This window comes from Flavobacterium sp. Flavsp81, from assembly GCF_059491325.1.
Map to the genome: position 1 here is coordinate 1,903,157 of NZ_CP168505.1, position 461,373 is coordinate 2,364,529.

At 33.4% G+C, this 461,373-nt stretch carries 388 protein-coding genes, 3 tRNA genes, 1 other RNA gene and 2 pseudogenes (2 of these 394 only partly in view); 202 read left to right on the plus strand and 192 right to left on the minus strand.

The window, feature by feature from the left end; genetic code table 11:
- A protein-coding gene (locus tag ACEN92_RS07640; RefSeq protein WP_495641778.1) for a tetratricopeptide repeat-containing sensor histidine kinase crosses the window boundary here: on the plus strand, positions 1–1,508 show its 3' portion. Its footprint begins 124 nt before the window's first position; only the last 1,508 of its 1,632 coding nucleotides appear in the window; its start codon lies beyond the left edge, outside the window; it ends in the stop codon at positions 1,506–1,508.
- A gap of 1 nt (position 1,509) precedes the next feature.
- Here the strand turns inward: ACEN92_RS07640 and ACEN92_RS07645 are convergent, their stop codons facing one another.
- Positions 1,510–2,007 carry a metallophosphoesterase family protein gene (locus ACEN92_RS07645; RefSeq protein WP_495641779.1) on the minus strand — a complete coding sequence of 166 codons (498 nt, stop codon included), beginning with the start codon at positions 2,005–2,007 and terminating at the stop codon, positions 1,510–1,512.
- A 270-nt stretch (positions 2,008–2,277) separates the two neighbouring features.
- Between ACEN92_RS07645 and truA the strand changes: the two genes are divergently transcribed.
- The 46 genes and pseudogenes from truA to ACEN92_RS07875 all read left to right on the plus strand — a co-directional run bounded on the left by truA (position 2,278) and on the right by ACEN92_RS07875 (position 47,895).
- Entirely contained in the window at positions 2,278–3,018 is a 741-nt protein-coding gene (gene truA / locus ACEN92_RS07650; protein ID WP_495641780.1) for a tRNA pseudouridine(38-40) synthase TruA, read from the plus strand.
- Between the two features lie 57 nt (positions 3,019–3,075).
- The gene (locus ACEN92_RS07655; protein WP_495641781.1) at positions 3,076–4,830 is read left to right on the plus strand and encodes an ABC transporter ATP-binding protein; all 1,755 of its coding nucleotides are present in this window, start codon (positions 3,076–3,078) and stop codon (positions 4,828–4,830) included.
- 25 nt (positions 4,831–4,855) lie between these two features.
- Positions 4,856–6,427, plus strand: a complete 1,572-nt coding sequence (locus ACEN92_RS07660; protein WP_495641782.1) for a histidine kinase — start codon at positions 4,856–4,858, stop codon at positions 6,425–6,427.
- Between the two features lie 86 nt (positions 6,428–6,513).
- Positions 6,514–9,114: a zinc-dependent metalloprotease gene (locus tag ACEN92_RS07665; RefSeq protein ID WP_495641783.1), complete on the plus strand. Its 2,601-nt coding sequence runs from the start codon at positions 6,514–6,516 to the stop codon at positions 9,112–9,114.
- A gap of 21 nt (positions 9,115–9,135) precedes the next feature.
- Positions 9,136–12,474, plus strand: coding sequence for a SusC/RagA family TonB-linked outer membrane protein (locus ACEN92_RS07670; protein ID WP_495641784.1), 3,339 nt, complete (start codon positions 9,136–9,138; stop codon positions 12,472–12,474).
- A gap of 11 nt (positions 12,475–12,485) precedes the next feature.
- Positions 12,486–13,805, plus strand: a complete 1,320-nt coding sequence (locus ACEN92_RS07675; protein WP_495641785.1) for a RagB/SusD family nutrient uptake outer membrane protein — start codon at positions 12,486–12,488, stop codon at positions 13,803–13,805.
- A gap of 208 nt (positions 13,806–14,013) precedes the next feature.
- Positions 14,014–14,778, plus strand: a complete 765-nt coding sequence (locus ACEN92_RS07680) for a LytR/AlgR family response regulator transcription factor (protein WP_495641786.1) — start codon at positions 14,014–14,016, stop codon at positions 14,776–14,778.
- A 153-nt stretch (positions 14,779–14,931) separates the two neighbouring features.
- The gene (locus tag ACEN92_RS07685) at positions 14,932–15,516 is read left to right on the plus strand and encodes an NUMOD4 domain-containing protein (protein WP_495641787.1); all 585 of its coding nucleotides are present in this window, start codon (positions 14,932–14,934) and stop codon (positions 15,514–15,516) included.
- Between the two features lie 427 nt (positions 15,517–15,943).
- Positions 15,944–17,332, plus strand: coding sequence for a dihydrolipoyl dehydrogenase (gene lpdA, locus ACEN92_RS07690; RefSeq protein WP_495641788.1), 1,389 nt, complete (start codon positions 15,944–15,946; stop codon positions 17,330–17,332).
- 196 nt (positions 17,333–17,528) lie between these two features.
- Complete coding sequence (locus tag ACEN92_RS07695) at positions 17,529–18,470, plus strand: SPFH domain-containing protein (protein WP_495641789.1); 942 nt, start codon at positions 17,529–17,531, stop codon at positions 18,468–18,470.
- On the plus strand, positions 18,471–18,713 hold the full coding sequence (locus tag ACEN92_RS07700; protein WP_495641790.1) for a hypothetical protein: 243 nt from the start codon (positions 18,471–18,473) through the stop codon (positions 18,711–18,713).
- Between the two features lie 12 nt (positions 18,714–18,725).
- A complete protein-coding gene (locus tag ACEN92_RS07705) occupies positions 18,726–19,661 on the plus strand; it encodes a hypothetical protein (protein ID WP_495641791.1) in 936 nt (311 codons plus the stop codon).
- Between the two features lie 11 nt (positions 19,662–19,672).
- Positions 19,673–20,623: a DUF6620 family protein gene (locus ACEN92_RS07710; protein WP_495641792.1), complete on the plus strand. Its 951-nt coding sequence runs from the start codon at positions 19,673–19,675 to the stop codon at positions 20,621–20,623.
- Between the two features lie 186 nt (positions 20,624–20,809).
- A complete protein-coding gene (locus ACEN92_RS07715; protein WP_495641793.1) occupies positions 20,810–21,196 on the plus strand; it encodes a hypothetical protein in 387 nt (128 codons plus the stop codon).
- Positions 21,197–21,361: 165 nt separating this feature from the next.
- The gene (locus ACEN92_RS07720; protein ID WP_495641794.1) at positions 21,362–21,619 is read left to right on the plus strand and encodes a DUF4180 domain-containing protein; all 258 of its coding nucleotides are present in this window, start codon (positions 21,362–21,364) and stop codon (positions 21,617–21,619) included.
- A 269-nt stretch (positions 21,620–21,888) separates the two neighbouring features.
- Positions 21,889–22,377: an SRPBCC family protein gene (locus tag ACEN92_RS07725; protein WP_495641795.1), complete on the plus strand. Its 489-nt coding sequence runs from the start codon at positions 21,889–21,891 to the stop codon at positions 22,375–22,377.
- 332 nt (positions 22,378–22,709) lie between these two features.
- Complete coding sequence (locus tag ACEN92_RS07730) at positions 22,710–24,617, plus strand: SPFH domain-containing protein (RefSeq protein WP_495641796.1); 1,908 nt, start codon at positions 22,710–22,712, stop codon at positions 24,615–24,617.
- 396 nt (positions 24,618–25,013) lie between these two features.
- A complete protein-coding gene (locus tag ACEN92_RS07735; RefSeq protein WP_495641797.1) occupies positions 25,014–25,988 on the plus strand; it encodes a restriction endonuclease in 975 nt (324 codons plus the stop codon).
- A 44-nt stretch (positions 25,989–26,032) separates the two neighbouring features.
- On the plus strand, positions 26,033–27,274 hold the full coding sequence (dgt, locus tag ACEN92_RS07740) for a dGTP triphosphohydrolase (protein WP_495641798.1): 1,242 nt from the start codon (positions 26,033–26,035) through the stop codon (positions 27,272–27,274).
- A 219-nt stretch (positions 27,275–27,493) separates the two neighbouring features.
- Positions 27,494–28,393, plus strand: coding sequence for an alpha/beta hydrolase family protein (locus tag ACEN92_RS07745; RefSeq protein ID WP_495641799.1), 900 nt, complete (start codon positions 27,494–27,496; stop codon positions 28,391–28,393).
- Positions 28,394–28,550: 157 nt separating this feature from the next.
- Positions 28,551–29,120 (plus strand): Crp/Fnr family transcriptional regulator, encoded by a 570-nt coding sequence (locus tag ACEN92_RS07750; protein WP_495641800.1) that lies wholly within the window; start codon positions 28,551–28,553, stop codon positions 29,118–29,120.
- Between the two features lie 56 nt (positions 29,121–29,176).
- Positions 29,177–29,953 carry an MBL fold metallo-hydrolase gene (locus ACEN92_RS07755; protein WP_495641801.1) on the plus strand — a complete coding sequence of 259 codons (777 nt, stop codon included), beginning with the start codon at positions 29,177–29,179 and terminating at the stop codon, positions 29,951–29,953.
- Positions 29,954–30,128: 175 nt separating this feature from the next.
- The gene (locus ACEN92_RS07760) at positions 30,129–30,584 is read left to right on the plus strand and encodes a hypothetical protein (RefSeq protein WP_495641802.1); all 456 of its coding nucleotides are present in this window, start codon (positions 30,129–30,131) and stop codon (positions 30,582–30,584) included.
- A 178-nt stretch (positions 30,585–30,762) separates the two neighbouring features.
- Positions 30,763–31,224 carry a GNAT family N-acetyltransferase gene (locus ACEN92_RS07765; protein WP_495641803.1) on the plus strand — a complete coding sequence of 154 codons (462 nt, stop codon included), beginning with the start codon at positions 30,763–30,765 and terminating at the stop codon, positions 31,222–31,224.
- Between the two features lie 197 nt (positions 31,225–31,421).
- Positions 31,422–32,039: a class I SAM-dependent methyltransferase gene (locus ACEN92_RS07770; protein ID WP_495641804.1), complete on the plus strand. Its 618-nt coding sequence runs from the start codon at positions 31,422–31,424 to the stop codon at positions 32,037–32,039.
- 188 nt (positions 32,040–32,227) lie between these two features.
- Complete coding sequence (locus ACEN92_RS07775; RefSeq protein ID WP_495641805.1) at positions 32,228–33,376, plus strand: DUF6438 domain-containing protein; 1,149 nt, start codon at positions 32,228–32,230, stop codon at positions 33,374–33,376.
- Between the two features lie 149 nt (positions 33,377–33,525).
- Positions 33,526–34,056 (plus strand): hypothetical protein, encoded by a 531-nt coding sequence (locus tag ACEN92_RS07780; protein WP_495641806.1) that lies wholly within the window; start codon positions 33,526–33,528, stop codon positions 34,054–34,056.
- Between the two features lie 206 nt (positions 34,057–34,262).
- Positions 34,263–34,952 carry a suppressor of fused domain protein gene (locus tag ACEN92_RS07785; protein ID WP_495641807.1) on the plus strand — a complete coding sequence of 230 codons (690 nt, stop codon included), beginning with the start codon at positions 34,263–34,265 and terminating at the stop codon, positions 34,950–34,952.
- A 495-nt stretch (positions 34,953–35,447) separates the two neighbouring features.
- A complete protein-coding gene (locus ACEN92_RS07790) occupies positions 35,448–36,326 on the plus strand; it encodes a helix-turn-helix domain-containing protein (protein WP_495641808.1) in 879 nt (292 codons plus the stop codon).
- A gap of 83 nt (positions 36,327–36,409) precedes the next feature.
- A complete protein-coding gene (locus ACEN92_RS07795) occupies positions 36,410–37,003 on the plus strand; it encodes a sugar O-acetyltransferase (protein ID WP_495641809.1) in 594 nt (197 codons plus the stop codon).
- Between the two features lie 10 nt (positions 37,004–37,013).
- On the plus strand, positions 37,014–37,436 hold the full coding sequence (locus ACEN92_RS07800) for a (R)-mandelonitrile lyase (protein WP_495641810.1): 423 nt from the start codon (positions 37,014–37,016) through the stop codon (positions 37,434–37,436).
- 40 nt (positions 37,437–37,476) lie between these two features.
- Positions 37,477–37,842: pseudogene (locus tag ACEN92_RS07805) on the plus strand (bleomycin resistance protein); the annotation flags it as partial.
- A 35-nt stretch (positions 37,843–37,877) separates the two neighbouring features.
- Positions 37,878–38,858 (plus strand): BtrH N-terminal domain-containing protein, encoded by a 981-nt coding sequence (locus tag ACEN92_RS07810; protein ID WP_495641811.1) that lies wholly within the window; start codon positions 37,878–37,880, stop codon positions 38,856–38,858.
- A 177-nt stretch (positions 38,859–39,035) separates the two neighbouring features.
- Positions 39,036–39,455, plus strand: coding sequence for an SRPBCC family protein (locus tag ACEN92_RS07815; protein WP_495641812.1), 420 nt, complete (start codon positions 39,036–39,038; stop codon positions 39,453–39,455).
- Positions 39,452–39,910 carry a MarR family winged helix-turn-helix transcriptional regulator gene (locus ACEN92_RS07820; RefSeq protein WP_495641813.1) on the plus strand — a complete coding sequence of 153 codons (459 nt, stop codon included), beginning with the start codon at positions 39,452–39,454 and terminating at the stop codon, positions 39,908–39,910. Before ACEN92_RS07815 ends, ACEN92_RS07820 begins: the two co-directional genes overlap by 4 nt.
- A gap of 138 nt (positions 39,911–40,048) precedes the next feature.
- A complete protein-coding gene (locus ACEN92_RS07825) occupies positions 40,049–40,414 on the plus strand; it encodes a nuclear transport factor 2 family protein (RefSeq protein WP_495641814.1) in 366 nt (121 codons plus the stop codon).
- A gap of 12 nt (positions 40,415–40,426) precedes the next feature.
- A complete protein-coding gene (locus ACEN92_RS07830) occupies positions 40,427–41,473 on the plus strand; it encodes a serine hydrolase domain-containing protein (RefSeq protein ID WP_495641815.1) in 1,047 nt (348 codons plus the stop codon).
- A gap of 6 nt (positions 41,474–41,479) precedes the next feature.
- Entirely contained in the window at positions 41,480–41,902 is a 423-nt protein-coding gene (locus ACEN92_RS07835) for a DUF1801 domain-containing protein (protein WP_495641816.1), read from the plus strand.
- Between the two features lie 4 nt (positions 41,903–41,906).
- Positions 41,907–43,004: an MBL fold metallo-hydrolase gene (locus ACEN92_RS07840; protein ID WP_495641817.1), complete on the plus strand. Its 1,098-nt coding sequence runs from the start codon at positions 41,907–41,909 to the stop codon at positions 43,002–43,004.
- A gap of 17 nt (positions 43,005–43,021) precedes the next feature.
- Entirely contained in the window at positions 43,022–44,146 is a 1,125-nt protein-coding gene (locus ACEN92_RS07845; RefSeq protein WP_495641818.1) for a lactonase family protein, read from the plus strand.
- Positions 44,147–44,276: 130 nt separating this feature from the next.
- Positions 44,277–44,798, plus strand: coding sequence for a GNAT family N-acetyltransferase (locus ACEN92_RS07850; RefSeq protein ID WP_495641819.1), 522 nt, complete (start codon positions 44,277–44,279; stop codon positions 44,796–44,798).
- A gap of 11 nt (positions 44,799–44,809) precedes the next feature.
- On the plus strand, positions 44,810–45,391 hold the full coding sequence (locus tag ACEN92_RS07855; RefSeq protein ID WP_495641820.1) for an LOG family protein: 582 nt from the start codon (positions 44,810–44,812) through the stop codon (positions 45,389–45,391).
- 105 nt (positions 45,392–45,496) lie between these two features.
- Positions 45,497–46,186: a DUF2490 domain-containing protein gene (locus ACEN92_RS07860; RefSeq protein WP_495641821.1), complete on the plus strand. Its 690-nt coding sequence runs from the start codon at positions 45,497–45,499 to the stop codon at positions 46,184–46,186.
- 17 nt (positions 46,187–46,203) lie between these two features.
- Complete coding sequence (locus ACEN92_RS07865; RefSeq protein ID WP_495641822.1) at positions 46,204–46,671, plus strand: SRPBCC family protein; 468 nt, start codon at positions 46,204–46,206, stop codon at positions 46,669–46,671.
- A 15-nt stretch (positions 46,672–46,686) separates the two neighbouring features.
- Positions 46,687–47,061 carry an iron chaperone gene (locus ACEN92_RS07870; RefSeq protein ID WP_495641823.1) on the plus strand — a complete coding sequence of 125 codons (375 nt, stop codon included), beginning with the start codon at positions 46,687–46,689 and terminating at the stop codon, positions 47,059–47,061.
- A gap of 144 nt (positions 47,062–47,205) precedes the next feature.
- Complete coding sequence (locus tag ACEN92_RS07875; protein WP_495641824.1) at positions 47,206–47,895, plus strand: 2'-5' RNA ligase family protein; 690 nt, start codon at positions 47,206–47,208, stop codon at positions 47,893–47,895.
- Positions 47,896–47,920: 25 nt separating this feature from the next.
- Here the strand turns inward: ACEN92_RS07875 and ACEN92_RS07880 are convergent, their stop codons facing one another.
- Entirely contained in the window at positions 47,921–48,352 is a 432-nt protein-coding gene (locus ACEN92_RS07880; protein WP_495641825.1) for an SMI1/KNR4 family protein, read from the minus strand.
- Positions 48,353–48,366: 14 nt separating this feature from the next.
- Entirely contained in the window at positions 48,367–50,517 is a 2,151-nt protein-coding gene (locus ACEN92_RS07885) for a cation:proton antiporter (RefSeq protein WP_495641826.1), read from the minus strand.
- A gap of 321 nt (positions 50,518–50,838) precedes the next feature.
- On the opposite strand from ACEN92_RS07885, the gene ACEN92_RS07890 reads away from it, so the two are divergent.
- From ACEN92_RS07890 to ypfJ, 7 genes are all read left to right on the plus strand, one after another.
- On the plus strand, positions 50,839–52,266 hold the full coding sequence (locus tag ACEN92_RS07890) for an L-serine ammonia-lyase (protein WP_495641827.1): 1,428 nt from the start codon (positions 50,839–50,841) through the stop codon (positions 52,264–52,266).
- Between the two features lie 90 nt (positions 52,267–52,356).
- Complete coding sequence (gene panB / locus ACEN92_RS07895; RefSeq protein WP_495641828.1) at positions 52,357–53,175, plus strand: 3-methyl-2-oxobutanoate hydroxymethyltransferase; 819 nt, start codon at positions 52,357–52,359, stop codon at positions 53,173–53,175.
- Between the two features lie 95 nt (positions 53,176–53,270).
- A complete protein-coding gene (locus ACEN92_RS07900; RefSeq protein ID WP_495641829.1) occupies positions 53,271–53,960 on the plus strand; it encodes an RluA family pseudouridine synthase in 690 nt (229 codons plus the stop codon).
- A gap of 75 nt (positions 53,961–54,035) precedes the next feature.
- Positions 54,036–55,364 carry an aldehyde dehydrogenase gene (locus ACEN92_RS07905; protein WP_495641830.1) on the plus strand — a complete coding sequence of 443 codons (1,329 nt, stop codon included), beginning with the start codon at positions 54,036–54,038 and terminating at the stop codon, positions 55,362–55,364.
- Between the two features lie 106 nt (positions 55,365–55,470).
- Positions 55,471–56,262, plus strand: a complete 792-nt coding sequence (locus ACEN92_RS07910) for a hypothetical protein (RefSeq protein ID WP_495641831.1) — start codon at positions 55,471–55,473, stop codon at positions 56,260–56,262.
- A 70-nt stretch (positions 56,263–56,332) separates the two neighbouring features.
- Positions 56,333–60,385 (plus strand): PAS domain S-box protein, encoded by a 4,053-nt coding sequence (locus ACEN92_RS07915; protein ID WP_495641832.1) that lies wholly within the window; start codon positions 56,333–56,335, stop codon positions 60,383–60,385.
- Positions 60,386–60,479: 94 nt separating this feature from the next.
- On the plus strand, positions 60,480–61,325 hold the full coding sequence (gene ypfJ / locus ACEN92_RS07920) for a KPN_02809 family neutral zinc metallopeptidase (RefSeq protein ID WP_495641833.1): 846 nt from the start codon (positions 60,480–60,482) through the stop codon (positions 61,323–61,325).
- A 99-nt stretch (positions 61,326–61,424) separates the two neighbouring features.
- On the opposite strand, the gene ACEN92_RS07925 is transcribed toward ypfJ, so the two are convergent.
- The 26 genes from ACEN92_RS07925 to ACEN92_RS08050 all read right to left on the minus strand — a co-directional run bounded on the left by ACEN92_RS07925 (position 61,425) and on the right by ACEN92_RS08050 (position 88,775).
- Positions 61,425–63,263 carry a type VI secretion system baseplate subunit TssF gene (locus tag ACEN92_RS07925; RefSeq protein ID WP_495641834.1) on the minus strand — a complete coding sequence of 613 codons (1,839 nt, stop codon included), beginning with the start codon at positions 63,261–63,263 and terminating at the stop codon, positions 61,425–61,427.
- A gap of 58 nt (positions 63,264–63,321) precedes the next feature.
- Positions 63,322–63,909 (minus strand): CHAP domain-containing protein, encoded by a 588-nt coding sequence (locus ACEN92_RS07930; RefSeq protein WP_495641835.1) that lies wholly within the window; start codon positions 63,907–63,909, stop codon positions 63,322–63,324.
- Between the two features lie 4 nt (positions 63,910–63,913).
- On the minus strand, positions 63,914–64,501 hold the full coding sequence (locus ACEN92_RS07935; RefSeq protein WP_495641836.1) for a hypothetical protein: 588 nt from the start codon (positions 64,499–64,501) through the stop codon (positions 63,914–63,916).
- Complete coding sequence (locus ACEN92_RS07940; protein ID WP_495641837.1) at positions 64,498–66,012, minus strand: hypothetical protein; 1,515 nt, start codon at positions 66,010–66,012, stop codon at positions 64,498–64,500. The genes ACEN92_RS07935 and ACEN92_RS07940 overlap by 4 nt, the downstream gene beginning before the upstream one ends.
- An 813-nt stretch (positions 66,013–66,825) precedes the next feature.
- Positions 66,826–67,224, minus strand: coding sequence for a hypothetical protein (locus tag ACEN92_RS07945; protein ID WP_495641838.1), 399 nt, complete (start codon positions 67,222–67,224; stop codon positions 66,826–66,828).
- Positions 67,225–67,299: 75 nt separating this feature from the next.
- Positions 67,300–68,640, minus strand: coding sequence for a DUF3289 family protein (locus ACEN92_RS07950; protein WP_495641839.1), 1,341 nt, complete (start codon positions 68,638–68,640; stop codon positions 67,300–67,302).
- 3 nt (positions 68,641–68,643) lie between these two features.
- Positions 68,644–70,449 (minus strand): type VI secretion system Vgr family protein, encoded by a 1,806-nt coding sequence (locus tag ACEN92_RS07955; RefSeq protein ID WP_495641840.1) that lies wholly within the window; start codon positions 70,447–70,449, stop codon positions 68,644–68,646.
- Positions 70,450–70,478: 29 nt separating this feature from the next.
- Positions 70,479–70,874, minus strand: a complete 396-nt coding sequence (gene tssD, locus ACEN92_RS07960; RefSeq protein ID WP_495641841.1) for a type VI secretion system tube protein TssD — start codon at positions 70,872–70,874, stop codon at positions 70,479–70,481.
- 132 nt (positions 70,875–71,006) lie between these two features.
- Positions 71,007–71,393 carry a type VI secretion system tube protein TssD gene (gene tssD, locus ACEN92_RS07965; RefSeq protein WP_495641842.1) on the minus strand — a complete coding sequence of 129 codons (387 nt, stop codon included), beginning with the start codon at positions 71,391–71,393 and terminating at the stop codon, positions 71,007–71,009.
- Positions 71,394–71,530: 137 nt separating this feature from the next.
- Positions 71,531–71,962, minus strand: coding sequence for a GPW/gp25 family protein (locus ACEN92_RS07970; RefSeq protein WP_007809489.1), 432 nt, complete (start codon positions 71,960–71,962; stop codon positions 71,531–71,533).
- Between the two features lie 11 nt (positions 71,963–71,973).
- Positions 71,974–72,687, minus strand: a complete 714-nt coding sequence (locus ACEN92_RS07975) for a hypothetical protein (RefSeq protein ID WP_495641843.1) — start codon at positions 72,685–72,687, stop codon at positions 71,974–71,976.
- A 51-nt stretch (positions 72,688–72,738) separates the two neighbouring features.
- On the minus strand, positions 72,739–73,266 hold the full coding sequence (locus ACEN92_RS07980; protein WP_007809495.1) for a hypothetical protein: 528 nt from the start codon (positions 73,264–73,266) through the stop codon (positions 72,739–72,741).
- 100 nt (positions 73,267–73,366) lie between these two features.
- Positions 73,367–74,740, minus strand: a complete 1,374-nt coding sequence (locus ACEN92_RS07985; protein WP_495641844.1) for a DUF5458 family protein — start codon at positions 74,738–74,740, stop codon at positions 73,367–73,369.
- Positions 74,741–74,761: 21 nt separating this feature from the next.
- Entirely contained in the window at positions 74,762–75,211 is a 450-nt protein-coding gene (locus tag ACEN92_RS07990; RefSeq protein WP_007809498.1) for a hypothetical protein, read from the minus strand.
- Between the two features lie 54 nt (positions 75,212–75,265).
- Positions 75,266–75,778 (minus strand): type VI secretion system TssO, encoded by a 513-nt coding sequence (gene tssO / locus ACEN92_RS07995; protein ID WP_495641845.1) that lies wholly within the window; start codon positions 75,776–75,778, stop codon positions 75,266–75,268.
- Positions 75,779–75,799: 21 nt separating this feature from the next.
- Positions 75,800–76,969: a hypothetical protein gene (locus tag ACEN92_RS08000; RefSeq protein WP_495641846.1), complete on the minus strand. Its 1,170-nt coding sequence runs from the start codon at positions 76,967–76,969 to the stop codon at positions 75,800–75,802.
- A gap of 471 nt (positions 76,970–77,440) precedes the next feature.
- Positions 77,441–78,667 carry an SH3 domain-containing protein gene (locus ACEN92_RS08005; RefSeq protein WP_495641847.1) on the minus strand — a complete coding sequence of 409 codons (1,227 nt, stop codon included), beginning with the start codon at positions 78,665–78,667 and terminating at the stop codon, positions 77,441–77,443.
- A gap of 111 nt (positions 78,668–78,778) precedes the next feature.
- Positions 78,779–79,930, minus strand: a complete 1,152-nt coding sequence (locus ACEN92_RS08010) for an SH3 domain-containing protein (protein ID WP_495641848.1) — start codon at positions 79,928–79,930, stop codon at positions 78,779–78,781.
- 147 nt (positions 79,931–80,077) lie between these two features.
- Positions 80,078–81,271, minus strand: coding sequence for a hypothetical protein (locus tag ACEN92_RS08015; protein ID WP_495641849.1), 1,194 nt, complete (start codon positions 81,269–81,271; stop codon positions 80,078–80,080).
- A 148-nt stretch (positions 81,272–81,419) separates the two neighbouring features.
- A complete protein-coding gene (locus ACEN92_RS08020; RefSeq protein ID WP_495641850.1) occupies positions 81,420–82,352 on the minus strand; it encodes a hypothetical protein in 933 nt (310 codons plus the stop codon).
- A 6-nt stretch (positions 82,353–82,358) separates the two neighbouring features.
- A complete protein-coding gene (locus ACEN92_RS08025; RefSeq protein WP_495641851.1) occupies positions 82,359–84,590 on the minus strand; it encodes a glycoside hydrolase family 19 protein in 2,232 nt (743 codons plus the stop codon).
- A gap of 15 nt (positions 84,591–84,605) precedes the next feature.
- Positions 84,606–85,094 (minus strand): DUF4280 domain-containing protein, encoded by a 489-nt coding sequence (locus ACEN92_RS08030; protein ID WP_495641852.1) that lies wholly within the window; start codon positions 85,092–85,094, stop codon positions 84,606–84,608.
- 71 nt (positions 85,095–85,165) lie between these two features.
- The gene (locus ACEN92_RS08035; protein WP_495641853.1) at positions 85,166–86,245 is read right to left on the minus strand and encodes a LysM peptidoglycan-binding domain-containing protein; all 1,080 of its coding nucleotides are present in this window, start codon (positions 86,243–86,245) and stop codon (positions 85,166–85,168) included.
- 13 nt (positions 86,246–86,258) lie between these two features.
- Complete coding sequence (locus ACEN92_RS08040) at positions 86,259–87,233, minus strand: TssN family type VI secretion system protein (RefSeq protein ID WP_495641854.1); 975 nt, start codon at positions 87,231–87,233, stop codon at positions 86,259–86,261.
- 2 nt (positions 87,234–87,235) lie between these two features.
- Entirely contained in the window at positions 87,236–88,183 is a 948-nt protein-coding gene (locus ACEN92_RS08045; protein WP_495641855.1) for a type VI secretion system baseplate subunit TssG, read from the minus strand.
- A complete protein-coding gene (locus ACEN92_RS08050; RefSeq protein WP_495641856.1) occupies positions 88,164–88,775 on the minus strand; it encodes a C40 family peptidase in 612 nt (203 codons plus the stop codon). Before ACEN92_RS08050 ends, ACEN92_RS08045 begins: the two co-directional genes overlap by 20 nt.
- Before the next feature lie 342 nt (positions 88,776–89,117).
- Here ACEN92_RS08050 and ACEN92_RS08055 point away from each other — a divergent pair, with 342 nt between their 5' ends.
- The 5 genes from ACEN92_RS08055 (at position 89,118) to nagB (ending at position 97,773) form a co-directional block, all read left to right on the plus strand.
- Positions 89,118–90,170, plus strand: a complete 1,053-nt coding sequence (locus tag ACEN92_RS08055) for a PKD domain-containing protein (protein ID WP_495641857.1) — start codon at positions 89,118–89,120, stop codon at positions 90,168–90,170.
- Positions 90,171–90,175: 5 nt separating this feature from the next.
- Positions 90,176–92,641: an AAA family ATPase gene (locus ACEN92_RS08060; RefSeq protein WP_495641858.1), complete on the plus strand. Its 2,466-nt coding sequence runs from the start codon at positions 90,176–90,178 to the stop codon at positions 92,639–92,641.
- A gap of 91 nt (positions 92,642–92,732) precedes the next feature.
- Complete coding sequence (locus ACEN92_RS08065; protein ID WP_495641859.1) at positions 92,733–93,077, plus strand: cupin domain-containing protein; 345 nt, start codon at positions 92,733–92,735, stop codon at positions 93,075–93,077.
- Between the two features lie 539 nt (positions 93,078–93,616).
- Positions 93,617–95,713 (plus strand): alpha-L-fucosidase, encoded by a 2,097-nt coding sequence (locus tag ACEN92_RS08070; RefSeq protein ID WP_495641860.1) that lies wholly within the window; start codon positions 93,617–93,619, stop codon positions 95,711–95,713.
- 146 nt (positions 95,714–95,859) lie between these two features.
- Entirely contained in the window at positions 95,860–97,773 is a 1,914-nt protein-coding gene (gene nagB, locus ACEN92_RS08075; protein WP_495641861.1) for a glucosamine-6-phosphate deaminase, read from the plus strand.
- 282 nt (positions 97,774–98,055) lie between these two features.
- On the opposite strand, the gene ACEN92_RS08080 is transcribed toward nagB, so the two are convergent.
- Positions 98,056–98,769, minus strand: coding sequence for a LytR/AlgR family response regulator transcription factor (locus tag ACEN92_RS08080; protein WP_495641862.1), 714 nt, complete (start codon positions 98,767–98,769; stop codon positions 98,056–98,058).
- Between the two features lie 65 nt (positions 98,770–98,834).
- A complete protein-coding gene (locus tag ACEN92_RS08085) occupies positions 98,835–99,893 on the minus strand; it encodes a sensor histidine kinase (RefSeq protein ID WP_495641863.1) in 1,059 nt (352 codons plus the stop codon).
- A 121-nt stretch (positions 99,894–100,014) separates the two neighbouring features.
- Between ACEN92_RS08085 and ACEN92_RS08090 the strand changes: the two genes are divergently transcribed.
- From ACEN92_RS08090 to ACEN92_RS08170, 17 genes are all read left to right on the plus strand, one after another.
- A complete protein-coding gene (locus ACEN92_RS08090) occupies positions 100,015–102,273 on the plus strand; it encodes a GH92 family glycosyl hydrolase (RefSeq protein ID WP_495641864.1) in 2,259 nt (752 codons plus the stop codon).
- A 20-nt stretch (positions 102,274–102,293) separates the two neighbouring features.
- Positions 102,294–104,171 (plus strand): sodium:solute symporter family protein, encoded by a 1,878-nt coding sequence (locus ACEN92_RS08095; RefSeq protein ID WP_495641865.1) that lies wholly within the window; start codon positions 102,294–102,296, stop codon positions 104,169–104,171.
- Between the two features lie 117 nt (positions 104,172–104,288).
- Positions 104,289–105,254 (plus strand): glycoside hydrolase family 130 protein, encoded by a 966-nt coding sequence (locus ACEN92_RS08100; protein ID WP_495641866.1) that lies wholly within the window; start codon positions 104,289–104,291, stop codon positions 105,252–105,254.
- A 7-nt stretch (positions 105,255–105,261) separates the two neighbouring features.
- On the plus strand, positions 105,262–106,338 hold the full coding sequence (locus ACEN92_RS08105; protein ID WP_495641867.1) for a carbohydrate-binding family 9-like protein: 1,077 nt from the start codon (positions 105,262–105,264) through the stop codon (positions 106,336–106,338).
- Between the two features lie 10 nt (positions 106,339–106,348).
- The gene (locus tag ACEN92_RS08110) at positions 106,349–107,509 is read left to right on the plus strand and encodes a glycoside hydrolase family 18 protein (protein WP_495641868.1); all 1,161 of its coding nucleotides are present in this window, start codon (positions 106,349–106,351) and stop codon (positions 107,507–107,509) included.
- Positions 107,509–109,746: a GH92 family glycosyl hydrolase gene (locus tag ACEN92_RS08115; RefSeq protein ID WP_495641869.1), complete on the plus strand. Its 2,238-nt coding sequence runs from the start codon at positions 107,509–107,511 to the stop codon at positions 109,744–109,746. The genes ACEN92_RS08110 and ACEN92_RS08115 overlap by 1 nt, the downstream gene beginning before the upstream one ends.
- A gap of 11 nt (positions 109,747–109,757) precedes the next feature.
- Positions 109,758–110,786 (plus strand): isoaspartyl peptidase/L-asparaginase family protein, encoded by a 1,029-nt coding sequence (locus ACEN92_RS08120; RefSeq protein ID WP_495641870.1) that lies wholly within the window; start codon positions 109,758–109,760, stop codon positions 110,784–110,786.
- A gap of 215 nt (positions 110,787–111,001) precedes the next feature.
- On the plus strand, positions 111,002–114,142 hold the full coding sequence (lacZ, locus tag ACEN92_RS08125; RefSeq protein WP_495641871.1) for a beta-galactosidase, LacZ type: 3,141 nt from the start codon (positions 111,002–111,004) through the stop codon (positions 114,140–114,142).
- Positions 114,143–114,148: 6 nt separating this feature from the next.
- The gene (locus tag ACEN92_RS08130) at positions 114,149–116,470 is read left to right on the plus strand and encodes a beta-N-acetylhexosaminidase (protein ID WP_495641872.1); all 2,322 of its coding nucleotides are present in this window, start codon (positions 114,149–114,151) and stop codon (positions 116,468–116,470) included.
- Between the two features lie 3 nt (positions 116,471–116,473).
- Entirely contained in the window at positions 116,474–118,837 is a 2,364-nt protein-coding gene (locus tag ACEN92_RS08135; protein WP_495641873.1) for a GH92 family glycosyl hydrolase, read from the plus strand.
- A 12-nt stretch (positions 118,838–118,849) separates the two neighbouring features.
- A complete protein-coding gene (locus ACEN92_RS08140) occupies positions 118,850–120,334 on the plus strand; it encodes an alpha-L-fucosidase (RefSeq protein WP_495641874.1) in 1,485 nt (494 codons plus the stop codon).
- 58 nt (positions 120,335–120,392) lie between these two features.
- On the plus strand, positions 120,393–122,588 hold the full coding sequence (locus tag ACEN92_RS08145) for a GH92 family glycosyl hydrolase (RefSeq protein WP_495641875.1): 2,196 nt from the start codon (positions 120,393–120,395) through the stop codon (positions 122,586–122,588).
- An 11-nt stretch (positions 122,589–122,599) separates the two neighbouring features.
- A complete protein-coding gene (locus ACEN92_RS08150) occupies positions 122,600–125,260 on the plus strand; it encodes a glycoside hydrolase family 3 C-terminal domain-containing protein (protein WP_495641876.1) in 2,661 nt (886 codons plus the stop codon).
- A 242-nt stretch (positions 125,261–125,502) separates the two neighbouring features.
- The gene (locus ACEN92_RS08155; RefSeq protein ID WP_495641877.1) at positions 125,503–128,832 is read left to right on the plus strand and encodes a SusC/RagA family TonB-linked outer membrane protein; all 3,330 of its coding nucleotides are present in this window, start codon (positions 125,503–125,505) and stop codon (positions 128,830–128,832) included.
- Positions 128,833–128,863: 31 nt separating this feature from the next.
- Entirely contained in the window at positions 128,864–130,429 is a 1,566-nt protein-coding gene (locus ACEN92_RS08160; RefSeq protein WP_495641878.1) for a SusD/RagB family nutrient-binding outer membrane lipoprotein, read from the plus strand.
- 383 nt (positions 130,430–130,812) lie between these two features.
- Positions 130,813–132,510, plus strand: a complete 1,698-nt coding sequence (locus tag ACEN92_RS08165; RefSeq protein ID WP_495641879.1) for a PNGase F N-terminal domain-containing protein — start codon at positions 130,813–130,815, stop codon at positions 132,508–132,510.
- A gap of 55 nt (positions 132,511–132,565) precedes the next feature.
- Positions 132,566–133,621, plus strand: coding sequence for a sialidase family protein (locus ACEN92_RS08170; protein ID WP_495641880.1), 1,056 nt, complete (start codon positions 132,566–132,568; stop codon positions 133,619–133,621).
- A gap of 54 nt (positions 133,622–133,675) precedes the next feature.
- Here the strand turns inward: ACEN92_RS08170 and ACEN92_RS08175 are convergent, their stop codons facing one another.
- The gene (locus tag ACEN92_RS08175) at positions 133,676–134,698 is read right to left on the minus strand and encodes a PAS domain S-box protein (RefSeq protein ID WP_495641881.1); all 1,023 of its coding nucleotides are present in this window, start codon (positions 134,696–134,698) and stop codon (positions 133,676–133,678) included.
- A 201-nt stretch (positions 134,699–134,899) separates the two neighbouring features.
- On the opposite strand from ACEN92_RS08175, the gene ACEN92_RS08180 reads away from it, so the two are divergent.
- Positions 134,900–135,970, plus strand: a complete 1,071-nt coding sequence (locus tag ACEN92_RS08180; protein WP_495641882.1) for a phosphatidylinositol-specific phospholipase C1-like protein — start codon at positions 134,900–134,902, stop codon at positions 135,968–135,970.
- A 49-nt stretch (positions 135,971–136,019) separates the two neighbouring features.
- Here the strand turns inward: ACEN92_RS08180 and ACEN92_RS08185 are convergent, their stop codons facing one another.
- The 6 genes from ACEN92_RS08185 to ACEN92_RS08210 form a co-directional block, all read right to left on the minus strand.
- On the minus strand, positions 136,020–137,510 hold the full coding sequence (locus ACEN92_RS08185; protein ID WP_495641883.1) for a ComEC/Rec2 family competence protein: 1,491 nt from the start codon (positions 137,508–137,510) through the stop codon (positions 136,020–136,022).
- A gap of 199 nt (positions 137,511–137,709) precedes the next feature.
- A complete protein-coding gene (locus tag ACEN92_RS08190) occupies positions 137,710–138,174 on the minus strand; it encodes a DinB family protein (RefSeq protein WP_495641884.1) in 465 nt (154 codons plus the stop codon).
- A 32-nt stretch (positions 138,175–138,206) separates the two neighbouring features.
- Entirely contained in the window at positions 138,207–138,920 is a 714-nt protein-coding gene (locus ACEN92_RS08195; RefSeq protein WP_495641885.1) for a hypothetical protein, read from the minus strand.
- 1 nt (position 138,921) lies between these two features.
- Complete coding sequence (locus ACEN92_RS08200) at positions 138,922–139,908, minus strand: hypothetical protein (RefSeq protein WP_495641886.1); 987 nt, start codon at positions 139,906–139,908, stop codon at positions 138,922–138,924.
- Between the two features lie 229 nt (positions 139,909–140,137).
- Positions 140,138–140,533: a transfer-messenger RNA gene (ssrA, locus tag ACEN92_RS08205) on the minus strand.
- Positions 140,534–140,600: 67 nt separating this feature from the next.
- Positions 140,601–141,803 (minus strand): serine hydrolase domain-containing protein, encoded by a 1,203-nt coding sequence (locus tag ACEN92_RS08210; protein WP_495642331.1) that lies wholly within the window; start codon positions 141,801–141,803, stop codon positions 140,601–140,603.
- A gap of 240 nt (positions 141,804–142,043) precedes the next feature.
- On the opposite strand from ACEN92_RS08210, the gene ACEN92_RS08215 reads away from it, so the two are divergent.
- The gene (locus ACEN92_RS08215) at positions 142,044–143,246 is read left to right on the plus strand and encodes an NAD(P)-dependent oxidoreductase (RefSeq protein WP_495641887.1); all 1,203 of its coding nucleotides are present in this window, start codon (positions 142,044–142,046) and stop codon (positions 143,244–143,246) included.
- 136 nt (positions 143,247–143,382) lie between these two features.
- Here the strand turns inward: ACEN92_RS08215 and ACEN92_RS08220 are convergent, their stop codons facing one another.
- The 3 genes from ACEN92_RS08220 to ACEN92_RS08230 all read right to left on the minus strand — a co-directional run bounded on the left by ACEN92_RS08220 (position 143,383) and on the right by ACEN92_RS08230 (position 148,180).
- Entirely contained in the window at positions 143,383–144,606 is a 1,224-nt protein-coding gene (locus ACEN92_RS08220; RefSeq protein ID WP_495641888.1) for an RsmB/NOP family class I SAM-dependent RNA methyltransferase, read from the minus strand.
- A 146-nt stretch (positions 144,607–144,752) separates the two neighbouring features.
- Complete coding sequence (locus ACEN92_RS08225; protein ID WP_495641889.1) at positions 144,753–146,717, minus strand: KUP/HAK/KT family potassium transporter; 1,965 nt, start codon at positions 146,715–146,717, stop codon at positions 144,753–144,755.
- A gap of 137 nt (positions 146,718–146,854) precedes the next feature.
- Positions 146,855–148,180 carry a hypothetical protein gene (locus tag ACEN92_RS08230; protein ID WP_495641890.1) on the minus strand — a complete coding sequence of 442 codons (1,326 nt, stop codon included), beginning with the start codon at positions 148,178–148,180 and terminating at the stop codon, positions 146,855–146,857.
- Between the two features lie 119 nt (positions 148,181–148,299).
- On the opposite strand from ACEN92_RS08230, the gene ACEN92_RS08235 reads away from it, so the two are divergent.
- Entirely contained in the window at positions 148,300–149,361 is a 1,062-nt protein-coding gene (locus ACEN92_RS08235) for a WD40/YVTN/BNR-like repeat-containing protein (protein ID WP_495641891.1), read from the plus strand.
- Positions 149,362–149,434: 73 nt separating this feature from the next.
- Here the strand turns inward: ACEN92_RS08235 and ACEN92_RS08240 are convergent, their stop codons facing one another.
- The 5 genes from ACEN92_RS08240 to ACEN92_RS08260 all read right to left on the minus strand — a co-directional run bounded on the left by ACEN92_RS08240 (position 149,435) and on the right by ACEN92_RS08260 (position 152,498).
- Complete coding sequence (locus tag ACEN92_RS08240) at positions 149,435–149,896, minus strand: sensor of ECF-type sigma factor (protein WP_495641892.1); 462 nt, start codon at positions 149,894–149,896, stop codon at positions 149,435–149,437.
- A 16-nt stretch (positions 149,897–149,912) separates the two neighbouring features.
- A complete protein-coding gene (locus ACEN92_RS08245; RefSeq protein WP_495641893.1) occupies positions 149,913–150,323 on the minus strand; it encodes a hypothetical protein in 411 nt (136 codons plus the stop codon).
- 33 nt (positions 150,324–150,356) lie between these two features.
- The gene (locus ACEN92_RS08250) at positions 150,357–150,899 is read right to left on the minus strand and encodes an RNA polymerase sigma factor (RefSeq protein WP_495641894.1); all 543 of its coding nucleotides are present in this window, start codon (positions 150,897–150,899) and stop codon (positions 150,357–150,359) included.
- Positions 150,900–150,964: 65 nt separating this feature from the next.
- Positions 150,965–152,119: an SRPBCC family protein gene (locus tag ACEN92_RS08255; protein ID WP_495641895.1), complete on the minus strand. Its 1,155-nt coding sequence runs from the start codon at positions 152,117–152,119 to the stop codon at positions 150,965–150,967.
- A 190-nt stretch (positions 152,120–152,309) separates the two neighbouring features.
- The gene (locus ACEN92_RS08260; protein ID WP_492493979.1) at positions 152,310–152,498 is read right to left on the minus strand and encodes a hypothetical protein; all 189 of its coding nucleotides are present in this window, start codon (positions 152,496–152,498) and stop codon (positions 152,310–152,312) included.
- Positions 152,499–152,579: 81 nt separating this feature from the next.
- Here ACEN92_RS08260 and ACEN92_RS08265 point away from each other — a divergent pair, with 81 nt between their 5' ends.
- The gene (locus ACEN92_RS08265; protein WP_495641896.1) at positions 152,580–152,960 is read left to right on the plus strand and encodes a pyrophosphohydrolase domain-containing protein; all 381 of its coding nucleotides are present in this window, start codon (positions 152,580–152,582) and stop codon (positions 152,958–152,960) included.
- A 50-nt stretch (positions 152,961–153,010) separates the two neighbouring features.
- Here the strand turns inward: ACEN92_RS08265 and ACEN92_RS08270 are convergent, their stop codons facing one another.
- The 3 genes from ACEN92_RS08270 to ACEN92_RS08280 all read right to left on the minus strand — a co-directional run bounded on the left by ACEN92_RS08270 (position 153,011) and on the right by ACEN92_RS08280 (position 155,175).
- Complete coding sequence (locus ACEN92_RS08270) at positions 153,011–153,370, minus strand: DUF4406 domain-containing protein (RefSeq protein ID WP_495641897.1); 360 nt, start codon at positions 153,368–153,370, stop codon at positions 153,011–153,013.
- Positions 153,371–153,437: 67 nt separating this feature from the next.
- Positions 153,438–154,013 carry a Crp/Fnr family transcriptional regulator gene (locus ACEN92_RS08275; protein WP_495641898.1) on the minus strand — a complete coding sequence of 192 codons (576 nt, stop codon included), beginning with the start codon at positions 154,011–154,013 and terminating at the stop codon, positions 153,438–153,440.
- A 91-nt stretch (positions 154,014–154,104) separates the two neighbouring features.
- Positions 154,105–155,175 (minus strand): branched-chain amino acid aminotransferase, encoded by a 1,071-nt coding sequence (locus ACEN92_RS08280; RefSeq protein ID WP_495641899.1) that lies wholly within the window; start codon positions 155,173–155,175, stop codon positions 154,105–154,107.
- A gap of 310 nt (positions 155,176–155,485) precedes the next feature.
- Between ACEN92_RS08280 and mnmC2 the strand changes: the two genes are divergently transcribed.
- Both mnmC2 and ACEN92_RS08290 read left to right on the plus strand, forming a co-directional pair.
- On the plus strand, positions 155,486–156,151 hold the full coding sequence (gene mnmC2 / locus ACEN92_RS08285; protein WP_495641900.1) for a tRNA (5-methylaminomethyl-2-thiouridine)(34)-methyltransferase MnmC2: 666 nt from the start codon (positions 155,486–155,488) through the stop codon (positions 156,149–156,151).
- 165 nt (positions 156,152–156,316) lie between these two features.
- Entirely contained in the window at positions 156,317–156,514 is a 198-nt protein-coding gene (locus ACEN92_RS08290) for a hypothetical protein (protein WP_007810935.1), read from the plus strand.
- Between the two features lie 204 nt (positions 156,515–156,718).
- Here ACEN92_RS08290 and ACEN92_RS08295 read toward each other — a convergent pair.
- The 4 genes from ACEN92_RS08295 to ACEN92_RS08310 form a co-directional block, all read right to left on the minus strand.
- Positions 156,719–156,792: transfer RNA gene (locus ACEN92_RS08295), tRNA-His, on the minus strand.
- Between the two features lie 77 nt (positions 156,793–156,869).
- On the minus strand, positions 156,870–157,586 hold the full coding sequence (gene bshB1, locus ACEN92_RS08300) for a bacillithiol biosynthesis deacetylase BshB1 (RefSeq protein WP_495641901.1): 717 nt from the start codon (positions 157,584–157,586) through the stop codon (positions 156,870–156,872).
- Between the two features lie 86 nt (positions 157,587–157,672).
- On the minus strand, positions 157,673–158,749 hold the full coding sequence (locus tag ACEN92_RS08305; RefSeq protein ID WP_495641902.1) for an isochorismate synthase: 1,077 nt from the start codon (positions 158,747–158,749) through the stop codon (positions 157,673–157,675).
- 2 nt (positions 158,750–158,751) lie between these two features.
- Positions 158,752–159,183 (minus strand): PaaI family thioesterase, encoded by a 432-nt coding sequence (locus ACEN92_RS08310; protein WP_495641903.1) that lies wholly within the window; start codon positions 159,181–159,183, stop codon positions 158,752–158,754.
- Positions 159,184–159,310: 127 nt separating this feature from the next.
- Between ACEN92_RS08310 and ACEN92_RS08315 the strand changes: the two genes are divergently transcribed.
- From ACEN92_RS08315 to ACEN92_RS08335, 5 genes are all read left to right on the plus strand, one after another.
- Positions 159,311–160,825 (plus strand): hypothetical protein, encoded by a 1,515-nt coding sequence (locus ACEN92_RS08315; protein WP_495641904.1) that lies wholly within the window; start codon positions 159,311–159,313, stop codon positions 160,823–160,825.
- A 339-nt stretch (positions 160,826–161,164) separates the two neighbouring features.
- Positions 161,165–163,207, plus strand: coding sequence for an endonuclease (locus ACEN92_RS08320; protein WP_495641905.1), 2,043 nt, complete (start codon positions 161,165–161,167; stop codon positions 163,205–163,207).
- Between the two features lie 71 nt (positions 163,208–163,278).
- Positions 163,279–165,126: an endonuclease gene (locus ACEN92_RS08325; RefSeq protein ID WP_495641906.1), complete on the plus strand. Its 1,848-nt coding sequence runs from the start codon at positions 163,279–163,281 to the stop codon at positions 165,124–165,126.
- 387 nt (positions 165,127–165,513) lie between these two features.
- Positions 165,514–169,185, plus strand: coding sequence for a phosphoribosylformylglycinamidine synthase (gene purL, locus ACEN92_RS08330; RefSeq protein ID WP_495641907.1), 3,672 nt, complete (start codon positions 165,514–165,516; stop codon positions 169,183–169,185).
- Positions 169,186–169,393: 208 nt separating this feature from the next.
- Complete coding sequence (locus ACEN92_RS08335) at positions 169,394–169,825, plus strand: hypothetical protein (RefSeq protein WP_495641908.1); 432 nt, start codon at positions 169,394–169,396, stop codon at positions 169,823–169,825.
- 317 nt (positions 169,826–170,142) lie between these two features.
- Here the strand turns inward: ACEN92_RS08335 and ACEN92_RS08340 are convergent, their stop codons facing one another.
- The 3 genes from ACEN92_RS08340 to capB all read right to left on the minus strand — a co-directional run bounded on the left by ACEN92_RS08340 (position 170,143) and on the right by capB (position 173,508).
- Positions 170,143–171,447, minus strand: coding sequence for a hypothetical protein (locus ACEN92_RS08340; RefSeq protein WP_495641909.1), 1,305 nt, complete (start codon positions 171,445–171,447; stop codon positions 170,143–170,145).
- A gap of 199 nt (positions 171,448–171,646) precedes the next feature.
- On the minus strand, positions 171,647–172,129 hold the full coding sequence (locus ACEN92_RS08345; RefSeq protein ID WP_495641910.1) for a hypothetical protein: 483 nt from the start codon (positions 172,127–172,129) through the stop codon (positions 171,647–171,649).
- 116 nt (positions 172,130–172,245) lie between these two features.
- Positions 172,246–173,508 carry a cysteate-C-fatty acyltransferase gene (capB, locus tag ACEN92_RS08350; RefSeq protein ID WP_495641911.1) on the minus strand — a complete coding sequence of 421 codons (1,263 nt, stop codon included), beginning with the start codon at positions 173,506–173,508 and terminating at the stop codon, positions 172,246–172,248.
- Between the two features lie 283 nt (positions 173,509–173,791).
- Here capB and ACEN92_RS08355 point away from each other — a divergent pair, with 283 nt between their 5' ends.
- Positions 173,792–174,583: an NYN domain-containing protein gene (locus tag ACEN92_RS08355; RefSeq protein WP_495642332.1), complete on the plus strand. Its 792-nt coding sequence runs from the start codon at positions 173,792–173,794 to the stop codon at positions 174,581–174,583.
- A gap of 27 nt (positions 174,584–174,610) precedes the next feature.
- Positions 174,611–176,122: an FMN-binding glutamate synthase family protein gene (locus tag ACEN92_RS08360; protein WP_495641912.1), complete on the plus strand. Its 1,512-nt coding sequence runs from the start codon at positions 174,611–174,613 to the stop codon at positions 176,120–176,122.
- 43 nt (positions 176,123–176,165) lie between these two features.
- On the opposite strand, the gene ACEN92_RS08365 is transcribed toward ACEN92_RS08360, so the two are convergent.
- Together ACEN92_RS08365 and ACEN92_RS08370 are read right to left on the minus strand one after the other, a co-directional pair.
- The gene (locus ACEN92_RS08365) at positions 176,166–176,570 is read right to left on the minus strand and encodes a hypothetical protein (protein ID WP_495641913.1); all 405 of its coding nucleotides are present in this window, start codon (positions 176,568–176,570) and stop codon (positions 176,166–176,168) included.
- Between the two features lie 51 nt (positions 176,571–176,621).
- Positions 176,622–177,071 (minus strand): NanQ anomerase/TabA/YiaL family protein, encoded by a 450-nt coding sequence (locus ACEN92_RS08370; RefSeq protein ID WP_495641914.1) that lies wholly within the window; start codon positions 177,069–177,071, stop codon positions 176,622–176,624.
- 162 nt (positions 177,072–177,233) lie between these two features.
- Here ACEN92_RS08370 and ACEN92_RS08375 point away from each other — a divergent pair, with 162 nt between their 5' ends.
- The 5 genes from ACEN92_RS08375 to ACEN92_RS08395 all read left to right on the plus strand — a co-directional run bounded on the left by ACEN92_RS08375 (position 177,234) and on the right by ACEN92_RS08395 (position 181,750).
- Positions 177,234–177,638 carry a ribosomal maturation YjgA family protein gene (locus ACEN92_RS08375; protein ID WP_495641915.1) on the plus strand — a complete coding sequence of 135 codons (405 nt, stop codon included), beginning with the start codon at positions 177,234–177,236 and terminating at the stop codon, positions 177,636–177,638.
- On the plus strand, positions 177,604–178,179 hold the full coding sequence (locus ACEN92_RS08380) for a non-canonical purine NTP diphosphatase (protein WP_495641916.1): 576 nt from the start codon (positions 177,604–177,606) through the stop codon (positions 178,177–178,179). The genes ACEN92_RS08375 and ACEN92_RS08380 overlap by 35 nt, the downstream gene beginning before the upstream one ends.
- A gap of 196 nt (positions 178,180–178,375) precedes the next feature.
- On the plus strand, positions 178,376–180,298 hold the full coding sequence (locus ACEN92_RS08385; RefSeq protein ID WP_495641917.1) for a DEAD/DEAH box helicase: 1,923 nt from the start codon (positions 178,376–178,378) through the stop codon (positions 180,296–180,298).
- A 254-nt stretch (positions 180,299–180,552) separates the two neighbouring features.
- The gene (locus ACEN92_RS08390) at positions 180,553–181,326 is read left to right on the plus strand and encodes a carboxypeptidase-like regulatory domain-containing protein (RefSeq protein ID WP_495641918.1); all 774 of its coding nucleotides are present in this window, start codon (positions 180,553–180,555) and stop codon (positions 181,324–181,326) included.
- A gap of 85 nt (positions 181,327–181,411) precedes the next feature.
- Positions 181,412–181,750 (plus strand): DHCW motif cupin fold protein, encoded by a 339-nt coding sequence (locus tag ACEN92_RS08395; RefSeq protein ID WP_495641919.1) that lies wholly within the window; start codon positions 181,412–181,414, stop codon positions 181,748–181,750.
- Positions 181,751–181,993: 243 nt separating this feature from the next.
- Here the strand turns inward: ACEN92_RS08395 and ACEN92_RS08400 are convergent, their stop codons facing one another.
- Positions 181,994–183,454: an aminoacyl-histidine dipeptidase gene (locus ACEN92_RS08400; protein WP_495641920.1), complete on the minus strand. Its 1,461-nt coding sequence runs from the start codon at positions 183,452–183,454 to the stop codon at positions 181,994–181,996.
- Positions 183,455–183,563: 109 nt separating this feature from the next.
- Here ACEN92_RS08400 and ACEN92_RS08405 point away from each other — a divergent pair, with 109 nt between their 5' ends.
- From ACEN92_RS08405 to ACEN92_RS08415, 3 genes are all read left to right on the plus strand, one after another.
- Entirely contained in the window at positions 183,564–184,625 is a 1,062-nt protein-coding gene (locus ACEN92_RS08405; RefSeq protein WP_495641921.1) for a DUF3810 domain-containing protein, read from the plus strand.
- Between the two features lie 159 nt (positions 184,626–184,784).
- Entirely contained in the window at positions 184,785–185,279 is a 495-nt protein-coding gene (locus ACEN92_RS08410) for an RNA polymerase sigma factor (RefSeq protein WP_007810116.1), read from the plus strand.
- Positions 185,280–185,287: 8 nt separating this feature from the next.
- Positions 185,288–185,920 (plus strand): DUF8845 family protein, encoded by a 633-nt coding sequence (locus ACEN92_RS08415; protein WP_495641922.1) that lies wholly within the window; start codon positions 185,288–185,290, stop codon positions 185,918–185,920.
- A 73-nt stretch (positions 185,921–185,993) separates the two neighbouring features.
- On the opposite strand, the gene ACEN92_RS08420 is transcribed toward ACEN92_RS08415, so the two are convergent.
- Positions 185,994–186,824 carry a lysophospholipid acyltransferase family protein gene (locus ACEN92_RS08420; protein ID WP_495641923.1) on the minus strand — a complete coding sequence of 277 codons (831 nt, stop codon included), beginning with the start codon at positions 186,822–186,824 and terminating at the stop codon, positions 185,994–185,996.
- Between the two features lie 125 nt (positions 186,825–186,949).
- The gene (locus ACEN92_RS08425; protein WP_495641924.1) at positions 186,950–187,600 is read right to left on the minus strand and encodes an NUDIX hydrolase; all 651 of its coding nucleotides are present in this window, start codon (positions 187,598–187,600) and stop codon (positions 186,950–186,952) included.
- A gap of 93 nt (positions 187,601–187,693) precedes the next feature.
- Between ACEN92_RS08425 and ACEN92_RS08430 the strand changes: the two genes are divergently transcribed.
- On the plus strand, positions 187,694–188,131 hold the full coding sequence (locus ACEN92_RS08430) for a DUF4268 domain-containing protein (RefSeq protein ID WP_495641925.1): 438 nt from the start codon (positions 187,694–187,696) through the stop codon (positions 188,129–188,131).
- Positions 188,132–188,182: 51 nt separating this feature from the next.
- On the opposite strand, the gene ACEN92_RS08435 is transcribed toward ACEN92_RS08430, so the two are convergent.
- From ACEN92_RS08435 to ACEN92_RS08455, 5 genes are all read right to left on the minus strand, one after another.
- Entirely contained in the window at positions 188,183–188,593 is a 411-nt protein-coding gene (locus tag ACEN92_RS08435) for a hypothetical protein (protein ID WP_495641926.1), read from the minus strand.
- A gap of 18 nt (positions 188,594–188,611) precedes the next feature.
- Positions 188,612–189,556 (minus strand): NAD(P)H-dependent flavin oxidoreductase, encoded by a 945-nt coding sequence (locus ACEN92_RS08440; protein ID WP_495641927.1) that lies wholly within the window; start codon positions 189,554–189,556, stop codon positions 188,612–188,614.
- 10 nt (positions 189,557–189,566) lie between these two features.
- Positions 189,567–191,168, minus strand: a complete 1,602-nt coding sequence (locus tag ACEN92_RS08445; RefSeq protein WP_495641928.1) for a S8 family serine peptidase — start codon at positions 191,166–191,168, stop codon at positions 189,567–189,569.
- Between the two features lie 47 nt (positions 191,169–191,215).
- A complete protein-coding gene (mnmA, locus tag ACEN92_RS08450) occupies positions 191,216–192,403 on the minus strand; it encodes a tRNA 2-thiouridine(34) synthase MnmA (protein ID WP_495641929.1) in 1,188 nt (395 codons plus the stop codon).
- 136 nt (positions 192,404–192,539) lie between these two features.
- Positions 192,540–193,244, minus strand: coding sequence for a toxin-antitoxin system YwqK family antitoxin (locus tag ACEN92_RS08455; protein WP_495641930.1), 705 nt, complete (start codon positions 193,242–193,244; stop codon positions 192,540–192,542).
- Between the two features lie 328 nt (positions 193,245–193,572).
- Between ACEN92_RS08455 and ACEN92_RS08460 the strand changes: the two genes are divergently transcribed.
- The 3 genes from ACEN92_RS08460 (at position 193,573) to ACEN92_RS08470 (ending at position 196,835) form a co-directional block, all read left to right on the plus strand.
- Positions 193,573–193,992 carry a hypothetical protein gene (locus ACEN92_RS08460; protein WP_495641931.1) on the plus strand — a complete coding sequence of 140 codons (420 nt, stop codon included), beginning with the start codon at positions 193,573–193,575 and terminating at the stop codon, positions 193,990–193,992.
- 171 nt (positions 193,993–194,163) lie between these two features.
- The gene (locus ACEN92_RS08465) at positions 194,164–195,945 is read left to right on the plus strand and encodes an AMP-dependent synthetase/ligase (RefSeq protein ID WP_495641932.1); all 1,782 of its coding nucleotides are present in this window, start codon (positions 194,164–194,166) and stop codon (positions 195,943–195,945) included.
- Positions 195,946–196,103: 158 nt separating this feature from the next.
- Positions 196,104–196,835: a hypothetical protein gene (locus ACEN92_RS08470; protein ID WP_495641933.1), complete on the plus strand. Its 732-nt coding sequence runs from the start codon at positions 196,104–196,106 to the stop codon at positions 196,833–196,835.
- Positions 196,836–197,045: 210 nt separating this feature from the next.
- Here ACEN92_RS08470 and ACEN92_RS08475 read toward each other — a convergent pair whose 3' ends face one another.
- The 8 genes from ACEN92_RS08475 to ACEN92_RS08510 form a co-directional block, all read right to left on the minus strand.
- Entirely contained in the window at positions 197,046–197,885 is an 840-nt protein-coding gene (locus ACEN92_RS08475) for a hypothetical protein (RefSeq protein ID WP_495641934.1), read from the minus strand.
- Positions 197,886–197,958: 73 nt separating this feature from the next.
- The gene (locus ACEN92_RS08480; protein WP_495641935.1) at positions 197,959–198,165 is read right to left on the minus strand and encodes a hypothetical protein; all 207 of its coding nucleotides are present in this window, start codon (positions 198,163–198,165) and stop codon (positions 197,959–197,961) included.
- A gap of 197 nt (positions 198,166–198,362) precedes the next feature.
- Positions 198,363–200,261 (minus strand): UvrD-helicase domain-containing protein, encoded by a 1,899-nt coding sequence (locus ACEN92_RS08485; protein ID WP_495641936.1) that lies wholly within the window; start codon positions 200,259–200,261, stop codon positions 198,363–198,365.
- 2 nt (positions 200,262–200,263) lie between these two features.
- Positions 200,264–202,318, minus strand: coding sequence for an AAA family ATPase (locus ACEN92_RS08490; RefSeq protein ID WP_495641937.1), 2,055 nt, complete (start codon positions 202,316–202,318; stop codon positions 200,264–200,266).
- A gap of 257 nt (positions 202,319–202,575) precedes the next feature.
- A complete protein-coding gene (locus ACEN92_RS08495; RefSeq protein WP_495641938.1) occupies positions 202,576–203,388 on the minus strand; it encodes a hypothetical protein in 813 nt (270 codons plus the stop codon).
- A gap of 103 nt (positions 203,389–203,491) precedes the next feature.
- Positions 203,492–204,292: a TatD family hydrolase gene (locus tag ACEN92_RS08500; protein WP_495641939.1), complete on the minus strand. Its 801-nt coding sequence runs from the start codon at positions 204,290–204,292 to the stop codon at positions 203,492–203,494.
- Positions 204,293–204,586: 294 nt separating this feature from the next.
- Positions 204,587–206,008, minus strand: a complete 1,422-nt coding sequence (locus tag ACEN92_RS08505; RefSeq protein ID WP_495641940.1) for an RtcB family protein — start codon at positions 206,006–206,008, stop codon at positions 204,587–204,589.
- 65 nt (positions 206,009–206,073) lie between these two features.
- Entirely contained in the window at positions 206,074–206,658 is a 585-nt protein-coding gene (locus ACEN92_RS08510; protein ID WP_495641941.1) for a hypothetical protein, read from the minus strand.
- Between the two features lie 194 nt (positions 206,659–206,852).
- On the opposite strand from ACEN92_RS08510, the gene ACEN92_RS08515 reads away from it, so the two are divergent.
- The 8 genes from ACEN92_RS08515 (at position 206,853) to ACEN92_RS08550 (ending at position 216,934) form a co-directional block, all read left to right on the plus strand.
- On the plus strand, positions 206,853–207,467 hold the full coding sequence (locus ACEN92_RS08515; RefSeq protein WP_495641942.1) for an HD domain-containing protein: 615 nt from the start codon (positions 206,853–206,855) through the stop codon (positions 207,465–207,467).
- A 282-nt stretch (positions 207,468–207,749) separates the two neighbouring features.
- Positions 207,750–208,763: a helix-turn-helix transcriptional regulator gene (locus ACEN92_RS08520; protein WP_495641943.1), complete on the plus strand. Its 1,014-nt coding sequence runs from the start codon at positions 207,750–207,752 to the stop codon at positions 208,761–208,763.
- A gap of 242 nt (positions 208,764–209,005) precedes the next feature.
- The gene (locus ACEN92_RS08525) at positions 209,006–209,473 is read left to right on the plus strand and encodes a MarR family winged helix-turn-helix transcriptional regulator (RefSeq protein ID WP_495641944.1); all 468 of its coding nucleotides are present in this window, start codon (positions 209,006–209,008) and stop codon (positions 209,471–209,473) included.
- Entirely contained in the window at positions 209,457–211,847 is a 2,391-nt protein-coding gene (locus ACEN92_RS08530; RefSeq protein WP_495641945.1) for a 3-hydroxyacyl-CoA dehydrogenase/enoyl-CoA hydratase family protein, read from the plus strand. Before ACEN92_RS08525 ends, ACEN92_RS08530 begins: the two co-directional genes overlap by 17 nt.
- A 94-nt stretch (positions 211,848–211,941) precedes the next feature.
- Positions 211,942–213,123: a thiolase family protein gene (locus tag ACEN92_RS08535; protein ID WP_495641946.1), complete on the plus strand. Its 1,182-nt coding sequence runs from the start codon at positions 211,942–211,944 to the stop codon at positions 213,121–213,123.
- 169 nt (positions 213,124–213,292) lie between these two features.
- Positions 213,293–213,643: a four helix bundle protein gene (locus ACEN92_RS08540; RefSeq protein WP_495641947.1), complete on the plus strand. Its 351-nt coding sequence runs from the start codon at positions 213,293–213,295 to the stop codon at positions 213,641–213,643.
- Between the two features lie 47 nt (positions 213,644–213,690).
- Entirely contained in the window at positions 213,691–215,496 is a 1,806-nt protein-coding gene (locus ACEN92_RS08545) for an acyl-CoA dehydrogenase FadE (RefSeq protein WP_495641948.1), read from the plus strand.
- Positions 215,497–215,839: 343 nt separating this feature from the next.
- A complete protein-coding gene (locus ACEN92_RS08550; RefSeq protein ID WP_495641949.1) occupies positions 215,840–216,934 on the plus strand; it encodes a glycoside hydrolase family 18 protein in 1,095 nt (364 codons plus the stop codon).
- A 67-nt stretch (positions 216,935–217,001) separates the two neighbouring features.
- On the opposite strand, the gene ACEN92_RS08555 is transcribed toward ACEN92_RS08550, so the two are convergent.
- Positions 217,002–217,526, minus strand: coding sequence for a DUF4251 domain-containing protein (locus tag ACEN92_RS08555; protein WP_495641950.1), 525 nt, complete (start codon positions 217,524–217,526; stop codon positions 217,002–217,004).
- A gap of 33 nt (positions 217,527–217,559) precedes the next feature.
- Positions 217,560–217,994 (minus strand): META domain-containing protein, encoded by a 435-nt coding sequence (locus ACEN92_RS08560; protein ID WP_495641951.1) that lies wholly within the window; start codon positions 217,992–217,994, stop codon positions 217,560–217,562.
- 211 nt (positions 217,995–218,205) lie between these two features.
- Here ACEN92_RS08560 and ACEN92_RS08565 point away from each other — a divergent pair, with 211 nt between their 5' ends.
- On the plus strand, positions 218,206–218,733 hold the full coding sequence (locus ACEN92_RS08565; protein ID WP_495641952.1) for a superoxide dismutase family protein: 528 nt from the start codon (positions 218,206–218,208) through the stop codon (positions 218,731–218,733).
- A gap of 106 nt (positions 218,734–218,839) precedes the next feature.
- A complete protein-coding gene (locus ACEN92_RS08570; RefSeq protein ID WP_495641953.1) occupies positions 218,840–220,042 on the plus strand; it encodes an LETM1-related biofilm-associated protein in 1,203 nt (400 codons plus the stop codon).
- A 31-nt stretch (positions 220,043–220,073) separates the two neighbouring features.
- Here ACEN92_RS08570 and can read toward each other — a convergent pair whose 3' ends face one another.
- The 4 genes and pseudogenes from can to ACEN92_RS08590 form a co-directional block, all read right to left on the minus strand.
- A complete protein-coding gene (gene can, locus ACEN92_RS08575) occupies positions 220,074–220,709 on the minus strand; it encodes a carbonate dehydratase (protein WP_495641954.1) in 636 nt (211 codons plus the stop codon).
- 109 nt (positions 220,710–220,818) lie between these two features.
- Positions 220,819–222,474, minus strand: a complete 1,656-nt coding sequence (locus ACEN92_RS08580; protein ID WP_495641955.1) for a SulP family inorganic anion transporter — start codon at positions 222,472–222,474, stop codon at positions 220,819–220,821.
- An 80-nt stretch (positions 222,475–222,554) separates the two neighbouring features.
- Positions 222,555–222,839: a hypothetical protein gene (locus tag ACEN92_RS08585; protein WP_495641956.1), complete on the minus strand. Its 285-nt coding sequence runs from the start codon at positions 222,837–222,839 to the stop codon at positions 222,555–222,557.
- Between the two features lie 133 nt (positions 222,840–222,972).
- Positions 222,973–223,112: pseudogene (locus ACEN92_RS08590) on the minus strand (DNA starvation/stationary phase protection protein); the annotation flags it as partial.
- A gap of 153 nt (positions 223,113–223,265) precedes the next feature.
- On the opposite strand from ACEN92_RS08590, the gene ACEN92_RS08595 reads away from it, so the two are divergent.
- Positions 223,266–224,207: a LysR substrate-binding domain-containing protein gene (locus ACEN92_RS08595; protein WP_495641957.1), complete on the plus strand. Its 942-nt coding sequence runs from the start codon at positions 223,266–223,268 to the stop codon at positions 224,205–224,207.
- Between the two features lie 78 nt (positions 224,208–224,285).
- On the opposite strand, the gene ACEN92_RS08600 is transcribed toward ACEN92_RS08595, so the two are convergent.
- From ACEN92_RS08600 to ACEN92_RS08645, 10 genes are all read right to left on the minus strand, one after another.
- Complete coding sequence (locus ACEN92_RS08600; RefSeq protein ID WP_495641958.1) at positions 224,286–225,029, minus strand: rhamnogalacturonan acetylesterase; 744 nt, start codon at positions 225,027–225,029, stop codon at positions 224,286–224,288.
- Positions 225,030–225,047: 18 nt separating this feature from the next.
- Positions 225,048–226,397, minus strand: coding sequence for a glycoside hydrolase family 28 protein (locus ACEN92_RS08605; RefSeq protein ID WP_495641959.1), 1,350 nt, complete (start codon positions 226,395–226,397; stop codon positions 225,048–225,050).
- 76 nt (positions 226,398–226,473) lie between these two features.
- A complete protein-coding gene (pelA, locus tag ACEN92_RS08610) occupies positions 226,474–227,574 on the minus strand; it encodes a pectate lyase (protein ID WP_495641960.1) in 1,101 nt (366 codons plus the stop codon).
- Between the two features lie 7 nt (positions 227,575–227,581).
- Positions 227,582–229,213: a glycoside hydrolase family 43 protein gene (locus ACEN92_RS08615; RefSeq protein ID WP_495641961.1), complete on the minus strand. Its 1,632-nt coding sequence runs from the start codon at positions 229,211–229,213 to the stop codon at positions 227,582–227,584.
- 12 nt (positions 229,214–229,225) lie between these two features.
- Positions 229,226–230,458, minus strand: a complete 1,233-nt coding sequence (locus ACEN92_RS08620; protein ID WP_495641962.1) for a glycoside hydrolase family 88/105 protein — start codon at positions 230,456–230,458, stop codon at positions 229,226–229,228.
- A gap of 33 nt (positions 230,459–230,491) precedes the next feature.
- The gene (locus ACEN92_RS08625) at positions 230,492–231,706 is read right to left on the minus strand and encodes a glycoside hydrolase family 88/105 protein (protein ID WP_495641963.1); all 1,215 of its coding nucleotides are present in this window, start codon (positions 231,704–231,706) and stop codon (positions 230,492–230,494) included.
- A gap of 45 nt (positions 231,707–231,751) precedes the next feature.
- The gene (locus tag ACEN92_RS08630; protein WP_495641964.1) at positions 231,752–232,690 is read right to left on the minus strand and encodes an alpha/beta hydrolase fold domain-containing protein; all 939 of its coding nucleotides are present in this window, start codon (positions 232,688–232,690) and stop codon (positions 231,752–231,754) included.
- 107 nt (positions 232,691–232,797) lie between these two features.
- Positions 232,798–234,477: a RagB/SusD family nutrient uptake outer membrane protein gene (locus ACEN92_RS08635; protein ID WP_495641965.1), complete on the minus strand. Its 1,680-nt coding sequence runs from the start codon at positions 234,475–234,477 to the stop codon at positions 232,798–232,800.
- Positions 234,478–234,488: 11 nt separating this feature from the next.
- Complete coding sequence (locus tag ACEN92_RS08640) at positions 234,489–237,605, minus strand: SusC/RagA family TonB-linked outer membrane protein (RefSeq protein WP_495641966.1); 3,117 nt, start codon at positions 237,603–237,605, stop codon at positions 234,489–234,491.
- A gap of 34 nt (positions 237,606–237,639) precedes the next feature.
- Entirely contained in the window at positions 237,640–239,079 is a 1,440-nt protein-coding gene (locus ACEN92_RS08645) for a glycoside hydrolase family 28 protein (protein ID WP_495641967.1), read from the minus strand.
- 287 nt (positions 239,080–239,366) lie between these two features.
- On the opposite strand from ACEN92_RS08645, the gene ACEN92_RS08650 reads away from it, so the two are divergent.
- A complete protein-coding gene (locus ACEN92_RS08650; RefSeq protein WP_495641968.1) occupies positions 239,367–240,395 on the plus strand; it encodes a LacI family DNA-binding transcriptional regulator in 1,029 nt (342 codons plus the stop codon).
- Between the two features lie 460 nt (positions 240,396–240,855).
- Entirely contained in the window at positions 240,856–241,884 is a 1,029-nt protein-coding gene (locus tag ACEN92_RS08655) for a LacI family DNA-binding transcriptional regulator (protein ID WP_495641969.1), read from the plus strand.
- 143 nt (positions 241,885–242,027) lie between these two features.
- Here ACEN92_RS08655 and ACEN92_RS08660 read toward each other — a convergent pair whose 3' ends face one another.
- From ACEN92_RS08660 to ACEN92_RS08700, 9 genes are all read right to left on the minus strand, one after another.
- Entirely contained in the window at positions 242,028–243,644 is a 1,617-nt protein-coding gene (locus ACEN92_RS08660) for a UxaA family hydrolase (protein WP_495641970.1), read from the minus strand.
- A gap of 30 nt (positions 243,645–243,674) precedes the next feature.
- Positions 243,675–245,117 (minus strand): tagaturonate reductase, encoded by a 1,443-nt coding sequence (locus tag ACEN92_RS08665; RefSeq protein ID WP_495641971.1) that lies wholly within the window; start codon positions 245,115–245,117, stop codon positions 243,675–243,677.
- 214 nt (positions 245,118–245,331) lie between these two features.
- Positions 245,332–246,003 carry a bifunctional 4-hydroxy-2-oxoglutarate aldolase/2-dehydro-3-deoxy-phosphogluconate aldolase gene (locus tag ACEN92_RS08670; RefSeq protein WP_495641972.1) on the minus strand — a complete coding sequence of 224 codons (672 nt, stop codon included), beginning with the start codon at positions 246,001–246,003 and terminating at the stop codon, positions 245,332–245,334.
- Between the two features lie 8 nt (positions 246,004–246,011).
- Positions 246,012–247,034, minus strand: a complete 1,023-nt coding sequence (locus tag ACEN92_RS08675; RefSeq protein ID WP_495641973.1) for a PfkB family carbohydrate kinase — start codon at positions 247,032–247,034, stop codon at positions 246,012–246,014.
- Between the two features lie 13 nt (positions 247,035–247,047).
- Entirely contained in the window at positions 247,048–248,454 is a 1,407-nt protein-coding gene (uxaC, locus tag ACEN92_RS08680) for a glucuronate isomerase (protein ID WP_495641974.1), read from the minus strand.
- Between the two features lie 20 nt (positions 248,455–248,474).
- On the minus strand, positions 248,475–249,263 hold the full coding sequence (locus ACEN92_RS08685) for a gluconate 5-dehydrogenase (protein ID WP_495641975.1): 789 nt from the start codon (positions 249,261–249,263) through the stop codon (positions 248,475–248,477).
- Positions 249,264–249,267: 4 nt separating this feature from the next.
- Positions 249,268–250,107, minus strand: coding sequence for a 5-dehydro-4-deoxy-D-glucuronate isomerase (kduI, locus tag ACEN92_RS08690; protein ID WP_495641976.1), 840 nt, complete (start codon positions 250,105–250,107; stop codon positions 249,268–249,270).
- Between the two features lie 88 nt (positions 250,108–250,195).
- Positions 250,196–251,512, minus strand: coding sequence for an MFS transporter (locus ACEN92_RS08695; RefSeq protein ID WP_495641977.1), 1,317 nt, complete (start codon positions 251,510–251,512; stop codon positions 250,196–250,198).
- A 52-nt stretch (positions 251,513–251,564) separates the two neighbouring features.
- Positions 251,565–253,136 (minus strand): MFS transporter, encoded by a 1,572-nt coding sequence (locus ACEN92_RS08700; protein ID WP_495641978.1) that lies wholly within the window; start codon positions 253,134–253,136, stop codon positions 251,565–251,567.
- A gap of 489 nt (positions 253,137–253,625) precedes the next feature.
- Between ACEN92_RS08700 and ACEN92_RS08705 the strand changes: the two genes are divergently transcribed.
- Complete coding sequence (locus ACEN92_RS08705) at positions 253,626–254,525, plus strand: alpha/beta hydrolase (protein WP_495642333.1); 900 nt, start codon at positions 253,626–253,628, stop codon at positions 254,523–254,525.
- A gap of 127 nt (positions 254,526–254,652) precedes the next feature.
- On the opposite strand, the gene ACEN92_RS08710 is transcribed toward ACEN92_RS08705, so the two are convergent.
- The 3 genes from ACEN92_RS08710 to susR form a co-directional block, all read right to left on the minus strand.
- The gene (locus tag ACEN92_RS08710; RefSeq protein WP_495641979.1) at positions 254,653–255,783 is read right to left on the minus strand and encodes an acyltransferase family protein; all 1,131 of its coding nucleotides are present in this window, start codon (positions 255,781–255,783) and stop codon (positions 254,653–254,655) included.
- Positions 255,784–256,028: 245 nt separating this feature from the next.
- Positions 256,029–258,245: a glycoside hydrolase family 3 C-terminal domain-containing protein gene (locus tag ACEN92_RS08715; RefSeq protein ID WP_495641980.1), complete on the minus strand. Its 2,217-nt coding sequence runs from the start codon at positions 258,243–258,245 to the stop codon at positions 256,029–256,031.
- A 199-nt stretch (positions 258,246–258,444) separates the two neighbouring features.
- On the minus strand, positions 258,445–260,088 hold the full coding sequence (gene susR / locus ACEN92_RS08720) for a SusR family glycan utilization regulator (protein ID WP_495641981.1): 1,644 nt from the start codon (positions 260,086–260,088) through the stop codon (positions 258,445–258,447).
- Between the two features lie 150 nt (positions 260,089–260,238).
- Here susR and ACEN92_RS08725 point away from each other — a divergent pair, with 150 nt between their 5' ends.
- Together ACEN92_RS08725 and ACEN92_RS08730 are read left to right on the plus strand one after the other, a co-directional pair.
- On the plus strand, positions 260,239–260,538 hold the full coding sequence (locus ACEN92_RS08725) for an ArsR/SmtB family transcription factor (protein ID WP_495641982.1): 300 nt from the start codon (positions 260,239–260,241) through the stop codon (positions 260,536–260,538).
- Positions 260,539–260,544: 6 nt separating this feature from the next.
- The gene (locus ACEN92_RS08730; RefSeq protein ID WP_495641983.1) at positions 260,545–261,648 is read left to right on the plus strand and encodes an NADH:flavin oxidoreductase; all 1,104 of its coding nucleotides are present in this window, start codon (positions 260,545–260,547) and stop codon (positions 261,646–261,648) included.
- A 79-nt stretch (positions 261,649–261,727) separates the two neighbouring features.
- On the opposite strand, the gene ACEN92_RS08735 is transcribed toward ACEN92_RS08730, so the two are convergent.
- The 6 genes from ACEN92_RS08735 to ACEN92_RS08760 form a co-directional block, all read right to left on the minus strand.
- Positions 261,728–263,989: an acyl-CoA dehydrogenase family protein gene (locus ACEN92_RS08735; protein WP_495641984.1), complete on the minus strand. Its 2,262-nt coding sequence runs from the start codon at positions 263,987–263,989 to the stop codon at positions 261,728–261,730.
- Positions 263,990–264,099: 110 nt separating this feature from the next.
- Positions 264,100–264,507, minus strand: a complete 408-nt coding sequence (locus ACEN92_RS08740) for a GNAT family N-acetyltransferase (RefSeq protein ID WP_495641985.1) — start codon at positions 264,505–264,507, stop codon at positions 264,100–264,102.
- Positions 264,508–264,660: 153 nt separating this feature from the next.
- A complete protein-coding gene (locus ACEN92_RS08745; protein ID WP_495641986.1) occupies positions 264,661–266,532 on the minus strand; it encodes a M1 family metallopeptidase in 1,872 nt (623 codons plus the stop codon).
- A gap of 261 nt (positions 266,533–266,793) precedes the next feature.
- On the minus strand, positions 266,794–268,308 hold the full coding sequence (locus tag ACEN92_RS08750; RefSeq protein ID WP_495641987.1) for a glycosyltransferase family 2 protein: 1,515 nt from the start codon (positions 268,306–268,308) through the stop codon (positions 266,794–266,796).
- Between the two features lie 276 nt (positions 268,309–268,584).
- A complete protein-coding gene (locus tag ACEN92_RS08755; protein WP_495641988.1) occupies positions 268,585–270,165 on the minus strand; it encodes an NADP-dependent glyceraldehyde-3-phosphate dehydrogenase in 1,581 nt (526 codons plus the stop codon).
- A gap of 71 nt (positions 270,166–270,236) precedes the next feature.
- Complete coding sequence (locus tag ACEN92_RS08760) at positions 270,237–270,548, minus strand: rhodanese-like domain-containing protein (RefSeq protein ID WP_495641989.1); 312 nt, start codon at positions 270,546–270,548, stop codon at positions 270,237–270,239.
- Between the two features lie 463 nt (positions 270,549–271,011).
- On the opposite strand from ACEN92_RS08760, the gene ACEN92_RS08765 reads away from it, so the two are divergent.
- Entirely contained in the window at positions 271,012–271,644 is a 633-nt protein-coding gene (locus ACEN92_RS08765; protein WP_495641990.1) for a Crp/Fnr family transcriptional regulator, read from the plus strand.
- Between the two features lie 158 nt (positions 271,645–271,802).
- Positions 271,803–272,588, plus strand: a complete 786-nt coding sequence (locus ACEN92_RS08770; protein WP_495641991.1) for a sulfite exporter TauE/SafE family protein — start codon at positions 271,803–271,805, stop codon at positions 272,586–272,588.
- 262 nt (positions 272,589–272,850) lie between these two features.
- On the opposite strand, the gene cydB is transcribed toward ACEN92_RS08770, so the two are convergent.
- Both cydB and ACEN92_RS08780 read right to left on the minus strand, forming a co-directional pair.
- On the minus strand, positions 272,851–273,927 hold the full coding sequence (gene cydB / locus ACEN92_RS08775; protein ID WP_495641992.1) for a cytochrome d ubiquinol oxidase subunit II: 1,077 nt from the start codon (positions 273,925–273,927) through the stop codon (positions 272,851–272,853).
- A 2-nt stretch (positions 273,928–273,929) separates the two neighbouring features.
- Entirely contained in the window at positions 273,930–275,276 is a 1,347-nt protein-coding gene (locus ACEN92_RS08780) for a cytochrome ubiquinol oxidase subunit I (protein ID WP_495641993.1), read from the minus strand.
- Positions 275,277–275,525: 249 nt separating this feature from the next.
- On the opposite strand from ACEN92_RS08780, the gene ACEN92_RS08785 reads away from it, so the two are divergent.
- From ACEN92_RS08785 to ACEN92_RS08900, 24 genes are all read left to right on the plus strand, one after another.
- Positions 275,526–276,941 carry an MBL fold metallo-hydrolase gene (locus ACEN92_RS08785; RefSeq protein ID WP_495641994.1) on the plus strand — a complete coding sequence of 472 codons (1,416 nt, stop codon included), beginning with the start codon at positions 275,526–275,528 and terminating at the stop codon, positions 276,939–276,941.
- Positions 276,942–277,023: 82 nt separating this feature from the next.
- Positions 277,024–277,593, plus strand: coding sequence for a YeeE/YedE family protein (locus ACEN92_RS08790; RefSeq protein WP_495641995.1), 570 nt, complete (start codon positions 277,024–277,026; stop codon positions 277,591–277,593).
- 10 nt (positions 277,594–277,603) lie between these two features.
- Positions 277,604–278,083 (plus strand): DUF6691 family protein, encoded by a 480-nt coding sequence (locus ACEN92_RS08795; protein WP_495641996.1) that lies wholly within the window; start codon positions 277,604–277,606, stop codon positions 278,081–278,083.
- 281 nt (positions 278,084–278,364) lie between these two features.
- Entirely contained in the window at positions 278,365–278,826 is a 462-nt protein-coding gene (locus ACEN92_RS08800) for a MarR family winged helix-turn-helix transcriptional regulator (RefSeq protein WP_495641997.1), read from the plus strand.
- Positions 278,827–278,830: 4 nt separating this feature from the next.
- The gene (locus tag ACEN92_RS08805) at positions 278,831–279,463 is read left to right on the plus strand and encodes an NAD(P)H-dependent oxidoreductase (RefSeq protein WP_495641998.1); all 633 of its coding nucleotides are present in this window, start codon (positions 278,831–278,833) and stop codon (positions 279,461–279,463) included.
- Between the two features lie 30 nt (positions 279,464–279,493).
- Positions 279,494–280,063, plus strand: coding sequence for a YceI family protein (locus ACEN92_RS08810; protein ID WP_495641999.1), 570 nt, complete (start codon positions 279,494–279,496; stop codon positions 280,061–280,063).
- Between the two features lie 230 nt (positions 280,064–280,293).
- Positions 280,294–281,571 (plus strand): beta-helix domain-containing protein, encoded by a 1,278-nt coding sequence (locus ACEN92_RS08815; RefSeq protein ID WP_495642000.1) that lies wholly within the window; start codon positions 280,294–280,296, stop codon positions 281,569–281,571.
- A gap of 297 nt (positions 281,572–281,868) precedes the next feature.
- Positions 281,869–283,269, plus strand: a complete 1,401-nt coding sequence (locus ACEN92_RS08820; RefSeq protein WP_495642001.1) for an anthranilate synthase component I family protein — start codon at positions 281,869–281,871, stop codon at positions 283,267–283,269.
- A gap of 60 nt (positions 283,270–283,329) precedes the next feature.
- A complete protein-coding gene (locus ACEN92_RS08825; RefSeq protein ID WP_495642002.1) occupies positions 283,330–283,779 on the plus strand; it encodes a hypothetical protein in 450 nt (149 codons plus the stop codon).
- Between the two features lie 86 nt (positions 283,780–283,865).
- Positions 283,866–284,432, plus strand: coding sequence for an anthranilate synthase component II (locus ACEN92_RS08830; RefSeq protein WP_495642003.1), 567 nt, complete (start codon positions 283,866–283,868; stop codon positions 284,430–284,432).
- A gap of 80 nt (positions 284,433–284,512) precedes the next feature.
- Entirely contained in the window at positions 284,513–284,920 is a 408-nt protein-coding gene (locus tag ACEN92_RS08835) for a GNAT family N-acetyltransferase (protein WP_495642004.1), read from the plus strand.
- A 65-nt stretch (positions 284,921–284,985) separates the two neighbouring features.
- The gene (trpD, locus tag ACEN92_RS08840) at positions 284,986–285,978 is read left to right on the plus strand and encodes an anthranilate phosphoribosyltransferase (protein WP_495642005.1); all 993 of its coding nucleotides are present in this window, start codon (positions 284,986–284,988) and stop codon (positions 285,976–285,978) included.
- A gap of 89 nt (positions 285,979–286,067) precedes the next feature.
- Positions 286,068–286,847: an indole-3-glycerol phosphate synthase TrpC gene (gene trpC, locus ACEN92_RS08845; RefSeq protein WP_495642006.1), complete on the plus strand. Its 780-nt coding sequence runs from the start codon at positions 286,068–286,070 to the stop codon at positions 286,845–286,847.
- 80 nt (positions 286,848–286,927) lie between these two features.
- Positions 286,928–287,554 carry a phosphoribosylanthranilate isomerase gene (locus ACEN92_RS08850; RefSeq protein WP_495642007.1) on the plus strand — a complete coding sequence of 209 codons (627 nt, stop codon included), beginning with the start codon at positions 286,928–286,930 and terminating at the stop codon, positions 287,552–287,554.
- Positions 287,555–287,557: 3 nt separating this feature from the next.
- Complete coding sequence (trpB, locus tag ACEN92_RS08855) at positions 287,558–288,739, plus strand: tryptophan synthase subunit beta (protein ID WP_007803377.1); 1,182 nt, start codon at positions 287,558–287,560, stop codon at positions 288,737–288,739.
- A 150-nt stretch (positions 288,740–288,889) separates the two neighbouring features.
- A complete protein-coding gene (locus tag ACEN92_RS08860) occupies positions 288,890–289,207 on the plus strand; it encodes a gamma-glutamylcyclotransferase family protein (protein ID WP_495642008.1) in 318 nt (105 codons plus the stop codon).
- Positions 289,208–289,280: 73 nt separating this feature from the next.
- Positions 289,281–290,018: a carbon-nitrogen hydrolase family protein gene (locus ACEN92_RS08865; RefSeq protein ID WP_495642009.1), complete on the plus strand. Its 738-nt coding sequence runs from the start codon at positions 289,281–289,283 to the stop codon at positions 290,016–290,018.
- A 67-nt stretch (positions 290,019–290,085) separates the two neighbouring features.
- The gene (trpA, locus tag ACEN92_RS08870) at positions 290,086–290,847 is read left to right on the plus strand and encodes a tryptophan synthase subunit alpha (RefSeq protein WP_495642010.1); all 762 of its coding nucleotides are present in this window, start codon (positions 290,086–290,088) and stop codon (positions 290,845–290,847) included.
- A 210-nt stretch (positions 290,848–291,057) separates the two neighbouring features.
- The gene (locus ACEN92_RS08875) at positions 291,058–294,552 is read left to right on the plus strand and encodes an alpha-L-rhamnosidase (RefSeq protein ID WP_495642011.1); all 3,495 of its coding nucleotides are present in this window, start codon (positions 291,058–291,060) and stop codon (positions 294,550–294,552) included.
- A 243-nt stretch (positions 294,553–294,795) separates the two neighbouring features.
- Entirely contained in the window at positions 294,796–295,224 is a 429-nt protein-coding gene (locus tag ACEN92_RS08880) for a DUF1579 family protein (protein ID WP_495642012.1), read from the plus strand.
- Between the two features lie 137 nt (positions 295,225–295,361).
- Complete coding sequence (locus ACEN92_RS08885) at positions 295,362–295,991, plus strand: TetR/AcrR family transcriptional regulator (protein ID WP_495642013.1); 630 nt, start codon at positions 295,362–295,364, stop codon at positions 295,989–295,991.
- Entirely contained in the window at positions 295,981–297,306 is a 1,326-nt protein-coding gene (locus tag ACEN92_RS08890) for a TolC family protein (protein ID WP_495642014.1), read from the plus strand. Before ACEN92_RS08885 ends, ACEN92_RS08890 begins: the two co-directional genes overlap by 11 nt.
- 12 nt (positions 297,307–297,318) lie before the next feature.
- Complete coding sequence (locus ACEN92_RS08895; RefSeq protein WP_495642015.1) at positions 297,319–298,398, plus strand: HlyD family secretion protein; 1,080 nt, start codon at positions 297,319–297,321, stop codon at positions 298,396–298,398.
- Position 298,399: 1 nt separating this feature from the next.
- Entirely contained in the window at positions 298,400–299,986 is a 1,587-nt protein-coding gene (locus ACEN92_RS08900) for an MDR family MFS transporter (protein WP_495642016.1), read from the plus strand.
- A gap of 179 nt (positions 299,987–300,165) precedes the next feature.
- Here ACEN92_RS08900 and yaaA read toward each other — a convergent pair whose 3' ends face one another.
- Positions 300,166–300,924, minus strand: coding sequence for a peroxide stress protein YaaA (gene yaaA / locus ACEN92_RS08905; protein ID WP_495642017.1), 759 nt, complete (start codon positions 300,922–300,924; stop codon positions 300,166–300,168).
- A gap of 329 nt (positions 300,925–301,253) precedes the next feature.
- On the opposite strand from yaaA, the gene ACEN92_RS08910 reads away from it, so the two are divergent.
- Together ACEN92_RS08910 and ACEN92_RS08915 are read left to right on the plus strand one after the other, a co-directional pair.
- On the plus strand, positions 301,254–302,681 hold the full coding sequence (locus tag ACEN92_RS08910; RefSeq protein WP_495642018.1) for a CCA tRNA nucleotidyltransferase: 1,428 nt from the start codon (positions 301,254–301,256) through the stop codon (positions 302,679–302,681).
- A gap of 104 nt (positions 302,682–302,785) precedes the next feature.
- Entirely contained in the window at positions 302,786–303,811 is a 1,026-nt protein-coding gene (locus ACEN92_RS08915; protein ID WP_495642019.1) for a COX15/CtaA family protein, read from the plus strand.
- Here the strand turns inward: ACEN92_RS08915 and ACEN92_RS08920 are convergent.
- From ACEN92_RS08920 to ACEN92_RS08960, 9 genes are all read right to left on the minus strand, one after another.
- Positions 303,792–304,559, minus strand: coding sequence for a LytR/AlgR family response regulator transcription factor (locus ACEN92_RS08920; RefSeq protein ID WP_495642020.1), 768 nt, complete (start codon positions 304,557–304,559; stop codon positions 303,792–303,794). The genes ACEN92_RS08915 and ACEN92_RS08920 overlap by 20 nt on opposite strands.
- 34 nt (positions 304,560–304,593) lie before the next feature.
- Positions 304,594–304,962, minus strand: a complete 369-nt coding sequence (locus tag ACEN92_RS08925) for a 2TM domain-containing protein (protein WP_495642021.1) — start codon at positions 304,960–304,962, stop codon at positions 304,594–304,596.
- Between the two features lie 18 nt (positions 304,963–304,980).
- Positions 304,981–305,286 (minus strand): 2TM domain-containing protein, encoded by a 306-nt coding sequence (locus ACEN92_RS08930; RefSeq protein ID WP_495642022.1) that lies wholly within the window; start codon positions 305,284–305,286, stop codon positions 304,981–304,983.
- Positions 305,287–305,288: 2 nt separating this feature from the next.
- Entirely contained in the window at positions 305,289–305,618 is a 330-nt protein-coding gene (locus tag ACEN92_RS08935) for a 2TM domain-containing protein (RefSeq protein WP_495642023.1), read from the minus strand.
- 2 nt (positions 305,619–305,620) lie between these two features.
- Positions 305,621–305,923 (minus strand): 2TM domain-containing protein, encoded by a 303-nt coding sequence (locus ACEN92_RS08940; RefSeq protein WP_495642024.1) that lies wholly within the window; start codon positions 305,921–305,923, stop codon positions 305,621–305,623.
- 2 nt (positions 305,924–305,925) lie between these two features.
- Complete coding sequence (locus tag ACEN92_RS08945; protein WP_495642025.1) at positions 305,926–307,284, minus strand: histidine kinase; 1,359 nt, start codon at positions 307,282–307,284, stop codon at positions 305,926–305,928.
- 22 nt (positions 307,285–307,306) lie between these two features.
- Entirely contained in the window at positions 307,307–307,930 is a 624-nt protein-coding gene (locus ACEN92_RS08950) for a hypothetical protein (protein WP_495642026.1), read from the minus strand.
- A gap of 43 nt (positions 307,931–307,973) precedes the next feature.
- Complete coding sequence (locus ACEN92_RS08955) at positions 307,974–308,381, minus strand: DUF2141 domain-containing protein (RefSeq protein ID WP_495642027.1); 408 nt, start codon at positions 308,379–308,381, stop codon at positions 307,974–307,976.
- A gap of 285 nt (positions 308,382–308,666) precedes the next feature.
- Positions 308,667–310,832, minus strand: a complete 2,166-nt coding sequence (locus ACEN92_RS08960) for a TonB-dependent receptor (protein ID WP_495642028.1) — start codon at positions 310,830–310,832, stop codon at positions 308,667–308,669.
- A gap of 137 nt (positions 310,833–310,969) precedes the next feature.
- Here ACEN92_RS08960 and ACEN92_RS08965 point away from each other — a divergent pair, with 137 nt between their 5' ends.
- The 10 genes from ACEN92_RS08965 (at position 310,970) to ACEN92_RS09010 (ending at position 317,965) form a co-directional block, all read left to right on the plus strand.
- Entirely contained in the window at positions 310,970–311,428 is a 459-nt protein-coding gene (locus ACEN92_RS08965) for a DinB family protein (RefSeq protein WP_495642029.1), read from the plus strand.
- Positions 311,429–311,462: 34 nt separating this feature from the next.
- Complete coding sequence (locus tag ACEN92_RS08970; protein ID WP_495642030.1) at positions 311,463–312,074, plus strand: hypothetical protein; 612 nt, start codon at positions 311,463–311,465, stop codon at positions 312,072–312,074.
- A 15-nt stretch (positions 312,075–312,089) separates the two neighbouring features.
- Positions 312,090–312,551: a YciI family protein gene (locus ACEN92_RS08975; protein WP_495642031.1), complete on the plus strand. Its 462-nt coding sequence runs from the start codon at positions 312,090–312,092 to the stop codon at positions 312,549–312,551.
- 9 nt (positions 312,552–312,560) lie between these two features.
- Positions 312,561–313,136, plus strand: a complete 576-nt coding sequence (locus tag ACEN92_RS08980) for a sugar O-acetyltransferase (protein ID WP_495642032.1) — start codon at positions 312,561–312,563, stop codon at positions 313,134–313,136.
- Positions 313,136–313,525, plus strand: a complete 390-nt coding sequence (gene gloA2, locus ACEN92_RS08985; RefSeq protein ID WP_495642033.1) for an SMU1112c/YaeR family gloxylase I-like metalloprotein — start codon at positions 313,136–313,138, stop codon at positions 313,523–313,525. The genes ACEN92_RS08980 and gloA2 overlap by 1 nt, the downstream gene beginning before the upstream one ends.
- Positions 313,526–313,746: 221 nt before the next feature.
- Positions 313,747–315,027 (plus strand): chloride channel protein, encoded by a 1,281-nt coding sequence (locus ACEN92_RS08990; RefSeq protein WP_495642034.1) that lies wholly within the window; start codon positions 313,747–313,749, stop codon positions 315,025–315,027.
- A gap of 4 nt (positions 315,028–315,031) precedes the next feature.
- Positions 315,032–315,631: an HPP family protein gene (locus ACEN92_RS08995; protein ID WP_495642035.1), complete on the plus strand. Its 600-nt coding sequence runs from the start codon at positions 315,032–315,034 to the stop codon at positions 315,629–315,631.
- Between the two features lie 218 nt (positions 315,632–315,849).
- Positions 315,850–316,389 (plus strand): IS1096 element passenger TnpR family protein, encoded by a 540-nt coding sequence (locus tag ACEN92_RS09000; protein ID WP_495642036.1) that lies wholly within the window; start codon positions 315,850–315,852, stop codon positions 316,387–316,389.
- 113 nt (positions 316,390–316,502) lie between these two features.
- The gene (locus ACEN92_RS09005; protein WP_495642037.1) at positions 316,503–316,862 is read left to right on the plus strand and encodes a four helix bundle protein; all 360 of its coding nucleotides are present in this window, start codon (positions 316,503–316,505) and stop codon (positions 316,860–316,862) included.
- A 44-nt stretch (positions 316,863–316,906) separates the two neighbouring features.
- The gene (locus tag ACEN92_RS09010) at positions 316,907–317,965 is read left to right on the plus strand and encodes a nucleoid-associated protein (protein WP_495642038.1); all 1,059 of its coding nucleotides are present in this window, start codon (positions 316,907–316,909) and stop codon (positions 317,963–317,965) included.
- A 68-nt stretch (positions 317,966–318,033) separates the two neighbouring features.
- On the opposite strand, the gene ACEN92_RS09015 is transcribed toward ACEN92_RS09010, so the two are convergent.
- Entirely contained in the window at positions 318,034–318,441 is a 408-nt protein-coding gene (locus tag ACEN92_RS09015; protein ID WP_495642039.1) for a response regulator, read from the minus strand.
- A 1-nt stretch (position 318,442) separates the two neighbouring features.
- The gene (locus ACEN92_RS09020; protein WP_495642040.1) at positions 318,443–320,152 is read right to left on the minus strand and encodes a PAS domain-containing sensor histidine kinase; all 1,710 of its coding nucleotides are present in this window, start codon (positions 320,150–320,152) and stop codon (positions 318,443–318,445) included.
- Positions 320,153–320,316: 164 nt separating this feature from the next.
- Between ACEN92_RS09020 and typA the strand changes: the two genes are divergently transcribed.
- Positions 320,317–322,113, plus strand: coding sequence for a translational GTPase TypA (typA, locus tag ACEN92_RS09025; protein WP_310281382.1), 1,797 nt, complete (start codon positions 320,317–320,319; stop codon positions 322,111–322,113).
- 111 nt (positions 322,114–322,224) lie between these two features.
- Here the strand turns inward: typA and ACEN92_RS09030 are convergent, their stop codons facing one another.
- The 3 genes from ACEN92_RS09030 to ACEN92_RS09040 all read right to left on the minus strand — a co-directional run bounded on the left by ACEN92_RS09030 (position 322,225) and on the right by ACEN92_RS09040 (position 328,591).
- A complete protein-coding gene (locus ACEN92_RS09030) occupies positions 322,225–326,748 on the minus strand; it encodes an FIDD domain-containing protein (protein WP_495642041.1) in 4,524 nt (1,507 codons plus the stop codon).
- A 94-nt stretch (positions 326,749–326,842) separates the two neighbouring features.
- Entirely contained in the window at positions 326,843–327,679 is an 837-nt protein-coding gene (locus tag ACEN92_RS09035; protein ID WP_495642042.1) for an ABC transporter permease, read from the minus strand.
- Positions 327,680–327,682: 3 nt separating this feature from the next.
- Complete coding sequence (locus ACEN92_RS09040) at positions 327,683–328,591, minus strand: ABC transporter ATP-binding protein (RefSeq protein ID WP_495642043.1); 909 nt, start codon at positions 328,589–328,591, stop codon at positions 327,683–327,685.
- A gap of 97 nt (positions 328,592–328,688) precedes the next feature.
- Between ACEN92_RS09040 and ACEN92_RS09045 the strand changes: the two genes are divergently transcribed.
- Together ACEN92_RS09045 and ACEN92_RS09050 are read left to right on the plus strand one after the other, a co-directional pair.
- Positions 328,689–329,741, plus strand: coding sequence for a hypothetical protein (locus ACEN92_RS09045; RefSeq protein WP_495642044.1), 1,053 nt, complete (start codon positions 328,689–328,691; stop codon positions 329,739–329,741).
- A 7-nt stretch (positions 329,742–329,748) separates the two neighbouring features.
- Positions 329,749–330,606, plus strand: coding sequence for a hypothetical protein (locus ACEN92_RS09050; protein ID WP_495642045.1), 858 nt, complete (start codon positions 329,749–329,751; stop codon positions 330,604–330,606).
- Positions 330,607–330,645: 39 nt separating this feature from the next.
- Here ACEN92_RS09050 and ACEN92_RS09055 read toward each other — a convergent pair whose 3' ends face one another.
- A complete protein-coding gene (locus tag ACEN92_RS09055; RefSeq protein WP_495642046.1) occupies positions 330,646–334,380 on the minus strand; it encodes a metallophosphoesterase in 3,735 nt (1,244 codons plus the stop codon).
- A 27-nt stretch (positions 334,381–334,407) separates the two neighbouring features.
- On the opposite strand from ACEN92_RS09055, the gene ACEN92_RS09060 reads away from it, so the two are divergent.
- Positions 334,408–335,586 carry a Pycsar system effector family protein gene (locus ACEN92_RS09060; protein ID WP_495642047.1) on the plus strand — a complete coding sequence of 393 codons (1,179 nt, stop codon included), beginning with the start codon at positions 334,408–334,410 and terminating at the stop codon, positions 335,584–335,586.
- Between the two features lie 21 nt (positions 335,587–335,607).
- Here ACEN92_RS09060 and ACEN92_RS09065 read toward each other — a convergent pair whose 3' ends face one another.
- The 5 genes from ACEN92_RS09065 to proS all read right to left on the minus strand — a co-directional run bounded on the left by ACEN92_RS09065 (position 335,608) and on the right by proS (position 340,287).
- Positions 335,608–337,977 (minus strand): GAF domain-containing protein, encoded by a 2,370-nt coding sequence (locus ACEN92_RS09065; protein ID WP_495642048.1) that lies wholly within the window; start codon positions 337,975–337,977, stop codon positions 335,608–335,610.
- 154 nt (positions 337,978–338,131) lie between these two features.
- Entirely contained in the window at positions 338,132–338,383 is a 252-nt protein-coding gene (gene rpsT, locus ACEN92_RS09070; protein ID WP_007803459.1) for a 30S ribosomal protein S20, read from the minus strand.
- A gap of 154 nt (positions 338,384–338,537) precedes the next feature.
- A tRNA-Glu gene (locus ACEN92_RS09075) sits at positions 338,538–338,609 on the minus strand.
- 49 nt (positions 338,610–338,658) lie between these two features.
- Positions 338,659–338,730: transfer RNA gene (locus tag ACEN92_RS09080), tRNA-Glu, on the minus strand.
- A 78-nt stretch (positions 338,731–338,808) separates the two neighbouring features.
- A complete protein-coding gene (gene proS, locus ACEN92_RS09085) occupies positions 338,809–340,287 on the minus strand; it encodes a proline--tRNA ligase (protein ID WP_495642049.1) in 1,479 nt (492 codons plus the stop codon).
- Positions 340,288–340,388: 101 nt separating this feature from the next.
- Here proS and ACEN92_RS09090 point away from each other — a divergent pair, with 101 nt between their 5' ends.
- From ACEN92_RS09090 to ACEN92_RS09110, 5 genes are all read left to right on the plus strand, one after another.
- The gene (locus ACEN92_RS09090; RefSeq protein WP_495642050.1) at positions 340,389–341,408 is read left to right on the plus strand and encodes a hypothetical protein; all 1,020 of its coding nucleotides are present in this window, start codon (positions 340,389–340,391) and stop codon (positions 341,406–341,408) included.
- A gap of 46 nt (positions 341,409–341,454) precedes the next feature.
- Positions 341,455–342,957 (plus strand): OmpP1/FadL family transporter, encoded by a 1,503-nt coding sequence (locus ACEN92_RS09095; RefSeq protein WP_495642051.1) that lies wholly within the window; start codon positions 341,455–341,457, stop codon positions 342,955–342,957.
- A 217-nt stretch (positions 342,958–343,174) separates the two neighbouring features.
- Complete coding sequence (rimO, locus tag ACEN92_RS09100) at positions 343,175–344,488, plus strand: 30S ribosomal protein S12 methylthiotransferase RimO (RefSeq protein WP_495642052.1); 1,314 nt, start codon at positions 343,175–343,177, stop codon at positions 344,486–344,488.
- Between the two features lie 30 nt (positions 344,489–344,518).
- Positions 344,519–345,052: a hypothetical protein gene (locus ACEN92_RS09105; protein WP_495642053.1), complete on the plus strand. Its 534-nt coding sequence runs from the start codon at positions 344,519–344,521 to the stop codon at positions 345,050–345,052.
- 34 nt (positions 345,053–345,086) lie between these two features.
- Positions 345,087–345,992, plus strand: coding sequence for an N-acetylmuramoyl-L-alanine amidase (locus tag ACEN92_RS09110; protein WP_495642054.1), 906 nt, complete (start codon positions 345,087–345,089; stop codon positions 345,990–345,992).
- 303 nt (positions 345,993–346,295) lie between these two features.
- Here the strand turns inward: ACEN92_RS09110 and ACEN92_RS09115 are convergent, their stop codons facing one another.
- From ACEN92_RS09115 to ACEN92_RS09145, 7 genes are all read right to left on the minus strand, one after another.
- A complete protein-coding gene (locus ACEN92_RS09115; RefSeq protein ID WP_495642055.1) occupies positions 346,296–347,315 on the minus strand; it encodes a porin in 1,020 nt (339 codons plus the stop codon).
- A 578-nt stretch (positions 347,316–347,893) separates the two neighbouring features.
- Entirely contained in the window at positions 347,894–348,859 is a 966-nt protein-coding gene (locus tag ACEN92_RS09120) for a glycoside hydrolase family 5 protein (protein WP_495642056.1), read from the minus strand.
- An 8-nt stretch (positions 348,860–348,867) separates the two neighbouring features.
- Positions 348,868–350,100, minus strand: coding sequence for a glycoside hydrolase family 27 protein (locus ACEN92_RS09125; protein ID WP_495642057.1), 1,233 nt, complete (start codon positions 350,098–350,100; stop codon positions 348,868–348,870).
- 84 nt (positions 350,101–350,184) lie between these two features.
- Positions 350,185–351,264: an IPT/TIG domain-containing protein gene (locus ACEN92_RS09130; RefSeq protein ID WP_495642058.1), complete on the minus strand. Its 1,080-nt coding sequence runs from the start codon at positions 351,262–351,264 to the stop codon at positions 350,185–350,187.
- Positions 351,265–351,282: 18 nt separating this feature from the next.
- On the minus strand, positions 351,283–352,923 hold the full coding sequence (locus ACEN92_RS09135) for a RagB/SusD family nutrient uptake outer membrane protein (protein ID WP_495642059.1): 1,641 nt from the start codon (positions 352,921–352,923) through the stop codon (positions 351,283–351,285).
- A gap of 14 nt (positions 352,924–352,937) precedes the next feature.
- Positions 352,938–356,132: a SusC/RagA family TonB-linked outer membrane protein gene (locus ACEN92_RS09140; protein WP_495642060.1), complete on the minus strand. Its 3,195-nt coding sequence runs from the start codon at positions 356,130–356,132 to the stop codon at positions 352,938–352,940.
- A 315-nt stretch (positions 356,133–356,447) separates the two neighbouring features.
- Complete coding sequence (locus ACEN92_RS09145) at positions 356,448–357,326, minus strand: AraC family transcriptional regulator (RefSeq protein ID WP_495642061.1); 879 nt, start codon at positions 357,324–357,326, stop codon at positions 356,448–356,450.
- A 305-nt stretch (positions 357,327–357,631) separates the two neighbouring features.
- Between ACEN92_RS09145 and ACEN92_RS09150 the strand changes: the two genes are divergently transcribed.
- From ACEN92_RS09150 to ACEN92_RS09185, 8 genes are all read left to right on the plus strand, one after another.
- Entirely contained in the window at positions 357,632–358,768 is a 1,137-nt protein-coding gene (locus tag ACEN92_RS09150) for a glycoside hydrolase family 26 protein (protein WP_495642062.1), read from the plus strand.
- A gap of 40 nt (positions 358,769–358,808) precedes the next feature.
- Positions 358,809–360,200, plus strand: coding sequence for an MFS transporter (locus ACEN92_RS09155; RefSeq protein WP_495642063.1), 1,392 nt, complete (start codon positions 358,809–358,811; stop codon positions 360,198–360,200).
- Between the two features lie 28 nt (positions 360,201–360,228).
- Positions 360,229–361,419 (plus strand): glycoside hydrolase family 130 protein, encoded by a 1,191-nt coding sequence (locus tag ACEN92_RS09160; RefSeq protein WP_495642064.1) that lies wholly within the window; start codon positions 360,229–360,231, stop codon positions 361,417–361,419.
- Between the two features lie 6 nt (positions 361,420–361,425).
- A complete protein-coding gene (locus tag ACEN92_RS09165; protein ID WP_495642065.1) occupies positions 361,426–362,616 on the plus strand; it encodes an AGE family epimerase/isomerase in 1,191 nt (396 codons plus the stop codon).
- 38 nt (positions 362,617–362,654) lie between these two features.
- Positions 362,655–363,680 (plus strand): carbohydrate binding domain-containing protein, encoded by a 1,026-nt coding sequence (locus tag ACEN92_RS09170; protein WP_495642066.1) that lies wholly within the window; start codon positions 362,655–362,657, stop codon positions 363,678–363,680.
- 251 nt (positions 363,681–363,931) lie between these two features.
- Positions 363,932–365,659 carry an alpha-L-arabinofuranosidase gene (locus ACEN92_RS09175; RefSeq protein ID WP_495642067.1) on the plus strand — a complete coding sequence of 576 codons (1,728 nt, stop codon included), beginning with the start codon at positions 363,932–363,934 and terminating at the stop codon, positions 365,657–365,659.
- A gap of 19 nt (positions 365,660–365,678) precedes the next feature.
- Positions 365,679–366,971, plus strand: coding sequence for a glycoside hydrolase 5 family protein (locus ACEN92_RS09180; protein ID WP_495642068.1), 1,293 nt, complete (start codon positions 365,679–365,681; stop codon positions 366,969–366,971).
- Between the two features lie 137 nt (positions 366,972–367,108).
- Positions 367,109–369,094 (plus strand): retaining alpha-galactosidase, encoded by a 1,986-nt coding sequence (locus ACEN92_RS09185; RefSeq protein ID WP_495642069.1) that lies wholly within the window; start codon positions 367,109–367,111, stop codon positions 369,092–369,094.
- A gap of 90 nt (positions 369,095–369,184) precedes the next feature.
- On the opposite strand, the gene ACEN92_RS09190 is transcribed toward ACEN92_RS09185, so the two are convergent.
- The 3 genes from ACEN92_RS09190 to mgrA all read right to left on the minus strand — a co-directional run bounded on the left by ACEN92_RS09190 (position 369,185) and on the right by mgrA (position 371,794).
- Positions 369,185–370,153 carry a quinone oxidoreductase family protein gene (locus ACEN92_RS09190; protein WP_495642070.1) on the minus strand — a complete coding sequence of 323 codons (969 nt, stop codon included), beginning with the start codon at positions 370,151–370,153 and terminating at the stop codon, positions 369,185–369,187.
- A gap of 98 nt (positions 370,154–370,251) precedes the next feature.
- Positions 370,252–370,821, minus strand: a complete 570-nt coding sequence (locus ACEN92_RS09195) for a Crp/Fnr family transcriptional regulator (protein ID WP_495642071.1) — start codon at positions 370,819–370,821, stop codon at positions 370,252–370,254.
- Positions 370,822–370,837: 16 nt separating this feature from the next.
- A complete protein-coding gene (gene mgrA, locus ACEN92_RS09200; RefSeq protein WP_495642072.1) occupies positions 370,838–371,794 on the minus strand; it encodes an L-glyceraldehyde 3-phosphate reductase in 957 nt (318 codons plus the stop codon).
- A 108-nt stretch (positions 371,795–371,902) separates the two neighbouring features.
- Here mgrA and ACEN92_RS09205 point away from each other — a divergent pair, with 108 nt between their 5' ends.
- Together ACEN92_RS09205 and ACEN92_RS09210 are read left to right on the plus strand one after the other, a co-directional pair.
- Positions 371,903–372,133, plus strand: a complete 231-nt coding sequence (locus ACEN92_RS09205) for a DUF433 domain-containing protein (RefSeq protein ID WP_495642334.1) — start codon at positions 371,903–371,905, stop codon at positions 372,131–372,133.
- Positions 372,133–372,390 carry a DUF5615 family PIN-like protein gene (locus tag ACEN92_RS09210; protein WP_495642073.1) on the plus strand — a complete coding sequence of 86 codons (258 nt, stop codon included), beginning with the start codon at positions 372,133–372,135 and terminating at the stop codon, positions 372,388–372,390. Before ACEN92_RS09205 ends, ACEN92_RS09210 begins: the two co-directional genes overlap by 1 nt.
- A 154-nt stretch (positions 372,391–372,544) precedes the next feature.
- On the opposite strand, the gene bglX is transcribed toward ACEN92_RS09210, so the two are convergent.
- The 3 genes from bglX to ACEN92_RS09225 form a co-directional block, all read right to left on the minus strand.
- The gene (gene bglX, locus ACEN92_RS09215; protein WP_495642074.1) at positions 372,545–374,839 is read right to left on the minus strand and encodes a beta-glucosidase BglX; all 2,295 of its coding nucleotides are present in this window, start codon (positions 374,837–374,839) and stop codon (positions 372,545–372,547) included.
- Between the two features lie 204 nt (positions 374,840–375,043).
- Positions 375,044–376,423: a sialate O-acetylesterase gene (locus tag ACEN92_RS09220; protein ID WP_495642075.1), complete on the minus strand. Its 1,380-nt coding sequence runs from the start codon at positions 376,421–376,423 to the stop codon at positions 375,044–375,046.
- Positions 376,420–377,508: an SGNH/GDSL hydrolase family protein gene (locus ACEN92_RS09225; protein ID WP_495642076.1), complete on the minus strand. Its 1,089-nt coding sequence runs from the start codon at positions 377,506–377,508 to the stop codon at positions 376,420–376,422. Before ACEN92_RS09225 ends, ACEN92_RS09220 begins: the two co-directional genes overlap by 4 nt.
- Positions 377,509–377,709: 201 nt before the next feature.
- Between ACEN92_RS09225 and ACEN92_RS09230 the strand changes: the two genes are divergently transcribed.
- The gene (locus ACEN92_RS09230) at positions 377,710–378,213 is read left to right on the plus strand and encodes a C40 family peptidase (protein WP_495642077.1); all 504 of its coding nucleotides are present in this window, start codon (positions 377,710–377,712) and stop codon (positions 378,211–378,213) included.
- Positions 378,214–378,221: 8 nt separating this feature from the next.
- Here the strand turns inward: ACEN92_RS09230 and ACEN92_RS09235 are convergent, their stop codons facing one another.
- Together ACEN92_RS09235 and ACEN92_RS09240 are read right to left on the minus strand one after the other, a co-directional pair.
- Positions 378,222–379,805, minus strand: coding sequence for a L,D-transpeptidase family protein (locus ACEN92_RS09235; RefSeq protein ID WP_495642078.1), 1,584 nt, complete (start codon positions 379,803–379,805; stop codon positions 378,222–378,224).
- 164 nt (positions 379,806–379,969) lie between these two features.
- Positions 379,970–380,383, minus strand: a complete 414-nt coding sequence (locus ACEN92_RS09240; RefSeq protein WP_495642079.1) for a DUF1573 domain-containing protein — start codon at positions 380,381–380,383, stop codon at positions 379,970–379,972.
- Between the two features lie 164 nt (positions 380,384–380,547).
- Between ACEN92_RS09240 and ACEN92_RS09245 the strand changes: the two genes are divergently transcribed.
- Together ACEN92_RS09245 and ACEN92_RS09250 are read left to right on the plus strand one after the other, a co-directional pair.
- Positions 380,548–381,810: a sensor histidine kinase gene (locus ACEN92_RS09245; RefSeq protein WP_495642080.1), complete on the plus strand. Its 1,263-nt coding sequence runs from the start codon at positions 380,548–380,550 to the stop codon at positions 381,808–381,810.
- The gene (locus ACEN92_RS09250) at positions 381,807–382,499 is read left to right on the plus strand and encodes a response regulator transcription factor (RefSeq protein ID WP_495642081.1); all 693 of its coding nucleotides are present in this window, start codon (positions 381,807–381,809) and stop codon (positions 382,497–382,499) included. The genes ACEN92_RS09245 and ACEN92_RS09250 overlap by 4 nt, the downstream gene beginning before the upstream one ends.
- On the opposite strand, the gene ACEN92_RS09255 is transcribed toward ACEN92_RS09250, so the two are convergent.
- Complete coding sequence (locus tag ACEN92_RS09255; RefSeq protein WP_495642082.1) at positions 382,494–384,710, minus strand: B12-binding domain-containing radical SAM protein; 2,217 nt, start codon at positions 384,708–384,710, stop codon at positions 382,494–382,496. The two genes, ACEN92_RS09250 and ACEN92_RS09255, sit on opposite strands and share 6 nt — an antisense overlap.
- A gap of 123 nt (positions 384,711–384,833) precedes the next feature.
- Here ACEN92_RS09255 and ACEN92_RS09260 point away from each other — a divergent pair, with 123 nt between their 5' ends.
- The gene (locus ACEN92_RS09260) at positions 384,834–388,901 is read left to right on the plus strand and encodes a DUF7948 domain-containing protein (RefSeq protein ID WP_495642083.1); all 4,068 of its coding nucleotides are present in this window, start codon (positions 384,834–384,836) and stop codon (positions 388,899–388,901) included.
- A gap of 56 nt (positions 388,902–388,957) precedes the next feature.
- On the opposite strand, the gene ACEN92_RS09265 is transcribed toward ACEN92_RS09260, so the two are convergent.
- The 4 genes from ACEN92_RS09265 to ACEN92_RS09280 form a co-directional block, all read right to left on the minus strand.
- The gene (locus tag ACEN92_RS09265) at positions 388,958–390,235 is read right to left on the minus strand and encodes an MFS transporter (protein WP_495642084.1); all 1,278 of its coding nucleotides are present in this window, start codon (positions 390,233–390,235) and stop codon (positions 388,958–388,960) included.
- Positions 390,236–390,478: 243 nt separating this feature from the next.
- Positions 390,479–390,943 (minus strand): tetratricopeptide repeat protein, encoded by a 465-nt coding sequence (locus ACEN92_RS09270; RefSeq protein WP_495642085.1) that lies wholly within the window; start codon positions 390,941–390,943, stop codon positions 390,479–390,481.
- Positions 390,944–390,976: 33 nt separating this feature from the next.
- A complete protein-coding gene (prfH, locus tag ACEN92_RS09275; protein WP_495642086.1) occupies positions 390,977–391,666 on the minus strand; it encodes a peptide chain release factor H in 690 nt (229 codons plus the stop codon).
- A gap of 13 nt (positions 391,667–391,679) precedes the next feature.
- Positions 391,680–393,071, minus strand: a complete 1,392-nt coding sequence (locus ACEN92_RS09280) for an RtcB family protein (RefSeq protein ID WP_495642087.1) — start codon at positions 393,069–393,071, stop codon at positions 391,680–391,682.
- A 585-nt stretch (positions 393,072–393,656) separates the two neighbouring features.
- Here ACEN92_RS09280 and bshC point away from each other — a divergent pair.
- From bshC to ACEN92_RS09295, 3 genes are all read left to right on the plus strand, one after another.
- The gene (gene bshC, locus ACEN92_RS09285; RefSeq protein ID WP_495642088.1) at positions 393,657–395,246 is read left to right on the plus strand and encodes a bacillithiol biosynthesis cysteine-adding enzyme BshC; all 1,590 of its coding nucleotides are present in this window, start codon (positions 393,657–393,659) and stop codon (positions 395,244–395,246) included.
- 114 nt (positions 395,247–395,360) lie between these two features.
- On the plus strand, positions 395,361–396,632 hold the full coding sequence (locus tag ACEN92_RS09290; protein ID WP_495642089.1) for an acyltransferase family protein: 1,272 nt from the start codon (positions 395,361–395,363) through the stop codon (positions 396,630–396,632).
- A 98-nt stretch (positions 396,633–396,730) separates the two neighbouring features.
- A complete protein-coding gene (locus ACEN92_RS09295) occupies positions 396,731–397,150 on the plus strand; it encodes a nucleoside-diphosphate kinase (RefSeq protein ID WP_056196211.1) in 420 nt (139 codons plus the stop codon).
- A gap of 92 nt (positions 397,151–397,242) precedes the next feature.
- On the opposite strand, the gene ACEN92_RS09300 is transcribed toward ACEN92_RS09295, so the two are convergent.
- The 3 genes from ACEN92_RS09300 to ACEN92_RS09310 form a co-directional block, all read right to left on the minus strand.
- Positions 397,243–397,962: a hypothetical protein gene (locus ACEN92_RS09300; protein ID WP_495642090.1), complete on the minus strand. Its 720-nt coding sequence runs from the start codon at positions 397,960–397,962 to the stop codon at positions 397,243–397,245.
- Positions 397,963–398,124: 162 nt separating this feature from the next.
- Positions 398,125–398,421: a DciA family protein gene (locus ACEN92_RS09305; protein WP_495642091.1), complete on the minus strand. Its 297-nt coding sequence runs from the start codon at positions 398,419–398,421 to the stop codon at positions 398,125–398,127.
- Positions 398,402–398,842 carry a hypothetical protein gene (locus ACEN92_RS09310; RefSeq protein WP_495642092.1) on the minus strand — a complete coding sequence of 147 codons (441 nt, stop codon included), beginning with the start codon at positions 398,840–398,842 and terminating at the stop codon, positions 398,402–398,404. The genes ACEN92_RS09305 and ACEN92_RS09310 overlap by 20 nt, the downstream gene beginning before the upstream one ends.
- Positions 398,843–399,139: 297 nt before the next feature.
- Here ACEN92_RS09310 and ACEN92_RS09315 point away from each other — a divergent pair, with 297 nt between their 5' ends.
- Complete coding sequence (locus ACEN92_RS09315; protein ID WP_495642093.1) at positions 399,140–400,204, plus strand: serine hydrolase domain-containing protein; 1,065 nt, start codon at positions 399,140–399,142, stop codon at positions 400,202–400,204.
- Between the two features lie 187 nt (positions 400,205–400,391).
- Here the strand turns inward: ACEN92_RS09315 and ftsY are convergent, their stop codons facing one another.
- The 10 genes from ftsY to ACEN92_RS09365 form a co-directional block, all read right to left on the minus strand.
- The gene (ftsY, locus tag ACEN92_RS09320; RefSeq protein WP_495642094.1) at positions 400,392–401,345 is read right to left on the minus strand and encodes a signal recognition particle-docking protein FtsY; all 954 of its coding nucleotides are present in this window, start codon (positions 401,343–401,345) and stop codon (positions 400,392–400,394) included.
- 267 nt (positions 401,346–401,612) lie between these two features.
- The gene (locus ACEN92_RS09325; RefSeq protein ID WP_264206378.1) at positions 401,613–401,765 is read right to left on the minus strand and encodes a DUF4295 domain-containing protein; all 153 of its coding nucleotides are present in this window, start codon (positions 401,763–401,765) and stop codon (positions 401,613–401,615) included.
- Between the two features lie 68 nt (positions 401,766–401,833).
- On the minus strand, positions 401,834–402,016 hold the full coding sequence (rpmG, locus tag ACEN92_RS09330; protein WP_007805817.1) for a 50S ribosomal protein L33: 183 nt from the start codon (positions 402,014–402,016) through the stop codon (positions 401,834–401,836).
- Positions 402,017–402,043: 27 nt separating this feature from the next.
- Entirely contained in the window at positions 402,044–402,280 is a 237-nt protein-coding gene (gene rpmB, locus ACEN92_RS09335) for a 50S ribosomal protein L28 (RefSeq protein WP_007805815.1), read from the minus strand.
- A gap of 71 nt (positions 402,281–402,351) precedes the next feature.
- A complete protein-coding gene (locus ACEN92_RS09340) occupies positions 402,352–403,605 on the minus strand; it encodes a CinA family nicotinamide mononucleotide deamidase-related protein (RefSeq protein WP_495642095.1) in 1,254 nt (417 codons plus the stop codon).
- A 209-nt stretch (positions 403,606–403,814) separates the two neighbouring features.
- A complete protein-coding gene (locus ACEN92_RS09345; RefSeq protein WP_495642096.1) occupies positions 403,815–404,159 on the minus strand; it encodes an Hpt domain-containing protein in 345 nt (114 codons plus the stop codon).
- Positions 404,159–404,770: a fumarylacetoacetate hydrolase family protein gene (locus ACEN92_RS09350; RefSeq protein ID WP_495642097.1), complete on the minus strand. Its 612-nt coding sequence runs from the start codon at positions 404,768–404,770 to the stop codon at positions 404,159–404,161. Before ACEN92_RS09350 ends, ACEN92_RS09345 begins: the two co-directional genes overlap by 1 nt.
- A gap of 63 nt (positions 404,771–404,833) precedes the next feature.
- The gene (locus ACEN92_RS09355) at positions 404,834–405,604 is read right to left on the minus strand and encodes an exonuclease domain-containing protein (RefSeq protein ID WP_495642098.1); all 771 of its coding nucleotides are present in this window, start codon (positions 405,602–405,604) and stop codon (positions 404,834–404,836) included.
- Positions 405,605–405,772: 168 nt separating this feature from the next.
- Positions 405,773–407,083 carry a dihydrolipoamide acetyltransferase family protein gene (locus ACEN92_RS09360; protein ID WP_495642099.1) on the minus strand — a complete coding sequence of 437 codons (1,311 nt, stop codon included), beginning with the start codon at positions 407,081–407,083 and terminating at the stop codon, positions 405,773–405,775.
- Between the two features lie 83 nt (positions 407,084–407,166).
- Positions 407,167–408,330, minus strand: coding sequence for a glycosyltransferase family 2 protein (locus ACEN92_RS09365; protein WP_495642100.1), 1,164 nt, complete (start codon positions 408,328–408,330; stop codon positions 407,167–407,169).
- A gap of 227 nt (positions 408,331–408,557) precedes the next feature.
- Here ACEN92_RS09365 and ACEN92_RS09370 point away from each other — a divergent pair, with 227 nt between their 5' ends.
- Positions 408,558–409,295, plus strand: coding sequence for a tyrosine-protein phosphatase (locus ACEN92_RS09370; protein WP_495642101.1), 738 nt, complete (start codon positions 408,558–408,560; stop codon positions 409,293–409,295).
- A gap of 91 nt (positions 409,296–409,386) precedes the next feature.
- On the opposite strand, the gene ACEN92_RS09375 is transcribed toward ACEN92_RS09370, so the two are convergent.
- The 17 genes from ACEN92_RS09375 to ACEN92_RS09455 form a co-directional block, all read right to left on the minus strand.
- Complete coding sequence (locus tag ACEN92_RS09375; RefSeq protein ID WP_495642102.1) at positions 409,387–411,783, minus strand: GumC family protein; 2,397 nt, start codon at positions 411,781–411,783, stop codon at positions 409,387–409,389.
- Between the two features lie 21 nt (positions 411,784–411,804).
- Positions 411,805–412,596, minus strand: a complete 792-nt coding sequence (locus ACEN92_RS09380) for a polysaccharide biosynthesis/export family protein (protein ID WP_495642103.1) — start codon at positions 412,594–412,596, stop codon at positions 411,805–411,807.
- 165 nt (positions 412,597–412,761) lie between these two features.
- Positions 412,762–414,180 carry an undecaprenyl-phosphate glucose phosphotransferase gene (locus ACEN92_RS09385; RefSeq protein ID WP_495642104.1) on the minus strand — a complete coding sequence of 473 codons (1,419 nt, stop codon included), beginning with the start codon at positions 414,178–414,180 and terminating at the stop codon, positions 412,762–412,764.
- A 37-nt stretch (positions 414,181–414,217) separates the two neighbouring features.
- A complete protein-coding gene (locus ACEN92_RS09390; RefSeq protein ID WP_495642105.1) occupies positions 414,218–414,964 on the minus strand; it encodes a glycosyltransferase family 2 protein in 747 nt (248 codons plus the stop codon).
- Between the two features lie 28 nt (positions 414,965–414,992).
- Positions 414,993–415,811, minus strand: coding sequence for a glycosyltransferase family 2 protein (locus ACEN92_RS09395; protein ID WP_495642106.1), 819 nt, complete (start codon positions 415,809–415,811; stop codon positions 414,993–414,995).
- Between the two features lie 33 nt (positions 415,812–415,844).
- Positions 415,845–416,384, minus strand: coding sequence for an LbetaH domain-containing protein (locus tag ACEN92_RS09400; protein ID WP_495642107.1), 540 nt, complete (start codon positions 416,382–416,384; stop codon positions 415,845–415,847).
- On the minus strand, positions 416,384–417,556 hold the full coding sequence (locus tag ACEN92_RS09405; RefSeq protein ID WP_495642108.1) for a glycosyltransferase: 1,173 nt from the start codon (positions 417,554–417,556) through the stop codon (positions 416,384–416,386). The genes ACEN92_RS09400 and ACEN92_RS09405 overlap by 1 nt, the downstream gene beginning before the upstream one ends.
- Positions 417,557–417,582: 26 nt before the next feature.
- Positions 417,583–418,422 (minus strand): glycosyltransferase family 2 protein, encoded by an 840-nt coding sequence (locus ACEN92_RS09410; RefSeq protein WP_495642109.1) that lies wholly within the window; start codon positions 418,420–418,422, stop codon positions 417,583–417,585.
- A complete protein-coding gene (locus ACEN92_RS09415; RefSeq protein WP_495642110.1) occupies positions 418,419–419,129 on the minus strand; it encodes an LbetaH domain-containing protein in 711 nt (236 codons plus the stop codon). Before ACEN92_RS09415 ends, ACEN92_RS09410 begins: the two co-directional genes overlap by 4 nt.
- Complete coding sequence (locus ACEN92_RS09420; RefSeq protein WP_495642111.1) at positions 419,126–420,496, minus strand: hypothetical protein; 1,371 nt, start codon at positions 420,494–420,496, stop codon at positions 419,126–419,128. Before ACEN92_RS09420 ends, ACEN92_RS09415 begins: the two co-directional genes overlap by 4 nt.
- Entirely contained in the window at positions 420,486–421,712 is a 1,227-nt protein-coding gene (locus ACEN92_RS09425; protein ID WP_495642112.1) for a glycosyltransferase family 4 protein, read from the minus strand. Before ACEN92_RS09425 ends, ACEN92_RS09420 begins: the two co-directional genes overlap by 11 nt.
- Before the next feature lie 45 nt (positions 421,713–421,757).
- Entirely contained in the window at positions 421,758–422,363 is a 606-nt protein-coding gene (locus ACEN92_RS09430; protein WP_495642113.1) for an acyltransferase, read from the minus strand.
- A 10-nt stretch (positions 422,364–422,373) separates the two neighbouring features.
- Positions 422,374–423,666, minus strand: coding sequence for a lipopolysaccharide biosynthesis protein (locus tag ACEN92_RS09435; RefSeq protein WP_495642114.1), 1,293 nt, complete (start codon positions 423,664–423,666; stop codon positions 422,374–422,376).
- 116 nt (positions 423,667–423,782) lie between these two features.
- On the minus strand, positions 423,783–424,865 hold the full coding sequence (gene gmd / locus ACEN92_RS09440; protein WP_495642115.1) for a GDP-mannose 4,6-dehydratase: 1,083 nt from the start codon (positions 424,863–424,865) through the stop codon (positions 423,783–423,785).
- A 74-nt stretch (positions 424,866–424,939) separates the two neighbouring features.
- Positions 424,940–425,890, minus strand: a complete 951-nt coding sequence (locus ACEN92_RS09445; RefSeq protein WP_495642116.1) for a GDP-L-fucose synthase family protein — start codon at positions 425,888–425,890, stop codon at positions 424,940–424,942.
- A gap of 1 nt (position 425,891) precedes the next feature.
- Positions 425,892–426,320, minus strand: a complete 429-nt coding sequence (locus ACEN92_RS09450) for an adenylyltransferase/cytidyltransferase family protein (protein ID WP_495642117.1) — start codon at positions 426,318–426,320, stop codon at positions 425,892–425,894.
- A 47-nt stretch (positions 426,321–426,367) separates the two neighbouring features.
- On the minus strand, positions 426,368–426,985 hold the full coding sequence (locus ACEN92_RS09455; protein WP_495642118.1) for a hypothetical protein: 618 nt from the start codon (positions 426,983–426,985) through the stop codon (positions 426,368–426,370).
- A 563-nt stretch (positions 426,986–427,548) separates the two neighbouring features.
- Between ACEN92_RS09455 and ACEN92_RS09460 the strand changes: the two genes are divergently transcribed.
- The 3 genes from ACEN92_RS09460 to ACEN92_RS09470 all read left to right on the plus strand — a co-directional run bounded on the left by ACEN92_RS09460 (position 427,549) and on the right by ACEN92_RS09470 (position 430,964).
- Entirely contained in the window at positions 427,549–428,514 is a 966-nt protein-coding gene (locus ACEN92_RS09460) for a T9SS C-terminal target domain-containing protein (protein WP_495642119.1), read from the plus strand.
- 92 nt (positions 428,515–428,606) lie between these two features.
- Positions 428,607–430,469, plus strand: a complete 1,863-nt coding sequence (locus ACEN92_RS09465; protein WP_495642120.1) for an ABC-F family ATP-binding cassette domain-containing protein — start codon at positions 428,607–428,609, stop codon at positions 430,467–430,469.
- Positions 430,470–430,499: 30 nt separating this feature from the next.
- On the plus strand, positions 430,500–430,964 hold the full coding sequence (locus ACEN92_RS09470) for an FKBP-type peptidyl-prolyl cis-trans isomerase (RefSeq protein WP_495642121.1): 465 nt from the start codon (positions 430,500–430,502) through the stop codon (positions 430,962–430,964).
- Between the two features lie 78 nt (positions 430,965–431,042).
- Here ACEN92_RS09470 and ACEN92_RS09475 read toward each other — a convergent pair whose 3' ends face one another.
- A complete protein-coding gene (locus ACEN92_RS09475) occupies positions 431,043–432,593 on the minus strand; it encodes an SDR family NAD(P)-dependent oxidoreductase (protein ID WP_495642335.1) in 1,551 nt (516 codons plus the stop codon).
- Positions 432,594–432,723: 130 nt separating this feature from the next.
- On the opposite strand from ACEN92_RS09475, the gene ACEN92_RS09480 reads away from it, so the two are divergent.
- Entirely contained in the window at positions 432,724–433,503 is a 780-nt protein-coding gene (locus ACEN92_RS09480; RefSeq protein ID WP_495642122.1) for an O-methyltransferase, read from the plus strand.
- Positions 433,504–433,555: 52 nt separating this feature from the next.
- On the opposite strand, the gene ACEN92_RS09485 is transcribed toward ACEN92_RS09480, so the two are convergent.
- Entirely contained in the window at positions 433,556–434,221 is a 666-nt protein-coding gene (locus ACEN92_RS09485; RefSeq protein ID WP_495642123.1) for a DUF6565 domain-containing protein, read from the minus strand.
- Between the two features lie 299 nt (positions 434,222–434,520).
- Between ACEN92_RS09485 and ACEN92_RS09490 the strand changes: the two genes are divergently transcribed.
- From ACEN92_RS09490 to ACEN92_RS09525, 8 genes are all read left to right on the plus strand, one after another.
- Complete coding sequence (locus ACEN92_RS09490; RefSeq protein ID WP_495642124.1) at positions 434,521–435,207, plus strand: ABC transporter ATP-binding protein; 687 nt, start codon at positions 434,521–434,523, stop codon at positions 435,205–435,207.
- Between the two features lie 63 nt (positions 435,208–435,270).
- The gene (locus ACEN92_RS09495) at positions 435,271–435,840 is read left to right on the plus strand and encodes a cob(I)yrinic acid a,c-diamide adenosyltransferase (RefSeq protein WP_495642125.1); all 570 of its coding nucleotides are present in this window, start codon (positions 435,271–435,273) and stop codon (positions 435,838–435,840) included.
- 173 nt (positions 435,841–436,013) lie between these two features.
- Entirely contained in the window at positions 436,014–436,235 is a 222-nt protein-coding gene (locus ACEN92_RS09500) for a DUF2795 domain-containing protein (RefSeq protein WP_007138072.1), read from the plus strand.
- 89 nt (positions 436,236–436,324) lie between these two features.
- Positions 436,325–439,669 (plus strand): preprotein translocase subunit SecA, encoded by a 3,345-nt coding sequence (secA, locus tag ACEN92_RS09505; protein WP_495642126.1) that lies wholly within the window; start codon positions 436,325–436,327, stop codon positions 439,667–439,669.
- 319 nt (positions 439,670–439,988) lie between these two features.
- Positions 439,989–440,924, plus strand: coding sequence for a 30S ribosomal protein THX (locus ACEN92_RS09510; protein ID WP_495642127.1), 936 nt, complete (start codon positions 439,989–439,991; stop codon positions 440,922–440,924).
- 131 nt (positions 440,925–441,055) lie between these two features.
- Entirely contained in the window at positions 441,056–441,433 is a 378-nt protein-coding gene (locus tag ACEN92_RS09515; RefSeq protein WP_495642128.1) for a hypothetical protein, read from the plus strand.
- Positions 441,434–441,526: 93 nt separating this feature from the next.
- Positions 441,527–443,686 (plus strand): TonB-dependent receptor, encoded by a 2,160-nt coding sequence (locus tag ACEN92_RS09520; RefSeq protein ID WP_495642129.1) that lies wholly within the window; start codon positions 441,527–441,529, stop codon positions 443,684–443,686.
- A 102-nt stretch (positions 443,687–443,788) separates the two neighbouring features.
- Entirely contained in the window at positions 443,789–445,393 is a 1,605-nt protein-coding gene (locus ACEN92_RS09525; RefSeq protein WP_495642130.1) for a PepSY domain-containing protein, read from the plus strand.
- A 96-nt stretch (positions 445,394–445,489) separates the two neighbouring features.
- On the opposite strand, the gene ACEN92_RS09530 is transcribed toward ACEN92_RS09525, so the two are convergent.
- Genes ACEN92_RS09530 through cysC form a run of 3 tightly spaced genes read right to left on the minus strand, consistent with a single transcriptional unit; the run spans position 445,490 to position 447,749 of the window.
- A complete protein-coding gene (locus ACEN92_RS09530; RefSeq protein WP_495642131.1) occupies positions 445,490–446,152 on the minus strand; it encodes a TrmH family RNA methyltransferase in 663 nt (220 codons plus the stop codon).
- Positions 446,153–446,207: 55 nt separating this feature from the next.
- On the minus strand, positions 446,208–447,179 hold the full coding sequence (locus tag ACEN92_RS09535; RefSeq protein WP_495642132.1) for a sulfotransferase family protein: 972 nt from the start codon (positions 447,177–447,179) through the stop codon (positions 446,208–446,210).
- Between the two features lie 21 nt (positions 447,180–447,200).
- Positions 447,201–447,749, minus strand: a complete 549-nt coding sequence (gene cysC, locus ACEN92_RS09540) for an adenylyl-sulfate kinase (RefSeq protein WP_495642133.1) — start codon at positions 447,747–447,749, stop codon at positions 447,201–447,203.
- A gap of 171 nt (positions 447,750–447,920) precedes the next feature.
- Here cysC and ACEN92_RS09545 point away from each other — a divergent pair, with 171 nt between their 5' ends.
- The 4 genes from ACEN92_RS09545 (at position 447,921) to ACEN92_RS09560 (ending at position 453,161) form a co-directional block, all read left to right on the plus strand.
- Positions 447,921–448,622 (plus strand): SIR2 family NAD-dependent protein deacylase, encoded by a 702-nt coding sequence (locus ACEN92_RS09545; protein ID WP_495642134.1) that lies wholly within the window; start codon positions 447,921–447,923, stop codon positions 448,620–448,622.
- Positions 448,619–449,311 carry a sterol desaturase family protein gene (locus ACEN92_RS09550; protein WP_495642135.1) on the plus strand — a complete coding sequence of 231 codons (693 nt, stop codon included), beginning with the start codon at positions 448,619–448,621 and terminating at the stop codon, positions 449,309–449,311. Before ACEN92_RS09545 ends, ACEN92_RS09550 begins: the two co-directional genes overlap by 4 nt.
- A 91-nt stretch (positions 449,312–449,402) precedes the next feature.
- Positions 449,403–450,749, plus strand: coding sequence for an adenylosuccinate lyase (gene purB / locus ACEN92_RS09555; RefSeq protein WP_495642136.1), 1,347 nt, complete (start codon positions 449,403–449,405; stop codon positions 450,747–450,749).
- Between the two features lie 174 nt (positions 450,750–450,923).
- Positions 450,924–453,161, plus strand: a complete 2,238-nt coding sequence (locus tag ACEN92_RS09560) for a cation:proton antiporter (RefSeq protein WP_495642137.1) — start codon at positions 450,924–450,926, stop codon at positions 453,159–453,161.
- A gap of 91 nt (positions 453,162–453,252) precedes the next feature.
- Here ACEN92_RS09560 and ACEN92_RS09565 read toward each other — a convergent pair whose 3' ends face one another.
- The 3 genes from ACEN92_RS09565 to ACEN92_RS09575 all read right to left on the minus strand — a co-directional run bounded on the left by ACEN92_RS09565 (position 453,253) and on the right by ACEN92_RS09575 (position 456,143).
- Positions 453,253–453,891 carry a peroxiredoxin gene (locus ACEN92_RS09565; protein WP_495642138.1) on the minus strand — a complete coding sequence of 213 codons (639 nt, stop codon included), beginning with the start codon at positions 453,889–453,891 and terminating at the stop codon, positions 453,253–453,255.
- A gap of 88 nt (positions 453,892–453,979) precedes the next feature.
- Positions 453,980–455,203 (minus strand): MFS transporter, encoded by a 1,224-nt coding sequence (locus tag ACEN92_RS09570; protein ID WP_495642139.1) that lies wholly within the window; start codon positions 455,201–455,203, stop codon positions 453,980–453,982.
- A gap of 28 nt (positions 455,204–455,231) precedes the next feature.
- A complete protein-coding gene (locus tag ACEN92_RS09575) occupies positions 455,232–456,143 on the minus strand; it encodes an AEC family transporter (RefSeq protein WP_495642140.1) in 912 nt (303 codons plus the stop codon).
- A 117-nt stretch (positions 456,144–456,260) separates the two neighbouring features.
- Between ACEN92_RS09575 and ACEN92_RS09580 the strand changes: the two genes are divergently transcribed.
- From ACEN92_RS09580 to meaB, 3 genes are all read left to right on the plus strand, one after another.
- Positions 456,261–456,668 (plus strand): Rrf2 family transcriptional regulator, encoded by a 408-nt coding sequence (locus ACEN92_RS09580; RefSeq protein WP_495642141.1) that lies wholly within the window; start codon positions 456,261–456,263, stop codon positions 456,666–456,668.
- A 56-nt stretch (positions 456,669–456,724) separates the two neighbouring features.
- Entirely contained in the window at positions 456,725–457,366 is a 642-nt protein-coding gene (locus ACEN92_RS09585; protein WP_495642142.1) for an NAD(P)-dependent oxidoreductase, read from the plus strand.
- Positions 457,367–457,472: 106 nt separating this feature from the next.
- Entirely contained in the window at positions 457,473–458,564 is a 1,092-nt protein-coding gene (gene meaB, locus ACEN92_RS09590; RefSeq protein ID WP_495642143.1) for a methylmalonyl Co-A mutase-associated GTPase MeaB, read from the plus strand.
- 24 nt (positions 458,565–458,588) lie between these two features.
- Here meaB and ACEN92_RS09595 read toward each other — a convergent pair whose 3' ends face one another.
- The 3 genes from ACEN92_RS09595 to ACEN92_RS09605 all read right to left on the minus strand — a co-directional run.
- Positions 458,589–459,125, minus strand: coding sequence for a hypothetical protein (locus ACEN92_RS09595; RefSeq protein ID WP_495642144.1), 537 nt, complete (start codon positions 459,123–459,125; stop codon positions 458,589–458,591).
- A 173-nt stretch (positions 459,126–459,298) separates the two neighbouring features.
- Positions 459,299–461,239, minus strand: a complete 1,941-nt coding sequence (locus ACEN92_RS09600) for an LTA synthase family protein (RefSeq protein WP_495642145.1) — start codon at positions 461,237–461,239, stop codon at positions 459,299–459,301.
- Between the two features lie 51 nt (positions 461,240–461,290).
- Positions 461,291–461,373, minus strand: partial view of a DUF8828 family protein gene (locus ACEN92_RS09605; RefSeq protein WP_007809997.1) — the 3' end only. 145 nt of this gene lie beyond the right edge of the window; 83 of the gene's 228 nt are visible here — the last part of the coding sequence; the start codon falls outside the window, past its right edge; it ends in the stop codon at positions 461,291–461,293.

Sequence of the window (461,373 nt, forward strand, 5' to 3'; positions counted from 1 at the left end):
CCATTCTATCTCAGAATGATTATCAGATTTCAAAAGCCTATAATATCATTGCAGCTAATTTTGATGAATTATTAGAATCTGAAAAAGCTTTATATTATTATAAAAAAAGCTTGATATATGCAGAGAATTCTAATAATTTGGAACTTCAAAACTGGATTTATAACAATATCGGTAATATCTATTGTTTTGATAAGAAGCAATACGAAAAAGGAATTTCATATTATATAAAGTCATTATATTTTAGCAGAGCTACAAAAGATTCTTCGCAAATTTTCTTTACTAAACTTAATATTGCATGGGCATATTTCGACATTGGAGGCTTTTCTGATGGTTATCCATATTTAAAATTTATCAATAAACACAAGGAGAAGTATGGCCTTGAATCTACTTGTGCAATTACATATATGCTTAATGGGATGTATAGTGGATATAAAAAAAGCAATCAAAAAGCTGACTATAACTTTAAAATGGCAATCGAAAGTGCCATAAAATATGATGAAAAAGAAGATTTATCATATGCCCATCAGGAATATGCTGAATTTTTATCTAAAAATGGGAATTACGAAGAAGCTTATAAAAACTTAAATAAATATAATCAATTAAAAGAAGAGATTAACCTTGAAGATAAGGCAGTAAAAGCGAAAGTGGCCGGAATCAATCTTGACATTGATGAATACAAACGTGAAATTGACAGAATAGGAATCCTAAATAAAAACAAGGAAAAATTGTTTCATTCTGAAAAGCGCCGTAATCAAAAGATGTTAAGTATCATCATGTCATTGTTTGCTATCAGTACAATTTTATTCTATTTTTTCTATCAAAACACAAAACTAAAACAAAAAAATAAAATTAAAAATATTGAGAATAAAATTCATCAAAATATAATCAATGCCAGTATTGATGGTCAGGAAAATGAAAGAAAAAAAATCGCCTTATTTTTGCATGACACCATCAGCGCTTCCTTATCATCAGCAGGAATGCATTTAAACGTTTTTTTATCCCAATATAGCAGCTTGCTGCCAGATGAGATTATAAAAACAAAATTTATTTTAGATGAAACCCATGATAAGGTAAGAGATCTTTCCCACGATCTTCTTCCAACTTTATTAGTACGTTTTGGATTACTATATGCTTTGGATGATTTATGTGAAAAATATTCAAATTCAACATTACATTTTGAATACCTGAACACAATTCCAATCAAAAAAAGATATACAGAAAAATTCGAAACCCGAATCTACTTTATCATTTCAGAACTTTTAAATAATATTATCAAGCACAGTTTAGCTGACAGAGCAGAAGTTTCGTTAACAGAAAACAACAATGAGTTAATTGTTGAAATTAATGATAACGGAAAAGGATTTGATATCAATAAATTTAATTTTGTGGAAGGGTTTGGACTCAACCAAATTAAGGCAAGAATAAATTATATGAATGGTGATTTTAATGTGAAATCAAAGAAAAATCATGGAACAACAATAAAAATAAATGTTCCTCTAAATAGTTAGATTAAACTCGTTTTTCTATTTCTATAATTTCCAAATCTTTGATTTTATCATCGTCAATTACAAAACGTAACATGGTTCTCATTTGATGAAATCCGCTTTTACCAGCCGCTCCGGGATTCATATGCAATAAATTATTCTTTTTATCAAACATCACTTTTAAAATATGTGAATGTCCGCAAATGAATAATTTTGGAGGATTCAAAGCCATTTCTTCTTTTATACCCGGATTGTATTTTCCCGGATAACCTCCGATATGTGTAATCCAAACAGATACGTTCTCACATAAAAACCGATTGTGCAGCGGAAATTCTAATCTTGCTTTTGCATCATCAATATTTCCATAAACACAACGTAAAGGTTTCAACTTTTTTATCGTATCAGTAACATGCAAATCACCAATATCCCCGGCATGCCAAACTTCATCGGCCTGCGCCACATATTTTAAAATAACATCATCAATATGACTGTGAGTATCGGAAAGAAGGAGGATTTTTTTCAATTTCTTTTGAGTTGCAAAGGTTTTGAGATACAAAGATACAGTTTTCTGTAGAGATACAAGGCTGTCAAATGTTTTTTGAATCATTATGCATTTATCACAATTTTAAATTTAATTAATTTTTTTTATCAGGCGTTAGATGCACTGCTGTGCGCCTCTACAGGAAAAACGTTTGTGACAATAAAACTCTAAAAAGCCCAGCAATTTTGAACCTAAAGAAAAACCTTTGTACCTTTGCTCCTTATATTACTTTGAACCTTTACCATAACACTCTTGAGATATTTTATTCGATTCGCATATAACGGAACTCATTATCACGGCTGGCAAATTCAGCCTAATGCTTCTTCTGTTCAGGAAACTTTAAACAAGGCACTTTCGGTTTTGTTAAATTTCCAAATAAATGTTATGGGAGCCGGACGAACAGATACAGGTGTTCATGCCCAGGAAATGTATGCTCATTTTGATTTTGAAACTCCGATAGATGCCCCGAATCTGGTTCATAAACTCAATTCGTACTTACCAAAGGACATTGCGATATTTGATATTATTCCGGTTCATGATGATGCACACTGCCGATTTGATGCCAGTAAAAGAACGTACGAATATCATATCAATACTGTTAAAAATCCTTTTTTGGAAGAATTGAGTTGGTATTTTAGTCAAAAATTAGATGTAGATTTGATGAATGAAGCAGCACAGATATTACTGAATCATACCGATTTTCAATGTTTTTCGAAGGTTAACACTGATGTAAACACATTTGATTGCACGATTTTTGAGGCACATTGGAAGAGTGAAAATAACAAACTGATATTTACAATTTCGGCAAATCGTTTTTTGAGAAATATGGTTCGGGCAATTGTCGGCACTTTGGTTAATATTGGTTTGCACAAAATTTCGTTATCAGATTTTGAAAACATCATTGCCAGTAAAAGTCGGGAAAAAGCAGGGTTTTCAGTTCCTGCCCATGGTTTATATTTAACTGAAATTGATTACGATTATATAAAGCTCTAAGCAATAAGCCTTACGCTTTAAGCTTATTGCCTAAAGCTTAAAGCATAAAACAAATAAATGAAAGCAAAAGCATTTGATACCGCATTATTCAAACGAATTTTAAAATACACAAAACCTTATAAATGGCGCTATTACGGCGTTATTATCTTTGCCATTTCGCTGTCTGTCTTTGCAGCACTGCGCCCCTATTTGCTAAAGCAAACGGTTGATGGCTATATCAAAACGCAGGACAAACATGGGTTATTGATGTACATTATCCTGATGGGTGCAGTTCTTTTGATGGAGGTTTTCTCTCAATTTTATTTTGTTTATTGGGCCAACTGGCTCGGACAGGATATTGTAAAAGATATACGCACAAAACTTTTTAAACATATTTTGAGTTTCAGAATGAAGTATTTTGATTTGGTTCCGGTTGGACAATTGGTAACCCGATCTGTTTCTGATATTGAATCGATTGCACGTATCTTCAGTCAGGGTTTATTTATGATTATCAGTGACCTGATGAAGATGTTGGTTGTACTGCTTTTTATGTTTTACATGAACTGGAAACTAACCTGGATTGTTGTGGTTGCCATGCCGGTTCTGGTTTATATTACGAGAATTTTTCAGCGTAAAATGCAGGTTGCTTTTGAAGAAGTCCGTACCCAGATTGCCAACATGAACTCGTTTGTTCAGGAACGTGTGACGGGAATGAAGATTGTGCAGCTTTTTAACCGTGAGAGAATTGAAGCCGAAAATTTTAAGGAAATCAACAACAAACACAAAGTCGCATGGATAAAAACAATTCTCTATAACTCCATATTTTTTCCGATTGCCGATATTATTTCATCAATTACTTTAGGATTGGTCGTAGTGTATGGTGGATTTAAAATTTTGAACGGAGATCATTTTACGACTTTTGGTGATTTGTTCTCCTACACTATGTTTATTGGAATGCTGTTTAACCCCTTGCGTCAGATTGCGGATAAGTTTAATGAGATGCAATTAGGGATGATTGCTGCTAATCGTGTTTTTGATATTATCGACACACAGGATCATATTCAGGACACCGGAACTCTTGATGCTCCTGTTTTTGATGGAAGCATCGAATTTAAGGAAGTTCGTTTTAGTTATATACCGGAAGAAGAAGTTATAAAAGGAATTGATTTATCTGTTGCTTCGGGACAAACTATTGCGATTGTAGGATCAACGGGCGCCGGAAAATCTACGATTATTAATTTACTGAATCGTTTTTACGAGATTAACAGCGGAACTATTTTTATTGATGGTCAGAATATCGAGAATTATACTTTAGCTTCTCTGCGAAAACAAATTGCTGTGGTTCTTCAGGATGTTTTTTTGTTTGCCGATACTATTTACAACAATATTACTTTGAACAATCCGGAAATAACCCGCGAGCAGGTTCTTGATGCTGCCAAAAAAATTGGTGTACATGATTTCATTATGAGTTTACCTGACAATTATGACTTTGATGTTAAGGAACGTGGTGTTATGCTTTCGTCCGGTCAGCGTCAATTGATCGCTTTTTTACGTTCCTATGTGAGTAATCCAAGTATTTTGATTTTGGATGAAGCAACTTCATCAATTGACTCCTATTCTGAAGAATTGATTCAGCGTGCTACGGAAACGATTACAAAAGGAAGAACTTCGATTATTATTGCGCACCGACTGGCAACAATTGTAAGCGCAGATAAAATTGTGGTTATGGATAAGGGGTTAATTGTAGAACAGGGAACGCATCAGGAGTTGATCAATAAAACCGAAGGTTATTACAAAAACCTGTACGATTCACAATTTTCGGTTGCCAATTAATTTTCATCAGTAAACAAATTATTTTTTGAAATCCAGATTTAGTAATATCACTTCCAGGCGCGCATTTTTAATTTACGGAACAATATCTGTTTTGCTTACAGTAATCTCAGTATATTTTCTCAGTAACTTAATTACGGATCTTACAGAAAAATCCAATGAGGATGCTGCACAGCGAAATTTCATCAAGAAACAGGAATTCATGTCTCAGGAATTTTCGAAATTTCTGGAGCAGGAAAATCAAATTAAACATGTTTTAAAGATTAGTAATCCTAAAAACCTATTGGCAAATTTGCAGGTTTTGAGTTCGATTCAGACCACAAGTTCGTTGGTTCCAAATAATTGGTTCCAAATCAATGAAGGTGAAATTCATTTTGGAAACAATACAATTTCCAATGATTTAAAAAACAGCATTCGTGATTTTACAGTTCAAAATTCTTCCTCACAACATATAAATACTATTATTCCGCAGGGAAAAGAATCGATTTGGAGGATTTATTTCAAATTGACAGCTCCGAATAAAACAACCGTTCGTTATGGCTATGACATCAATTTAAAATCGTTGCATGATTATTTTTCTACAATTGATGCTACTGCACCCAATTATGCTTTTGTATTTGATAAAAAAGGAAAATGCATTTTTCATCCTGAGTCTGACTTTATAGGAAAAAATGTTTATGATATATCTTCACTTCAGGCTTCTGATACCATTTTTTACAAGAATCATGATTATGTAAAAAGAGTCGCCCTGTCTGAATATCTTAAACTGGATGTAATCAGGTTTACAAAAAAAATGTCCGTTAAAGGTTCAGAGTGGTTTATTTGCGTAAATTTTCCGAAGGCATTTATTGTTGAGAATGTTACTTTGATAAAAAAATATGCGACCTTAATCTATTCGATTACTACAATAATGCTTCTTTTTATTTTCTATCTGTTTACTTATGCAAACCGAAGAGCTTATAAGGAAAAGAAAATTGTAATCAAGGAAAAAAATGCGCTTTTGGTTGTAAACGAAAAAATCATAAAAGAAAAAGCGCTGATTCAGTTACAGCAATTAAAGGAACAGATAAATCCTCACTTTTTATTTAATTCGCTCAATTCACTTTATATGTTAATTGGCAGTGATGTAAAAACAGCACAGAAGTTTACGTTTAATTTATCCCGCATTTACCGCTATTTGATTGATCCGCCTGAAAAAAACATTGTTCTTCTTAAGGATGAATTATTATTTATTGAGAAATATATTTTTCTGCAGCAAACCCGTTTTAAAGAGGAGTTGTTTTTTTCTATTGAAATTGAAGATGAATCTGCTTTGACAAAAAGTATTCCTTATTTGGCATTTCAGATTGTCATCGAAAATGCGATAAAGCATAATATGGCAACGCAGGAAATTCCGTTACGAACAAAAATTGTGGTTAAATCTGATCAGGTTATTATTACCAACAACCTGCAGAAAAAGCAAAATACGGAGCCAGGGACTAAATTCGGAATAAAATACCTTAAAAGCATTTACAGCTATTATTCCAGAAAGGATTTTAAAGCTTCAGAAAAAGAGGGCAATTTCGTATGTATTTTGCCTTTAATTGACATTCACTCCTAAAAAAAAGCCATTCACTCCTTTTCCTTTTTTTCCTGACCGAAAAACAAATATTTTCGCGCCGAAATCAATTTAAAATTAACATCAAAATGAGGGAAAAGGCAATCCTGTGCAATTTAAAAGTAATCGCTGTATTAGTTTTATGTTCATTAAGCCCCATTTCTGTTTTTTCACAAAAGAATAAGAAAAAAGAAAATGCTGCCGAAATAGCAAATGACACAACTTCTTCTAAAAAAGGAAAAAAATATAATGATCTTGTAAAAAAGGGAACAGTAAAAAAAGGACTGTTCAATATTATCCAGGTTAAAACTGATGTTTATTTTGAGATTCAGGACAGTTTATTCGAAAGAGAATTTTTAGTAGTAAACAAATTATCCCAAGTTCCTTTCCAGGTTAATGACGCCGGATTAAACAAGGGAATGAATTATGAAAACAAAGTAATCAGTTTTTATAAAGATACAATTGCAAAGAAAGTCTGGGTTAAATCATATGTCCCAAAAGTTTCTTCTCCAAAAGATGACGCCATAACTGCTTCGGTTAAAAATAATTTTTCGGAATCTATTATTGAAGTTTTTGATATTGAAACCAAAAGCAATGATTCTACTTCGATTGTTATTAAGGTAAATAAGATTTTTGACGGAAAACAAAAGAGTTTCAATGATGTTTTGAGCAATATTAGTTTTGGAGGTTCTGTAAAATCGGACTTGTCATATATAGAAAGTTTAAAATCTTTCCCAAAAAATGTTGTTGTAAAATCGCAGTTAACGACTTCTGTCAGTGAAGGCGGACCAGCATTATCTGTAACTCTTGGCGTAACAAGTAATATTGTCTTATTGGATAAAATTCCGATGAAACCGCGCTTTTCGGATAATCGTATTGGTTATTTTACTGAAAAGCACTGGTATTTTACTGATGCCCAACAGGCAATGGTAGAAAAAGAATTGATTACCCGTTGGAGATTAGAGCCTAAAAAAGAAGATGAAGAAAGATATTTAAAAGAAGAATTGGTTGAACCAAAAAAGCCTATCGTTTACTATATTGATCCATCAACCCCAAAACAATGGAGAAAATATATCATAGATGGTGTTAATGACTGGAAGATTGCTTTTGAAAAAGCCGGATTTAAAAATGCCATTATTGCCAAAGAGCCTACAGAAGCTGATTTGGATTTTGATATTGACGATATACGTTATTCTGTCATTACTTATGCTGCTTCGCAAAAAGCAAATGCGATGGGACCCTCTGTTGTTGATCCAAGAAGCGGTGAAATCATTGAAGCCGATATTATCTGGTGGCATAATGTAATGACTTCTTTACAAAGCTGGATGCGTATTCAGACTGGCCCAATTGATGTAAAAGCAAGAGGAAATACTTTTAGCGATGATCATATGGGAGAGGCAATTCGCTTTGTATCATCTCACGAAGTGGGTCACACTTTTGGGTTAAAACATAATATGGGTTCTTCTTTTGCTTATGATGTTGAATCTTTGCGTTCTAAAGATTTTACAGCAAAAATGGGCGGAACTGCTCCTTCTATCATGGATTATGCACGTTACAATTATGTCGCACAGCCTGAAGATAATGTTACGGCAATCACTCCAAAAATTGGTGAGTATGATAAATATGCTATCGAATGGGGATACAGATGGTATTCTGATAGTGATAATGAGAAATTGAAACTGAACGCTTTAATTTCTTCACATCAAAATGACCCTATTTATTTTTATGGGGAACAACAGGACGGAAACAATTTAACAGATCCGCGTTCTCAATCTGAAGATTTAGGAAATGATGCAGTTAAAGCAAGTGAATATGGCCTGAAAAACCTGAAACGTGTTGTTGATAATATTTTAAACTGGACTTACGATAAAGATCAGTCTTATTATGAAACGGCCAAATTATACATCGGAACCATTGGCCAGTGGCAATTGTACAATCGTCATGTATTAAACAATATTGGCGGTGTTTATCTTAATGTAACTGTTCATGGCGACAACAAACAAAGTTATGTTCCGGTACCTGCTTTGATGCAAAAAAGAGCAACAGATTATTTAATTAAAAATGTCCTTACGATTCCGCAATGGTTATTTTTCAATTCCATTTTGGATAAAACAAATCCGCTGAAAGATTCACCGTTAGGCCCATATGAATATACACCATATACTTTATCAAGAGAATTGCAATACAGTGTTTTGTATGATTTATTTAGTGACGACCGTTTATTAAGAATGACCGAAAATGAATTGTATCAGCGTAATGAAACCAACGAAAAAGTATTTACCGTAAATGAGTTATTTACAAAAATACATCAGCAGGTTTTTGCACCAACAATTTTAAATAAATCATTATCGATTCTGGAACGTATGACGCAAAAGAATTATGTAGATGTTTTAATTGTTTCGACAAATAAATTATTTGAAAAAACAGATCCAAAGAAAACAATTGATTTACAACAAACGTTAAGCATGCCACACCTGTGTAATTATTTACATGATGAACAAATGGCAAGAAACATCAATCAGTCGTCTTTGAAAAGAGTTACAGAAGTTACATCTGACAAAAAAGGAGAACTTGTTAAGGCACTTCAATTACTAAAAACCAAAAAGAATACCGGAAATCAATCAACCCAAAATCATTATATCGATTTAATTCAAAGAATCGAGAAAGCATTAAATAACACAACCTTTTAATACATAATCCAATCCAAAAACATGAAAAAAATTCTACATGCCTTACTGCTCCTCCTGGCCATCGCAGGATACTCGCAGGAAACCCGAACTATTACGGGAATCATTCAAGACGAAGCCGATCTGTCGCCAATTCCCGGTGCATCGATCTTTGTTGAGAACAATTCTATTTCGAATAAAACTTCATATGCCGGAATTATCCAAAGTGAAGGAATCGGAACTACAACTGATTTTGATGGAAAATTCACATTGAAAATCGGAAAAAACATTACTTCTTTGAGAGTTACCTTTATGGGATACAAATCGTACACCCTTGAGTTGGATGCTCAAAAAAATTATACCGTTAATTTAAAATCTGAAACTGCAAAACTTCAGGAGGTTGTTGTTACTGGTTACCAAAAAATTGAGAAAAGAAAACTTACCTCAGCCGTTACCAAAATTGATATGGCTGCGATCCAGCAGACAGGGGTTTCCAGTATCGACCAATTATTGGTAGGACAAATTGCAGGGGTTGCTGTTAGTACTCCATCCGGAGCACCGGGAGCACCGGCAAAAATCCGAATCAGGGGTACAGCTTCTCTTAACGGTACACAAGATCCTTTATGGGTACTTGATGGTTTGCCATTAGAGAGCAATGAGGTTCCTAAAAACTATGATAAAGATAATATCGATATATTAGAAAACTATTCTATTGCAGGATTGAATCCTGATGATATTAAAGATATTACAATATTAAAAGATGCGGCTGCAACAGCTATTTATGGTGCACGTGCTGCAAATGGTGTAATTGTAATTACTACAAAAAAAGGTAGAGCCGGAAAAATGGTTGTAAGCTTTAACACCAATACTTTTATCACGCAAAGACCAGAGTTTTCAAAACTAAACCTGATGAATTCAAGCGAAAAAGTTGATTTAGAACTTAACATGGCCAGCCGTGCAGATTTAACATACAGAGACACCGGTGGTGATATTGCTCGTATCCTTAACGGATCGAATGAATTAGCAGCATTCAGAGCCGGTGGGTTCTCTTCTTTAAGCCCTGCAACACAACAATCTATAAATGATTTAAGAAAAAATAATACAAACTGGGGTAACTTATTGTACCAAACTGCAATAAATACACAGCATGGCTTAAGTTTATCCGGAGGTGGAGAAAAATCGGATTACTATTTCTCTTTAGGATATTATGACGAAAAAGGAACTACTATTGGAACTGGCTTCAAACGTTACAATTTAACATTAAAAAACAACTACGAAATAACAGACAAATTTAAAGTAGGTGTTGGTATTTTTGGTGCAGAAAACAAAACTACATCTTATTTAACAGATACAGGTGCCTTTACAAACCCTGCAAATTATTCAAGAAACGTAAACCCATATTTAACTCCATACAATGCTGATGGAAGTTATAAATATGATCAGGATATTACTGGTTTCTCAGACCGTTATGTTCCTTTCAATTTCCTGGAAGAAAGAAACAATACTTCTTATGATTTAAAAAACAGATCTGTAAAAGCTTTATTAGATGCTGAATACAAAGTTACTAAAGATTTAAAAGTTACTTCTCAGTTAGGTTTACAATTAGACAATACATCAAGTGAAAAATTCGCTGATAAAGACACCTATTATACCAGAAACCAAAAAGAAAAATCACGTTATTTCAGTAACGGATCTTACAAATATTTTCTTCCTGAAGGTGGTGTTATCCAAAACTCAAACACTGACTTCTTCCAGTATAACCTGAAAACAATGATTAACTACAGCAAAACTTTTGGAGAAAAACATGAAGTTGAGGCAATGGTTGGTAATGAGTTAAGAAGAAATTACAATACTACTGTTTCAACAAAAGGTTTTGGTTATGATAAAAATAATTTGACTACGCAGCAAATTGTTTTTCCTAACCCGGGAGATGCTACTGAGTCGACTTACAGAACATATGCAAAAACTCAAAATGAGAATGCTTTTGCATCATTCTTCGCTACAGCTTCGTATACTTATAATAGAAAATACAGCATCTTTGGAAGCGTTAGATACGATGGTTCTGACTTATTTGGTGTAGATCCTAAATATAAATATTTGCCACTTTGGTCAACATCTGCTTCATGGACAGTTTCTGAAGAAGATTTCTTAAAAGACAATTTAACGCTTTCTAACTTGAGACTTCGTGCTTCTTACGGTTTACAAGGTAATATCGACAAAAATACGTCTCCTTTTGTAATCGGTAAAAATGGAACTACAATTATCCTTCCTGGTCAGACAGAGCCAACAATAGTTGTTGAAAGTCCACCAAATGATAAGTTACGTTGGGAAAAAACCTCAAATACCAATCTTGGTGCTGACATTGGATTATTTAATAACCGTATTAGCATTGTAACTGATTTTTACGGAAGAAAAAGTACTGACCTAATTGGTTTAAGAGCTCTTCCATTAGAAAACGGTTATGAATATACTAATATGAACTGGGCTCAGATAAGTAATAAAGGTTACGAAATTACTTTATCGACCAAGAATATTGATCATCCAAACTTTAAATGGAATACAAGTATTAATTTCTCTCATAACAAGAGCAATATTGACCGTTTAGAGGTTAGAGATAATAGTTACTTACCAAATCAGGAAGGTCATGCCGTAAACGCTGTATTTGGATTTAAAACTAACGGAATTGACGAAAACGGATATCCATTATTTGTGAATAAAAAAGGTGAAACTGTAAACACACAAACTTTCTTTGATTTATATGATCCGTACGCAGATTTCTTCCCTGGTTTATTAACTCAAACACGTTTAAATCCAGATCAATTTAGAGATTTGTTTACTTACTTAGGAGATAAAGATCCTAAATTTACAGGAGGTATTACAAATACATTCAAAATGAGCAATTTTGATCTTGCTATTGCTGCTTCTTTTAACATCAAGCAAACTGTAGTTAGAAACCCTCCTTATAACGGAACTCAGGTTGACAAAGGACAAAACTACAGCAGAGATATTTTAAATGCATGGTCACCAACAAATACATCATCTAATTTACCTGGAATCACAAGTCAGGATTCTGGTACAGGAGATTCCTATATGGCATATCTATGGTATTCTGGAGGAAATCAAATCCCAACATATAATTATTTAGATACATGGGTCAGCGAAATGAGTTATATGAGATTAAGCAGTGTGCGTTTAGGTTATACATTTCCTAAAGCGTTTACAGATCAAATCAATATTCAAAGCATTAGATTTAATGTTGAGGCAAGAAACTTGTTCGTAATCAGTTCTGATTACAAAGGTTACTTCGACCCTGAAACTTTTGGAAACATTTATGCGCAACCAGTTCCTAAGTCATTTACTTTAGGATGTAATGTAACTTTCTAATAAAATTAAAGATGAAAAAATTCTCAATATATATATTACTTTTTGTTGCAGCAATTGCAGTAAGCAGCTGTGACGATTATCTGGACATTACACCAATTGGACGAGTTATTCCGGAAACTTTAGATCAATACCGTGCCGTTTTAACAAGAGGATATGAAGTTTATCCTGCTCATAAATCATTAACTGCAGTTCGTACTGACGAATTGACAATGAATGAGTCTAGTGATGAGATTAATGTTTATAAAGACGTTTATATCTGGAAAGACGCTAATCCGGATCGTATTACAACAACTTTTCAATATCAGGATTTGTACAATACAATTTTTTACACGAACGTCATCATTAATGAAGCGTCTAAAAAGTTGGCTGAATCTCCGGAAAAAAATCAACTGATTGGAGAGGCTTATGCTTTAAGAGCAATGGCTTACTTTGATTTGGTTAATCTTTTTGCAAAACCTTACAATGCTGCAACTGCAGGTTCAGATAAAGGAGTTCCATTGGCTTTAGAGATTGATTTAGAACAAGTTTTTGCGCCTAAAAGTGTTGAAGTAATTTACAACCAAATTATTTCTGATACTCAGAAAGCTGAAGAATTTATCAATTTAAATTTGCAGCCAACAGGTAAGAATTACCGTTTTTCTAAAACTGCATTATACAGTTTAGAAAGCCGTATTTATTTATACCAACAGCAATGGCAAAAATCTTTGGATGCCGCAAATAAGGCGTTAGCGATTAACAGTAATTTAGTTGATTTAAAAGCAACTCCTGTTTTTGCTACTAAATATGATTCAAAAGAATCTATTTTAGCACTTGAAGATGGATACATTAATGGTCTTAAGGGATCTTCATACGCTTCACCTGATTTGATTGCTGCTTACAGTAAAACTACAGATTTACGTTTCCCACTTTACTTTTTAGCAAGCGGAAGCCGTTTCAGAATTCAAAAAGGAGGTAATGATGACCAAAAATGTTCTTTCAGAACTTCTGAGTTGTATTTAACAAAAGCGGAGACTTCATTGAAGTTAAATAATCTTGCTGATGCTAAAACTACAGTTTTAGGCTTCATCAAAAACAGATACACAGCAGCTGGATATACTCAGCTGGAAAGTGATATCAATGCTATGAATGCAGCTGATTTAACCAACTTCATTTATACCGAAAGACAACGTGAATTTCCTGTTGAAGGACAGCGCTGGTTTGATTTGAGAAGAACATCTCAAAAACAAATCGTTCACACATTTGACGGTGATAATTATACTTTGATACAAAACGATCCGCGATATACCATTATTTACCCTGCAAACGCGAGATTAAACAATCCCAATCTATAGTACCTATTGTTTTTTTTTTGAAAAGGTCCAGCTGCAAAGCTGGGCTTTTTTTTGTTTAGCATTTAAAGAACTAAAAATACCCAAATCAATCTTTATAAAATTTAAACAAAAAAGCTTTTATAAATCATATATTATTAAGGTAACTGAATATATTTGCATCCACAAATATCAGCTTTATTATTTTGAAGCTTAATTTTAGATCAAAAAGATGAAAATTGCTATTGTTGAAGATGAATATCTTGCTTCGAGTTACCTGAAATCTATTTTAGAACAGCAAAATATTTTACCGATAACAGAGATCACAGTTTTAAAATCAGTAAAAGAAGCAGTCCTTTTCTTCACCGAAAACAATATGGATCTGGCCTTCATGGACATTCATCTTGGTGACGGAAAAAGCCTTGAAATTTTCGAAAAAGCCACCATCTCCTGCCCTGTTATATTTGTTACAGCTTATGATTCTTATGCCATAACAGTTTTCAAACACTTTACCATCGATTATCTTTTAAAACCTTTTGAAGAACAGGAACTGTTTGAAGCACTGGAAAAATTCAAAAAAATAAAAAATACTTTCAACAACGATTCTGCTATAGAGTCACTTATTGCAATCGAAAATCCTGAAACCAATAAAATACAGCGCCACTTTTTGGTGAATCATGGTTATAAACTTATTTCTATCAACGAAAACGACATTACCTATTTTGCAGCCTCCGGCAAACATCTTTTTATATACGCAAATTCAGGAAACAGCTATTTATACAACAATACCCTTACCGATATTATTCATAATCTGGATCCTGTTATTTTCTTTAAAGTCAATAGAAAATACATTGTCAGCCGAAGTATCATAAAAGAAGTCATCAAACATTCCAACCAAAAAATAGAAATAAAACTTACAGTCCCCCCAGTAGAAGCTGACCCGATAATCATTAGTAAAAAAGAAATAAATAACTTTAAAAATTGGCTTGATCAATAAGCATTTTGATTGATAATTAAATTTTTTAACCGCTTTGAAACCACCTGAAAGTTAAAACGCTGTTATCAAAATCATAAAAAACACACTTAAATACTGAGCATAATGTTATTTTATTTAAAAATTACTATCTTTGATTATCTAAACTGAAATAAAATGCCAAAAATCAGAATTTATCCAAATGAGCAGTTTAAAGAAATAGAAATAGATTATAACATGCAGCTTCGATATGCTATTTCCAACAAAGGCAGGCTGGTGAGCTTTTCTGATGAGATAGAAAATGGCCGAATTTTAAAAGGAAGTTTAAGTGATGGCTACCCAACTTTTCGATTTAAAATTAAAAAGGACGGAAAAATATTCAATAAATATTTCTTCATATATAAATTGGTTGCCCAATATTTTATTCCAAAACAATCAGAAGAACAAACCTATGTCCTTCATTTGGATTATGTCAGAAACAATGATGATGCAAACAATTTACGTTGGGCCACCAGAGCCGAAATGATTGCACACAGCCGAAAAAGCCCTCATGTGATTCAAGCCAAAAAAAATCTGATTGAGCATAATATAAAAGCCGACGGTAAAAAGTTAACCACCACGAAAGTAATGCTGATCAAAAAAATGCTTGCCCGGCCAGAGCAAAAAACACGGTTAAAAATGATTGCAAAACAATTTGGCGTAAGCGAAATGCAAATCAGACGTATTGCCAGCGGTGAAAACTGGGGACATATTAAAGTATAATTTAGATTTTAGATTTAAACTACGACTACGATGTGTAAAAATAGGAACTGCAAAGCGAAGACTACACTTACCACTCTGAACGAAGTCGAAGAGCTTTGTAAGTATGAAGGGCTTCGACTCCGCTCAACCTGACATCGAGTTTTGAAATTGATATTGTTATTGCCATTGATATTGATTTCTTGCAATTGACTTTACTCCTGCGTTTTTGCTAAAAAAAACCATAAAACAAACTTCATTTTACCATTTTTATATAACTTTTTACAGAATCTCTGTGAAAAGGTCAAAGTCTCGTGTTGTAAAAATAAAATTTAAATCATTTTTTAAAATAAATCCTTAAATTCGCAATCACAAATAATCGTGAAAAATCAAAAATGAGTATCGGAATTATAAACCTCATTTTTGATATTAAATACTAAAAACCAAAAAAATGAAATACGACGTTATTGTTTTAGGAAGTGGTCCTGGCGGATATGTAACTGCTATTAGAGCATCACAATTAGGCTTTAAAGTAGCTGTAGTTGAAAAAGAAAACTTAGGTGGTGTGTGTTTGAACTGGGGATGTATCCCAACAAAAGCATTACTGAAATCTGCTCAGGTTTTTGATTATCTAAAACACGCATCTGATTATGGATTAACTGTTTCTGAATTCGATAAGGATTTCCCTGCAGTTGTACAACGTAGCCGTAACGTTGCGGAAGGAATGAGCAAAGGGGTTCAGTTCCTGATGAAAAAAAACAAAATTGACGTTATTGAAGGTTTTGGAAAGCTAAAACCGGGAAAAAAACTGGACGTTACAGATAAAGACAATAAAGTTACCGAATATAGCGCTGATCATATTATCATTGCGACAGGAGCTCGTTCACGCGAGCTTCCAAACTTGCCTCAGGATGGTGTAAAAGTAATTGGTTACCGTCAGGCAATGACATTACCAACTCAGCCAAAATCTATGATTATTGTAGGTTCCGGAGCAATTGGAGTAGAATTTGCACATTTCTATAACTCAATGGGAACAGATGTTACTATTGTCGAATTTATGCCAAACGTAGTACCTGTAGAAGACGAAGATATCTCAAAACAATTTGAAAAATCTTTGAAAAAAGCAGGTATCAAAGTAATGACTAATTCTTCTGTAGAAAAATTAGATACTTCCGGAGCCGGTGTAAAAGCAACTGTAAAAACAGCTAAAGGAGAAGAAATCCTTGAAGCTGACATCGTACTTTCAGCAGTTGGAATCAAAACCAATATTGAAAATATCGGATTAGAAGAAGTTGGAATCGCTGTTGACAGAGATAAAATCTTAGTAAACGCTTACAATGCAACTAACATTCCGGGCTACTACGCAATTGGAGACGTTACTCCGGGTCAGGCTTTGGCTCACGTAGCTTCAGCAGAAGGAATTAACTGTGTAGAAAAAATTAAAGGTTTACACGTAGACCCAATCGATTACGGAAACGTTCCCGGTTGTACATATGCAACTCCTGAAATTGCTTCTGTTGGTTTGACAGAAAAACAAGCAAAAGAAAAAGGATACGAATTAAAAATTGGTAAATTCCCGTTCTCAGCTTCAGGAAAAGCAAAAGCTGCCGGTAATCCGGACGGATTCGTAAAAGTAATTTTCGATGCCAAATACGGAGAATGGTTAGGATGCCATATGATTGGTGCCGGTGTTACAGATATGATTGCCGAAGCAGTTGTAGCACGTAAACTGGAAACTACAGGTCATGAAATCCTAAAGTCCATCCACCCTCACCCAACAATGAGCGAGGCAGTTATGGAAGCCGTTGCTGACGCTTACGGAGAAGTAATCCACTTGTAAAAAAATCATATTGTAGAAGACGCACGTTGTGCATCTTCTATTAGTTATATAATTTTCAATTTAAAAATCCGATTTGTTTTCACAAATCGGATTTTTTGTTTCTATACGTTAGTGATAATAAAATATTCACAAAGAAGTAAAAAAACAGCTTATATTATAATAAATTTCTTATTTTTAATACCTAATTAATTTAACTATGAAATTACCCTTTATTGAAATCATAGAAGGTACAACCAGCGATCCAAATTTGCTGATGTGGAAATTTTATGACGAGGACAAAGAAATAAAAAACGGAGCCAAATTAACAGTTCGTGAAAGTCAGCAGGTACTTTTTTTAAATGAAGGACAGTTAGCAGATGTCTTTATGCCCGGAATGCACACTTTATCTACAGAAAACATTCCTCTTTTAAGTCGGCTGAAAGGCTGGAAATATGGATTTGAAAGTCCTTTTAAAGCTGATATTTACTTTTTTAATACACAACAGTTTATCAATAATAAATGGGGTACACCCGCTCCAATTTTACTGAATGACCCACAATTTGGACAAATTCGGGTAAGGGCATTTGGAAGCTTCGATTTAAAGATTGCTGATCCTGCTGTTTTTTTCCGTCAATACGCGGGCACATATGAGCAGCTGACTATTTTCGAATTACAACACCAATTAAGAGATTTTATAGCACCAAAATTTGGAGAAGTTCTTTCGAATGAAAACATTTCGGTAATTGATGTAGCAGGAAATATAACAGAATTAAGCCGAAAAATTGAACCTTATTTAAAACCCTATTTTCTTCAGTTAGGTGTTGAGCTGACACAATTTGTAGTAACAAGCGTTACGCTGCCGGAAGAAGTAACTGCGCACTATGATAAGATTACCAATATGAATATGGTATCAGATATGGACAAATATGCCAGATTCAATACTGCAAATGCAATTGGCGAAAAAGGAACATCTATTCATGATGCAACCCAAAATGCCCTGGCAATGGGTGTCATGATGAATCAGCTGCAGCAAAATAAACCGGAAGCAAAAGATGATATAAGTGCCAAACTGCAAAAAGTAAAATCTTTGTTTGAGGCAGGCTTAATAGATGAAAGTGAATTTAAAACAAAGAAAGCAGAACTTCTAAATCAACTTTAAATGGAAGAAAAAAAAATCAGTTCTTTTCTTGACAGACTTAAACAAAATGCCAAAAAACAAGAACACTACGGAGGTATAACTGAAGAAAATGAAGCAAAAATGGATGCCTTAAACTGTATCAATTGCGGTGCCGGACGAACTAAACATGATGGAATTACACATTGTGGCTATTGTGGGTATGAATTTATAAAAGTTAAGTTAACCGATGGCATATATGTTAAGAAAGAAGACAATTCACTTTAAAATTTAAAATTAATGTTCGGATTATTTAATAAAAAAGAATCAGGTGAGCCATTGCCGGAATGGTTTGCAACGCTTGAAGAATCTAAAGAAAGGTGGTTTTTATTTTTAGAAAAACTTGAAATCAAAATAGAAGAACTGTGTACTGCCGCCATTCCTGAATTAAAAGAACTTCTGGCAACTGATGAGGATATATACAAAAGAACTTTTCACCATGTTTATTCGGGTGTAAATGGCCAGCTGCAAAATATAAGAGAAAAAGCAAGAGATACCTATGAGAATAAAATTACTGAAATGTATGAGAACATCAAGCCTGAGATTTCAGTTTTAAATCCACATTATAATTTATTGTCTGATTTCAGAACAGTTTGCTCCGAAAGATATCATAAGGATTTTGAGCAAAAATATGAGTATTGGCAAAATCAATTAGAAAAAACGCAGGAACGTGATCTCGAAATTGAATATAATAAAATAGTAACTGAGTTTGATGCCATTAAAAACAAGTTTAATTGTAAACAGTGTGGAGGAAATATTACTATTGAAAAGATATTTTTTATGACTACCTATATCACTTGTTCACACTGTCAGACACAAAACACATTTGACCCAAGCACCCAAGCCAGAATGCTGCAAAATTTTGCAAAAGAACTGGCAGAACAAAGGACATCACATTTGTATGAAATATATCTGACTGAAAACAATAAGGAAAGAGAACTATATCATGAAAGACATGAGTTAAGCCTGTCTACAATTCATGAAAAAGACAAAAAAGTTCTGGAACAAAAAAATATCCAAATGGATACTCTTGAAAAACAAAGAAAGGAAGTAATAAAAAACGCCCCAAAATTATATCACACCTATTTACGGGCAATGTATGATGAATGGAATAAAATTACACCAGATTTAAAAGAACATAATGAGAGAATGTACGAAAATCAAATAAATAATTAAAAGAAAAACAAATGTTTAAAAAACTTTTTGGCTTAGAAAACAACGAAGAGGTAAATGGAAATGAAAATAATCAATCTCAACTTTCAAATGAAGAAGATTTTGAAGATACATATGAGGAAACAGAATATGATCCTGAAACACTTCATGGTACTCATTATGACGTAGAAGATTTTGACGCAGAAGTTGAAAGAAGATCAGAAGCCTGGATTCAGGACGAGCGTGACAGTGGTGAAGAAATGGATGAAAAAGATGTAAAAAATACTTATACCAATTACAGAAGAGAAGTATATAAAGAATGGAATGATTGTGACAGCGATCAGATGATCCGTTTTGAAAATGCCAATTCCATGAAATATTCCGGAGTACAAACTTCCGGTTTCGTAAAAACAGACGATAATAATCCATATTTAGAACCTGTACATGGCATTTCGCTTAAAGAATATACGGCAATGTGTCTCAAAATAAGTGCCGGAGTAGAATACACAGCCGTTTGTAAAGCAATGGGTATTGAGCCTGCAATTTGGGAAGAATTAAATACGATCTGGCCTCAGCGTATGGGAGAAGACACCTCTTTTACCGTAACCACTCTGTTTGGTCAATATTATGCAGAGAATCCGGTAATTCCACAATTAGAAAACCTGCAGGCTGTAGTGTCTGAAGATGGAATCGTAAATCTTGAAAAACTAAAAACCGACCGTTATTTCTATGAAGAACTTGCGGGTGCAAGACAGGCAGCTTACGAATATGGGATCGACGGTGCTCAATGGATCCTTGATAATTACGGAATCAATCTTGCCGATTTCCAATCAGTAGCTATGCAGTGGCTGACGGAACAAAATCAAAACTGGAATTCTGAAGAAATTATGGAATTTTCGAATTACCAACAGGAAAAACAAAAAGAGTATGCAGAAAAATTTGCAGCAGAACAAGGCGGAAACATTGCTGATGATGTAACGTTCTAATACATTATAAATTAAATCTAAATCCGATTTGTGAAAACAGATCGGGTTTTTTATTTGAGATTATCGTTAACCAATTTTACTAAAACTAAGAAAATTTAAAATTCAAAGCAACCATTTAACAAAACTTACATCTAATAATTAAGCAATCGTTTTCGAACCAAAGTTTAATAATGTTAAGACAAAAAAATGAAAAAAATAGCTACTGTATTTATTACACTGCTTTTACTGTTATCTTGTGACAAGGATGACTCAGCTGAAAATTTATTAAATGGAAAATGGAATTGGGTAAGCTCTTCAGGCGGAATTGTGGGCAAAACAATGACACCCGCATCTGAAAATAAAACAATTGTCTTAGAGTTTTATAATTCTATCATGACAAAATATGAAAACGGCAATTTAATTTCGGAGGATTTTTTTTCGGTTGAAACACGAGAGTCAATAATGGGTGGCGAAAGAAAAATGATTATTACTGATAATTCAGAGGCTCAGTCTTTCGAAATCATAGATGACAAATTATATCTGAGTGATGAATGTTATGACTGCTACCAATACGAATATAAAAAGGTAAAATAAAGAATCAGGCAAATCATTTTTAGCAGATACTCTTCTTAGTTTATAATCCTCTATTATTTAGATTAAAATCGAAACGCATATCATAAACAACATCAGAGTTGCCGAAATCACTACAGAAAAATATAATAATTGAATCTGCTGAAGACGATTCTGAATTAACAGCAAATGTATACTATCAGGATTTTGACAGAATGCTTTCTTTATGAGAAAAATATAACACCGCTCTTTTTTGATTTAAAGACCGGAATCGCCGGCGAAATACTTCAAAAATTTTCTAATTTTCGGGTACGTTTAGCCATAATCGGAGATTTTGAAAAATTTAAAGACAAAAGTATTAAGGACTTTATCTTTGAAAGCAATAAAAACCGCCGGATTAATTTTGTAAATACTTTGAATGAAGGTTTAGAGAAACTTTCTAAATAGAATTGTTGTTATTGATAATTTACCTCTACCTCAGCCCCGATGGAAACGGTATCCTTTTTTGGTTTCGTTTTTTTTTAACGAGACCAAAAAAGATTTAGTGTACAGCGGGACAAGCCGTCTTTTGAAAATTTACTTTCTGCTGCAAAAAACTATCTAAAAATCTAAAATTCAGAATCTGTCTGATTCAACCCCTTAAAATGCCTTTTATACCCCTACCTATTGGTTTTTAGAACGTACATTTGTAATACTAACTTCTAAAATTCAAGATAATGAGTGCAGCTGATTTTACCACAACTTTAATAACAGACCATTCCTCATCGGAAGTTTTTAATGCCATTACGAATGTCCGTGGATGGTGGTCTGAAGAAATTGAAGGCAATACGGCGAAATTAAACGATGAGTTTAAATATCATTATGAAGATATACATCGTTGTAAAGTCAAATTGACAGAAGTGATTCCGAACCGGAAAATTGTCTGGCTGGTGGAAGAAAACTATTTTAAATTTACAGAAGACGAAACTGAATGGACAGGTACAAAACCTACATTTGAAATTACCGAAAAAGACGGTAAAACCGAATTGCGTTTTACACATTTTGGTTTGGTCCCTGATTACGAATGTTTTGATATTTGCAGGGATTCATGGACAAATTATATTCAAAATAGTTTGCGAAAGCTGATTACAACCGGTAAAGGCGAACCAAATGCTGCCGGAAAGCCCCAAACAGAAAATGAAAAAAAATTAAGCCCTGAGAAATAAAAAAATGAATTTTATCTGTACTTCCAAATTTCGAAGATGTATTACAGCCTGTCAGGAAATTCAAAAACACATAAAATTCAAAACTCATTCCAAACATTTACTTTCTAACCTTACCCAAATTCAAACAATTGTCCTTTTAAATTGTTAAAACCCAAAATACCAATCATAGTTGACACAGCAAAAAATCGTGTCACAAATTGACAATTCCAACGATATAAAATAACCTGAATTTTCATTTTTTTATGAAAAAATTGGGAAATGTTAATTTTAAAAATATTTCATTTTAACAGGAAATATTTCTCTTATGTTTGCGGTATAAATAACTAAAAATCATGAGTGAAATTACTTCTTATTGGTGGATTATCTTAATTTTATTTTCCATCATTTTTTACAAATTTGTATTACGCGTTTTCTTCGGAATGGTAATCGTTCCCGAAGATAAAATTGGTTTGGTCACCAAAAAATTCGTTTTGTTCGGCGCGGACAAATCACTTCCGGATGGCAGAATTATTGCTACAAAAGGCGAAGCCGGTTATCAGGCAAAAACACTGGCTCCCGGTTTATACTGGGGCATGTGGATCTGGCAATATACTGTTGACATGAGCGGCTTTACCATTATCCCGGAGGGAAAAATCGGACTCATATTGAGTAAAGACGGAAAGGAAATTCCAACCGGGCGAATCCTGGCCCGAAAAGTAGACAGCGACAACTTTCAGGATGCGACAGCTTTCTTAAACAATGGCGGTCAAAAAGGACGTCAGACCGCTTTTATTACCACAGGATCGTATCGTATTAACACGTTCTTATTTGAAATTGTAATTGCAGACCAGATCAAGATTTACGAAAACATGATTGGTATCGTAACAGCACTAGACGGCGAACCGATTCCTCAGGGACAAATTGCCGGTAAATTTGTAGAAGACCACAACAACTTTCAGGATTTTGATAAGTTCCTGGACAAAGGCGGAAACCGTGGTCTGCAGCCACAGGTAATGCTCGCAGGTTCCTACTACATCAATACATGGGGAATCCTGATTGAACAAAACCCAATGACCGATGTGCCTATCGGATATGTTGGAGTCGTGATTTCGTACATTGGAGAAGACGGACAAGACGTTACCGGCGACACTTTTAAACACGGAAACATTGTTTCAAAAGGACAGCGTGGTGTCTGGATGGAACCTCTGGGACCAGGGAAATATGCCCTTAATAAATACACGACGAAACTTGAAGCAGTTCCAACAACAAACCTGGTTCTGAACTGGGCGAATGCACGAAGCGAATCGCATGATTTAGACAAAAATCTTTCGACAATTACAGTACGTTCAAAAGATGGTTTCCCTTTTAATCTGGACGTAGCACAAATCATTCACGTTCCGGCTGCCGAAGCCCCAAAAGTAATTGCCCGTTTTGGAAGCATGAACAATCTGGTTTCTCAGGTTTTAGAACCAACGATTGGTAACTATTTCAGAAACTCGGCTCAGGACAGCGACGTTATTTCTTTCTTAACCACCAGAAAAGAACGTCAGGAATCGGCTAAAAATCATATCAAATTGGTATTGGACGAATACAATGTAAATGCTGTTGATACCTTGATTGGAGACATCGTACCGCCGGATTCCTTAATGAAAACATTAACCGACAGAAAACTGGCCGAAGAAGAGCAAAAAACATATCAGACCCAAAGAATGGCGCAGGAACAGCGTCAGGGAATGGAGAAAGAAACCGCGATTGCCGATATGCAGAAAGAAATTGTTCGTGCCTCACAAAGTGTTGAAATTGCACAGCGTACTGCCGATGCAACCGTAAAAAAAGCCGAGGGTGATGCAACCAGCTTAAAACTGAATGTAAACGCCGAAGCCGAAGCAACAAAAATGCGTGCCAATGCCGAAGCGGAAGCGACAAAAGCCAGAGCCGGAGCACAAGCCGAAGCCACCAAACTAAATGCCAGTGCTGAAGCTGAAAGGATTTCGAAAACCGGTTTGGCCGAAGCGGAAAAAATTATGGCTATTGGTAAATCTACAGCCGAATCATACCAACTGCAGGTAAGCGCAATGGGCGGTGACAATTTTACCCGATACAAAGTCACCGAAGAAATTGGTAAAGGAAACATCAAGGTAATCCCGGATGTTTTAATCTCCGGAAACGGTGGTTCTGACGGTTCAATCAGTGGTTTGCTAGGTTTAAAACTAATGGAAATGATGGATACCCCGGACAGTAAAAAATCTAAAAAAGAATAACATTTTTTTTCAATCCTAAATCCGATTTGTGTAAGCAGATCGGATTTTTTTATGGCATGCCCCGCAGAAAAAGCGGGTCGGGCTATCCGCTAAATCTTTTGCTCCGTTTCTCTTCACAAAAGGATATCGCTGCTATCCCTCATGCGACTCGTTTTCATACAAGAACTTTTAGGATACAACAATAGCAAAACCATCGAATTTACACACCCGTGAGTGCAAAAAATATCCTACAAATAAAAAGTCCGTTTGATGATTTGTAGAATAAATAATTTTATATTTGAAAGTAAATAAACACTGATATTTGTCAGACATAGCTACCAAATTTAGGAGTAATAAGTCGGACATCGTCAGACCTATATACTAGTTAGCCACAATTTAAATCAACATTATCAAAAAATGGATACATACATTCAAACAGGTTTAGGGATTTTAGTTTCTGTCTTACTTTTTTTAGTTGGTTATAGACAAACAATTGGAGCAAGAAAAGAAAGAATTAAATCTGCAAATGAAAAATTATTAGAAACAATTTTAAGGAGAATTATACTTGAAAAATATATTCCAAAGAAAGATGATATAATTAGACTTATTGAAGGTAAAGCTAGGGATTATAAAGTTAAGCATAAAGACCTTTTGAGTGTTGATCAAATTTTAAATACTATATATACCCGAATCTTTGAAAACGACTTGATTTCACAAGAACAAAGAGATGAAAATATAGAACGATTATCGTCCCTCTTCATTGTCGACAAAAAAGAAATAAAACAAGATATTGAGCAAACATTTGAAAAATCCAAAGACAAAACAAGAAAAGTTTTTAACCTCCTTGTTTTAACACTAGGTCTTCTCTCTTCAATAATAGGAGTTTCAGTTGTATCATTTGACAAACTTGTCAAATTTGACTCAACATTAAATTCAAATATCCTATTAACAATGATTGGTAGTTTAATAGCAACGTTTACCGTTTATTTATTTTTAAAATTTAAAGATAATCAAGAAAGCAGTGATGAAAATGACTTACCAAGAAATCCATTTAGAGATTTTGTTAAATTTGAAAAAGAAGTAGTTACTCAATTAAAAAAACTTAATATCGAAACTATCATTCCAAACGGAAAAGATGATGGTTATGATTTGATTGCGTTAATTAATAATGAAAAAGTTGCAATTGAAATTAAATATTGGAAACAAAGACCTCCTTTTTCATATATCAGACAAATTGTTGCCCGATTACAATCATCAATGGAAAAGTCAGGAATTAAAAAAGGCTATGTTGTAACAAGCGATTCGTTCGGGATAGGTGAAAAATTAAAGCTAGAAGATAACATCCAAATATTGTCTTTAAGCGAACTAAAAGACATAATTAGAAAAAGATAAACTGTAGCTAACACACGCTACAAGCTATATTAAAACCAAAAAACATGATAACCAAAGAATTAGAAGAATACTGCAAGGAAAAAGAAGGACAACTTAAAAAGATAAAAGACATACGTGTCGATAATATTTATTCAGCCAAAACTGAATATTTTAGAGACAATGCAGACATTGACTATTCAAGAGTCTTATACTCATCTTCTTGCAGAAGACTTCAAGGCAAGATGCAATTATTGATTCCTAAAAGTCAAGTTTTTTATAGAAATAGATTGACTCACAGTCTTGAAGTAGCACAATTTGCTAAAACAATTAGCAAAAGATTAAAATTAAAAGATATTATTACAGTACAAACGTGTTCTCTTGCTCATGATATTGGAAATCCTCCTTTTGGGCATGCTGGAGAAGTTTTTCTTAGTAAGGTTTGTGATACAAATCCTTATGAAGGAAATGCACAAACATTCAGAATTTTAAATACTTTAGAAGAACGCCATCATGATTTTAACGGCTTAAATTTAACAATCCGAACAATGTTAGGCGTTGTAAAATATTTAAAACCTGAAAAAGAAATTGGAAAGGACGAAAATGGAAATGATTGTGAAATAAAAAACAAAAAATTTTTATATCAACAAGATTATGAATTAGTTCAAAGTTGGCTTGAATCTCATAATATAAATCATAAAACTATTGATTGTGAAATAATGGATTTATCTGATGAGATTGCTTACGCAATTCATGATTTAGAAGATGCGTTAAGGCTTAGATATTTCACTATTGATGAATTATTATATGAATTCTCAATACGAAGTGAATACAAAGATGTAATATTGGAATTTAAAAAATTTAATGTACTTGCTAGAAAATTTGCTGAACAAGCTCATGCTCACAAAACTTCTGAAGAATATGCTATGCTTTATCGAAAAGAACTTACTTCTATTTTAGCAAATGCATTTGTTAGAGATGTTGATTTAGTAAATGGTAAATTAGGTTATAATTCTTTAGGTTTATTAGTAAGTGGATTGAAGAAACTTACATTTGAAGCAATAAAAAGACAACCAGATATTATAGAATATGAACAATTAGGTAAACATGTTCTAACAAAACTCTATGGACTTTACACTGATCAGGATTACAATAGAGATATGGTTCTCTTACCTGCAAATTATAGAAGCATATCAAAATGGGAACGTAAAGTTCAGGATTATATTGGAGGAATGATGGATATTTATGCTGTTCAACAATATGAAAAATACTTTGGGAAATTAGAGGGGAAAGGTATTTACTTCAAATAAATACAGCTGCTAACACACACTACAAGCAATTTGGGTATTAGGCTTAATGGGAAGTTGGTTTTGTATTTGGATGATTTGCTTCGCCTGTTCTTTATCTCTTGGGTGGCAAATCCGAAAATAGGACTTAATTTAGTCCCAAACCCGCTGTAATACCAGAACGTTGTAGGCAATGCTAACGCAGAATCAAGAATTTAACGCAATTATTCTAATTGAACTAAAATGAGCAATAACTTTTTTTCTAACTTATTTCTTTGGTTATCATTAATAATTTTACCAGAAATGGTCTTTTCTCAATCAACTGAATTTACTATTCAAGATGTAAAATTTGAAAGTCAAGGCATCACTCTTGCAGGTTCAATTTTAAAACCTAAAAATCCATTTGCAGCAGTCGTAATTGTTCACGGTTCTGACCCAGTAAAAAGAGAAATGGAGTTCGCAAAACGTCTTGCTAAAGAAGGTATTGCTGTATTGACATATGACAAACGTGGAGTTGGAGAATCTGGTGGTGTGTATGTTGGGCCATCTGTTGGTACGAATAATATTGACACTACTAATCTTAATTTATTATCCAGCGACGCAAATGAGGCAGTAAAAACATTTCGAACCTATTTGAAAGACAAAAAAACACCAATTGGGTTAGTTGGCTTCAGTCAAGCAGGATGGATAATTCCAATTACTGCAAGCAAAAATCCACAAATTGAATTTATGGTTTTATTTAGTTGTCCTACGATAACAACTTTAGAACAACTTCGATTTCAATTTTATACGAACGGAAATAATAAATTTTGGGAAAATCATACAGATGCAGATGCTCGCGATCATACTAAAAATGACCCAGACAAGTATCAATTCGTAGCGACTGACCCAAAAATTTCTTTGAATACTCTTTCAATTCCTGGACTTTGGCTTTTTGGAGAGAAGGATATACAAATTCCTGTAAAATTGTGCATAGAGCAATTAAATACATTTAAAGTTCAAGGCAAACATTTTGAATATACTTTATTTCCAACATTAGGACACAATACTGCATTTGACAGTGATACAACACCTTTTGAAATTTCAATTCAGTGGATAAAGCAGAAAACGCTAAACAATAAAAAGCCTAAAAAAACAAAATAAAGCACTGCCTACAACAGCCGTTTCACGCAATTGCGATTTTTGTGGTAAGTTCATATTCACGTTTCGCAAGAAGTTTTATCTTTAACAGAAAATAATCAGTTCCGAAGTTCGCAACTGCATGAAGTGGCGAAACGTTGCCTACAAGCTAAAAAAAACTATGTTTTCAGAAATTTCCAAATTCTTTAAAACTGAATACCCACTGAATGAACACGGATTGGAGGAGCTATTTTCTTTATTTAAAGTAGATAATTATGATAAAGGAAGTTTAATACTAAAAGCAGATACTAAGGAAAATAAACTCAGATTTCTTAATAAGGGTTTAGTTAGAGAATATTACTCTAATCAGGAAAAAGAAATAAATATCAATTTTTATGTAAAACCTCAGTTTATATCTGACTTATTATCTTTTAGTCAAAACTCTAACACCAGAAAAAACCAGGAATGTCTTACTGATATACAAGTTTTAAGCATAGAACGACATTCTTTCTTTGATTTGCTAGAAAAATACGAATGTGGAAAATCCATTGTTGAATCCTCTTTTAAAAAGTTATTAAAGCAAAAGGAAATGTTAGACTTTAATCGGATGACCAAAACACCTGATGAACTTTACAAAGAGTTATGTATATACAAACCTGAGTGGCTTCAGTTAATTCCTCAATATCATATTGCCTCTTACATAAATATAACACCAGAAACACTAAGCAGAATAAGAAAACGTACTTCTTGATTTGAATCAATGAAAATTAAGTTTATAAAATAGAGATTTGCATAAATATTTATACTATGTTGAAAATCCATCAAATCAGGAATGCAACAATAATTCTTGAAACGGAAAAAGAGGTTATTTTAATTGACCCGATGCTAGGAAAACAAGGAATTATGCCAAGTTTTACACTTTTTAGACATAAAGCCAGAAGAAACCCTACCGTTCCACTGCCTAAAAACATCAATTTAATACTTGAAAAAGTCACTCATTGTTTAATAACACATCAGCATCCTGACCACATAGACAGTAAAGCAATGCAATTCCTGACCCAAAAAAACATTCCTGTTACTTGTAGCCTAAAAGATGAAAAGGCATTTAAGAAAAGAGGCTTAAATGTTGTTCAAACATTAAAATATTGGGAAAAACAAGCTTTTTTAGGAGGTACTATTGAAGGCATCCCAGCCAAACACGGGTATGGATTTGTTTCTAAATTAATGGGAAATGTAATTGGTTTTTTTATCAAACTTCCTAATCAAAAATCAATCTACCTGACTTCAGACACCATATACACGGATTCAGTTGACGAAGTACTGTATAATTACAAACCAGAAATTAGTGTTTTGGCTTGTGGGGCTGCTCAATTCGATATTTTCAAGCAACTAATTATGAATGTCGATGATATAATAAAATTTGTAAGAAACTCATCCGGAAAAGTTATTGCAAACCATATGGAATCCATAAATCATTGCCCCTTGACTCGGGAGGAATTAAAAATCATATTAACAAATAACGAATTAATAGATAAAGTTTTTATCCCTGAAGATGGAGAAATACTAGAAATAGCCAGTAGGTAACAGCGTGTATGCCCAACGGCAGGGAAAGTGCCAGCCTGAAAGTTTTGGAATTTCAGCTATCTAAGTGCTTAACCAAAAGATAAGAGTATGAAATCCGCCACTGGGCATACACGCAAACGGTTAGTAACAAGTTAAAAACGACAACAACTTATATGAAATTTTTAAATCATTTTTTTTGGAAAAAACTAAAGACAGAAATTTGCTTTCGGATTCATTTTACTTATCTGTTAAAGGAGTGATTGAGGAAATAGATAATATGGACTCAGAAATTAGTGATGATCTATTTTATGAGATAATTTCTAAAAAGAATATAACTCAATTTGAAGCAAACGAAATTTATATTTTTTTACCGATAGCTTTTGCTCAACTTTGGGTATCGAAAGCAAATTGGCATGAAGAATACAATGAAATACTTCCAAACAAAAAAGAAGTATCGAAAAGATACGATGAAACTGAATCCTTTCAATTAATAATTAAAATAGTCAAAGATTATTTTGAAAATAAACCTTCAGGAAATACTATAATCCAAATTGGTGGAAGAAGTGCGGAAATTAATGCAATAAATAAATTGTTATTAGAAGGTGGAAAACTTGAAAATGTTAAAATGACAAAAACAACAATAATAAGATAGCCTGCCACTAACAGCTGCTACAACAGATTTTGGCAATTGGCTTAATGGAAAGTCGGTTTGTATTTGTGAGATTTGGCAAATCCGAATAATGAGCTTAATTTGGTGCCAGAACGTTAGTGTCATTGTAAAGGCTGATCAAATAGACATAACTAAAAACTGAAATAGAAATTAGCACGAAATGAAAATAATTGAAATCACTTTTGACGACTTTACAATTACGACAGACAAATCAAAAATGGATATTATTGCAATCCACGACTTTCTGTCAAAATATTCAGGCTGGAGTGACAATATTCCTTTTGACAGAGTAAAGACTTCTATTGACAATTCCCTAAACTTCGGACTATTTCATAACGACAAACAAATTGGGTTTGCAAGAATCATATCGGACTTTTCGACTATTGCATATTTAGGCGACATTTATGTTTTGGACAATTATCGTGGACAGGGGCTTTCAAAAAGACTAATGGACGCTGTAATTGAACACCCAAATTTACAAGGGTTAAGACGCTGGATTTTATTGACATCGACAGCAGATTGGCTTTATGAAAAGTATGGCTTTACTAAATTACCCAAACCAGAATTATATATGGAATTATTTGATCCAAATGTTTATAAAACAGACATACAAAAAACCTGACAAATAAATTAACAATAAAAACAACGAACTGCTAACTGGTTTGACAATCTGGCGGCCGAAGTACTAAATTCAACAGCAGTTTTTCAATTGAACTTTTGTGCAAAACTGAACATTTGTACTTCGATTCCGTCACATCGTCAAGCCGAAAACCGTTAGCAGAAATCCTAAAGAAACGAAACTAAAAAAAATTAAGAATAATGGAAGAAAACAGCAAAAATCATTGGGAAACTGTTTATGAAACAAAAAATCCAAACGAAGTAAGTTGGACTCAGGAAATTCCGAAAACTTCATTAGATTTTATAAAATCGTTTGATTTAACAAAAAAATCAAAAATTATTGATATTGGTGGCGGAGATAGTAAACTTGTAGATTTTCTAATCGAAGAAGGTTTTGAGAATATAACTGTTTTAGATATTTCTGCAAAAGCAATCGAAAAAGCGAAAGCAAGATTAGGGATAAATGCAGAAAAAGTAAATTGGATTGTAAGCGATATAACAGAATTTGAACCAAATGAAACTTTTGAAGTTTGGCACGACAGAGCAACTTTTCATTTCTTGACGAGTGAAGAGCAAATTCAAAAATATATGGAAATTGCAAGAAAATCAGTTTCAGGATATTTAACTGTTGGGACATTTTCTGAAAACGGACCAAAAAAGTGTAGCGGTTTAGACATAAAACAATATAGTGAAGAAACATTAACCGCCGAAATGGAAAATGGATTTGAAAAAATAAGATGTGTAACTGAAGACCATACAACTCCTTTTGAAACAAAACAGAATTTTATTTTTTGTAGTTTTAAACGACAATTAAACTAACCTAAAGACTACCTGTCAACACTTGTTACTAGTGATTTGGGCAATTGGCTTAATTTGAAAATGGTTTTTGTATTTGGGATGATTTGCTTCGCCTGTTCGCTATGGCTCGGTGGCAAATCCGAAGAATGAGCTTAATTTAGTCCCAAACCCGCGTAGTACCAGAACGTTGCAGAAATTCAAACAAAAAAATGAGGAAACTAAAAATACTATTTATTTTATCAATTACATTAATTTCTTGTAATTCCAAAACTAGAAATTATGAAAAATTAATTCTTGGAGATTGGGAAAAAGTTATTGAACAAACTCACATTTCTGAAAATAGTGAGCTTGTAAAATTACCACCACCACGACAAAATAGAAATGGGAATATTGGGTATTATTTTGCTGAAAGCGGAGTTTTTGAAAACAAACTTGGTTATTTTGGTAAAAATAAAAAAGACAATGACGGCAGAGTAAAAAATCAATTTTTGGGTACACAAACTAAATATAAAATAGCAAATGACAGTTTAGAAACTTATGATTTAACGGTCAATAAATGGGTAAATGTGAAAATTGATAAATTGACAAAAGATTCTTTAATACTAGAATTTAAAGACAAATCAAAAGAAAAATTTATTAAAAGAAATTATAACACTGCCAAAGTCCGCTCTTTTGATAAAATTATTATTTCTACTTCGGGATGTTATGGTTCTTGTCCCGTGACTGATATTATTATTTCAAAATCTGGAGAAATAATTTATAACGGAGAGATGTATATTAATAAAAAAGGGCTTTTTAAAGCAAAAATTAGCAAGGAAGATTTTTTAAAAATCGAAACTGACTTTAAAAAAGCAAACTACATTAATTTAAAAGATGAATATATTGCAAATCATACCGATGATATGACATTGACAGTAACCTTTATTGAAAACAATCAGATTATAAAAACAATAACTGATTACGGAAGTGAATCACCTACAGAATTAAAATGGGCAGTTTTGCCAATAATTTTTCTAAATCAAAAAATTAGACTTGAGCGAATTGAAAATTCAAAATCATATATTGATTTTGGTTTCGGAGATTTTGAAAAAGGAAATAAAATTTGTGAATTAACTAAATCTGAATGTTTCTATTTATCCAACTTGCTACAAAATTGCAAAGAAGAAAAAGTAAACTTTAAATCAAAATATACAATTAGTTATTGGTCAAACGATAATAAGAAAAAAGTTGAAACTGATGGTCAATATTATAAATTCCAGATTGAAAAAGATAAATTTATTACATTAAATCTTGGTTTTAATTTTTTAGAAAAAAACAATTTGCTAAAAAGATTAAGAAATAAAACTGAATACGAATAAATGAACTCCTGCCAACAGCTACTACAACGGATTTGGGCATTAGGCTTAATGAAAAATTGTTTTTCATTTGGGATGATTTGGCAAATCCGAATAGTGGCTTAATTTAGTACCAAACCCGCTGTAGTACCAGAACGTCAGGCAACATTCAAATGAACGACAACCAACAAATATCCGAAAGAAAATACGCAGCCAGTCTAGCTCGAAAATATTTTAGTGGAGAAATCTCTAAAGATGAAATATTAAGTAGCTTTCCGGATTACGAAAAAGATTTTAAGATACGACTTCTTTACAATCACATCATCGGAAAACCTAAGAAAGGCTGGTTTTTAGGAGTCTCAAAAGAAAAATTTGAAAAATTTATAGTAGAAGCATATGAAATAATTGAGGATTTAGAAACTGATAAATTGAGATTTAAAACAATGAAAACGCTTTTTAAACAATTATGGTTACAATCTAATGAATGTACAGAACCAATTGAAAATATAGGAATTCATATTTTTGAAGTTTGTAAAATGACCTCTAATTCTAGAAGTGAAATTATGAGATACTTAAATTTATTAATTGAGAAAAATTACATTATAAAAATATCCGATGAACCATATCTTTATGAATTTACTGAAAGTGGAAAAACGATAAAAACGGATTCAGAAATTGAAGATATAATAATGAACATTGCATAACAGCTCCTACAACGGATTTGGGCAATTGGCTTAACGGAAAGCTGGTTTTCTATTTGGGTGATTTGGCAAATCCGAAAATAGAGCTTAATTTAGTCTCAAACCCGCTGCAGTACCAGAACGTTAGCGGTAATTTTACAAAAACAGCACTGAACCCGCTGTAGTACCAGAACGTTAGGTAATAGCTAAAAAAAAGCAACTCAATAAAAATGGAAAATTTATACAATAAAAAACATTTTGAAGAACACGCTGAATGGATTGATGATCATTTGTCAAAATTTTACTCTGATGAAGAAGTTTTTGTTTTTCACGAAATAATGTCACTAGATTTTCATTTAGATGTTTATTTCATTAAATCAGAAAAGCACTCATTCAATATTTTGTTAACTTCAGGGATGAGCTTAATGGAAATGACTTTAAGTGATAATATTGAAGACAGAAACGACTTGAAGTTTGCTGAATTAATGCTACTACTACCAAAAGAAATTGAATTTGGAGAAATTCATAATGGAGAAAATAAAAATGATTGGATTATATCTATGCTAAAACAAACCGCACGTTTTCCACATCATTATGAAACTTGGCTAGAAATTGGGCACACTATTCAAGCAACAGAAGATTTTGATACCTATGATGAAAAAACAGGGTTTGTCGGGTCTATAATTTTACCATCTGTTACATTTGGAGAGGATTTCACTGAAATAGAAATGGATGGACAAAAAATTAATTTATACAGTCTATTTCCATTATATAAAAATGAAATAGAATATAAAATCAAAAATGGTTACGATAATTTTTTGGATTTATTAATTAAATCAAATCCTAAAGAAATTCTTGATATAAATCGCCAGTCAATATTACCTCCAAAAAAAAGATGGAATATATTCAACAACAATTAAATCAAAAAATAGCCATTGCCTAACAGCCACTACAACGGATTTGGCTCTTAGATTTAATGAAAAGTTGGTTTTATATTCGAGATGATTTGCTTCGCCTGTTCGCTATCGCTCGGGTGGTAAATCCGAAGAATGGGCTTAATTTAGTGCCAAACCCGCTGTAGTACCAGAATGTTATGTGTAACCTTATGACGACAACAAAACAGACAATTATAAAATGAAAAAAGCAGTAATAGTAGCATTTGACAAGTTCACTGACATCGATATTTTTTTAGCATGGGAACAGAGAAAGAGCTGAAAGAATGATTAAAGAAAATTTAATGACCGAATTTGGACAAAAATTAATTGACGTAGCAAAAGCATCAGGAAAATGGGAACCGGCAGATACAAAAAAATAGGCCTGCAAGCGATGTTGTTCTGTACTTCAAAAATACCTTTTATAATAAAAAAGACAGATCACACTTAATCAGATAAGTTTGATTTTCTTAACTTTACCGGATGAAAGAAAAAGAAATACGAATGGTTTCGGAGTTCAACAACGAACTAAAACTAAAAGGTTTTAAAGCATTTCAAATAGAAGACGACAGTAATGCGACGAGAACATATAACCGAAAAGACTTTTTTAAAATCTGCCTGACAACCGGTAAGAGCAAGATTCATTATGCGGACAGAAGTTTTGAAACCGAAGGCACTATTTTATTTTTTGGAAATCCGCATATTCCCTATTCATGGGAAACTTTATCCAAAACATATGTAGGCTATACTTGTCTTTTTTCAGAAGAATTTTTAAAGCATACAGAACGTTCCGAAAGTTTACATCAATCTCCATTTTTTAAAATTGGAGGTACTCCTGTTTTAAAAATCAATGAAGAACAGCGGTTATTCCTGAATACTATTTTTAAAAAAATAATTGAGGAACAAAAAAGTGATTATACTTTTAAGGATGAACTCATTAGAAACTACATCAACCTGATCATTCATGAAGCATTAAAGTTACAGCCATCCGAAAACTATGAAAAACACAACAATGCAGCTTCGCGAATTACATCTGTTTTTCTTGAATTATTAGAAAGACAATTTCCCATTGAAACCACTGACCATCCATTACAGCTAAAAACAGCACAAGATTACGCTCAAAATCTAAATGTACATGCCAATTACTTAAACCGTTCCGTAAAAGAAGTCACAGGAAAATCTACCACTACACATATCAGTGAACGAATTATAACTGAGGCTAAAGCATTATTACAACATACCGACTGGAACATTGCAGAAATTGCTTATTCACTGGGCTTCGAATATCCTACGTACTTCAACAATTTCTTCAAAAAACTTACAGGTACCAATCCAAAGGCTTTGCGGGAAACCGAGGTTTGAATTTCTTAACTTTTGGCTTGATAATATTTAATTTTAACGGTGCTTGCTGAAATACCTTTGTACTTTTATTAAATTCAATTACAATGCAAATTACTGAAGAACAAAATACCTCAAATCAGAATAGGAAAAGCATTTTTGACCGGATGAAAGCCGGTGAATTATTTCCCCTGGATGATCCTGAATATCCTAAGGTACTCGAAGTCGTTAATCGGACCATAGCATTATCTGCAGTACTCAACACATCTACTAATACTGATCAGATAAGGGCACGACTGAGTGAGATTATCGGTTCTCCAATAGATAACAGCACAACTATATTTGCACCTTTCTACACCAATTTTGGAAAATTCATCAAAATAGGTAAAAATGTTTTCATAAATCATGCTTGTACTTTTTTGGATATGGGTGGAATTACAATTGAAGACAATGTATTAATCGGGCCAAAAGTCAACCTTATTACAGAAAACCATCCTCTAAACCCAGCCGACAGAAATGCACTGATAACTAAACCTATAATTATTAAAAAGAATGCCTGGATTGGTGCTGCAGCCACAGTTTTACCCGGAGTAACCATTGGAGAAAATTCAGTAATTGCAGCAGGCGCAGTTGTTTCGAAAGATATTCCTGATAATGTGGTAGCAGGCGGAGTTCCGGCAAAAATTATAAAAACAATTTAAAAAAATAACAATGGCAACAGAAAATAGTACTTCAATTTTTTCAAAAGGAAATCCTTTACCAAATGAATGGTTTACCGGTAATGCCTTTTTATCTCCATTGATAGCAAAAGATAAAAACCACGATTTCTCAGCGGGTGCTGTAACATTTGAGCCCGGTGCAAGAACCAATTGGCATACACATCCCAAAGGTCAGGCTTTGCTGGTAATAGAAGGCAACGGATTGTATCAGGAAAAAGACAAACCCGCACAGCCAATTAAAAAAGGTGATGTAGTGAATATTCCTGAAAATATTGAGCATTGGCATGGAGCATCTGCAAATAGTAAAATGATACATATTGCAATCACAAATTTTAAAGATGATGTTCAGGTAACCTGGCTTCAGCCTGTATCTGAACAAGATTATGCGGAAGCAAACAAAATTGCAGAGGATTAACTTCATAAAATCACAAGACACTTAACAACAAACATTTCAAAAAATTATGTTTATAGCTGTTCATCCTAAATTACCAATGCGTGATAAAAATGCAACCAAAGATTTTTACCTAAACAAATTAGGTTTTCAAGAGTTTGGAAATGCTGATTATGATTTTTATTTAATGGTTCAAAAAGACAAAATACAAATTCACTTCTTTGAATTTAAAGAGCTTAATCCAAAAGAAAATTATGGGCAGGTTTACATCAGAATTGATAATATCGACGAACTATATCAGCGGTTATTAGACAAAAAAATTGATATTCATCCTGCCGGACATCTCGAAGTGAAACATTGGGGGCAAAAAGAATTTTCATTGCTTGATCCCGACAATAATTTGATAACATTCGGCCAAAGTATATTTTAGAAAATAATTATACTCAGAAAAATATCCCTCAACAAATGACAATCGAAAAATTCAAACCATTTGACGGACAACATTGCGAAACTACAGCAACAGGAACTTTATTGCGACAACTCGATATTGAACTTTCTGAACCTATGCTTTTTGGTTTAGGTGAAGGTCTTGGTTTTATTTTCTGGAATATGAAAACGATGAATTTTCCTTTCATAGGCGGACGAATAAAACCTGACGCACTAACAGAAAACATTGCAAAAAATTTAAATCTCGAATTGACTGTCAAGGAAACTGCATCTCAGCAAAAAGCATGGAACAATGTAAAAGAACTTTTGGACAATGGCCAGGCTGTAGGTTTAAAACTGGACTGTTTTTATCTTGAATATTTTTCAAAACCTTTTCATTTTGCAGGACACTATACTGCTATTTATGGGTACGATACTGAGTTTGCATTTTTAACAGATACAAAACAACAAGGCGGAAAAGTAAAAACTTCTTTAAAAAGTTTAGCGTTGGCCAGAGCTGAAAAAGGGCCTATGTCATCAAAGAATCTGTATTACACGCTCCGTAAAACAAATAAGGAGCCTGATTTGAAAAAAGCAATTGTGACTGCCATTAAAAATAATGCAGCTGAATATCTGAATCCACCAATAAAAAATATTGGATATAAAGGAATTTTAAAGACCAGTACTGAAATTATTAAATGGTTTAAAACGAGCAAGGATATTCAAACCGAATTCGAAACAAGTGCAATGCTTATGGAAAAAGCAGGAACCGGCGGATCATTATTCAGAAATTTATATCGTGATTTTCTAAAAGAATCTTATGGCTTACTTAAACTTGACCAGTTAAAACAAGGGCACGAAGCTTTTATTGAAATCGCAAAGCTTTGGAAAACTGTTTCAGAATTATTTGAGCAAGTAAGCGGGACGAAAGACTTTCAATATATTCTGCAAGCATCTGAAATTTTAAAAATAATCTCAGAAAAGGAGAAAAAAGCCATGGAAATATTAATCACACTTTAGTCTATTCATTCTTTATTAAGATCTTGTAAAAAATCCAATAGTAAAACATTAAAAATCAACATTCTAATAAATTTCAAAAAGTATTAAAAGAAAAAATCAAATTGAATTTAAATAAATTTACTTATTATAAGTTAACTTACTATATTTGCACTTATAAAAATTTAAATTCAATAAAACATGTGGACGAAATCTCACTCAATCGTAACAAAAGATGTTACAAAAGAACAAATGTGGAAACTTTTTACTGATGTAAATAATTGGCATACCTGGGATGAAGGAATTGAATTTGCCAAATTGGAAGGAAAATTCGAAAAAGGAAATTTCTTTACTTTACGGCCAAAAGGCGGACCGAATGTAAAAGTTGAATTACTTGAAACAATTGAAAACAAAATGTTTCTCGACGTCACAAAATTTCCATTAGCTAAAATGTATGATGAGCATACGTTTGAAGAAACGCCACAAGGACTTAAAATTACAAACACAATTACTGTAACAGGAATTTTAGGCTTTTTATGGCGTAAAATTGTTGCTCAGAAAATTGTAGATGCTTTACCGGCAGATATGCAACAACAAATAAAATCAGCCAAAAACTTATGAAATCAAATGATAATACATTTAGTGTAGAAAAAGCCGAAGACAGTTCCGGCTTTTTATTATGGCAAGTAACAAACCTTTGGCAAAGAGAAATTAAAAAATCATTAGAACCTTTTGACCTGACACATTCACAATTTGTTTTAATGGCCAGCATTCATTGGCTGACTTTGCACAAACAGGATGTCACACAAATTTTATTATCATCTCATACCAAAATTGATCCAATGACAACTTCAACCGTTTTGAGAACTCTGCAGACTAAAGGTCTTTTACAACGCAGGGAACATGTAACAGACACAAGAGCTAAAACTGTTGAACTTACCGATAAAGGAAAAAAAATCATTAAAGAGGCTGTAAAAACAGTTGAAACTTTTGATAAAACGTTTTTTGCTGCACTCGGAGACAAAACACAGCTCTTTAATCAACAATTATTAACTTTACTTGAGCAGAAAAAATAAAAAACCGTTATATAGATTTAAACAAATTCATAATAAATAGTAAAATATTATACTTAACAAGCCAATAATCCAAGACACTATTTCATCAAAAAAAGACTTTAATTTCATAACTTAGTTTTTCTTTTTAAAATAAAAATTATGAAAAAAGAAATTGCTCGTGAATTTTTAAAACTTGCTGCAACAGGGCACGCCCATGAAGCGTTTCGTCTATATGTCAGCAAAGATTTCAAACATCATAATGTACATTTTAAAGGTGATGCCGAGACATTAATGCTTGCGATGGAAGAATCAGCAAAAACAAATCCTAATAAAATTTTCAAAATTCACCATATTTTAGAAGACGGGAATTTAGTTGTGGTACATTCTCATTTACAGCAAACCAAAACTGATTTGGGTTTTGCCGTAGTACATATTCTTAAATTTGAATCTGATAAAATAGTTGAACTTTGGGATTTAGGCCAGCCTGTACCTGCCAAAATGATAAATGAAAATGGAATGTTTTAATAAAAATAAAAAATGACCCCAATCTTAAGAACCTCCTTTTTATTCTCTTTTATTTTTTTACTTTCTAACTGCAATTCGTTTTCACAAAAAAAAGACAACTTCAAACCTAAAACTGACAGTTTAATTAAAGCTGCAGACTCCAAATTTAATGGCGTTGTTCTTCTTTCGGAAAAAGGAAAAACGGTTTATTCTAAAGTACAGGGTTTTGCTTATTTTGATAAAAAGATTCCGTTAACAATTAATAGTCAATTTGAAATCATGTCAAACAGCAAACAAATTGCTGCTGTTTTGATTTTGAAGGAATACGAGGAAGGACGAATCGATTTGCAGGCTCCAATAAAAAGATATCTTCCGTATTTAACGCAAAGCTGGGCAGATACTGTTACGGTTCATCAGTTATTAAATCACACACACGGAATCGAAGATTTGAAAAAACCATTGCTTTTTAAACCTGGAACTGATTTTAAATACGGTAATTTAAGCTTTAATTTATTAGGTAAAATCGTTGAATTTACCTCTAAGAAAAGCTATTCCGAAATGGCAAACACTTTATTTAAAAAATTAAACATGAAAAATACATTCTGCTATTCTAAAGATAAAATACAATGTTTGGTTTCAGGATACAGTAACAATAAAAATGTTTTTGAAAAGATCACAACATCGCAAATAACTCCTGAAAGTTTAGGTGCCGACGGAATTATTTCGACCGTAAATGATTTAGCCATCTGGAATAATAATCTCCATAAAGGAAAAATCCTGAAGCCGGAAACGTATCAATTGATGATTCATTACAATATAAAAGCCCAGCACAATGTTTTTGGAAAAGAAAAAGAAGGTTACGGTTACGGGATTCGGATTGTAGATCAGGAAACTCCAAAATATATTGGCCACACAGGTGTAGGTGACGGGTTTTCTTCTGTAAATTTGTATTTTCCTGAGAGTGATGTCAGCTTGATTATTTTGGAAAACCAGATGAATGCAGACCGGGATTTATTGTATAGTACTGAAATTAAAATCAAAAATATCCTTTTAGAAAGCTATTTACTGAATCAAAAATAATATTCAATGGCAAAAAATAAAACAACAGAAACCGAAAGCAACGTTGCCGATTTCATGAATGCCGTTGAAGATCTGACAAAGCGAAATGACTCATTTGAGCTTGTTAAATTAATGCAGGAACAAACTGGTTACGAGCCAAAAATGTGGGGATCAGGTATTGTTGGTTTCGGGAGTTATCACTACAAATATGCCAGCGGTCATGAAGGCGATGCGCCTCTTGTCGGGTTTTCGCCAAGAAAGGATGCTATTTCACTTTACCTCTATCCTTCTTTTGAAGGCAAAGAAGAATTACTCCTGAAATTTGGAAAACATAAAGCCGGAAAAGGCTGTATTTACATCAAAAAAATAGCTGATATTGATGTTCAAATCCTTAAAAAGATGATTTCATATTCAGTCGAAAATTTAAAAAAACTATATCCATCCAAATAAAAACATGATCATAACTTTTATAATACTTATTTTTTTAGCGTTTACTCTTTTTCTGCAAGATGCACGATTTGGAAAGGCGCCAGCAGGCGAAAGACTTGCACTAATTCAAAAATCTCCTAATTATAAAAACGGCAAATTTGAAAATGTACACTTTACTCCTGACTTGACAGAAGGTTACACAATGCTTGGCGTATTGTATGAGTTCCTTTTTAAAAAAGCAGAACGAAGACTTCCTGCTGACCAAATTCCGTCAGTAAAAACAGATTTACTAAACCTGTCAATAAATCAGGATATTTTAGTCTGGTTTGGACATTCATCCTATTTTATTCAAATTGAAGGAAAACGAATTTTGGTTGATCCTGTTTTTAGCGGTAACGCCTCCCCTATTGCCGGCACTACAAAATCGTTTAAAGGTTCTGATATTTATACTGTTGATGATCTTCCTGAAATTGATTATTTATTGATCACACACGATCATTATGATCATTTAGATTACAAAACCATCATAAAATTAAAGCCAAAAACCAAACAAATTGTCTGTGGCCTGGGCGTTGGTTCTCATTTTGAATCCTGGGGATTTCCAATTCAACAAATCATAGAAAAAGACTGGCACGAAAAAATAGAACTTGACCCGAATATCACACTTTATACGGCTCCGACACGACACTTCTCCGGACGTGGATTCAAACGCTGCAATACACTCTGGTTATCTTATATTTTAGAGACAAAAGATTTTAAAATGTATTTGGGCGGTGACAGCGGTTACGATACTCATTTTGCTGAAATTGGCGATAAATTTGGCCCTTTTGATATTGCTTTAATCGATAATGGCCAGTATGATATCAAATGGAAATACATCCATAATTTGCCGGAAGATGTTATACAAGCCGCAAAAGATTTAAAAGCCAAAAAATTATTCCCTGTACATTCTTCAAAATTTCCTTTGGCAAATCATGCCTGGGACGAACCTTTGAAAAGAGTAACTGAGTTGAATTCAGCTTTAGAAAACCCGATTCCATTAGTCACCCCGATGATTGGTGAATTGGTCAAATTGAAAAATGAAAAACAGGAATTTCAACAATGGTGGAAAAAAATAAAATAACAATTAAAACCTGCAACTTGAAACTAAAAATCAATCTATTATTAATTACATTACTGATTTCGTACTCTGTATTTTCTCAGAATACGTATGTTTTTCTGGGATCATACAATCAGGATAAAACTGCAGAATCTATTTTGGTATATCAATTAGATACCTTAAACGGGAAACTGACCAAAATAACTTCAGCCAGAAGCCTGATAAATCCGTCATTTTTGACCGTATCCCCAAACGGAAAATATATTTATGCCTGCACAGAAAGCAAAACTCCAAATGCAGGAAGTGTGAGCAGTTTTGAATTTAATCCGAAGAACAAATACCTTATTTTTTTAAACAAACAGTCAAGTGGGGGCGAAAACCCGGTTTATCTTTCCGTACACAAAAGCGGGAAATGGCTTGTAAATGCTAATTATACTGAAGGAAGTGTTTCTGTTCATCCTTTATTGGAAGATGGAAAAATCGATTCGATTGCACAGAATTTTCAATATATGGATGGAAGCGTCAATAAAAAAAGACAAACCCGCTCTCATGTTCATTCTGCTATTTTTTCACCTCAGTTTGATTATTTGTTTTTACCGGATTTAGGAGCTGATAAAATAAGATGTTATCAATTTGACGAAACGCAAAAGAAACCTTTAATCGAAGCTAAAATTCCGTTTACAAAAACAGATTCAGAAAGCGGACCAAGACATTTTACTTTTCATCCAAATCAAAAATTTGGTTATTGTATTGAAGAAATGTCGGGAACCGTAAGTGTCTATCACTATGAAAATGGAACTTTAAATAAAATCCAGCGCGTCAATGCACATCCTGATAGTATTACAGAAGGTTTTGAAAGTTCTGACATTCATATTTCGCCTGACGGAAAATTTTTATACGCCGCAAACAGAGGAAAAGAGAACAATATTGCTATTTTTTCTATTGCCGAAAATGGATTTTTAACAAACATCGGTTATCAATCAACCTTAGGCAAGCATTCGAGAGTTTTTGCCATTGATGAAACCGGAAAATTCCTGATTGTCACAAATGTGGAATCAGGAAATGTAGTTGTTTTTAAAAGAAATCCAAAAACGGGATTGCTTAAAAAAGCAGGAAGCGAAGTAAAAATGGCAAACGTTTCCTGCGTTCAGATTAAAAAAATATAATCAATAATCCATCTAAAATAGGTGTCAGGCTGAGCGGAAGCCCTTTTGAATCCTAAGCCTTCGACTCCGCTCAGGACGACAATGATTCCTGAAAATTAAAGATAATTATCAATAATAAAATTCTTGAAAAATGGACCCAAATTTCAATCTTCAGCCTGAAATTTTAGAAGACGATGTAACAAAATTAATTCCGCTGCAGGAAAATCATTTTGAAGCACTTTACAAAGTAGCATCAGACCCTTTGATTTGGGAACAGCACCCTATAAAAGACAGATATAAAAAAGAAGTTTTCAAACCCTTTTTTCATGCTGCGATAAACTCAAAAGGTGCGTTTTTAATTTTAGATAAAAAAACCAATGAAATTATGGGTACCTCACGATATTATGAATACAATCCTGAGAAGTCAAGTATAGCCATTGGATATACTTTTATCGGAAGAAAATTTTGGGGTGGGCCTTACAATAAATCAACTAAAAAATTATTGATCGATTATGCATTTCAAAATGTCAATTCTATATTTTTCCATATTGGGGCAGAAAATATCCGTTCACAAAAAGCAGTTCTAAAACTGGGTGCCACAAAAACAACTGAAATGAATTTTCTTCATAACGGAGTTGACTTACTTCATTTCGAATATGAATTAAAAAAATAAAATAATACATAATGAAAAGAATTACCGTTTTCTGCGCGTCGAGTTTTGGAACTGACGAAATTTACAAAGAACAGGCTGCTTTACTGGGGCAAACATTAGCCAAACAAAACATAGAATTGGTTTACGGTGGTGCGAATGTAGGTTTGATGGGTGCAGTTGCGGATGGTGTTTTAAATGAAGGTGGAAAAGTAATTGGCGTACTTCCTGACTTCCTGCGTTCAAAAGAAATTGCCCATACAGGTTTAACCGAATTAATCCTGGTTGAAAGCATGCATGAAAGAAAAACAAAAATGAGCGATTTATGTGATGGTGTTATTGCACTTCCGGGTGGTTTTGGAACTCTCGAAGAACTTTTTGAAATGATTACATGGGCACAATTGGGCTTGCATAAAAAACCAATTGCAATTTTAAATATAAATGGTTTTTATAATTCTTTATTAGAATTGATACAAACTATGACAGATAAAGGTTTACTGAAAGAAGAAAATCAAAAAATGCTGTTAGTAAGTGATAACATTGAAGATTTATTGGAGAAAATGAAAAATTATACCCCTCCAACTACTGGAAAATGGATTGATAAAAAACAAATTTAAAATTTCCGGTATAATCTGAATTTCTATTTTTAACACAATTTCTGAAATAACTTTCTTATCTTGGAACTCCAAAAAAAAATCTCAAATTATTTATTTAATCCTAAAATGAAATATTTAAAAGCCTATTATTTTTTACCCGCATTTATCTTATTTTTAAATTTAAACATTACTTACGCTCAAAAGACTGATACTGGAAACTGGTTTATTTATTTTGGAAATCAGGCTATAAATAAAAAATGGAATTGGCATAACGAAATACAATATCGAAATTACAATTTTGCAGGGGACACACAACAATTATTATTAAGAACGGGTATCGGATATAATCTGACCGAAAACAACAATAATATTTTACTGGGTTATGCTTATATAAATTCACAAAATTATATTGGAGATACGGATGAGAAAACAGATACTAATGAAAACAGGATTTATCAGCAATTTATAACGCGACAAAACTTTGGCAGGATTTATTTGCAGCATCGTTACCGTGTTGAAGAACGGTTCTTAAAGGACGATTTTCAAATGCGTTTCAGATATTTTCTGGCTTTGAATGTTCCGTTGAATAAACCAAAAATGGAAGATAAAGCTTTTTATATTTCAGCATATAATGAAATTTTCCTGAATGCAGAATCACCTGTTTTTGACAGAGACCGCCTATATGGTGCAGTGGGTTATGTAATTAATAAGAACTTTAGAGTTGAAGCTGGTTTTATGAGACAAATTCAGGAAAAAACAGGTCGAAATCAATTTCAAATCGTAATTTATAACAACATCCCTTTTAGTAGTAAATAATTTTAAAACTAAAAAACATGGCAATAGTAAATAACAATTTTGCAAAAGCCGAAATGCTGATTAGAAAACCTGTCTCAGAAGTCTTTCAGGCATTTATCGATCCCGAAGTAACCCGAAAATTCTGGTTTACAAAGGGTTCAGAAAAATTAGAGCAAGGAAAATCGGTTGTATGGGCTTGGGAAATGTATGGTTTTTCGTTAACTGTTTTGATAAAAATTATTGAAAAAAATAAACGAATCATCATTGAATGGGGAAATAAAGGCGAAGAAACAATTGTCGAATGGATTTTTACTTCCTTAAACGGAAAAGAAACTTTTGTAAGTATTACCAATTCTAATTTTCAGGGAGAAATTGATGAAATAATTACTGCAGTAAGAAATTCAACCGAAGGCTTTACATTGGTTTTGGCCGGGGCCAAAGCCTATCTCGAACATCAAATCCAGCTGAATTTAATTTTAGACAGATTTCCAAAGGGATTAAGTTAACTTTAAAAGATTATTATGTCAGCTATTCCAATCAAAAAACCTGCAACTATTGATGAATATATTGGCGGATTTCCTGCTGAGGTACAGGAAATTTTAGAAGAAATCCGTATGACCATTCAAAAAGCAGCTCCTGAAGCCAAAGAAAAAATAAGCTATTCAATGCCTGCCTTTGACCAAAACGGGATTGTTGTGTATTTTGCTGCTTTTAAAAAACATATCGGGTTATATGCTTTGCCAAGTGGTCATGAAGCTTTTCGGGAAGAACTGTCAAAGTATAAATCAGGAAAAGGCTCGGTTCAGTTTCCATTAAATGAACCAATGCCTTTGGATTTAATTTCCAGAATTGTCAGGTTTAGAGTTAAAGAAAATATAGAAAAAAATAAAAAATAAACCCGCGGTGTAATTGATTGAAACTTTTATTTGATATAAAAGCAAACTTAATCGAAGGCTTTTTACTTCGATAGGGCTTCGACTCCGTTCAGCCTGGCACCAAGTTTTGAATTACACACAACGGGTAGAAATAAATAATCAAATATGAACCTGTCTGAACATTATAATGAACTTTTTGAAAAATCTTCTAAGGCTATTTTGTCCGAGGATTATACTTTAGATACTAAAATTAACGATCCTTCAGATAAACGATTTGGAATTACTTTACTTATCCGGCCAAGTGAGGAAATAAAAGCCAAAATTCAGCTGTTCCTTGATGAATTAAAAAAAGTGGAACCCGATCAGTATTACTATCCGGCTTCTGATATTCATATTACCGTTATGTCAATTATTTCGTGCTATGAAGGTTTTACTTTAGATAAAATTTCTTCCTCTGATTATATCGAAATTGTTGAAAAAAGTTTAGTTGATGTAAATAAAATTCAAATTGATTTTCAGGGTGTGAACGCATCACCCTCCGCTGTAATACTGCAGGGGTTTCCTGTTGATGATGCTTTGGATACTTTGCGTAATAAATTACGTGAAAACTTCAAAAATACCACTTTAGAACAAAGTATTGATAGCCGATACAGTATTGCTGCAGCTCACATGACAGTAATGCGTTTCAAACAAAAATTAGAGAATCCCGAGAAATTAATCCAGGTTATTGAAAAATTCCGCAATCATAATTTTGGAACATTTACTGTTGATAAAATTGAATTAGTATTTAACGATTGGTACCAACGTAAAAAAAACACTAAAAATTTGTGTGATCTTTATCTGAAATATTTTTAGTTATATTTCAAAAAGTGATTGAATTTTATAAAAACCATTCGATTCCTTTATCAAGTCGAACAAGGAAATCTGTAAATGATATTCCAATCTGAGTATGATATTTAGCATTTAAATCAACAAAAGGAGAAAGAATTATTTTTACATTATTATGTGAATCAAACTCAATTCCAATAAACTCTCCACTTCCATTTGTACCAATTCCAATTGTTCTTGGTAATTCCTTAAAAATATTATAACTTTTATTAGCTTCAATAATTTCTTCTAAACTCCAAAGTTTTATAAACTCAACACCAATAAATTGATCAATTCCGGAATAATTTTTTAAATAAAAAACATAATCATCAGGAAGCTTTAAATTTGAATATCTCTCCAATACCTCAACTGTAACCATAGTAGAGTTTTGATTATTTTTAGGAAAATCATATTTGTCAAAAATTAATTGCAAATGTTCGTTCATAATTAAAAACCTTTCTACCCTTTCTTCAAAATATTCCCCAGCCCTTTACTAATCTGTTCGATTGCCTTAATACCTTTCGCTAACGGTGTAGATGAAAAATCTTCATAGGCATCCATAGAAGTTTCCTTTCTGTCTTCCTGCGGATAGACTAAAATCAGATTGTTATCACTAAATGATTTCTCAAATTTTTGAGGTAATTTATCAAATATGGATTTATACGAAACCGATCCTTTACGTGATAAATTAAAAACAATCAAATCAGTAGTAAGTCGAATTTCATCAGAAATTGCCTCAAAATCATCCCAGTCTAAAATTCCCTTAAAGCTTAATTTTGTGTTTAACTTAAGCTGATTTACAATCTGTACAATTGACTGATGCGTTTTATATTCAGAATAAATCACAATCGGAATACTTAATTCTTGTGATATCCTGCTAATTTTCTGTATCAGAAATTTAAAGCCAAGGCCTCTTTCTGAAAAAGGAGGACATATAAAAATCAATCTTTTTTGCTCAATAAAAGGTTTTACAAATCGGCAGATAAATAAATTCTTATCAACATTATTAATAATTGAATCTACGTTTTCACCAAAAATCTTATCTAAGAAACCAGTTTTACGCGGCCATCCGATAATGACCATATCAGACATAATTTCTTTTGAGGTTCTGGCTATTCCGCTCGCCGGATTATGGTCAATTCTGGCAATTGTATTAATTTTTACCTCTGTTGCCGAAGCCTGAATTATAAATTTGTCTAATGTTTTACGATATCTTCGAATATTAATTTCGGCTTCATCATTATTAGGAACGACCGTTAATAAGGTTATCGGATTTGAAGATTTCTTATCTTTAATTAACAATGCAAAATCCAGTAAACTTTCTGTCGAAGATGTCTTTGCTAACGGAATTAAAATATGCTCGTCCGGGATCAGATCTTTGTTATCGTCATTTGATAAAATTTCTTCTTCGCAAATAGCAATTTTCTTCGCTGCTTTTTCCGTTGCAAAAGAAGCTACAATACAGGTTATTAATATTAGGATAATGGTTCCGTTTAAGATATTTTCATCTAAAATTTTAGCTTTAAATCCAACCAAAATTACTGCCAGGGTTGCTGCAGCGTGCGCACTGCTTAATCCGAAAATAAGCTGTCTTTCTGTTTTGGTATATTTAAAGGCAATCTGAGTAAAAAAAGCCGCAATCCATTTTCCAAAAATAGCGACAACACTTAGTGTTCCAGCCACAATTAAGGCAGTCGGACCGCTTAAGATCACACTGACATCTACCAGCATACCAACAGAGATTAAAAAGAAAGGAATAAATAACGAGTTACCAATAAACTCAATCCTGTTCATTAATGCCGAAGAATGCGGAATTAATGGATTCAATGCCAAACCGGCAACGAAAGCTCCAATAATAGGCTCTACTCCTGCTACTTGAGCTAAAAAAGCAGCAAAAAACACTACGGATAAAACAAAAATATAATGAGCATGTTTTTCGCTTTCTAATTTTTTAAAGAACCATTTGGCAATCCTTGGAATTAACAAAAACATAATTGCTGAAAAAATAGCCAGAGAAACTCCTAATTTAATCCAAAATGCCTGGTTTAAATTCCCTTGGCTGCTTCCCATTATAATAGCCAAAATAATCAGGACAGCTGTATCAGTCAGGATTGTTCCTCCGACAGTTATGGCAACGGCCTGATGTTTTGCGATTCCAAGTTTACTGACAATCGGATAAGCCACCAAGGTATGTGTAGCAAACATACTTGCAGTTAAAAAGCTGGCACTAAAGTCATACTGCAATAAATAATAACAAACCGGAAAACCAATTGAAAGCGGAAAAATAAAGGTAAAAAATCCAAATAATAAGCTTTTATTCCTGTTCGCCTTAAATTCATTCATGTCGAGTTCTAAACCAGCAATAAACATAATATAAAGAAGACCAATAGTGGAGAATAAATCTACCGCTGAATTTTTTTCTAATATATTCAGTCCATGAGGGCCAATTACAACACCCGAAATTATCAAACCGATAATACCCGGAATATTTATTTTTTTAAGTAAGATTGGAGACAGTAAAATAATAAAAAGTATCAAAGAGAAAATCAATACCGGATTATGCAAGGGTAATTCAAACTCGTGAAATAAGTCTTTAAAAAATTCAATCATAGTGTAATTTTAAATCTTAGCAGCATTCTAATTTTCGAAAAGAAAAGTTTCTAAATTAAAGACTCTCAGTATTAAAAATCACATTGAGTTTTTGTTTTTAAGCCCTTAAAAATCGATTTCTTCAAATATTTTGCCTCTTTACAAAAATACCTAAAAAAACTACGAACTTTTTACGAAACGTCTATATTAAGCAATAAAATTTATTTCATTGCTTAATTATTAAAATTTAATATCTTTTTTAACAAAAACGCAATCTTAACAATTAATTTTTTAAATTCATTGCATATTCAATTATCTTTGTACTACTAAATTATTAAAAAAATGGAAGAATGTATATCGGTTTTTGATATGCTTAAAATTGGTGTTGGTCCATCAAGTTCACACACACTTGGACCGTGGCGTGCAGCCGAACGTTTTTTAGAAGAGCTAAGAAACAAATCAATTTTAGAACAGGTAATTCGGGTAAAAGTCGATTTATACGGTTCACTTTCATTAACCGGAAAAGGCCACGCAACCGATCTTGCAATTATGTTAGGCTTAAGTGGTCAGGATCCTGAATATATTCCGGTAGAAAACATTGCCGGAATCATTAAGACCATTGAAACTTCAAATGAAATTATTTTGGGAAAACAAATTTCGGTGCCCTTCTATTTTCTTCAGGACATTGTTTTCAATAAAAATTTCCTTCCTTTTCATGCAAATGGATTAAAATTTACTGCCTATAAAGCAGATAATACTGAATATGAATCTACTTTTTATTCTATCGGAGGTGGTTTCGTGGTTAAAGAAGAGCGTACCAATGCAAAAATAAAAGAGGAAATAAAATGTGCCTTTCCGTTTCCTATCCAAAACGCTGTTGAATTATTAAATTATACCATTTCAGAAAATAAATTAATTTCGGAAATTGTTTATGAAAACGAAAAATCAATGCGGACTGAAGCCGAAATTCATTCGGAATTAATGCGTATCTGGCATACAATGCTTGAATGCATGTACATCGGCTGTCACTCTGAAGGAATCCTTCCCGGCGGATTAAATGTACGCAGAAGGGCTTTTGATATGCATCAGAATTTAATTGGTTTATCAAATTATTCCGATCCGCAATCCTGGCTGGAAGAAATTAGAAAAACAGAGGTGAAATTTCGCCAAATCTTAAAATGGGTAAGCTGTTTTGCACTTGCCGTAAATGAAGTAAACGCATCTTTAGGACGTGTCGTTACTGCTCCTACAAACGGAAGTGCCGGTGTAATTCCTGCAGTATTGATGTATTATCTGGTAATTGAAAATCATAACGCGGGCGAAAAAGAAATCAAACAATTTTTAATGGTTGCCGGTGAAATTGGAAGTATTTTCAAAAAAGGGTCTACTATTTCTGCAGCAATGGGTGGCTGTCAGGCCGAGATTGGTGTCTCTTCATCAATGGCTGCCGCAGCTCTTTGCGAATTAATGGGCGGAACTCCTGCACAGGTTTTAATGGCTGCCGAAATTGCTATGGAACATCATTTGGGCCTAACTTGTGACCCGATTGGCGGCTTGGTTCAGATTCCCTGTATCGAAAGAAATACGATGGGAGCCATAAAAGCAATAAATGCTGCCGAATTAGCATTGGAAACAGATTCTAAAAATGCAAAAGTGCCATTGGATAAAGTAATTAATACCATGTGGCAAACCGCAAAAGATATGAATTCCAAATATAAAGAAACCTCTGAAGGTGGTTTAGCAATTGCTGTAAATATGGCGGATTGTTAGCATAATAATGCTTAATTTTGCAAAAAAGTTTTTAAAAAGTTTAAATCAGCTTTTAAAAAACTATTCAAAAAAAAAACTAAAAAACCACGTATGTCAGTTGCGAAAAAAGATTATAAAAGAATCACTACCAAATCATTAATCGAAATGAAAAACCATGGAGAAAAAATCTCTATGTTAACCGCTTACGATTATACAATGGCCAAAATTGTAGATACAGCTGGAATCGATGTTATTTTAGTGGGAGATTCTGCATCGAATGTCATGGCTGGTCATGAAACGACATTACCAATTACTCTGGACCAAATGATTTATCATGCATCATCTGTAGTCCGTGCCATCGAAAGAGCTTTAGTAGTAGTTGATCTGCCTTTTGGAAGTTACCAATCAGATCCGAAAGAAGCTTTACGTTCTGCCATCAGAATCATGAAAGAAAGCGGCGGTCATGCAGTAAAACTGGAAGGCGGAAAAGAAATAAAAGAATCGATCAAAAAAATATTAAATGCAGGAATCCCGGTAATGGGGCACCTGGGTTTAACTCCACAATCCATTTATAAATTTGGAACTTACAGCGTTCGTGCCAAAGAAGAAGAAGAAGCAGAAAAACTGATGGCAGATGCTAAAATGCTCGAAAAAATTGGTTGTTTCGCTGTTGTTTTAGAAAAAATACCTGCTGACTTAGCCGAGAAAGTGGCCAAAAGTATTTCGATTCCCGTAATTGGAATTGGAGCCGGAGGAAATGTTGACGGTCAGGTTTTAGTGATTCATGACATGCTTGGAATGAACAATGAATTCAGTCCCCGTTTTTTACGCCGTTACCTAAACTTATATCAGGAAATGACAACAGCTATCAGTCAATATGTTACTGATGTAAAATCGAGCGATTTTCCTAATGAGAAAGAGCAATATTAATTTTTTTTAAAGGCTCTAAGTTGTAAAGGTTTTTGAAAAACAAATCCGTTAAAATTTTTACAAATTCCTAAAAACTTAAATTTTAGCAAGTCTAAATGAAAATTCTTTCCAATAAAAATAATCTCCAGATTCTACACGAAGATAATCATATTATTGTGGTAAACAAACGTGTAGGCGATATTGTGCAAGGTGACAAGACCGGTGATAAGCCTTTATCTGAAATTGTAAAAGAATATATCAAAGACAAATATAACAAACCCGGTGAGGTTTTTTTGGGTGTGATTCATCGTTTAGACAGACCTACAACCGGAATTGTTGTTTTTGCCAGGACAAGTAAAGCATTAACACGAATGAACGAAATGTTCAGCAATCGTGAAACTCAAAAAACGTATTGGGCAGTTGTTAAAAATAAACCTCAGGAAGCAACTGCCAAATTGATTCATTACTTAAAGCGGAATGAGAAAAACAACACTTCAAAAGCACATTTAAAAGAAGTCCCTGAAAGTAAAATTGCCAGTTTAGACTATACTATTTTCAAAGAGCTTCAAAACTACACAGCTCTTGAAATTAATTTACACACAGGCCGCCACCATCAGATTCGTGCACAATTATCGGCAATTGGATCTCCTATAAAAGGTGATTTGAAATACGGCTTTGACAGAAGTAATCCTGACGGAGGCATTCATCTCCATGCCAGAAAATTAGTTTTCACTCATCCCGTTTCTAAAGAAATCATTACTCTTACAGCGCCCACACCGGATGAGACCATTTGGAATGCGTTGTGACTTTTATGATTTAATTGTTAGATTTTCAATTTATATCAATTAACTTGCATAGTCAAAATTTAAGCTGGAAATAAAATGGACTATAAAAACGACATAAAATACCGAAAAGAAACGCTTAAAAAATTACTCTTTAACATTCAGAAAAACGAGGATTTAATCATTAACGCTTTATATGACGATTTTAAAAAACCAGCGTTTGAGGCTGTTTTAACAGAAACTAATTATGTTATTTCAGAACTAAAAAACACTATAAAAAACATCAGTAAGTGGGCAAGTCCCAAGCGTGTTTTTCCATCAATATTAAATTTTCCTTCCACAGATTATATTTACAAAGAACCTTATGGGAATGTTTTGGTAATTGCTCCCTGGAACTACCCGTTTCAATTAGCGCTATGTCCATTGATATCAGCAGTTTCAGCAGGAAATAAAGTCGTTTTAAAACCATCAGAACTTACTCCGAATACCTCAGCAATTATTGCTAAAATCATCGAAAAATCATTTCACATCAACCATGTTGAAGTTATTCAGGGTGGTATTGAAGTTTCAGATAAATTACTGGCAAAACGCTGGGATTATATTTTCTTTACAGGAAGTGTTACAGTTGGGAAAATAGTAGCCAAGGCGGCAGCAGAAAACCTGACACCTGTCACCTTAGAATTAGGAGGCAAAAATCCCTGCATCATTGATGAAACTGCCGATTTAAAACTGGCAGCAAAACGTATTGTCTGGGGGAAATTCATCAATGCCGGACAAACCTGTATCGCTCCTGATTATATTTTGATTCAAAAAAGCATGAAAATAAATTTTATTACTTTTTTAATTGAAGAAATTATACAGGCGTATGGTAAAAAACCGGAAAAGTCCCCGGATTATGCACGCATTATCAACACTAAAAACTGGTTGCGTTTAATGAGTATGATTGAACCCGAAAAAGTGATTTTTGGAGGAGAATCCAATGCGAATGAATTTTATATTGCCCCTACTCTTATCGATGAGCCTGAATTGGAAAGCCTTGTAATGGAGGAAGAAATTTTTGGCCCCATTTTACCTATTTTGATCTATGAGTCTGAAAAAGACATTGACAAAGTAGTAAGCAAATATGAAAAACCCCTTGCTTTTTATATTTTTAGTGAAAACAATTCGTTTGTTAAAAAAATGATTCTGAAATATTCTTTTGGAGGAGGTTCTGTTAACGATACCCTTATTCATTTTTCGAATAAAAGATTGCCTTTTGGCGGTGTTGGCCACAGTGGAATTGGTGCTTACCACGGAAAATTAAGTTTTGATATTTTCTCACATCATAAGGCTGTCGTCAAAAAAGCAAACTGGCTTGACCTGCCTGTGCGTTATGCTCCTTATAAAGATAAATTAAAATCTATTAAAAGATTGTTAGACTGGATGTAAACAACATACTATTTCATAGATTATGAAGTGAAATTGATTAAAAATATTATATTTACGTTTAGATATTTAACTTTAAATCAAGAAGTATAAAACAATTTTACTGAATATGAAATCTACACTTAATCAAATCGAAGACATAAAAAATAATGGTTACTCATTAGATTTTTCGAATGTTTTTAATCACGCTTTCGAAAATTACAAAAAAATCGCCCTTTACGCCGGACTCATTTTATTGATTATCTCCATAATCTGTTCTTTTCTTGGAGGTGGAATCCTGGTTAGTCTGTATGGTTTTAATCATTTCAATAAAGAGTTTTTTGAATCATTACAAAATCAGCAACCGGAACATACAACTTTTATAATTTACATGCTGGTTATAGTTATTTTAACTGCTATTTTCAGCCCTTTCACAGCCGGTTTTTTAAAAATGGCTGATTGTGCCGACAAAGATCAAGCCTTTAATTTTTCTACCATTTTCACCTATTACAAATCGCCTTACTTCTCCCGAATATTTACAGCTACATTATTAATCGGTTTTTTAAGTGCACTAATCTCTATCGGATTTAATTTAATTGGAATTAACGCAATTGACACTTTGTTTTCATTGGTAATTTCGTTATTTACTTCACTAACCATTCCATTAATAATTTTTGGAAATTTAAATGTGACTGATGCTATAAAATCAAGTATTATCATAGTGGGCAAACAGCCATTTATTCTTGCTCTGCTGTTTATTGTGGCGGGAATAGCTTCATTAGTGGGTTTTATAGGTTGTTGCATTGGTGTCGTATTTACAATTCCCATAACATATTCTGTAAAATATGCTATATACAGCGCTATTCTAAATATTGAGAATGAAGACTCAATCGAATCAATTGGCCAATCAGATTCAGAATAAAATCTCCCAATCAACTTATTCTCACAGAAGGATAATAAAGGATTAATAAACCAACATACACTCAGATTCTATGGTAGCCAGCTATAGTTTTTTTAACTCTCTGATTACCGGTCTTACTGCTTTTAGTAATGCCCTGAGATCACTTGGAGAAAATTGGTTTATTTTTAATTCAAATATTATATTTTACAACAATCCCAAACTAACTATGTTAGGATTGTGCCTGTTTGGCTTTCTTGCCTTTCTTGTGTATCAGTTTTTTAAAATTAAAACCAAAATTGGTTCCTTTATTGAAAAAAACAAAGAAAAGGAAACCTCTAACAAAGAATATCAGCTTTATCTTTTGTTCTTTGGAATTACTATTGTTGTAATCGAAATCATTAATGAAATTTTTAAAATAAGGCCGCGCAGCCTTTTATTTATTAATTTGTCAATTGGTTTTTCGATATTACTCCTTTATTTTTTAACAAACAGAATATCCTATTTAAGAAACAAAGTTTCTTTTATCTTTATTTTTATATTTTTATTATTTTCCACTTATATAGCCCGCAATATTATTGAGCTTCCCAATGATATTGTTCCTGTCATTTCTTTTTTAATAACATTTTACTTTTCTTACAGTATTTTAAGACCAATAAAAATTTATTGGTACTTTGCCGCTACTGTATTCCTCTATCACATAATCAATCTTACTTTTCAGGTAATTCCATTAAAATCAAGTATTTTACTGCTCTCATTCAGTCTTGTAATTTTTGTTATCAATCAGGTAAAATATGCGATTTTTTTAAACACCCGTGATAATTTCAGATTTACAAACGAAATTGTTCATAAAGGAAGTTCGTTAACTGTTGCTTCAAATAAAAAAGGTGAAATTATTTTTTGCAGCGAATCCGTTAATGAAATATTAGGGTACTCAACTGATGAAGTCCTGGGAATGGGATTTTGGACACTTACTGAAGATCCTGATTTTATTGGAGAACTCTATTTAGATCATTACAAGGATAATGTTTTGTATACCCGTAAATTAAAATGCAAAAATGGAGAATACAAATACATCCAATGGAAAGACAAACGCTTTTCTGAAGATTTAATTATTGGAATCGGGCAGGATATTACGGAACAAATTAAAATCCAGGACCAATATAAAAACCTGATTCAGACAGCAGCAGATATTATTTTTGAAATTGATATGGAAGGCAATTTTACTTTTATCAACGAATTTGCTTTTACTGTTTTAGGCTATACCGAAAAAGAAGTTATTTCAAAAAATTATTCCAAATTTATCCATCCCGATTTTATAAAAAAGATTGCTAATTTTTATAAAACTATGGAAGAAAACAAATCCAGTTCCGCCACCATTGAAATTCCAATTCTGAAAAAAAACGGTGGTGAATTATGGATTTCCCAAAAAGTGATCATCCGTAAAAATGATTTAGGCCAAACTATAGGTTTTGCTGGTATTGCAAGAGATATTACAGAACTGAAAAACAATGAAAATGAGAAAAAAAGCAGACTCGAAAAAATTGAAGCCTATAATGATTCTACTAAAAAATTATCAATAACCGACTTTAGTCATTATAATAGTTTAAATAGTGTAATTGATTATATTATTGAAGAGGCCAGGGTTTCAAAAGCAGACAGAATTAGCTTCTGGAAATATTACAATGACACTATTACCTGTAAAAATCTGTACAGCAAAAATAAATCTGAAATTTATAATAAAATAGTACTCGACAAAGCCACTTTTCCAATCTATTTTGAAACCTTAAGAAATAAAGCAATAATCAATGCTTCGGATGTTTTCAGCAAACTTGAAACCTCAGAATTTCAAAAAAGCTACTTTATCGAAAACAAAATCCTGTCGATGCTTGATGTCCCGGTTTTTTTTAGTGGACAATTGGCCGGTGTAGTCTGTTTTGAAAGTACCGAAAAAAAGAGAGAATGGGACAATGAAGATATTAATTATGCCCGTACCATTTCAGACCTTATTTCTTTAGCCATTTCTTCGCAAATGCGTTTAAAGGCAGAACGGAAATTAGAATTTAAAAGTCAGTTACTTTCCGCATTGGCACTTTGTACCGAGAAATTCTTATTGAGTAAAACTACTGAGGAAATGTTTCAGGAAACATACAGTATCATAGGAAAAGTAGCAAAAACCGATCATATCTATTATTACGAAAAAGATTTTGATACAAATACTATCAGTCAGAAATACAAATGGTCGCGAGGAGAAACAAGAGAGCAAAATAGTCCTAAGAAACACTTTACAGAATCTGATTTAAAAGAAATTATTGAAAAAGCGCAGAACAAAAAAATTCTGAATACACTTACCCGTCAGCTCGATAAAGACAGTTATTTTAAAAATTTACTTATTTTAAACGATATTAAATCAATATTAATCCTGCCTTTGTATATTCATGATGTTTTTACAGGGTTTATTGCTTTTGACGACTGCAAAAATGAACGCAAATGGTCTGAAGAAGAAATTTATATTTTTCAAACCTTAGCAAACAACATTTCATCGGCTTTGGAACGAAACCGAAATCAGACTAAAATTATTGAAAGCGAAGAAAAGTTCAAATTAATAGCCAATAATATACCCGGAACAGTTTACCTTTCTAAATTTGATGCTTTTTCTACCAAGATATTTCTAAATGATGAAATTTTAAACCTTACCGGTTATTCAAAATCCGAGTTTCTGGAAACCAACCTCTCCTTTTTGTCCCTTATTCACCCGGATGACAAAGATGAAGTCATTAGTAACCAGTTTGAAAATTTACAAAAGGGCAAGGCACTGCATAATACTTACAGAATTAAAAGAAAAACAGGCGAATATATCTGGATTGAAGAATTTGGTGATGTTATTAAAAAAGGAGATGAAATAGAGTTTGTAGGCGGAATCTATTTTGATATCACCAATAAAAAACAAACTGAGGATGCTATAAAAGCAAAACAGCTCGCTGAAGCTGCCAGCAAGTCGAAATCGGATTTTTTAGCCAATATGTCGCATGAAATAAGAACTCCTCTTAACGGCATTATTGGTTTTACCCATTTATTAATGAAAACAGATCTTGAAGAAATTCAGGAGAAGTATATGATGACCATTAATCAATCAGCACATTCTTTATTAGAAATTATAAATGACATTCTTGATTTTTCAAAAATTGAAGCAGGAAAATTAGAATTATTTATCGACTTGTATGATATCCAAAAAGTACTGAGCCAGGTATTTGACCTGATAGTATATGAATCTAATTTAAAAAAACTCCAGCTTGAGCTCAACATAGCGCCTGATGTACCAAAATACATCTGGACAGACATTGTACGGATAAAACAAATTTTAATTAATCTATTGTCCAATGCTGTAAAATTTACCCAAAAAGGTTCGATAAAATTAAATGTTTCTGTTTTAGAAAAAGGGGAAAATAACAATTATACGATTCGATTTTCGGTAGTTGATACCGGAATTGGTATTTTAGATCAAAACCAGGAGAAAATTTTTAAGGCTTTTTCGCAGGAAGACAGCTCGACTACCCGAAAATTTGGCGGAACCGGTTTAGGGCTTACCATATCCAACCAATTACTGGCATTAATGGAAAGCCATCTGCAGCTTGAAAGTAAGATAGATGTGGGAAGTAATTTTTATTTTGACCTAAACCTTAAAGCCAGCAACTTTAATGTCAATGAAAAATACAAAGCCGATTTCAGTCTTTTTGACAGTGAATCAAATTATATACCCGAAAATTCATTTCAGGATAATTTTACTTTTTTGATTGTAGAGGATAACAAAGTAAATATGTTACTATTAAAAACAATTATAAAAAACCTGTACTGCAATGCTTTTATCTATGAATGTGAAAACGGTTACGAGGCGGTAAAAGAATTTGAGAACATCAGCCCAGATCTTGTTTTTATGGACATCCAGATGCCTATAATGAATGGTTATGAAGCAACTGTAGCGATAAGGAACACTATAAAAGGCAAACATATTCCCATAATTGCCGTAACTGCAGGTACTGAAAAAGAAGAACGAAATAAATGTATCGCTTCAGGGATGAATGATTATATCCCAAAACCTATTATGAAAGGAACTGTGGAAGAAGCATTGATAAAATGGTTAAAATAATTATAAACTAAATCATTTTTATTCCTGATTTATTCCCAAAAAAAATATAAATTCGTGTTTAGTAAACAACTCAATAACTTAAATATAATATCATATGAAATGGCTAGGCAGAAGACAAAGTGACAATGTCGAAGACAGACGCTCGGTTTCCGGCGGAAAAGTAGCCGTTGGAGGCGGTATTATTGGTATTATCATTTTACTGGTAAATGTATTTGGCGGTGAAAATGCACGACTTATAACTCCTGTACTCGAACAACTGCAGGGCGGTCAAACACAAACAGAGGCCTCAGTTCCACTAAGTGCAGCAGATGAGGAAATGGGTAAATTTGTTAAAGTTATTTTAGCAGACAATGAAGACATTTGGGCGAAAATTTTTACGGAAAACGGAATGACCTATAAAAACCCAAAATTAGTATTGTTCAGAGGGTCAGTACAAACAGCGTGCGGCGGAGCTTCTTCGGCTTCCGGTCCGTTTTATTGTCCCGGTGATCAAAAAGTCTATATGGATCTGGACTTTTTTGATGAACTAAAAACTAAATTTGGCGCTAAAGGTGGAGATTTTGCCATTGCCTATGTAATCGCGCATGAAATTGGCCACCACGTGCAAACCTTGTTGGGAACCTCGGAAAAAATGCATGAGGCACAAGAAGGAAAAAGTGAAGCGGAAGCTAATAAACTTTCTGTTGCCTTAGAATTACAAGCAGATTTTTATGCAGGTGTCTGGGCACATTACAATCAGAAAAATTTAGATACGGGAGATATTGAAGAAGCCTTAAGTGCTGCAAATGCAGTTGGGGACGATGCTATCCAAAGCAAAATGCAAGGTCAGATTGTTCCGGATTCTTTTACACATGGTACTTCAGAACAAAGAATGCACTGGTTTAAGAAAGGTTTCAATTCAGGCGACATTAAACAGGGAACTACTTTTCAGGAAATATGACCATTTTTTAAAACCAACCAATAATAACCAGAAAAGCATGACCCTAAGTCATGCTTTTTTTATGTTTAAACAGATTGTTTTAGATGTAAATAAGTGAAATTAATCTTCAATAAATAACCGATATGGAAACACATTTGAAGATTTATTTTTTAAGTTTTTCATAAAACTCTCACACAAATAGTCCCATTCTTTAACTGACAGATAATCTTTTTCAACTGAATTTACTTTTAAATGGATATCTACAGTCCGGCTGAACCCAGCTTTTACAGAAATTTCTTTTCGTGTGCCTTTTTCAATTCTAACATCTAAAATATAATCTTTAAAATGATTAAAACTGAACGCTTTGATATCTGCGAAAGTCACAATACGGCCTCTGGTCAGTAAAGCATTTCGATAAGCCAAAATACGGTCCTTATTATTTTGTTTATTCATTCCTCCAACGGTATTTGTAACCAATATACCTTCTTTGCTTACAAAATACAAATCATCTTTAGATTCTAAAATGGTACCTATTTTTAAATCATTTCCTTCTTCTGCACAGGTTGACCAATAATTTATCGTAAATGATTTTCCAACCGATTCATCAAGTTTAGGTTTGATCATTAAATAAGGCGCATTATTTTTAGAGAAACTATTCTCTTTGGCCTGTTGCTCAACAGAAGCTAATAACTGGTTTATTTCAACCAGAGAACTATTCATAAAATCCTTACCCAGCCCTGCAAAAGAAGAACTTTCGTCTTTTAATAGATCTAATACATTCTGAAGTAATTCTGAAGCACTTCTGGAATCGAATCTGGAAACACCACCCGTTCGTAATACTGCATTTCCTTCTTCTATAACACCATCTTTAAATTCTTTTATTTCATAACGGTTATTAAATCCATCAATAACAGAATCCGTATCCAGATATATATTGTTGTCTGTTTCGAGTGCTACGTAAGACAAAAAGTTTCCAAGTGTTTTATTTATTGTGTGCCTTTTTTTATTGATTACAGGAAAGCAATTTGCGGTAAAAGACACGTTATCTAGTATTTGAGGAATCAACGATTCCGGAAAAACCATTTTTATCCAGATAACAGGATTATCGTTATTATTTGTTACTCCTTCAAAATAATTATACTCGGTGCTATACTCTTTTATGGATTTGTGTTTTAATACTCCTTTTAAGGTATAAAAATTATCAAAATAAAATTCATTTACCTCCTGCATTACTTCGCTAAGATGTGTATAATTTCGATTGATTATATTTTCTACATCAAGGCTGTTTACCGGTACATTATATCCTTCCTGTACTGCAATCTGGATGTCATCATGAAAACATTTCATTTGCTTTAAATAGTAATAAAACATTTCTTTCTGATGCGTATTTTTAATATCGATATATAGCATTAAATCTTCAAGCTCTAATACATCGGCATTTTTTAATTCTATCCCTAAAAAAACTTCCCCTGAAGGTAATGAATGCTTATAATCCCGAACAGCATCTTTGTAAAAAAGATTAGAAACTTCATATAGGTTTCTTTCATAAGCAATATATTTTACCTCAGCAGAAGATAATTTCACCTCCAGTGTAGGCGAAAGAGCTATCTCTTTACTAATTGGTGCTAAAGGATTATAGATATTATGAATCCTCCTGTTTACAGTCATTTGGTTCTGCAGGGAAACTTTTATATTGTTATCGATAGGCAAAGCGTGCATAATTGCCCTTGCAGGTTTTGTTCCTACGGTAACCTCCGGAAACATAATCTCCAAAACTCTTTCTACAACACGGGTTTTAGAATCTTCAAGTTCATGTGCAACTTTTTCCAATTCATAAGATAATGCATTAAGCATCATAGATACCACAGGATCGAATGATGTTTCCATCTCAACATCCGAAAATCCCCATGATCTGGCCGCTCTTTTTAATACCCTGTCTTTTATTCGTTCCTGTCTCATTATTTATTGTTACTTGAAGTCGTTTTTTTTTAACTTAAACTCACATCCGATTTTTACATCAGTTCTTAGTTAATCTTCCTAAAATCCTGTCATTATCTAAAAACCAAAGGTTGTTTTCATATTTTAGCATAATTTTTTCTCTGGAATTTGCAAATGGTCCTGGATTTTGCTGGATAATCTCAATAAAGCCATTTCCCACTTTACAAACAATAGCAACGTGTCCATATGGGTTAAAAAATGATTTATCATAAATGATAATATCGCTTTCTTTTGGCTCTACAGTACTTGGATTTGAAAATTGGACTAAATCTCTTTTCACATTAATACTTCCATCTTTAAGTGCTTTGTTATAAAAATCAATCGCATTTCCATATGCATCAGGCATTTTATGATTTAAATATTCATAATAATATCTCTTTACAAACTCTACACACTGGTATTTCATACCTATATTATACCCATCCTCAGATAAGTTTCTTCCTTCAGAATTACTTACTCCTCCATTATAATACACATTTACCCCATTATAGCTATCTAATATATCCCCTGTTTCATGTTTAGGATTCCAATTTACTTTTTTAATTACAACCATTAAGGCATACAATATTATTAGTGCTAAAATTGAAATTATAATCTTTTTTATCATTATTTTAAATTCCTTTATCTCCAAAATTCCTGGCCCAGGATTCAGATTCTATGATTGGATAATTTGGTGGTTTCCTTTTTGATAAAAATTTAATTTCTTCTGAATCTTTTGTAAGTCTTTTATAATCATCATAAACACATTGGTAATTTGGACAATAAGCTTTTTCTGATCCTATCGAAAAAATGAATACGGGAACAAAACATGTTTGATAAGTATCTTCAATGAAAGTATACTTATATTCTAATTTTTGCAAAAATTCTTCATCAGTAAATTGTCTTAATTTTAAAAACAAATCTTTTTTATCTTTTTCTGAAAATCCTTTTATGTTATTAACAGCCCAATTGGGCAACTCCTTTCTTATCTTTTCTAATTGGAGTTTATTAAAGTGATTGGGAGTTTTTTCTATAATCAGACTCTCACTAATACATTCACACTCTCCATTATTTATTGGTACTGTCATGTCAATAGGAGTACGCCCCCACACTTCATACCATCCATTTTCTGATTTACACCATATATTTTTGATATAATACTTATCTATCAAAAAGTATCCTAAAATGATAATGATTACTGAAATAATAATTTTTTTCATTTCAATATTGGTTTAAAAGTTTGCATTTCTGCAGGAACACCAACAGGTGATGGTGCTGCTTTAACATTATGTCTTGCCCCATCTGGGTCAAAAAAGGCATCATCAATTTTTTTTATATTAGACTCTATACTTTTCCATTCATTCCATCTTTTACTTTCTGACTCTATTAATTTGTAGTCAGAACTCAATAGATAATCATATTTATTTCCACATCTTTCTTTATTAGGTTTTATACTTTTATTTCCTTCCCTAATCTTCATATAATCAGAAAAGCATAATTCATCTTTAGTAAAAAGTGTTTCCTCATAATCACTTCTTCTCAAATAGGCATACACAGTAGCATTAGTTTGATTAGAAATTTTCTGAGCAATACTCTGTGCCGAATACAAAGGCATTTGTATAGTTTCAAACTCATCATTATACAAAGGAACCCCAACCGAAGTTACACCAATTAGTTCAGATTTTTTTATTTGTTTTTTATATATTGATTTATCTATATCAGGATTTCCTAATCCTGTCCTGCAAGCAAAACTATAAATATGAGAATCATTACTAAATGCTTCTTTACTCAATTTTAAAACTTCTTCCTCGCCAAAAGCATATTCAGAACTATCTCCTGTTAACCCCATTCCTAAAGCAATTTTACCAACCAATCCGTGACTGTAGAAAAATAATTGTTTTACTTTACAACTTCTTCTTTCTTCTGAAATTGTTTTCGAATTATTTTTATCCCCTGTATTGATGTAATTTATTATCTCCTGTGCACTATTAACTTCATAAAATTCACCTCCATATAAATTTACCACTGCATCTTTAACAGCATTAATATGTGAAGATTCATATCCCTTTTTGCACATTAAAACAGAAAACTTAATATCCTTATTCATCTTTAGCCTTCTGATTGCCTGATGGGCAAACATTAATTTACTACCAGGCCCTACATCTCTAACCCATGATACTGGATTGGAAAGAGCTGTGTCTCCTCTGTGATTTTGTGAACCAATGATGATTATGTGTTGTAAAAGTTTTTTTTCTAATTTCACATCTACACTCATCCTATCTTCAGCTCTCTGATAAAAAGCATAAACTTTAGCTTTCTTAAAATCATGCCCTATTTTAAGAGGAATTATTATTTTATCTCCTTCTAATTTATTTTTTGGTGCAGTACCCAGAACAATTTCCTTTTTACCTTCGTCTAATTTTATCGACCATTTTAATAATTTAACTTCAGCAACAGTTGGTTTTCTGGTAGGTGTGGCTTTAAAAATATAAGATGTATCTGATACAACATTTTCTACTAATTTTCCTTGAGTATCAAATGGTCCTTCTACTTTTGTTATGCGAATATCTGTTGGAGTTTTTCTATCCTTATTCTTATCGTAGTTTACTCCTTTATCTCCATTTTGGGTAACTTTCTTCGCTGATTGTGTAACAATTTCAGCTGCATCGTCTCTAATACTTCCTGATGCATTTTCAAAAAAATTATTAGCTAATATTGTTATCTTGCCCATAAACCTACGAATTTTATGATTTTTAATCTGAAATGATTTTATCTATTATAATTTTGCACAAAAAATAGTCTATTTAATTACCTTTTGCAGGAGCTTTTTATCTAATATCCTAATGTTTATTATAATCATTTTTTAATCTTTTCGGGTAATATTCAGAATTATGAAAACCTTCGTTATCATAAGGTTTAATTAATGGAAACGCTTATTTGATATAAAAACAAATAAATTAAAAAAATATAAATTTGAGTAAAACACCTTTATTCTTCAATAAATCACGGTCGGAGTCGAAGTTTTTTTTTATATGAAAAGGACTTCGACTCCACTCAGCTGACACCCATTTTCAATTACATCCAATGGAGTATTTTAATATAATTCTTCAGATACCCCCATAACATAAAACACAAATAAAATGTAAAAGACAATTAGAGGATAGCTAATATAATTATGATTAAAATAATTGCATGATTGTCAATTTAAATTCATCACCAATATTTTTTGTAAATTTCTTTTCAATCATTGAAAATAGAAACCATGCTTATTAGAGTATGCAATAAAAAATAAATGTATAAAACTATACTTTTCCATCATATTCCATTTAAAATCAAAAACTTAGCTAAAAAAAATTACCCATAATACAGATAGGCTAATAATTATAAAAAAATAAACACTTTTTATTTGATAGTTTATACAACATAATTTTAAATTTAAAACTAATGAAATCGGAAATGTTGTAAAATATACCAAAGAATAAAAAATATCAGATCTAAACTTTAAAGTTTTAGTTATGGTTATATAGATTATAATTCAATAAAATTATTTAATTGAAATTGTATCTTTTTTTTCTAAACCAATTGAATCGTTATCATATATTATTCTTGTATAGAGATATTTATTTTCTTTTGGGCTTTCCTTATAATAATAAATTTTACATATTAAATTATCTTCAAACCCTTCAATACCTCCAAATTCATTATCTCTTGCTGTTTCATAAACATACTTTCCATAATTTGCAAATATTGATTTTTTATAAAACAATACTTGAAACATATTGTAAGATTCTAATCTACGATTCAAATTATATTTCTTTTCAAAAACCTCTAATTGATCAATCAATTCGTCATTTGATAAATTTCTATAATTTGAAATTTCAAAATATTGAATTCCAAATTCTGCTTTATCATTTAATTCTTTGTCTATCGATTCTATTTCCATATTTTTATTTTTACATGATGTTAAACATAAAAAACAAATAAGAATTGTGATATTAATTTTCATAGTTTAGTATTTCTAAAAGGTTCCTTTTAATTCTCCAACAATATCAAGCTTTGTAATAAAAGGTTTAAATCCTCTAAAATGCTGTAAAACAAACCAAGAATAAAAAATATTTTTATCATACTTTTGAATATCAGGATAATCTAAACCAAAATGATCATAATAAATATATTCTAACCCCATTTCAAAAGTATTTCCATTAGTTTTATATTTTGTAATATAAATTTGATATGCCCAAACGTCATTAATAGTAATACCTAAACCACTAAATTTATCACTAAATTGAGGATTTCTTGCTTTTTTAATATCGGCTAAATCCGCATACAATTTCCCATTGGAATCATCTTTAATTTCTAAATTTTCTATATTTCCTTTATTTTGTTTTAAATATTCATTAATTACTTCTTTTACTTTTGAAATAAATGTTACAGAATTTTCATGCTTCAAAGCTGCCTCTGTTAATTTTTTATTTGAATATTCACCTCCTGTATTGGCTTTCATCTTATCAACCATTTCATGGGCTACAGTTTCTAAATCACCTTGAGAATAATATTCAATATCATTTCTAAAAATTTCAAACAAATCTGTATTAGATTTCTCTGTAAACTTTTTAATTTTTGAAACTGTATATTCTGCATTTTTTAATGCGTTATCACTTCTTGAAGTTACATTATAAAAGCTATCTTGCTTTTCTGCATCATAATTTTCCTGGTATAACTCGCTTTCTAATTTTGCATAACCTTCTTCATCTTCTGTATAATCTCCAAATAGCATATCTAAAGATGTCATATTGGTACTCGTAGTTTTCCCTCCAACCTTAATTGCTTTTTTTCCTTTTCTTCGAGTACCTTGCAAAATCAATATTGGAAATCTAATCTTCAAACTCAACTCCACACTCGCTTTATCATTAGCCTTCTGATAAAAAGCATAAACTTTAGCTTTCTTAAAATCGTGCTTTAACCTTAAAGAAATTATTATTTTATCCTCTTCTAATCCGTTGAGTAGTCCAGTCCCCAGAATAATTTCCTTTTTACCTTCGTCTAATTTTATCGACCATTTTAATAATTTAACCTCAGCATCAGTTGGTTTTCTGGTAGGCGTGGCTTTAAAAACATAAAATGTATCTAATACAATTTTGTCTACTAATTTTCCTTGAGCATCAAATGGTCCTACCACTTTTTTTATACGAATATCTGTTGGAGGTTTTCTATCCTTATTCTTATCGTAGTTTACTCCTTTATCTCCATTTTGAACAACTTTCTTCGCTGATTGTGTAACTATTTCAGCTGCATCGTCTCTGATACTTCCTGAAGCATTTTCAAAAAAATTATTAGCTAATATCGTTATTTTACCCATAACTTATGCATTCAATGATTTCTCTCCTGAAAGGTTTTCAACCTTACCTTTACTATTCTGAATATGTTCATCTACAGAAATAGCTTCAATTTTTCCTGATGCATTTCGGGATATATCTTTAGCATCTGCCGAGTAGTTATCGCTTGCAATTTTGGTAATATTTTTTGCCGTCAGCATAAAATCCGCGGTGGCCATTTGATTTATATTGATTCCTGCTGAATCTATCATATCCATAGCTGCACTTGAGGCAATGTTCTCTCCGGCATTTATACTTACATTTTTTCCGGCGGTAATACTAACATTCTCTCCTGCATTTACTGTAAAATTCTTAGGGGCATTCACTTCAATATTTCCTTTTCCGTCCATAAGATAAGTATTTCCGCTCGGGTCTTCGATTAAGATACTTCCCTCTGCATCGTTAAAGAGTATTTTGGTACCTGAACGTGTGTGGATTACTTTCTTATCGTTTCCTGAGGAACTATACCCCGAACTTTCCAGACCATTGTATTGTGTTCCCAAGACATACGGATTCTGTGCATTTCCCCCTTCAAAACCTACCAAAACTTCTTCATCGATCTCGGGAATGAAATAAAATCCTTTCCCTGCTCCTGAGTGTGGCTGTATCATGCGTATCCAGTCACTTGTCGTGTTCCCGCCTGCCCAGTTGTACTGCACTTTTACACGTCCGAGCCCATCAGGGTCGTTATTGTCCTTTATTTTCGCGGGCTGTGTTTCCGCTTTGGCAAATACATGCACATCCGTATAATGCGGTGCCGCTACATCGGCCGGAATGGCTTTGAAGTTGCAGGAATAATTGCCGTGTACCTGCGAGATATGTGATACTTCTATCACAATTAGTTCATGCTCCACCGTTTGGTTCTGAATCGTAAAAACCTGCCCAAGCCCTAACGGAAAATAGGATATCCCGCTGTAATACACACTATTGGCATCACTGCCTGCCGTCTGCAGTCTGGCCATTTCCTGAATTTCATCGCTGTTTTGGGCATTGGTTGTATAAGCGCCGATGCTTAGTTCTGACTGGGTAACGGTTCCCTGATTATGACCGACAATGGCGGAGAAACTGTCCTTGCTGCCTGTAGCAGTCCGGGCAGAAGCATTGCGGATATTGGCTGCACCATTATAATCATAGCCTCCAAGGGAAATTTTATGTGCAGACATATTGGCCTGTATCTTAAAACTATGCAATGAAGCCCCATTGACCAGTTTTATAGTACTGGTTTTGGTCTGTCCGAACTGCATGCGCATTCCGTCAAAATAAAACCATTGTCCGTAACGTTTCCCTAATCGTTTTAAGAATTCAAAACTGGTTTCATTATACTGGGCCATGCACTTGAATTCCTGAAGATAAGTCGATTTTATGGAATCCCTTTGGTAAAATTCTCCCGGTCCTTCGGCTAAAATACCCAGTACGATATCGTCCATTCCACGCTCCTGAAAAGTCCTTGATTTTTTCATGTCGTCCAGAACAATCGTATGGCTGATGCCTTTTACGTGCAGGCCTACTGCGCTGCCATGCAGGTCCACAGAGGAAAGTTCTGTGATGATGCCTTTGCTCATCAGTTTGATTCCGGTAAGGCTCTTGAAGGTAAAAATGACCTCGTCACCCAGATAGGTTCTCAATGCCTTTGCCTGGTCTGCGGGATTTATGATGGCCTTGCCTGTATACTGCCAGACAAAGGAAAAATGATGATGGTCCGCCATCTTTTGCGATAGTTCCAAATCATAATAAACAACATTCTGGGTAAAGCTGCCTATTGTTATATATACCTGTTCAGAGAAATGTGCCATAATAATACGTACTAATTAGTCATTAAAATTTAATCTAAGGCAATCCAGTTATTGGAGAATTTAGCATCGCCAAAAGTCAATTCCTTAGCTACTAATTCCATTGTTATTTTCATTGGAACTTCTGTAGTACTTGTAAATTGTTCGTCATAGCCAATACAAAATGCCTTAACAAATTTCAATTCTTTCATTTTACTCAAAGCATCTCTTCTGTAAAAGACAATTTTTCCATCTTTGGTCAAATCACCATTTAGCATCCAGGCCAAAAAATGGCTGTTTTGGGTCGCTTCGATTACCATCTTTACGACTCCGCCTTTGGCATTTCCTGTAGGCTTACTTGTGGTGTCTATTTCCTGTTTAAAGCTCACATTAAATTCAAGTACATTATATTCTTCTCCGTCTATATGTAATTTAGATAAAAAACTCATTTTGTAGATTTATTAGGTTATTAAAAGTTATTAAAACATAGATTTAAGCTTGTATCAAACAAAAAAGGAAGTCCAATAGCAGGACTTCCTTTAATAGTTTCAAGCTTAATGAAGTTTGATAAAGTCCAAAGATTAAACCCAGGCGTTATCAAATTCTCCTCCACCCATCGAAATTTTTCGAGCAGAAATCATAAAAGTCTCCGTTAAAGGAGTGTTACTGTTATGATCAAAGTTCTCTTTGTACTTAACCATGTAAGCCTCAGTAAACTTTAACTCTTTCAAAGTAGCATTAGAATCACGCTTGATGAATTTTACTGACCCATCTTTTCTTTCGAAATTATTGGTCATCCATTCGAACAATTCGGTACTGCCTGTTGACTCTACTTCGAGCATGATTCTACCTCCACGAGTTACCGTAGATGGACGCCCGGAAGCATCTGTTTCCTGAGCTAAATCATAACTCACATTTAATACTTTGTAATCCTTTCCGGCTACTGATAACGATGTTAAAAACGACATAATAAAATTTTTTTAATTATTAATTTATTTATTCATATGGCAAATATATAAAATATTTCTTGTTATAATAATTTATTTAATAAAATTTTACTTATATTATACAAAAAATTAATCTAAACCAAACATAGTTACATTACTCATTTATAAGATAGTGGCCCAACAAAAAAATACCCTCTGAAATCAAAAGTTCTGTTGGTACTTTTGATTGTCGCTTCAATAATAATATCTACCTTTTTTTTGGCCCTGCTTACATCATCAACCAAATACATTGTTTCTGATAACTCAACTTTAAGTTCGTTAACTTTTATTCTTTTTTCATGAAAAAGTAACGATTGCTTCATTGTTTTTGAAATGATTTCTTTCAATGTATTTTCATTCATAAGTAAATCAAAATCAATTTCCCAGATTTTAGAACCAAAGGTTTCGTCAAATTTGCATTCACCAAATGTGGTAGTCGCCAACAATATTATCTGTTGCGCAATTGAATGCTCAATTGAGGTCTTTTCTAATTCCTTTTTTTGTATTACACTATTAAAATCAATAGGCAGTTTATAAAAAGCTCCTTTCATGTTTTATTTATTTAAATATAAATCAACCTGTCTGTACGTCCTTGTCTATTTGTTTCCATCCCTTTTGAAACTTGCTTACGCTTGATTATATGCAGTTTTACATTTGGGGTAAGTTTTAAGAATTTTTCACGATACAGAATATCCCCTATAAATCTTTGTCCCTTTTTTTCATCTACAATAATAAAGTAACTGGTTCCTTTTTCAACTTTAAGTGTATTTATGTCCCCGGCAAAAATCTGAATGTTTTGTTCTTCTTTTTGAAAAGTATAAGTAAGTTCTTCCTGATTTAATTTCCTGTATTTAGAAATATCAAATATTTCCATATCCTCTTTTAAAGGTTCAAAAGGAATATTTTCGAAAAGAAAATTCTTTGTTGCTAAAAATTTTAAACCTAAAAAGCTCCACAACCCTTTTTTAGCGGTTTGTTCTTTATAAAAAAATGTATCCCGTGTTACCTTATAGACTTCTTTTTCATTTGTTTTATCATCTGTAACAATCATCTGATAAGTAGGAACTTCAATTTCAGCAGGAATTTCTACTCCTTCAAAATGTGTTTTTAAATTTACTGATCCTATTTGCTGTTCAGAAATCACTATGCTGATGGTATGTTTTTTTAAGGCAGAATCTGTGCGGACAATAACTTTGCCCTCACCGCTTCCGGCATAGAAAACAGAACCGTCGTTATCTGTGAGTCCCAATGAAAGATTCAATTCTGGAAATGGCATATTTAGATTTTTAAAATAAATTAAATTTTAGTTTTGCTTTTGGATAAATCCTTATCTCTTTTTCTTAATCTTATACGATTTCAGGCAACGCAGATAAAATTTTATATTTTGATTATCAGCATCACTGGGACTAAATTCATAATCTTTTTTAAGGGTATAAAACTTTATCGTATTAATATTATTAGCCATTAATTTTTTTATATCCCTTCTTGTCAGTTCCAAAGCTGCTGTGCCGTCACAGTTTACATTAAACGTGTTTTTTAAGATATACATCTCTCCGTTTTTGAAATAAAGCTCCAGTGGCTGTTCCTGTTTTACACAAACATTATCTGTAAAAATTTTAAAATATAAGTATATGCTGCTTTTTCTTTTCCCAAGCTGAAATACGGCATATTCATATTCTTCATTAAAAACTCTCAGTAAAATAGGTGGTGCGCTGGCAAAAAGCTTACCGTCAAGCAATAAATCTTTTTGAGTAACAGGGCAGCTTAAATCACTTGATGGATTTAATTTTTGAGCTTTTATTGGATTTGAAATTGAAAACAACACGATTAAAAATAAAATTTTAAGTATGTTCATGAATTTGAATTATTTGTTTTGATCATTCAAAAGATCAATGTTTGTTAAAAAAAGGAAACACATTGTGCATGTGCTTCCTTTTAGAATTTATTATAACTAATTATTTTTGTTCGTAATCTGTATCCCATTCTGTACCATCATCTCCTTTATGTCCATCCATTTTTATAAGGAAGTTTTTAGCAGGAAAGTAAGGTTTCATGTGAATATCCATGTATATTCTGTCTTTTTGAATAGGATCTTGTTCGAATCTGCGGATTTCGAAATTCTCAATCAATTTATCCGGACCAGTAATACCATCAAGAAAAGCAACAATCTGATTCATAATTTCTTTACGTGTTTTCGCTGTAAAGTTTTCGAAAGCACGACGATTAAGGAAATCCATTAATACTTTTGTCACATAGTCAAAAACACGAACTACTGAATACGTTTGTAATCCTAAATTATCACCGCTAAACAATGTTTTTGCAGAGAAAGCCATTACTTTTCCGTACTCATTTACCATAGGTACCAATCCTAAATTTTCAAGATTTGCGATTTCACTTTTCTTAAGGTCAAATTTTACTCCGTCAACTTCATTGATTCCACCGAATTTTTTACCGGCTGTAACCTGAGACATTAACGTTTTATAGATTTTTCCGGCAAGTGCTGCTGATGGTGCAATATGCAAATCATCACTTTCACCTATCTGCTCAAATCTTCCACGGCCAACAAGCCAGTTACATGTCATGATTACATTAGAACGGTACACATCACCTCCGGTTAAAGAAGCTGCATCAAACATTTCCAATACATCATCCGGTTCATCAAGATGTTCAAAATCAGTAACCAGCATTACTTTGTTTTCATGTGCAATCTTTGCCCATTTTTCGATTACTTTGTTAGATCCTAAATATCCTGGAATAACAAGAATACCGTAATTATTTTTAAGATCTAAACGGTCATAATTATCTACCAGTTCAGAGTGAATTGCATCGATAAAACGAGTATTGTCAAGATCTTTTAACTGCTCTAAGTCAGCATTTACAATCGTAACATTTTTAACTTTATCTGTTTCTGTATTTTTGAAAAACAAAGAAATAGTTCTGTATGCAGCTTCTATTTCTCTGGTATCTTCAACAGCTTTAATCAGATTTTTTTTCAACAATGCTTCAGACTCCTTGCATTTGTCTTCGCTCTGCGCTACCATATCGGTCAAAGCCTCATTATTTCTTAAAACCGAAGCCCAAAGCTCTAATGTCTTTTTAAGAGTTTCTCTTTCTTTGGCTTTATTTATTTCGCCAAGGAAAATTTTTCTTCTGGCTTTTCTTTCCGGATTAAGGTTTTGAATCCCTTCAATTGACATTTCCAATAAATCGAACCCTCCATATTTAGCCAGTTTTTCAATATTTTTCTCAACCGAACCTCCGGTTACTACTTTACGCTCTAATACCGCAGTATCATCTTCATTCCCTTTATATACTTCTTTTGCAGACATCTTTTTATATTTTTAAAATTCTTATTTATTATCTTTTAACTCCCCAATTAGCAAATCAAGACTTTCTAATAATGCTTTTTTAGCTTCCCCGTCTTCCAGTGCAGCTTTCAAAATCTTGTTTGATTTTAACTGACGGATGATTTTTTGATACTGATCTTTTTCTGTTTCCAGATCCGACAAGAAACTGCTTTGTGACGTGATTCCTTTTATACCAAAATCTCCTAAATTTTTAAAGTTGAGGGCTTCGGTTTTAGTACCTCCGTCAACAGTTTCAAAATTCACTTTTACTTCCGGTTTGAAGTGTTCAAATGCTTTTTCAACACTTGTGATTCCTTCAACCAACTCTGGTTTTACTGGTGCGTCAACAGTTAATTTTTGCGCAACAAGTGTTCTGTTTTGAGGGATTGCAATGATTGCTTCATCAGCATCTAATTTTACTTCATTACCTCCAATTCCATAATTTGATAACATAATTTTAAATTTTTAAGTGATTATTTTATTAGTTCTTTTTACTCTTATTCTTAATTATTGATTTTGATAAATCTGACGGCATACATCTAAATCCCTGCTTACTTTTTCTAATTCTTCTTTATAAGTCTTAGCCGATTGGTTCAGACTGTCTATTAAATGCGAATTATGGGTAAGACTTCTGATCTGCTTTTTATAATCAATAATATTCTTGTATGCCAGAATTACATTGTTGTATAATTTTTTGTTCTCAGTAGTATCTTTTGGAATTTTCTGATACATATTGGCAATCATGACATTTGCCAAACGCTGCTGAAAATCATTATCTACTTTTGGCGAATTAATAGAGTCGATGGTCATTCTGATACTATCTACTTTTATCGAAAAATTAGTTTGATAATCATATTCCCTTTTCATCATTTCATTCTCTGCCTTAAGCATTTTATTTTCTGCTATCGGCATGTAAAAATTAAATGATATCGCACTTAACATAACCAAAAAAGTGAGAATAAAAGCAATTAAAAAAGCTACAAAGGCTTTCTGGCGTTCTGATTTGTTTAATACTTCCATAATTTATTACTATATATTTTTTTAATCTTTTATAAAGAAACCATGTCGTTTCGGATTATGAATGATGTCTTTTTTATCCGTTTCGGCAACAAAAAGTTCTATGTTTTCTTTTTTCTTCCCTATGTAATCGAGCTTGTTCAGCGTTTCAAACAGCTTCTCTATTCTGGCCAGGGCTTTCATAGCGAGTGTAGCTGTTTTATCTATATGTACATGATCGTAACCTGAGTTAATAAGGGACGTGAACAATATTTCAAAATCTCCCTGTGAGATATCGCACCATTCAGCAAAATAATTCAACAGTTCTTCTTTTCCTGCGCCTGATTTTGAATCGATAAAATTTTTCATCACTCTGGCAAATGAAACCACTGAACTTAACATTGCAGCCGGATGCTGGTGCAATGAAAACCAGCGAAACTGTGTCAGACAACTTCCTAAATAGTACCCTGTATTATCCGTCAATTGCATAACCGTCTGCGGCAGCAATCCTGTTTGCTGAGTTCGGTTTATCTTTTGGGAAATCTGTACCGCATAAATCTCTATCTGACCAAATGAACGTGCGATTTGCGTGTGCATATCGACCAATTTTGGATGACAGGCCACAGTAACCGATGGCGGAATATAATCCTCATCAAGAAGTGTCGTATCACCTACCAAAACTTTTCCTATTGCCAGATAAAATCCTCCGTATCCTATTCCGGAACGAAATTCTTCTGCCTTGATCAGGTGAAGCTTATATTCCGGCTGCGTATAGGGATATCTCGGGGGAACCTCATCGGGGTCCGGTTCACCAAACGGAATTCTTTTCTTGGAATTAACCGATATACAAGCCAGTAATACCAATTGTTCACCTTCTTTAATATCATAGGTGTCTTCCGGATACGGAACCTGAAGATCTAATGTATCTGTGTTGCTCTGGCTTATTTCAATCCTTGATCCGTTTGGGGTAATCGCATGACATTCTTCCACACGTACGCGAAGGAGTTTGTGATTGTCAATTGCCAATGTAATTTTTGTAGATTCCTTATTTTGATTTACAGAATCCAGCAATCCGTAACTCATAGGTGTCGTATGAATACCGATTGCATCATTTACCAACTCGGAAACATTATCCTGAATCGATAAAAAATGACTCTTGTTTATCTTCATCCCATCGATCCAGTTAACGGGAAAATGACTTAATTTTTCTATCATAATGCTATATTGTTTTTTTATTTGAAATCAGATCTGTTCTTTTATTTTTTGGTTATTTCCTGATGCTTACTTTTTAAAAAAAAAAAGTAATAATCAAAAAATCATTTTCTTTTTTTACTATTTACTTTACAAAAATATTTTCGGTAGCTTTTAAAATAGGCTTTTTCGGGTTAAACCCTAACAACGGCGCACACTAAGCCCATTTTTACAGAAAATATTTACACGTGATTTTTGTTTTATTGTTGTAAAATCGTTAAGATTTTAAAGCTTAATTATATTAATATTATTAGTGATTATCCTATTTTTTTAATTGATACATTATCATTTCCGGGATTAATAAAATATACTGGTTCACCTGAAATCGAAAACTCATCTTCATCTTTTTCTAAAAATATTATACCCATTTCATCATAATTTATATTGAAATTTATTTTCAGTATTTGGATATGAATAACAGGGTAAAAAATTACATTACCCTGACTTTATTTTAGTTTTATACACATAACCTTTTTTACCAGATTTAGTTTGTATTAACCACCAATTACCCGAATCATCTAAAACCTCTATTTTTTCTCCAGATTTAACTTTTTCAATTATATCTGATGTACCATTTTTATCTTTTCTTAAATTAGTATATCCATCAGGATCTCTAATAAAATAATTTTTAGAAATGCTTATTTTTGTTGTACATTTTTTATCTCTGTCTGCTTCATCAGGAATGGGTACTAATTTTTCTTCGATATTTGTCTCCTTAAGATTGATGTTTTGTGGTACATCACAATTATATTCGACAGCATTTTTACTTTGATCAGATAATGTTTTATAAATTATATTTTTAAGTATCCAACTTTTATTTTCATTCACTATAAAATAATCATTTTCAGAAAATCCCCTATCTGGAAATTTTGTTTTTACTAGTAATCCTTTTTCAGTATTAGGATTATTTACAATCTCATAAACAATATTCCCTCCGTCTTCAGAAAAATTAATCGTTTTTATTGACAAAACGTAATTTTTTCCATCACCTAAAAAAAGCATTAATTCATTTCCTTTATAGGGTGTACTACTTACTACCTTATCAAGAATTTTATCTCCATTTATATCTAGTGCTGTTATAATATAATCACCATTCTTCTCATAAAAAGTGATACTATCTTTAACATCTACATCACCTTTTAATTCATTTGCAAAAAGATCTTTTACTATGCTTTTGTTTTTGGCATTTAACTTTAAAAATAACTCACTATTTATATCTGGGTGGAGTGAATCAAAGAGAAAAAACAAAACGGATTTAGCCTCTTTTACGCTAAGAGAATTCAATAACTCCATTCTGTTATTTTTTATCAAATATTCAGTCGATTTATCTTGGAAATAATTAATACCGTCCGCATCCCGCTTACCTCCATAACAAATGCTGATTATATTTTTCTCATACTGCCTGTATTCTTTCTTTAAAATTAACGAAAACCAATAATCTATATATTTATTAGCGTCATTATATAAAATATTTGGTTTATCTGATGAATCATTCCAGCCAAAATATTCATTTAACATTTCAAATTTATTAGGGAATTGATTTAAATATTCAATTTCATTCTTGCTATTATATGCATTTTTAATATTAATTGGACTTTTAACTTCCTGGGAATAATTTTTACAACTAACTAATAAAAGCAATATTAAAATGTACTTATTCATATTTTATACTTTTTTATTCGAGGAATTCCGTCAGCTAACAAGAACATCATATTCTTGCTAGCTGAGGCTTTTCTTTTTCAATACGTCAATGAGCTTATTATTTTTTTGAATCTATTCTGACTTTATTTTAGTTTTATACACATATCCTTTATTACCAGATTTAGTTTGTATATACCACCAATTACCCGAATCATCTAAAACCTCAATCTTTTCTCCAGACTTAATTTTCTCAATTATATCTGATGTACTATTTTTATCTTTTCTTAAATTAGTATACCCATCTGGATCTAATATTTTTCCAAAAAAAGTATTTTCTTCTTCAGCTGACATTGATAAATATGTTTGAGTATATTTATTAACCAAATCGTATTTATAATAATCATTAGACTTAAATTTATTTAGTAACTCCGGATTTTGAACATAAAAATTATTCAATAAACTATATCCTTTGTTGTCACTTAAATCCTTATCATCATAATATTTCAATTCACTTTCTATTAAATAAGCCAAAGTTTCTTCTAACAACTTTTGATCAACTTTATCTTTAACTTTATTTGCATTAGCATGCAAAAAATAAGCTAGATCAAAAATAAATTCAGGCTTTTTAATTGTAATATCTGAAATTATTTTTTTCCTAATTATGTCTGATTTACTTTTATCATTATACCACAACAAGTGCCATTTAAAATCATCATTATAATCACTTACTTTCTTTAAATTTTTAATGACTGAACTGTAGAGAAACTTATTTTTTTCATAATTTAGGTAAACAACAATATCCTCTGTTTTACCAGCATCCATATTTATTTTCGATATTGCAGTTATGTCATCATTGAATAATATTTTATTATAATTTACAAAATCAATATTATAATTATTATTCATCTCTTCTTTTAATATATCCAAAAATGCATCACCTGCTCCATCAATAACTCCCCGATCAACCTGATACGTATCAATAAATCCTTCATTACTCATTGCAGTAAATCCAAGTCCTCGCTCCAAAAACACATCATTAAATTTTGCTTCATCAATATCTACTCCAAAATATTCGGTTATTTTATTTTTGAAATCATGGTGATTTAAAAATTTATAATTATTAGTTTTTAATAATTTTTCCATCAATGGTAAATATTCAATATATAATTTGTCTTCGTTCTTTTTTATTGAGCTTTTAATTTCCATTTTTTTTTCTTTTGTTTGAGAGTTACACAAACTAAAAAATGAAGAAATTATTAAAGACGTAATTATTGCATTTTTCATAATTATTATTTTTTTTTATCAATCTAAAATATTCCACCAGCTAACAACAGTATCCCACTTTTTGTTAGCTGGGGGCTTTTCTTTTTCAATACGTCAATGAACTAACTTTTTGTATTGTTATATTATAATTATAAATTATACAAATCTTTATCTAACACATTTTTCTAGGATAGTTTCCGAATCATAATCTTCAAAAGAAATATTTCCGAAATTTTTAGTGCTATAATTATAACTCTTTTCTTTTTCATCACCATCACTTCGTTCGTTTTCAATTCTAGAATATTTATGTAGGACAATTCCATTCGCTTCTTTGGAATATTTAAACGTTGTATATTCTTTAACTATTCCATTACCCCAACCGTTTACTTGCTCAACTGTAAAATAATTATCTTTTATTTTAATATCATTAAAACCTGCCGCAACATTCCCTGTATAGTACTTTGCAATAACATTTTTATTTTGAAATAATTTTCCTGAAATATTAATACACACTATAAATTCTTTATAGTCATTTGGTCCAATTTTTTCAGGAAAATCAGTAGAATAAACCATAATTTTATCTTGATTTTTATCTTGATTTTTATCTTGATTAAGATCACAATCCTTCTCAAAAATACTTTTGAACCCTTGTTTTTCAATCTCTTTTCTGAACTCTTCAATAGTCGAATTACTATCTGAATTACTGTTTTCTGAAAGTAATATTTTATCAATATATATTTTTAATTCTGTAGCCGATAACAAGTCATTTGACTGAGAGCTTTCAAAAGTTAAAATATTCTTTTTTGAATCATCAATAAAAGTTAAAATATATTCACTCCCTTTCTTACTTGCTTCAAAAGAACCTTTTTTCCATTCTTCAATTAATTTTTCAAGAGGTATTTTATTAATATCATTACTTTTGATCTCCATATTAGTAGAATATGAAAAATGATTTTTATCAAATTCATAGACAATTAAGTTCGGAAATTCTTCTGTATATCCTGGCAATAATAATATAGCTTCAGTATCATCTTTATTAAATAACAATCTAATTCCATCATAATTTTCAGGAAGATATTCGAAATTAAATAATACTTGTTTCCAATCAGAAACAATCTTTCTATCTACAACAAACTGTAATAGTGTAATATCCTCTATAAATCTAAATTTAAGTAAATAGTTTTTGTAGCTAATATTCAATTCACTTATATCAGTATTTCTCTTATAGTCTTTTTTAAAAACAACTTCTTTATAATTTCCGGTGCTAACAATTTCTTTCTTTGCAATTTCAGTTGACTTATCAACATCTTTACAGTTTATAAACAATAGTACTATAAGTGTAATACTTAATATTTTTCTCATAATTATTTATTTATTATAAAATTCCACCAGCTAACAACAGTATCCTCTTTTTGCTAGCTGGGGCTTTTTCTTTTCAATACGTCAATGAACTATTGTTGTTTATTTTATGCATTAAATTTATCAATCTTGTATATAGTAAAGAATAAAATCATTCATCACATTTTGTTAAGGTTAACGGGTTTTTACCTGAATTTTCTTTAATCATTACAAAATCCTCAATAAAGTCAGTTTCTTCTGTTTTAATATTGTATAAACCATACCAATTTAGAATCATTTTATTGTTTTTAAATCGTAATTTCCCAATTGCTTTTTCTTTTGATATATTTTCTGCATCTAATTTATTTTTGTCAAATCCATTATTATCTTCTTGATTTAAAAATTTGATTAAGAAACTATTCGCCTCATCTGGATTACTTTCAATTTTAGCATTTATATATATTGAATTGGAGTATAATGAGATATATGCATTAGAATTTGTGATTTCAAAAGTTGTCAGTGCATTTTTACAATCAATTCTCCAAATGCCATTTAAATTTTCATCTTGATTTAATACTTCTTTACTATTTTCGCTTTTTAATAGATTATCATTTATACTTTTTAAAATGGAATTGTAATCAATTTTACTATTATTTTCTTTTAATTTACTTAAAGCCATAAACAAATCAACAGAAGAAACAATCAATGTCTTTCCATTTGCATATATAATAACTGACCATTTATTATCTACTTTACTTTTGTCAAATATTTTATTATCATTAAACTTAATAAATCCACTTTCTGTAATTTTCGTTTTATAATTTTCGTCTGCCAAGATTTCATTAATATTCGCACGATAACTATTTTCATCATCTGCGATGGTAAAAAAATTATCTTCACCCTTTTCTCTCTTGATTTTTTTTATTTCTTTTTCTGAAGGAAATAAAAAAACAATAATCGGTTCATTTTTTATGATAAGTGTATCACTGCTTGTCTTATTAATCAATGTAGAATCACTATGATGATCAATTTGATTATTATTATTTTCTTTACAGCTTATAAAGCTTAATAATATAATTGTAATAAGTAATTTATAAATTTTCATAATTTATTATTGTGTAATTTGTACGTGGTAACAGTCATTTTCTACCAAGATGTCGTCTAGTTCTTTTCTTTTCTTTATTTCATTGAAGAACTTTGACTTATCTGTTAGCAATTTATATGCAATATCAAAAGTATTTAATACGTCTGGATTAGCTAAGTGTTTAGATACTGTAGACGGACCTAAATCATTTATTTTATTTTCCATCAATTGTATAATAGTGGCTTTTGATTTACCATTTTTTGTTTCATTTTCATAAACATCAATTACTTTTTGACCAGGGCTTTTATATGTTTTTCGTTGTTCATTTAGATCATCTTCACAATTATTATACATTATACGGGCCTGATCATGTGGTGTTCTTGCAACACTCGTTATATATATGTCAAAATTACCAGACTCTTTTCCGACTTCTCTTAATATTTTTTTTGTTAATGCAGAAAGAGATTCTTCTTTTGCTGTAGCACCTGAAAAATGAAGTTTTACTTCATTTTCAGATGGATCTCCAATTTTATCTTTTTTACATTCATTCAATTTAAATGCTTTTAAACCTTTTTCAAAATTGGTTTTACATTCCTTCCATCCAGCTAAACCTGGATTAACTTTTTTTCTTATTTTTTTTATATTTTCATTAGTGGATTCTTTTATAGTATCAGCTACTTTCCATATTTCATGCTTTTCCCAATATGCCAAAGCTGTCAATACTGCATATTTAGGCTCCTTCACTTTATCAGGATACAACTCTAAATCTATGTATTCATCTGGAAAAACTTCCTTCAAAATCTTAGTAATATCCTGATAATTGCCCCTGCCTGTAAGTTGTTTTAATCCTCTTCCCCTAAATAAATATCCATCACCACTTGCTTCATTACCATTACCATTGCCAAAGCCATTCTCATTAGCATACAAATAATTCAATAATCTTTTTTGAGGGTTATCATTACAATAATCCTGTAACAATCCTTCTTTTTTTAAAGTTTCTGCTCTTTGTCCAAAAACTGCATTACAATTTGAAACATTATATCTCACAGAATCTGTTTCAACCATCCAATCAGGATTTATTCCTAATGTTTCTGTTCCAACTTGAGCAAAAAAGTGAGCTTTTCTTAAGCAAGTATCTAAATGAATTGGTTTTTTATTTTTCTTACTAGTTTTTATATATTCATTTATATAGGAAACGATATCTTGCCTAAATGATTTATGTTTTGTGTAAACTCCAAACATTTTTTCTATTTCATCAAGTGTAATATCTTTATCACAATTAGGGCAAACACCTTTTTTCTCGTCCTTCTTCTCCTCCTTCTTATCAGGCGTAAAAATCTTTGCAAGACTATTAACCACTTCTATAGGATCCGGTAAAATTAAGGGTATGGTTTTAAACATAGATTCTCCCCAATCATATACGGTACCTCTTACAGTTTCTGCTATTCCTTTTTCTTCTTTTTTTGATGGTCCTTTTTTAGCGGCCGGATCTGCAGGCTTTGGTGCTGCAGGTTTTTGAGGCGTTGCTTGTGTAGCAGTTGCCTTTTTCTCAGGATTGATTACATTTATATTATTACTGCTTTCGGTTTTTTGCCTGAAAACTTCTGCCGTAACATAATATTCATGGGTTTTTCCTTCACTTTTATCGCCACTTACTAAATGGGCATTGGCTATTTTTGCAAAATCAACAGCCAACTTAAATTTAACATTTGCAACCCCATTCGATACCCGTTCAGATTTCGTTACGGCTTTGTTATTTTTGTTTATTTCACTGTGTCCTGCGCCCGGAGCATCGTCTTCCCATAAGGTTACATGTACAGTACAATCATTAAGATTTAAACAATGTACCTTCGCTAAAACGGTTTGGTTGTATGCAAAAGGTTTCGTCTGCAGATTCCCTAATGCATCGCATAATTCGACTTTTACTATTTTGCGTTCAATCGTATCCTGAGGTTTAATATCCAGGATAGCTTTTTCTTCGCCCAAACGTGCAAGAATACGAATTCCTTGTCTTTTTAAACTTTTTTCTGTAAATGTATAATTGGCAGTAGGTCCTGTTTTATTATTTTTCTCTTTTAAAATCCACTTTCCAAATTCTAAGATATATATAGACCACTTAACCTGTTCAACAAACGGGTTCATTCCAACAGGGGTTATTTGTCCCGGCAATAAACTGACATGATCAGAATTACTGGTCTTGTAGATTATTTCTTTCCCTACCTCTGGATTAGGATTTCCTATTATTTTAAAATTTGACATATTTTATATTTATTTTCAAATAACATCATCATCATCCAAATCCGCCTGAAAAGCAGCCATATCAACCAAAGGATTTATCTGATTATTCACCTGTGGCTTGGCTTCTTTAGCATTTTGTTTTCCCGGTTCTGCTTTTTGTCCGTGTTTGTCTACTGTAATACAATCAGGTCCTCCGACAGGACAGGTCCCTTTACTGCTTTCTAATAAAATTTTTCCTTTATTAGAGAGTGTAACTTTGTCATAAAAACTGCTCCATTTGGTAATAGTGGCCTGACAAGGCAGGTAATCCCCACTTCCGTTGGGCTGCATTTTGCATTTACCAAAAGTGTTTTTCTCGAGCGTTTGTCCAATTTCTTTATCGGTCGCAATGAGCTTTTTTTCAGCATCTTTATCATTGGCATAATGCTTACTATGTGTTTTTACCTTTAGTTTATCCAACTTAGGTTCTACACTAAACTTGCATTTTACAGTTGCTCCTTGCACTAGTACATGTTTCTCACTCATGGCTTTACCGTTTTTGAATATTAAACATTTTTATTGACACCTTTCTTTTTATAATCTTAAATAATTATTATTTAATCATTATCCGAACTCGTTTGTTTTATACTATCAATTTTAATTGCAATTTTAGTTGGATTATCATAATTGATAGCACACTCCAAATTCATTCTTTCTATATAATAAGAATCAGCATCTAAAAAATAAGCAGCGCTATAATTTCCTTTCCAAGGGGCATATCCCAAATCAATTTCTAAACCGGAATCTATATAATCTCCTTTTTGTTCTACTTTAATCAAATCCTCTTCATCTAAATGAGAGGCCACTTTTTGTTCTGCCTTAAATACCGATTCCTTATTTTTTTCTAATGGAAAAGTAAGCTCATTCTCAAACGAATAGTTAGTTGTATAAGCAACATGAATACCATTGAAAAAAGCTCTCAAAAAATAATCAGACGCAAGTAATTCAAATAATGTATCTGAACTTTCTAGTGCATAATCGATGTGTTTAATATAAGTTTCAGCAACTTCGCCTTCATAATAATCTAAAATTTCGCTTCTTATTTCCTCCCAACGGCTTTCAATTTCATTATAATTATAAACAGCTACCCATTTGCCAAATTCGTCAACAACAATTTCTAACGGATATAAAACTTCAGCTGTCTTTGCTGCCAATTCATTCATCTTTGTATCCGGTACTTCTCCATTAACATAAATATCTGACGCCCGGTTAATCTCGAAGAGATGATATTTATTTTTATCAACGGCAAGCCATTTTACATTCACATTCATTTCTGTAATATCAACTTCATCACCAACCTCTGAAATATATTGTACTTTATAATTTTCATTAGTTCTTTCCGGTGAAAAATGAAGCCTATTGTCATCTCCGAAACTAACATTTTTACGCTTTTTCTCTATTTCGTCATTTGTTTTAGCCTCTTTTTTTTCGGGAGGAAGAATTAATAATTCCAAATGACTTTTAAAATCGGCTTCAATCAAATCAGGAATCCTGCAATATATATTATGATGTCTTCTGAGATCCTGAGCGTCTACACCAAGTTCGCGGGCCACACTTTGCAATGTATCCCCCTTCCTTATCTTATAAATACGGTGTTTGTCATATTCTGACACTTCAGATTCCTCTATGTAATACATTTGCTAAACTTTTTTAGTTCGAGTTCGCTAATTCTGCTTCTTTTTTCTCTGTTTTAGGTTCAAACATGAAACCCTCATTGCCTTTTTTCTCTTTTTTATCCGGCTTAACTTCTTCTTTTTTCTGTCTTTTACAGATTATTACTGAATTCTCTGTGATTCCGTTCATTCCCAAAGTATATTTGGCATCTACATATTTTGCGGTCTGGTACCATTTAGGCTGCAGAAAAAACACCCAGCTACAGTTTTCACCATTCTCTCTTAATTCAATTTTACTTCCGGCATTATGGTCATTGTATCCGGAAACTGTATGATAAAATAAAGCACCGAAATCAATTCGGACAGGCCCTTTGGATCTTATAGTAGTATAATCTGTACTGTCCGGTTTTTTCTGAATTAATAAAGTTATAAGCAATAAATCCTTCATTTCGACATTTTCAATTTCCGGAAAAGGGTTTTTCCTTTCCGGTATTTTCCAGGTAACATATTCTTTTGGAGGAATCTGCATCATATAATTAAATACTGCATAAACACCAGTAGGCACTATAAACATCAGAAAATGCGAACACATCAGGAAAGTAAGTTCAATCCCATTTAGGGCAGTATAAATTACAATAAAGAGTACACTGGAGTAAAGCATAATCAGCAGGGAAAATAATAATTCAATACCAACTGCCTTTACATTAAATTCATCAAAATACCATCTGTACAAATAGACATTGAGGCTGCCAAACAGCAAAGAAGCAATCTGATAAAAAAGGAATTCATCAGACAGTTCGGTAAATAATTTATTATAGCCTAAAAATCCGACCAGTGCATAAATAAGTACAAATGAAAAAATATAGATGTAAAATTTCCTTTTATACTTTACGGCAAATTCTTTTATTTTATCGCTAAATACCATTGTAAGTATAACGCTGACCGCTATAATTACAACTAAAAATACTATAAGCCTGACATCAACAAGGGCTCCTAAATGCTTTTTTATCATTTCTAAATTCGTGTTGTATACCCTAACACAGGTAGTTTGCTAAAATTAAACTCTTCGGTTTCCTGATTCATTATTAAAACTGTTCTTACCTCAACTTCCATTGGGAAAAAATGCTCGCAAAAACAGTCTATAAATATTTTTATCTTTCCATTATTAACATAGTCCGTAAAAGGTTTATTCGTTATTGGCCCAATTTCCAGTGTCAGGTTCATTGAATAATCCATATAATCCTTTCCGGTAATAAAATCGACCCCTAATCGGTTTTCCCCTAAACTGACCTGTTCTTCTTCGGCACTATACTCTTTAGAACTCGTTGCTTTATAACTTACTTTCTCTTCTATGATACTTTCCAGGCAACGGCATGCTAAATCAATATCACCGACAATTTTATAAGTATAAGGCAAAAGCTGAATAAATTTTGAAACTAAAACAGCCGGATAAATATGCGGCAAACCCCAAAAATCATAAAAGAAGTCCAATGGCTTGCTTCCGTTCAGCTTATATAAAAAATCCCTTTCAACACTTTCTATTTTAGTCCGGTAATGAAAAATTTCGTTCTCAAAAGGAGTAAAAAAATTACGGGCTTCGGCCTCTTGTTTTTTCTGATGCTTATGTTCCTTTATCATCTGCCCCACCGACTTATCGGCGTTGTTCTCACTCAAACTATGCACAAAACCTTCCGGAAGTGCATCATACATACTATCTCTTGATAATTTTATGTTAAGATATTCCTGCTTATCATAATTATCATCCTGAATTGATGCTCCCAAAACATCACTCCTGTACGCTCTTGAGAATTGCCCGTGATTAGAAATCGTAATTTCATCCTGCACGACCGCATTACTCTCAAGGAGTTCATTAGCAACAACTTCGGCTCTGATGTCATATGAAATATTCTCTATTTCGTATGCAAGATCCTCAAGACTCTTTTTATTTCTTTGTGTCTTCATTAATTCGCCCTGCACCTATGTAACGTAGTTGAAAATATTCGTCATTGAAATTATATATCGCGAGGCCTTTCTCTGTACAGGCCAAAATTCTGTCGTTGTGCAGATACAGGCCAACATCGGATATTGGATGATCTTTATCGTATCTGAAAAAAACCAAATCACCTTCTGCAAGGAAACTTCTTCCGGTAAAGATCTGAATGGATTTGGACTTCCACATTCCCGCAGGATCTTTAGGAAGTGTAACCTGGTAAACATCACTATATAAAGACTGCAGGAAATAAGCGCAGTCAATTCCTGTCTTAGAAAAACTTTTTTCTTTGTATGGTGTATTAATCCAGGGGTCTATGTAGGAGTATAATCTGTAGTTTCTAATTTTATTGGGCATTACTGCCAGTACAATAGAATATTTTTCCTTTAAAACCAGAATATCGTCACTCAGGTTTTCTGAATTATCATCAACAACAGTTTTATTCTTTAAATCTGCTTCTCCTATTTTGGACTGCTTCTTTAACTGGTCTAAAGAATAATCATATTTAAACGGAATCTGTGAAATATATTTCTGGGCATAACATGCTAAACATAGATGCATCATTATAATTAATAAAACTGCCTGCCTCATAAAAAAATGTAATTATATAATCAATATTTAGAATTTAATGGTAACACTTAAAAATCCAATCACAATAAAAAATGAATGTGAATTCATCTTTCTGCCCAAAACACCAGCCATTTTTTTTATCATTTGCCAGCATAAACATTTATATGAATTTATTTACTTTTATAAATCATTCAAGATACAAACCTAATAAAATATTTTGTAAGAATGCAATTATTTTCATAAAAAATATCATATTATATTTACAATTTTAAAATAATAAAAACTATTTTTGCTTTTCATTTTTCATAAAGTTTATCTTAATAATATCTAACAAACATGGATAAAAAAAATATTGACATCAGGGTTATATTTTTCTTCGTAATCCTTCTATTAATTGGAATTGTTACCTTTATAATTCAATTTTTTAATCATGTTGACTGTGACGATGTCAAATTTTATATTTTCTCGGAACATTCCCAAAATCAGGAATCCATTGAGTTTTATGATAAAACACCCAATGCCAAATTGTGGGAATGGGATTTTGGAGACGGGTCTGCACCTGATAACAGAAGACACACTTTTCACGTATATAAAAACACCGGAAAATATATAGTAACACTTACTGTAAATGGTGATTGTGTCCATACCCGGGAGCTTAATATTACTGATAAATATGCTGCGGATAAACTGGGAACTCCCAAAATCATATCTTCGAAAGTAATTACTGTGGGGCAGCCTACCTATTTCAATTCGATTTCTGAAGATGCAAAAACCTGGGAGTGGGCTTTTGGCGAAAACAGAAGTGTTGATGACACATCACCAAATCCTGTATATACTTTTACTACTTCAGGAGAAAAAACAATTACGCTTGTTGTCAATGGAGATTTTAGCCGTGTCGCCAAAAAAACTATTTATGTACATCCTAAAATCATAAAAAAAACAAACCCTCTTGATATAACATCATACGAGTATGAGAAAAAAGCTTCAGCTTTTTCACTTCCGAGAGGTAAAGCAAAAAAAGATCCTTTGGAAGATATGCTTCAATATGTACCTGTGGCCCCAAAAACAAAAATGCAGAAAGACAGTGCCGGCGTAATCAAAAAAGCACCAAAAATATCTGAAGATCAATTTGAAATATTACTGATCAAGGTTGCGGAAGGCAGTAAAGTAAAAGATGATTTTTCAGAATTCTTATGTGATGATCTTGACATTCCAATTGTAAAAAATGATGATGAATTACTAACCTTCAGTCAATTGTGTTCCTCAATTAAAGGAAAAAAAATAAAAATAGAGTCAATCCGATTAAATAAAGACAAGGAAAACAACTGCATAAAAGGATTAAACATTACCTATAAAGTTAAAAAATACCTGATCTGGTATAAAGATTAATTAATATGGAAGAAGAAAAAAATATTTTCAGTACAGAATTATTAAATGCGCTTGAAATTGCAAAAAAAATTGCGAAAAACAATTTAAATAAATATTACTCTGCATCACATTTACTGAAAGCCATTTTAAACAGGGATTTATCACTTTTAAAGCGTCTGGAAGCTATGGGCAAAGATGTTTATTACCTTGATGAATGGGCAGAAGTAAGAATGGAAGAAGAGCCCAAAACTACTCACGTAATTGATGCAGAACCCAGTGATGTGATTGACGAAATCATAAAAGAAGCAGAATCGATAAGAATTGCATTAAATGAAGATGAAATCAGTCTTTATGCAATCATAGTGGCTTTGAGCTCTCCGGGAGTTGGTTTTAATTTCGATCAGATGAAAACCTATCCTATTTCCAGAAATGAATTACTGGAAGATCAGGTGGTAATTCCGCAAAATGACAATTTTGCCAAGCAGGAAGTCAAAAAAGGTTTTTTAGGCAAATATTGCATCCATAAAAACCTTGAAAAAAAGAAGAAAAAAGTAATTGCAATTGGCCGTGAGACAGAATTAAATACTATAAAAGAAATCCTTTGCCGGTTTTCTAAACCTAATGTATTGCTAATTGGTGATCGCGGTGTTGGTAAATCGATATTAATAGATACACTTGTTCAGAATGTAATCGACAATCAGGTGCCGGATGCTTTGAATAAAGTACAGCTTTTCGAACTGGATTTATCTTCCTTAATCGCAGGTGCATCATACAAGGGAGAAATAGAAGACCGCTTAAAAAACTGTATCCAGGAATTAAGACAATATCCAAAAGCAATTCTTATTATTGAAGAAATCCATACGTTATTGGACAAAAATGGCGGTGATTCCGGAGTCTCCAATGTTTTAAAAGGGGAACTGGCCAAGGGATTGAATATTATAGCGACCTCTACAATAGATGAATATACGAAGAGAATCGAAAAAGAACAAGGTTTGTCAGGAATGTTTGAAATTGTAAGACTGCAGGAATCCGATGATGAGACTTTATTCAGAATGATTCGGGAATCAATCAAAACCTATCAGGAGCATCATAAAATACAAATTGACGATGAAACAATAACGGAATCCATTCGTTTATCCAGAAGATATTTAAAAGAAAAAAGCCTTCCGGAATCGGCAATAAACCTTATCGATCATACAATGTCGGTATTGAAAACATCAGGTGAAACTTTTTTAAAGGAAAAACAATCTATTCTCGATAAATTAACTGTTTTAAAGAATAACGAAACGAATTTACCTGAAGAACAATTAATAAAGGAATGCAACTGGTTCCTAACAGATTTAATCAATAAAACCACTTTTTTGATGGTTGTGGAAGAAGAAAATCAGGTAAAAACTTTTGAAACTTCTGATTTGCTTATTCATCATATTGAAAACCTCATAACTGCAATTGAAGAAAGGGCATTAGACAAACGCGTACACATTGAAGCTTTTGATTTATCCCTTATCATTGCTCAGAAAACAGGTATTCCTGCCGGAAAATTAAAAGAAGAAGAGAAACAAAAACTGAATAACATTGAAGATGTTTTAAGCAGACGGGTTATTGGCCAGGATCATTGTATTGCAACCGTTGCCGGATCTATATTAGAATCGCGATCAGGATTAAGCAAAGCCGGACAGCCTATTGCATCATTCTTTTTTCTAGGGCCTACAGGGACAGGAAAGACAGAATTAGCCAAAAGTTTAGCGGAATTTCTTTTTCAGGATGAAAATGCTATCATCAGATTTGATATGTCTGAATTTAAAGAGGAACATTCGGCTGCATTACTGTATGGGGCGCCTCCGGGATATGTGGGATATGAAGAAGGTGGATTATTGGTGAATAAAATAAGACAAAAACCCTATTCTATAGTATTATTTGATGAAATCGAAAAAGCCCATACTTCGGTTTATGATGTGTTCCTGCAAATAATGGATGAGGGAAAATTACATGACCGTCTCGGAAAAGAAGGAGATTTTTCGAATGCTATTATTCTTTTTACTTCAAATATCGGAGCAGATCATATTGTAGAAACATTCAATAAAGGTCAAATCCCAGGTTCATCTTCTTTGATGGAAATCATGGGAAATTATTTCAGACCTGAGTTTTTAGGAAGACTTACCGAAATTGTTCCTTTTGCACCAATCAGTAAAGAAAATGCCATAAAAATATTTGAAATACATCTTAAAAAAGAATTCCTGGAGTTACTGAAAAATATCAATATAACAGTTGAAATTCCGATGGAAGCCAAACTCTATCTTGCCGAACATGGTTATAATGCCAAATATGGTGCAAGACCTATAAAAAGCATTATCAGAAGCCATTTAAGAAGACCATTGGCAAAGAAAATCATTTCCGGAGAGGTAAAAGACGGCGATAAAATGATTGTAATAATAGAAGATGGAGAGGTAAAATGGGTTAAAGAAGAGTCTTTTAGCACACTTAATGTTTAATCCGGCTGCGCGCTCAAAATATTATAATACGCTTATTTTTTACTTTGAGTAATTTATATTCTCATCAGAAATAACATTTAAATAACCTAAAATGAATAAAGAGGAAATTTTAACCAAGCGGAATTTTAAAGAAATCAGCGATAAAGTTGATAAAGCTTATGACAATTTTATTCTTGAAAATGTAAATGACCATTGTTTAAGAATTGCCGTTTTTCAGGGAGAATATAAATGGCATTATCACAACGATACCGAAGAACTTTTTATGGTTTTGGAAGGCGAGCTAAAAATTGAAATTAAGGATTCTGAAACAATATTTTTGCGAAATGGTGATTTTATTAAAATTCCGGCCAAAACTGTACATCGAACAAGTTCAGCAGTCAGAACCGTAAATTTGTGTTTTGAAAAAATTAAAGAGGATACAATTTTTGTTGACTAAAATTTTTAATACTAACCTGTTGATGTAATTATTAAAAACGTCAGTTCGAAGCTGAATTTTTTACAAAAAAACAATATTAAATGACGTTACTAATTAAGGTCCTAAATTCCATCGAAACCTTTGTCCGGCTGAGCAGAGTCGAAGCCTGTCCTAATTGGCAAGCCTTCGACTCCGCTCAGGGTAACACTTAGTCAAAGAGGCATTTAGCACAACAACGTCATTGGTAGTGTTTTTTGTGCAGAGAAACGGAACAAACTTCCCGATACGCTTCACACTCGAAGTGACGCGTATCGAGAACTGTTTTTAATGCTAATTTTTCTGTTCTCCATACAATTTTCTATCGAAAATCACTCGAACTGACGAAAAATTATCATCAAAAACTAATTTAGACCCAACTGCTATTGTTAATTCTCATACGCCTGATTATCCCCAAAACTCTTTTAAAAATGTTGTTGGTCGAAATTGTGCCGCAAAAAATATTGATTTGTCTTAAATTTATATTCTAATCTGTTTACCAACATATTATTAATATGAACCTGATGAAAAATATTTTTCTAATACTGAGTTTTTTTTGCATACTAACACCTGTCTGCAGTCAGAAATTAGTAAAATCACCTGAGCCATTTGGTCCTTTGCCAACGCAAAAACAAGTTGACTGGCAGGAAATGGAGTTTTATGCATTTGTACATTTTTCATTAAATACGTTTACCAATAAGGAATGGGGTTATGGCGATGAATCTCCGCAATTGTTTAATCCTACTGCTTTAGATGTGCGCCAATGGGCGCGTGTAGTGAAGGAAGCAGGCATGAAAGGAATTATATTAGTAGCAAAACATCATGACGGGTTTTGTTTATGGCCTTCTGCCTATACGGAACGTTCCGTAAAAAATTCTCCCTGGAAAAATGGTAAAGGCGATTTGGTTAAAGAATTGGCTGCCGCCTGCAAAGAATATGATTTAAAGTTAGGTTTATATCTTTCTCCCTGGGACAGAAACCATCCCGAATATGGCAAACCGGAATATATTACTTATTTCAGAAATCAGTTAAAAGAACTGCTCACCAATTATGGAGATGTTTTTGAAATGTGGTTTGATGGTGCCAACGGTGGCGATGGCTATTATGGAGGAGCCAATGAAACCCGAAAAATAAATACTCTTGAATATTATAATTGGGATGAAACCTATAAATTAATTTATAAAATAGCACCAAAAACACTGGTTTGGGGAGTTGGACCCTCTGAAGCGAGATGGATCGGGAATGAAGAAGGACGCGCCGGGAGAACAAACTGGAGCCTGTTACGCCAAAAAGATGAACTGGCCGGAAAAGTGCATTATACCGAGTTCATGTCCGGACATGAGGATGGCGAAAAATGGGTTCCCGGAGAAGCAGATGTATCTATAAGACCGGGATGGTTTTATCACGCTGTTGAAGATGACAAGGTTCGTCCTCTGGATGAGATGATTGATATTTATTATGAATCGATAGGACGAAATGCCAACTTGTTACTTAATCTGCCTGTTGACAGAAGAGGACTGGTTCATGAAAATGATGAGGCGAGGCTAAAAGAATTAGTCGCTGCCATAAAAGCAGATTTCAAAACCGAATTATTATCCAAAAGCAAAACAAGCGCAGACAATGTAAGAGGAAACACTACTGAATTTGCTGCCCAAAATGTAACCGACGGAAATAAAAATACTTATTGGGCCACTAATGATAATATCAAAACAGCCTCTATTGTATTTGAATTTGATCAGCCTACAGCAATTAACCGGATTCTGCTTCAGGAATATATAAAACTGGGACAACGTGTTAAGGCCTTTACTGTCGAAGCCAAAGTTGACGGAAAATGGGTGACTGTTGCCAGCGAAACCACTATTGGCTATAAAAGAATTTTGAGAATAGAGAGAGTTACAGCCTCAGCTCTTAAAATTAATATTACCGACTCAAAGTCAAGCCCTGTTATTTCAACTATTCAGGCATACAACGCTCCTACCCTTGTGCGTATTCCCGAAATCGAACGTGATAAAAATGGAAAGGTTACTATGAAAGCTGAAGAAGGAAACAGTATTTATTATACCCTGGACGGAACTAATCCAACGGTAAAGAGCAAATTATACAAAGATCCCTTCAATTATAATAAAGCCGTTCAGATAAAAGCTATTGCATTAGATACAAAAGAAAATATAAGCAGTGCAATCAAAACAGCAAAATATGGTGCCTCAAAAGAAAAATGGAAAATAATTTCTGCTTCGAGTGGTGACATGAATACCATAAACAGAATTATAGACGGCAATCCAAATACTGACTGGGCCTTTGGCGGCAATATCCATAAATTACCTCAGGAAGTATCGATTGATATGGGAACCGTTATTAAAATACATGGTTTTACCTACGTGCCGCAACAAACAGGGAATACTCTTAATTTAATATCCAATTACGAATTCTATACCAGCATAGATAATATAAAATGGACTTTGCAATCTAAGGGTGAATTTTCAAATATCAAAAACAATCCGATAGAACAAATTAAAATGTTTGGTGCCGTTAAAGCCCGATATCTGCGCTTTGTTGCCAAATCAACAGAAGGAAAAGGACAAACTGCTTCTATTGGAGAAATAAATACAATAGAAAAATAGTAAAAACAGCCCTAACAAATATTGATTTTTTTTAACATTTCAATTATGTCTTTTACCGAAGGTTACAGGTCATTAGTCGAATTTTTAATTTCATAAAGATCGTAATACCTTAATTTTATACTATTAATTAAATGAAACTACGGGAAATGAGTAGAGAAGGTATAAATTTTAAAGAAGCAGGAAAATTTGAAGAAACACGTTTTGAGAAAATTCACAATGTTATTTTCGAATCATCTCAAGAAGCTTCTGTGCTTGTCGCACAAGAAATTGCTAACATAATTCAGAGAAAAGAAGAACTAAACGAGCCTTGTGTTTTAGGTTTGGCAACAGGATCTTCACCAATAAAAGTTTACGAAGAACTGGTTCGGTTACACAAAGAAGAAGGTTTAAGTTTTGCAAATGTAGTAACCTTTAATCTGGATGAATATTACCCGATGGATAAAAACAATATCCAGAGTTATCATCATTTTATGCATGAGCATCTTTTTAATCATGTAAACATTCTTCCTGAAAATATAAATATTCCTGACGGAAATATAAGCAGTGAGGATTTACAACAATATTGTATCGATTATGAAATGAAAATCAAGTCTTATGGCGGATTGGACTTTCAGCTTTTAGGAATCGGCAGAACCGGGCATATCGGATTTAATGAGCCAGGATCTCACGTAAATTCAGGAACAAGAAGTATTACGCTTGACCATATAACCCGTATAGATGCTGCATCTTCATTTTTAGGCATCGATAATGTACCCCGAAAAGCGATTACAATGGGAATTGGTACTGTAAAAAATGCCAAAAGAATTGTACTTCTTGGATGGGGAATTAGTAAGGCCGGTATCATAAAAAATACTATCGAAGGAGAAATCTCTTCCAGAGTACCGGCTACTTATTTACAAGAACACAGCAACACCACATTCGTTTTAGATACAGAAGCCTCATCAGAATTAACAAGAGTAAAAACCCCGTGGTTAGTTAAATCGGTTATCTGGACAGAGGAATTAAAGCTTAAAGCTGTTGCCTGGCTAAGTGAATTGACCAAAAAACCTTTTCTTAAACTAACTGATAAAGATTATAATGACAACGGTATGTCCAGTCTTTTGACAGAAGAAGGAACCGCATATGATTTAAACATCAAAATGTTTAACAAAATGCAGCAGACTATCACTGGCTGGCCCGGAGGAAAACCTAATGCTGACGATACTTACCGACCAGAACGTTCAACTCCGGAAAGAAAAAGAATTATTATTTTCAGTCCGCACCCGGATGATGATGTTATTTCGATGGGAGGAACTTTTGACAGACTGGTAGAACAAGGACACGATGTACATATTGCCTATCAAACTTCAGGAAATATTGCTGTTTCTAATGAGGAAGCTTTAAAATTCGCTGAAATTTCTATGGCATTGAATACTAACTCCGGCGAATCTGAAAACATCATCAACTTTTTGAGGAGTAAAAAGGACAATGATATAGATTCGCTTGAAGTTAGAAAACTAAAAGGCTTAATCAGAAGAAGCGAATCTCTTGCTGCTACCCGATATTTAGGCTTACCTGACTCTAATGTTAATTTTCTGGATCTGCCTTTTTATGAAACCGGTACCGTAAAGAAAAATAATCTGGGGGAAGCCGATATTGATATTATGTGTGCCATTATTGAAAGAATAAAACCGCATCAGATTTATGCGGCAGGAGATTTAGCGGATCCGCACGGAACTCATAAAGTCTGTCTGGACAGTTTGTTTGAAGCATTAAAAAGATTAAAACACAATAGCTATATGGATGATTGTTGGGTTTGGCTGTATCGCGGAGCCTGGCATGAATGGGAATCTTACCAAATTGAAATGGCGGTTCCTATGAGTCCGGATCAGGTTCTTAAAAAACGTCATGCCATTTTTTATCATCAATCCCAAAAAGACGGTGTGATGTTTCAGGGCGATGACAACAGAGAGTTTTGGGTAAGGGTCGAAGACAGAAACAGATTAACTGCAGAAAAATACCATGCTTTAGGATTGGCTGATTATTCGGCTATTGAAGCATTCAAACGCTATTTTTTCTAGTTTATCCAAATTATAAAATACAGTAAATTATATTTTCATGTAATTTATTTTGGTTAGTTACCTGTATGTTGAAAATGCAACCGTAAATGGTTGCATTTTTTTTTATAACATGATTAAAACTGTTATTTACTACAAACCAATAGATTAAAAAATAGAACTTGAATAAATGCTTTCATACTTTGTAGAAATTATTAAATTATTGTCACCCTGAGCGGAGTCGAAGACTTGTTCGTTTAAAAGGGCTTCGACTCCGCTCTGCCTGACACCTGCTTAATTCAGGTATTAAATAGAAGAATTTAAAATCCTTTGTTTTACGTGATCAATATAAGATCTGCCTATCACATATCTAAGGCCCTCAATTTCTATACTATTACCTTCAACAGCATCAATTTTATCAATGGCTATGGTATATGATCTGTGAATTCTTAAAAAGTTTCTTTCGGGTAATAAATCTGTAAAATCAGACAGGGTGCTGTGAATTATATATTTGCCAGATAAAGTATTTATTTTTAAATAATCCTTCAGACTTTCGATAACCAATATTTCATTAAAAAAGATTTTCTTCATTCTTTTTTTATCAATTTTAACGAAAATAAAAGGGTGTTCCTGAGTGTTTTCCTGACTGGTACTGCTATTAGTGTTAAGCCTTTTACTGACTTTGTTCAACGCTTTCATCAGTCTCGAAAACTCGATGGGTTTTACCAGATAATCCAAAACATCCAATTCGTATGTTTCAATAGCAAATTGACTATAGGCACTGGTAATAATAAGCAAAGGAGGGTTTTCTAAACTTTTTATAAAATTTATACCATCCAGGACCGGCATATTAATGTCCAGAAAAATTAAATCAACTTTATTGTTTTTTAGAAAATTTAAACCTTCGATCGGATTACTAAAGGTGTCTATTAATTCAAAATCTTCAATAGGCTCTAAGAAATTTTTAATGACATTAATAGCCAATGGCTCATCATCTATAATCAAACACTTTATTTTCATTTCGGTTTGTTGTTTTAGCGAAAATAATTTAGCAGGAATAATTTTAAAAAAAGAAATTAGTTCTTTTAAGACACTTTAATTACAAGCTTAACGACAAAAATATTCTTTTTATTTTTAAAAGAAAGCTTATAATCATTTTTATTATAGCCTAATTCAAGTCTTTTTTTAACGTTTTCAATTCCTATCCCGCCTGACCTGTTAAAATTGTCTTTATGTGTTGTAATTTCAGGTGTTGGGTTTGAAATAGAGAAATGAAGATAATCTCCTTTAATCTTAAAATTAATATCAATTATCACACTTCCTGTATTTTTATTTACACCATGTTTAAAAGCATTTTCAACAAAAGTCAGCAATATAATAGGGCCAATTTTCTTATCGTGTATATCTCCGGAAATAGACATGTTTATTTCCAGCCGATCATCATTTCTGATTCGTTCTAAATCCAGATAATTCTGAATACAAAGTATTTCATTTTTTAAGGATTGCCTTTTACTCTTTGTTTCATAAAGCATATAGCGCATAAGCTCAGAAAGTTTGAGAACAATCTTTGGCGTTTTATCCGATTTTTCTACAGATAAGGAATAAATATTGTTAAGTGTATTAAAAAAGAAGTGCGGAGAGATTTGGGATTTCAAAAAAAGCAATTCAGTTTCCAGTTGCGATTTCTCAAGATCTGTGACTCTTTTTTGTTCTTTCAAAAAATCGTAAGTAATCTTGATTGCGGTGACAAATGTTATTACATAAAGTTCGCCCATCATCATATCAATAGTATAATTGAGTGTTAATTTATCTATTGTTTCAGGTCCTTCAGGCCAAACTTCATGGGTTATCAGTAAATAAGTCATGTTGAATTTTACAACCACCATAATGAATATGGCGGCTAAAATAGAAATTACATACAGCAGGTATTTTTTTCGATAAACCAAATGTGGCATAAGAACCAAAACATTCAGATAGCACAACGACATATGAATCGGAAAACCTAATAAATTTGTTTTCAACGAATAAAAATAATCATTAAAATAACTTCCCCAGCGAAAGGTATTAAACAAGAAATAAGTTGACCAAAACACGATGTGGTAGCGCAATGGTATTTTATATAATTTACCCGAATTTAAAATCATGATATTGGCTATGTTTTATGAATTTTTTGATGTTTATCTAAGTTTATACGTTATCCGTCTAAATTAGTTTTAATAAAAACCAAATTTATCTAAATTTAAAGTTAAATTAAGATTGTTTAATATGAAGAATTTTATCCTGCTTATTTTATTTGTTGCTTCAATTACAAGTTGTAAAATAAAGACAAATAAAAATAACAGCCAAAAAGCTGTTTTTATTGATCATGTAAATCCTTTTATCGGAACCGGCGGTCACGGACACACTTATCCGGGCGCAACAGTTCCTTTTGGGATGCTTCAGGTGAGTCCTGATAATGGTATTTCGAGCTGGGATTGGTGTTCAGGATATCATTATTCAGATTCAATCGTAACAGGTTTCAGTCATTTACATTTAAGCGGAACAGGAATCGGTGATTTGGCAGATATTTTATTTATGCCGATTAACAAAAAAGTAGATTTAACCGCCAAGGCCACTTCGCGCGATTTCCTTCCGTATAAATCAAAATATAGTCATGCTAACGAAAAAACAATACCGGGTTATTACCAGGTTTTTCTTGAAGATCCTAAAATCAATGTAGAGTTAACCTCATCACAACGCACCGCTTTCCATAAATATACATTTGCAAAAAATGATAAGCAATCCGTTGTTATTGACCTTGGCTTTGCTATTAACTGGGACAAAGCCTTAAAAACAGCCTTAAAAATTGAAGATGACCATACGATAAGCGGCTACCGTTTTAGTACCGGATGGGCAAAAAACCAAAAAGTATTTTTTGTGGCAAAATTTTCAAAATCTATATCAGAAACCATGTTAGCTGCTGATAAAAAGGTAATTGAAGGTAAAACAGCGGAAGGAGAAAATACATCATTACAATTATTTTTTAATTCAGATAACAGCCCTGAATTACTGGTAAAAGTAGCTTTGTCTTCGGTAAGTGTAGAAAATGCAAAAGATAATCTGGATACCGGGGATTTTAATTTTCAGGATATAAAATCGCAGGCACAAACTATTTGGAATACCGCTTTAGATAAAATTGTAGTTGAAACTCCTTTAGATTCCCTTAAAACAATCTTCTACACGGCTTTATATCATTCACAATTAGCGCCGGTAACTTACAGCGATAAAAATGGACAATTCAGAAGAGAAGATGATAAAATAATTACAGCAAATAATTATACCGCCTACTCTACCCTATCGTTATGGGATACATTCAGGGCCGAAAATCCTTTACTAACTTTAATTGCACCGGATAAAGTTTCTGATTTGGTAAATTCTATGTTAGCCTATTACGAGACTAAAAAGATACTGCCCGTCTGGACACTTTATGCTAACGAAACCAACACCATGACAGGTTATCATTCGATTCCGGTGATTGCAGATGCTTACCTCAAAGGCATTAAAGGTTTCGATTCTGAAAAAGCATACGAAGCCATGAAAACAACCATGATGCAGGACGAGCGCGGCTTAAATTTTTATAAAAAGTACGGTTATATTCCATACAATTTATTGGACGAATCGGTTACTATTACTTTAGAATACGCTTATGATGATTGGTGTCTGGCACAAATGGCTAAAGCCTTAGGAAAAAATGACGATTATAATTTTTTTCTAAAACGCTCTAAAGCTTATCAATATTTATTTGATCCAAAAACAGGATTTATGAGAGGGAAATCGGAAGACGGGAAATCATGGAATGAACCTTTCGATGCTAAACATTCAAATCATAGGGAACATACCGATTATACTGAAGGAAATGCCTGGCAGCACAGTTGGTTTGTACCCCAAAATGTGGAGGATTTTATTAAGTTACACGGAAGTAATGAAGTTTTTGCAAGCCGTTTAGAACAATTATTTACCGAAAACTCTGAGATAACAGGAAATAATGTTTCTGCTGATATTTCAGGATTAATTGGTCAGTACGCACACGGAAATGAGCCAAGCCATCACATTGCCTATATGTTCAATCATGCCAATCAGCCTTGGAGAACACAATATTGGGTGCGTCATATTTTAGACACACAATACAATACAACACCAAACGGATTAAGCGGAAACGAAGACTGCGGGCAAATGTCTGCCTGGTATGTTTTCAGTTCAATGGGATTATATCCAATGAATCCTGCTTCGGGTGAATATGAAATAGGAAGTCCAATTTTCGAAAAATCAACCATCAATCTTCCGGGTAAAAAAACTTTTATAATTGAAGCAGAAAATGTTTCAGAGAAAAATTTTTATATCCAATCAGCAACATTAAACGGTGTTTCATTTAATCAGACAGCAATCTCACACAAACAAATTGTAAAAGGAGGAGTTTTACATTTTGTAATGGGGTCCGAACCTAACAAAAAGTGGGGTCAAAAAACAAACATACCAAGTAACTAACTACCTAATAAATAAAATTAATGGACATCATAGACGTATCAATCATCGTAGCTTATATTCTGCTCTCTGTAGGTATAGGAATCTGGATTTCAAGGAAAGCATCAAAAGGGCTGGATGATTATTTTCTTGGCGGGAAAACAATTAAATGGTATTTCCTGGGTCTGAGCAACGGATCTGGGATGTTTGATGTTTCAGGAACTTCCTGGATGATTGGAGTACTGTTTTTGTATGGCGTAAAAAGTTTCATGTTTATGTGGCTTTGGCCTATTTGGAATCAGATTTTTGTAATGATGTTTCTGGCGGTCTGGATAAGACGGTCAAAAGTAATGACTGGTTCTGAATGGATTCTGACTCGTTTTGGAAGTGACAGGGCCGGAAAAGCATCTCATATTATAGTAGCCATTTTTGCCATCATTTCTACAATTGGTTTCATAGCTTACTTTTTTGAAGGAATCGGAAAATTTATAACCATTATTCTTCCATGGGATTTAACGCTTCATTACGGAGATTTAATTCTACTGACTTCAGAACGCTCTTATGCTTTGATAATCATATTTTTAACTACTATTTACACGGTTAAAGGCGGAATGTTTTCTGTAGTTGCTACAGAAGTGGTGCAATACTTAATTATGATTATTGCCGGAGTTTTAATTGCCGGATATGCTTTCATCAATTATACAGATGTTCAGATTAATTCGGTTATTACCGAGGAATGGAAAAATGTTTTCTTCGGATGGCAGTTTGAAGCCCAGTGGAGTGATAAATTTCAAACCTTCAATCATTTAATAGATTCTGAAGGCTACAAAATGTTTGGCGCTTTTATCGGAATGACCTTATTTAAAGGCTTTTTTGCGAGTGTGGCAGGCCCAACGCCAAGTTACGATTTACAAAGAATTCTTTCCACCAAATCGGTAAAAGAGGCAGCCTATATGAGTGGTTTTACCAACTTAATTTTATTCATTCCGAGATATTTATTAATTACAGGAATTGTGGTAATTGCTTTGGTGAATTTAGCGCCGGAACTAAATGCCAATACAGGTTTAACAGGAGCCGATTTAGAATTATTAATGCCAAAAGTGGTTAATTTATATATCCCTGTCGGAATCAAAGGAATATTATTAGCAGGTCTATTGGCCGCATTTATGTCCGGATTCTCAGCCTTCGTAAATGCAGGACCGGCGTATATCGTAAATGATATTTATAAAAAATACTTCAAGCCCGTTGCAACAAATGCACATTATATAAAAGTTAGTCAGATCTCTTCTTTCTTAGTTGTCGGTTTAGGCGTTTTCATGGGATTCTTTGCAGACTCCATAAACTCTCTAACGCTATGGATTACCAGTGCGTTGTACGGAGGTTATGTTGCAGCCAACTTTTTAAAATGGATTTGGTGGCGTTTTAATGGATGGGGATATTTCTGGGGAATGTTTGCCGGATTGGTAGTCGCTTCTCTGCAATTTGTTTTAGGCCAGAACAAAGGAAACTTTCCTATTGGAACATTCCTGTATGATTTATCAGAAATGCAGGCCATTTATTTATTTCCGGTAATATTTGGATTCTCTATTTTGGGTTGTCTTTTGGGAACTTTTCTAAGCAAACCAACAGACATGGAAGTTTTAAGGTCTTTTTATACCAATGTAAGACCCTGGGGTTGGTGGAATCCGGTTTATAAAACTCTAAAACTAGAAGATCAGTCTTTCGAAAAAAATAATGATTTCTATAAAGATATGCTGAATTGTGCTATTGGTATTGTATGGCAGTCAAGTATGATTTTGCTTCCAATATTCTTCATTATCAGAGATTATCCAAAAGCAATAATTGCATTAATTGTGTTTTTGGTAACGACAACTATTTTAAAATTCACCTGGTTAGATAAAGTTCGAAAAATAGAAGATTAAGAAAATATTTTATACAAGAATACCACAAGTCCAAAAAAGGAGCCCGCGGTGCAATTAAAATCTAGTTGCACCCACAAGGGTTAAAAAAAATTAAGTTTAATAATAAAATTATACAAAGTGAGTACAATTCCCTGGCAAGACAGACCCGAAAACAGCAATGATATAATGTGGAGATATTCTGAAAACCCTATTATTGGCAGATATTCCATACCTTCATCAAACAGTATTTTTAACAGTGCAGTTGTTCCATTTGGTGATGGATTTGCAGGTGTTTTCAGATGTGATAACAAAGCGGTACAAATGAATATTTTTGCCGGTTTCAGTAAAAATGGTATTGATTGGGATATTAACCATGAACCAATTGTAATGGGAGCAGGTAATACGGAAATGATCGAATCTGCTTATAAATATGATCCGCGTGTTGTTTTTATCGAAGACCGTTACTGGATTACCTGGTGCAACGGTTACAACGGACCAACAATTGGTATTGGATATACTTACGACTTTAAAGAATTTTTCCAATGTGAAAATGCTTTTTTACCATTCAACAGAAATGGCGTTTTATTTCCACAAAAAATAAACGGAAAATATGCCATGTTAAGCCGTCCGAGTGATAACGGACATACGCCATTTGGAGATATCTGGATCAGCTATAGCCCGGACATGAAATATTGGGGAGAGCACAGATTGGTAATGAAACCAACTCCTTTTGAAGACAGTGCGTGGCAGTGTACTAAAGTTGGCGCAGGACCAATTCCTATTTTAACAGATGAAGGCTGGCTGATGCTGTACCATGGTGTAATCAATACCTGCAACGGTTTTCGTTATGCAATGGGAGCAGCACTTTTAGAAGTTGATTCACCTCAGAATGTTAAATACAGAACACAGCCGTATTTATTGGGGCCTGCTGAGCTGTATGAGCAAGTTGGAGATGTGCCGAATGTTGTATTTCCTTGTGCCGCTTTACACGATATTAAAGAAGATAAATTAGCCGTTTACTACGGAGCAGCAGATACTGTTGTTGCTATGGCATTTGGTAAATTAAGTGAAGTTGTTCAGTTTACAAAAGATAACAGTTTATAAAAAAGGCATGCGTTTAAAAACTCAATGGTTAACAATCGCTTTAGGGTTTATTTCGATAATTGGTTATTCACAATCAAAAAATACGATTATACCTAAAATCTATGTGGCATCAAAAATAGAAAATCCAATTGTTATTGATGGAGATGATTCTGATGCTTCGTGGAATAAAGCTGTCTGGACAGATCTTTTTACAGATATCGAAGGTGTTGAGAAACCAAAATACGGAACAAAAGTAAAAATGCTCTGGGATGAAACCAATTTTTATATATTAGCGAAACTTGATGAGCCTGACGTCTGGGCAAATTTGAAACAACGCGATACTATTATCTTTTACAACAATGATTTTGAAGTTTTTATTGATCCCGACAGCGATACTTTTAACTATTATGAATTAGAAATTAATGCTTTGAATACGGCTTGGGATCTGTTTCTGTCAAAACCTTACCGGGAAAATGATAATGTTGTTTTAAATGACTGGAATATTCCGGGTCTGAAATCGGCCGTAAAAATCAAAGGAACGCTAAATAATCCAAACGACAGAGATGAAGGCTGGGTATTAGAAATGGCGATTCCCTGGGCATCTTATAAAACTTCCTATAACGAAAAAAATGTGCCCACAGATAAATTCTGGAGAGTCAATTTTTCGAGGGTAAACTGGCAGCATACCGTAACTGATAAGGGTTATGAACGCAAAAAAGGGATTGACGGGAAATTTTTGCCGGAGTACAATTGGGTATGGTCGCCAATGGGAGTCATCAATATGCATGAACCTGAAAAATGGGGTTATGTTTATTTCTCTTCGAAAGAAGGAAAAGACAGTTTTACAATTCCGCAGGATGAAAAAGTAAGATGGGAATTATACACTTTATACAGAGCACAAAAAGAATATTATCAAAAGCACAAAACATGGGCTAAATCTTTAGCAAATCTGACTAAAGAAGTGATCAATGTTGATAATAAAGTTTTAAAACCGATACTCGAAAATCATGCAGCAGGATATAATATTTCAGTAAAAAGTCCTTTTTCTAATAAAACATTCATTATTAAGCAGGATGGTAAAATTATAGCTAATGATTCTTTTTAAACCACACAATATGGCAATAAAATCAGTTTTCTCAATTCTGATTATCAGTATGTTTTTTGCTTGTTCTTCATTAGAAAGAAAACAAAATCAACCGAAAGAAGAATTTAAAACAATTGGGTATGTTGCTGGTTATGAAAATTTTGATCCGTCAAAAATTGATGCGGACAAGTTAACTCACGTTAATTATGCTTTTGCTAATATTATTGATGGAAATGTTCAATTTGAGTTGGCTACAGATAAGGCTAAAATAGAAAGTATAATGGCTCTTAAAAAGCAAAATCCCGGTTTAAAAGTATTGTATTCTATTGGTGGCTGGGTTTGGTCAGATCAATTTTCAAATATAGCCGCTTATGCTGAATCAAGAGAAAAATTTGCTAAAAGTGCTGTTAAACTACTGAAAGCTTATGGTTTTGACGGGATTGATATCGATTGGGAATTTCCTGGGCAACGTGCTGAGGACAATGCTTTCAGACCTTCAGACAAAGAAAATTTCACCTTATTATTAGGCGAATTGCGTAAACAATTAGAAATTGAAACTAAAGTGGATAATAAGCATTATTTACTCACTATTGCAGCAGGAGCAGATCAGGAATACATCAATCATACTGATTTAAAAAAGGCACATCAATATCTTGATTTTATAAATTTAATGTGTTACGATTTTTATAACGGTTGGTTTTATCAAACAGGACATCATGCTAATTTATATCCTTCAAAAGAAGAAAAATTTGGAGGAAACAGTATTAGTGAGTCAGTAGATAAATTCTTAAAAGAAGGTGTTCCTGCTAACAAGCTTATTTTAGGAATTCCTTTTTATGGAAGAAAGTGGGAAAAAGTAACAGCAACAAATAATGGCTTATACCAATCAGCTCTAACGGGAAGTTCTATTGTCGCATCCTGGGAAATTGCAGCAGAATTAAAATCAGGAAAATTTCAGGAATTATATGATGATTCGGCAAAAGCATCTTATTTATGGAATGCTCAGGATAATATTTTTATTTCTTATGAAACGCCAAAAGAAATTGCTTTAAAAGCAGCATTCATTAAGCAAAAAAAATTAGGTGGTGCTATGTTCTGGGAATATAGTTTAGACAATAACCAAGAGCTATTAAACACGCTGTATCAAAGTGAAAATAATACAAAAGAAACAAAAGCAAGTTTAAATAAATAATGAAGAAACAGTATCTGATATATGTACTATTTGTATTGTTGTTATCTAATTGTGGGCTACATAAAAAAGGAGAAATTCAATTGACTGATTATGTAAACCCGTTCGTTGGTACAGCTGGTCCCGGCAATACATATCCAGGGGCAACAGTTCCTTTTGGGATGGTACAGCTAAGCCCTGATATTGGAATACCCGGCTGGGATAGAATTTCAGGATATTACTATAAAGATTCTATTATTTCCGGATTTTCCCACATGCATTTATCAGGTACCGGAGCAGGCGATTTATATGACATTTTAGTAATGCCGACAAACAGCAGGTTTACAAAACGGATTAAGGACAATAATTTTATACCTTTTTCGAGATTTTCGCATGATAAAGAAACAGCAGTTCCGGGTTATTATGCCGTAAATTTATTAGATTTTGGAATTAAAGCAGAACTCACTGCAACCGCACGGACAGGTATTCATAAATATACTTTTCCTAAAGATGATGCATCGCAGATTAATATCGATTTGGGCTATGCCTTAAATTGGGATACACCTATAGAAACCTATATCAATGTCGTGGATCAGACCACTATTGAAGGGTATAGAAAATCAACAGGCTGGGCCAAAGAGCAACGGGTGTATTTTGTTATGAAGCTTTCAAAACCTTTTAGATCCTATCAGATTTTTAAAAACGATTCCCTTACAACTAATCCATCGAAAGCAATTAAGACCAAAATCATTTTAAATTATAATACAGTTGATGAAGATGAAATAATTTTAAAAACAGGGCTTTCCACAGCTTCTGTTAAAGGAGCTTATAAATCCTTAGAAGAAGAAGCTCCCGATTTTGATTTTGAAAATTATAAAGCTAAAGCCTCTGCTCTTTGGGAACAAGAATTACAGAAAATTAATATCACAACACCTGACGATACCAAAAAGAAGATTTTTTACACCATGATGTATCAGTCGATGCTGGCTCCTACATTGTTAAGTGATTGTAAAGGAGATTATAAAGGTGCCAACGGTGCTATTGAAAATGCAAAAGGATTTGACAGATACGATACATTCTCGTTATGGGATACCTATAGGGCGGCACACCCATTGTATACTATTTTGCATCCAAAACGTGTTTCCGGTATGATTAATTCTTTATTGGCACATTATAAAGAAACAGGCTTATTGCCCGTTTGGTCTATGCAGGGAAATGAAACCAATATGATGATAGGCAACCACGCAATACCCGTTATTGTTGATGCTTATTTTAAAGGAATTGAACATTTTGATGCATCATTAGCTTATAAAGCCTGTGTAGAAAATTCCATGGCTAATTCAAGACAATTAGACAGTTATAAAACATTAGGCTATGTTCCTGTTGATGAAAATAATGAAAACTGGTCAGTTTCAAAAACGCTGGAGTATGCCTATGATGATTGGTGTTTGGCGCAGTTTGCAAAAGCATTACATAAAGTAAATGATTATGAATACTTCTTAAAACGTTCTGAGAATTGGAGAAACCTATACGATTCTAAAAGTACATTTATGCGTCCAAAATTGAAAACCGGAGAATTTATAAAAGAATTTATTCCAAAAGAATATACGCCCTATTTTTGCGAAAGCAATGCATGGCAATATTTTTGGTCGGTACCGCAAAATATTGAAGGCTTAATAAAAGCAGTTGGCGGAAATTTAACTTTTGAAAAAAAATTAGATTCAATGTTTACCTTAAAACCGCTCCCTGAAGACAAATTGCCTATATTTAGCACAGGCATGATTGGACAATATGCACATGGTAATGAACCGGGCCACCATGTGGCTTACTTGTACAACTATATTAATCAACCCTGGAAAACAGAGAAGTTAGTCAGGGAAATTTTAGAGAGTCAATATAAAAATACTCCCGGCGGGCATTGCGGAAATGAAGATTGTGGACAAATGTCATCCTGGTATATATTTAGTTCATTAGGTTTTTATCCTGTAAATCCGGCTCAGGGAATCTATAGTTTTGGGTCACCATTATTTGACGAAGCCACAATTAACTTAGAAAACAATAAAATATTTGTTATTAAAGCAAGAAACAATAGTAATAAGAATATATATATCCAGTCTATTAAATTGAATGGAAAAAAAATAGACAGAAATTACATTACGCATAAAGAGATTACACAAGGAGGTACCTTAATTTTTACAATGGGTAAATCCCCTAAAAAAAATAAAAATTACACGGCATTATCTTCGGAAATGTTTAATTAAAAAACAAGCATATGTCAAATAGAAGAGATTTTATAAAAAAAACAACTTTAGGCACACTTGCCATAAGTTCTGTTATAGGCTATAGCGGATTTGCTAAGAATACAAAAAATGAAGAAATTTCGGAAATCGAAGACTTAGGAAAAAAGCAAAAAAAACCAATTATCATTTCAACATGGAATCATGGTTTACCCGCTAATGAAGAAAGCTGGAAACAATTAAAAGCCGGAAAACCAGCCTTAGATGCTATCGAAGCCGGAATGAAAATTCCCGAGGCTGATCCCAATGTCCGAAGTGTTGGTTATGGCGGATATCCGGATCGTGATGGGAAAGTAACTCTGGACGCCTGCATTATGGACCATAACAGCAATTGTGGTTCGGTTTGTTTTCTGGAAGGCATTATGCACCCTATTTCAGTGGCAAAAAAAGTATTACAAAATACACCTCACATTATGCTTGCGGGTCAGGGAGCGCTTCAATTTGCATTGTCTGAAGGTTTTAAAGAAGAAAATTTATTGACCCCTGAATCTGAAAAAGACTGGAAAAAGTGGATGGAAGATTCAAAATACAAACCTGTAATAAATATAGAAAATCATGATACAATTAGTATGCTGATGCTGGATCAGGAAGGAAATCTTGCCGGCGGCTGTACAACAAGCGGCGCAGCCTGGAAAATGCATGGTCGCGTTGGTGATTCCCCAATCATCGGCGCGGGGCTTTTTCTGGATAATGAAGTGGGTGCTGCTGCTGCAACCGGTTTGGGAGAAGCAGTAATCAGAACTGCCGGAAGCGCAATGGTGGTCGAATTAATGCGTCAGGGAAAATCACCTTTTGATGCCTGCAAAGAAATTACAGAACGTATTTACAACAAGCATAAAAACCATAAAGACATGGAATATCTGCAAGTCGGATTTATTGCATTGAATAAAAACGGTGAACATGCAGGTTACAGCTTAAGATCAGGATTTAATTATGCTGTTTCTGATGATGAAAAAGGACACCGAATGGAAGATGCTAAATTTAAAATGGCCTGGGAAAAATAGCCATGCCCGAGCTTTGCTGAATTTGGATTACGCATAATTTTTAAACACATAGAAACATAGTTTTTTTGTGTAGAAAAAAGAATAGAAAAGGAAACTAGTTTCTTCACACATAGTCATGTGTGTTTAAATAAGTGAAACGCCTTTTTTAAGTTTTAAAATCTATGTTTCTATGTGTTTAAAAAACAGCAGACAGAGGATTAAAAAAAAAACAAATAATGAAGAAAACATTATCCATAATATCAATACTAATTATCTCAATTTTATCTGTTAACGCACAGGAAAAAGTTCCTTTCTGGCAAAACGAAAAAATAAATGAAGATAACAGAGAGCCAATGCATGCTGCTTATTATGTTTTTGAAAACGAAGCATTGGCAGCCAAAAACGACTGGAGACAATCTAAAAACTATCTGGACATAAACGGAACATGGAAATTTAAATATGTTAACAGTCCGAATGATTTACCAAATGAATTTGAAAAAAGCACTTTTGACGATACGGCCTGGGACAACTTTAAAATTCCGGCCAGCTGGGACGTAAATGGTTACGGTTATCCGGTTTATGTAAATACTACTTATGATTTTGATTATTTAATGACACCAAATCCGCCGTTTGTTCCCACAAAGTATAATCCTACAGGAGTTTACAGAAGAGAAGTAACAATTGACAAATCGTGGGAGGGAAAAGACATTTTTCTTCATATAGGTACAGCAAAATCAAATTTGACAGTTTGGGTAAACGGTATTTATGTTGGATATGGAGAAGACGGAAAACTGCCATCTGAATTCAACATAAATAAATATGTAAAAACCGGTAAGAACAGTATTGTTCTGAAAGTAATGAAATGGAACGACGGCTCGTATTTAGAATGTCAGGATATGTGGAGAATGAGCGGCATCACAAGAGATTCTTATTTGGTTGCCAGAAATAAAGCACATTTAAAAGATTATGAAATCATTCCGGATCTGGATGCTTCTTATGTAAACGGGATTTTTAAAATTTCAACTTCGTTTTCAGATTTAAATAAAAAAGACAATTATACTTTGGAAGTCCAATTAAAGGATGGTTCAACAATTGTTGCTTCAAAAGTTATTCCGGCGCTAAACGAGAAACAAACCTTTGATTTTGCAGTAAACAATCCTAAAAAATGGAGTGCAGAAATTCCGAATCTGTATCAAATCAGTTTTCTTTTAAAAGATAAAAAAGGGAATATTATTGAAGTAATCAATCAGAATGCCGGCTTCAGAAAAGTAGAAATCAAAGGCGGACAGCTTTTGGTAAACGGAAAAGCAATTTATATAAAAGGCGTTAACCGTCATGAAACAGATCCCGTTACCGGACAAACGATTTCGAGAGAACGCATGGAACAGGATATTAAAGTGATGAAAGAATTTAATATCAATGCAGTAAGAATGTCCCATTATCCAAACGATGAATATTTTTATGAATTATGCGATAAATACGGAATTTATGTGGTTGATGAAGCCAATATAGAATCTCACGGTATGGGTTATGATATTACCAAAACTTTAGGTAATAAACCCGATTGGGAATTGGCGCACCTACAGCGTATGCAACGTATGGTTGAAAGGGATAAAAATCATACATCTATTATTATCTGGAGTATGGGTAATGAAGCCGGTAATGGTTATAACTTTTACAGAGGTTACTTGTGGATAAAAAACCGTGATAAATCAAGACCTATTCAATACGAGAGAGCTACAGTTGGCGGCTGGGACGGAAAAACTTTAAAATTTGACTGGGATTCTGACATTATAGATCCAATGTACAGTTCACCAGATAAAATGGAAGAATATATTGAGGCAATTCCAAATCCAACAAGGCCTTATATCCAATGTGAATATGCACATGCTATGGGGAATTCTATGGGAAATTTCAAAGATTATTGGGATGTGATTAGAAAACATCCCAATTTTCAGGGAGGTTTTATTTGGGATATGGTCGATCAATCTGTTTATAAAACGCTGCCTGACGGAACCCGTATTCTTGGTTATGGAGGAGATTTTGGTCCAAAAGATGTCGTAAGTGATAATAACTTTGTCAATAACGGCGTATTTACTGTAGAAAGAAAACCAAATCCACATGCTTTTGAAATGCGAAATGTGCTTCAAAACATCCTGACTTCCTGGGATAATCAGTCGACTGCAACTATTAAAGTTTATAATGAATTTTCGTTTAAAGATTTAAGCAACGTCAGTTTACACTGGAAATTGGTTTTGGACGGAAAAGATGCTATTAGCGGAGTTATCGATAATTTAGAAATCAATCCAAACGAATCTAAATCGTACACACTTCCGATTCATTTAGAGGGAAAACAATTTAAGGAAGCCTTTATAAATGTGACCTATCATATTAAACAAGACGAGCCGTTTTTACCAAAAGATTTCGAAATTGCAACAGAACAGCTTGCCTACAAAGGAAGTTGGAAAAATGATATAAAAATTGAAGGCACAGCAAAAATATCAGTAGAGAAAAAAGAAAACAGCACTATATTTAAAAGTGATAAAGCTGAAATAGTTTTTGATAAAAAAACAGGATTTATAAACGGGTATTCATTTAATAATCAGCCGATTTTAAAAGAAGGATACCAATTACGCCCAAACTTTTGGAGAGCACCAAACGATAATGATTTTGGAGCTAATCTTCAGGTAACTTTAAAAGCATGGAAAGCAGCTACAGAAAATCCGATACTTGTAAACTGGACTTATTCTGTTACAAAAGACAATAAAGTTTTGGTAAAAGCAACCTATAATTTACCGCAGGTTTCATCGCAATTAGAGCTAAATTACGAGCTAAACGGCAACGGAGAATTAAGTGTAAAAGAACAGTTAGATTTGGATAAAACCAAAGAATTACCTGTACTGCCGAGATTTGGAATGGAAATTATCCTGCCTAAGGATTTCCAAAATATCAGTTATTACGGAAGAGGGCCTCATGAGAATTATATCGACAGAAATTACAGTGCTCAGGTTGGCATTTATAATCAAACGGTTTCAGAACAATTTTATCCTTACATCCGTCCGCAGGAAACCGGGAACAAAACAGATATCAGATGGTACCAGCTGTCTAATAATAATCTAAAAATAACAGTTAAATCAAATGATTTGCTGGCGGTTACAGCATTACACTTTTTAAATGAAGATCTGGATGACGGCCTGAAAAAAGATCAAAGACATGCTGCCGAGCTTAAAGAAAGAGATTTGACAAGTTTAAAAATCGATTACAAACAAATGGGTGTCGGCGGTATCGACAGCTGGCAGGCGTGGCCAATGGAAAAATATTTACTGAGAGACAAAAACTATCAATATCAATTTACAATTACACCATCAATAAAATAATTCATTATGAGGATATTAAAGCCATTCCTTATCGTATTCTTCCTGACTGTTTTTAATTTCGGCTACAGCCAAAAAATATATACAGAAAAGGACATTCAGATTATTCCGAAACCAACACAGTTATTAATTACGAAGGGCGTTTTTGAATTTTCTAAAAGCACAAAATTTATTGCGGTTTCTGAATTCCAAAAAGAAATTTCGAATGTTTTGATCAACAAGTTTGAAAAAGCAGCGGGATTCCGTCCTGAATTTTCGACAGCAATACCACCGGGTAATTATGTACAATTTAAGGTTGATGAAACTCTGGAAAAAGAAGCCTATATATTAGATGTAAGCACTAAAAATATTACGATTACGGCCAAAGGAAAAGCAGGTTTTATTTACGGATTAGAAAGTATTCGCCAATTGCTCCCGGTGGTTATTGAAAGTAAAAACGTGCTGCCCAATCAAAAATGGCAAATTCCGAATCTTGTGATCAATGATAAACCTCGTTTTCAATGGCGCGGACTGATGCTGGATTTATCTCGTCATTTTTTTGATAAAAATTACGTAATCGAAACCATAGATCGTTTGGCGATGCACAAAATGAACGTCTTGCATTTGCATTTAGTTGATGATCAGGGCTGGAGAATTGAAATTAAAAAATATCCAAAATTGACTGAAGTTGGAGCCTGGAGGGTCGATCAGGAAAATCTGGCGTGGAATGCAAGACTTACGGTGAATCCGGATGAAAAAGGAACTTACGGTGGATTTTTAACTCAGGAAGAATTAAAGGAAATTGTAAAATATGCTGCAACAAAAAACATCGAAATTATTCCGGAAATTGAAATGCCGGCGCACGTAAGCAGTGCCATCGCATCATATCCTGAACTGGCTTGTTTTGATCAGCGTATTGGGGTTCCGTCCGGTGGATTATGGCCTATTACCGATATTTATTGTGCAGGAAAAGAAACTACGTTTGAGTTTCTGCAGAATGTAATAGACGAGATAATTACCATTTTCCCTTCAAAATATATACATATTGGAGGTGATGAAGCGACAAAAACCAATTGGGAAAAATGTCCGAATTGCCAAAAAAGAATGAAAGACAATGGATTGAAAAGCACCCACGAACTGCAAAGTTATTTTGTAAAACGAATGGAGAAATACATCAATTCCAAAGGCAAAAAAATAATTGGCTGGGATGAAATATTAGAAGGCGGACTGGCTCCGGATGCAACCGTAATGAGCTGGAGAGGAACACAAGGCGGTATCGATGCAACAAAACAGGGACATGACGTAATCATGACGCCTGAATCGCATTGCTATTTTAATTTTTACCAGGGACCTCAAAATGAAGAACCTTTAGCTTTTGACGGTTATACCCCATTGAGTAAAGTCTATGAATTTGATCCTGTTGTACCTACAATGACACCGGAGGAAGCCAAACATGTTTTAGGAGGTCAGGCCAATTTATGGGCAGAATATTTACCGGGACCAAAAGATTCAGAATACATGATTTTTCCACGATTAGCCGCTCTTTCTGAAGTTTTATGGAGTACAAAAGAAAGCCGTAACTGGAATGATTTTACATCAAGATTAACTTATTTATTGCAGCGTTATAATTATTTAGGCATTAATTACGCAAAAAGTGCTTTTTTAGTCACCGCCACTTCAAATGCAGATTTAGTTCAGAAACAGATTAATATTACTTTAAAAAATGAATTCCCAAATCCGGATATTCGCTATGTTTTGGGGAATAAAAATATCGATCATAATGCAATAAAATATATCAGTCCAATTCCGTTTAAAGAAACTACGATTTTAAAGGCTTCTTTATTTCAGAATGACAAACCCGTCGGAAAAACGTTTACCGACACTATTGTTTTTCATAAAGCAGTAGCACATAAAGTAAGTTATCTTACACCTTACAATCAAAATTATAAAGGTGACGGCCCTTTTCAAATGGTAAATACAATCAGAGGATCAAAAAACTTCCATGACGGGCAATGGCAGGCCTGGCTGGTAAACGACATGGAACTTGTAATTGACCTTGAAAAACAGGAAAGCGTAGAACAAGTAACCGTTGGAACTCTAGAAAGTCAGGGTTCAGGAGTTAATTTCCCCATACAAATTAAAGTGCTGTTATCGACTGATGGCATTACTTATAAAGAAGTCGGAAAAATATCTCGTCCGTTTGCTGTCAACGCAAATTCGGAATTGAAAGATTTTAAAATCAATTTTCAAAAACAGGGCGCCAGATATGTAAAAGTTATCGCAGGAAATTTAAAAAAGAGTCCAAAGGGAGAAAGTTCCTGGTTGTTTGTAGATGAAATTTTAGTAAATTAGGAAATGAAGTATTTAAAAATTGTATCAGTTTTTGCTGGACTAATCTGTGTTTTTGCTGGACTAATCTGTTTTTCTTGTTCTAATAAAAATATAGAACTTGTAAAAACTAAAGACAGAACAACAAATGTTGTTGATTATGTAAATCCATTAATGGGCACTGATTCTGATTATAGCTTATCAAACGGAAATACGTATCCAGTGATTGCTACGCCTTGGGCTATGAATTTTTGGACACCAATGACTTCTAAAATGGGAGATGGTTGGGCTTACAAGTACGATGCCAATAAAATTAGAGGAATCAAGCAAACGCATCAGCCAAGTCCTTGGATTAATGATTATGCAGCATTCTCATTGATGGCAGTAACAGGAGATTTAAAATTTCAGGAAGACGAACGTGAATCTTGGTTTTCTCATAAAGCCGAAATTGCAAAACCATATTTTTACTCAGTATATTTAGCTGATTATGATGTAACAGTTGAGGTTACACCCACAGAAAGAGCTGCTCATTTTAAGTTTACTTTTCCGGAGGCAGATAAATCGTATATCATGTTGGATGCCTTTTTTAAAGGATCTATGGTAAAAATTATTCCTGAACAACGTAAAATTATTGGATACTGCCGCAATAATAGTGGTGGCGTTCCAGAGAATTTCCATAATTATTTTGTCGCTGAGTTTGATAAAGATTTTGAAATAAATCATACTTGGACAGATGGTTGGAAATTAATAGAAAATTCAACTTCCGGCAAAGGAGAACATGTTGGAGCTATTATAGGTTTTAAAACTAAAAAAGGAGAAGTTGTAAATGTAAAAATAGCGTCATCCTTTATCAGTCCGGAACAAGCCCAATTAAATTTATCAAGAGAAATTGGATCCGATTCTTTTGAACAAACAAAAGAAAAGGCAAAACAAACTTGGGAAAAAGAATTAGGACGAATTCAAATTGAAGATGATAATATTGACAATATCAGAACATTTTATTCCAGTTTATATCGAGTATTACTTTTCCCAAGAAAGTTTTATGAATTTGATAAAAATAATACTATAGTACATTATAGTCCATATAACGGGAAGGTAAATCCGGGTTATATGTTTACTGATAATGGATTTTGGGATACTTTTAGAGCCGTTTTTCCATTTTTTAATATGATGTATCCAGACTTAAACAGTCATATCATGGATGGACTTGCTAATACGTACAAAGAATCAGGATGGTTGCCTGAATGGGCAAGCCCTGGACATAGAGACTGTATGGTAGGTTCTAATTCAGCTCCAATTATTGTAGATGCTTTTCTAAAAGGAGTAAAAAAAATTGATGCTGAATTATTATTTGAAGCCCTGTTGAAGAATGCAACTGTTCAGGAAGGAAGGCCAGTAAGTTCAGTTGGGCGAGAAGGATTGAGTTATTATAACACCTTAGGATATGTTCCTTATAATGTGGGAATAAACGAAAATGTAGCACGAACTTTAGAATATGCTTATGCTGATTTTACCATTGCTAAAATGGCTCAAAAATTAGGAAAAACAAGCATCGCTGATAAATATTTGAAAAAATCTTTAAATTATAAAAATGTATTTGATCCTTCAGTAAACTTGATGAGAGGAAAAAACAAAGAAGGTGATTTTCAAAGTCCATTTAATCCCATGAAATGGGGTGACGCATTTACTGAAGGCAACAGTTTACATTACACATGGTCTGTATTTCACGATATTCAAGGCTTAATGGATTTGATGGGAGGGAAAGAAAAATTTGCTTCAAAATTGGATAAAGTATTTCAAATGCCGCCAATTTTTGACAGCTCTTATTATGGTCAAACCATTCATGAAATTAGAGAAATGCAAGTCGCAAACATGGGGAATTATGCACATGGAAATCAACCAATTCAACACATGATTTATTTGTACAATTATGCAAATCAACCGTATAAAGCACAAGCAAGAATAAGAGAAGTACTTACTAAATTATATGCTGCTACGCCAGATGGATATTGTGGAGATGAAGATAACGGACAAACATCGGCTTGGTATGTATTTAGCTCGTTAGGTTTTTATCCTGTTACTCCTGGTGTCGATCAATATGTTATAGGAAGTCCATTATTTAAAAAAACAACGCTTCATTTAGAAAATGGAAATACTTTCCAAATTGATGCAAGTAAAAATTCAAAAAGCAATTTTTACATTCAATCCGCAAGTTTAAACGGAAAAAAATATTTCAATAGTTTTTTAACTTTTGAAGACATTCAAAAAGGAGGTAAATTAGATTTTCAATTAGGAGATAATCCAAACAAAGAGTGGGGAAGTAAACCTGAAAATGTTCCTTATTCTTTAAGTAACGAATTAAAAAATCAGGCATTTAATACAAAACAATAATAAAGAGTAAAAATGAAAAGAGGAATATTTATAATCGCCATTTTATTTTCAGTTCAAATGTTTTCTCAAGCCATTTATGAAGATGAAAGATATGTTCCGGAAACAGATCCGTTGGTTTTAAAAAATTTAGAGGAATGGCAGGGCAAAAAATTTGGTTTGTTAATGCACTGGGGAACTTACAGTCAATGGGGAATTGTAGAATCCTGGTCAATATGCCCGGAAGATTATGGATGGTGTGAACGCAAAAAAGGAAGTAATCCAGGCAATTACAATGAATATGTAAAAGAATATGAAGGTTTAAAAAAAACATTCAATCCTGTAAAATTTGACCCTGCAAAATGGGCAAAAGCAGCAAAATATGCCGGAATGAAATACATGGTTTTTACCACGAAACATCATGATGGTTTTAATATGTTTGACACCAAATATTCAGATTATAAAGTAACTGACAAAGATTGTCCTTTCAGCACAAATCCTAAATCAAATATTGCTAAAGAAGTTTTTAATGCCTTTAGAAATGAAAACTTAATGATTGGGGCTTATTTCTCCAAACCTGACTGGCATAACGAAAATTACTGGGATCCTTACTTCCCTCCTTTTGACAGAAATGTAAATTATGATCCGACATTATATCCTGAGAAATGGAAAAAATATGTAGATTTTACACACAACCAAATTTTAGAATTATTGACAGATTACGGTAAAGTTGATATTTTGTGGTTAGATGGCGGATGGGTAAGAAAAAGAGACCAGCAAAATATTAAAGAAAACTACAAGGAGAAATTTACAGAAAATGAATCAAAAAACGGATTTATCAAACACAGAGTGGTTGAACAAGACGTTAAAATGGATGAATTGGTTGTAGAAGCACGCCAAAAACAACCCGGTTTAATTGTAGTTGACAGAGCAGTTCACGGTAAAAACCAAAACTACTTAACTCCGGAAAATAGGGTTCCTGAAAAAACATTACCTTATCCCTGGGAATCTTGTATTACTTCCGGCGGAGGCTGGTCATATACTCCTGATGCCAAATATTTAACAGGCAGAGAAGGTATTCACATGCTTATTGATGTTGTGGCCAAAGGCGGAAATTTATTATTGAATGTAGCTCCAAGTCCGGAAGGTGAATGGCAGCAGGGCGCTTATGATTTATTGACAGCCTACGGAGACTGGATGAAAGTAAACAGCACGGCAATTTATAATACAAAACCAATTGCTCCTTACAAAGAGAACAACATTTGTATGACTCAAAATAAAGAAGGAAATGTTTTCTTGTTTTATTTGGCCAAAGAAGGAGAAACTAAGATTCCTGCAGAAGTTGTAGTAAAATCGATCAACCCTAAAAAAGGGGCAAAAATCACCATGTTAGGCTCTAAAACAGCATTGAAGTGGACAAAAGAAACAGAAGGTTTTAAAGTTATAGTTCCGGAAAGTTTGCGAAATAATTTACCGGCAAAAGAAGCCTGGACATTAAAAATTGAAGCTGTTAACAGATAGAAATTAGTATATGGTTTTAAGTAAAAGGATAACAATACAAACAGCATGTTTATTTTGCATGCTGTTTTTTAGCGTAACTATTTTTGCACAACAGCCGGCTGATTATGTGAATCCGTTTATAGGAACATCTAATTACGGAGCTACATTCCCCGGACCTATTGCGCCAAGAGGAATGGCGAGTATCAGTCCGTTTAACGTTGCCGGTCCTCAAAACTTACCTTTAGAAAAAGACAGCCGATGGTTATCTAATCCATATGTAAACGAAAATACATTTTTAACAGGTTTCAGTCAGGTAAATTTAAGTGGCGTTGGCTGTCCTGAGTTGGGTGTTATTTTATTGATGCCAACTACCGGAGCTGTAGAAACCAATCATTTGAAATATGGTTCTGTTTATTCAAACGAAATTGCAAAAACAGCTTATTACAGCGTAAACATTGATAAGTATAATATCAAAGGAGAATTTACAGCATCTAAACGAGTTGGTGTAAGCAAATTTACTTTCCCGAAAGGAGAATCTAATATTTTATTAAACCTTGGTTTAGGTTTGACAAATGAAGAAGGCGCTATGGTAAAAGTGGTTTCTTCATCTGAAATTGAAGGAATGAGAAGCGTTGGTTCGTTTTGTTACAACAGTCCGGAAGATGCATATCCGGTATATTTTGTGGCGAAATTTTCTAAACCTGCCAACAAGTTTGGGGTTTGGAAAAAACCATCAAAATATGAAGGCACGGAAGCACAATGGATGACGTATAACGACAAAACCAGAATCATGGATAATACCATCAAAACGGTTGTTGGCGACAGCATCGGAACTTATTTTTCCTATCAGTTTGACAAAGCAGAAACTGTTGAAGTTAAAATTGGAGTTTCGTACGTAAGCATCGTAAATGCACGTGAGAACTTAGAAAAAGAAACCGGAAACAAATCATTCGATGACGTTTATAAAGAAACCTACAACGAATGGAACACAGCACTTTCGAAGATTTTGGTGGAAGGCGGATCAAAAGAAGAGAAAACTATTTTTTATACCGCTTTATATCACACGCTGATTCATCCAAATACGCTAAATGATATCAACGGAGAATATCCTGAAATAAAGAGAAGTAGAATTGGTAAAACAGACGGAACGCGTTACACTGTTTTTTCACTTTGGGATACCTATAGAAATTTACATCCGTTAATGTCATTGGTATATCCACAGCAACAATCAAATATGGTCAAAAGTATGCTGGAAATGTATGATGAAAATGGCTGGTTACCAAAATGGGAATTAAATTCTACAGAAACATTTACGATGGTTGGCGATCCTGCAAGTATTGTTATTGCTGATACTTACCTCAAAGGAATTCGTGATTTTGATGTTCAAAAAGCATATAAAGCGATGTTGAAAGGAGCTGATCAAACCGAAAATAATCCATTACGTCCGGGACTTAAAGATTATATCGAAAAAGGCTTTTTAACAACCAATGATCGCGGACCCGTTTCTACAACACAGGAATATAACGCATCTGATTATTCTATTTCACTTTTAGCGAAAGCGTTAGGAAAAACAGCCGATTCAGAACGCTTTAAAAATCGTTCACTTTCCTACCGAAAATTATATGATAAAAATTTAAAATTACTTCGTCCAAGAACTGCAGACGGAAAATGGTATGAACCATTTGACCCTGTATCCGGAGCGAATTTTGAAGAAAACGTTGGTTTTATAGAAGGGAATGCATGGCAATATGCTTTTATGGTACCGCATGATATCAAAGGACTCATAAAATTAATGGGCGGTGATAAAGGCTTTTCAAATCAGCTGCAAAAAATATTCGATAGCAAACAATTTGACATGGCAAACGAGCCTGATATTGCTTATCCTTATTTGTTTAATTACATCAAAGGAGATGAATGGAGAAGCCAGGAAATGGTTAAAAAACTGGTAAAAGAATATTTTCAGAACAAACCAAAAGGGTTGCCGGGAAATGACGACACCGGAACTATGTCTGCCTGGTTAGTATATTCAATGACGGGAATTTACCCGATATCTCCCGGAGATCCAATTTACACGATTACTACCCCAATGTTTGACAAAATAACGATTCAATTAGATTCTAAATACTATAAAAATAAAAGTATTGTAATTGAACGAGAAAAAAATAATGATGGCAAAATCAATAAAATTGAATTAGACGGAAAAACGGTTAATAGTTTTTTTATTTCTCATGAAGATTTTGTGAATGGAAAAACACTGAAAGTGATTCAAAATTAAAAAACACGATTATGTTAAGATTAAGAATGAAAAAGACAGCCATTATTTTCGTAATGGCTTTAGGTTTTTTTAACCAAACCTCAGCGCAAAAAAAATATCCATACCAAGATGCTAAAATGCCTGTTGAAGACAGAGTAAAAGACTTGTTAAGCCGAATGAGCCTGGAGGAAAAAGTACGTCAGATGGATATGTACAAAGGCGAGTATTTTAAAGATAAAGAAGATTTTTCTAAAACCAAATCTGATGCAAAAATCGGAAATCTCGGAATTGGGGCCATCCATGATATTTATCCGCGTTCGGCAAAAATGATCAATGATCTTCAGAGTGAAGTTATTAAAAAGAATAAATGGGGCATTCCGGCATTGATTATGTGTGAGATGCTTCACGGATATTTAGATGATGGCAGTACAGCTTTCCCTATGAGTATCGGATTAGGTTCAACCTGGGACACCACACTTATGGAAAAGGTAGGGAAAGTAATCGGGACTGAAGCCAGAGCCCATGGAGTTCATTTTGGTTTAGGTCCAAATCTTGATGTTGGCCTTGAGCCACGTTGGGGAAGAGTTGCCGAGACATTTGGTGAAGATGTTTATCTGAACAGCGAAATTGGTCTGGCAATGATAAAAGGAATGCAGGGTGAAAATTTAAAATCAGATCGCTCAATTATTGCAGAACCAAAACACTTTGCAGTACACGGTATTCCGCAGGCCGGAGGAAATTCATCTCCCGTTTTGGTTGGAGAACGTTCTGCACGTCAGGATTTTTTACCATCATTTGAAAAAGCATTTAGAAAAGGCGGCGCTTTAGGAACAATGTGTGCTTACTCAGAATTAGACGGGATTCCGTGTGCGGCAAATCATTGGTTATTAACTGATGTCTTGAGAAAAGAATGGGGTTTCAAAGGAATTGTGGTTTCAGATTTGGGAGCTGTCAAATACCTTCAAACAACTCATTATGTTACGGACTCTCCAAAAGAAAGCATCAGAACTGCAATTGCTGCCGGAGTTGATATGCAATTTTATGATTTCACAAATGATTTTTGGCAACAAACGATTATCGATTTGGTGAATGAAAAAAAACTAACAATAGAGCAAATAGACCGTGCTGCGGGAGGAGTTTTAAGACTTAAATTTTTATTGGGTTTATTTGAAAATCCGTATACTGATAAAAATCTGATAAAAAAGCGTTTCCATTCTAAGGAAAATCAGGATTTAGCATTAGAAGCCGGACGAAAATCTATTGTTTTATTAAAAAATGAAAACAATATTTTGCCTTTAAAAAAGGATATCAAAACAATTGCTGTTATTGGTCCAAACGCCAATGCCTCAAGATTAGGCGGATATTCAGTAAAAAATAAAACAGGCACCACTGTTCTGGAAGGTATAAAGCAAGTTGTGGGTGCAAAAACGAATGTACTTTATGAAGAAGGCGTGCCATTGATCGTGATGGGACAGGTTATTCCGAAAGCTTATTTATTTACTCCGGATGAATCTCAAAACGGGCTAAAAGGAGAATATTTCAACAATAGAAATTTAGAAGGAACCCCTGCCCTGACCCGTATTGACAGCCAATTAGAATTCGATTGGCCATGGTCTCCCGGAGATGGTGTTGCAGATGATGATTTTTCTATTCGCTGGACGGGTTTTATAAAATCAGAAAAAGCATTTGACGGCTGGTTGGGCTTAAGTTCTGATGACGGAATCAGAATGTGGATTGACGATCAGCTGGTGATTGACAACTGGACAAAAGGAGCCACTAATATGGTTACAACACCTAAAAAAATTGAAGCCGGAAAGAAATATAAAGTCCGCATTGAGATGTGGGAAGGAGGCTGGGGAGCAAGAGCTCACTTACGTTGGAATTTAGAAAGAGTGAATTTACAACCTGCAATAGATGCTGCCAAAAAAGCAGATGTTGCGATTGTCGTTTTAGGAGAATCCAATGAATTGGTTGAAGAAAACAGAGATGTTGCTACTTTAGATTTACACGGCATGCAGCAGGAGCTTATTGAAGCTATTCAGAAAACAGGAACTCCGGTAGTTTGTGTATTGCTAAATGGCCGTCCGCTTTCGGTAAACTGGATCAGCGAAAATATTCCGGCTATTGTAGAAGGCTGGTTTCCAGGTGAAGCAGGTGGAAAAGCAGTTGCCGATGTTTTATTTGGAGATTATAACCCTGGAGGAAGACTTCCTGTTACATTTCCTAAATCCGTGGGGCAGTTACCTATATATTACAATCAGAAACCTTCGGCAATACACAGATATGTTTCTGAAAGTGAAAATCCATTATATACTTTCGGATATGGCTTGAGTTATACAAAGTTCGAATATTCAAATTTTAACCTGAGCACCAAAGAAATTAAACCTGATGGAGAACTGAAAGTTAGTGTCGATGTTAAAAACACAGGAAATTATGATGGTGATGAAGTGGTACAATTGTATATAAACGATGTTTACAGCAGCGTAACTACTCCAAAGAAAACTTTGAAAGGTTTTAAAAGAATATTTATTAAAAAAGACGAAACAAAACAGGTAGAATTTATATTGACGCCGGAAGAATTAAGTTTGTGGAACAGAGAAATGAAAAGAGTTGTTGAGCCCGGCGACTTTGAAGTTCTGGTTGGAGGAAACTCTGTTGATTTGCAAAAATTAAACTTCAGGGTTGTAAATTGATTCCAAAAACAGATAATTTATGTTTTTAAGTATAAAACAGATAATATTCTAAAAAAATAATAATTGCTGTGAGTTAATAAGGCGTTACCGTTGGAAAAGTAAGGATTTTAATTCTAAAAATACATTTTAAAATAAAAAAATTACCCTACACCTTTTCAAAATTGTCATTTGTCGAAATAATGATTTAATTAACAAATGGATGCCTAAATTTAACATGTTATTAACTCACAAACAATTAAACTATGAATCAAAACGTACTAAAATTATTGTTTTTGTTTTGCTTGTTAGGATTTCAGACTCTTCAGGCTCAAACATCAACAATAACAGGAACAATCACAGGCGGTGACGGAATGCCAATCCCGGGAGCAAATGTTGTTGTTAAAGGGACAAAAAGCAGTACATCATCAGATTTTGATGGTAAATACAGTATTACTGTTGCAAATCAATCAGCTATTTTGGTATTTTCTTATGTAGGAACTGCTACTAAAGAAATTCCTGTTGCAGGATTAACGACAATCAATGTAGCTTTAGGTGCCAACAACCAGCAATTAGGGGAAGTTGTTGTAACTGCGTTAGGTATTAATAGAGAGAGAAAGTCTATAGGATATGCTACCAGTATGATTAAGTCTGACGCAATCGTTAAGACAGGTTCACCTACCATTGCTAACGCTTTGTATGGTAAAGCACCGGGGGTTCGTATCACTTCTACTCCGGGGGGAGCTGGAAACATCAATATCCAGATTCGTGGAATTAACTCTATCACAGGTAAAAACCAACCACTTATTGTTTTAGATGGTGTGCCAATTCGCGATGGAGCAGCTACGAATAATGATTATTGGACTGATCAGCGTATTAGAAGCAATGGTCTGGCGGATATCAATCCTGAAGACATTGAGAATATCTCTATCCTTAAAGGAGCTTCGGCTGCTGCATTATATGGTTCTGAGGCTGTAAATGGGGTTGTATTGATTACATCTAAATCTGGTAAAGGAAAAAAAGGATTTGGTGTAGATTTCAGTACCAGTTATGCAAGTAACAAAATTGCATACTTGCCAAGATTTCAATATGAAAGAGGTCCAGGTTGGACAAATGCAAATTATTCCTCAGGATACTTAGCACCCGATGGTTTCGCCCATTATGATACAAATGGTGATGGAGTTGCTGATACCAGAGGTGTTTCAAATAGCAGTAATAACTTTGGTCCTTGGTTCGATGGTCAGCCAGTTATGTCATGGGATGGAGTTGTTCGTCCTTATTCGGCTCAAAAAGACGGATACAAAAATATGTTCCAGGATTCATGGGATGGAGTAACAAACATCGCGCTTTCTAACAATACTGACAATAGCAGTATTCGTTTTTCTTACACACACAATGAATCACAAGGTCTGAGTATGGGTAACATGAATAAAAAAAATACACTGAACCTGAATGCATCTTTCAAAACTGGTGAAAATTTGAAAACTGATGTGATCGTGAGTTATATGAATCAAAATGTTCATAACCGTACTATTGGTATGGATCGATTGATAAATAACTTTACAGGTATGATAAGCCCTTTTGATAATGGTGATTGGTATAGAGATAAATACCGAACCAGTTTAGGATACAAATATGTTACCGGTACAAATCAAAGTTTGACTCCAGGGGAAAATATTATCCGTAATGGCTTTAAACCAGATGTTGCTGATTATTTTTGGAATACAAATGCAAATCAACAAGACGAAATTACAAATCGTCTGATTGCCAGTGTTACTGAAACATATACTATTTATAAAGATTTGAAATTACGTGGTCGTGCTTCTACTGATTTAACTTCAGTAAATATTGAAACTAAAAATCCGGTTGAAAAGCCTTTGGTTTATGGATTTGGTCCCGGTTCTTATCAAATGGATGCTAAAGATTATAATATTCTTTATGGTGATGTGATGTTGACTTACAACAAAAAAATTAATGAAGCTTTCGAAATTGGTGCTACAGCTGGTTATACTGCAACAAAAGAAACCGGATCCACTTTATCAAGATTTACTGATGGTGGTTTGAGTGTTGAAGGCTGGTATAATATGAATGCTTCAGTAAACACTCCAAAAAGTACTGATACAAAATATGAAGTTGTAAAAGACGCTGTATTTGCAACTGCGAACGGTAACTACAAAAACTACTTATTCCTTGAAGGAACAGTAAGAAGGGATCGTACTTCTACTATGAATCCTAATAATAATGCATTTACGTATCCTTCTGTAAACTCATCTTTCGTATTGTCTGAAGCGGTTACATTACCAGAAGTAATCAGTTATGCAAAACTACGTGCTTCCTGGGGAATTGTGGGTAACTACCCGGAGATGTATAAGGCTAACGTAGCTTTCAATCAAACTACATTGGGTAATCAGGGAACAACTACTCCGGTGTTGATTACAAATTCTATGGATAAATATGGTAATGAAGGAATAAAACCTGAGATGAAAAACGAATATGAATTAGGTTTTGAAACCAAATTCTTTGCCAGAAGGTTAGGTTTAGATTTTTCGTACTATAATGCACACGTTTATGATCAAATTTTAGATTTGACATTGGCACCTACAACAGGGGCATCATCAATCTTAGCGAATGTTGGGGAATTGAGCAATCAGGGATTTGAAATTGCTTTGACTGGTACTCCAATAAAAACTGCAACTTTTTCCTGGGACGTTACTTTGAACTGGGCCAAAAATATAAACAAAGTTGTGAAATTGGCTAACGGTGCATCTGAATTATTACATGCTGACTTTGATGGGTCTGCTGCTCAATTAAAATCAGTAGTAGGTGATCCAATGGGAGGCATTTATGCACATCCTCTTAAGACAGATGCCAGTGGTAATAAGATGGTTGACTCTGATGGGTTTTATATGATTGATGGAGATAAATGGGAAAAATATGGTACTGCTATGCCTCAGGGTGTGGGAGGTCTGTTGAACTCATTCGCTTATAAAAATTTAACATTAGATGTTAATATTGATTATTCTTATGGAGGTTATTTGATGCCGACAGGAGTTAATTGGATGACTTCAAGAGGATTGACTGAAGAAAGTTTGAACTACAGTACTAATGATCGTGGTGGTCTGACTTATTATATAGATGGTAATGGTAAGGGGGTTCAGGTTCCTAATAGTTCTACAAATGGACCAGGTGGTCAAACATTATATCGTGACGGTATGCTAATGAATGGTGTGACAACAGATGGTACAGCAAATACTAACGTAATCTCCCAGGCAGGTTACTATAACATGACTTATAACTGGGGAGGCCCTCAATACAGCAGCTCACGTTATGAATTGTATATTAAAGAAAATAACTATATAAAATTGAGAGAAATATCCTTATCTTATAATTTGCCCGTTTCCTGGGCTAGTAAAATGGGTGCTTCTAAAGTTAGTTTTTCTGCTTATGGCCGTAATTTGTTCTTTATCTACAGATCAATTAAGGATATGGATCCTGAGGCAACTACTGCAGGCTCTAAATGGTCTCAAAATATAAGCAATGCGGGAACGAATCCAGCTACCAGAAGTATTGGATGTATGTTGAGAGCATCTTTTTAATTTGGTATTTCATAATTTTAAAAAACATAACATGAGAAAATTATTATATATATCGCTAACAACTGCAGTTGTTTTTTTAAATTCTTGTTCTAAAGATGATTTTGCAGATGCGTATACAAATCCGTCCACGGTTGAAACAACTACCGTACCTAAACAGTTTGCCGGATTTATGAAAAGTAACTTTGAGGATGTAATTCCTTCCTATTGGAATTATTTTCCGGTTCTAAGATCTACTTCTCTCACGTACACTCAGGGGCATGGATTTACAAACACATCCGGCCGCTACGTTTCTGGAGCTGCAACAGTTTATAGATGGGATAGATTTTATAAATTTATTGCCCAATATAGAGAGTTGGAAAAAGTGATGGCTTCTTTGCCTGCTGCTATGCAGGCTGAAAACAGAATCTATACCATTACTTCAACTATTTATTTATACGATCATACTCAAAAGATGATTGATAACTTTGGAGACATTCCTTTCTCTGAAGCAGGTAAAATTAGTTCAACAGGAGGTAATTATGCTGCTGCATCAGCAAAGTATGATAATCAAACTGAACTATATACTATGATGCTGGATCAATTGAAAGCTTTTTCTGCTGAATTAAATTCGATTACTTTGTCTGCTGGTGTGACATTAGAATTCAAAAATCAGGATTTGATCAATAAAGGAAACTTGGTAAGTTGGAAAAACTATTGCAATTCCCTGCGTTTAAAAATGCTAAACAGAGTTTCTGCAGTTCCTGCTTTTGCAACAAGAGCAAATACTGAAATGGCAGCAATCATTGCTGATGGGCAAATTGTAGATGAAAATTCTGAAAATATTGCTTTCAAAGTTTATACTCAGGATGGTGATTTGGATACTTCCGGATTTATTGATGCTATGGAGGGAGGAAACAACATTGCCCCAAAACCAATGATTGATCACATGAATGCGAATAATGATCCTCGTAAGCCCTGGCTGTTTGAAGCAGCAGTTAATACTCCTGGTGTTTATACAGGACTTGATCCAATGTTGGCATCAACAGTTCAGGATCAGTTAATAACCGATGGTAAAATTTCGACCTACAATCGCTCTGTAATCAGTAGAAATGATTGGTTGCCGGGAACATTGATCAATGCTGCAGAGGTAAACTTGATTCTTGCGGAGTACTATTCAAGAACTGGTAATGCTGGTTCGGCAAAAACTTATTTTGAGAAAGCTATCAGACAATCAGTTGAATATTATGTAAGATTAGGTGATAAAGCTGATGACACTACTTGGAAACCAGCTGCAGAGCCTACAACACTTCAAGTTGACGCTTATATTGCTGCTATAAACTTTGCCGGAGCTGCAACGCCTGCAGATCAATTGCAGTTGATTGCTTTCCAAAAGTACATTCACTACAATATGATGCAAGTTGATGAATCCTGGGCGGAACAAAGAAGATTGAAACTTCCTGCGTTACCATTCCGTGATGATGAAACAAGCAGTGTGAGAAAAACACCGCCAACACGTTGGACATATCCAACTTCAGAGAGTGTTTATAATACGGATAATTATAATGCTGTTAAAGCAAATGATAATTTAAGTACCAAAATATTCTGGGATATAAAGTAATAATTAAGGTTAAATATAGAAACAACATTCGATGTATTAATAAGAAAAATAATTAAATACAAAGAGATTCGTTACTTAGAACAGCAAAAGGAGAGGTAACACTCTCCTTTTGTTTTATATAACATTTAAATAATAAAATTATGGCCAACAGCAATATATTATTTTGTCAAAACAGCGATAACATATTAATATCCATTATAATTATAGCCGGACTTTTCCTTGTTTTTGGATTTATAGCCTGGATAAACTTGTCCTTTAATCCTGTTTATGAAAAAAATAAGTAACAAATAAATGATTGTTTTAAGTGGATTTGAATTTGCAGCGGATTTTTGTGACGTAATTTGATAAAATACAATGAAACTTAAAATTATAAAAAACAGAGTATGAGAATTTTTAAATTTATAGTAGTTTTTTTTCCTTTGATTCTTGCTGCTCAAAATAAATCAGAGGCGTTTAAAATTAATTATGATCAATATAGCAATGGAAAAAAAACAAATGAGAAAATATTCATTTATTTTCAAAATCAAATGGTTTTTTTGTCAAAACCAGAGGATAAGGTTCAGCAATACGCTGATTTAAGAAATAATTGTAATATTAGCACAATTAATTATGAAGGGAAAGTATTTAAAAAAGTAATTCCTTTTGACAGCTTGCCTGTTCCTAAAAAAGAAAATGATACTCGTGTCATACTGGGCTATGATTGCAAGCATGTTTCTTTTTCTTATTTCTCAAATAAAATTGATGTCTGGTATACTGAAAAGGCTGTGGCTAAAGGAACTCCCAATAGTAATTTTTTGCCAAATAAAAATGCACTTGTTCTTCAATTGGTTTATAATGGGAATCAAACTTTGACAGCCAATTCTATAACGAAAGTTAAAAATTATAAACCATCAGTTAATTATGATGACAAAACAGTACTGGTTGATAAGTCAGAATTTGAAGAAATCATCATTAATTCCAGATATAATAAATTGCATATTTTTGAGAATGAAGTTATAAACTTTGACCCTAATTCTGTAATTCCAAAGGAAAAAGACCTTATTACAGACAAGGTTTACCATTTTTCTAAAGGAAGCGTAATTCTCAAAAAAATAAAAGTTACACAGGAATTAAAAAACAGCAGCGCCATTTTCGCAAAACTAACCTGTAAATCTAATGGAGATGCTTATGATCGAACTGGTTCCGTGTTTATTATTCCGACGAAGAAAAAAGGAATAATAGCTACACCATTAGACGCTTATTTGTATGGTTTAGAAAAGTTGCCGGTCTACACAGACAATAAACAAAATAAATACCAGGGAATAGTAAAAGAAAAAGAGTACTCTCCTTCAATTGAAATATTAAGCTTTTTTACGCCATTCGGAGTTAATTATTTTAATGATAAGAGGAAAATAAATAATTATAACTGGGCTGAAAATGTCGTTTATAAAGAAGACGTAACTTCTTTGATTCCAACAGATGAAGATGAAATTTGGATTGGTGTCTTTATTGGTAATTATGATGCAGGTGGTCACATAATAAGTCTCGAGCTGGATTCTTATCCTTCGATGAATAAAAACGAGAATACTACTAAAAAAAGATACATAGCACCATTGTTCTCAACTGTAAATACCCTGGAAATGTCAGGACAAAACTATGGAGGACTTTTTGCTAATGATACTTTGAAAGTAGATTTTGAAATTGAGGAAAATATTGAAAATTTACAGCTTTTGTACACCACTACGGGTCATGGAGGCTGGGATAATGGAGATGAATTTACTCCCAGAATGAACAAATTATTTGTTGATGGCGAAGAAGTATTTAAAATTATACCCTGGAGAACAGATTGTGCATCGTATCGTTTATCTAACCCGGCATCAGGAAATTTCCCTGACGGCCTCTCTTCCAGTGATTTAAGCCGGTCTAACTGGTGTCCTGGAATGTTGACTTCTCCTTATATTATCCCCTTAACTAAGTTTAAAAAAGGGAAACATGTCCTGGAAGTTGTTATTGAACAAGGTCCTAATGAAGGCCCCAGTACTAATCACTGGAATATTTCAGGAGTACTTGTCGGAAAATTAAATAGCTCAGATAAAAAATAATATTCATTACAGTATTAATCACTATCTACCATCATATCAACTTTTACAACTAATAATGATTTTTAAATTAAATTATCCATTGGTATTATTAGCTTTAGTGTGTTTCTCCTGTGCTTCCGTGCCAGAAAAAAAACCAAAAGCAGCCAATATCACTCAAAGTTATATTTCTGACGAACCAATAACGAACAACAGCCACGCCGCAACTCTTGTTGAAATCAAGCCTAACCAGCTTATGGCTGCCTGGTTTGGCGGAAAACATGAAGGCGCTAAAGATGTAGGGATTTATTTTTCGACTTATAAAGAAAAAACATGGTCGTCGCCTCAAAATATTATTAAGTCCTTAATAAAACAAGGGGATACTTTACCATGCTGGAATCCTGTATTATTTAAAAGTAAAAGCGAAAAATTATACTTGTTCTATAAAGTTGGAAAAAATCCTAGAGAATGGTTTGGTGCCATGATTACCTCCAATGATAACGGTACAACATGGAGCAACCCCAAATACCTGCCTGAAGGAATCTTGGGCCCTATTAAAAACAAACCCATAGAAACAACTCCGGGAACCATTCTGTGCGGAAGCAGCACAGAAAGTACAGAAAATAATCAGTGGAGAAGCCATATTGAAACTTATACTGAAGCAACCGATAAATGGACCAAAATAAACATTGAAAACAATAAAAATTTTGATATTATCCAACCAACATTTTTAGTTCATTCTGATAAAATTATTCAGATGCTGTGTCGAAGTAAACACAATAAACTAATTACCAGCTGGTCGAAAGATAACGGACAAAATTGGGATCATACCGATACCCTGAATGTGGTAAATCCAAACTCAGGTGTTGACGCACTGACCTTATCCAAAAAGTCTTTTTTATTAGTGAATAATCCCCTAAAACAAGGAAAAGACTGGTTCAATGGCAGAAATATATTAGACGTGGAATATTCAAAAGACGGATTACACTGGACAAAATTATTTGATCTTGAAAACCAAAAAGAAGGCGAATTCAGCTATCCGGCAATTATTCAGGCTTCAGACGGAAAAATCCATGTTTTATATACCTATAACCGAAAATACATTAAGCATGTTACATTTAACATAATCAACTAACATTCAAAAAGTCAAAACATCAGTCAATAAGATAAAAAGACATAAAAAAATATTTTATATTTTATCATTAGAAAGAGGATACGAAGCACTTTTTTCTACAACCTCTGTGATTTTCTCATCAAGTTGATTACAGGATGTAAAAAGATGGTCTAATAATTCGGCACTTTCCGGAGTATTAAGATCCATTTCTCTAACCAGATTTAATATACCCATCATATTAGTAAGAGGAGCCCTGATTATATGGGAATGATTGAATGCTATTTCCTGCAGCTTAGAATTTTGATCCTCTATTGCCTGAATATAATCCAGGGTTTCAGTTATATCATTCGCAAGAACAAGCCCATATTTGGCCTTATCAATATAAATTATATTACTTACAACTTCAACAAAAATTATTGTACCATCTTTTTTTTTATGCCGGAAAATTCCGTTCGTGAAGAGTTTTTTATGTTTCCGTACCTGATTTATAGCTTTTTCCAACTTTACTACATCTTCCTTGGGACGTATATCTTTTAGTGTCATTTCCTTAAACTCCTCTTTTGTATATCCGTACTTATTGACAGCAGCATCATTGACACGCCAAAATTTTAAAAACTCTAAATCATAAATCCACATAGGAACCGGATTCATTTCAAATAAATTACTGTATTTACGCTCCAGGCTTTTTAATTTAATGTCAAATTTATTTTTTTCATTAATATAAACGATGCTTTTAAACAGCAACAAAGAGCTTAGTTCACTTTTTGGCAAATAGTCAAATATATTTCTGCTATCTCTATTTTTCGAATCAACAATTTCCCAAATTGAAGAAACGTCCGAAATGACTATTACTCCTGTTCTGTCCGCATTCTTATCAATAAATTCCAGTATTTCAATACCGTTATCTCCATCATTTATATTTATTAAAATAATATCAAATTTAAAAGAGGATATTATATTGAAAACATTCTCAAAACTTGGAGTTACAGTTATCTTAGGAGACAAAATCCTGTCATGGATTAATTCGCTTACATGTCCAATTTCCTCAATATTACTTCCAACAAGAAGAATGCGACAAAAAAAGGTTTTTTTCAACATAATATTGAGATTTATTAGTACTATAAATTTTGTAAAAAAATATGGTTTTATCCTTATATAATTAGATTTATTTATTACAAAATTTTTCTTAAATTTATTCAAAAAGCTGAAGTCAAAAACTAAATGCTCCTCTTAGTTTATAAACTAAATTTTCTCTCATATCTGCTGTCTTTACTTTATGTAATATTAATCATTAAAATTATGACACGAATTCTGTTAACATTTTTAATTATAACAGTTATTACCTCCAACTCCAATGCCCAAAGTGACAATTTAAAAATAAATCAATTGCAGATTATCGGTTCACATAATAGTTACAGGCATGCTGTCGAATCTGATTTATACAATCTAATCCAGACAAAAGATACTTCGCGTTCGCTGAAAGGTTTGCAGTACACTCATATTGGCATAACCGAACAATTGAATAAAGGATTGCGTAATTTGGAAATTGATGTTTATGCCGATACAAAAGGCGGGAAATACGCACACCCAAAAGGATTGGATATTGCAAAATCTAAAGAAATTTATGATCCGAAAGAGTTAATGAATAAACCTGGATTCAAGGTTTTTCATATGCCGGATATCGATTTCAGGACTTCCTGCTACACTTTCGAAATCTGTCTTCAGGAACTTAAAAAATGGTCAGATGACAATCCGGATCACATTCCTGTTTTTATTACTTTGGAACCAAAAGACGGTGAAGCCAATTTCTGCGGAACCAAACCTGAAGATTTTACTCCTGAATTATTTGATGCTTTAGATAAAGTAATCCGCAAAGAATTAGGAAACGACAAATTGATTACGCCGGATATGGTGAGAGGAAAATACAAGACTCTTGAAGAAGCAGTATTGCACAATAATTGGCCGACACTTAAAAAAGGAAAAGGAAAATTTTTGTTCATTTTGGATAATAACAGCACCAAAAGAGATTTGTATGCTTTAAATCATCCGTCATTAAAAGGGCGCGCTATTTTTATAAATGCAGAACCGGGAAAACCGGAAGCCGCAGCCATGTTCAGGAATAATGCGGAAGATGCAGAAATTATCGATTTAGTCAAAAAAGGATACATCATCAGAACCAGAGCCGACTCTGATACCAAAGAAGCAAGGGCCAATGATTATTCACATTTTAATGCTGCCAAAAGTTCCGGAGCACAAATTATTACTACTGATTATTATTTACCAAGTACTTTCTTTAATTCGCCTTACCAGATTAAGTTTGATGATGGCAGTTATGTTCGGGTTAATCCGGTGAATGGAGAAAAAAAATAATTTCAGGTTTTTTGTTAAACACCAAATTTTTAATTGTTTTATATTAGGATTATTTAAAATTGTAAACGAATTCTTCCAGAATATTGTCCCAAATAATTTCATGAATGTCCCAACTTCCTCGTGGTGCTGATGCTTCCAGTTTTTGCGCAATAATTATTTTTTCACCATCAGTTCGTACGTTAATCATTCCGTAAACGGTCACAAGGCGCTCTTTAGAAATAGGTTTAGGATTGACATCAATAGTATCATTGGACAGCTTTAAAAATTCGGGAGTAGATCTTGCAAGCTCAGTTGAAAATATTAATGACCTTTCTCCCCGGCTATACTTACCTATTGTACCTAAAGTATCTGGTCGTGGATGACAATGAGGTTCCTGATCTCCACTTGAAATAATTGTTGCCAGTGGATAAATAGCATCCATAAACTCGCTTGTAAAATCTGAAGATCCGTGATGACAGGATTTTGCAACATCCGCCTGAAATGTTTTTCGGGCATCTAAAACGGCTTGTTTAATAGTGGCTTTGGCAATATCTCTGTTTTTTTCCACATTAGATTTTAGTTCTGCGCGCAATGGAGGAAGTTCAACACCAGTATAATGCTTTATAAGATGATCTTCAGCTTCTTCATTTAAATCACCTCCCAACAACAGTTTTACTTTTCCTATCGATAGTTTTACGATTACCGAATGTCCATTTTTAGTTTTTCCCTTATTGGATTTAAACACAGGTAATGCGGGCTTCCCATTAATTATTTCTGCAACAGGACCTAATATTTCCATAACAGCAGTTTTACTTCCCAATGAAGCAAATCCTTTGCGTACGCCCAATTTTTCTGCTGTAGTTTTTAGGAGCATTTTAATATAATTTCCATTTGATTTTGGGTCAGTAATAATTCTCTGCTGAAAATCATTTTCGGTATCGCACAAGTCTGTAATATAATCTTTATTAGCATTAGAAATCAAAGTACCCAGACTGGCAGCTTTTGTACCGGTTTTTTCAATCATTCCGTTGTGATACACTTTTTTTATCGAGAATGTTTTACGGCCTTGCTTCATGTGTTCGAAGATTTTTGTAAACCCCATATAATGATCATCATCCGAGTGAGAAATGATGACAGTCATAGGTGGAGGAAAGTTTTTTTCTTCTTTCAGGTTGTATCTCCAATTCAAAAAACGAAACATATTGTCTGATGGACCCGCATCAACCAAATAATGATCATCTTCGGGAGTAACAATATGGCAGCCATCTCCTTGCCCAACATCAACAAAATTAACTTCTAAGATTTTATTGTGTTGTATTTCATGAGGCCTGATAAAACCATTTTTGGCTCTTCCTCTCACTTTGATATATTCGACTCCGTTAATTATTTCATGGATTGGCTGACCATCAGCATCGACAACTAATTTAATCCAATCTCCAAACAATAGGTGTTTGACCCATTTAAGCTTTTTCTCTCCGTTATTATCTATGTCATAATCCATTATCTTAACAGAAGGAAAAATCGCAAATCCATATTTATTCTCAATTACTTTTTGATCCATTTTCTAAGAAGTTTATATTAGTAATTTATTTGAAATTGAAGTAAGTACAATAAATACTCCCTGCCTGCACTTATTTTTTCTAATGAATTATTTGTTCTTTTCTTTACAAAAATAACATTTACAACTTATTTATTTACAGGTATTTACACGTGTTTTATAATGCAAAAAAAAAGTATTTTGAAGTTTTATTAAAGAAATTTTATCTGATAATATCTGTATCTACCGGAATGTACCCCAAATGCCTGCTAAGAGATAAAATTTGTCCTTTATGGTGATATTCATGCGTAATTACATGAGAAAATAATTTAAAAGGTTCTGCCGTTTTTTTTATGCCGTTACTTTCATATTCGATTTCACTTTCTGATTTTTCCATTAATTCGAAAAAATCAGTCATAAACTGGTCAACATAAGCAAACAATCTTATTACATCCTGAATATTTTCATACGCTTTGTATTCAGCATAAGTTACATTTCTTTTCAAGGCAGTTTCTGCAATCCATAATTCATATGTATTTGCGATATGTACTAACAGATTTCGTATACTTCCTCCTCTGCCAAAAGAAGAATTTTGATTTATAAAATCTTCAGTCCGAATGGTCTGGCAATATTCAAAGAGAATATTTCTTGATTCCTGAACAAAGGTATATTGCTTTTGAGCATACATAGCATGATTTATTATGTTTTGTAAATTTATCCTTAATCCTGTTTGAATGTTTTCAATGTTCCGTCATCATTAAATTGTATTGAGTATCTTTCACGGCTGCCATTGATGGTCGTTGGGTACCACCTGATTTTATTATCCCAAATTGAAATATAGACACTCGTTAAAGGTTTGGCACCTTCAATGTCCCGCACTTTTTTATTATAAATATCTGTTACTTTAGCAGCACTAATAAATGGGATTCTATTGAGTGAAACTAAACGATTTTGAACATCATCCCGCACTGACAACTGAACAGGTCTTGGTTCAGACCATTTATTATCTCTAAATTCATAAGCATCAACATATTTTGGATTTTCAGGATGCTGAAGCGTAACATTAATAGTTCCGTCATCGTAAAAATGCAGCGTAGAATAAATAAAGATTTCTTTTCCTGCATATTGAGGTAATTTTCGCAGTGCTTCTTCTGCTTTCTTTAATGCGTCAGCGTTTGTCAAAAAGTCTACCCCCTTACCTCCTTCATTTTCAATATGATGTTCTTTGAGAATTGTCGAATGAGTTTCCAGTACCGTTTTTATAATGGCATTTACATCTGGTTGTGTATTTTCCGGCGGCACAGCATTAGTTTTTTCTAATTCTTTATTTACCACTGTATCATTCTTTTTAAATGTTTCGTTGATACTTTTAGATACCTGCTCACAACTTAAAAACAGTGGACCGCAAATCATTAAAATAATTAACTTCTTCATTTTATTCTATGTTATTTAAATCACTTGCAAAAGCGATTTGTGTTGGATTCTCCGGGAGGTAAAAAATCTCTATCAGTTCTTGTTTGGTAATATCGAGCTCCAGAAGCCCAATGACTTTTTTCAAGCTGTTGTTATGAACTTGATGTTTGCCATCTGTGTATTCAAGTTCAAAACGCATCATGGGCTGTTCATTAATATAGGTTCCCGTTTGACTAACCTTAATTAATTTGGCCTGGGTTCTTATACCCTTAAATTTGATCAACACCGAATCATCATTCAAACCTGTTAGTTTTCTAAATATAAATTGCACAAGATAGCGGTAGAATAAAAGCACAATCGGGCAGATAATCAATGGATGCCAAAAAGACATAAAACGCCAACCCATACCATGGCTTTCGATTTGATAAGAAAAAATATAATACCCAATTACTGCTGTTGTCAAAACTGTCCAGCCTAATATCCTTAAAACAAAACTTAATGGATTTATAGTTGCTGTTGTAGTAGAAATAATAAAATACGGAAGCTGTTTCATGTCTCTATTGAGTAACAAACCTATTTTTTTTCCGGCTTCAAAACGGCGTTCATGAGGTTTAACATCAGTAACTGTTGTTTTATGTGTAATCTCGGTATCCGCCAGATTTTTAAACAATAATTCAAGAACATAAGTGTTGTATTTTGAATTTGGCTTTGAAGTTTTTACAGCACTTAAAATTTTTGCTTCGCGATGTACTCCATTAATTTTTATTTTTTCTAAATTTCTCTTTGTGATAAAAATCTGTATTATCCATTTATTAAAATATCCAATTAAAAGAATCAGCCACAGAATGATGGACAGTAAAACAAGACCTAGTGCCAGCCACGGATCTTTATCGTTCAGCGTGTTTATATCAAATTCACTATTGATACTATAATACAAAAGCATGGGAAAAGGAATTGCAAAAAAGAGCATATAAAGCGCCCAGAATGTAACAGCAAGATGTTTTTTCATTCTTGTACTATTTGAGGGTTACTGATTATAAAGTATTCCAGGCAAGTGTCATTTTTTCAACTTCATGTAACTTACTTAATAATTTTCCTATAATTACTTACAACTCAAATTTAAACAAAATATAAATAGGATTGAATCTTAAAAAGGCTGATAATGAATATAGGGAATATAAAAGAATTTATAATTTTAAAACAAAAAATCCTGTAAACATAACGCTTACAGGATTTTTTTGTGGAGTCGCCGGGAATCGAACCCGGGTCCAAACAAGCAACTAAAGAGCTTTCTACACGTTTATTCCCTGATTGGGTTTTCGATGTTAAGCCAGGTCAGGAACAACCACTCAACACTTATCTTCTTAATTTCGAAATCCACCCGAAGCTCATGGAAATCTAGGTCTATTTTTACGGTTCCCCTATACTGAACGCCACAAACCAAGGCTTTCAAGGAGAATCCAGCTTCCCTATCTGATAGGGACGTGGCTAATCTTACTATAATTCAGATTATGCAGCTAAAGCGTAGTTATTTTCGCCGTGTAAAAGTATAAGATCTTATATTTACGAGCAAGGTCTTAATGCTCGACGTGCTTACTTTCCAATTCGACTTGCTGTCAAAACCAGTCGACCCCAAAAATGAGTTTGCAAAAATATACAATTTGAAGTTAGTTTTGTGCTAAATTTTGCTTAAAAATATGTTTATTCTTCATCTTTAAATTTAAACGGGTAATCTCCAAAAACAGGAGCCAGTTTACGGACTGCATAAGTCTTTCTGGTAAACTTATTTGATAAAGCTATAATGGTAACATTTTCTTTCTTCAGCGTAATGTATGATGACGTATAGCCGTGCCACCACCCATTATGAAAGTAAAAATTCTGTCCGGTCTCCCAATTGATCATTCTGATTCCCAAACCATAATTTTTTGCGCCTTTGCGCTCATTGCTATAACCGGTAAAGACTTGTTTCAATAATTCAGGCTTTAAAAAATCCGGTGAATTTCTGGCGCGGTCAAACTTTAATAAGTCTCGCGGAGTAGAGAAAATATTTTTATCGCCATAAACAGCATCCATATAATCCAGTCCAATTTCTACATTATTTCCTTTGTAAGACGGAACGATTGTTTTTCTGTCTTTTTCATAGTCAAAAACAAAAGTATGAGTCATTCCCAAAGGTTTAAAAATCATTTCAGTCATAGCCTCTTTGTAAGACAGACCTGTAATTTTTTCAATAATAAGCGCCAGCATGGCATAGTTGGTGTTGCAATACGCAAAACGAGTCCCTGTCCTTGATTCTAATCCAATATTTTTAGTAGCCAGAAGCTCTAAAATGTCTTCATTAGTCAATTGATTATGCCTGTCCCAAACCGATTTGTCCCTGTCTGTAAAATAAGCATAATTACGCATTCCGCTGCGATGGCTTAACAACATTCGAACCGTACAGTCAGGATAAGGAAAGGTTTTCAGGATTGTATTTACCTTTTGATCCAAATCTAATTTACCCAGATTCACTAATTTTAAAACTGCCGTTGCCGTAAGCACCTTACTTACCGAAGCAATATGAATTGGCGTATTGGCATCGATTGTAGTGCCTTCATTTTTATCTGCAAAACCATTATACTTTTCAAAAATAATCTGTCCGTTTCTCGCAACTAAAAAACCGCCGTTCATACTATTGTTAGGCCAGTTTTTATTATAAAAATGATTTATCCTTCCTTTGACAGAATTGATATAAGATGCCGGTAATTTTTTTTCAGGTCCCATAGGTATCATTTTACCCAGGGTATCTTTTACTTTTGGAGTGTTATCCTGATTTCTTATTTTATCTTTTCCGCACGAACCTAAAACTAAAATTAGAAAAAGTATTTGTGGTATATTTGTTTTTTTAAGGAAGCTCATTTTCATCATTCTTTAAAACAAATATATAGAATTCAATATTTATGTTTTCAGGATTTTCACAAATTGAAAATTTTCATTTTAACATATCATTAACTTCTTTTTTTGTTAGTCAATTGTGTGTCAGCTTTTAACGGTTTTCAATCATTAAAAATAAGAAAACAGCAACAAAAATTTAACTTATTTTGTTATATTTGAAACAATTTTTACGTAAAAAGTTATAATAATAAATACCCTAACCCACTATAAATGAAATTTGGAATTATAAAAGAAAGAAAAAACCCACCGGACAGACGTGTAGTTTTTTCTCCGGATGAACTGGCAAAACTTAAACAGCTTTACCATGATGCCACTATTGAAGTTGAAAGCTCCGATATCAGGATTTTTCCGGATATCCAATACAAAACTATAGGTATTACTGTTACGGATGATATTTCAGATTGTGATGTTTTATTTGGTGTAAAAGAAGTTCCTGTTGAAAATCTGATTCCTGATAAAGCTTATTTCTTTTTTTCGCATACTATAAAAAAACAGCCTTACAATCAGAAATTATTGAAAGCTATTTTAGAAAAGAACATCGATTTATATGATCATGAAACTATAGTAGACAGTCATAATCGTCGATTAATCGGTTTTGGAAAATATGCCGGAATGGTTGGTGTTTATAACGGAATCCGTGCTTTCGGAATAAAATTCGAATTATTTAAACTGCCAAAAGCAGAAACCCTTTCAGGGAAAGAGGCACTGATTGCGCATTTGAAACGCATTACGCTTCCACCTCTTAAATTTGTCATTACCGGAACAGGGAAAGTGGGCAATGGCGCCCAGGAAATTTTAAAGGCAATCAAAGTAAAAGAAATTACAGTTGATAATTATTTGACCAAAAACTATACTCAGCCGGTTTATGTGCAATTGGATGTTTTAGAATACAACAAACGTATTGATAGCCAGGTTCTTGATTTTGTTGATTTTACATCGCATCCCGAAGCTTATGTCTCTGATTTTGAAAAATTCACCAGGGTAACTGATATTTATATTGCCGGGCATTTTTATGGAAACGGAGCACCAATGATTTTAACCCGGGAAATGCTGAATGCGAAAGATTGTAAAATAAGAGTAGTTGCCGATGTATCTTGTGATGTAAATGGACCTATTGCCTGTACATTGCGCTCTTCGACAATTGCAGAACCAATTTATGGATACTGGCCGGCTGAAAATAAAGAAGTAGATGTCTTTCACCCTGCTGCGATTGTCGTGATGGCAGTTGATAATTTGCCATGCGAAATTCCGAAAGATGCCAGTGAAGGCTTTGGCGAACAATTCATGGAACACGTGATTCCGGCTTTCTTTAATGGAGATAAGGACGGAATCCTGGAACGCGCAAAAATTACAGAAAAAGGAAAATTAACTCCAAGATTCAGTTATCTGCAAGACTATGTAGACGGGAAATAATTAATTTTAATTATAAAATTGTAGTTTTAAAAAATCCAACACAGGGTTTCAAAACTAAAGAAGATTTTAATAAACAAAGCCTTTAGATTTTTCTAAAGGCTTTACTTTTTATGCATTGAAGTGCTATTTTATGCTACTACATCTCTCTGTCCTTCCGTTCCAATAACGCCATATAAAATCCGTCGAAACCTGATTCTGAAGCCAGAATTTTACGATCTTTTATAAACGTAAATTGCTTTCCGATTTCAGTTTTAAGGAATTTTTCTACTTGCTCCTGATTCTCTGATGGTAAAACTGAACAGGTTGCATAAACTAATTTTCCTCCGGGTTTTACAATTTTAGAATAGTTTTCTAAAACTTCTGCCTGCACTTTACGAATATTATCAATAAACTCAGGTTTTAATTTCCATTTTGCGTCGGGGTTTCTTTTTAAAACTCCCAAACCGCTGCATGGTGCATCAATCAAAACACGATCTGCTTTTTCATGAAGTTTTTTAATCACTTTTGTAGTGTCAATAATACGATATTCAATATTAAAAGCACCATTTCTTTTTGCCCTTAATTTCAGTTGCTTCAATTTGCTTTCATACAAATCCATTGCAATCAATTGCCCTTTATTTTCCATTAAAGAAGCAATATGCAATGTTTTCCCTCCTGCTCCGGCACAAGTATCAACAATACGCATTCCCGGCTTTACATCAAGAAAACCGGCAACCAATTGTGAGTTTGCATCCTGTACTTCAAAAAGGCCTTGCTTAAATGCATCCGTCAAAAATACGTTTGCTCTTTCTTTTAAAACTAAAGCTTCAGGCTGGTCTTTTAAATATTCTGTTTCAATATTTAAATCCATCAACGTGTTTCTTAAGCTTTCTTTGGTTCCTTTAAGTGTATTCGTTCTTAAAATAACTTTTGCCGGCTGGTTCTGAGCTGCAATTTCTGTGGCCCAAACTTTTTCTCCTAATTCTTTTACGCCCAATTCATCCATCCAGTCAGGAATAGATTCTTTTAAAGCCCTAATTTTTGAAAGTTCGTCAAAACGTCCTTTTATTTTTCTTTCAGGTGTTCCTTCTAATTGTCTCCAGTCGGGAATTGGGTATCCTCTAAGAACGGCCCAAACAGCAAACATTCTCCATAAATTATCTCTGTCAAAAGGCTCCTTAACTTCGGCGATTTCGGCATATAATCGTTTCCAGCGAACAATTTCGTATATGGTTTCAGCAACAAACTTCCTGTCAGAACTTCCCCAACGTTTGTCTTTTTTTAAGGCTCTTGCTACCACTTTGTCTGCATATTCTCCTTCATTGAAAATAGCGTTTAATGAATCGATGGTAGTGTAAACTAAATTTCTGTGTAATCTCATTTTAATTATTTGAGTTGCAAAGGTACTATTAATTGATTGAAAGTTAAATTTTTAATTTTTGATTGTTATTTGACTTTCATTAAAAAGAAAAAAACACTCTAATAAAGTATAAAAGAGTGTTTTCTGAATTTATTTTTGGAGTAACTTTATTTTATAATTCTCGTTAATCCAATATTTTCCGGAGCGTGAAGCACCATTGGGAATTTTTCTAATTTTACAGAACTGCTGTCTAAACCAAAAGCGCTTTCTTCAGATAAGCTTAATTTTTTGATTAAGAAATACGAGTTCATAATTATTTTTTCATGCCATAATAAATCAGAGTCATTAGACAGGAATTTTTCAGATAATACAAATTTAAAATCTCCGACAATATTATTTTTATTCAATGATTCGTAACGACTGGTAATATCAACTTCCCCATTTTTTACCATATCACGAATAACTTCCCTAAACATTAAGTTGATTTTAGTAGGTTCTCTGAATCCTAAATTAAAGTCAATTCTATAAATATCATCTTTGGCAATCTCTGTTACCTTATATTGAGTTTTATATGGCTCAGTCAAAATATTTACGTGTACAAACCAATAAATATCAGCTCTTTTCGGGCGTTTTTGCAAGATAGAATACATCACTTTCTGCTCTAATTCATCTACACGATTGGCATTGGTCATATAAACTAAATGCGTAGCATATTTTGGAATAGACAAGTCTTCACTCAATTCCATCAATACTTTCTTATAATCATCAATCTTGATAATTTTAGTGTAACTTTTGTTGATTTTCTTAGCCAAAAACCATATCGTCATTACAGAAATCAACATAGTTGCAATAATTAAGGTTACATAACCTCCTTCTGCAAATTTGGTAATATTGGCAAATAAAAAACAACCTTCAATTATTAAATAAATCGTAATAAGAGGAACCATAAAATATAGTTTTACTCTTTTCATTATTAGGTAATAATTCAGTAAAATGGTTGTCATAATCATACACAATACAATTGCAAGACCATAGGCATGTTCCATATTACTCGATTCTTCAAAGTGCAAAACGATTCCCACACAACCAAAAAACAACAGCCAGTTAATGGACGGAATGTATAATTGACCTTTAACTTCCGTAGGGTATTTAATTCTTACTTTTGGCCAGAAATTCAATCGCATGGCTTCATTTATCAAAGTAAATGAACCGCTGATTAATGCCTGGGAAGCAATTACCGCTGCTAAAGTTGCTATAACGATACCTGCCGGCTGAAACCAGTCGGGCATAATTAAGTAAAATGGATTTCCGTTTTCACCTCCTAATCCCTGCAATGTCTGACCTTCATGATGAATTAAATATGCAGCCTGACCAAAGTAGTTTAAAACCAAAGTCAATTTTACAAAAATCCAGCTGATTCTAATGTTTTTTCTTCCGCAGTGTCCCATATCAGAGTACAATGCTTCAGCTCCGGTAGTACATAAAAATACAAATCCCAATACAAAGAAACCATCAGGATGTATCTTTAATAAATGATAGGCATAATAAGGATTAATTGCTTTAATAACTTCAGGATGATGTATGATTTGGATAGTTCCTAAAGTCCCTAACATAGCAAACCAAATTAACATCATCGGTGCAAAAAACTTACCAACCAGTTTGGTGCCAAATTGCTGAATCGTAAACAAAACAAATAAAATTCCGATAACGATAGGGATTGTATTAATTTCAGGGTAGTATGTTTTTATTCCTTCTACAGCTGATGATACTGAAATTGGTGGGGTAATAATCCCGTCTGCTAATAAGGCGCTACCACCAATAATTGCGGGCACAATCAACCATTTAATTTTTGTTTTTTTAACCAATGCATATAAAGCAAAAATACCACCTTCACCGTGATTATCAGCGCTTAAAGTTATAAGAACATATTTTATGGTGGTTTGTAATGTCAGTGTCCAGAAAACACATGAAATACCTCCTAAAACAATATCTGCATTAATTATGTGTTCGCCAAGTATGGCTTTCATTACATATAATGGAGAAGTACCAATATCTCCATAAATAATTCCTAATGTGATCAATAATCCCCCAATAGACAACTTACTATGTAAGTTTTTATGCGATGCGCTCATGTATGTTTTTATAAAAGACGGTTGCAAATTTACTGTTTTAAAACAAATTAGCGTTAATTATAAGTAAGTAAAAGACAAAAAAAAGCACAATGTAACGATTGTGCTTTTTTTTTATCTTCATTTATGTTATTTTCAGCTTAGCCTCTTCTCCCTCCATTACCTCTTGAATTTGAATTATTTTCTCTGGAAGATTGATTTCCTCTTGATTCCTGACTTGCTCTCGGAGCTTCGGAACGCTGAGTATTTTGTTGTCTCGCTTCACTGTTTCTGTTTTCAGAGCCTGATCTGTTTTGAGAGTAACTTCTCTGATTATCTGTTCTTTGAACAGGCGCAGCTGTGTTTGTATTCATTCTGTTCTCTGAATTTCCTCTCGAAGTATTTATTCTGTTTTCATTAGAATTCCCTCTTGATTCTGTTCTTTGAGCAGGAGCAGCTGTGTTTGAATTCATTCTGTTCTCTGAATTTCCTCTGGAAGTATTTATTCTGTTTTCATTAGAATATCCTCTTGATTCTGTTCTTGAAGAATTTTCAACTCTTACAGAATTATTCACTTTTCCTGAATTATCTCTGCCTGAAGCTACTCTATCATTATAATTTCTGTTAGGAGTACTTCTGTTTTCAGCATAATTTCTGTTCGTACTTCTGTTGTCTGTATCCCAATTTCTTCCTGAGTTTGATCTGTTGTTATTATAACTGTTATTTCTGTTAGATTCTCTGCCTGCAACACGTCTTTGGTCTAACTCATATCTGTTATTGATATTAGAATGTCTTTTCGAAAAACTATAGTTAGGATATTGTCTTTCATAACCATAAGAACGTCTTGAAGCATATAACACAGGAGCTCTGTAACTTCTTCTATGGCTCACATAATTATAACGATTGTTTACGTTGATACAAACATTGATATTGTTTCTATATCTGAAAATCGGGAAAGGTCTCCAGGCAACATAATATGTAGGATAGACATTCCATGCCCAGCTAGAATAATAAGGTCTGTAATTATTTACCCAGAAAGAGGTATAAATAATCGGTGTTGCATTATAAACAGGTTCATAAATGTAATTATCCCCATATAAATAAGTATTACCCACAACCTGAACACTTACTTTGTTATAATTATCTCTTTCTACGTCTATCGTAGCAATATCCTGATAAACATCACGATCAAGTACTGATTGAATTATAATTACGTGAGTCCTGTCTTCTACAGTTTCAATAACACGTAAATAATCGACCTGATCATCGTTATTCAGGTCAAGATTTGATATTTGATATTTTGGATCATTTAAACGTCTTTCGAAATCCTGAAGATTGGCTGATTCTCCAAAAATAGAAGCAACAGCCCTTAAATCTAAATTATCACTGATATCTGAGTTTTTTGCATAAACAGCAGTTTGGCTTTGTACGGCACAAGAACTTAAACCTATAGTTACTAGTGCTAAAAAAAGTATTTTAGTTTTCATGGCAAATCATATTAAGATTAATATTCTGGAATATCCAATTACTGTGCCACAAAAAAAACAAAATATATTTTACATGTTATAAATAATTGTAATTTAGCAACAACTAAATCTTAAGCTATATGAAGAAAGTAATGTTATTTTGTGGTGTTTTTATTTTATTCATATCTTTTAAACCATTGAATGATAGCAACAAAAAAACTTTTTATGGTGGTTTTACATCAATGCAAATAGATACCCTGTTTCAGGATAAAATTAGTATTAGAGCCATTTCTATTGATAAAAATAAAGTTTGGTACGGGGCAGATAATTCTCGTTTTGGATACTATGATTTGGATAAAAAAGAGAAATTTGAAGAGCATATTTATCGTGATACTTTAAAACTGGAATTCAGAAGTATCGCTCAAACTTCGAAAGATGTTTTCTTATTAAGTGTTGGCAATCCTGCATTACTTTATTCCGTTTCTAAAAAAACACAAAAAGTAAAATTAGTTTACAAAGAAATCCACGAGAAAGTTTTTTACGATAGCATGCAATTCTGGAATGACAAAGAGGGAATTGCTATTGGCGATCCGACAGAAGATACTTTTTCGATCATTATAACCCGTGATGGTGGAGAAAACTGGACAAAAGTATTATCAGATAAATTACCAACAAATACTAAAGGTGAAGCCGCTTTTGCAGCCAGTAATTCAAATATTGTTATAAAAGGAGATGATACGTGGCTGGTTTCAGGAGGAAAAAAATCACGCGTTTTTTATTCTCCGGACAAAGGTAAAACCTGGAAAGTAATTGAAACTCCTATTGTTCAGGGAAAAACAATGACCGGCATTTTTACAGCTGATTTTTATGATTCAAAACATGGATTCATTGCCGGTGGCGATTATGAGCTTCCAAACAAAAAATCAGATAATAAAGCTTTTACTGCTGATGGAGGAAAAACCTGGCAACTAATAGGCCAGGATATGGGTTTTGGATACGCATCATGTGTTCAGTATGTTCCGGGAGGAAATGCTAAAGAAATTATTTGTGTTGGCTCTGAAGGAATTCAATATTCTCAAAATGGCGGCGAGAACTGGACACAATTATCTACTGATTCAAGTTTTTTTACGATCCGTTTTGTTAACAGAAATACAGCTATTGCAGCAGGTTACAATAAAGTTGTCAGGCTTCGCTTTAAATAGTCTAAAATAACAAGACCCCTAAATAATAAAGTAAGTATTATTATATAGGGGTCTTATTGCTGTTGTTTCTTTTTTAATTTTGACTTTTTGCTTTATCGCGATATTGTTTTAGCAATTTTCGGTTAAAATCATCTTCTGATTTTTTAAGCTTCAATATTTTTTTTGCCGAAAGGATTTTTTTAAGATTCGTCATATACTTTTCGCGTAAAAAATACAATTCTTTATCTGTACTTTCTATTTGAGACAGAAGCGTAACAGCTTCTTTTTCTGAAATAGAATTAATATTACCATCATCCAGTTTACGCAAATACGTTTTCATTTTATCATGGCGTAATTCATATTGCTTATCATCGAAAGCATTATAAACAGGCCAGAATTTTTCAGCCTCCGTAGAAGTAAGTTCCAGTTCAGTTGTTAAAAAGGAAACTTTGTAAGCTTTGATTTTCTCACGTTTTTCGTCTGTTTTATCACTTTGCGCATAAAATGAAAAATTAATTAAAAACAGAAGTATTGCAAGTATATTTTTGATTTTCATCTTTTTAAATTTTATTTTATTCTGAAATTAAATTTTCAATATTTGGATTCGAAGATAAAATATCTTCAAGGGTTTCCTGTTCAAGGGCAACATTTTTATTAAGGCCTTCAATATCTTTTGTATCAAGCTGATTAATTAAATCGTACTGATTCAAATTAGACTGATAAGACAAATAAGTTTCTAAAGATGCCTCATCAAACTCTTTTGACTTATTATAATTATTCATTACCGGAATCATTAATCCAATAACAAATACAGCTGCAACCAGCATAACAACAATCTCTTTACGTTTGTAAAGCGGAATTACCTTCGCATCGTTTTCGTTAATTTGCTGTAAAACTTTTGCCGAAAAATCATTAAAATAATAATCCGGAGTTTTAAATCCGGTTGTTATTTTCGGTTCGTTTTCTAATTTAAATGCTTTCATAATGTCTATAAGATATATTTTAATGCAAAAGGTTTAATTTGATGTAACATATAATTCCACTTTTTTTACCGCATGATGATAAGAAGCTTTTAGAGCTCCCACTGAAGTTCCCAGAATTTCAGCTATTTCCTCATATTTTAATTCTTCAAAATACTTCATTTTAAAAACCAGCTGTTGCTTTTCGGGCAAGGTAACAATCGCTTTTTGAAGTTTGATCTGAATTTCATCCCCATCGAAAAAAACATCGGCTTTTAGATTATCAATAGTTTTATTTTGCAGGGCTTCTGATGTTATCCCGTTTAATTTTGCTTTTTGATTCAAAAAAGTCAATGCTTCGTTGGTGGCAATACGGTACATCCAGGAAAAAAGCTTACTCTCCCCTTTAAAATTCTTTAAATATTGAAATACCTTTATAAAAGTATTCTGCAAAACATCATCAGCATCATCATGATTCAAAACAATATTCCGAATATGAGAATATAAAGGTTTCTGATATTCTGACAAGAGTCTTTGAAACGCAATATTTTGCGTTTTAGGATTTAACAATTGTGCTATAAATTCCTTCTCGTCCGTCAAACTTTATTATTTATCTTGTTTGAATGAATTTATTACAAAAGGTTTAATCAGCCCTTACATTTTTTTTAGAATTCAGATTGTTCTTCTGAAGTTGGTTTAGTGACAGGCTTTTCTGCAGGTTGTTTTGCCGCAGATTCTGTTGTTGCAGATTCTGTTGTTGCAGGTTTATTATAAACAGGAACTGTAGCAACCGGAATAACCTTAGGGATAACCGGATAGTAAATTTCTGTTATCAATTTTGATGAACTTTTAACGTCTAATTTACCTGCGGTTAAAATTTCCAGATGAGACCAGCTTAAATCACGAACAATTTTTTCATTATTAATAAAAGCTATTGTTTTTGCAATTGCTTCGTTAGTATGTGAATAATCACCTTTTAAAGTAGTTTTAACAGCATCAAAGCTATTTAATTTTCCAGACAAAATATCACTTCCCGCGCTTATCAAAATTTCTTTATTTATCGGCAGGCAAATAGATATTTTCGCCAAATTGGTTTTGGTATCGTAAGTATGATAAATTATAAAAGGCTTTCCGTTTGCATATAAATTATTAGTCTTGCTAAATTCAATCAGCTTTGGAATAACTACCCGGGCATTTTTGTTTACTTTTTGAATCTCACTTGTAAAAGTTTGTTTGATATAAAAGCTTTCTGTTTTTTTGACAAGCCCATTTACTTTTATAGCATACGTTTTAGTTTCATAATTTAAATTTTTATCAATATTAGCGAGACTCTTTTCATATATTGTTCCTATAATCTTATCGGAACCGCCGTTTAAAACGGTATAAATTTTAAACCAAAAACTCATCTCCCCTTTTGCTTTCCAGGTAACCTTTGTTTTACCTGCCAAAGTATCTTTAAATATCCAGTTAACATCTGCTTCTGTACCGTCAAAATTCATTTTTTGATGAATACTTTCTCCTTCTTTTGCCTGTATTGTGATTGCATTTCCTTTTGCTTCACTTCCTTCCCAGGAAAATGAAGCCCCATTTCCTGCTGTTTTTTCGGGAAATGACATTTTAATTGTCGGATCTTCAATGGCCCAGGATTCAAAATCTTCAAAATTTCTAAAATCATTTACATAATTATATACTGCAGCCCTTGGTGAATTAACCACTTTACTTCGTTCAACTGAAAAAACGCCTTTTTGAGTAGCAACAAATACAGTTAGGGCAACTAAGCTTAATAACGATAAAAGAAACAGATATTTTAAAATCTTCATTGTGTAGGTTGTTTGGAGTCGTAAAGTTATAAATTTTATTACTAGTGTTACGAATAGCAAAATAATAAACTATACTTTTTTTATTATATTTTGTTTAAAGAGGTGTCCTAAATAAAAACTATTCCGAAGAAGATTTCATATAAACACCATTTCTTATTTACATTTTAAATATAGAAATAAATTTCCGGAATTACCTTTTAAAAAAGAATTTGATTACAAACAAAATAGCAATAAAAAGCAAAAAAGTGATCAATACTTTGTAATTTCCTTTATAGAAAATTTTGTGCAAGGCAAGATCTTTTCGGTAAGCAAAAATCATTACGATTACAAATGCGATAAAAAAACAGACTGCGAATATTAATTGTCCCTGACTAAACATAGTTGAAAATTATTTTTGGCAAATTTAAAGAATTGTATACGAATAGTTGCTAATTTGGCATTTCATTTAATCAATAAAATCATGAAGAAACAAATAGATGCAGTAAAAGAATTCCATACTGCTTTTAAAATAGGACACAGCGAAACGCCAATTGCTGATTTGGGCGAAACTAAAAAACAGCTTCGTTATAATTTAATGAAAGAAGAAAATGAAGAATATCTTGAAGCAGTTCAGCAAAATGATTTAGTTGAAATTGCCGATGCTCTTGGAGATATGATGTACATCTTATGTGGTACTATTATCGAGCACGGTCTTCAGGATAAAATTGAAGCTGTTTTTGATGAAATTCAGCGCAGTAATATGAGTAAATTAGGCGAAGACGGACAACCTATTTATCGGGAAGACGGAAAAGTTATGAAAGGACCAAATTATTTCAAACCTGATTTTTCAAAATTACTTTAAATACAAATCCCTAATAGATTCTAAAATTCTATTAGGGATTTTGGTTTGGATTAATTATCCGCGTTCGGAATATCTTCTAAATGATAATAAATCTCCAATCCTTTTTCTTTAGCAATCCTTACATCATTATCTGCACCTTTTGATTCTCCTTCAAGACGAAGAACTGCATCACATTTTTCAAGAAGCTGATGAGCAACAGGATATTGTATTTCATCCCAAACGCTGTCGCCAATATATTTGGATCCGGCTAAGTGAAGTAACGGCAAAGCTAACCATTCACCGATTATGGGCAAATGTCCCATCCTAAACAAAGGAAGCGCTACGGCTTCTAATTTGTCTAAATTTTGTTGAATTAATTTTGGGTCATCATTAGTCCCGCCACGATAAGGCCCAGCAATAAGTATAAGCATATTTATTTATTTTTCACAAAGCACGTGAAGATATTACACTAAAAAAATAATGTAGTTTAAGAAAACGCTATTTCTTTTTATTTGCTTTAATCATACTTAAAAATTCAGGAGTAATTCCTAAGTACGATGCTATTTGTTTTTGAGTAACTTGTTTTACTATTTGAGGATATTTCTCTAAAAAGATATAATACCGTTGTTCCGCAGAGAGCGAAAGGTTCTGAATAACTCTTAACTGCTCTCTTATATAGGCATTTTGCATAATAATTCTGAAGAACCTCTCAAATTTTGGAATTTTAACATACAAATCATCCAAATCATCTTTTTGCAAATGCAATATATGACTCTCTTCGATGGTTTCTATATTCAACATTGCTGGCTGTTGGTTTATAAAACAGGCCATATCAGTAATCCACCAGTCAGAAACAGCAAACATAATAGTTGATTCTTTTCCTTCCTGATCTCTGTAAAATGCTCTTAAAGTTCCGGATTGCACAAAATTTATTGTTTTGCAAACTTCTCCTTCATTTAAAATAATATTTTTTTTTGGATATTTCTTTTCTTTCAAAAGCGAAAGAAAATAGGCTGTTTCATTTTCGTCCAGCGAAATATGTTTGGCTATATTTTTTAAAACCAGATCCTGCATGATTCTTCTACTGTTTGAGAAAAACAAATATAAAATAGAAAACCCGACAACTGATAAGTCATCGGGTTTGTTTTTATAAAATATCTTTTAACTATTGAACTTTAACGGTCCATCCAAAAGTATCTTCAGCAAGTTTATTTTGAAGGTTTGTCAGTTTTTCTTTTAAAAGAGAAGCATATGAATTCTCGATTGGTGCCATTTCATAATACACATCCTTGTATGAGAATCCTTTGATAACACTTACAACCGCTGCAGTTCCGGCTCCAAAGATTTCTTTTAATGATCCGTTTTTAGCAGCTTCTACTAATTCTGAAACAACAACAGGACGAACTTCTACATTAAGCCCCTCTTTTTCAGCCATAGCAATTAAACTCTTTCTGGTAATACCATCCAAAATTCTTTCACTTATTGGAGCAGTCAATAACGTATCATTTATTCTAAAGAATACATTCATTGTTCCGGCCTCTTCCAGTTTTGTATGCGTAGCATCATCAGTCCAGATTACTTGTTGAAAACCTTCCTTATTAGCCAAATTTGTTGGATAAAATTGTGCTGCGTAATTTCCTGCCGCTTTTGCAGCTCCAATTCCACCATTAGCAGCTCTACTGTAATGCTCAGCAATAATTACTTTTACTTCACCTGAATAGTAAGATTTAGCAGGAGAAAGTAAAATCATAAATTTATACTCGTCTGATGGATTCGCTACAACTCCGGGACCTGTAGCAATCATAAAAGGACGAATATACATACTGCTTCCATTTCCTTTCTGAATCCATTCCTGATCTAATTTCAATAATTCATTCAAACCATCCATAAAAACAGCTTCAGGAACTTCGGGCATAGCCATACGAACTGCTGAATTATTAAAACGTTTGTAATTTTCATCAGGTCTGAACAACCAAACATCATTATTATCATCTTTGTAAGCTTTCATACCTTCAAAAATTGCTTGACCATAGTGAAAGACTTTTGAAGAAGGATCCATTAAAATTGGAGCATAAGGCTTAATGACCGGTGATTGCCATTCTCCATTTTTAAAATCACATTCAAATAAATGGTCTGTAAAAACAGCACCAAAGCTTAAGTTTTCAAAGTCTACTGCGCTTATTTTTGACGAAGTAGCTTTTCTGATTTCAATTTTGTTTGTTTGAGTTGTACTCATGATAATTAATAGTTTTATGTAATTTCCACACCTTAAAAAACCTATTATAAAATGATAATATGATATAAAATAGATTTTATTGAATGCAAAATTAAGTAAAAATATATAATTTGCTTGCTAAAAAACCAATAATTACCTCATTTAATTGAGATTTATTTATCTTATAATAAACTTAAAAATTTAACTGGTTTTTATAAGGATTTTGTGAAAAAACCTTAATTTTTTAAGGCTATACGCATTTGTTTTGGTTAAATTTGACATATTAATACATAATGAAGTATTAAAATTGCATTGTAAAATTCAAAATTTAATGAAAAGAGAAATTATTAAAACGCTAGATGGCTCAACTACAATTCATTTGCAGGAATGGGACGAATGTTATCATTCGAAACACGGTGCTATTCAGGAAGCTAAACATGTATTTATAAAAAATGGCCTTAATTTATTCGAAGGTAATCCGGTAAATATCCTTGAAATTGGTTTCGGAACCGGTTTAAATGCTTTCATTACTTTTTTAGAATCAAATATAAAAAATCAAAAAATTAATTATGTTGGGATTGAAGCCTATCCGGTTGAGGCTAAAGAGGTTTTACAGATGAATTATGTTGAAGAATTAGACGCTGATACTTATAAAAATGTCTTTCAGAAAATGCATGAATGCGAATGGGACGAGGAAAATCAAATCAGTCCTGATTATTCGTTAACCAAAAGAAAACAATTTTTTGATGAAATAAATGATTTTGAAATTTTTGATTTAATTTACTTTGATGCCTTTGGATACAGGGTTCAACCTGAATTGTGGAGTACCGAAATTTTTCAGAAAATGTACAATAGTTTAAAACCAAATGGCGTTTTGGTAACTTATGCTGCACGTGGAGTTGTTAAAAGAAGTATGCTGTCTGTTGGATTTACAGTTGAAAAATTAGCAGGGCCTCCGGGAAAACGCGAGATGTTCAGAGCCTTTAAAAAGGTCTGAATTAACTATTTAGAATAATTCTATATTGATTTATCTATACTAAGAAAACGTATTCGTTACTAAAATTTTTGAAAAAATAAGTTAAAAAGAGCTTTTTATATATGATATTTGTTTAAATTTGACCCGAGTTAAAAATAGAGATAACCCCCAAAATCTTATTTTATTATGTCAAAAATGATGTTTGATTACACGAAATCAATACTTGAGAGAGTTAGTTTCGACCCGGTACTTTTTTATAAGGAATTAGAAAAAGCTATCAGAACACTGTTACCTTACGAAATGGAACAATTGCAGGAATGGTTATTAAACTTCATAGTCGGAAAACCAGAATTAAAAGAATGTTTACTATTAGTTAAAGTATAAACAAAAAGGCTGTCAAAAATGACAGCCTTTTTTGTTTTCAGGTAAAGTGATTTAGTTTTTCATTATTCAGTACAAAATTTGTACATCTATAACTTACTTTACTCCTAAATATTTTTAGGAAGAAGATATTTATTCTATAAATCATAGCCTAAAAGTCGATTCCACAAAAAAAGCCCTGAATTTCTTCAGGGCTTTAAATTTCTGGGTGGCTGACCGGGTTCGAACCGGCGACCCGCGGCACCACAAACCGCTACTCTAACCAACTGAGCTACAACCACCATTTTGCTTACGCGGTTGCAAATATACAACTAATGTTTACTTCCACAAATAAAAAATACAAAAAAATAAAAGGATTTTAACGCAAATCCCCTAAGCTATTGACTGCCAAACATCTTTCGACAGTAAAACCTTCGGCAAAATCTGCACCAACTAACCGTCCTAAGTCCTGTGCACGATAATTCAGGCTCTCCAGGAAATTTTTACTTGTTATTGGCGTTGCCGGTTCCTGAGAATCCGGATCATAAAATTGTGTTTTATAAGCCAAAATTGCTTCCACTTTCAGCTTTTCAAAACCAGTAATATCAACTACAAAATCAGGGACCAGATTTTTCCATTGAATGTAGTGATATACAACTTTTGGCCTCCACGCTTCCTGATTCACACTATCAATTGAAGTTTCTATTTTCATTAATCCGGATAAAAAACAAGCATCAGAAACTAATTTACTTCCTTTTCCGTGATCAATATGACGGTCATCAACAGCATTGCATAATACAATCTCAGGTTTATATTTCCGAATCATTTTAATAACTTCCAACTGATGCTTTTCATCGTTTACGAAAAAACCATCCCGCATTGCTAAATTCTCACGAACCAAAACTCCCAGAATTTTTGCCGCAGCTGCTGCTTCATGATCTCTGATTTCAGCTGTACCACGTGTTCCAAGCTCACCGCGGGTCAAATCAACAATTCCGACTTTTTTGCCAAGGGAGACTTCTTTTAAAATAGTACCCGCACAACCTAATTCAACATCATCCGGATGTGCGCCAAAGGCTAATATATCTAACTTCATATCTGTCTGTTTCAATGTCAAAAATCAATTTCAATATCAAATTAAAATACTAAAATCCAATTTTTGTTTTTCTCTATATTCTTACTCTATTTTCTATTCTCAATATTCAAAACTCTTTTCATCGTCATCGATTTACTCACACTTTCCTCCCACTCTTTTTCAGGAATACTTTCCTTGGTAATACCGCAGCCCATATACAAAATCGCTTTATTTTCCTTGATTTGCATGCTGCGCAAATTTACAAACAAATCAGAACTTACAGACTTATTGACAAAACTGCTGTTTAATTCTCCCAGAAAACCTGTGTAAAAAGCCCTGTCGTAATTTTCGTTTTCTAAAATAAATGCTTTTGCTTTTTTCTTCGGTAAACCACAAACTGCAGGCGTTGGATGTAATGTATCTAGTACTTCTTCTAAAGTTGAATTATCCTTTAAAACTCCTGAAATGTCTGTTTTTATATGCCAGATTGACCCGGCTTTAATATTATACGGTTCTGAAATCACAACAGATGTAGCTACTTCACGTAATCTTTTTATAATAAAATCCGTAACGTATTGCTGTTCGTCTTTTTCCTTTTGCTGCCAGGAAATTTCCTCTTCCAAAGTTACTTTCTGTGTTCCTGCCAATGCTGTTGTTTCAAAAACATTTCCACTGGCTTTTAATAACTGTTCCGGGGTTGCCCCCATCCAAAGTCCAATTTCAGGATGAAAAAAACAATACGTAAAAGTAGTAGGATACAATTGAATTAAATACTTGAAAGTGATTATATAATCAAATTTGGCTACATCCACTATTTCACTTCTGGATAAAACCACTTTTTTGAATTCTTCATTTTTAATAGCCTGAATACCTTTTTCTACTAAATCTTCATATTGAATTTTAGCTTCGGAATCAAAACTTAAATCCTCTGTCTCAACAGCGTTAATAGCCACTTCTATTTGTTTTGCACTTATGATTTTCGATTCGTTTTCCGGAATTAAAATTAGTTGCTTTTCATCAAAAGAAGCAAAAACAAAGCCTTTTTCACTGTAATCTGAAACTTTATACAAAGTTTCATTTTGTTGTAAATAGGCAAAAATGCTGGACGAATCAGGTTTGGAATAGATTACAAAAGGTAAATTTTGCTCTTGATGTTTTCTTATTGTAGAAAAAAAGTCGTTCATAATTAATTAGTTTTCTTTTTCTCTAAAACCATATTTGTCAATTTGCAAAGCGAAATCAAATTTCCTTCTTCATCAGTAATTTTAATTTCCCACAAATGAAGGCTTCTTCCTTTATGAATGATGCGTGCGGTACCGAAAACTATTCCTTCCCTGATGCTTTTCAAGTGGTTTGCCGAAATTTCAATTCCACGTACCTCCTGTTCTTTTGGATTAATAAAAAAATGTGATGCGGCACTGCCTACACTTTCCGCTAAAGCAACAGAAGCTCCTCCGTGCAATAATCCCATAGGCTGATGAACAGATGGGTTTACAGGCATTTTGGCAACTAAAAAATCTTCTCCGGCATCTATATATTCTATTTTTAGCGTTTCCATCAAAGTGTTTTTAGAAAACTCATTGCAGTATGCTATAATTTGTTCTTTGGTATGGTTCATTAAAATTGGCTTTAAAATCGTAAAATTAAAGAAAAGATAAGACACAAATTAGAAAAAGCAATTCTAAAATTAAAAATCGACATTCAACATATAAGTTTTTTGCTATTTTTACACAAAAACAATTCAAATGCGTCATTCTTTTGTACTCTTTATTCTCGGAATACTTTTAGCTGCCAGTTCATGCCGAACTGATTTTGATACCGTTGCCAGCAATGGTAATTTAAAATTCTCAAAAGACACCGTTTATTTAGATACTGTTTTTAAAAATATTGGATCAAGTACATACAATCTCAAAGTATACAACCACAGTAAAAATGATATTAACATTCCTGTAATTCAGCTAAAAAACGGTTTAAATTCAAAATACAGGATGACTGTTGACGGAATGACCGGAAACAGCGGCAAAGTATTTAATGACATAACACTCTTAGCCAAAGATAGTTTGTACATTTTTATTGAAACTACTGCAGATATTACAGATGCTGATCCAACAGATTTTCTGTACACCGATGAAATTCAGTTTGACAGTGGTACAAATCTTCAAAAAGTAGCGTTGGTAACACTAATTCAGGATGCTGTTTTTTTATATCCTAAACAATTTTCCGATGGTACATCAGAAACAATTCAAATAGATGACAAATCTGTTGATGGATTTTATTTGGATGAAAATGATGCTGTAAACGGAAATGAATTACTTTTTACCAACCAAAAACCGTACGTAATTTATGGATATGCAGGAGTTCCGGAAAATAAAACAGTCGTTTTTGAAGCTGGTGCAAGAGTCCATTTTCATGCTGATTCCGGGCTTTTAGTTTCTAAAAATGCTTCTTTGCAAATTAACGGAGCTGCATCAACAACTGAAAAGCTGGAAAACGAGGTTGTTTTTGAGGGCGACCGTCTAGAACCTGATTTTTCTGATGTCCCGGGACAATGGAATTCTATTATTCTGACTAACGAAAGTACGAATCATGTTATCAATCATTTAACACTTAAAAATGCTAAAATTGGCTTATCGATTCAAGGACAGGATGCAACCACTATTCAATTAAAAAATACTCAGATTTATAATTGTTCCGAATATGGAATTTTAACTAAAAACGGCCGTATTAATGGAGAAAATCTGGTTATCAATTATTCCGGTTTAGCGAGTTTATCGTGTGTTTATGGTGGAAATTACATATTTACACATTGTACTTTCAACAATAATTGGTCAGGTGGTGAACAGTTTGCTGTTAACCTGAGTAACAGTCTGACTGATGCAACTCCTGTAGCTAACGATTTAACCCAGGCGACTTTTAATAATTGTATCATTTATGGTTCAAATACTAATGAATTCAATTTAGATAAAAATACGAATGCCGCATTTGTATATCAGTTGAATAATTGCCTGATAAAATTCAAAAGTTCAAACAACAACCCTGATTATCAATTTAGTGCTGATCCAACACACTACAATCAAATTATTTTAAATCAGGATCCTAAATTTTATAAGGTTTCACAAAATAAATTTAATATTGATAATACTTCCGGCGCTTTCGCGAAAGGAAATCAGACGTATAGCATTCCGTTGGATATTATTGGTAATACGAGAACTTCTCCACCGGATTTAGGAGCTTATCAAAGTGCCGCTTTTCCGAAATAATTTTGGTTTTACCATATATAAGTAATAGTAAGAAAATTTAAGTTTTTCTAAATAAACGGTGCTTATATTTTTCAAATCAAACAGATTTTCGCGAATTATTTATAAACTACTTTTTTCAAATGAACTTATCATTTATATAATCCAAAAAAATCTAAGTGATTTTTTATTATTTCCTTAAAAAATTCAACCGTAAGAAAATATATCTAAATTTAAACATCTCTTAACGCAGCTTATTCATAAAAGCAGTAAATTTGGCTCGTCATTAAATTAATATTCTAAAAATCAATTTGTTGAAATTTAATTTATATGATTTATAACCCCAAATCTTCAGCTGTTTTTATGAAAAAAAACTACACTTTCTTATTATTATTATTTTTTACAGTATGTTTCTCTCAAATTCCATCCGGATATTACAACACGGCAACGGGAACTGGTTACACCTTAAAAACACAATTATACAACATTATTAAAGACCATACCAATAAGGGGTATGCCGATTTATATACTACTTATCAAACCTCTGATGTCGATAATTTTTATGAAAATGACGGAACTGTTTTAGACATGTATTCTGAAAATCCATCGGGAACAGATCCATATAATTATAGTATCGGAAGTACACAAAGATGCGGTAATTATTCAGCAGAAGGCGATTGTTATAATAGAGAACATATCATTCCACAATCTGTTTTTAATGAGCAATCACCAATGGTTGCCGATGCCCATTTTATTACACCAACTGATGGAAAAGTAAACGGAATCCGTTCTAATTATCCCCATGGAACCGTAAGTTCAGCAACTTATACTTCACAAAATGGAGGGAAATTGGGATCAAGTTCTGTATCCGGATATTCAGGAACTGTTTTTGAACCTATAAATGAATTTAAAGGAGATATTGCCAGAATGTATTTTTATTTTGCTACCCGATATGAAAATACAGTTGCCGGTTATTCATATCCCATGTTTGATGGTTCCGGCAATAAAGTATTTACTACTGCTTTTTTAAATATTCTTTTGGCCTGGAGTGCACAGGATCCGGTAAGCGCAAGAGAAATTGCCCGAAATAATGCAATTTATGCGCAGCAAAACAATAGAAATCCATATATCGATCATCCTGAATATGTCCAAGCCGTTTGGAATCCTGCTCCGGATACGGAAAATCCAACAGCTGCCTCCAATTTAGCAGTAACCGGCACAACGTCCGGTACTGTTTCTTTAAGTTGGCTAGCCGGGACGGATAATGTGGCTGTAACCAGTTATGATATTTATATGGATGGCGTTTTAAAAACATCCGTTTCTGGACTGACAGCTACAATAACAGGACTTTCAGCATCTACCACTTATTCTTTTTATGTTATTGCAAAAGATGCAGCCGTAAATTCTTCTTCTGCAAGTAATTCGGTAAATGGTACAACGACTATTGTTGTTCCAGATACCCAAAATCCAACCGCACCGTCAAACTTGACTGTCACAGGCAGTTCTTCAAGCACAGTTTCGTTGAGTTGGATTGCCAGCACAGATAATATTGGAGTTACCAGTTATGATGTTTATGCCGACGCTGTTTTAAAAACGACAGTTTCCGGAACAACTGCAATAGTAAATGGACTTACGCCTTCAACAACTTATTCCTTTTATATAGTGGCTAAAGATGCTGCAGAAAATTCTTCCCTTCAAAGTAATTCAATAAACGGAACAACTACTGTTATTTCATCTTCTTGCGCCAGCGAAAGTTTCGAAAACATTCCTGCAAATGCATCATCATATGCTACCAGGACCTGGACAGGAGATTCCGGACTGGACTGGACAGCAACAGACGCTCGTACTGATCAAACTTTGAGCACGAGAGCAATAACAATAAGAAATGGTTCGCTTACTGCCTCCACCGCTTCAAACGGTATTGGAAACTTAACGGTTACAACACAATTAAAATATACCGGAACTAGCGGAACGTTTAATCTTCGCGTCAATGGAAACATTGTTGGAACTATTCCGTATAGCGCTACATCTGCAACAACAACCATTTCCGGAATAAATATTCAAGGTGATGTGATAATTAGTATTTCCAATAACAGTACCACTTCAAATCGGGTGGCATTTGATGACATTTCCTGGACCTGTTTTTCCGGATTGGGACTTGAAACCCTGAGCCAAAATGAGTTCGAAATTTATCCAAATCCATCAAAAGGGAATTTCAATATTATTTTTGAGGATCCCAATACTGTTCATTCCGTTGAAATATTCTCTTTATTAGGGCAGAAACTTTTCGAAAAAAACAACACGCAAAACTCTTCTGTATCTATAACTAACCTGCAAAAAGGCACCTATCTGGTCAAAGTGACCAAAGACGCCAAGTCAGCTGTTAAGAAAATAATTATTAATTAGTTTGAAATGTCCCGAAAACAGGGGCGCTTTTTTAATATTTGATACAACAAACCCCTAAATCAAAAAAAATTATGAAACAAAGACTACTAATTCTCGCATTATTTTTTTCAGTTTTTTCATTTGCACAAATTCCATCCGGATATTACAACACGGCAACCGGAACTGGCTATACTCTAAAAACACAACTATACAATATCATTAAAGGTCACACAGATAACGGATATGCCGGTTTGTACACTACTTATCAAACTTCTGATGTTGACAATTTTTATGAAAATGACGGAACTGTTCTGGATATGTATTCAGAAAACCCATCAGGAACAGATCCTTATAATTATAGTACAGGAAGCACACAAAGATGTGGGAGCTATTCTGTAGAAGGAGATTGTTATAATAGAGAACATATCATTCCGCAATCGGTTTTTAATGAGCAATCACCAATGGTTGCAGATGCTCATTTTATTACTCCAACGGACGGAAAAGTAAACGGAATCCGTTCTAATTATCCTCATGGAACTGTAAGTTCAGCAACTTATACATCTCAAAATGGAGGAAAATTGGGATCGAGTTCTGTATCCGGATATTCAGGAACTGTTTTTGAACCTATAAATGCTTTTAAAGGTGATATTGCCCGAATGTATTTTTATTTCGCAACAAGATACGAAAATACTGTTGCCGGATATTCATATCCCATGTTTGATGGTTCCGGCAATAAAGTATTCACAACTGCTTTCTTAAACGTTCTGTTAGCCTGGAATGCACAAGATCCTGTAAGCGCAAGAGAAATTGCCAGAAACAATGCGATTTATGCACGTCAAAATAATCGAAATCCATATATTGATCATCCTGAATATGTGAATCAAATTTGGGGAGGTACATCTTCTACAGATACTACGGCTCCAACAGCTCCAACGAGTTTAGCTTCAACCTCAAAAACTGCTGCTTCAATTACAGTTTCCTGGACAGGTTCAACGGATAATGTTGGCGTTACAGGTTATGATGTTTATGCCAATAGTGTTTTAAAAACAACTGTTTCAGGGTTAACAGCAACAATAACAGGTTTAACAGCTTCCACAAGTTATTCTATTTATGTAAAAGCAAAAGATGCTGCCGGAAATGCTTCTGCGTCAAGCAATATAATTTCCGTAACGACAAACAGCAGCGGCGGAACAGGAACAGCAACCGATTTACTTTTCTCTGAATATATTGAAGGGTCTTCAAACAATAAAGCTTTGGAAATTGCCAATAATACCGGAAGCTCCGTTAGCATGTCAATTTATACCATAAAAAAACAAACAAATGGTGCAGGATCATGGAGTACAGGTTTAACTTTAAGCGGAACATTGAGCAGCGGAAGCAAATATGTAATTGTTAACAGCTCAATTTCTTCAACTTGTTTTTTAACCAGCGCAGCTAATATTTCGACAACGGCAACCGAACTTACTTTTAACGGAAATGATGCTGTCGGTTTATTTAAAAATGGAGTTCTTATTGACATCATCGGGACATTTAGCGGCGGAACCGCAAACTTTGCAGCGGATGTAACTTTAAGAAGAAAATCAACAGTTACTTCTCCAACAACTACCTTTAATTTAAGTTCACAATGGGATTCATACACGACAGATACTTGTAACAATTTAGCGAGCAAAATAGCAAGACCGGTTGAAGAAGAAATTGCTTCAGAATCAGATGAAATAATTATTTACCCAAATCCTTCTGATGGAAATTTCAATGTTGGTTTAAACATTTCAAATACACCTTACTCCATTGAAATTGTTTCATTTTCAGGACAAAAAGTTTTCGAAAAACAAAATGCCATAGATTCTGCAATATCAGTAAGCAATCTTGCAAAAGGAATTTATGTGGTTAAAATTGTAAAAGATTCCAAAACACTGATTAAAAAGTTAATAATCAACTAATTAAAAATTAGGCACTAAATAATTGAAAAGCGGCAAATTGCCGCTTTTTTTGTTTTGCTACGAAGGTGTTAAGACAAAAAGTTTCAAACTTTAATTTTATAATTTTTCACGCAGATTTGGCAGATAAAGCAGATACAGAACTAATTAAGAGATTTGTGCTAATTAAATTATTTTAAAAAAAAATCTGCTCAATCTGCCAAATCTGCGTGAGAAAAAAACTTTACGTTTTTGCGAGAAAACCTTTCATACCAGAAGACGTACTGCTGTGAAATCTCTACGTATATGGTTAAAAAAACATCAGTTTTTTTTCAAAAGAGTTTGTTTCCAAATTTGCGCTTACTATTTATTTACACTAAATTTGCACCTCAATACAACAAACAATACAAAATGATCCATTTCTTTGAAAACCAAAGCAAAACTGTTTTTGCAGTACAAACGCAAAACGAAATTTCAGCTCAAGACATTTCAAAACTAAACTGGCTTTTTGCCAACTCCAATAAGATCGAAAAATCCGCACTGACGGATTTTTTTGTTGGTCCCCGTGCCACAATGATCACACCCTGGAGTACAAATGCTGTAGAAATTACTCAGAATATGGGTATTCCCGGCATCATCAGAATTGAAGAATTTCATCCTGCAACGGCTGATTTCGCTGATTTTGATCCGATGCTTTTTCAAAAATTCAATCAACTGGATCAGGAAATTTTCACTATTAACGTTCAGCCGGAACCTATTCTGGAGATCGATGATATTGCAACATACAATAAAGTAGAAGGTTTGGCTTTAAGCCAGGAAGAAGTAGATTATTTAGATAATTTAGCGATTAAACTAGGAAGAAAACTAACGGATTCTGAAATCTTTGCCTTCTCTCAGGCGAATTCAGAACACTGCCGTCACAAAATTTTCAACGGAACTTTTGTAATTGACGGTGAAGAAAAAGAAACTTCTTTATTCAAATTAATTAAAAAAACATCACAGGAAAATCCTAACGATATAGTATCTGCATACAAAGACAACGTAGCTTTTGTAAAAGGACCAAAAGTACAGCAGTTTGCACCAAAAACAGCTGACAAGCCAGATTATTACGAGATAAAAGAATTTGATTCGGTTTTATCCTTAAAAGCAGAAACACACAATTTCCCAACTACTGTAGAACCTTTTAACGGAGCTGCAACAGGTTCAGGAGGAGAAATTCGTGACCGTTTAGCAGGTGGTCAGGGTTCTTTGCCATTAGCAGGAACTGCGGTTTACATGACTTCTTATTCTCGTTTGAAATCCTTCGACTCCGCTCAGGATGACAGGACTTGGGAAAATGCAATGAAAGAAAGAAAATGGCTGTACCAAACGCCAATGGATATTTTGATCAAAGCTTCAAACGGAGCTTCTGATTTCGGAAATAAATTCGGGCAGCCGCTTATTACAGGTTCGGTTTTAACTTTCGAACATTCAGAAAACGACCGTAAAATTGGTTACGATAAAGTAATCATGCAGGCGGGAGGAATTGGTTACGGAAAACTGGATCAAGCAATCAAAAAGAAACCACAGGAAGGCGACAAAATCGTTATTCTTGGTGGAGAAAATTATCGAATCGGAATGGGTGGTGCTGCAGTTTCGTCTGCAGATACCGGAGCTTTTGGTTCAGGAATCGAATTAAATGCGATTCAGCGTTCAAATCCTGAAATGCAAAAACGTGCTGCTAATGCCATTCGTGGTTTGGTAGAAAGCGATCATAATCCGATTGTTTCTATTCACGATCACGGAGCCGGAGGACACTTAAACTGTCTTTCTGAGTTAGTAGAAGAAACTGGAGGTTTGATCGATTTGGATAAATTGCCGGTTGGAGATCCGACACTTTCTGCAAAAGAAATTATTGGTAACGAATCTCAGGAAAGAATGGGATTGGTTATTGGTCAAAAAGATATTGATATTTTGCAACGAATCGCTGACAGAGAACGTTCACCAATGTATCAGGTTGGAGATGTAACGGGAGATCACCGTTTTACTTTTCAATCGCAATCAAATGGTTCAAAGCCGATGGATTATGCTTTAGAAGATTTCTTCGGAAGTTCTCCAAAAACGGTTATGACAGACAAAACTCTAGACAGAAAATATGCTGCTGTTTCTTATGACAAAGCAGATTTTGAATCATATTTAAAAGATGTTTTACGTTTAGAAGCGGTTGCCTCAAAAGACTGGTTAACCAATAAAGTGGACCGTTGTGTAGGTGGAAAAGTTGCCAAACAACAATGTGCAGGACCTTTGCAATTGCCTTTGAATAATGTTGGTGTTATGGCATTGGATTATTTAGGAAAAGAAGGAATCGCAACTTCTATAGGCCACGCTCCTATTGCGGCTTTAATTGATCCGGTTGCGGGAAGCAGAAATGCTATTGCAGAATCGTTATCAAACATTATCTGGGCTCCGATTAAAGACGGTTTAAAAGGAATTTCATTATCTGCCAACTGGATGTGGGCTTGCAAAAACGAAGGTGAAGATGCTCGTTTGTACGCTGCTGTTGAAGGTTGTTCAGAATTTGCAATTGAATTGGGAATCAATATTCCGACAGGAAAAGATTCACTTTCGATGAAACAAAAATATCCAAACGACGAAGTAATTGCACCGGGAACGGTTATTATTTCTGCCGGAGGAAACTGTACTGATATTAGAAAAGTAGTGGAGCCGGTTTTACAAAGAGACGGAGATTCTATTTATTATATCAATTTGTCTCAGGATGATTTCAAATTAGGAGGTTCTTCTTTTGCACAAATCAGAAATACAATCGGAAACGAAACGTCTACAATTAAAGACGCTTCTTTCTTCAAAAATGCTTTTAACACGATTCAGGAATTAATCGGCGAAAGCCAGATTTTAGCAGGTCACGATATCGGAAGCGGTGGATTGATCACTACTTTATTAGAATTATGTTTTGCTGATGTGAACTTGGGAGCTAAAATTGATTTTAGTGCCTTCGCAGAAAAAGATCTGTTGAAAATCCTTTTTGCTGAAAACATCGGAATCGTTTTCCAGGCAAAAGAAGATGCAGCTGTTGAAGCTAAATTAAAAGCAAACAATATTGAGTTCTTCAAAATTGGTTCTGTTCAAAATACAGCAGTTTTGGAATTTGGAATTTACAAATTGGACATTGCGGAGTACAGAGACGTTTGGTTTGAGACTTCTTATTTATTAGACCAAAAACAATCTAAAAACGGAACGGCGAAAGCACGTTTTGAAAACTATAAAAATCAGGTTTTAGACTATACTTTCCCAGCTCACTTTACTGGTAAAGCCCCTGTAATTGATGCATCTAAACCAAGACCAAAAGCAGCTATTATTCGTGAAAAAGGAAGCAATTCTGAGCGTGAAATGGCAAATGCTATGTATTTGGCAGGATTTGATGTAAAAGACGTTCACATGACGGATTTAATTTCCGGTCGTGAAACTTTGGAAGATATTCAGTTTATTGGAGCTGTTGGGGGATTCTCTAATTCAGATGTTTTAGGTTCTGCTAAAGGCTGGGCCGGAGCTTTCTTATACAACGAAAAAGCAAAAACAGCATTGGATAATTTCTTCAAAAGAGATGATACTTTATCTGTGGGAATCTGTAACGGCTGTCAATTGTTTATGGAATTGGAAGTAATTAATCCGGAGCATGAAGTTCATGGAAAAATGCTTCATAACGATAGTAACAAACACGAGAGTATTTTTACTTCTGTGAAAGTTCAGGAAAACAATTCGGTTATGTTGTCTACATTGGCCGGAACTACTTTGGGAGTTTGGGTTTCTCACGGAGAAGGAAAATTCAATTTACCAATGGGCGAAGAAAACTACAATATTGTTTCTAAATACGCTTACGAAGGCTATCCTGCAAACCCAAATGGTTCTCATTACGACGTAGCTATGATGTGCGACAAAACAGGAAGACATTTGGTTACCATGCCTCATATTGAGCGTTCGACTTTCCAGTGGAACTGGGCACATTATCCAAAAGACAGAAATGACGAGTTTACACCTTGGCATGAAGCTTTTATCAACGCCAGAAAATGGATTGAAAAAAACTAAATTTAGTTTTCATTATATAGACAGTCTCAGCAATACATATTGCTGAGACTTTTTTTTAATGATTATCTCTTTTCAAATGATTATTTTTTTGAAGTTTAACTTTAAATTCAAAAAATGAATAGTTATTTTCTTGCAAAAATTAAAGTATATTAGCCAAAGAAATGTCTGCATTTTTAAAAAAAGTTCCAAAACCTAAAACCTACGTAAAATGAAAATCCTAAAAGCATTCCTTTTTATCTTATTTTTTGTTACTATAAAATCACATTCACAAGTTCAGGTTGATAAAATCGTATATAAATCAAAAGAACATTATATTACCAATACCCTTCCTTATCATATTACCGGTACATTCTTGCCTCCAGACAAAAAAGAGCCAAGCACGATTTTAAATGAAGACGGAACCGGAGTCATACAATATGATGATATGACCAAGAAAAAAATAAATTGGGGAATAGAATGCAATTGGGAAGGTGTTGCTATACTTAAGGAAGGGTATAACAGTGCTTCGTATACATTTTGGTACAGAACGCAAGACAGTGACGAATGGATGTATAGCCAGTTTTCTATTCATTTTGCTAAGAAAAAAATGTTTTTGATGGGTGAAAGAATTAAATTTTACGAGGATTACAACGTACAATAAAGGCTTGTACGACTTAAAACATTAACTACTAGGATATTTTGCTTTTTCAATTATTAGTGATCCCGAATTTAAGTAGTTACAGACAACTCCAGTGGGTAAATGGATTGAAAAAAACTCATAAAAACTTATAACTAAAAACGTCCGAATTTCTTGGGACGTTTTTTTATTAATTGATTTTATTATTGGATACTATTTTTTCTGACAACTCAGATACTTACATAACTGATTGTATTCTATACTAGCACAAATTCAAAGTAGATTATGATTTTTTTTCTCTTTTACAGTTAGTGCCTTGTATGAAATTCAATATTAAAGACTTAGTTTTTCTCTAAAAGAGAAATTCTTTCTTCAAGCAATTTATATCGTCCATTTTCAGTTTTTAGACGTTCGATTTCTTCTTGCTGAGATTGTGCTTTTTTATTTTGCTCAATAGCGAATAATGTCAATTCTTCTATTTTTTGAAGTAAAATATTTGACATTTCTCCCAATGAAACTCCTTTTTCTTGCATTTCTTTAGCAGAAGGTACACCTGGCAAATGATTGTTTTTCTTTGTGAAATTTTCAATTTCGGCAAGTGTTGGGAAGGTATAATCTAATTTTAATTCTGATTTACCCGTGTAGTATTTTTGGAAAACATAATCTGCAGGTACGGTTTGTGTTACTTTGACTTCAGTAGAGTGAATGGTACCATTCACTGTGAGCATTTCATCTGGATTTATAGTTCCAATTCCTACTTTACCTAATCTATTTAGCATTATACCCGTATTTAAAATCCCAGATCCATTATAGGTTTGTAATTGTAAATTACCCCCTAATGTAGATGTTGGATTTTCATAAGAAGTTATTTTAGATTGAGAGTAAAACCCATCCAATAAAATACTTGTACCATGTAATCCACTAGTTCCTGCATAATTATTTTTAATTTTTAAGATATCTACTATACCAGAGGCAGATTTTTCTATGTGTGTAATAACGCTTGGTGTTTGTGTACCTATGCCTATGTTACCATTGTCAGACAAAGTCAGTTTGGGTCCTGATTGATATCCATTATCCCCATAACTCCAAAATTGCAAGCTATTAGTATACCCCCCCGTCATATTATAGAGTACCCATTCGGTCGCTGCATTAATCCCACTTTTGGAAGGGTTTACTAATGACAACGCACCTCCTTCTGGAGAAGATGTTGAAGCATAAATCCGTCCATTTACAGTCTGATTGCCATTAAAATTATTTACACCACGGGTGGCTATTTCATACCAGACAGGATCATTGGAACCAAGTCCACGAGCAAATTTTCTGAAAAATAATTTATCATTTTCAAAATAAGAACTTGCTATTTGCAATTGATGATTATTTGCCGTATTATAATGGCGTAAATTTAATAAATGATTCCAACCCCCACCATCTACCTGACCTGCAGCATTCTCGCCTTGATAAAATCCGGAAGGCAATTCTATATTAAAATTATAAATTGTATTAGATGGAAAACCACTTCCTATTTGCTGCGAAAACAAAACTAAATTGGCTAAAAGAAAAGAAAGCGTAAGAAGTATTTTTTTGAATGTCATATTGATATATTTTATCTGAATTTTTGGGCAAAAGTAAATTAAAACTATACTCATATACAAAGCTTATTTAGCGATTTAGTAAATTCATAATTAATCTTGACATTTAATCGGTTTAGCAACTTTTTTATTACTTTTTCCTAAACATTCCCCATTTTTTTAGTTTTTCCCACGAAGTGATTCGTACCATAATTCATAAAACGAAAACGCCCGAAAAAATTTTCGGGCGTTTTTTAATATGCATATGTTTAGATATTTATTCTTTACAATCAACCTTAATCAAAGTGTTGTCTGAATCAAATTTCAATGTCTTTCTATCTTTAAAGCTGGTTTTTCCATTGGCTTCTACGACATCTCCATGACCTTCAATGTATGTTCCGTCTCTTTGCAAAAAAACCACTTGTCTAATGGAAGAAGTACCTTCTGAATCAAATGTATAATCTGCAATCAGGGTATCACCTACCAGATTTCCATTTATCACCCCTATATTTTTATCTTTTCCATATAAACTGTAACGTAAATTTCCGTTCACTTCCTGATGTGAATTAACATTAAAACTTAGCTCTATTTTACTATTATTTGCTGTGGAGGCATAACATTGATTTCCGGAAGGTTCAACAATTTCAGCTTCTTTCGGTGGGCTTGGTGCTATTTCTACTGGTCCCGGTTCAGTTGTTGTTTTTTTACATGAAGTAAAAATTGTCAAAACAATTATCATGAATGTTAGTACTCTTTTCATAGTTTTCTCTTTTAGTTATTTATACTATAAAATTACTTTAATAAAAAAAAATCCATTCGTATAACGAATGGATTCTTTTACATAATTCCCATAAAGAGAGTAATCATTTTTTAATATTAAGCATCTAAATCAACTTTAGTCCGGCTCGCAATTTCTTTATAAGTTCCGTTTTCTAATTTTTCACGAATAGCTTCAAAAGCAGTAAGTGTTTCATCAATATCATCCAATGTATGAGGAGCTGTTGGAATAACACGCAATAAAATCATTCCTTTCGGAATTACCGGATAAATTACGATAGACAGGAAAATACCATAATTTTCTCTTAAGTCATTCACCATTACCATTGCTTCCGGCACACTACCTTCCAAATAAACCGGTGTAACACAAGTATTTGTATCACCAATATTAAATCCTTTACTTCTCAAACCATTTTGCAAAGCGTTTACATTTTCCCATAATTTATCTTTCAATCCCGGGTTATCACGTAATAATTGCAAACGTTTCAAAGAACCAATTGTCTGAATCATTGGCAATGCTTTAGCAAACATTTGAGAGCGTAAATTGTATTTTAAATAATCAATGATATCTTTATCAGCAGCTACAAAAGCACCAATATTGGCCATTGATTTTGCAAACGTAGAAAAATAAACATCTATTCCATCCTGACAGCCCTGCTCCTCACCTGCTCCGGCACCAGTTTTACCAAGCGTACCAAATCCATGTGCATCATCAACCAAAAGACGGAAATTGTATTTCTTTTTCATTTCTACAATTTCTTTCAACTTTCCTTGCTGACCGCGCATTCCAAAAACACCTTCAGTAATAAAAAGAATTCCTCCACCTGTTTCTTCAGCTAATTTCGTAGCACGCTGCAGATTTTTCTCCATACTTGCAATGTCGTTGTGCTTATAAGTAAAACGTTTTCCACTATGCAAGCGAACACCGTCAATAATACAGGCATGTCCATCAACATCATAAACAATCACATCATTTCTAGTCACTAAAGCATCAATAATAGATACCATTCCCTGATAACCAAAATTCAACAAATAAGCAGATTCTTTCATTACAAAAGCAGCTAATTCATTTTCTAATTGTTCATGATATTTAGTATGACCACTCATCATACGTGCTCCCATTGGGGCAGCCGCACCAAATTCCAACGCCGCATCTGCATCTGCTTTACGCACTTCGGGATGGTTTGCAAGACCTAAATAGTCATTCAGACTCCAGTTCAGAACCTCTTTCCCCTGAAATTTCATTCTTGGTCCTAAATCACCTTCTAATTTAGGAAATACAAAATAACCTTCTGCTTGTGAAGCCCATTTTCCTAATGGTCCTTTATTGTTTTGAATTCTTTCAAATAAATCTTTTACCATAATATAGTGAAGTAATAATTTTAATTTAAACAGCGAGCAAAAATAAATATTTATTCGGTGTTATCATAATAATTTAAAAATGAATCGGATTCAAAATCATAGTTTAATAAAACTTTACAGGTAAAATTTTATTAATATCTTAAAATTCTTATAAATATATCTTATTTCTGAATCAAAAAATCTATTTTTCACTTTTTATAAATTCTGCATATATCGCCGTAATTGTTTATTTTTTACTAATTTTAAAAGCATTTTAAAATCAAAAAAACTAACACCTTATATGATGGCTTTAAGCAATACAAAAGATTTAAAATTAGCCGTTCTTATTGATGCCGACAATGTACCCTATAGTAATGTAAAGGGCATGATGGAGGAGATAACAAAATTTGGAACCCCAACTACAAAAAGAATCTATGCTGATTGGACCAAGCCCAATTCTAATGGATGGAAAGCTGTTTTGCTTGAACACGCTATAACTCCAATTCAGCAATACAGCTACACGGTGGGCAAAAACTCTTCAGATTCTGCGTTAATTATTGATGCCATGGATTTGCTTTATTCAGGAAAACTGGATGGTTTTTGTATTGTTTCCAGCGATAGTGATTTTACACGTCTTGCCATTCGATTAAGGGAATCCGGCATGAAAGTGATTGGTATTGGCGAAAAGAAAACACCAAATTCCTTTATTGTTGCCTGTGACCGATTTATTTATATTGAGGTTTTGGATGGTGCAATTCAGAAGAAAAAACCAAAACTAACTACAACTACAACTACAACCGATGCTAAAAAACCTGTTGAAAAACCTGCAGCAAAAGCTTTAGCGAAAATTGACGCTGCCACTATTGAACTTATCGAAGCGACAATCGAAGATATTGAAGATGATGATGGCTGGGCATTTTTAGGAGATGTAGGAAACTTAATTGTGAAGAAAAAACCCGAATTTGATCCTAGAAATTATGGTTTTTCCAAACTTACTCCCATGTTAAAATCGTTAACTGATATTCTCGAAATTGATGAAAGAGAATCAGACAAAAAAGGAATTAAACATGTTTATGTTCGCCTACGATTCAATTAATTTATTACATTTTTAAAGTTTAAAAACATGAGAAAAAAATTCTTCATTTATGGATTTTTATTGTTTCTAATTGTTGCTACAATTTATTACTATACCAATCGCGGTTATTTACTACTTTTCATATTACCTGTTTTATTGGTTATTGGATTTTATAATACAATCCAAAAAAAGCATGCCATTTTAAGAAACTTTCCGGTTTTAGGATATTTCAGGTATTTATTTGAAATGATTGCTCCCGAAATTCAGCAATATTTCATAGAAAGATCAACTGACGGAAAACCTTTTTCAAGAAACCAACGCTCTTTAGTATATCAAAGAGCTAAAAATATCGATGCCAATTCCCCTTTTGGAACGCAATTAAATCTTAACGACAGAAGCTACGAAGGAATTAAACATTCTATTTTTCCGGCGAAAGTCAATGAAGAATTACCTCGTGTAGTGGTTGGCGGAAAAGACTGTAAACAACCTTATTTAGCTTCCTTATTAAATATTTCGGCAATGAGTTTTGGTTCGCTAAGCGAAAATGCTGTTCGGGCATTGAATATTGGTGCAAAAAAAGGAAACTTTTATCAAAATACAGGAGAAGGAGGACTTACTGATTACCATCTTGAAGGCGGTGGCGATATTACCTGGCAAATTGGAACCGGTTATTTTGGCTGTCGCGATGCTAATGGAAATTTTAATTCCGAAAAATTTACTGAAAAGGCAAATCTCCCGAATGTAAAAATGATTGAAATTAAACTTTCGCAAGGGGCAAAACCGGGACATGGCGGTGTACTTCCTGCCGCAAAAAACACAGTTCAAATTGCAAAAATAAGAGGCGTTGAACCACATACCTTAATTCTGTCCCCTCCTAGTCACAGTGCATTTTCTGATGCTAAAGGTTTAATACATTTTATTGCAAGACTACGGGAGTTATCTAATGGAAAACCTATTGGCTTTAAATTATGTATCGGAAATACTACTGAATTTGAAGCTATTTGCCACGAAATGATTGCCGAAGATACTTATCCTGACTTTATTACTGTTGATGGTGCCGAAGGTGGTACCGGAGCTGCTCCGTTAGAATTTGCCGATGGTGTTGGGATGCCTTTTGAACCCGCTTTAATTTTTGTCAATAAAACTTTAGTAAGCCTTAATATCCGTGATAAAATACGGATTATAGGCAGTGGGAAAATTATTTCGGGCTACTCGATTCTTCATGCAATTGCTTTAGGTGCAGACATGTGCAATAGCGCGCGAGGCTTTATGTTTTCATTAGGCTGTATTCAGGCACTACGCTGTCATAATAACGAATGCCCAACAGGTGTAGCTACACAGAATAAAATGCTTATGAAAGGTTTAGTGGTTACCGATAAATCGGATCGTGTCTATCATTTTCACAAAAACACACTACACGCTGCGAATGAACTTTTGGCAGCAGCCGGTAAAAATAGCTTTGCCGATGTGGATATCAATATTTTTATGCGTGGTGATGAATTTGCTCATTTGTCAGACTCCTATTTTCCGGATAATTTTACAAATATTAACAAACATTAAAAACTAACAGAGCCTTTTTGTATAATTCAAAAAGGCTTCTTTTTTATTTTAACAGCGAATTCATTTTTTCTCTATTAATTATCTGTTTAACAAAAACAGTATTGTCATTTGCTAAAAAGTAAACATGAAATGTGACACCTTGTTCAATTAATTCTTTGGAAATTTGATCTTTCTTTATCATCCCCTTTAATAAAACAGGAAATTTCTCCTCGGCGGTTTTTTTATTCGATTCGTTCAGTTCTAAATTTGTTTCAAATCTTAACTCAATTTTGTTGTCATTCAGATATCCTCTGGCGGTAGTAAGCGTTACATCCTCGTTTTTAAAATTTGCAGCTTCAGTATTGTAATTAGTAACATACTCCTGAAGTTTTTGCTTTGTATTTTTACAACTTATCATTAGTAAAGCAAAAAAAGCTAAAAATGAGATTTGGGTTATTTTCTTAATCATATTTTCAGATTTAGATTCGTTGTTATGATATTATTTCAAATAAAAATCGAATTATATTTCAACCTTAATTACAATTTTGTTCAACATTCCATCTGTAATCATTGGTGCATGCACATCTTCCGGAAAAAGAATTACAAATTGATTTTCTTTTAGCTGAAAAAACATATCCGGAGCATCACTAAAAAAACGCACATCCTTCTCATCATTGTATCCTCCGTTTGGAGTTTTGCAATTCTCTCTTGGTTTCCATGCAAAAGTCTCCGTTTCGCTGATACAAAACTGAATATCAATATTCTTATCGTGACATTCAAAAGTTGCTAAACTTTCATCTTTGGTTTTTCCTTTGCCTTTAAATCCGAAAAACTTTACTCCCTCAGTTTCATGTTTAAAATCTTCCGGAAGATTTTGTACATCATTTTCGCGTAAATAATCAAAAGCTTTTTTGAAAGATGGATGCAAAGCTTCGTATTTAGCTGCATTTTCTAAAGAATCTATAATCATAATTTCTATTCTGTATTAATTGTAGGTTTGGTTAATTCCGAATTGTAAAAATAGTATATAAATTTTTATTTCAATACCAGAAGTCCTGTATCACTTGTAAATACTTCTGTTATTTGTAAGTTTGTATTTCTAAACTATTATAGAAGCAAAGCAACATTCGACTTGAAAAATTCCAGAATATATTATTTCTTCCTATTGATATTGATTATTCTTCTTGGAATTATTTCCAGGAAAATAGCTGTAATTCCATTATGCATTGGTGATTTACTTTATGCTGTGATGATGTATGTGCTGATTCGAATATTGTTTATTAATAAGAAAGCTATTCAAATACTGATTATTTCTTTATTGATTTGTTATTGTATCGAGCTTCTACAACTTTATCAGGCTGAATGGATTATTGCTCTTAGAAAAACACTTTTTGGAAGATATGTCCTTGGGCAGGGATTTTTACGGAGTGATCTTTTAGCCTATACTTTTGGCGTTGCCATTGCTTTTATTATCGAAAAAATCATTTTAAAATATTACACTCATGAATCTCGTTTTCGCTTCAAACAACAAAAATAAAATCAAAGAAATACAAAGTATCCTTCCTGAAACCATTACAATTTTAAGTCTCGAAGAAATTGGCTGTCACGAAGAAATTCCCGAGACTGCTGACACAATCGAAGGAAATGCCATTTTGAAAGCCAATTATGTAACTAAAAAATATGGTTACGATTGTTTTGCTGATGATACGGGTTTAGAGGTTACCGCTTTAAACGGTGAGCCAGGTGTATATTCGGCCCGTTATGCCGGTGAACAGCGTGATGCAAATGACAATATGAATAAACTTTTAGAAGCTTTATCAGGAAAATCAGATCGCAGTGCACAGTTTAAAACCGTTATTGTATTAAACTTAAAAGGAGAGCAATCTCTTTTTACAGGAATTGCCGAAGGAACTATTACTTTAAATAAAACAGGGAATCAGGGTTTTGGATATGATCCGATATTTCAGCCGAAAAATTATAGTGAAACATTTGCCGAATTGTCTTCTGAAATTAAAAATAAAATCAGTCATCGCGGAAAAGCAACACGGCAACTAATTGATTTCCTGAACTCCATCTAACAATTGTTTGAAATACAACATTTAAATAGGTAAAATTTATATTTTCAGACGTAATTTTTCAAATTTCTTATCAAAATGTTTTTACAGGAAACATAACTTTTTGATAATCAAATCATAACAAATCCATAATTATTAAAATTGCATTAGTTTATCTGAATAATTAACAGTAATTTTGCACCCTATTTTAAAAATACATATGAATAAATTTGAACAATTAGGATTGAATGAATCGTTACTGAAGGCGATTTTAGATCTAGGATTTGAGAATCCGTCAGAGGTACAGGAGAAAGCGATTCCCCTATTATTGGAAAAAGACACGGATATGGTTGCGTTGGCTCAGACAGGGACAGGGAAAACGGCAGCTTTCGGTTTTCCGCTAATTCAAAAAATTGATGCTGACAACAGAAATACACAAGCATTAGTTTTATCGCCAACACGAGAACTTTGTTTACAGATTACCAACGAACTTAAAAACTACTCAAAATACGAGAAAGGTATTAATGTGGTAGCAGTTTACGGCGGGGCTAGTATTACAGAGCAAGCTAGGGACATTAAGAGAGGAGCACAAATTATTGTAGCAACTCCGGGAAGAATGCAAGACATGATCAACAGAGGATTGGTTAACATTAAAAATATAGATTACTGTATTTTGGATGAGGCTGACGAAATGCTGAACATGGGATTTTATGAGGATATCGTATCTATTTTATCTGATACTCCTGATCAAAAAAGTACATGGTTGTTCTCTGCAACTATGCCACAAGAGGTTGCCAGAATTGCAAAACAATTTATGAGCGATCCTGTAGAAATTACAGTTGGAACTAAAAATTCAGGTTCTGCAACGGTTTCTCACGAATTTTACTTAGTAAATGCGCGTGACCGTTACGAAGCCTTGAAACGTTTAGCCGATGCTAACCCGGATATTTTCTCTGTGGTTTTCTGTCGTACTAAAAGAGATACTCAGGCTGTAGCTGAAAAATTAATTGAAGATGGATACAGTGCTGCTGCATTGCACGGAGATTTGTCTCAGGCGCAACGTGATGGTGTAATGAAATCTTTCCGTGGAAGACAAATTCAGATGCTTGTTGCTACTGATGTTGCTGCACGTGGTATTGACGTTGATAATATTACACACGTTGTAAATTACCAACTTCCTGACGAGATTGAAACATACAATCACCGTTCAGGACGTACTGGTAGAGCTGGAAAATTAGGAACTTCTATCGTAATTGTTACTAAAAGTGAATTACGTAAAATTTCTTCTATCGAAAGAATTATCAAGCAAAAATTCGAAGAAAAAACAATCCCATCCGGAATCGAGATCTGCGAAATTCAATTATTGCACTTAGCAACCAAAATTAAAGATACTGAAGTTGATCACGAAATTGACAACTATTTACCAGCAATCAACAATGTTCTTGAAGGTTTATCTAAAGAAGAATTGATCAAGAAAATGGTGTCAGTAGAATTTAACCGTTTTATTGCTTATTACAAAAAGAACAGAGATATTTCAAATCAGTCTTCAGGTTCTGAAAGACGTGAAAGAGGTGATTCTGAACCAAGAGAATTCAATAATAACGGAGCAACCCGTTATTTCGTAAACATCGGTTCAAGAGACAATTTCGACTGGATGACACTTAAGGATTACCTGAAAGAAACATTAGACTTAGGTCGTGATGATGTTTTCAAGGTAGATGTAAAAGAAGGTTTCTCTTTCTTTAACACTGATCCTGAGCATACTGATAAAGTTATGGAAGTATTAAACAACGTACAATTAGAAGGACGTCGTATTAATGTTGAAATTTCTAAAAATGATGGTGGCGGAAGACGTGACCATAATGGACGCAGTGGTGGCGCAAGAACCTCTGGAGGCCCAAGACGTGAAGGAAGCTTTGCTCCAAGACGTGAAGGTTCTGGCGGCGGCGGATTTAGAAGCGACAGAAGCTCAGCTCCAAGAGAAGGCGGCGGTTTCAGAAGTGACAGAAGTTCATCTGCTCCAAAAAGAGAAGGTGGTTTTAGAAGCTCAACACCAAGAACCGAAGGAGGCTCAGACAGAGCTCCAAGACGTTCTGAAAGCTTTGGTGATTCGCCAAGACCAAGAAGACCAAGAAGAGATTAATCATTTAATTTTCTTTTAAATATAAAAATCCCAAATTCCAATTAGTACGGAATTTGGGATTTTTTTATTTAAAAACTTTTTTTGAATTGATGCGTTTTATAATTCGAAACCATTCAATTTAAATCTTCTTATTCCCTTTTTAGTTAAATACTAAAAGTAACACTTCTTTCCTTTGTTAATTTTCTGATAATTATATTCGGAGACTGCGAAATATTTAATCCTGATTTACTACTTTTAGTGCTTTAAATCAGGATATGAAATATTTCGCAGTTTTCTTTTTTATACTACTATCAGGCATAGGTTTTGCACAAGACACTCAACCTACAGTCCCTCAAAGGGTCTCTGGTTACATTATTAACGATAATAGTAAACAGCCTCTTTCTAATGTAAACGTCATTAATACAAATAAAGTACGTGGTGCCATGTCTGATGCCAAAGGATATTTTGAAATTGATGTACAGGTAAATGACACACTGCATTTTTCGATTTTAGGATTTCAATCTTTAAGAATCAGGGTTACCAATGACTGGATAAAAAACAAAGTAACACGAATTCAGCTTACTGAAAAAGCAATCGCACTTGAAGAAGTTATTATTGCTCCTTTTAATTTAACAGGCTATCTTGAAGTCGATTCAAAATTAATTCCAACCAAAGAAAATTATCGTTATAGTATTTCAGGTCTTACACAAGGTTACGAAGCGGGTGAATATTCGCCTAATGCATTTGGAAAAGTACTAGGGTCTATATTTAATCCGGCTGATATGCTTTATAATTTCTTTGGAAAAAATGCAAAAGAGCTCAAGAAGCTAAAAGAGATGAAAAAAGATGATACAGTGAGGAATCTTTTAGAATCTAAATATGACCGCGAAACCATTTCTGTACTTTTAGGAATAAGCAAAGATGAGATTCCTGAAATTCTGCATCGCTGCAGTTATTCCGATGCTTTTATCCAAGAAGCAAACGATTTGCAAATTATGGATGCCATAAGTGGTTGTTATGAACAATACAAAGTCTTAAAACGAAATTAATTATTTCTTATAAATGAATCCTCAATTATGAATTGGGGATTTTTATTTCAAACCAATCCCTACTTGATTATTAAACCTAAAAAATATGTCTGCTATACCTTTTCAAACAATTGACTGGAATCAAATTCCAAAAACAGAACACCTTGGAGAAACAGGAAAAGCATATTGGCAAACTATACAATTAGGAAATTTGCGTATTCGAAAGGTTACTTATTCTCAAAATTACATTGCTGATCACTGGTGCCAGAAAGGACATATTGTACATTGTCTTGAAGGAGATTTTATTAGCGAATTAGAGAACGGAGAAAAATTCAGCCTTTCGAAAGGAATGACTTATGTCGTTTCTGATGATGTAAGTTCTCACCGCTCAATAACGACTAAAGGAGTTGAGTTATTAATAATAGATGGTGATTTTCTAAAATAATATTACAAACAAATTAAAATATTGTGTGTACATTTACTCATATACAATTAAAATAACTAAAATTAAAAAAGATATGGCAAAGAGTCAGGATGCAAAAAAGACGGCAAAAAAAGAACCTCTTAAAACTGCAAAAGAAAAGAAAGAAGAAAAGAGAGAGAAGAAAAATGCTCCGAAAAGAGATTAATTTTTAGTATTCAGTCACAGTTTACAGTAACTGGATACTGTAAACTGCGACTGTACACTTTATTTTACTGGAATATTCGAAAGAATTTCTAATACAAATTTCCAATACTTTTGAGCTGAAGAAATACTTGCTCTTTCATCAGGAGAATGCGCTCCGTGAATTGTTGGCCCGAAAGAAATCATATCCATATCCGGATAATTCGTTCCTAAAATTCCACATTCCAAACCTGCGTGACAGGCTACAACTTTAGGCTTTTCATTATTTTGTTTTTCGTAAATTTCTTTTAAAACTTCTAATATCTCAGAATTCACATTTGGTGTCCAGCCTGGATAAGAACCGGAAAGTTCAACTTCACATCCAACCAATTCAAAAGCAGAACGCAACGAATTAGCCAAATCAAATTTTGAAGTTTCAACAGAAGAACGGGTTAAACATCCAACCAATATTTCTCCATCTTTTATTATAACACGTGCAATATTATTTGAAGTCTCTACTAAATCTTCCATATCAGCACTCATTCTGTAAACCCCGTTATGAGCTGCATAAATAGCGCGAATAATCCCTTCCTGAACTCCTAAATCCATTACTTTTTCAGGCAAATCGCATTTCACGATTTCAATAGAAAGATTTGGTTCTGTCGTTTTATATTCAGCTTTAATATCATTGATAATTTCCTGCATATCAAAAATGTAAGCTTCATCAAACATCTCTGAAATGATTACTTTCGCTACACTTTCTCTCGGAATTGCATTTCGCAAACTTCCTCCATTAATCTCAGCCACTTGCAAACCGAAGTTTTCAAAAGCATCAAATAACAAACGGTTCATGATTTTATTGGCATTTCCTAAGCCTTTATGAATATCCATTCCTGAATGACCTCCATTTAATCCTTTTACTGTGATAATATGACCAACTGAACCTTCAGGAACTTCTTCTTCATAATAGGTTCTGGTAGCCGTTACATCAATTCCACCGGCACATCCAATATCTATTTCGTCATCTTCTTCAGTATCTAAATTCAGTAAAATCTGCCCTTGAAGAATTCCGCCTTTTAAATTTAATGCACCAGTCATTCCGGTTTCTTCATCGATTGTAAATAAAGCTTCAATTGCAGGATGCGGAATATCTTTGCTTTCCAGAATAGCCATAATAGTTGCTACTCCTAACCCATTATCTGCCCCAAGTGTGGTTCCGCGAGCACGAACCCAGTCACCATCAACATACATATCAATCCCCTGTGCCTCGAAATCAAAAACGGTATCTGCATTTTTTTGATGAACCATATCAAGATGCCCTTGCAAAACAATTGCTTTGCGGTTTTCCATTCCCGGAGTTGCTGGTTTCCTGATAATTACATTTCGAATTTCGTCTTCAAAAGTTTCCAAACCTAAACTATTTCCAAAGTTCTTCATGAACTCGATCACACGCTCTTCTTTTTTTGATGGACGCGGAACAGCGTTTAAATCTGCAAATTTATTCCATAGCGCTTTAGGTTCCAGATTTCTTATTTCCTGACTCATTATATTTTGTTTGTAGTTTAACAATTAAGAGCTTCAAAGTTACAAAGTTTAAATTCTATTTCAGTACTAAATAAGATTGATTTATATTTACGTATCCAAAAATTATATCGTGAAACGAAAATACATTTTACTTTTATTACTGCTCCTTCAGATTATACTTTTAAAGATACTTCCATTCTTTCCTGAATTCATAGAACGCTTTTACAGCAATGGATTGTATCTGAAAATTTCACATTTTTCGAGAATACTTTTAGGTAGAATTCCATTTTCAGTTGGTGATTGTATTTATTTTATTTTGATTTTATTTTTGATTCGATGGATTTGGAAAACCAGAAAGACCTGGAAACTAAATTGGAAAGATAATCTCCTGAAAACATTAAGCATAATTTCTATATTTTATTTTTTCTTTCATGTCCTTTGGGCGTTGAATTATTACAGAGAACCTCTTTTTGAAAAAATGAAAATCAAAAGAGAATATACCGATATCGAATTACTTGTTTTTACTAAAAAACTAATTGCAAAAACAAATGAAATCCAGTTTCAAATAACAAAAAAAAACAGTTCAAAAATAGTTTTTCCGTATTCACAGGAACAAGCTTTCCGAATGAATTTAGATGGTTATAAAAACCTTGCAAAAGAACATCCTTTCTTTAAATATGAAATTTTGAGCGTTAAAAAATCGCTCTTCAGCCTGCCTTTAACTTATATGGGATTTGGAGGTTATTTGAATCCCTTTACTAATGAAGCTCAGGTAAATGATTTATTGCCAATGTATAACTTTCCCGCTACAACCTGTCACGAAATGGCGCATCAAATGGGTTTTGCAAGTGAAAGTGAATGTAATTTTATTGGTGTTTTGGCATCCGTTAAAAATGAAAATTTATACTATCAATATTCCGGTTATAGTTTTGCTTTGCGATACTGCTTAGGAATTTGGCAGCTTAAAAACGAGAAGATTTTTAATCAGTTAAAGAAAACAGTTCATGTTGGTATTTTAGAAAACTATAAGGAAAGTCATGATTTTTGGAAACAATATGACACTTTTATAGATGAAGGTTTTCATGTTTTTTACGACAATTTTTTAAAAATAAACCATCAAAAAGACGGTATGGAAGGGTATAGCAAGTTTGTAGATTTAATGGTGAATTATTATAAAACCAGAAAATTATAAAAGCCCACCACGAATTGCACGAATTATCACGAATTTTTATAAAAAATGATTTTACTTTTGAATACTCTTAAGTCATTAGCCAAATGATAATTTGTGAAATTTGTGACCAAAAAGATAATTCATTGTAACAAAATAGGCTTCAATACTACTAATACCTATATGAGCGAAAATCTAGAACAGTCATTTGTTGCGCAATTGCAGGCAAATCAGAATATAATCCACAAAATTTGTAGATTATATACTGCCGGCGAAGATGCTCATAAGGACTTGTTTCAGGAAATCACCATTCAGCTTTGGAAAGCGTATCCTAAATTTAGAGGCGACAGTAAATTTTCGACCTGGACGTATCGTGTTGCTTTAAATACAGCCATAACCCTATATCGAAAAACCAAAAGAACCATATCTACCGTAGATTATGAAAGTCACCAGCATTTTGTAAAGGATGTTGATTACAACTATGAAGAGGAAGAGCAGATTAAATTGATGTATAAAGCCGTATATCAGCTCAATGACATCGAAAAAGCATTAGTTTTTATGTATTTAGAAGACAAAGATTATCAAGAGATAGCAGAAACCTTAGGAATCAGCGAAGTGAATGCACGTGTGAAAATGAACAGAATTAAAGGGAAACTTAAAAAAATACTAAATCCTTAAAAATTATTATGAAAGAACTGGATTTATTAAAAAAAGACTGGAAAAAGAACGCCGATTCTTTTGAACAAATTTCAGAAAATGAAATCTACAAAATGATTCATAAAAAATCCTCTTCGATCGTGAAGTGGATTTTGATTATCAGTATTTTGGAAATTTTATTCTGGACAGTTTCAAATTTATTTTTCAGCACTGATGAAATGTTAATTAAGATAAATCATCCTGAAATGATTTTTTATCTTGAAGTCTTAACGTACTTCAATTATGTTGTGGTTTTAGTTTTTGTATATTTTTTCTATAAAAATTATAAAACCATATCTGCCACAGAATCTACAAAATTGTTGATGAGCAGTATTCTAAAAACCCGAAAAACAGTTCAATATTATGTTTGGTACAATTTAGGAATGGCTGTTATAAGTTCAATTATTAGCTTCTTTATTGCTTTTGTATACAATCCTGACATGGCATTTTTAAAAGACAAATTAGCTGCCAATGGTAAAACAATATTTATTACCGGCGGAATTTTACTCTTGGTAACATTAGTGTTTTTAGGTATGTTCTGGTGTTTTTACAGATTGTTGTACGGAACACTGTTACGTCGCTTATACGCCAATTATAAGGAATTGAAGAAAATAGATTTCTAAAACGAAAGTCGTGAAAGATAAAGCAAAGATTAAAGTTTTTTTTGAAAGTAACCGGAAAATAAACATTTACAATCTAATTTTCATTTTCTGATGCCTTATAACTCCATCTTCTCTTTTCGTTAAGTTCTTCCTCAATTTTTATTACCTCGGCCGGAATAACTTTTAAGAATGATGGATGCTGTTCTATTGCATACTCTACTTTTTCAACAATTTCTTCAATAGTATCATTTTCATAATCAATATCAAGAGGTTCTTTGATAATGAAAGACTGCAGGATATTTTTCTTTTTCATTCGTAATCCTTTTTTATCAAATGAACGACGGAATCCGTCAATCACAATCGGAATCACAATAGGCTTATGCTGTTTAATGATATGCGCGGTGCCTTTTCGGACAGGTTTAAACGATTTTGTAGTTCCCTGCGGAAATGTAATTACCCAGCCATCTTCAAGCGCTATTCTGATATTTTCTGTGTCATTTGGGTTAACGTCACGTTTCTCGGTAACATCTACACCTTTCGCGCGCCAGGTTCTTTCTACAGTAATAGCTCCAACGTAAGCTAAGATCCTTGGTAACAATCCTGATTGCATAGTTTCTTTGGCGGCAACATAATACAAATTCATTTTAGGATGCCATAAATAACCAATATTCTTAATTGTGTCCTGACGTCCTGATAAGCTTGCATTAAAAACATGAAACATCGCTACAACATCAGCAAAATAGGTCTGGTGATTTGATATAAACAAAACATTTGTATCCGGTAACGTTTTAATGATTTCAGATCCTTCAATCTGCAATTCATTAAAGCCCCTATATCTTCTGTGAGTCATGGCTCCTAAAATGCGGATTAACCATTTCTTGATGAATAATATATGTCCGAAAGGATTTCGTTTAAACAATCCCATAGCAGTAAATTATGTGTTTTTGTTAAAGCGCAAACATACAAAAATTATTTTTTTGGCAATCATCACTAACAATTTTGAAAAGAAACAGTTATCCTAATGAATATCAAATCATTAAATTTACGTTTTTAAATCTTTTCTTCAAAAGTAATTTTCAAAACATCTCTTAATTCACTTAAAATCATCGCTGTCGCCCCCCAGACTACATGATTTTGAATATTAAATGCAGGAACCAAAATATTAGCAGCATAAGAAGTTGATAATGTGGCTTCGATTATAATTTCATCATTTAAAAAAACAGAAAGCGGCAATTCAATGATATCGGCTACTTCTCTGATATCCGGATAAAATGACAGTTCTTGTGATGAAATTCCTAAAAAGGGATGCACCAAAAAATTACTTGGCGGTATATACATTGGTGTAAACTGCTTTATAATTTCAATTTTTTCAGATGAAATTCCAACTTCTTCATGGGTTTCGCGTAGAGCTGTTTCTTTAAAATCGGCATCTGAAATTTCATATTTGCCTCCCGGAAATGCAATTTGGGAAGAATGAACCCCATCATAAGCATTCCGAACGATTAATACCAGATGTGTTTTTCCATTTTTAGGATAAAACAACATCATAACGGCAGCTATCCTTGGTTTTTTTTCAGACAAATCAAGATTTTTCATTAGCGTAATCCGTTCTAAGGGAGCCATTTTTACATGTGCTTTTTCAGCAGGCAATTCAACCGGAATTAAATTAGGAACATGTTGCAAAAAATCTTGAAAATCCATAATCAAAGTTTATTTTTGTACTTTCAAACAAAGTATAAATATAGTCCAGAAAACACGTTTCTACAAGTTTTCGCGGATCTAAAGCCATAATAAATGTACAGCAGAGAAGAATCACAAAAATTAAAGAGAGAATTTTGGGTAGCTTTCGCCGAGAAACATCCACGAAAATGGGTGCTTTATGATACCAAGATCAAGGATTTCTCTTTTAAGTTTTATGTAGACAATAAAAAAGCCCAGGTTTTAATTGATATCGAACACCGAAGCGATGAGAAACGAACTGCTTATTTTGAAAAAATAAAAGCTTTAAAAAACATTCTGGAAGAGGAATTCATCAAAGATTTGGTTTTCGAAAAAAATTACACTTTAGAGAGCGGTAAAACTATTAGCCGAATTTGGATTGAGAAACAGGGTGTCGGATTCAGCAATCGCAATAACTGGGATGCTATTTTTGATTTTTTCTTTGAAAAAATGAATGCCCTTGAGATGTTTTATTTAGAGTATGATGAGTTTATAAAAGATATTGAAAATTAATAAGTAGTTACCACATCAAAAAAATTGAAATTTATAATATGAATTATTGTTTTATACTGTGACAATATTATATAAAATAATGTGTTCATCATAATTAATATAAAGCTGTTTGCGATAGTCTTGTTTTTTTCTGGTAATAATTGATATTTTACAGTCGACACCATCATTATCTTTACAAATAAAAGAATAAACAATATCAGTATCATTTTCTTCTCTGGCAATATAATCTATAATATTAAACAATTGTATTTCCTGCGAATACACCACAATCCTGTGTTTTTCCGTATCTAATATCACAGAAAGATTCACCAAATCCAGATTAGACCATTTTCCCCATTTCCCTTTGTCATTTTTTTCTAAAACGCTAAATCCTGAAGTTTTAAAACGGTACGATTGGCTATAGGATTGCTGTAAACCAAACCCTAAAAAAAGAAACAATATATAGACGCGAATAGTATTCATAAAGTATAATTAAAAGCTTTAAAACTCAAATTTAGTTTTTTCCTGACTGGCAATTTCAAATTCAGCCATCATTTCTTTAATAATTTGTTCAACAGGCAAAATTTCGTGGATTAATCCTGCAATTTGCCCAATTTCAAGCTCTCCTTCTTCCATGTCCCCCTCAAACATTCCTTTTTTTGCCCTTGCTCTGCCTAAAAGCTGTATCAAATCTTCTTTTGAAGGGCATTTTTCATATAGATTCTGCACATCCTGATAAAATTTATTTTTAATCAATCTGACCGGTGCTAATTCTTTTAAAGTTAATTGGGTATCACCTTCATTCAGGCTAATAATTTTTTGTTTGAAATTATTATGAGACGAAGATTCAACCGAAGCTGCAAAACGACTTCCAACCTGAACACCATCTGCACCCAAAATCATGGCGGCTAACATTCCTCTGCCTGTTGCAATTCCACCAGCTGCAATAATTGGAATCTGAATTTTTTCTTTCACCATCGGAATCAATGTTAACGTTGTTGTTTCATCACGTCCGTTATGGCCTCCTGCTTCAAAACCTTCAGCAACAATGGCATCTGCTCCGGCTTCTTGTGCTTTTAAAGCAAAAATACTGCTGCTCACTACATGAACTACTGTAATCCCTTTTTCTTTTAAAAATGAAGTCCAGGTTTTAGGATTCCCTGCCGAAGTAAAAACAATCTTTATGCCTTCATTAACTACAATATTCATTATCTCTTCGATGTTTGGATACAGCATCGGAATATTAACTCCAAATGGTTTGTCGGTTGCCTTTTGACATTTTTGAATGTGTTCCCTCAAGACTTCAGGGTACATGGAACCGGCACCAATAAGGCCTAAACCTCCTGAATTACTTACGGCAGATGCCAGTTTATAACCGCTGTTCCAAATCATACCACCCTGAATGATTGGATATTTTATATTGAAAAGTTGGATGATTTTATTCATTTAAAAATGCTTATTGTTTGATAATCTTTCCGGTTTTGTGCAAACCTTCAGCCTCAAAAGTATAAAAATAGAGTCCGCTTTTTAATGATTCTACAGAAAGATTTGGATTTTGACCGGTAATTTTTTTGTCAATTACTTTCTGTCCCAAAATTGAATAGATTGAAACTGAAGCATCATTTATTTCATTGGAAAATGAAAACGTAATATTATTCACAGCTGGATTTGGATACACTATGAAATCCTTATTCTCAAAAGTTGTAATTCCTAAAGTAGTACCAAAATTAGGAATTCCATAACCATAATTGTTATCGGGAGTTAAATATTTATCTGAAGACTGAATTACCATATCTCTGATTTCCTGATTTGTTTTTGTTGGAAAAGCCTGCCACAAACAAGCAATCATTCCAGCCATAATCGGGCATGAAAACGAAGTTCCATTAATAGTGACAATAGAACCTGAAGTATTCGAAACAACTGCCGCCGTACCCTGTGCCATAACATCAGGCTTTGTTCTTCCATCATAACTTGGGCCTATTGAGCTAAAACCAGACCTTACTTTGGCAGCTGTAACAGCTCCAACAGTAATTACCGAAACAGCATCCGCAGGCCCGCCAATGTGTTTTTCAGTCGTATTACCTTCATTACCTGCTGAAGCAACAACGATGATTCCTTTGCTAAAAGCAATTTCAGCACCACGCGAAATAAAATTAGTAATTCCGTTCATATCGCTATACGTATGGCTATAATTGGCGTTATCATAACCAAAATAACCCAGTGAAGTGGTAATTATATCAACTCCTAAACTATCTGCTTTTTCTGCTGCTTCTACCCAGAGTGACTCTTCAACAGGATTTTCAGAGGCATCATTTTCGGTAATAAACAAATAGTACGAAGCATCCGGCGCGGTACCAATTAATGCATTTTCCTTATAACCTCCCATTGTCGAAAGTACCATTGTACCATGATCATCTCCTGCATAAAAGTTTGTGCTTCTGGAAACAAAATCATAACCTCCTAAAATTCGGTTATTGTTTATTAGATTTTGAAAAGGCTGTGCGGTATTGACATTCGGAAAACCGGCATCTAAAACTGCAATTATTTTACCCGAACCTGTATAATTCTGTTCGTGTAAAACTTGTCCGTTAAGCATCTGAATCTGATTCGCTGAAGTTCCGTAAGCATAATTAACTGTAGTTTTGAGTTTATCGTTTGTCTGAACTATTTTATTTTCTGAAACTTTTTTGGAAGTCGTATTTAAATTTTTATTGGCAAAAACCACTTTATCAACAAAAACTAAGTTTTTCAAAGCCATAATATTTACCTGTGTTCCCCGAATATGAAGAGCATTTAACCATTTGGATTGAGCCATAACGGTAATTCCCGTGCCCGATTTTATCTGATCAACATAGGTTGTTTCCAAAGGGGCATCAGAAAAACTTAAAGCAATATTTTGATTTGTCCTTCTGTCGAGAGACCGTTGGGAGAGCATTAGCAATGGAGAATCTAAATAGGTCTGAGCAGATGGCTTTACATTAAAATATACCCAGGCATCTTCCTGAGAAAACATCACAGTTGAAACCATTAAGAGTAAAATTGAGTAATATATCTTCATAACAATTTACTTTTTTAAGGTGAAAACCTTTGTAAAAAAGTATAAAGCTATGAAATTACTCCCGAACCAACTAATTCATTATCGAAATACCAGGCAGCAAACTGACCTTCGGTTATAGCAGATTGCGGCTTATCAAAACGAATGTACATTCCACTTACAAATTGATATAAGGTTGCTTTTTCCAAAGGCTGGCGATAACGAATTCTCGCCATTACCTCCATACTTTCCCCTACTTTCAAAGCGATGTCGGTACGAATCCAGTGTACTTCGGACTTTTCTATAAATAACGCCTTTTTAAACAGTCCGGGATGCTGGCTTGTTAATCCTGTATAAATCGTATTGGTTTCAACATTCGTGGCAATAATAAATAACGGATCTGTTGTGCCGCCTACATTTAGCCCTTTTCGTTGTCCGATTGTAAAATAATGAGCTCCCTGATGTTTCCCTACAACTTTTCCCATTGTTGGAAAATAATCAAGTTTTTGAGCTTCTAATTTTAGTTCTTCTTCCAGAGAAAGACTAACAGGTTTTTCAATAGTATAAATTGGATCGTTTTTATCAATCTGAACAATCTTTCCTTCTTTAGGCTGTAATTTTTGTTGTAAAAATTCCGGCAAACGTACTTTTCCAATAAAACATAATCCTTGAGAATCTTTCTTTTCGGCAGTAACCAAATCCATTTCGGCAGCAATTTCACGAACTTCCGGTTTTGTCAAAGCACCGATCGGAAACAATGATTTTGCCAATTGCTCTTGCGACAACTGGCATAAAAAGTACGATTGATCTTTGTTGTTATCTGCGCCGGCAATCAATTGATAGATAGTTTTACCGTCAACTTCGATTTCACTTTTTTGGCAATAATGTCCTGTTGCCACAAAATCGGCACCAAGGCTTAAGGCAATTTTCATAAAAACATCAAATTTGATTTCACGATTACAAAGTACGTCAGGATTTGGAGTTCTCCCCTTTTCATATTCGCTGAACATATAATCAACGATTTTTTCTTTGTATTCTTCACTTAAATCAACGGTCTGAAACGGTATTCCGAGTTTTTCAGCTACTAATAATGCGTCATTACTATCTTCTAACCAAGGACATTCATTAGAAATAGTAACCGAATCATCATGCCAGTTTTTCATAAAAAGGCCAATAACCTCGTAACCTTGCTGTTGCAATAAATAAGCAGCAACACTAGAATCTACTCCTCCGGAAAGTCCAACAACTACACGTTTCATTTTAACTCCTTTATATTTTTATAAGGGTGCAAAGGTAAACCATATTTTAGATAATTATATGGCTTTTGATTAGTTTATATAATCCTGTAGTAGATAAAACCTATTGCTTTTTAAATTGATGAGGATTAAAGAAAAATTATTCCATCTTAGGTTTGGAATCAGCTTGGTAATTGCTTTTTGGGTCACTCATATTCACCTCTTTAATCAATTTTCCTTTGGTAAAAAATTGCCACATTCCTACTTTCTTTCCATTTAAGAATTTCCCTTTAGAGGCAACAGTTCCGTCTGAATCATAAAAAACAGCATCGCCATTATACTCATTATTTTTGTATGTTGACTGCTCTAACAGCGTTCCGTTCACTGCTGTTTTTTTATAGATTCCGTCTTTCAGACCATTTTTATACGTCATCTCCTCTGCAACTTTACTATTTGGATAGTATACCGTTCTTGGTCCTTCTAATTTTCCGTTTTTATAGTTTTCTATTGTCATTACAACAATAGAAGCTTTGTGGTAATACTTCCATTCCCCTTCGTAATTTTTCCCAATTACTTTGCCTTCACTTACCTTATTTTTCTTTTGGTCATAAAAAATCGTATAGGCACTTCCATCATTAGCACTAAAATCGCGTGTTGCTACAACATCTCCTTTTTTAGTATCATCAAAAAATTTGAAAATCCCGGTTTCTTTACCATGACTAAATGTACCTTCATAACGAGGTCGTTTAGAAACTTCATAAGTACCTTTCCAAAGACCTTCTTTTTTCCCTTTGGCATCTACTTTATTAAATTCCTGCGCAAAGCCCATTGCGCTTATTAAAAACAAAATCCAAAAATTCTTCATATTTTCTTTTTTCTATATAACAACAAATATTGCTTTTTAGTATTGCAAATGTATGACCATTTAAAGAGAAACATATTTATTTTATCTGTAAAGTATTCATTAAACAAGACAGACTCAAAATTACCTCTAAAACGATCCGGTTTTAAAAAGTCAAAATTAAAAAAATCAAGATTATCTCCGGAAAAATTTCAGGTATATCAGCTGTTTTTTAATAAAAAAAATACAAAAAGGTTTTAATAAGTTAGAATACATTTTACAATTTAAACTATATTCGCAGACAAAATAACGCCCGATTATTTATTAAACCCAACCCATAAACCTGCACATAATGAAATTTTTAAACCTATTCCTGCTTACACTTTTTCTAGGTGTTACAAAATTACATGCACAAGTTAAAGTTGAAGAAATTACTTATAAAGCCAACAATCATTTTATTACGATTACTATTGGTTATCCTGTTACCGGAATTTATTTTTCTGAAGGAAAAAAGGAGCCTACTATTTTATTAAATCCGGACGGAACAGGAGTTTTCCAGCATGACGATCTAGCCAAAAAAAACATAGTATGGGGAATTGAATGCTCAGAAGAAGGGGTTCCAATTTTTAAAGCAGGCTTCAATAGTGCTTCGTATACATTCTGGTATAAAACAGACGATAATCAAGGGTGGGTCCATACTCAATTCTCCATCCATTTCAACAAGAAAAAAATGTATCTTATGGGAGAAAGGATCAAGGAATATGACGATTAAAAACCGTTGACAAATTAAAATTTATATTCATTTGACAAAATTTAGTACCAGAATGAAAACGTTTTCGTTGAATTTAAATATTAACTCAAAAATTTACCATTTTATTTTACAAAATTAAAAATTTTACCTATTTTTTATTTAATTTGCGGTAAAATTCAATATATCATATAAATGGTTTTAATCACACGCCTTTTTGATTTTCCTTATTATCAACAAGAAACTTATAATCTTCAGGTTGCCTTAGCTACCAAAAAAAATGGGGTTTGGGAAAAAACATCCAGCAATGACTATATTGCTAAAGCCAATGCTATTTCAAGGGCATTGCTGCGCATGGGTGTTCAAAAAGATGACAAAATTGCTTTAATAACTTCAAATAACCGCACGGAATGGAATATTATGGACATTGGTATTTTACAAACCGGAGCTCAAAATGTACCAATTTATCCAACCATTTCCGAGGAAGATTATGAATATATACTGAACCATAGCGAAAGTATGTATTGCTTCGTTTCTGATGAAGAAGTGCTTCGAAAAGTGAATCTTATCAAAGCGAATGTTCCAACATTAAAAGAAGTCTATTCTTTTAATGAAATTGCTGGCTGCAAACATTGGTCAGAGTTATTGACTTTGGGCGAGGATGAAAGCAATCAGTCTGAAGTTGAAGCCAGAAAAGACAGCATAAAAGAAGATGATCTGGCTACTATTATTTATACTTCGGGAACTACAGGAAGACCTAAAGGTGTTATGCTTTCTCATAAAAATATTGTATCAAATGTTTTGGACAGTGCTCCGAGAATTCCGTTTGATGCAGGAAAAAGCACCGCTTTGAGCTTCTTGCCTATTTGCCATATTTTTGAAAGAATGATTTTGTACATCTATCAATATTATGGTGTTTCGGTTTATTTTGGAGAATCTATTGAAAAAATCAGTGACAATCTAAAAGAAGTTCGTCCAACTGTAATCACAGCTGTACCAAGGCTTTTAGAGAAAGTTTACGATAAAATCTACGCAAAAGGATCCGAATTAACCGGCATCAAGAAAAAACTGTTTTTCTGGGCTATTGATTTAGGTTTAAAATACGAGCCATACGGAGCCAATGGTTTCTGGTATGAGTTTCAGTTGAAAATTGCCCGAAAATTGATCTTCAGCAAATGGAAAGAAGGTTTGGGAGGAAATTTAGATTTGATGGTTTCCGGAAGTGCCGCTTTACAACCCCGTTTGTCAAGAGTTTTTGCTGCTGCCGAAATTCCGGTTATGGAAGGTTACGGCTTATCTGAAACTTCGCCTGTAATTGCCGTAAACGACCAAAGAAATAGAGGTTTCAAAATTGGAACTGTCGGAAAAGTAATTCGCAATGTCGAAGTTAAGATTGCTCCGGACGGCGAAATTCTTTGCAAAGGACCAAATGTAATGTTAGGTTACTTTAAAGACCCTGAAAAAACAGCCGAAGCTTTACAAGACGGTTATTTCCATACAGGAGATATTGGTGAAATTGACAGCGAAGGTTTCCTGAAAATTACCGATCGTAAAAAAGAAATGTTCAAGACTTCGGGCGGAAAATACATTGCGCCGCAGTTAATTGAAAACGCCATGAAACAATCCCGTTTTATTGAACAGATTATGGTGATTGGTGATGGCGAGAAAATGCCTGCTGCTTTTATTCAGCCAAATTTTGAATTTGTAAAAGAATGGGCTAAAATTCATAAAATTGCTTTAGGCAGTACAAATGAAGAAATCGTTAAAAATGAGCAGGTCATAAAACGTATTGATGAAGAAATTGAAGGCATCAATGAAAAGTTTGGGAATTGGGAAAAGATCAAACGCTTTGAACTTACTCCGGATGTCTGGTCTATTGATGGCGGACAGCTTACTCCTACTTTAAAATTAAAACGTAAAATCATTAAAGAAATGTATAAGGATCTTTACACTAAAATATATGGTAACAACAATTAAGAACCAAATTATATAAACCAACGAAAACGGCTGTCTTTGTGAGACAGCCGTTTTTTATTTAAAATTAATTGCCTTATAATGCTTCATGTAAGGCAAATCTGAAATTTGATATTGAAGCAATTCATTTTTTTAATACTTTAGCACATCAAAAACAAACTATGAAAGATTACACTGATGCCATTGACTGGCGTGAAGTTTGGGGATTTTCAAAACATTTTATATTACCAAACATCGGCTGGCTTACATTTTGGGCTATTTTATTTGTTGTTTCAGGTTTAATTATCAGTATTGTGTTAAATGTGTATTTGTACAGGAAAAACATTTTTACAAGAGATAAAAAATATTATAATTGGATTGCAAAACTCTGGATTCCGTATATTATATTGATTTGTGTTTATTTCCCGGGAATGATTGGTTTATTTTATGGCGGGCATTCTATTCTGGTGAAAGAAAATAAAAACATGACAGCCAGCCTTTATGCAAAAACACTTGGCTCTACATTTTCATCAGAAAAAGATAAAAAAGCTTTTTTACTGGTAGTTCAGGAATTATCCAATTCATCAGGAAACATGAGTAAATCGCTGACCTCAGCAATGAATTTATACATCAAAAAAAACAATACCGGAATGGCTGCTGTCGATAATTTTAAAAATTCATCCAGTGCCTATCTGTTCCAAAAATACGAAGCGGATATTTATAGCGCTACTATTTACGGGTTAATGAAAGTTGTTGACGATAAAGCCGATATCGCTTCTTTCAAAGAAATAAATTATTCGGAATTTAAATTGCTTTTAACGAAACTCGATAAGATTGAACCTAAAAAAATTGAGAATTCCATTCAGTTAGAAATGAGTCATAAATTAGAATCTGTTTTTAAATTATGTTTATAAAGATCTTATAAAACATCAGTTGCTGCTTTTTGTTCTTTTCCTGATACTGCCTTTTATTGAATATTTTATTTATCTGAAGTTTGTGAAGAGTAAAGAGGAGGATTTTAGCGGGCTGAAGACTGTTGAGAATGTGATTGAGCGTTAAAAGTATACTTTTCTGCAATTTTCAACTCCTTTTAAACTGTTTTGCCTAAGCCGGAATCTAATGAGTTAAAATCCTGTAACTAATAAATTCCTGGCGCCTTTTTCGCCACATTTTTGATATTTATTATATGCTTTTACAGCTCTTGTTCTAATTTTTTCGTTGTTTTCGCCTGCGATATACCCTGCAATTGCATCATGAATGGTATAGGCTTCCGGACACATCAGGTTGCTGGTCCAAACAATCGGATTAACTTTTGCTCCTCTGAGATGTGGCGCAAAAAACCGCTTACTATAGCAAGCCAAAACAATAATATCCCTTTCTTTTCCGTCTGCATTATCAAATTTTTCAGAAAGCTCAAAATCCATTAAGCCATCGTGCCCGATATATCCTAAAAGGGATGCATTACCACCAATACCAATGTTTTTTTTACTGATCTTCAGAACGCTTTTTCGCTGTCCGGAACTGCTGTTCAAAAAATCTTTAGTGCATTGTTTTATATATTGTCCATCATAAGCATCGGCCACGAGATAATAGTTTGATTTTACAGTGTTCTTAAAAACAAGTCTTTCCAGTATATTATTTCCGGGTTTAGTGGTTTCCAGTAATTTCCACTCCTTGCTTTTTTTAAAGTAGCTTTTTATTCCAAAACCACAGCCCCAATACAGGTTTGTATTTGGGTCCTGTCCATTCCCAATTCCTGCCGGTACAGGTACAATTCCCTGATATTTGTTATCGCAAAGTGCCACAAAAATATGAATTGTTTTTGTTTTGCTTAGCGTGTCAGATACTATTGCAGATTTTGCTTCTTTTTTTTGAAATGAAGGCATTTCTTTTTCAGCATTGTTGGCTTTTCCATTGCAGCTCATTGAAAAAACACAATAAAATAAGATTACAAAAATTCTCATACCAGCTTAATTTGAGCATGTAAATTAGTAAATAAATGATTCCCAGACAACTAAAGACAGGTTTTAATGAACCTTAACGGATGTACAATTCTTCCCGAATTTTAATCAGGGTTTGAATAACTTTTCCTTCATCCGGTTTTTCCGGCAGCGTTGATGTTTGATAATGATTTTCGATTGAAGCAATTAAATTATCTGCCATTTCGAGCAAATCATCGTATTCTTTGTTTCCGGCTTTTATATCGAGTAATTCCTTGCGATTGATTATTAAAGAAATGTACAAAGACCTTGGGCTAAAATATATAGTCAAAATTAAATAAATCAGAATAATATGAACCAACTAAAAAACGGCTGCCTTTTTTAAGGCAGCCGTTTTTTAGTTGATATAGTTCTTCTCTTATTTTGATTAGGGTTTGAATTGCTTTTTCTACATCTGGTTTTTTTATGATAGGATTGATATTTAATAATGATTTTTTACTATTACAGATCTTCAATATTAATTACATTTTCATCTCCAAACCAACTTTTAACATTAACTATTGCTGTTTCACACATTTCAGACAAAGCTAAAACAACAAGATTTTCCTTGGCCCTCGAACATTCAACATAAAATAAGTTTTTTGTTCTAATTTTTCGATCTTCTTTTTCTTCTGTGTTATTGAAAAAATTTTGAAAATTATAATCTGTTTTAAATTCAGTATCATCAATTACAGTTAAAACATTTCTATATTCTTCTCCCTTTGTACTATGCTTTGTTGAAAACACAGTATTATTTTGTTTATGCTCAAAAAAATTAATTATTTCTACATATGGCAAATTCATAAAATTTAGAACAAAATGTTTATCTCTTTCTGTTCTTTTTTTATCTTCACTATCATCTTCTAAAGTTGTCAAATCAATTGAGATTCTCTCCATAAGCTTATTCAAACCAGTTGATTTCCATAGAACATTATTATTTTCAATAAAATCAAAAACTTCTTTTATTGTTTTAGTTTTACGAATTTCAATTAAATTCTCTATTATCTTAGTAATCAAAATTTTATGCGAGTGCTTTAAAATATTTCCATTAAAAAAGCTACTATTTTTTTTTAGAAATCGAAACACCTCATTGTAATTTTTTGTTTCCCAAAAATATATCAAATGCTCTATTCCAACCTGTCTCTCTTGTGATGTTTTTTTATCAACATATCCAACTAAATGCTTTATTAATGAATGATTTCTATCTAATAATTGATCTTTCGTCCTTTGCCCATATCTACTACTAAAAATTTGATATAGAGCTTCGAATTTCGCTCTTTTAGCGACTCTACTATTTGTAATTATTAATATTTTATCTTCACTATCATCTTCAAAATTCCATTCTTTTTCTTTTAATTTGGTTAAAACTTTATCATAATTTTTGTTTTTATATGGTTCAATACGTTTTTCATAATCAGTAACACCTTCATCTTTAACCCTACCATTATTACCTTTTATTTCTTTACGTGGATAATTTTTACAATATATAAATTTAACAGATCCTTCTAATTTTGTCTGAGGCTCCTGTTTAATGTTTTTTCTGAAATTATTTAATAATCTAATAACTTCAATTGATGAACGATAATTTTCTTCTTTCTTTACTAATTCAAGTTTTTTATCAGATTCATTTTTTGAATCAAAATATTTTTTTAAATCACCTATTCCAGCATCGTAAATTTTTTGATGAGAGTCACCAAAAAAACCTAAAATAATTTTCCCCTTATTTCTTTCTAATAAAAAATCTATTAAACTGATTACTGTTTCTTTTGCTGTATCCTGATACTCATCAACCAATAGAAAAGGATATTTTTGTGCTAAAATATTTGTCAGTAAAACATTGTTTTCGAACATCATTTTTGCTAGGGTAATGATATCATCATGATGCAGTAGTCCTTTTTCAAAATCCTGAAATGCAGGATCTTCGTATTTAATTTCTTCAATATTTAAAATTCTTTCAGATAAATTTATAATGTATTTAATATCAAATTTTGCCAATTCAGCACCGCTTAAAGTAGCTTTTTTAAGAATTCTTTCGTCATAACGAATTTCATTTAGCTTACATAATTCTATTTTTAATTGCTTTTGATATGATTTAATACAATCCCATAAAAACTCATGAATAGTTGATACTAAAACCAACGGGTTATACTCTAAACGCTCAATAATTTCATTCTTGGCAACATTCGTATAAGTAATACAAATTATTTTTTGATGATTATAGCGAACTTCTCCTCCCTTATTTTTGATTAAATAATTTAAAACCTGTATTAGAGTATAAGTCTTTCCAGAACCAGCACCAGCTTCCAAAACAAAACTTTTATTGTTTTCAATATGTTTTACTATCTGTTCAAATGCGCCCATAATTAAATATTTATTTTAATTGTACACATTCCTGCCAACCATTCCAAACCTTCCTTTATATAAAGGGGAGTTTCCCACTGCATACCAGTTTCTTTCTCATCGAAAGTCATAAGATCAAAGGAAAAGTTAGTTTTTGATGATGAACTTTTGGGACGTAAATCCCACGGAGTTTTTATTGCTAAATTTTCTGAAGTATGCTGATCTATCAGCGTAAATAAAGATTTTATCTTTTTCATAGATTCATCTTTTTTATATTCTGATTGAAAAAAACTTAAATTTTTATTTATAATTGCTTCTTCTAAACTTCTCGCAAGATAATTACAATTATTTTCACACATTTGATAAGCAACCCTAATTAGTTCAGTATCAAACTTTTCTTTTTCAATACAATTTTTCAAGTCATCAATTGTATTTTTCTTCGGAATCCAATCTTTTAGAGTCGAATTACATGTTTCTGCATTAACAGTATCAGTTTTGCATTCCTCTCTTTTATCATCAACTGAATCTATATCAGTTATTATTAAAGTCTTTACTTTAATAAAATGCAAAAGTTCTTTAAATTTTTGAGTGTATGCACCTCCAACTTCTAAAACTGAAATATATTCATTATTCAAACTGTTCGCAACATTATTGATCATTATAGGTAAAAGCATTTTTTCAGTTACGCCTTCAACCATAATAACTTTATCTGCAAAGAAGATATCACATTTGTGAAGATTAAGATATTGCTTTAAAAAACGAAAAGTTTCTTTATCACTTTCTTTATGTCTAAAATTATTAAAATCATTAATTTCAAGTTTTCCTCCTATTTTATTAAAATAACGAATTCGATCAAACCCTTTGTTCAAATCTATTCCTGCTTCAGCAATTATATGTGACGAATGAGTAGTTATTATAAGTTGGATACTAATACCTTCAGATCTAGCTGTATTAATTTTTTTAGTAATTTGTTTAATAAATATTTGTTGCATTTGAGGATGCATATGTGCTTCTGGTTCTTCTATCAAAATCGTTAAAAATTCTGATTTTTTTTCCTCACTAGAATTTTTAAATCTTTCAATAAAACTGGTCAATTCTAAAACCATAAAAATTAAATTACTATAACCCAAACCATTGTAGCTTTCAGGTAGATTTATTCCATCATGCTTATAATAATATTTTATATTATTCTTTATTACAGATTCAGAATTAAACTCAGAATCAATCTCTATTTTAGGAATTGTTATGGGAGTTGCAGCACCGAAATTATTTAAATCATTAATTACTTCTTTTAGTACTTTTGCATACTCACCCTTTAAAACGTTAGATACATTTTCTAATGTACCTTCAAGTGTTTTTACATCTTCTTTCGTTTTATCTCTCTCCCGATAATAATGAGAAAATCCAGTTGCTAATGTTTTATTTCTATCAGTTTTAGTATCATCTAATGTTCGGGAAGCTTTTATATCTTCAAATGAAATTATTTTTTCAATTTTAGCTTTAAAACTCAAATCAATATCTTTTTTGAAATTTGATTCTCTATCAATAGCATAGCATTTACTATGATAAAAAGTTTTGAGATTTTCTTTTAGCCAAGAAATCAGTTCTATTTCTCTTTTCTCCCTTTTTTCAAAGGAACTAAACATCCCTAAAGAATTATGTGCTTCATAACTAATCAAAATAGTAGCATCATGTCTGTTCTCATCTAGGTCTGTTATAAACTCACTTAAATTAATTAATGAATCTCTTTTAATATCATATTCAACTTCAATATACAATTGAACCTTTGGGATTAATCCTAAAATTATTTTTTCAATTGTATCTTTTCGTTTTTCAGAAATTGAAAACTTACTAATTCTATTTAAAAAATTATTTATTCTCCTAAAGACTAAGTAGGAACTTTGAGAAAAATCTTCAAAGGATATTTCTTGCGTTTTTGTAAAAATGTTTATAGCCTCAAATAAAGACGTTTTTCCTGTATTATTTTTTCCAACGATAAGCGTTATATCATCTTCAATCTTTAATACTACATCTTCTAGCAATCTAAAATTCTTAACTTGTATTTGCTTTATTTTCATTTTCCCTTAGTTTACTCAAACTTAATTATATTAATCTTCTCAAGATTACGGTAATCCGTAAATAATATAAAATCCATTATTACTTCTTCCAATTGATTTTTTGCTTTCCTTCATGATTGTCTTCAAATATATATAAACAAAAAGCCTCTAAACACAGTAAATATACTTGATTTAAAGGCTAAAAATAAAATCGTCCACAGACTTAAGTTTTTCCTCTATTTTTTGTAAAAAGAATCTATCAAAAAGTAGTCTTGCTTTCAAACCAAAAAATCCGAAACCAGTCGCTGTTTGAATCGATCAATAGGTTTCAAATCGACATTGGTATCTCCGTTGAGAATATCAAAAGGATCGTCTAAACCGCTAATTAATAAATACAAATAGCAAAATAAAAACGTAATGGCAGAAGTCACCAGATAATCGGCTGAAGGGCTTTTGAATTTGCTGATCAGTAAAAGCGACATCACGATAAACAAAATGCTTTGAAGCAACGTATAAGCCGGCTGGATAAAGTTGTTTCTCGAAATCGAATAGGCACGGGTGAGCTGTTTTCGCATCGCATTCGTATTTTCCTGTATGCCTTTTATGGCTTCTTTATCGACACCTCTTTCGGCAAAATAATAGGCAATCTCATTTGATTTTCGGATTAAGGGAAAGATAACGTTAGAATCTTTTTCATGGGAATAGATCCATGCAATAATACCATCAGTAATCGCAATCATTTCCTCGCGCAAAAAAGCACTGTTTAGTTCCTCCCTGCACAAATCAGAAGTTCCTGTTCTTGGTGCTCTCAAAGCCAGATAAATCCAGTCTTTAATCGCTTCGAGATTAGAAGCCACTTCGCCCGGTATTTTTTCACTTTCCTTAAAATCGGTCATGGTAGCGGCCAATAATAATCCGAAGACAAAAAAAGCTCCGGTAAAAATAATCGTAATATCGGACAGTTCTATCAAATCGTGAAAATCCTGTCCGTAAAGAGAAAGATTTTTGAATACAAAATTTTTAATTCCCAATATGGCTAGTGCGGCAACAAATGATTTTAGGATTATGGTTCTGTGTAGTATAAATTTCATTCGGTCTTTTTTAAGCAAATTAAACAAATATATACATCTCCTGTCCTATCCTGATATAAAAAAATGAGACACTTTATTCATGACCTCACCTGTTAGAAAAACACTAAATCCCAAAAAAACCTCTAGCATTTTTCGTTGTTTCCTCTGCGACTGTAATTCCCGAAACCCCTTTAAACTGCGCAACAGTTGCTGCCACAAAAGGCAGAAAAGCAGGTTCGCAGCGGCGTTCGTGGTATTTTTTCAGCAAACTATTCGGTGTGTTTTTTGGGAGCATGAAGGGCGCATCGGTTTCGATCATCATTCGGTCAAGAGGAACGTACTGAATCACTTCTTTTAAATGCTCAAAACGTTTACTGTCTGAAATCGCTCCGGTAAAACCAAGATAGAATCCGTTATCGAGATACGTTTTGGCCTCGGACTGACTTCCGGTAAAACAATGTACGACCGCTTTTGGTAATTGTGGCAAATAGTCTTTTGTAATTTCCATAAACTTATTAAAAGCCGCTCTTTCATGCAAAAACAAAGGTTTCTGAACCTCGATTGCCAATTCTAATTGTGCTTTGTAACAGGTTTCCTGAATATTTCTGGGCGAAAAATCCCGATCAAAATCGAGACCGCACTCCCCTACTGAAACTACATGTTTTTGTTTTAATAAATTCCGCAGTTTTGCAATGCTCTGCGCATCAAAACTTTTCGCATCATGCGGATGAATTCCGGCGGTTGCGTATAATATTCCGGGATACTCTTTTGCTATTTCTGATGAGGCTTCACTGTTTCTTACGCTTGTTCCTGTGAGGATCATGTGCGATACATCAGCATCTAAAGCGTTTTGTACGACATCATCTATGTCGTTTTGGAATTGTTTATTCGTTAAATTAATTCCAATATCTATATATGTATTCATTTTTTTTTTTAAGTTGCAAAGACTCAAAGAGGCAGAGGTTCATAGGTTTTCCTCTTTGAGTCTTTATTTATTATTATTTTTTTGTCGCTAAGGCACTAAAGGACAAAGATTTTTAAGCGTAATATTGTCATTTCGACGGAGGAGAAATCTCCGTAAGAAGCTCGACAAAGCTTGGACTTTCGTTGCGGAGTTACTTGCGAAGATTTCTCCTCCGTCGAAATGACATAAAAATGCGAAAACCCTTTGATCTTCCACTTTTTGACTTTTTTGACTTTGGACTTTCAGACTAAAAATCTAATCTTCCCTACTCCCATCATCCGCCATTCTGACCATTTTAGGTGTAAACTTGGCTACAACATCAACCAAATCCTGTTGTGCTGCCATCACCTGATTGATGTCTTTATAGGCCATTGGTGCTTCGTCCAGACCTGCACCGATAAGCGTTACTCCGTAATCTTTCAGTATGGACTTCATTTCGGTTTTCGTGATGTTTTTTATGGCCTGAGTTCGGCTCATTTGTCTTCCTGCACCGTGTGAAGCCGAATTAATCGAGTTCTCCTCGCCTTTTCCTCTCACTAAAAATCCCGGTGCGGTCATACTTCCCGGAATGATTCCCATCACTCCTTTTCCGGCCGGAGTTGCGCCTTTTCTATGCACGATTACTTCTTCTCCGTTCCAGATTTCTTTCCAGGCAAAATTATGGTGATTTTCGACTTTGGCTAAAATCGCTGCGCCCAAAGCTTTCTTCATTTTGTTATGAATAATTTCATGACAAGCCGAAGCGTAATCTCCTGCCAAATTCATCGCCATCCAGTATTCCTGACCTAATTGTGAGTTCATATCCAAGTACGCTAAGTTTTTAGCCACTTCCGGAAGTTTACAAACGTCTTTGGCAATTTTGGTATAATGACCCGCGATTGTGGCACCCATTCCTCGTGAACCGGAATGCGTCAACAAAGCAACATATTTTCCTTTTGGGATATTCAAAACTGAATCGTCTTTTGCAAATTCCATAATTCCGAATTCCACAAAGTGATTTCCTCCACCGGAAGAACCCAATTGCGACCAGGCTTTGTCTTTTAAGTTCTTTACAAATGGATTCATATTAAAAGTATCGTTCTCCAAAACCAGGTGATCTGATTTGTATTGTCCATGGAAACCATGCCCAGCTCCGAACTTGGAATGTGCTACTAACTCCCGTTTGAATTTGGCTTCATTTTCAAAGTAAAAATCCTCCGAAATATCATAAACCGACAACGCCATTCTACAGCCAATATCAACCCCAACACCATACGGAATAATAGCGTTTTTAGTGGCTAAAACTCCGCCAATCGGCAATCCGTAACCTTGGTGCGCATCCGGCATTAAAGCTCCTGCAACCGTAACAGACAATTGCATTGCCACTTCCATTTGTTTTCTGGCTCCATCTTCGATATGTTCGGCTCCGTAAGAAGCATAAGCATTTGGATTTTGATTTAAAGCGATAAAATCTTCCGGCTTTTCATTTGCTTTTTCGATCAAAGCCACTGCCAGTTTACTAAAAATAGCATCGCCTATATAATTTTCAGGTGTTTCCAAAACGTTTTTGAAATTGGTTATCATTTCATCACGTTTTAACCCGTGTCTTTTACTGTTTATTTTTAAAGCGATTCCGATTGTTTTTCCTTCAGGGAATCCTAATTGTATTATATCTGTACCGTTTATTTGTGTTTTCATTTTTTCTTTTTAAGGGACAAAGGTCCAAAGGTTTATAGATGCAAAGGTTTTATATTGGTGTGAAGTTATTTTAATATAAATCGACCACCATTCTCTAGTTGCAGTAATAAAATTTCATGAATTCTCTTAATTTCGGCTATTATTGGTTTTATTTCATATTCCACATTGAAAATCTTAAAAATTTGCTTATCATAAAAGTATGCTCTAAAAAATATTCTTGAATCATCTACATAAGTTATTGGTCCTACATATTTTGGCATGACTATCCCAAGTGTAAATTCTTTTAAAAAATCATCTAATCTTTCATCAAAATGTTCCATAAGATTCCGCATATCTCGATTTTTTAAAACACTTGAATCACTAACATGATAAACTTCACGTAGCTTTTGCCCTCTAATCTTATAATCCACCGTATTCTTATTCTTCGGATTATTCGGAGGCCAAAAAAATCGAGAAATACCTCCTACACTGAGAATTATGTTTTGAAGCAAATCTAAAATCACATCATCGTTTTGACAATCATAATATTCACTTTCAAAAATTTTATTTAATAATTCAATATCATTAAAAATTGAACGTGTTTTAGTTAATAAAGCTTGAATGTAAAAAGCTTCATTAAAAGGATAGATTTCAAATTCTGAATTTCTCATATTTATCAATTTATTTTTAAAGTTCAAATAATACTTCGTAATTAATGGGGAGCAGGAAATAACTCAAACTTCCTTTTTTTAGTTAAATCTTATTTTAAAACAACTTGTATTATTTCCTCAACAAAGATTTCATTAGTAGTACGCAATTATTTTGCGCAGTAAAAAAAGAACTTTATATTTGAGTAAAAAAGAGCATGGATTTACAGCAGAAATATACTGAATTGCTTTTGAAAATTGGTTTTCACGAAAATGATATTCTACAGCACTGGCTGGATTTAGAAAAAGCCTATTCTAAAAAATTAAGGCATTATCATAATCTTACTCATATACAGGATATGATTTTTAGTTTTGAAAAGTATTTAGACCAACTTCACTTTTCTAATGAAGTCTTGTATTCGATCTTTTACCACGATTATATTTATGTGAGTTCGAAAAAAGATAATGAACTCAAAAGTGCTGAATATGCTTTGGAGATTTTGTCTGGAAATACTATGCTCAATAAACAATTGATTTTTGATGCTATTTGTGCAACTCAACAGCATCAGCATAATGAAATAGAAGATATCAACTGGCTAATCGATTTTGATTTGAAGATTCTGGCCAGAAATTGGAAAGATTATAAAATCTATTTTGAACAGATTCGAAAGGAATACCGCATATATCCTGATTTTCTCTACAAACCCGGACGCGCAAAAGCGTTGAAACATTTTCTCGAAAATGAATTTATTTTTCAAACGGAAACTTTCCGAAATCAATTTGAAGAAAAAGCAAGAGCTAATATTGAAAAGGAGATTTTATTATTAACCTAAAAATATATTCACCACGTATTTATGTATAGATGCACAGCAGTGCATCTAACACACGTAACCACAATTCATTTCACATCGCGAAAGACGCACTGCAGTACGTCTCTACAGAAAATTGGAATGGAAAATTGAAATCAAAATCATTTTTCAATACTATAAAAACGAAATTTCTTATTACCAAATGCGTGAGGGATTGCAGTGGAAATCCTTTTGTTTTTTCCTTTAAAAAACAAAAGATTGCAATGGAAAGCCCGACCCTTGGGGCACGCCCAAAAAAACGAAACTATGTCACAAAACAAAAACGCCTTAATTCGGTATAAAACGATTGACAAATGCCTGCAGAATAAATACCGGCAATGGACTTTGGAGGATTTGATCGAATGCTGTTCTGAAGCTTTGTTTGAATATGAAGGCCGTGAAAACCCAATCAGCAAGCGAACGATTCAGATGGATATTCAGCTGATGAGAAGCGAAAAACTGGGTTATAATGCCCCGATTGTCGTTTATGATAAAAAGTATTATAAATATGAAGACAACGAATTTACAATAACAGATATTCCGCTGACTGAAACCGATATGAATGTTTTGACAGAAACGGTTTCGATGCTGAAACAGTTTAAGGACTTTTCTTTATTCAGTGATGTATCGGATATTCTGCAGCGTTTGGAGGATAAAATTTACTCGGAGAAATCACATACAAAACCGGTTATTTATCTGGATAAAAATGAAGGACTAAAAGGATTGCATTATCTGGATGAAATTTACCAGGCGATCATCAAGAAAATGGTTTTGGTGCTGACTTATAAATCATTTAAGTCGAAAGAACAGAGTACATTTCATTTTCATCCTTTTATTTTGAAGGAATTCAATAACCGCTGGTTTTTAATCGGGAAAAGGAAAGGCTCAGCTTCTATTAGCAATTTAGCTCTTGACCGGATTGTTTCGATTGATTATGATTTTAACCTTACTTATTTGGATGAAGATTTTGATGCTGAGCTATTTTATAAGAATGTCATTGGCGTTACCGTAAATGGAGGTTTACAACCCAGAAGAATTGAAATATGGGTCGATCGTGAAAATGCTCCTTATATTTTGACGAAACCTTTACATCATTCGCAAAGAGTAATAAATGAAAATGAAGATGGAAGTATTATTATTCATCTGTTTATTTCTCCCAATTATGAGATGGAACGTCTTTTATTGGGTTTTGGCTGCGGGATTGAGGTTTTGCGCCCTGAAAATTTAAAGAGGCGCATGAAGGAAACACTTCAAAAAGCATTGGCTAAGTATGATCTTTAAAATTTATTCATACAAAAACAAGCTTTTATATAATAAGGAATTATAACAATTTAAATTGTTGTAACAGCAATTTTTACATTCCTAAATTCATTAAACTTAAAAAAGAATAGTATATTTCAATTAAAAAAAGAACCTAAAAAACCTCTGATTCAGAGATATTTTTTCACTAATTAAAAAATTATCATAAAATTATATGCATGCATAGTATTTTTTGATTATATTTGAAATCGATATAGTTACTTATGAAAGATAAAACAATAGATTATATTTTAAGGGCTACATGGCAGGCCGTTTCCAGAATGTATAATGAGGAAGCTGCCAAATATGACGCCACCATGGCGACAGGATTTGCTCTTTTGAGTATTGACAAAGAAGACGGAACTCCATCTACAGCCTTGGGGCCAAGAATGGGCATGGAAGCTACGAGCTTAACGAGAACATTAAAATCAATGGAAGACAAAGGTCTTATTGTTCGCAAAAAAAACCCATCTGACGGTCGTGGTGTTTTGATCTACCTAACCGAATTTGGAAAAGAAAAAAGGGAATTATCTAAAAATACGGTACTGAAATTTAATGAAACGGTAAGAAAACATGTTTCTGACGAAAAACTAAAACATTTTATCGAAGTTTCTGAAATTATAAACGAATTAATTCAGGATAAAAATATATTTAATCAAACAGAAAAAATTGAAAATGAAACGCACAATTAAAAAAGTCGCTGTAATTGGATCCGGAATTATGGGTTCAGGAATAGCTTGCCATTTTGCCAACATTGGTGTTGAAGTTTTACTGCTTGACATCGTACCTCGCGAGTTGACAGAAGCTGAAACTAAAAAAGGATTAACACTTGAAAGTAAAGCCGTTCGCAACCGTTTGGTAAACGAGCATCTGGCGAATTCATTAAAATCGAAACCGTCCCCTATTTACAGTCAGAAATTCGCAAGCCGAATCACAACTGGAAATACAACTGATGATATGGCAAAAATTGCCAATGTTGACTGGATTATTGAGGTTGTAGTGGAACGTCTGGATATCAAAAAACTGGTTTTTGAGCAAATCGAGAAATTCCGTAAGCCGGGTACTTTGGTTACTTCAAACACATCCGGTATTCCGATTCATTTTATGAGCGAAGGAAGAAGCGAAGATTTTCAACAACACTTCTGCGGAACTCACTTTTTTAACCCTGCGCGTTACTTAAAATTATTTGAAATTATTCCGGGTCCGAAAACTTCAACTGAAGTTTTGAATTTCTTAAACGAATACGGATCTAAATTCTTAGGAAAAACTTCGGTTGTTGCTAAAGATACTCCGGCATTTATTGGAAACAGAATTGGTATTTACGGAATTCAGAGTTTATTCCATTTAGTGAAAGAAATGGGATTAACAATTGAAGAAGTTGATAAATTGACCGGACCTGTAATTGGGCGTCCAAAATCGGCTACTTTCCGTACCGTTGACGTTGTTGGTTTAGATACTTTGGTACACGTTGCCAACGGTATTTACGAAAACTGCCCTAACGACGAACAACACGAATTGTTTAAACTTCCTGATTTCATCAACAAAATGATGGAAAACAATTGGTTAGGGAGCAAAACGGGACAAGGTTTTTACAAAAAAGTAGACAAAGATATTTTGTCTTTAGACTTAGATACATTAGAATATCGTGCTGCTAAAAAAGCGAATTTTGCTACTCTTGAACTAACAAAAACTATTGATAAACCAATAAATCGTTTTAAAGTTTTAGTTAAAGGAAAAGACAAAGCCGGTGAATTCTACCGTAAGAGTTTCGCCGGAATGTTTGCGTACGTTTCCAACAGAATTCCTGAAATCTCAGACGAATTATTTAAAATTGATGATGCGATGAAAGCCGGTTTTGGATGGGAAAATGGTCCATTCGAAATTTGGGATGCGATTGGTGTTGCCAACGGAATCGAAATCATGAAAGCAGAAGGTTTAGAGCCTGCTGCGTGGGTTACTGAAATGTTAGCTTCAGGAAGCGAGAGTTTCTACTCTGTAAAAGAAGGAGCGACTTATTTCTATAATATCCCAAATAAATCTCAAACTAAAGTTCCTGGGCAAGATTCATTCATTATTCTGAACAACATTCGCGAAAGCAAAAAAGTTTGGAGCAACAGTGGTGCCATTATTCAGGATTTAGGAGACGGAATTTTGAATTTAGAATTCCAATCTAAAATGAATACTATTGGTGGCGATGTACTTCAGGCCATCAATAAAGCAATCGACTTATCTGAAAAAGAATATCAAGGTTTGGTTATTGGTAACCAGGCAGCGAATTTCTCTGTTGGTGCCAATATCGGAATGATTTTCATGATGGCGGTTGAGCAGGAATACGACGAATTGAACATGGCAATTAAATTGTTCCAGGACACAATGATGCGCGTTCGTTATTCTTCTATTCCAGTTGTTGTTGCACCTCACGGAATGACTTTTGGAGGTGGATGCGAAATGAGCTTACACGCTGATAAAGTGGTTGCTGCTGCAGAAACGTACATGGGATTGGTTGAATTTGGTGTAGGTGTACTTCCTGGTGGTGGTGGATCTAAAGAAATGGCTTTAAGAGCGTCTGATTTATTCCGTAAAAATGATGTGGAATTGAATGTTCTTCAAGAGTATTTCTTAACAATCGCAATGGCAAAAGTTTCAACTTCGGGTTATGAAGCTTTTGAAACCGGACTTCTTCAACATGGAAAAGATGTTATCGTAGTAAACAAAGACCGTCAGATTGCTGAAGCTAAAAAACATGCTTTGTTAATGGCAGAAGCAGGTTATACACAGCCGATTAGAAGAACTGATGTTAAGGTTTTAGGAAAACAGGCATTGGGAATGTTCTTAGTTGGAACAGATCAAATGGAAGCCGGAAAATACATTTCTGAGCACGATAAAAAAATCGCTAACAAACTGGCTTACGTAATGGCCGGAGGTGATTTATCTGAAGCTACTTTAGTATCTGAACAGTATTTATTAGATATCGAACGTGAAGCCTTCTTATCTCTTTGTACTGAGCGTAAGACTTTAGAAAGAATTCAATATATGTTAACTAAAGGAAAACCACTTCGTAATTAGAAAATAGAGCAAAGATGCAAGAAGCAAGACTTCAAAACTAGTTTTGTCTTTTCTCTTGCCTCTTTCTTCTAAAAATCTTAAAAAACAAAAACAAATGAAAACAGCATATATAGTAAAAGCATATAGAACCGCAGTTGGAAAAGCACCAAAAGGGGTTTTTAGATTTAAAAGACCTGACGAATTAGCAGCAGAAACGATTCAGTTTATGATGGATGAACTGCCAGATTTCGACAAAAAACGTATTGATGACGTGATGGTAGGAAATGCCATGCCGGAAGCAGAACAAGGCTTGAACGTTGGACGTTTAATTTCTTTAATGGGATTAAAAGTTGAAGATGTTCCTGGTGTTACAGTAAACCGTTATTGTGCATCCGGGCTTGAAACTATCGGAATGGCGACTGCGAAAATCCAATCAGGAATGGCAGATTGTATTATCGCCGGTGGAGCTGAAAGTATGAGTTTTATTCCGATGGGAGGTTACAAACCAACTCCGGATTATAAAGTTGCCGCTGCAGGTCACGAAGATTATTACTGGGGAATGGGTTTAACTGCTGAAGCGGTTGCCAACCAATATAAAATCTCCAGAGAAGATCAGGATGAGTTTGCATACAACTCTCACATGAAAGCCTTGAAAGCGCAGGCAGAAGGAAAATTCGACAAACAAATCGTTCCGATTACGGTTGAACAGACTTTCATCAATGAAAATGGTAAAAAAGAAACTAAATCATACGTTGTAAAACAAGACGAAGGTCCAAGAGCGGGAACTTCTATTGCTGCATTATCAGGTTTAAAACCGGTTTTTGCTGCCGACGGAAGTGTAACAGCCGGTAACTCATCACAAATGAGTGACGGTGCTGCTTTTGTTTTAATCATGAGTGAGGACATGGTTAAAGAATTGAATCTTGAGCCAATTGCCAGATTAGTAAATTTTGCTTCATCTGGCGTTGAACCAAGAATCATGGGTATCGGTCCTGTAAAAGCAATTCCGAAAGCGTTGAAACAAGCCGGTTTAGAATTGAAAGACATCGAGCTGGTTGAATTAAACGAAGCATTTGCTTCTCAGTCTTTGGCTGTAATTCGTGAATTAGGTTTAAATCCGGATATCGTAAACGTAAACGGTGGAGCTATCGCCTTAGGTCACCCGCTGGGATGTACAGGAGCCAAACTTTCTGTTCAGTTATTTGATGAGATGAAACGCAGAGGTAATAAATACGGGATTGTGAGTATGTGTGTGGGGACTGGACAGGGTTCTGCAGGAATTTACGAAGTTCTTTAAAAGAAAAGAAAGAGCAAAGAAGCAAGACAATAGATACTTTTTTTGAGAAAGAGGCAAAAGGAGAAAGGCTTTAATTTTGAGATGAAGTAAATGTTTCAAAAAACAAGCTTTATTAAAAGTAATAAAAAACCTACTTTTTAATTTTAGTTTCTTAACTTGACTCAAAAACATGAAACACAATTTTAAGAATTTGAAAATTTGGATTTTAGCAATGAATATTACAAATGATATTTATAAACTGACTTCAACTTTTCCAAAATCAGAAACTTATAGCTTATCTAATCAAATGAATCGATGTTCTGTTTCAATGCCTTCAAATATTGCCGAAGGCTCCAATAGAGGTAATAAACATTTTCAGCATTATTTGAATATAAGTTTAGGATCTTCATTTGAATTGCAAACACAATTATTGATAGCATGTCAAAACGACTATTTATCAAAAGAAAAAACAGAAGAAATAGAAAACAAAATAATTGAATTTCAAAAGATGACAACAGGTTTCATAGGTAAGTTAGATTAAAATCTTTCTTCTTGATTCTTTCATCTTTCACCTAAAAAACAAAAGCAATGGCAGATACAATCGAAAAAAACGTAACCCGTGGTGGTCAGTTTTTAGTTAAAGAAACAAAGTGTGAAGATATCTTTACACCAGAAGATTTCTCTGAAGAGCAATTAATGATGCGTGACTCTGTAAAAGAGTTTGTAGACAAAGAAATTTGGCCTAACAAAAATCGTTTTGAGAAAAAAGATTATGCTTTTACCGAAGAAAGCATGCGTAAAGCGGGTGAATTGGGACTTCTTGGAGTTGCAGTTCCTGAAGAATATGGCGGATTAGGAATGGGGTTCGTATCTACCATGTTGGTTTGCGATTACATTTCCGGTGCTACAGGATCTTTCTCAACTGCTTTTGGTGCTCATACCGGAATTGGAACGATGCCAATTACACTTTATGGTACTGAGGAGCAAAAGAAAAAATACGTTCCTAAATTGGCTACCGGAGAATGGTTTGGAGCATATTGCTTAACCGAGCCAGGTGCTGGATCTGATGCTAACTCTGGAAAAACAAAAGCTGTTTTATCTGAAGATGGAACGCATTATAAAATTACAGGACAAAAAATGTGGATTTCGAATGCAGGTTTCTGCAGCGTTTTCATCGTTTTTGCCCGCATTGGTGATGATAAAAATATTACAGGTTTCATTGTAGAAAACGATCCGTCAAACGGAATTTCTATGAATGAAGAAGAGCATAAATTAGGAATCCGTGCTTCTTCTACACGTCAGGTTTTCTTCAATGAAACTAAAGTTCCGGTTGAAAACATGTTGTCAGAAAGAGGAAACGGTTTCAAGATTGCAATGAATGCCTTAAATGTTGGACGTATTAAATTGGCTGCTGCTTGTTTGGATGCTCAAAGAAGAGTTACTTCGGGGGCTGTAAAATATGCTAATGAAAGAATTCAATTTAATACTGCAATTGCAAGTTTTGGAGCTATTCGTTATAAATTAGCTGAGATGGCAACTAGTGCTTATGCAGGCGAAAGTGCTTCATACCGTGCTGCTAAGGATATCGAAGACAGAATTGCTGCCCGTGAAGCAGAAGGAACTTCTCATCAGGAAGCTGAATTGAAAGGTGTTGAAGAATATGCTATCGAATGTTCTATTTTGAAAGTAGCTGTTTCTGAGGATGTTCAAAACTGTGCTGATGAAGGAATTCAGATTTTTGGTGGAATGGGATTCTCAGAAGACACTCCAATGGAAAGCGCCTGGAGAGATGCCCGTATCGCTCGTATCTATGAAGGAACAAACGAAATCAACAGAATGCTTTCTGTAGGTATGCTGATCAAAAAAGCCATGAAAGGCCATGTTGATTTATTAGGACCTGCAATGAAAGTTCAGGAAGAATTAATGGGAATTCCATCTTTTGATGCTCCGGATTTCTCTGAGTTGTTTGCTGAAGAAAAAGGAATTGTCGCTAACCTGAAAAAAGTCTTCTTAATGGTTGCCGGAAGTGCTGTTCAAAAATATGGCCCGGATTTAGATGCTCACCAACAGTTATTAATGGCTGCTTCTGATATCTTAATCGAAATCTACATGGCAGAAAGTACTATTTTAAGAACTGAAAAATTAGCCAAAAACCAAGGAGAAGCTAAAGTACAGGAGCAAATTGCGATGGCAAAATTATACTTATACAAAGCAGTAGATATTGTAAATCAAAAAGGAAAAGAAGGAATAATTTCTTTTGCCGAAGGTGATGAACAACGTATGATGCTAATGGGATTACGCCGTTTTACAAAATATACAAACATGCCAAACGTAGTCGCATTAAGAGAAACAATTACATCTAAATTAGTTGCAGAAAACGAATACTGCTTCTAATACAAAATAGTTTTTAGCGTTTAATTTGTCTAAACCCGTACAGTCCGAAACTGTGCGGGTTTATTTTTTTATTTTTTCACCATATAAGTCATATAAGTTCATTTAATATACTTTGTCGATATTGGCTGCGAATTCTAATTTCTTATATTTTAACTAAAAACACATTCTAAACACACCACTTAAATTTTCTTATATGACTTATATGGTTTAAATAACGTTCCAATATGTTTTAAACTCCATTTCACAAATCTTTATTAAAATTACATTTACGTTACATATTCTATAGTGAAATTTCAATTCTAATGTTTTATATTTAGCATTTCAAAAACTAATTGCTTAAAAAATGAAACAAATTAGCCTAATTACCTTTTTATTATTGTGGACTTTTACTACAAACATCTTCGCACAAAAAAATAAAAAAATGGATATTATTGCTTATTATACGGGCGATGATAAACTAATCAATGAATACGAAGTAAATAAACTGAATCAGATTATTTTCAGTTTCTGTCATTTAAAAGATGGTAAACTAAGCGTTGATTCTCCAAAAGATTCTACTACAATCAAACACTTGGTCTCTTTAAAAACAACAAATCCACAACTTAAAATCATTTTATCTCTTGGTGGCTGGGGTGGCTGCGAACCTTGTTCAGCTGCGTTTTCAACAGCTGAAGGAAGATTAACTTTTGCAAAATCTGTAAAAGAAGTCAGTGATAATTTTAAAGTAGATGGCTTAGATCTGGATTGGGAGTATCCTGCAATCGAAGGTCTTCCCGGTCATTTATACCAGGCAGCTGACAGAACAAATTTCACTGAACTGATCAAAATTTTGCGTAGCACTTTGGGAAAAAACTACGAATTAAGTTTTGCAGCAGGAGGTTTTCAGAAATATCTGGATGAATCTGTGGAATGGAAAAAAGTAATTCCTTTGGTAAATCGTGTCAACATTATGAGTTATGATTTAGTAAACGGATATTCTAAAGTTACCGGTCATCATACACCATTATACAGCACAAATAAAAATGAAGAATCAACAGACAGAGCGGTTACTTATTTATTAAAATTAGGAATTCCCGCTGAAAAATTAGTTATCGGTGGTGCTTTCTACACAAGAACATGGAAAAATGTAGAAAACATAAATAACGGTTTATATCAGGCCGGTGAACATATCGAAGGAGTTTCTTTCAAAAATTTTGCTTCAACTTATACTGAAGCTAATGGCTGGAAATATTTTTATGACAATAAAGCAAAAGCGCCTTACTGGTACAATGAGAAACAAAAAACATTTGCTACCGGTGATGATTTAACTTCCATAAAAGCCAAAACAGAATATGTGAAATCTAAAAAATTAGGCGGTATCATGTTTTGGGAACTTACTTTAGACACTCCTCATAACGGAATGGTGAATGCTATTTACGAAGTAAAAACAAATAAATAGTTTATTAAATAATAAAGCGGGAACTGATTTAAATTGTTACCGCTTTCATTTTTTGATGGACAGAATCTCAATTATTATTTTTTTCATCAGGTGCATATGGTTTTATTTCTCCATCATAAGAAATTGATGCTCTATTATTACTATTGATCGAAAGCGTTGTTCCTCCATCAAAGAAAATAGTAAACATAAGATCATAGACATCCTCTTTACCTTTTATTGTAGTTTTGATTATATAACTTTTCTTTCTTTTTTCAATCCTAACCTTTTCGGGTTTTCCTTCAAATTTTATTCCGCCGTCTCTTCCATAACTTATATTGTAGGCACGTCCAAAAAATGGCAGATCACAAGTTGTCTTTTCTGTATTGAATTTTAAAAAATAGGTATTATAATCCAAAATAATAAACCCTCCTCCTTGTGGTATGACTTTTTGGGCCTCAAATATAAAATTTTTCGAATCAATCAGAGTTTTGATTTTCTTTTGTTTTTCAAGTTCTCTTTCTGCTTTTAATTCTTTTTTAGTTTTTTCCTGGGCAAAACACTCCATACTTAAAAAAGAAAACAACACTAATAAAATTGACAATTTCGTTTTCATAAAAATATATTTTATAGAGTTAAAAAATAATTTTTATTTTTTGGTAAATCGCATCATAGCGATATCTCCAGACATGAAATTTAAAGTCTTACCGTTATCAGTAATATTATATGAAGTTATTTTTTGCAGAGTATTCATAAAGACCTGTTCTCCCTGTCCGTCCATGCACATCATTTTCGTACTTATCATTGGTTGCGTGAAATCAATCTTATTACCTGTTACAATAATCTTTCCTGTAAAAGAATTACAACTGTTATTTCCTGAAACCTGATTTTCTTTTAAATTAAAATTGATCGTTGGTTTTTTATCAGGATACAAACCATCAAAAGCAATTCTTGGTCCGGTAATATAATTGAGTTCCCAGCTTCCTTCAAGTTTAGAAACCGAATCTCCTTTTTTGCATTTAAAGACATTGCAGGAAATTAATACAATTCCTAAAAAAACTACTGCTAAAATATTTTTAATCATAACGTTAAGCTTTAAAATTAGCTGATCCCAAAATTTAATTTTTGAAATTCCACATTCAAACCTATACGAATTTAATCAATATTTTGGGTATATATTTAAAACTAATCTTAAATTATTACTCTTTAATTTGAGGTTTTTTTAACTTTTACAAATAAATAGTTCAGGCATTTTATGCTAATTTTACTTATTATTTAATTTAAAAGCTTTGAAGATGAAAAAATTAATTATCTCTTTCATTATAATTACAGCCTTAATTATTGGCTGTAAAACCAATACGAAATCAAGTGATGCAAAAACTTTAACTATTACTTTAGAACCAAAAAGCAATAGTACAGTAACCGGAACAGCTATTTTTACCGAAAAAAATGGCAAAGTTACTTTTGTTGCGAAAATGGCAGGTTTACAGCCTGGAGTGCATGCCATACACATTCATGAAAAATCAGATTGTACTGCCGCTGACGGAAGTTCTGCCGGAGGACACTGGAATCCTACTTTTAAAAAACACGGAAAATGGGGAGTTGGCGAATATCATAAAGGCGACATAGGTAATTTTACCGCAGATGATAAAGGAAACGGAACTATAACCATGACAACTGATGAATGGTGTATTGGCTGTGAAGATGAAACCAAAAACATCTTAGGAAAAGGTTTAATCGTACATCAGGGAGTTGATGATTTTACCTCACAACCTTCCGGGAATGCAGGGGCCAGAGTTGCCTGTTCAGGAATCATAAAGTAAAAAAAAAACAGAACTTTCATTTTTCACAAATCTGGCGGTTATTTCATTTAAAAATCAATCTTAGCACAAGAAAAAGATATAGCTTTACAACCTCAAACTTAAGTTAATGATTAACCCTTCGGCTCCAGGTTGGATAGATAAATTTTTTAGTGAACAAAAGTTCTCAGAAGCTATTCCTTTTGAAACTATAGATTCATTTTATCATAAAGTTAGAGAAACCGGCTTTATCTATGGGCATATCATATCTATAGATTCCCAAATTCCTGTTCCTATAAAAGGCTGGTTTAAAACCGAAATTTCTAAAATTGCCTTATTAAATACTTTATATGGTGTTTTTTGCTTAGAAAAAAGAAGTTCTGAACCCAAAAATTTTATAACCGAAGTTTTAAAATTCTACAAACAAATGAATCCTGAAGGGTTTAATTTGTTTAAAATTTTACTGCCAAAAGATACTCCTTCCCTGGATTTAGAAAGTATTATTGATGAAAGAGTCCAGACCAATGACAGTATTATAAGTAAAAACTTTTCTCATCTGGTTACCAATGCATTATTATTTATTGATGTTTTGGCTTTCAGACAATATCTCGCTCATGGCGAAATTCCTGAAAAATACTTAAAACGAATTGAAGAAACTGTACTTGGAATTGTTGGTTTGGCTTTAAAAACCAAAACGATAAAATCACAGCATGATGATTTATTAATTAAACTTTTTGAAGCTTCTATCCGATATTCAAAATTTTCAAAAGTTACCGTAGAGACTTTAGAGACTTTACAACTGGACTATTTCAGCAATAAGCTGGAATTGTATTATTTGATTGATATGGCAGGAATGGCTTTATGGAGTGATGGTGTAGTAGAAAATGAAGAAGCTTATTTTTTATACTCTTTAGGATCAATGATGGGTGTTTCTGACGATTTCATAACCAAAAGCATCACAACAACCAATGCCTTTATCACTACTTATAAAAAGGAAATCCCCTACTTTAATTATTCTAATCCGGTAAAACATTTTTACGATCAAATGACGCAAAGTGTTGTAAAATTGATTATAAGAAATAAAAACAGATTAATTAAAGAAATTGTTCAAAGCAAGGAATTGATGGTTTTACTGGCACATTCTACCCATCGTGATTTGGATCCAAAAGAAAAGAAGAAAGTCAAAAAACAAATATTAGACATTTGTAAAACGATTCCGTCCCTGACAATATTTTTGCTTCCCGGAGGAGGTTTGTTATTACCGATTCTAATCAAATTTATTCCCAAAATGTTACCATCTGCTTTTAATGAAAACCTGGATGAAAACGAATAAAAAAAAATCGCCCTTTTCAGGGCGATTCATTTTATAAACTTAGTTGATAAACATCATCCAGTTCATCATTTGAACTGATATTTACATTTAAATCCGTAACAAAACCGGAATTTAATCCATAAACCCAACCGTGAAGTGTTAAATCCTGGCCATTTTTCCAGGCACCCTGTACAATTGAAGTCTTTGCAAGATTGTAAACCTGCTCTTTAGCATTAACTTCAACAAAAGCATTAAAACGCTCCGTTTCATCCTCAATTGAATTCAAATATTTGTCATGTAGACGGTATTCATCCTTAATATGACGAATCCAGTTATCGATAATTCCTACAGACATATTTCCCATTGCAGCTTTTACACCGCCACAACCATAATGTCCGCAAACAATAACGTGCTTTACCTTCAACACATTAACAGCATAATCTAAAACACTTAACATGTTCATGTCAGAGTGGACAACCATATTGGCAATATTACGGTGTACAAAAACCTCCCCCGGTTTCGCCCCAATAATTTCATTTGCAGGAACACGGCTGTCTGAACACCCTATCCATAATAATGGCGGTGTTTGTCCTTTAGCTAAATCTGCGAAAAAATTAGGGTCAAGTGCCAATGATTTTTCAACCCACTCCTTATTGTTTTCTAATATTTGCTTATAAAAATCTTTCATTTTTTTATTTAGTTTAAATGGTATTTCTATTATAAAAGTACTTATGTAAAGTTATTTAAATTTTAATATTTCCTGTACTTCAGAAATACCTTAATTAATTTAATTTGTTTTAAAACTCTTCATTTTTTGATGTTTCTTTCTTCACTAAAGCTCTTTTAGCAACATCATAATAATGTTCAATCGAAACATGGTTATTTATGTCCGGAGTATTTTCCAGTTGGTATGCCTTTTTGAAACCTTTCAATTTTACTTTGATATTTTCATCAATAGCACGTGTTTCTTTAAACTCCCTGATTAAGTCTAAAACATCATGTGCAATATACTCAGTGTCATGAGCATTAATAATTACTTTAGAATTTTCAGGAATTTCACTTAATGTTAGTTTGATGGCTGCTTTATTTAAGAATGAAACTTCTTGTGCCAAATCGATATAAATAACATCCCCATCTTCGTATTGTTCTTTTTTAAAGCTGTAAGCTCTTTTTAAGTTTCCTCTCAAAACAAAAATAATACTGATAATTATTCCTAAAGCAACACCTTTCAGTAAATCTGTAGCCACTACAAATACTAAAGTAGCAATAAATGGAATAAATTGATAAATTTTATCTTTTTTCCAGAAATGAATAATCGTAGCAGGTTTAGCCAGTTTGTATCCAACTAAAATTAAAACAGTTGCTAAAGTTGCCAATGGTATTTTATTTAATATACTTGGAATTGACAGTACACTTATTAGCAAAAGTATTCCGTGAATAATGGTTGACATTTTAGATTTTGCACCTGCATTATTATTTGCAGAAGATCTCACTACAACAGATGTCATTGGCAAACCTCCTAAAAGCGAACTTAAAATATTACCAATCCCTTGTGCTCTTAGCTCAACATTTGTATCAGTATAACGCTTTTGAACATCCATTCTGTCCGCAGCTTCAATACACAACAATGTTTCGATAGACGCCACAATAGCTATTGTAAGTCCAACAACCCAAACCTGCGGATTAGTCACTGCAGTAAAATCCGGCATTATCAGAATCGATTTAAACTCATCAAAAGATTGTGGAACGGGCAAAGAAACCAAATGCTCTTTTGCAATTGCCAATGAACTTCCCGATGAAATAAAAATTTCGTTTAAAACTACACCAGCTATTACAGCAATAAGGGCCCCCGGAATTAATTTTAATTTCTTTAAAAAAGAAACTTTGTCCCATGAAATCAATATCACTAAAGAAACTAAAGAAACCGCTACTGCTCCTAAATTGATGTGATTAATCACATCAAATAAAAATGAAAACGAATTACTTCCATCATGTTGAATAAATGCCTGATCTCCTTCAAAATCTGCATCATAACCAAAAGCATGTGGTATTTGTTTTAAAATGATAATAATACCAATACCGGCTAACATTCCTTCAATAACATTTGTTGGAAAATAATTTGAAATACTTCCGGCTTTTAAAAAACCTAATGCTAACTGAATTAATCCTGCAATAAAAACAGACATTAAAAACACATCAAAAGCGCCGAAATCAGTAATAGCTGTTAAAACAATCGCTGTTAATCCGGCTGCCGGTCCCGAAACACTAATGTGTGACTGACTCAAATAACCTACCACAATACCACCAATAACACCTGCGATAATTCCAGAAAACAAAGGTGCTCCGGAAGCCATTGCAATACCTAAACACAACGGAAGAGCCACCAAAAAAACCACTAAACCTGAAGCAAAGTCAGACTTAAGGTTGGCAAAAAGATTAATTTTTTTTGTCATAATACAATACTAAATAATTGATACATTAAAGGTCTACTGCATTTACGATAAATACAGTTTGTTCAAAATAATCGGAAGTATTATGCCAAGTTAGGAGGGGGAGCAAATATGCTCGGAGAAATATTGTCTAATTTTACAATATTTTCAGACACTATAGTTTTTTTCTCAATATAAACCGGAACACCTACTTCATGTTGAAATATTGCCGGATAAACTGCTGCCTTAAGTTCTTTATGTGAATGCTCTTCTTCAGAAAAACTGAAAAACATAGACGTATCACTGCTTTTTTTAATCAACGTCACCACTGTCGGTGTTGATAAAAAAGCAATAAATATGAATAATAATATACGAGCGATTAATTTCATGTGGGCAAAAATAATGGTTAACGGATAAAATCAAAGCAAAAAGGCTGATTTTTTTATATAAATTTAACATTTATAAAAAAAATATAATAATCTTCTCAGGCATTCTGTTTATAGCTTTTTGAATTACAAACACTTACAATTCTTCTTCTAGCCAGGCATTCATAATCCAAATGGTTTTTACTGCTCAGCGATGAAGTCACTCATCATAGAATTGGTTCCCTCATCATTAATTTAACCTGATTTGTTCAGGATTCCTCTTTCGATTTTATAAATCAGACTGACTTTTTAACGGGTAGTCCTAAAATATTGGTTTTCATTTTCTATGTATTTTATAGTATGATTTTTACAACCCTAAAATAACTTTATAAAAATAATTATAAAAAAAAATTATATTTTCTTATTTTTGCATCACAAAATACTATCAAAATGACTATTACTCAATTACAATATGTTTTAGCAGTAGCCGAACATAAAAATTTCACACTTGCTGCTGAGAAATGTTTTGTTACGCAGCCAACCTTAAGCATGCAAATTCAAAAAATTGAAGAAGAGCTTAAAATTTTAATCTTCGACAGAAGCAAAAAGCCCATTCAGCTTACCGATATAGGACAAAAGATTGTAAATCAGGCTAAAAACATTGTGAATGAAGCTGACAGAATAAAAGATATTGTTGAACAGCAAAAAGGCTTTATTGGTGGTGAATTTCGTTTAGGAATAATTCCAACCATTATGCCTACTCTTTTACCAATGTTTTTAAATAATTTTATAAAAAAATATCCAAAAGTTAAGCTTTTAATAGAAGAGTTAAATACAGATGAAATCATCACTAAACTAAAAAATGGTCATTTAGATGCCGCAATTGCAGCAACTCCATTAGAAGATGAAAAGATAAAAGAAATTGTATTATACTTTGAACCTTTTGTTGCTTATATCCCGGAACATCATTCTAATTTTCAGAAAGAAGAAATCGAAGTATCTGATTTGAATATTAATGAAATCCTGCTTTTACAGGATGGCCACTGTTTTAGGGATGGAATATTAAATTTATGCAAAAACGGTTCCGATACAGAGCAGAATAATTTTCAAATACAGAGTGGAAGCTTTGAAACACTCATAAAATTAGCCGATGAAGGATTGGGTACAACATTACTTCCATACCTTCACACTCTAGATTTAAAAGAATCTGACAAACTAAAATTGCGTAATTTTAAAGAACCCAAACCGGCACGTGAAGTAAGTTTAATTTACCCTAAAAGCGAACTAAAAATGCAAATTATTGATGCTTTAAGAAGCACAATTGCCGGAGTTGTAAAAGGAGCGATTGTTTTTCAAAATGTTCAGATTATTAGTCCGTTACAAAAGAAATAATTCTTTTTAAATAGAAAATCGTATCCAAAACTGTAATAATAAATAGTTTAGGATACGATTTTTATTTAATCAAAGTTTTTATTTAATTCCTTTTTTAAGTTTATCAACAGAAGGATCTTCTAAAAGTTTTATTTGATTAACCACTATTTGTGCAATTTCTGTTGCGCCTTTTAAGGAAAGATGTGTATCATCATCTTTTGCGTCTTTATAAAAAGGATTTTCTCCGGCTTTAAAATGCAAATGCAACAGTTTTGATTTCTCAGGACCGTAAGACTGTTCCAATAACTCCGTATAATATTCTAAATCTATAAATGGAACGTTATATTCCTGCGCAACCAATCTTGTTTCCAAAGGATAATCTCCGTGTGTACCAATTAACACCCCTTTTTCATTAAAATTTCTTCTTGCAATTGAAGTCAATAAAATTGGAGTTGCTCCTTTTGCACGGCTTTCTTTTACAAAACGAATTAAGTTATGTCTGTATGCTGTATGTGGATTTGTGTAACGTAATGAATCCATGTTTTTTTCGTCATTATGTCCAAACTCAATAAAAACATAATCTCCTTTTTTTAGCTTTTCATAAACCGCATCCCATTGCTTTTCATCGATAAAGCTTCTGGTACTTCTTCCATTTAAGGCTCTATTGTCGATAACAATATTATCTTTAAAAAAAGACTGTAGTACCTGAGCCCATCCATGTTCCGGGTTTTTTTCAGGATCCTTTTTGTTTGCCATTGTCGAATCTCCGATCGTATAAACGGTAGTTTTTTGTGCAAAACAAGTGGCTGAAATCAACCACAAAATTAAAATATAATGTTTCATTTTTTTATTTTTTATTAACTATTTCGCTGCTGAAGGAACTGTAGCTTTCTCCCCAATGAAAACTTCATTCAGAATTACATTCTCAGCATTTGTACTTGATATGGCATTTTTAGCCCATTTAATTTCTATGTTATTTAAAGAAATATTTTTGATCTTTTTATCTGCGAATCCCTGAATAACGATTCCTGAAGCCGATGCTTTATTACAGGAAATATCGGAGAAAGACACATTTGATATCTCAGACTGAAATCCTTTCCCTTCGCCATGATAATTGGCTGTTATATAAAGGCAGTCTTCGACTTCATCTAATTGGATATTTCGAACAAAAACATTTTTTATAAAACCACCTCTGTCAGCGTTAGTTTTTAAATAAATCCCTCTTTTTAAATAACCAACTGTTTTACAATTTTCCACAAACACGTTTTGTACCCCGGCAGACATTTCGCTGCCGATAACTACTCCGTGAAGCCCTTTGAAATTACAATTTCTAATAATGATATTCTCGCTAGGTGTAACTGAATTTGCTCTTCCTTCATGATCCCTTCCGGCTTTTATAGCCACATTATCATCACCGTTGTTGAAAGTTACGTTTTCGATTAAAACATCTTTGGCATATTCAGGATCAATGCCGTCATTATTATAATTTAATGATTTATAACTAATTCCTCTAACTGTTATATTTTCTGATTTCAACAAATGTAAACACCAAAAAGGAGAATTCTCAATACGGATATTTTCAACCAAAATGTTTTTGCAGTTAAAAAACTGAATCATTTGCGGACGTAAAAAATAACCTGTTCCAAATTTCCTGTCTTTTAAAGGAATGTTATTATGATTCATTTCACGACTCAGATCTTTGCCTTTTCCCTCTTGTGCTTTAAAACTTTTCCAGATCTTTCCTCCTTCTCCATCAATAATTCCTTCACCGGTTAAAGCAATATTTGTGCAATCATAGGCATAAATTAACGGACTGTAATTATAGAGCATAGTGCCTTCCCAACTGGTTAAAACCATTGGCAAATAATCTTCTGGTTTGTCACTGAATTTAATTTTTGCTCCTTTTTCAATCTTCAAATTGACATTGCTTACAAAATGAATCGGTCCTTTTAAAAAATAAATTCCTTTTGGAACTACAATTGTTCCTCCGTTATTTTTTTTGCACAATGCCATCGCTTTATCAAAGAAAGGCTTGCTGTTAGAAATTGAATCACCTTTGGCACCCAATTTTGCAACATCAATTTGATAAGAAGGAATTTTAGGCAACTGAATTCTATTGACGATTGAATCGACTTTTGCTGTTGGAAATTTATTATCCTGAGCAAAAATGGCGGTAGAAAACAATACAAAGAAAAGAAGTCTAATATTCATAATTTAATTTTTAAAACACAAGTACTTATTCACTGATATAAATATGAAAATAAGATTCTATAACTATTGAAGAAATTTACTCTGAATCCGTTTTTTCTGAATTATACTTTTTTGCCCACTTTTTATATTTTTTCAGAACTTCCTTAGGCTCATTAGAATACCATGAATAACCATTTCTTCTTTCTTCTCCAATATCCGTTAGAAATCTCTTTTTAACTCCGTCACGATCACAGAAAAAAGGTTCATTGGTATCAAGTTCTGCAAACCTTGGCCAAATTGGCGCAACGTCTTCCATAGGATACATTTTTTTACCAATAACTTTTCCTTCAGCATCATATACACGCTCTTCTTTTAGATTTGTGATTTTTGTTTTTTCAAACCAATCATAAGCACTTATAACAGCAGTTTTAATTTCGGGTGAAGGATTATCAATAGACATTAATAGCAAGGTTACTTTGGCAGATTCTTTTCCGCTCAACGAAGCAAGTTCATAAGCTCTTGCATTGGCCGGAGCAAAAGTAACTTCATCATGCTGTGCACACCAAACCGTTAAAACACCGTTTTGTTTGTATTGCGTTTTTAAGATACAATCAATTCCTTTTTCGAAAGCAATTTTAGCTTTATCCACCGTTTCTTGTGGAGGTTTTATACTATAATATTCTGTTTGATTTGCTATTTCCCGCAATACATTCAAAACATCCACCATTGAATTATCATTATAAGTGATATGCGTATAATATCCTTTTTTTAATGGAAAGTATTGAGGCCATCCTCCATTAGGATATTGTGCCGAAAGTAAATAATCAACTGCTCTTAAAAATGAATCCTTGTATTTTTCTTCTTTTGTCTGCGCATACATTTTAGATACAAAAAGTATTTCCTGTGTCGTAGCTCTATTGTCTATGGTGCAATCTTTTCCTGAAGGTTTCAGTGCTATTAACTTACTCTTCTCATCCTCAGTCAATTCTTTTAGCATCTGGATATTTTTTGGCCAGCCGCCGATATCTCTTTGGTAAAGCAGCACGTTGTCGGCTATTTTCCTTCCTTCTTCTGAACCAAACCAGGCAGAATAACTTTTCATTATTAAGTCCGGCCATTTTTTACTTTTTTCCTGTGCATTTACACAAAAGCTAATACTAACTAAAAGTAATAATGCTGTTTTTTTTAATTTAATCATTTTTTTTCTATTTAGTAATTCTGAACCAATCTATTGCGACACTTCCTGCATCGTTTATAATTCCCTCCCTAAGTGCTAAAAGCCCTATTTTTGCACCAATCCATTTTCCTTCTCTGGCAGTAAAACTTTCGCCGATTGGGTTGAATCTCTGGCCATCTTCACTATAGAAAAAATTACAAATCCCGCCTGCTTTAACCTTGACCTGTAAGTAAATCGTTTTATCTTTTACTGCAATTCTCTTACTTTCAGATTCAATTCCTTTTTTATCAGCTTTCAAAGCTGTTTTTTGTGAAAGAAATAATTTTCCTTCTTCTTGTTTCAGACATAAAAAACTATAATCCAATCCCATAATTAGTAATCCGGTATATTCGCCGTCAAATCTGGAATTAAATGTAATTTTTGTGGTAGCTGTAAATTCATTTGCAGGTAATTTTTGCAAAAGTAAATTGGGAACATCAAACAGATTGTTATACTCCTTTGGCGTAGGAATACAACTTAAATTATAATATCCCATTGCTGTAGGAAGTCCCCAGGTTATCTGTGGATTTGCATGCCACTGCCATTGAAGTCCAAGTTTAGGATTGTTAAATTCATCACTTTCCGATGGTGCTTCAACAGGAAATGATTTTTTACCCACATTTGGCTTTTTATAAACCATAACAGGCTCACCAGTACCATTTTTATCTTCGTCGCTTCCAATTACCGGCCAATCATTCTGCCACTTCATAGGCTGTAAATGAACTACTCTGCCATAAGCAAACTGATCCTGAAAATGAATAAACCAATCTTCACCTGTTTGCGTTTGAACCCACGCTCCCTGATGAGGCCCATTTACAGTCGATTTTCCCTGATCCATTACTTTCTTTTTTTCATAAGGTCCATAAACATTTCTGGATCTCATAACAGTCTGCCATCCTGTTGCAACTCCTCCTGCCGGAGCGAATATGTAATAATAGCCGTTACGTTTATAAAACTTAGGTCCTTCAATAGTTGCTTCATCTGTATGACCGTCAATAAGCATTACGTCATCATTGTTCGCAGATAAACCATCCGGATTCATTGAGCAAACAGACAAAATACTTTTTATTCCTGCACGACTTCCTGCAAAGGCATAACCCAAATATGCTTTACCATCCTCATCCCACAACGGTGTCGGATCAATTAAGCCTTTTCCTTCTTTTACCATTACCGGTTCGGACCAGGGGCCTTCTGCTTTTTTGGCTTTAATAACATAAATTCCAAAATCAGGATCAGGATAATAAATATAAAATTCATTATTATGATATCGAATACATGGAGCCCAAACCCCATTTCCGTGTTGCGCTTTATTGTATACTTCCAAAGGCTTTTGTTTGGATAGTGCGTATCCAATTAATTTCCAGTTAACTAAATCTTTCGAATGAAGAATCGGCAAACCCGGAATACAATTGAATGAAGAAGCCGTCATATAATAATCATCTCCAACCCGAATAGCATCCGGATCAGAATAATCAGCATACAGGATAGGATTCTTATACGTTCCATCCCCCTGATCTGCTACCCAGACTTTCGAATAATTATTTTCGTTCTTTTCCTGTGCCAATAAAGTTTGTACTGTAATGCAGCATAAAAAAAGAGATGTTATTTTTATAAATTTCATTTCGAATAATCTTTATCTGTTTAATTCTAAAGCTGCCAGAATAAAAGGTCCCGTAGCTTTAGGATCATTATCTTTCTTTTTTTCATTCACATAATATTCGTATGACCCGTCTCTGTAAGGTGTACCTCCTAAACCAGCTACCTGACAAGCCTGAGTCAACGTAATAGAACCATCTGCATCAACTTTCATTAATTGGGTTGTTAAGCCGTCAAAAGCTTTGTTTGCCAATTTTTTAAATTTTGATGGTAAATATCCTTTATTTGCTCCTTTTGCAAAAGCATAAGCAAACATTGAAGATCCCGAAGCTTCTAAATAATTTCCTTCTTTACCCATTTTATCTGTCACCTGATACCATAGTCCTGATTTATCCTGATACTTCGCTAAACTCTCCGAAACATTATTCAGATAACCAACCAATTCTTTTTGTTTTGGATGATCTTTAGGAAAATAATCCAATGCATCAACCAAAGCCATTACATACCATCCTAAAGCTCTTGACCAGTAATTTGGCGAATTTCCGGTTTCTTTATCAGCCCATGGCATTTGTTTACTTTCATCCCAACCGTGATATAACAAACCTGTTTTCGGATCAGTTGCATGCAATTGAATTTGCTCGAATTGTTTAGCTACATCATCCAGATTTTTACCATTTTCAAAAGTCACAGTATATTGAGCATAGAAAGGCTCTCCCATATATAACCCGTCTAACCACATCTGATTTGGATAGATTTTTTTATGCCAAAATCCACCGCTATTAGTTCTTGGGTGATTTTCTAATTGTTTTTTCAACGTTTGCATTGCTATCAGGTAGCGATTATCTTTTGTTGTATCATATAAATTAAACAATAATCGACCAGCCACAATCATATCAATATTGTATTTTTCTATTTCGTAGGTTTTTATTGTTCCGTCACTTTCCACCAAAACATCGGCATACCCTTTTATATATGCAGCATATCTTGGATCTGGATTTTTTTTATATAATTCTTCAAATCCATGTAAAACCAAACCATGTACATAATCCCATTTTGGGGCTTTAGAATCGTCAATCATATAAGCTTCAGGATGACGTTTCATAAGTGTTAAGGCCATTTTATCAGACCATTTCAAATCTTTAGAAATTACCGTCAAATCTTGTAAGGCGGTAGTTTTTACTGGTTCAGGTGAAGCAGTTTTACAACTAAAAAATGTGAATGAAACAAAAAGTGCTGCTACTTTTAAAGTGTTTAATGTGTTGTTTAACATAGTAATTTATTTTTGTCTTTATTTATCGAAATTCTATTTATCTAATTCTATTGCTGCCAGCAGGAAAGCACCCAATCCATGCGAATTATCGGTTACAATTTTTTCGTTGATGTAATATTCAAAAGAACCGTCTCTATAAGGGTTTCCGCCTAATCCTGCACTGCCACATACCTGTGCAATATGAATTTCACCATCTTTATCTACCTTAATAAGATTCAAAATTAATCCATTAAAGCCTTTATTGGCTACTTTTTCAAATTTAGCCGGCAAATAACCTTTATGAACACCTTTAGCAAGAAAATATACCAACATTGAAGAACCGGAAGATTCCAAATAGTTTCCTTTTTGCTTTTGTAAATTCGGAATTTGATACCATAAACCTGATTTGTCCTGATATTTGCTTACTGCAATTGCTAATTCATTTAAATATCCAATCAATTCATTTCTTTTTGGATGATCCTTTGGAAAATAATCCAATGCATCAACTAATGCCATGCCGTACCAGCCAAGTGCTCTTAACCAAATATGAGGGGCCGTACCTGTTTCTTTATTTGCCCATGGCATTTCTTTACTTTCATCCCAGGCATGGAAATACAAGTCTGTCTTTTTATCAAATGTGTGTTCATGAAGAAGCTCAAATTGATGAGCAACATCATTTAATTTCTTTCCTTCCTCAAATTGTGCCGTATATCTGGCATAAAAAGGTGCCCCCATATACAAACCATCTAACCACATTTGATTTGGATAGATTTTTTTGTGCCAGAACCCTCCCGATTGTGTTCTTGGATAGTCCTCAAAATTATTTCTTAATGTTTTTAATGCTGTCACATATTTTTCTTCTTTTGTTTTATCATAGAGATCAAAAAGTATTTTTCCTGCATTTATATTATCAAGACTATGATTTCTAGGGTCAAACTTTTTGATTGCACCGGTTTCATCAATGAACGTATCTGCATATCCTTTTATGTAATCATAATATTTTGGATCATTGGTTTTATTATACAATTTCTGGTAAGCAGTCAAAATCATACCAATTTTATAATCCCATTTTGGTGCTTCATGATCATCAATTTTCCAGGCTTCAGGATGTCTTTTAATTATAGACAATGCCATTCTTTCTGACCATTTTAAATTATTAGAGATATTTGTCTGACTCTGAGCATTATCCTGAGCAATTATTTTACCACAAAAAAGAAGCAATAAAACAATTACTTTTTTATAGAAATTAATTTTTTGAGAAATTATCATATTTATTAAAATTTATTTTATGTCACAATTACTTTTTGGATTTTTTTACTTAAAAATTTTATCCAAAAACTGAGTCGTATAAAGAACCATTTCATCGAACCATGGTTGAAAAAACCAAAATGAGTGAGGTGTATCCTTAATTGTTCTTACCTCGTTATAAATATTATTTTGATTTAAAATAGCAATCATATCATCTCTTCCTGCATGGAATCTATCAATACTGCTATTTATAAATAACGTTGGCGGTGTATTTTTATTTGTATGTGTTAAAGCCGAAGCGTTTCTCCAGTTTTCCGGATTTTCTTTAGAAGTTCCACTAAGCCAAAAGGCAGCCATATCTCCTTCTGAGGATTCAGGATGTTTAAAAGCTAAAACTCCATCGATATTAATAATTGCGTTTACTTTTGATGAAGCTTTACTTTTATTCTGAGTATCATCAAAAGCTGGATTTTCATTTGTTGTACCAATTAAAGCAGCCATTTGACCTCCTGAAGAGCATCCTAAAACAGCAATTTTATTTGGATCTACATTGAATTTTCCTGCGTTATCTTTCATAAACTTAATCGCATTTTTAACATCATAAATTCCTTCCGGATATTTTGCCTCTAATGACAACCTGTATTCTATTGTAAAACACGAATAGCCTTTTGAAGCTATTTCCTGTGCTAAAACCCGCATGTGATTTTTATTACCTGATCTCCAGCCTCCGCCGTGTATCATGATTACGGCAGGATTTCTTTTTTTTGCTTTATTAAAAAAAGCATCCAGATGCAATGATCTGCCTTTATCATTATTATAAACAATATCATTAATTTGAGTGACTTTTATATTTTTTTCAGCTTCAGCTATTTTTATGAAAGGATATTTTTTTACTAATTTAGTGTATGTACTTTTTACCGTGTACGAACTATCAATACTATAAGTGCTTTGTGCAGAAATAGTCTTTGATAAAAAAAATAATATAACTAAAAATATATTTTTCATTTCTAATAGAAATTAAGCTTAGTTAAGAAAGGAGTTCGGCATATTGCCAAACTCCTTTTTAACTAATTCAAAAAAACAAATAACTTATTTTATAATCCTCAAACATATTAATATGCAGGATTCTGTGGAAAAACTTTGTTCTGATTTAAATCTAAAGCTAATTGTGGGATTGGTCTTAATATTTTAAGTTGACCACCTACTCCAACAAAATTAGCCGCTTTAACTTTATAATTATGAGCAGAAGCTCTTGCCACAAGAGTACCAGTACGTTTTAAATCAAACCATCTTTTATATTCACCTAACAGTTCTCTTCCTCTTTCATCTAATATGTAATCAATATTAAATTCAGCTGCTGTTGCATTTGCTACACCCGCTCTTCTTCTTACTTCATTCAGACGATTTAACCCTGTTTCTGGCTGCCCTGCTTTTAGATAAGCCTCGGCTGCTATCAGATAAGTTTCACTTAAGCGTGATAGAATGATGTCTCTTGTGCTTACATTTCCTGCAGTATTAGGAGTTGTAGGTGTAGGATCATCAAACTTTTTAACAGGAATTGTATAACAATCTCTGTTATCTATTAAAGTATGTTCGGCAGTATATTCACCCCATGGATGATAAACAAAATTTGCTGAACGTTTTGATGTAGCCATATAATTAGCTTTATCTGTAGCGGTAAACCATTTAGGTTCATAAAAATGTCTAACTCTTAAATCAGCTACAGGAATTGATGTATCATAATAAGGAGTATATAACACTGTTTTACCATCTGTTGGTCTCTTATACTCAAAAATTTCGGTCATAAAAGTCGCATTCCATCTGGTATCACCTTTTTCATAAAGACCTAAAGCATATCCTGTTGGGCATAAATTGTAGCTTCTCAAAGGAGCACCATTCGTTTCCGATCCTCCTAAGTATGGTCCGAAATAATAAAATTGGTTATTACCAAGTTTGGTTGGATCAGTACTTGTAGAAGCTACAGAATATTGTACTGAAAAAATAGTTTCAGCATTCAAATCATTATTTGAAGTAGTTGTTACTTTAAACAAATCGGCAAAAGGAATATTTAAAGCCTGTCCGGCAATAGCTGCATCTGCATAAGCTGCTGCCTTTGTAAAATCGCTCGCTGTACCAAATGTCTCATATCCTTTTGTCAAATAAACTTTTGCTAACAAGTCATTTACGGCTCTTTTATTTACTTTACCAGCACTTGCATAAGCAGCAGTTCCTACACTGGCAAGAGATTCTTCAAGATCTTTGATGATATGTGTATAAACTTCTTCCGCAGTATTTCTATCAAAAGCTAGTTGAGCCGAAGTGATATTATCATCAACAATTGGTACACCTCCATAAGTTTGTACCAGTAAGAAATAAGCATTAGCTCTTATAAATTTTGCTTCACCTACTAAGGTTGGAACATTTGCATTTTGCTCAGTAATTGTTGAATAATAAATCGTTTTGTTTACCGATTGAATTGCCTGATAACATGATTGATACAATTGTTCAACACCAACTGAAGAAGGTATCAAAAGTGTATAATCTGCAAGCCCTGCCGGCTCTGGAGTTCTACCTTCAGCATACATATCTGTACCAGAACAAAATAACCATGGTGCTCCACCATAAATATTCTTAAGAGATGCATAATTAGAATTAATTAATAACTGAAATCCAGAAGCTGTTTTATAAGTAGGATCTGCTGGAACATTTGAAAGACTTTCTTCTTCAATATAATCGTTGCAAGAACTAAATAAAGTAACGATTAACCCTAATAATATTATTATTTTTTTCATTTTAAACCTTATTAAAATTTAACACTTAAGCCTAATTGTGTAGTAACTGATGCAGGACGATTAACTCCAAAAGCAGCACCTGCCCATTCTGGATCATATCCATCAAAGTCCGTAAATACAAATGGATCTAAAATGTTTGCATAGATTCTAAGATTACTTAACTTTAATTTTTGTAATAATTCACTATTAAATGTGTATCCGATAGAGATATTTTTGATTTTTACATAATTAACTTCTCTGTAAAAAGCCATTCCTGAAGCCCAAAATGTACCTGCACCAGTTGCTGCAGGACCTGGACGTGGATTAGTATTGTTAGCGTTCGCCTCAATTCCGGTTCCATTTGTAGGAATAAAATAGTCCATGGCTAATTTTTGACGTCCCCTATCAGTTGTATCTCCAAAGTTTTGATGAAAAGTACTTAATACTGTTTGCCCCTGACTTGCTAGTACAGAAAAATTCAAATCAAATTGTCCAACCTTTAATCTGGAATATATACTTCCTTGCCATTCAGGGTTTGCATTACCAATTACAGTTCTGTCATTTGCATCAAATTTACCATCTCCGTTAATGTCTTTTGGTTTTGCCATACCAGGCTTCATATTTCCAAAAGTAGCTGCTTCAGCTGCTTGACTTTCTTGCCAAACTCCATCATACACATAATTATAATTAGGATTTAGTTCTGAACCAAGAATAAGTTTATTTCCAATATCACTTACTTTATCTTGATTATATATCGATTCTAACTCATTTTCATTTTTTGTGAAAGTAAAACTTGTTTCCCAATCCACTAATTTTGATTTAACGTTTTTAGTTGTAAGACCAACTTCAATACCTTTATTACTTACTGATCCAACATTAGAAAATGTATTATTCCAACCAGTTTCATAAGGTAATTTTTGCAGATAAATCAATTTATCAGATAAACGATCATAAACATCTATACTTCCAGTAATTCTATTGGATAGAAAACCAAAATCTAGTCCGAAATTCAATTCTCTTGTTTTTTCCCAAGTTAAATCTGTGTTTGCTAAGTTTTTAGATTGCCATCCAGGTACCGCATTTGCACCATTAGCGTAAAATGTTTGCTGATCTAATAAAGCTTGTGAAGTGTATGGTGCGACATTGTCATTACCTGTATAACCAAGACTGGCACGTAATTTTAAATTAGAAATAATATTACTGTTTGCCAAAAATGATTCTTTGCTAATGTTCCAGCCTAAAGCTATTGATGGGAAACTTTCCCATTTGTTCCCTTCTGATAAAACAGACGATCCATCCCAACGAGTAGATGCAGTAATTAAGTATTTATCTTTGTATCCATAATTTAAACGAACTGCATATGAATTCAGAGTGTTTTTAGCATAAAAAGATGTAATTTGATAACTTGTTTGTACGCCAGATCCCATATTATTTGAACCTACATCAAAAGGCTGATTATTAGAGTACATGTATGAGTTTTCATCTATATTGGAATAAAAACTTTGCAATAAAAGTGCACTAAAATTATGAACTTCATTAAAAGTATGCTTCAAGTCAATTTGATTATCCCAAGTATAATTGAAGTTTTGAATATTCTTGATAGAGGCTGAATTTTTATTAGTTAATGCAACTCCAGCGTTAGATTGAGCTCCATAAGCTGTACTATTTACGCCATTAAAAACACCGGCTGCAAAAGTAGTTTTGAATGATAACCACTTTAAAGCCTGATATTGAAAATATACATTTCCGATAGTTTGCCAGCTTTTTTCAGTTTGCGAAGAATTTTTAATTTCAACTAAAGGATTTACTGAACTTGTTTTGTTTATTGCCCATGATCCGTCAGGATATGTTAATTTACCTGGTTGAAAAAACAATTGATCTGTTTCATTACCGTTTGCATCAACCGCATAAGGTGACATAAGCGGACTTAATCTAAATGCCTCCTGCATTGCCAAATCACTGCCTAGCTCTGATTCGACTCTAGTCATTGTAAGGTTCGCCCCTGTTGAAAACTTTTCATTTATTTTATGATTAACACCTAATTTAAAAGAGTATTTATCCATTGCATCTTTATCGATTAGCCCTTCATCATTTTGAAGGCCAAAAGCCAGGTTATAGCTCAATCCATTATCAGCTCTGCCTGATAAATTAATATAATTATTTGCTGTCATACCTGGTTTTAATACTGCATCATACCAATCGAAATTATAACCACTATTAGCACGTGATACTAATAAAGGGCTTTGATTACCTGCTAATGCTGCAAGCTGAGCAGGAGTTTGAGTTGATGGTGTAGCACTCATGTATGCTACCTGATGAAATTTCCACCATTCAGCTCCTGACATCATTTTAGGTAATCGGACAGCTGTTTTAGTTCCATAGGATGATTCTAAAGATACGCTTACACCACTCTTTGCTGATACACCACTTTTAGTAGTCACTATGATAACACCGCTTGCTCCTCTGGAACCATAGATTGCAGCAGAAGAAGCATCTTTCAAAACATCCATTCTGGCAATATCTTGTGGATTTAAGAAATCAATATTATCAGTAGGTACACCGTCTACCACATATAAAGGAGTGGCATCTGACAATAAAGAGTTACTACCTCTAATAACAACCTTGTATCCATCACCGGCACGACCAGTACTAGAGGTGATCTGTACACCCGGAGTACTCCCTTGAATCGCTTCTAAAGGATTAATAGCATTTCTCTCTGTAATTGTTTCTGCCTTAATAGTACTGATCGCTCCAGTAATGTCAGATTTTTTTGCAGTTCCATATCCAACAACAACAACCTCAGTAAGTGTATTTGATTCTTCTGTAAGACTTACATTTACTTTAGATTTTCCTACAACACTAACTTCTTGTGTCTTAAATCCCAAATAACTAATTACCAAAACAGCTTTATTATTTGAAACGTTTATTTTAAAACTACCTTCAAAATCTGTTGAAGTACCGTTTTTAGTTCCTTTTTCTATTACGTTAACTCCAGGAAGTGAAAGCCCGGCAGCATCTGTAATTTTTCCTTCAATTGTATTCGATTGTCCTGACTGGGCACTCATAATATTGCTCAGCAGAAAATTAAAAAAGAATAAAAATACAAGACTGCATTTTATCCTTTCTTTTAATAATGGTTTAATCTTCATAATTTAGTTTTAATGGTTAATTGAATAGTTTAATTTAGTTTTTAATTGATTCTACTTTTATTTTATTGATATAGGTGTTTATAAAATTAAAATTCTTGATATTTTTCAGCAGATAAACCGAGTCGGCTTTTTCAATAACAACATTCTTAAGTGTAACATTTTCTACAGGTGATTCTTTATACCCCTCAGCCCAAACTCCATATCTACCGGCTTTTTTTACTGTAATATTCTCGAGACTAATATTTCTGATAACAGGAATAAAATTTCCTGTTTGAGAACCATATACATTATAAAACATATTTAATTTTAAAACACACTCTTTAACAGTACCAACCTCAAGGTTCCTTACATAAACATCTTCAATAACTCCACCTCTTTTAGAATTCGTTTTGATTCGGATTGCCCTGTCAAGATTTGGACTATCCATAATACAATTCTCAACAAAAACATTATTAACACCTGCGGATATTTCACTGCCAATTACAACACCTCCGTGACCATCTATCATTTTACAATTTTGTACAATAATATTTTTACTTGGTATTGCCACTCTTCTTCCATCAGCATCTCTTCCTGATTTTATTGCTATACAATCATCTCCGGTATTAAATACACAATTCTTTATAATAATGTTTTGTGAATATTCAGGATCACAACCATCATTATTTGGACCATGGCTATTAACCGTAACTCCGTCAATAATTATATTATTTGATTTCATAGGGTGTAAAATCCAAAAAGGAGCATTTATCACCTTAATATCTTTTATTAAAACTGTATTACATTCGAAAAATTCAATAAAATTTGGACGTAAATAACGGCCTTCACCAAAAACTCTTTCAGTAACCGGTACATCCTTCTCAGCCATATCAACCAAAACTTCGCGATTAGCAGGGTCATTTTGCGATGGAACTCCTTTTTGCCAGCCATAACTTTTACCGCCAGACCAAACCCACCAGTTACTACTATTAGCCTGGCCATTGAGAATACCCTTACCCGTTATAGCCACATTCGTTTTATTTTTCGCATAGACAAGAGGAGAATAATTCATTACCTCTGTTCCTTCAAAAGAGGTATGAACAATAGGATAATCTTTGGGATTTGTGCTGAAAAGAATTTCAGCATTATTATCTAAATGTAAATTTACATTACTCTCTAAATGTATTGCTCCTGTCAAATATTTGCCATCAGGAACAATTACTTTTCCGCCACCATTTTTAGCACATTCTTTTATTGCTTTTTCAAATGCCTCTGTATTTAATGTTGATCCATCTGCAACAGCTCCATAATCTTTTATATTATAACTCTTATCTGAAAATTTAGTCTGAGGAATACTTTCAACTATCAAATCCATTTTTTTCCATGGATTATCACCTGAAATACCTGCAATCTTACTACTACATGAAAAAAACAACAAAACATAAGCCATGATAAAAAAAACTGAATTATGCTTTAGAGTCTTATATATAATCATTTGGAAACATTTTAATTTATAAATGTAGGATTTTATTAACTATGTAATCGATTACACGAAAATAGAAAATTAGATTGAAGAGAGCAAATTTATTTAGTAAAAATTTATATATTTAATTTTTATTATAAAATTAATTTACACTTATTGCAAAAAAATGTATAATTTTTTATTATTGTATTATTATATTTAGCAAATAAAATAATTTAGGTAATCGATAACATTTTATATTGGAATATCCAAAAAAAATGTATTTTTGTGTTAAAATAAATCAAAATCCATATTTTTGAATGAGCGACAAAATAACCATTTATGATATTGCCAAAAAACTTAATATCACCGCTGCTACGGTATCCAGGGCGTTAAACAATAACCCTAAAATAAAAGAAAGCACAAGGGAATTAGTCATTGAAACAGCTGCTTTAATGAACTATAAACAAAACAAACTTGCTTTAGCTTTAAAGAGTGGCCGTAGTAATAATATAGGTGTTATTGTTCCGCGTATAGACAGCAATTTTTTTGCCTCAGTAATACGAGGCATTGAGGAAGAACTATATCCGCATGGATATCAGGTTATTATATGTCAAACTCATGAAAATCCAAAGAGAGAAAATGAAAATCTATATACATTAATTGACGCTCAGGTTGATGGTATTTTAATGTCTGTTACAGATGTGAACAACGAAAATGACAAAGCCTTTCATAATGTATTAGAAAAAAATGTTCCGTTAATATTTTTTGACAGGAGTAAACATATAGAAGGTGTAAGTTCTGTTACTATAAATGACTTTAAAGGAGGCTATATAGCTACAAAACAACTAATTAACCAAGGTTGCAAATGCATAGCACATTTATCGGGGGATCAGTCTTTGGAAATTTTTAAAAATAGATTTTTAGGATACAAACAAGCTTTATTAGACAATGGAATTACATTCAATGAAAAATATGTTATTCGGTCTAAAAGTAGCGTAGAAGCCGGAAAAGAAGCTATAGATATTTTATTAGGATTTGAAACCCCTCCAGATGCGATATTTTCTTCCAGTGATTTTGCCGCATTAGGTGCTATTCAGGAATTAAAAGCCAGAAATATCAACATTCCTGATGATTTTTGTGTAACAGGTTTTAGTAATGAACCTTTTACCAAGTTTATGGAAATGTCAATAACTTCAGTTGACCAATCCCCTCTCGAAATGGGAAAAATGTCAGCACGTGTTTTCTTAGAACAAGTAGACAAAACCGACACTATAAAAATTGAAAAAAAGGTAGTTCTGGCACCAGAATTACACATTCGTAAATCATCATCAAGAACCATCATTTAATTTCTTCAACAATGTATTTGTATTTAAAAATATGAATACAATTACCCCTAAAATGAACTTATATTATTATGGTAAACTCTTTTTTATCATATAAAGAAACTCCACCTTCTAATAAACTATTTTGATTTTAATAGTACTACTTGCGCTCCAGTAATAAATTTAAACTTTACAATCTACATTTATCATAAGTTTGCAAAAAGTATGTTTACAAAAGCGTTCAAATATCTTTCTTCAAAATTGAATTGCTTTAACTTTTTTGCAATTTTTCTAATCCAGTGTTTTTCGCTTAATCTTTTATAGAATTTAATTACATTTATCGCAAAAAAACTTGATCGTTTTATGTGTATTGTATGATTTTAGAGCTTTAAAAAAGTATTTTGGCAATCGATAACAATTTATATTGAATTATACAAAAAAAAGGTATTTTTGTGCTGAAAATAATCAAAAATATTTTTTTTGAATGAGCGAAAAAACAACTATTTACGATATTGCTAAAAGACTTAATATCACTGCTGCTACGGTATCCAGAGCTTTAAATAATAATCCGAAAATAAAAAAAAGCACTCGGGAATTGGTTCTTGAAACAGCTGATTCGATGGGGTATAAACAGAACAAATTAGCTTTGGCATTAAAGAGCGGGAGAAGTAATAATATAGGTATTATAGTTCCTCGTGTTGATAATAATTTTTTTGGTTCTGTAATTAGAGGTATTGAAGAAGAACTTTATCCTCACGGTTATCATGTTATTATTTCTCAAACCCATGATGACCCAAAAAGAGAAAATGAAAATCTTTATGCTTTAATAGATGCACAGGTAGATGGCATTCTTATGTCTGTCACGGATGTTAGTGATGAAAATGATGATGCATTTCAAAACGTATTACAAAAAAATGTTCCCTTGATTTTCTTTGACAGAAGCAGACATATTGAAGGAGTCAGTTCCGTAACTATTAATGACTTCAAGGGCGGATATCTTACAACAAAACACTTAATTAACGAAGGTTGTAAACATATTGCTCATTTCTCCCGAGACCAATCTCTTGACATTTTTAAAAACAGGTTTTTAGGTTATAAACAAGCTTTGCTAGATAGCGGAATGGCTTTTAAAGAGGAATATGTTATCCCTGTTAAAAGTAGCGTAGAATCAGGAAAAGAGGCGGTAGAGATTCTATTACAACTCGAAACTCCACCAGACGCTATATTTTCGTCAAGTGATTTTGCAGCATTGGGAGCTATTCAGGAGTTGAAAGAAAGAAATATAATCATTCCTGATGAATTTTGTGTAGCAGGATTCAGTAACGAACCTTTTACCAAATTTATGGAACTTTCCATAACCTCAGTTGACCAATCTCCGCTTGAAATGGGAAGAATGGCAGCTCGTGTTTTCTTAGAACAGGCAGACAAAACCAACACTATTAAAATCGAAAAAAAGGTAGTACTTGCTCCGGAATTACACATTCGTAAGTCTTCATCAAGAACCGCTTTTTAACATATATTAACCTACAAGTTATATAAGTACATCATTTTACTTTGCGCATAATTACACATTTAATTTATATAAAAACTAAAAGGCAGCTCATTTAAGAGCTGCCTTTTTTACTAAGTATACTTAATAACTATATGGTGGAAAAATTATAAAGAAACGCCTCTTTTCCAAGGAATAAAATCGTTTTGATTTAAAATTGCAGCTTTTGTTTTAATATCACCACTTGCAACATCAATAATAAATTCCAGCATTTCGTCTGCCATTTCATCAATTGATTTTTCACCTGTGATAATTCCACCAGTGTCAATATCGATAATATCAGACATTTTTTGTGCCAATTGAGTATTTGAAGATACTTTTACAACCGGTGCGATTGGATTTCCTGTTGGAGTTCCTAAACCTGTTGTAAACAATACCATATTCGCTCCGGATCCTACCATTGCAGTTGTACATTCAACGTCATTTCCAGGAGTACACAACAATGTAAAACCTGGTTCATTAATATATTCTCCATAATCGTAAACACCTACGATTGGTGAAGTTCCTCCTTTTTTAGCTGCACCAGCCGATTTCATGGCATCTGTAATCAGACCGTCTTTAATATTTCCCGGAGATGGATTCATATCAAATCCTGAACCTGCATCGACAACGGTTTTTTCGTACCATTGCATTAATTCCAAGAAACGTTTTCCGTCTTTATCATCTACACAACGATTTACTAATTCCTGTTCTACACCACATAATTCCGGGAATTCAGAAAGAATTGTAGTCCCTCCTAAAGCAACTAACTTATCAGATAATACACCTAATGTCGGGTTAGCGGAAATACCTGAAAACCCATCAGAACCTCCGCACTCTAAACCAATTCTTAACTTTGATAATGGAGCAGGTTTTCTTTCAATTTTATTAGCTTCTTTGATAGCAGCAAAAGAATCTTTTACCACGGTACTCAACATCTCTTCGATAGTTCCAATTTGCTGTTGGTCGTAAATCAAAACTGGTTTGTTGTAGTCTGGATTAATCGCCTTCATTGCATCCTGAAAAATAGAGATTTGCAGGTTTTGACAACCTAAACTCAAAACAGTCGCTCCGGCCACGTTTGGATTATTTACATAACCAGCCAACAATTTAGCCAAACTATGAGAATCCTGACGAATACCGCCACAACCACCTTGATGTTGGATGAATTTTACTTCGATATTTTTGAATAAATCAACTTCATTAGATTTTGAAACAGCATCTTCAGCACCTTTTTCAGAATTTACCAAAGAACGAAGCAACAATTGATAATCATTTTCTTTTGGCTTCATTAATTCCTTCTCAAAAATTCCTTTTAAGATTTCGATATTTCTGTTTTCACAAAACACCAACGGGAAGAATAACCAAACATTTTCAGTACCTACTTGTCCGTCTTCTCTATGGTAACCCATAAAGGTTCTGTCTTTCCATTTATCAACATCAGGAACTGTCCATCCGATAGATTCGGTTTTAGCAGTTACCTTTGCACTTTCGTGTTTAACATTTTCAGTAGAAAGTAATCCTCCCTTTGCAATTGGAGCACTGGCTTTTCCCACCAAAACTCCATACATAATAATACGCTCTCCTGTTTCAAAAGGGTACATCGCAATTTTATGCTTCATTTTCACATCAGACTCGATAGTGATTTCCTCTCCTTCAAAGTTAATAACTTCGCCTGCAACCAGATTAACTAATGCTACGGCTACATTATCCGAAGGGTTTACTTTTATTAATTTTTTTTGCATGATAATAATTTTAGAAAGTATGTATTCTAATTAATATTGTTTACTGAAATTAGCATAACCTTTTTCAATTCCATTAGCTTCAATTTCAGTTAAAGCTATTACTAATGCTTCAGATAAACCGCTAATTTTTGTTAAATCTTCTCCCCAAAATTCTATGTTAGCTAAAACTTTAGCAACAACCGAATCTAAATCTCCTAATTGCCAGGCATTTTTAAATGCTTCAACTAATTCCGGAGTATCTTTTACCGGTAATATTTCGTCATTCCAGGTTCCTTTGTAAAATTGGATTAAAGAAGCTAATGAAAAAGTCAAATTAACAGGCAATTTTTTGTTTGCATTATAATATCCTAATAAACTTGGCAAAACTCTTACTTTGAATTTTGAGATAGAGTTTAAAGCAATATCAGCAAGTGCGTGTTTGATAAATGGATTTTTAAATCGATCCATTACCTCCTCAGAATAGGCAATGATTTCATTTTTGTCCATATCAAGAGTTTCACTAATTTCTCCAATAACATTGTTTACAAATTTTCCAGTAAAATCTCCGTTAACTGTTTCCATTACTAACTTGTTACCGTGCAAAAGTGAAAAAGGAACCATTGCTGTGTGTGCACCGTTTAGAATACGAACTTTTATCATTTTAAAAGGACGGATATCGTCAACAATTTTCACATTCAGATCCGTTTTGTGGAATGGCAGCTTTTCTTTCAAATCATCACCACCTTCAATAGCCCACAGAAAGAACGGTTCAGCAGCAACAATTAAATTATCCTGATAGTCTAATTTATTATTGTATTCTTCAATTTCAGCTCTTGGATATCCGGGAACAATTCTGTCAACCAAAGTACTGTGGTAGGAACAAGCATCTGAAACCCAAGTTTTAAATGCATCTTCTAATTTCCATAAATCAACATATTGCAAAATAATTTTTTTCAGAGTCTCAGAGTTATAATCAATCAATTCACAAGGAATGACAGTTAACCCTTTAGAAGCATCTCCATTAAAATGTTTGAATCTTTCGTATAACAAAATAGTCAGCTTTGCAGGAAATGAAACTGGTGGCTGCATATCAGGAGTATCACTTTCAATAAATTCAATTCCAGCCTCAGTGGTATTTGAAACAATAAATTGAAGTTCTTCTTCTTTTGCTAACGCTAAATAATCTGCAAAATCAGTATATGGATTTATACCTTTTACAATATTAGTAATTAACTCAATATCTTGTATTTTTTCGCCTTTTTTGATTCCATTCATAAACAATGTATAAAGACCATCCTGATCGTTAATCATGTTTACCATACCGTCTTTCAATGGTTGAACCATCGCAATTCCAGCGTTGAAATCTAATTCTTTATTTAGTTTATGAAAAGCGTAATCAACGAAAGCTCTCAAAAAATTACCTTCTCCAAATTGTACTACTTTTATTGGAAATTTCTTTTCTAATCCTGTATTTACTCTATTTAATTTTTTCATTTTAAATTCTTCTCTAAAGTGTTATAAACAACCCTATTAATTACCTTACTCTCTTTTTAATTATTGTAAAAGAAACATTACACCTGTTAAGATTAAACAAAGCTTGCTGTGAGGAGTGACAAGATTTATTTTCAAGCGTAATGTTCAATTACAATCTTTAAAACTCTAAAAAAAACTGCTTTGTAATAAGGAATTAAAACTGATTATTCCTTATTTATTTATTTCTTATATCTTTTATGATGTTTAAAACATCACTTACTTTATTTTTCAAACCTTCATAATCTTGTTTCTCTAACAATTCTTTCGAAATTAGCTGTGAACCAAGACCTACACAGGTAGCACCTGCATTTAACCATGAAGATAAACTTTCTACTGTTGGATAAACACCACCTGTTGGCATAATATTGGTCCACGGACAAGGCCCTTTTATTGCTTTGATAAACTCTGGTCCGTAAATATCAGCTGGAAATAATTTTACGATTTCGCAACCTAATTCTTCAGCTCTTGCAATTTCTGTAAGCGTACCACAACCCGGTGACCATAATACTTTACGACGGTTACAAGCAATTGCAATGTCTTCTCTAAAAACCGGTGTTACAATAAAATTGGCTCCTAAACTCATATACACAGAAGCTGCAGCAGCATCGGTAATAGACCCAACTCCTAACATCATTCCCGGTAATTCTGCCAAAGCATATTTGTTTAACGCACCAAAAACTTCATGAGCAAAATCTCCTCTGCTGGTAAACTCCATCAATCTGGATCCACCATCGTAACAGGCTTTTAATACTTTTTTACTGATTTCAATATCTGAATGAAAAAACAAAGGAACCATTCCGTTATCTTTCATCGTCTGAGCTACTTCAATTCTTGAATACTTTGCCATACTTTTATTTATCTTGATACTAATCCGGCAGAATTTCCTCCAGCCATACTTTCAACTTCTTTTAACGTAACTAAATTATAATCTCCGGCAATAGTATGTTTTAAGCAACAAGCAGCTACTGCAAAATCTAATGCTTTTTGTTTGTCTTCTTTATATTCAACTAATCCGTAAATTAATCCACCCATAAAGGCATCTCCGCTACCCACTCTGTCAATTACAGGAGTTACTTCTTGTACAGCCGCATTAAAAATCGTTTTTCCGTCAAATAAAACACCACCGATTCTTTGATGTGAAGCACTAACTGAATAACGTAATGTTGTCGCTACCGTTTTTAAATTCGGACAAAGCTCATACAACTTCGAATATAAAGCCGGTAATGATTTTTCATCCTGGTAATCAGGATTTACTTTAGGAATTCCTAACATAAAATATGCTGTATCAATATCTCCTAAAATAACATGACTATATTTTAACAATTCCGGCATAACCTCACTAGGAGTTTTACCATATTGCCATAACTTTGATCTATAATTTAAATCACATGAAATAGTTAATCCTAATTCGTGTGCTATCTGAACTGCTTCAAGACAGGCTTCGGCAGCACTTTGTGAAATAGCCGCTGAAATTCCGCTAAAGTGAAACCATGTAGCTCCCTCCAGTACTTTCTTCCAGTCAATATCTCCTTTTTGAATCGTTGCCATCGAGCTATGCGCACGATCATACACAACATTGCTTCCTCTGGTTCCTGCTCCTGTTTCTAAATAATAAGTTCCTAAGCGTTCTCCGCCATAAACAATACTTTTAGACTCAACATTCATTTTACGCATCTCTTGTACTGCACAGTAACCGATTTCGTTCTCAGGTAATCTGGTAACAAACTCAGCATTAATACCGTAATTAGCCAAAGAAACGCAAACATTAAATTCACCTCCACCATAAGATGCTGTAAATGCTTTAGCCTGAGAAAAACGCAAATGTCTTTCTGTAGAAAAACGCAACATTATTTCGCCGAATGCAACTACTTTACTCATTATCAATATTTAATTAAAATTTAAAATATTCTTTTGCATTGTTATACGAAATATCAGAAACCATTTTTCCAATCCATTCCATATCAGCAGGAAGTTCGCCTTTTTGAATTTCATCTCCTAGAAGATTACAAAGAATACGTCTGAAATATTCATGTCTTGGGAAAGATAAAAAGCTTCTTGAATCTGTCAGCATTCCAACAAAACAACTAATCAGTCCCATGTTTGAAAGCGCATTTAATTGTTTAGTCATTCCGTCTTTTTGATCCAAAAACCACCATCCTGATCCAAACTGAACTTTTCCTCTCACACTTCCGTCATTAAAGTTACCAATCATGGTAGCCATTACTTCGTTATCAGCAGGATTTAAGTTATAAATAATTGTTTTTGTCAATTTATCTTTGCTGTCTAATGCATTTAAGAAAGATGATAATTTTTGAGCCTGTGGATAATCTCCAATAGAATCCCAACCTGTATCAGGTCCTAAAATTCTATGCATACGAGCGTTATTGTTGCGTAAAGCTCCTAAGTGAAATTGCTGAACCCATCCAAGTTCGTGGTATGTTTCAGATAAAAACAATAAAATTGCGCTTTGGAATTTCAATGCTTCTTCCGAAGTTATAGCTTGATTATCTCTTTTCTTTTTGAAAATTGCATTTACTTCAGATTCAGTAAAGTTTTCAAAATAAATCTGATCCAATCCGTGATCACTTAGCTTACATCCGTTTTCATTAAAAAATTGAATTCTCTTTTTTAATGCGTCACATAAATCTGAATAAGTGTTTATACTTACTCCTGCAACATTTCCTAATATATTTAAATAATCGTTATATCCGTCATTTGAAATCAAAATAGCTTTATCGGGTCTGAAAGCCGTGCTCATTTTAGTTTCAAAAGGATTTTTATTCAATTTTTGATGAAACTCCAAAGTATCAATTGGATCTTCGGTAGTACAAACCAATTCAGCGTTTACTTTTTTAAGTAAGTTGCGTGTGCTGTATTCTGCTGAATTTACTTTTGCAGAAGCTTGTTCGTAAATTCTTTCTGCAGATTTTTCGTTTAATAACTCTGTAATATCAAAATAACGGGCCAATTCTAAATGTGTCCAATGATACAAAGGATTACGCATTGTATATGGAACTGTTTTTGCCCAATTAAGGAATTTATCTTTATCTGAACCGTTTCCTGTTATAAATTGCTCATTAACACCTAATGTACGCATTGCACGCCATTTGTAGTGATCACCGTTTATCCAAACATTTGTAATATTGTCAAAAATTTTATCTTCGGCAATAAACTGCGGATTTAAGTGATTATGATAATCAATTATAGGTTGGTTTTTTGAGTAATTATGATATAATTCTTCAGCGAATTTGTTTTCAAGTAAAAAATTATCGTTTATGAATGTTTTATTCGAGCTCATGATTTAAATATAATAGAAAATTATTCGTTTGATGGTTTACCAATTGTTGCAAGGATTCCTCCATCAACATATAAAATATGACCGTTGACAAAATCACTTGCTTTGGAAGATAAAAATATTGCTGCTCCCGCTAAATCTCCCGGATCACCCCATTTTGCAGCAGGAGTTCTGCTGATAATAAAATCGTTAAACGGATGACCGTCTACCCTGATAGGTTTTGTCTGCTCAGTAGCAAAATAGCCCGGGCCAATTCCGTTTATCTGAACATTATATTTTGCCCATTCAGTAGCCATGTTCTTGGTCAGCATTTTCAAACCTCCTTTTGCAGCAGCATAAGCTCCTACTGTACTACGGCCCAATTCGCTCATCATGGAACAAATATTGATTATTTTTCCTTGTCTTCTGTCAATCATTCCTTTGGCAACATGTTTGGAAACAATAAAAGGACTTACCAAATCGATATCAATAACTTCTTTGAAATCTGAAACTTCCATTTCTATTAATGGAATTCTTTTGATGATCCCGGCGTTATTAATCAGAATATCAATTGATCCTACTTCGCTTTCAATTCTTTTAACGGCAGCAATAACTTCCTGTTCATCAGTTACATTAAATTTATAACCAACAGCATTAATACCTTCGTTTTGAAGTTCTTTTACCGCATCATCAATTTTTTGCTGAGAAGAATTTCCGTTTACTACAATTGTAGCTCCGGCCTGACCTAATCCTTTTGCCATTGCCATTCCCAAGCCGTGTGTACTTCCTGTGATTAAGGCGATTTTTCCTTTTATATCAAATAAGTTTGTCATATTCTTATCTTAAATCTGTGATTTTACAAACATCCATATCTCCGTAGTCTAAATTCTCACCAGCCATTCCCCAAATAAAAGTATAATTACTGGTTCCTGAACCAGAGTGAATAGACCATGGTGGAGAAATAACTGCCTGATGGTTATTCATCCAGATATGTCTTGTTTCCTGCGGCTGTCCCATAAAGTGACAAACTGCCTGATTTTCCGGGATATCCAAATAGAAATAAACTTCCATACGGCGATCGTGAACGTGTGCAGGCATTGTATTCCAAACACTTCCCGATCTTAACTCTGTCATACCCATTTGTAGCTGACAAGTAGTTACCACACTTCCGATAATCATTTGATTAACGGTACGGTGGTTTGCCGTTTCCATAGTTCCTAATTCTAATTTATTTGCCTCAGCTAAGCTTACTTTTACTGTTGGATAAGTAGTATGTGCCGGAGCCGAATTCAAATAAAATTTGGCAGGATTATTTTTATCATCACTTTTAAAAATAACTTCTTTATTACCGCTTCCGATATATAAAGCATCTTTAAATCCTAATGCATATGATGTTCCTTCCACAACAACAGAACCATTTCCTCCAACATTTATAATTCCTAGTTCTCTTCGCTCTAAAAAATAAGGTGCTTTAAGAGGATCAATTGTTTCCAATATTAAATCACCTTTTACAGGAACTGCAGAACCGGTAATGTATCTGTCATAATGAGAATAAACCAGTACTACTTCATCTTCCTGCATTAAATCATCAATCAGAAACTCATTTCTCAACTCGCGAGTATCATATTTTTTTACAGCTTCTGGGCTCGATGCGTATCTGGAACTATATTTTGTCATAATTTTATTTTTAATGTAATCGATTGCACAAAATTAGATTTTTATATTTAAAAACCATAATCCTAATCAAAATTTATTTGTGTAATTTTTACAATTCTACTTTTTTCATTCTCGGAACAAGAATATGCATAATCAGCCAGGCTAATAAATAAGCGGCACCACAGATACAAAACATAATAAAATATCCTGTTTCTATTTTACCAATTTTAGTATAGTAAACAAACATATTTTTTTGCACCAGCAAAGTTAACAAAATTCCGCCAAATGCTCCGAACATCCCTCCTATACCTGTCACAGAAGCGGTTGCCTTTTTAGGAAACATGTCAGATACAGTTGTAAATATGTTAGCGCTCCAGGCTTGGTGTGCAGAAACTGCAAAGCCAATAACCAAAATTGCCCACCATATGTTTATAGCCCCTAAATACTGAGAAAATAATACCGGTAAAACAGCAAATGCATAAATCAGCATACTTGTTTTACGGGCTTTATAAGCCGGCCAGTTTTTATTGATCAACTTTAATGGCAGCCATCCTCCGCCAATACTTCCAATACTTCCAATAACATAAACCAAAGCACAAGGCCAAATAATTTCAGTTGCAGAAAGCTTGTATTGTTTCATTAGGAAATCAGGCAACCAAAATAAATAGAACCACCAAACAGGATCTGTCAATAATTTTCCAATTGCAAAAGCCCAGGTTTGACGGAAAGTAAGCAATTTTAACCAGGATACTTTTTCCGTATCTTCAACTTCTGTTACATCTATTTTATCTGAATTAATGTAATCAAGTTCTCCTTGTGATAAACGTTTTTGTTTTTGAGGTACTTCATAAAAAATAAACCATAAAAACAACCATATAAATCCGATAACTCCAGTTGCGATGAATGCCCATTGCCAACCATAATTTTCAGCAATAAACGGCACTGACAAAGGAACAATTATCGCTCCAATATTACTTCCTGAATTAAAAATACCAGTTGCCAGAGCGCGTTCTTTCTGAGGAAACCATTCAGCTGTTGCTTTTATTGCTGCCGGAAAATTCCCTGCTTCTGTAATTCCTAAAAATACGCGGGCGATTAAAAATCCACCTGTACCTGTTGCGAAAGCATGTCCAACTGCTGCCAAACTCCACAAACCGGTTGCTATTGCATATCCTAATTTCGTTCCTAATTTATCAATAACTCCACCAGCTATAAGCATTCCTAATGCATAAGCAATTTTAAAAGCTAATTCAATATTAGAATAATCTATTACTTCTTGTTCAGGTGTCCAATGAAAAGCTTCCGCCAAAAAAGGTCTTAGGTAACTTATTACATTTCGATCTAAATAATTTACTGTAGTAGCAAAAAAGACTAAACTACATATTGTCCAACGATATTTTCCTATCGCTGCATTAGCTTCATTCATAATTACGTTTTGGTTTTGGTTAGTGATACTATTTAGTTAGTTAAATTTTATTTTAAAGATCAGTAATTGGCCTATACTTTGGGACTAAAGTTTTCATTACAAACCAGCCAATTAAGTAGCAAACTGCACAAATAGAGAAAATAATCATATATCCTGAATTGATACCATTAACAACAGTATCTCCTGATACGGATAATGATTTTAAAAAATCTCCTAAATTAGCAACACCTCTTTCTTTTAAAAACACCTTTTCAGTTTCAGGATTTAAAAATTGAGGGTATTTTTCTAATAAAGACTGTCCGTTTATCAAACTCCAGTTTCGTTGAGTAAAATCAAATAAAACTCCTGATCCTTTATTAATCAGAGTTGATCCTAAACCTCCTGCTAAACCTCCGATACCTGTAATGGTTGCAATTGCTTTTTTAGGAAACATATCCCCAACGGTTGTAAAAATATTAGCTGACCATGATTGGTGTGCTGCTCCTGCAATACCAATGATAATTACCGGTACCCAGTAACTAATGTATCCCAAAGGCTGGGCCACTAAAGCCAATAATGGAAAGAATGCAAAAATTAACATTGCTCTCATTCTTCCCTCATAAGGATTCATTCCTTTCTTTTCAACAAAATAGGTCGGTAACCATCCTCCAACAATTGACAGCAGCGTAATCATATACAAAACAAATAATGGAAGAGCAGCCTGAGTTGAATCCATTCCGTAAACCGAACTTAAATAGGCAGGAGTCCAGAATAAAAAGAACCACCAAACACCATCTGTCATAAATTTTCCAAAAGCAAAAGCCCAGGTTTGTTTGTACTTGAAACAATCTGAAAGGGATACTTTTGTTTTAGTTTCAGGCACATAACCTACTAATTTACTGTCTGCTATATCATCCTGTTGAATATATTCTAATTCGGCAGCATTAACTCTTGGATGTTTCTCAGGTTTATCATACATAAAAACCCAAAATCCCATCCATACAAAACCTAAAGCTCCAATAATAATAAAAGCCATTTCCCATCCAAAAGCTTTAGCTATAAAAGGAATAGTTATTGGCGCAGCTAAGGCCCCAACAGTTGCTCCTGCATTAAATATACTTGTAGAAAACGCTCTGTCTTTTTTAGGAAAATACTCTGCTGTTGTTTTAATAGCAGCAGGAAAATTTCCGGCTTCTCCAACTGCCAGAACAAAACGGGCAAAAATAAACAGGGTAACACTCACGTTAATCACCATGCCTGTGTCATTGACTGTATGAATTACATCTTTTGCACCTTCAAAACCAACAAACCAATTTCCTGTTATAATTCCTGAAGTTGCAATACCGCAAAACGCGTGCAGACAGGCACCAATTGACCATATTCCAATTGCCCAAAGAAAACCTTTTTTAGTATCCAGCCAATCCACAAACCGTCCGGCAAACAATAAGGATATTGCATAAAATATAGAGAACAGTGCAGTAATATTCCCATAATCATTGTTGGTCCAATGAAATTCAGGTGCAATAAAATCACTCCATGTCAGGGAAAGAACTTGTCTGTCTAAATAATTAATAGTTGTTGCAAAAAACAATAATGCACAAATACTCCAGCGATAATTCCCAATAGATTTGTTGGTTTGACTCATAGTAACTATGTTTTATCTGGCTTATAAAAGCCTTTAAATTAATTCAAAATAGCAGCAGTATTAATGCTTTCAAAAACGAAAATTACATTTTTTATATAAATGTGAAATTATAAAATAATTTCAATTAAAATTTAAAATGTAATCGATTGCACAAATATAGTTTTAAATCCTTATATTCCAAATTATTATTTAAAAAATTATTTCGTGTGACATATTAAACATATATTGTAAAAAAACTAATATATTATTACATAATAAACAATATATTTGTTAATTGAACATAATCAACAAATCATCTTAAGTCATTGATATAAAATCAAATAAAAGCTTAAATTTCAATGTTTTTTTATATATTTCTCATTAATGACTCTATCCTTGGAATTTATTTCGAATAAAAAAACAGTTTCGTTCTACAAATAACCATAAATTAAGCTAAAAACCTAAACATTTTTAAAATTGAAAACATTTAATTTAAAGAAAAGCATCTATATGGTATCGTTTTGTTTTGGAATAATTAATAATTCACATTCACAGAATGAAATTTTACCTCTTTGGAATAAAATCCCAGGTGAAATAAGTGCTCCGGATTACAAAGAGAAAGAAATTATAAAGGATGGTAAAGTACAAAGCACAAGTTTGGTAACAATTCCGACGTTAAGTGTTTTTCTTCCCAAAGAAATAAAACCCAATCAAACTGCCGTAATCATTTTACCGGGCGGTGGATATTCGCATCTGTCAATTGATAAAGAAGGTACCAAAGTTGCCCAGTGGCTCAATAGTTTAGGAATTACAGCATTTGTTTTAAAATACAGACTGCCAAGTGATTTAATTATGAAGGACAAAACTATAGGGCCTTTGCAGGATGCTCAGGAAGCGATTCGTTATGTCAGGTCTAATGCTGTAAAATGGAATATCGATGTAAATAAAATTGGAATCATGGGGTTCTCCGCAGGCGGTCATTTAGCCTCAACATTGGCAACACATTATGACGACAAGACATACGAATCAACAATCAAGGCAAGTGCCCGCCCCGATTTTTCAATTTTGATTTATCCGGTCATATCAATGGAAAGTACAACAACACACAAAGGATCGCAAACTAGTTTATTGGGAAAAGATCCGTCACAAACTCTTATTGATAATTTTTCTAGTGAAAAAAGGATTACACCAGAAACTCCTCCTGCCTTTTTAGCACATGCTTCAGATGATGGTGCTGTGTTACCTGAAAATAGCGTTAATTATTATTTGGCTTTAAAGAAAAATAATGTTTCTGCTGAATTACATATGTATGAAAAAGGTGGTCATGGTTTTGGTTTGGGAGTAAAAAGCACAAGCCAGTTTTGGACAACAGATTGCAAAGAATGGCTTAAAAGTCATAATTTATTTTAAAATTAAAAAGGATAAAATTTTATGAATTTCATCCTTTTTTTTAAAGTTACAAATCACCATCATCAGATTCAAAAAAATCATTTCAATCTCAATAGTCTGGCAAAAAAAGATGCATTGCTGTGCATTTCTACATACGTTTTTGAAATTTCTTTTGTAACCAATTTCTAACCGGTTCATCGTATAATTTCAAACATAAATACGCGACTACAATACTGGCAATCAAAACTCCAATACCTAATAAATAACCGTCTTCTATCGAAACTTTATTATCTACCACCCATGCCGTATACCAATAAATAAACGGATAATGCGTGATATAAATTGGATATGAAATATCACCCAAAAGTTTGCAGATTTTTAATGAAAATGGATTTTTTATTTCTCCTCCGGCTCCGACAGAAACGATTAACGGAAACAATAAAATAATACAAATTGATTCGTATAAACCATTCATCCATAAATTGTTTTCATCTCCAATTCTTGGTACACATAAAATTACTGCGATTAATAAACTACAAACCCAAAACGCACCTTTTATATGAATTAATTTTCCCAAGCGGGAAAGTAAAATTCCAGCAAAAAACGGATATAATAAACGGGTAAAACCAACGTTTATTTGTTCCAGGTTCAAAGACCACCCTCCAATAACATCTCCTTTTGGTCCAAAAACAGTGTAATTAATCAGCATTCCGGCAAATATTAAAACAAATATTCCCATTACTTTATTCGAGAATTTACGAAAGAACAAAGCATATAAAATATTCGCAATATATTCGAAAAACAATGACCAGGCCGGACCATCTAATGGATGCATTTCGCCCCAGCCCCTAATTTCTGTTGATGGTGTTAACGGAATTAATGTAAATCCGATGAACATTACCAATATCAGTTTCCATAAAGGCATAGTTGCGATTTGTGGAAATAAAATATCTGAAGCCTGAAAATAATAAAAAACAGCGCCAATGATCATTCCCATAATTACCATGGGCTGTAAACGAATTAACCGTCGTTTGTAAAATTCCCATTGGGTCATTTTTCCCCAGCGATCATCATATGCATAGGCAACTACAAAGCCTGATAAAAGAAAAAAGAAATCAACAGCCAGATAACCGTGATTAATGATTTGCTTAAAACGGTTTCCTGCTGCAAAGGTTTCGAAAATATGAAACGCAACTACTAAAATGGCTGCTACTCCGCGTAAGCCGTCTAAAATTTCATAATGTTTTTTTGGTTTGATGTCAATAGAAGTTGCATTCATAAAATGTTTTTGGTGATTAACAAGGTTATTTTATTTTTTGGTTTAGGCAATTATATGTCGTAACGTTTTTTATCACTCAATTTCATTCCACAGGAATCTCTACAAAAGTATACTCATTAGAAGGGATTCCTACGGAATGACAATATTATGGTTATTCAGTCAAAAAAAATAATTTTCAAAAAGCAAAGCTGCAACTTTTTTATCATTGCAGCTTTACTACCAACCAATTTTAGAAATTAATGAAATTATTGAAGTAAGAAACTCACTTTAGATTTTATATCTGTAGAAGATGCTCCAATTAAAGCTTCAAAAGTTCCGGGCTCTGCAACCCAGTCGTGTTTTTTATCATCAAAAAAGCTCAAAGCCGCTTTGTCAATTGTAAAAGTTACTGTTTTTTCTTCTCCCGCCTTAAGCAAAATTTTCTCAAACCCTTTTAATTCTTTTACAGGACGTGGCAAAGAAGATTTTAAATCACTGATATAAAGCTGAACTACTTCTGATCCGTCTCTGCTTCCGGTATTTTTTACTTTTACAGAAAACGTAATCTGGTCACCTACTGATACTTGTTTTTTATTAGCAGTTACCTTTCCGTATTCAAAAGTCGTGTAACTCAAACCATGCCCGAAAGCAAATAATGGTTTTATTTTTTGTTTGTCGGCCCAGCGATATCCAACAAAAATCCCTTCATTATATTTTACCTCATCTCCGCCCGGAAATTCTCCTAAAGCGTGAGCACCATTATCTGATAATTTTACAGGGAAAGTAAACGTTAATTTCCCGGAAGGATTCACATCTCCTGTCAAAACAGCAGCCAAAGCATTTCCGGCTTCAGTACCCAAAAACCATCCCTGAACAATTCCCGGAACTTCTTTTACCCACGGCATTGCCACAGCATTCCCTGAAATATTTACAAAAACCAAATTCTTATTTACCTTAACCAATTCTTGAATTAATTGATCCTGATTGTAAGGAAGTCCCAATTCTTTACGATCGTGTCCTTCATCATCCTGATTTGGACTTTTATTTAGTCCTCCGATAAAAAGAACAACATCTGCATCTTTGGCAACTTTTAATGCTTCGGCAGCTAGTTCTGCCGGAGAACGTTTTTCTTCTAAACTTACTTTTGCTATAACGCCATTATAATTACTTGTAGGATCGCCAACGTAACCACGTGCGTAAACAATTTCTGCCTGATTGCCAATTCTTTTCTTTAATCCTTCCAGTGGCGTAATTTCATATCTTGCTTTTAATGAAGAACTTCCTCCGCCAACTGTCATCATTTTGATGGCATTTTCTCCAATAACAGCGATTTTCTTAGTTTTAGAAAGGTTAATTGGCAGAATATTATTTTTGTTTTGAAGCAACACAATTCCTTCTTCAGCAATTTTTAAACCTGCATCAGCGTGTTCTTTTGTTCCGAAAGATCCGAATGGTCTTTCTTTATTCATATTTGTCAAGAATGACAAACGTAAAATACGACGCACTTTATCATCCAGTTCCTTAGTCCCGACTTCGCCGGATTTAATCATGCTTGAATATGGTTTAGCCAGATAGTAATTATCATAAGCATTACTGGTTCCCCACGTAAGACCATTGGTCCAGGAACCAAATTCCATATCCAAACCATTATGAATAGCCTGCTTTGTATCATGAACTCCTCCCCAATCTGAGATCACAACACCTTTGAAACCCCATTCGCCACGAAGAATATCATTAAGCAAAAACTCATTATGACAACAATGCTGTCCTTTATATTTATTGTATGAACCCATTATTGCCCATGCATCACCTTCCTGAACTGCTGCTTTAAAAGCCGGAAGATAAATCTCGTACAGCGCACGATCATCAACAATTACATTTACAGCATCACGATTGGTTTCCTGATTATTCAGGGCAAAATGTTTTACACAGGCAGCAACTCCGTTTGATTGGACTCCCTTGATATAGGGAACCACCATTTTTGATGTCAGGAAAGGATCTTCTCCCATATATTCGAAATTACGACCGTTTAATGGCGTTCTGTAGATGTTTACTCCTGGCCCTAATAATACATTTTTGTTACGAAAACGTGCTTCCTCTCCTATTGATTTTCCGTACAGCGAAGCCAATTCTTTGTTCCAGGTTGCAGAAAGCGCTGTAAGGGCCGGAAACGCAATACAGGAATCATTTGTCCAGCCTGCCTGCACCCACTCGTCCCATAAAACCTCGGTGCGAATTCCGTGTGGTCCGTCTGTCATCCAGTTTTCAGGAATTCCTAAACGCGGTACTCCCGGTGAACTAAATTTAGATTGCGCATGAATCATTGCAATTTTCTCATCGGTAGTCATTCGCGAAAGCGCATCTTCTACACGTTGATCAACTGGCTTTTTATCATCCAAATAAACCGGAATTTTATTTTGTGCATTCCCAAAAAATAAATTCAGCAACAGCAAGACAACTATTGCTTTAACGTTTTTATACATAACTGTTTTATTTATTAATCATTACTATATGCTGAGCTATCAAAAACACGCTCTAAATAATATCGTAAAGCTAAAACGTTATCGTGTTTGTGGAATTTATAAATATAAAAAAGTAGTAAATTAAAAATATAAATAATTAAAAATCAATATATTAAAAAAATATTGATATAAAAAAAAGTAGTGGATTTAAAATGCGTTTTTAGATTTTTACAGAAATAAGACCTATTTTCATGACCATTTCCTCAAAATCATTTCGGGAAACTACTGCTTTATTTCGGGCTCTTGTTCTATAGTTATAAATCGTGCTTAAAGAATAACGAAGAAATGCCGCGATTTTTACACTGTCGGTTATTCCAAGTCGGATAAGGGCAAAAATCCGAAGTTCGGTATTAAGTAATTCGCCCTGCTTCAGTACAATTTGTTCTTCTTTAATAAGCAAAGCATTAAAATCTTTCACGAAAGTAGGATACAAGTTTAAAAAGATAATATCGAAATTCTTGTATAATTCTTCCAGTTCATTATCAACTAAAGTAGTCGATTTTAGCATTCTGCAAATTTCATCAAATTGTTTTGCAGTTGCCTTTTTATTTAAAATGATACGGTAATTTTCTAACTTATTGATGTAAGCGGAACAGAGATTAAAAAAATGGGCAATATATTCTTCCTTAATATGATTCGATTCTGATAATTGGGCATTACGCTCCTGCAGTTGGTTATTAGTTTCGGTAATATCTTTGTTTAATTCTGCTAATTTTTCACTGGTTATATAAAGCTCCCCACGTATTCTGGAGACTTTTTTCATTTGTTTGTAAATGTAAATTACACCCAGAATCAAAAAAACAGAAAGTAAGCTAATACATAAAAGATAAATCTTAAGCTCGTCCTTTCTCTTAGCCTCACGCTCTAAATAGGCCGTATTAATGATCGAATAAACTTCTGACATTAAAAGCGTACGAAATTGGACGTTACAAAAAAGCGCATCTTCGATAGCCGACTGGGTTAGTTTATATGCCATGTCAACATCGCCTGTTTTATAAAAAACCAAAGCTAATTCCTGAATAGAGGCATTATCTTTTATAGCTTGTTTGATATCTGATGTAGCCGAAAGAGCATAATATTTTTTTCTTAATTCCGGCTTATGAGTTGACCCGTAAATACTTCCGAGAAAATAGGTAATCAATGCATATTGCGGATTATTATCTTCAGTTTTTTTCAACAAACCCAATAATTCTTTTTCGGCAATATCAAAGTTTCTGTTATAGATATTCTTCTGAATTTTATTTATTTTATAATCTAAAGAGTTAGGATTTATGACAGCTAATAATGAATCACGATACTTACCAATTTGCTCAATAAATATTTTGCTGTTACTGTTAGCGTTATAGTGCTCAAAAAACTCACGGTATGTAAAATAATAGTTGGGAAATAATGATTTTGCTAATTCTTTTTTATTGATGCTTTTTAAAATTGCTTCTGATTCACGGTATTTTCCTGATGACGAATAGAGATTTGCCAATTGCAGTTGTGCCAAATCCACCCAATCTTTTTTGTGAAGTTCATTAGCAATCTTCAGGTTTTTCTTTACATACAAAATAGCCGAATCTGAATTGAATTTCTGGTATTCTTTATACAGCGCCTTATTAAAATTATACTCTTGCTCTTTTGATAAATCTGATGATTTTATCTTTTTGAAGTTTAAAATACGCTCCTCTTTTAGCTGAACATATCGCTGCTTATTTTTCATCGCATCATTCAGCTTCTCCAAAATGGTATCGGTACTATCCGATGCATATAAAGGACTAATCAAAAGAGCGAATAAAAAAAGAAATAAAAAATTTTTCAAGCTGATCAAGATAAATGAGACTTACAAATATAATAAAGAAGCGCTAAAAAAATGGCTTTCGATTTCTATTTGCTGTGACTTCTATCATAAAAATATATTAAATATTTCTTACCAGATAGATATATCGGGAAAAGTCGATATATTTGCATCATGGAACATATAGAAATATTTAAGGCCCTCTCTAATAAATCCAGATTACAAATGCTGGAATGGCTCAAAGAACCCGAAATAAATTTCCCTGAACAACTCGCTGCAGGATTTGAACATGGTGTTTGTGTAGGTCAAATACAAGCTAAGGCCGGTCTTACCCAATCGACAGTTTCAGAATATTTGTCTATTCTGCAACGTGCCGGATTTATTGAATCTACCCGCGTTGGACAATGGACTTATTATAAACGTAACGAAGATGCTTTTGCAGCATTGAGTAAACTAATTCAATCTAATTTATAAAACATTATGAGCACAAATAGCTTGTTTACGCCTTTTAATTTAAAGTCGCTAAATCTTAAAAACAGAATTGTAATGGCGCCTATGACGCGTTCCTTTTCTCCAAACGGAATTCCAACTGATAACGTAGCTTCTTACTATGAAAAAAGAGCCCAGGGTGATGTTGGATTGATATTATCTGAAGGAACAGTTATCAACAGACTTTCTTCCTCTAATGATGCTAACGTTCCTCACTTTCATGGAGATACATCGTTAAAAGGATGGCAAAAAGTGATTAACGAAGTCCATGCTGCCGGAGGAAAAATGGGGCCGCAAATTTGGCATATGGGTATTATGGACAATCACCATTCAGGATGGGTACCGCCAGTTCCTTTTGAAGGACCTTCAGGATTAAACAGACCCGGTTTTAATAATGGCAACACCATGTCTGCCAAAGATATTGAAGATACTATTATTGCTTTTGGACAAGCAGCCGCTGATGCTAAAAGATTAGGTTTCGACACTATTGAAATTCATGGTGCCCACGGATATTTGATTGATCAGTTTTTTTGGGAAGAAACTAATTTACGTACGGACATTTATGGTGGAAAAACATTGCCGGAACGTAATCGTTTTGCTATTGAAGTGATCAAAGAAATCAGAAAACAAGTTGGAGAAGATTTCGCCATAATTATGAGAGTTTCACAATTTAAACCTGCTGCTTACGACTATAAATTAGCAAAAAATCCTCAGGAAATGGAGGCTTGGCTAACGCCTTTAGTTGATGCCGGAGTAGATATTTTACATTGCTCACAGCGTCGTTTTTGGGAACCTGAATTCGAAGAAAGTGATTTAAACTTTGCCGGATGGGCTAAAAAACTAACCGGAAAACCAACCATTACAGTAGGTTCTGTTGGGTTATCCAGTGATTTCTTTGGAGCATTTGCAGGCGAAAGTTCTCAGCCAACCTCGTTAGATGAATTAACAAGACGTTTAGACAGAGGCGATTTTGATTTAGTTGCCGTAGGAAGACCTCTTTTATCAGACCCGAATTGGGTTGCGAAAATAAAAGCAGGAAAAACAGGCGAACTAAAAGGTTTCAGCAAAGAAGCTTTGGCAGAGTTAGTAGTATAATACTAGGAAAGCCTTCTAATCAATACGTTTAGAAGGCTTTTTTATTATTGAGTTAGCGGCAAGTTTCTTGCATGAAGTTCTAAACTGTAGCAATTGGCGCTGCCAGGCAACTTTCGGGAATATCAAAAGCGTTTACCAACGAAACGGCATCCGGTCGTATATCCCAACAAAGCTGATTGACCATTTTACGGACCGCTTTTGTTTTAACAGCTTCCATATAGCCATCTTCAAGATACCAGCCTTTGTTTTTCTCTATTTGCGAAAGTGCATATAATTGATTCAGTTTTGTCAATATTTCTTTTGATTTTTCATCTTCTACAGATTTTACAGCTTCCTGAAATTGTTCTAAAACAACACGTTCCAAATACGCCTGGGCCACATCGATCATTTGATGCTGTACCACATTAAATGCATCATACGCTTCTAAACCTTCATCAATCAGTTTTTTAATACGCCTTGCTGCCGATGCCAGAATTGTTTTTTCCCTGTGATGAAAAGCCTGCAAATGAAACTGACTGTCAAGCAGATGTCCTTCATCCGTTTTACGGGTAATAATCGGATTTTTTTCGGCAATTGCTGTTTTTGCATTTTCGTACACATAATTGATAACACCAAAAGATCCCATTTCACCAAATGTTTTTCTGAATTCAGATAAGCGGTTTTTAGCAACCAATTGCATCAGGACAGTATTATCGCCTTCAAAAGTGGTATAAATTTCTGTATCGTTTTTTAAAGCATCGATTCTGTTTTCAGATAAATATCCTTTTCCGCCAATAGCTTCACGGCATTCCTGCAAAACATCCCTCGTACTCCAGGTTGAATAGGATTTCATTCCGGCAGCCAAAGCTTCAATTTCCTGCATTTCAGATTCGGTTTTGTTCAAAAAACGATTCGTGAGATATTGCAAAGCAAAATGTACAGCGTAGGTTTTCGCTAAATGCGGAAGTAATCTGCGCTGGTGCATACGATAATTCAAAATCGGTACTTCAGAACCTCCTTCCGGTCCAAATTGCCTTCTCTGATCACTGTAACGAATAGCAATTGTAAGTCCTGATTTAGCAGCAGCCAAAGCCGAACGCGGAATACCAATTCGACCTCCAACCAAAGTTCCCAACATGGTAAAAAAACGTCTGTTATCACTCGGAATCGGGCTTTCGAATTCTCCCTTGCCATTCACAGAAGCAAAACGATCAAGCATATTTTCTTTCGGAATTTCAACCTGATTAAAACTAATTGTTCCGTTATCAACTCCGTTTAGACCCATTTTATGACCGCAGTCTCCAATTGTGATTCCGTCTAAGGTATTTCCGTTTGTATCGCGTAATGGAACCACAAAAGCATTTACCCCATAATCATGATCATCAATAATCAGTTTTGCGAAAACGGTTGCCATTTGCCCGTGAACGGCTGCGTTACCAATATATTCTTTTTGTGCGTTTTTATTTGGCGTATGAATTGTAAAAGTTTGAGTGCTATGATTATAAGTCGCTGTAGTTTCAAGACCTTTTACATTCGATCCGTGATGTGTTTCAGTCATGGCAAAACAGCCCGGCAATTTTAGTGTGCCAATATCTTTTAAATATTTTGCATAATGCTTCTCGGTTCCCAATGACTGAACACTCATTCCCCAGAGTCCGAACTGAACTCCAAATTTTATCACTAAACTCAAATCGTGGTAACTCAGGGTTTCCATAATGGCAAAATAATCAGCTATGTTTTCTCCTCCACCATATTGCTTTGGATAGGCCATATTTCCGAGATTCTCATCGGCTAAAATTTTACACCAATTGAATACGGTTTGACGATAAACATTAATATCTGTAGAAGTTTCGTAAGCAAACTCAGGTCTTGAAATAACCGATTTTACCTTTTTTATAATTGCAGTTTCTTTACCATCTAAAAGTGCCGTAATTTTCTGAATATCAAAATTACTGTTGGTTTGTGAACTGGCGGTAAAAGAATCTGCTTTTGTTTTGAAGTTCTGAATTACTTCTTCGCCTAAAATTCCAAGATCATTTTCCAGTTTTGTAAAACCTGATTCTAATCCTGAAATATCCAAATCCTTGTTAGAAAGCGCTGTTGCTATATCAAAAATAGATTTTATAGAAGATTTATCCTTAATACTTTTTTCAATATCCGATTTCCATTGGGTGAGTTCATTTCGCGAAGGCGGATTTGTAATATCAACTTTAGAAAGCAAATATTGTTGTTCTTCCGGTGAAAGTAAAACTAGAGAATTAATAAATTCCTGTAAAGTCGCAAACTCTTTTTGGGTTAAAAGATCATCGGACCAAACAAGATATAAAAGTGGTATAAAAGCCTTAATTTTTGAATTCTCCATAGTAAATTAATTATTAATTTGTCTGTGGTTAAATTACTATAAATTATTGACCTGTTCTAGAAATCATCTTCAATTAGGATTTTTTTCACATTTGAAAAAGCGATAAAAACTTACAGGCAGATTTCCATTATTGTAAATTCCTGACCCGATTTATTGAAGGTTTGAAAAGTATCTTTCATGCCAAACTTTTCATAAAATGTTTTTTTGTTTGTTCTGGCATTCGCCCAGACTCTTTTTAATTTTTTATTTCTTGCCAATTGTATAATATATTCTAAAAGCTCTGAGCCAATCCCCTCACCCTGATGATCATTTAAAGTAGCTAATTTTCTAAACTGCATTTCATTATCTGAAATAAAACAGGATACTATTGAAATCAATTTTTCTTCAATAAAAACTCCAAAATGTAGTCCTGAATCATCTTCATCTAATTGTACGAATTCAAAAGGCTGATTTGGCCACATTACTTCATGTCTGATCTGCCATGTATCTGAAGCTTTTATTTCTTTAATTCTCATCATACTTTAATCATATTAAAATTCAAATATTCTATTAATTGCGTTTTAGAGAAAACCCTACATTCACAGATAGTGAATAGTAGGGTTTGAGATTTTGGAATGATTTATCTTTTTTCTAAATTACATTTTATTTCATCTAAATCTTTTTCTCTGACATTATTTTTTTTCCCACTTATTATTTGCAGGTGTTGCATCCATAAAAATTCCACCGTCAAGTATAATTTGTTTGATTTGTTTTTTACTTTTTAAATCAATCGTAGCCGTTTTTTGGTTAGATTGCCAAATGCCGGGAGTCTGATGTAAAGTTTCTTTTGTATCGTCAGCATAGACAATATTCACATCAAACGGAATAGCAAAGCCGCCCGCATTTTCAACCAAAATTGTTTTCTTAGTAACATTTTTGACTGAAAGATCAATATAATTATTGGTAAAAAACCAGTTATTGAAGAACCAATTTAAGTTTTTTCCTGACCCACTATTCATCGAATTAAAGAAATCCCATGGGATTGGATGTTTCCCATTCCAATTATCCATATACGTATGCAGGGCTTTTTTAAACAATTCATCACCCAGCAAATCTTTTAATGCAATGTATGACAAAGAAGCTTTTCCGTATGAATTATTCCCGTAACCTGAATCTGAAACCTGAGTAGACATTGTAATAATAGGCTGATCTTCTTCGGCAGAAGAATCATAGATATAAGAACTAACCCTAAATTCTTTATAAAATCTATCGGCAGCTTCTTTGCCACGTTCAGCAATTCCGATTAAGTATTCAAAAGTTGTAGCCCAGCCTTCGTCCATAAAAGCATAACGTGTCTCATTGATTCCCATATAAAAAGGAAAATAAGTATGTGCGACCTCATGATCCTGAACCAATTGTGCAAAAACAGGATCTCCCATTTGCGAATCATTACACATCATTGGATATTCCATATCAGCAAATCCCTGAAAAGCAGTCATCTTAGAAAAAGGATACGGTATTCCCGGCCAATTATTAGAAAACCAATCTAAGGCGTATTGGTTATTTTTTACCGAATTGACAAAATCTGTTCCTTTTATATTGTAAGCTGCCTGAACACTTGCACGTCGATTTGTATTTTTGTCCACAACAACACTGCTGGCATCCCATAAATAACTACTGCTTAACCCAAAACAAACATCAGAAATATTTTTGGCTTCAAATTTCCAGGTATTCCAATCGTTTTGTTTCGTTACCAAGCCATTTTTCATTTCTTTCTCGTTGGCAATGTGTAAAACTTCGTCTGTAGTATATGATTTTTTCAGTCTTTCCGAAAATTCAGGCTGCAAAACCTCATCAGGATTCAATAAATCACCTGTTCCATACACCACATAATTTTTAGGAGCTTTTACTGAATAGGTATAATCATTAAAATCATTATAAAACTCCTGACGGTCTGTATGAGGTATTCTGTCCCACCCGTTATAATCATCAAAAACGCTGACACGAGGATAACTATAGGCTGCATAAAAAGTCGTATTGTCTATCTGTCCTTCTCTTCCGCTTTCTTTAGACAAAGGATAATTCCAATCTATATTAATTGTAATTTTAGAATGGGGAAGCATTGGTTTTGTCATCATAATATTCCCTACCGTCCCCCATTTTCTGCCATTTTCTTTATAAACCTCACCTTCAATTTTTAAAGATGTGATCGTTAAACCCTCACTCAAAAAATCATCACTAATAGTTCCGCTTCGTGGTGAAGACGGTTTATGAATATTATTAACAAAACGAATTACCATATTATGCAATGTATCTGAACTGTTGTTTTCATAAACAATAGTTTCTGTTCCGCTGACGATTTTTGTATTTGTTTTTACAGTTAACTGAATGGCATATTTCGCATGATTTTGCCAATAGTTTTTACCCGGCTTTCCATCCATCGAACGGGTTCCGTCTGCATAAGCTTTTTTAATATTTCTGGGCATATAAAGTTCTTGTGCATAACCAGATTCTGCCACAAAAACCAAGGCTGCCAATAGTAATTTAAATACGTGTTTTTTCATAACTTATTATTCTGAATTAGATGATTTGATTATTTAAAGTTATAAAAGTAAGAATAAACTCTAATATTAATTCTGTTGATTCTAAAAAAATATTTTAATATTACTTTTTGCAAAAGAGACTTAAATCAAAAAGCAAAACTTATTTTTAAAACAAAAATCCAACCTATTCATTCAGAATAGGTTGGATTTTTGTTTTAATTTTCATGTAGTTGATTACTGTCCTTTTTAAGAAAACCTATAATCAAAGTTTTATTAGTTCATTTAAGCACTATATTTCTCTGATGGACTGTATTTTTCCAAAACAACATAATCTTCTAATTTCTTTTCGGATAAACCACGGGTCAGCCAGCCTTTTTTATGCGCAGTAGCAATCGCATACGGAGTAATCCAGAATAAACTGAAGGTATAAAACACACTATAGGAGTAAGCCCATAATGCTTCAGAAGTAGTGTATTTTTTAGCATAAAAGAAAGCTGAAAAACTTGATATAACCAGTATGCTTAATAATGTAGAACTAAAAAACAATATTGGATGCGTCGCTATAAAAAGAAACATAAATATCAAAAATGGGTAAGACATAATAATTCTTAACGTTTGATCCAAGTATAAAAGTCTTGTTCCAAATTTAGATTCATTTCTGAAATTTTTGAAAACATATTGTGACATCATAATGTTCTCACGGACATTGCTTCTTCCCCATCTGATAAACATTTTATATAATCCGGTATATTCTTCCGGCACATTGGTAAGTACAATCGAATTTCTTTGAAACAATACATTATATCCCTGCTTCAAAATCATATTTGTCATGGCGCGATCTTCTCCAATGTCTGAAGGTTCACCCATAAATGTCTGGTTAATCCACTCTTCAAGACAAGCAAATACCGAACTATTACGATACGCTGCCAAAGCTCCCGGAGTACAAAACACAGATCCCAGCATACTTTCTGCAGAGCGTACGAACTCAAAACTCATTACAAAACTAACGTTCAGCATTTTAGGAAGCATTGCCTTTTTATTATTCAGTACATGAACATTTCCTGCAACGGCACCACATTTTTCGTTATGAACAAAAGGGCTCACTAAATTTCTCAGCGTATCTTTTTTTACAATCGAATCACTATCTACTGTTACAAAAATCTCTCCGATGCCTAGTTTAAATCCACGGTAAAGTGCATGACGTTTTCCTTTATTTTGTGGCTGTTGGTAAATTGATAAACGATCTCCCAGTTTTATTTTTGCCTGCTGTATCCAATACCATGTATCATCCTTGCTTCCGTCATCAATAGCAAGTATTTGCATTTTTTCTTCCGGATAATCGCTGTCAGCTAAACTCAGCAATGTATCCCAAACCAATTTACCTTCGTTGTAAGCCGGAACAATTATAGTACAGGTCGGCAATAAATCATCTGTAACTGATTCTATGGGTTTGTATTTGAAATAAAGAAACAGCTTATATAGAAAAACGCTTCCTTTAAAAAAGAATAAAACAGTGGCAAGAATAAGAAAAGGCAAACCAATTGTAGAATTTATCCTGTCTACTTGAAACTGATCAAAATCCGATTGAAACTTATAAACTAAAAAAGCACCTGCAAACATTAATACAAAAGTGCCGATAAGTACAAAATACTTTAACGAATTTGAAGTTTTATCAATAGCTTTTTTTATAGATTTCTTCTTAATATGAAAAATGGAACTGTCTAAAGAAAGTTCATGATTACCTGTGTTTTTTGTTGAAGAATAAAATTGTTTTGAAATAATAGTTTCGCTTTCCATATACGCTGTTGTTGATTTTCTATTGAATGGCTTTTAGCTAATTGCTTAGACATTATGACATTTAACAATGCTCATGCCAATATCCGTTTAAACAGGTTTTGAGGCGATTAGGGTAAAAACAACAGGATTACGGTGGGTAAACTTTACACACTTGCTGTGACTTTACACACCCTTATGTGTGTACCAGTAAGATAGTATTTGAATCTATTATAAAACAAAACCGTCTTAATCTAAAAGAAAAAGACGGTTTCGGAAATTAATATATAACCTTAAAAATTATAAAATATAGTCGGTATTAATAAAATTAGATTCTTTGCTGTTTAACAATTCCTGCAGAATTTCATTATTATAGTCAATATCTTTAGAAGCTACGAACGTACGAATTGAGAATGAACGCAAAGCATCGGGGATACTTAAAGTTCCTACTGCAGAATCTTTACGACCAGTAAACGGGAACGCATCCGGCCCTCTTTGGCAAGAACTGTTCAGGTTTACCCTGCACACTAAATTCACCAAAGCATCGATAAGCGGTGCCAATGTTTTAATATCTTTTCCAAACAGACTTACCTGCTGTCCGTAATTTGATTCAGCCATGTCATCTAACGGCTCATTAATATCCTTGAAAGAAATAATAGGAACTACAGGTCCAAACTGTTCTTCATGGTATACACGCATTTTCTTGTCTACAGGGAATAAAACTGCAGGAAAAATATAATTTTCTGTATGTTTTCCTCCTTTTTCATTAATGATTTTTGCTCCTTTGCTCGTTGCATCGTCAATTAATCCCTGAATATAAGCTGGTTTTTCTTCCTCCGGAAGTGGTGTTAAAGAAGCGCCTTTTTCCCATGGATTCCCAAATACCAAAGCATCAACTTTTTCTGAAAAACGTTTATTAAATTCTTCAGCTATAGATTCATGTACATATAATACTTTTAAAGCTGTACAACGTTGACCGTTAAAAGATAACGACCCTGTAATACACTCCTGAATTGCCAAATCCAAATCGGCATCCGGTAAAATAATCGCCGGGTTTTTAGCTTCCAATCCTAAAATCAAACGCAGTCTGTTTTTGTTTGGATGCTGATCCTGTAAAGCAATTGCAGATTTACTGTTTCCGATTAATGCCAGAACATCAATTTTGCCTGATTTCATAATAGGAGAAGCTACTTCGCGGCCTCTTCCGTAAACAATATTGATTACACCTTTAGGAAAACTGCTTCTGAAGGCTTCCAACAATGGAGAAATACATAAAACACCATATTTTGCCGGTTTAAAAATTACCGGATTTCCCATAATCAAAGCCGGAATCAATAATGAAAAAGTCTCATTTAAAGGATAATTGTATGGTCCAAGGCACAAAACTACTCCAAGCGGTCCACGACGAATCATCGCATTCACACCCTGCACTTTTGAGAAATGTGAACTGCGGCCGTTCAATTCCTTATAACTATCAATTGTATCCTGAATATACTCTACGGTTCTGTCAAATTCTTTTTGCGAATCACCCAGGTTTTTTCCAATTTCCCACATCAGAAGTTTAACCACTTCCTCACGGGTTCCTTTCATTTGCTTCACAAAATTTTCCATACATCTAATACGGTCAACCACTTTCATTGTCGGCCATAAACCTTGTCCTTTATTGTAAGCAGCAGTAGCAGCTTCTACCACTTCGGCAGCTTCTTTTTCAGCCATGAACGGAATCGATCCCAACAAAGTTGGAGCATATTTTTCTGTAGAAGAAATAGTCGAAAATACTGGTGTAGTCTGACCTGTCCATTTTTTCAATTCTCCGTTTACAAGATAAGTATCCTGATTTATAAGGGTTTTAATTTGAAATTCTTCTGGTATAAAACTCATAATATGGTTGTTTAGTTTAGTTATTTAATATCATTCAAAAACAAAAAAGAGGCATTACCGCCTCTTTCACTTTATGGATTTACGGTTTCACCTTCCCAATCCAGGATCCCGCCAAGCAGATTATAGGCATTTTCAAAACCTAATTCATTCATAATCTGACATGCTTTTGCGCTTCTCGCACCTGAACGGCAATATACGTAATAATTCTTATTTTTGTCTAATTCTTCGATTTCATAAATAAAAGCCTGGCCTTTATTAATATCAATATTTACAGCGTTTTCAATATAGCCGTCATTAAATTCGTCGTCGGTTCTTACATCCAGTATAACCGCGTTTTCGTCAGCTTCTAATTGTGCAACCCAATCTTCTTGTGATAAATTCATAGCTTGTGTTTTTTGTAAAATTAAATGTTTTTACTAAATAAAATACGTACAAAATACGTTTTAGATTATTATTCACAGAAAACGTTTTAGAATAAGTATTATAATTAGTGAATTACAAATTTACTCACTATTTTTAAAAAAACATACTGGAATAGTAATAGAAAATAGGATTTTTTCATTTCAATAAAATGCACCTAAAAATAGTTTTCTGACAATTAATACCATTTCAATCTGCTATCTTTGTAAAAAATATAAGTTTTAAACTCTTTTTTAATAAAAATATAAGACGCGAATTTTATAAATTAGCAAATTATTAAGTAAAAATTAGTTCAATTTGTAGCTGGAAATAAACTACCAGGACTTTTAAAATTATTAAAGATTAAGTTTCATTAAGAAACTGATCTTAATTTTTCTTAATCTCTTAATGGTAAAAATTATTTTTTTATTTTAAATAACTCAAGCCATGCAAAATTCATTAAAAAACATATTCCCGAATTTCTCCAGCGAACTTATTTCGACTATTGAAGAAAATGGAAATCCGCAGGATTTCGAAGCCGGAACTATTTTAATGCGGACCGGGCAATACATAAAAAACACGGTTTTAATCACCAAAGGCAAAATCAAAATTTATCGTGAAGACGATGATGGCGGTGAATTTTTGATGTATTACCTACAGCCCGGACAAGCGTGTGCTATCTCGATGATTTGTGCCGCTAAAAGTGAAAAAAGCCAAATTATGGCCAAAGTTGTCGAAGATGTCACAGTTGTGATGATTCCGCTAAAAATGATGGACAAATGGATGATGGAACACAGAAGCTGGTACGAATTTGTAATTGAAACTTACAGAAACCGTTTTGAAGAAATCCTCGAGGTCGTTGACAGTATAGCTTTCAGATCAATGGACGAGCGACTGGAATTTTATTTAAAACGCCATTCTGATGCCTGCGGCTGTACAGAAGTCAAACTGTCACATCAGGAAATTGCATCCGAATTAAATACCTCCAGAGAAGTCGTTTCAAGACTACTCAAAAAAATGGAACAACGCGGTCTGGTCAAACTAAACCGAAACCAAATCGAACTCCTGAATAAAAATTAAATCATTTAATTTTCAATTTCAGCCATAAGAAAAAATTAAGATCCGCTTCTTATTGAAACTTAACCTCTTATGGCAAAAAAAATGTTAAAATTTTCCTGTGTGATAAATGTTACTGTGGATTTCTATTTTAGCAGCCATCTTTGCATAAAAATAATGCAATGGAATATTTCGGTTATTTCGCTTCTACCATTATAGGAATCTCTCTCGGCTTAATCGGAGGAGGCGGATCAATATTGACAATTCCAATTTTGGTATATTTATTTAGAGTAAATCCCGACCAGGCAACTTCATATTCATTATTTATAGTGGGATTAACCGCTTTATTTGGAAGTTACAGCCATTACAAAATGGGAAATCTAAAACTGAAATCGGCTTTGTACTTTGCGATTCCGTCTGTGATTTCGATATTGATTATCCGCGAAGTAATTTTTCCACAAATTGCCGCGACACTTTTTTCTGTCGCTTCTTACTCTGTTTCAAAAGATTTTCTGATTATGATTATCTTCTCCATATTGATGATTATTGCAGCAATCTCAATGATTCGAAAAAATCAACCGGAAATAAAACCAACTGAAACCAATTATCTGCAATTAAGCCTGATAGGTTTTGTAGTCGGAATTGTGACCGGATTTTTAGGCGCTGGCGGAGGATTCCTTATTATTCCTGCTCTCCTCTTTTTTGCCAATTTACCAATGAAACAAGCCGTTGGAACATCGTTGTTGATCATCACCATAAATTCTTCAATCGGTTTTGGCGGCGATTTATACATTGGAACCCTAATAGATTATCCTTTTTTATTAGGGATCTCGGCAATGGCACTTTTAGGAATGTTAATCGGAAGCCAGCTTTCTAAAAAAATTAATGGCGCCAAATTAAAACCCGTTTTTGGCTGGTTTGTTTTAGTGATGGGATTTTATATTATTACTAAAGAAATTATGTTTTAGGCTTTCACGCAAATTTTTAAATATTTTTTGAATTAGTTTCACTTGTAGTAGTCTTTGTCAAAGTTTTGAACTTTCTTTGGCAAAGACGAAACTACAAATCCGTTTGCCCTCCTCATGCAAACGGATTTGTTTTTTTTGGCGTTTCCTCCAGCCGGGCTCCGCTATATTCTTAGTGATCAGAAATTTTTTAAACAAGATCAAAATCTTAATTCGAAAGAAACTTTATTTTAAATTATTTTAATTCGTGGCAACAACAAAACAATCAATGCTCCCCATACCCAATATCATCCATTTTCCCGCTAAAAACCCTATACTGAATAATAAAATAAACAATCACCAAAAACAAAGCAATAAAAAACCAGTTCAGACCGGCGTTCAAACCATACTCACCAGCAGCAGTGTTATAAATAGTTAAGGAAGGATTTACATTGTTTGTCGAAGGCAAAACATTCGGAAAAATCGAAACAGCTGTTGAAGCAAATCCTCCTACTAAAAACAAAGAAGAAAATAAAAATCCTAAACCGTCTTTTTGGTACGAACGTACTTTGAATAATCCTATAATGCCAACAAAAGCCATTAAAGGGAAAAACCAAAGAATTGGATTTTCGACAAAATTATGAAACGGCTGCGGCTCAATAAAATGCCAGATCTGCAGTGAAATAAAAACCAAAATCAATAAAACAATATTCAGTTTAAAAACCACATTTTTAAGTTGTGTATTTAAGGAAGAATTGGTTTTAAAGATAATCCAGTTCGCTCCATGAATCGTTAAGGCAATAACACTGACGATTCCGAGGAAAAGTGTAAACCAATCTATAATTCCCAATTCATTTGCCTTTGGACTAAAAGTCGGATTCCACAAAGGCAAAAAGAAATAATGCGCTTCCTGTGTCGAAACTCCGTTGGTCACCATTCCGAGATTGACACCGCGAACGATATTCCCCAAAGCAATTCCGAAGAATAGGGCCAAAAGCAAACTTGCAATTCCGAAAGCTTTATCCCAAATTACTTCCCACATCGGGTGATGCACCTGTCCGCGCATTTCCAAACCGATTGCACGGAAAATCAAAAGCCATAAAATCATAATCAACGGCAGATAAAATCCGCTGAAGGAAGAGGCATATAAAGTTGGGAAAGCAAAAAATAAAACACCTCCGGCAGCAATAATCCAAACTTCATTGGCATCCCAAAACGGACCAATTGCGCTTGTAATTGCCTTTTTGTCTTTTTCTGTTTTAGCCAAAAACAAATGAATAATTCCTGCTCCAAAATCGTAACCGTCCAAAACAATATAAACAGCCAGGATTCCCATTAAAACTACGTACCAAAAAAACTCCATACTTATATTTTTTCTGTTGAAAGTTCCACATGATGAGGCCCTTTATTGATAATTTTCCCGATCAAAAGTAAAAACAGCATTCCGAGTAAAAGATATAATCCTATAAAACCTAATAAAGTAAACAAGGTATTTCCGGAAGAAACTGTTGGCGAAGCGCCGGAAGCCGTTCGCATTAAGTTATAAACGAGCCACGGCTGCCTGCCTAATTCGGCAGTATACCAGCCAGTTGTGTTGGCGATATACGGGAACGGCATCATAAACATCAATGACCATAAAATCCATTTGGTTTCGAATAATTTTCCGCGAATAAGCTGAAAAAGAGCACAAACCATCAAACCAATAAACAAAGTGCCGAGCCCGACCATAATATGATACGCATAATACAAACCCGAGATATTAGTTGGATGCACATCCTCTTCAAACTGGTCCAAACCTTTTATCTCTTCGTGCCAGCTTCCGTAAGTCAGGAAACTCAGGATATTTGGAACAGCGATTTTATTGTCCAGTTTTTTATCTTTTACATCGGGCTGACCAATTAAGACGATTTCGGAACCTTCTTTTTCGGTATGAAAAATGCCTTCCATCGCGGCAAAAGTCACAGGCTGATATTTCACTACGTTTTTTGCTAATAAATCCCCGGTCGGAACGGCCACAATAAGACTTGAAACCAATCCGAAAATTATTCCGGTTTTAAGAAATAACTTTCCAAAAGAAACATTCTTCTGACTCAGAATATAAAAAGCGCCAATTCCGGCCACAACAAACGAACTCGTTACCAAAGAAGCCGCCTGATTGTGCAGATACGAAGGCCATAACCATGGATTCAGAAATAAAGCTTTGAAATTCGTCAGTACAAACTTTCCGTTTTCAAGGATTTCATAACCCACCGGATTCTGCATCCAGGAATGAGTAGCTATAATTAAGTATCCACTTGCCCAGGAACCAATACAAATCAACAAACCGGTGACGAAATGCCATTTATGTCCAAGGAGTTTTTCTCCAAATAAAAATATACCAAGAAATGAGGATTCTAAAAAGAATGAAAACATACCTTCCATCGCCAAAGTCTGTCCAATAATTCCTCCTGTTAATTCAGAAAATTTAGCCCAATTAGTTCCGAACTGAAACTCCATCGGAATTCCGGTTACGACGCCCATCGCAAAATTCAGCGCAAAGATTTTCATCCAGAAATGCGTGGCGTGATTGTATTGTTCGTTTTGGGTTTTTAAATATTTCCACTTGAAATAAACAATGATCAGCGAAAGACCCATTGTAAGTTGCGGAAAAAGATAGTGAAAGGTAATGGTGAAAGCGAATTGCATTCGGTCATAAAAAAGCATTTCTTCCATAGAGCGGTATTTGTTTTATGAAGTCCGACAAATTTACCCATTAAAACCCAAATTACTGTTCTTAAAAAAGTTTTTCTTTTAACCAATATATGCTAATTTTGAGTTTTGCAGACGATTAACTTCAGCTTATAATTTCCTACATAATTATATCACAAAAATCCAAATAAAAATGCATTTCTGTAACATTAATCACTTATTTTAAAAAAAACAGAGTTACCTTTGTGAAACATTATTTTTAGATCCCAAATCATGAAAATTGAACAAATTTACACCGGATGTTTAGCGCAGGGTGCATACTACATTACTTCAAATGGAGAAGCTGCGATTATTGATCCGTTAAGGGAAATTCAGCCCTATTTAGATCGTTTGGAACGTGATGGAGTAAAATTGAAATATATTTTTGAAACTCATTTTCATGCAGATTTCGTTTCCGGTCATATCGATCTGAGCAAAGAAACACAAGCTCCAATTGTTTACGGACCAAATGCTGCTCCGAAGTTTGATTGTATTGTTGCCAAAGACAAACAAGAATTTAAACTTGGGAATATCACTATAAAAGCATTGCATACTCCGGGCCATACCATGGAAAGCACCACTTATTTACTGATTGATAAAAACGGAAAGGATTACGCTGTTTTTTCCGGAGATACTTTATTTATCGGTGATGTAGGCCGGCCGGATCTGGCACAAAAAGCTGCCTCGATGACACAAGAGCAATTGGCCGGGATTTTATTTCACTCGTTAAGAGACAAAATAATGACTTTGGCGGATGATGTAATCGTTTATCCTGCGCATGGAGCCGGAAGTGCCTGCGGAAAAAACATGAGTAAAGAAACTGTTTCTACTATTGGGAACCAAAAAGCAACGAATTATGCTTTGCGTGCGAATATGACAGAAGAAGAATTTATTACTGAAGTGACCGACGGATTATTACCTCCTCCAGCCTATTTCAGCATGAATGTAGCGATGAATAAAGGCGGATACGAAAGTTTCGAAACTGTTTTGCATAACGGAATGAAAGCCATAAAGGCAAAAGAATTTGAAGCTATAGCCGAAGAAACCGGTGCTCTGATTCTTGATACGCGCAATGCGGCTGATTTTAGCAAAGGATTTGTTCCACAATCGATTAATATCGGAATCAATGGTGATTTTGCACCCTGGGCCGGAACTTTAATTGCAAATGTAAAACAGCCTATTATACTGGTTACTGAAATTGGTCAGGAAGAAGAAACTGTTACACGTTTAAGCCGTGTTGGTTTTGACACCATTACAGGTTATCTTGACGGTGGTTTTGAAGCCTGGCAAAAAGCCGGTTTCGAAGTTGATACCGTTAACCGAATTACTGCTGAACAATTTGCAAATGAATTTAAAATTGCAGAAGATAAGGTAATCGATATCCGTAAAGAAACCGAATACGCCGCAGAACACATTGAAGATGCTTACAGCAAACCTCTTGCTTATATTAATGACTGGGTAAAAGATATTAATCCAAATGAGCATTTTTATTTACATTGCGCCGGAGGATATCGCAGTATGATTGCAGCTTCTATTTTGCAGGCACGCGGTTTTAGAAATTTTACGGAAATTGAAGGTGGTTTTGGAGCTATTTCTAAAACAGAAATCCCAAAATCTGATTTTGTTTGCCAGAGTAAGGTTCTAAAGTGATTTTTTTTTTGCCACTGATTAGAATGATTAACACAGATTATTAATATTTGCAAACACATAGAACAACTACAAATAATAAAAAATGAGTCTACTAGAAATTATAAAAGAGCCGTGGCCTTGGTACGTTTCAGGCCCTTTAATTGGATTAACTGTTCCTATATTATTAATTATAGGAAATAAATCATTCGGAATCAGTTCGTCTTTGCGGCATATCTGTGCTGCTTGCATTCCTGCAAATATTTCTTTCTTTAAATATGATTGGAAAAAAGAAAGCTGGAACTTATTTTTTGTTTTCGGAATTTTCCTTGGCGGAGTCATCGCTGCTTATTTTTTAGTAAATCCAAATCCGGTTGAAATTACGCCTCAGCTTTCAGCACAATTAGCGACTTATGGTATTACCGATCATTCGGGATTATTGCCCAAAGAACTTTTTTCGTGGGAAAGTCTTTTTACACTTCGCGGATTTATCATGATTGTGGTTGGTGGTTTTTTAGTAGGTTTCGGAACCCGTTACGCCGGCGGATGCACAAGCGGCCATGCGATTATGGGAATTTCAAACTTACAATGGCCTTCACTGGTAGCGACAATTTGTTTTATGATAGGCGGTTTTATTATGGCTAATTTGATTTTACCTTATATTCTTTCACTTTAAAATTTCAAAAATGAATAATTTAGAAAATAAAAATACAGATACTGAAGGGATCAACGGAAGTCAATTGAAAGATTCAGGATTTGCAAATGTGAAATACCTTATAGTTGGAATCTTTTTTGGAATTGTATTCGTAAAAGCAGAAATCATCAGCTGGTTCCGCATTCAGGAAATGTTTCAATTACAATCTTTCTTCATGTATGGCGTAATCGGAAGCGCGGTTGTTGTTGGAATTATATCCATCTGGCTGATTAAAAAATTCGATATTAAAACCATCCAGGGCGAAAAAATCGAAATCCAGCCAAAGACTTTTAATAAAGGACAAATTTATGGCGGATTATTATTCGGTTTTGGGTGGGCCATTACCGGAGCTTGTCCCGGACCTTTGTTTGCTCAAATTGGCTCAGGAGTTACTGTAATTATCGTTACTTTGGTAAGTGCCATTTTAGGAACCTGGGTTTATGGATTAATAAGAGATAAACTTCCTCATTAAGTTTTTGCATTTAATAGATAACATCAAACCCGACAAGTTTTAAAAACCTGTCGGGTTAATTTTTTAGAGTACAGTAAAACAATCTCAACTTTAAAGAATAGTTAAATTTAATTAATCAACACCTTAAATCATAAATAGTAGTATTTTTATTATCGTTTTAAAAAGAGCCTCCTTACATTTTAAATCCTTGTAAATTGAATTAACAAAAGCTTAACAATACATTTGTATATACAAATATTAAAAATCATACATTTGTATATACAAATTATACACTTACGACTATGACAATTGAAGAAGTTATAAAAAGTACGGTTAAGATGGATAATGCGAAAAAAGTTATTCTGAATATCATGTACACGCAAAATGTGATTCAGGATCATTTCAACGAGTTGATAAAACCGTATGATTTATCCGGAGAGCAATATAACGTGCTGCGTATATTAAGAGGGCAAAAAGGGAATCCTGCCAACATGTGTGTCATACAAGAACGTATGCTGGCCAAAACAAGCAACACCACCCGATTAGTTGATAAACTATTATTGAAAGATTATGTAACCAGAAATGTTTGTCCTGGTAATCGACGAAAAATAGAAGTTTTAATAACCCAAAAAGGATTGGATGTTTTAAAAGAATTAGATCCAAAGGTAGATGAACATGAGCGTTTCTTTGCCCGGAATATAAGCCCTGAAGAATTAGAATTATTAAACGAATTATTAGAAAAATACCGAACCCAACAAAATTAAAATTATGAGCACATTATTAGATAATCTAAATTGGAGATATGCAACAAAAAAATATGATGCAGCAAAAAAAATCTCAGCAACAGATTTAAGCACATTAAAAGAAGCAGTCAGACTTAGTGCCTCTTCATACGGATTACAGCCATATAGAGTTGTTATAGTTGACAATCCTGAATTGAGAGAACAATTAAAAGCGGCTGCATACGGTCAAACTCAAATTACAGATGCTTCTCACCTGTTTATTTTTGCAAACGACCTTAATCTTGATGCAAAATCTGTTGAAACTTACATCAACAATATCAGCGAAACAAGAGGAGTTCCTGCGGATGCTTTAGGGGGATTCAGTGACATGATGAATGGTGTAATTGGTAATTTATCAAGTGATGCCAAAAACAACTGGACAGCAAAACAAACATACATAGCTTTAGGAAACTTATTAAGTGCTGCAGCTGAATTAAGAATTGATGCTACTCCAATGGAAGGCTTTAATCCTGCTGCCTTCAATGAAATCTTAGGTTTTGACAAATTAGGATTAAATGCTTCAGTAATCGCTACAATTGGTTACCGTCACGAAGAAGACGAAGCACAACATTACAAAAAAGTCAGAAAACCTCAGGAAGAATTATTTATCACACTATAATTTAATAATAATCAAAATCAATTTTACAACATGAAAAATTTAAAAACAATTGCAATAGCATTATTCGTAGCAGCTGCTGGTATTTCGGTAAACGCACAGACTAAAACAATCGATGTAAAGTCAAGTACTATCAAATGGGTAGGTAAAAAAGTAACCGGAGAGCACACAGGAACAGTAAACTTTAAAGACGGTGCTGTAATTTTCAAAGGAAAAAAATTATCTGGCGGAAGTTTCACAGTTGATATGACTTCTTTAACTTCAACTGATTTAACAGGAGAATACCAAGGAAAATTAAACGGTCATTTAAAAGCTGATGATTTTTTTGGAACTGACAAATACCCAACTTCAAAATTAGTTTTCAAAAAAATTGGTACTACTAAAACGCCCAATGTTTACGCAGTAACTGCTGATTTAACTATTAAAGGAATCACTAAACCGGTAACTTTTGACCTTACTGTAAATAAAAGCACAGCTACAACTGCATTCAAAGTTGACAGAACTAAATATGACATTAAATATGGTTCAGGAAATTTCTTTGAAGGTTTAGGAGACAAAACTATCAGTGACGAATTTGAATTAGCAGTTGCTTTAAAATTCTAAATTTCACTTACTAATTCAGAAACCCCAATAATTAAAATTGTTGGGGTTTTCTTTTTTTATGCCATCCAACTAAAGATGCTATAATTCTGATAAAACACAAAATAGTAACATTCTTAAAGTTGTACTAACACTTTCATAATATAACAGCATGTTTTGATTAACATTTGGCTTCTAATTTTGGCTTATTAAAAAACAATAATAATCAAAAACTGGAAATCAAAATTATAGTTATGAAAACAAAAATACGAATTGCAATTATAACAATTCTCAGCGGTTTTTCTCTTCAGGCACAACAAGCAAAAGGCATCACAGGCACATCTAACTGGATGAACAACTGGACCACTTTTAAACCGGCCAGTATCGAATACAACGAAGCTTCAAACATTATTGCCGGAACCATAGATAAAGATACCAAACTATACAAACGTAATACTTATCAACTTGTTGGCGTAGTATATGTGACTAACAATGCAGTATTGACTATTGAACCAGGTACAATCATAAGAGGTGATGATAAAACCTGCGGTACACTGGTAATCACAAATGGTGCAAAAATCATGGCAGAAGGTTTAGAAACTGATCCTATAATTTTTACTTCGGATAAAGAAACTACAGAAAGAAGACCGGGTGATTGGGGTGGAATTGTTATTCTTGGAAAAGCTCCCATCAATAAATTAGGTGGAATCTCTACTTTGCCTTTTGACTTAGACCCAATGTTAAATCATTATGGCGGTCACGATGCAGATGACAATTCGGGGATTTTAAAATATGTACGAATTGAATATTCAGGCAGAAAATTAAGCGCCCTAAAAGAACTAAACGGACTTTCGCTGGCAGGTGTTGGCCGTAAAACAGTTTTAAGCAATATTCAAATCAGCTATTCAAATGATGATTCTTTCGAATGTTATGGAGGTGATCTGAATATGAGCAACTTAGTTTCATATCGAACTACAGATGATGATTTTGATTTTACGCAGGGAGCCCAAATTAATATTAGCAACAGCATCGCTATCCGTCATCCTTTCTCATCAGATATTTCAGGATCAAGATGTTTTGAAGCAGATTCGTATGATAAAATCGAAAATACCGATATGACCAAGAAAATGACGAAAATAAATGCCAACAATATTACCTTGGTTAATCTGGAAGAAAACAATCAGGGATTGGTTCGTGAATCCGTTCATATTAGAGAAAACACTTACTTTAATTTAACCAACAGTATTGTTTCAGGATTTACTCCTTTTGTGCTTCTGGAAGGAAATATTGGAAATGGCGAGGTTAATTTATCTAAAATTTCATTTAATAACCTTATTATTAATAACTGTAATGGCGGAATTTCAAGCGAATCTTCAAGCAATGATTCCGTAATTCAAAAATGGTATAGTAAAGCCGAATTTGGGTTAGAATTCACAAAAAACAAAAACAGCGAATTGTTTGCAATGCCTAATATAAAAGGAAATCCGGACTTTAGAATGAAAGTTAACAATACAATTGCAATTGGAAATTAAGAATTTAAAAACACCATATTTTTTGAAATTTAACAAATTTATAAATTAAGAAAAGATTTTTTTGAGTTTTTATATCTCGTAATCCAAATTACATTTATATATTTGTGACATCAAAATAAGACATGAAAACAACAATGAACAATACTTGGTGGTGGAAGAATTTACGTCAGACGTCGTGAACAAAGCTTCCTGTAGTATTGTAAAACTATAAATATAAAAGGCTTGTCATCACGACAAGCCTTTTTTTTTGGTCAAAATCGAAGTGAAAAAATATTAAAAACCATAAATCTAAATACATTGAAACCTTTTATACTCAACACACATTACAAACAAATTCTGGCAGACACAATTACGCCGGTTAGTGTTTATTTTAAAATAAGAGACAAATTCCCTAATAGCCTATTACTGGAAAGTAGTGATTATCATGGAAATGATAATAGTTTTTCGTATATCTGCTGCAATCCGATTGCAACAATTAAAATCGAAAACGAAATTATCTCAAAAACTTTCCCTGACGGAACATCAGAACAAATCAACATTGATTCTTCAACAAATATTCCGGAAGTAATTCAGGAGTTTTCAAGTCAGTTTAAATCGGAGAAAAATGATTTTAAATTCATTAATAATGGCCTGTTCGGATACATTTCTTATGATGCAGTTCGTTATTTTGAAAAAGTTTCTATAGCTAAAAAAGATACTGCAACTCTAATTCCTGATGTTTTTTATGCAATATACCAAAACATCATTGCAATTAATCACTTTAAAAATGAAGCTTATATTTTTTGTCACAGTCTGGACGGAAAAAATAATATATCTGAAATTGAGCAATTATTGCAGTCAAGAAATATTGCTTCGTACAAATTTAGCAAGGAAGGCGAAGGTTTCTCGAACTTAACCGATGAAGAATTCAAACACAATGTAGCTTTAGCAAAAAAGCATTGCTTCCGTGGTGATGTATTCCAGTTGGTTTTATCGCGTCGTTTCACTCAGGGTTTCAAAGGCGATGAGTTCAATGTTTACAGAGCTTTAAGAAGTATTAACCCTTCTCCCTATTTATTCTTTTTTGATTATGGGGATTTCAAAATATTTGGTTCTTCACCCGAAGCACAAATTATCGTAAAAAACAGAAAAGCCGAAATTCATCCAATCGCCGGAACATTCAAAAGAACCGGAAATGATGAACACGATGCCCTTTTAGCCAAGCAGCTTTCCGAAGATAAAAAAGAAAACAGCGAACATGTGATGTTGGTTGATTTGGCCAGAAATGATTTAAGCCGAAACGGTCATGACGTAAATGTAGAAAGATACAGAGAAGTTCAGTTTTTCTCACATGTAATTCACTTAGTTTCAAAAGTTACCGGACATTTACATGAAAAAGCCACTACAATGCAGGTTGTTGCCGATACTTTCCCGGCTGGAACTTTAAGCGGTGCCCCAAAACACAGAGCCATGCAGCTAATTGAAGATTACGAGAAAACAAATCGTAATTTTTACGGCGGCGCAATTGGTTTTATGGATTTTGAAGGCAATTTTAATCACGCGATTATGATTAGAACATTCCTGAGCAAAAATCACCAATTACATTGTCAGGCGGGAGCAGGAATTGTTGCCAGCTCCGATGAAGAAAGCGAAATGCAGGAAGTATATAACAAATTGAGAGCTTTGAATACAGCGCTTGAAATGGCAGAGAAAATTTAGTATTCAGTGTTCAGTTTTAGTATTCAGTTAAAATTCTAAACTTTTAAAGAAAAATTAAATATGAAAAAATACATTTCCTTATTTCTGGTTATCCACTTTTTAGCTGCTTGTGAAACTAAGAAAGAGTCAACAGCAATTCCGTTAACTGGAACCTGGCGTCTGATATCAGCCAAAACGACAGAAAAAGATTCAACTTTCTCGACTTTTAATTCAAAAACAAAAATGATTAAGATTATAAACGAAACCCATTTTGCTTTTTTCAATCATGATTTGAATAACGGAAAAGATAGTACAGCAGCAGTATTTTTTGGCGGAGGCGGAAAATATACTTTGAAGGATAGCATTTATACAGAAAATCTGGAATATTTCAATAACCGTCAATGGGAAAATGGCAAATTTGAGTTTGTAATAAAAATTAAAAATGATACGCTAACTCAAAAAGGAATCGAAAAAGTAGAAAAATTAGGAATTGACCGCATTATTACTGAAAAATACGTTCGAGAAAAATAGAAAAATTAGTTGTGAGCTTCAGTATTCAGTCACAATTTAAAAACTTAGTGACTCAGTCCTTTAGCAACTTTAGAAACTCAAAAAAAATGAAAAAAATATTAGTTATAGACAATTACGATAGTTTCACTTACAACTTAGTACACTATCTGGAAGATTTAAACTGCGAAGTAACCGTATACAGAAACGACGAATTTGATATTGACGAAATCGCTTCTTTCGATAAAATATTACTTTCGCCAGGACCCGGAATTCCTGATGAGGCAGGTTTACTAAAAGACGTAATTCGAAAATATGCCCCAACAAAAAGCATATTAGGTGTCTGTTTGGGACAACAGGCAATTGGAGAAGTTTTTGGCGGAACACTTTCAAATTTGGACAAAGTATACCATGGTGTCGCCACCTACGTAAAAAAAGCAGTAACCGACGAATCATTATTTGAAGGTCTTGAAGACGAATTTGAAGTAGGACGCTACCATTCATGGGTTGTTGATGCTGATTTACCGGATGTTTTAGAAGCTACTTCGTTTGAAGAACATGGTCATGTAATGTCACTTCGCCACAGAACCTATGATGTCAGAGGCGTTCAGTTTCATCCCGAAAGTGTACTGACACCAAACGGAAAAAGAATTTTAGAGAACTGGATTAAAGGTTAGTTTTAGTTTACAGTCGCAGTGTCAGTTTACAGTAAAAGCTTAGAACCTTAGTTTCTCAGCAACTTAGAATCTTTCAACAAATGAAAATAACAATTTTAGAAACTAAAGAAATCAATATTGAAGATATTTTGATTTTATACAAAGCAAATGAATGGAGTTCAGCCAATAAACCAAATGAGTTGTATAACGCGCTTCTGAATTCTGAAACTTTGATAACAGCCTGGGAAGGGAAACAATTGGTTGGATTAGGAAATGCAATTTCAGATGGATACTTAACCGTTTATTATCCGCATTTACTCGTACTTCCTGAATATCAGGGAAAAGGAATCGGGAAATTGATTATGGACAAAATGCAGGAGAAATACAGTCACTTTCATATGCAAATGTTAACTGCTGACGGAAGAGCAGTTGATTTTTACAAGAAAAATGGATTTGAACGTGCAGGGAAAACAGAACCAATGTGGATTTATCACGGAAATGAACATTGAAAGTATTCAGTCACAGTTTAAAAACTTAGCAACTTAGAGTCTCAGTAACTCAGAACCTTAAAAAAATGAAAAATATATTAAACAAATTAATCAATCATGAAGTGCTTTCAAAAGAGGAAGCTAAAAATGTATTGATTAATATTTCAAGCGGTGAATACAATCCTAGTCAAATTTCGGCTTTTTTAACCGTGTTTATGATGAGAAGTATCACGATCGAAGAACTTTCAGGTTTTCGTGAAGCTTTATTAGAGTTATGCATTCGTGTAGATTTATCAGCCTACAATACCATCGATCTATGCGGAACAGGCGGTGATGGAAAAGATACATTCAACATTTCGACTTTAGCATCATTTATTGCAGCCGGGGCCGGAATAAAAGTGGCAAAACACGGTAATTACGGAGTTTCATCTATTTCCGGATCAAGCAACGTAATGGAAAAAATGGGAATCAAATTTAGTAATGATCCCGGGTTTTTAGAAAAATGTATTGATCAGGCCGGAATCTGTGTTTTACATGCACCGTTATTTCACCCTGCAATGAAAAATGTTGGTCCAATCAGAAAGGAACTGGCTGTAAAAACCTTCTTCAATATGTTAGGGCCAATGGTAAATCCATCATTTCCTAAAAACCAATTGGTTGGTGTTTTCAATTTAGAATTAGCCAGAATGTATGCTTATTTATATCAAAGTACCGATGTGAATTTTACGATTTTACATTCGCTTGACGGTTATGACGAAATTTCATTAACGGGACCAACCAAAATTATTACGAGTCATATGGAAGGCATGCTGAAACCGGAAGATTTTGGTGTTCGTCTTTTATCCCAAAGCGAAATCGAAGGCGGAAAAACAATCGAAGAATCAGCAGAGATGTTTACCAATATTATTTCGGGAAAAGGTACAGAAGCACAGAATAATGTAGTTTTAGCCAATGCTGCAATGGCAATTGCAACGGTAACAAAATGTTCTCCACTGGAAGGATTTGAATTAGCAAAAGAAAGTTTACTTTCCGGGAAAGGATTAGTAGCTTTGAATAAATTGAAAGATTTAAGTAAATAGAAAAAATAGTTTCATGTTTTTTTGGTTTCATGTTTCAAGTTATTGGAACGTTACAAACCTGAAACTTGAAACCTGAAACAAAATAACAAATGAATATATTAGATAAAATAATCTTAGATAAAAAAAGAGAAGTTATTCTCAAGAAATCAATCATTCCGGTTACACAATTGGAAAATTCAGTATTTTTTGAAAGACAAACAATTTCTTTAAGTCAAAAATTAAAACAAAGCTCTACTGGAATTATAGCAGAACATAAACGCCGTTCGCCTTCAAAATCAGTAATTAATCATAGTTTTACAGTAGAAGAAGTCGTTAAGGGTTATGAAAATGCCGGAGCTTGCGGAATTTCCGTTTTGACTGACGGAAAATATTTCGGCGGTTCACTCGACGATTTACTTTTGGCAAGGGCTTCAGTAAATATTCCGCTTTTGCGAAAAGAATTTATTGTTGACGAATATCAGATTTTAGAAGCCAAAGCTTTTGGAGCCGACTTAATTTTGCTGATTGCAGCAGTTTTAACACGAGAAGAAATTAAATCATTATCTGAATTTGCCAAAAAATTAGGTTTAGAAGTTTTGCTTGAAGTTCATAATCAGGAAGAGCTGGAAAAATCAATTATGCCAACACTTGATATGATTGGCGTAAATAACCGAAACCTAAAAACCTTCGAAGTAAGTTTAGATTTCAGTAAACAGCTCGCAGCACAAATTCCGAATGATTTTGTAAAAGTTTCTGAAAGCGGAATCTCTTCAATCGAAGCAATTGCAGAATTAAGACCTTATGGTTACAACGGCTTTTTGATTGGAGAAAACTTCATGAAAACGGATAATGCCGGTCAAGCAGCAACAGAATTTATAAGTAAGCTTTAGGCAATAGGCTATAAGCCGTAAGCTTAAAAACGTAATTAATTAGCTTAAAGCCTACAGCTTAAAGCTTAAAGCCACAAACAATGAAAATCAAAATCTGCGGTATGAAATATCCCGATAATACACTGGAAGTGGGATCACTCCTACCCGATTATATGGGATTTATTTTCTGGGAAAAATCCGCTCGCTATTTTGACGGAACAATTCCGGAATTGATCAAAACAATCAAAAAAACCGGTGTTTTTGTAAATGAAACGATCGAAAATATTATAGCAAAAATTAATAAATATGATTTACAGGCCGTTCAATTGCACGGAAAGGAATCAGTTGAATTCTGTCAGGAATTAAAAGATAAAATTGATGCTGAAATCGAAATCATAAAAGTATTTTCTGTCGGAGAAGATTTTGATTTTGATATTTTAAAACCTTTTGAGAATGTATGTGACTACTTTTTATTCGACACAAAAGGAAAGCTGCCTGGCGGAAACGGAACTACTTTTGACTGGAAAATATTAGAAAATTACAAATCTGAGAAACCGTTTTTCTTAAGCGGCGGTATCGGAATTGAAGAAATACCAATGATTAAAAATCTCAAATTACCTATTTACGCCATCGACGTAAACAGCCGATTTGAAATTGAACCCGGATTAAAAAATGTACAATTATGCAGAGACGCACTGCTGTGTGTCTCTATTTTAGAAAATAAATAAATTATGTCATACAACGTTAACGAAAAAGGATATTACGGAGAATTTGGAGGTGCTTTCATTCCCGAAATGTTATATCCAAATGTGGAAGAATTACGTCAAAATTATTTAAAAATCATTGCTGAACCTGATTTTAAAAAAGAATTTGATCAATTACTAAAAGATTACGTAGGACGCCCAAGCCCGCTTTATTTTGCCAAGCGTTTATCTGAAAAATACAATACCAAAATCTACTTAAAAAGAGAAGACTTAAACCATACAGGAGCACATAAAGTCAACAACACTATTGGTCAGATATTGGTTGCAAAACGTTTAGGCAAAAAAAGAATTATTGCGGAAACCGGTGCGGGTCAGCATGGTGTGGCAACTGCAACAGTTTGTGCTTTAATGGGTCTGGAATGCATCGTGTATATGGGTGAAATTGACATAGCCCGTCAGGCACCAAATGTGGCCAGAATGAAAATGCTGGGTGCCGAGGTTCGTCCGGCACTTTCGGGTTCAAGAACCTTAAAAGATGCAACCAACGAAGCAATTAGAGATTGGATCAATAATCCTGTTGATACCCATTACATCATCGGATCGGCCATCGGACCTCATCCTTATCCAGATATGGTAACCCGTTTTCAAAGTATTATTTCAGAAGAAATAAAATGGCAGTTAAAAGAAAAAGAAGGCCGTGAAAACCCTGATTATGTAGTCGCTTGTATCGGTGGCGGAAGCAACGCTGCGGGGACTTATTACCACTTTTTACATGAGCCGGAAGTTGGTATTATTGCTGTTGAAGCAGCCGGAAAAGGCGTCGACAGTGGTCATAGTGCAGCAACCAGTAAGCTAGGAAAAGTAGGTGTTATTCACGGTTGTAAAACCCTTTTGATGCAAACTCCCGACGGACAAATTACAGAGCCTTATTCTATTTCTGCCGGCCTGGATTATCCTGGCGTTGGTCCAATGCATGCACATTTGGCACAAACCGGACGCGGCGAATTTTTCTCGGTTACCGATGACGATGCAATGAACGCAGGTTTACAGCTTACTAAATTAGAAGGAATTATTCCGGCAATCGAAAGCGCGCATGCATTTGCCGTTTTAGATCAGAAAAAATTCAAACCAACCGATGTCGTGGTAATCAGTCTTTCAGGACGTGGCGACAAAGATTTGGACAATTATATAGAATATTTTAAATTATAACAGAAGTATAATTTGGGCGTTACCCAAGGGTCGGGCTGTCCGCTAAATTCCCGATTAACAAAAACTACGGCTAAAAAGCCTTGTTTTTCTAAATCGGGCGATACCGCTTCCATCCCTAACGCAGACAAATAACGAGAAAACATAGTATTTATGGAACAGATATTCTCTTACGGCACATTACAGTCAAAAGAAATTCAGATGCAGGTTTTTAATAAGTTGTTGACTGGTACGCCAGATCAGCTGACAGGTTATAAAATAAAAGATTTGCAAATAGAAGAAGAATTTGGAATGGAAGATTATTTTGTGGCAACGCCAAGCGAAAATCCTTCGGATGAAGTAAACGGTATCGTTTTTACTATTTCCGATGAAGATCTGACCAAAGCAGATCAATTCGAATCTAATGCATACAAAAGAATTCAGATAACATTGAAATCCGGAACAATTGCATGGATTTATATTGAGAGTTAAATAAAAAGACATATACAATTAAATACCTACAAGGTTTTGAAAACCTTGCAGGAATGAAAAATAGCAATAAAAAATGATCTTAGCAGCAGCACAGACAAAACCAAAACGAGGAGATATTGATTCTAATTTAGCAGATCACTATCATCTTATAGAAATCGCTGCGCAAAAAGGAGCTGATTTAATTGTATTTCCGGAATTATCAATTACAGGTTACGAAAGAGAAAATGCAACAGATTTAGCTTTTTCAAAAGACGATTCCAGAATCGATCACTTAAGAGAATTAGCCATCGAATATAATATCATAATTATTGCCGGTGCTCCAATTCAAACCGAATCAGAATTATTTATTGGTGAGTTTATTATTTTTCCGGATAATTCAATTTCTATTTATACCAAACAATTTTTACATGAAGGTGAAGATGAGTTTTTTCAATCTTCATTTGATTATAATCCGATGATTACAATCGAAAATCAAAAAATTTCGTTTGCCATTTGCGCTGATATAGACAATCCTTTGCATCCTGAAAATGCTTCTAAAAAAGAAACTTCGATTTATATTGCAAGCATTTTCTTTACACCAAACGGAGTTCCGAATGCCTACAGGGATTTACAAAACTACGCTCAAAAACATAAAATGAATGTTTTAATGTCCAATTTCAGCGGTGAATCATGGGGGTATTCCTCCGGAGGAAAAAGCGCTTTCTGGAATAACAAAGGAGAACTTGTTGCACAAATGAACGATTCAGACGCCGGGCTTTTATTAATCGAAAATCAAAATGATAATTGGACAAGTCAGATTATCATTAATTAAATATAAATCAAACATAACACCTGCAGGGTTTTGGAAACCTCTCGGGAGCAAATAAAAAGACATTAAAATGAACAGAATAACCCAAAAATTACAAGAAGATAAAAAGATTCTTTCTATTTATTTTTCGGCTGGATATCCTAATTTAAATGATACCGTTCAGATTATTCAGGATTTAGAAAAAAATGGAGTTGACCTAATTGAAATTGGTTTGCCTTTCAGCGATCCTTTAGCCGACGGACCAACAATTCAGGCAAGTTCAACAAAAGCTTTGCATAACGGAATGACAACACAGATTCTTTTTGATCAGCTGAAAAACATCCGAGAAAGCGTAAAAATTCCGTTGATTATTATGGGATACTTCAATCCTATGTTACAATACGGTGTTGAAGAATTCTGTAAAAAATGTGCCGAAATTGGTATCGACGGATTAATCATTCCGGATCTTCCGGTTGATGTTTATGCTGAACAATACAAAGCTATTTTCGAAAAATATGGCTTAATCAATGTGTTTTTGATTACGCCACAAACTTCAGATGAACGCATTCGTTTTATCGACAGCGTTTCAAACGGATTTATTTATATGGTAAGTTCAGCTAGTGTTACGGGCTCTCAGGCAGGATTCGGAAACATTCAGGAAGATTATTTCGAAAGAATTTCAAACATGAATCTTAAAAACCCGCAAATAATAGGCTTCGGAATTTCAAATAAAGAGACTTTTAGCCAGGCAACCAAATTTGCAAAAGGAGCTATTATCGGAAGTGCTTTTATCAAGCATTTATCTGAAAGCGGAAGCGGAAAAATAAAGGAATTTGTTGGAGGAATTCGATAATACTTCTTTAGTATAAAATTAAACGGCATTTAAAATTTTGAATGCCGTTTTTTTTATGTTCATTTCAAATAAAAATTCATTCTTTCAATACTAATGAAATTTTGTATATTTTTAATATTTGTTGGAATACTTCGCTTGTGATGATTGAATAAAAAATTTAAAATTTCGCAAAGAATAAAAACTAAAATAATTAAGTAATATTTTTAGATAATGACACGAATAAAAAATCTGTTTACTACAATACTTTTAATCAGTCTCTTTACAACTTCATTTTCGAAAGCATCCGGAATAAAAATTATTAATCTTCGGTCAGAATATACTGAAACTCCTCTGGGAATAGATGTTACAAATCCACGCTTTAGCTGGCAGATGACTTCTGATAAAGCCGGTTGTTATCAGACAGCCTACCAGATTATTGTAGTTGATGAAAACGGCCAGAAAGTATGGGACAGTAGTAAAAAACAAAGTGACATTTCACTTAATATAAAATATGCCGGAACTCCGTTAAAACCTTCTTTGCGTTACATTTGGCAAGTCTTTGTCTGGGATCAGGAGCACAAAAAGCACGAGGCACAATCATTCTTTGAAACAGGTTTACTGAATTCCGACCCTGCATTATCAGCTTGGGACGGAGCCAAATGGATTGGCACTGAAGATGATGACATGACACTTTATTCTGAGTATCTGCCCGTATTCAAAATAAACTATTCGTTACGGTTAGATAAAACTTCGGGCAGTACAAAAGCTGGTTTTATATTCGGGGCAAACGATAATCGTTTAATGGATAAAAATAAAAACCTTTTTAAGCTCAATAATCCCAAGGACAGTTCCTATATTTTAATTGAATTGGATATTGCTCCGCTTGCTGCAGATAAAAATGCTAAACTGAATGTTTACAGAAGTGGCTATACTCCGCAGGATAAAAGGAATATTCCCTTCAAAAGTTTTATTGTTCCCAACTCCATTATAAATAAACAAAACCAATACGAAAATCATAAAGTTTATATAGCAACTGTATTAGGGGATACCAAAATTTATATAGACGGGGAAGAAAAAGATAATTTTATTGGAGACCTGAATCTTAATCCGTTAGGTAAAGGAGGTGACCACATTGCATATCCGGTTGTTGCAAATATTGGTTTTAGTGTGGATAAGAAGCAAATTGCTTATTTCTCAGATGTACAGATCCGAAATTTCCGCAATCCTTCAAATGTATTATATTCAGAATATTCAAATCCATACAAGATAGAAGGAAAGGAAGCCGGCTCACAGTTTTTAGCAAACCCAACAAGGAACTCGATGCCAATGCTGCGTTCTGCTTTCTCAACAAAAAATTCTAAAATTGCCAAAGCCCGCCTGTATGTAACATCCAGAGGGATATATGAGATGTACATAAACGGGCAACGTGTTGGCAATGATTATTTTAATCCGGGCTCAACGCAGTACAACAAAACACTCCTATATCAGACATACGATGTTTCAGACTATTTAACTAATGGAAAGAATGTAATTGGCGCCCTATTGGGCGAAGGCTGGTGGAGCGGTGGTAGTACATTTATGGGGGAATATTGGAACTTTTTTGGAGACAAACAATCTATTCTGGCAAAATTGGTGATTACCTATACAAATGGTGAAAAAGAAATAATCTCCACCAATCCTTCAACATGGAAATATTTCAACGATGGCCCATTGGTTTATGGCAGTTTTTTTCAGGGCGAAGTATATAATGCAGCCAAAGATACCCTTATAAAAAACTGGAACACTGCCTCTTATAATGATATTAAATGGAAGAAATGCAAAGAAATTCCTCTTGAAGGGCATATAAACACTAACAAGCCATCAGACAAGATACTCGATGTAAGCGATTTTAGCAACATGCAGCTTATTGGACAATTTGGGCCAACGGTAAAGAAAATAAAAGAATTAAAGGCTCTTTCGGTTGAAGAAATTCGTCCGGGAGTATTTGTTTATGATATGGGGCAAAATATGGCAGGTGTTCCAAAAATCAGCCTGAAAGATATGGAATCCGGCAAAAGAATAATCCTTCGGTTTGCCGAAGTAAAATATTCTGATTTACCCGAATATAAAGACAATACCGGCATGATCATGCTCGAAAATATCCGTGCAGCAATGGCACAGGATATTTATATTACCAAAGGCGGAGATGAAGTGATAAATCCACGGTTTACCTATCATGGTTACAGATATGTTGAAATAACCGGAATAGAAAAGCCTTTGCCTTTAAGTGCGGTTAAAGGTGAGGTCTTAAGTTCAATTCACGATCTCTCATCAAAATATGAAACATCAAATCCTAAAGTAAATAAATTGTGGGAAAATATAGTGTGGTCATCTTATGCGAATTTTATGTCTATTCCCACTGATTGTCCTCAACGAAATGAACGCTTAGGCTGGAGCGGAGACATCTCCGTTTTTTCCCGGACGGCAACTTATTTAGCAAATCTGCCTCAGTTTTTAAGAAGACATATGCGGGCAATGAGGGATATTCAGCGCGAAGATGGTCGTTTTCCCGATGTAGCTCCGCTGGGAGTTGGTTTCGGCGAGACCATGTGGGGCAGCGCAGGCATAACGGTTGCATGGGAAAGCTATCAACAGTATAATGATACAGATTTACTGTCTGAACATTATGATGCCATGAAAAAATATATGGAGTATCTTATTCGTGATATTGATCCCAAAACAGGTGTCTTTAAAGAAAAAGAAAGAGAAGTCTGGAGCAGTCTTGGTGATTGGTTAAGCCTGGAAGATACCAAAAATGAAAAGTCGCTGTTTTGGGAATCGTATTTTATTTTCGATTTAGATATTATGGCCAAAATAGCATTAGTTCTCGATAAAAAAGATGACGCTGGGCAATTTTCAGAACTAAGTAAAAAAAGAAAAGAATTCTTTAATAAAACATACATCGACAGCGAAACGGGGAAAACAGTATTTCGCGGAAAAATTATTGATTCCCAAACGTCCTATGTATTGCCATTGGCATTCAATATGTTCAATGAAATGAACAAACCCATTGCACTGAAAAATTTTGCCAATACCATTACACGCAGTAATATAACAGACCAAAAAGTGGAATGCCCGCCATATTCGCTAATGACCGGTTTTATTGGTACTGCATGGATCAGCAAAGCATTATCTGACAATGGCTATTCTGACTTGTCCTATAACTTACTTCAGCAAACCTCTTATCCCTCATGGCTCTACCCTATTGATCAGGGGGCAACTACAATTTGGGAGCGCTTAAATTCGTTTACTCATATTGCAGGATTTGGAGGCAATAATAATATGAACTCGTTCAATCATTATTCATTTGGCGCCATTGGGGCATGGATGTATTCGCATTCGCTTGGAATAGCCCGAGATGAAAATTCTCCAGGTTTTAAGCATTTTATTTTACAGCCGGAACCAGATCCAACTGATAAAATGACCTTTGCAAAAGGATATTACGATTCAATGTACGGACGTATTGAAAGCAGTTGGAAAATAACAGATAACAAGTATGTATACCATTTTACAGTTCCGGCAAATACAACTGCAACGCTTATGCTGAATGCGTCATCTGTTACTGATATTAAAGCAAAAGAAAAAATATTATCTTCAATATCAGGAGTTAAATATATGGGTCCCGATAACAAAAAATACGTGTTTGAATTACAGTCCGGAATGTATGAAGTTACTGTTAAAAAATAATTCAATTCCTTTTAACAACTATGGGAAACATCAATATACTTATTGTTGATCCTAAATCATTGCCTATAAGACTTACATATTGCAAATATTCTTTACTGATATTATTACCCAAGCCTTCCCCTATAAATTGGAAAGGCTTTTAACTAATATAATTTACAATTTTTTCATAATTTCATTCGTTGTGATAACGAAGCATGGTTCGGAAACTTGTACAATTAATAAGAATCATTAAAATTATATCAAATGGGTAAAATTGAAAATAGTGACTTTAAAAGATTAATTGGGAAATGGAATACTGAAGGCAGAATCTTAACGAATCAAAATGATTCAGAATCAAAAATTACTGGAACCGACAGTTATGAATTTATACTTAACGGAAATTTTATTCTGCATAAAGCAAATGTTTTAATGGGAAACACCAAAAGCGAAACATATGAAATAATCGCATTAGAAAACGCTAACGAGAAAATAAAAATGCAATATTTTAATTCTGATGGAGAAAACGGAATTATGGTTGGCTTTTTAAAAGGGAATGACTTTAGAATTGAAAGTGAAAATTTAAAATTTAAAGGCACTATCTCAAATGACAATACTTTAATTACGGGAATCTGGCAACAACTTTCTGAAGACAATGATTGGCTGGATTTTTTAGAAATGAAACTTTCAAAATAGAAAATAAGCTATTTACTTCTGCAAAATTATTCTAAACCTGAATTGCTTTTTTTATGTTAATATTAAGTTAAAATAAAATTAAACAAGTGTTTAAATTAAACACTTGTTTAATTTTGTACTCATTAGTAAATACTATTATGTCACACGTTGAATTAAACGATAAAAAAATCCAAATTTTGGAGGTAGCTGAAAAGCTTTTTTCTGATAAAGGATTTGAAGGCACATCAATACGGGATATCTCAAAAGAGGCGAAAATTAATATTGCCATGGTTTCGTATTATTTTGGATCAAAAGAAAAGCTGCTTGAATCTTTGATTCTCTACAAAACTTCTGACTTAAAATTACTGCTCGAAAACTTATCTGTTGAAAATCTGGAACCTCTTGATAAAGTCAATAAATTAATCGAAATTTACATTCACAGAATTAATTGCAACAGAGGCATTTATAGGGTTTTACATTTTGAACTTACTTCAAAAAAGAGAGAAAAGAGCCTTGAGGCTTTCACTGAACTTAAAAAAGGAAACTTAAAATTGCTTGAAACCATTATTCAGGAAGGCCAGTCAAAAGGTATTTTTAGAAAAGATGTGATTATTCCGTTGATAACACCCACAATAATGGGAACTTTTTTTCATTTTCACATGAATAAACCCTTTTTTGAAGAACTCCTGAATTTAAATACTGAAAAGTTATATAACGATTATATTAAAAACAGTCTTACAAAGCACATTCAACAAACTATAAAAGCGCTACTTGTTTATGAAAATTAGTCCATTAATGCTCTTTGGGATTTTCTTTATCGGAATTTCATCAGTAGAAGCACAAGAAAAAACAAGTTTAACCTTAGATGAAGCCGTAAAAATGGCCTGGGAAAAAAGTAACGAAGTTACACTTGCCAACACTAAGGTAAACTCAAAAAAGTACGAATTACAAACAGTTAAAAACAGTCAATATCCTGATTTTAAATTATCAGGTCAATATCAACGCATAACGGAGCCAAATCTCGATTTAAAAGTAGCTTTCGGCGATGGTTCAGGAACTCCTGTTTCTCCAGATCGCTTAATGTTAGGTCAGGCTTCAGCAAGTCTTCCTCTTTTTGCAGGTTTCAAAATACAAAACAATATCAAATTATACGATAATTTATACCAGGCAGAAACTGCAAATGCTTCTAAAACAAAAGAAGATATTGCAATGCGTGTTATCAATTATTATGCTGAATTATACAAAGCACAAAAAACAATTGAGTTGCTTAATGAAAATCAAAAACAGGCACAACAGCGTGTTACAGATTTTACTGAATTAGAAAAAAATGGAATTATTCCGAGAAATGACTTGTTGAAATCACAATTGCTGGTTTCAAGGACTCAGGTTTCTATTGATGAAGCAAAAAAGAACGAAAGCATCTTAAATTACTATTTAGTTACACTTTTAAAATTGCCGGCAGGTACAAAATTAGAAGTTAATGAAAATGATTTCTTTGCTTTAAAAACAGATCAGGCTCCAATGTCAGATCAGGCAGCATTAGAAAACAGAAAGGATTTAGAAGCCATTCGTTTTCAGGGAAAAGCAAGTGAAGCCAATATAAAAATAGCACGATCAGGATATTATCCTTCAGTTGTTTTATTGGGCGGCTATACGGCTTTAGACCTAAAAGACATTGTAACGGTCACAAATGCTATGAATTTTGGTATTGGTTTATCATATGATTTATCAGGAATCCTTAAAAACAGTGCTTCGGTTAAAGCTGCCGAAAGCAGGTCGTTAGAAGCAAAAACATCTGAAGCAATTCTAACAGACCGTATAAAAATTGAAGTACAGCAAGCGATTGAAGATTATCACTTATCTATTAATCAAAGTGTGGTTTATGCAGAAGCAGTTGATCAGGCTACAGAAAACTACCGGATTGTAAAAGATAAATTTGATAACGGATTGGCAGACACTAATGATTTAGTAGAAGCTGATGTAGAAAATTTAGGTGCTAAAATAAATATAGCTTTATCAAAAGCAACTATTATTCAAAAATACTACGAATTACTTTCGGTGTCAGGACAATTATCACAATCATTCAATCTTTCTAAAATATAATCGATAGCTCTCATGGAAAAGAAAAAAACAAATACTAAATTCATCATTATACTAACTGTTTTGATTTTAGTGGGCGGAATTTACGGAATAACAAAATATATGCATTCATTATCTCACGAAGAAACGGATGATGCTCAGATCGAGAAAAAAATGAATCCGATTATCCCGAGAGTATCCGGATATATTAGTAAAGTGTATGTGAAAGATAATGATTTTGTAAAAAAAGGAGATACTTTGTTTACAATTGACAAAAGAGATTATCAATTAAAAATTGATGAAGCAAATGCTGCCTTGTTAGGTGCTGAAGGTCAATACGAAGCTGCAAAAGCGGATATTGGAAGTGCCAACGCAAATATCTCCGTTTCTGATGCCAATATGAGATCTGCCAGCGGTTCTATCGAAACTGCTAAAATCAGATTGAGACAGATTACAAGCGATTACAACCGTTATAATAATTTGTATAAAACACACACCATTACTAAACAACAATACGAGCAGGCTTTGGCTGCAAAAGATGAAGCAGAAAGTCAGGTTCGGGTTTTGGAGCAGCAACAAAGAGCGAGTTCTTTTCAAAAGTCGGTTATTGAATCTAAATCTAAAGCTTCTGACAAACAAACTGAAGTTGCTGCCGCCAACATTAAAAAAGCCAAAACAATGCTGGAAGTAGCAAAATTAAATCTTACTTACACAGTTGTAACTGCAGCTATCGATGGTCAGGTATCTAAAGTTGATATTCAGCCGGGACAATTGGTTCAGCCGGGACAATCTTTATTTTATATCATCAATAATAATGAAGCATGGGTTGTTGCTAATTTTAAAGAAACACAATTAAACAAAATGATTGTGGGGCAAAAAGTGAGTTTAAAAGTTGATGCATATCCTAACTATGAATTCAAAGGAATTGTAACTTCATTCTCACCGGCTACAGGATCACGATTCTCATTGTTACCTCCTGATAATGCAACAGGAAACTTCGTAAAAACAATTCAGAGATTACCGGTAAAAATCAGTTTAGACAAATCAAACGATCCTAAGAAAGTAGCATTATTACGCCCGGGGATGAATGTGGATGTAGATGTACATTTAAAATAAGATGACAGCAGTACAAGGAGAAGACGATTTAGTAGAATACGGCTACAGACGTGTCATTATTACGATTACAGCAGTACTTTGTGCCTTGCTTGAAATCGTTGATACCACGATTGTAAACGTAGCGCTAACAGACATGCGAGGCAGCCTTGGTGCTACTTTGACAGATGTTGCATGGGTTATTACAGCATACGCAATCGCGAATGTTATTGTAATACCGATGACAAGCTGGTTATCACAGCAATTTGGAAGACGTAATTATTTTGTGGCCTCTATTATAATATTTACTGTCTGCTCCTTTTTATGCGGTAACGCCAGTAATATTTGGGAATTGGTTGCTTTCAGATTCGTACAGGGAATGGGTGGTGGAGCATTACTTGTAACAGCTCAAACCATTATAACCGAAAGTTATCCGGTGGCAAAACGTGGTATGGCACAAGCTATCTACGGAATGGGCGTAATTGTCGGCCCAACATTGGGTCCGCCTTTGGGAGGCTATTTAGTAGAACATTATTCCTGGCCTTATATTTTTTACATCAATATACCTTTGGGAATTATTGCTACCGTTTTAGCCATTACTTTCGTAAGAAGTCCTAAGTATGGAGAAAAACTGAAAGCCAATCAGGTTGATTGGTGGGGTATTATTTTACTAGCAACTTTCATCGGATCTTTACAATTTGTTTTAGAGCACGGGCAGCAGGATGATTGGTTTGATGATTCGACAATTGTTACTTTGAGTGTTGTTACCATTTTAGGATTAATTCTTTTTGTTTGGAGAGAACTTACCTATAAGCATCCAATCGTAAATTTAAGTGTTTTAAAAGATGGAAATTTGAGAATTGGAACGATAATGTGTTTTATTCTTGGTTTCGGTTTATACGGATCAACGTTGATTATTCCAATTTATACGCAGGCTATTTTAGGATGGACAGCGACTGATGCCGGATTATTATTGATTCCGGGGTCTATCACAACTGCTTTTATGATGCCTATTGTGGGTAATATGATTCAAAAAGGAGTTCCTCAGGGATATATGGTTGGAGTAGGATTTTTAGTTTTCTTCTTCTTTACCTTTATGATGCAAACCAGAATGACTCCGGATACCGGTGAAGAGCATTTGTACTGGCCCTTAATTTTAAGAGGAGTTGGTCTTGGACTGCTTTTTGTACCTATTACCACACTTTCGCTTTCTACTTTAAAAGGAAAACATATTGGTGAAGGAGCTGCTTTTACCGGAATGATGCGTCAATTGGGAGGATCATTTGGTATTGCAATTATCACTACTTTTATTACGCGTCTGACTCAGGAACACAAAGTAAATCTGTTGACTAATTTAGATCCTGCAAAATATGAAGTACAGCAACGTATTTCAGGAATACAAAGAGCATTTATGTCTAAAGGATATAGTGCAGATGTGGCGCTTAAAAAAGCGTATCAGGCGATAGATTATTCAGTTTTAAAACAAAGTACCGTAATGTCGTACATAGATATTTTCATGTATTTAGGAATCATGTTTTTATGTTGTATTCCGATTATCTTTTTTATCAAAAAAGGAAAAAACAAGGTTAATCCCGCTGATGCAATGCATTAATAATAATTGATTTATATACGAAAAAGCCGGATAATTCATTACACCCGGCTTTTTGTTTTTATAATTATTGCCGTATAGAAGGGATTGAAATCCCTCCCTACAATATAAACCGAGTCTACGACTCTTTAACAAAAACTTAGTCCCTTAGCGACTAGCTTTCTTAGAAACTTCAAAAAAACCTATCTTGTAAAAACCAAATGATTTCCTTTTGAAAGATTTCCATCAAACTGATATCCATCGTAATTAAAACCTTTAAGATCATCAATAGTTTCAGCATTGGTATCGATTATATAACGCACCATCATACCTCTCGCCTTTTTAGCAAAAAAACTGATTATTTTAAGTTTTCCATCTTTGTAATCTTTAAAATCCGGAGTAATTACAGGAACTTTTAATGCTTTTACATCAATGGCCGAAAAATATTCATTGCTGGCTAAGTTCACAAACAGCTCCCCTTTTGATAATTCTTTATTCAAAGCTTTTGTTACGGGCGTTTTCCAAAAATCATGTAAGTTTTTATAATCGCCAACTGGCAGTTTTGTCCCCATTTCCAAACGATACGCCTGCATTAAATCCAAGGGTTTCAAAACTCCGTAAAGTCCTGATAAGATTCGAAGCTTATCCTGCAAAACATCTAATTTCTCTAACGGAATTGTATACGCATCTAAACCCGTATAAACATCCCCATCAAAAGTATAAACCGCCGGGCGGGCATTTTCAGAAGTAAAAGGAGTTTTCCAAACCTGATTTCTTTGCCAGTTCAAATCAGCTAATTTTTCGGAAATCGACATTAATTCAGCTAAATCAGTCGGTTTTTTAGGTTTTAAAACTTTATGAACCTGACGTGCTTCTTTCAAAAAAGACGGCTCAGTATATTGGGTAGTTGGTAATTCTTTTTCGAAATTTAATGACTTCGCAGGCGATATAACAATTTTCATTTGTATGTTTTTCTATGACTCAAAAATACAAATTGAAATTATAAAAAACAGCAATACGAATTGATTTATTCGATGGTGTTATAAATGTTTTTTTACCACAAATTGCATAATTCCCGCAAATTTCTATTTTTTAAATTTCAATATAATTTGTGAAAATTTGCGCAATTTGTGATTGCCTTTTTCTACTTTGACAAAATTCAATACTCAAAATTTTCAATTTCTTTAAAAAAGTGAGCTATAGATTATAAAAGGCGTATTCTATGTTGTAAATTTGCACACGTTTCAATTTCTTCGGAAAGTGAAACATTTATTTTAAAATTAGTGAATTCGTGGCTATACAGACAAACTACAAAGCAGCTTTACAACATACAATCTTCGGAATTATTTCGCAGGCATCTCAGGAACTAAACGTGGACAGTTACGTTATTGGCGGTTTCGTCCGTGATTTGCTTTTAAACCGTGGTTCTAAAAAAGACATTGATGTTGTGGCAGTTGGCAGCGGTATCGAATTGGCTTTAAAAGTATCTGAACTGCTTCCCAAAAAACCAAAAGTACAGGTTTTTAAAACCTACGGAACTGCAATGTTACGCTTTGAAGATACTGATATTGAATTTGTTGGCGCCCGAAAAGAATCTTATAATTTCGATAGCAGGAACCCTCTTGTTGAGAACGGAACTCTGGAAGATGATCAAAACCGTCGTGATTTTACAATAAATGCTTTGGCTTTATCATTAAACGAAAAAACTTTTGGAGACCTTTCTGATCCTTTTAATGGTTTGGCAGATTTAGAAAATAAAATCATTAAAACACCTTTAGATCCAAATATTACTTATTCTGATGATCCATTGCGAATGCTTCGCGCTATCCGTTTTGCGAATCAGTTGGGTTTTGAAATCGAGAAAAATTCGCTTGACGCCATTACTAAAAATGCAGAGAGAATAAAAATCATTTCAGGAGAACGCATTGTTGATGAATTAAACAAAATTCTTTCGACTGATAAACCTTCTGTCGGATTTTTACTTTTATACCAAACAGGACTTTTAGATATTATTTTACCTGAATTAACTGCATTGAATCAGGTGGAAGAAATTGAAGGCCATACCCATAAAAACAATTTCTATCACACACTGGAAGTTGTCGATAATATTTGTCCGAATACGGATGATGTCTGGTTGCGCTGGTCGGCTTTATTGCACGATATTGGAAAAGCACCAACAAAACGTTTTAATAAAAAACAAGGCTGGACTTTTCACGGACATGAATTCTTAGGTGGAAAAATGGCTAAAAAAATATTCGAACGACTGCACATGCCGTTAAACCACAAAATGAAATTTGTGCAAAAAATGGTAGTTATGAGTTCCCGTCCGATTGTTTTGGCGCAGGATCTTGTAACAGACAGTGCTGTTCGCCGTTTGGTATTTGATGCCGGCGAAGATGTCGAAAATTTAATGACTTTATGCGAAGCTGATATTACAACCAAGAATCCATCGAAGTTTAAAAAATACCATAAGAACTTTGAGATTGTCCGCAAGAAAATTGTTGAAGTTGAAGAACGTGATCAGGTCCGTAATTTTCAGCCGCCAATTTCCGGTGAAGAAATTATGGAAATGTTCGATTTGAAACCTTCACGTGAAATTGGAGTTTTGAAAGAAGCCGTAAAGGAAGCAATTTTAGAAGGGGAAATCCCAAATGAATATCAGGCAGCTTATGATTTTATAATAAAGCGAGCTGAGAAATTGGGTTTAAAAAAGGTTTAAAGCAACAAAGGCACAAAGTAATAAAGGTTTTTATTGAATATTAAAATATATAAAGTTTCAAAAGACAAGTTTTCTAAACTTTGAAACTTTGCTACTCAAAAAGAATGAAAAAACATTTCCCTGCAATCGCAAAAACAGCATTAGTTTTAGTTTATTTAGTAATTGTCGCCGGAGCTTTGGTTCGTATGACAGGTTCCGGAATGGGCTGTCCGGACTGGCCAAAATGTTTTGGTTATTATATTCCGCCAACCGATTTAAAAGAATTGACATGGGCACCAAATCGTGATTTCGAAAAAGGGCAGGTAATTATTAAAGATGAAACACTTTTAGTCGCTAAAGATAATTTTACCACTCAAACAGCTTTTGATGCTTCGCATTGGGAAAAATACACTAAACACGATTATGCGATTTTTAATCCTCTGCATACCTGGATTGAATACATAAACAGGCTTTGTGGTGCTTTGGCAGGGATAGCGTGTTTTTTCATGGCAATTGCCTCCTTCAGATTTTGGAAACAAAGCAAAAAAATCACTTTGCTTTCCTGGTTAGTCGTTTTTATGATGGGTTTCCAGGCCTGGTTAGGAGCTAAAGTAGTTTATTCGGTATTAAACCCAATAAAAATAACGGTTCATATGGTAATGGCGTTGGTAATTGTGGCTGTAATTTTATATATTATCCAATTGGCAAGGCCAAAATTATCTGCGGTAAGATACAATTCAACATTTAGAAATGTACTTTTATTTTCCCTTTTATTGACTTTGATTCAGGTTGCAATTGGAACACAAGTGCGTCAGTTTGTGGATGAACAGGTAAAAAACGGTCTGACTGCCAGTATTCTTTGGCTACAAGATCCTTCTATTACATTTTACGTTCACCGCTCGTTCTCAATTTTAGTGTTGTTTGTGAATTTGTATTTATATGTTAGAAATACCAAATTAGGTTTAGGTTTTTCAAAACAAAAATGGGTGCTTTTTATAATTACAATTGAAATTATAACCGGAATTGCGATGGCATATTTTGATTTCCCAATAGGAAGTCAGGCGATACATTTGGTTTTGGCTTCTATCCTGTTCGGAATTCAGTTTTATATGATTTTGGAAGCTAAGAAACCTACCCCAGCCAACTCTTAAAATCCTGAACTTTTTCGCGGCTTACTATTACCTCATCTTCTTTGTAGGTTGGTAAAATAACTTTTAGACGGGAATTGGTATACACCTGAATCTCTTTTATCGCCTGAAGCGGAACTATAAATTTTCTGCTTACGCGAAAGAAATCCTTCATGTCCAGTTCTTGTTCCAGAATCTCTAAAGTCGAGTCGATTAAATAGTTTCTGTTATCGGAAGTATGAATGTATGTTCCTTTATTTTCACTGAAAAAACATTCAATTTCATCAGTTGTGATAACTTTTAAATGCTGCCCGATTTTAACCGTAAATCGTTTTTTATAGTTTTTCTCGAAAGGATTTGACAACATTCGGCGTATTTGTTCAAAATCAAGCTGAAGATTACTCGTTTCTGATTCCGGTTTAGGCAAACGTGATTTAAATTTTGTAACTGCTATATCTAAATCATCTTCGTCAATAGGTTTTAAAAGATAATCTATACTATTCAGTTTAAAGGCTTTTAAGGCATATTCATCATACGCTGTCGTAAAAATAATGGCACTTTTGATATCTATTTTTTCGAAAATTTCAAACGATAAACCGTCAGACAATTGAATATCCAAAAATATTAAATCAGGATGCTGGTTATTGGCAAACCAATCAATTGATTCTTCTACAGAATGCAGCATGGTTTCTACTGCAATATTTAGTTTTTCAAGCTTTCGCTGCAGCAATCTGGCTGCCGGCTTTTCGTCTTCGATAATTAATGTGGTCATTTAATAGAATGCAAAATTAAAAAATAGTTTAAAATTACTGCCATTTATTGGTATTCGCCTGATCTTTGTTCATGTATTTTTGAATTTTCTTTTCTTCCCAATTTTTATTAAAAAAGATATCAGGTCCAAATACGGTGAATGCATGTATCACCAAGGCTATTCCCCAATATATCGCCGTAGAATAAGTATGCCAATCGAACAATCCATTTACATGAAAGTAATTTCCAATAAAATCATTATTTAAATTAGAAACTACCATAATTACATTTACAATAAGATAAATTCTTAAATGCGAATAAAAACCTTTTATTTTTTTTACTTTCCTGTAAGCAGCATTAAAGCTTTCGTCATTGGTAAATTCCTGTGCATATTCTTCGTACATGTGTCTTCTAAAACGTCCCATTTTATTTTGATTTAAATATTATTGCCATTTGTTTCTATTCTCTTTTTCCTTATCCATAATCTCTTTAATTTTTCGTTCTTCCCAGCCTTTTCCTAAAACCGGAAATACTTCAAAAACCTTCAATCCATGAAAAACGACGCCGACTCCCCACCATATTAAAGGCCAATAAAACCACAAATGATGAGGTGTTGTGTATAAATTGATAAAAATCAAAACTATATTTACACCTATAAAAGACGTAAGATTGCCGTAAAACCCTTTAATATTCTCAACTTTCTTTTTTGCCAGATAATATTTATCTTCTTCGTTATAATTTATTTCCATGATTACTCCCATTTTTGTTTTTTTGTTTTTTTCTCCAAAAGACTTTTTACCTTTCGCTCCTCCCATTCTTCTCCAAAAATTTTAAAAGAAGCAAATATATTTACCGCAGAAACTAAAAAAGCCGTTGTCCATATACACATTACAAATCCGTTGATATATTTTAACGGGAAAAAATTTAACGGAACTTCAAAATATTCTTTCAGAATGTAAATGATAATTCCAATAACATAAATAAACGTATGTGTGTAAAACCCTTTAAGTTTCATTACTTTTTTGGCTGCTATTTCATGTAACTCTAACTCTTCCCGATTATTTCTGAAATTTGATTCCATAATTATTTCCAGATTTGTTTGTTATTTTCTTTTTCCAGAATTTCTCTGATTTTTCGTTCTTCCCATTCCTTATTAAAAAGTGGTGAAAAACGAAACACTTTCAATCCATGTAAAACTATCGCAATTCCCCAGCCAAACAAAGAGTACCAAAAATATAGATAACCGGGCGAAGTCATAAGATTTACAACTATTACAATTGGATTACAAAGTAAGTATACCGTCAAATGGGCATAAAAATCTTTAATTTCTTTCACTCTTTTTTGAACCTGATAATAACGTTCTGCTTCCGCATACTTCGATTCCATAATTATTTCCAGGTTTGCTTATTATTTTCTTTCTCTAATATCTCTCTGATCTTTCGTTCTTCCCAATCTGAACTGTAGCCAAAAACTTTAAAAGCATGCATTACTACTCCAAATCCCCAGCCTAAAGCCGAAAACCAAAACCATTGAAATCCAGGAGAATACCTCAAATTTATAAAAATTAAAAATGGAACTATACAACAATACGAAATTACATTTGCATAAAATCCTTTTAGTTCTTCTACTCTTTTTTTAGCTCTGAAATAAGCTTTATTTTCATCATTATAATCTGCACTTGTATCCATAAATGATATTTGTTTAGTTAAAATTGGAATTTTAACGGTAAAATTTTCTTCATTTTGTTCAATTACCACTTTTCTGTCGGTTATGATTCCGTATCTGTTTACTATGTTTTGTAAACCAACTCCCTGTCGATCCTGCAATACCTCTTTCTTCTGAAAATCATTTTGAATGGCGAGATAATCCCCATCAATAAAAATTCTGATATGCAGTGGTTTTTGCTCACTTACAATATTATGCTTCACTGTATTTTCAAGTAAAAGCTGCAATGATAACGGAACCACTTTTGCATCGGGATTAATATCTGTTGTTGGCAATTCGTAAAACAAACTATTCTCAAAACGCATTTTCAGCAAGTTCATGTACGTTTTTGCGAAAGACAGCTCGTCTTCAACAGAAACCAGTTCTTTATCTTTTTGTTCTAAAACATAGCGATAGATTTTAGATAAAGAAGTTGTAAATCGCTGTGCATTATCCGGATTTTCCTCAATCAGGGAACTTAAAACATTTAAACTGTTAAAAAGAAAATGCGGATCGATTTGATTTTTTAAACTTTCGAATTTAGCATTTGCTGTTCCTGCAATTATCTTTTGCTGCGTTACTTCAAATTTTGATGCCTGTTTCCATTTTACCATAAAACTTCTGGCCTGCATGAAAGTGGAAACTCCTAACGATAAAATGATATAAAAAAGATGCACCCAGATCATTCTCTCGCTAAAGAATTTGTCTAAAGGCATATTTTGCAAAACAACATGGATGTAGTAATTTATTCCTAAAACTACCGGGACTGTGTACATAACAGTAACCATTATTCCGTAATAAACTCTCAGATTTGTTTGCTGAAGCCAATCCCATTTTCTATCTAAAAGAACATTAATATATCCGTTTCCAAAACCTACTCCAAAAGAATAAAGACAGCTTATGAAAAAAGTTATAAGAACATTTTCAATATTTAAATCGTCTCCTAAACAAGCTGAAAAGATCACTGTAAAGATCATGGAAATCTTAAACGAAACGATTGTTCCGCTTTTTAAATCTGCATATGTGTTTCCAGTATCTTTCATTATAATCAACTTAAATTAGTTTTTATTTTTTGCAATTTTTTTGAGCTTCCAAAGCTCTTTCCAATCCCCATTTTGGAGAAAAAGGAGTTTCCGGTTTAAAAGTAGCAAAAAGTTCAACAGCTTTATCAACCTGAGCACATAATGGTTTTGTATCAACACCTGTCCATTTTGCTCCTCCTAACTGATAATCAGCTTCACCAAAAACAGCTCTCGGATTATTTGGATCCAATGCTTTGGCTTTAGCATAATTCTCCATTATTTTACCGGAATATTTTTGGGCATTTGTCATAGGATCCTGTACAACCCAAGCTGTATAAAGTAAAGCCTGCAAAACATATAACTCTGAGTTATTCTGGTCTTTTATGAATTCAACATCAAGTACATCCTGCGCTTTTGTCAATAACAAATCAACTTTGGATTTATCTTTTTCTGAAAAAGCACTTGTTGTGTTAACTAAGGCAACATAGTAATTTGGCAGCCAGCTTGTTTTATCAGCCGAGGCTATTCTTTCGAACATTGCAGAAGCTTCTGTGTTTTTTCCTTCTTTCCAAAGCCCGAAAGCTTTTCCCATTCCTTGTTCAAATTGCGTTTGTGCAGAGGTTATTACTACTGCAAATAATGCTGCCAAAGTGATGATTTTTTTCATTTTATAAGTAATTTTAAGGTTATTTTAATTTGTTGATTACTATTTATAATACAATTTCAATTTTTGAATCTTTATTGATAACAAATTTAGCGTCTTTATATGCAGGAGGTCCCATAAATCCCTTAGCATTGTTTGAAGCTGCATAATCTTCAGATGGTATTCCCATCATATTTTTATCCAATTTTCCGTTTTTGTTTTCATCGTGATAGGTTGAAATCGCATATTCTCCTGCGGGAAGATTGGCAAATGTGACAACAGCTTCATTGTTTTTAATTTCAGCAGAAAGGCTTTTATAAGTCGCTTGAAGAAATGTACCTTCTGAGTTATATAAACCTACTTTAACAACTCCTGCATTATTTTTTAAACCTGAAACAGAAACAGTTAGTTTAACATTTTGAGCAGAAATTATACTGCAGATAAACAACATTGTAATGGTAATAATTTTTGTCATGATTTTCTTTTTTTAAGGTTTTAAGTCTCCAAGTTTTTTTTAAAGTTGCTAGGTTTTTTCTTAGTCTCTTAGCAACACTTAGCGGCTTTTAATTATTGATGATTAAAACTCTGTTTGTTAATTTTATACTTCAAAAGTATATCGAATTTTATTGTTTTAAAATTAAATGATACTGAGTTGTTGAATTTGATGACTGAATTGTTTTTTTTTCTGAGGAACAGAGGTTGTGAGTAGCAAAGGTTCAAAGGAATTAAAACCTTTCTCACTTTGAACCTTGCATCTTCTTTAAAGATTCTTCAACTGATTCTCGTTTTTATTCTGACTGATTGTCCAGAAGAACCCAACAAAGAAGAATCTGTCTGCAGTGGGCACAACGGCTTGTCTGTTAAAAACTCCGTTTGCATCCGCTGTTCTTGCATAATCATATCCGAAAACATTCTGGCTTCCTAAGATATTTGAAACTGAGAAATAAAGGATTTTTTGTGTTGTTAATAAATAGGCCCAGTTAAAACTTAAACTGTTATACGATTTTGTTTTCCCGTTCATGAATTGTGTCTGATTTGGATCATTATAAGGTCTTCCTGAACTGTAACTATTTGTGAAACCAATTTGTGATTTCCAATCGGTAATAAAATATTTAGTCACAATTGACAAACTATGATTGGCAATAAAACCTGGTGTTGCCATAGTTGGGAAGTTTTTATATTGTCTTTCCGAATCGATATAAGAATAAGAAATCCAGTATTCTAAGTTTTTATGCAAATTGCTGTCTCTCCAAAACAAGTCCAGCCCTTTTGCATAACCTGAACCATTATTATTGAAAGCCGAATTGTATTGAATATCTCTTGTATCATATTGAACCAGATTGCTGTAATCCTTATAATAAGCTTCGGCTCTAAAAGTCTGACCAGGTTTTGTAAATTGATAGTTTAAGATATAATGTCTTGCCTTTTCGCTCTCGAACTGATGGTATTTTGAATATTTGATGTAATCAACAACCGGAGTCTGAGAAAAATCTCCATAAGCAAAAGAAAACTGACTGCTTTTAGAAACTTTATAAGCAATTGAAGCTCTTGGTGCAATATTGGTTTCGTTTAACAGACTGTTATTCGAAAGACGCAAACCTACTTTTGCAGCAAAATTTTTAGAAAACAAAATATCTCCTTCGGTATAAAATGCTGCAATATTTGAATCATAACCATTTGAAACCTTAGCTGAGATATTGTCATCAAAATTTTCATTGAATTTCGTAATGAAATAATCAGCCCCAAAAGACAATTTAAAATAATCAGAAACATTTTTTCTCAACTTTAATTTCAATTGAGCTGCATTTTCATCATTATCAATATCGTTAATATCAAATTTGATTTTATTTTTACTGTATCCATAACTCATTCCTGATGTTAATTGCCAGCCCGTTCCAAAAGAACCTTTATAGGAAGCATTCAGATAAAAATTATTGTTGTTTAAATCTGTTCTTACTTTATCTTCAAAATTGATGTTTTTCTGATTCAGATCAAATTTAGAAGAGTCAAAAGCAGCGTATAATTTAAAAATTCCGTTTGTAAAATGATAACGGTAAACAGTCTCACCAGACAAAGATTGGTAAGGACTGTTCCAATCTACGTTTTGAGGAATTACAGCCTGATATGGCGCCAGATTAATATAAGTTGCATTAACGCTCAAGGAACTTTTTTTCCACTTTTGAGTATTTCCCAAACCTAAACCAACAGTCATTAAAGCAATATCTGTTTTGTTTTGATCCGGTTCATCTTGTGTATTCAGCAATAAAACACTTGATAAAGCTTCGCCATATTCTGCAGAATATCCTCCTGTAGAAAAAGCAATTCCGCTAAACAAAAAAGGCGAAAATCGGCCTCGTGTCGGTAAATTATTGGTTGTTGCCCCATAAGGCTGTGCAACACGAATTCCGTCAACAAAAGTCTGCGTTTCGCTGGCTTCTCCTCCACGAACAAACAAACGTCCGTCTTCACCAACAGTCTGCGTTCCCGGCAATGTTTGTAATGCTGCAATAATATTTCCGGCAGAACCCGCTGTGGTTACAATATCTAAAGGTTTTAAAACTGAAACCCTGGCTTTATCTCCTGATTCTAGTGTTCCGGCAGTAATTACAACTGCATCGAGAGCATTTACATTTTCTCTAAGTTTAACAGTTTGACCTTTGAAATTAGTAACATCAATTTCTTGTTTATATGTTTCATAAATTAAAAAACTCACTATTAAAAACTGATTTCCTGTCGCCATAGTTTCAAAAGAAAACTCCCCTGTTTCTGAGCTTGTCGCTCCGTCATAAGTTCCGTCAATGTAAATATTGGCTCCGGGAATTGGTTTGCCTTTTTGATCAACCACTTTTCCGGAAATGGTATTCTGTGCAAAAATAAAAGCCGTTGTAAATAAAAATGCAATTGTAAAAAGTAACTTGGTTTTCATATTATTTGATTTTGATGAGACAAATATATTTTAACAGTTTTAGTTAAAAAACATTTAATAACTGAATTGTAGAATTTTGAGGATGAGTTGTAAATTACTTATTTGTATCTTAGCTTTTAAGTATAAAACTAATGATTATGTCAGAAAGTAAAAGAGTTTCGAATTTATATCAATCCATTTATAATGGAAATCCGTGGCTGGAAGTCACTTTAGCAAATACTTTAAAAGATGTAACTGCAGAGCATGCCTACAGGAAAATAAATCCTAATTTAAACACGATTTGGGAAATTGTCAATCATCTTATACAATGGAGAAGGAATATTTTAAGACGTGTTCAGGGAGAAACAGTTACGACTCCTGATCATAATTATTTTGTCCCTGTCTTAGATCCATCCGAAGCAGCCTGGGAGCAATCGCTACAAAGTCTGGCAAAATCACAAGAATCATGGAATGCCTTTTTTGAGGATTTTGATGATACGGATTTTGAAAAAATATATGTGAATAATAATCATACCTATTACGAACATATTCACGGAATCATTCAGCATGACGTTTATCATTTAGGGCAAATTGTGATTTTGAAGAAGCTTTTGTAAAAAATTAAAGATTGGAGATTAAATAGTAATTCAGATGAAAAACATTGATAAAGTACAAAATTTACTTCCTTTAGGTTATCTTTTTCTTGTCATACTGGGAATAGTAAAAGAAAGTATATTCTATTATCAAATTGGAATAAATATTATTAGATATTCATCCATAATGGACATTCTGATAAGTCCAATAGCTGCAATTACTTCTCATCCTATATTTTTTATATTCATAATACTATTGTTTATTTTTTTCTTTAAACTTCCACAAATCTTGCTGAAAAATGAAGATAAAGAATGGCTGCATAAACTTTTTGGATCAAAGAGCATTAAAACTGAAGCATCAGAAAGTGAGAGAACAGCTTATTATAATAGCATTACATTAGAATTTTTTAGTTTTTTTTTAATATCCATTTTTCTGGGATACGGACTGGCAGATGGTAAATCTATTTCCGAAAAAATAAAAAACAATAAAATAAACTATGATTACAAACTGAATTATAGTGATGAAAAGTCTGAAAATGTTTATATAATTGGTTCCAATACTGCTTACTATTTTTATTTAACAGAAGGAAACCCAACTATCAAAATTGCACCTGTAACCTCGATCAGGAATTTGGAACTGATAAATAACAGAATGCTGAATAAAAAATAATCGATACCACTAAAGATGAAAAAATCAGTTTTAATTTTACCCCTATTTCTTTTGCTTTGCAATTTTGGATTCTCGCAGGAAACTGAAATAAAATTCGACGAAAAACTAGCAAAATCCTTAAATGCTGATGAACGCGGAATGAAAAAATACGTCTTCTGTCTCTTAAAATCGGGAACCAACACAACCGCATCAAAAGAAGAAACCCAAAAATTATTTGAAGGTCATATGTCCAATATCAATAAATTAGCTAAGGAAGGAAAATTGGTTATCGCCGGGCCTTTCATGAAAAACGACAGAAATTACAGGGGTATTTATGTTTTTAATATTGAAACAATAGAAGAAGCCAAAGCACTTGTTGCCACAGATCCCGCAATTCAGGCAAAATTACTGGAAGCCGAATTAACACCTTGGTATGCAACCGCAGCTTTGCAGGAAACTTTGAAAATCCACGAAAAAATTTCTAAGAAAAAAATATAAATGCCTTATATGAAGACAGAAAAGGAGAAAATGATTTCCGGAGATTACTACGATGCCTTTGACCCCATTTTAGTAAAAGAACGCCGGAAAGCTAAAAATCTATTGCATCGCTTGAATGTCACAGAATATCGTGTAACAAAAAAAGCTAAAGAAATTTTAGCAGAATTAATTCCCAATACAGATGCGGGATTTTATATAGAACCCCCTTTCCATTGTGATTACGGCTATAATATTATCTGTGGCGAAAACGTTTATTTTAATGTGAACTGTGTAGTTTTAGACTGTGCACCTGTAAATATCGGCTCGAATGTATTTATTGCGCCTAACGTGCAAATTTATACTGCATCACACCCGCTTGATGCTGAGTTGCGAAAGACACATGAAAATGCTTTGCCAATTTCTATTGGAGACGATTGCTGGATTGGCGGTAATTCTGTAATCTGTCCGGGAGTTAACATCGGAAAAGGCTGTGTTATTGGCGCTGGATCTGTAGTCACAAAAGATATTCCTGATAATTCACTTGCAGTTGGAAACCCGGCAAAAGTTATCCGAAAATTAAATCAGGAACCTGAATCAAAACTATAATGCTTACCTTAAATAAAGTTCACCACATTGCCATTTTATGTTCAGATTATGAGAAGTCCAAAACTTTTTACACCGAAGTTTTAGGATTAACCATTATTAGAGAAATTTACCGCGAAGAACGCCAGTCATACAAACTTGATCTGGCTTTAAACGGAATTTATATTGTCGAACTATTTTCGTTTCCTGATCCTCCAAAACGTCCTTCAAGACCTGAAGCTGCTGGTTTGCGCCACCTGGCTTTTGAAGTAATCAATCTGGATCAAACTGTTGCTTTTTTAAATTTAAAAAATATTGATTCAGAACCCATTCGAATCGATGAAACTACAGAAAAAAGATTCACATTTATAGCTGATCCTGATTTTCTGCCTATTGAGTTTTATGAGAAATAAATTAAAAACATTAAAATTAAAACAGAAATCAAAATAAAAATCTTCGCAATTCAAATCCTGTGAGATATTTCATCGTTATGCTATTAAAAACATACTGAAAGAATTTTCTTATATCTATAATTTTAACATAATATACTGAGCATTTTTTATCAAAAACCCAATTTGATTCTCTAATTTTGTGAACCGCATAAAAATAATGCGTTCTACAAAATTTATTTCTGATGAACAAAACGGCGCAAATCAAAAAAAATCATCAATTTATTGTACTTCAAAAATTAATTATTGTTTCTCTGTTAATCGGTTTTCTTTCTGCCTTTTTAGGGATTTCATTGAAAAAAATCACTGAGTATTACGAGGAAATTTTTTTTCATCAAGTCTCAGTAAACCCAATATTTTATGTCATTTTTCCGGTTTTTGGATTATCTGTAATTTATTTTCTAAGACAATATCTTTTTAAAAAGAAAGAAAACAAAGGAATCAAAGAAGTTTTTGAAAGCACACAATCAAAATCCAAAAATTTACCAACTTACAAAATACCATCACATTTTATAAACGGATTATTAACCGTTATTTTTGGAGGCTCAACAGGAATCGAAGTTTCGACTGTTGTGGCTGCTGCAACAATAGGTTCGGTAGCACAGCAAAAAGAAAATGTTTTTCGTCAATACAAAACAGAATTAATTTGTGCTGGTGTTGCAGCCGGAATTACGGCTTTATTCAGTAGTCCGATTGCCGGAATTTTATTTGCTGTCGAAGTTATTTCCCGAAAAGTAACCCGTGCTTTTATCATCACAAATATAATCGCTGTCTCAATTGCATTTGGTCTGATTACCATTTTAAAAGAAGAACCTTTATTTACCGTTTCAATTACAACCTGGCACTTGAAAGCCATTCCGTATTTTATTCTTTTAGGAATTTTAGCAGGAATAAATTCGGTTTATCTTACCCGTTGTGTATTGTTTTTCAAATCACAATTTGGCAAAATTCAAAAACATTATTACAAAATCATAATAGGGTCTCTTGTTTTAAGCATTTCTTTATTTGTATTTCCACAGTTATATGGAGAAGGCTATCATTCAATAAAAATGATTTTTAGTGATTCAGGTCAGCTTCCGCTAACTATTACTTTAGGTTTTACTTTTCTTGGAATTTTACTTTTAAAACCTATCGTAACTTCTATAACTTTGGCTTCGGGAGGCGATGGAGGTGTTTTTGCCCCTAGTCTTTTCATTGGTGCTTTTTTAGGATTATTGCTGGCTTCAATTTTAAATACCTTTTTTAACACACAGGTAATTCCGGTGAATTTTATGATCATTGGAATGGCTGCTGTACTTAGCGCAAGTATTCATGCTCCTTTTACAGCCATATTTTTAGTTTGCGGATTAACAAATGATTATACTTTATTCTTTCCTATTCTGGTAGTTTGTCTGATTTCGAAATACACGGCAAAAATCATTTATCCTTACACAGTTTATACGTATTCTCCAAGTTTATTAAAATAAAAAGATGCCTGTTCAAAAAATAAAAAGAAGTTACCGTAAAACACGTTACATTCTTTATAAGGAAACTTTAATTGATTATAAAGAACAATTTTGGTCGTTTTTAGGATCATTTGTAGGTATCGGAATTCTGGCTTATATTCAATCAATACATTTTTCAGGAAATGATGCCGTCTATTTAATTGGTTCATTTGGAGCTTCGAGTGTATTGGTTTACGGTATTATTCAAAGTCCTTTTTCGCAGCCTCGAAACTTAATTGGCGGTCATCTTGTTTCGGCATTCATAGGTGTTACCGTACACAAACTGGCTCCGGATATTATCTGGATTGCAGCTCCGCTTGCTGTATCGCTAGCCATAATTTTAATGCAGATCACAAAAACACTACATCCTCCCGGAGGAGCCACAGCCCTTATTGCTGTCATTGGTTCGGACAAAATAAAAGGTTTAGGATATATGTATGTCGTTTCCCCAGTACTCATTGGAGTAATAATTTTGTTTCTGACAGCATTAGTTTTCAACAATATGACTTCCAGCAGAACTTACCCAAACCACAGTACTTATCATAAACATTATCACAAAATCAGAAAGAGACTGACTGGAAAATAAGTTTGGTTTGTCATTTCGACTTAAGGAGAAATCACACGCGTAACTCGCCAAAGATGGGCGATTTTCTTTGCGGAGCTTCTAGTGTGATTTCTCCTTAAGTCGAAATGACATGCAAGCCGAAAATTTATCAGCTAAAATCTTTTCAACAAATCGTAATTCCTAATTCGTAAATCATAATTTATATTTTACCTTTGGCTTTTCAAAAAAATACAAAGATTATGGTTTATAAATTTAGAGTGATTCTAGACGCCGAAGAAGACATTTTTAGAGACATTGCAATTCTTAAAGACGATACACTGGAGGATTTACACAATGCTATCTTCAACGCTTTTGGTTTTGACGGAATGGAAGTTGCTTCGTTTTATACCTGTGATGAGACCTGGAATCAGGAAGATGAAATTCCGCTTTTTGACACTGGCGATGTACCAGGAGAACAAAAAACTATGGGCGATTATCAATTATCTGATATCTTAGATCAACAAAACACCAAAATCATTTATGTATATGATTTTATCAATATGTGGACATTCCTTGTAGAGTTGGCTGCTATTGAAGATCAGATTGCAGGAGCGACATACCCGGAAACTTTATTCTCTCACGGAGAAATGCCCGAAGATTCAGGAGAGAAAAACTTCGAAGCTGATATGCATGACGACATCTACGGCGAATTTGAAGATGATCTGGATGAAGACGATCTTGACATGTTTGAAGGAGATGACAGTTTTGAAGATTTCGGTTTTGAGGAAAATTGGAATTAAAATTTAGGTTCATAGATCAGAGTTACAAAGGTTCATAGGTTTTATTAAAATTCCTGATTTTTAACAGTACGAATATTCCTATATTTGTGTTTGATTTTTTTAAATATAAAAATATGAGTACTTTTAGAGGCCTTTTAATCTGGCAAAAATCAATGGCATTGGTAACCGAAATTTACCAATTGACAAGTTTATTCCCAAAAGAAGAAATTTATGGACTAACTTCACAAATTCGAAGAAGTTCAATATCAATACCAAGTAATATTGCCGAAGGATATGGCAGAGACGGAAATAATGATTACCTAAGATTTTTAAATATTGCTATTTCATCCTTATTTGAAATACAGACTCAACTTGAAATTTCATTCAATTTAAAATACATAAACGAGAATCAATTTAATAAAATAAACGAAGAAAGCAGAGAAATAGAACGAATGCTAAGTGTATTTATTCGAAAAATAAAAGAACGAAAGTAAACCTTTGTTACTTTGAACCTTTGCAACTCTCAACCTAAAAATACATGATCAACTTATTCAACACCCACATCGAGACGCTTGCAATACACCGCGTAGGAAACAAAAGCAGAAACGAAGCCATTTTTTTGTCTGAACAGCCTTTTAGCTTAAATGACGAAATTGTTCCTCTGATAAAAGAATATTTTTTTAAGCCTTTTAGGGAGAAAGAAGAAAACTATTACCAGTTTGCGCACGAAGTCGATTTGGATTATAACGACATGTTTAAATATGCTACGGAGATTTTTGATAATCCTGGTAATTTACAAGAAATTTCTAAAAAAATCACGACACATTTATTCGAGCAGTCAAACCATCCGCACATTAAAAACGGAGAAGTTTATGTAACATACTTAACGAATTTAAGTATTGACAATAATGTTGTTGATGCTATCGGAATTTTCAAAAGCGAGCTGCAATCAGACTTTTTGCAGTTTGAAGAAAAAGACAGCAATCTGGAGATGATTTTACAACAAGGAATCAACCTGAGTAAATTAGATAAAGGCTGTTTGATTTTTAATTATAAAAAAGAAGAAGGTTACAAAATTCTTACTGTAGACAGCAACCGTTATGATGCGCGTTATTGGTTAGAGCATTTTTTATCTGTTGATGCTTTTGAAGATGAAAACTTCATCACTAAAAAATACCTGAAATTCTGTCAAAACTTCGCAAAAGATGTGGTGTTACCCGCAGAAGACAAAAAAGAAGAAGTGATGTTTATGAACCGATCTGTGAACTATTTTGCAAAAAATGATCAGTTTGAAGAACAAAATTTCTTAAATGAAGTATTAGACAACCCCGATTTAATTCCGGAATTTAAAAACTACAAAGTTGATAAAGGAGAAAAATACAGCATTGAAGATATAACCTCATTCCCTATTGCCAACGCAGCAGTTTCAGATGCCCGAAAATCAATTAAAAACGTTATTAATCTGGATACGCACATTCAGATTAAAATGGATTTCATCAATCCGGAAAGCGCTGAAAAATTTGTTGAAAAAGGCTGGGATGAAGAAAAACAAATGTATTACTACCTGGTATATTTCAATAAAGAAGAAAAAAGCTAGAGCCATTTATTTTCTTACTTACTAAAAACAAAAAACCTCGATACAAGTTAGTATTTGAGGTTTTTTATTTATAAATCCATTTTATTTTTAAGATATTCCAGCATAGCCTTTGTTATTGGTTTAGAAAGAAAATCTTTAATTATTGGGTACTTCTTTGCTTTGAGCAAATCTTCAGGATTAATCGTAGAAGATAGAACAATAACATTTACCGAATTAAATTCATTATAAGCCGGGGATGTAAAATAATCTAAAAATTCCCAGCCTCCCATAACAGGCATATTTAAATCGAGAAAAATAAGCTGTGGTTTTTTAACTATTTTGGCTTTATTGTATTTTAAGGTATTAAAGTACAATAAAGCTTCTTCGCCATTTTGAGCTGTAATGATTTCATTTGAAAAAGAAGACTTCTCAATTACTTTTTTAGACAGCATTAATGTAATAGGATCATCATCAATACATAAAATTTGTTCCATCATATTAGTTTTTAAATGTTATGATAAATGAGGTTCCTTTATTCACCTCGCTTTCTACACTAATAGTCCCACCCATAGTTTCAACCTGGGATTTTACAAGATATAAACCAAGACCTTTACTGTCCGGATAATTGTGAAATCTTTGATATAATCCAAACACTTTATCCCCGTTTCTTTCTAAGTCAATTCCGATTCCGTTATCGCTAAAAGTTAAAAAAACTTTTTGATCAATCTGTTCTGCAGTAATAGAGATTTTTAATTTTCTATTCTCAGATTTGTATTTTATAGAATTCGTCAGCAAATTTAATAATATGCTTTCGATATAGGCTTTATTTGTATTAAGTAAAGGAACTTTATCTAATTTAAGTTTTATTATAGGCTTATGCGCTTCTATTTGAAAGGATAACTGGCTAAATACATTTTCAAAAACTTCACTCAGGGAAACCATTTCTTTTTGCATCGAAGAGTTATCCTTTATAATGATGACTTTTACTAAATCATTAATTGTTTCATTTAAGAGATGCGTAGATTTATTAAAACCATTTAATATCTCTTCCAATTCAGAGTTTTCAATAGGTATATCTTCAATTAAGTTTAACAAACCGATTAAATTAGATAATGGAGCTCTAAGATTATGTGAAGTAATATAAGAAAATTGCTTTAAATCTTTATTATTCTGAGTCAACTCACGTATTAAATGCTCTTTTTCAGTTTCTAATTTTCTTTCCTCAGTAATATCCTGCTGAATAGAGATCCAATGTGATATTACACCTTCAGCATTAAAAATTGGAATCATTGAAAAACGAACCCAATATTCTCTTTTATTTTTACTGTAAGTTATGGTTTCAATCAAACATTCTCTTTCTTCTTTGATTGCTTTCAATATTTTTTTTAATGCTGCAGGATCAGAATTTGGCCCTTTAAAAACATTTGGCGACTGGCCCAGAATTTCATCAGATTCATAACCCGACATTTTAGAAAATGCAGGATTCACATAAACAATTCTTGGAATTTTACCATCTGTAGAATTTGCTTCGGTAATCAGAATAGAATCTTTTGATTGGGTAATAACAGTTTCTAAAAGTTTAAGTCTCTGCTCCTCTTCTTTTTGTTTTGTAATATCCTGAATAGCACCGATCATCCTGACACTCTTACCATTTTCGTCTTTTAAAAGAAAACCTCTGTCCAAAACATATTTGTAAGTTCCATCAGCACATCTGAACCTGTATTGATCCTGCCATTTTTCTGTTTTAAGTTCAATAAAAGAATATAATTTGACGGACATTTTTATAGTGTCCTCAGGGTGAATTTTATCAAACCACCATTGTGAAGTCATCCCTACTTCATCATGCTTATAACCAAAAACATTTTCGATACCTTTATTCCATGTAATATAATCTTCCTGTATTTTCCAGTCCCATATTGTATCACTTGTAGCTTTTGCAACTATATCATACTTCTCATTAGATTCCTTAATTTCTTCATTATTAAGCTGCATCTTTTTCAGAATAGATACATCTCTTCTTTCATTTTTCGACAAAATATAATTAAAGATTGCACCAGTAAAAAGAATAAAAAAAATATCCTTTATAAAACTAAAATGGTAAAACTCTACACCTAAAGCACAGTTAACGAGAAATTTATGACATAATATGGCCATAAATAACGAAATGATAACATAGATCAGCGTGATTTGTTTTGGTTTACTTTTCATTACTCAAATATAGGTAAATATACCAAATCTTAACAAATGAAAACTTTAAATCTATAGAATTAAAACTATCCAATTAAACTAATTCATTGACATTACGTAATCTATCTTCAAAACGTTTTTTATATCAAAATAAAGTGTACCTTTGCACCCATTAAAATTCACAGATGGAATCTATTAGAAACATTGCAATTATTGCCCACGTCGATCACGGTAAAACCACTTTGGTTGATAAAATTATGTATCACTGTCAATTATTTCGTGACAACGAAAATACAGGTGATTTAATTCTTGATAATAACGATTTAGAGCGTGAAAGAGGTATTACTATTACTTCTAAAAACGTATCTGTTCAATATAAAGGAACAAAAATCAATATTATTGACACTCCTGGCCACGCGGATTTTGGAGGAGAAGTAGAACGTGTATTGAACATGGCCGATGGTGTATGTTTATTAGTGGATGCTTTTGAAGGTCCAATGCCACAAACTCGTTTCGTATTACAAAAAGCGATTGATTTAGGTCTTAAGCCTTGTGTAGTGATCAATAAAGTTGATAAAGAAAACTGTACTCCTGAAGAAGTTCACGAAAAAGTTTTTGACTTAATGTTTGAATTAGGTGCAGAAGAATGGCAGTTGGATTTTCCAACAGTTTATGGTTCTGCTAAAAATAACTGGATGTCTGATCATTGGGAAAACGTAACTGATAATGTTGAAGCATTATTGGATATGGTTGTTGAAAATGTACCTGCTCCTAAAGTTTCTGAAGGAACACCACAAATGTTGATTACTTCTTTAGATTTCTCTGCATTTACCGGCCGTATTGCTATTGGTCGTTTGGAAAGAGGAATTTTGAATGAAGGTATGCCAATCTCACTGGTAAAAAGAGATGGTACTATCACTAAATCACGTATCAAAGAACTTCATACTTTTGAAGGACTTGGCCGTAAAAAAGTACAACAAGTAATTGCCGGAGATATTTGTGCTATTATTGGAGTTGAAGGTTTTGAAATTGGAGATACTATCGCTGATTTTGAAAACCCTGAGGCTTTGAAAACAATTGATATTGACGAGCCTACTATGAGTATGTTGTTTACAATTAATGACTCTCCTTTCTTTGGTAAAGAGGGTAAATTTGTAACTTCTCGTCATATTAGAGACCGTTTGACAAAAGAATTAGAGAAAAACTTAGCTATGAAGTTAGGTGAAACTGATTCTGCTGATAAATTCATGGTTTTTGGCCGTGGAGTACTTCACTTATCTGTTCTTATTGAAACAATGAGAAGAGAAGGATATGAATTGCAAATTGGTCAGCCACAAGTTATCATCAAAGAAATTGATGGTAAAAAATGTGAACCAATTGAGGAATTGACAATTGATTTACCAGAAACTCTTTCAGGTAGAGCGGTTGAGTTCGTTACTATGCGTAAAGGTGAAATGCTGAGTATGGAAACTAAAGGGGAGCGTATGATTGTAAAATTTAATATTCCATCACGTGGAATTATTGGATTGCGTAATCAATTGCTTACTGCTACTGCCGGTGAAGCTATTATGGCACACCGTTTTATAGGATATGAGCCTTACAAAGGAGAAATTGCCGGACGTAACAAAGGTTCATTGATTTCTATGGAAAAAGGAAAAGCTATTCCTTATTCTATCGATAAATTGCAAGATCGTGGTAAGTTTTTTGTTGAACCAAATGCAGAAATTTACGAAGGTCAGGTAATTGGAGAAAACTCTCGTGGTGATGATATGTGTGTAAACGTAACTAAAGAGAAAAAACAATCCAACGTTCGTTCTTCTGGAAATGATGAAAAAGCAAGAATCATCCCTCCAATTATTTTCTCATTAGAGGAAGCTTTAGAATACATTCAAAAAGATGAATATGTAGAGGTTACTCCAAAATCTATTCGTTTGAGAAAAATCTATTTGACAGAAACTGATAGAAAAAGATTTAAATTCTAATTTATCAAATTCCAATATTTTAAAATCCCAAATTCCAATTACTGGAATTTGGGATTTTTTCTTTTTTTGAAGTTGGAATTTGGAATTTATAGTTTGGAATTTTTTAAACCTTTATCTTTTCAAACTAAAATGTCCTTTTGCTTCCCGGCCATCGTCAAATTTTGCAGTATACCAGTAATCGTCTGCCGGCAACGGATTACCTTGAAATGTTCCATCCCAACCTGAACCTGACGGAGAAATTTGTTTGATCAGTTTTCCATATCTGTCAAAAATATAAATGATTGATTTGGAATAAAAATCAGCACTTACACCTTCCACATTCCAGGTATCATTATAGCCATCATTGTTTGGAGTGAAAAATTTTGGAGCTCCCAGAACTGCAATTGTTTTTTCGGTTATTCCGCATCCATTCAAATCTTTGATATAAATGGTATGAAAACCTACAGCGACATTTTCGAACAAATTTGAATCCTGATAAGGTCCATTTGAATCGGTAAGGCTATAAACGTATTGCCCAGGTCCGGTTATATTTATTAAAACAGAATTATCATTTCTTAAATCCCTAACTTCAATAGCTGCAATTTCAGCAATATCTGATGCCACAACTTTTACAGTCCGCGTTCTGGAACAATTGTTTTTATTTATTACATCGACGGTATAAGTTCCTTGCGTATTAACTTCTATAGAAAACATCGTTGCTTCTGGAATTATGTTTCCATTCAAATACCATTGATAAGTATAATCATCTATTGGTGTACCATCGTTAATATCCGCATCAAGAGTAACCAAAAGTTCCGGCAAATTACTGCAGATAATTTTATTTTCGTTTTCGTCAATGTTTAGATTTATGTTTGGAAGTGGATTTACTATTAAATTGAAAGTAGTAAATCCAAAACAATCATTAGATAAGGAATTTTCGACCCTTGCCCATATTTTTTGATTATTTGGATATCCAATATTTCGATAATTTGAAATATTTGTAATGGCTAATGAATTTCCGGAAACATCAGTTTCGGCCAGAAAATCAGCCTCATTTTTATAATAGTTTATCGTATAATTTGTAGCCGAAGCCGGAAGTGTGTTTTTGATTTCCTGCGTTACATTACTGAAATCAAAACTCGAAATACCATCTTTGTCCGTATTGGATTCATCTAAAAAATCATCACATGCCTGATAATCTGCAATTTGAAAACTATTGGGTATTTGAGTTACAGAAACAATAAGATTCAACTGTGAGATACTAAAACAGCCATTTGCATTTTCAATACGCGCATAAATTGTTTTATCTGAAGAAGTATAAGCTTGGGGATTTACAATTAATGATGAGGCATCTTGTGATTCTGCTCCTGCAATATTAGTGTAGTAACTAAACTTTTCTACAGCTGAATTAACTGAAATGGTATTATTCTTCTGTGTTAAATTGAATATCGAAACCCCGTCTGTATCATCGTCACATTGCACTAAAGTTACAGGAGAATTAATTGTTGGCAATCCTAATATTGTCAATGCTGCTGCATTAGAATACAAGCCGCATGAATTGCCTGTTCGACTCAAAAATACTCTATATTGATCCGTATTCATCGATTGGGAAACATTTGAGACTGCTAACAATGAGGTATTTACTCCCGAATAGGTTACGTTATTAACCAAGTCAGTCCAGGTATTCCCATTGTTCACAGAAACCTGCCATTGATAACCCGATATTGAAGCAGCAACAACTGTAAAAGTTGTATTTTGTAATTCACAAACCGATTTGTTTTCCGGGTGATTATTAATAATTATGGGCGCTGCAATCGCATAATTTAAGTTTGGATTTGTATATCCGATCCCACTTGTAACAATACCTTTTATATTCACTGCTGGAGGGGAAACAGCACCCAAAAATTTATCATTATTAGAATCAATAAACCCTGCTTCTGTTACGTCTGGACACAAATCATTGTCGCTATCCAATTCTATATAATTATGAATACCGTCAGAATCGGTATCAATAATGCTATAATTCAGTTTTGCACTTTCCGGAAAAGTTTCTACTGAATTTACCAGTCCGTTTATTCCAAAATCATTTCCATCAATTATACCATTTAAATTGGTGTCTGCAGCATTACTTCCTGATTCTGTCAGATCGTAAATTCCGTCATTATCACTATCCAAGTCTAAATAATCAGGAACATTGTCATTATCAAAATCCGCAGGTATTAGTCCGTTTACATACGCATCATCAATCCCATCGTGATTAGTATCAATATTAGATACAATCTTAAAGTTTGCGCCTTGTGCTTCAACAGCGTCGGGAACACCATCATTATCACTGTCGAGATCCAACTGATCTAAAACTCCATCATTATCAGAATCTTTAGGAATACAAACCAGATAAAATTTTAATGACGTTCTATTTAATGCTGTGTCGGAAAGATTTTGATGCTTAAAGCTAATCATTTTAGACTGATTCGTTAAAAATTTAAAAGTTCCTGTACCAGCTGTTAACGGAACAGCACCATTTAACCTGAAACGAATTTCAAATGATGAAAATTCAGTTACACCACTTTCATAAAAACCATCATAATTTGTATCAATCAATAATTGATTATTTGGATTTAATACCGTTATAGTTTTGTTTGTTTCTGAATTCACAACATATTCAGCTGTAGAATTCATTAAATCAATTGTATTGCCTGTTGAAATATAATCTAATCCAATTGAAACAGGCTGAGTAAAAGTCATTGTATATTTCATCCAGTTTGTTTTACCTGCGGGCACTTCACTAACAAAACTTCCGTCAGCATTTCCTAAAAAAGGAATACTGCTTGCTGCTGCCGAAGTAGTGACAGTTTGAATAAATGAATTTGTATAAGTACCTATAGAAATAGTATTTGAACCTGAATTAGAAATATCTATATTGTGATTCCCAAATGATTCAGTGCAATTTGTTATTCCATCCTGATCATTATCCAAATCTACATTGTCATTAGTTTTGTCATTATCCATATCTGTGGGACAATCACTAACAGGAATTTCATCAGAAAATAATTCTATACCACAGGCCAACAATGTTGCTTTTACCTTATAATATCCTGGTTGCGTTGGTGAATATGCATTGGAATTAGCACCGGGAATTGCAATATCGTTAAAATACCATTGAAACACATCAAATCCCGTCAGGGAACTTACATTCAATTTAACATTAGGAATACAGCCGAATTGAGATACATTTAACTGCTGGAAATTCACTTCGGGTTTAAAAGTAAAACCTGAGTAATATCCTCCAAATGTTGCCGCACCATCACTGCCATATGCTGCTAAATACAATTGAGAAGTAGAAAAGACAGATACATTTCCGGTTAGCCCGGTTAGAACATAGCATTCATATTCTGTATTTCCTGTGACAGTAGTCGGTCCTAAAACATTTACATTCGGAGGCAGTGTTGCCAAAGTATAAGGAACCTTATTAATTATAAAATTTAAATCTGAACCCGTTTTTGTCGTAAATGTAACCCTGCCTGTAAAAACACGATTGCCAATTGACTCAATAGAAGGAATATTGTCTATTGATTTTGGCGTTTGACAACTTAAAGGCGGTACAAAAAACATTTCCTGATTGGCTTCATCACCCCTTACATCATCCCCCACACTCTGATAGGCGAAGATATTTTTGCTGGAACGGACATACAAATTCCCCTGTGAATTATAATCAGAACCTAAAAGCGAAACATATTCACCCGCATTAATGGTGTAATTTGAAGTTACAGAACCATTTAAAAATATATAGGTATTATCTTCATGGGCAATTAAAATGACTTTTTCTACATTTTGAAAACCTGTGCTTTTAATAAAAATATAATCAGTTCCTGTTCTTTCTGCCGAAACAATTTGATCGAAGCCTAGATCTACATTATTTCTTACTTCTCCATTGGATCCTGCAAAAGAACCACAATTTACAGCTATGGGTTTATTTGACGAAATTAATGCCCCAATAAGTGCATCATTATTCGCAGGCGTGGGACCTTGTACTGCAATAGTATAACTCTCCCCACTATTCAGGGTAATACTTGGTATCGAATTTCCTGTAAGGGTATTATTTATCAAAACTGCTCCAGTTTTGATATCCTTAAAATTGATTACTGTGTTGTTTTCAGTCGCTAAAACTGATGCAAATGTCAAATGCCTGTCTGAATAACCGGTATTTAATTTATTTGTAAAACCGCTAATTCTAAACTGAGTACCCAATGCAGCTAAACCTTTTGAAACTATTTCACTTGATTGGTTACCGGTTCTGTCAATAACTCTGACTGTGGCATACACAATATCTGCTGCTTCAATAATATAACCCCGATTAGATTTGATACTGCTTGCTTCAGTTTGATCAAGAACCAATTGATTTGCATTGTGTGCATTAATGTCAAAAATATAGGGAATATCCCTGGAAACTGTTCCGGTAATAATTGCCCCGCCAATTTCATTTATGCTAAAACCAACCGGAGTTAAGCTTGGAGTAGAAATATAAATATATTGTTCCCCTACAGGCACACCACTTGAAGCCACTACAGGCGGAATATAATGAGTTTTACTAAATTGTGAAAAACTCAAAAGCGGTAACAATAGTAAAGAAAGATATAAATGTATATATTTTAGCATATTTTAAAAGTAATAATTTTTACATTACTTTTAAAACTAAAATAACCTTTCTCATTCAAACCATCCTAAAACAAATTATACCGTAGTCAAAAAACTACAAATCCCTATTTTTTAATATTTTATAAGAGAAGTAAACAAATAAAAATGTCCAGATCAAAACGATTAAAACAGAAAAATAATGTACACCATAATCTTTTGTATTTTCTACACCCATTTGTGTACCGATGCTTTTTATGACAGATAATCTTGTAAAAGGTTCAACAATTAAATTTGACATGGCTTCCAATGGAAGAAACTGCATAATATAATCGTCTGTATTACTGTTAGGAAAAATTTTAAATGCTAAAACTCCTTTTATAATCCCTTCAATTATACTCCAAACCAACAGAAATCCCAAGGCAAAAGCAGAACGTTTAACTAAAATCCCTAAAAATAAACAGAAAGAAAAGAAACCCGTAAGTTTTACAAAAAAGGCTAACAGATAATCTAAATCCATTAAAATCACATCAAATTCATTGTAAGATGAAAAACTCAATCCAAGAATCAGACTCATAATAAAAACGAAAATAGTAGAACACAAAGCAAAAAGTACAACCGTTAAAAATTTAGACAAGACAAATTCTTTTTTACTTAAACCATCAATCAGGTTTTGTTTTAAAGTGCCGTAACTATATTCATTAGCCATCATCGAAACGATTACAATTGCTAAGAAAAATTTTAGCCAGGCAGCAATATAGGTATTAAAATGCCATATAAACGGAAAGTTAAAAATCCCCATTTCGGCCAAATGAAACTTAAAAGGTCCAATATCAAATTTAACAGATGCGATTAAAGCAATAAACGAAAGTAAAATGAAATAAGTAAGTGTCAATACTTTACTGGCTTTGTTTTTCCAGATTTTCTGTAATTCTATAGAGATAAGTCTGTTCATGGCTTAGTTATTTTGTGTAGCGTTTTTGGTTAATTCTAAAAATTGGGCTTCTAAACTATTTTTACGTTTTACTAAATGACATAATGTGATATTTTTAGAAAACAAAAATTGGTTTAATTCTGAAGCGGATAATTCTGATTTTAAGTAAACCAAAATTTTATCTTCCTCTTCAGTAATTCTATCAATTGCAGGATGTTCATTCAAAATAGATTTAAGAGTTTCATTATCGCCAGACTGAACTTCAAAAAAACCTTCGTTAGCAGACATTCCATCAACCGAACCTGAATACAGAATTTCTCCTTTTCGTAGCACAATTACATGCGAACAAACCTTTTCAACCTCATCCAATAAATGTGAAGCCAATAAAATAGTAGTTCCCTGAGAAGCTATTTTTCTGATAATATCTCTGATTTGATGAATTCCCTGTGGATCTAAACCATTCGTAGGCTCATCTAAAATTAAAATTTCCGGATCGTTTAAAAGTGCCGAGGCAATAGCTAAACGCTGTTTCATTCCTAACGAAAAAGTACTGAACTTACTATCTTTTCTTTCGGTTAAACCTACCAAATCCAATTTTTCATTGATTTTAGAATAATCGATGCTTTTTATTTTACAGACCAGTTTCAGGTTTTCTTCGGCAGTCATGTACGGATAAAAGTTAGGGCGTTCTATAATAGCACCCACTTTTTTTAAGGCTTCATGCGTCTGCATTTTTCCTCCAAACCAACTGTAATCACCGGAAGTTCGGTTTACAACGTTCAAAACAATTCCCAAAGTAGTTGATTTTCCGCTTCCGTTGGGACCTAAAATTCCATAAACGCGGCCTTTTTGTATATCAAAAGATACATTTTTCAAGGCCTGAATGCGCCCGTATCTTTTATGAAGATTCTGAATAGTAAGTATGGTTTCCAAATTAATTTCGGTTTAAGTTTTTAGTAAGACGTTTCAACCTCCTTTTTGTTACTCCTAAATGTAATTTTAATGTAAATTTGCATTAAAGATATTGAAAATGAGCGAGCCATTAATGCTATTAAAAAAACCTTCTTACCCTTTAACACAATCTCTGTTAAGTTATTTAGAACGCTATGAACGCATCTCAAAGGTGTCTGTGTTTTATGATGACTTATTGCGTTTTTCAGGTTCTGTAAATGTCTATGATAAAAATGAGGATGATACATTATGGATCCGTGTCTATTATAGTGAATTTGAAAGAAACGAAATCGACCTAAACTTAAAAAAAGTCTATTCACTTTTGCATTCTGACGGAAATAGTGAAATTATTCAGTTCCTTAACATTGACGCCATTGATTACTGTACTTTTGGAAATTCAAAACCATTCCGGATTAAGGTTCGAAATATCCTTAACGATAACTACGTTCACTTTTACATTAAGAAAGCGGATGCTTCCAGAATTTACGGATTGGAATTAGAAGATATTTTATCTCCGGACAAAATCAACTTTTTAGTTTACAAAGACACTCTGATTGAAGAGCACATCATTGGTATTCCCGGAGATGTTTTCATGGATACTTTACTGCATAATTGTACTGAAACCGAAAAATCCCAGATAGCAAAAGAGTTCGTTAAGTTTAATGAGCGCTGTATGATTAGACTTTTAGGCGATATGCGCGCTTATAATTATGTAATTGTACCCATTCATGATTTTGACCAGGTAGTCTATAAAATCCGTCCTATAGATTTTGACCAGCAATGTTATGAAGGTAATTTCAAAGTATACCGCCCTCAGTTTTTCAAAGAAAATTATCCAATGATAAAATTGATCAAGGAAAAACTGCAGGAGCGTTCTATTTTTCAATATAAAGATGAAGAAAGAGCTATACTGGCAAAACGTATTCACTCAGCTGAAAACAGGATCAAAAAATTATTGAATATTATGTGTCATGATACTATTTCGACAGAAGAACACCTGAATCAACTAAAAATGGAATTATATCGTTATACAAATGATATGAAGTTTAAAAACGCAAAATCTATGGGACACATTATGTTTGCTGCTTTTGAGTTTATTACGCGTAATTTTAAAAACACGAATTTAATTTAAGAATTTTATGAAAAAGTCTTTTTTACTTGTTTCTATAGTTTTATTAGCTTGCCAGCAACAATCAAATAGTGATTTAAAAACGATATTTTCACTTCCGAAAAAGCTGAAAGAGGTTTCGGGAATCACTTATTTTCCGGAAACGAATTTAATTTATACCCTGGAAGACAGCGGAAATAAAAATGAAATTTATGCTATAAATTCAGAAGGAAAATTGGACAAAACCATCGCCATTACCAACGCCCAAAATATAGACTGGGAAGATATTACAAAAGATAAAAACGGAAATATTTATATTGGTGATTTTGGTAATAATGACAATGAGCGTAAGGATTTATGCATTTACAAAATAGCCAAAAATGAATTAAATAAAGAAAATGCAGTTGCCGAATACAAAATTTCATTTTCTTACCCGGAACAGACAGAATTTCCTCCAAAGAAAAAAGAATTATTTTATGATGTTGAAGGTTTTTTTGAATACCAAAATTACTTTTACCTTTTCACTAAAAACAGAAGCAAAAATTTTGACGGCACAGCTTTTATCTACAAAATTCCAAACGCTCCGGGAACTCAAAAAGCAACCAAAATAGGTGAATTTAAAACTTGTGACAATTACAATCATTGTGTTTTAACAAGTGCTACAATTAGTCCTGACGGAAAAAAAGTAGTTTTGTTAAGTCATGATAAAATAGTTATATTCAAAAATTATCCGGACGATTTATTTAATAAAGGAACTCAGACTGAAATTCATTTGAACCATTTTTCACAAAAAGAAGCTATTGTTTTTAAAGACAATACTACTTTATTAATTTCAGATGAAAAAACAAATAAAATAGGCGGGAAAGTCTATGAATTTAAGCTGAAGTAACCTTATGTAAAAAATACATCTATATTTTAAATCAGCAAATTAAAAACTGTAAGCGGCACCTACAACAACTCTTCCAACTTCGTCAGGAGATTTAAAGTAAGAAACTCTTGCCGTAATTACATTTATTCCGTTTATCCATATTCCGCCGCCAAAATCGTTATGCCATTTTTTTGAATCTTCAGCATTCAACCAAATACGGCCATAATCAAAGCCGGCTAAAATTCCGTATGTCAAAGGAATTATTGATTTACGTATTTTTCCAATACTATAACGCAAATCAGTACTTTGTGAGAAGGATGTATTTCCTAAAAATCGTTCATTTCTATAACCGCGTAAATCCTTATCACCTCCTAAAGTTACACCTTGATAAAATTCATAATTATCATTTAAAACCGCTTTTGTTTTAACCATAGTAGCAAAAACAAATTTACCCTGCGGGTCAATCTTATGCACGAAACTTAAATTACTTTCTATAGTTGGAAAATTTTGTTTCGTGTCATTCAAATTCGTGAGCCAGCTTCCTGATATCATAAATCCCATTCCCAAAGTAGGTTTTGAAACAAAATCGGCATTTTTGAAGCTATATTTTATTGTGGCACCACCATATTGCTGATTTTCAAAAACAGCCGGGTTTACAATCCCGGGAACATCAATAAAACGTCCATTTGTATCTTCAACTTTCATTTGCTCAAAAACAGGCTGAAAACTCAACTCACTTCCATAACGGCCAACATGTCTCACAGCAGGAGCCACCCTTAATTTCTGGATGCGAACCCTATTGTAATCCATTCCTAAATCCTGATCGCTATTTGGGGTTTCGTTTCCGTAGCCAAAATAATTTATTGCAAAATTTGGTGTGGTGAATTTTGCTTCTACATCAATTACCCAATTCCCCAATAATCCCGGAAAATGTGATGTGTAATCTAATTCAAAACCACCTGTTGCAAAATAATAATACCCGTTTAAAACATGTTTTTGAGTGTATGGATTTTGTTTAAAATTATTCACCGTATAATTTATATTGATCCCTACTTTTATCCCATCATCCGGATTAAAGCCTGCAGTTGGCAAACCTGAGAAGACATTGTATTTCGGTTTTTTAAAGTTATATAAGTTTACATCATAATCATCAGTAAGAATGGTTTGCGCTTTTTTATCCAGATTATAAGTGTTTATTTTTGATCTAAAATCATAAATTTTAACTTTCCTACCGTTGTCAATAGCATATAAATCATTGTTTTGGCCTCCAATTAACCGAATTAAAATTTTCGATTTATATTTTCCGTTTACTTCATAAATATCGTCATCATCCAAACCATAAATCCAAATATTTTTTGTTGTTTTATCATTATAAATCTTAGTATAAATTAATTCATCTCCGTCTTTTTTAATCCGATAAACTTTTAGTTCCAGACTCTTTTTAGCATTATGGTTTAAAACAAACTTATCTTTTTTATCTGTTCCCGCTATAATAACTGTATGAGCTAATACATCAGAATAAACAGCTGCATATTTTTGAAGTTCCTTTTTTCGGTTCTTCAGTTTTAGTTTAATTCCTTCAATAGTTTCATCCTGCACTTCTTTTGGCAGGTTTTTAAAAGCCTGATCAATATCATTATCCGAAAGATGTTCCTGGATATATTTAGCCTGGGCAATCCAATCGTCTTTATCTGAAATTCGAACAAAAGCTAAATCTAATGGATAAGGTTCGCGATTAAGCCATTTTACATTATCAATTTCTTTTTTAAAACTTCGCATATGTCGCAAGGCTGGAATATTCATCAATAACGAAAGTAAAGTTCCGTCATACTTTGTAAAGGCCTGGTCACGATCACGCGGAATCGGTTTATAAACTACTTTATCCCCTTCTTTATATTCTCCCCAGCGCCATTGATCAGCGTGTCTGTCCCAGTCGCCAATAAGCATATCAAATAAACGTGCTTTCATATATTCTTTTTCATCCACAACATACTTTTCATCCTTATGAAGGTTTTTCATCATGTCATCTGTACTAATAATATCATTTGGTTTACCGAAACTTCGTGCATCCTTTTGATTATCTGTCGGACGTTCTTCTACCATATATAATGCGTCACCAAAATTCGAATTAAATTCTTTCAATGCATTTTGTTTCGGAATATAATACAAAACAGGATTGGTATGCGCTAAACCCAGCTTATCTGCCATACTACCAACCGAAAAAGGTGTATAAGGATGTGATGTAGTATAAAAATCAAGTAAAAAATCTTCCGCATAAGTATCTTCAAAATCATTTGCCACGTATTGATCCTTAAAAGCAACTGATTGAAGAAATTGTGTCGCGCTCTTTTTTAAAGCCCTCATTACATATTCTCTTTTCTTGGAATCAGCCATTCTTAATGATATTGACTGATGTCCTCCTCCTTCTCTTATAGGTTTTAAACCTCCCATAAGTGTATCCAAGGTCGCCGTTTTTGCTTCGATAGGCAAACTATAATAGTAGCGGTAATGATTTCCAAAAAGAAATTTATGTACTAAACTTTTCCTTGTCATTTCTTTGGAATAAATTGAAGCCGTAATTGTTGAAGGAAATTTATTGGTCTTATTTTCCGCCCAATTGATTTCCTTGGCTTTTATTATTTCACGTTCAAAAAGTAGTTTTTCCTTATTATTTTCGTTTCCAAAAAAAGCAACTTTTGCATCTCCGCTTTTAAACAAGGTTAATGTAGCGTAACCATTTCCTCCATAAGAAAAATCATAAGGGTTTACTGCTTTTGCAGCCTCAGATTTTGAACCGGCTCCGCTAATAATCTGATTAATATTTTCATTATTGATAAACTGCAGATTATGATCATGACCGGAAACAACAATTACATTTTTCTGTCCCTGAATGAGTGCTTTTATTCTTTTTGAATAAATTGTATACTGCTTATTCTGAATATCCTGTGGACTGATTCCAGATGTTTTTCGAATAAAATTAATCATTGAACCAATGATTGGCAATGGAATTTTTTTCTCTAAAGGAAATAATTGTTTCTCTAGCGAAAATTGTCCTCCATGAGTTCCATTACTCATTAATGGATGATGAAGGGCAAGAATAATCGTTTTTTCCTGATTTTTATTTAAAATGCTTTCAAGTTCATCAAAAAAATCTTCACGGGTTTTGATATCGCAATTATCATTTATTGTCGGATGATTATCCCAATCTTCTAAAAACCATTCACTGTCAATAGTCACCAGACAAGCTGTGCTATCCATTTTGACTTCTTCAATCGGACAGCTTTTTCTGGGTAAAAATGATTTTTTATCGTTGAGATATTTTGAAACAAAATCTGCCTGCCTTTCAAGGCCTTTAATACCATTATACCAATCATGATTTCCCGGAATAAATATAGTTTTTCCTTTAAATCCTTTCGTTAATTTTAATTGGTTTGTAAGTTTTGTTTCTGCCAGAGCTTTATCTGAAGGATGATCATCACCGGGAAAACCTTTTGGATATATATTATCACCCAAAAAAATTAAAGTTGATCTTTTATTGGCCTTTTTTAGTTTTTGATGCAATAACTCAAGTGTCTGTTTCGGTTTTTCTTCATCCGCATTTCCGGCATCTCCGACTAAATAAAAAGCATGTGCAATTTTTATAGTATCAGTCGCGTTTTCAACATCGTCAGCAGCTATATTTTTTCCGAATTGAGTATGATTTGTAGCACATGAAAAGATTAAAAACAAAAGCGAAAAAGATACTATTTGAGTTTTAATCTTAGCAATAAAATGATTATCCAAAAACAATTTCATAATTTAGTCGTATAAAAAATATTCTTTATGAATCTAGTAAAACAATCCGAAGATTTCGTCAGTAATTTACTCAAAGATAACCTTTCTAATTTATATTCTTACCATAATTTCAACCATACTTTTAATGTCGTAAATGCTGTAATCAAGCTTTGTGACAAGGAAAAAATAGAAGACGCTGAAAAAGAAATGCTTTTGGTTGCAGCATGGTTTCATGATACAGGTTATTTAAACGGAATGGAAAATCATGAAGAGGAGAGCGTGAAGATTGCAACTAAGTTTTTAAAAGAAAAAGAACAATCAGATGAATTTATAGCAGAAGTTTCTAAACTTATTTTGGCTACTTCAAAATTATATATCCCGCAAACACAATTAGAAAAAATAATAAAAGATGCTGATTATGTTCACATTACAAGTTTAGAATATGAATCTTCCTGCGAATTATTGCGTTCTGAATTAAAAAACACTATGGATATTTCTTTTTCCAGTTTAGAATGGGCGAAAGAAAATTTAAATTTCTTATTGAATAAACATCGATTTTACACGGACTATGCCTTGAAAAAATGGCAGCCTTTAAAAGAAAAAACTATTGCCCTTGTACAAAAAAGAATTAATAAGCAAGAATTAAAAAATAACAAAGCAATGGAAAATGAGGAAAAAAAGAAGGATAAAACAGAAAAACCCGATCGTGGTATTGATACTTTATTTCGTGTAACTTTAGGAAACCATACTCGTTTAAGTGGTATTGCTGATAGTAAGGCCAACATTTTATTGTCTGTAAATGCCATTATTATCTCGATTGCACTTTCTTCAATTATTCCAAAATTAGACAGTCCAAAAAACGCACATTTGGTTATCCCAACTTTTATCATGCTGATGTCAAGTGTTATCACCATTATCTTTGCCATTCTTTCCACACGTCCAAAAGTAACTTCAGGTTTCTTTACCCGTGCAGATGTTGAAGACAAAAAGGTAAACCTGATGTTCTTCGGGAATTTCTACAAAATGCCTTTGGAGGATTATGACTGGGCAATGAATGAGATGATGAAAGATCGTGATTATTTATACTCAACGATGATCAAAGACTTATATTACCTTGGATTAGTTTTACAACGTAAATATAATCTGCTTCGAATAGCTTACAATTTTTTTATGGTCGGAATTATTATAACCGTAATTTCATTTGTTATTGCTTTTAAAAGTATTTAAAACACCAGAGCTCATCTAAAATTAGTTGAGCTCATCTAATAAATCCTGATAAGTAATTTTTTTAGCATTCGCATTTGTAACGTTGTTAATTACTTTTACACGAATCGCTCTTAAACCCGAAACACCCTGTAAATCTTCAACTTCAAATTGCTCAATTGCGGGTTCTAATATTTTCTTATGCTGTAAGTACTTAATATATTTCAAATATTCTGCTTCTTCACTATTTTGAGAATATACGATCGTGATTTTTTCTTTTTCAGTAATACGATCATTTGTGCCTTTAATGTTCGATTTGTCAATGCGTTTTTTTACAACTTCATATCTTGCATTATAAGTTCCATCAACATCAAAACGCTTTTCATCCATTCTAAAACGAATTGAAAGAGGAACACTAAACACCAGAATCAAAGAAGTTACGTCCAGTTCATAAGGCAGCGATTCCTTAAGTTGATGATGTTCTAATTCCATTTCGCATAAAGTCTGCAATTGCCATAGACGCAAATTGTGCAAATACATAATATCGAAAGGTTTTGTTGGAGAAATTGATGCACCAATATATAAATTATGCTCAACACCATCAGTTTTAAAACGCTCGTAATAATGCGGATATATTTGCTGTGCTTCCAATTGTTTTTTATCCAGAACCGAAGCTAATTTTTTATTAATAATAGACATTGCATTATCAAATTTCTTTCTTTCCTGGTAAAACATTCCTGTTTTTTCATCCAGACCCGCAAAATACAATTCTTCCAGCTTTTTGTTTTTGGCCGTATCTTTTGTGTTTTTTAAAATTGGATGAATTTCTTCCTCAATATAACGCTGAATCTGTTGTTCTGTATCAGCCTTTAAAGGCTCATCTAATTCATCACGAAGCGATTCCAGTTCAAATTTACGTTGTTCCAAAAGCATTAAATTGCTATTTGGTTTCTGATTTTCAAAAATCTCTAAAATCGTCGTAAGCTGATTTTTTAAATCTCTTTTTACTGTTTCATTTCGATGTTCAGACGAACCCTTAATGTCAATTTGTCCATATAAAGGAAAAACATCTTTAAAGACAATTTCCTTAAAAATATAATCCTTGGCCGGATTGCTGTTTTGAAAGTAATTTTGTGATTCTTTTCTAAATTTCCAATACACACTTGGATGAATTGTAGTGTATTCACGCTGAATAATAGCTTCAACCTGATGCTGCATATCAGTATTATAACGATCAATTGTATCGGTCAGATAGGGTAAAACCAATTCTAATTTGGTCGCACTTACACTATTTAAACTTCTTGGATTCTCAGAAACTAATTCTAAAACACCTAATAAATGACCGTCTTTTATAACCGGAGCAAAAACACAACTCTGAATATTTTGTTTCAACAGATGCTCACCAAGTCTCTTATTTACTGATTCTTCAGTAAATTTTTGAACATTAGAAATTACAAAAGGCTCTTTATTGTCTAATAAATTTTCAAAATAACATCCAAAGAAGGCATTTTTGCACTCTACTTCCTGATCTGTTGAAAGTAAAAAACTCTGAAGCTGGTTATCATATTTAACAGGTTTAATAAATTTTTCTTCTTCGGGATTATAGATAATGAAACCAACTTTCAAATCAACTTTAAATATTGATTTGAAAATATTTTCAATAATAGTATCGTTTGAGGCAACTGCCTTTGAGTCAGGTTTTAACAAATTACTTTTTAAATTTGAAATTGCACTTTCTATAGTAGCATCAAATAAAGAAACAATACCAAAACCTTTTAAAGTCCAGCTCCCTACAGGAAATTTAGATTTCCAAAGATCAATATCATTATAATTATCAATCAACAGATCAATATCGTCTTGTGTAAGCGGTACAGAATTTTCTGTTGGAGTAATCTCAATAAAATCGGCATTGTACAAAATACGATAATGTTTTTCAATTCCATTTTCATCGGGAATGTCATAGAAGAAAATTTTATTGAAATCTATATTTTGTTTGTAATAACTGCTTAAAATCAAACAACAGTTATTAATATAGAATTGATGATTATCAAAATCACGGATTTCCATATAAAATTCATCGCCGGCATTACGTAATATTTTCTTGAAGCGTTCTGTATAATTGAAAGAGATATTTTGAAAAGGAATTGTAACAGCCTTAATTTCATTATGAGTCAAAGCGGTTGGAAATAAATCGGCTAATATATTTTTGATTAAAGCTTCATTATTTTTAATGATACTGTAATCTTCAATCCCAGTTCTCAATTCAGGTATAGATTCTATTTCTTTTAAAATAGCTTTAGCATAGTTCGACCTGTAATCTACATCAGATAAAGCAATTTCTTCAAAAGATTCAATTAGTTTATGAAAAGAGATTATTGTTTTGAAAGGGCTTTCAGCGTGCAAAAGAGTATCCATCTGATTAATGATTTAGAATACAAAATTAATGATTAAGTTAATCTAAATTTTATTTCACGGTTAATATTTCTATCCCTGTGGAAAAATACAGCAATATTTAAAACAAAAAAAGTCCTCAAAAGAGGACTTTATATATTTAGGAAATTGTAATTAATTACAATTTAGCAACATGTTTCGTTAATTTAGACTTCAGGTTAGAAGCTTTGTTATCGTGAATGATGTTCTTTTTTGCTAATTTATCAATCATAGAAATTACAGTTGATAATTTAGAAGCTGCATCAGATTTTTCAGTAGCTAATCTTAATGCTTTGATAGCATTACGAGTAGTTTTATGTTGGTATCTGTTAAGAACTCTTCTTTTTTCGTTACTTCTGATTCTTTTTAATGCTGACTTATGATTTGCCATTTTTTTTAATTTTAGATGTAATAATTATTATAGATACTAGTTAAAAAAGAAAAACCTCCCACAATTGCAAAACAATCACTTTGGTTTTAACTAATAAAATAAAAACCGAGACACCAATTTTTATTTTACAAAACTTATTCACAACTAATTTTAGTAGCCCGTAGCGGAATCGAACCGCTCTTACATGGATGAAAACCATGCGTCCTAACCGATAGACGAACGGGCCATTTTTTACTTTTAAGTTCAATGACTTTTGTAATCTGCATTAAAAATAGTAGCCCGTAGCGGAATCGAACCGCTCTTACATGGATGAAAACCATGCGTCCTAACCGATAGACGAACGGGCCCTGCTTCTCTAATGCGGATGCAAAAATACAACTATTTTTAAGATGTACAATAGCTGATGTAAAAAAAAATATTTTTTTTTAATATGCCTTTGCAAACAGCACTCTTTTTATAGAAGGATTACCAGTAAACACACAGGTTCCCGCCTCTTCTGCATGACTTAAAGGAATACAACGAATCGTTGCCTTTGTCAGGTCTTTTATTTTCTCTTCAGTAGCGGCCATACCATCCCAATGAGCCGATACAAAACCACCTTTTCCTTCTAACACTTCTTTAAACTCCTCAAAACTATTTACTTCCGTTATATGTGTATTACGATAATCTAATGCCTTATTAAATAAATCGTTTTGTATCTGTTCCAGCAAGTCATTTATATAAGTTACGATTCCTTCTCCGGAAACTGTCTCTTTTATCAAAGTATCACGTCGTGCAACCTCAAAGGTTCCGTTTTCTAAATCTTTTGGACCAACAGCAATTCGAACAGGAACTCCTTTTAATTCCCACTCGGCAAACTTGAATCCCGGTTTTTGTGTCTTTCTGTCATCATATTTAACCAAAATCTTCAACTTTCTTAGTTTTGTCACTAATTCATCAACTGCTGCAGTAATTTGATCTAACTGTTCATCCGTTTTATGAATAGGAACAATAACAACCTGTATTGGCGCTAAATTTGGAGGCAAAACCAATCCCTGATCATCAGAGTGCGTCATAACCAAAGCTCCCATTAAACGAGTCGAAACTCCCCAGGAAGTTCCCCAAACGTGTTCTTGTTTTCCTTCAGCATTTGCAAACTTTACATCAAAAGCTTTTGCGAAATTCTGCCCTAAAAAGTGAGATGTTCCAGCCTGCAATGCCTTTCCATCCTGCATCAATGCTTCAATACAATAAGTTTCATCCGCTCCGGCAAAACGTTCTGTTTCGGTTTTTATACCTTTTACTACAGGAATCGCCATGAAATTCTCGACAAAATCTGCATAAACATTCATCATTTTTTCAGATTCCTCTATAGCTTCAGCTTTTGTAGCATGCGCCGTATGTCCTTCCTGCCATAAAAACTCAGCTGTTCTTAAAAACAAACGCGTACGCATTTCCCAACGCACCACATTAGCCCATTGGTTAATCAACAGAGGTAAATCTCTATAGGATTGCACCCATCCTTTATAAGTAGACCAAATAATCGCTTCACTTGTTGGCCGAACAATAAGTTCTTCCTCTAATTTAGCGTTTGGATCAACCATTAATTTTCCGGGTTTATCCGGGTCATTTTTTAATCTGTAATGTGTTACGATAGCACATTCCTTTGCAAATCCTTCTGCATTTTTTTCTTCAGCCTCAAACATGCTTTTAGGGACGAATAAAGGAAAATATGCATTCTGATGTCCTGTTTCTTTAAACATCCTGTCTAACTCAGCCTGCATTTTTTCCCAAATAGCATATCCGTACGGTTTTATAACCATACATCCTCTAACTCCTGAATTTTCGGCTAGATCTGCTTTTACAACCAGCTCGTTATACCATTTCGAATAATCTTCTGATCTTGTAGTGAGGTTCTTACTCATATTGAATAGTTTGGCACAAATTTTGTTTTATTTTTTTTAACTAAATAGTTTCGCAAAACTAACTATTTTTGTAATGTGCAACAATAAAAAACACCACAGATATGAAAACTTATATTTCTTTTCGACAAAATACAACTCATTTCTACCTTATTGGATTACTGAGTTTTCTGGTAGCATCATGTGGTTCTTACCAAAACACTTCATACAATGATAATGATGGAGTTTATGGCAATACCCGAAACAATTATTCCCAAACAAATAATACTGCTGCTAATAATCAATATAAAGATTACTTTAAATCATTACAAGATGATGATCAGCCAACTGAAATTTTTACAGATGTAGACAGTTATGGTAATTATGCAGAAAATGACAGCACACAAACTACTGCTACTGCTTATCCTGCCTGGGGAAGCAGTAATTCAGAAGTAGCTATTAATGTTTACTCCAACCCTTCCTGGTCATGGGGATTTGGATTTGGATATCCTTATTATGGATGGGGTTATGGTGGTGGTTACTGGGGATATCCCGGATATGCCTGGGGTGGTTACCCTGGATATTGGGGACCTGGTTACGGATACGGATATGGATGGAATTACCCGGGATATTACTGGGGAGGAGGATATGGTTACAGATATAACAATTACTCTTATAATTATGGAAGAAGAGGTTCTGCCTCCTACTACGGTGGAAGAAATTACACCTCAAACAGAAGTTACGCAGCAAACAGAAACTTTTCTAACAGAAGCTATACCAACACTAATAGAAACTACACCAACAGAAGTAACTATAACACAAACAGACGAAGCGAGTATACTGATTTCAGAAGAAGCTCCTCTGTAAACGGAAGAACATCAAGCCCTACTTTTACTAACAGAAGAAGCACTACCCAGGGTCAAAATAATAGTTATGATTATTCTAACAGAAGATCAAGCAATACCACTACAAATACGAACAGAAACTACAATTATAATAACAACTCATCAAATAACAACTCATCAAGAAGTTATTCCCCTAGCCCATCACGCTCAACAAATAGCGGCGGCGGAAGCATGAGATCCTCTGGCGGTGGCGGTGGAGGCGGAAGATCTTACGGCGGTGGCGGTGGCGGCAGAAGATAATTTCTTTTGCTACAAACATCTATAGAATCATCAAAAATTTAATCTAATGAAAAAAATATTCTTCCTACTTATATCAGGACTAACTATTAGCACCTCATATTCACAAGAAGTCTCAGATGCAGTGCGTTATGCACAGGATAATCTAACCGGGACTGCCAGATTCAGAGCAATGAGCGGTGCCTTTGGCGCTGTAGGCGGAGATTTCTCTTCTTTAAGCGTCAATCCTGCAGGATCAGCTATATTTTCGAACAATCAGGTGGGAGTAACTTTAAGCAATCAGGATATTAAAAACAATTCTAACTATTTTGGAACTCCAATGAGTGATAAAAAAAACTCATTCATACTAAACCAGGCCGGCGCTGTTTTTGTTTTTAATGACCGAAACCCAAATAGCAATTGGAAAAAAATTGCCATTGGTGCTACTTATGAAAACACAAACAATTTCGACAATAATACTGTTTCAATAGGAACAAATCCAACAAATTCTGTAGGCAATTATTTTTTATCTTATGCAAATGGAATTGAATTCGGAGACATAACAAAGATTCAATATAGAGATCAGATCTACAATGAACAACAAGCTTATTTTGGTTATTATGGATTTGTAATTAATCCTGCAAGTAATACCGACAGCAATACACAATACACAAGCAACATACCTGCAGGAGGTAATTATTATCATGAAAATGAAATTCACGAAAGAGGATACAACAGCAAATTAAGCTTCAATATTGCAACTTCCTATAAAGACCGTCTTTATTTAGGTGCAAACCTGAATGTTCATGTTACTGATTACAGAAGAACCAGTAGTTTTTATGAAGATAACGATAATCCATTAGTAGCCGGCGAAACGATATCAAATTTACGTTTTAACAATGATCAATACACTTACGGAAATGGTTTTTCTTTTCAACTGGGTGCAATTGCCAAAATCACTGAGTCTCTTCGTCTTGGTTTAGCATATGAATCAAATACCTGGTATGAGCTTTATGATGAGATATCACAAAATTTACATACTACAAGACAGGCAGAAGGAGGTCAGCCTATAAATGCGACTATCAATCCGGATGTAATAAATGTTTATGACCCATACACATTACAAACTCCCGGAAAAATAACTTTTAGCGGTGCATATGTATTTGGAAAATCAGGTTTAATTAGTGTTGATTATGCTATTAAAGATTATAGCAATACCAAATTTAAACCAACCAGTGACGCAGGTTTTAGAGAACTAAATAATGACATAAATGATAATTTAACTTCTGCCGGCGAATTAAGAATTGGTGGCGAATACAAAATAAAACGTTTGAGTTTACGTGGCGGATATCGTTTTGAAGGAAGCCCTTATAAAAACGGAACTACGATTGGAGATTTAGAAAGCTATTCTGCTGGTTTGGGTTATAATTTTGGAGGTACAAAAATAGATTTAGCCTATTCATACGTTGAAAGAAAATCAAATCAGGGATTTTTTGCTACAGGATTTACTGATGGTGCCAACATTACATCGAAACTAAATAATGTTTCTTTGACTTTATTATTTGAATTGTAATTAAGAATAAAATAGATGAATGGAAATTTCCGTTAGGTGTTACCTGGCGGATTTTTTTTAGCCCTGATAGAAGTGAAAATCCTTTTGCTTTTTTCTTTAAAAAGGAAAAGATTGAAACGGATAGCGGGAAATAGCTCCTGAAAAAACACCTAAAACAAGCTGAAACAAGCGGTGTTTGGATAAAAAAGTGTAATTTTGCACTCCAATTTATAAAAGTATGAGAACCAAGTCTTTAAAAAAGAACAAAATTAACGTAATCACTCTTGGGTGTTCAAAGAATGTTTATGATAGTGAAGTGTTGATGGGACAACTTCGTGCAAACGGAAAAGAAGTTGAGCATGAAGCTCCCGCAGAAAGAGAAGGAAACATTATTGTAATAAACACTTGCGGTTTTATTGATAACGCCAAAGCAGAATCTGTAAACATGATTTTGGAATACGCTGATAAAAAAGACAAAGGACTTGTTGACAAAGTTTTTGTAACCGGATGTTTATCTGAACGTTACAGACCAGATTTAGAAAAAGAAATTCCGAATGTAGATCAATATTTTGGCACAACTGAATTACCTCAGTTATTGAAAGCTTTAGGAGCCGATTACAAACATGAATTATTAGGAGAACGTTTAACAACAACTCCTAAGAACTACGCTTATTTAAAAATTGCAGAAGGCTGTGACAGACCCTGCAGTTTTTGTGCTATTCCGATTATGCGCGGAAAGCACGTTTCTCAATCTATTGAAAAATTGGTTAAAGAGGCGGAAGGGTTAGCTAAAAACGGCGTTAAGGAATTGATTTTGATTGCCCAGGATTTAACTTATTATGGTCTTGACATTTATAAAAAGAGGAATCTTGGCGAATTATTGGAAGCATTGGCAAAAGTTGAGGGAATTGAATGGATTCGTTTACATTATGCTTTCCCAACCGGTTTTCCGATGGACGTTTTGGAAATAATGAAACGTGAGCCTAAGATTTGTAATTATATTGATATTCCGTTACAACATATTTCGGATTCAATATTAAAATCGATGCGTCGCGGAACTACACAGGCAAAAACAACTCAGTTATTAAAAGATTTCCGTGCTGCAGTTCCAGGAATGGCAATCAGAACAACATTAATTGTTGGATATCCCGGTGAAACTCAGGAAGATTTTGAAATCCTGAAAGACTTTGTTCAGGAAATGAAATTTGACAGAATGGGATGTTTTGCGTATTCCCATGAAGAGAATACACACGCTTATTTACTTGAAGATGATGTTCCGGATGATGTAAAACAAGCCAGAGCCAATGAAATTATGGAATTACAGTCTCAAATTTCATGGGATTTGAATCAGGAAAAAATTGGACAGGTTTACAAATGTATTATTGACAGGAAAGAAGGCGCACATTTTGTAGGCAGAACTGAATTTGACAGTCCTGATGTTGATAATGAAGTTCTGATTGATGCTTCAAAACATTATGTAAAAACGGGAGAATTTGTTAATATCAAGATAATTGAAGCAACAGAATTTGATTTATACGGAGAACCTGCTTAAATTTACCCCTATAACTTTATAAATACTATTATGAAACCTACTCAATCATTATTTCTTTTGGTTTTTGCGTTATTCTGTATTAATTCTGTTTCGGCTCAATACGGAAATGGTTACAATAATGGCTATGGAGGAAATGGTTACGGAAGAGGCGGCGGAATGGGAATGGACAGAAGCATGATGCAGGGACCACAAGGATCTCCAAGCAAACCCAAGGAAGTCCCTCCTGAAGAAACGGCTGCTAAAATTGTAGAACAAATGAAACCAGAAGTGAATCTTGATGAACTTCAGGCAATTGCGATAACAAATGTTTTTGCCGACAGTATGAGAGAACAAGGAGTGCTTTTGAAAAATGAAAGCAGCAGCCAGGAGGAAAAAATGGAACAAATAAAAGCTTTGAGAGAAAGCACTACTAAAAAAGTAACTGCTTTTCTTAATCCTGATCAGATTGAAAAATACACTTTCTTTATGGAGAATTTTAAGGAACCAAAAAAGACAAAGTCAAAAAAGAAAAAAGATTCAAAAGAAACCAAGGAGAATTCTGAAACAATAAAAGATAAAGAATAATTGTTTCGATTAACCTTACAATGCAATTAAACTCATGTTAAAAAAACATCTTTGTTATCTTATTTTAGCCATTTCTATTATTTCTTGTGGTACAAAAAATCCTTATAAAGCTACCGAGAAAGTTTATGATCAGCAACTCAAAACTTTAGAGAATCAAATTACCAGCAAAGAAGTTCAACAAATACCTTCTAGTCCTGTAGTCATTGACACATCATATGCCCAACAATTAGGCATTGTAAAAGACACGCTGTCAAAAACAGGTTCTACTGCTTTGTTAAACGGCATCAATACGGAATGGATTGGTACTGTCAATTTTAATTTAAGAAAACCAAGCTTTATAATTATTCATCATACGGCACAAGATTCAATTCAGCAGACTATAAATACTTTTATAAAGACCAAAACACAAGTAAGTGCCCATTATGTGATTTCTGAAAACGGAAAAGTGGTTCAGATGTTAAATGATTATTTAAGAGCATGGCATGCCGGGGCATCAACCTGGGGAAAAAATACTGATATAAACTCAAGCTCTATTGGTATTGAACTTGATAACAATGGGTTTAAGCCTTTTACAGAAGCACAAATTAGCAGCCTGGTTGCCCTTTTAACTAAATTAAAAAAAGATTATAATATCCCGACGCAAAATATATTAGGACATTCTGATATTGCACCAGGCAGAAAACAAGATCCGAGTGCCTTATTTCCCTGGAAAACATTAGCTGAGAAAGGTTTTGGAATCTGGCCGGACGAAATTCTGGAAGAAGCCCCTTTTGACTTTAGAATCGAACCTGCTTTGAGAATTATTGGTTATAACACCAAGAATCTTTCGGCTGCAATAGTAGCCTTTAAATTGCACTATATCCAAACAGACACAAGTGTAACTCTGGACAGAAAAACAATAGATACAATCTATTCGATTTACAAAAAGCAATTGCAATAAAAACATAGCTGTACAAAATAAAAATGCGTTTCTGAATTAAATCCGAAACGCTTTTTTTATTTGATAAAGTACAATAATAATGTAATTCTATTCTTCCAAGCTGTTTGTTTGAGAAGACATTCTGTTTCTTAGTTTATATTTTAGTTATTCACTTTTCTTTAAAGAAACTATCTTCAATAATTATATCAATAAAAAAGCTGCCAAAATTTATAAATTTTTGACAGCTTCCAAAAAAAAAAAAAAAATATCAATCTTTATCTCTAGAAAGAGTATGTTGTAACAATTATTAATCCAAGGATGATCTTAGAATCCGTAAACCAAAGCTAGAAGCACTTGAGAAGCAGATTTAGCAGGAGCCAAATCTGAATCTACGAACATAACTTCATCTGAATTAGAATCAAGTCTAAATTCTGGAATAATAGTCAAACCGTTTATTTTATAATTTCCTGACAAGGTAAGAGCCGTAACACTTGTATCTCCAGAGCCTTCTTTGGTTTTAAAGTATTCTCCACGCAATCCTAAAGCAAAAGCATCAGTGATGGCATAAGATGGATATAAAGCCGCTCCTGAATAACCAACATCACCTTCGTTTGAAAAATCAGCAGCGTTTAAACCTAATTTGAATTTTTCAGTTAATTGGAATGTTGCAGTCAAGTCAACAATAGTACCACTTACAGAGCCATCCATAAAATTCAGATAAGCACTCGCTTTATCAGTTACAAAAGATAATTGACCTCCTACAGCATTTAATCCTTTTTGTGAATCAGCTTTATAGGTATTCCAGGAGTCATTAAACACACCTACCATTACTCCAAATTTCTCCGTTATGGCGTAATTCGCTTTAACACCTGCATTCTGGAACGGTCCATTGGTAAACAAATAAGATGTAGAGTAGTGAAAGTTACCTACAGGAGAGATTACCTCATATCCAATAAATGTTCCCATATAACCTGCAGTCAAACTAAGTTTATCAGAAACTGCATAACTAGCATATAAATTTTGGATGTGGAATGAATTTCCATCAGTTCCATCACCATTTGGTATTGATTGATATTGCCCTCTTGGCCCAAAAGAAATTTCACCTACAAAAGACACATTTTTTATTTTTTTCTTCAATGCAATATCTAACATTCCTAAAGAAACAGAATTCTGATCTGTTCCAAAGCTTGTTGGGATATTACCAACTTTAGCAAAATCATATTTGTAATATAAATCCCCGGAACCTGAAATTTCTAAAGGAGTAGTTTCTGCTGGTGCATCATCTTGTGCAAATGCAAAACTTGTTGTTAAGGCTAATGATAAAATACATAATACTTTTTTCATGTGTAAATTGGTTTTTTAGTTATTAATTGATTCTGGTTAGTTAAATTTTTTATCTCTTATTATATATACGATTTTACTTTTGAACTTCAAATCCGTCTAAATTATTCTCATTTTCTTCAGCGAATTTATTAACTTTTGCATGAGTAAAAGAATCAAAATCTATTTTTTTGATGTTTTACAAGAAGAATTATGGATTACAAAAATTAAATTAAAAATAATCATTATTTCATATTAATACAGATTGCTTTTTAAAAATATAATAACTCATTTTTAATAGTTACCGTATAAAAATAAGGGTTATTCGAGACAAAAATATAAAAATATTCAAATAAATATATTTTAAAGTAAAATATTTAATCAATACCCCCGTAAAAATTAGGGGTAATCATTTATAGCTAAAAATAAAAAACAACAATTTCAAATAACGCAAAACTACATAAAACCATTATCAATAATTCTTACAAAGAAATAATATTCCATAAAACCCGCTCACAGTAGTGCTTTACATCATTTTAATAAATAAAAAGCCTGTCCACAAACTGAACAGGCTTTCATTCACACAATTAACAATCTCTCCTTTATTCTTGTGTATTGTATTTTCTTAAAAACTCACGAATCTTAATCCCTGATTCTTTTAAATCTTTTTCTTTCCAATTACCCTCAGACTTAGCTGACTTTTGCAATATAGAACAAGTCTCCTCTTTATCAGAAACTGACCATGTAATCCAGCTCAGCTTTCTGGCTTCCATCCAATCGATATATTCCTGCCAGGCCTGAAGATTTAAAGGTCCATCACCTGAGGCTTCCATTCCGGCTGATTCGGAAACAAAAACAGGAAGCCCGCTTTTTATCGCTGCATCTGTTCTGTCCCGTAACTCTTTGCCATGTGTTGCTGCATAAAAATGCATCGTATACATTATATTCTTATACCCCATTATTGGATCTGCAGCCGGAAGATCAATATCCTGATCCCAATGCGGGCAGCCTACCAAAATAATGTTATTTGGGTCGTTTTCTCTGATTACCTTAATTATTTCTTCGGCGTATGTTTTAACTTCCGACCATGATTCGTTATCCGGTTCATTAAAAACCTCGTAGATTATATTTGGATATTTAGCATACTTTTTAGACATCTCAGCAAAAAAGGCTTTAGCTTCAGTCAGATTAACGTTATGACTGTGCCAGTCTATAATTACATAAATATCTGATTTTATAGCTCCTTTTACAACAGTTTCAATTTTATCTTTTGAGAATTGCGGCTCCTTTATATAGGACATTTTGCCCAATTCAATTCCCATTGCTGCACGAACAATATTGCAATTAAAATCTTTCTTTAGCCAATTCACTGCTTTTTCGTTATAAAACCTTGACCACATACTATGCCATCCAAGGCTCATTCCGCGTAATACAACCGGGATATTATTTTTATCAACTAACTGAGTTCCCTGAACACTTAATTGCCCATGGTGTTTTACAAATTGCGCATTTGACACACCAAATACCAACAATAAGACAATCGTCAAAAATTCAACTTTTAACTTCATACTATTTTTTATGGAATTAATCTTAGTGTTACAGAATCATGAGAAGCAATGTCAGCAACAAAATTCTTTTTTGTAGTACCTGTTTCTTTGTTTTTCCAAAGATCTTTTAATTTGAAAACCTTTTTATTAAAATCAGCTTCGTAACCAAAATCCACATCTTTAATAGTGTATTTTTTCCAATCGAAATTGACTTTTTTCGCAGCATCACTTCTATTTAAAAAAGTAATCGCCCAATTTCCATCAGATAAAGGTTTTACCCAAACTTCTAAACCATCTTCAGCAGAATATTTAAAACCCTGAATTCCTAATTTATCCTGATTAACTGCAATTAATTCCTTGTTAGTTAAAATTGCCAATGTCTCTTTTGATATTTTTCTAAAATCATTCCCTGCAAAAAGCGGCGAAGCCATCATACACCACATAGCAAAATGTGATTTATCTTCAGTATCATTCATTTCATTTCCTACTTCCATCATATCAAAATCATTCCAATGATCCGGACCTGAATATTTGCGGATATCTTTTCGCATTTCTACAATTTTCATGAAACCCCAGGAAGACCAATTTTCCGGATGTTTAAATTCACAATCAAAACAAGGGTAAATATCTCCCGAGATCCTCCATAGATTTCCAACAGGCTTTCCCCATTCCCACGGCTGATTATCTCCCCACTCACAAAGACTAAAAACTATTGGTCTCCCTGCAGTTTTAAGCGCATTGCTCATTGTAGTATAAGCTTCTTTTGCTGTAATTCCCTGCGTGTTACACCAATCATATTTTAAGAAATCGATTCCTAATTTAGCATAAAAACGAGCATCCTGATATTCGTAACCACGAGTTCCCGGATAACCTGCACAGGTTTGTGTTCCTGCACAATTATACAAACCAAACTTCAAACCTTTGCTATGCACATAATCAATTACTGTTTTCATTCCGTTTGGAAATTTAACAGGGTCAGCAATCAAATCCCCGTTAACATCACGTTCTTTTGCCATCCAGCCATCGTCAAGCACAATATAATTGTAACCTGCTGCTACCATTCCGGACGAAACCATAATGTCTGCTGTTTCTTTTACTAATTTTTCATCGATACTTGTTCCAAAGGTATTCCATGAATTCCAACCCATTGGCGGCGTCATTGCCAAACCTTCAAATTTTCCTCCTGCCTGCGTATGTGTGTTTCCCTGACTGAAACCTAAAACTGAAATACCTAAAGCCAGTGTTAAAATTATTTTTTTCATTATTCTTAATTTAAAATATACTATAAAAAGAATTCCCTAATTTTTCAATTAGGGAATATCTTAAACTAACTCAAACCAAAAAATTTAAAATTTAAATCCTATATCGTCTACATATTGAGTAGAAGCAGTAGCATTATTAAAAAACACAATACTTGTTATTGATGCAGGAGCAGCTGCAAGTCCTAAATCTGCCCATTTGATAACATATTCAGCATATTTTCCATTAAGAGAAAAAGGTACTGGACTGCCCCAATTCCCTTGATTAATAATCATACCAATTGCACCAGGAGTACTAGCTTTCATTTGAAATCTTAGTCCTACAGCACCTGCGGGAACGGGTATTCCAGCTGAAAAATCTAATTGTAGCCCTGACCAAGCACTTATATCATACTTAATTGCTTTTGCACCTTGTGCAACCTCTGAAGCAGTTGTATTAACCAAATTAACATTATCAATACCCCAACCCCCTTGAGAATAAGCAGCATAAAATTTATCATCATAAATTGAACTACCAATTGCAGAAGCAGAAGTTGCAGTACCTGAAGCGTTTGTAACCGAAATGCTTCTATAGTTAGCATTTTCCGGGATTTTTATTACAATTTCATTCATAGTAGAAGAAACAATCGTAACAGGAACTTCCGGTAATGTTTCCGTTTTAGCAAGAGTTACAATTGGAGCTATAAAGTAATTACCCATAATCGTAATTTGGTCACCTTCTGCTCCATTCATAGCATTAAACCAATCAATAATAGGAAGCGGTGGTGCAATTATAAAATCATAAAGCACAGTACCCTTTTTAGTTACCAGTTTAATTTTATTAGAGGAATCAGCATAAGGCGTATTACCGTCAATCATTATAACGATATCAGTATCTGTTACATAAGTTGGTCGAAAATAAGTATCATAATCATTAAAATATACTTTCTGAGTAGAGAGTAATCCTTTTCCATGAATGATATAATAATTTTTCGGAATTCCAATTGTAACTGGATCTATTGGAAAAATCACTTTGTTTTCATCATAACCCGTACGCATTACCGACTCTATAACTGGGGCTGCACCAGAGCCGCCAGAAGAATCATCATTCGAGCATGAACTAAAAAACATTAAGGATAACATCAATGCAATACATGCTGTTAACGTAACAATTTTTATATTTTTCATTTTTTTTATTTTTTAAAATTATTTAAAAGTATACGGCGCTACTTCTGTCAATTTTGGATTTTTAATTAAATCATCTGACGGATAAGGCAATAAAAGGCTTGTTGCAGAAATTGATATATGTTTCTCATTATCTTTATCCCCTCTGTTTTGTCCCTCTAATATTTCTTTCGCTTTAGCAAAAGGCAAACGCCCTAAATCAAAGTAATAATCACCTTCACAAGCTAATTCTGCACGTCTTTCCTTGAATATATCATCAAAAGATATTGAAGCCTTAGGTAGTAAACCAGCTCTAACATGAACCGCATTAAACGCCTTAAGAGCTTGTGCATCACTAGTACTACCAGATTGCGAACCTAATATTGCTTCTGCATAAATTAATAACAATTCAGCATAACGCATTTGATAGGTATTCATACTACTTTCACCATTATTTACTTTATTAAATTTTCCTGTGATTGGTATATTTTCTTTTCCAATTACATATTTTTTTAATCCAGCACCAGAATTTTGAGCACCATTAAGTGTAGGATTAGCTGTAGTACCATCAGGTAAGAATGCTGACTTTGAATCAAATGTATACCCTAAAACATAAGGTGCACCTACAGCAAGTGTTGTTGCATACGTTAAATTTTCATAATAATCTCCATCAAGCATAAATGTTTCCTTTCTTCTTAAATCACCAGCTTCAAAAGCATTATGAATTAAATCCTGAGATGGAGCAATCTGAGCAGAATAAGTAGTCTCTACTAATCTATTCTCTGGAGCAAATGTTGTATTAGAGAAATTACCATCAAAATAACCACCTGTCCCTGTCCATTGCCATGCAAAGATAGATTCTTCGTTATTATTGTTTTTTTGTAAAAACAAATCAGCAAAAGATTTTGTAGGCAAATCTTCACCTCCTAATAATTTAAATTCTCCGCTATTAATTACATCTTGAGCCATCGCTTTAGCTAGATCATATTTTTTTTCATATAAATATACCTTTGCTAAAAATGCTTTTGCAGAACCACTAGAAACGTGAGCGTTTGCAGCATAATCAGAACCTCTAGTTTTTGTTCTCAAATTTGCAGCAGCAAATTTAAAGTCATTTTCTATAAATTTATAAACATCTTCAACTGGATTACTAGGAATAACAAAATTCTTAGAATAATCAGCATTGTTTTCGATAATAGGCACATTACCCCAAGTTCTCACTAAGAAGAAATAAGCAAAAGCTCTGATAAAATGTGCTTCTCCCAAAGCATTATTTAATGCTTCTTTACTAACATTTGGCCCCACACTGACAGGCAAACTGTTTATATAAGCATTAGAATTTGCGATAGCTCCAAAACATGATCTCCATGAATCAGAAATATAAGAGGCCGTATTGGTAAAACTTAAATCAGTAAATGTACCAAAATCATTATACGGACCTGCATACATATTACCAGAAATCACATCTGTAATCCCATAATACCCAGCCTTGTTCATATTAAACCATACTAAACCATACAAACCATTAGAGGCATTATCTAGTTTTAAGTCTGAGTCATAATAGTTACTTATAGTTGGTGTTCCCACTGGTGGTACATCAATAAAGTCCTGAGAACAAGAAGATGAAACCAACAATACCAAAGTTATAGCAATAGCACTGCTCCTTTTTATTATATTTTTCATAATATTAATACGTATTAAAATTCAACATTTAAACCTAAAGATATTTGTCTAGGCGTAGGGTAACGTCCATTATCAACACCTGACAACAATGCATCCTGGTTGTAAGAACCTACCTCAGGATCATAACCTGTGTATTTTGTAAAAGTGTATAGATTTTGTACCGTTGCATAAAATCTTAATCTAGATAATTTTATTTTTGAAATCAAATCAGACGGTAACGAATAACCAATAGTTACATTCTGAATTCTTAAATAAGAACCATCTTCAATAAAACGAGAAGATACTGCATTATTGATATTGTCATATTTTGATGGTGTCGGGTAAGCTCCATTTAAATTGTCAGCTGAATAAAAATCTGCAGCTTCACTTAAATAATTAACCCCAAGATTACTGTTCATTGTACCAGATGCTTTAGTTAAATTCATTAATTTATTTCCTGTAGTTCCCTGAAGAAAAATAGATAAATCAACATTTTTGTATTTGAAATTATTGGTAAATCCATAAGTTAATTTTGGATTTGGATTTCCAATTGGCACTAAATCTTTCGAATCAATAATACCATCATTATTTTGATCCTTATAAATTACATCTCCTTTTTTAAATTCTGGTAATAAGGAATTCGTTCCATTTTTCAAAGGTACATTAGTAGTACCCCCATTATTATGCCCATAAGCCAATAAATCATCATCTGTTCTATAAATACCTTCTGATTGATAACCATAAAAAGATCCAATTGGTAAACCTTCTACTGTTCTAGAAACAGTAACGGTATTATAGGCTAGGGTATTCATTGTTTTAACAATATTCAATCCTGCCATATCAGTAACTTCATTCACATATTTAGATAAATTCAAGCTAGCATTCCATGAAAAGTTTTGAGAAAAATTATGAGAGTACCCAAGTGCAACCTCAATACCTTTATTTCGCATACTTCCTAAATTAATATTCGGTGGATTTATACCCCCTTCATAATCACCCCCACCAGAAAGAAAATTTGGCAAAGGAAGTGAATACAAGAAGTTTTTAGAAACTTTATTATACACATCTACAGAAGCGGTAAGTTTAGAATCAAATAATGTAAAATCTAAACCTAAATTGGTTTGCTCCTGAGTTTCCCATTTTAAAGCGCTATTAGGTGTATTCGATGGTAAATAAGAATTCCCCATTGAACTAGTAACAGCATGCAAGTTAGAATCATATAAATTATTACCAATTTGATTGTTACCTGTTTGTCCCCAACCAAATCTAAATTTAATGTTATCAATATACTTTTTAGTATCTTCCATAAAAGTCTCATTAGAAAGCTTCCAAGAACCACCAACAGAACTAAAAACCCCCCATTTATTACCTACAATAAATTTAGAAGAACCATCTGCTCTAACTGCTGCAGAAACTCCGTATTTACCAGCATAATCATAAACTACCCTTCCTAAATAAGAAGATAATGTTTGCGATCCTTGGTATGGTTGTTGCGTTTTTGCTTGAGACAAATCAGAATCTGCTAGTAATTTATGATTATTATCCTTGAAACCCGTAGCATTAATATTATATCCTTCCCAATGTGCTCTATTAGACTCTTGTACTGCCAAAACTGTGAAGTTGTGTTTACCAATAGTATTTCTATAAGTAAGCATGTTTTTTAAGTTCCAAGAATTACCAGAAGATGGACTATAATCTAAAGTTGCATAATCTTTTACTGCGTTCCCTAGAGAATACATTGGATTAAAATTTTGGCTTAAATTATCATACATATAACCACCAGCCTCAAAACGATAATTTAACCCTTTTACTATATCAATTTGAGTGTAAAAATTTCCAGAATAATTTTTTCTAACCAATGTATTAGATCCTAATAAAGAAGTTGCAACAGGATTAACAAACGAACTTTGATTTCCTACAGGTCCAGAAAAAGATCCTGACAATTCTTGAACAGGAACATCTGGTGTAGCCGTTAATGAAGTAGCAACAACACCATTAAATTGACCATTTAAAGTTAATTTCTCATCTGTTAATGCACCACTTACATTCAGACCTACTTTTATAAATTTATTAACTTGAGCATCAATATTAGCTCTAAAATTATATCTTTTGAATCCAGACTCAATTACAATACCTTCTTGGTTCAATACCCCACCAGAAATATAATAATTAATACCATCTTTACCTCCTGAAAATGACAATTGATTTGAAGTCATAATTCCTGTTTCGTAAATAGCATCCTGCCAATCTGTTCCTTTTCCTAAAAGCTCAGGATGAGCAAATTCAGGACGAAGTTGTGTAGGATCATACACATTTGCTAAAGCATTTTGATGAGTTGCATATTGTTGCAAATTCATAGAAGGCAATTTTTTAGGCAAATTACTGAACGAATAAGAATGCTCATAAGTTAATTTTCCAGTACCTTTTTTACCGGATTTTGTAGTAACAATAACAACACCATTAGCACCACGTGAACCGTAAATAGCAGTAGCTGAAGCATCTTTAAGAATATCTATAGATTCAATATCATTAGGATTTAACATCGCTAATGGACTATAAGTAATATTACCAGAATTAGAAAAATTAGAATTTCCAGCTGCATTTCTTCCAGATGTAGATGAATTTCTAGCATCTCCAGAAATTGGCACTCCATCAATTACATATAAAGGCTCATTAGTACCAGTTAAAGATGAAGCTCCTCTAATTTTTACAGAAACATTCGACCCTGGCTCACCAGAATTATTACTTACAACAACACCAGCAGCCTTACCCTGCATCATCTGATCAAAGGAAGCAACCTTGATATTTTCGATATCTTTTGAACTGATACTGGAAATAGCACTGTTTACGTCCTTCCTTTTTTGAGTTCCATAACCAATTACAACTATATCTTTTAACTCTTCAGCACCCGATTTCAAAACAGCATTTACAGTTGTTTTACCATCTACCGCTATCCTTACAGTATTAAACCCAATAAATGAGAATTCTAAAGTTGCATTCGCCGGAGCATTAATAGAATATTTCCCGTCAAAATCAGTTGAAGCTGATATTCTCTGTCCTACGACAGAAATATTTGCTCCCGGGATAGATAATCCCTTCTCATCGGATACAGTTCCCGATATTTTAACCTGCGCAGTAATAATATTACTCGTAAGCAACAAAAACAAAATCAATGGAACCGCTCTGTGGTTAGCATTCCAATGAATAAAATTAGTCATTAGTTTTTTCATAATAAGTGTTGGTTAGTTTTAAATTGTTTTTTTTAATTATAATTCAGCAACAAAAAGAGTGATATTTATTCTTAAATTATTTTAACAAATCTATAACAGAAGGAAACATTAAATCGATAGTATTATATCATTTACTGATAATATTTTTACTATAATTGTCTAAAAAAACACATAACGAAATAAAATAGCTAAAAAATTACATTATTAACAACAACAACCAACAAACACTTATAAATCATAAAGAAAAGTTAACAAAACAGACAAAAGAAAACGATTTCGTTAAAAATAATATTTGTTTATGAAAAAAAAGTATCACTATAAAATACGTTTAAGTCCAGAAAAATCTTCCCTATATTGACTAGGCGTACAATTTTTAATAGCCTTAAAACTACGATTGAAATTTGCTATATTATTAAACCCGGATTTAAAAGCCACTTCAGACACACTCATGTCCTTTTCCACAAGCCAACGTGCAGCATATCCAATCCTAATATCATTGATATAATTCACAAAAGTTTTCCCGGTACGCTTTTTTATAAACCGATTAAATGAAATTATGGACATACTTGCTACATTAGCAGCATCCTCAAGCGTTATTTTACCTGTAAAATGCTTTTGAACATATTCATACACCAACTTCATCTTATCATAATCATCAAACGTATCATAATCAACCGTATAAGTAGAAAGCAATCTTTGATTTCTGGAATTAGCCAAATCATAAAGCAAGGAAGTGATTTCAAGAAAATAATCCATCCCATCTAATTTAGAAAGACTTATAAGTCTTGGCGTTAATTCTTCAGCTGTTTTCTTTGAAAAAAGAATGCCATGAATAGAACGATTAAACATATCCCGTATCGGGTTCATAATACGTCTGGAAAGCAGGGACTCATGAAATAAATCATTATGAAACTGAATCGTAATTTCATGTATTTTTTTACTGGTACATTTATTCAATTCCCATCCATGATATAAATTTGGCCCAATTAAAACGAGTTCAACATTATCAATTTCTTCAATATTATCACCTACAACACGCTTCACTCCTTTGCCATTCAAAATAAAATTGATCTCAAATTCCGGATGATAATGTACGGGAAAATCAAAACTATCCTTCACTCTGTCAAAAACCAAAAAACTATCTCCCGCAGAAAGCGGAGCAATTTCTCTATAAAAATTCTTAGTACTACTCATCTTTAAAAACACTATTTAGGAAGTAACATTCGTTTATCTTTTTGCAATAATATGATATATAATTGATAAAATAATATTAAATATACGACAAACATAGATATATCTTTGAAAAATAGAATTATAGATTTTACAAAAAGTATATTAATAATAAACATTAATCGTTTTTAATACAACTTCTTTTTATAGTTTTAATAATTTTAAAGCAAAAAAAGCTCTAAATTTTCTATAGGAAAAATAAGCTCTTTTTAATTGTTATCAATTTAAAGATCTAATTCACATTGCACTCAAAAACAACAAGATTCAAAATGAAAAGAAACATATTAACTTTAATGATGTCAGTATTTATAGGAACTTCCTGTTCTGCGAAAAATATTGTTACTAATAGTAATTTGTCAATTTCAGATAAAGAAGCAACACCTGAAACTGTTTCGCTATATAAAAAACTCAATCGATTATCTCAAAAAGGATATCTTTTTGGTCATCAGGACGATCTTGCGTATGGTGTTAACTGGAAATATGAAGATAAAAGAAGTGATATAAAAGATGTGGCTGGAGATTATCCTGCTGTCTATGGCTGGGATATTGCAGGTTTAGAAAAAGATGATGCTAAAAATATTGATGGTGTTCCTTTTGACAAAATGAAGCAATATATAAAGGAAGCAAACGAAAGAGGCGGAATTTCGACAATAAGCTGGCATTTTGACAATCCTGCCACAGGAAAAAATGCCTGGGACAACACACCAAATTCATTAAAGACGATTTTACCGGACGGCGAAAACCACAAAAAATTCACTAATTGGCTGGATAAAGCTGCAAATTTCTTTTTGTCCTTAAAAGATGAAAAAGGAAAAAATATCCCAATCCTCTTCAGACCTTATCATGAACTTACCGGCGGCTGGTTTTGGTGGGGAAAAGGAAATTGTACCCCTGAAGAATTCAAATCTTTATGGAAATTTACTTTCGAATATCTACAGAAAAAAGGAGTGCATAACTTAATTTATGTATACAATACAGGAAGTTTTAGTACTGAAACTGAATTTCTGGCTAATTATCCCGGTGATAATTATGCAGATATTCTCAGCTTTGACAGCTATCAGAATGGTGAAGATAAAAATGGGGAAAAGTTTATTGCTGAAATTCAAAATCAATTTAAAATATTGAACGAAATTGCCCGGAAAAAACATAAACTTATGGCTCTGGCCGAAGCAGGCTATGAAGCTGTTCCCGACCCAAAATGGTGGACCGGAACTTTATCTAAAGCTATTGGAGACTATAAAATTTCTTATGTATTATTATGGAGAAATCATGGCTGGCAGGAAAAAGAGCAAAAAATGCATTATTATGCCCCATTTTCTGGTCAGATAAGCGAAAAAGATTTTGTTGATTTCTATAATTTAGACAAAACTTTATTTGAAAAAGACATTAAAAAAGTATTAAAATAAATTGCCCAAATCTATAACCACAACCTTTAAAAAAAACCTGATGCACGACAAAATTAGTTTAAAAGAAAAAATAGGTTACGGCCTTGGAGATGCAGCCTCTTCAATGTTCTGGAAAATATTCAGTATGTATCTTTTATTTTTCTATACCGATGTTTTCGGATTGGCGCCTGCTATAGTAGGAACCATGTTTTTAATTACCAGAATCTGGGATTCCTGTTTTGATCCTATTGTCGGAATTATAGCAGACAGAACAAAAAGCAAATGGGGAAAATTCAGGCCTTATTTATTATGGGTTGCAATACCTTTTGCAGTAATCGGGGTATTAACTTTTTACACGCCTGATTTTGATGAAAAAGGAAAAATAATCTACGCCTACGTTACCTACTCGGCAATGATGATGATTTATTCATTAATCAATGTCCCATATGCATCACTTTTAGGTGTAATGTCGTCTGACAGAAAAGAAAGAAATACACTTTCATCCTACCGAATGGTTTTTGCTTTTGGAGGAAGTCTTTTGGCTCTTTGGTTAATTGAACCTTTAGTAAATTATTTCGGCGGAAGCTTAAACTCAAAAACAGGCTGGCTGGCAACAATTTCAGTATTCGGAGTTATGACTACAGCTTTTTTCTGGGGTTGTTTTTTCTTCACAAAAGAAAGAGTAAAACCAATTTCTGATGAACAAACTAACTTAAAAGAAGACCTGAAAGATCTATTAAAAAATAAACCATGGTGGATTTTACTTGGGGCAGGAATTGGAGCTTTAGTATTCAACTCTATCCGTGATGGTGCAGCCGTTTACTATTTTAAATATTATGTCAGCAGCAGTATCAACTTTGATTTTTCACTTTTCGGAACTGATTTTCATATGACCCCTACCTCCATTTATTTAGTTTTAGGGCAAGCAGCAAATATTATCGGAGTTATCATTGCTACACCAATTGCAAATAAAATTGGTAAAAAGAAAACGTTTTTTGGCGCAATGGCATTAGCAGCAATTTTGAGCCTGATTTTCTATTTCTTCGGAAAAGAAGATATTTCTCTTATCATGGGTTTCCAGGTTCTAATCAGTATTTGTGCAGGCTGCATTTTTCCATTAATCTGGTCAATGTATGCTGACAGTGCAGATTACTCAGAGTGGAAACAAGGACGGAGAGCAACTGGTTTAGTTTTTTCAGCTTCATCAATGTCACAAAAATTCGGATGGACAATTGGCGGAGCAGGAACAGGATGGCTATTGGGTTATTATGGTTTCCAGGCCAATGTTGAGCAAACCGCTGTTACCCAAAACGGAATTCAATTAATGTTAAGCATACTTCCTGCAATCGCAGCAATTATATCAGTCATTTTTATTTTGTTCTATCCTTTATCTGAGGAAAAATTACAAACAATAGAACAAGATTTAAACGAAAAAAGAGATCTGACAAATTAAAATACATATTTAGAAATCGATTCATATTATGGCAACAATAACAACTTCAACTATATTTCAAGATAGAAAAGTAGCATTAGAAAAAGAACATAAAGCCCTTTTAGAGCAAAAAAACGAGCCTCAAAACACAATAGGTAATGGAATTTACCAACGTTACAAAAACCCTGTGGTTACTGCTGCACATGTTCCGTTAAACTGGCGTTTTGATTTAAACGAAAAAACAAATCCATTTTTGCAGGAGCGTATCGGAATGAACGCTGCCTTTAATGCGGGTGCAATAAAATGGAATGACAAATATTTACTGGCCGTTCGTGTTGAAGGCATTGACCGTAAATCTTTTTTTGCTATTGCAGAAAGTCCAAACGGAATAGATAATTTTCAATTTTGGGAAAAACCATGCGTTATTCCTCAAACCGAAGTACCTGATACAAATGTATATGACATGCGTTTGATTAACCATGAAGATGGCTGGATTTATGGTATTTTTTGTACAGAAAGAAAAGATCCGAAAGCACCAAAAAGCGATACAAGTTCTGCTATAGCCAATGCAGGAATTGTACGTTCAAAAGATTTGGTAAACTGGGAAAGACTGCCTGACTTAATTTCGAATACAGGCCAACAACGAAATGTTGTTTTGCATCCGGAATTCGTAAATGGCAAATATGCTTTATACACACGCCCGCAAGATGGTTTTATTGATGTTGGAGCTGGTGGCGGAATTGGTTTAGGTTATGTCGATGATATGACAAACCCGGTTGTAAAAGACGAAAAAATCATCTTCGGGAAACAATATCATACTATTTACGAATTAAAAAACGGTCTTGGCCCCGCTCCTATCAAAACCGAAAAAGGCTGGCTGCATTTAGCACATGGCGTTCGAAATACTGCTGCCGGTCTTCGTTATACTTTATATATGTTTATGACTGACTTAAATGACATTACAAAAGTAACGCACGTTCCGGCAGGTCATTTTATGGGACCTGAAGACATTGAAAGAATTGGAGATGTATCGAATGTATTATTTTCAAACGGATGGATTGAAGATACTGACGGAACTGTTTATGTATATTACGCTTCATCTGATACGAGAATGCATGTTGCGGTTTCATCGGTAGCAAAACTTGTTGATTATGTAACTAATGCACCATCGGATACTTTTATATCTGCAGGTTCTGTAAATACAATTATCGACCAAATTGAAAAAAATAATTCAATTTAATACATCGTGTCAGCAAAACTAAAGCAACTTAAAACCGAGTTATCTAATGAACTGGATTCTATTTTAAATTATTGGTCAAAAAACACGATCGATATTCAAAATGACGGTTTCATTGGCCAGATAGATTATAATGAAGAAGTCATTCCTGATGCTGAAAAAGGTTCCGTTTTAAATGCAAGAATTTTATGGTCATACTCTTCAAGCTATCAGGTTACCAAAAATGAAGAGCATAAAAAAATGGCGGGACGGGCTTTCGAATTCCTTTCAAAGTATTTTTATGATGCTGAATTTGGAGGTTTATTTTGGAGTATCAATGTTGATAAAACGCCAAAAGACACTAAAAATCAAATTTATGCTTTGGCCTTTGCTATTTATGGATTGTCAGAATATTATGCCATTTCTAAAGATGATAAAGCGTTGGCAATAGCCATTAATTTATATTTAAAAATACAAAAACACAGTTATGACCCTGTAAATAAAGGCTATTTAGAAGCTTTTACAAGAGATTGGCAGCCTATTGAAGATTTGCGTCTGAGTGCCAAAGATGCAAATGAAAAGAAAACAATGAATACGCATTTGCATATCATCGAAGCATATGCAAATTTGTTTAAAGTCTGGAAAGACAAAGCACTACATAATGACATTATCGAATTGCTGCAAACCATAGAAAAATATTTCATTAATACAGAAACAGGGCATCTGCATTTGTTTTTTGATGAAAACTGGACTGAAAAACCGGATGTCATTTCGTATGGACATGATATCGAAGCCGGGTGGCTTTTATTGCAATGTGCAGAAATTTCAGAAGACGAAACCCTGATTGCCAGTTATAAAAAACATGCAGTACAGATAGCAGAAGCTACCAAAGAAGGATTAGATGCCGACGGAGGTTTATGTTATGAATTTGATCCTGAAAAGAATGAGTTAATTGCCGAAAAACATTGGTGGGTCCAGGCCGAAGCCTTAATTGGTTTTTATAACGCTTATCAATTAACCGGAGATGAAAATTATCTGGACATCATTTTTAAAAACTGGAATTTTATAAAAACCCACATAATCGATTCTAAAAACGGAGAATGGTTCTGGGGTGTTTATCGTGATCATTCTTTGATGGAAAAAGACAAAGCCGGTTTTTGGAAATGTCCGTATCATAACAGCCGCGCCTGTTTAGAGCTTATTCAAAGAATCAGACTTTAAACTTTATAAATTATTTATTGCATTAAAAAACAACGATTATGAAACAAATCTTTTTCTTTAGTTTATTATTTTTTAGTGCAATAAGCAATGCACAAATCAATTTAGTTAAAAATGGTGGTTTTGAATCTGAAACAACAAATTGGCGTGGAGATGTCGGAACTATTTCTCCTTATGACAAAAAAACAGGTCAAAATAGTGTTGTCATCAATCAGTTTGCAGGTGCAGAATGGAAATCGATAGACCAAATTATGACAATTCCGAAAAACACCTATGCCATAACATTTAGTGCCTGGGTAAAAGCAGATCAGATTGAAACTGGCAAAGAAGCTTATAACGCCGGTCTTATGGTTGCAGAATTTACAAATGGAGCCGAAAAAAAAATCACTTCAGAAAATATTGCCCAAATAATAGGAACTACACCGTGGATCAATTACAAAAAAACTATTCTGGTTCCTGAAAAAGCACAAAAAATAAGAATAATGCTGGCTTTGGCGCAAACAAACGGTTCAATATTTTTTGATGACGTAAAAGCTATTGCACTTTCCGAAGAAGATTATTTTAGATTAAATCCGATAATTACAGTTGCGGAGGGTCAAAAAATAATCACAAATGTAAAACAGTTTTCAAACGGAAATTTTGAAGAACTCTTAAATTCCTGGAGCGGACCCGGAATAATTACTACAACAGATAAAAAAGAAGGTAATTCGGCTGTAGAAATAATTTCAAAAACTCCCGAATGGAACGCCATTTATCAGGCAGCCCCAATTAATGAAGAAAATAGAGTTATAGAAGTTTCAGGCTGGCTAAAAGCAACAGATATCCAACAAGGCAAAGAAGTCTGGAATAAAGGCATGTTTATTATTGAATTTAAAAAAGACGAAACCACTAAAGCATCCGAGGACCAGACAATAGGAACTATAACCGGTACAACTGACTGGACCTTTTTTAAAAAATCTTTTCAAATTCCGTACGGAGCAAAAGAATACCGAATTATAGTCGCAATGAGTGCTTGTACCGGAACCTTATTTGCTGATGATATTCAGGTTAAACTCACTAAGAATTAGACTTAAACTAACCAAAACTTAAACTAACTAAAAAATTAAAAATGAAAACATTTTTCTAAAAACAGCTTTATCAGCTTTACGCTTTTAACATTTACTAACCTTTCTCAGAACAGATAGTTAGCGACCACGGTTATTTTGTTCCAAATGGCTCTGTTTCCAACACTTCTGATTTTAAAACATATAGTACAAAAACGAAATCGGCTTTGGTAAATTCTTTGCCAAAAATGTACGAATTACCTAAATAATCAAAGATGAAAAAATTAATCCTCGTAACAGTCAGTATTCTTTTATTACAACTTTCATCTTGCTCAAAACAAGACGATAATTCTCCTGACCCAACACCAACGCCGGAAGATCCTGTAATAAAACCACAAACAGATCCTTCAGTATCAAATACAATTGGTTTTTTTCTGGATAATTGGACATCTAAAAGCTTAACGTCTCCAACCAATTATACGGTTGCTGCAGTTCCTGAAACAACAACTTCTACTGTTACCATTGATTATGCCAATGTAATTACTAAAATTCCCAGCTCCATTTACGGAAACAATGCCAATTTATGGTCCGGAAAAATGATTACCAATACAACTCTGGTAAATGACATAACAAATCTGAAACCTAATATCATCAGATTTCCCGGCGGAAGTATTAGCGATGTTTATTTTTGGAATGCGTTAAATGCTCCTTCAACAGCTCCTTCAAAATTAATAAAAGCCGATGGTACTGAAGTAGAATCCGGATTTTGGTATGGTAAAAATGATGGTGACTGGACGATTTCATTAGATAATTATTATCAGCTTTTGCAATCAACCAACAGTAAAGGAATTATTACTGTAAATTATGGTTATGCCAGATATGGAACTGGTGTAAATCCTGTTGCAGATGCTGCAAAACTAGCGGCAGACTGGGTAACTTATGATAATGGAAGAACACAATATTGGGAAATTGGCAATGAGGTGTATGCCGATTGGGAAGCAAGTTACAGAATCAACACAGCAAACAATAAAGATGGGCAGCCTGAACTTTTAAACGGAAAATTATATGCCGAACATTTTAAAATAATAGCAGCAGCCATGCGTACAGCTGCGGCAGCGGTTGGAAACACAAACATCAGGATTGGAGCTATAATGGTCGAAAATACTCCTGCCAGCTATGTGCCTGATTGTTATAAAACATGGAATAATAAATTGCTCAGCAACATCAATGGGAGTGCCGATTATTATGTGATTCATAATTATTACACCAATTATAATACAAATGCCCCTGCAGCAGAAATTTTAGAAACCCCTAAAAAAGTAACTGCCGAAATGATGACTTTTTGCAAAAATGAATTAACTGCAACAAGTAATGAAATCAAACCTTTTGCATTAGATGAATGGAATATTTTCTCAACCGGAAGCAAACAGCAGGTTTCGCATATAAACGGAATGCACGCAGTTTTGATTTTGGGAGAAGTTTTAAAAAACAAAATTGGCCTTGCTGCCCGTTGGGATTTAGCAAATGCCTGGGAAAACGGAAATGATCACGGAACATTTAGCAACGGGGACGAACCAAACATCCCTAAAGGCACACCCCGACCGGCATTCTACCACATGTATTATTTTCAAAAATATATGGGAGATCGTTTGATCGAAGCCAATAAAGATGCTAACGGAAATTATGAAGTGTATGCCTCCTCATTTTCTGATGGAAAAGCAGGTCTGGCCTTTGTAAATAAAGCAACAACTCCAATTAGCATAAAAGTAAAACTTAACAATTTCCTTACCGGAAAAAGAATGTTTTGGTACACTTTAGTTGGTGATACAGATAATGGTGAATTTTCAAGAAAAGTAATTATAAACGGAGCCGGTCCAACTTTAGTAGCAGGAGGACCAACTAATTACGCTTCCTTAAAACCATTTTCAGCAGAAACGACAAAAGGAACAAATATAACTTTGCCAGCCCGTTCATCTGTTTTTGTTGTTATTGAAAAAAAATAAATTATCAATTTATAAAACCATGAAAAATTCTATTTCAAAATTAATTATGCTTGTCTTTTGCCTGGCGAATTTAAATAGTCAGGCACAAAAACAGCTTCCAAAAATTACCGTAAAAGGAACGCAATTTTATAAAGGTGATACGCCATATTCATACATTGGAACAAATTATTGGTATGGAAGTTTACTGGCTTCAAAAAAAATTGGGGATCGTAAAAGATTACTTCGCGAACTTGATTTAATGAAAAAAAACGGTATTGACAACTTACGTATCCTCGTTGGTGCTGATGGCGGAAAATATGATTTTACAGTTCGTCCGGCACTACAATATGAGCAGGGAAAATATGACGAAGATTTACTTGATGGTCTGGATTTCCTTATTAATGAAATGAACAAGCGCAAAATGTACGCAGTTTTGTATTTGACAAACAACTGGGAATGGTCAGGCGGAATGTCGCAGTATTTGGAATGGAATGGCAAGGGGCCAGTTCCTGTTCCGGCAATCGCACCAAATACCTGGCCTCAATTCATGTCATATACGGAGCAATTCCATAGCTGTGAACCTTGTATGGAAGCTTTGAATAACCATGTGAAGTTTATTATTGGCAGAACAAACTCTTATTCTAAAAAGAAATATACAGAAGACAACACGATAATGGCTTGGCAGGTTGGTAATGAGCCTAGACTTTTTACTGTAGAAAATGAAGCAAAATTTACAGCCTGGCTAAATAACATTGTGGATTTAATTGATAGTTTAGACAAGAATCATTTGATTTCTACAGGTTCAGAAGGATTAAACAGCTCAAATGACATCATAGAAATTTTTGAGAGAACACATCAAAATCCGAATATCGATTATTTAACGATGCACATCTGGCCAAAAAACTGGAATTGGTTCAAGGCGGATAATGCCGAAAAAACGTTACCGACAACTTTAGAAAATGCCGGAATTTATATCGACAAACATGTAAAAGTAGCCAATAATTTAAAACGTCCCATTATCATTGAAGAATTTGGTTTGCCAAGAGAAAATGAGAGCTTACTAAATAGTTCATCTGTTGCAAACAGAGATGTTTTTTACAACTATATCTTTAGCAGGGTTGCAGAAAGTGTAGCTAATAAAGGGCCCTTGCAGGCAGCGAATTTTTGGGGTTTTGGCGGTGAAGGAAAACCGGTAAACGAAACTGGAAAATGGAATCCCGGCGATCCTTTAACAACTGACCCTCCGCAGGAACCACAAGGACTAAATTCGGTTTTTTCATCTGATAAGTCGACTTTAAAAATCATAAAAAAATACAATTGTAAACTAAAGTAAATCTTAGTTTAAAAAAACATTTAACCATATAAGTTATGTAAGTTTCATTTGAGAGGACAGCTTAAATAAATTTATAAAATATACTTTATAACTCGTATGGTTAATTAAATTTGCCATTATACTCAAATAACCGAATAATGAAAAAAGGAATATTTTTTGCTTTAGCACTGCTTTTTTTTAATGTCTCATTTTCACAGGAAGCCCAGAAAGACTTTGTTGTAACATCTCCTAACGGAAAAATTAAGGTCAGCATTTTAGTCAACGAAAAAATAACATGGTCAGTCCTGCATGAAAAAAATCAAATTCTGGCACCTTCCTCTATTTCAATGACTTTAGATCAAAATGAAGTTTTAGGAAAAAATGCTTTGGTTTTGAATTCAAAAAGAGAAAAAGTAAATACTTCATTTGAATCTCCTTTTTACAAAAAAAGCACAATAAAGAATCAGTACAATCTCCTGCTTTTAAATTTCAAAAATGGATTCAGCATTGAATATCGTGTTTTTGATGATGGTGCCGCCTATCGGTTCCTAACACAAAAGAAAAAAGACATTACGGTTAAATCAGAAGAAGTTACTTTAAATTTTGACCAGGATTACAATACTTTAATGCCGTATGTGCGTGATTTGAGAAATCCAAAAGACCCCTGTATTTCTTCGTTTGAAGCACATTATGAAAACAAAAAAATCAGCGAATTTGCGAAAGATACGTTAGCTTTTCTACCCTTTTTAATTGATTTTAAAAACCATAAAAAAGCGGTTTTTCTTGAAGCCAGTCTTCAGGATTATCCGGGATTATTTGTAACTAATAATGCTTCGAAATCCGGATTTCAATCCCATTTTTCCAAATATCCATTGCAGGAAAAAAACGGAGGTTTCAATAATATCAACCTGCTTATTACAGAAAGAGCTGATTATTTAGTCAAAACAAAAGGAACGCGAAGTTTCCCCTGGAGAATTCTTGTTATATCTGAAAGCGACAAAGACTTAGCCAATAACGATATGGTTCAGAAATTATCCGAGCCAGCAAAAATCAAAGATATCAGCTGGATTAGACCCGGAAAAGTAGCCTGGGACTGGTGGAACGACTGGAACATTTATAATGTTGATTTTAAAGCCGGAATTAATACAGAAACTTATAAATACTACATTGATTTTGCCTCAAAAAACAAAGTTGAATATGTGGTTTTGGATGAAGGCTGGAGCCTTGAAGATGACATAATGAAACATAGCCCGAACGTAGATTTGGAAGCTTTAATCGCATACGGAAAAGAACATAATGTGGGTATTATTTTATGGAGTTCCTGGATGGCTTTGACAAAAAACACTGAAGGCATTTTAAAGAATTATGCTAATTTAGGAGTCAAAGGTTTCAAAGTTGATTTCATAGATCGTGATGATGCCAAAATGGTAAATTCGGTTTATGATATTGCTCAAAAAGCAGCAGACAATCACTTGCTAATAGATTTTCATGGCATGTATAAACCTACCGGAATTCAGCGTACTTTCCCGAATATACTAAATTTTGAAGGCGTAAAAGGTTTAGAGAATAATAAATGGACACCAAATGATGATGTTCCGACTTACGATTGTTCTATTCCGTTTATCCGAATGATGGCCGGTCCAATGGATTATACGCCGGGTGCTATGCGAAATGCAACAAAAAGCGAATTCAAACCAAGTAATGCAAATCCGGTAAGTCAGGGAACAAGATGTCATCAATTGGCACTTTACACTATTTTTGAAGCGCCTTTACAAATGATGGCTGATAGTCCTACGGCTTATATGAAAGAACAGGAAAGCACTGATTTTATTGCCAAAACTCCAACGACTTTTGATGAAACTGTGGCAATAGATGGCGAAGTTGGCAAGTTTGTAGCATTGGCAAGAAGAAAAGCTTCAACATGGTATTTAGGAGCAATTACGAATTGGGACTCCAGAGATATAACAATTGATTTTTCATTCCTCGAAAAAGGCAAAAAATACGAAGCTGAAATTTTCTCAGACGGAATAAATGCTGATAAAGCTGCAGTAGATTATAAAAGAGAAATTATAACCGTAGATTCAACTACAAAATTAAAATATCACTTAGCAAGCGGCGGTGGATTGGCTGCTGTTATAAAATAAAAATTAAACACAACGGACGTAGAGGCGCACAGCAGTGCGTCTACGTTACGTGTACGTTGTGTATAAAGACGCACTGCTGTGCGCCTCTACTTAAATTGTAATTACCAATCTTTTGCCATCGGGAATATTCATATCCCAGGCTTTTTCGATATCTTTTATATGAATCGAAACGGTTTCTATAACTAACTTTTTAGAAGCTGCCAACTCAAACATTTCAGGTAAAATATCAGTTACCAGCTTTTTCATTTCCTCTTTAGTCCAGCTTCCTAAACCTGAACCGGATAATTGAAGATCAACACTTCGTAAGATTTCAGATGATAATTGAATTGAATCTCCTGCCAATGAGCCTACAGAAACAAATCTGGTATTATGGGTGAATGAACCTTCGCCTTTTAATGCTTTTAGAATTAATTCGGCTGAATGTCCCCATAAATAATCAATAATAATATCAATTGGTGTATTAACATGAATCTGCCTGATCTGTGCTTTAAAATCATCATCCGGCTGCGTAAGAATTACATATTCATCTGCCCCTAAATCCAACAATGATTTTAAAGTCTGCTCATTTCTGCCGGTAACAATTATCCTTGCTGCTCCATAATGTTTTGCAAGCTGAATGGCTATTTTTCCTGTAACTCCGGTTGCCCCGTTTATTAAAACAGTTTCTCCTTTTTGGATATTGGCCCTAAAACGCAAAGCCATTGCTGATCCTGCAACTGCATTTGGCAATGCCGATGCGGTACAATCATCAAGGCCATCAGGAACTTTTACCATTTTGTTTTTATCCACAATTGCTTTTTCGGCAATCATTCCTGTCACACCTAGTGCATAAACTCTGGTGCCGTCTTCAAGTATTCCTACTCCGTCCCCACCTGCGACTTTTGCAGTTTCTTCAGCAACTGCTGAGTAATGCTTTCCGCTTGCTATGTTTTTATCTAAATTTTTAACTGCTGATGCCTTAACCGAGATTAAAAGATGATTCTCATTTTCGATAATTGGATCCGGGAAATTGGTGTATTGTGGTAATTCGCTCTTTTTATAAATTACTGCTGCTTTCATAACGCTTAAATTTTAAGTATTGTTTAAATTTTATGAAGCAAAATTAGTGTGCAGTAAATGGCTTGGCGATAACATTTGTTATCAAATGCAAATTGGTTTTATTTGCATAATTTATTTTTTATCCGACTTAAATGAACCGAAGTAATTCCTAAATAAGAAGCGATGTAATGCTGTGGAATACGTTTAATAATCTGTGGGTTTTCTTTTAAAATGTTTTGATAACGCTGTTCCGGCGAATCTTTTATAAAAGAAACAAATTGTTTTATATAATCGAAAGTACGCTCAAAAATAAGGTCAATAATTTTCTCTCTTAATTCCGGAATTTCAAGTAAATCATTAAGAATGCTGTCAACATCTTTTTTATCAATATACCATAAAACGCTTGGTTCAATGGTTTCGACCGAAATGGGACTTGGAATTTTCTTTCTGAAACTTTCAATAGAAGCAACCATTCCGCCTTCCAAAAAGAATTGCAGCGTTAAATCTTTTCCGTCTTTATTAAACGAGCATCTAACACAGCCTTTTTCAATAATAAAGATCTTTTCAGAAATTTCTCCTTCATTTAAAAGAATTGTTTTTGCAGAAACCTCAAGTTTATGAAAACAGTTTATATAACTCTCCCATTTATGGTCTTCAATCGGGAACTTATTTTTAAGATGATCAAACATGGAAGAGTTTATAAAATTATTTTAGAATTGATTCGATTGCATTTAATTCATCTGAAGAAAAATCAAGACTTTGCAAACAATCAACATTATTATTTAATTGACGTACAGAACTCGCACCAATTAAAACCGAAGTAATTCGTTTGTCTTTTTGCAACCATGCCAAAGCCATTTGTGCCAAAGACTGATTTCTGTTTTGGGCAATTTCATTTAATTGAATTAATTTTTGAATACGTTCTGCTGTAACCTCATCTTCTTTTAAATGTCCGTTTGGATTATGAGCCCTGGAATTTTCCGGAATTCCGTTTAGATATTTATCTGTCAGAAGTCCTTGTGCCAAAGGTGAAAAGGCAATACAGCCTACTCCTTTTTCTTCTAAAACATCCAGTAAACCATCTTCTACCCAACGTACCAACATCGAATATTTAGCCTGATGAATTAAACAAGGCGTTCCTAATTGTTTTAAAACATCAACGGCAACCCTGGTTTGTTCTGCAGAATAATTACTGATCCCAACATACAAAGCTTTCCCGCATCTTACTGCATGATCCAGAGCCATCATCGTTTCTTCGATTGGAGTTTCGGGATCCGGACGATGCGAATAAAAAATATCTACATAATCAATATTCATACGTTTTAAACTCTGATCCAAACTTGACAATAAATATTTTCGGGAACCCCAATCACCATATGGCCCGTTCCACATAGTATAACCGGCTTTTGTCGAAATTACGATTTCATCACGCAGATTTCCCTGAAAATTATGCCATAATATTTTACCGAAATTCTCTTCGGCTGAACCTGGAACCGGCCCATAATTATTCGCTAAATCAAAATGAGTAATTCCTTTATCAAAAGCTTCTTTAGCAATGCTTTCTGCATTTTCAAAATTATCTACTGATCCGAAATTATGCCATAATCCTAAAGAGATTTCAGGTAATAATAACCCACTTTTTCCACATCTGTTATATTTCATTGTTTTGGTTTGATGGTTGAAGTTTTAAGATTTTAAAGATAAAAACAATCCCAAATATTTTAAATCCAAATTAGTACTTTATTTTTGTAAATTTGTGTAAATAATAAAATTATGGATAATTGGCAAAACTTAATTTCTATAGATCCTGATATAAGATTTGGAAAACCTGTTATTAAAGGTACAAGAATCTGTGTTTCTGATATTCTTTCATGGCTATCTACAGGAATGTCTTTTGAAGATATTATTGAAGATTTTCCTGAATTAAAAAAAGAAGATATTCTTGCATCTCTTGCATTTGCTGCAAACAGAGAAAACATAACAAAAATAATTGCAGCATAATGAAATTACTTCTGGATGCAAATATTTCCTGGAGAATTATTAAACTGATTGAAAATGATTTTTCAGACTGTTTTCATTCTAAAGACATTAAAATAAATCAACCCGCAAAAGATATTGATATTTGGGAATTTGCAAAGCAAAACCAACTTACAATATTAATTCACGATGATGATTTCGAAAAATTGCTACTTTTAAAAGGAGCACCTCCAAAAGTTATAATTTTAAAAACTTTTAATAAAAACACAAAACATTGCTGAACTTCTAATTTCAAAAAAAGAAATTATTGAATCCTTTATTTCAAATAATGAATTGATGATTTTGGAAATTTATTAATACTTCAAATCAAATCAAAAAAAATAACCCGACAGGGTTTTTTAAATACCTGTCGGGTTTGAATATTAAAATGTTTTTTTATTTCAATTCAAAACCACTCGTCAAACCTTTATCAGAGCTTCCTCCAACCATGATTTTAAAAGTTCCCGGCTCAACCAGATAATTTCCTTCATTATCGTAGAAACCAAGTTCCTTATCTGTTAAAGTAAAAGATATTGTTTTAGTTTCTCCTTTTTTCAAATTAACTAATTCAAAACCTTTTAATTCTTTAATCGGGCGGATAATACTTGCAAACTCATCATGAATGTATAATTGCACTACTTCTTTTCCGTCATAATTTCCTGAATTTGTAACTTCAACGGAAACCTTAACAGTTTCTCCTTTTGTGAAATCAGTTTTGTTTAGTTTCAGGTTTTTATAATCAAATTTGGTATAACTCAAACCAAAACCAAACGGAAACTGAGGTGTTTTCTCAACATCCGTATAATGCGTCCAAAATACATTTTTATCCGTATTTACAGGTCTTCCAGTACTGTATTTATTGTAATAAATTGGCACCTGACCTACATTTCTCGGGAAAGACATAGGCAATTTTCCGCTCGGATTATAATCTCCATATAATACTTGCGCAACAGCATTTCCGTTTTGAGTTCCAAGATGCCATGCTTCAACAATTGCAGGAACATTTTCTGCTGCCCATGGAATACTCAACGGACGTCCGTTGTTTAAAACCAAAACAACATTTGGATTTACTTTATAAATTTCTTCAAGCAATTCCTGTTGTAAACCAGGCAAGTTAAGATCGGTCCTGCTTCTGCCCTCACCGCTTTGAAAACCATGTTCTCCTAAAACCATTACCACTACATCAGCGTTTTTTGCTGCAGTTTTCGCTGCTTCAAATCCACTTTTGTCTGTTGTATTAAAAATAACCTCATCCAAAAACGAAATTTTCCCAACCGTCAGGTCATGACCTTTTTCAAAAGTCAGTTTATTGTCTTTATATTGCTGCATTCCTTCTAAAACCGAAACCGCTGTATTGTCATCAGCCGCAATTCTCCAGCTTCCCAACGGGCTGGTTTTATCATTTGCCAAAGCACCTATCAAAGCAATTTTTTGTCCGGATTTCTTTAGCGGAAGCAAATTTTTATCATTTTTTAAAAGCACGATAGATTTTTTAGCCATGTCAAGAACACCGTCATTATTGCCTTTACTTCCAACAATTTCTTTTTCGCGTTTCTCGTCACAATATCTGTACGGATCATCAAATAAGCCTAATTCAAATTTCACACGTAAAATTCTGCGGACAGCATCATCAATCATCGCCTCTTTTACTTTTCCTTCTTTTACTAAACCTACTAATTTAGCAACATACAAATATGATTCCATATCCATGTCAGAACCCGCAATTACAGCTTTTAGAGCCGCATCTTCTTCGTCTTTTGCATAACCGTGCGCAATCATTTCACGAATCGAAGCATAATCTGAAATTACAAAACCGTCAAATTTCCATTTTCCTTTCAGAATATCTCTTTGTAAAAATGCATTTCCGGTTGCAGGAACACCATTCAGGGTATTAAATGAATTCATAAACGTACGGATTCCTGCATCTACAGCTGCTTTAAACGGAGGCAAAACCGAATTATATAATTTAGAATTACTGATATCAACAATGTTATATTCCAGTCCTGCTTCAACATACCCGTATGCGGCAAAATGTTTTGCACATGCTGCAATCGTATTGATTTTGGCCAAATCAGCAATTGTTTCTCCCTGAAAACCTTTTACTCTTGCCGTTGCAATCTTGCTTCCTAAATACGGATCTTCTCCGGCGCCTTCCATAACACGCCCCCAACGAGCATCATTGGCAACATCTACATTTGGTCCAAAAGTCCAGTTAATTCCGGATGCCGAAGCTTCATCTGCTGCAATAGCTGCCGATTTTTTAATCGCTTCCAAATCCCAGCTTGCTGATTCTGCCAATGGAATTGGGCTCAACGTTTTATAACCGTGAATTACGTCAAAACCAATAATCAGCGGAATTCCCAAACGCGTTTCTTCAACTGCAATTTTCTGTACGGCACGAACTTCTTTCACACCGCGAACTGTCAGCATACTTCCTACCCATCCTTTTCGCAAATGTTCATATTTCAATTCTGCAGAACCTCCTTTTGGTGCTGGTCCGGTAACATCCCAAAAACCATTATACTGATTCATTTGACCCGCCTTTTCCTCCAAAGTCATTAATGGCAAAAGCAAATCAATGCGTTGTTCTATCGTTTTATTTTTATCCAGATATGGCTTTTTCTGTGCGTTCATATTTCCAACAGTAAAGAGGGTAAAAACCCCAATAGTTAATATTTTTTTATTCCTCATGGTTAGTTAGTTTATTATTTTAAGCGTGTCGTTTGCCCGAAAAAAGGCAACTATCAGGCTTTCGGCTTTATCTTTTGTTTCGTTTCTCTTCACAAAAGGATACCGCCTCAAATATATTCACTGAACTCCTATATAAAATAAAAGCTTAGTGAAGTAATCCCTCACGCAATTCACGCAAACGAGAACTTTTTTTATCAACATCACCTATTCCGTAATAAAACACGAAGCAGGCAAATTGACTTTATTAAACAAATCAGATTGTATTGTATTTCCCCATGCAAAACGAACTTTCACCGGAACGTTTACTTTCTTACTCGTCAAAATCACCTGATTATTTTTAATCGAAGCTTCGGCTGTGTAAAAAACACCATCGGCACCGGCTACTTCAAATTGATTGGATGTTTTATTTTTAAAATGCAAACCTTCAGCAGAATCAAAAGAAACAATTGCTTTATTTTTATCCGTTTTAAAATCTTTAAAAACCGGACCGTTTACTAAACCTGAATTGGTTTTATACGTATTTGCCAAAGCTAAATTCGCTAAACGAATTCCAACCGATTTTTTGTCTTTTGGATGAATATCTATTGTATCAGAAACATCGCTGATAACAACCATGCCGGTATTAGAAACTTCTTTAAGTAATTTTCTTTGGGAATCTCTCAGAGTAACATTCGAGAAATTATTGGTGCCAGTTTTATAAGGTGCAATTTGTACATAATAAAAAGGAAAATCATCCTTCCACGCTTTTCTCCAGGAAGTTATTAAAGCCGATAATGTTTTGTCATAAACTGTAGATCCCACATTCGATTCTCCCTGATACCAAAGCGCTCCCGCAATTTTAAATCCAACAAACGGATAAATCATTGCATTATAAGCACGTCCCGGCTGTCTTGGTCCGTATTCCTGTTCGTTTAGTTTTTTAGCGTTTTCTAACAACAGAGGATCATTCTGAATCACTTCTTCGGGCATCCATATTTCTGCGGGAGTTCCACCCCAATTCGAAGAAATTAATCCGATTGGAACATTTTTTAAATCTTCTCTTAAACGCTTGGCAAAAAAGTATCCGACAGCGCTAAAATATTTCATGGTTTCCGGAGTTGATTCTGTCCAGTTTCCTAATAAATTGTTTTGTGGAGTTGTAGCCGTTAATTTCGGAACGGTAAAAAACCGGATATTCGGATTTGCAGCATTTTTTGCTTCTTCCTCTCCATTATCAATTCCCCAGCTTACCGACATTTCCATATTTGATTGTCCCGAACAAACCCAGACTTCACCAATCAGAATGTTCTTCAAAACGACTTCATTATAGCCTTTTATCGAAATCGTATAAGGTCCGCCTGCTTCAGGAGTTTTTATTTTTAGTTCCCATTGCGCCTGATTGTTAGCTGTAATTTTATATTCCTGATTATTCCAGCTGGAAACCAGTTTAATTTCTTCTTTTGGACTCGCCCAACCCCAGATTTTAACTTCTGAATTACGCTGTAAAACCATATTATCACCAAAAATATTCGGAAGGGAAACGTTTGCCATCATAGTACCGGAAATCAACAGAAAAAAAACAAACTTAAATATATCATTTCTCATAACAACCTTTTTAAAAATGGACCATATTCATCTGCCATAACTTTATGGTCAGCAAGATTTGGATGCCAGCTACATCCCTTCGGAGTCATTGGTTTAAACTTAAAAATCACAATTGGTTTATGTGTTTTATCGTCTTTGAAAGCTTCTTTAACCTTATTCAGGCAATCTTCAAAAACAACTGCTTTCTCACCACCAACCATTGGACTGTTGGTAATCACGATCTGTACGTTTGGATTGTGGCTGTACAGCATTTTAATAAAATTAATGTAGTTCGAAACATATTTTTCAGGATTAAAAGGAAGACGCTCTTTCTTCCCGTCTCCTCCGGAAAAATCATTAGTTCCTAAAGCAATACTGATAATATCAGGCTGGAAAGCAAAATCATATTTAGGTTTCGAAGGATCTTTTGTCAAATACAAATTCCCATATAAATCCGGCATAATACCTTCGTCTTTATTTTCGTCATTCCAGTTACGGTACATTCCAATTCCGGAAACAGAACTCATTAAATAATCAACCCCAATTTCTCTCGAAAGAGTTGGACCGTAAGCATAATACCCGTTATGGTGATCAAAATATTCTCCCTTATCACAAGGAACATCAGAATCATCGCTTGCAGCACCGCAAGTGATAGAATCTCCTATAAATTCGATTTTCTTTTTCTTTTTTGAAGAAATAGAAGTTAGTTTTGCCGTAGTTCCGGCAAATAAAACGTTTCCGCTTTGTGCTTCTGTAGTTTTATAAATTGTGAGATTATGTAGTTTTTTATCACAGGTAATCCTTACCGGAAAAGATTGGACTGCCCCTTTTTCAATTCTCAATTTTCCAATATACTTTCCATCCAAAACCAAGGAAACATAATTATGATGTTCCCAGGCATCATCTATACTCTGAAGGAAAATTGAACATTCTTTTCCTGTAAAATTGAACGAAACTGAAGAAGCTGTTCCAATCAGAACAACATTATTATTCCGGAGTTTATCAACTCTGCCTTCATAAAGAAATGTATTGGTTTTATTTTGTGATGTCGAAACAATCGAAATCATCAAAAACAAAATTAAAAGTGGTATTTTTTTGAGAAACATAATTTATTTGTTAAAATATAAACACGATCGACAAATATACCCGAAATAAATTATCAAAAAAGATACTAAAATATCAAAAAGCAATAAAAAAACACCAAAAACAGTTGCATCATTATTCATATTCTGCATTCATTCACAATCTTTCCTTTTATTTCTAAACTTAGCCCTATCTTTGAATTTACACACCCCAATCACTTATAAATGAAACTACCTGTCTATATATTATTTACCGCAATTCTATTTTCTTCATTTGCAAAAAAAGACAATGCAACAGTAATCACTCAAATTCAAAAAAAACGAGTTGAAATTGACAGGGATTCCATTATTGTGTATGCCAAAAAATATTTGGGAACTCCATATTTATACGCAGGAAGTAATCCTCAAAAAGGATTTGACTGTTCGGGTTTTGTGAGTTATGTATTTAATAATTTTGATATAAACTTACCCAGAAGTTCTAATGGCTATAAAAATTTAGGAACTCCTTTATCTCCTGAAGATTTTAAGGTTGGGGATATTTTAGTTTTTTACGGTTACAAAGACAGAACAGTCGTAGGCCATGTTGGAATTGTTTGTGAGGCAAACGGCATGCAGTCAAAGTTTATACATGCCTCTTCCGGAAAAGCTTATAAGGTAACCATTAGCGAACTGAATTCAGAACATTACACTAAACGTTTTTATAAATGCATCGATGTACTTTCTAAATAAGGAAATAGTTACTCTTCAGTCAATAATTTTATCAAACTTTCATCTCTTTGATAAACATCTTTATAAAAATTCAATTGTCCTTTTCTGTCTACCCAGGCAGTAAAATAACCAATATAAACAGGAACCTTCTTTTTTAGCGTATACCAGCTTTCTTTACCGGCATGCATTGCTTTATCAATTCTCGCCGGATTCCATTTAGGATCGTTTTTCAAAAGTTCAATTGCTAATTCCCTTGGTTTTGCTACACGCACACAACCATGGCTAAAAGCTCTGCTTTCTCTTTCGAACAAACTTTTTGACGGTGTATCGTGTAAATAAATGTTATTTGAATTTGGAAATAAAAATTTCACCAAACCAAGCGAATTATTTTTTCCCGGCAGTTGCCGAACCATACCATTATTCCATTCCAAATGTTTTTCAGCTAAATAGTTCTTGTTTTTAGCCATTCCGGGTTTAATTTCTTTATTGATAATACTTTGAGGAACATTCCAATATGGGCTAAAAACAATATTACTCATCATGCCGCTAAAAATAACGGTTTTTGTCATAGCTTTTCCGACCACAACCGGCGATACAAAAACAATTTCATGATCGCGAATTAAATATAATCTGAATTCAGGAATATTAACCTCGATGAATTCTTCCCCTTTCTCTAATTCAGGATCAATCCATCTGCAGCGTTCCATGTTTGCAATAATAGTTTTGATTCTATCTGAAACAGGAATATTCATTTCGTCAATATGCTCTTTTAAGATTTTATTTTTAAGCGTATATCCATGATGTAATTCGTAGTCTTTCATAGCTGAAATTAAAACCGAATCGCAAACGGCACTTTTACTGTTTTCCTTAAGTTCTCCGGTAATAAAAAGTCTTTCTCTAATTTGAGTTATTGTAATGGCAGAATCTCCTAATTTTAAGTTTTTAAAATCATCGCTGACTTCAATAGTTTTCCAGCCTCCTTTTTTCTCTATTTCCCTGTATTGTTTCAACGCTTCACGCAGTTTATAGTACTGGCTGAACATTTTACTTTTATCATCATCATTAATGGTAGAATGTTTAAAAATGGAATCTGAAAGTACCTGATAATTTACTTTTTTTCGGGGTAAAAGCCATTCTAAGGAAGTTGATGTTTTTTCATCTACACCATTAAATACTTTTTCAGCATAATAGAAATATAAATTGGTAATTATCAAATCCGTATCAATTTTCGATAATTTATTTTCTGAAGTACGTTCGAAAATTGGGTTAACCTTTTCGTTGTATGGAAAATTGGCTTTTAAGCCTTCATCGCCCAAACCTTTATATTTATTGAATAACGTATTTCCAAACTCTACTACACCTTTATTATCTAACCATAATTGAACAGAGTTCTTTTTCTTGTATAAGGACAAAACATCTTCCTGAAATTTAATCAATTTAGGATAGGCTTGATAAAACTTAGAAATATCTGTACTGTCAATCGGAATTCTCAATTCCGGCAATTCTGCCTTTGCTTTATTTAGTTGGTTTCCTTTTTTATCATTTGCTTTGGAATTGCATGAAACAACTGTAAAAAGGAGTATTATTGCCGCAAGCGGATACAAAATTTTCATATTGATATTTTCAATAAAAGTAGAAAAGTTTTCATAAAAAGTGTTCTTTTTATGAAAAATAAACACTCACTTAATAATAATATTATTAACAAAAACAGCGCATAAAAAAAACTCCAGACACATAACATGTCCGGAGTTCTCCCCCTTTATAATCAACTTTTATTTTAAATCACCGTTCCTTTTAAAGTCAGGATTTTTGGTGTTGTTTCTGCACTTGTTGTCACTGTTACCGTTTTTGTAAAACCACCTTTATTCGCTGCGTTATAAGTAGCGGTTACTTTTGCCGATTTACCCGGCAAAATTGGTTCTTTAGTATAATCTGTTGCAGTACATCCGCAAGATCCCTGAACATTTGTAATTATAACCGTTGCTTTTCCTGTGTTTTTAAATTCATACACAATTGCTTTTGGAGTTCCTTGTGGAATTTGACCAACATCAATTGATTCTGCTTTCCAAACAATAGTAGAAGCTGTCGTTTCTGTTTTTACTTTAGAAACTAATGATTGTACCGGTGCAATCGCTGAAAAAGACATTAAGCCTAAAACTAAAGCCAATATCGAAATTTTAATAATTTTCATGGTTTATCTATTTAAATGATTATAGTCAAATTTTATATTCCAAAATTACCTCAGAAGAAATGAATTCGCTGTTAAGCGGTCTCAAATGTTTGTTAACAACTTGTTAATGGGTATTTTTAAGTATAAATTTGACTAATATTACACTTTAATAAATTTTATTTTTCTTGAAAATAAACAAACTCAATAGCATTATCCTTTTAGGTTTAGCGGCCATCATCAGCATATTGGTCGTACAATTGTTATGGACAAAAGAGGCTTTTACTTTAGAACAAAAAAAGTTAAGTCAGAAGACACATATTGCCTTATTGGAAGTCGCTAAAAAATTATATGAAGGGACAAATCATGAATTGCCATCCCAAAATCCGGTTCAGAAAATTTCCAATGATTATTATATTGTAAATATCGACAACGATTTTGAAGCCGATATTCTGGAATTTTATCTGAAATCAGAATTCAAAAAAATGAATATCACCACTGATTTTGAATATGCCATGTACAATTGCCAAAGCGATGAAATGGTGTACGGAAATTACATTTCATTATCTGAAAAAGGAAAAGGAAAGCAAACTGTTTATTTTCCTAAACATAAAAACCTTGTTTATTATTTTGCCGTTCGTTTCCCTAATGAAACCACCTATTTATTCAGTTCGATGCGTTTTTGGTTTATACTTTCGATAGCATTAATCCTTATTTTATTAATTTATGTTTATTCTATTTTTACGCTTTTACAGCAAAAAAAATACTCCGAATTACAACGAGACTTCATTAACAACATGACGCATGAATTTAAAACGCCCTTGTCTTCCATTCTGATTGCTTCAAAATATTTAATTGAGCAGAATCCAATCAAAGAAGATAAAAAACTATATACTTATACTGATATCATTATCAATCAGAGCAATAAACTGAATAGCCATATTGAGAAAATTTTAAACATTGCCAAATCTGATTATACGCCTTTGGAGTTAAAAACAGAAACAGTTTTGATCGTACCGGTTATAGAAGAAATGATTATTAATATTCAATTAAAATATCCGGATGCCGACATTAAAATTGAAACCGATACTGATAATTATAAAATTGAAACAGACGTTTTTCATTTTACCAATTTAGTTTACAATTTGTTGGATAATGCAGTGAAATATTGCACTGAAAAACCTGAAATTCTCATCCGGATTTCGAAAGAAAACCAATCCTTAAAATTAGAATTCATTGATAATGGAATTGGAATTCCAATTAAAAAAATCTCGTATATTTTTGATAAGTTTTACCGGATTCAAAATGAAAAAAGTAATGAAGTTCCTGGTTTTGGGCTTGGTCTGTATTATGTAAAAGAAATTTGCAACTTACAAAACTGGAAGATTAATGCGCTGAATAATTTAGAAAAAGGTACCACTATAACACTGTCAATTCCCTATAGAAAATGAAAAACTTTAAAATTCTTTATACTGAAGATGATGAAACACTGGCCTTTTTAACCAAAGATAATCTGGAACAAAACAACTATGATGTTACACATTGTCCTGACGGAAACTCAGGCTTTGAAAGCTTCAAAAAAGAAGATTTTGACATTTGCATTCTCGATATTATGATGCCAAAAATGGACGGATTTGAATTGGCAGCAGAAATCAGAAAAATCAATACCGATATTCCAATCATTTTTCTTTCGGCAAAAACATTAAAGGAAGACCGCATAAAAGGACTGCGTTTGGGTGCCGATGATTATCTTGTAAAACCTTTTAGTATTGAGGAATTAATTCTGAAAATCGAAATATTCCTGAAGCGTTCACAAAAAAACAATGCGGTAAAAAAATCATTTTATGAAATTGGAAAATATCAGTTTGATATTAAAAATTTTATTCTTTTTAATGAAACAGAAAAAATCAGTCTCACACAACGCGAAGCCGAACTTCTGAAGCTATTTCTTGATAATAAAAATTCTGTTTTAAAAAGAGAACAGATTTTAACCTCGCTTTGGGGAACCGATGATTATTTTATGGGTAGGAGTCTGGATGTTTTTATTTCGCGTTTGCGTAAAATATTGATAAACGAGAAAGGGATTTCTATTGAAAACTTACACGGAATCGGTTTTCGATTTACTATTGAGGCTTTATAAAACCAGCAAACCAAACTCACATAACGTATTGATTGGCTTGGAATACCAAAACAATTCGAAATCCTCAAATTGAGTTTCAAAATCATTTTTCACTTCTTGAAAAGTATAACTTTTAGAATTTGAAATTGAGATTTTTTTCAAGATTTCGATAAGCCATTCCCCTTCATTTTTATTGGTCTGAATTGTGAAACTTTCTTTTTTATCATGAAAAGTAAAGGTCATCATTTCCCAAGATTGCCCTTTTTTAGATTTTGTAAAATGCTCAACGGATGGCTTTCCTCCTAACCAGACCACTTTTGCATTTGGTTTTGTATTGAAATCATTTCCTTCTTCCAAGGCATTAAAAATAAAATCGGGATCTATTTTTGTCTTCGGAATTTTAAAGTCGAACCAATCCTGTAATTCGTAATCAAAACAGATTCCGTGCATGAAGTTAAAAAGCGATTTTTTTAATCCAAAACTGAATTTATCGTGATTAATTCCTGTAGAATCCGTATAATCGATGTCGTTGTTGGCAAAAGTTCCAATGGTTTCAGTTACTTTTTTTACACCAAATTTCTCCGGATACAATCCAACAGGGCTGTGTGCCGTCATCGCAAATTGATGCCAAAAACCGGATTGCAGAATTCCGGCTTCAAACAACTGACGTACCATTTCAAGGCTGTCAACGGTTTCCTGAATGGTTTGCGTTGGATAGCCATACATCAGATAAGCATGAACCATAATTCCTGCTTCGGTAAAATTTCGAGTTACTTTTGCTACCTGCTCTACGGTTACTCCTTTATCAATTAATTTTAATAATCGGTCAGAAGCCACTTCTAATCCTCCTGAAACTGCAATACAGCCTGAAGCCTTCAATAACAAACATAAATCAGCAGAAAAGCTTTTCTCAAAACGGATGTTTGTCCACCATGTTACGGCTAATTTTCTTCGTAAAATTTCGAGAGCCAAAGCACGCATCAAAGCAGGCGGCGCAGCTTCATCAACAAAATGAAAACCATTCTGACCTGTTTGCTGTATCATGTCTTCCATTCGGTCGCACAATAAATTTGCTGCAACCGGCTCGTAAACCTTTATATAATCTAATGAAATATCGCAAAATGTACATTTTCCCCAATAACAGCCGTGCGCCATGGTGAGTTTATTCCAACGGCCATCACTCCACATTCGATGCATCGGATTTACTATTTCAATAACCGAAATATATTTATCCAAAGGCAGATCTGAGTAGTCCGGTGTTCCTACCTGTGCTTGTTTGTAATCGTGTTTTAAGGAATTGTTTTTATAGACAACTTCTCCATTTTCTAATAAAAATGTTCTTTTGTAATGCTTCTCGCCCCTGGACTCCGCTCGGGATGACAAGTTTTCAACAAGTTCCTCAATTGGAACTTCGCCATCATCCAAAGTAATAAAATCGAAGAATTCAAAAACACGTGCGTCAGAAAGAGACCGTAATTCTGTATTTGGAAAACCTCCCCCCATAGAAATCTTAATTTCAGGGTGATTTTGTTTTACCCATTGCGCACATCTGAAAGCGCTGTATAAATTCCCCGGAAAAGGAACAGAAATTAAAAAGAAAGTCGGTTTTACAGCTTCGATTTTAGCTTTCAAAAGAGAAACTAAAATCGAATCAATATAAGTTGGTTGTTGCTGTAAAGCTTCATATAATTCATCAAAAGAATTGGCACTTCGGCCTAAACGTTCGGCATATCGGCTAAAACCAAAATTTTCATCGACACATTCTACAATAAAATCCGAAATATCTTCGAGATACAAAGTGGCTAAATGTTTGGCTTTATCCTGAGTTCCCATTGTCCCGAAAGCCCAATCGAGTTCCTCTAGTTGTGCAAAACGGGAAGCTTCCGGCAGAAAATCTTCCTGACAAATTTGTAAAGCCAAAGTTGGATTTTTTCCCTGCAAAAACTGAATAACAGCATCAATGGTTTTGATGTATTCGTCCTGTAATGCGAAAATACGTTTAGAATTATCTGAAATTGTATTTCCAGCAACTTCAAAGTTGAAACCTGAAACCTGAAACAAATTTTGTAATCCTTTCTTCGAAAACAATTCCAAAATCACATCAATACCCAAATCTGCCTGAACGGATTCGATGTTTTTAGTATTCAAAAATCCTTTTATATACGCTGTTGCCGGATACGGAGTATTCAGTTGGGTAAATGGTGGCGTGATTACAAAAAGCTTAGTTTTCAAAAGGAAATATTTTCTGCAAAAATACGGGATATTTATTTTGTTTTTATGAAAAGATTCGACTGCTTACTTTAGCTTTATTTTCGTAGATATTTAATTACATTTGCGGAAATGTAAATTATCACAATGAAACAAAAATTACTTTTATTTTTCTTTATAATCACATTTTCATTATTTTCTCAAAATAAAAACCAGTCAGTTGGTTTTAAAGAAAATAAAGGACAAATTATTGATCAAAAAGGAAAACCAAATATTGCTGTAAAATATTTACTGAATACTAATGGATTAAATGTTCAGCTTAAAAAAAATGGATTTTCATATGATATTTATGAAGTAAAAAAGACTCCAATTGTTTGTTCAGATAAATCAAAAACACTTACCCATAAAATTCCCGAAAAAGAAAAAACGGAACAAACTGACTATACATTAGAATATAAATTTCACAGAATAGACATTGACTTTGTACATTCAAATCCGAAGGTTGAAATAATTACAGATCAGAAATCAAAAGATTTTGACAATTATTACAATATTCCAAACAAACCCGAGGGAATTATTGGTGTTCATCAATACAAACAAATCACTTACAAAAACATCTATCCTAATATTGATGTAATTTTTACAGTTCCGGATGATTATAAGAAGGTTGTTGAATATAATTTTGTCATTCATCCGAAAGGAGAAATATCAGATATTCAATTAAAATTTAATGGCTCTGAAACTGAATTAGTTGATAATAAAATCCAAATAAATGTTCGTTTTGGTAAGATGGAAGAAACGCTTCCAGCAAGCTGGATTGAAGAAGGAACTAGTAAAAAAGAGATTGTGGTTGGCTATACTAAAATCAAGAAGAATGTTTATGGATTCAGTAGTTCAGATGCTACTTCTGATAAAACTGTTATAATTGATCCTGTGCCTGTGAGGCTTTGGGGAACTTATTACGGAGGTGAAGGAGAAGAAAATAATTTTAACGGAATCGTTAAAACAAATAATCAATTTGTTTATATTGGAGGTTATACTACCAGTTTAGCAAATATTTCTACCGTTGGGAGTTATCAACCAGATATTACTTTTTATCAGGATGCTTTTATTACGAAATTTGATGCTGAAGGAAATAGAATTTGGGGTACATACTATGGAGGAAGCCATTACGATATTTTTAGAGCAATAGATTTTGATTCAAATAATAACATTTATGCAGCTGGAGATACTGGAAGTGTAAATAATATTGCTACACCTGACACACATCAAACAACTTATAAAGACTGGTTTGATGGAATGCTAATTAAGTTCGATATGAATGGTCAGAGAATATGGGGAACTTATTATGGAGGTGAGGGCATAGAGGCAATATCAAGCATTAAGGTTGATCATGATCAAAATATACTTATTGCTGGATTGTCTCATAGTAGAAACAATATTGCTACAAGCAATAGTTTTAAAGCTAGTGTTCCTCCTGCTTCATATGGTAATAACCAAGGCGAGGACGGCTTTTTGGTTAAATTCACACCAAATGGACAAAGAATATGGGCTACTTATTATGGAGGCAATGACGGAAACGATTGGATCTCTTCAATTGATGTTGATACTAATAATAATATTTTTTGCTCAGGAACAACCAGTAGTTTCCAAGGAATTGCAACTTCAGGATCCTATAGAGAAACATTCAATTACAAAACCATGTTATGGAATGACACCTTTGTTGTGAAATTTAACACAAATGGAGAAAGGCTATTTGGAACTTATTATGGTGGATTAGATTACGATGTTAATTCTCAAATATTAGTTGACAAAGAAGATAATTTTATAATTTCTGGTTATACCAGAAGCATTGATGACATTGGAAAAACAAATTCTTTTCAACCAAACAACAATGGCCAATACGATTCTTACATCGCAAAATTTACCAATCATGGAAATTTAATTTGGAGTACATTTTATGGAGGTGAAGGACTTGACGGCCATTGGGGCAAAAATTCAATTGCTATTGATGAAAACAACTCTATTTATTTATATAGTAGCGGAACAAGTTCCAATAATATCTCTACAGTTGGCTCTTATCAGGAAAATTTAAGTGGATATTCTAATTTATATATAGTTAAATTTAAACCTAATGGGGAAAGAGTCTGGGGAACCTATTACGGTGGACATGTTGCGGACTATTCGGGAGATATTTCGTACGATAAAAATGGTGTTTTTTATATTTCCGGATTTACGTATAGCGATACAGACATAGCAACATCAGATGCCTTTCAAAAACAACTCAATGGCACATTTGATACTTTTCTAATAAAATTTAAAGACTGTGAATCAAGTGCTTTAGTAACAAGCAATTCTCCAGTCTGCATCGGTAAAACATTAGAACTTAAAGCTTCCGGAGGAACAAACTATTCCTGGTCTGGACCAAACGGTTTTACATCCACAGACCAAAATCCAACTATTACAAATGCAACAGCCATTAATAGTGGAGAATATAGCTGTTTAATTACAGGAACAGGCGGTTGTGATGATACTAAAAAAATCAATGTAGTTGTTGGTGACATCCAAGATCCAATTCCAGATATTCTAACTCTTCCAACTATAACAGGAGATTGTAATACCACAATAACCACTATTCCAACCGCTACAGATGCCTGCGCAGGAATAATTATGGGAACAACTTTAAATCCTTTATCCTATACAATACCCGGAACTTATACAATTGTTTGGAATTACAATGATGGAAACGGAAACAGTTCAACTCAAAATCAAACTGTTACTATTACAAGTCAGCCGCTTCCTGGAACTGATACTCCACAAACTTTCTGTTTTGAGCAAAATGCAACTTTAGATAATATTGCTATCACAGGGCAAAATATAAAATGGTACAATGCCCAAACAGCAGGAACACTTCTACCAAGTACAACTATACTTCAAAACAACGGTGTTTATTATGCATCTCAAACTATTAATGCTTGCGAAAGTGATAGAATACCAGTAACTGTCAATATTCAATATACCTTAGTGCCGACCGGAGATGCAAATCAACCTTTTTGTACTGGTCAAAATCCGACAATTGCAAAGATTCAAGTGACAGGAGATTCAATAAAATGGTATGATGCATTAAGTAACGGTTCTTTATTAGCAGAAACCACAAATCTTGTTAACGGTAAAACCTATTATGCTTCTCAAACTGTTAATAATTGTGAAAGTCCTCGATTTGGAATTACTGTTTCAATTGTAAATACACCTTCTGCACCAACAGGAAATCTAAGTCAATCATTCTGTAAAAATGAAAATGCAAAGCTGAGTAATATTCAGATGTCAGGACAAAATATAAAATGGTACGATACAAATATTGCAACGGCCACTTTGTCCAATACTACTTTACTGGAAAACAACAGAACCTATTATGCTTCCCAAACTATTGGCTGCGAAAGTGACAGAACTCCAGTTTTAGTTAGAGTTTACGACACCCCATTACCCAAAGGAAGTAATAATCAACTATTTTGTATTGATGAAAATGCAACCATCGCCAATCTTAACATTACTGGAACAACTATTAAATGGTATGATTCTGCTAATGGAAATGTTTTACCAGAAACGACTTTACTTCAAAATGGTGTTTATTACGCTACGCAAACGCTAAACAATTGTGAAAGCGAAAAATTGGCTATTTCTGTAAAAATTCAGGATACAAAAGCTCCAAATGCTGATGCAAATCAGACTTTCTGTATACAACAAAATGCAACAATAGATAACATTAAAATTTCCGGAGAAAACATAAAATGGTACAATAACTTAATTGCAGGAACAGAATTATCAGAATCAACTCCTATGGAAAACGGAATTATCTATTATGCTTCACAAACTATTAATGATTGTGAAAGCGATAGAGCTCCAATTACTATTCAGATTCTTGAAGCCACAACTGCTGACTGTATCAATTATGTTGATGAACTTCCTTTTCCTAAATTCTTTACTCCAAATAATGATGGATATAATGATAACTGGACGATTAATTTTATTTATTTGAAACCAAATACCGGAATCAGAATATTTGACCGTTATGGAAAATTCATTAAAGAATTAACAACTAATACTTCTTGGGATGGGACTTATAATGGACAGGATGAACCTGCTTCAGATTACTGGTTTACAGTTAAAAGAATAAATGGTGCAGAATTTAGAGGCCATTTTAGCCTGAAACGTTAGAATGAAAAAAGGTCGTCCAAGTAAATTCAGACGACCTTTTTTATATGATTACTTCTTTAAAACTTATGTTCCTTCTTACTAATTGCCAGTAAAGAAAACAATGAGATGCAAGCTGCTATCGTCAGATAGAAACCTACATAGGTTAAACTATAGGTACTTGCCAGCCAAATTGCAATCATTGGAGCAAAAGCAGCACCAAAGATTCCTGCCAGATTAAAGGTCAATGAAGCTCCGGAATAACGAACCGTAGTAGGAAATAATTCAGACAAGAATGTTCCTAAAGGTCCATAAGTAAATCCCATCAAAGCCATTCCCGTACATAAAAAGAAAGTTACCATAGCTGGACTTCCTGAATTTAGAAAATACGAAAAGAAAAAACCAAAAAGAGCAATAGCAGTCGTGGCAATAATCAACATTTTACGACGTCCTATTCTATCCGCAACTACTGCTGAAATTGGGATAAAGAAGGCGAAAAACAAAACTGAAAACAACTGAATCAATAAGAAATCTCTTTTAGCATAACCCAGATCGGTGGTTGCCCAACTCAATGTAAATACAGTCATTAAATAAAACACCAAAAACGTTGTAATGGCTGCTAATGTCCCAAAAATCAATTGGTTTTTATACGATTTAATCAAAGTCAAAAATGGAATTTTCACTTCTTCATGTTCCTTTTTTGAATTCTCAAAAGAAGGTGTTTCTGTAATTTTAGTTCGGATATAAAATCCAACTACAACCAAAAGAGAACTTGCAATAAAAGGAATTCTCCAGCCATAATCCATAAAATCTTCGCTACTCATTGAATCCGTTAACAACAAGAAGGTTCCTCCCGAAAGTAATAACCCAATTGGAGCACCCAGTTGCGGAAACATACCATACCAGGCACGTTTATTTGGTGGCGCATTTTCTATAGCCAGCAAAACTGCTCCTCCCCATTCACCTCCTAATCCAACCCCTTGACCAAATCGACATAACATCAATAATAAAGGGGCAGCAACACCAATACTGGCATAACCTGGTAAAAAACCAATGGTCACAGTCGAAATACCCATGGTCAACAAGGCTGCAACTAAGGTAAATTTACGTCCGATTTTATCACCATAATGCCCAAAAAATGCTGAACCCAAAGGGCGCGATAAAAAGGCAATAGAAAAAGTAGCTAACGATTCTAAAGTTGCCATGGTCGCATCAGAACCCGGGAAAAATAATTGTGGAAATACCAATACCGCAGCATTGGCATAAATATAAAAGTCGAAAAATTCAATTGTGGTACCTATTAAACTGCCAAAAAGAACATGCTTTAAAGAATTCTTTTGATTGGGGTTATTTTTCATATGGTTTTGGTCTAGATTTTTTTTTAAGAAAACAGGGTATAAAAATGATTCTTATTTCTGAAAGTAACAAACATTTATCTTTAAAAATACAGCATCGTTGTGAAAAACTCAAAATCTAAATAGTTGAGATTTGGATTGCATAATGTTTCTGAAACTAAAAAGAATGCCATGACGACATCCTCTTTAATTTTATTTGCTTTTTTTGCTGGCTGGTTTTTCTTTTTTAGAAACCTTATTCAATTTTTAATTTAATCGTTTTTCAGTTTCATCAATAAGATAATCATATTCATTACTTAAAGTTACAAGTCTTGTCTCTTTTAAAGCTTTCAAAGCTTGTTTGAATTTTTTCTGACTTTCTAAAAGCATCACTTTCTTAAGCAGAATTTCAACTTTGTTGATTCCCTTAATCGTCAAGGCAAAATCTATTAATTTAGTTGCCTCAACATAATCTTCATTTAAAACTAAAGTATTAATGTAATACGAATAAACTTCGATTGCATTGATATTAATGGAGATTGCCTGCTGAAAAAATTCTTTGGCTTCTTCATATTTAAATAACTGATCAGCCTGAACGCGCCCGTATAAGCATAATGCCATGATATTTTTATCATCATAAGACAACGCATAATCCAATGATTCTATGGTTTCAACCAGCGAATATGGATAATTATCCAATGCTTCAAAAATGTATTTATCTACTGTTTTCATATATTATTATTTTTTTTAGAAATTAAAAGAGTATTAATCCCGATTGAAATAATCTTCTCGTTTTAATCTTTGTCTTTCCTGTTTATATTTTTTTTCCTGTTTTTGCTTTTTAAAATCGGAACCCTGAAAAACCCGAACAGGATTTCCCCGCTGAATCTGCAATTGATTCATCCATTGTGTCTGAAATTCGGTTTTAAATTGTTTTACTGCTTCTTCTTTAAATTTCTGCAACAATCTTTCTGTTGCCAGTTTTTTATTCTGATGCTGAGAACGCGAATCCATCGAAACAACACTAATTCCGGTTGGAATATGAGTTGCTCTGACTGCCGAACTTACTTTGTTTACATGCTGACCTCCGGCTCCGGAGCTTCGCATTGCCTGATATTGAATATCGTTTTCAGAAATTTCAGTTGCTGTCGATTTTTCAATTTCGAAAATTCCGATAAACCAATTTTTTCTTTTATGAAATTTTCTAAACTGGCTTTGTCCAATCCACTGAATCGTTCCAATCCATGAATTGACAAAAGCATTTAGATCATCACTTTCGAGTAAAATTGTTGCCGTCACTACAGTTCCGTTTTCGATTCCGGTTTCTCTTTGAAGCATTGTTGTTTTTATATTATTCTCTTTTGCTTCTTCTATAAAGGTTTTTAAAACCTGAGCCACAACCCAGCTGCATTCAGCTGGGCCACGACCTGATGTTATTTGAATTATTTTTTCCATAAATTCTGTTTTTTTAGCGGTCCATTCTAACAATCTTTGGTGTGAACATACCAAGCACATCTACCAATTCGTTTTGGTTTGCCATTACTTTATTAATGTCCTTATATGCCATTGGAGCTTCATCAATATTTCCGCCAATTAAGCTGACATCATTTGCTTTCAGGACTTTATTAATCTCACTTTGCGTAAACGATTCTTTGCATTTTCTGCGTGAAAAAAGCCGTCCGGCACCATGCGATGCAGAGTTTAAACTTTCAGCATTCCCTTTTCCCTGAACAATAAATCCGGGAGCTGTCATCGAACCGGGAATAATCCCCAGCTCTCCAACGTTTGCAGGAGTTGCACCTTTTCGATGTACGATTGCTTCCTTTCCGTTTACGATTTCCTTCCACGCAAAATTGTGATGATTCTCTATCGTAACAACAACACGTTTTCCTATTGCTTTTGCAATTCGGCGATGAATATCATCGTGGCAGGCTTTTGCATAATCTCCCGCTAAATTCATAGCCAGCCAATATTCCTGACCATCATGCGTATTCAAATCCAACCATGCCAAATGCTGGACATTTTTCGGTAACGGACATTGTTTTGTGGCCAGATAGGTATAATGTTTGGCAACATTTGCTCCTAAACCTCTTGAACCACTATGCGAAAGCACAGCAAAATATTCACCAACTCCAATTTTCCATTCGTTAAGCGGATTCGTGATTTTTGCAATTCCAAACTCTACAAAATGATTTCCCCCACCAGAAGTTCCAAGCTGTTTGTAAGCTTTACTTAAAAGATTTTTCAAAAGCGGAATATCCTGAAATTCACTTCGGCTAAACAATTCATGATCCGCTTTTATAGTGTGTGTTTCATACATTCCAAATTTTGTATTGTCTTTTAAAATTGCTTGCAGCTGATGGTCTTTTCCTTTGAAAAATGAAGCCGGAATATCAAAAATTGACAAACTCATTCTACACCCTATATCCACGCCAACTCCGTATGGAATCACAGCATTATCTGTTGCAAGTACGCCTCCGATTGGTAATCCGTAACCCGAGTGTGCATCCGGCATTAAAGCTCCCGCCACTGATATTGGTAATTTTAAAGCATCGTACAACTGATACTTTGCCTGTTCATCAATTTCATTTTCTCCAAATATCGAAAACGGTGCCCGTGTATTATTTAATTGATGCATTCGCACTTGTACCGGATTTACTAATCCTTCGGCAACTTTCCCCCAGGTTCCGTGTCCGGTAAATTTTTCAGGAAACAGTAAAACTTCTTTGGCTTCGGTTAGTATACTCTCTTTTTTTTCTCTTTTTCTGTATCTGTTTATTTGCCCTAAAGCGATATTGATACTATTATTTTTTGGAAAGCCTATTTTAATCAGGTCTTTTCCGGATAATTTATTTCCCATTATATTTTAATATTGATATTCTTTCCAAAATCAATATTGCAAATTGTTAATCGTGCAACAGGAAATGCTTAAAATCTTAAATCATTTTAAAAGAAATAAGAATATTTGCAAAACACATAGCTGATTAACAGCAATACTGATTTTGATAAACATTTTATCTGAAACAGATAAATTGAGTTCTGATAATCGGGAATTTTTTGAAGAGTCTAGAATAAAAAAAAGCCCGAAAGTTAATTTACTTCGGGCTTGTTCATATATCTAAAATTGATTTGCTATGATTGAGAAAAGCCACGAAGACACATACCAACAGAATCTGATCCTGATGTGATGTTTTGAGAGGTAAAGTTTAATACAAACATTGTCTTCGTTGTTAATAGTTAGTGATTTATTTTTCTGAGGCAAATTTTGTAAAATATTTTCCTAATAAACAAGTTAATATTGAAATATTTTCAAACAACACTTAAAAATCATTGATTTACAATCACTTACAACGAAAAATAAAATTCAAATCATAAGCAATCGTTAAAACCATTTTTGACTACATATTTTCATTAAATTTACAGCTATCAAAATAAACCCAAAATTATGCCTACCGACTGTATCAGCTACCAAAACTCAGGATATTTTTCTACTTTGATACATGATTATTTAGAACAAAAATCGGACTTAAAACCGCTATATAATAATTTTCCAACGCTGGAAAACTTTGAAAAACAAATCACCGAAAAAAAGCAGAATTTTAATAATCAAAACCGAATTCCGCTAGTTTCTGTTTTAAAAGAGCACTATTCCTCAATTGAAATTTCAGATTTAACCAAACAAAATATTGAACTTTTAGCATCCGAAAATACGTTTACGGTTACAACCGGACATCAATTAAATCTTTTTAGCGGACCTTTATATTTTCTTTATAAAATCATATCGACCATTAATCTTACCAAAGAATTAAAATCGAAATACCCTGCCTATAATTTTGTTCCAATTTATTGGATGGCAACCGAAGACCACGATTTCGAAGAAATTAATTATTTTAACTTTAAAGGAAAAAAATTCAGGTGGAATACTGAAAGTAATGGTCCTGTTGGAAGGCTTTCAACAGAAGGACTAGCTGAATTTTTCGATATCTATGCTTTAGAATTAGGAGCGAGTACAAATGCGAATACATTGAAAAAGCTTTTTGAAGACTCCTATTTAAAACATGATACTCTTGCCGATGCAACTCGATTTTTAGCGGACAATTTATTTGCATCGCAAGGTTTAGTTATTGTAGATGCAGATAACGCCGACTTAAAACGTGCTTTTATTCCTTATATAAAAGAAGAGTTATTAGAACAAACTTCTTTTAAAGCCGTTCAGGAAACTATTGAAAAACTAAAAGATTATACTGTTCAGGTAAATCCTCGTGAAATCAATTTATTTTATATTGAAGATAATTTACGTGAACGAATAATTTTTGAAAATGATAAGTTCATCGTCAACAATACCAAAACTTCATTCTCAGAAGAAGAAATCCTAAAATTACTGGAAAGTAATCCGGAGAAATTCAGCCCAAATGTGATTATGCGTCCATTATATCAGGAAATTATTTTACCAAATTTATGTTACATTGGCGGAGGCGGGGAAATTGCTTATTGGCTGGAACTAAAATCTTTTTTTGAGGCTGTAAATATTACATTTCCTATTATTTTGATTCGAAATTCAGTTCTCTTAGCCACCGAAAAACAAGCTAAAAAAGCAGATCAATTAGGTTTAAGCTGGAAAGACTTATTTACCAAACCAAGCGATTTGGTAAATGCCATAACACATAAAATTTCAGAATTTCCAATTGACTTAACCCCTCAAAAAGAAGTTCTTGAAAAACAATTTGAATATCTATTTGAGTTAGCTCAAAAAACCGATAAATCATTTACCGGAGCTGTAAAAGCTCAGCACGTGAAACAGACTAAAGGCTTGGAAAATCTTGAAAAACGTCTGTTAAAAGCTCAAAAAAGAAAATTAAAAGATCAATTAGACCGAATTACAGATTTACAATGCGAATTATTCCCAAATAACAGTTTACAGGAGCGTCAAGCTAATTTTTCAGAATTTTATTTAGAAAAAGGAGAACAACTGATTCCATTATTAACTCAAAAATTAAGACCTTTAGAAACTAATTTTTCAATCATAACAATATAATTATGTGATACAGCGATAATTTCAGGATAAATAACCACCTGATCCTGAAATTATTGTTCCTAAACCAAATAGCGACTTTTAAAAATTATTAACTAATCAATTTACCCAAAATCAATGGTAAAAGAACGCTTAATTTCGCTAGATGTCTTTCGTGGACTCACTATTTTATTAATGACAATTGTCAACAACCCTGGAGATTGGGGCCATGTTTTCCCTCCACTTTTACATGCCGAATGGAATGGCTGTACGTTAACAGACTTAGTATTTCCGTTTTTTATTTTTATTATGGGAGTTGCAATTCCGCTTGCGATGCCCGATAAGGTATATGACGACACGACTTTCAATAAAATTCTGATTCGTTCTTTGCGAATGTTATGTTTGGGAATCTTCTTTAATTTCTTCGAAAAAATACAGCTTTTGGGTTTAGAAGGAATTCCGCTTCTTATTTTCAGATTAATTATTACAATTGCTGTCGGATATGCTTTAATGGGTAATTTCAGTTTAAAACTCAAAAACATATTTGCTTTCTCAATATTAACAATTTATTTCTTTTTAGCTTATAGCGGAATCGAAGCTTATCAGGATGTACGTCTTCCGGGGGTTTTACAACGAATTGCTATTGTTTATTTTGTTGTTTCGTTATTATACCTAAAAACATCTCAAAAAACACAAATCATAACCGGAATTGTTTTATTATTAGGATATTGGGCAGTTATGACCTTGTTTCCCGTTCCTGGAATCGGAGAAGCGAATCTGGAAAAAGGAACCAATTTGGCTTCATGGCTCGACAGTATTCTGCTTAAAGGTCATATGTACCACGAAACCAAAACATGGGATCCGGAAGGAATTCTAAGTACAATTCCATCAATAGTAAACGGAATCATTGGTTTATTAATCGGACAATTACTATTTCTTAAAATCGCTAAAATAGAGATCGCTAAAAAAATAGCGTTGATCGGAACAGCATTAATTATTGCCGGATTACTCTGGAATATTGTTTTCCCAATAAACAAATCAGTCTGGACAAGTAGTTATGTATTGTACACAACAGGATTAGCTGCAACCACTTTGTCTGTTTTATATTTTATAATTGACATTGCCGAATATAAAAAAGGATTCAAATTGTTTTTAATCTGGGGTGTAAACCCGATGATTGTGTTTTTCGCTTCACAGATTATCCCACAGGCATTGGTAATGATTCAATTTGAAAACCCTCATAAAGCCGGTAAAGAAATTAATCTTTTAAATTATCTGTATCGTTACGATATCGCGCCTTTTTTCAGTAATCCAATGATAGCTTCATTTGCCGAAGCTTTAATTTATGTCGGAATCTGGACATTCATTTTATGGATATTCTACAAAAATAAACTTATTTTCAAGGTTTAATTGTCATAACATCATTTCATGAAGTTTTAATTATGAATTTATTAAAATCAATTCATAAAAAAACCTACTTTTGCACAAAATTTAAAAAACGCAAAAAAATGGCAACAAATAGAACTTTTACAATGATTAAGCCGGATGCTGTTGCAAATGGACATATCGGGAACATCTTAGCAATGATTACTAATGGAGGTTTCAAAATCGTTTCATTAAAATTAACTCAATTAACTGTAGCTGATGCTCAGGCATTTTATGCTGTACACGCTGCAAGACCATTCTACGGAGAATTAGTTGAATTTATGTCACGCGGACCAATTGTTGCTGCAATTTTAGAAAAAGATAACGCAGTAGAAGATTTCAGAACTTTAATTGGAGCTACAAATCCGGCTGAAGCTGCTGAAGGAACTATTCGTAAAGCATACGCAACTTCTATCGGAGAAAATGCAGTTCACGGTTCTGACAGCGATGAAAATGCTGCAATCGAGAGTGCATTCCATTTTGCCGGTAGAGAGCAGTTCTAATTATGGTTTTAGAGTTCAAATCGCTGAACTTTGTGAAACTAAACAAAAAAAATCCATTTCAATTGAAATGGATTTTTTTTAATTGCATATTATTAAAGTTTGCCGTCTGTCTTTTTAACAAGTTTAGCAATTTTTTCATCTAAATCTTTTAAAAGTTCTTCTAAAGCGCTTTCACACATAGGAAGTACTTTTTCAGGGCTTAAAACAGGAACTCCACCTACGATAGCACCTGTTTTTTTAGAATTTGCTCCTTCATTAAAAGCAAATACTTTTTTTCCGGTTTTATCATACAAAGCAATTCTGGCATACGCTCTCATTTTCACGGTTCCGGTTCCGGCCACGGCAAATCCTTTTTGTAAAGCAAAATGAATTTCAGTAAACAAAACACCATCTGCAACATCTTTAAAAATAGTCGCAGTTCCTACTTCATTTGCTTCACCATTTGCTCCTTCATAAATATATTTATATCCAGGGTAATTAATTATAGTTTTCCCTGCATCTCCTTCTCTCGCAAATTTTGGAGTAAAATCAATGTATTCCTGTTTTTGGGTCACTTCGTTTTCCGGAATTAAATCAAATGGAAATTTTTTAGAATAAACAGTAAAAAAAGCATTGTGATATTTCTCTAAAATAGGACTAAGATTAAAGTCCGGACTGCTGCCAAGATCTGTAACCGCTGCAACAAGTCCTAAACCTAAATCAGACAGATCAATTGTTTTATCAGTGTAAAAAGCAACAACAGCAACTTTTTTGTTTTGAGAATGACTACTTAAAGCCAATAATACGGTAAGAATAAGTAATACTTTTTTCATTGTTTGTTAAATTTATTTTTAGGTTATTAATGAAACATGTTTTTTTTTAGTAAAAAAAAACTTTGTGCCCAAATGTATTATAAAAAAACACTTCTAATACAGAAGTGTTTTTTTTTATTTTTACAATAAAACTTACTAAAATTAGTCTTTTCAAAATCAAAACTAACGCAGTACAACATCTTTCACCACTTCACGTCCCAATTCTTCATTAATCATTTTTACAATTTTAGATTTTCCGTGACTCAATTCTTCTCTTAAGACCGCCGATCCAAGCTCAACATACAGCGTGCTTCCTTTCAAAACAACATTTTTAGTATACGTATTTACCCCGTTTCCCATCAATTGTCTCCAGGCATCTTTTACATCAATCTGATCCATTCCGGGCTGCAATTTATTCACCTGAATTATCTGCTGCAGCACATCTCCAATCGTGCTCTGATTATTTAGTCTTTTTGCCATCTTCTAATAAATTTATTGGTCCTGCTTTTTTATAATGATATTCCTTATTCTGATCGTTTTTCACCACAAATGTTTCATCCGAAATCGAAATTAATTCCTCACTCCACTTCGCGTAAGCTGTCTTATAATCCAGAAAAGTTCCTTTATCTGTAAATCGAACCGATACATTTTCAAAAGAATTACCAGTTAAAAAAGTTCCATCGAATTGTGGCATAACCTTCTTTCTAATTCCTGTATTCCCTTTCATCTTAAAAAAATCAAAGCTTTCATTCATACCATAATCTTTTTTCTCGCCTTTATCAAAAACTACTTTTTCAATTTCCCAATAACCATTCAATTTTGCAATATCTGTCGGTTTAATTTTCTGTTTGCAGCCCACAAACAAAAGCGACAAAACCAAAATCATAAAAGTGTTTTTCATATTTATTATATTAAAATTCAATAACTGTCATTCTAAACGAAGCCGTTTGTCATCCTGAGCGAAGTCGAAGGAAGCAGCTGTTTCCTGCTGTCCGACTGTATCTTTTATGGTCTCGTTAGAAAAAAACGAGACCATAAAAGGATGTCGCTTCCATCAGGGCTAGGTTCCGGTATTCGAAAGAATATTCGTGAACGACAAAGTTAATCTTATAAAGATTCAAAAGAAATAAAAATTAACAAAAGCCATTAAACTATTTTACATATTTTTGGTCAAAGCCCAAACCAAAAATCTAAAAACATGACCAAAACTATTTTTAAGCTGATGATTATTTTAAGTTTTATCAGTTGCAGCAAAGAAACTTCCGAAGATGACTCAACTCCCACACAAACAATGTATTTCCCTCCAGTAACAGGAACTATCTGGGAAACACAATCAATTTCAGACCTAAAATGGAATCAAAATGCCGTACAGCCACTCTTAGATTATTTAGAACTCAAACATTCAAAGTCATTTATTGTTTTAGTAAATGGACGAATCGTTTTAGAAAATTATTTCAACGGCCATTCGGCAACTACAAATTGGTATTGGGCAAGCGCGGGAAAAACATTAACCTCTACAATTACAGGAATTGCACAGCAAGAAGGTTTTATTAACATCAACAATAAGGTTTCAGACTATATTGGTCAGGGATGGACTAGCGAAACAACTGCTCAGGAAAACCTGATTACATGCAAAAATTTACTCAATATGACTTCTGGACTGGATGACAGCACAGATGATGTAGATCCGGCCAGCCTAATTTACAAAGCCAATGCAGGAACACGCTGGGCATATCATAATGTATATGTAAAGTTACAAGATGTCGTTGCGCAGGCTAGCGGACAAACCTGGCAAAATTATTTCAACACCAAATTAAGAGATAAAATTGGCATGAATGGTACTTGGGTACAAATTGATAATAATAGCGTTTATGCAAGTACATCAAGAAGTATGGCCCGCTTTGGACTTTTGATGCTCAATAAAGGAAAATGGGGAAACAATATTATCCTAAATGAAAATTACTTTACTGAAGCTACAAATACTTCACAAAGTATTAATTTAGGATATGGCTATTTATGGTGGTTAAACGGAAAAGCAAATTATCATTTACCGCAATCTCAACTCACTTTGCCGGGAAGCATTATTCCAACCGCACCAAACGATATGTTTATGGCATTGGGTAAAAATGACCAGAAAATCTATGTTGTACCAAGCAAAAATATGGTAATCATCAGAATGGGTGATGCTGCTGACAATGTCAACCTTGCACTATCCGATTTTGACAAAACTTTATGGGAGAAAATTAGCGCTTTGTATCAGTAACTATCGTTTAGTACGAATTCTTTTTAACATCCCCATAAAAAAGAACGCCAAGCCTAAAATCAATAAAACATAGTAAAAAGATAAACTTTTATCTTTTAATACATTTGCTAAAACAAAACTTATAACGCTTGCGAAATAGAAAGTAACAGGCGTTATATTTTTTAAAGAAGAAAAACTCATTCTGATATTATTTAAAGAAACTATCTACAAATTCATATTTATTAAAGACCTGTAAATCTTCAATGCCTTCACCAACTCCAATATATTTTACAGGAATCTGGAACTGGTCTGAAATACCAATTACAACACCACCTTTCGCCGTTCCGTCCAATTTAGTTACAGCAAGAGAAGTTACCTCTGTAGCTGCAGTAAATTGTTTGGCCTGCTCAAAAGCATTCTGACCGGTTGAACCATCTAAAACCAAAAGTACATCATGCGGGGCATCAGCAACGACTTTCTGCATGACACGTTTTACTTTGGTAAGTTCGTTCATTAAATTGATTTTATTATGAAGACGTCCGGCAGTATCAATAATAACAATATCTGCATTTTGTGCTACAGCAGACTGTAAAGTATCAAAAGCTACCGAAGCAGGATCACTTCCCATATTTTGTCTTACGATTGGTACATCAACGCGATCTGCCCAAATCTGCAATTGATCGATAGCTGCGGCACGAAAAGTATCTGCAGCTCCTAAAACTACTTTATAACCAGCCTTTTTAAATTGATAAGCCAATTTACCGATTGTAGTTGTTTTACCGACTCCATTAACACCAACAACCATTAAAACATATGGTTTTTTATCTTTAGGAATTTCGAATTCAGTTGCTTCCCCTCTATTGGTTTCAGATAATAGAGCACCTATTTCGTCACGAAGAATCTGGTTTAATTCTTCTGTTCCTAAGTATTTGTCTTCGGCCACTCTTTTTTCAATTCGGGTAATGATTTTCAAAGTGGTGTTTACTCCAACATCTGAAGCAACAAGAATTTCTTCAAGATTATCTAAAACATCATCATCGACTTTAGATTTTCCGGCTACAGCTTTGCTTAACTTTGAGAAAAAAGTTGTTTTTGATTTTTCAAGACTTTTGTCTAAAGTCTCTTTTTTATCGGTAGAGAATAATTTTTTAAAAAAACTCATTTTTTTGTAGATTATTTAGATTGTTAGACTTCTAGATTTTTTAGATCTGAAATCCTAATCTTTAAAGAAAGCCAATTGTTTTACTTAGCCCCGATTGCAGCGAAAATCCTTTTATTCTGGAGTTCAGAATAAAAGATTGAAGTGAAAAGCGGGAAACCATATTTAAACAAAGCCAATTTGCTATGCTTCTTTAAATTTTAAACAAATATAAAAATAAAAAAGCTACTTTCGGAATGAAAGTAGCTTTTCTATATGCTGTGATTGTTATTATTTCTTTTTCAAGAAAGTATCAACTTCTTCAGGAGTCATAATAGATTCTACGAATGTATATGCACCAGTTTTTGGAGATTTTACCATTTTGATGGCTTTTGATAATCTCTTAGAAGCTGTTTGTAACGATGCTACGGTTTTCTTTGCCATGATTCAAATGTTATTGAAATTAATAAAAAACAAATGTTCCCATCTGAGATTTATCAAACCTCTAATTATTACTTAATTTCTTTGTGAACAGTTACTCTTTTCAAGATTGGATTAAATTTTTTAATCTCTAATCTGTCCGGAGTATTTTTTTTGTTCTTTGTAGTGATGTATCTTGAAGTTCCTGCAACACCAGTAGTCTTGTGCTCAGTACATTCTAAAATTACCTGGATTCTATTACCTTTCTTTGCCATCTTGCTATATATTTATTTAGGAAAAGATTATTTGATAAATCCTTCTGACTGCGCTTTTTTCAAAACTGCAGAAATTCCATTTTTATTAATTGTTTTTATCGTAGATGCTGCTACTCTAAGAGTAATCCATCTATCTTCTTCTGGAAGATAAAAACGCTTTTTAACTAAGTTTACAGAAAATTTTCTCTTAGTTTTGTTCATAGCGTGAGAAACGTTATTTCCTACCATCGCTCTTTTACCTGTAAGGTCACAAACTCTTGACATTATACTTATCTTTTATCGTTATTCAAAATCAGGGTGCAAAGAAAAGAAAAATAAACGATTGTAGCAAAAAATTAATGCACATTTTTTAAAATTTCTTTCTGTAATATTTCCAAACTCTTAATAACGGCTCTATCTATCACTTTCTCACGTGGTTGACCAAAATTAAATTCTTCAACAATTATATCATCCGGAGTTGCCAAAGCAATAAAAACAGTACCAATCTCAGCATCTGAATCTCCTTTTGTTGGTCCGGCATTCCCAGTTGTCGCAATTGCATAGTTGGTTTTAAGTATCTTTTTCACATTCAAGGCCATAGCTGAAGCAACCTGCGCGCTTACTACCGAATATTGATCAATTAATTCTTGTGAAACCCCAAGTACACTAACTTTAGTTTCGGTTGCGTATGAAATTACACTGCCTTTAAAATAATTTGAAGCTCCCGGGACAGCAGACAAAGCCGAAGCAATTTTTCCACCTGTAAAACTTTCTGCAGTTGAAATTGTTTTATTTTGCTTTGCAAGCATTTTTCCAACAACTACTTCAATTGTTTCATCGTCGTCAAAACCAACTATTATGTCGTGAATTATAGCATCCAGGGATTGCACATTGGCCTCAATAGCCGCATCTAATTCCTCTTTATTAGTCCCTCTTGCCGTTAATCGCAATCGTACTCTTCCGGGATTTGGCAAATAGGCCAATTTAATAAAATCAGGCAGGTTATTTTCCCAATTCTCAATACGCTCTGCAACTAGGCTCTCACCCTGTCCATAAGTTAAAATTGTTTTATGAATAATATACGGACGTTTATATTCGCGGACTATTTTTGGAATTATTTCGTTTTCGACCAAATATTTCATTTCAAAAGGAACTCCCGGAAGCGAAACAAACACCGTATTTTCTTTTTTCATCCACATACCCGGCGCAGTACCTACCTGATTATGAAGAACGGTACACGTAGACGGAACCAACGCCTGATCCTTGTTTATTTGCGTAATTGGCCTTTTAAAATAACCTTCTATCAACTGTGTTACATGGGCCAAAACTTTTGGATCAACTACTAATTCATCATTAAAGTAATCACAAAATGTTTTTTTAGTAACATCATCTTTTGTAGGCCCTAATCCTCCGGTAACAATTACAACATCAACTTTATTCTGAAGTTGAGCAAAAGTGTCTAAAATGTGTTTTTTATTATCGCTTATTGAAATCATTTCAGTTACTTCAACTCCAATGCGATCAAGTGATTTAGCAATAAAACCGGAATTTGTATCAACAATTTGCCCAATTAAAATTTCATCTCCAATTGTAATGATTACTACTTTCATATCATTAACTTATTTTACTTACAGAATGCAAGTCATTATTTAAAAAGAAGGTTCTCGTTGCTCGATTTGCGTGAGGGGTAGAAACGGCATCCTTTTGTAACAAAGGAGACATCTCATTAAATTAATCTTCAGAAACAAAAGATATAGTGGATGACCCGACCCAATTTTTGACCAAATTTAAAAAAGGACAAAAATGGGTTACACCCAAATTACAAATCAAAGTCTTTCTTTATTTCTTTTATAGCCTCTTTAACTTGTGTTTTTATGCTTTTAAAAGTTTCTACAATTTCCTTTTTTTTGCCTTCTGCCTTTGTCCAGGCTTCAACTTGTAAAATCTCCTCAAAAGCCACATTAAGCCCCATTAAATCAAGTGTCGGTTTTATTTTATGTGCATAAGAATATGCATGTTTGTGGTCTTTTTTCTTGATCCCTTCTTTTATTTGTCTTAAATCCTCCGGGACTTCGGTAACAAATAATCTCAGAATTTCATTTACAAATTCTGAATCATTATCTGAAAGGGCGTATACTTTTGATAAATTATATTTTAATGCCATTATTTTACTTGTATTCTAAATAATTTTTTATTTTCTAAAAAGCCTTCCAAAACATCATTTGGCTTAACTGCGGCAACCCCTGCGGGTGTTCCTGTAAAAATAACATCCCCTATTTTCAATGTAAAATATTGTGATGCAAACGAAATAAGTTCGTCTATTTTCCAAAGCATAAGATCGGTATTGCCTTTTTGAACAGTTTCTCCATTATTTGTCAATTCAAAAGTAAGATTTTCTATGGAACTAAAAACTGTCTTAGGCAAAAAATCCCCAATAACAGCTGAACCATCAAATGCCTTAGCTTTTTCCCAGGGTAATCCTTTCTCTTTCAGCTTTGTTTGTAAATCACGAGCGGTAAAATCTATGCCCACACTAATTTCATCATAATATTTGTGAGCAAATTTTGGCTCTATATATTTTCCTACTTTATTAATTTTAACAATAATTTCGATTTCATGATGAATATCCTCTGAAAATTCAGGAATTACAAACGGATACTGCTTTAACAAAACTGCAGAATCGGGCTTCATGAAAATTACTGGCTCAGCGGGCTTTTCATTTTTTAATTCTTCAATATGATCGGCATAATTTCTGCCTATACAGATTATCTTCATTTTTTTTATGTTGGTCATCAATTGTCAGTTGTCAGCAAACACTATCAACAAACAACTATCAGCTTACTTTGTATTTAGCTTCCTTAACTTAATTGCTGTCAAAACTTTTTTGGTATATAAAGGAAAATCAGCATTTTGAATCCAGCTGAAATATCCCGGTTCTGATTCTAATACTTTCTCTACTTTTGCACCTTTGTGTTTTCCGAAGGTGAAAATTTCTTCATTATCTTTATCAAAAGCAATCATTCCGGCAAAATCAGCAATTTTTTTGCGGGTTGTAAATTCCGACAATGATTTCATATCATTTTCTAATTCCGGATAACGGTCCAGCTGCGCTTTTAGAATTTCATAAGTCGCCATTGTGTCCGCTTCTGCAGAATGAGCATTTTCTAAGCTTTTTCCACAATAAAATTTCAAAGCAGCACTTAAAGTACGTTCTTCCATTTTATGAAAGATAGTCTGTACATCTACCGAAACTTTATTTTTCATATCAAAATCAACTCCTGCACGAAGCAATTCTTCGGCTAATAAGGGGATATCAAAACGATCTGAATTAAAACCTGCCAAATCACTGTCTTTAATCATATTATAAACTTGTGGAGCCAATGCCGAAAAAGTTGGTTCATTGGCTACTTTTTCATCAGTAATCCCATGAACTGCTGTTGTCTGAGGTGGAATCGGAATTGTTGGATTCACTAACCAAGTTTTACTTTCTTTATTTCCGTTTGGAAAAACCTTAAATATTGAGATTTCTACGATTCTGTCTTTTCCGATATCAATCCCTGTTGTTTCTAAATCGAAAAAGCAGATTGGCTTGCTAAGTTTGAGTTCCATTTTATAGTTTTTGAATGCTACAAATGTAATTTTTATAGCCGAATTATCACAAATTTATTTACTGTAATCGACTGTTAAATTTATTCTTTTCATTAATGTTTATTAATAAAAATAAAAAAACCGGCAAGTTTAAAATTTGCCGGTTTTGAAAATACATTTTATATAATTTTAGAAATCTCTGTCCACATCAAAAGCCTCAAGATATTCTGCCACACGTTTTACAAAACTGCCACCTAAAGCGCCATCTACAACTCTATGATCATAAGAGTGCGACAAGAACATTTTTTGGCGAATTCCAATAAAATCTCCATCAGGTGTTTCGATAACGGCAGGCACTTTACGAATAGCTCCCAAAGCCAGAATACCCACTTGCGGCTGGTTAATAATTGGCGTTCCGAAAACACTGCCAAAACCACCCACATTTGTCACTGTATAAGTTCCGCCTTGTGTATCATCCGGTTTTAACTTTCCGGCCTTTGCACGGTTACCTAAATCATTTACTGCCTTTGCCATTCCAACAAGGTTTAACTGATCTGCATTTTTAATTACAGGAACAATTAAATTTCCGTTAGGCAAAGCAGCAGCCATTCCTAAATTTATATTTTTCTTTTTTATAATATAATCGCCTTCAACAGAAATATTCATTCCCGGAAAATCTTTTAATGCTTTTGCAACAGCTTCCATCATGATTGGTGTAAAAGTCAGTTTTTCACCTTCTCTTTTTTCAAAAGCGGTTTTAACTTTGTCTCTCCATTTTACAATATTGGTAACATCAACTTCAATAAACGACTGTACGTGTGCCGAAGTTTGAACCGAAGCCACCATATAACCTGAAATTAGTTTACGCATTCTGTCCATTTCAACAATTTCATCTTCACCATTTACAGAAACAGGAACAACTTGCTGGCTTTTTGGAACTTTTGCTTCGACTACTTCAGGAATAACAGCCGACTTTACAATATTAGATTTACGACTTTCAATATATTTTAAAATATCTTCTTTTGTAACACGTCCTTCCTTTCCTGAACCGGAAACACTTTCTAACTCAGCAACAGAAATACCTTCTTCCTTAGCGATATTCTTTACCAGCGGAGAAAAGAATTTCTCTGAATTAGAAAAATCCTGAGGAATTGAAGTTATTTCTTTTGCAACTTCAATTGTTTTTTCAATTTCAGCTACTTCATTCGAGATAGATGGTTCTTCAATTATCTTATCAACCAGTAATGATGACCCATCACTTTCTGTTTCAATAACAGCAATTGTTTGGCCTACCTGAACCAAATCATCTTTTCCAAATAATTGTTCAACTAAAATCCCGGATACTTCACTTGGCACTTCACTGTCAACCTTATCAGTTGCTATTTCCAGTACAGCTTCATCAGCTTCAATTCTGTCTCCAACTTCTTTCAACCAGTTTGTAATAGTTGCTTCAGCGACACTTTCTCCCATCTTGGGAAGCTTTAATTCAAATCTTGCCATATTATTAGCCTAAAAGGTGATTTTGGTTTTCAGATTGCGAAATTAATGAATATTTTAGACATAAATTACATAAAACATAATTTTTATTCCATTTTTATTACTTCACCCTGTTCATTTTTAGAATTACTTCCAATGATAAAATTGGTCATTTTAGGGAAAATTTTAAAAGTAATGCTCTTATCTTTAAGAGTTTCTAAGATTTCTATACATTTTTTGAATGAAATATATTGATTATCCAAAATAATTTCGACTCTTTTATCCTTCAAAATAAGGGACGAATTTACCATTTTTTCTTTTTTGAAATCGAAAATGAGCACTTTATTTTTTAAAATCGCTGTCAATTTATCAAACAAAATCATATTTGAAGAATACAAAATATAACTTTCCGGTAATGAACTTACTTTTGGTTTTCCCTGAAACATTTTTATAAACGAAAAAAAGATAATTCCTATTTTTATAAAAACTGAAAAGAACAGCGATTTCCTGAAATGCTTTTGATAAAAAAACTCCATTGCTTCCTGAAAACGTTTCATGTATTTTTCATCTTTTACAGTACTTTCACCTTTATAGTGTATGACTGTCGTTTCATGAAAATAATAATTCTTCTTTTGTTTTTGCAAAACTAAATATGATAAATCAATATCATCAGCATACATGAAACATTTTTCATCAAAGCCTTCTATTTCCAGATATAATTTGCGCTGCATAAGCATAAAAGCGCCTACCAAAATATCGACTTCTCCCGTTTGATTTTCTGTGAGATGCTGTGCATAATATTTATTAAAAAGTTTCTCGTTTGGAAAAATTTTATATAATCCGAAAATCTTCGTAAAAGCTACCCACGGGGTCGGAATACCACGTTTACTTTCAGGAAGAAAATTACCTGTTCCATCAATGAGTTTACAGCCTATTATACCAAGATCGATTTGTTGTTCTGCAAAAGCCAGGATTTTAGAAAACGTATCTTCTGCAACAACAGTATCAGGATTAAGAATGCAAATATACTTTCCCTTTGCTTGTTCGACTCCAATATTATTGCCTTTTGGAAATCCTGAATTTTCATTATTTTGAATCAGCTTCACTTCAGGAAATCTACTTTTCATCATCATACAGCTATCATCTGTCGAATTATTATCAACAACAATAATTTCCCCTTCAATTTCAAAAAGTGCCTGTTGGACACTTAAAACACATTGTTCCAGAAAGTAACGCACATTATAATTGAGAATAATAACAGATAATTGCATGTAATATATATTGTTTTTTGGAAGGAAAGTTAAAAAAATTTTCTACTAAACCTAATCGTAAAGATTAATCATTTTTAACAATATCAAATTTTAAATTTAATTTTTCTTGTTTTTTAATATGCAGCAATAAAGTAATTTTATTTAAAAATTGATATAAATAAAATTACAATTTAAATCTTTTAACTATTATATTCGATATTACTGTCAATTTCTTTATTTTTGTAGCTATGTTATCATTTTTAAAACCCAAACCTTACCTAAAAGACCTTATAACCGACGATTATGTCGATATACATTCTCATTTATTACCCGGAATTGATGATGGTGCAAAAACTATATCAGACACGATTAGGTTAGCAAGGGCATTTGAAACAATTGGTATTTCGCAATTCATTACAACACCGCATATCAGTCATTATATTTGGGATAACTCTCCTCAGGCTATTCTTGACAATCATAAAAACACAACGATTTTATTATCTGAAAACAATATTAAAAAACCATTTCTGGTTGCTGCAGAGTACTTTATGGATGACTGGTTTGAAAAGCATTTTAAAACTGAAAAACTACTTCCACTAAAGGATAATTATGTGCTGGTAGAAATGTCATACATGAATGCCCCTGTACAATTATATAAAATATTATTTGATTTACAAGTTGCGGGATATATTCCTGTTTTAGCACATCCTGAAAGATACTTGTTTTATCATAAAAATTTCAATGAATACGAAAAATTAAAAAAAGCAGGTTGTCTGTTTCAACTAAACTTATTGGCTGTAGTTGGCTATTATGGTGGAGAAATTACCAAAATTTCAGAACAGCTTTTAAAGAAAGGGATGTATGATTTTGTAGGCAGCGATGTACACCATAATAATCATATAGCTGCATTTGAACAAAAAATAAAAGTGAATTCCCTGACTTCATTAAAAGAAATCATAAGTAACAATCAATTTTTTAAATTCTAACATTATAACTTTTAGGCAAATACTAAAAACGGTTCAAATATTTTATTTGAACCGTTTTTTGTTTTTCTAAAAATTTCTAAGACTCCTAACTTCAGATTTTGAATTTCTTATACCATGGTTTTTTCTCTACCTGAACTCCGTAGCCGTAGCCATAACCGTAGCCATAACCATAGCCTTTATTAGAATCGGTATCGTTAAGTACTATACACATATTAGGCAATTTTTTTTCTCTATAAAAGGTATTTGCAATAGACAACATACGTTTCTCTAAAACATTGGCACGCATTACGTATACAAATGTATCCGCATATTTTGCTATTAATAAAGTGTCTGCTACCATACTTACAGGAGCAGTATCTACAATAATATAATCGTATTCTTTTTTTAATGTTTCAAAAAGCTGATCTACCCTTTTATTCATCAAGAGTTCAACAGGATTAGGAGGAATCACACCTGAAGGCAATATAAAGAAATTTTCATAATCAACATGCTTAATAACATAATCATTAATATTAGTATCTTTTGTTGACAAATAATTAGTTAACCCCAAATCCGGAACATTCATATATTCAGCAAGCTTTGGATTTCTAATATCCATTCCTATCAATAATACTTTTTTTCCGGACAAGGCAAAAGTTGCAGCAAGATTTACAGAAATAAACGTTTTCCCTTCAGCAGGAAAAGTAGAAGTCACAAAAATAGTTTTAGCAATTCCTTCTTCCGCTTTATTGAGCATAAACTCAAGATTGGTTCTAACAATCCGTATCGCTTCGGCAGAACTGCTTCTGCTTTCCGTTTTTATCAGCTCACCAGTATCTAAAGAGGTTGGCACATCTCCAATAAAAGGAATTTGTGTTTTGCCTTCTAAATCCAATCTGCTTTTGATTTTCGTATCTAATAAATCATGTCCATAAATAATTCCAAAAGGAATTAGTAATCCTATTAATAATCCTGCAAGGTAAATAACTCTTTTCTTTGGACTCACTGGCATTTTATTTGCTTTTGCCACATCAATTACACGTGCATTAGGCTCGGTAGCAGCTAATGAAATAGCAGTTTCTTCACGTTTTTGCAACAAATACAAATACAATTCTTCTTTCACTTTTTGTTGACGGGCAATTACTCTGAACTGACGCTCCTGAACCGGAATTTTACCAATTTTATTATTCAAAATACCTTCCTGACTTTTTAAGTTCCGATTTTGAATCTGCAGATTAGACTGCATTCTTTTTAAGCTTGCAGCTACATTTGCTTTTAATGACGAAATTTGCTGGTCCAGTTTTATAACCGAAGGATTTTCAGTCGTAGCCGATTTCAAAATTCGGTTACGATCTAAAACCAACTGATTATAAGAAGTAATCAATCCCCCGGCATCTCCATTATCCGTAATAATGTTGGTTGGCAGTAAATCAGCATTGGTGCTTTTTTTTATAAAATCCAATAATGATGAAACTACATTCAATTGAATTTCAGTTTCAACACTTTTTTTATCGTATTCATTTGAGCCTTCAATAAAAAGTTTGGCTTCTGATTCGATGTCTGTTAATCTATTCGTTTTTTTAAAACTCTCTACATCTTGTTCTACCTCGCCTAATTCTTGTGTTATTAATGTTAATCGACCGGCAATAAACTTTGAAGTATTCTCAGAAATAAAATTTTTATCTTCTGCAGCATCTTCATTATAGATCTGAATCATATTATCCAGAAAGTCTTCAGCCCTTCTTTGAACAGGATCCGTAATCGATACATTAACTACACTACTGGTTTTACTTATTGGCTCTACTTTTAATCTGTTTCTAAAACTTGCTGTTACATTCTCCAGCGGACTAATTATGATTTGAATTGATTTATCTTTTTCAATCGTATTTTTTTTATAGAATGCAGTCTTTTCAATAATCAATATTCCTAAACGGGTCGGTATTTTTTCACCAAACTTAAATTGCTCATTAGAGGTTAGAATAAGTTTTTCCATTCCATTACCCTCTTTTATTTCATTTTCTAATTTGAAAGCGCCATCGGATAATAAATCAAATTTTAAAATTGTATTAGCCTCCTCGAATAATTCTGTTTTATTTAGAAAATAAACGTTTATAGATTCCCCTCCGTAAATATCCCGATTTACTACATTACCTTCAACTAATAGGCTAATATTTAAATTCAATTTTTTTACTGTAGATTCAACTAAAGTTCTTGACTTCAAAACTTCAATCTCATTATCAACATTGTTTACGGAACCACCACTCAATCCTAAGTCTGAAAAAGCAGACAATTCAGAAAGCATGCCTCCTTTTTTTTCATCTTTCACCAATATAGAAGTACTTGCCTCATAATTTGGTGTAGTGTATCGCAAATATAAAAACGCTAAAATTAAGCAGAGTAATACACTTAAAATAAACCATTTCCAGTGAATTAAATATTTATCCAGTTGTTCGCGAAGATTTACTTCATTGATTTCATCTTCTACAACTTCATTATAAAAATCTTGCATTTTTCTTTTTTTTATTCAGTTTTATTTAAAAATCAGAACGGAAAGCGATATTAAAATCGAAACCGCTGATATAATAACAGAAGTATTAGGCCCTACAGCTGCCGCATTTACTTTGGTTTTATTAGGCTCTACATATATAACATCATTTTGCGCCAGATAGTAAAAAGGCGAACTGATAAAATCTGCTTTTGTAATATCTACCCTGTTATATGATTTTACACCATTAATTTCACGCACAACTAAAATATTATTTCTTTTGCCATATATAGTTAGGTCTTTTGCCATACTTAGAGCTTCAATCAAAGTAACTCTTTCAGAAGGAACGGAATATGTTCCAGGCATATTGACTTCACCCTGCAAAGAGACTTTAAAATTTATAATCCGCAGGTTAATAATTGGATTTTTTATATAAACTGCAATTTTGTCTTTCAAAAGCTGTAGTACTTCTGTTCTGCTTAAACCTCCTACCTGTAGTTTCCCTAAAACAGGAAATTCAATATTTCCGTTCCTATCTACCAAATAGGACTGGAGAGTCTGCTGGCCTACCGCTGCCTGTAAATTAGCTGTATTAGGGATTGTAACCGATGTTAAATTAAAAGGAATAGCAATTTCAGGATCTTCTGCTGAAACTATAATCATCAATAAATCATCGGGCTGAATTTTTACTTCATAAGAATTTGCATTTTGCTGAGCATTCATTCCATCAATATTTTGATAGTATACGATATCTTTTCTGGAAGCGCATGAAAAACACAAAAATAACAGTACACAAAAATTGATTGTTTTTATAAAACAGGAAAAATTTAAATTCATTAGAATAGTGATTTTTATAAAACAAATATAAGGAATCCTTTATTATTTGGTCTTTTGATTATTATTAGTAATTAAGTCATTTTTTTACGTAAATATTTGAAATTAAACTTGATATCAAATATTAATTCATTTTTTCATTATAATCTAATATATTGAATTTAATCATTAATAAGCATTTTCTTCACCCTTAAATACATTAATAACAGTTTTAATGATTATTTTTATATCTAATATGATACTCCAATTTTCTATATACCAAATATCATATTCTACTCTGTTTTCCATATCAATAAGCTCTTTGGTTTCCCCACGGTAGCCATTAACCTGAGCCCAACCTGTGATACCCGGTTTAGTATACTGACGCACTAAATAATTACCTATTAAGTCGGTATACTGCTTGGTATGATTTACCATGTGAGGCCGGGGTCCTACTACCGACATATCACCCAAAAAAACATTAAAAAATTGTGGCAATTCGTCAATACTCGTTTTACGAATAAAAGCACCAAATTTGGTTATACGTTCATCCCCTTTTCCTGCCTGCAAATCATCTGCCTGCTTATTTACCCGCATACTTCTGAATTTCCAACAAAAAAAAGATTCATTATCACGGCCTGAACGTTCCTGCTTAAAAAAAATTGGTCCCGGGGACTCTATTTTAATCAGAATCATTATTATTGGAAACAACCATGGAAAAATTAATATTATGACTGCAGAAGAAAAAACAATATCAAATCCTTTTTTTAATAATCTGTTTACTGTATATTCTAGTGGTTCTGTACGAAACATCAATACAGGTGTATTGTCATAGAAAGAAATTTCTACTTTGCTCGATTTAGTATACAATTGAAAATCAGGAATAAACTTAATACGTATCATATGATGTTCACAAATTTGTATTAAATTATGAATTACACTCACATTATCAATATGCAAAGCAACATACATTTCATCTATCTGATGTGTACATACATATTTTTCTATGTCATCAAATCCTCCTAATACAGGGGCTGATATAAAAGCAAATGGATCAACTTTTTCATCAAAAAACCCTAAAAAACGATATCCATAAGTTAAATCTTTTGATAATGTTTTACGAATTCGTTCACCTGCATCGTTGGCTCCGATTATAATAACATTTTTAAAATTATATCCTTTAGCCCGTATATATTTTAAAAGTTCCATTAATGAAAACCGTGAAAACATCAATAAACAGAAAAAAATAGAATAAAAGTAAAGCAACCGAAGACGGGAAATCTGCGAGTATTTTAAAAAAAGCACAAAAAAAGTAATTATTGCAATGTGAAATATAAATTTTTTCGTAGTTCGTTTCAAAATAGATTCTAATGGTTCTATTCGCACGATACGATATGAATCATTACGTAACAGCAATCCAATCCAAATTAAATTAGATAAAAATGACACTGCCTGCACTTCTTTAAGAAAAAGTTTATCCAAATTGCCAAATCGTAACCAGGAAGATAATATAATCGAAAAATTTAATAGAATTACATCCCAAACTACAAACAAAAGTTTAAAATAGCGGGAAAAACGATGACGTGATAATGCATCTAAAATTTTCATAAGCCTAAAAAATATTTTTACTATTTATCATAACAAATTACTTTTTTACGTATTGTATTAAGGCTAATATTTTTTTTTGAAAAACTGCTTTTATACCTGATATCTGATGGAATTTGTAAATATTATAATCTTCTTTTAATACTTCAAACGCTCTTTTATAGTTTGTACTTAAACCTCCCATTCTCATTTTTACGATATAAGAATTGAGATAAGTCATGTTTATTTTATGTTTGAACAGATAACGCAATAAAAATTCTGTATCGGAGGCAATTTTAAAGTCTAAATTATATTTTCCATATTGTTCTATAATTGATTTTCTGATGTAAACTGTAGGATGTAATGGCAGCCATCCTTTTTTTAGTCTTTTATAATCATATTCACCACCAATCCTGTTTCTTACTATTTTCTGTTCCTCATCATTGGTAACATAAATCCCATTTCCATATACAGCATCCGTATCAGGATTATTTTTAAAAACTTCTGCTATTTTAGAAATTACCGTAGTATCATAAAAAACATCATCCGAATGCATTAATCCTATTATATCTCCGGTTGCCATACTTAATCCTTTATTAATGGCATCATACATTCCATTATCCTGTTCAGAAACATATTGACTAATTTGATCAGAATAAGATTCAATGATATCCTTAGTTCCGTCTGAAGAGTTTCCATCAACAACAATATATTCTATATTAGTATAGTCCTGATACAAAACACTTTTTATTGATTGCTCTATGGTTGCTTTTCGATTGTAACACACTGTAATAACGGAAACCTTCATAAATTATGATTAGTTAAGAAAAATTATTTTATTTTTTTTGACGGAGCAACTCTTTACTTTTCAGAACAATAAAATATTCATAAATGGATTGTAATGTAGCATAAGTTAAACCGGCACTTCCATCTAAAAATGCTCTTCTTACTACTACCATATAAAACCATTTTATTAAAGGACGTCCGGGTAATTTGTAAAACAATCCTTTTTGATGGTATCGCATTTCCGAAAAATCTTTATTAAAAATTGCTTTTTTTAATGAAAATTTCTCGTTACCTGTTTGTTCTTCCAACCATCTTTTAGCCTCCATTGTAGAATAACTATTATGTTTATCCAACCAATGACTGTATCCTTTGGAAAAAGGGTAATGATCGAAATATCCATCGATATCTTCAACTTTACCTTCGACCAATAAGACTTCATTTATTTCTCTATGATAATGAGCTTTCCCTATGCGAACAAGACGAATATAAAAAGGTGAAATTTGAGAATACTTTAACCAAGTACTACCCAGATAATCTTTACGCCTTATTCTAAACCCGTCTGTATTTTTATCAGCAAAATTTACATTTTCTAATAACTTTGGAACTAACTCTTGAGGAATTCGTTCATCTGCATCTAAAATAAAAACCCAATCGTATTTAAAATTTAAATTCAGAGAGGCATTTCTTTGTGAAGCATATCCATCAAAAACACGTTGTGTAACTATTGCCTCAGCATGTTTGGCAATTATTACTGTTTGATCTTCACTAAAGGAATCAAACACATGTATATCATCACTCCATGATACTGATTCTAAACAACCTGGTAAATCCCGCTCTTCGTTTTTAGTAAGAATAAGTATTGAAATCATAATTATTATATAGAGATAATTCTAACGAATAAATCAATCCGTTAATATTCTGTTTTTAATACACTTAGCTGGATTTCCGCCAACAATTGTCCATGGTTCTACATTTTTTACAACAACAGACCTGGCACCAACTATAGCACCTTCACCAATTACTGTATTGGTCATTATAAATACTTCAGCCGCAATCCATACAAAATCTTTAATTATTATTTCTCCTGCAACAAAAGGTAGATTTAAAGAATTCGTTTCGTGTGTAGCACTACACAAATAAGTTCTTTGAGAAACAGTTACCTTTTTCCCTATAATTGTTTTTCCAAAATGCAGCTGTACTCCAGGACCTAATGTAGAGTGAATGCCCATGCTTAGATTTCTTGGAGAAGGTATATAGGCCGAAGCATATATATTGCAATATTTACCTATGTCTGCACCAAAAAGTTTCAATAAAAAAACACGCCAGCTATTAAAAATAGGTAATGAAAACGGCTTGAATAAAAATAACGAAGTTATACGCCAAATTAGTCTATAAATCTTATCTGATTTAGGAATTGTATCAATATACTTGGGAATTTCCATTATATAAATTCTAATGTTTTAATAAAGTTATTAGCACAGGATCGAATATCAAATTTGCTTTGATAAGTACCATAAGCTTTATCTCCTTTTTCTGATAATTCAGCTTCTGATTGCTTCATTAAATCTGAAAGAACATTTTTTAAATCATTTTTTTCTTCCAAACTGGCAATCCATCCTCCTCCTCCTTCACAAATCTCCTTCCAAATGTTGATGTGTTTTGTGATTAAAACCGGTTTTTTACAAGCCATAGCTTCAACAATGGCAATCCCAAAATTTTCCTGATGACTTGGCAATAAATAAGCTTCACAATTGTAAAAAGCACCCCATTTTGCATTGCCTGTTAACATTCCGGAAAAATGTATCTTTGAATTTTCAGTTGATAAACGAATCATCTCTTGAGCATAATCTGATTCTATAGGTCCTGCAATAATTAAATCAGGCAGATAATGAGTTTCCTTACTTAATTCATTATATGCATCTATTAATAAATCCACACCTTTTTTTTGGTGAATCCTACTCAAAAAAAGTATATATTTCCTGTTTTTGATTTCAGGACAGGCTTTATAAAATTCTTCTTTAAAACTAAGATTATTTTCAGGGGGTGCCTGGATACCATATCCCACATTAAAGACTTTTTTAGGTTTATAGTCCTTAAAAGTAGTAGCTGCCAATCTCAATTCTTCTTCGCAGGTATAAAAGACAGTGTCAGCGTTGTTAATACATTTTTTTTCTATAAAAGACCAAACTAATTTATTTCTCAATGCTTTCCATTTTCTTTCAGGAGTTTTTTGAAAATAAGGATCCAACATACCATGAGGCATAATGATTACTTTTGGAGTTTTTAGATTTTGCTTCTTCAGTAATTTTATTGTTTTGTAAACTGCCAAATTATGATACTGCCAAAGCCCGTGGACAATAACAAAATCATACTTTAAAATATTATTTTTCAACCATTTTAATAACTCCGGCTGATATTGATAAGAAGTTTTACCACTACCAACTTTATAAATAGTAAAACCATCAGTTACTGGATAATTACTATTCTCATCATCCATACAAACCACCTCAGTTGTAATTCCTTCTTTTTGAAAATAAGGTATAGCATTACGAATCCCTTGACATGGGCCACCGTTACTAGGGTGCATTGATGAAATAACACGAAGGATTTTCATTGTATTAATTGGTTATTTTAATGAATTTAAACATAACGATTACCAAATAGAAGTTTGTTCAATTTATCTGGAATTAGGTTTATAAAATGCAAAAAAATGAAATAGGATATAGCATTGAATGTTCCAAAATATTTATTTCTGTAATAAAAAATAATTTTCGGATTAGCTCCTAAAGGAGAATATAACTTTTTAAATCTTTTTAAAATAGTAGTACTATTTTGCCTTATTCGGCAAATATCATTTTTATCACCACTTGCAATTGCAATTCTGGTAGTATAAACACCAATACCTTTATTTTGTGCTCTCAAACCGTAATCAACATCTCCTAAATCATGGTGATAATGAATATCTAAGTTCCCTAAAACTTTATAAACTTCTTTAGGTATAATAACAACATTTCCATTCAGGTTTTTAATAGGATTTAGCTTCCCATTTGGTTGAATCAGTTTCTTATTAGAATCAAAACCTCCATATAAAGTGTTTTTCTTATCACAAGTTTCAATAATTCCTGATATAATAGCTTTGTTTTCTGTCAGTTCTAAGCATGAAAAAAGCTCATCAAAACAATTCTCATAAATAACAACATCATCATTTAACCAAAGATAATACTCATAATTATTTTGGGCTGCATGTTCCCAAGCCAAACGCATGCCTTTATTCCAAAATAAATTACCTGATCCTTTAATTAAATTTACTTGAGGAAAATCTGTTAATACTGCTTTGCTAGTACCATCTGTTGAACCATCGTCAACTAAATATACATTTAAATCATTTTTAAGCTTAAAAAGCTGATTTAAGCAATTTATTGTTTTTTCTTTTCTATTAAAACAGGTTAATAAAACAGCTATACTTTGTTTTGGGTTCATTTGTTGTTATCAAATTTTGAAGTATCTTCCAAATTTTCGAATATTCTTTTTTTATTTTCTCCGATTAATCTGGCAGGAAAGCCACCAATAACAGAGTTCTGTGGGAGATTTAGATAGTTTTTATTGCATAAACTATTTGAAGCTATAATAAAATAATCAGGAGTTTTAGTTCCTTTCATAACAGTTATTCGGTTACCAAACCAGTTATATGAACCAATTTCAACACACCCAATCTTATCATCTATTGAATTATCTGTAACATCTTTAATATAATGAAAATTAGTATCGAAAATTTGACATTCCCAACTGAAATCAATTTCATCTTTGAACAAAATACTATTTTCACAAAAAACCTTACTTAAAGCTCCAATCCGTACATTATTACCCGTAGACAAAACACCTTTTTTTTCGACTCGTAATAAGCAACCATGTCCCACTTCTAAAATACCCTCTATTTTAAGAACTCCTTTTAAATCAATAATAGTAGTGTGACGTGAAAACATTTCTGAACCTCTACCACCAATTCTAATCATTCCTCTGGTTATTTTTGGACTATTCAAGATTACTTTGCCGGATAAGTCTTCAAATCTAATTTTATAATAAAAATCGAAAGGAAGTTTAACTGCCTGAGAAAATGGCAGCATCTTAAAATTAAAATAAATTATTGCAAAGAAATTATGTGCTAAAATTTTATATATTTTACTCATTTAGATGTATATAAAAATTCACTTCTATTCTTTTTATTAAACGATAATTTTGAATAATTACTATATGTTTTTATTCTATCATTATATTTTATTCTTTTTAAAGAAGCCATAATTAAACCTATTATTAAAGTAAAAAAACCCAAAGAAGTAGGTTGAGACAATTGACCTTGCATAATTATTACACATCCAAAACTAAGCAACATCCAAGATAAATAATCATTTTCTTTAATTTTTTTCATAGATTGAACAAAAAAATCAAATACCATTTTGATTCTAAAAAAAATAAAAGCAAAACCAAATATCAATCCCATTTCTGAAATACTTTTTATCCATTCAAAATCGGCGACTTTATAATTTTTAATGCCAAATGTTTGAATTCCTACATTTGAATACATACCAAGTCCTTCACCAAAAAAAGTCGTTTCATTAGATGAAATCATATCTAAAGATGTTCCAAGAGTTCTATTAATGAGGGAATCTTTGATACCTCCTTCTGTTTCATTAGCATTTTCAAATCTTGACGAGAAAGCTTCTAATGCTGTAACGACATACTTGTTATCAGCAAAAATCATAACTACTAAACAACTGAAAAAGAATACCAAAATAAAATTCTTAAGAGACTTTGGTTTCCTAAATAAAATAAATAATAAAAAAATTAGAGATAGAATATTTTGAAAGAAAACCGTTCTGCTAATGGTAAATGGTATAGATAGCGTAATTGCTATAATACAAAAAAACAAAACAGTTTTTTTTAGATATTTCGGCTCGAGAATAAAATAAAATGTAAATGCGGATGCTAATCCATAAAACAATGTCAAACCGTTAATAAAAGAAAAAGTACCTGAGGAACGAAAAAACCCTAAGGCTCCTCCAAAACCACTTCCTTCTATGTCGTTACCAACACCTCTGTTTATCCAAGCACTTTGTGGACTATAAAATTGTAAAATTAAAATTATAGTCATTGGAATGAGTAAGTACATCATTACGATTCCAATTTTAATTACTAACCTTCTGTCAAAAATTGTCCCAATAATAAATGCAACTGGTAAATGCAAAATAAATGGCCTAATCCCAAAAAGAGCAATTGGTAACGAACCATGCCCCACAACTAAAGTCATAATAAATGATAAAATTCCAAGTAAAGGAAATATAAAATATTTTTTATTTACCTCTGATAATAGATTACTTTTATAAGCTATAAAAATAATTACTACTGCAATTGGATCTCTTATAAGAATTAATTCATTTGACAATGAAGGTAGAAACCATTTTCGTAAAGCACCTTCAAAAATTAAAAGAAAAAAATATATCCAAATTGCAATTTCTATCCTTTTTTTAGATTTTTCTTTATTTGATTTATTTTTCATCCAAACTAATATTCGAAATAAAACCAGCAATTTCTAATTGATATTTTTCCCAACTTCTTGTTTTTGATTTTTTCAACGCTTCTTCTCCTATTTCTTTAGTAAGTGCAGGATTCAACAAAATCATTTCAATGATTTCTTTTATCGCTTCACTAGATCTTGCAGGAACAACCCAACCATTTTTACCATGGTCAATTAATTCAAAGCCCGCACTGTTTTTTGTTGTAATAACTGGGAGTCCCTGTGACATCGCTTCAGAAATCACCATTCCAAAAGCATCAAGTAAAGTTGGAAATACTAATATATCATGTAGTCTCATTTGGTTAAGAACTTTATCATTTGACATTGTTCCTAAATAAATATAATCTTTTAATTTATCATTTAAAATTTCAGTTTCCTTAGAAGGTAATGAACCTATTAATGAAAGTTCAACAAATTCTTTATATGGATCGACAGCCTCAAAAAGATAGGAAAGACCTTTAAGCTGTGATAAATTACCAACAAATAAAATCTTTAATTTTTTATTCTGTTTAAATTGAATGTTTTCAATAGATTTTGGAAAACCGTATGGAATTACAACCGTTTTCTCTTTAAAATGCAATGGAACTGAATCGGCGCAAAATTGACTGGCCACAATAATACTATCAGCCATTTCAAGCTCAAGTTCAAGTCTATCTTTATGTTCATATTCTAAAAGAGAGATATTAATACTATTAGACCAAATTGGATTATCTTCAATTTCTTGCTTTGCTACATTTTCAAAAAAACTCCAATAACAACCATGCTGCTCATATATTTTATAAATATTGTGCTTCGAGGCTTCACAAAAAGTATGATAAGCTGTTCCCGCATAAGAATAAATTATATCTGCATCACTTTTGAATAAATTTTTAGCAACAAAACAATCAAAATCTTCAAATACATTTTGAACTGAAAATTTTGAATTAGGAGACTTATAAAATTTTGTCATCTTAAATTTAACAAACAATAATCTTAATAGTTCAAGATTAGGATGATATTTAATCTTTCCTTTTAATTGTGTTGAATAAGATCTTCTGGAAATATCTTTAAATACACCAAAATTCAGTTTATTCAAAATACTATCTTCATAAATCCCCAGAGAAGTATAAAACGTATCCAATAAGTTGCTTTTCTTCAAAGCTTCTACTGTATTTCTTGAATTTTGATTACCTGTAGGATGTGAAATAATAACTTTCATAAACTTTTTAACATCAGCGGTTCTTAATAAGTAACAATTTAATAATTAATCAATTTTAATATTAAATTTTCTTGCTTGCATATATTTTATAAGATCACCACCTAAAAGTGATGGAACAACTAAATTATTATGAACTTGTTTTCTAGTTTTTAAGTATACCGCCGGATTACCACTAATAACATTCATTGTTTCAACATCTCTAGCTACCAAAGCACCAGCAGCACAAACTGCACCATATGCTATTTTTCTACATGAAGGCAAAATAAAAGCTCGCGTAGCTATCCAGACGTAATCTTCTATTATAATGCCATACGATTTAAATTCCCAATCAGGCGAATCGATTGCATGGCTGCAAGTAAGAATTTCGACACCAGCCCCGATAATTACATTGTTGCCAATAAATACTTTTGCCCGTATATCTATTAAATCAGTTTGTATTGAGGTATTATTTCCTATTACAAGGTTACTATTTGCTTTTTTCGCCAACGAAAGAGGTAAGACTACATTCTCCCCAATTGCTGCACCATTTTTTCTTGCAATATATCTTGTGTAAGAATAATATAAATACTTTTTCAATCTTGCTCCTATTCCTAAGTAATAACGAAACAAGGATCTATTTTGAACATCAATCTCATATTTTGTTTTACTCATATATTCTTCTTTATACTGTTAATTTTTGCAGTCTAAAATAGGAATACCCACCGTGCATTATTACGAGTACAGCTGAGACTGCAATGTTGAATATCAAGATTCCTTTTAAATTTATAATATCAAAAATAAAAGCACCCAAGAGTATTGATAACAAATTAATACCTATACTCAAAATTGGATTTATGACCCAACCTCTTCCTCTGCAAAGTGCATAAATTATGGTTGAAGTAATGTTCAGACAAAAAATGATTACCGTTAAAATTAATTCAGAATCCAGATTTTTATAACTATTACCTAACAACCAAATTATTTGGTTTGAAAAAAGCCAGCTAAAAAAAACAATTGCAAAACTAACACTCAATAAAAGCAATTGAATTTGTATCATTTTTTTTTGCAATTCTTTTTTTACTTCAGGTAGTCTGGAATATCGAGGTACAATTATCGTATTAAATACGATAGTAAACAAAGATAAAATGGCGCCAATTCTAAATAATGCTCCAACTTGTGCTATTGAAGCAGTTGCACCTACAATAGATAAAATCCAGACCGTTATATTGGTAGAAAAAATATTATATACATCGCCTGGCAAAATACGTTTGACCATTTGTAATATATTTCTTTTTATTATAACATTCTCTTTTTGATTTGAATTTACAAACTTATCGGATATTTTTTTTAGTTTAAAGTTTGCTATTATCCTTGGAATTCCTGTAGTAATTATAGCAATTGGTGTAAAAGGAATAAAAAAAACAGCGGGAATAGTTAATAATAACCTGCCAATATTTGCCATTACTTGATTTTTTTGTAAGGGCTTGATATCCTGATGCAATTTAGGTGCAATTTCCAGTAAGGAATCCGAAAGATTAGCATAAAAAACAGGAATTAATGACAGTAATATAAAAAGAGCATAATACCAACTAGCATTATTATGCATCAATAGATAAACCAATACTGAACCTGCAATTAAAATACTACCTATAGCAAATTTCTTTCTAAGACACATTCCAGTAGTAATAACTGCACCTAATTTATCTTTATCTTGCCAAACTTTTCCTCCTTCTGCAATTACTCCTGAAACAATCCCTCCATCTGCTAAAATATTCATAGCACCCAACATTGTATTAGCAAGTGTATAAATCGCATATTCTGCAATTGAAAAATTTCTAATGATAAAAATACCACACCCAAAGCTAATAATCTGAATTAAAACCTGGGCTCCCCCTGTAATACTTATTAATTTTCCCCACTGCATCCAATTATTATATTTAGGATGTGCTTTGAGTTTGGAAAATTTATCCTTCATAAGTAATTTGAGCTAATTGACTAATCATATATTGGCTTGCTCTTAGACCTTTTTTATTTGAGAATAATATTTTAAGCTAGTCCAGCTGCTTAAAGCCACTTTCTTTTATTATCGTTTTAAAACAACTTTAAATCGCTTGCTACCATCTCTTTTACCAAAGAGGCCAAATCGTATTGAGGCTTCCAACCTAGTTTAGTTTTGGATTTTGTTGGATCTCCAATTAGTAGATCTACTTCTGTAGGACGATAATATTCCGGATCTACACGCACTACTACTTTCCCTTTTTCTAATTGATATAACGGATTGTTGCAGGCTATAATTTTAGCTACTTCACTTTCATTTTCTCCTTCAAAAGTCAGTTCTATTCCAACTTCCGCAAAAGCCATAATCACGAAATCTCTAATGTAAGTAGTTACTCCTGTGGCTATCACATAATCTTCAGGCGTATCTTGTTGCAAAATTCTCCACATTGCTTCGACATAATCTTTTGCATGTCCCCAATCTCTTTGTGAATTTAGATTCCCTAGGTAAAGACATTCTTGTTTTCCTTTTGCAATAGCAGCTGTTGCCATAGTTATTTTACGCGTTACAAAAGTTTCTCCTCGACGTGGAGATTCATGATTGAAAAGAATTCCATTACATGCAAACATGTTATAGGCTTCCCTGTAATTTTTAGTAATCCAAAAACCATAAATTTTAGCGGCACCGTACGGAGAACGTGGGTAAAATGGTGAGTTTTCATCATAAAATCCCTTTTCATTTTTATTTTCTGTCATTCCCCCATAAAGCTCAGAAGTGGAAGCCTGATAAACTCTGGTTTTTTCACATAATCCTAATAACCTTACTGCTTCTAATATTCTTAAAGTACCTATTCCGTCAACGTTAGCCACATACTCAGGAGAATCAAAAGATACTTTTACATGAGACATCGCTCCTAAATTATAAATCTCATCAGGTTGTACTTCCTGAATTATTCTAATAATATTAGTAGAATCAGTCAAATCTCCATAATGCAGCTTAAAATTAACATGTACTTCGTGTTGATCCTGATAAATATGATCAATTCGTTGTGTATTAAAAGAAGATGCACGTCTTTTGACTCCGTGTACCTGATATCCTTTTTCTAATAATAATTCGGCTAGATATGATCCATCCTGACCAGTGATTCCTGTTACAAGGGCTACTTTTTGTGTGCTCATATGTGTTTTTGTTAACTGCTTAATCGATTATTTTTTGATTAATGGTTAAAACTTTTAACCACTTACTTTTTTAATTACATTTTTACCTGCTTAAACGCTTGACTATTCTCTAAAAACCAATTATATGTTTTTTGAATTCCTTCCTGAAGTTCAGTTTTATGTTTCCAGCCTAAATCATGCATTTTGGTAACATCCATTAATTTTCTTGGAGTACCATCGGGCTTAGTAGAATCCCAGATAATTTCGCCTTTATGCCCTGTAATCTTTTGAATGGTTTCTGCCAAATCCTTAATGGTTAAATCCTCCCCTGTTCCTACATTATACAAATAGTCCGGTAATTTATTTTCTAAAGCAAAAACGACAGCCTGCGCCATATCATCTACGAATAAGAATTCACGCATCGGAGTTCCGCTTCCCCAAAGTGTTACGGGAGCATGATTGTTTTCTTTGGCTTCATGAAACTTTCGAATCATTGCCGGCAGAACATGTGATGTATTTAAGTCAAAATTATCATGTGTACCATACAAATTAGTTGGCATCAAACTCACATAGTCCTTTCCAAACTGATTCCTTATGGCCTGACATGTTTTTACTCCGGTAATTTTGGCAATTGCATACCACTCATTAGTTGGCTCTAAGGTATCCGTTAATAAATAATCTTCCTTCAAAGGCTGTGGTGCTAATTTTGGATAAATACAAGAGCTTCCCAAAAAAATAAATTTCTCTACATTATTTTGTAAAGCCGAATCGATCAGGTTATTCTGGATTTGCATATTTTCCATAATAAATTGATATGGATAATCATTGTTAGCCAAAATTCCGCCTACACGAGCAGCGGCATCAATAATAACTTCAGGATTTTCCTTAGCTATAAAATCCCGAACGGCCTGCTGATTTCGGAGATCTAATTCTTTACTGGAAACTCCTATTAGATTTGTAAATCCTTTATTAATGAGTGTTCTCCATATAGCACTTCCCACCATTCCGTTGTGTCCTGCAATGTAAATTTTCGTATTACTTTTCATTTTACTTAATTACCTTTAATGCTTCTTTTTCAGCTACAACTTTTCTTAGTCCACTACTTGAAAAACGATGATCTCTTGTATTGAAATACAATTCAATTCCTTTAGACTCACAGTATTCACGACCAGTAAAGTTTTTCTCACGATATTCATCACCAATAATACGTACATCAATTTTAAATGAGCGTAAAATATCTTCTAAATCCTGTTCGGTAGCATAGGGAACAATTTCATTTACAAATTTACATCCTTTTAATTGAATATAACGTTCTACTACAGTTTGAGTAGGTCTGTTTTTTTCAGGCCGATCCAAAGTAGGATCAGTCTGCAATGCACAAATTAAATAATCACATTGACGTTTGGCTTCTTCCAACATCGTAATATGCCCGGCATGAAGCAAATCAAAAGCACTAAAAGTTATACCTATTTTCATTGATTATCTTTTTTATATGAAAATGTTTTAAAACAATCTCATTTAGATTAATAAGCAGAATCCGCATGGAAACGATTTTGTCCCAAAGCAACTATAAAACCAAAAGTAAGTCCCAGATTGCTGCCTGTTGCCTCTTTTCCAATTAAATCTCCATTATAATACAATTTTTGGCTCAACGTAGATTTATAGGTTAAGTCTGCAAAAAAAGAAACTTTCTCATTTAACGCAACATACGGTTTTACACCTATCATTAAAGCAGCTATTTTATCGCGATTGAAAAATTTGCTGGACATCACTCCAACTGCTGCTCCACCATGAACCAATAATCCAAATTGCCCTCCAGTATTTCTTGATAATTCAAGGGCATTCCCTAAATTATAACAAAGCTCTAAACCTCCCATTATTTGATCACTTTTTTGAATTCCATGACTAAACTGATCATAACTTAAAGACCCTAATACCCCAACATTTTCGTCAAACATATAACGTAATGATCCCTGACCATGAACTAGTGATATTGGACTGTTTTCACCAGATGGTGATACTCTTGATAAAGGTATGGCTAATCCAATTCCGGCTTCCATAAAAAGCTTATCATATCTTATTCTGTATTGAGCTTGTGAAACTGTAGTAATCAATAATAAGGCAAGAAATATTTTTTTCATAAGGGCAACTTTTAAAAATTTTTGTTATATAATAAATCGAGTGTTTTTTTGTGTTTTAGTCTTAACTGTAACGATCAAATTGCATTTTTAGCATAAGAATGTTGTATATGGATAGAAAAAATTAACATTTCTTTCTTTTTTTAACTTATAAAGCACACTTTACAATCACAGCTTCGCTATTCTAACTCCCATTTTAGAAATTAGAAAAAAATAAAATTTGTGCAAATGTATTGACAATTTTTAAGTATTAAACTTAAAATTAACAAAAAAAACTACGAATAAGACTCCTTATAACGACACTAATCTCAAAATCAACAACATATACTTCAATCCAAAAAATATCGGCTATTTTAACTAAAGATAACTAATTTTGTAAAGATAAGGCACGAAATGACATGTTTTTTAACCTTAAAAATCCTATATTAAATTAAATTGAAAATTGTCCTGTTAAAATTATGATTTCCATAAATTTATATACATTTATATATTATCAATCTAAATTTTCGAATTGAACTTTCTTTCAAAACATAACTTTTAAAATTTTAGTTTATTGCATCATATTTATGAAAATATCTTTTTTGTTTTTCTTTCTATCCATTACAACAACTTATAGTCAAGCTTTTGGCTGTACAGATTCTCTTTCAAAAAATTACAATTCTAATGCAACGCAAAACGACGGAAGCTGTTTGTATGAAACATTTAAAACAAAGCCACAGTATTCGATCAGATTGAATGATTCTATTAAAGAAACTTCAGGATTAATTGCTTTTGATAATTTATTATGGACGCATAATGACGATCATGATAAAACGATTTATGGACTGGATACTTTAGGAAAAATTAGAAAAAAAATTATTCTCGACAAAGCTGAGAATCATGATTGGGAGGAAATTTCACAAGACAGCAGTCATTTATATATTGGCGATTTTGGAAATAATTACAACGGAAACCGAACCGATTTACAGATTCTAAAAATCACAAAAAAGTCTTTTTTAGAAGAGAATCCAATTATTGATACCATTTCATTTTCATATTCAGACCAAACCGATTTTAAACTTCAAAAAGGAAACACAACCAATTTTGACTGTGAAGCTTTTATTGTATCAAAAGATAGTATTTATTTATTTTCTAAAGAATGGGGTGCTTCCAAAACCGGTATTTATGTTTTACCAAATCAGCCCGGAAGGTATATTGCGAAACTAAAAGAAACATTAAAAACAGAAGGTTTGGTAACAGGCGCTACTTATTTAGAGTCGAAAAAATTGATTGTACTTTGCGGGTATTCAAAAAAAGGAAAATCTTTTTTATTTCTTTTATATGATTTTAAAGATTATGATTTTTTATCAGGAAACAAACGAAAAATCAATCTCAAACTTCCATTCCATCAAATTGAAGGCATTGCAACAAGGGATGGTTTACATTATTATTTAACTAATGAATCCTTAATACGAAAACCAATTTTAAATGTCCCACAGCAAATTCATTATTTTAATTTAAGTCCTTTATTGAGTTCTTATCTCCATAAATAATTCGCAAATAGCAATATAATAGCTTACTTTTGCAAAAAAGTTGTGTTTTGTCAATATTCACAATTTATAATTTATAACTCATAATTTACAAAGTGAATTACCTATCTGTAGAAAATATATCGAAGTCGTTTGGGGAAAGAACCTTATTTGACAACATCTCATTCGGAATCAATAAAGATCAAAAAATCGCTTTTATTGCCAAAAATGGTTCCGGAAAAACAACCATCATGAGCATTATTAACGGTTTGGATGAACCGGATACAGGTCAGGTAGTTTTAAGAAAAGGCATCAGAATGGCTTTTCTTTCGCAAAACAACAATTTGCAGGAAGAACTGACTATCGAAGAAAGTATTTTCGCTTCGGACAATGAAACCCTTAAAGTAATTGAAGCTTATGAAAAGGCATTAGAAAATCCGGATGATGAAGAAGCGTATCAAAAAGCTTTTGACGGAATGGACCAGCATAATGCCTGGGACTTCGAGACACAATACAAACAGATCCTTTTCAAATTAAAGCTGGAAGATTTTAAACTAAAAGTAAAAAATCTTTCCGGGGGACAAAAGAAACGTCTTTCATTGGCTATCATTCTGATTAATCGTCCGGATTTATTGATTTTAGATGAGCCCACCAACCATTTAGATCTTGAAATGATCGAATGGCTTGAAAGTTATTTTGCTAAAGAAAACATTACCTTGTTTATGGTGACGCATGATCGTTTCTTTTTAGAGCGCGTTTGTAATGAAATCATTGAATTAGACAACGGAAAATTATACCAATACAAAGGAAATTATTCTTATTACTTAGAAAAGAAGGAAGAAAGAATTGCCTCTGAAAATGCAAGTGTTGATAAAGCCAAAAACTTATTTGTAAAAGAATTAGAATGGATGCGCCGTCAACCAAAGGCGAGAACTACAAAATCTAAATCACGTCAGGATGATTTTTACGTAATTAAGGAAAAGGCACAAAGCCGTCGTCTTGAAAATAAGGTCGAGCTTGAAATTAATATGGAACGTATGGGAAGCAAGATTATCGAGCTTCACAAAATTTCAAAAAAATTCAAGGATCATGTTATTCTGGACAATTTTAGTTTTGATTTTCAACGTGGAGAACGTATCGGAATTATTGGAAAAAACGGAACCGGAAAATCAACTTTTTTAAATCTGCTTACCGGAACGCTTCCTTTAGATAGCGGACGAGTTGTAAAAGGAGAAACCATAAAAGTAGGCTATTATACGCAAAGCGGAATCAATCCGAAACCAAATCAGCGTGTTATCGATATCATTAAAGAATACGGCGAATTTATTCCGCTTGCAAAAGGCAGAATGATTTCGGCTTCACAGTTGTTGGAACGTTTTCTTTTTGATGCTAAAAAACAATATGATTTTGTCGAAAAATTAAGCGGTGGCGAATTGAAACGTTTGTATTTATGTACCGTTTTGATTCAGAATCCAAACTTTTTGATTTTGGATGAGCCTACAAATGATTTAGATATTGTAACGCTAAACGTTTTGGAAAGTTTCCTTTTAGATTATCCGGGCTGCTTACTTGTTGTATCGCATGACCGTTATTTTATGGATAAAATTGTCGATCACTTATTTATTTTTAGAGGAAATGGTGAAATAGAGAGTTTCCCCGGAAACTATTCTGATTTCAGAGCTTATGAAGATAGTGCCGATGTTGCCCAAAAAGAAGAAAACAAAGCTGATAAGAAAGATTGGAAACAAAATAATCCGACAGGAAACCTGACTTTTAACGAACAAAAAGAATATCAAAAACTGGAAAAGGAAATTAAAGATTTAGAAATTGATAAAACGAAAATCGAACAATTATTCTCAGACGGAAAAGTTGCAGATGCCGATATCGAGAAAAAAGCTAATGAATTACAAAATATAATTAACAAAATAGATCAAAAAGAAGAACGCTGGTTTGAGCTTTCTGCGAAGATCGAAGGTTAGTTAATATTTATATTTTTAAAATTAAAATCCATGAAACACATTTTATCTGCCTTGACTATTATGATATTTTTTATTTCTTGTTCGAATGACAAACAAGGACCTCAAAAAACAGATTATACTGTTGAAAACGAAAAAGAAATCACAGATTATATCGCCAAAAATGATTTAACGGCCCAAAGAAGCGATTCTGGTTTGTATTATGTTATTGATGAACCAGGAGACGGAACCCAACCAACAGCAACTTCAAATGTAACGGTTGCCTATAAAGGATATTACACAGATGGAAAAATATTCGATCAAAGTAAAGCTGAAGGAATTGCTTTTGGATTAAACCAAGTTATTAAAGGATGGACAGAAGGCATTCAGTATTTTAAAACCGGAGGAAGCGGTATTCTTTTAGTTCCTTCACATTTAGGATATGGGCCTTATAATTACAGCGGAATTCCCGGAGGTTCAGTACTTATTTTTGATGTAAAATTAATTTCTGTTAATTAGAAAATATAGCTTTGAAGCAACAAAAACCACAACAAATAGTATCGGTTGTGGTTTTTTACTTAAAAATTGAGATTAATTTTACCAGGGAATTGGATTATAGTCTTTCAAAAACTTTCCACACCAATGTTTACCAGTATTAATACCATCAAACAAAGGATCCATAACTCTTGCAGCACCATCAACAATATCCAACGGCGGCTGAAAATCCTCTAGTTCCTGTTTCTTTTTTGCTAATTCTGCGGGATCTTCGTCAGTTACCCAACCCGTATCTACTGCATTCATAAAAATACCATGTTTCGCCAGCGTTCCTGAAGAAGTATGTGTAAGCATATTTAAAGCTGCTTTCGCCATATTAGTATGCGGATGACGGTCTTCCTTAAAAAAGCGATGAAATTTCCCCTCCATTGCCGAAACATTGATAATATGTTTTTGCCCTGTGTTGCCTTTCTTCATTACTTCCGAAAGGCGATTACATAATACAAAAGGAGCAACTGAATTCACCAATTGAACTTCAATCATTTCTGTCGTTTCTATTTGTCCCAGACGCAAACGCCAGCTATTTGTTTTTCTTAAATCTACTTGCTGTAAATCGGCATCCAATTCTCCTTCCGGAAAAACTTCATTTGCCACCAGGGCATTATCAAAAGAATATGGAATCTGAGATAATTTGGCCGAAGCACGTAACCCAATTCCCGGTTCCGGCTCATGCCATGTTACCGGCATATTTTGATTGGAAGAAGCACCTGCTGTCAATATTTTTAGCTCGTCAAGACAATTAGTATGATCCGATAATAACTCCTGAGCCTGCTTTGGCAAAGAACTTACTGATAGCTCCTCATTCTCTATCAAATGGGTATAAAATCCGGCAGGACGCCTCACTGTTTGTGCAGCATTATTGATCAGAATATCCAGACGCTCGTATTTTTGTTCAATAAAATTGCAAAAAATCTCTACACTGGGAATATGTCTTAAATCTAATCCGTGAATTTTTAATCGATGCCCCCACTCGATAAAATCATCTTCTTTAGAAAAACGCAGTGCAGAGTCAACAGGGAAACGGGTTGTTGCAATAACAGTTGCCCCAGCCCGCAAAAGCATCAAAGTAATATGATACCCAATTTTTAATCTCGAACCTGTAATAACAGCGACCTGTCCTTTTACATCAGCTGTTTGAAAACGTTTGGCATAATTAAAATCACCGCAATCAGTACACATTGTATCATAAAAATGATGCATTTTAGTGAAACCGACTTTACATACATAACAGTTTCTGGGCTTTTCTAATTCTAATCGTTCTTTGTGGACGAGATCATTAAAAGCTAATAATTTTGGAGCAACAAACACACTTGCTTCACGCGCATGACGAATTCCTGTTTCTTTTCGTGCTGTTTTGTCTTTCTTTTCCATTTTGCGTTTAGCGGCTTGCTTTCCATCTTTAATTCTTCTGGAAAACTCACCCCTATCTGGCCTCGAAAACATACCTGCAGCCTTAATCAAAGCTATTCTTTGCTCTTTCGGAATATCAAATATCTGATCTGTATCAGTATTCAATTGCGCCAGAATAGCAATGCATCGATCAATTTCTTCAGAAGTTATTACACTCTTATCCTCTATTTCTTCCTTTAACATCATAAAAATGTGTATTAATTTCAAGGTCGCAAATATAGTCTTTTAAGACACAATAAAACTTCTTAAAACCTATGCCTTTTGGGTATTGTCTTTGCTTTTGTATCTTCGCGACTACTTTGTAAATATTTCTATGCTATTTCAAATAAAATCATATATCAAATTCCTTTGGAACTCTAAGAATGAACATGCTGTTCACTCCCCGTTTGTATTTAATTTATTGACAAAGTGTTTTTATGATAAAAAACACAAACCTCAATTTTCGATCCTTAAGAAATATCGAAAATCACTCCTTGAAAATAAAAACTTTATTGAAATAACTGATTTTGGTGCAGGTTCAAAAGTTTTTAAATCAAACAGAAGGCAAATTTGTAAAATTGCAAAAACAGCAGGAATTTCCCCAAAACGATCTGAATTATTACTCAGGATAACTAATTATTTTAAACCTGAAACTATTCTTGAAATAGGAACATCGCTAGGTCTGGCAACTTCTGCTTTGGCGTTGGGAAATCCGAAAGCAAAAGTAATTACATTAGAAGGCTGTCCCGAAACTGCAAACCAATGCCAATTACAATTACAAAAATTCAATTTCAATAATGTAAATTCGATTGTAACAGAATTTGAATCATTTTTAATTTCTGAAAATCTAAATTCTAAAATCTACAATCTAATCTATTTTGACGGCAATCATTCTAAAAAAGCCACTTTAGCTTATTTTGAACTTTTATTACCGACTATCGACAATGATTCTGTTTGGATTTTTGATGACATTCATTGGTCTTTAGAAATGGAAAAAGCCTGGAAAATCATTCAAAACCACCCAAAAGTGACTGTTACAATAGATACTTTTCAATGGGGATTTGTTTTTTTCAGACGCGAACAGGAAAAAGAGCATTTTATAATTCGGGCATAAAAAAAATGACAACCATTTCTGATTGCCATTTTACTAAATAAAACCAATTAACCTATTTTTTAGCTGCAGCAGTTTCTTCAGATTTAGCTCCCATTCTGTTTAAAGTATACATTGGAGCAAATTTTACTTTCAAACCTGCAATTTTTCTATTATCTTCTGATGAAAGTCCTTCTTTTTCAACTGTATTTTTACGGCTGTCAAGTGCTTCATACATTAATTTAATTTCATCCCAGTCTTCACGGGAATAACTGTCCTTATTATCTTCTACAGTATGAACAAATTGTTGATAAACACTATGAATATTTTTTGCATTTACCCACGCAAAACTCATATCATCACCAATTTTTCCTTCGCCAAATAAAGCATTACGCAATTGTTGTTTAGCACTAGGACTAGGTGCCGGGGGGGCAAAAAGGGTCGCCATTTCATTTCTGAATTCTTCGTATTTTACCTTACTTGTATTTATTTTTTCAGTCTCAGCTTCATTTTCTTTGATTTCAGCAAGTGCCAGTTGAGCGTTTTCAGCTCTTCTGTTATATTCTGCCTCCACATCTTGCCAATTTTCTTTTAAATTGTCAGCTTTAACATTTTTTACAGAATCGACGTAGGTTACATAAGAATCGATTGTCTTTTTAGCTTGTTCTTGTTTTTCATCTTTACAAGATGTAAAGCTTAGAGTTATTAATAAGATTCCAGATAAAATTTGTATTTTCTTCATAATTTTGATTATTTAAATATTAGATAACAAATATAGTTAAAAAATTGAATAATTATATATTATTATCAATAAATTAATATTTATTTTATAAATAATTTAATTAAAATTGCAAAATATGATAATTATGTAAATTTAATTTAAAATAATATAACAACATATTTTTCAATTAAAGTATGCTTTTTTAATTAAACATTCTAATCCTTAATATACATGGATTTTGTAACAAAAATCAATTAATAGCTACTCATCGATTATTGAAAAGTGTTTTGTACTTTTAAAATCAAAATTGTAGAAACGAAATGGCAAATCCATTAATTAAAATAACGGACATAAAACGAGATTTTGTTCTTGGCAACGAAATAGTATATGTTTTAAAAGGTATTGATTTAGAAATAAACAAAGGTGAATATGTAGCCTTAATGGGACCTTCGGGATCAGGGAAATCAACTTTAATGAATTTACTTGGTTGTTTAGATACTCCAACTTCCGGACGTTATGTGCTAAATGGAAAAGATGTGAGCCAAATGCGAGATGATGAATTAGCCGGAATTCGAAATAAGGAAATTGGTTTCGTGTTTCAGACGTTTAATCTTTTGCCAAGAACTACTGCTTTAGATAACGTAGCATTGCCAATGATATATGCCGGATACTCTAAGTCTGAACGTATTGTTCGTGCAACAGAAGTTCTAAAACAAGTAAATCTTGCCGACAGGATGGATCACCAGCCAAATCAGCTTTCGGGAGGACAACGCCAGCGTGTGGCAATTGCCCGTGCTTTGGTTAATAAACCCTCTATTATTCTGGCTGATGAACCAACAGGAAACTTAGACAGTAAAACTTCGGTAGAAATCATGAAGCTTTTCGGAGATATTCATGCACAGGGCAATACTGTAATTCTGGTAACCCACGAAGAAGATATCGCTGCCTATGCACACCGTATTATTCGTTTAAGAGACGGATTAATTGAAAGTGACACTGTTAAATAATTTTAGATTGTAGATTTTAGATTTCAGATTGAATACTGTAATCTAAAAAATGAAAAATGAAAAATGAAAGTATATACAAAAACCGGAGATAAAGGGACGACAGCGCTTTTTGGAGGAACGCGGGTTCCTAAAGATCATATCAGAATTGATAGTTACGGAACTGTTGACGAACTCAACTCTTATATAGGTCTTATTCGTGATCAGGAAATAGACTCGCATTATAAAACCATTTTAATTGAAATTCAGGATCGACTATTTACGGTAGGCGCCATTTTGGCAACTCCGGCAGAAAAAGAAGTATTGAAAAACGGTGAACTTCGATTAAAAAACCTCGGAATCGTTGATACCGATATTGAATTATTAGAAAACGAAATTGACAAAATGGAAGAAAGCCTTCCGCAAATGACTCATTTTGTATTGCCAGGCGGACATCCAACCGTGTCACATTGTCATATTGCACGTTGTATTTGTCGTCGTGCAGAACGTTTGACAGTACATTTAAGCCACAATGAACATGTTCCTGAAATAGCAATTCGATACCTAAACCGCCTTTCTGACTACCTTTTTGTCTTGGCACGGAAGTTGTCGTCAGACTTAAAAGCGGAAGAAGTAAAATGGATTCCCAGAAAATAAAAATTATAGATTTAGAGTTAAAATTTCAGATTATTCAGGGTTGAAAAATCTGAAATCAACAATCTAAAATCGACAATTTACAGAGACGTTCTTAAATTTTATTAAAATAAATCAAATTTTACTTGTCTTTTTCAGTAAAAAATTTATTTTTGCACAAACTAAACAGATAACAGATGTATTGGACATTAGAATTAGCATCTTATTTAAGTGATGCACCATGGCCTGCTAACAAAGACGAACTTATTGACTACGCTATTAGAGCTGGTGCTCCTTTGGAAGTAGTAGAAAACCTTCAGTCAATTGAAGATGAAGGGGAGATATATGAATCAATGGAAGAAATTTGGCCTGATTATCCAACGGACGAAGATTATCTTTGGAATGAGGATGAATATTAAAAAATAAACCAAAGAAAAAAGTCTCTCATCAAGGAGGCTTTTTTTTTGCTCAAAATACATATTTACATAATATAGAAATACAATAAATCATGAGTTTCATAAACAGTATTATTAAAGTCTTTGTAGGTGATAAATCACAGAAAGATGTTAAAGCTTTACAGCCTTATTTAAACAAAATTAAAACATTCGAAACTAGCTTAATGACTTTGTCACATGACGAATTAAGAGCAAGGACCGCATTTTTTAAAGAAAAAATAAAAGAAGCCAGAGCTGATAAAGATGCTAAAATTGCTTCGCTTAAAGCGGAAGTAGAAAACATTGAAGACATCGATAAAAGAGAAGATCTTTATGATGCTATTGACGCCCTTGAAAAAGAAGCTTACGAAATTTCAGAAAAAACGTTGATGGAAATTCTTCCGGAAGCTTTTTCTGTTGTTAAGGAAACGGCTCGTCGTTTTAAAGACAATTCATTTATTGAAGTTACTGCAACTGCGAAAGACCGCGAATTCTCTGCAACAAAAACATATGTTACTATTGAAGGCGACAAAGCAATCTGGGCTAATAAATGGAATGCTGCCGGTAAAGAAATTACCTGGGATATGATTCACTACGACGTTCAGTTAATTGGCGGAATGGTTTTGCATGAAGGTAAAGTTGCCGAGATGCAAACAGGTGAAGGTAAAACTTTAGTCGCTACGCTTCCACTTTACTTAAATGCCCTGACTGGAAACGGCGTACATTTAGTAACCGTAAATGACTACTTAGCAAAACGTGATAGTACGTGGAAAGCACCTTTATTCGAATTTCATGGTCTGACTGTTGATTGTATCGATAACCACCAGCCAAGTACAGAAGCCAGAAAAAAAGCATATGATGCTGATATCACTTACGGAACCAACAACGAATTTGGTTTTGACTACTTAAGAGATAACATGGCACACTCGCCTAGCGATTTAGTACAAAGAAAACACAATTACGCTATTGTCGATGAGGTAGATTCTGTATTAATTGATGATGCAAGAACACCACTTATTATTTCAGGGCCGGTTCCGCAGGGAGATCGTCATGAATTTAACGAGTTGAAACCAAAAATCGAAAATTTAGTTGCACAACAACGTCAGTTGGCTAATGGTTTCTTAGCCGAAGCTAAAAAATTAATCAAAGAAGGAAACACTAAAGAAGGTGGTTTCTTATTATTAAGAGCTTACAGAAGTTTACCTAAAAACAAAGCATTAATTAAATTTTTGAGTGAAGAAGGAATTAAACAATTGCTTCAAAAAACCGAAAATCAATACATGCAGGATAACAATCGCGAAATGCATAAAGTCGATGAGGCTTTGTATTTTGTAATTGAAGAAAAAAACAATCAGGTTGAATTGACTGATAATGGTATCAAATACCTTTCAGGAGATACTGATCCTGACTTTTTCGTACTTCCGGATATCGGAACCGAAATTGCTGCTATCGAAAAACAAAAACTGGATAAAGACGCTGAAGCAGAAGCAAGAGAAAAATTATTCCAGGATTTTGGAATAAAAAGTGAGCGTATTCATACTTTAACACAGCTTTTAAAAGCTTATGCTCTTTTCGAAAAAGATGTAGAATATGTAATCATGGACAACAAAATTATGATTGTCGATGAACAGACAGGCCGTATCATGGATGGCCGTCGTTATTCTGATGGTTTACACCAGGCGATTGAAGCTAAAGAAAATGTAAAAATCGAAGCTGCTACACAAACTTTTGCAACAGTTACATTACAGAATTATTTCAGAATGTACAGCAAATTGGGTGGTATGACTGGTACTGCAGTTACAGAAGCCGGAGAGTTATGGCAGATTTATAAATTGGATGTTGTCGAAATTCCAACCAACAGACCGATTTCAAGACAAGACAAAGAAGATTATATCTACAAAACAACACGTGAGAAATTCAATGCTGTAATTGAAGACGTAACAGAATTATCAAATGCAGGAAGGCCGGTTTTGATTGGAACAACTTCTGTGGAGATTTCAGAATTATTAAGCCGAATGTTGAAAATGAGAGGCGTTACACACAACGTTTTGAATGCTAAAATGCACAAACAAGAGGCACAGATTGTAGAGGAAGCAGGTAAAGCCGGAGTTGTAACTATTGCAACAAACATGGCTGGTCGTGGTACCGATATTAAATTAACCCCAGAAGTAAAAGCTGCCGGAGGTTTAGCAATCGTTGGTACAGAACGTCATGATTCCCGTCGTGTAGACAGACAGTTACGTGGTCGTGCAGGACGTCAGGGAGATCCGGGAAGTTCTCAATTCTATGTTTCTCTTGAGGACAACCTAATGCGTTTATTTGGTTCTGAAAGAGTTGCCAAAGTAATGGACAGAATGGGATTACAGGAAGGTGAAGTTATTCAGCATTCTATGATGACCAAATCAATCGAGCGTGCTCAGAAAAAAGTAGAAGAAAACAACTTTGGTGTTCGTAAACGTTTATTAGAATATGATGATGTAATGAATTCTCAACGTGAAGTAGTTTACAAACGTCGTCGTCATGCCTTATTTGGTGAGCGCTTGAAGCTGGATATTGCAAATATGCTTTACGATACTTGCGAATTAATCGTAAGCCAGACAAAACCAATAAATGATTTCAAAAATTTTGAATTTGATTTGATTCGTTATTTCTCTATCACTTCCCCAATTTCTGAAGCAGATTTCTTGAAATTATCTGATATTGAAATCACCGGAAAAATATACAAAGAAACTTTAGCTTTCTATACCGAAAAAACAGAACGCAGCGCCAGAGAAGCTTTTCCAATTATCAAAGGAGTTTACGAAGAGCCAAACAATCATTTTGAGCGTATTATAGTTCCATTTACAGACGGAATCAAAACTTTGGAGGTAATAACAGACTTGAAAAAAGCATATGAAAGTGAAGGAGCTCAGTTAATCGCTGATTTCGAGAAAAACATCACTTTATCTATTGTTGACGAAGCCTGGAAAAAACACTTACGTAAAATGGACGAATTGAAACAATCTGTTCAATTAGCTGTTCACGAACAAAAAGATCCATTACTTATCTATAAGTTAGAAGCTTTCAATTTGTTTAGAGGAATGTTGGAAAACGTTAACAAAGAAGTTATCTCATTCTTATTCAAAGGTGATTTACCGTCACAAAGCGCTCCTGAAATTCACGAAGCAAGAGAATTTCGCCAGAAAGAAAACTTCCAGTTAAGCAAAGATGAAATTCCAAACAGCGAAAATATTAATCGTGAAGCCGGAGAAACGCAACAACGTCAGGTTACTGAAACGATTGTGAGAGATATGCCAAAAATCAACCGTAATGATACTGTAACAGTTCAGGAAGTTGCAACAGGCAAAACGGAAACAATGAAATTTAAAAAAGCAGAGACTTTATTAGCTTCAGGAGCCTGGGTTCTTGTTAAGGAATAAATTTCCAACAAATACATTTCAAATCCCCAACTACTTTGTAATTGGGGATTTTTTTTTCACAGTTTCACAATAGATAATAAACAAAAAAACATTAACATACAGATATTATATCAAACAAAAACATAATATATACCAATTATTTTTCCTCACCCCAGCCCTCTTCAAAGGAGAGGGGGCTATTTGACTATATTATATTTTTGTTTAGTATTACATAAGTTCATTCAGAATTTATATATATTTGGTAGAAATAAAAGCTACGCGTTATAGTATAAAAACATACGGTTTGGTACTATATTAGAAATTTGCATTAATTTTAAGAATGGGTAAAGGAGATAAAAAATCAAAGAAAGGAAAAATTACAAGAAAATCTTTCGGTAGCTGTCGACCAAGAAAAATTTTCAAATTAAAAGAATTAATTCATAAGAAAAACAGTTATTACAGGAAAAAAATTTCTAAAAAACCATCTTTCAACACGAATAAACAATTTAACATAATTACTGAATTATCTCTAGCTCTTACAACCCGAAAAGGAGATAAAAGCTATGCTTCAGGCACAGCAGTAATAATTGCTCCTTATCTCGCGATAACTGCCAAGCACGTACTTGAAGATTATTTTAACCTTTACGACGGAATATCTATTGAGAAAAAGACTGGTGAATTCAGCGGAACATTTTCTTTGTTTGCATTCCAAACATTAAACAATATTAAAGATAATGGAGTTTGGTATATTACAAGACTTTGGCCATGTCATGGTACCGATTTATGTCTGTTAATGCTAACACCACATTCTAACACTGCGAAAAATTATAAATGGCGCTGCCCACCATTGAACTTTTCATTACCAAAAGTTGGTGATAGAATGGCAGCATTTGGTTATTCAGAAACTAAAATAGATAATAAAGAATCTAATTCCATATTTTATGAAACATCAACTGCCGTTGGGGAAGTGATTGAAGTTCATGAAAAAATGAGAGATAGTATAAGACTCAACTTTCCCTGTTTTATGGTCAATGCAAGATTCGATGGAGGCATGAGTGGCGGTCCTGTTTTTAATGAAAATGGTCAATTGTGTGGACTTATTTGTTCCAATTTACCGCCATCAAGTATTCATGAGCCACATGTTTCTTATATTACTTTATTGAGGCCTTTTTTAGAAACACTAATCGATATACCATATCAAGAATTAGGTAAAGTTGGCATATACCCAGTGATGAAATTAATAGAGCACAACATTATACATGGAGTTGGTTATTAAAAAATAATATTAAACAACTTATAAAATTCCCCGATTACGAATGTAGTTGGTTTTTTTTTTTGCAAAAAACAGAAGATTTATTCTTTATAAATCTAATAAACTGTACTTTTGCAATCGTAAACCAAAAAGCTTTGAAGCAAATTTTTACCATATTTCTTTCCTGTATGCTTTTAGTGCCGTCATTTGGCAGTTTCTTTGTTTATACCTCATTCAAATTAAATCAGGAGGAAATTTCAAAAACCATCTGTGTACAGCGAAAAATGGTTTTTAATTCATGTAACGGTAGATGTGAACTTCAAAAAAGTTTGAAGAAATATGCCGATAACGAAAAAAAGATGCAAAACAATCTGAAAGAAAAAGCAGAAGTTGTTTACATTCAGAATACAATTTTAAATAATTTCAAATTAGTACAGTTAATCGAATCAAAAGCAAAACTTTTCGCTTTTAATGACGACAAACCAATCTCAGTTTCAAATACTACTTTTCACCCCCCATCCTATTTTATATAAATTTTAGTCTCCTTTTCAATACAAATTGAAAGGTCTTTTCTTGGCTTAAAGCCAAAGAATATTGGTTACTTTTTAAAATTTATATAATTTAAAATGAAAAATATATACTTAACCCTGTTAATCATAGGGCAATGTGTTTTTGCACAAGATAAAGTGGAGCAAGACACAACTAAATCTCAGGAACTTGAAAATGTTTTTGTAACTGCCAACCGTACGGCAACTTTACGTAAAGAAACTCCAGTTGCCATCAGCAAAATAACGGCAAAAACCATTAACGAAACCAAAGCCACTGCCGTTTACGAAATCATCAATAAAACGCCGGGAGTTTTAATGGTCAATTTAGGAAACGAACAGCATATGATGTCGATTCGGCAGCCTATGACAACCAATGCCTATTATTTATATCTGGAAGACGGTTTGCCAATCCGCCCGATGGGAATCTTCAATCACAATGCTTTATTAGAAATTAATCAATATAATTTGCAAAGTATCGAAGTGGTAAAAGGACCTGTTTCTTCATTGTACGGCCCCGAAGCTGTTGGCGGAACTATCAATTTAATTTCACTAAAACCACCTGTTGATCCGGAATTCAAATTCGGAGTTCAGGCTGATAATTACGGTTACAGACGATTTCAGGCAGCTGGTGGCGCTACAATAGGTAAAGTTGGTTTTCATATTGCGGGGATTTCAAGCCTACAGGAAAATGGCTGGATGACTTACTCGGATTATAACAAAGACAATCTTAACGCCAGAATCGATTATAATATCTCCCCTTCTACGCGATTGATCAGTAATACCATGTACGGAAAATATTATTCTGATATGAGCGGAACTGTCAACGAAGACGCTTTTAATAACAGAACTTACAAAAGCACTTCTAATTTTACTTATAGAAAATCTGATGCTTTACGAACCAGATTAACTCTGGAACACGATTGGAATGATAAATCCAGTAGTTATATCACAGGTTATTTGCGTGATAATAAATTAGGTCAAAATCCATCATACGGAATTAAATGGAATCCGACTGTAAGCCCTACAACTGCTAAAGGTGAAGTAAACTCAAATAACTTCAAAAGTTACGGAGCTATTGGGCAGCATACTCAAAAATTCGATTTCCTAAATACAAAAATTGTCGCAGGTGCTTTATACGATTATTCACCTGTAACATATTGGTCTTATATTATTGATTTGAAAGCGAATCTAAATCCGGGTGAAGCAGGAAAACAAACCGTAGATTCTTATGAAATTATTGCGGAGCATCCTGACTCAAAACTAGCTGATTATACTGCCGACATTTTTAATACTGCGGGTTATGCGCAACTAAGTTTTAATCCAATCAATAAATTAGTCATTACAATCGGTGGTCGCTACGACAATATGAAAGTCGATTATGACAATGCTTTAGACAATTCGACAGGAAGCAAAGTTTATGACAAAGCAACTTTCAAGGCCGGAGCAAATTATAATCCGATTGAATTTGCAGGCTTCTATGGCAATTACTCACAAGGTTTTGCTCCTCCGGGAATTACATCCATTTTTAGAACAAAACCCGGAACTGGCGGAACAACCGGCGTTCCAGCTGATTTTTATTATAATCTGGAGCCTGCAACTTTTAATAATTACGAAATTGGAGGTTGGTTTTCATTCTTAGAAAATAAATTAAACTTTGATTATGCCTTGTATTATATGGAAGGTAAAAATGAGTTATTGAACATCAAACTTGCTGATAATTCAACAGATTATCGTTCTGCAGGAGAAACACGTCATAAGGGGATTGAATTTGGAGCCTCCTACCGTCCTTCAAAACAAATTAACTTCCGTCTGGGCGGAACTTACACGCAACACACTTATATCGATTTTAAACTTTCAGACAAGGCAACAGACCCGGTTCACAATCTAAACGGAAAAGAAATGCCGGCAGCACCAAAATGGTCCGGAAATTCAGAAGTAAGTTATTACCCAAACTGGCTTCCAAACCTAAGAGCTTCAATCGAATGGCAGCTTGTTGGCAGTTACTACCAAGATCAGATTAATACCGTAAAATATGACGGTTATAATTTGTTCAACGCCAGAATTGGCTATCAATGGAAAAAAATTGAGATTTACGGAAACGTAATGAATCTAACTGATAAATTATACGCTTATAACGTTTCGAGAGCAAATACAACAAATGCCCAGCCCACATATACCGCGGCCGCTCCAAGAACTTTTGTATTTGGAATACAATATAATTTATCGTTAAAAAAATAATTATTAGAAGCTAATCCCGCTGTCCACTATATCTTTTGTAATCACGTTAAAAAACGAGACCACAAAAGGATATCGTTCCCATCGGGGCTAAAAAACGGAACAATGAACAAAGAAATAAAAGAGAAAAAGTCTAAAAAGAAAGATTCTAAAATTATCAAGAAGATTAAGCAACACATGTACAAATGGCATCGTGTTATTGGTTTAATTACCATTATTCCTGTTATTTTATGGACATTATCAGGTTTGATGCATCCGTTTATGGCACATTTTTTTAAACCTGAAATCGCCCGCGAAAAACTCGAACAGCAAACTATTGATAAAAATCAATTGCAGTTTTCGATTCAGGAAATTTTACAAAAAAACAGCATCAGTGAATTTAAAAATTTCCGAATCGTTACGTTCAACAATAAAACTTATTATCAGCTTAAAACTATAATTGGCGAGTTATGGTATTTTGATTCTTCAAATGCTAAAAAACTGGAAAACGGAGATCAAAAATATGCAGAATGGCTATCAAGATATTTTTTAGATGATCAAAAAAGTACCCTAAAAAAGAGCGAAGTTGTAACAGAATTCACTTCGCAATACAAATATGTAAACCGTTACTTACCCGTTTACAAATTGAGTTTTGATCGCCCTGACACTATGGAAGTTTATGTAGAAACGTCATCCGGTAAACTGGCAACCTATAATCCAACTTCAAGACAATGGTTTATTTGGTTTTTTGATACTTTTCATAACTGGTCATTTATTGATGCTATTACCAACAACAGTATCCGAATTATTACGATGATTTTCCTGTTATCCATTATTGGATTTTCTGCCCTAAGCGGGATCTTAATGTATGGTTTACTATGGAAGCAATTCAAAAAAACAGATACTATTCAACCTAAAAAAGGACTAAGAAAATACCATCGCCAAATCGGAATCTGGGTATCTCTTTTTACGCTAACTTTTGCTTTTAGCGGCGCTTATCATGCTACTACAAAATGGGCTCCATACACGCTTTCGCAAATGGTTTACGAACCAACTTTTGAAACCAAAGAAATCCCGATTGCCAATACCAGCTTAAATTTAGACTGGAATCGTTTTCAAAACATTAGTATTATTACACTTAACGACACAACTTATTATCGCTGTCAATTGTTTGAAAAAGAAACTAAAAAATTCAAAAAACTAAAAGCCGATCCCAATTCCAAATGGAATAAAAAAGAAGATCCAAAATCAGAAGTGGTTTACATCAATGCAACAACCAATCAAATTACACCAAATATAGATTTAGAATATGCTGAATTTTTAGCTTATTATTTTACAGACGGTGCACCAAAAGCATCTTGCTGTGAAATGGTCGAAAGTACCGATGAAGAACCTCAGCCGTCTTTGGAAAACGTAAAATTATTAGAGTCAAAAGTTTTATCTGATTTCGAAAGCAGAGAATATGGTTTCGTAAACAAAAGACTGCCGGTAATAAAATTAGCGTATGACACGCCGGAAAAAACCACATATTTTATCGAAACGGCGACTTCAAGATTGGCTGCTGTAGTTGAAAATTCAGATAAAGTTGAAGGTTATTCGTTTGCAATTCTCCACAAGTTTTTATTCATGGATTGGGCAGGAAAAAACATTCGGGACCTGACAATGGTTTTGGCCGCACTAACTATTTTAGTTGTTAGTATTTTAGGGTTTATTTTGTTTTTGAAGAGATAGAAAAAAATCTCGCAAAGTCCCGAAGTCGCCAAGGAAATTAAACTTTGCGACTTCGCGACTTTGCGAGATTAAAAACTACAAAGAATCTACTTTAAATTACTTGTAATTTTCTTTGTAATAACGAGCTTCAATTCTCTTAATATCTTTAATCGAACTTCTTGCCCAGGACAGACGCTTTTCCAAGATTTCATCTTCGGATAATTGCCATGCAATATCTGAATTCCGTAATCGATTCGTAAGATTTTGAATGATAATTGCCGCTGAAACAGAAATATTTAAACTTTCTGTAAATCCAACCATTGGTATTTTAAGAAAACCATCAGCCTTATCCAATATTTCCTGCGAAAGTCCGTCTCGTTCTGTACCAAAGAATAATGCACTGGGTTTTGTAATATCAAAATCTTCCAGTAAACAATCATTTTCGTGAGGTGTTGTTGCAATAATCTGATAGCCCTGATTTTTTAAAGTGGAAAGACAATTCGTAATCGAATCAAACTGATTGATATCTACCCATTTCTGGGCGCCCATTGCAATCTCTTTATCGATTCTTTTACCATACCGCTGCTCAATAACATTCAGTTCCTGAATTCCAAAAACTTCACAGCTTCGCATAACAGCACTTGTATTATGCATCTGAAAAACATCTTCTACAGCAATCGTAAAGTGTTTGGTACGATTGGCCAGAACTTTTAGAAATCTTTCCTTACGGTTATCAGTTAATATATTTTCAAGAAAAGCGAGGTAATCTAAATCAATCATTTTGGTTTTATTTGCCGCAAAAATACTAAAAAAGAATCGTTAACAAAGTAGCCCACTAGCTTCTGGCTAACTGCCCAATTAATTTCTCTTCTAATTTTTCATATAACCTGTTAACCTTGCTGACATCAATTGCTAAATTTTCATCTATAAATGAATCCCCTTTAAAAGTGCTCTTTTTATTTTTAGAATGTTTTTTTAAACGTTCATTCATCTGATCTACTTCTTCAATATAATAATCAGCGTCCATAATAGTCAGAAATCTTTCTAAAATAGATTTCATTCCTTCTTTATAATTGAATATCGAAACATTTTCATCAGTTTCATAAAAATCATAATAGGCTTCAAAATATTTTTCAAGGACTACTGCACTGTATTGCTCAAAAGTAATTTCTTCAATCTGTTTATTACTTATTCCAAAAACTGCGGATGGAATTAAATTCGGAACCATATGCATTCCTTTAAGTTTCGAGTGCGATTTTAATACTTCAATTGGGTTTCTGTAAAGCAGGACAAAAGGTAATTCAGGAAAAATCAATCTTAATTCGTCAGCTTCAAATATATGCCAGGAATCCAGCTTTACAACTAAATTCTTTTCTTCCGGAAATCTTTTCTGTCCCAATAATGTGATTATTGCTTTAATTAGAGTTCTTTTTGTATGCAAATCAAAAATTTCACTTCTCAAAATCTGATCAATAATTGGAGCTTCAGAAACTACTATATTTTGCGGAGAAACGGCTAAAGACTGTGCCAGCATTGTAGAACCGCAACGCGATATATGAAATACAAATGCTTTTAAATCAGCAGAAACCAATTGTGCAGACCAATCAATAAGATTTTGTACAGTGCTTACAACTTTAAAAAAATTTGAATTGTTGGAATGACTTCTGCATTTTGACATTGTTTCATCAAAAAAAGGATCTAAATACCTTTTTTCTCCCAGATAAATCCATTCAAAATATACCTCTCCATCTTTTTCAATTAACTTATAAGGAATCCAATGTAAAAGAGCATGATTTATATTTTCCATACATTAAAATTTATTTTGTTCTCAGCTTTTATGCTCATAAACAGCATTAGTGATATTATCTATTATAAAGGAATAAAGTTTATTTGTAGAAACAGAGACATGTTCTGAATCTGTTTTGAGTGTTAAATCCGCTTTTAAAGGAACTTCGTAAACATCACTTATTCCTGTAAAATTATTTATCTTATCACTGTCGTTATCCGGCAACAGTGCTTTTTTGTATAAGCCTTTCGGATCTCTTTTAATGAGATTATCTATCGAACAGTCGAGAAAGACCGTTCTGACAAAATCATATTGTCTTATTTCGTTTCTTAAATCTTCATAGGGATTTATTACAGACATTAAAACAATAACTTCAGACTGAACAAAATCCTGCCCGACATTAAAAAGCCGCCTGACATTCTCGCACCTGTCATCTTTTGAAAATCCCAAGTCTTTACAAAGTGTTTTCCTGTAAATGTCGCCATCTACGATTTCCACTTTGTGCCCTTGTTCAATCAGCAAATGCCCCACATTTTTTGCTAATGTAGTTTTACCGGAACCTGACAAACCTGTAAATTGTATTAATATCATTTGAAAATTATTTTTCACACATACAACAAAATGATATAAATCAGCATGTTGCTATTTATTTATAGTAAAAATACTAAAAAAATGATTGCTTTAATAAATTCATTTTTTATAAAATCAACAGTTCGTTTTAGTTGATAATTGATTATTTTTATTTTTTTAGAATAAATCAACATGAAGAAAAAATTAGTCGTTCTAACTGGTGCAGGAATTAGTGCTGAAAGCGGAATAAAAACTTTTCGCGACAGCGATGGTTTGTGGGAAGGTCATGATGTAATGGAAGTTGCAACTCCGGAAGGCTGGTACAAAAATCAGGAACTGGTATTGGATTTTTATAACAAAAGGCGCCAACAACTAAAAGAAGTTCAGCCTAATTCAGGACATCAGATTTTGGCCGAATTAGAAAAAGATTTTGATGTACATATTATTACCCAGAATGTAGACGATTTACACGAGCGCGCAGGAAGTACAAAAGTATTACACTTGCATGGTGAATTACTAAAAGTGAGAAGTACACAAAACAAAAACCTGATTTTAGACTGGACAGAAGATTTATTTACAGGAGATTTTGACGAAAACGGACATCAGCTGCGTCCGCATATTGTTTGGTTTGGAGAAGAAGTTCCTGCTCTTGAAGAAGCAATTAAAATAGTAGAAGAAGCTGATTATTTTGCCGTAATTGGTACGTCGCTGCAAGTTTATCCCGCTGCAGGACTGATTTCGTACACTTACAGTATTACTCCCGTTTTTTATATTGATCCAAAACCTATTTCAATTCCGAATATTAGAAACAAAGTAGAAGTCATTTCTAAAGTTGCCTCTGAAGGAGTCGCTGTTTTAAGAGAAAAACTATTTGAAGCAGAACAAAAAATATGATTTTTGAAAGCTGGTTACAACAATTGTCCCAATACAACTTGCTTAGCCTGTCTGTTTTCTTTTTGATTGAAAATTTAGTACTATTTTATCTTTCAATTATAATTGGTAAAATTATCGAACCTGAAAATACAAAACTTAATAAAACTGATGTTAAGTGGCTAACTTCAACTGTGATTTGTAATACACTCATTACCTTATTGGGATATGAATTGTATTACTTTGAGATAATGAAAGTAGATTTTTCATCTTCCGTTTTATCCATAATTTCAGATATTTTATTATTGGTACTATTAATGGACTTTTTTATGTTTTGTTTCCATTATCTGGTACATCATCTAAAATGGTTTTATCCAATTCATAAACTTCATCATACACATATTGAAACGAGCGTGTACAGTCTGTATGTACTTCATCCTATAGAAACTTTGGGCTTTGGAATTATATGGTTATTTTTAATTTCGATATTGGAATTCAATTATCTTAGCATTATTGTTTATCTCATTCTAAACTTGTCATATGGAATATTTGGCCATTTGAAAACAGATATTTTTCCTGAATTTTGGTATAAAAACTGCTTTACCAAATGGATATCGACCACAAAATTCCATAGTAATCATCACAAAAATGAATCTCACAACTATGGTTTTTATTTTACCATCTGGGATAAAATCTTCAAAACGATTATATAATTTGTTAAGTTCCTATATAATAACGCTTCAGTAATTTTCAGAAGTTTTAACAATACCCTATATTTGCACCTTTCGAACAAACAACAGAACAATGACTACTTTAAACGAATTGAATGCTATCTCTCCAATCGACGGAAGATATAGAAATAAAACCCTTTCATTAGCACCTTTTTTCTCTGAAGAAGCTTTAATCAGATACCGTGTATTGGTTGAAATTGAATACTTTATTGCCTTGTGCGAAGTGCCATTACCACAACTAAAAGACGTAAGCCCGGATTTATTTGACAGTTTACGCAACATCTATAAAAACTTTTCTACCGAAAACGCTCTTTGGATCAAGGAAACAGAGAAAGTTACCAATCATGATGTAAAAGCAGTTGAGTACTTTATTAAAGACGCTTTTGAAAAACTGGGTCTGTCTCAATATAAAGAGTTCATTCATTTCGGATTAACATCTCAGGATATTAACAATACTGCCATTCCGCTTTCTACAAAAGAAGCTTTTGAGCAGGTTTATATGCCATCTTTAATTTCCTTAATTTCTAAATTAAAAGAATTAAGTGTTGAATGGAAAGATATTCCAATGTTGGCACGTACGCACGGACAACCGGCTTCTCCTACTCGTTTAGGAAAAGAAATCCTTGTTTTTGTAGAACGTTTAGAAGAACAGATGCGTTTATTGTTCAACATTCCGTTTGCAGCTAAATTTGGCGGTGCAACAGGAAATTACAACGCACATCACGTAGCATATCCACAAATTGACTGGAAAAAATTTGGAAATAAATTTGTTGAAGCTGATCTTGGTTTACACCATTCTTTTCCTACAACTCAAATTGAGCATTATGATCATTTTGCAGCATTTTTTGATGCTTTAAAAAGAATCAACACCATCGTTATCGATTTAGATCGTGATATCTGGACGTATGTATCAATGGATTATTTTAAACAAAAAATCAAAGCAGGCGAAATTGGATCATCTGCAATGCCACATAAAGTTAACCCGATTGATTTTGAAAATTCTGAAGGAAACTTAGGAATTGCAAATGCTATTTTTGAGCATTTATCTGCTAAATTACCTGTTTCGAGATTACAGCGTGACTTGACAGACAGTACCGTTTTACGTAATATTGGAGTTCCGATAGGGCATACAATTATTGCTTTTGAAGCTTCATTGAAAGGTTTAAACAAATTACTTTTAAACGAACCTAAATTCGCTGAAGACTTAGAAAAAAACTGGGCAGTCGTTGCTGAAGCAATTCAGACGATTTTACGCCGTGAAGCATATCCGAATCCTTACGAAGCTTTGAAAGGTTTGACAAGAACGAATGAAGCGATTGATAAAAAAGCAATTCATAATTTTATTGCGACATTAGAAGTTTCTGATTCCGTTAGAGCTGAATTAATGCAAATAACTCCTGCCAACTTCACAGGAATTTAAAAGAAAACCTAAAATATTTTACTGGAAAAAGCTATCTTTAACGATAGCTTTTTTTATTTAATTCTATTGGAAATTAGTTCCGCTTATTTCACTTAACTTTTATTTTCATAGACGTTCAGTGAATTTCATTTGAAATATAAAGCCGGATTAAGTTCCTGAAAATTACACCTTTTTATGATTGCCTTAAATGCCGTTGCAGAAACAACACATCACCTGAAACCATTAATCAGCGATCTGGGGCTCATCCTGATGACCGCTGGAATTGCTGTATTGTTGTTTAAAAAAATGAAACAGCCCCTGGTTTTAGGGTATTTAATTGCAGGTTTTTTGGCAGGGAATCATTTTGACTTTTTCCCTTCGGTTACAGAAATGAAAAGTGTAGAAGTCTGGGCTGAGATTGGGGTAATTATCCTGCTCTTTAGTCTGGGACTCGAATTTAGTTTTAAAAAATTAATGAAAGTTGGGGGAACAGCCTCCATTACAGCCATTACACAAATAATCACAATGGTTGTAATTGGTTATCTGGTCGGGCGATGGATGGATTGGTCCCAGATGGACAGTATTTTTCTGGGGGTAATTTTATCCATTTCTTCAACGACAATTATCTTAAAAACCTTTGATGAACTCGGTGTCAAGGCGCAGAAATTTGCCGGAATAGTTATCGGTTCCCTTATTGTGCAGGACATTGTAGCCATTTTAATGATGGTTTTACTATCAACAATTGCAGTGAGCCAGCAATTTTCCGGAAGTGAATTAATAATGTCGGTTTTAAAACTTGTTTTTTTCCTGACCGTATGGTTTTTAGGCGGTATCTTTTTTATTCCGACACTCCTTAAAAAAGCCAAACACTTATTGACAGATGAGATGTTATTGATTATTTCACTAGCTTTATGTCTGACTATGGTAAGTTTTGCTGCAAATGTAGGCTTTTCACCTGCCCTTGGAGCCTTTATTATGGGTTCTATAATTGCAGAAACTACTCAGGCGGAACATATCGAACATTTAGTAAAACCTGTGAAGGATTTATTTGGCGCCATCTTTTTCGTATCGGTCGGAATGCTAATTGATCCTAAAATGCTGTATGAACACGCATTTCCAGTAGCTATTTTAACGCTTGTAACTATTGTGGGTCAATCTGTAAGTTCTACCATTGGCGCATTATTATCTGGACAACCCCTGAAACAATCTGTTCAGACAGGTATGAGTTTATCACAAATTGGTGAATTCTCTTTTATTATTGCCACACTGGGAATGACCCTTAATGTTACCAGTTCGTTTTTATATCCCGTTGTAGTAGCCGTATCAGCTGTTACCACTTTTACCACTCCTTTTATGGTAAAATATGCAGTGCCTTTCTCTGAATTACTGGAACGGAAAATGCCTAGAAAATGGGTCAAAAACATCAACCGTTACAGTGTCAATGCCCAAGCTATAAAAGCTGTCAGTACGTGGCAAAAAGTACTGCATGCTTATATTATTCAAATTATATTACACACTATTATTGTTGCAGCAGTTATTTTATCGTCATCAAAATTCGTGGCTCCATTAGTAGCAGATACACGGTTCGGAAATACTTTGGCTGCACTGATAACTTTGATCATAATTGCTCCGTTCTTATGGGCACTTTCGCTGCGGCGTTTTGCTGTGGAAGAAGTTGAAATGTTATGGGAAGAACGTAAATACAGAGGTGCTCTTTTAATGATGATTTTAATCAGAATGAGTTTAGGTGTATTTTTTGTTGGCTTTTTATTAAACATTTTCTTCTCGCCTCTGGTTGCTTTTATCGCCTTGATTATTGCCATTACTGCTTATCAAATATTCCCTAAAAAACTAAATGAACAATATCATAAAATCGAAAATCATTTTTTAAAGAATTTAAACGACCGGGAAAACAAAAAAATCGACAGACGTTATGCAAACTTAATGCCCTGGGATGGACATATGTCCTTCTTTGACATAGGAAGAGAATCTAATCTGGCAGGGAAAACGCTTGAAGAATTGAGTATTCGTGAGCAAATGGGAATCAACATTGCTTATATAAAAAGAGGTGATGTTATGATTTCTATCCCAACAAAAAATGAGCGTTTATTTCCCGGCGACGAAATTTGTGTTATCGGAACGGATGCTCAGGTCACAGAATTTGCAAAATATTTGAATCAGAATGAAATTGAAAATCCTCAAGTTGTCGAAGAATCTGAGATTGTTTTACGGCAGATGGAAGTTTCTGATAAAGAATTCATTCAAAAAAGCATCGGTCAATTCAGATCAAAAACCAATGGTATGGTGGTTGGAATTGAACGAAACGGAAAACGGATTCTAAATCCTGAATCCAGCTTAACCTTAGAAAAAAATGATATTATTTGGGTTGTTGGAGATAAAAAACGAATGAGCCAATTAATAAAAAAAGCTTGATAAAATTGCTAAGCTACTAAGTTTCTAAGTTAATACAAAGAGTTTTAAATTCTTAGCATCTTAGAGACTTAGTAGCTTAGACACTACAAATTTATTTATTAGGCTGTGGAGTCATACGCAAATACGGTTTTATTGGCGTATGTCCTTTTGGAAATTTTGCAGGAATATCACTATCCGGAACTGCCGGTGTAATAACAACATCTTCTCCGTCTTTCCAATTCGCAGGAGTTGCCACACTATAATTTGCCGTTAGCTGTAAACTGTCAATAACACGAAGCAATTCGTCAAAATTTCTTCCTGTTGAAGCCGGATATGTTAACGTCAGTTTGATTTTTTTATCAGCACCAATTATAAAAACGGAACGTACCGTAAATTTATCACTTGCATTTGGATGAAGCATATCATATAAAGTAGCTACTTTTTTATCCTCATCAGCAATAATTGGAAAATTTACTGTTGTATTTTGAGTTTCATTGATGTCTTTGATCCATTCTAAATGCGACTCTAATCCATCGACACTTAAAGCAATAACCTTTGTATTTCTTTTTGTAAATTCCGGAAGATAATTTGCAACTGTTCCTAATTCGGTTGTACAAACCGGAGTGAAATCTGAAGGGTGTGAAAATAAAACTCCCCAGGAATCTCCTAACCATTCATGGAAATGAATTGGCCCTTGGGTAGTTTCTGCGTAAAAATCCGGAGCTATATCGCCTAATCTTAATGTTGACATAATTATATATTTTTTAGTTCCCCTAAAATTACTTAAAAAAAATAATTAAAAAAACTAAACTCTACTTTTTCTATCTATTTTAAGAAAATTATATTGTTTTTTTCTTTTGAATATTCGGCAGGAAATAGGCGAGAGCTCCAATTAATGGCAAATAAGAACTTATCATGTAAACATATTCAATACTGGTTTTATCAGCAATATATCCTAAAACGGCAGAGCCTAAGCCTCCCATTCCAAAAGCAAAACCAAAAAACAAACCTGAAATCATTCCGACTTTACCTGGTTTCAGTTCCTGGGCATACACTAAAATAGCCGAAAATGCCGAAGCTATCACAACTCCAATAATTACTGCTAAAACAGCAGTCCAAAATAAATTAGCATAAGGCAAAAGCAATGTAAAAGGTGCGGCACCTAAAATTGAGAACCAAATAATATATTTTCTGCCAAAATGATCTCCCAAAGGGCCTCCTATTAAAGTTCCTGCCGCTACTGAAGCCATAAAAAGAAACAAATAAAACTGCGAATCCTGAACACTTAATCCAAATTTACTAATTAAATAAAAAGTAAAATAACTTGACATACTTGCCATATAGAAGAATTTGGAAAATATCAGCAACAATAAAACAATGATGGAAATCGTAATCTTTCTATTTGACAATTGTAATTTATCTTCTTCCAAGCTAACTTTTCCTGATGCTCTTAAACTCATATGGTTAGCATACCAAGCTGCAATTCTTGATAAGATCATGATGCCTAAAACTCCTGCAAATACAAACCAAATAACATAGGATTGCCCATGCGGAGCTACTATTAATGCAACCAATAAGGGCCCGATGGCACTTCCTGCATTTCCTCCTAACTGAAATATGGATTGAGCCAGACCACGTTTTCCTCCTGAACCCAAAAATGCAACCCGGGAAGCTTCAGGATGAAAAATGGAAGAACCTATTCCGACCAAAGCCACCGACACCAGTAACATCCAGAATGAACTGGAAACTGATAATAATGCTAATCCTGAAATGGTAAAAATCATCGCCGCTACAAGCGAATAAGGTTTTGGTTTTTTATCTGTATAAAATCCAACGAAAGGCTGTAATAAAGAAGCTGTGAACTGAAAAACAAAAGTAATCAGTCCGACCTGAGTAAAACTTAAATTGAAATTTTGCTTTAAAATTGGGTATGTTGAAGGAATTACAGATTGCATCAAGTCGTTCAATAAATGTGCAAATGCAATTGAAAACAATACCGAATAAACTGTTTTTTGAGCTAAAGTACTGCTGTCGATTGCAACAGTTTTTGTAGATGTATTCATATTCTAATAAAAAAATTATTAATCAGATTTATATAAAACTAGTGACAAAATACCAAATAGCAAGGGTTGCGAATGAAATTGGTATTCCAAAACCAATCATCATACTGCTCAATTTTGGTTTTAATCCATAAGTCGAAGCTAAAATGGCGCCTGTAATCATGGGAGCCATAGCCGTTTCCATTATTGTAATTTTTATAGGTTCAGAATGCTGCTTGAAAATAAATACGTATAAAACTAAAATCACAAACGGAACCAGGATAAGTTTAAAAAAAAGTCCGAGTCGTAAAAATCTCCAATGCTGACTTTTTTTATCAAAATTCAGTTGCAATCCAACCGACAATAAAGCAAGCGGTGTTACCAAGCTTCCGATTTTTAGCAATACAGATTGAATGTCCAAATCCAAATCATAGTCATATACATTCATTAAGCAAGCTAACACAAACATTATAAACGGTGGAAATAATATTATTTTCTTAATAATACTAAAAGTGTTCGGACTTCCTTTAGAATAAAAAGCCGCTACAAAGACTCCCAACGTAGAAACCACAACAAATGTTCCCGGCTGATCGACCAAAACTGCCGTTTCTAATCCTTTCTTGCCATACAAAGCTTCAATTATAGGATATCCCAAAAACGAAGAATTACTCAATCCTGCCGTAAGAATTAAACAGCCAATAAGTTTATTTGGCCAGCCCAATCGTCTTCCTAAAAAATGAAAAAACACAAAAGCCAATATAAACGTAAGCCAGCCAGCTCCTATTGGAAATAACAATTCGTTATTCCATTTTATTTTCGGTATGTGATATAAAGTAATAGCAGGCAGGCAAAAATAAATTACAACTTTGTTTAAGAACTTGTAAATATGGGTTGGAAACCACTTTACCCTTTGCAAAAGCAAGCCTAAAAATAAAAAGAAGAATATTAAAATAAAGTTGTTCATATTGCAGTATCATTACAAAAATAGGAATTTATAAAACATTACGGAGTATAAAATTTTAGTTAAAATTATTTTTAATCCAATAAAAACAATTACATTTGTAACATATTTTATTACAGTATGATTTCAGGTAAGTTTGCCATAACGATTCACATTCTGACTTTACTCACTAAATTCCCGAATGATTTTTTATCATCTGAGTTTATTGCGGGAAGCATGAACCTTAACCCTGTTTTGGTTCGAAAAGAAATTGCGAATCTAAAAGCCCATCATATTGTAGAAAGTAAAGAAGGTAAAAATGGCGGCACAAAATTGTCTAAAGCAGCTTCAAATATTACATTAAAAGAAATATTCGAGATGACTTTTGATAATATCAATTTGGGTTATGCTAAAAACCAGCCTAATCCTGATTGTCCGGTTGGAAAAAAAATCAACCAGAATTTAGCTGATTTATATGCTGACATGAACGAAAAAGTTAGTTTGCAGCTGACAAATATCACATTAGAAGATTTTTCTAATCAGTTCTAAACCTTTTTTTAAACAAAACTGTAACATTTTTTATTACTAATTAAATTAATATATTTATGAAAATCGCAATTATTGGAGCAACAGGATTCGTAGGTTCAGCAATTTTAAATGAATTGGCAGACAGAAAACACAGCATTACGGCTATCGCCAGAAACCCGAAAGACACATCAAATGTAAACTGGGTAGCAGCAGATATTTTTAATACAGATGCCCTGGCTGAAACTTTAAAAGGAAATGACGTAGTAATCAGTGCCTATAATTCAGGATGGGCAAATCCTAATATCTATGATGATTTTATTGCCGGTTCCAAAGCAATTCAGGAAGCAGTAAAAAAATCAGGTGTAAAACGTTATATCACTATAGGTGGCGGAGGAAGTTTGTTTGTTGCACCAGGTCTGCAAGCGGTTGACACTCCTGATTTTCCAAAAGAATATTATGTAGCGGCAAGTGCTGCAAGGGATTATTTGAATATTATTAAAGAAGAAAAAGAATTGGATTGGGCATTTTTCAGCCCCGCATTTGAGATGCATCCGGGAATCACAACAGGAAGAACAGGAAAATACCGTTTAGGTTTAGAAAATCCGGTTTTTAATGACGAACAAAGAAGTATTTTGTCTGTAGAAGATTTAGCAGTAGTTATTGCCGATGAAGCGGAAACTCCAAAACATCATCAGGTTCGTTTTACAGCGGCATATTAAATTTCGGTAAGCCCGAATAAATTCACAAAAAACAGTTTCGAAAGCAATTTTCTATTTTTGAAACTGTTTTTGTTTTCAGTACTTTTACAGTATCAAAAAAAGTATTTTGTCAAGTTTAAAAAAACAGTCGAGCAGTTTGCATGAAAAAGCCGGAATTTCTTCTCCTGAAATTACCAATGTTACAGCTATCACTGAAATACAGCAAAGAAGAAGACAACTTCCTACTTCAGCCGAATTAATTTCCGGAATTCTAAATAGTAACAGAACCGCTTTAAGCCGTGCCATTACTTTAGTCGAAAGCACAAATCCCCAACATACCGAAAAAGCAAACGAAGTCATCAAAGGCTGTTTGCCTTTTTCTAATAAATCAATCCGAATTGGGATTACCGGGGTCCCTGGTGTTGGAAAAAGTACTTTTATTGAAGTTTTTGGAAAACATTTAACTTCATTAGGAAAAAAAGTAGCCGTATTGGCAGTTGATCCAAGCAGTTCTCTTTCGCATGGAAGTATTTTAGGAGATAAAACCCGAATGGAAGAATTGGTTAAGGATGAAAATGCTTTTATCAGACCTAGTGCTTCGGGAAACACTTTGGGAGGTGTAGCCAGAAAAACCCGTGAATCAATTATTTTGTGCGAAGCTGCAGGTTTTGATACCATCATTATTGAAACTGTAGGTGTGGGGCAAAGCGAAACCGCTGTTCACAGTATGGTTGACTTTTTTTTATTACTAAAAATTTCCGGTGCCGGCGATGAACTTCAGGGAATTAAACGTGGCATCATGGAAATGGCAGATGCTGTTGTCATCAATAAAGCGGATGGTGATAATATCAAAAAAGCAAATTTGGCTAAAGTTGAATTCAATAGGGCTCTACATTTATTTCCTCCAAAAAAATCAAATTGGCAGCCAAAAGTTACGACCTGCAGCGCCATTACCAAGGAAGGAATTTCTGAAATTTGGGAAACGATTTCTGCTTATTTCAAAATAACAAATGAAAGTGGCTATTTCAACGAAAAAAGAAAAGAACAAAATCAATTTTGGATGATGGAAACCATTAATGAGCAATTGAAAAATCATTTCTATAATCAGCCAAACATCATTCAATTATTGGATGCAACCAAAAAAGCGGTGCAAAATAATGAAATATCACCTTTCGCAGCCGCTCAGTTTTTATTAAATGAATATAAAAACAGCTTCTAATTCCTTAAAGCTTTTTAATTTCATTTATTTCACATTAATTGAAATTGTATAAGTCTCTTCACTTTCCTGAATAGCATATTTACCAGGAACTAAAATGTCTGAATTGAATTTTAAAGATTTAACTAATTCCGGTTGTATAGTCTGTCCTTCAGGTATTACATAAACTTCTCCATTTCGTAATAATACTTTTTTATGTTCTTCCGTTAAAGCACTTTTTTGAATTTCCATAACAAAATTTCCTTTTTCATTTGTAACACGTACTGGTGTTCCGTCAGGGGCTGGTTTCGCAAAGCCATAAGTTATCCAATCGTAACGAACAAAATTACAAAACCCTTCTGGCTGGCTGCAGTCAATATTATGTGCCCCCCAAGCCCGCACAATAGTTCCTTCATAGTGAGGCAAATACCTTTTAGTGTTTAGCTGATTTTGCTGCTCTGTGTTTGACAATTCAGCATTTTGATCTTCAACGGATTCGTTGTTACAGCTTATAAAAAAAGCGGCAAATGCAAAAACTAACATTACTTTTAATGCTTCAATTTTTTTTTGTTGTATATTTTTCATAATAAATAATTTAATTGTCCCTACTCTATCGTTGGCTTTTCGGGTTACGCCTTTTGGTTTAGTATATATCAATTAAATTATTTTTTGTTACCATCTATTTTGAAATTTTAACAAAAAAAAACTGCTAAATATGAAATTCATACCCAGCAGCTTTTTTTAAAATGAATTAAAAATTATTTTTTCTTATCCCTAAGTTTATATTTATTCTCCTTATAAAGATTTCCTGCAGTTATAACATGTGCCAAGGCATCTTTAGCTAAATCTTCATTTAGTTTTACCGGAACTAAAGTAGTATCATTTTTGATTTCGAATTGTAGTGGTTTCAAATTTGGCTGCATAATTACAACCTGGTTTTCGACTCTAAATGCATTGATGTCATTAAATTGCATAATTGACCTTCCCTGAACTGCCGGATTCAATTTGTTCAAATTTCTTCCAACCATTGGTGTTTCAAACGGAACGCCTAAATAACCTAATAATGTTGGCGGAATATCAATCTGGCTTGCCAATTTATTATAAACAGCTCCTTTTTGAACTCCGGGTCCCATAATTAAAGCCGGAATATGAAATTTGTTGATTGGGACCAAATTCTTTCCGTATGTTCTGGTATTATGATCTGCGATTACAATGAAAATTGTGTTTTTAAAATACGCTTCTTTTTTAGCCATCTCAAAGAATTTCCCAATAGAGAAATCAGCATATTTCATTGCATTATTTACTGTTGCAGGTTTTTGGTCATATGGTTTTATTCTTCCCGCAGGATATTCAAAAGGTTCGTGGTTTGATGTCGAAAACATTAAAGAAAAGAACGGCTTGTTCCCTTTTTTCTTAAAATAATTATTTGCCTTTGTTACTAAATCCTCATCCGAATAACCCCAGGTTCCTTTGAAAGCATATTTACTTCCATCAGATTCAAAATCTTCCTGATCAACAATATCCTGAAAACCATTTCCGTTGAAAAATGAAGCCATATTGTCAAAATTTGCCATTCCACCATAAATAAAACTGGTGTCATAGCCTTTTTGTTTCAAAGCATCAGCCAAAGTAAAAAAACCTTGCTGTGAGTTTCCTAATTTCACCACACTTTCTGATGGTGATGGCAAAAAACCGGTTACAACTGCTTCGATTCCACGTACGCTTCGGGTTCCTGTGCAATATAAATTGGTAAACAACACACCTTCTTTCGATAATTTATCAAATTCCGGCGTTAATGGTTTTCCTCCTAAAATCCCAACATATTCAGCACCTAAACTTTCCTGTAAAAAAATCACCAGATTATACGGTTTTTTTACTGCTGAATCCGGCTGCTGTACATGAAGAAACGGAATTTCAGCATCAGTAAAATCATTTGGTCCGGCAATCATGTATTTTTTTACACGGGCAATTGCTTCGGCTTCATCCATTTTACCATACATTTTGGTGTTTCCCTCATTTTTAATTGAATACGCAGCAAATGCAACGGTATAAAATGAATTCAAACCTAAAGTATTTGTTAGCTGATCTGTTGAAAAAACAGCATTACTGGCATTAATTGGCCGCTTTGAAGTCAGGCTTGAGCGTGCCCCAAAAAATAATAAAAAAGCAACCAACGGAAAAACCATCAGTTTAAATTTGTATTCAGTACTGGTTGTATGAAAAAACTTTTTCCCTTTTTTGAAAGCAAAGTACAAGACAACTCCAAGAATCAGAAAAGTTACAATTATAGAAGTCAGATAACTTTTTAAAAGCATTCCGACAACTTCTTTTGGATAAATCAGATAATCTAAGAAAATCTTGTTTGGACGTGTGTCGTATTGTTTTACAAAATCCGGGGAGGCCAATTCTACAAAAAGAATCAGAAACAGAAATAAAAAGCTATAAATGACCAGAAAGCTATTTGTGAATTTTATCCATTTATTAGGAAGAAATGTAATCAAAACTGCCGGAAGAAAAGACAAATAACACAGCAAAATTAAATCCATTCGCAAACCGATTGGAAAAATATACCAGAAATTTGGCGTTTCGGTGACCCTTTCTTTAAATAGAAAAAATAAAAAGATTCGGCTTAAAGTTGTGATTAGCAATCCGATTGCTATGAAATTAAAAACGGGTTTTAAAAAACTTATTTTTTTCATTAGATGATTTTTAGTTGAGGCAGATAAATAGAGATGCACTGCTGCGCGTCTCTACTCTTCGTAACGTTTTATTTCTCTGTCGTAAAATTCATTTGCCAAAACAATCAAACCTTCCATTTCGGCATTTAATTCTG

What these genes read in the sequence shown, in the direction of transcription:
- typA (WP_310281382.1), top strand. Translation starts at nt 320,317, where the DNA reads ATGGAATCTATTAGAAACATTGCAATTATTGCCCACGTCGATCACGGT.
- ACEN92_RS08050 (WP_495641856.1), bottom strand. Translation starts at nt 88,775, where the DNA reads ATGATGCATCTATGTTTAGCATGTTATGCCCAGAAATATATTTCACAG.
- ACEN92_RS08160 (WP_495641878.1), top strand. Translation starts at nt 128,864, where the DNA reads ATGAGAAAATTATTATATATATCGCTAACAACTGCAGTTGTTTTTTTA.
- ACEN92_RS09225 (WP_495642076.1), bottom strand. Translation starts at nt 377,508, where the DNA reads ATGTTTCTCAAAAAAATACCACTTTTAATTTTGTTTTTGATGATTTCG.
- ACEN92_RS08600 (WP_495641958.1), bottom strand. Translation starts at nt 225,029, where the DNA reads ATGAAACATTATATTTTAATTTTGTGGTTGATTTCAGCCACTTGTTTT.
- ACEN92_RS09460 (WP_495642119.1), top strand. Translation starts at nt 427,549, where the DNA reads ATGAAAATATCTTTTTTGTTTTTCTTTCTATCCATTACAACAACTTAT.
- ACEN92_RS08390 (WP_495641918.1), top strand. Translation starts at nt 180,553, where the DNA reads ATGAAATATTTCGCAGTTTTCTTTTTTATACTACTATCAGGCATAGGT.
- ACEN92_RS09220 (WP_495642075.1), bottom strand. Translation starts at nt 376,423, where the DNA reads ATGAGAAATGATATATTTAAGTTTGTTTTTTTTCTGTTGATTTCCGGT.
- ACEN92_RS07910 (WP_495641831.1), top strand. Translation starts at nt 55,471, where the DNA reads ATGAAATCTACACTTAATCAAATCGAAGACATAAAAAATAATGGTTAC.
- ACEN92_RS08135 (WP_495641873.1), top strand. Translation starts at nt 116,474, where the DNA reads ATGAAGTATTTAAAAATTGTATCAGTTTTTGCTGGACTAATCTGTGTT.
- ACEN92_RS07950 (WP_495641839.1), bottom strand. Translation starts at nt 68,640, where the DNA reads ATGGGTAAAATAACGATATTAGCTAATAATTTTTTTGAAAATGCTTCA.
- ACEN92_RS08670 (WP_495641972.1), bottom strand. Translation starts at nt 246,003, where the DNA reads ATGGCAAAGTATTCAAGAATTGAAGTAGCTCAGACGATGAAAGATAAC.
- ACEN92_RS09000 (WP_495642036.1), top strand. Translation starts at nt 315,850, where the DNA reads ATGGTTTATAAATTTAGAGTGATTCTAGACGCCGAAGAAGACATTTTT.
- bshB1 (WP_495641901.1), bottom strand. Translation starts at nt 157,586, where the DNA reads ATGAAGTTAGATATATTAGCCTTTGGCGCACATCCGGATGATGTTGAA.
- purL (WP_495641907.1), top strand. Translation starts at nt 165,514, where the DNA reads ATGATCCATTTCTTTGAAAACCAAAGCAAAACTGTTTTTGCAGTACAA.
- ACEN92_RS08325 (WP_495641906.1), top strand. Translation starts at nt 163,279, where the DNA reads ATGAAACAAAGACTACTAATTCTCGCATTATTTTTTTCAGTTTTTTCA.
- ACEN92_RS08960 (WP_495642028.1), bottom strand. Translation starts at nt 310,832, where the DNA reads ATGAAAACCAAGTTACTTTTTACAATTGCATTTTTATTTACAACGGCT.
- ACEN92_RS07820 (WP_495641813.1), top strand. Translation starts at nt 39,452, where the DNA reads ATGAAATCAAATGATAATACATTTAGTGTAGAAAAAGCCGAAGACAGT.
- ACEN92_RS07985 (WP_495641844.1), bottom strand. Translation starts at nt 74,740, where the DNA reads ATGTCTGCAAAAGAAGTATATAAAGGGAATGAAGATGATACTGCGGTA.
- ACEN92_RS08485 (WP_495641936.1), bottom strand. Translation starts at nt 200,261, where the DNA reads ATGGGCGCATTTGAACAGATAGTAAAACATATTGAAAACAATAAAAGT.
- ACEN92_RS07745 (WP_495641799.1), top strand. Translation starts at nt 27,494, where the DNA reads ATGAGCAATAACTTTTTTTCTAACTTATTTCTTTGGTTATCATTAATA.
- ACEN92_RS09395 (WP_495642106.1), bottom strand. Translation starts at nt 415,811, where the DNA reads ATGATTTCAATACTTATTCTTACTAAAAACGAAGAGCGGGATTTACCA.
- ACEN92_RS09450 (WP_495642117.1), bottom strand. Translation starts at nt 426,320, where the DNA reads ATGAAAATAGGTATAACTTTTAGTGCTTTTGATTTGCTTCATGCCGGG.
- ACEN92_RS09045 (WP_495642044.1), top strand. Translation starts at nt 328,689, where the DNA reads ATGAGCGAGCCATTAATGCTATTAAAAAAACCTTCTTACCCTTTAACA.
- ACEN92_RS09280 (WP_495642087.1), bottom strand. Translation starts at nt 393,071, where the DNA reads ATGGGAAATAAATTATCCGGAAAAGACCTGATTAAAATAGGCTTTCCA.
- ACEN92_RS08635 (WP_495641965.1), bottom strand. Translation starts at nt 234,477, where the DNA reads ATGAAAAAAATAATAATATTATTAGGGTTAATCGTTACTTTATTTAGT.
- ACEN92_RS08605 (WP_495641959.1), bottom strand. Translation starts at nt 226,397, where the DNA reads ATGAATATTAGACTTCTTTTCTTTGTATTGTTTTCTACCGCCATTTTT.
- can (WP_495641954.1), bottom strand. Translation starts at nt 220,709, where the DNA reads ATGAAAGATTTTTATAAGCAAATATTAGAAAACAATAAGGAGTGGGTT.
- ACEN92_RS08625 (WP_495641963.1), bottom strand. Translation starts at nt 231,706, where the DNA reads ATGATAATTTCTCAAAAAATTAATTTCTATAAAAAAGTAATTGTTTTA.
- ACEN92_RS08000 (WP_495641846.1), bottom strand. Translation starts at nt 76,969, where the DNA reads ATGATAGAAAAATTAAGTCATTTTCCCGTTAACTGGATCGATGGGATG.
- ACEN92_RS09170 (WP_495642066.1), top strand. Translation starts at nt 362,655, where the DNA reads ATGAAACAAATCTTTTTCTTTAGTTTATTATTTTTTAGTGCAATAAGC.
- ACEN92_RS08340 (WP_495641909.1), bottom strand. Translation starts at nt 171,447, where the DNA reads ATGAGTATAGTTTTAATTTACTTTTGCCCAAAAATTCAGATAAAATAT.
- purB (WP_495642136.1), top strand. Translation starts at nt 449,403, where the DNA reads ATGACTACTTTAAACGAATTGAATGCTATCTCTCCAATCGACGGAAGA.
- ACEN92_RS08270 (WP_495641897.1), bottom strand. Translation starts at nt 153,370, where the DNA reads ATGCTTATACTTATTGCTGGGCCTTATCGTGGCGGGACTAATGATGAC.
- ACEN92_RS08370 (WP_495641914.1), bottom strand. Translation starts at nt 177,071, where the DNA reads ATGATTATAGATTCTTTAGAAAATGCAGCTAAATACGAAGCTTTGCAT.
- ACEN92_RS07680 (WP_495641786.1), top strand. Translation starts at nt 14,014, where the DNA reads ATGAAAATTGCTATTGTTGAAGATGAATATCTTGCTTCGAGTTACCTG.
- ACEN92_RS08165 (WP_495641879.1), top strand. Translation starts at nt 130,813, where the DNA reads ATGAGAATTTTTAAATTTATAGTAGTTTTTTTTCCTTTGATTCTTGCT.
- ACEN92_RS09535 (WP_495642132.1), bottom strand. Translation starts at nt 447,179, where the DNA reads ATGGAAAATATAAATCATGCTCTTTTACATTGGATTCCTTATAAGTTA.
- ACEN92_RS08440 (WP_495641927.1), bottom strand. Translation starts at nt 189,556, where the DNA reads ATGAATAAAATCATCCAACTTTTCAATATAAAATATCCAATCATTCAG.
- ACEN92_RS08190 (WP_495641884.1), bottom strand. Translation starts at nt 138,174, where the DNA reads ATGTATGCTCAAAAGCAATATACCTTTGTTCAGGAATCAAGAAATATT.
- ACEN92_RS09105 (WP_495642053.1), top strand. Translation starts at nt 344,519, where the DNA reads ATGAAACCTACTCAATCATTATTTCTTTTGGTTTTTGCGTTATTCTGT.
- ACEN92_RS09305 (WP_495642091.1), bottom strand. Translation starts at nt 398,421, where the DNA reads ATGGCAAAAAGACTAAATAATCAGAGCACGATTGGAGATGTGCTGCAG.
- ACEN92_RS09500 (WP_007138072.1), top strand. Translation starts at nt 436,014, where the DNA reads ATGTATTGGACATTAGAATTAGCATCTTATTTAAGTGATGCACCATGG.
- ACEN92_RS08825 (WP_495642002.1), top strand. Translation starts at nt 283,330, where the DNA reads ATGAAAAAATACATTTCCTTATTTCTGGTTATCCACTTTTTAGCTGCT.
- gmd (WP_495642115.1), bottom strand. Translation starts at nt 424,865, where the DNA reads ATGAGCACACAAAAAGTAGCCCTTGTAACAGGAATCACTGGTCAGGAT.
- ACEN92_RS08765 (WP_495641990.1), top strand. Translation starts at nt 271,012, where the DNA reads ATGCAAAATTCATTAAAAAACATATTCCCGAATTTCTCCAGCGAACTT.
- ACEN92_RS08470 (WP_495641933.1), top strand. Translation starts at nt 196,104, where the DNA reads ATGAAAGATTACACTGATGCCATTGACTGGCGTGAAGTTTGGGGATTT.
- dgt (WP_495641798.1), top strand. Translation starts at nt 26,033, where the DNA reads ATGATAACCAAAGAATTAGAAGAATACTGCAAGGAAAAAGAAGGACAA.
- mnmA (WP_495641929.1), bottom strand. Translation starts at nt 192,403, where the DNA reads ATGAAACGTGTAGTTGTTGGACTTTCCGGAGGAGTAGATTCTAGTGTT.
- ACEN92_RS07655 (WP_495641781.1), top strand. Translation starts at nt 3,076, where the DNA reads ATGAAAGCAAAAGCATTTGATACCGCATTATTCAAACGAATTTTAAAA.
- ACEN92_RS08365 (WP_495641913.1), bottom strand. Translation starts at nt 176,570, where the DNA reads ATGATTAAGAAAATAACCCAAATCTCATTTTTAGCTTTTTTTGCTTTA.
- ACEN92_RS09430 (WP_495642113.1), bottom strand. Translation starts at nt 422,363, where the DNA reads ATGAGTAAAACAAAATATGAGATTGATGTTCAAAATAGATCCTTGTTT.
- ACEN92_RS09195 (WP_495642071.1), bottom strand. Translation starts at nt 370,821, where the DNA reads ATGTTTGATCATCTTAAAAATAAGTTCCCGATTGAAGACCATAAATGG.
- ACEN92_RS08280 (WP_495641899.1), bottom strand. Translation starts at nt 155,175, where the DNA reads ATGAGTACAACTCAAACAAACAAAATTGAAATCAGAAAAGCTACTTCG.
- ACEN92_RS07835 (WP_495641816.1), top strand. Translation starts at nt 41,480, where the DNA reads ATGGCAAAAAATAAAACAACAGAAACCGAAAGCAACGTTGCCGATTTC.
- ACEN92_RS09310 (WP_495642092.1), bottom strand. Translation starts at nt 398,842, where the DNA reads ATGAAAAACACTTTTATGATTTTGGTTTTGTCGCTTTTGTTTGTGGGC.
- ACEN92_RS08335 (WP_495641908.1), top strand. Translation starts at nt 169,394, where the DNA reads ATGAAAATCCTAAAAGCATTCCTTTTTATCTTATTTTTTGTTACTATA.
- ACEN92_RS08645 (WP_495641967.1), bottom strand. Translation starts at nt 239,079, where the DNA reads ATGATTATATATAAGACTCTAAAGCATAATTCAGTTTTTTTTATCATG.
- ACEN92_RS08795 (WP_495641996.1), top strand. Translation starts at nt 277,604, where the DNA reads ATGAATAATTTAGAAAATAAAAATACAGATACTGAAGGGATCAACGGA.
- ACEN92_RS08545 (WP_495641948.1), top strand. Translation starts at nt 213,691, where the DNA reads ATGGCAGATACAATCGAAAAAAACGTAACCCGTGGTGGTCAGTTTTTA.
- ACEN92_RS08395 (WP_495641919.1), top strand. Translation starts at nt 181,412, where the DNA reads ATGTCTGCTATACCTTTTCAAACAATTGACTGGAATCAAATTCCAAAA.
- ACEN92_RS08500 (WP_495641939.1), bottom strand. Translation starts at nt 204,292, where the DNA reads ATGAATACATATATAGATATTGGAATTAATTTAACGAATAAACAATTC.
- ACEN92_RS09015 (WP_495642039.1), bottom strand. Translation starts at nt 318,441, where the DNA reads ATGATGGAACAAATTTTATGTATTGATGATGATCCTATTACATTAATG.
- ACEN92_RS08705 (WP_495642333.1), top strand. Translation starts at nt 253,626, where the DNA reads ATGGTATCGTTTTGTTTTGGAATAATTAATAATTCACATTCACAGAAT.
- ACEN92_RS08240 (WP_495641892.1), bottom strand. Translation starts at nt 149,896, where the DNA reads ATGAAAATCAAAAATATACTTGCAATACTTCTGTTTTTAATTAATTTT.
- ACEN92_RS07775 (WP_495641805.1), top strand. Translation starts at nt 32,228, where the DNA reads ATGAGGAAACTAAAAATACTATTTATTTTATCAATTACATTAATTTCT.
- ACEN92_RS07755 (WP_495641801.1), top strand. Translation starts at nt 29,177, where the DNA reads ATGTTGAAAATCCATCAAATCAGGAATGCAACAATAATTCTTGAAACG.
- ACEN92_RS09090 (WP_495642050.1), top strand. Translation starts at nt 340,389, where the DNA reads ATGAAAACTTATATTTCTTTTCGACAAAATACAACTCATTTCTACCTT.
- ACEN92_RS07665 (WP_495641783.1), top strand. Translation starts at nt 6,514, where the DNA reads ATGAGGGAAAAGGCAATCCTGTGCAATTTAAAAGTAATCGCTGTATTA.
- ACEN92_RS08445 (WP_495641928.1), bottom strand. Translation starts at nt 191,168, where the DNA reads ATGAAGATATATTACTCAATTTTACTCTTAATGGTTTCAACTGTGATG.
- gloA2 (WP_495642033.1), top strand. Translation starts at nt 313,136, where the DNA reads ATGCTTACCTTAAATAAAGTTCACCACATTGCCATTTTATGTTCAGAT.
- ACEN92_RS09375 (WP_495642102.1), bottom strand. Translation starts at nt 411,783, where the DNA reads ATGCAAGATTTTTATAATGAAGTTGTAGAAGATGAAATCAATGAAGTA.
- rpmG (WP_007805817.1), bottom strand. Translation starts at nt 402,016, where the DNA reads ATGGCAAAGAAAGGTAATAGAATCCAGGTAATTTTAGAATGTACTGAG.
- ACEN92_RS09565 (WP_495642138.1), bottom strand. Translation starts at nt 453,891, where the DNA reads ATGTCAACATTAAGATTAGGCGATATAGCTCCGGATTTTTACGCAGAA.
- ACEN92_RS08155 (WP_495641877.1), top strand. Translation starts at nt 125,503, where the DNA reads ATGAATCAAAACGTACTAAAATTATTGTTTTTGTTTTGCTTGTTAGGA.
- pelA (WP_495641960.1), bottom strand. Translation starts at nt 227,574, where the DNA reads ATGATTAAATTAAAAAAAACAGCATTATTACTTTTAGTTAGTATTAGC.
- ACEN92_RS09585 (WP_495642142.1), top strand. Translation starts at nt 456,725, where the DNA reads ATGAAAATCGCAATTATTGGAGCAACAGGATTCGTAGGTTCAGCAATT.
- ACEN92_RS08955 (WP_495642027.1), bottom strand. Translation starts at nt 308,381, where the DNA reads ATGACAAAAATTATTACCATTACAATGTTGTTTATCTGCAGTATAATT.
- ACEN92_RS09270 (WP_495642085.1), bottom strand. Translation starts at nt 390,943, where the DNA reads ATGAAAACAGTAGATAAATACATTTTTGAAGCATTGGATAATTATCCA.
- ACEN92_RS09390 (WP_495642105.1), bottom strand. Translation starts at nt 414,964, where the DNA reads ATGAAGGTTTCCGTTATTACAGTGTGTTACAATCGAAAAGCAACCATA.
- ACEN92_RS09185 (WP_495642069.1), top strand. Translation starts at nt 367,109, where the DNA reads ATGAAAAAAGGAATATTTTTTGCTTTAGCACTGCTTTTTTTTAATGTC.
- ACEN92_RS08345 (WP_495641910.1), bottom strand. Translation starts at nt 172,129, where the DNA reads ATGAAAAGAGTACTAACATTCATGATAATTGTTTTGACAATTTTTACT.
- ACEN92_RS08410 (WP_007810116.1), top strand. Translation starts at nt 184,785, where the DNA reads ATGAGCGAAAATCTAGAACAGTCATTTGTTGCGCAATTGCAGGCAAAT.
- panB (WP_495641828.1), top strand. Translation starts at nt 52,357, where the DNA reads ATGTCAGTTGCGAAAAAAGATTATAAAAGAATCACTACCAAATCATTA.
- ACEN92_RS08520 (WP_495641943.1), top strand. Translation starts at nt 207,750, where the DNA reads ATGTCACAAAACAAAAACGCCTTAATTCGGTATAAAACGATTGACAAA.
- ACEN92_RS07715 (WP_495641793.1), top strand. Translation starts at nt 20,810, where the DNA reads ATGAAAAAAATAGCTACTGTATTTATTACACTGCTTTTACTGTTATCT.
- ACEN92_RS08080 (WP_495641862.1), bottom strand. Translation starts at nt 98,769, where the DNA reads ATGAAAATAAAGTGTTTGATTATAGATGATGAGCCATTGGCTATTAAT.
- ACEN92_RS07825 (WP_495641814.1), top strand. Translation starts at nt 40,049, where the DNA reads ATGAAAAAAGAAATTGCTCGTGAATTTTTAAAACTTGCTGCAACAGGG.
- ACEN92_RS08990 (WP_495642034.1), top strand. Translation starts at nt 313,747, where the DNA reads ATGAACAAAACGGCGCAAATCAAAAAAAATCATCAATTTATTGTACTT.
- ACEN92_RS08065 (WP_495641859.1), top strand. Translation starts at nt 92,733, where the DNA reads ATGAATAAAGAGGAAATTTTAACCAAGCGGAATTTTAAAGAAATCAGC.
- ACEN92_RS09300 (WP_495642090.1), bottom strand. Translation starts at nt 397,962, where the DNA reads ATGAAAAAAGTATTACTTATTCTTACCGTATTATTGGCTTTAAGTAGT.
- ACEN92_RS08030 (WP_495641852.1), bottom strand. Translation starts at nt 85,094, where the DNA reads ATGAGTGAGAAACATGTACTAGTGCAAGGAGCAACTGTAAAATGCAAG.
- ACEN92_RS09130 (WP_495642058.1), bottom strand. Translation starts at nt 351,264, where the DNA reads ATGAAAAATATAAAAATTGTTACGTTAACAGCATGTATTGCATTGATG.
- cysC (WP_495642133.1), bottom strand. Translation starts at nt 447,749, where the DNA reads ATGATATTAATACAATTTACAGGTTTGTCAGGTTCCGGTAAAACTACA.
- ACEN92_RS09600 (WP_495642145.1), bottom strand. Translation starts at nt 461,239, where the DNA reads ATGAAAAAAATAAGTTTTTTAAAACCCGTTTTTAATTTCATAGCAATC.
- ACEN92_RS09410 (WP_495642109.1), bottom strand. Translation starts at nt 418,422, where the DNA reads ATGAACCCAAAACAAAGTATAGCTGTTTTATTAACCTGTTTTAATAGA.
- ACEN92_RS07720 (WP_495641794.1), top strand. Translation starts at nt 21,362, where the DNA reads ATGTATACTATCAGGATTTTGACAGAATGCTTTCTTTATGAGAAAAAT.
- ACEN92_RS09525 (WP_495642130.1), top strand. Translation starts at nt 443,789, where the DNA reads ATGAACAAAGAAATAAAAGAGAAAAAGTCTAAAAAGAAAGATTCTAAA.
- lpdA (WP_495641788.1), top strand. Translation starts at nt 15,944, where the DNA reads ATGAAATACGACGTTATTGTTTTAGGAAGTGGTCCTGGCGGATATGTA.
- ACEN92_RS09290 (WP_495642089.1), top strand. Translation starts at nt 395,361, where the DNA reads ATGGTAAAAGAACGCTTAATTTCGCTAGATGTCTTTCGTGGACTCACT.
- ACEN92_RS08980 (WP_495642032.1), top strand. Translation starts at nt 312,561, where the DNA reads ATGAAGACAGAAAAGGAGAAAATGATTTCCGGAGATTACTACGATGCC.
- ACEN92_RS09435 (WP_495642114.1), bottom strand. Translation starts at nt 423,666, where the DNA reads ATGAAGGATAAATTTTCCAAACTCAAAGCACATCCTAAATATAATAAT.
- ACEN92_RS07710 (WP_495641792.1), top strand. Translation starts at nt 19,673, where the DNA reads ATGTTTAAAAAACTTTTTGGCTTAGAAAACAACGAAGAGGTAAATGGA.
- ACEN92_RS08105 (WP_495641867.1), top strand. Translation starts at nt 105,262, where the DNA reads ATGCGTTTAAAAACTCAATGGTTAACAATCGCTTTAGGGTTTATTTCG.
- ACEN92_RS08460 (WP_495641931.1), top strand. Translation starts at nt 193,573, where the DNA reads ATGAAATTTTTAAACCTATTCCTGCTTACACTTTTTCTAGGTGTTACA.
- ACEN92_RS07990 (WP_007809498.1), bottom strand. Translation starts at nt 75,211, where the DNA reads ATGTTATCAAATTATGGAATTGGAGGTAATGAAGTAAAATTAGATGCT.
- ACEN92_RS08935 (WP_495642023.1), bottom strand. Translation starts at nt 305,618, where the DNA reads ATGGAATCAAATTTCAGAAATAATCGGGAAGAGTTAGAGTTACATGAA.
- ACEN92_RS08875 (WP_495642011.1), top strand. Translation starts at nt 291,058, where the DNA reads ATGACACGAATAAAAAATCTGTTTACTACAATACTTTTAATCAGTCTC.
- ACEN92_RS09530 (WP_495642131.1), bottom strand. Translation starts at nt 446,152, where the DNA reads ATGATTGATTTAGATTACCTCGCTTTTCTTGAAAATATATTAACTGAT.
- ACEN92_RS07925 (WP_495641834.1), bottom strand. Translation starts at nt 63,263, where the DNA reads ATGAGACAGGAACGAATAAAAGACAGGGTATTAAAAAGAGCGGCCAGA.
- ACEN92_RS09380 (WP_495642103.1), bottom strand. Translation starts at nt 412,596, where the DNA reads ATGAATTTAAATTTTTCCTGTTTTATAAAAACAATCAATTTTTGTGTA.
- lacZ (WP_495641871.1), top strand. Translation starts at nt 111,002, where the DNA reads ATGAAGAAAACATTATCCATAATATCAATACTAATTATCTCAATTTTA.
- ACEN92_RS08420 (WP_495641923.1), bottom strand. Translation starts at nt 186,824, where the DNA reads ATGGGATTGTTTAAACGAAATCCTTTCGGACATATATTATTCATCAAG.
- ACEN92_RS08930 (WP_495642022.1), bottom strand. Translation starts at nt 305,286, where the DNA reads ATGGAAATAAATTATAACGAAGAAGATAAATATTATCTGGCAAAAAAG.
- ACEN92_RS08535 (WP_495641946.1), top strand. Translation starts at nt 211,942, where the DNA reads ATGAAAACAGCATATATAGTAAAAGCATATAGAACCGCAGTTGGAAAA.
- trpB (WP_007803377.1), top strand. Translation starts at nt 287,558, where the DNA reads ATGTCATACAACGTTAACGAAAAAGGATATTACGGAGAATTTGGAGGT.
- ACEN92_RS08865 (WP_495642009.1), top strand. Translation starts at nt 289,281, where the DNA reads ATGATCTTAGCAGCAGCACAGACAAAACCAAAACGAGGAGATATTGAT.
- ACEN92_RS08010 (WP_495641848.1), bottom strand. Translation starts at nt 79,930, where the DNA reads ATGAAAAATGCAATAATTACGTCTTTAATAATTTCTTCATTTTTTAGT.
- ACEN92_RS07800 (WP_495641810.1), top strand. Translation starts at nt 37,014, where the DNA reads ATGGCAACAGAAAATAGTACTTCAATTTTTTCAAAAGGAAATCCTTTA.
- ACEN92_RS08570 (WP_495641953.1), top strand. Translation starts at nt 218,840, where the DNA reads ATGATTAACCCTTCGGCTCCAGGTTGGATAGATAAATTTTTTAGTGAA.
- ACEN92_RS09340 (WP_495642095.1), bottom strand. Translation starts at nt 403,605, where the DNA reads ATGAAAGTAGTAATCATTACAATTGGAGATGAAATTTTAATTGGGCAA.
- ACEN92_RS08830 (WP_495642003.1), top strand. Translation starts at nt 283,866, where the DNA reads ATGAAAAAAATATTAGTTATAGACAATTACGATAGTTTCACTTACAAC.
- ACEN92_RS08090 (WP_495641864.1), top strand. Translation starts at nt 100,015, where the DNA reads ATGAAGAATTTTATCCTGCTTATTTTATTTGTTGCTTCAATTACAAGT.
- ACEN92_RS08785 (WP_495641994.1), top strand. Translation starts at nt 275,526, where the DNA reads ATGAAAATTGAACAAATTTACACCGGATGTTTAGCGCAGGGTGCATAC.
- ACEN92_RS09050 (WP_495642045.1), top strand. Translation starts at nt 329,749, where the DNA reads ATGAAAAAGTCTTTTTTACTTGTTTCTATAGTTTTATTAGCTTGCCAG.
- ACEN92_RS08640 (WP_495641966.1), bottom strand. Translation starts at nt 237,605, where the DNA reads ATGAAGATTAAACCATTATTAAAAGAAAGGATAAAATGCAGTCTTGTA.
- ACEN92_RS08730 (WP_495641983.1), top strand. Translation starts at nt 260,545, where the DNA reads ATGAGCACAAATAGCTTGTTTACGCCTTTTAATTTAAAGTCGCTAAAT.
- ACEN92_RS07935 (WP_495641836.1), bottom strand. Translation starts at nt 64,501, where the DNA reads ATGAAAAAAATTATTATTTCAGTAATCATTATCATTTTAGGATACTTT.
- ACEN92_RS07880 (WP_495641825.1), bottom strand. Translation starts at nt 48,352, where the DNA reads ATGAACGAACATTTGCAATTAATTTTTGACAAATATGATTTTCCTAAA.
- ACEN92_RS08810 (WP_495641999.1), top strand. Translation starts at nt 279,494, where the DNA reads ATGAAAAATTTAAAAACAATTGCAATAGCATTATTCGTAGCAGCTGCT.
- ACEN92_RS09065 (WP_495642048.1), bottom strand. Translation starts at nt 337,977, where the DNA reads ATGGATACTCTTTTGCACGCTGAAAGCCCTTTCAAAACAATAATCTCT.
- ACEN92_RS08715 (WP_495641980.1), bottom strand. Translation starts at nt 258,245, where the DNA reads ATGTATAAAAACGTTAAAGCAATAGTTGTCTTGCTGTTGCTGAATTTA.
- ACEN92_RS08565 (WP_495641952.1), top strand. Translation starts at nt 218,206, where the DNA reads ATGAAAAAATTAATTATCTCTTTCATTATAATTACAGCCTTAATTATT.
- capB (WP_495641911.1), bottom strand. Translation starts at nt 173,508, where the DNA reads ATGGTAAAAGATTTATTTGAAAGAATTCAAAACAATAAAGGACCATTA.
- prfH (WP_495642086.1), bottom strand. Translation starts at nt 391,666, where the DNA reads ATGGAAAAAATAATTCAAATAACATCAGGTCGTGGCCCAGCTGAATGC.
- ACEN92_RS09265 (WP_495642084.1), bottom strand. Translation starts at nt 390,235, where the DNA reads ATGAAAAATAACCCCAATCAAAAGAATTCTTTAAAGCATGTTCTTTTT.
- ACEN92_RS08760 (WP_495641989.1), bottom strand. Translation starts at nt 270,548, where the DNA reads ATGAATTTATCACAAGAAGATTGGGTTGCACAATTAGAAGCTGACGAA.
- ACEN92_RS08525 (WP_495641944.1), top strand. Translation starts at nt 209,006, where the DNA reads ATGAAAGATAAAACAATAGATTATATTTTAAGGGCTACATGGCAGGCC.
- ACEN92_RS08710 (WP_495641979.1), bottom strand. Translation starts at nt 255,783, where the DNA reads ATGAATGCAACTTCTATTGACATCAAACCAAAAAAACATTATGAAATT.
- ACEN92_RS08585 (WP_495641956.1), bottom strand. Translation starts at nt 222,839, where the DNA reads ATGAAATTAATCGCTCGTATATTATTATTCATATTTATTGCTTTTTTA.
- ACEN92_RS08025 (WP_495641851.1), bottom strand. Translation starts at nt 84,590, where the DNA reads ATGTCAAATTTTAAAATAATAGGAAATCCTAATCCAGAGGTAGGGAAA.
- ACEN92_RS09445 (WP_495642116.1), bottom strand. Translation starts at nt 425,890, where the DNA reads ATGAAAAGTAATACGAAAATTTACATTGCAGGACACAACGGAATGGTG.
- ACEN92_RS09345 (WP_495642096.1), bottom strand. Translation starts at nt 404,159, where the DNA reads ATGGCATTAAAATATAATTTATCAAAAGTATACGCCCTTTCAGATAAT.
- ftsY (WP_495642094.1), bottom strand. Translation starts at nt 401,345, where the DNA reads ATGAGTTTTTTTAAAAAATTATTCTCTACCGATAAAAAAGAGACTTTA.
- bglX (WP_495642074.1), bottom strand. Translation starts at nt 374,839, where the DNA reads ATGAGGAATAAAAAAATATTAACTATTGGGGTTTTTACCCTCTTTACT.
- ACEN92_RS07815 (WP_495641812.1), top strand. Translation starts at nt 39,036, where the DNA reads ATGTGGACGAAATCTCACTCAATCGTAACAAAAGATGTTACAAAAGAA.
- rimO (WP_495642052.1), top strand. Translation starts at nt 343,175, where the DNA reads ATGAGAACCAAGTCTTTAAAAAAGAACAAAATTAACGTAATCACTCTT.
- ACEN92_RS08385 (WP_495641917.1), top strand. Translation starts at nt 178,376, where the DNA reads ATGAATAAATTTGAACAATTAGGATTGAATGAATCGTTACTGAAGGCG.
- ACEN92_RS09350 (WP_495642097.1), bottom strand. Translation starts at nt 404,770, where the DNA reads ATGAAGATAATCTGTATAGGCAGAAATTATGCCGATCATATTGAAGAA.
- ACEN92_RS08880 (WP_495642012.1), top strand. Translation starts at nt 294,796, where the DNA reads ATGGGTAAAATTGAAAATAGTGACTTTAAAAGATTAATTGGGAAATGG.
- ACEN92_RS07870 (WP_495641823.1), top strand. Translation starts at nt 46,687, where the DNA reads ATGTCAGCTATTCCAATCAAAAAACCTGCAACTATTGATGAATATATT.
- ACEN92_RS07795 (WP_495641809.1), top strand. Translation starts at nt 36,410, where the DNA reads ATGCAAATTACTGAAGAACAAAATACCTCAAATCAGAATAGGAAAAGC.
- ACEN92_RS08170 (WP_495641880.1), top strand. Translation starts at nt 132,566, where the DNA reads ATGATTTTTAAATTAAATTATCCATTGGTATTATTAGCTTTAGTGTGT.
- ACEN92_RS08965 (WP_495642029.1), top strand. Translation starts at nt 310,970, where the DNA reads ATGTCAGAAAGTAAAAGAGTTTCGAATTTATATCAATCCATTTATAAT.
- ACEN92_RS08355 (WP_495642332.1), top strand. Translation starts at nt 173,792, where the DNA reads ATGGCTTTAAGCAATACAAAAGATTTAAAATTAGCCGTTCTTATTGAT.
- ACEN92_RS08215 (WP_495641887.1), top strand. Translation starts at nt 142,044, where the DNA reads ATGAAATTTGGAATTATAAAAGAAAGAAAAAACCCACCGGACAGACGT.
- ACEN92_RS07830 (WP_495641815.1), top strand. Translation starts at nt 40,427, where the DNA reads ATGACCCCAATCTTAAGAACCTCCTTTTTATTCTCTTTTATTTTTTTA.
- yaaA (WP_495642017.1), bottom strand. Translation starts at nt 300,924, where the DNA reads ATGAAAATTGTTATATCGCCTGCGAAGTCATTAAATTTCGAAAAAGAA.
- ACEN92_RS08315 (WP_495641904.1), top strand. Translation starts at nt 159,311, where the DNA reads ATGCGTCATTCTTTTGTACTCTTTATTCTCGGAATACTTTTAGCTGCC.
- ACEN92_RS09005 (WP_495642037.1), top strand. Translation starts at nt 316,503, where the DNA reads ATGAGTACTTTTAGAGGCCTTTTAATCTGGCAAAAATCAATGGCATTG.
- ACEN92_RS08260 (WP_492493979.1), bottom strand. Translation starts at nt 152,498, where the DNA reads ATGTTTAGTCAGGGACAATTAATATTCGCAGTCTGTTTTTTTATCGCA.
- ACEN92_RS08790 (WP_495641995.1), top strand. Translation starts at nt 277,024, where the DNA reads ATGAGTCTACTAGAAATTATAAAAGAGCCGTGGCCTTGGTACGTTTCA.
- nagB (WP_495641861.1), top strand. Translation starts at nt 95,860, where the DNA reads ATGAGTAGAGAAGGTATAAATTTTAAAGAAGCAGGAAAATTTGAAGAA.
- ACEN92_RS08020 (WP_495641850.1), bottom strand. Translation starts at nt 82,352, where the DNA reads ATGAAAATTTATAAATTACTTATTACAATTATATTATTAAGCTTTATA.
- trpA (WP_495642010.1), top strand. Translation starts at nt 290,086, where the DNA reads ATGAACAGAATAACCCAAAAATTACAAGAAGATAAAAAGATTCTTTCT.
- ACEN92_RS08860 (WP_495642008.1), top strand. Translation starts at nt 288,890, where the DNA reads ATGGAACAGATATTCTCTTACGGCACATTACAGTCAAAAGAAATTCAG.
- ACEN92_RS07915 (WP_495641832.1), top strand. Translation starts at nt 56,333, where the DNA reads ATGGTAGCCAGCTATAGTTTTTTTAACTCTCTGATTACCGGTCTTACT.
- ACEN92_RS08230 (WP_495641890.1), bottom strand. Translation starts at nt 148,180, where the DNA reads ATGAAAACTAAAATACTTTTTTTAGCACTAGTAACTATAGGTTTAAGT.
- ACEN92_RS08725 (WP_495641982.1), top strand. Translation starts at nt 260,239, where the DNA reads ATGGAACATATAGAAATATTTAAGGCCCTCTCTAATAAATCCAGATTA.
- ACEN92_RS08195 (WP_495641885.1), bottom strand. Translation starts at nt 138,920, where the DNA reads ATGAAGAAGTTAATTATTTTAATGATTTGCGGTCCACTGTTTTTAAGT.
- ACEN92_RS08540 (WP_495641947.1), top strand. Translation starts at nt 213,293, where the DNA reads ATGAAACACAATTTTAAGAATTTGAAAATTTGGATTTTAGCAATGAAT.
- ACEN92_RS07765 (WP_495641803.1), top strand. Translation starts at nt 30,763, where the DNA reads ATGAAAATAATTGAAATCACTTTTGACGACTTTACAATTACGACAGAC.
- ACEN92_RS08505 (WP_495641940.1), bottom strand. Translation starts at nt 206,008, where the DNA reads ATGAAAACACAAATAAACGGTACAGATATAATACAATTAGGATTCCCT.
- ACEN92_RS07955 (WP_495641840.1), bottom strand. Translation starts at nt 70,449, where the DNA reads ATGGCACATTTCTCTGAACAGGTATATATAACAATAGGCAGCTTTACC.
- ACEN92_RS09190 (WP_495642070.1), bottom strand. Translation starts at nt 370,153, where the DNA reads ATGAAAGCAGCAGTAATTTATAAAAAGAGCGAATTACCACAATACACC.
- ACEN92_RS08835 (WP_495642004.1), top strand. Translation starts at nt 284,513, where the DNA reads ATGAAAATAACAATTTTAGAAACTAAAGAAATCAATATTGAAGATATT.
- ACEN92_RS08945 (WP_495642025.1), bottom strand. Translation starts at nt 307,284, where the DNA reads ATGAAAGATACTGGAAACACATATGCAGATTTAAAAAGCGGAACAATC.
- ACEN92_RS07860 (WP_495641821.1), top strand. Translation starts at nt 45,497, where the DNA reads ATGAAATATTTAAAAGCCTATTATTTTTTACCCGCATTTATCTTATTT.
- ACEN92_RS08220 (WP_495641888.1), bottom strand. Translation starts at nt 144,606, where the DNA reads ATGAGATTACACAGAAATTTAGTTTACACTACCATCGATTCATTAAAC.
- ACEN92_RS09485 (WP_495642123.1), bottom strand. Translation starts at nt 434,221, where the DNA reads ATGAAGAAAATACAAATTTTATCTGGAATCTTATTAATAACTCTAAGC.
- ACEN92_RS09235 (WP_495642078.1), bottom strand. Translation starts at nt 379,805, where the DNA reads ATGAAAATTTTGTATCCGCTTGCGGCAATAATACTCCTTTTTACAGTT.
- ACEN92_RS07675 (WP_495641785.1), top strand. Translation starts at nt 12,486, where the DNA reads ATGAAAAAATTCTCAATATATATATTACTTTTTGTTGCAGCAATTGCA.
- ACEN92_RS09020 (WP_495642040.1), bottom strand. Translation starts at nt 320,152, where the DNA reads ATGAAAAGTAAACCAAAACAAATCACGCTGATCTATGTTATCATTTCG.
- ACEN92_RS09470 (WP_495642121.1), top strand. Translation starts at nt 430,500, where the DNA reads ATGAAACACATTTTATCTGCCTTGACTATTATGATATTTTTTATTTCT.
- ACEN92_RS07810 (WP_495641811.1), top strand. Translation starts at nt 37,878, where the DNA reads ATGACAATCGAAAAATTCAAACCATTTGACGGACAACATTGCGAAACT.
- ACEN92_RS08175 (WP_495641881.1), bottom strand. Translation starts at nt 134,698, where the DNA reads ATGTTGAAAAAAACCTTTTTTTGTCGCATTCTTCTTGTTGGAAGTAAT.
- ACEN92_RS07855 (WP_495641820.1), top strand. Translation starts at nt 44,810, where the DNA reads ATGAAAAGAATTACCGTTTTCTGCGCGTCGAGTTTTGGAACTGACGAA.
- ACEN92_RS09365 (WP_495642100.1), bottom strand. Translation starts at nt 408,330, where the DNA reads ATGCAATTATCTGTTATTATTCTCAATTATAATGTGCGTTACTTTCTG.
- ACEN92_RS08630 (WP_495641964.1), bottom strand. Translation starts at nt 232,690, where the DNA reads ATGAAAAATATATTTTTAGTTATATTATTTTTTTTATCAAAGACTATT.
- ACEN92_RS08035 (WP_495641853.1), bottom strand. Translation starts at nt 86,245, where the DNA reads ATGTATTACATAGAGGAATCTGAAGTGTCAGAATATGACAAACACCGT.
- ACEN92_RS08360 (WP_495641912.1), top strand. Translation starts at nt 174,611, where the DNA reads ATGAGAAAAAAATTCTTCATTTATGGATTTTTATTGTTTCTAATTGTT.
- ACEN92_RS08490 (WP_495641937.1), bottom strand. Translation starts at nt 202,318, where the DNA reads ATGAAAATAAAGCAAATACAAGTTAAGAATTTTAGATTGCTAGAAGAT.
- ACEN92_RS08465 (WP_495641932.1), top strand. Translation starts at nt 194,164, where the DNA reads ATGGTTTTAATCACACGCCTTTTTGATTTTCCTTATTATCAACAAGAA.
- ACEN92_RS08555 (WP_495641950.1), bottom strand. Translation starts at nt 217,526, where the DNA reads ATGAAAACGAAATTGTCAATTTTATTAGTGTTGTTTTCTTTTTTAAGT.
- ACEN92_RS09055 (WP_495642046.1), bottom strand. Translation starts at nt 334,380, where the DNA reads ATGAAATTGTTTTTGGATAATCATTTTATTGCTAAGATTAAAACTCAA.
- ACEN92_RS08995 (WP_495642035.1), top strand. Translation starts at nt 315,032, where the DNA reads ATGCCTGTTCAAAAAATAAAAAGAAGTTACCGTAAAACACGTTACATT.
- ACEN92_RS07695 (WP_495641789.1), top strand. Translation starts at nt 17,529, where the DNA reads ATGAAATTACCCTTTATTGAAATCATAGAAGGTACAACCAGCGATCCA.
- secA (WP_495642126.1), top strand. Translation starts at nt 436,325, where the DNA reads ATGAGTTTCATAAACAGTATTATTAAAGTCTTTGTAGGTGATAAATCA.
- ACEN92_RS09405 (WP_495642108.1), bottom strand. Translation starts at nt 417,556, where the DNA reads ATGAAAATCCTTCGTGTTATTTCATCAATGCACCCTAGTAACGGTGGC.
- ACEN92_RS08320 (WP_495641905.1), top strand. Translation starts at nt 161,165, where the DNA reads ATGAAAAAAAACTACACTTTCTTATTATTATTATTTTTTACAGTATGT.
- ACEN92_RS08040 (WP_495641854.1), bottom strand. Translation starts at nt 87,233, where the DNA reads ATGATAAAAAAGCATTTAGGAGCCCTTGTTGATGTCAGGCTTATAGTA.
- ACEN92_RS09060 (WP_495642047.1), top strand. Translation starts at nt 334,408, where the DNA reads ATGAATCTAGTAAAACAATCCGAAGATTTCGTCAGTAATTTACTCAAA.
- ACEN92_RS07980 (WP_007809495.1), bottom strand. Translation starts at nt 73,266, where the DNA reads ATGAACATACTTAAAATTTTATTTTTAATCGTGTTGTTTTCAATTTCA.
- ACEN92_RS09160 (WP_495642064.1), top strand. Translation starts at nt 360,229, where the DNA reads ATGGCAACAATAACAACTTCAACTATATTTCAAGATAGAAAAGTAGCA.
- ACEN92_RS08095 (WP_495641865.1), top strand. Translation starts at nt 102,294, where the DNA reads ATGGACATCATAGACGTATCAATCATCGTAGCTTATATTCTGCTCTCT.
- ACEN92_RS09295 (WP_056196211.1), top strand. Translation starts at nt 396,731, where the DNA reads ATGGCAACAAATAGAACTTTTACAATGATTAAGCCGGATGCTGTTGCA.
- ACEN92_RS08120 (WP_495641870.1), top strand. Translation starts at nt 109,758, where the DNA reads ATGTCAAATAGAAGAGATTTTATAAAAAAAACAACTTTAGGCACACTT.
- ACEN92_RS08425 (WP_495641924.1), bottom strand. Translation starts at nt 187,600, where the DNA reads ATGGATTTTCAAGATTTTTTGCAACATGTTCCTAATTTAATTCCGGTT.
- ACEN92_RS08005 (WP_495641847.1), bottom strand. Translation starts at nt 78,667, where the DNA reads ATGAATAAGTACATTTTAATATTGCTTTTATTAGTTAGTTGTAAAAAT.
- ACEN92_RS09490 (WP_495642124.1), top strand. Translation starts at nt 434,521, where the DNA reads ATGGCAAATCCATTAATTAAAATAACGGACATAAAACGAGATTTTGTT.
- ACEN92_RS08150 (WP_495641876.1), top strand. Translation starts at nt 122,600, where the DNA reads ATGTTAAGATTAAGAATGAAAAAGACAGCCATTATTTTCGTAATGGCT.
- ACEN92_RS07850 (WP_495641819.1), top strand. Translation starts at nt 44,277, where the DNA reads ATGGACCCAAATTTCAATCTTCAGCCTGAAATTTTAGAAGACGATGTA.
- ACEN92_RS09155 (WP_495642063.1), top strand. Translation starts at nt 358,809, where the DNA reads ATGCACGACAAAATTAGTTTAAAAGAAAAAATAGGTTACGGCCTTGGA.
- ACEN92_RS08130 (WP_495641872.1), top strand. Translation starts at nt 114,149, where the DNA reads ATGAGGATATTAAAGCCATTCCTTATCGTATTCTTCCTGACTGTTTTT.
- ACEN92_RS08550 (WP_495641949.1), top strand. Translation starts at nt 215,840, where the DNA reads ATGAAACAAATTAGCCTAATTACCTTTTTATTATTGTGGACTTTTACT.
- ACEN92_RS08275 (WP_495641898.1), bottom strand. Translation starts at nt 154,013, where the DNA reads ATGCAGGATCTGGTTTTAAAAAATATAGCCAAACATATTTCGCTGGAC.
- ACEN92_RS08415 (WP_495641922.1), top strand. Translation starts at nt 185,288, where the DNA reads ATGAAAGAACTGGATTTATTAAAAAAAGACTGGAAAAAGAACGCCGAT.
- mnmC2 (WP_495641900.1), top strand. Translation starts at nt 155,486, where the DNA reads ATGAAAAGAGAAATTATTAAAACGCTAGATGGCTCAACTACAATTCAT.
- ACEN92_RS08015 (WP_495641849.1), bottom strand. Translation starts at nt 81,271, where the DNA reads ATGAGAAAAATATTAAGTATTACACTTATAGTACTATTGTTTATAAAC.
- ACEN92_RS08085 (WP_495641863.1), bottom strand. Translation starts at nt 99,893, where the DNA reads ATGATTTTAAATTCGGGTAAATTATATAAAATACCATTGCGCTACCAC.
- ACEN92_RS08740 (WP_495641985.1), bottom strand. Translation starts at nt 264,507, where the DNA reads ATGATGAGAATTAAAGAAATAAAAGCTTCAGATACATGGCAGATCAGA.
- ACEN92_RS09575 (WP_495642140.1), bottom strand. Translation starts at nt 456,143, where the DNA reads ATGAACAACTTTATTTTAATATTCTTCTTTTTATTTTTAGGCTTGCTT.
- ACEN92_RS08675 (WP_495641973.1), bottom strand. Translation starts at nt 247,034, where the DNA reads ATGAGTAAAGTAGTTGCATTCGGCGAAATAATGTTGCGTTTTTCTACA.
- ACEN92_RS07945 (WP_495641838.1), bottom strand. Translation starts at nt 67,224, where the DNA reads ATGGAAATAGAATCGATAGACAAAGAATTAAATGATAAAGCAGAATTT.
- ACEN92_RS08210 (WP_495642331.1), bottom strand. Translation starts at nt 141,803, where the DNA reads ATGAAAATGAGCTTCCTTAAAAAAACAAATATACCACAAATACTTTTT.
- ACEN92_RS08850 (WP_495642007.1), top strand. Translation starts at nt 286,928, where the DNA reads ATGAAAATCAAAATCTGCGGTATGAAATATCCCGATAATACACTGGAA.
- ACEN92_RS08745 (WP_495641986.1), bottom strand. Translation starts at nt 266,532, where the DNA reads ATGAAAAAACACGTATTTAAATTACTATTGGCAGCCTTGGTTTTTGTG.
- ACEN92_RS07905 (WP_495641830.1), top strand. Translation starts at nt 54,036, where the DNA reads ATGGACTATAAAAACGACATAAAATACCGAAAAGAAACGCTTAAAAAA.
- ACEN92_RS08475 (WP_495641934.1), bottom strand. Translation starts at nt 197,885, where the DNA reads ATGAGAATTTTTGTAATCTTATTTTATTGTGTTTTTTCAATGAGCTGC.
- ACEN92_RS08900 (WP_495642016.1), top strand. Translation starts at nt 298,400, where the DNA reads ATGACAGCAGTACAAGGAGAAGACGATTTAGTAGAATACGGCTACAGA.
- ACEN92_RS07700 (WP_495641790.1), top strand. Translation starts at nt 18,471, where the DNA reads ATGGAAGAAAAAAAAATCAGTTCTTTTCTTGACAGACTTAAACAAAAT.
- ACEN92_RS08530 (WP_495641945.1), top strand. Translation starts at nt 209,457, where the DNA reads ATGAAACGCACAATTAAAAAAGTCGCTGTAATTGGATCCGGAATTATG.
- ACEN92_RS08045 (WP_495641855.1), bottom strand. Translation starts at nt 88,183, where the DNA reads ATGAAGACACAAAGAAATAAAAAGAGTCTTGAGGATCTTGCATACGAA.
- ACEN92_RS09150 (WP_495642062.1), top strand. Translation starts at nt 357,632, where the DNA reads ATGAAAAGAAACATATTAACTTTAATGATGTCAGTATTTATAGGAACT.
- ACEN92_RS08950 (WP_495642026.1), bottom strand. Translation starts at nt 307,930, where the DNA reads ATGAAAAAAATCATCACTTTGGCAGCATTATTTGCAGTAGTAATAACC.
- ACEN92_RS09315 (WP_495642093.1), top strand. Translation starts at nt 399,140, where the DNA reads ATGACCAAAACTATTTTTAAGCTGATGATTATTTTAAGTTTTATCAGT.
- ACEN92_RS07890 (WP_495641827.1), top strand. Translation starts at nt 50,839, where the DNA reads ATGGAAGAATGTATATCGGTTTTTGATATGCTTAAAATTGGTGTTGGT.
- ACEN92_RS07785 (WP_495641807.1), top strand. Translation starts at nt 34,263, where the DNA reads ATGGAAAATTTATACAATAAAAAACATTTTGAAGAACACGCTGAATGG.
- ACEN92_RS08750 (WP_495641987.1), bottom strand. Translation starts at nt 268,308, where the DNA reads ATGGAAAGCGAAACTATTATTTCAAAACAATTTTATTCTTCAACAAAA.
- cydB (WP_495641992.1), bottom strand. Translation starts at nt 273,927, where the DNA reads ATGGAGTTTTTTTGGTACGTAGTTTTAATGGGAATCCTGGCTGTTTAT.
- ACEN92_RS09400 (WP_495642107.1), bottom strand. Translation starts at nt 416,384, where the DNA reads ATGGAAATTCCCAAGTATATTGATACAATTCCTAAATCAGATAAGATT.
- ACEN92_RS07705 (WP_495641791.1), top strand. Translation starts at nt 18,726, where the DNA reads ATGTTCGGATTATTTAATAAAAAAGAATCAGGTGAGCCATTGCCGGAA.
- ACEN92_RS09325 (WP_264206378.1), bottom strand. Translation starts at nt 401,765, where the DNA reads ATGGCAAAGAAAACCGTAGCATCGTTACAAACAGCTTCTAAGAGATTA.
- ACEN92_RS09580 (WP_495642141.1), top strand. Translation starts at nt 456,261, where the DNA reads ATGATTTCAGGTAAGTTTGCCATAACGATTCACATTCTGACTTTACTC.
- ACEN92_RS07750 (WP_495641800.1), top strand. Translation starts at nt 28,551, where the DNA reads ATGTTTTCAGAAATTTCCAAATTCTTTAAAACTGAATACCCACTGAAT.
- ACEN92_RS08700 (WP_495641978.1), bottom strand. Translation starts at nt 253,136, where the DNA reads ATGAGTCAAACCAACAAATCTATTGGGAATTATCGCTGGAGTATTTGT.
- ACEN92_RS09550 (WP_495642135.1), top strand. Translation starts at nt 448,619, where the DNA reads ATGATTTTTGAAAGCTGGTTACAACAATTGTCCCAATACAACTTGCTT.
- ACEN92_RS08975 (WP_495642031.1), top strand. Translation starts at nt 312,090, where the DNA reads ATGAAAAAATCAGTTTTAATTTTACCCCTATTTCTTTTGCTTTGCAAT.
- ypfJ (WP_495641833.1), top strand. Translation starts at nt 60,480, where the DNA reads ATGAAATGGCTAGGCAGAAGACAAAGTGACAATGTCGAAGACAGACGC.
- ACEN92_RS08180 (WP_495641882.1), top strand. Translation starts at nt 134,900, where the DNA reads ATGACACGAATTCTGTTAACATTTTTAATTATAACAGTTATTACCTCC.
- ACEN92_RS09175 (WP_495642067.1), top strand. Translation starts at nt 363,932, where the DNA reads ATGAAAAAATTAATCCTCGTAACAGTCAGTATTCTTTTATTACAACTT.
- ACEN92_RS08805 (WP_495641998.1), top strand. Translation starts at nt 278,831, where the DNA reads ATGAGCACATTATTAGATAATCTAAATTGGAGATATGCAACAAAAAAA.
- ACEN92_RS09495 (WP_495642125.1), top strand. Translation starts at nt 435,271, where the DNA reads ATGAAAGTATATACAAAAACCGGAGATAAAGGGACGACAGCGCTTTTT.
- ACEN92_RS09135 (WP_495642059.1), bottom strand. Translation starts at nt 352,923, where the DNA reads ATGAAAAATATAATAAAAAGGAGCAGTGCTATTGCTATAACTTTGGTA.
- ACEN92_RS07725 (WP_495641795.1), top strand. Translation starts at nt 21,889, where the DNA reads ATGAGTGCAGCTGATTTTACCACAACTTTAATAACAGACCATTCCTCA.
- ACEN92_RS07780 (WP_495641806.1), top strand. Translation starts at nt 33,526, where the DNA reads ATGAACGACAACCAACAAATATCCGAAAGAAAATACGCAGCCAGTCTA.
- ACEN92_RS08660 (WP_495641970.1), bottom strand. Translation starts at nt 243,644, where the DNA reads ATGCAAAAAAAATTAATAAAAGTAAACCCTTCGGATAATGTAGCCGTA.
- ACEN92_RS08435 (WP_495641926.1), bottom strand. Translation starts at nt 188,593, where the DNA reads ATGAATACTATTCGCGTCTATATATTGTTTCTTTTTTTAGGGTTTGGT.
- uxaC (WP_495641974.1), bottom strand. Translation starts at nt 248,454, where the DNA reads ATGAGCTCGAATAAAACATTCATAAACGATAATTTTTTACTTGAAAAC.
- ACEN92_RS09560 (WP_495642137.1), top strand. Translation starts at nt 450,924, where the DNA reads ATGATTGCCTTAAATGCCGTTGCAGAAACAACACATCACCTGAAACCA.
- ACEN92_RS07940 (WP_495641837.1), bottom strand. Translation starts at nt 66,012, where the DNA reads ATGGGCAAGATAACAATATTAGCTAATAATTTTTTTGAAAATGCATCA.
- ACEN92_RS09125 (WP_495642057.1), bottom strand. Translation starts at nt 350,100, where the DNA reads ATGAAAAAAATAATTTTAACACTGGCTTTAGGTATTTCAGTTTTAGGT.
- ACEN92_RS09510 (WP_495642127.1), top strand. Translation starts at nt 439,989, where the DNA reads ATGGGTAAAGGAGATAAAAAATCAAAGAAAGGAAAAATTACAAGAAAA.
- proS (WP_495642049.1), bottom strand. Translation starts at nt 340,287, where the DNA reads ATGAGTAAGAACCTCACTACAAGATCAGAAGATTATTCGAAATGGTAT.
- ACEN92_RS08140 (WP_495641874.1), top strand. Translation starts at nt 118,850, where the DNA reads ATGAAAAGAGGAATATTTATAATCGCCATTTTATTTTCAGTTCAAATG.
- ACEN92_RS08455 (WP_495641930.1), bottom strand. Translation starts at nt 193,244, where the DNA reads ATGAAGAATTTTTGGATTTTGTTTTTAATAAGCGCAATGGGCTTTGCG.
- ACEN92_RS09475 (WP_495642335.1), bottom strand. Translation starts at nt 432,593, where the DNA reads ATGTTAAAGGAAGAAATAGAGGATAAGAGTGTAATAACTTCTGAAGAA.
- ACEN92_RS09095 (WP_495642051.1), top strand. Translation starts at nt 341,455, where the DNA reads ATGAAAAAAATATTCTTCCTACTTATATCAGGACTAACTATTAGCACC.
- ACEN92_RS08305 (WP_495641902.1), bottom strand. Translation starts at nt 158,749, where the DNA reads ATGAACGACTTTTTTTCTACAATAAGAAAACATCAAGAGCAAAATTTA.
- trpC (WP_495642006.1), top strand. Translation starts at nt 286,068, where the DNA reads ATGAATATATTAGATAAAATAATCTTAGATAAAAAAAGAGAAGTTATT.
- ACEN92_RS09035 (WP_495642042.1), bottom strand. Translation starts at nt 327,679, where the DNA reads ATGAACAGACTTATCTCTATAGAATTACAGAAAATCTGGAAAAACAAA.
- tssD (WP_495641841.1), bottom strand. Translation starts at nt 70,874, where the DNA reads ATGAGTTTTTTATCTAAATTACATATAGACGGAGAAGAATATAATGTA.
- ACEN92_RS08890 (WP_495642014.1), top strand. Translation starts at nt 295,981, where the DNA reads ATGAAAATTAGTCCATTAATGCTCTTTGGGATTTTCTTTATCGGAATT.
- ACEN92_RS08400 (WP_495641920.1), bottom strand. Translation starts at nt 183,454, where the DNA reads ATGAGTCAGGAAATAAGAAATCTGGAACCTAAAGCGCTATGGAATAAA.
- rpmB (WP_007805815.1), bottom strand. Translation starts at nt 402,280, where the DNA reads ATGTCAAGAGTTTGTGACCTTACAGGTAAAAGAGCGATGGTAGGAAAT.
- ACEN92_RS08695 (WP_495641977.1), bottom strand. Translation starts at nt 251,512, where the DNA reads ATGAATGAAGCTAATGCAGCGATAGGAAAATATCGTTGGACAATATGT.
- ACEN92_RS08380 (WP_495641916.1), top strand. Translation starts at nt 177,604, where the DNA reads ATGAATCTCGTTTTCGCTTCAAACAACAAAAATAAAATCAAAGAAATA.
- ACEN92_RS08110 (WP_495641868.1), top strand. Translation starts at nt 106,349, where the DNA reads ATGGCAATAAAATCAGTTTTCTCAATTCTGATTATCAGTATGTTTTTT.
- ACEN92_RS07790 (WP_495641808.1), top strand. Translation starts at nt 35,448, where the DNA reads ATGAAAGAAAAAGAAATACGAATGGTTTCGGAGTTCAACAACGAACTA.
- ACEN92_RS09360 (WP_495642099.1), bottom strand. Translation starts at nt 407,083, where the DNA reads ATGGCAAGATTTGAATTAAAGCTTCCCAAGATGGGAGAAAGTGTCGCT.
- ACEN92_RS09415 (WP_495642110.1), bottom strand. Translation starts at nt 419,129, where the DNA reads ATGAGTAAAATATATAAAATTTTAGCACATAATTTCTTTGCAATAATT.
- ACEN92_RS08200 (WP_495641886.1), bottom strand. Translation starts at nt 139,908, where the DNA reads ATGAAAAAACATCTTGCTGTTACATTCTGGGCGCTTTATATGCTCTTT.
- ACEN92_RS08235 (WP_495641891.1), top strand. Translation starts at nt 148,300, where the DNA reads ATGAAGAAAGTAATGTTATTTTGTGGTGTTTTTATTTTATTCATATCT.
- ACEN92_RS08665 (WP_495641971.1), bottom strand. Translation starts at nt 245,117, where the DNA reads ATGAAAAAATTAAATAGAGTAAATACAGGATTAGAAAAGAAATTTCCA.
- ACEN92_RS09180 (WP_495642068.1), top strand. Translation starts at nt 365,679, where the DNA reads ATGAAAAATTCTATTTCAAAATTAATTATGCTTGTCTTTTGCCTGGCG.
- ACEN92_RS08655 (WP_495641969.1), top strand. Translation starts at nt 240,856, where the DNA reads ATGAGCGAAAAAACAACTATTTACGATATTGCTAAAAGACTTAATATC.
- ACEN92_RS09140 (WP_495642060.1), bottom strand. Translation starts at nt 356,132, where the DNA reads ATGAAAAAACTAATGACTAATTTTATTCATTGGAATGCTAACCACAGA.
- ACEN92_RS07875 (WP_495641824.1), top strand. Translation starts at nt 47,206, where the DNA reads ATGAACCTGTCTGAACATTATAATGAACTTTTTGAAAAATCTTCTAAG.
- ACEN92_RS08245 (WP_495641893.1), bottom strand. Translation starts at nt 150,323, where the DNA reads ATGAAAGCATTTAAATTAGAAAACGAACCGAAAATAACAACCGGATTT.
- ACEN92_RS08055 (WP_495641857.1), top strand. Translation starts at nt 89,118, where the DNA reads ATGGATAAAAAAAATATTGACATCAGGGTTATATTTTTCTTCGTAATC.
- ACEN92_RS09030 (WP_495642041.1), bottom strand. Translation starts at nt 326,748, where the DNA reads ATGCTAAAATATATACATTTATATCTTTCTTTACTATTGTTACCGCTT.
- ACEN92_RS08495 (WP_495641938.1), bottom strand. Translation starts at nt 203,388, where the DNA reads ATGAAATTTATACTACACAGAACCATAATCCTAAAATCATTTGTTGCC.
- ACEN92_RS08115 (WP_495641869.1), top strand. Translation starts at nt 107,509, where the DNA reads ATGAAGAAACAGTATCTGATATATGTACTATTTGTATTGTTGTTATCT.
- ACEN92_RS07865 (WP_495641822.1), top strand. Translation starts at nt 46,204, where the DNA reads ATGGCAATAGTAAATAACAATTTTGCAAAAGCCGAAATGCTGATTAGA.
- ACEN92_RS07730 (WP_495641796.1), top strand. Translation starts at nt 22,710, where the DNA reads ATGAGTGAAATTACTTCTTATTGGTGGATTATCTTAATTTTATTTTCC.
- ACEN92_RS08310 (WP_495641903.1), bottom strand. Translation starts at nt 159,183, where the DNA reads ATGAACCATACCAAAGAACAAATTATAGCATACTGCAATGAGTTTTCT.
- ACEN92_RS08580 (WP_495641955.1), bottom strand. Translation starts at nt 222,474, where the DNA reads ATGACAAAAAAAATTAATCTTTTTGCCAACCTTAAGTCTGACTTTGCT.
- ACEN92_RS09595 (WP_495642144.1), bottom strand. Translation starts at nt 459,125, where the DNA reads ATGAAAAATATACAACAAAAAAAAATTGAAGCATTAAAAGTAATGTTA.
- ACEN92_RS08560 (WP_495641951.1), bottom strand. Translation starts at nt 217,994, where the DNA reads ATGATTAAAAATATTTTAGCAGTAGTTTTTTTAGGAATTGTATTAATT.
- ACEN92_RS08225 (WP_495641889.1), bottom strand. Translation starts at nt 146,717, where the DNA reads ATGAGCGCATCGCATAAAAACTTACATAGTAAGTTGTCTATTGGGGGA.
- ACEN92_RS07685 (WP_495641787.1), top strand. Translation starts at nt 14,932, where the DNA reads ATGCCAAAAATCAGAATTTATCCAAATGAGCAGTTTAAAGAAATAGAA.
- ACEN92_RS09455 (WP_495642118.1), bottom strand. Translation starts at nt 426,985, where the DNA reads ATGAAAAAAATATTTCTTGCCTTATTATTGATTACTACAGTTTCACAA.
- ACEN92_RS08800 (WP_495641997.1), top strand. Translation starts at nt 278,365, where the DNA reads ATGACAATTGAAGAAGTTATAAAAAGTACGGTTAAGATGGATAATGCG.
- trpD (WP_495642005.1), top strand. Translation starts at nt 284,986, where the DNA reads ATGAAAAATATATTAAACAAATTAATCAATCATGAAGTGCTTTCAAAA.
- ACEN92_RS08895 (WP_495642015.1), top strand. Translation starts at nt 297,319, where the DNA reads ATGGAAAAGAAAAAAACAAATACTAAATTCATCATTATACTAACTGTT.
- ACEN92_RS08290 (WP_007810935.1), top strand. Translation starts at nt 156,317, where the DNA reads ATGTCAAAAATGATGTTTGATTACACGAAATCAATACTTGAGAGAGTT.
- ACEN92_RS09545 (WP_495642134.1), top strand. Translation starts at nt 447,921, where the DNA reads ATGAAGAAAAAATTAGTCGTTCTAACTGGTGCAGGAATTAGTGCTGAA.
- ACEN92_RS08925 (WP_495642021.1), bottom strand. Translation starts at nt 304,962, where the DNA reads ATGGGACGTTTTAGAAGACACATGTACGAAGAATATGCACAGGAATTT.
- ACEN92_RS08885 (WP_495642013.1), top strand. Translation starts at nt 295,362, where the DNA reads ATGTCACACGTTGAATTAAACGATAAAAAAATCCAAATTTTGGAGGTA.
- ACEN92_RS08515 (WP_495641942.1), top strand. Translation starts at nt 206,853, where the DNA reads ATGGATTTACAGCAGAAATATACTGAATTGCTTTTGAAAATTGGTTTT.
- kduI (WP_495641976.1), bottom strand. Translation starts at nt 250,107, where the DNA reads ATGACAAAATATAGTTCCAGATACGCATCGAGCCCAGAAGCTGTAAAA.
- ACEN92_RS08940 (WP_495642024.1), bottom strand. Translation starts at nt 305,923, where the DNA reads ATGGAATCGAAGTATGCGGAAGCAGAACGTTATTATCAGGTTCAAAAA.
- ACEN92_RS09385 (WP_495642104.1), bottom strand. Translation starts at nt 414,180, where the DNA reads ATGAAAATTTTAGATGCATTATCACGTCATCGTTTTTCCCGCTATTTT.
- ACEN92_RS08650 (WP_495641968.1), top strand. Translation starts at nt 239,367, where the DNA reads ATGAGCGACAAAATAACCATTTATGATATTGCCAAAAAACTTAATATC.
- ACEN92_RS07930 (WP_495641835.1), bottom strand. Translation starts at nt 63,909, where the DNA reads ATGATAAAAAAGATTATAATTTCAATTTTAGCACTAATAATATTGTAT.
- ACEN92_RS08430 (WP_495641925.1), top strand. Translation starts at nt 187,694, where the DNA reads ATGTACAGCAGAGAAGAATCACAAAAATTAAAGAGAGAATTTTGGGTA.
- ACEN92_RS09240 (WP_495642079.1), bottom strand. Translation starts at nt 380,383, where the DNA reads ATGAAAATTATTAAAATTTCGATATTGGCTTTAGTTTTAGGCTTAATG.
- ACEN92_RS08915 (WP_495642019.1), top strand. Translation starts at nt 302,786, where the DNA reads ATGAAAAAACATTTCCCTGCAATCGCAAAAACAGCATTAGTTTTAGTT.
- ACEN92_RS09260 (WP_495642083.1), top strand. Translation starts at nt 384,834, where the DNA reads ATGAAACAAAAATTACTTTTATTTTTCTTTATAATCACATTTTCATTA.
- ACEN92_RS07840 (WP_495641817.1), top strand. Translation starts at nt 41,907, where the DNA reads ATGATCATAACTTTTATAATACTTATTTTTTTAGCGTTTACTCTTTTT.
- ACEN92_RS09115 (WP_495642055.1), bottom strand. Translation starts at nt 347,315, where the DNA reads ATGAAAAAAGTATTATGTATTTTATCATTAGCCTTAACAACAAGTTTT.
- ACEN92_RS07670 (WP_495641784.1), top strand. Translation starts at nt 9,136, where the DNA reads ATGAAAAAAATTCTACATGCCTTACTGCTCCTCCTGGCCATCGCAGGA.
- ACEN92_RS08685 (WP_495641975.1), bottom strand. Translation starts at nt 249,263, where the DNA reads ATGACAAACTTATTTGATATAAAAGGAAAAATCGCCTTAATCACAGGA.
- ACEN92_RS08735 (WP_495641984.1), bottom strand. Translation starts at nt 263,989, where the DNA reads ATGGAGAATTCAAAAATTAAGGCTTTTATACCACTTTTATATCTTGTT.
- ACEN92_RS09370 (WP_495642101.1), top strand. Translation starts at nt 408,558, where the DNA reads ATGTTATCATTTTTAAAACCCAAACCTTACCTAAAAGACCTTATAACC.
- ACEN92_RS08780 (WP_495641993.1), bottom strand. Translation starts at nt 275,276, where the DNA reads ATGGAAGAAATGCTTTTTTATGACCGAATGCAATTCGCTTTCACCATT.
- ACEN92_RS09520 (WP_495642129.1), top strand. Translation starts at nt 441,527, where the DNA reads ATGAAAAATATATACTTAACCCTGTTAATCATAGGGCAATGTGTTTTT.
- ACEN92_RS09230 (WP_495642077.1), top strand. Translation starts at nt 377,710, where the DNA reads ATGAAACTACCTGTCTATATATTATTTACCGCAATTCTATTTTCTTCA.
- ACEN92_RS08770 (WP_495641991.1), top strand. Translation starts at nt 271,803, where the DNA reads ATGGAATATTTCGGTTATTTCGCTTCTACCATTATAGGAATCTCTCTC.
- ACEN92_RS08510 (WP_495641941.1), bottom strand. Translation starts at nt 206,658, where the DNA reads ATGAGAAATTCAGAATTTGAAATCTATCCTTTTAATGAAGCTTTTTAC.
- ACEN92_RS08815 (WP_495642000.1), top strand. Translation starts at nt 280,294, where the DNA reads ATGAAAACAAAAATACGAATTGCAATTATAACAATTCTCAGCGGTTTT.
- ACEN92_RS07770 (WP_495641804.1), top strand. Translation starts at nt 31,422, where the DNA reads ATGGAAGAAAACAGCAAAAATCATTGGGAAACTGTTTATGAAACAAAA.
- ACEN92_RS09570 (WP_495642139.1), bottom strand. Translation starts at nt 455,203, where the DNA reads ATGAATACATCTACAAAAACTGTTGCAATCGACAGCAGTACTTTAGCT.
- ACEN92_RS09425 (WP_495642112.1), bottom strand. Translation starts at nt 421,712, where the DNA reads ATGAAAGTTATTATTTCACATCCTACAGGTAATCAAAATTCAAGAAAT.
- ACEN92_RS08595 (WP_495641957.1), top strand. Translation starts at nt 223,266, where the DNA reads ATGACTATTACTCAATTACAATATGTTTTAGCAGTAGCCGAACATAAA.
- rpsT (WP_007803459.1), bottom strand. Translation starts at nt 338,383, where the DNA reads ATGGCAAATCATAAGTCAGCATTAAAAAGAATCAGAAGTAACGAAAAA.
- ACEN92_RS07885 (WP_495641826.1), bottom strand. Translation starts at nt 50,517, where the DNA reads ATGATTGAATTTTTTAAAGACTTATTTCACGAGTTTGAATTACCCTTG.
- ACEN92_RS07735 (WP_495641797.1), top strand. Translation starts at nt 25,014, where the DNA reads ATGGATACATACATTCAAACAGGTTTAGGGATTTTAGTTTCTGTCTTA.
- ACEN92_RS08615 (WP_495641961.1), bottom strand. Translation starts at nt 229,213, where the DNA reads ATGAAATTTATAAAAATAACATCTCTTTTTTTATGCTGCATTACAGTA.
- ACEN92_RS09420 (WP_495642111.1), bottom strand. Translation starts at nt 420,496, where the DNA reads ATGAAAAATAAATCAAATAAAGAAAAATCTAAAAAAAGGATAGAAATT.
- ACEN92_RS08920 (WP_495642020.1), bottom strand. Translation starts at nt 304,559, where the DNA reads ATGACCACATTAATTATCGAAGACGAAAAGCCGGCAGCCAGATTGCTG.
- ACEN92_RS09110 (WP_495642054.1), top strand. Translation starts at nt 345,087, where the DNA reads ATGTTAAAAAAACATCTTTGTTATCTTATTTTAGCCATTTCTATTATT.
- ACEN92_RS08265 (WP_495641896.1), top strand. Translation starts at nt 152,580, where the DNA reads ATGAAGAAACAAATAGATGCAGTAAAAGAATTCCATACTGCTTTTAAA.
- ACEN92_RS07975 (WP_495641843.1), bottom strand. Translation starts at nt 72,687, where the DNA reads ATGCCATTTCCAGAATTGAATCTTTCATTGGGACTCACAGATAACGAC.
- ACEN92_RS07970 (WP_007809489.1), bottom strand. Translation starts at nt 71,962, where the DNA reads ATGAAAGGAGCTTTTTATAAACTGCCTATTGATTTTAATAGTGTAATA.
- ACEN92_RS09010 (WP_495642038.1), top strand. Translation starts at nt 316,907, where the DNA reads ATGATCAACTTATTCAACACCCACATCGAGACGCTTGCAATACACCGC.
- ACEN92_RS07900 (WP_495641829.1), top strand. Translation starts at nt 53,271, where the DNA reads ATGAAAATTCTTTCCAATAAAAATAATCTCCAGATTCTACACGAAGAT.
- ACEN92_RS08755 (WP_495641988.1), bottom strand. Translation starts at nt 270,165, where the DNA reads ATGAGTTTTATACCAGAAGAATTTCAAATTAAAACCCTTATAAATCAG.
- ACEN92_RS08185 (WP_495641883.1), bottom strand. Translation starts at nt 137,510, where the DNA reads ATGGATCAAAAAGTAATTGAGAATAAATATGGATTTGCGATTTTTCCT.
- ACEN92_RS08255 (WP_495641895.1), bottom strand. Translation starts at nt 152,119, where the DNA reads ATGAAGATTTTAAAATATCTGTTTCTTTTATCGTTATTAAGCTTAGTT.
- ACEN92_RS09210 (WP_495642073.1), top strand. Translation starts at nt 372,133, where the DNA reads ATGAAATTACTTCTGGATGCAAATATTTCCTGGAGAATTATTAAACTG.
- tssD (WP_495641842.1), bottom strand. Translation starts at nt 71,393, where the DNA reads ATGTCGTTTTTAACATCGTTATCAGTAGCCGGAAAGGATTACAAAGTA.
- ACEN92_RS08620 (WP_495641962.1), bottom strand. Translation starts at nt 230,458, where the DNA reads ATGTTAAACAACACATTAAACACTTTAAAAGTAGCAGCACTTTTTGTT.
- tssO (WP_495641845.1), bottom strand. Translation starts at nt 75,778, where the DNA reads ATGGAAGTATTAAACAAATCAGAACGCCAGAAAGCCTTTGTAGCTTTT.
- ACEN92_RS09145 (WP_495642061.1), bottom strand. Translation starts at nt 357,326, where the DNA reads ATGAGTAGTACTAAGAATTTTTATAGAGAAATTGCTCCGCTTTCTGCG.
- ACEN92_RS09120 (WP_495642056.1), bottom strand. Translation starts at nt 348,859, where the DNA reads ATGAAGTTAAAAGTTGAATTTTTGACGATTGTCTTATTGTTGGTATTT.
- ACEN92_RS09355 (WP_495642098.1), bottom strand. Translation starts at nt 405,604, where the DNA reads ATGGAACTCAAACTTAGCAAGCCAATCTGCTTTTTCGATTTAGAAACA.
- mgrA (WP_495642072.1), bottom strand. Translation starts at nt 371,794, where the DNA reads ATGAAATATAACAGATGTGGAAAAAGTGGGTTATTATTACCTGAAATC.
- bshC (WP_495642088.1), top strand. Translation starts at nt 393,657, where the DNA reads ATGCCTACCGACTGTATCAGCTACCAAAACTCAGGATATTTTTCTACT.
- ACEN92_RS08145 (WP_495641875.1), top strand. Translation starts at nt 120,393, where the DNA reads ATGCTGTTTTTTAGCGTAACTATTTTTGCACAACAGCCGGCTGATTAT.
- ACEN92_RS08060 (WP_495641858.1), top strand. Translation starts at nt 90,176, where the DNA reads ATGGAAGAAGAAAAAAATATTTTCAGTACAGAATTATTAAATGCGCTT.
- ACEN92_RS09250 (WP_495642081.1), top strand. Translation starts at nt 381,807, where the DNA reads ATGAAAAACTTTAAAATTCTTTATACTGAAGATGATGAAACACTGGCC.
- ACEN92_RS08070 (WP_495641860.1), top strand. Translation starts at nt 93,617, where the DNA reads ATGAAAAATATTTTTCTAATACTGAGTTTTTTTTGCATACTAACACCT.
- ACEN92_RS09480 (WP_495642122.1), top strand. Translation starts at nt 432,724, where the DNA reads ATGCTATTTCAAATAAAATCATATATCAAATTCCTTTGGAACTCTAAG.
- ACEN92_RS08970 (WP_495642030.1), top strand. Translation starts at nt 311,463, where the DNA reads ATGAAAAACATTGATAAAGTACAAAATTTACTTCCTTTAGGTTATCTT.